Annotated in this window: 389 protein-coding genes, 1 tRNA gene, 3 pseudogenes and 1 riboswitch (2 of these 394 running past the window's edge); of the genes and pseudogenes, 160 read left to right on the top strand and 233 right to left on the bottom strand. The window is 56.9% G+C overall.

Annotated features, from left to right (window positions below; translation table 11 throughout):
- Positions 1–2,878, bottom strand: the 5' portion of a protein-coding gene (locus CFT65_RS04415) for a DUF1631 family protein (RefSeq protein WP_088826791.1). It extends 890 nt beyond the left edge of the window; the window shows 2,878 of its 3,768 coding nt (coding positions 1–2,878); the start codon lies at positions 2,876–2,878; its stop codon lies off the left edge, out of view.
- Positions 2,879–3,049: 171 nt separating this feature from the next.
- Here CFT65_RS04415 and CFT65_RS04410 point away from each other — a divergent pair, with 171 nt between their 5' ends.
- Positions 3,050–4,120: an aminopeptidase gene (locus CFT65_RS04410; protein WP_088826790.1), complete on the top strand. Its 1,071-nt coding sequence runs from the start codon at positions 3,050–3,052 to the stop codon at positions 4,118–4,120.
- Here CFT65_RS04410 and argA read toward each other — a convergent pair.
- The 7 genes from argA to coaBC form a co-directional block, all read right to left on the bottom strand.
- A complete protein-coding gene (gene argA, locus CFT65_RS04405; protein ID WP_088826789.1) occupies positions 4,094–5,401 on the bottom strand; it encodes an amino-acid N-acetyltransferase in 1,308 nt (435 codons plus the stop codon). The genes CFT65_RS04410 and argA overlap by 27 nt on opposite strands.
- A gap of 187 nt (positions 5,402–5,588) precedes the next feature.
- Positions 5,589–6,758, bottom strand: a complete 1,170-nt coding sequence (gene argE, locus CFT65_RS04400) for an acetylornithine deacetylase (RefSeq protein WP_088826788.1) — start codon at positions 6,756–6,758, stop codon at positions 5,589–5,591.
- 26 nt (positions 6,759–6,784) lie between these two features.
- Entirely contained in the window at positions 6,785–8,035 is a 1,251-nt protein-coding gene (locus tag CFT65_RS04395) for an acetylornithine deacetylase (RefSeq protein ID WP_088826787.1), read from the bottom strand.
- A gap of 24 nt (positions 8,036–8,059) precedes the next feature.
- Positions 8,060–8,956 carry an acetylglutamate kinase gene (gene argB / locus CFT65_RS04390; protein WP_088558872.1) on the bottom strand — a complete coding sequence of 299 codons (897 nt, stop codon included), beginning with the start codon at positions 8,954–8,956 and terminating at the stop codon, positions 8,060–8,062.
- 57 nt (positions 8,957–9,013) lie between these two features.
- Positions 9,014–11,656, bottom strand: coding sequence for a phosphomannomutase/phosphoglucomutase (locus CFT65_RS19430; RefSeq protein WP_088826786.1), 2,643 nt, complete (start codon positions 11,654–11,656; stop codon positions 9,014–9,016).
- A 95-nt stretch (positions 11,657–11,751) separates the two neighbouring features.
- A complete protein-coding gene (gene dut, locus CFT65_RS04380; protein ID WP_088826785.1) occupies positions 11,752–12,213 on the bottom strand; it encodes a dUTP diphosphatase in 462 nt (153 codons plus the stop codon).
- Between the two features lie 42 nt (positions 12,214–12,255).
- Entirely contained in the window at positions 12,256–13,455 is a 1,200-nt protein-coding gene (coaBC, locus tag CFT65_RS04375) for a bifunctional phosphopantothenoylcysteine decarboxylase/phosphopantothenate--cysteine ligase CoaBC (RefSeq protein ID WP_088826784.1), read from the bottom strand.
- 186 nt (positions 13,456–13,641) lie between these two features.
- Here coaBC and radC point away from each other — a divergent pair, with 186 nt between their 5' ends.
- The 3 genes from radC (at position 13,642) to rpmG (ending at position 14,962) form a co-directional block, all read left to right on the top strand.
- Entirely contained in the window at positions 13,642–14,316 is a 675-nt protein-coding gene (gene radC, locus CFT65_RS04370; protein ID WP_088826783.1) for a RadC family protein, read from the top strand.
- Positions 14,317–14,558: 242 nt separating this feature from the next.
- A complete protein-coding gene (gene rpmB, locus CFT65_RS04365) occupies positions 14,559–14,795 on the top strand; it encodes a 50S ribosomal protein L28 (RefSeq protein ID WP_008173462.1) in 237 nt (78 codons plus the stop codon).
- Between the two features lie 11 nt (positions 14,796–14,806).
- Complete coding sequence (gene rpmG, locus CFT65_RS04360; protein ID WP_008173465.1) at positions 14,807–14,962, top strand: 50S ribosomal protein L33; 156 nt, start codon at positions 14,807–14,809, stop codon at positions 14,960–14,962.
- Between the two features lie 66 nt (positions 14,963–15,028).
- On the opposite strand, the gene CFT65_RS04355 is transcribed toward rpmG, so the two are convergent.
- The 3 genes from CFT65_RS04355 to CFT65_RS04345 form a co-directional block, all read right to left on the bottom strand.
- Entirely contained in the window at positions 15,029–15,889 is an 861-nt protein-coding gene (locus tag CFT65_RS04355; protein ID WP_088826782.1) for an endonuclease/exonuclease/phosphatase family protein, read from the bottom strand.
- Between the two features lie 59 nt (positions 15,890–15,948).
- On the bottom strand, positions 15,949–16,584 hold the full coding sequence (locus CFT65_RS04350) for a thiol:disulfide interchange protein DsbA/DsbL (protein WP_088826781.1): 636 nt from the start codon (positions 16,582–16,584) through the stop codon (positions 15,949–15,951).
- A gap of 143 nt (positions 16,585–16,727) precedes the next feature.
- Positions 16,728–17,336, bottom strand: a complete 609-nt coding sequence (locus CFT65_RS04345; RefSeq protein WP_088826780.1) for a c-type cytochrome — start codon at positions 17,334–17,336, stop codon at positions 16,728–16,730.
- A gap of 176 nt (positions 17,337–17,512) precedes the next feature.
- Between CFT65_RS04345 and yihA the strand changes: the two genes are divergently transcribed.
- Complete coding sequence (gene yihA / locus CFT65_RS04340; RefSeq protein WP_088826779.1) at positions 17,513–18,160, top strand: ribosome biogenesis GTP-binding protein YihA/YsxC; 648 nt, start codon at positions 17,513–17,515, stop codon at positions 18,158–18,160.
- Positions 18,161–18,349: 189 nt separating this feature from the next.
- On the opposite strand, the gene CFT65_RS04335 is transcribed toward yihA, so the two are convergent.
- Positions 18,350–19,024 carry a TetR/AcrR family transcriptional regulator gene (locus tag CFT65_RS04335; RefSeq protein WP_088826778.1) on the bottom strand — a complete coding sequence of 225 codons (675 nt, stop codon included), beginning with the start codon at positions 19,022–19,024 and terminating at the stop codon, positions 18,350–18,352.
- Between the two features lie 192 nt (positions 19,025–19,216).
- Here CFT65_RS04335 and CFT65_RS04330 point away from each other — a divergent pair, with 192 nt between their 5' ends.
- Both CFT65_RS04330 and coaD read left to right on the top strand, forming a co-directional pair.
- Positions 19,217–20,662 carry a coniferyl aldehyde dehydrogenase gene (locus tag CFT65_RS04330; RefSeq protein ID WP_088826777.1) on the top strand — a complete coding sequence of 482 codons (1,446 nt, stop codon included), beginning with the start codon at positions 19,217–19,219 and terminating at the stop codon, positions 20,660–20,662.
- Between the two features lie 397 nt (positions 20,663–21,059).
- Entirely contained in the window at positions 21,060–21,536 is a 477-nt protein-coding gene (gene coaD / locus CFT65_RS04325; RefSeq protein ID WP_062786015.1) for a pantetheine-phosphate adenylyltransferase, read from the top strand.
- Positions 21,537–21,597: 61 nt separating this feature from the next.
- On the opposite strand, the gene CFT65_RS04320 is transcribed toward coaD, so the two are convergent.
- The 5 genes from CFT65_RS04320 to CFT65_RS04300 all read right to left on the bottom strand — a co-directional run bounded on the left by CFT65_RS04320 (position 21,598) and on the right by CFT65_RS04300 (position 27,664).
- Complete coding sequence (locus CFT65_RS04320) at positions 21,598–22,887, bottom strand: DUF945 family protein (RefSeq protein WP_088826776.1); 1,290 nt, start codon at positions 22,885–22,887, stop codon at positions 21,598–21,600.
- Between the two features lie 21 nt (positions 22,888–22,908).
- Positions 22,909–25,050, bottom strand: coding sequence for a polyphosphate kinase 1 (gene ppk1, locus CFT65_RS04315; protein ID WP_088826775.1), 2,142 nt, complete (start codon positions 25,048–25,050; stop codon positions 22,909–22,911).
- A gap of 50 nt (positions 25,051–25,100) precedes the next feature.
- Entirely contained in the window at positions 25,101–26,120 is a 1,020-nt protein-coding gene (gene hemB / locus CFT65_RS04310; RefSeq protein WP_088826774.1) for a porphobilinogen synthase, read from the bottom strand.
- 141 nt (positions 26,121–26,261) lie between these two features.
- Complete coding sequence (locus CFT65_RS04305; RefSeq protein ID WP_088826773.1) at positions 26,262–27,290, bottom strand: lipase secretion chaperone; 1,029 nt, start codon at positions 27,288–27,290, stop codon at positions 26,262–26,264.
- Positions 27,291–27,442: 152 nt separating this feature from the next.
- Entirely contained in the window at positions 27,443–27,664 is a 222-nt protein-coding gene (locus tag CFT65_RS04300; protein ID WP_088826772.1) for a hypothetical protein, read from the bottom strand.
- A 272-nt stretch (positions 27,665–27,936) separates the two neighbouring features.
- Here CFT65_RS04300 and CFT65_RS04295 point away from each other — a divergent pair, with 272 nt between their 5' ends.
- The 4 genes from CFT65_RS04295 (at position 27,937) to panP (ending at position 32,647) form a co-directional block, all read left to right on the top strand.
- A complete protein-coding gene (locus tag CFT65_RS04295) occupies positions 27,937–28,569 on the top strand; it encodes a TetR/AcrR family transcriptional regulator (protein WP_088826771.1) in 633 nt (210 codons plus the stop codon).
- Positions 28,570–28,571: 2 nt separating this feature from the next.
- Positions 28,572–30,272 (top strand): isovaleryl-CoA dehydrogenase, encoded by a 1,701-nt coding sequence (locus tag CFT65_RS04290; protein WP_088826770.1) that lies wholly within the window; start codon positions 28,572–28,574, stop codon positions 30,270–30,272.
- Positions 30,273–30,437: 165 nt separating this feature from the next.
- Complete coding sequence (locus CFT65_RS04285; protein WP_088826769.1) at positions 30,438–30,782, top strand: DUF503 domain-containing protein; 345 nt, start codon at positions 30,438–30,440, stop codon at positions 30,780–30,782.
- Between the two features lie 188 nt (positions 30,783–30,970).
- Entirely contained in the window at positions 30,971–32,647 is a 1,677-nt protein-coding gene (panP, locus tag CFT65_RS04280; protein WP_088826768.1) for a pyridoxal-dependent aspartate 1-decarboxylase PanP, read from the top strand.
- Positions 32,648–32,899: 252 nt separating this feature from the next.
- Here panP and CFT65_RS04275 read toward each other — a convergent pair whose 3' ends face one another.
- Complete coding sequence (locus CFT65_RS04275) at positions 32,900–33,166, bottom strand: hypothetical protein (protein ID WP_088826767.1); 267 nt, start codon at positions 33,164–33,166, stop codon at positions 32,900–32,902.
- A gap of 89 nt (positions 33,167–33,255) precedes the next feature.
- Positions 33,256–34,815 (bottom strand): inorganic phosphate transporter, encoded by a 1,560-nt coding sequence (locus tag CFT65_RS04270; protein WP_088826766.1) that lies wholly within the window; start codon positions 34,813–34,815, stop codon positions 33,256–33,258.
- Positions 34,816–35,022: 207 nt separating this feature from the next.
- On the opposite strand from CFT65_RS04270, the gene CFT65_RS04265 reads away from it, so the two are divergent.
- The 6 genes from CFT65_RS04265 to CFT65_RS04240 all read left to right on the top strand — a co-directional run bounded on the left by CFT65_RS04265 (position 35,023) and on the right by CFT65_RS04240 (position 40,540).
- Positions 35,023–35,529 carry a hypothetical protein gene (locus CFT65_RS04265; RefSeq protein ID WP_228705780.1) on the top strand — a complete coding sequence of 169 codons (507 nt, stop codon included), beginning with the start codon at positions 35,023–35,025 and terminating at the stop codon, positions 35,527–35,529.
- A complete protein-coding gene (locus CFT65_RS19180) occupies positions 35,465–35,821 on the top strand; it encodes a GGDEF domain-containing protein (protein ID WP_228705779.1) in 357 nt (118 codons plus the stop codon). The genes CFT65_RS04265 and CFT65_RS19180 overlap by 65 nt, the downstream gene beginning before the upstream one ends.
- Positions 35,822–35,860: 39 nt before the next feature.
- A protein-coding gene (locus tag CFT65_RS04255; RefSeq protein WP_172408389.1) for an IS3 family transposase occupies positions 35,861–36,996 on the top strand; the annotation gives its coding sequence in 2 pieces (ribosomal slippage) (positions 35,861–36,104 and positions 36,104–36,996; 1,137 coding nt in all).
- A 36-nt stretch (positions 36,997–37,032) separates the two neighbouring features.
- Entirely contained in the window at positions 37,033–37,353 is a 321-nt protein-coding gene (locus CFT65_RS04250) for a GGDEF domain-containing protein (RefSeq protein ID WP_088826765.1), read from the top strand.
- 79 nt (positions 37,354–37,432) lie between these two features.
- A complete protein-coding gene (locus CFT65_RS04245; RefSeq protein WP_088826764.1) occupies positions 37,433–37,879 on the top strand; it encodes a flavodoxin in 447 nt (148 codons plus the stop codon).
- 81 nt (positions 37,880–37,960) lie between these two features.
- The gene (locus tag CFT65_RS04240) at positions 37,961–40,540 is read left to right on the top strand and encodes an EAL domain-containing protein (RefSeq protein WP_088826763.1); all 2,580 of its coding nucleotides are present in this window, start codon (positions 37,961–37,963) and stop codon (positions 40,538–40,540) included.
- A 4-nt stretch (positions 40,541–40,544) separates the two neighbouring features.
- On the opposite strand, the gene CFT65_RS04235 is transcribed toward CFT65_RS04240, so the two are convergent.
- The 3 genes from CFT65_RS04235 to CFT65_RS04225 all read right to left on the bottom strand — a co-directional run bounded on the left by CFT65_RS04235 (position 40,545) and on the right by CFT65_RS04225 (position 42,917).
- Positions 40,545–41,402 (bottom strand): acyl-CoA thioesterase, encoded by an 858-nt coding sequence (locus CFT65_RS04235; protein ID WP_088826762.1) that lies wholly within the window; start codon positions 41,400–41,402, stop codon positions 40,545–40,547.
- Between the two features lie 133 nt (positions 41,403–41,535).
- Entirely contained in the window at positions 41,536–42,690 is a 1,155-nt protein-coding gene (locus CFT65_RS04230; protein ID WP_088826761.1) for an NAD(P)/FAD-dependent oxidoreductase, read from the bottom strand.
- A gap of 59 nt (positions 42,691–42,749) precedes the next feature.
- Entirely contained in the window at positions 42,750–42,917 is a 168-nt protein-coding gene (locus CFT65_RS04225) for a rubredoxin (RefSeq protein ID WP_008173532.1), read from the bottom strand.
- Positions 42,918–43,182: 265 nt separating this feature from the next.
- Here CFT65_RS04225 and CFT65_RS04220 point away from each other — a divergent pair, with 265 nt between their 5' ends.
- The 5 genes from CFT65_RS04220 (at position 43,183) to phoR (ending at position 47,384) form a co-directional block, all read left to right on the top strand.
- The gene (locus CFT65_RS04220) at positions 43,183–43,740 is read left to right on the top strand and encodes a hypoxanthine-guanine phosphoribosyltransferase (RefSeq protein ID WP_088826760.1); all 558 of its coding nucleotides are present in this window, start codon (positions 43,183–43,185) and stop codon (positions 43,738–43,740) included.
- Positions 43,721–44,284 carry a chorismate--pyruvate lyase family protein gene (locus tag CFT65_RS04215; RefSeq protein WP_088826759.1) on the top strand — a complete coding sequence of 188 codons (564 nt, stop codon included), beginning with the start codon at positions 43,721–43,723 and terminating at the stop codon, positions 44,282–44,284. The genes CFT65_RS04220 and CFT65_RS04215 overlap by 20 nt, the downstream gene beginning before the upstream one ends.
- Positions 44,285–44,353: 69 nt before the next feature.
- Positions 44,354–45,241, top strand: coding sequence for a 4-hydroxybenzoate octaprenyltransferase (gene ubiA / locus CFT65_RS04210; protein WP_088826758.1), 888 nt, complete (start codon positions 44,354–44,356; stop codon positions 45,239–45,241).
- 77 nt (positions 45,242–45,318) lie between these two features.
- Positions 45,319–46,011 (top strand): phosphate regulon transcriptional regulator PhoB, encoded by a 693-nt coding sequence (phoB, locus tag CFT65_RS04205; RefSeq protein ID WP_008173539.1) that lies wholly within the window; start codon positions 45,319–45,321, stop codon positions 46,009–46,011.
- Positions 46,012–46,064: 53 nt separating this feature from the next.
- A complete protein-coding gene (gene phoR, locus CFT65_RS04200; protein WP_088826757.1) occupies positions 46,065–47,384 on the top strand; it encodes a phosphate regulon sensor histidine kinase PhoR in 1,320 nt (439 codons plus the stop codon).
- Here the strand turns inward: phoR and CFT65_RS04195 are convergent.
- The gene (locus tag CFT65_RS04195) at positions 47,381–48,250 is read right to left on the bottom strand and encodes a response regulator (RefSeq protein WP_088826756.1); all 870 of its coding nucleotides are present in this window, start codon (positions 48,248–48,250) and stop codon (positions 47,381–47,383) included. The genes phoR and CFT65_RS04195 overlap by 4 nt on opposite strands.
- A gap of 229 nt (positions 48,251–48,479) precedes the next feature.
- Here CFT65_RS04195 and CFT65_RS04190 point away from each other — a divergent pair, with 229 nt between their 5' ends.
- The 3 genes from CFT65_RS04190 (at position 48,480) to CFT65_RS04180 (ending at position 51,519) form a co-directional block, all read left to right on the top strand.
- On the top strand, positions 48,480–49,730 hold the full coding sequence (locus tag CFT65_RS04190) for a lytic murein transglycosylase (RefSeq protein ID WP_088826755.1): 1,251 nt from the start codon (positions 48,480–48,482) through the stop codon (positions 49,728–49,730).
- 62 nt (positions 49,731–49,792) lie between these two features.
- On the top strand, positions 49,793–50,821 hold the full coding sequence (locus tag CFT65_RS04185; protein WP_088826754.1) for a metal-dependent hydrolase: 1,029 nt from the start codon (positions 49,793–49,795) through the stop codon (positions 50,819–50,821).
- A gap of 5 nt (positions 50,822–50,826) precedes the next feature.
- Positions 50,827–51,519 carry a pseudouridine synthase gene (locus CFT65_RS04180; protein ID WP_088826753.1) on the top strand — a complete coding sequence of 231 codons (693 nt, stop codon included), beginning with the start codon at positions 50,827–50,829 and terminating at the stop codon, positions 51,517–51,519.
- A 1-nt stretch (position 51,520) separates the two neighbouring features.
- Here CFT65_RS04180 and CFT65_RS04175 read toward each other — a convergent pair whose 3' ends face one another.
- The 3 genes from CFT65_RS04175 to ilvD form a co-directional block, all read right to left on the bottom strand.
- Positions 51,521–52,000, bottom strand: a complete 480-nt coding sequence (locus CFT65_RS04175) for an asparaginase domain-containing protein (protein ID WP_088826752.1) — start codon at positions 51,998–52,000, stop codon at positions 51,521–51,523.
- A gap of 19 nt (positions 52,001–52,019) precedes the next feature.
- Positions 52,020–52,970: a D-alanyl-D-alanine endopeptidase gene (pbpG, locus tag CFT65_RS04170; RefSeq protein ID WP_228705778.1), complete on the bottom strand. Its 951-nt coding sequence runs from the start codon at positions 52,968–52,970 to the stop codon at positions 52,020–52,022.
- 89 nt (positions 52,971–53,059) lie between these two features.
- Positions 53,060–54,748: a dihydroxy-acid dehydratase gene (gene ilvD, locus CFT65_RS04165; protein WP_088826751.1), complete on the bottom strand. Its 1,689-nt coding sequence runs from the start codon at positions 54,746–54,748 to the stop codon at positions 53,060–53,062.
- Between the two features lie 197 nt (positions 54,749–54,945).
- On the opposite strand from ilvD, the gene CFT65_RS04160 reads away from it, so the two are divergent.
- Positions 54,946–57,363: a xylulose 5-phosphate 3-epimerase gene (locus tag CFT65_RS04160; protein ID WP_088826750.1), complete on the top strand. Its 2,418-nt coding sequence runs from the start codon at positions 54,946–54,948 to the stop codon at positions 57,361–57,363.
- Here CFT65_RS04160 and CFT65_RS04155 read toward each other — a convergent pair.
- The 4 genes from CFT65_RS04155 to ald form a co-directional block, all read right to left on the bottom strand.
- A complete protein-coding gene (locus CFT65_RS04155; RefSeq protein WP_088826749.1) occupies positions 57,344–60,070 on the bottom strand; it encodes a cation-translocating P-type ATPase in 2,727 nt (908 codons plus the stop codon). The two genes, CFT65_RS04160 and CFT65_RS04155, sit on opposite strands and share 20 nt — an antisense overlap.
- 174 nt (positions 60,071–60,244) lie before the next feature.
- Complete coding sequence (locus CFT65_RS04150; protein WP_088826748.1) at positions 60,245–60,856, bottom strand: Yip1 family protein; 612 nt, start codon at positions 60,854–60,856, stop codon at positions 60,245–60,247.
- 195 nt (positions 60,857–61,051) lie between these two features.
- Positions 61,052–61,624 (bottom strand): glutathione S-transferase family protein, encoded by a 573-nt coding sequence (locus CFT65_RS04145; RefSeq protein ID WP_088826747.1) that lies wholly within the window; start codon positions 61,622–61,624, stop codon positions 61,052–61,054.
- Between the two features lie 21 nt (positions 61,625–61,645).
- Complete coding sequence (ald, locus tag CFT65_RS04140) at positions 61,646–62,764, bottom strand: alanine dehydrogenase (RefSeq protein WP_088826746.1); 1,119 nt, start codon at positions 62,762–62,764, stop codon at positions 61,646–61,648.
- A 157-nt stretch (positions 62,765–62,921) separates the two neighbouring features.
- Here ald and CFT65_RS04135 point away from each other — a divergent pair, with 157 nt between their 5' ends.
- Positions 62,922–63,725 carry a dienelactone hydrolase family protein gene (locus CFT65_RS04135; protein WP_172408421.1) on the top strand — a complete coding sequence of 268 codons (804 nt, stop codon included), beginning with the start codon at positions 62,922–62,924 and terminating at the stop codon, positions 63,723–63,725.
- Between the two features lie 53 nt (positions 63,726–63,778).
- Here the strand turns inward: CFT65_RS04135 and CFT65_RS04130 are convergent, their stop codons facing one another.
- The 6 genes from CFT65_RS04130 to cysZ all read right to left on the bottom strand — a co-directional run bounded on the left by CFT65_RS04130 (position 63,779) and on the right by cysZ (position 71,698).
- Positions 63,779–64,474: a lysophospholipid acyltransferase family protein gene (locus tag CFT65_RS04130; RefSeq protein WP_088826745.1), complete on the bottom strand. Its 696-nt coding sequence runs from the start codon at positions 64,472–64,474 to the stop codon at positions 63,779–63,781.
- A gap of 171 nt (positions 64,475–64,645) precedes the next feature.
- Positions 64,646–64,852 (bottom strand): cold-shock protein, encoded by a 207-nt coding sequence (locus CFT65_RS04125; RefSeq protein WP_008172950.1) that lies wholly within the window; start codon positions 64,850–64,852, stop codon positions 64,646–64,648.
- A gap of 239 nt (positions 64,853–65,091) precedes the next feature.
- On the bottom strand, positions 65,092–65,472 hold the full coding sequence (gene crcB, locus CFT65_RS04120; protein WP_008172952.1) for a fluoride efflux transporter CrcB: 381 nt from the start codon (positions 65,470–65,472) through the stop codon (positions 65,092–65,094).
- Between the two features lie 17 nt (positions 65,473–65,489).
- Positions 65,490–67,940 carry an acyl-CoA dehydrogenase gene (locus CFT65_RS04115; RefSeq protein ID WP_088826744.1) on the bottom strand — a complete coding sequence of 817 codons (2,451 nt, stop codon included), beginning with the start codon at positions 67,938–67,940 and terminating at the stop codon, positions 65,490–65,492.
- 130 nt (positions 67,941–68,070) lie between these two features.
- Entirely contained in the window at positions 68,071–70,932 is a 2,862-nt protein-coding gene (rapA, locus tag CFT65_RS04110; RefSeq protein ID WP_088826743.1) for an RNA polymerase-associated protein RapA, read from the bottom strand.
- Positions 70,933–70,948: 16 nt separating this feature from the next.
- The gene (cysZ, locus tag CFT65_RS04105) at positions 70,949–71,698 is read right to left on the bottom strand and encodes a sulfate transporter CysZ (protein ID WP_088826742.1); all 750 of its coding nucleotides are present in this window, start codon (positions 71,696–71,698) and stop codon (positions 70,949–70,951) included.
- Positions 71,699–71,795: 97 nt separating this feature from the next.
- Between cysZ and CFT65_RS04100 the strand changes: the two genes are divergently transcribed.
- Positions 71,796–72,200, top strand: coding sequence for a VanZ family protein (locus tag CFT65_RS04100; RefSeq protein WP_088828150.1), 405 nt, complete (start codon positions 71,796–71,798; stop codon positions 72,198–72,200).
- Positions 72,201–72,642: 442 nt separating this feature from the next.
- Here CFT65_RS04100 and CFT65_RS04090 read toward each other — a convergent pair whose 3' ends face one another.
- Entirely contained in the window at positions 72,643–73,302 is a 660-nt protein-coding gene (locus tag CFT65_RS04090; RefSeq protein WP_088826740.1) for a class I SAM-dependent methyltransferase, read from the bottom strand.
- A gap of 133 nt (positions 73,303–73,435) precedes the next feature.
- Here CFT65_RS04090 and mnmH point away from each other — a divergent pair, with 133 nt between their 5' ends.
- The 5 genes from mnmH (at position 73,436) to CFT65_RS04065 (ending at position 78,027) form a co-directional block, all read left to right on the top strand.
- On the top strand, positions 73,436–74,539 hold the full coding sequence (gene mnmH, locus CFT65_RS04085) for a tRNA 2-selenouridine(34) synthase MnmH (protein ID WP_088828149.1): 1,104 nt from the start codon (positions 73,436–73,438) through the stop codon (positions 74,537–74,539).
- Positions 74,540–74,680: 141 nt separating this feature from the next.
- On the top strand, positions 74,681–75,514 hold the full coding sequence (locus CFT65_RS04080; RefSeq protein ID WP_088826739.1) for a mechanosensitive ion channel family protein: 834 nt from the start codon (positions 74,681–74,683) through the stop codon (positions 75,512–75,514).
- A 170-nt stretch (positions 75,515–75,684) separates the two neighbouring features.
- Positions 75,685–76,242 carry an aminoacyl-tRNA deacylase gene (locus tag CFT65_RS04075; protein ID WP_088826738.1) on the top strand — a complete coding sequence of 186 codons (558 nt, stop codon included), beginning with the start codon at positions 75,685–75,687 and terminating at the stop codon, positions 76,240–76,242.
- An 82-nt stretch (positions 76,243–76,324) separates the two neighbouring features.
- A complete protein-coding gene (locus tag CFT65_RS04070) occupies positions 76,325–77,620 on the top strand; it encodes an FAD-dependent monooxygenase (RefSeq protein ID WP_088826737.1) in 1,296 nt (431 codons plus the stop codon).
- 41 nt (positions 77,621–77,661) lie between these two features.
- On the top strand, positions 77,662–78,027 hold the full coding sequence (locus CFT65_RS04065) for a histidine triad nucleotide-binding protein (protein ID WP_088826736.1): 366 nt from the start codon (positions 77,662–77,664) through the stop codon (positions 78,025–78,027).
- 249 nt (positions 78,028–78,276) lie between these two features.
- On the opposite strand, the gene phoU is transcribed toward CFT65_RS04065, so the two are convergent.
- The 5 genes from phoU to CFT65_RS04040 form a co-directional block, all read right to left on the bottom strand.
- Positions 78,277–78,999 (bottom strand): phosphate signaling complex protein PhoU, encoded by a 723-nt coding sequence (phoU, locus tag CFT65_RS04060; RefSeq protein ID WP_088558819.1) that lies wholly within the window; start codon positions 78,997–78,999, stop codon positions 78,277–78,279.
- Positions 79,000–79,032: 33 nt separating this feature from the next.
- Positions 79,033–79,920: a phosphate ABC transporter ATP-binding protein PstB gene (gene pstB, locus CFT65_RS04055; RefSeq protein WP_088826735.1), complete on the bottom strand. Its 888-nt coding sequence runs from the start codon at positions 79,918–79,920 to the stop codon at positions 79,033–79,035.
- An 11-nt stretch (positions 79,921–79,931) separates the two neighbouring features.
- On the bottom strand, positions 79,932–81,206 hold the full coding sequence (gene pstA / locus CFT65_RS04050; protein WP_088826734.1) for a phosphate ABC transporter permease PstA: 1,275 nt from the start codon (positions 81,204–81,206) through the stop codon (positions 79,932–79,934).
- On the bottom strand, positions 81,199–82,587 hold the full coding sequence (gene pstC, locus CFT65_RS04045; RefSeq protein ID WP_088826733.1) for a phosphate ABC transporter permease subunit PstC: 1,389 nt from the start codon (positions 82,585–82,587) through the stop codon (positions 81,199–81,201). The genes pstA and pstC overlap by 8 nt, the downstream gene beginning before the upstream one ends.
- Positions 82,588–82,724: 137 nt before the next feature.
- Positions 82,725–83,765 (bottom strand): substrate-binding domain-containing protein, encoded by a 1,041-nt coding sequence (locus CFT65_RS04040; RefSeq protein WP_416376637.1) that lies wholly within the window; start codon positions 83,763–83,765, stop codon positions 82,725–82,727.
- 197 nt (positions 83,766–83,962) lie between these two features.
- Between CFT65_RS04040 and CFT65_RS04035 the strand changes: the two genes are divergently transcribed.
- Positions 83,963–84,367, top strand: a complete 405-nt coding sequence (locus CFT65_RS04035; protein WP_088826731.1) for an acyl-CoA thioesterase — start codon at positions 83,963–83,965, stop codon at positions 84,365–84,367.
- A 12-nt stretch (positions 84,368–84,379) separates the two neighbouring features.
- Here the strand turns inward: CFT65_RS04035 and CFT65_RS04030 are convergent, their stop codons facing one another.
- From CFT65_RS04030 to CFT65_RS04005, 6 genes are all read right to left on the bottom strand, one after another.
- The gene (locus CFT65_RS04030; protein ID WP_088826730.1) at positions 84,380–85,372 is read right to left on the bottom strand and encodes a dihydroorotate dehydrogenase-like protein; all 993 of its coding nucleotides are present in this window, start codon (positions 85,370–85,372) and stop codon (positions 84,380–84,382) included.
- Positions 85,365–88,958 (bottom strand): pyruvate:ferredoxin (flavodoxin) oxidoreductase, encoded by a 3,594-nt coding sequence (gene nifJ, locus CFT65_RS04025; protein WP_088826729.1) that lies wholly within the window; start codon positions 88,956–88,958, stop codon positions 85,365–85,367. The genes CFT65_RS04030 and nifJ overlap by 8 nt, the downstream gene beginning before the upstream one ends.
- A 110-nt stretch (positions 88,959–89,068) precedes the next feature.
- Positions 89,069–90,190 (bottom strand): tRNA-queuosine alpha-mannosyltransferase domain-containing protein, encoded by a 1,122-nt coding sequence (locus CFT65_RS04020; protein WP_088826728.1) that lies wholly within the window; start codon positions 90,188–90,190, stop codon positions 89,069–89,071.
- Between the two features lie 8 nt (positions 90,191–90,198).
- On the bottom strand, positions 90,199–91,386 hold the full coding sequence (locus tag CFT65_RS04015) for an MFS transporter (RefSeq protein ID WP_088826727.1): 1,188 nt from the start codon (positions 91,384–91,386) through the stop codon (positions 90,199–90,201).
- Positions 91,387–91,485: 99 nt separating this feature from the next.
- On the bottom strand, positions 91,486–92,283 hold the full coding sequence (locus CFT65_RS04010) for an ABC transporter permease (RefSeq protein WP_088826726.1): 798 nt from the start codon (positions 92,281–92,283) through the stop codon (positions 91,486–91,488).
- Positions 92,270–92,878, bottom strand: a complete 609-nt coding sequence (locus tag CFT65_RS04005) for an ABC transporter ATP-binding protein (RefSeq protein ID WP_088828148.1) — start codon at positions 92,876–92,878, stop codon at positions 92,270–92,272. Before CFT65_RS04005 ends, CFT65_RS04010 begins: the two co-directional genes overlap by 14 nt.
- Positions 92,879–92,967: 89 nt before the next feature.
- Here CFT65_RS04005 and CFT65_RS04000 point away from each other — a divergent pair, with 89 nt between their 5' ends.
- Positions 92,968–93,594 carry a hypothetical protein gene (locus CFT65_RS04000; RefSeq protein ID WP_088826725.1) on the top strand — a complete coding sequence of 209 codons (627 nt, stop codon included), beginning with the start codon at positions 92,968–92,970 and terminating at the stop codon, positions 93,592–93,594.
- A 7-nt stretch (positions 93,595–93,601) separates the two neighbouring features.
- Here the strand turns inward: CFT65_RS04000 and arsJ are convergent, their stop codons facing one another.
- The 3 genes from arsJ to CFT65_RS03985 are packed head-to-tail and all read right to left on the bottom strand — an operon-like array spanning position 93,602 to position 96,612.
- Positions 93,602–94,795: an organoarsenical effux MFS transporter ArsJ gene (gene arsJ, locus CFT65_RS03995; protein WP_088826724.1), complete on the bottom strand. Its 1,194-nt coding sequence runs from the start codon at positions 94,793–94,795 to the stop codon at positions 93,602–93,604.
- Position 94,796: 1 nt separating this feature from the next.
- Positions 94,797–95,801 carry an ArsJ-associated glyceraldehyde-3-phosphate dehydrogenase gene (locus tag CFT65_RS03990; protein WP_088826723.1) on the bottom strand — a complete coding sequence of 335 codons (1,005 nt, stop codon included), beginning with the start codon at positions 95,799–95,801 and terminating at the stop codon, positions 94,797–94,799.
- Between the two features lie 46 nt (positions 95,802–95,847).
- A complete protein-coding gene (locus tag CFT65_RS03985; RefSeq protein ID WP_088826722.1) occupies positions 95,848–96,612 on the bottom strand; it encodes a metalloregulator ArsR/SmtB family transcription factor in 765 nt (254 codons plus the stop codon).
- Between the two features lie 91 nt (positions 96,613–96,703).
- Here CFT65_RS03985 and arsB point away from each other — a divergent pair, with 91 nt between their 5' ends.
- Positions 96,704–97,774 (top strand): ACR3 family arsenite efflux transporter, encoded by a 1,071-nt coding sequence (arsB, locus tag CFT65_RS03980; protein ID WP_088826721.1) that lies wholly within the window; start codon positions 96,704–96,706, stop codon positions 97,772–97,774.
- A gap of 129 nt (positions 97,775–97,903) precedes the next feature.
- Positions 97,904–98,701 (top strand): undecaprenyl-diphosphate phosphatase, encoded by a 798-nt coding sequence (locus CFT65_RS03975; RefSeq protein WP_088826720.1) that lies wholly within the window; start codon positions 97,904–97,906, stop codon positions 98,699–98,701.
- Between the two features lie 12 nt (positions 98,702–98,713).
- Here CFT65_RS03975 and uvrD read toward each other — a convergent pair whose 3' ends face one another.
- Positions 98,714–100,879, bottom strand: a complete 2,166-nt coding sequence (gene uvrD, locus CFT65_RS03970; RefSeq protein ID WP_088826719.1) for a DNA helicase II — start codon at positions 100,877–100,879, stop codon at positions 98,714–98,716.
- Positions 100,880–101,268: 389 nt separating this feature from the next.
- Positions 101,269–102,720: an NAD-dependent succinate-semialdehyde dehydrogenase gene (locus CFT65_RS03965; protein WP_088826718.1), complete on the bottom strand. Its 1,452-nt coding sequence runs from the start codon at positions 102,718–102,720 to the stop codon at positions 101,269–101,271.
- Positions 102,721–102,905: 185 nt separating this feature from the next.
- On the opposite strand from CFT65_RS03965, the gene CFT65_RS03960 reads away from it, so the two are divergent.
- A complete protein-coding gene (locus CFT65_RS03960) occupies positions 102,906–103,919 on the top strand; it encodes a histone deacetylase family protein (protein WP_088826717.1) in 1,014 nt (337 codons plus the stop codon).
- A gap of 4 nt (positions 103,920–103,923) precedes the next feature.
- Here the strand turns inward: CFT65_RS03960 and thiI are convergent, their stop codons facing one another.
- Positions 103,924–105,378: a tRNA uracil 4-sulfurtransferase ThiI gene (gene thiI / locus CFT65_RS03955; RefSeq protein WP_088826716.1), complete on the bottom strand. Its 1,455-nt coding sequence runs from the start codon at positions 105,376–105,378 to the stop codon at positions 103,924–103,926.
- 110 nt (positions 105,379–105,488) lie between these two features.
- On the opposite strand from thiI, the gene ppnN reads away from it, so the two are divergent.
- Complete coding sequence (gene ppnN, locus CFT65_RS03950; protein WP_088826715.1) at positions 105,489–106,871, top strand: nucleotide 5'-monophosphate nucleosidase PpnN; 1,383 nt, start codon at positions 105,489–105,491, stop codon at positions 106,869–106,871.
- Between the two features lie 24 nt (positions 106,872–106,895).
- On the opposite strand, the gene CFT65_RS03945 is transcribed toward ppnN, so the two are convergent.
- On the bottom strand, positions 106,896–107,231 hold the full coding sequence (locus CFT65_RS03945; RefSeq protein ID WP_088826714.1) for a c-type cytochrome: 336 nt from the start codon (positions 107,229–107,231) through the stop codon (positions 106,896–106,898).
- Positions 107,232–107,450: 219 nt separating this feature from the next.
- Between CFT65_RS03945 and CFT65_RS03940 the strand changes: the two genes are divergently transcribed.
- Positions 107,451–108,554: an enoyl-CoA hydratase/isomerase family protein gene (locus CFT65_RS03940; RefSeq protein WP_088826713.1), complete on the top strand. Its 1,104-nt coding sequence runs from the start codon at positions 107,451–107,453 to the stop codon at positions 108,552–108,554.
- Positions 108,555–108,564: 10 nt separating this feature from the next.
- Here the strand turns inward: CFT65_RS03940 and CFT65_RS03935 are convergent, their stop codons facing one another.
- From CFT65_RS03935 to CFT65_RS03925, 3 genes are all read right to left on the bottom strand, one after another.
- Positions 108,565–108,867, bottom strand: a complete 303-nt coding sequence (locus tag CFT65_RS03935) for an ankyrin repeat domain-containing protein (protein WP_088826712.1) — start codon at positions 108,865–108,867, stop codon at positions 108,565–108,567.
- Between the two features lie 82 nt (positions 108,868–108,949).
- Positions 108,950–111,109 (bottom strand): tRNA(Met) cytidine acetyltransferase TmcA, encoded by a 2,160-nt coding sequence (locus CFT65_RS03930; protein WP_088826711.1) that lies wholly within the window; start codon positions 111,107–111,109, stop codon positions 108,950–108,952.
- Entirely contained in the window at positions 111,109–111,486 is a 378-nt protein-coding gene (locus CFT65_RS03925; protein ID WP_088826710.1) for a DUF2237 family protein, read from the bottom strand. The genes CFT65_RS03930 and CFT65_RS03925 overlap by 1 nt, the downstream gene beginning before the upstream one ends.
- Positions 111,487–111,524: 38 nt before the next feature.
- On the opposite strand from CFT65_RS03925, the gene CFT65_RS03920 reads away from it, so the two are divergent.
- From CFT65_RS03920 to CFT65_RS03910, 3 genes are all read left to right on the top strand, one after another.
- A complete protein-coding gene (locus CFT65_RS03920; RefSeq protein ID WP_088826709.1) occupies positions 111,525–113,846 on the top strand; it encodes an ATP-dependent helicase in 2,322 nt (773 codons plus the stop codon).
- 160 nt (positions 113,847–114,006) lie between these two features.
- Complete coding sequence (locus CFT65_RS03915) at positions 114,007–115,215, top strand: OmpA family protein (protein ID WP_088826708.1); 1,209 nt, start codon at positions 114,007–114,009, stop codon at positions 115,213–115,215.
- Between the two features lie 77 nt (positions 115,216–115,292).
- Positions 115,293–115,772: a DUF4124 domain-containing protein gene (locus CFT65_RS03910; RefSeq protein ID WP_088826707.1), complete on the top strand. Its 480-nt coding sequence runs from the start codon at positions 115,293–115,295 to the stop codon at positions 115,770–115,772.
- On the opposite strand, the gene CFT65_RS03905 is transcribed toward CFT65_RS03910, so the two are convergent.
- Positions 115,729–117,003: a methyltransferase gene (locus CFT65_RS03905; RefSeq protein ID WP_088826706.1), complete on the bottom strand. Its 1,275-nt coding sequence runs from the start codon at positions 117,001–117,003 to the stop codon at positions 115,729–115,731. The two genes, CFT65_RS03910 and CFT65_RS03905, sit on opposite strands and share 44 nt — an antisense overlap.
- On the opposite strand from CFT65_RS03905, the gene CFT65_RS03900 reads away from it, so the two are divergent.
- Positions 117,002–117,727 carry a tRNA/rRNA methyltransferase gene (locus CFT65_RS03900; protein WP_088826705.1) on the top strand — a complete coding sequence of 242 codons (726 nt, stop codon included), beginning with the start codon at positions 117,002–117,004 and terminating at the stop codon, positions 117,725–117,727. The two genes, CFT65_RS03905 and CFT65_RS03900, sit on opposite strands and share 2 nt — an antisense overlap.
- 104 nt (positions 117,728–117,831) lie before the next feature.
- Here CFT65_RS03900 and CFT65_RS03895 read toward each other — a convergent pair whose 3' ends face one another.
- Both CFT65_RS03895 and CFT65_RS03890 read right to left on the bottom strand, forming a co-directional pair.
- A complete protein-coding gene (locus CFT65_RS03895; protein WP_323807565.1) occupies positions 117,832–119,124 on the bottom strand; it encodes a D-amino acid dehydrogenase in 1,293 nt (430 codons plus the stop codon).
- Positions 119,121–119,954 (bottom strand): polyphosphate kinase, encoded by an 834-nt coding sequence (locus tag CFT65_RS03890; protein ID WP_088826703.1) that lies wholly within the window; start codon positions 119,952–119,954, stop codon positions 119,121–119,123. The genes CFT65_RS03895 and CFT65_RS03890 overlap by 4 nt, the downstream gene beginning before the upstream one ends.
- A gap of 129 nt (positions 119,955–120,083) precedes the next feature.
- On the opposite strand from CFT65_RS03890, the gene CFT65_RS03885 reads away from it, so the two are divergent.
- A complete protein-coding gene (locus CFT65_RS03885; protein ID WP_088826702.1) occupies positions 120,084–120,893 on the top strand; it encodes a TatD family hydrolase in 810 nt (269 codons plus the stop codon).
- On the top strand, positions 120,890–122,098 hold the full coding sequence (locus CFT65_RS03880; protein ID WP_088826701.1) for an HD-GYP domain-containing protein: 1,209 nt from the start codon (positions 120,890–120,892) through the stop codon (positions 122,096–122,098). The genes CFT65_RS03885 and CFT65_RS03880 overlap by 4 nt, the downstream gene beginning before the upstream one ends.
- Positions 122,099–122,207: 109 nt before the next feature.
- Here the strand turns inward: CFT65_RS03880 and CFT65_RS03875 are convergent, their stop codons facing one another.
- The 8 genes from CFT65_RS03875 to CFT65_RS03840 all read right to left on the bottom strand — a co-directional run bounded on the left by CFT65_RS03875 (position 122,208) and on the right by CFT65_RS03840 (position 130,546).
- Positions 122,208–124,433, bottom strand: a complete 2,226-nt coding sequence (locus CFT65_RS03875; RefSeq protein ID WP_228705777.1) for a diguanylate cyclase domain-containing protein — start codon at positions 124,431–124,433, stop codon at positions 122,208–122,210.
- 50 nt (positions 124,434–124,483) lie between these two features.
- Entirely contained in the window at positions 124,484–125,443 is a 960-nt protein-coding gene (locus CFT65_RS03870; RefSeq protein WP_088826699.1) for an ABC transporter substrate-binding protein, read from the bottom strand.
- Positions 125,444–125,546: 103 nt separating this feature from the next.
- Entirely contained in the window at positions 125,547–126,455 is a 909-nt protein-coding gene (locus tag CFT65_RS03865) for a lysine exporter LysO family protein (RefSeq protein ID WP_088826698.1), read from the bottom strand.
- Positions 126,456–126,481: 26 nt separating this feature from the next.
- A complete protein-coding gene (locus CFT65_RS03860) occupies positions 126,482–126,850 on the bottom strand; it encodes a hypothetical protein (protein WP_088826697.1) in 369 nt (122 codons plus the stop codon).
- A 12-nt stretch (positions 126,851–126,862) separates the two neighbouring features.
- Positions 126,863–127,183 (bottom strand): DUF2288 domain-containing protein, encoded by a 321-nt coding sequence (locus tag CFT65_RS03855; RefSeq protein ID WP_088828147.1) that lies wholly within the window; start codon positions 127,181–127,183, stop codon positions 126,863–126,865.
- Between the two features lie 95 nt (positions 127,184–127,278).
- Positions 127,279–127,677 (bottom strand): response regulator, encoded by a 399-nt coding sequence (locus CFT65_RS03850; protein ID WP_088826696.1) that lies wholly within the window; start codon positions 127,675–127,677, stop codon positions 127,279–127,281.
- Between the two features lie 4 nt (positions 127,678–127,681).
- Positions 127,682–128,812, bottom strand: coding sequence for a response regulator (locus tag CFT65_RS03845; protein WP_088828146.1), 1,131 nt, complete (start codon positions 128,810–128,812; stop codon positions 127,682–127,684).
- A 30-nt stretch (positions 128,813–128,842) separates the two neighbouring features.
- Positions 128,843–130,546: a diguanylate cyclase gene (locus CFT65_RS03840; RefSeq protein WP_088826695.1), complete on the bottom strand. Its 1,704-nt coding sequence runs from the start codon at positions 130,544–130,546 to the stop codon at positions 128,843–128,845.
- A gap of 106 nt (positions 130,547–130,652) precedes the next feature.
- Between CFT65_RS03840 and CFT65_RS03835 the strand changes: the two genes are divergently transcribed.
- On the top strand, positions 130,653–132,446 hold the full coding sequence (locus CFT65_RS03835; protein WP_088826694.1) for an ATP-binding protein: 1,794 nt from the start codon (positions 130,653–130,655) through the stop codon (positions 132,444–132,446).
- Positions 132,433–134,496, top strand: coding sequence for a GAF domain-containing protein (locus CFT65_RS03830; RefSeq protein ID WP_172408420.1), 2,064 nt, complete (start codon positions 132,433–132,435; stop codon positions 134,494–134,496). Before CFT65_RS03835 ends, CFT65_RS03830 begins: the two co-directional genes overlap by 14 nt.
- A gap of 42 nt (positions 134,497–134,538) precedes the next feature.
- Here the strand turns inward: CFT65_RS03830 and CFT65_RS03825 are convergent, their stop codons facing one another.
- The 5 genes from CFT65_RS03825 to CFT65_RS03805 form a co-directional block, all read right to left on the bottom strand.
- The gene (locus tag CFT65_RS03825) at positions 134,539–135,078 is read right to left on the bottom strand and encodes a ferritin-like domain-containing protein (protein ID WP_069182226.1); all 540 of its coding nucleotides are present in this window, start codon (positions 135,076–135,078) and stop codon (positions 134,539–134,541) included.
- 99 nt (positions 135,079–135,177) lie between these two features.
- Entirely contained in the window at positions 135,178–137,937 is a 2,760-nt protein-coding gene (gene acnA / locus CFT65_RS03820; protein ID WP_088826693.1) for an aconitate hydratase AcnA, read from the bottom strand.
- A gap of 260 nt (positions 137,938–138,197) precedes the next feature.
- Entirely contained in the window at positions 138,198–139,718 is a 1,521-nt protein-coding gene (locus tag CFT65_RS03815) for a methyl-accepting chemotaxis protein (protein ID WP_088826692.1), read from the bottom strand.
- Entirely contained in the window at positions 139,715–140,302 is a 588-nt protein-coding gene (locus CFT65_RS03810; RefSeq protein ID WP_088826691.1) for an SCO family protein, read from the bottom strand. Before CFT65_RS03810 ends, CFT65_RS03815 begins: the two co-directional genes overlap by 4 nt.
- Before the next feature lie 169 nt (positions 140,303–140,471).
- Positions 140,472–142,295, bottom strand: coding sequence for an ABC transporter ATP-binding protein (locus tag CFT65_RS03805; RefSeq protein ID WP_088826690.1), 1,824 nt, complete (start codon positions 142,293–142,295; stop codon positions 140,472–140,474).
- 144 nt (positions 142,296–142,439) lie between these two features.
- Between CFT65_RS03805 and CFT65_RS03800 the strand changes: the two genes are divergently transcribed.
- Positions 142,440–143,894 carry a hypothetical protein gene (locus CFT65_RS03800; RefSeq protein ID WP_088826689.1) on the top strand — a complete coding sequence of 485 codons (1,455 nt, stop codon included), beginning with the start codon at positions 142,440–142,442 and terminating at the stop codon, positions 143,892–143,894.
- 121 nt (positions 143,895–144,015) lie between these two features.
- Here CFT65_RS03800 and CFT65_RS03795 read toward each other — a convergent pair whose 3' ends face one another.
- Positions 144,016–145,464, bottom strand: a complete 1,449-nt coding sequence (locus CFT65_RS03795) for a rhomboid family intramembrane serine protease (protein ID WP_088826688.1) — start codon at positions 145,462–145,464, stop codon at positions 144,016–144,018.
- 322 nt (positions 145,465–145,786) lie between these two features.
- On the opposite strand from CFT65_RS03795, the gene CFT65_RS03790 reads away from it, so the two are divergent.
- Both CFT65_RS03790 and CFT65_RS03785 read left to right on the top strand, forming a co-directional pair.
- Positions 145,787–146,227: an OmpA family protein gene (locus tag CFT65_RS03790; protein WP_088826687.1), complete on the top strand. Its 441-nt coding sequence runs from the start codon at positions 145,787–145,789 to the stop codon at positions 146,225–146,227.
- A 308-nt stretch (positions 146,228–146,535) separates the two neighbouring features.
- On the top strand, positions 146,536–147,189 hold the full coding sequence (locus CFT65_RS03785) for a DUF2202 domain-containing protein (protein WP_172408419.1): 654 nt from the start codon (positions 146,536–146,538) through the stop codon (positions 147,187–147,189).
- Between the two features lie 65 nt (positions 147,190–147,254).
- Here the strand turns inward: CFT65_RS03785 and CFT65_RS03780 are convergent, their stop codons facing one another.
- From CFT65_RS03780 to CFT65_RS03760, 5 genes are all read right to left on the bottom strand, one after another.
- Positions 147,255–147,656 carry an MAPEG family protein gene (locus CFT65_RS03780; RefSeq protein ID WP_088826685.1) on the bottom strand — a complete coding sequence of 134 codons (402 nt, stop codon included), beginning with the start codon at positions 147,654–147,656 and terminating at the stop codon, positions 147,255–147,257.
- Positions 147,657–147,658: 2 nt separating this feature from the next.
- Positions 147,659–147,901, bottom strand: coding sequence for a GlsB/YeaQ/YmgE family stress response membrane protein (locus CFT65_RS03775; RefSeq protein WP_008175780.1), 243 nt, complete (start codon positions 147,899–147,901; stop codon positions 147,659–147,661).
- A gap of 95 nt (positions 147,902–147,996) precedes the next feature.
- Positions 147,997–148,695: a lysophospholipid acyltransferase family protein gene (locus CFT65_RS03770; protein ID WP_088826684.1), complete on the bottom strand. Its 699-nt coding sequence runs from the start codon at positions 148,693–148,695 to the stop codon at positions 147,997–147,999.
- Between the two features lie 48 nt (positions 148,696–148,743).
- Positions 148,744–149,334 carry a class GN sortase gene (locus CFT65_RS03765; protein WP_088826683.1) on the bottom strand — a complete coding sequence of 197 codons (591 nt, stop codon included), beginning with the start codon at positions 149,332–149,334 and terminating at the stop codon, positions 148,744–148,746.
- On the bottom strand, positions 149,331–151,445 hold the full coding sequence (locus CFT65_RS03760) for a marine proteobacterial sortase target protein (protein ID WP_088826682.1): 2,115 nt from the start codon (positions 151,443–151,445) through the stop codon (positions 149,331–149,333). The genes CFT65_RS03765 and CFT65_RS03760 overlap by 4 nt, the downstream gene beginning before the upstream one ends.
- A gap of 193 nt (positions 151,446–151,638) precedes the next feature.
- On the opposite strand from CFT65_RS03760, the gene pdsR reads away from it, so the two are divergent.
- Genes pdsR through CFT65_RS03745 form a run of 3 tightly spaced genes read left to right on the top strand, consistent with a single transcriptional unit; the run spans position 151,639 to position 155,700 of the window.
- Positions 151,639–152,340 (top strand): proteobacterial dedicated sortase system response regulator, encoded by a 702-nt coding sequence (gene pdsR, locus CFT65_RS03755; RefSeq protein ID WP_088826681.1) that lies wholly within the window; start codon positions 151,639–151,641, stop codon positions 152,338–152,340.
- Between the two features lie 3 nt (positions 152,341–152,343).
- Complete coding sequence (locus CFT65_RS03750; RefSeq protein ID WP_088826680.1) at positions 152,344–154,374, top strand: ATP-binding protein; 2,031 nt, start codon at positions 152,344–152,346, stop codon at positions 154,372–154,374.
- Between the two features lie 18 nt (positions 154,375–154,392).
- On the top strand, positions 154,393–155,700 hold the full coding sequence (locus CFT65_RS03745; protein ID WP_088826679.1) for a DUF3422 family protein: 1,308 nt from the start codon (positions 154,393–154,395) through the stop codon (positions 155,698–155,700).
- On the opposite strand, the gene CFT65_RS03740 is transcribed toward CFT65_RS03745, so the two are convergent.
- A complete protein-coding gene (locus tag CFT65_RS03740) occupies positions 155,701–156,492 on the bottom strand; it encodes an ATP-binding protein (protein WP_088826678.1) in 792 nt (263 codons plus the stop codon).
- Between the two features lie 83 nt (positions 156,493–156,575).
- Between CFT65_RS03740 and CFT65_RS03735 the strand changes: the two genes are divergently transcribed.
- The 3 genes from CFT65_RS03735 to cysK all read left to right on the top strand — a co-directional run bounded on the left by CFT65_RS03735 (position 156,576) and on the right by cysK (position 161,017).
- Complete coding sequence (locus tag CFT65_RS03735) at positions 156,576–157,019, top strand: methylglyoxal synthase (RefSeq protein WP_088826677.1); 444 nt, start codon at positions 156,576–156,578, stop codon at positions 157,017–157,019.
- A gap of 142 nt (positions 157,020–157,161) precedes the next feature.
- On the top strand, positions 157,162–160,002 hold the full coding sequence (locus CFT65_RS03730; RefSeq protein ID WP_228705776.1) for a transporter substrate-binding domain-containing protein: 2,841 nt from the start codon (positions 157,162–157,164) through the stop codon (positions 160,000–160,002).
- A gap of 43 nt (positions 160,003–160,045) precedes the next feature.
- Positions 160,046–161,017, top strand: a complete 972-nt coding sequence (gene cysK, locus CFT65_RS03725) for a cysteine synthase A (RefSeq protein WP_088826675.1) — start codon at positions 160,046–160,048, stop codon at positions 161,015–161,017.
- A 5-nt stretch (positions 161,018–161,022) separates the two neighbouring features.
- On the opposite strand, the gene CFT65_RS03720 is transcribed toward cysK, so the two are convergent.
- Positions 161,023–161,535 (bottom strand): hypothetical protein, encoded by a 513-nt coding sequence (locus CFT65_RS03720; protein ID WP_216360407.1) that lies wholly within the window; start codon positions 161,533–161,535, stop codon positions 161,023–161,025.
- A 2-nt stretch (positions 161,536–161,537) separates the two neighbouring features.
- On the bottom strand, positions 161,538–161,861 hold the full coding sequence (locus CFT65_RS03715; RefSeq protein ID WP_088826674.1) for a DUF883 family protein: 324 nt from the start codon (positions 161,859–161,861) through the stop codon (positions 161,538–161,540).
- A 1,081-nt stretch (positions 161,862–162,942) separates the two neighbouring features.
- On the opposite strand from CFT65_RS03715, the gene CFT65_RS03710 reads away from it, so the two are divergent.
- A complete protein-coding gene (locus CFT65_RS03710) occupies positions 162,943–165,273 on the top strand; it encodes a hypothetical protein (protein WP_088826673.1) in 2,331 nt (776 codons plus the stop codon).
- 43 nt (positions 165,274–165,316) lie between these two features.
- Here the strand turns inward: CFT65_RS03710 and CFT65_RS18990 are convergent, their stop codons facing one another.
- The 4 genes from CFT65_RS18990 to CFT65_RS03695 all read right to left on the bottom strand — a co-directional run bounded on the left by CFT65_RS18990 (position 165,317) and on the right by CFT65_RS03695 (position 168,053).
- A complete protein-coding gene (locus CFT65_RS18990) occupies positions 165,317–165,460 on the bottom strand; it encodes a hypothetical protein (protein ID WP_172408418.1) in 144 nt (47 codons plus the stop codon).
- 360 nt (positions 165,461–165,820) lie between these two features.
- Positions 165,821–167,131, bottom strand: coding sequence for a glycerophosphodiester phosphodiesterase family protein (locus CFT65_RS03705; RefSeq protein WP_088826672.1), 1,311 nt, complete (start codon positions 167,129–167,131; stop codon positions 165,821–165,823).
- 93 nt (positions 167,132–167,224) lie between these two features.
- On the bottom strand, positions 167,225–167,482 hold the full coding sequence (locus tag CFT65_RS03700; protein WP_088826671.1) for a YdcH family protein: 258 nt from the start codon (positions 167,480–167,482) through the stop codon (positions 167,225–167,227).
- A 121-nt stretch (positions 167,483–167,603) separates the two neighbouring features.
- Complete coding sequence (locus CFT65_RS03695) at positions 167,604–168,053, bottom strand: DUF4124 domain-containing protein (protein WP_088826670.1); 450 nt, start codon at positions 168,051–168,053, stop codon at positions 167,604–167,606.
- Positions 168,054–168,517: 464 nt separating this feature from the next.
- Between CFT65_RS03695 and CFT65_RS03690 the strand changes: the two genes are divergently transcribed.
- The 4 genes from CFT65_RS03690 to CFT65_RS03675 all read left to right on the top strand — a co-directional run bounded on the left by CFT65_RS03690 (position 168,518) and on the right by CFT65_RS03675 (position 170,739).
- On the top strand, positions 168,518–169,078 hold the full coding sequence (locus CFT65_RS03690) for a hypothetical protein (RefSeq protein WP_088826669.1): 561 nt from the start codon (positions 168,518–168,520) through the stop codon (positions 169,076–169,078).
- Between the two features lie 93 nt (positions 169,079–169,171).
- A complete protein-coding gene (locus CFT65_RS03685; RefSeq protein WP_088826668.1) occupies positions 169,172–169,810 on the top strand; it encodes a DUF4145 domain-containing protein in 639 nt (212 codons plus the stop codon).
- Positions 169,811–170,027: 217 nt separating this feature from the next.
- The gene (locus CFT65_RS03680; protein ID WP_088826667.1) at positions 170,028–170,288 is read left to right on the top strand and encodes an acyl-CoA-binding protein; all 261 of its coding nucleotides are present in this window, start codon (positions 170,028–170,030) and stop codon (positions 170,286–170,288) included.
- Between the two features lie 133 nt (positions 170,289–170,421).
- Positions 170,422–170,739 carry a site-specific integrase gene (locus CFT65_RS03675; protein ID WP_088826666.1) on the top strand — a complete coding sequence of 106 codons (318 nt, stop codon included), beginning with the start codon at positions 170,422–170,424 and terminating at the stop codon, positions 170,737–170,739.
- Positions 170,740–170,748: 9 nt separating this feature from the next.
- Here the strand turns inward: CFT65_RS03675 and CFT65_RS03670 are convergent, their stop codons facing one another.
- The 5 genes from CFT65_RS03670 to CFT65_RS03650 form a co-directional block, all read right to left on the bottom strand.
- Complete coding sequence (locus CFT65_RS03670; RefSeq protein WP_088826665.1) at positions 170,749–171,210, bottom strand: hypothetical protein; 462 nt, start codon at positions 171,208–171,210, stop codon at positions 170,749–170,751.
- A 110-nt stretch (positions 171,211–171,320) separates the two neighbouring features.
- Positions 171,321–171,836 (bottom strand): transcription elongation factor GreB, encoded by a 516-nt coding sequence (gene greB, locus CFT65_RS03665; protein ID WP_088828144.1) that lies wholly within the window; start codon positions 171,834–171,836, stop codon positions 171,321–171,323.
- Between the two features lie 159 nt (positions 171,837–171,995).
- A complete protein-coding gene (locus CFT65_RS03660) occupies positions 171,996–173,582 on the bottom strand; it encodes a hypothetical protein (protein WP_088826664.1) in 1,587 nt (528 codons plus the stop codon).
- A 999-nt stretch (positions 173,583–174,581) separates the two neighbouring features.
- Complete coding sequence (locus CFT65_RS03655; protein ID WP_088826663.1) at positions 174,582–174,794, bottom strand: antitoxin Xre/MbcA/ParS toxin-binding domain-containing protein; 213 nt, start codon at positions 174,792–174,794, stop codon at positions 174,582–174,584.
- 60 nt (positions 174,795–174,854) lie between these two features.
- Positions 174,855–175,583: a DUF6088 family protein gene (locus CFT65_RS03650; protein ID WP_088826662.1), complete on the bottom strand. Its 729-nt coding sequence runs from the start codon at positions 175,581–175,583 to the stop codon at positions 174,855–174,857.
- Positions 175,584–176,772: 1,189 nt separating this feature from the next.
- Between CFT65_RS03650 and CFT65_RS03645 the strand changes: the two genes are divergently transcribed.
- The 5 genes from CFT65_RS03645 to CFT65_RS03625 all read left to right on the top strand — a co-directional run bounded on the left by CFT65_RS03645 (position 176,773) and on the right by CFT65_RS03625 (position 181,861).
- On the top strand, positions 176,773–178,062 hold the full coding sequence (locus CFT65_RS03645) for a 3-oxoacyl-[acyl-carrier-protein] synthase III C-terminal domain-containing protein (RefSeq protein WP_216360406.1): 1,290 nt from the start codon (positions 176,773–176,775) through the stop codon (positions 178,060–178,062).
- A 16-nt stretch (positions 178,063–178,078) separates the two neighbouring features.
- Entirely contained in the window at positions 178,079–179,275 is a 1,197-nt protein-coding gene (locus CFT65_RS03640) for an acetyl-CoA acetyltransferase (RefSeq protein ID WP_088826660.1), read from the top strand.
- A 103-nt stretch (positions 179,276–179,378) separates the two neighbouring features.
- Positions 179,379–180,233: a MaoC/PaaZ C-terminal domain-containing protein gene (locus tag CFT65_RS03635; protein WP_088826659.1), complete on the top strand. Its 855-nt coding sequence runs from the start codon at positions 179,379–179,381 to the stop codon at positions 180,231–180,233.
- A gap of 29 nt (positions 180,234–180,262) precedes the next feature.
- A complete protein-coding gene (locus CFT65_RS03630) occupies positions 180,263–181,054 on the top strand; it encodes an enoyl-CoA hydratase/isomerase family protein (RefSeq protein WP_088826658.1) in 792 nt (263 codons plus the stop codon).
- Positions 181,055–181,072: 18 nt separating this feature from the next.
- The gene (locus CFT65_RS03625) at positions 181,073–181,861 is read left to right on the top strand and encodes a tyrosine-protein phosphatase (protein ID WP_088826657.1); all 789 of its coding nucleotides are present in this window, start codon (positions 181,073–181,075) and stop codon (positions 181,859–181,861) included.
- Positions 181,862–181,989: 128 nt separating this feature from the next.
- On the opposite strand, the gene CFT65_RS03620 is transcribed toward CFT65_RS03625, so the two are convergent.
- The 13 genes from CFT65_RS03620 to CFT65_RS03560 all read right to left on the bottom strand — a co-directional run bounded on the left by CFT65_RS03620 (position 181,990) and on the right by CFT65_RS03560 (position 199,225).
- Positions 181,990–182,745, bottom strand: coding sequence for a 2-oxo acid dehydrogenase subunit E2 (locus CFT65_RS03620; RefSeq protein WP_088826656.1), 756 nt, complete (start codon positions 182,743–182,745; stop codon positions 181,990–181,992).
- Positions 182,746–182,760: 15 nt separating this feature from the next.
- Positions 182,761–182,991: a biotin/lipoyl-containing protein gene (locus tag CFT65_RS03615; protein ID WP_088826655.1), complete on the bottom strand. Its 231-nt coding sequence runs from the start codon at positions 182,989–182,991 to the stop codon at positions 182,761–182,763.
- Positions 182,992–183,021: 30 nt separating this feature from the next.
- Positions 183,022–184,023 (bottom strand): alpha-ketoacid dehydrogenase subunit beta, encoded by a 1,002-nt coding sequence (locus tag CFT65_RS03610; RefSeq protein WP_088826654.1) that lies wholly within the window; start codon positions 184,021–184,023, stop codon positions 183,022–183,024.
- Entirely contained in the window at positions 184,020–185,006 is a 987-nt protein-coding gene (locus CFT65_RS03605) for a thiamine pyrophosphate-dependent dehydrogenase E1 component subunit alpha (RefSeq protein ID WP_088826653.1), read from the bottom strand. Before CFT65_RS03605 ends, CFT65_RS03610 begins: the two co-directional genes overlap by 4 nt.
- Positions 185,003–187,417, bottom strand: coding sequence for an efflux RND transporter permease subunit (locus CFT65_RS03600; protein WP_088826652.1), 2,415 nt, complete (start codon positions 187,415–187,417; stop codon positions 185,003–185,005). The genes CFT65_RS03605 and CFT65_RS03600 overlap by 4 nt, the downstream gene beginning before the upstream one ends.
- 86 nt (positions 187,418–187,503) lie before the next feature.
- On the bottom strand, positions 187,504–188,649 hold the full coding sequence (locus CFT65_RS03595) for a WD40/YVTN/BNR-like repeat-containing protein (RefSeq protein ID WP_088826651.1): 1,146 nt from the start codon (positions 188,647–188,649) through the stop codon (positions 187,504–187,506).
- 59 nt (positions 188,650–188,708) lie between these two features.
- Positions 188,709–190,361: a DUF1302 domain-containing protein gene (locus CFT65_RS03590; protein WP_172408417.1), complete on the bottom strand. Its 1,653-nt coding sequence runs from the start codon at positions 190,359–190,361 to the stop codon at positions 188,709–188,711.
- 462 nt (positions 190,362–190,823) lie between these two features.
- A complete protein-coding gene (locus CFT65_RS03585) occupies positions 190,824–191,036 on the bottom strand; it encodes a hypothetical protein (RefSeq protein WP_088826649.1) in 213 nt (70 codons plus the stop codon).
- 18 nt (positions 191,037–191,054) lie between these two features.
- On the bottom strand, positions 191,055–192,641 hold the full coding sequence (locus CFT65_RS03580) for a phytoene desaturase family protein (protein WP_088826648.1): 1,587 nt from the start codon (positions 192,639–192,641) through the stop codon (positions 191,055–191,057).
- Positions 192,642–192,760: 119 nt separating this feature from the next.
- Entirely contained in the window at positions 192,761–194,143 is a 1,383-nt protein-coding gene (locus CFT65_RS03575; RefSeq protein ID WP_088826647.1) for a DUF1329 domain-containing protein, read from the bottom strand.
- A 1,366-nt stretch (positions 194,144–195,509) separates the two neighbouring features.
- Entirely contained in the window at positions 195,510–196,289 is a 780-nt protein-coding gene (locus tag CFT65_RS03570) for a hypothetical protein (RefSeq protein WP_088826646.1), read from the bottom strand.
- 433 nt (positions 196,290–196,722) lie between these two features.
- Positions 196,723–197,583, bottom strand: a complete 861-nt coding sequence (locus CFT65_RS03565; RefSeq protein ID WP_088826645.1) for an SDR family NAD(P)-dependent oxidoreductase — start codon at positions 197,581–197,583, stop codon at positions 196,723–196,725.
- Between the two features lie 241 nt (positions 197,584–197,824).
- Positions 197,825–199,225, bottom strand: coding sequence for an aromatic ring-hydroxylating oxygenase subunit alpha (locus CFT65_RS03560; RefSeq protein WP_088826644.1), 1,401 nt, complete (start codon positions 199,223–199,225; stop codon positions 197,825–197,827).
- A gap of 667 nt (positions 199,226–199,892) precedes the next feature.
- Between CFT65_RS03560 and CFT65_RS03555 the strand changes: the two genes are divergently transcribed.
- Both CFT65_RS03555 and CFT65_RS03550 read left to right on the top strand, forming a co-directional pair.
- Complete coding sequence (locus tag CFT65_RS03555; protein ID WP_088826643.1) at positions 199,893–200,351, top strand: MaoC family dehydratase; 459 nt, start codon at positions 199,893–199,895, stop codon at positions 200,349–200,351.
- 420 nt (positions 200,352–200,771) lie between these two features.
- Positions 200,772–202,028: an acetyl-CoA hydrolase/transferase family protein gene (locus tag CFT65_RS03550; protein WP_088826642.1), complete on the top strand. Its 1,257-nt coding sequence runs from the start codon at positions 200,772–200,774 to the stop codon at positions 202,026–202,028.
- A gap of 116 nt (positions 202,029–202,144) precedes the next feature.
- Here CFT65_RS03550 and CFT65_RS03545 read toward each other — a convergent pair whose 3' ends face one another.
- From CFT65_RS03545 to CFT65_RS03510, 8 genes are all read right to left on the bottom strand, one after another.
- The gene (locus CFT65_RS03545) at positions 202,145–202,576 is read right to left on the bottom strand and encodes a universal stress protein (protein WP_088826641.1); all 432 of its coding nucleotides are present in this window, start codon (positions 202,574–202,576) and stop codon (positions 202,145–202,147) included.
- Between the two features lie 96 nt (positions 202,577–202,672).
- Entirely contained in the window at positions 202,673–203,578 is a 906-nt protein-coding gene (locus CFT65_RS03540; RefSeq protein ID WP_088826640.1) for an HpcH/HpaI aldolase/citrate lyase family protein, read from the bottom strand.
- A 580-nt stretch (positions 203,579–204,158) separates the two neighbouring features.
- Complete coding sequence (locus tag CFT65_RS03535; RefSeq protein ID WP_088826639.1) at positions 204,159–204,446, bottom strand: cytochrome C oxidase subunit IV family protein; 288 nt, start codon at positions 204,444–204,446, stop codon at positions 204,159–204,161.
- 15 nt (positions 204,447–204,461) lie between these two features.
- Complete coding sequence (locus CFT65_RS03530) at positions 204,462–205,067, bottom strand: cytochrome c oxidase subunit 3 (RefSeq protein ID WP_088826638.1); 606 nt, start codon at positions 205,065–205,067, stop codon at positions 204,462–204,464.
- A 303-nt stretch (positions 205,068–205,370) separates the two neighbouring features.
- The gene (locus CFT65_RS03525; protein WP_088826637.1) at positions 205,371–206,144 is read right to left on the bottom strand and encodes a hypothetical protein; all 774 of its coding nucleotides are present in this window, start codon (positions 206,142–206,144) and stop codon (positions 205,371–205,373) included.
- A gap of 535 nt (positions 206,145–206,679) precedes the next feature.
- On the bottom strand, positions 206,680–207,681 hold the full coding sequence (locus CFT65_RS03520) for an AraC family transcriptional regulator (RefSeq protein WP_088826636.1): 1,002 nt from the start codon (positions 207,679–207,681) through the stop codon (positions 206,680–206,682).
- 97 nt (positions 207,682–207,778) lie between these two features.
- Entirely contained in the window at positions 207,779–208,900 is a 1,122-nt protein-coding gene (locus CFT65_RS03515; protein ID WP_088826635.1) for a phosphotransferase family protein, read from the bottom strand.
- A gap of 403 nt (positions 208,901–209,303) precedes the next feature.
- A complete protein-coding gene (locus tag CFT65_RS03510) occupies positions 209,304–210,428 on the bottom strand; it encodes a hypothetical protein (RefSeq protein WP_088826634.1) in 1,125 nt (374 codons plus the stop codon).
- A 182-nt stretch (positions 210,429–210,610) separates the two neighbouring features.
- On the opposite strand from CFT65_RS03510, the pseudogene CFT65_RS19175 reads away from it, so the two are divergent.
- A pseudogene (locus CFT65_RS19175) lies at positions 210,611–211,161 on the top strand (IS3 family transposase); the annotation flags it as partial.
- Between the two features lie 111 nt (positions 211,162–211,272).
- Here CFT65_RS19175 and CFT65_RS03500 read toward each other — a convergent pair.
- Positions 211,273–211,815 carry a MarR family winged helix-turn-helix transcriptional regulator gene (locus tag CFT65_RS03500; RefSeq protein ID WP_216360405.1) on the bottom strand — a complete coding sequence of 181 codons (543 nt, stop codon included), beginning with the start codon at positions 211,813–211,815 and terminating at the stop codon, positions 211,273–211,275.
- A gap of 539 nt (positions 211,816–212,354) precedes the next feature.
- Positions 212,355–213,149, bottom strand: coding sequence for an enoyl-CoA hydratase/isomerase family protein (locus CFT65_RS03495; RefSeq protein WP_088826632.1), 795 nt, complete (start codon positions 213,147–213,149; stop codon positions 212,355–212,357).
- Between the two features lie 303 nt (positions 213,150–213,452).
- On the opposite strand from CFT65_RS03495, the gene CFT65_RS03490 reads away from it, so the two are divergent.
- The gene (locus CFT65_RS03490) at positions 213,453–214,244 is read left to right on the top strand and encodes an SDR family NAD(P)-dependent oxidoreductase (RefSeq protein WP_088826631.1); all 792 of its coding nucleotides are present in this window, start codon (positions 213,453–213,455) and stop codon (positions 214,242–214,244) included.
- Positions 214,245–214,323: 79 nt separating this feature from the next.
- Here the strand turns inward: CFT65_RS03490 and CFT65_RS03485 are convergent, their stop codons facing one another.
- The 6 genes from CFT65_RS03485 to CFT65_RS03460 form a co-directional block, all read right to left on the bottom strand.
- Complete coding sequence (locus tag CFT65_RS03485) at positions 214,324–215,487, bottom strand: acyl-CoA dehydrogenase family protein (protein ID WP_088828143.1); 1,164 nt, start codon at positions 215,485–215,487, stop codon at positions 214,324–214,326.
- A gap of 16 nt (positions 215,488–215,503) precedes the next feature.
- A complete protein-coding gene (locus CFT65_RS03480) occupies positions 215,504–217,819 on the bottom strand; it encodes an acyl-CoA dehydrogenase family protein (protein ID WP_088826630.1) in 2,316 nt (771 codons plus the stop codon).
- Between the two features lie 87 nt (positions 217,820–217,906).
- A complete protein-coding gene (locus tag CFT65_RS03475) occupies positions 217,907–218,821 on the bottom strand; it encodes an SDR family NAD(P)-dependent oxidoreductase (protein ID WP_088826629.1) in 915 nt (304 codons plus the stop codon).
- 72 nt (positions 218,822–218,893) lie between these two features.
- A complete protein-coding gene (locus CFT65_RS19495; RefSeq protein WP_416376646.1) occupies positions 218,894–219,151 on the bottom strand; it encodes a Rieske (2Fe-2S) protein in 258 nt (85 codons plus the stop codon).
- Between the two features lie 88 nt (positions 219,152–219,239).
- Positions 219,240–220,658, bottom strand: coding sequence for an aromatic ring-hydroxylating oxygenase subunit alpha (locus CFT65_RS03465; protein ID WP_172408414.1), 1,419 nt, complete (start codon positions 220,656–220,658; stop codon positions 219,240–219,242).
- A 106-nt stretch (positions 220,659–220,764) separates the two neighbouring features.
- Entirely contained in the window at positions 220,765–222,393 is a 1,629-nt protein-coding gene (locus CFT65_RS03460) for a class I adenylate-forming enzyme family protein (protein WP_088826626.1), read from the bottom strand.
- Positions 222,394–223,249: 856 nt separating this feature from the next.
- Here CFT65_RS03460 and CFT65_RS03455 point away from each other — a divergent pair.
- Entirely contained in the window at positions 223,250–224,554 is a 1,305-nt protein-coding gene (locus CFT65_RS03455) for an MFS transporter (RefSeq protein ID WP_088826625.1), read from the top strand.
- Between the two features lie 343 nt (positions 224,555–224,897).
- Here CFT65_RS03455 and CFT65_RS03450 read toward each other — a convergent pair whose 3' ends face one another.
- The 5 genes from CFT65_RS03450 to CFT65_RS03430 form a co-directional block, all read right to left on the bottom strand.
- A complete protein-coding gene (locus CFT65_RS03450; RefSeq protein ID WP_088826624.1) occupies positions 224,898–225,830 on the bottom strand; it encodes an electron transfer flavoprotein subunit alpha/FixB family protein in 933 nt (310 codons plus the stop codon).
- Positions 225,831–226,580 carry an electron transfer flavoprotein subunit beta/FixA family protein gene (locus CFT65_RS03445; protein ID WP_088826623.1) on the bottom strand — a complete coding sequence of 250 codons (750 nt, stop codon included), beginning with the start codon at positions 226,578–226,580 and terminating at the stop codon, positions 225,831–225,833.
- Between the two features lie 16 nt (positions 226,581–226,596).
- Complete coding sequence (locus CFT65_RS03440; RefSeq protein WP_088826622.1) at positions 226,597–228,105, bottom strand: CoA-acylating methylmalonate-semialdehyde dehydrogenase; 1,509 nt, start codon at positions 228,103–228,105, stop codon at positions 226,597–226,599.
- Positions 228,106–228,175: 70 nt separating this feature from the next.
- Positions 228,176–230,143: an acetoacetate--CoA ligase gene (locus CFT65_RS03435; protein WP_216360404.1), complete on the bottom strand. Its 1,968-nt coding sequence runs from the start codon at positions 230,141–230,143 to the stop codon at positions 228,176–228,178.
- A gap of 21 nt (positions 230,144–230,164) precedes the next feature.
- Positions 230,165–231,460 (bottom strand): acyl-CoA dehydrogenase family protein, encoded by a 1,296-nt coding sequence (locus tag CFT65_RS03430; protein WP_216360403.1) that lies wholly within the window; start codon positions 231,458–231,460, stop codon positions 230,165–230,167.
- A gap of 188 nt (positions 231,461–231,648) precedes the next feature.
- Between CFT65_RS03430 and CFT65_RS03425 the strand changes: the two are divergent.
- The 4 genes and pseudogenes from CFT65_RS03425 to CFT65_RS03410 all read left to right on the top strand — a co-directional run.
- Positions 231,649–231,837, top strand: a pseudogene (locus tag CFT65_RS03425) (acyl-CoA dehydrogenase family protein); the annotation flags it as partial.
- Positions 231,834–232,730, top strand: a complete 897-nt coding sequence (gene mmsB, locus CFT65_RS03420) for a 3-hydroxyisobutyrate dehydrogenase (protein ID WP_088826620.1) — start codon at positions 231,834–231,836, stop codon at positions 232,728–232,730. The pseudogene CFT65_RS03425 and the gene mmsB, both read left to right, overlap by 4 nt.
- 39 nt (positions 232,731–232,769) lie before the next feature.
- A complete protein-coding gene (locus CFT65_RS03415; protein ID WP_088826619.1) occupies positions 232,770–233,957 on the top strand; it encodes an acetyl-CoA C-acyltransferase family protein in 1,188 nt (395 codons plus the stop codon).
- Between the two features lie 32 nt (positions 233,958–233,989).
- The gene (locus tag CFT65_RS03410) at positions 233,990–235,642 is read left to right on the top strand and encodes an electron transfer flavoprotein-ubiquinone oxidoreductase (RefSeq protein WP_088828141.1); all 1,653 of its coding nucleotides are present in this window, start codon (positions 233,990–233,992) and stop codon (positions 235,640–235,642) included.
- Between the two features lie 606 nt (positions 235,643–236,248).
- Here the strand turns inward: CFT65_RS03410 and CFT65_RS03405 are convergent.
- Genes CFT65_RS03405 through CFT65_RS03390 form a run of 4 tightly spaced genes read right to left on the bottom strand, consistent with a single transcriptional unit; the run spans position 236,249 to position 241,278 of the window.
- Complete coding sequence (locus CFT65_RS03405; RefSeq protein ID WP_088826618.1) at positions 236,249–236,659, bottom strand: DUF433 domain-containing protein; 411 nt, start codon at positions 236,657–236,659, stop codon at positions 236,249–236,251.
- A complete protein-coding gene (locus CFT65_RS03400) occupies positions 236,643–238,499 on the bottom strand; it encodes a tyrosine-type recombinase/integrase (RefSeq protein WP_088826617.1) in 1,857 nt (618 codons plus the stop codon). Before CFT65_RS03400 ends, CFT65_RS03405 begins: the two co-directional genes overlap by 17 nt.
- The gene (locus CFT65_RS03395) at positions 238,487–240,142 is read right to left on the bottom strand and encodes a hypothetical protein (protein WP_088826616.1); all 1,656 of its coding nucleotides are present in this window, start codon (positions 240,140–240,142) and stop codon (positions 238,487–238,489) included. Before CFT65_RS03395 ends, CFT65_RS03400 begins: the two co-directional genes overlap by 13 nt.
- The gene (locus CFT65_RS03390; RefSeq protein WP_088826615.1) at positions 240,139–241,278 is read right to left on the bottom strand and encodes a tyrosine-type recombinase/integrase; all 1,140 of its coding nucleotides are present in this window, start codon (positions 241,276–241,278) and stop codon (positions 240,139–240,141) included. Before CFT65_RS03390 ends, CFT65_RS03395 begins: the two co-directional genes overlap by 4 nt.
- Before the next feature lie 341 nt (positions 241,279–241,619).
- Between CFT65_RS03390 and CFT65_RS03385 the strand changes: the two genes are divergently transcribed.
- On the top strand, positions 241,620–241,889 hold the full coding sequence (locus CFT65_RS03385; protein ID WP_088826614.1) for a hypothetical protein: 270 nt from the start codon (positions 241,620–241,622) through the stop codon (positions 241,887–241,889).
- Here CFT65_RS03385 and CFT65_RS03380 read toward each other — a convergent pair.
- The 8 genes from CFT65_RS03380 to ftsY all read right to left on the bottom strand — a co-directional run bounded on the left by CFT65_RS03380 (position 241,883) and on the right by ftsY (position 249,975).
- Positions 241,883–243,373, bottom strand: coding sequence for a HAMP domain-containing sensor histidine kinase (locus CFT65_RS03380; RefSeq protein ID WP_088826613.1), 1,491 nt, complete (start codon positions 243,371–243,373; stop codon positions 241,883–241,885). The genes CFT65_RS03385 and CFT65_RS03380 overlap by 7 nt on opposite strands.
- Positions 243,360–244,040, bottom strand: a complete 681-nt coding sequence (locus CFT65_RS03375; RefSeq protein WP_008175694.1) for a response regulator transcription factor — start codon at positions 244,038–244,040, stop codon at positions 243,360–243,362. The genes CFT65_RS03380 and CFT65_RS03375 overlap by 14 nt, the downstream gene beginning before the upstream one ends.
- Positions 244,041–244,143: 103 nt before the next feature.
- On the bottom strand, positions 244,144–244,923 hold the full coding sequence (hyi, locus tag CFT65_RS03370; protein WP_088826612.1) for a hydroxypyruvate isomerase: 780 nt from the start codon (positions 244,921–244,923) through the stop codon (positions 244,144–244,146).
- Between the two features lie 7 nt (positions 244,924–244,930).
- Positions 244,931–245,842: an NAD(P)-dependent oxidoreductase gene (locus CFT65_RS03365; RefSeq protein ID WP_088826611.1), complete on the bottom strand. Its 912-nt coding sequence runs from the start codon at positions 245,840–245,842 to the stop codon at positions 244,931–244,933.
- 134 nt (positions 245,843–245,976) lie between these two features.
- Positions 245,977–246,837: an RNA polymerase sigma factor RpoH gene (gene rpoH / locus CFT65_RS03360; RefSeq protein ID WP_088826610.1), complete on the bottom strand. Its 861-nt coding sequence runs from the start codon at positions 246,835–246,837 to the stop codon at positions 245,977–245,979.
- 192 nt (positions 246,838–247,029) lie between these two features.
- Positions 247,030–248,037, bottom strand: a complete 1,008-nt coding sequence (ftsX, locus tag CFT65_RS03355) for a permease-like cell division protein FtsX (RefSeq protein ID WP_088826609.1) — start codon at positions 248,035–248,037, stop codon at positions 247,030–247,032.
- Positions 248,027–248,719, bottom strand: coding sequence for a cell division ATP-binding protein FtsE (gene ftsE, locus CFT65_RS03350; protein WP_088826608.1), 693 nt, complete (start codon positions 248,717–248,719; stop codon positions 248,027–248,029). The genes ftsX and ftsE overlap by 11 nt, the downstream gene beginning before the upstream one ends.
- Before the next feature lie 29 nt (positions 248,720–248,748).
- Positions 248,749–249,975, bottom strand: coding sequence for a signal recognition particle-docking protein FtsY (gene ftsY, locus CFT65_RS03345; protein WP_088826607.1), 1,227 nt, complete (start codon positions 249,973–249,975; stop codon positions 248,749–248,751).
- 161 nt (positions 249,976–250,136) lie between these two features.
- Between ftsY and rsmD the strand changes: the two genes are divergently transcribed.
- Complete coding sequence (gene rsmD, locus CFT65_RS03340; RefSeq protein WP_088826606.1) at positions 250,137–250,787, top strand: 16S rRNA (guanine(966)-N(2))-methyltransferase RsmD; 651 nt, start codon at positions 250,137–250,139, stop codon at positions 250,785–250,787.
- A gap of 78 nt (positions 250,788–250,865) precedes the next feature.
- Here rsmD and CFT65_RS03335 read toward each other — a convergent pair whose 3' ends face one another.
- Positions 250,866–252,044: a fatty acid desaturase gene (locus tag CFT65_RS03335; protein ID WP_088826605.1), complete on the bottom strand. Its 1,179-nt coding sequence runs from the start codon at positions 252,042–252,044 to the stop codon at positions 250,866–250,868.
- A 140-nt stretch (positions 252,045–252,184) separates the two neighbouring features.
- Between CFT65_RS03335 and mutM the strand changes: the two genes are divergently transcribed.
- From mutM to CFT65_RS03295, 8 genes are all read left to right on the top strand, one after another.
- Positions 252,185–252,997, top strand: coding sequence for a bifunctional DNA-formamidopyrimidine glycosylase/DNA-(apurinic or apyrimidinic site) lyase (gene mutM / locus CFT65_RS03330; RefSeq protein ID WP_088826604.1), 813 nt, complete (start codon positions 252,185–252,187; stop codon positions 252,995–252,997).
- A 183-nt stretch (positions 252,998–253,180) separates the two neighbouring features.
- The gene (locus CFT65_RS03325; protein WP_088826603.1) at positions 253,181–253,510 is read left to right on the top strand and encodes a hypothetical protein; all 330 of its coding nucleotides are present in this window, start codon (positions 253,181–253,183) and stop codon (positions 253,508–253,510) included.
- A gap of 95 nt (positions 253,511–253,605) precedes the next feature.
- Positions 253,606–254,295 (top strand): GMP/IMP nucleotidase, encoded by a 690-nt coding sequence (gene yrfG / locus CFT65_RS03320; RefSeq protein ID WP_088826602.1) that lies wholly within the window; start codon positions 253,606–253,608, stop codon positions 254,293–254,295.
- Positions 254,296–254,336: 41 nt separating this feature from the next.
- Positions 254,337–254,744: a ribosome-associated heat shock protein Hsp15 gene (gene hslR / locus CFT65_RS03315; RefSeq protein WP_088826601.1), complete on the top strand. Its 408-nt coding sequence runs from the start codon at positions 254,337–254,339 to the stop codon at positions 254,742–254,744.
- A gap of 60 nt (positions 254,745–254,804) precedes the next feature.
- Positions 254,805–255,659: an Hsp33 family molecular chaperone HslO gene (gene hslO / locus CFT65_RS03310; protein ID WP_088826600.1), complete on the top strand. Its 855-nt coding sequence runs from the start codon at positions 254,805–254,807 to the stop codon at positions 255,657–255,659.
- Positions 255,660–255,831: 172 nt separating this feature from the next.
- The gene (locus CFT65_RS03305) at positions 255,832–257,367 is read left to right on the top strand and encodes a phosphoenolpyruvate carboxykinase (RefSeq protein WP_088826599.1); all 1,536 of its coding nucleotides are present in this window, start codon (positions 255,832–255,834) and stop codon (positions 257,365–257,367) included.
- A gap of 87 nt (positions 257,368–257,454) precedes the next feature.
- On the top strand, positions 257,455–257,733 hold the full coding sequence (locus CFT65_RS03300) for a hypothetical protein (RefSeq protein WP_064229611.1): 279 nt from the start codon (positions 257,455–257,457) through the stop codon (positions 257,731–257,733).
- Between the two features lie 45 nt (positions 257,734–257,778).
- The gene (locus tag CFT65_RS03295; protein ID WP_088826598.1) at positions 257,779–258,813 is read left to right on the top strand and encodes a DUF2157 domain-containing protein; all 1,035 of its coding nucleotides are present in this window, start codon (positions 257,779–257,781) and stop codon (positions 258,811–258,813) included.
- A gap of 23 nt (positions 258,814–258,836) precedes the next feature.
- On the opposite strand, the gene CFT65_RS03290 is transcribed toward CFT65_RS03295, so the two are convergent.
- Both CFT65_RS03290 and CFT65_RS03285 read right to left on the bottom strand, forming a co-directional pair.
- Positions 258,837–260,900 carry a TRAP transporter large permease subunit gene (locus CFT65_RS03290; RefSeq protein WP_088826597.1) on the bottom strand — a complete coding sequence of 688 codons (2,064 nt, stop codon included), beginning with the start codon at positions 260,898–260,900 and terminating at the stop codon, positions 258,837–258,839.
- A 26-nt stretch (positions 260,901–260,926) separates the two neighbouring features.
- Positions 260,927–261,991, bottom strand: coding sequence for a hypothetical protein (locus CFT65_RS03285; protein ID WP_088826596.1), 1,065 nt, complete (start codon positions 261,989–261,991; stop codon positions 260,927–260,929).
- 295 nt (positions 261,992–262,286) lie between these two features.
- Here CFT65_RS03285 and CFT65_RS03280 point away from each other — a divergent pair, with 295 nt between their 5' ends.
- Positions 262,287–262,559: an HU family DNA-binding protein gene (locus CFT65_RS03280; protein WP_088826595.1), complete on the top strand. Its 273-nt coding sequence runs from the start codon at positions 262,287–262,289 to the stop codon at positions 262,557–262,559.
- Between the two features lie 42 nt (positions 262,560–262,601).
- On the opposite strand, the gene CFT65_RS03275 is transcribed toward CFT65_RS03280, so the two are convergent.
- The 8 genes from CFT65_RS03275 to gshB all read right to left on the bottom strand — a co-directional run bounded on the left by CFT65_RS03275 (position 262,602) and on the right by gshB (position 269,558).
- Positions 262,602–263,606 (bottom strand): putative solute-binding protein, encoded by a 1,005-nt coding sequence (locus CFT65_RS03275; protein WP_088828140.1) that lies wholly within the window; start codon positions 263,604–263,606, stop codon positions 262,602–262,604.
- Positions 263,607–263,852: 246 nt separating this feature from the next.
- Complete coding sequence (locus CFT65_RS03270) at positions 263,853–265,157, bottom strand: dihydroorotase (protein ID WP_088826594.1); 1,305 nt, start codon at positions 265,155–265,157, stop codon at positions 263,853–263,855.
- A complete protein-coding gene (locus CFT65_RS03265; protein ID WP_088826593.1) occupies positions 265,154–266,167 on the bottom strand; it encodes an aspartate carbamoyltransferase catalytic subunit in 1,014 nt (337 codons plus the stop codon). The genes CFT65_RS03270 and CFT65_RS03265 overlap by 4 nt, the downstream gene beginning before the upstream one ends.
- Before the next feature lie 27 nt (positions 266,168–266,194).
- The gene (gene pyrR, locus CFT65_RS03260; RefSeq protein WP_088826592.1) at positions 266,195–266,704 is read right to left on the bottom strand and encodes a bifunctional pyr operon transcriptional regulator/uracil phosphoribosyltransferase PyrR; all 510 of its coding nucleotides are present in this window, start codon (positions 266,702–266,704) and stop codon (positions 266,195–266,197) included.
- A gap of 7 nt (positions 266,705–266,711) precedes the next feature.
- Positions 266,712–267,134 (bottom strand): Holliday junction resolvase RuvX, encoded by a 423-nt coding sequence (gene ruvX, locus CFT65_RS03255; RefSeq protein WP_088826591.1) that lies wholly within the window; start codon positions 267,132–267,134, stop codon positions 266,712–266,714.
- The gene (locus CFT65_RS03250) at positions 267,127–267,693 is read right to left on the bottom strand and encodes a YqgE/AlgH family protein (RefSeq protein WP_172408413.1); all 567 of its coding nucleotides are present in this window, start codon (positions 267,691–267,693) and stop codon (positions 267,127–267,129) included. The genes ruvX and CFT65_RS03250 overlap by 8 nt, the downstream gene beginning before the upstream one ends.
- Entirely contained in the window at positions 267,690–268,556 is an 867-nt protein-coding gene (locus CFT65_RS03245; protein WP_088826589.1) for an energy transducer TonB, read from the bottom strand. The genes CFT65_RS03250 and CFT65_RS03245 overlap by 4 nt, the downstream gene beginning before the upstream one ends.
- A 48-nt stretch (positions 268,557–268,604) precedes the next feature.
- Positions 268,605–269,558, bottom strand: a complete 954-nt coding sequence (gene gshB / locus CFT65_RS03240) for a glutathione synthase (RefSeq protein ID WP_088826588.1) — start codon at positions 269,556–269,558, stop codon at positions 268,605–268,607.
- Between the two features lie 297 nt (positions 269,559–269,855).
- On the opposite strand from gshB, the gene pilG reads away from it, so the two are divergent.
- The 11 genes from pilG to znuB all read left to right on the top strand — a co-directional run bounded on the left by pilG (position 269,856) and on the right by znuB (position 285,599).
- Complete coding sequence (gene pilG, locus CFT65_RS03235; RefSeq protein ID WP_007154228.1) at positions 269,856–270,248, top strand: twitching motility response regulator PilG; 393 nt, start codon at positions 269,856–269,858, stop codon at positions 270,246–270,248.
- Between the two features lie 32 nt (positions 270,249–270,280).
- Complete coding sequence (gene pilH / locus CFT65_RS03230) at positions 270,281–270,643, top strand: twitching motility response regulator PilH (protein ID WP_008939836.1); 363 nt, start codon at positions 270,281–270,283, stop codon at positions 270,641–270,643.
- A gap of 20 nt (positions 270,644–270,663) precedes the next feature.
- Entirely contained in the window at positions 270,664–271,209 is a 546-nt protein-coding gene (locus tag CFT65_RS03225) for a chemotaxis protein CheW (protein ID WP_088826587.1), read from the top strand.
- A gap of 91 nt (positions 271,210–271,300) precedes the next feature.
- Positions 271,301–273,376: a methyl-accepting chemotaxis protein gene (locus CFT65_RS03220; RefSeq protein WP_172408412.1), complete on the top strand. Its 2,076-nt coding sequence runs from the start codon at positions 271,301–271,303 to the stop codon at positions 273,374–273,376.
- A gap of 27 nt (positions 273,377–273,403) precedes the next feature.
- The gene (locus CFT65_RS03215; protein ID WP_088826585.1) at positions 273,404–274,303 is read left to right on the top strand and encodes a CheR family methyltransferase; all 900 of its coding nucleotides are present in this window, start codon (positions 273,404–273,406) and stop codon (positions 274,301–274,303) included.
- Positions 274,304–274,314: 11 nt separating this feature from the next.
- Positions 274,315–281,913, top strand: coding sequence for an Hpt domain-containing protein (locus tag CFT65_RS03210; RefSeq protein ID WP_088826584.1), 7,599 nt, complete (start codon positions 274,315–274,317; stop codon positions 281,911–281,913).
- The gene (locus tag CFT65_RS03205; RefSeq protein WP_088826583.1) at positions 281,913–282,965 is read left to right on the top strand and encodes a chemotaxis protein CheB; all 1,053 of its coding nucleotides are present in this window, start codon (positions 281,913–281,915) and stop codon (positions 282,963–282,965) included. The genes CFT65_RS03210 and CFT65_RS03205 overlap by 1 nt, the downstream gene beginning before the upstream one ends.
- 11 nt (positions 282,966–282,976) lie before the next feature.
- Entirely contained in the window at positions 282,977–283,438 is a 462-nt protein-coding gene (locus CFT65_RS03200; protein ID WP_088826582.1) for a chemotaxis protein CheW, read from the top strand.
- Positions 283,439–283,518: 80 nt separating this feature from the next.
- On the top strand, positions 283,519–284,010 hold the full coding sequence (locus CFT65_RS03195; RefSeq protein ID WP_088826581.1) for a Fur family transcriptional regulator: 492 nt from the start codon (positions 283,519–283,521) through the stop codon (positions 284,008–284,010).
- On the top strand, positions 284,003–284,800 hold the full coding sequence (gene znuC, locus CFT65_RS03190) for a zinc ABC transporter ATP-binding protein ZnuC (protein ID WP_088826580.1): 798 nt from the start codon (positions 284,003–284,005) through the stop codon (positions 284,798–284,800). Before CFT65_RS03195 ends, znuC begins: the two co-directional genes overlap by 8 nt.
- Positions 284,787–285,599 carry a zinc ABC transporter permease subunit ZnuB gene (znuB, locus tag CFT65_RS03185; protein WP_088826579.1) on the top strand — a complete coding sequence of 271 codons (813 nt, stop codon included), beginning with the start codon at positions 284,787–284,789 and terminating at the stop codon, positions 285,597–285,599. Before znuC ends, znuB begins: the two co-directional genes overlap by 14 nt.
- Before the next feature lie 225 nt (positions 285,600–285,824).
- Here the strand turns inward: znuB and CFT65_RS03180 are convergent, their stop codons facing one another.
- Entirely contained in the window at positions 285,825–286,073 is a 249-nt protein-coding gene (locus CFT65_RS03180; RefSeq protein ID WP_088826578.1) for a CDGSH iron-sulfur domain-containing protein, read from the bottom strand.
- A 63-nt stretch (positions 286,074–286,136) separates the two neighbouring features.
- A complete protein-coding gene (locus CFT65_RS03175) occupies positions 286,137–287,219 on the bottom strand; it encodes a patatin-like phospholipase family protein (RefSeq protein ID WP_088826577.1) in 1,083 nt (360 codons plus the stop codon).
- A gap of 194 nt (positions 287,220–287,413) precedes the next feature.
- Here CFT65_RS03175 and CFT65_RS03170 point away from each other — a divergent pair, with 194 nt between their 5' ends.
- Entirely contained in the window at positions 287,414–288,481 is a 1,068-nt protein-coding gene (locus CFT65_RS03170) for a GGDEF domain-containing protein (protein ID WP_088826576.1), read from the top strand.
- Positions 288,482–288,500: 19 nt separating this feature from the next.
- Here the strand turns inward: CFT65_RS03170 and CFT65_RS03165 are convergent, their stop codons facing one another.
- A complete protein-coding gene (locus tag CFT65_RS03165) occupies positions 288,501–289,421 on the bottom strand; it encodes an alpha/beta fold hydrolase (protein ID WP_088826575.1) in 921 nt (306 codons plus the stop codon).
- A 196-nt stretch (positions 289,422–289,617) separates the two neighbouring features.
- Here CFT65_RS03165 and folE point away from each other — a divergent pair, with 196 nt between their 5' ends.
- From folE to CFT65_RS03110, 11 genes are all read left to right on the top strand, one after another.
- Positions 289,618–290,187: a GTP cyclohydrolase I FolE gene (gene folE, locus CFT65_RS03160; protein WP_088826574.1), complete on the top strand. Its 570-nt coding sequence runs from the start codon at positions 289,618–289,620 to the stop codon at positions 290,185–290,187.
- A 24-nt stretch (positions 290,188–290,211) separates the two neighbouring features.
- The gene (folX, locus tag CFT65_RS03155) at positions 290,212–290,586 is read left to right on the top strand and encodes a dihydroneopterin triphosphate 2'-epimerase (RefSeq protein WP_088826573.1); all 375 of its coding nucleotides are present in this window, start codon (positions 290,212–290,214) and stop codon (positions 290,584–290,586) included.
- 23 nt (positions 290,587–290,609) lie between these two features.
- On the top strand, positions 290,610–291,047 hold the full coding sequence (locus CFT65_RS03150; RefSeq protein ID WP_088826572.1) for a CoA-binding protein: 438 nt from the start codon (positions 290,610–290,612) through the stop codon (positions 291,045–291,047).
- A gap of 270 nt (positions 291,048–291,317) precedes the next feature.
- Positions 291,318–293,552, top strand: a complete 2,235-nt coding sequence (locus CFT65_RS03145; RefSeq protein ID WP_088826571.1) for a putative bifunctional diguanylate cyclase/phosphodiesterase — start codon at positions 291,318–291,320, stop codon at positions 293,550–293,552.
- A 50-nt stretch (positions 293,553–293,602) separates the two neighbouring features.
- A complete protein-coding gene (locus CFT65_RS03140; RefSeq protein WP_088826570.1) occupies positions 293,603–293,914 on the top strand; it encodes a hypothetical protein in 312 nt (103 codons plus the stop codon).
- Between the two features lie 121 nt (positions 293,915–294,035).
- A complete protein-coding gene (locus CFT65_RS03135; RefSeq protein WP_088826569.1) occupies positions 294,036–294,479 on the top strand; it encodes a MerR family transcriptional regulator in 444 nt (147 codons plus the stop codon).
- A 6-nt stretch (positions 294,480–294,485) separates the two neighbouring features.
- The gene (locus CFT65_RS03130; RefSeq protein WP_088826568.1) at positions 294,486–297,107 is read left to right on the top strand and encodes a heavy metal translocating P-type ATPase; all 2,622 of its coding nucleotides are present in this window, start codon (positions 294,486–294,488) and stop codon (positions 297,105–297,107) included.
- A gap of 126 nt (positions 297,108–297,233) precedes the next feature.
- Positions 297,234–297,683: a DUF411 domain-containing protein gene (locus tag CFT65_RS03125; protein ID WP_088826567.1), complete on the top strand. Its 450-nt coding sequence runs from the start codon at positions 297,234–297,236 to the stop codon at positions 297,681–297,683.
- Between the two features lie 154 nt (positions 297,684–297,837).
- Positions 297,838–299,556: a diguanylate cyclase gene (locus CFT65_RS03120; protein ID WP_088826566.1), complete on the top strand. Its 1,719-nt coding sequence runs from the start codon at positions 297,838–297,840 to the stop codon at positions 299,554–299,556.
- Between the two features lie 72 nt (positions 299,557–299,628).
- Complete coding sequence (locus tag CFT65_RS03115; protein ID WP_088826565.1) at positions 299,629–301,614, top strand: ribonuclease R family protein; 1,986 nt, start codon at positions 299,629–299,631, stop codon at positions 301,612–301,614.
- Between the two features lie 61 nt (positions 301,615–301,675).
- Positions 301,676–301,879, top strand: coding sequence for a hypothetical protein (locus tag CFT65_RS03110; protein WP_088826564.1), 204 nt, complete (start codon positions 301,676–301,678; stop codon positions 301,877–301,879).
- A gap of 10 nt (positions 301,880–301,889) precedes the next feature.
- Here CFT65_RS03110 and CFT65_RS03105 read toward each other — a convergent pair whose 3' ends face one another.
- Positions 301,890–302,783 (bottom strand): acyltransferase, encoded by an 894-nt coding sequence (locus CFT65_RS03105; protein WP_088826563.1) that lies wholly within the window; start codon positions 302,781–302,783, stop codon positions 301,890–301,892.
- 220 nt (positions 302,784–303,003) lie between these two features.
- On the opposite strand from CFT65_RS03105, the gene CFT65_RS03100 reads away from it, so the two are divergent.
- On the top strand, positions 303,004–304,155 hold the full coding sequence (locus CFT65_RS03100) for an alpha/beta fold hydrolase (RefSeq protein WP_088826562.1): 1,152 nt from the start codon (positions 303,004–303,006) through the stop codon (positions 304,153–304,155).
- Between the two features lie 144 nt (positions 304,156–304,299).
- On the opposite strand, the gene CFT65_RS03095 is transcribed toward CFT65_RS03100, so the two are convergent.
- Positions 304,300–304,971, bottom strand: a complete 672-nt coding sequence (locus tag CFT65_RS03095; RefSeq protein WP_088826561.1) for a haloacid dehalogenase type II — start codon at positions 304,969–304,971, stop codon at positions 304,300–304,302.
- 133 nt (positions 304,972–305,104) lie between these two features.
- On the opposite strand from CFT65_RS03095, the gene CFT65_RS03090 reads away from it, so the two are divergent.
- The 5 genes from CFT65_RS03090 (at position 305,105) to CFT65_RS03070 (ending at position 310,140) form a co-directional block, all read left to right on the top strand.
- Positions 305,105–305,578 (top strand): hypothetical protein, encoded by a 474-nt coding sequence (locus CFT65_RS03090; protein ID WP_228705773.1) that lies wholly within the window; start codon positions 305,105–305,107, stop codon positions 305,576–305,578.
- Between the two features lie 33 nt (positions 305,579–305,611).
- Positions 305,612–306,523: a LysR family transcriptional regulator gene (locus CFT65_RS03085; RefSeq protein WP_088826560.1), complete on the top strand. Its 912-nt coding sequence runs from the start codon at positions 305,612–305,614 to the stop codon at positions 306,521–306,523.
- 189 nt (positions 306,524–306,712) lie between these two features.
- Positions 306,713–307,933, top strand: a complete 1,221-nt coding sequence (locus tag CFT65_RS03080) for a Bcr/CflA family multidrug efflux MFS transporter (RefSeq protein ID WP_088826559.1) — start codon at positions 306,713–306,715, stop codon at positions 307,931–307,933.
- A 68-nt stretch (positions 307,934–308,001) separates the two neighbouring features.
- The gene (gene tpx / locus CFT65_RS03075) at positions 308,002–308,499 is read left to right on the top strand and encodes a thiol peroxidase (RefSeq protein ID WP_088826558.1); all 498 of its coding nucleotides are present in this window, start codon (positions 308,002–308,004) and stop codon (positions 308,497–308,499) included.
- Positions 308,500–308,802: 303 nt separating this feature from the next.
- Entirely contained in the window at positions 308,803–310,140 is a 1,338-nt protein-coding gene (locus tag CFT65_RS03070) for an MATE family efflux transporter (RefSeq protein WP_228705772.1), read from the top strand.
- Here CFT65_RS03070 and CFT65_RS03065 read toward each other — a convergent pair.
- Positions 310,126–310,551 (bottom strand): thioesterase family protein, encoded by a 426-nt coding sequence (locus tag CFT65_RS03065; RefSeq protein WP_088826557.1) that lies wholly within the window; start codon positions 310,549–310,551, stop codon positions 310,126–310,128. The two genes, CFT65_RS03070 and CFT65_RS03065, sit on opposite strands and share 15 nt — an antisense overlap.
- 293 nt (positions 310,552–310,844) lie before the next feature.
- Here CFT65_RS03065 and CFT65_RS03055 point away from each other — a divergent pair, with 293 nt between their 5' ends.
- The 4 genes from CFT65_RS03055 to CFT65_RS03040 all read left to right on the top strand — a co-directional run bounded on the left by CFT65_RS03055 (position 310,845) and on the right by CFT65_RS03040 (position 315,611).
- Positions 310,845–312,482, top strand: coding sequence for an MBL fold metallo-hydrolase (locus CFT65_RS03055; protein WP_088826555.1), 1,638 nt, complete (start codon positions 310,845–310,847; stop codon positions 312,480–312,482).
- Positions 312,483–312,673: 191 nt separating this feature from the next.
- A complete protein-coding gene (locus tag CFT65_RS03050; protein WP_088826554.1) occupies positions 312,674–314,059 on the top strand; it encodes a succinylglutamate desuccinylase/aspartoacylase family protein in 1,386 nt (461 codons plus the stop codon).
- Positions 314,060–314,104: 45 nt separating this feature from the next.
- Positions 314,105–315,073, top strand: coding sequence for a DMT family transporter (locus CFT65_RS03045; RefSeq protein WP_088826553.1), 969 nt, complete (start codon positions 314,105–314,107; stop codon positions 315,071–315,073).
- The gene (locus CFT65_RS03040) at positions 315,066–315,611 is read left to right on the top strand and encodes a carbohydrate-binding protein (RefSeq protein WP_088826552.1); all 546 of its coding nucleotides are present in this window, start codon (positions 315,066–315,068) and stop codon (positions 315,609–315,611) included. Before CFT65_RS03045 ends, CFT65_RS03040 begins: the two co-directional genes overlap by 8 nt.
- On the opposite strand, the gene CFT65_RS03035 is transcribed toward CFT65_RS03040, so the two are convergent.
- Positions 315,605–316,810, bottom strand: coding sequence for a MalY/PatB family protein (locus CFT65_RS03035; protein WP_088828138.1), 1,206 nt, complete (start codon positions 316,808–316,810; stop codon positions 315,605–315,607). The genes CFT65_RS03040 and CFT65_RS03035 overlap by 7 nt on opposite strands.
- Before the next feature lie 211 nt (positions 316,811–317,021).
- Here CFT65_RS03035 and CFT65_RS03030 point away from each other — a divergent pair, with 211 nt between their 5' ends.
- Entirely contained in the window at positions 317,022–317,909 is an 888-nt protein-coding gene (locus tag CFT65_RS03030; RefSeq protein ID WP_088826551.1) for an AEC family transporter, read from the top strand.
- A 43-nt stretch (positions 317,910–317,952) separates the two neighbouring features.
- Positions 317,953–318,843: a prenyltransferase gene (locus CFT65_RS03025; RefSeq protein ID WP_088826550.1), complete on the top strand. Its 891-nt coding sequence runs from the start codon at positions 317,953–317,955 to the stop codon at positions 318,841–318,843.
- Here CFT65_RS03025 and CFT65_RS03020 read toward each other — a convergent pair.
- Positions 318,833–319,042, bottom strand: a pseudogene (locus CFT65_RS03020) (methyl-accepting chemotaxis protein); the annotation flags it as partial. The gene CFT65_RS03025 and the pseudogene CFT65_RS03020 sit on opposite strands and share 11 nt — an antisense overlap.
- Positions 319,043–319,422: 380 nt before the next feature.
- Between CFT65_RS03020 and CFT65_RS03015 the strand changes: the two are divergent.
- Together CFT65_RS03015 and tsaA are read left to right on the top strand one after the other, a co-directional pair.
- The gene (locus CFT65_RS03015) at positions 319,423–321,930 is read left to right on the top strand and encodes an acyl-CoA dehydrogenase (protein ID WP_088826549.1); all 2,508 of its coding nucleotides are present in this window, start codon (positions 319,423–319,425) and stop codon (positions 321,928–321,930) included.
- A gap of 13 nt (positions 321,931–321,943) precedes the next feature.
- Positions 321,944–322,438 (top strand): tRNA (N6-threonylcarbamoyladenosine(37)-N6)-methyltransferase TrmO, encoded by a 495-nt coding sequence (tsaA, locus tag CFT65_RS03010; RefSeq protein WP_228705771.1) that lies wholly within the window; start codon positions 321,944–321,946, stop codon positions 322,436–322,438.
- On the opposite strand, the gene CFT65_RS03005 is transcribed toward tsaA, so the two are convergent.
- Entirely contained in the window at positions 322,432–323,391 is a 960-nt protein-coding gene (locus tag CFT65_RS03005) for a LysR family transcriptional regulator (RefSeq protein ID WP_088826548.1), read from the bottom strand. The genes tsaA and CFT65_RS03005 overlap by 7 nt on opposite strands.
- Before the next feature lie 228 nt (positions 323,392–323,619).
- Between CFT65_RS03005 and CFT65_RS03000 the strand changes: the two genes are divergently transcribed.
- Complete coding sequence (locus CFT65_RS03000; protein ID WP_088826547.1) at positions 323,620–324,570, top strand: DMT family transporter; 951 nt, start codon at positions 323,620–323,622, stop codon at positions 324,568–324,570.
- Here CFT65_RS03000 and CFT65_RS18900 read toward each other — a convergent pair.
- The 11 genes from CFT65_RS18900 to CFT65_RS02945 form a co-directional block, all read right to left on the bottom strand.
- Positions 324,527–324,982 carry a hypothetical protein gene (locus CFT65_RS18900; protein ID WP_141103797.1) on the bottom strand — a complete coding sequence of 152 codons (456 nt, stop codon included), beginning with the start codon at positions 324,980–324,982 and terminating at the stop codon, positions 324,527–324,529. The genes CFT65_RS03000 and CFT65_RS18900 overlap by 44 nt on opposite strands.
- Before the next feature lie 207 nt (positions 324,983–325,189).
- Positions 325,190–326,878, bottom strand: a complete 1,689-nt coding sequence (locus CFT65_RS02990; protein ID WP_088826545.1) for a phosphoethanolamine transferase — start codon at positions 326,876–326,878, stop codon at positions 325,190–325,192.
- 75 nt (positions 326,879–326,953) lie between these two features.
- The gene (locus CFT65_RS02985; protein ID WP_088826544.1) at positions 326,954–327,520 is read right to left on the bottom strand and encodes a gamma-glutamylcyclotransferase; all 567 of its coding nucleotides are present in this window, start codon (positions 327,518–327,520) and stop codon (positions 326,954–326,956) included.
- 36 nt (positions 327,521–327,556) lie between these two features.
- A complete protein-coding gene (locus tag CFT65_RS02980) occupies positions 327,557–328,180 on the bottom strand; it encodes a MarC family protein (RefSeq protein ID WP_088826543.1) in 624 nt (207 codons plus the stop codon).
- Positions 328,181–328,295: 115 nt separating this feature from the next.
- On the bottom strand, positions 328,296–329,249 hold the full coding sequence (locus CFT65_RS02975; RefSeq protein WP_088826542.1) for a transglutaminase family protein: 954 nt from the start codon (positions 329,247–329,249) through the stop codon (positions 328,296–328,298).
- A gap of 10 nt (positions 329,250–329,259) precedes the next feature.
- A complete protein-coding gene (locus CFT65_RS02970) occupies positions 329,260–331,686 on the bottom strand; it encodes a circularly permuted type 2 ATP-grasp protein (RefSeq protein ID WP_416376645.1) in 2,427 nt (808 codons plus the stop codon).
- A gap of 167 nt (positions 331,687–331,853) precedes the next feature.
- Entirely contained in the window at positions 331,854–335,153 is a 3,300-nt protein-coding gene (locus CFT65_RS02965) for a DUF2126 domain-containing protein (RefSeq protein ID WP_088826540.1), read from the bottom strand.
- A gap of 34 nt (positions 335,154–335,187) precedes the next feature.
- Positions 335,188–336,126, bottom strand: a complete 939-nt coding sequence (locus CFT65_RS02960) for an alpha-E domain-containing protein (RefSeq protein ID WP_088826539.1) — start codon at positions 336,124–336,126, stop codon at positions 335,188–335,190.
- A 1-nt stretch (position 336,127) separates the two neighbouring features.
- Positions 336,128–337,588 carry a circularly permuted type 2 ATP-grasp protein gene (locus CFT65_RS02955; RefSeq protein ID WP_088826538.1) on the bottom strand — a complete coding sequence of 487 codons (1,461 nt, stop codon included), beginning with the start codon at positions 337,586–337,588 and terminating at the stop codon, positions 336,128–336,130.
- 14 nt (positions 337,589–337,602) lie between these two features.
- Complete coding sequence (locus tag CFT65_RS02950; RefSeq protein ID WP_088826537.1) at positions 337,603–338,664, bottom strand: zinc-binding metallopeptidase family protein; 1,062 nt, start codon at positions 338,662–338,664, stop codon at positions 337,603–337,605.
- Between the two features lie 116 nt (positions 338,665–338,780).
- Positions 338,781–340,364 carry a flavin-containing monooxygenase gene (locus CFT65_RS02945; protein WP_088826536.1) on the bottom strand — a complete coding sequence of 528 codons (1,584 nt, stop codon included), beginning with the start codon at positions 340,362–340,364 and terminating at the stop codon, positions 338,781–338,783.
- Positions 340,365–340,667: 303 nt separating this feature from the next.
- Between CFT65_RS02945 and CFT65_RS02940 the strand changes: the two genes are divergently transcribed.
- The 3 genes from CFT65_RS02940 to pntB all read left to right on the top strand — a co-directional run bounded on the left by CFT65_RS02940 (position 340,668) and on the right by pntB (position 344,373).
- Positions 340,668–341,300 carry a TetR family transcriptional regulator gene (locus tag CFT65_RS02940; protein WP_088826535.1) on the top strand — a complete coding sequence of 211 codons (633 nt, stop codon included), beginning with the start codon at positions 340,668–340,670 and terminating at the stop codon, positions 341,298–341,300.
- A gap of 91 nt (positions 341,301–341,391) precedes the next feature.
- Positions 341,392–342,969, top strand: coding sequence for a Re/Si-specific NAD(P)(+) transhydrogenase subunit alpha (locus tag CFT65_RS02935; RefSeq protein WP_088826534.1), 1,578 nt, complete (start codon positions 341,392–341,394; stop codon positions 342,967–342,969).
- Between the two features lie 12 nt (positions 342,970–342,981).
- Positions 342,982–344,373: a Re/Si-specific NAD(P)(+) transhydrogenase subunit beta gene (pntB, locus tag CFT65_RS02930; RefSeq protein ID WP_088826533.1), complete on the top strand. Its 1,392-nt coding sequence runs from the start codon at positions 342,982–342,984 to the stop codon at positions 344,371–344,373.
- Between the two features lie 30 nt (positions 344,374–344,403).
- Here pntB and bamE read toward each other — a convergent pair whose 3' ends face one another.
- Together bamE and CFT65_RS02920 are read right to left on the bottom strand one after the other, a co-directional pair.
- The gene (gene bamE, locus CFT65_RS02925) at positions 344,404–344,709 is read right to left on the bottom strand and encodes an outer membrane protein assembly factor BamE domain-containing protein (protein ID WP_088826532.1); all 306 of its coding nucleotides are present in this window, start codon (positions 344,707–344,709) and stop codon (positions 344,404–344,406) included.
- A gap of 155 nt (positions 344,710–344,864) precedes the next feature.
- The gene (locus CFT65_RS02920; protein WP_088826531.1) at positions 344,865–345,977 is read right to left on the bottom strand and encodes an NADH:flavin oxidoreductase; all 1,113 of its coding nucleotides are present in this window, start codon (positions 345,975–345,977) and stop codon (positions 344,865–344,867) included.
- An 89-nt stretch (positions 345,978–346,066) separates the two neighbouring features.
- Here CFT65_RS02920 and CFT65_RS02915 point away from each other — a divergent pair, with 89 nt between their 5' ends.
- Both CFT65_RS02915 and CFT65_RS02910 read left to right on the top strand, forming a co-directional pair.
- Complete coding sequence (locus tag CFT65_RS02915; protein ID WP_088826530.1) at positions 346,067–346,537, top strand: winged helix-turn-helix transcriptional regulator; 471 nt, start codon at positions 346,067–346,069, stop codon at positions 346,535–346,537.
- 167 nt (positions 346,538–346,704) lie between these two features.
- A complete protein-coding gene (locus CFT65_RS02910) occupies positions 346,705–347,418 on the top strand; it encodes an OmpW/AlkL family protein (RefSeq protein ID WP_088826529.1) in 714 nt (237 codons plus the stop codon).
- A gap of 139 nt (positions 347,419–347,557) precedes the next feature.
- Here the strand turns inward: CFT65_RS02910 and CFT65_RS02905 are convergent, their stop codons facing one another.
- Positions 347,558–349,486, bottom strand: a complete 1,929-nt coding sequence (locus CFT65_RS02905; protein WP_088826528.1) for a hypothetical protein — start codon at positions 349,484–349,486, stop codon at positions 347,558–347,560.
- Positions 349,487–349,682: 196 nt separating this feature from the next.
- Between CFT65_RS02905 and CFT65_RS02900 the strand changes: the two genes are divergently transcribed.
- A complete protein-coding gene (locus CFT65_RS02900; protein WP_088826527.1) occupies positions 349,683–351,968 on the top strand; it encodes a choice-of-anchor O protein in 2,286 nt (761 codons plus the stop codon).
- Between the two features lie 61 nt (positions 351,969–352,029).
- Here CFT65_RS02900 and mrtJ read toward each other — a convergent pair whose 3' ends face one another.
- The gene (gene mrtJ / locus CFT65_RS02895; RefSeq protein ID WP_228705770.1) at positions 352,030–352,506 is read right to left on the bottom strand and encodes a JDVT-CTERM system glutamic-type intramembrane protease MrtJ; all 477 of its coding nucleotides are present in this window, start codon (positions 352,504–352,506) and stop codon (positions 352,030–352,032) included.
- Positions 352,507–352,634: 128 nt separating this feature from the next.
- On the bottom strand, positions 352,635–353,957 hold the full coding sequence (locus tag CFT65_RS02890) for a DEAD/DEAH box helicase (protein WP_088826525.1): 1,323 nt from the start codon (positions 353,955–353,957) through the stop codon (positions 352,635–352,637).
- Between the two features lie 330 nt (positions 353,958–354,287).
- On the opposite strand from CFT65_RS02890, the gene CFT65_RS02885 reads away from it, so the two are divergent.
- Entirely contained in the window at positions 354,288–355,103 is an 816-nt protein-coding gene (locus CFT65_RS02885; protein ID WP_088826524.1) for a TlpA disulfide reductase family protein, read from the top strand.
- Positions 355,104–355,143: 40 nt separating this feature from the next.
- Here CFT65_RS02885 and CFT65_RS02880 read toward each other — a convergent pair whose 3' ends face one another.
- Together CFT65_RS02880 and CFT65_RS02875 are read right to left on the bottom strand one after the other, a co-directional pair.
- Positions 355,144–355,599 (bottom strand): DUF302 domain-containing protein, encoded by a 456-nt coding sequence (locus tag CFT65_RS02880; protein WP_088826523.1) that lies wholly within the window; start codon positions 355,597–355,599, stop codon positions 355,144–355,146.
- 69 nt (positions 355,600–355,668) lie between these two features.
- A complete protein-coding gene (locus CFT65_RS02875) occupies positions 355,669–356,589 on the bottom strand; it encodes a lysophospholipid acyltransferase family protein (protein WP_088826522.1) in 921 nt (306 codons plus the stop codon).
- Positions 356,590–356,779: 190 nt separating this feature from the next.
- Between CFT65_RS02875 and mltF the strand changes: the two genes are divergently transcribed.
- Complete coding sequence (mltF, locus tag CFT65_RS02870; protein ID WP_088826521.1) at positions 356,780–358,144, top strand: membrane-bound lytic murein transglycosylase MltF; 1,365 nt, start codon at positions 356,780–356,782, stop codon at positions 358,142–358,144.
- Here mltF and CFT65_RS02865 read toward each other — a convergent pair whose 3' ends face one another.
- Positions 358,145–359,671, bottom strand: a complete 1,527-nt coding sequence (locus CFT65_RS02865) for a flavin-containing monooxygenase (protein ID WP_088826520.1) — start codon at positions 359,669–359,671, stop codon at positions 358,145–358,147. It abuts the gene before it with no gap.
- Positions 359,672–359,825: 154 nt separating this feature from the next.
- Positions 359,826–360,374 (bottom strand): YgjV family protein, encoded by a 549-nt coding sequence (locus CFT65_RS02860; RefSeq protein ID WP_088826519.1) that lies wholly within the window; start codon positions 360,372–360,374, stop codon positions 359,826–359,828.
- A 143-nt stretch (positions 360,375–360,517) separates the two neighbouring features.
- Here CFT65_RS02860 and CFT65_RS02855 point away from each other — a divergent pair, with 143 nt between their 5' ends.
- Positions 360,518–361,552 carry a histone deacetylase family protein gene (locus CFT65_RS02855; protein WP_088826518.1) on the top strand — a complete coding sequence of 345 codons (1,035 nt, stop codon included), beginning with the start codon at positions 360,518–360,520 and terminating at the stop codon, positions 361,550–361,552.
- Position 361,553: 1 nt separating this feature from the next.
- On the opposite strand, the gene rlmE is transcribed toward CFT65_RS02855, so the two are convergent.
- Positions 361,554–362,174, bottom strand: coding sequence for a 23S rRNA (uridine(2552)-2'-O)-methyltransferase RlmE (rlmE, locus tag CFT65_RS02850; protein WP_088826517.1), 621 nt, complete (start codon positions 362,172–362,174; stop codon positions 361,554–361,556).
- 156 nt (positions 362,175–362,330) lie between these two features.
- Between rlmE and CFT65_RS02845 the strand changes: the two genes are divergently transcribed.
- Both CFT65_RS02845 and CFT65_RS02840 read left to right on the top strand, forming a co-directional pair.
- On the top strand, positions 362,331–363,059 hold the full coding sequence (locus tag CFT65_RS02845; protein ID WP_088826516.1) for a TrmH family RNA methyltransferase: 729 nt from the start codon (positions 362,331–362,333) through the stop codon (positions 363,057–363,059).
- A gap of 116 nt (positions 363,060–363,175) precedes the next feature.
- The gene (locus CFT65_RS02840; protein ID WP_088826515.1) at positions 363,176–363,844 is read left to right on the top strand and encodes a transglutaminase-like domain-containing protein; all 669 of its coding nucleotides are present in this window, start codon (positions 363,176–363,178) and stop codon (positions 363,842–363,844) included.
- Between the two features lie 24 nt (positions 363,845–363,868).
- Here CFT65_RS02840 and CFT65_RS02835 read toward each other — a convergent pair whose 3' ends face one another.
- The 3 genes from CFT65_RS02835 to ahpF form a co-directional block, all read right to left on the bottom strand.
- Complete coding sequence (locus tag CFT65_RS02835; protein ID WP_088826514.1) at positions 363,869–365,023, bottom strand: ABC transporter substrate-binding protein; 1,155 nt, start codon at positions 365,021–365,023, stop codon at positions 363,869–363,871.
- A gap of 102 nt (positions 365,024–365,125) precedes the next feature.
- Positions 365,126–365,896: an ABC transporter substrate-binding protein gene (locus tag CFT65_RS02830; RefSeq protein WP_088826513.1), complete on the bottom strand. Its 771-nt coding sequence runs from the start codon at positions 365,894–365,896 to the stop codon at positions 365,126–365,128.
- Between the two features lie 174 nt (positions 365,897–366,070).
- Positions 366,071–367,657: an alkyl hydroperoxide reductase subunit F gene (ahpF, locus tag CFT65_RS02825; RefSeq protein WP_088826512.1), complete on the bottom strand. Its 1,587-nt coding sequence runs from the start codon at positions 367,655–367,657 to the stop codon at positions 366,071–366,073.
- Between the two features lie 259 nt (positions 367,658–367,916).
- Here ahpF and CFT65_RS02820 point away from each other — a divergent pair, with 259 nt between their 5' ends.
- Positions 367,917–368,672 (top strand): DUF3581 domain-containing protein, encoded by a 756-nt coding sequence (locus CFT65_RS02820; protein ID WP_088826511.1) that lies wholly within the window; start codon positions 367,917–367,919, stop codon positions 368,670–368,672.
- On the top strand, positions 368,653–369,129 hold the full coding sequence (locus CFT65_RS02815; RefSeq protein ID WP_088826510.1) for a peroxiredoxin: 477 nt from the start codon (positions 368,653–368,655) through the stop codon (positions 369,127–369,129). Before CFT65_RS02820 ends, CFT65_RS02815 begins: the two co-directional genes overlap by 20 nt.
- 77 nt (positions 369,130–369,206) lie before the next feature.
- Here CFT65_RS02815 and ahpC read toward each other — a convergent pair whose 3' ends face one another.
- Together ahpC and CFT65_RS02805 are read right to left on the bottom strand one after the other, a co-directional pair.
- The gene (gene ahpC / locus CFT65_RS02810; protein WP_088828136.1) at positions 369,207–369,770 is read right to left on the bottom strand and encodes an alkyl hydroperoxide reductase subunit C; all 564 of its coding nucleotides are present in this window, start codon (positions 369,768–369,770) and stop codon (positions 369,207–369,209) included.
- A 349-nt stretch (positions 369,771–370,119) separates the two neighbouring features.
- The gene (locus CFT65_RS02805; RefSeq protein WP_088826509.1) at positions 370,120–370,332 is read right to left on the bottom strand and encodes an acetyltransferase; all 213 of its coding nucleotides are present in this window, start codon (positions 370,330–370,332) and stop codon (positions 370,120–370,122) included.
- 361 nt (positions 370,333–370,693) lie between these two features.
- On the opposite strand from CFT65_RS02805, the gene CFT65_RS02800 reads away from it, so the two are divergent.
- Both CFT65_RS02800 and CFT65_RS02795 read left to right on the top strand, forming a co-directional pair.
- On the top strand, positions 370,694–371,245 hold the full coding sequence (locus CFT65_RS02800; protein ID WP_088826508.1) for an EAL domain-containing protein: 552 nt from the start codon (positions 370,694–370,696) through the stop codon (positions 371,243–371,245).
- Positions 371,246–371,278: 33 nt separating this feature from the next.
- Entirely contained in the window at positions 371,279–371,962 is a 684-nt protein-coding gene (locus CFT65_RS02795; protein WP_088826507.1) for a DUF4396 domain-containing protein, read from the top strand.
- A 52-nt stretch (positions 371,963–372,014) separates the two neighbouring features.
- Here the strand turns inward: CFT65_RS02795 and CFT65_RS02790 are convergent, their stop codons facing one another.
- Positions 372,015–372,788, bottom strand: a complete 774-nt coding sequence (locus tag CFT65_RS02790; RefSeq protein WP_088826506.1) for a CLCA_X family protein — start codon at positions 372,786–372,788, stop codon at positions 372,015–372,017.
- A gap of 164 nt (positions 372,789–372,952) precedes the next feature.
- Between CFT65_RS02790 and CFT65_RS02785 the strand changes: the two genes are divergently transcribed.
- Together CFT65_RS02785 and CFT65_RS02780 are read left to right on the top strand one after the other, a co-directional pair.
- Positions 372,953–375,055 carry a molybdopterin-dependent oxidoreductase gene (locus CFT65_RS02785; protein WP_088826505.1) on the top strand — a complete coding sequence of 701 codons (2,103 nt, stop codon included), beginning with the start codon at positions 372,953–372,955 and terminating at the stop codon, positions 375,053–375,055.
- A 69-nt stretch (positions 375,056–375,124) separates the two neighbouring features.
- Positions 375,125–376,900 carry a sensor domain-containing diguanylate cyclase gene (locus CFT65_RS02780; protein ID WP_228705769.1) on the top strand — a complete coding sequence of 592 codons (1,776 nt, stop codon included), beginning with the start codon at positions 375,125–375,127 and terminating at the stop codon, positions 376,898–376,900.
- Between the two features lie 11 nt (positions 376,901–376,911).
- On the opposite strand, the gene CFT65_RS02775 is transcribed toward CFT65_RS02780, so the two are convergent.
- The 3 genes from CFT65_RS02775 to CFT65_RS02765 all read right to left on the bottom strand — a co-directional run bounded on the left by CFT65_RS02775 (position 376,912) and on the right by CFT65_RS02765 (position 381,820).
- A complete protein-coding gene (locus CFT65_RS02775) occupies positions 376,912–377,802 on the bottom strand; it encodes a substrate-binding periplasmic protein (protein ID WP_141103796.1) in 891 nt (296 codons plus the stop codon).
- A gap of 74 nt (positions 377,803–377,876) precedes the next feature.
- Positions 377,877–378,935 (bottom strand): ribonucleotide-diphosphate reductase subunit beta, encoded by a 1,059-nt coding sequence (locus CFT65_RS02770; protein WP_088826502.1) that lies wholly within the window; start codon positions 378,933–378,935, stop codon positions 377,877–377,879.
- A 119-nt stretch (positions 378,936–379,054) separates the two neighbouring features.
- Positions 379,055–381,820 carry a ribonucleoside-diphosphate reductase subunit alpha gene (locus CFT65_RS02765; protein WP_088826501.1) on the bottom strand — a complete coding sequence of 922 codons (2,766 nt, stop codon included), beginning with the start codon at positions 381,818–381,820 and terminating at the stop codon, positions 379,055–379,057.
- A gap of 196 nt (positions 381,821–382,016) precedes the next feature.
- Positions 382,017–382,225: riboswitch (cobalamin riboswitch) on the bottom strand.
- Positions 382,226–382,399: 174 nt separating this feature from the next.
- Between CFT65_RS02765 and CFT65_RS02760 the strand changes: the two genes are divergently transcribed.
- Positions 382,400–383,080, top strand: a complete 681-nt coding sequence (locus CFT65_RS02760; RefSeq protein ID WP_088828135.1) for a DUF3047 domain-containing protein — start codon at positions 382,400–382,402, stop codon at positions 383,078–383,080.
- Between the two features lie 14 nt (positions 383,081–383,094).
- Here the strand turns inward: CFT65_RS02760 and CFT65_RS02755 are convergent, their stop codons facing one another.
- The 18 genes from CFT65_RS02755 to CFT65_RS02670 form a co-directional block, all read right to left on the bottom strand.
- Entirely contained in the window at positions 383,095–383,841 is a 747-nt protein-coding gene (locus tag CFT65_RS02755) for a substrate-binding periplasmic protein (protein WP_228705768.1), read from the bottom strand.
- A 183-nt stretch (positions 383,842–384,024) separates the two neighbouring features.
- On the bottom strand, positions 384,025–385,530 hold the full coding sequence (gene nhaB, locus CFT65_RS02750; RefSeq protein ID WP_088826500.1) for a sodium/proton antiporter NhaB: 1,506 nt from the start codon (positions 385,528–385,530) through the stop codon (positions 384,025–384,027).
- A gap of 335 nt (positions 385,531–385,865) precedes the next feature.
- Positions 385,866–387,698 (bottom strand): glutamine--fructose-6-phosphate transaminase (isomerizing), encoded by a 1,833-nt coding sequence (gene glmS / locus CFT65_RS02745; protein ID WP_088826499.1) that lies wholly within the window; start codon positions 387,696–387,698, stop codon positions 385,866–385,868.
- A 30-nt stretch (positions 387,699–387,728) separates the two neighbouring features.
- Positions 387,729–389,093, bottom strand: a complete 1,365-nt coding sequence (glmU, locus tag CFT65_RS02740; protein ID WP_088826498.1) for a bifunctional UDP-N-acetylglucosamine diphosphorylase/glucosamine-1-phosphate N-acetyltransferase GlmU — start codon at positions 389,091–389,093, stop codon at positions 387,729–387,731.
- A gap of 149 nt (positions 389,094–389,242) precedes the next feature.
- On the bottom strand, positions 389,243–389,665 hold the full coding sequence (locus CFT65_RS02735) for a F0F1 ATP synthase subunit epsilon (RefSeq protein ID WP_088826497.1): 423 nt from the start codon (positions 389,663–389,665) through the stop codon (positions 389,243–389,245).
- Positions 389,666–389,712: 47 nt separating this feature from the next.
- A complete protein-coding gene (gene atpD, locus CFT65_RS02730; RefSeq protein WP_088826496.1) occupies positions 389,713–391,107 on the bottom strand; it encodes a F0F1 ATP synthase subunit beta in 1,395 nt (464 codons plus the stop codon).
- Between the two features lie 55 nt (positions 391,108–391,162).
- Complete coding sequence (gene atpG / locus CFT65_RS02725; RefSeq protein WP_088826495.1) at positions 391,163–392,026, bottom strand: F0F1 ATP synthase subunit gamma; 864 nt, start codon at positions 392,024–392,026, stop codon at positions 391,163–391,165.
- 75 nt (positions 392,027–392,101) lie between these two features.
- Entirely contained in the window at positions 392,102–393,646 is a 1,545-nt protein-coding gene (gene atpA / locus CFT65_RS02720; protein WP_088826494.1) for a F0F1 ATP synthase subunit alpha, read from the bottom strand.
- A gap of 28 nt (positions 393,647–393,674) precedes the next feature.
- A complete protein-coding gene (locus CFT65_RS02715) occupies positions 393,675–394,211 on the bottom strand; it encodes a F0F1 ATP synthase subunit delta (protein ID WP_088826493.1) in 537 nt (178 codons plus the stop codon).
- 15 nt (positions 394,212–394,226) lie between these two features.
- Positions 394,227–394,697: a F0F1 ATP synthase subunit B gene (locus CFT65_RS02710; RefSeq protein WP_172408411.1), complete on the bottom strand. Its 471-nt coding sequence runs from the start codon at positions 394,695–394,697 to the stop codon at positions 394,227–394,229.
- Positions 394,698–394,766: 69 nt separating this feature from the next.
- Entirely contained in the window at positions 394,767–395,024 is a 258-nt protein-coding gene (atpE, locus tag CFT65_RS02705; protein ID WP_012138088.1) for a F0F1 ATP synthase subunit C, read from the bottom strand.
- An 82-nt stretch (positions 395,025–395,106) separates the two neighbouring features.
- Positions 395,107–395,979 carry a F0F1 ATP synthase subunit A gene (atpB, locus tag CFT65_RS02700; RefSeq protein ID WP_008172580.1) on the bottom strand — a complete coding sequence of 291 codons (873 nt, stop codon included), beginning with the start codon at positions 395,977–395,979 and terminating at the stop codon, positions 395,107–395,109.
- Positions 395,980–395,998: 19 nt separating this feature from the next.
- Positions 395,999–396,397 carry a F0F1 ATP synthase subunit I gene (locus CFT65_RS02695; RefSeq protein ID WP_088826491.1) on the bottom strand — a complete coding sequence of 133 codons (399 nt, stop codon included), beginning with the start codon at positions 396,395–396,397 and terminating at the stop codon, positions 395,999–396,001.
- A gap of 271 nt (positions 396,398–396,668) precedes the next feature.
- A complete protein-coding gene (locus CFT65_RS02690; protein ID WP_039881967.1) occupies positions 396,669–397,544 on the bottom strand; it encodes a ParB/RepB/Spo0J family partition protein in 876 nt (291 codons plus the stop codon).
- A gap of 60 nt (positions 397,545–397,604) precedes the next feature.
- Positions 397,605–398,399, bottom strand: coding sequence for a ParA family protein (locus tag CFT65_RS02685; protein WP_088826490.1), 795 nt, complete (start codon positions 398,397–398,399; stop codon positions 397,605–397,607).
- A gap of 50 nt (positions 398,400–398,449) precedes the next feature.
- Entirely contained in the window at positions 398,450–399,094 is a 645-nt protein-coding gene (gene rsmG, locus CFT65_RS02680; RefSeq protein WP_088826489.1) for a 16S rRNA (guanine(527)-N(7))-methyltransferase RsmG, read from the bottom strand.
- 9 nt (positions 399,095–399,103) lie between these two features.
- The gene (gene mnmG / locus CFT65_RS02675) at positions 399,104–400,990 is read right to left on the bottom strand and encodes a tRNA uridine-5-carboxymethylaminomethyl(34) synthesis enzyme MnmG (protein WP_088826488.1); all 1,887 of its coding nucleotides are present in this window, start codon (positions 400,988–400,990) and stop codon (positions 399,104–399,106) included.
- Between the two features lie 339 nt (positions 400,991–401,329).
- Positions 401,330–402,628, bottom strand: coding sequence for an MFS transporter (locus CFT65_RS02670; protein WP_088826487.1), 1,299 nt, complete (start codon positions 402,626–402,628; stop codon positions 401,330–401,332).
- Positions 402,629–402,859: 231 nt separating this feature from the next.
- On the opposite strand from CFT65_RS02670, the gene CFT65_RS02665 reads away from it, so the two are divergent.
- A complete protein-coding gene (locus CFT65_RS02665) occupies positions 402,860–404,125 on the top strand; it encodes an EAL domain-containing protein (protein WP_088826486.1) in 1,266 nt (421 codons plus the stop codon).
- Positions 404,126–404,137: 12 nt separating this feature from the next.
- On the opposite strand, the gene CFT65_RS02660 is transcribed toward CFT65_RS02665, so the two are convergent.
- The 3 genes from CFT65_RS02660 to CFT65_RS02650 are packed head-to-tail and all read right to left on the bottom strand — an operon-like array spanning position 404,138 to position 408,981.
- Positions 404,138–407,284, bottom strand: a complete 3,147-nt coding sequence (locus CFT65_RS02660) for an efflux RND transporter permease subunit (protein WP_088826485.1) — start codon at positions 407,282–407,284, stop codon at positions 404,138–404,140.
- 3 nt (positions 407,285–407,287) lie between these two features.
- On the bottom strand, positions 407,288–408,382 hold the full coding sequence (locus CFT65_RS02655; protein WP_088826484.1) for an efflux RND transporter periplasmic adaptor subunit: 1,095 nt from the start codon (positions 408,380–408,382) through the stop codon (positions 407,288–407,290).
- A gap of 38 nt (positions 408,383–408,420) precedes the next feature.
- Positions 408,421–408,981, bottom strand: coding sequence for a DUF3833 domain-containing protein (locus CFT65_RS02650; RefSeq protein ID WP_088826483.1), 561 nt, complete (start codon positions 408,979–408,981; stop codon positions 408,421–408,423).
- Positions 408,982–409,228: 247 nt separating this feature from the next.
- Here CFT65_RS02650 and CFT65_RS02645 point away from each other — a divergent pair, with 247 nt between their 5' ends.
- Entirely contained in the window at positions 409,229–411,049 is a 1,821-nt protein-coding gene (locus CFT65_RS02645) for an acyl-CoA dehydrogenase C-terminal domain-containing protein (protein ID WP_088826482.1), read from the top strand.
- A gap of 164 nt (positions 411,050–411,213) precedes the next feature.
- Positions 411,214–412,149 carry an ectoine hydroxylase gene (gene thpD / locus CFT65_RS02640; RefSeq protein ID WP_088826481.1) on the top strand — a complete coding sequence of 312 codons (936 nt, stop codon included), beginning with the start codon at positions 411,214–411,216 and terminating at the stop codon, positions 412,147–412,149.
- Positions 412,150–412,216: 67 nt separating this feature from the next.
- Here the strand turns inward: thpD and CFT65_RS02635 are convergent, their stop codons facing one another.
- From CFT65_RS02635 to rpmH, 7 genes are all read right to left on the bottom strand, one after another.
- Complete coding sequence (locus CFT65_RS02635; protein WP_088826480.1) at positions 412,217–412,918, bottom strand: glutathione S-transferase N-terminal domain-containing protein; 702 nt, start codon at positions 412,916–412,918, stop codon at positions 412,217–412,219.
- Positions 412,918–413,529 carry a 2-hydroxychromene-2-carboxylate isomerase gene (locus CFT65_RS02630; protein WP_088826479.1) on the bottom strand — a complete coding sequence of 204 codons (612 nt, stop codon included), beginning with the start codon at positions 413,527–413,529 and terminating at the stop codon, positions 412,918–412,920. The genes CFT65_RS02635 and CFT65_RS02630 overlap by 1 nt, the downstream gene beginning before the upstream one ends.
- Before the next feature lie 130 nt (positions 413,530–413,659).
- On the bottom strand, positions 413,660–415,030 hold the full coding sequence (gene mnmE / locus CFT65_RS02625) for a tRNA uridine-5-carboxymethylaminomethyl(34) synthesis GTPase MnmE (protein WP_088826478.1): 1,371 nt from the start codon (positions 415,028–415,030) through the stop codon (positions 413,660–413,662).
- A 70-nt stretch (positions 415,031–415,100) separates the two neighbouring features.
- Entirely contained in the window at positions 415,101–416,816 is a 1,716-nt protein-coding gene (gene yidC / locus CFT65_RS02620; RefSeq protein ID WP_088826477.1) for a membrane protein insertase YidC, read from the bottom strand.
- A 4-nt stretch (positions 416,817–416,820) separates the two neighbouring features.
- The gene (gene yidD, locus CFT65_RS02615) at positions 416,821–417,114 is read right to left on the bottom strand and encodes a membrane protein insertion efficiency factor YidD (RefSeq protein WP_088826476.1); all 294 of its coding nucleotides are present in this window, start codon (positions 417,112–417,114) and stop codon (positions 416,821–416,823) included.
- Complete coding sequence (gene rnpA, locus CFT65_RS02610; protein WP_088826475.1) at positions 417,114–417,521, bottom strand: ribonuclease P protein component; 408 nt, start codon at positions 417,519–417,521, stop codon at positions 417,114–417,116. The genes yidD and rnpA overlap by 1 nt, the downstream gene beginning before the upstream one ends.
- A gap of 14 nt (positions 417,522–417,535) precedes the next feature.
- A complete protein-coding gene (gene rpmH / locus CFT65_RS02605) occupies positions 417,536–417,670 on the bottom strand; it encodes a 50S ribosomal protein L34 (protein ID WP_008172542.1) in 135 nt (44 codons plus the stop codon).
- Positions 417,671–418,315: 645 nt separating this feature from the next.
- Between rpmH and dnaA the strand changes: the two genes are divergently transcribed.
- The 5 genes from dnaA (at position 418,316) to gyrB (ending at position 425,940) form a co-directional block, all read left to right on the top strand.
- Complete coding sequence (gene dnaA / locus CFT65_RS02600; protein WP_088826474.1) at positions 418,316–419,770, top strand: chromosomal replication initiator protein DnaA; 1,455 nt, start codon at positions 418,316–418,318, stop codon at positions 419,768–419,770.
- Positions 419,771–419,825: 55 nt separating this feature from the next.
- Entirely contained in the window at positions 419,826–420,929 is a 1,104-nt protein-coding gene (dnaN, locus tag CFT65_RS02595; protein WP_088826473.1) for a DNA polymerase III subunit beta, read from the top strand.
- A 15-nt stretch (positions 420,930–420,944) separates the two neighbouring features.
- Entirely contained in the window at positions 420,945–422,216 is a 1,272-nt protein-coding gene (locus CFT65_RS02590) for an ABC1 kinase family protein (RefSeq protein WP_088826472.1), read from the top strand.
- Between the two features lie 127 nt (positions 422,217–422,343).
- The gene (gene recF / locus CFT65_RS02585; protein WP_088826471.1) at positions 422,344–423,471 is read left to right on the top strand and encodes a DNA replication/repair protein RecF; all 1,128 of its coding nucleotides are present in this window, start codon (positions 422,344–422,346) and stop codon (positions 423,469–423,471) included.
- 54 nt (positions 423,472–423,525) lie between these two features.
- Positions 423,526–425,940: a DNA topoisomerase (ATP-hydrolyzing) subunit B gene (gyrB, locus tag CFT65_RS02580; RefSeq protein ID WP_088826470.1), complete on the top strand. Its 2,415-nt coding sequence runs from the start codon at positions 423,526–423,528 to the stop codon at positions 425,938–425,940.
- Positions 425,941–426,034: 94 nt separating this feature from the next.
- Here the strand turns inward: gyrB and CFT65_RS02575 are convergent, their stop codons facing one another.
- The 3 genes from CFT65_RS02575 to CFT65_RS02565 form a co-directional block, all read right to left on the bottom strand.
- The gene (locus CFT65_RS02575) at positions 426,035–426,799 is read right to left on the bottom strand and encodes a VC0807 family protein (RefSeq protein ID WP_088826469.1); all 765 of its coding nucleotides are present in this window, start codon (positions 426,797–426,799) and stop codon (positions 426,035–426,037) included.
- A 209-nt stretch (positions 426,800–427,008) separates the two neighbouring features.
- Positions 427,009–428,286, bottom strand: coding sequence for a 4-aminobutyrate--2-oxoglutarate transaminase (gene gabT, locus CFT65_RS02570; protein ID WP_088826468.1), 1,278 nt, complete (start codon positions 428,284–428,286; stop codon positions 427,009–427,011).
- 89 nt (positions 428,287–428,375) lie between these two features.
- Positions 428,376–430,106, bottom strand: coding sequence for an ABC transporter transmembrane domain-containing protein (locus CFT65_RS02565; protein ID WP_088826467.1), 1,731 nt, complete (start codon positions 430,104–430,106; stop codon positions 428,376–428,378).
- Between the two features lie 335 nt (positions 430,107–430,441).
- Here CFT65_RS02565 and CFT65_RS02560 point away from each other — a divergent pair, with 335 nt between their 5' ends.
- The gene (locus CFT65_RS02560) at positions 430,442–432,259 is read left to right on the top strand and encodes an ABCB family ABC transporter ATP-binding protein/permease (RefSeq protein WP_088826466.1); all 1,818 of its coding nucleotides are present in this window, start codon (positions 430,442–430,444) and stop codon (positions 432,257–432,259) included.
- On the opposite strand, the gene CFT65_RS02555 is transcribed toward CFT65_RS02560, so the two are convergent.
- From CFT65_RS02555 to recC, 4 genes are all read right to left on the bottom strand, one after another.
- On the bottom strand, positions 432,244–433,593 hold the full coding sequence (locus CFT65_RS02555) for a sensor domain-containing diguanylate cyclase (protein WP_088826465.1): 1,350 nt from the start codon (positions 433,591–433,593) through the stop codon (positions 432,244–432,246). The two genes, CFT65_RS02560 and CFT65_RS02555, sit on opposite strands and share 16 nt — an antisense overlap.
- A gap of 67 nt (positions 433,594–433,660) precedes the next feature.
- Entirely contained in the window at positions 433,661–435,934 is a 2,274-nt protein-coding gene (gene recD, locus CFT65_RS02550) for an exodeoxyribonuclease V subunit alpha (protein ID WP_088826464.1), read from the bottom strand.
- Positions 435,931–439,653 (bottom strand): exodeoxyribonuclease V subunit beta, encoded by a 3,723-nt coding sequence (recB, locus tag CFT65_RS02545; RefSeq protein ID WP_088826463.1) that lies wholly within the window; start codon positions 439,651–439,653, stop codon positions 435,931–435,933. The genes recD and recB overlap by 4 nt, the downstream gene beginning before the upstream one ends.
- On the bottom strand, positions 439,650–443,276 hold the full coding sequence (gene recC / locus CFT65_RS02540; protein WP_088826462.1) for an exodeoxyribonuclease V subunit gamma: 3,627 nt from the start codon (positions 443,274–443,276) through the stop codon (positions 439,650–439,652). The genes recB and recC overlap by 4 nt, the downstream gene beginning before the upstream one ends.
- Positions 443,277–443,431: 155 nt before the next feature.
- On the opposite strand from recC, the gene CFT65_RS02535 reads away from it, so the two are divergent.
- Positions 443,432–444,217 (top strand): SDR family NAD(P)-dependent oxidoreductase, encoded by a 786-nt coding sequence (locus CFT65_RS02535; RefSeq protein ID WP_088826461.1) that lies wholly within the window; start codon positions 443,432–443,434, stop codon positions 444,215–444,217.
- Between the two features lie 18 nt (positions 444,218–444,235).
- Here the strand turns inward: CFT65_RS02535 and CFT65_RS02530 are convergent, their stop codons facing one another.
- Entirely contained in the window at positions 444,236–444,526 is a 291-nt protein-coding gene (locus tag CFT65_RS02530) for a DUF6482 family protein (protein WP_014578848.1), read from the bottom strand.
- A 77-nt stretch (positions 444,527–444,603) separates the two neighbouring features.
- Between CFT65_RS02530 and CFT65_RS02525 the strand changes: the two genes are divergently transcribed.
- On the top strand, positions 444,604–445,035 hold the full coding sequence (locus CFT65_RS02525; RefSeq protein WP_088826460.1) for a hypothetical protein: 432 nt from the start codon (positions 444,604–444,606) through the stop codon (positions 445,033–445,035).
- An 83-nt stretch (positions 445,036–445,118) separates the two neighbouring features.
- Positions 445,119–445,559 carry a DUF4864 domain-containing protein gene (locus CFT65_RS02520; RefSeq protein WP_088826459.1) on the top strand — a complete coding sequence of 147 codons (441 nt, stop codon included), beginning with the start codon at positions 445,119–445,121 and terminating at the stop codon, positions 445,557–445,559.
- A gap of 18 nt (positions 445,560–445,577) precedes the next feature.
- Here CFT65_RS02520 and folM read toward each other — a convergent pair whose 3' ends face one another.
- A complete protein-coding gene (gene folM, locus CFT65_RS02515; protein WP_088826458.1) occupies positions 445,578–446,285 on the bottom strand; it encodes a dihydromonapterin reductase in 708 nt (235 codons plus the stop codon).
- Between the two features lie 105 nt (positions 446,286–446,390).
- Here folM and CFT65_RS02510 point away from each other — a divergent pair, with 105 nt between their 5' ends.
- Positions 446,391–448,100, top strand: a complete 1,710-nt coding sequence (locus CFT65_RS02510; protein ID WP_088826457.1) for a VRR-NUC domain-containing protein — start codon at positions 446,391–446,393, stop codon at positions 448,098–448,100.
- A complete protein-coding gene (locus CFT65_RS02505; protein ID WP_228705767.1) occupies positions 448,097–450,358 on the top strand; it encodes an ATP-dependent DNA helicase in 2,262 nt (753 codons plus the stop codon). The genes CFT65_RS02510 and CFT65_RS02505 overlap by 4 nt, the downstream gene beginning before the upstream one ends.
- Here the strand turns inward: CFT65_RS02505 and CFT65_RS02500 are convergent, their stop codons facing one another.
- The 4 genes from CFT65_RS02500 to CFT65_RS02485 form a co-directional block, all read right to left on the bottom strand.
- Positions 450,359–450,730: a VOC family protein gene (locus tag CFT65_RS02500; RefSeq protein WP_088826456.1), complete on the bottom strand. Its 372-nt coding sequence runs from the start codon at positions 450,728–450,730 to the stop codon at positions 450,359–450,361. It lies immediately after the preceding gene.
- Positions 450,731–450,790: 60 nt separating this feature from the next.
- Positions 450,791–452,086, bottom strand: a complete 1,296-nt coding sequence (locus tag CFT65_RS02495; protein ID WP_088826455.1) for a sensor domain-containing diguanylate cyclase — start codon at positions 452,084–452,086, stop codon at positions 450,791–450,793.
- Between the two features lie 24 nt (positions 452,087–452,110).
- Positions 452,111–454,486: an EAL domain-containing protein gene (locus CFT65_RS02490; protein WP_088826454.1), complete on the bottom strand. Its 2,376-nt coding sequence runs from the start codon at positions 454,484–454,486 to the stop codon at positions 452,111–452,113.
- 128 nt (positions 454,487–454,614) lie between these two features.
- Complete coding sequence (locus CFT65_RS02485) at positions 454,615–455,883, bottom strand: NAD(P)/FAD-dependent oxidoreductase (protein WP_088826453.1); 1,269 nt, start codon at positions 455,881–455,883, stop codon at positions 454,615–454,617.
- Between the two features lie 281 nt (positions 455,884–456,164).
- Here CFT65_RS02485 and CFT65_RS02480 point away from each other — a divergent pair, with 281 nt between their 5' ends.
- Together CFT65_RS02480 and CFT65_RS02475 are read left to right on the top strand one after the other, a co-directional pair.
- Positions 456,165–457,073 carry an MBL fold metallo-hydrolase gene (locus CFT65_RS02480; protein WP_088826452.1) on the top strand — a complete coding sequence of 303 codons (909 nt, stop codon included), beginning with the start codon at positions 456,165–456,167 and terminating at the stop codon, positions 457,071–457,073.
- A 170-nt stretch (positions 457,074–457,243) separates the two neighbouring features.
- Positions 457,244–457,687: a hypothetical protein gene (locus CFT65_RS02475; protein ID WP_088826451.1), complete on the top strand. Its 444-nt coding sequence runs from the start codon at positions 457,244–457,246 to the stop codon at positions 457,685–457,687.
- Between the two features lie 45 nt (positions 457,688–457,732).
- Here the strand turns inward: CFT65_RS02475 and CFT65_RS02470 are convergent, their stop codons facing one another.
- Both CFT65_RS02470 and CFT65_RS02465 read right to left on the bottom strand, forming a co-directional pair.
- Positions 457,733–458,278, bottom strand: a complete 546-nt coding sequence (locus CFT65_RS02470; RefSeq protein ID WP_228705766.1) for a rhodanese-like domain-containing protein — start codon at positions 458,276–458,278, stop codon at positions 457,733–457,735.
- Between the two features lie 170 nt (positions 458,279–458,448).
- Positions 458,449–459,075 (bottom strand): peroxiredoxin, encoded by a 627-nt coding sequence (locus CFT65_RS02465; protein ID WP_008176637.1) that lies wholly within the window; start codon positions 459,073–459,075, stop codon positions 458,449–458,451.
- A 246-nt stretch (positions 459,076–459,321) separates the two neighbouring features.
- On the opposite strand from CFT65_RS02465, the gene CFT65_RS02460 reads away from it, so the two are divergent.
- A complete protein-coding gene (locus CFT65_RS02460) occupies positions 459,322–460,878 on the top strand; it encodes a phospholipase D family protein (protein WP_088826450.1) in 1,557 nt (518 codons plus the stop codon).
- Between the two features lie 91 nt (positions 460,879–460,969).
- Here the strand turns inward: CFT65_RS02460 and CFT65_RS02455 are convergent.
- Both CFT65_RS02455 and gmhB read right to left on the bottom strand, forming a co-directional pair.
- Positions 460,970–461,046, bottom strand: a tRNA-Pro gene (locus CFT65_RS02455).
- A 35-nt stretch (positions 461,047–461,081) separates the two neighbouring features.
- A protein-coding gene (gmhB, locus tag CFT65_RS02450) for a D-glycero-beta-D-manno-heptose 1,7-bisphosphate 7-phosphatase (RefSeq protein WP_088826449.1) crosses the window boundary here: on the bottom strand, positions 461,082–461,373 show its 3' portion. The gene runs 266 nt beyond the window's last position; only the last 292 of its 558 coding nucleotides appear in the window; the start codon falls outside the window, past its right edge — the gene reads right to left on this strand; it ends in the stop codon at positions 461,082–461,084.

The following is a 461,373-nucleotide window of genomic DNA, read 5'->3' as shown; positions in this document are numbered from 1 at the left end:
CCACACCGGCGCTGGCTGAAAGCCGGTAATCCCGGCCACCAAAACTGAATTCTGCCGCCTCCACTGCCCTGATCAGATCCCCGGCCGCGTCGCTGGCGCTCTCGGAGGGCACCAGCATGGCAAACTCATTGCCCGCCAGTCTGGCCACGGGCATACCGTCACCGACGTGGTTGCGCAGAATATCCGCAACCCGTTTAAGGGTCTCATCGCCGGCCTGGTAGCCGGCCGTATCATTCAGCAGGCGGAAACGGCGAAGATCCAGGCGCACCAGGGAGCGTTCATCTTCCCGGCGGGCCAGTTGCTGATCCAGCATTCGTTCGAATTCCCGGCGACCCAGAAGGCCGGTTAATTCATCGTGGGTAGACGCCCAGGACAGCTGATCATAGACCTTGCGAACCATCCGGTCGATACTTTCATCCACCAGCGGCCGCTCATACTGGCTGTCGGGGACGATAATCCCCTTGCGCATCTGCCGGGCCAGCGCTTCAAGCTCCAGCTCCACCACCCGCATGCCCTGATGATTCACAAACACAAAACGGCTGAATGCACGAGCAATCCAGACCAGGCGGATGTATTGGGGCTCGTCCGGTTTTTCCTGATCCCGGAGCCAGTCGCCGGTGCGCAGCTGTTGGGCACGGTTGATCCAGCGCTGAAGGCTCCGTTGTTCGCGGTCGGACAGTTTTTTGGTATCCGGTTGCTCGGTCTTTGCCGGGGGCACTTCAACCAGCTCGGGGCTTTTTTCCGGGCTGCGAACCAGGAATTGCTTGAGCTCGTCCCGGATCTGTGAAGAGGGCATATGGTTGCTGGAAATGGAAGCCAGGCCATCCTGAATAACCCGCAGCAATTCCGGCAGGTTGATGGAGCTGTTGGGGTCGTCAGCGAAAGACAGCAAGGAATCAATCACCGCCAGGTAATCCTGCCAGAGCTGGCTATCCGGGCCCTGCCGGATCCAGGTCAGCGAGAGCAGGTCGCGCCAGCCGCCGTCCAACAGACTAAGCACGGCTTTGGGCACCTTGCGTCCGCCCAGTTTCTGGTCCAGTACTTCGGCCACGGCCTTTTTGGATTCGGCTACCTTCTGGGCGCCTTCTGCGGCGGCCGTTACCCGCTCTACATTCCTGCGATACACGAGATTCTGGCGGTCTATCAGGGTGTCCAGCTCCTGGACCGTGTGCTCAAACACCCCGGTGTCCTGCTCGAAATCCGTGGCGATTCGCTGCACCAGCTCATCAACCCGACGCTGAACAACCGGGTTGATCCGGCCACCCTTGACACCCAACTGGGCCAGACGGTTCATCACTCCCCGAACCGGGCTGTCCTGATCATCAAAGAACGCGGGGTCCCTCATGACAACCTTCAGAACAGGCACTTCCAGTTGCCGCATTCGCTCCTGTGCATACTCACTGAGCTTCGGGCTTTCCACCACCGACTTGAAAAAGCGGTCCACCACATCAACCGTTTCCTGCTGTTCCTCATCCAGCCTGTTGTCGCCGCTCGCCTTGACCTTCTCTACCACACGGTCCTTTAAAGGCGCGAGCTCTTCACCCGCTTCAACGGTCTGCGACTGCAACTGCTGGAGCTCCCGTTGGAGCTCTCCGGACGACAATGGTCTGGCATTGGGCTGAAACGGCATAGGTTCCGGATCGCCCCGGGCCACACGGCTCGCGCTGAGGGTATTGAGCAGATTGCGTACGGTTGCGAATGCAGTCTGGGCGGCCTGGGCATAGCCCCGAAATTCGCCGCCCAACATCCCGGGTTTCCGGCGCGCCTGAGCCGTTTTGGCAGCCTCGTCACCCGCCTTCGGTTTCGACTTCGGCTCAGTAGCCGCACTCTCTTCGGTAACCGGCTCTCGCTTAACCTGCTCCTTGCTTTCCTCCGGTTTCTCCCCGGCTTGCTCGCTCAGATATTTGCTCAGATCCAGATCTGGCAGAACGCCATGGCGAATCAGGATATCGTTCAGTTCCTTATAAAGGGGCCCCAGTTGCTGCAACACCGTCTGCTCGAAGACCCGCAGGCAGATTTTCTCCACCTCCCGGGTCGCCTTGAGCTGGTTCAGGCCATTGTGGAAGGCCTCACAGACCAGGGATGGCCCCAGGGGGTTGTGGTGCCCCGTGGCGTTGGCGATTCCGAGTTTGTCCAAGCGAAGCTTGAGCTGCAGCAGGTCGCCGCGATACTGGGTATCCGCCTTGGTCACCATCACCCGGATGGTCAGCCAGTCCTCGAATTCGCCTTTGTCCACCACCGACAGCTCGGAACCGGGAAACCCCTTGGGGGCGGGCTTTAGTGGCGACTCCAGACTTCGCGCCATCTGGTGCCAGATGACCCGCTGCCGGGCCTGGATCTGGCCCGAGGCATCCATGTATTCATTGGCCTGCTGGTCATTCGATGCTTTCTGGGCTGCCTGCTTCAGGCCCTCCACCATCTGCACGAAACAGGCATCCATCAACGGCTCGATAAACTGGATTACCGCCTTGGCAGACTGGTGCAGGACAAACTGTACCCGGTCACTGGGGGCGCGGAGCGAGGAGCGATCCTGACGGCGGGAGCCTCCGCATTGCTGCAGCATGGCATCCACTGCTTCCGGGTTGGGTCGACTGAAATTGACCCCCATGGCGCCATCTATGCGACGGACAATACTGACATGAAGCTCATGGCGGCGGGCGCCATCCAGGCCACGAAAACGTATCACCAGTTCTGGAAGTGTGCCGGAAGCAAACGCTCGATCCAACTTCTTCGAGGTTTCACTCGAATAGCGGACAAAAAGCCCTTCCGCACAAAAATCGGCGATCTGACACGGCCAGGCATCGCCATTTCCCAGATCAATCTGGGCGGCAAGCTTGATTGGTTGGCGGGGGCTGCTACGACGTTCTCTCGGATCCATGAACTACCTGATATCTCGCAAAGCCGGAACTGTCACCGAACACAGCGCCCGGTACCGACTTGCGTCCCTGAAACGATGGCGGATGCCACCGGCTGCTACTATAGAGGCCATAATTGTACTATAGCGGCCTGGCCCCCACAGGCAAACCAATCCACTATAACATCCTGACCCATGAGACAGCTTAGTCAGATCTATCTACTTTTGCTACTGGTAACAATGCTTAACGGCTGTTCGACCATTGGCTACTATTCACAGGCTGTGAGTGGGCATCTATCCCTGATGATGGCCGGGGAACCGGTTGAAAAGGTCTTCTCCGACAACACAAAGCCGGTTGCGCTGCGGGAAAAACTCGCTACGGCACACCAGGCCCGGCAATTCGCTGCTCAACAACTGGCCCTGCCAGTGGGAGATGCCTTCAGCGACTACGTTCACCTCGACAGACCCTGGGTGGTGGTGAACCTGGTGGCCGTGCCGGAGTTCTCGTTGGAACCGCACCGCTGGTGCTACCTCGTGCTTGGCTGTCAGGCCTATCGGGGGTACTACAGCCTGACGGATGCGCGTGCCGAGGAGGCGCAATTTCGCAACAAGGACTTCGACACGTTTATTGGCGGCGTGACGGCCTATTCCACCCTCGGCTGGTTTGATGATCCGCTGCACACCGGCTTTACCCGACTGACAGAGGATCGCATGGTCGCCCTGATGTTCCATGAGCTGGCTCACCGGGTCGTCTACATTGCCGATGACACGGCATTTAACGAAAGCTTTGCCACCGCAGTGGAACTGGAAGGACTCAAGCTCTGGCTATCAGAACAGGGCAAACCCGGACAGTTCCGGGAGGCGCTGGGCCGTCTTGGCCGCCGAAACCAGACCCTTGCCCTGGTAGAGGACTTCAGCGCCCGACTGGAGGCCTTGTACGCCTCACAGGACCGTCTGTCAGTCCGGCAACTGCGAAATCGCAAGGCGGCCATTTACGCAGACCTGGCTATTGCCTATCAGGAACTGTCCGCAGAGTGGCCCGAACCGGGCCCGTTCGGGTCGGTACCGGTCAGCCTGAACAATGCCAACCTGGCGCTATTTCGGCAGTACAACCAGCATGTGCCGGCGTTCCGTCAGATGCTTCGGAATGCAGACTACGACTTTTCAAGCTTTTACAAGGCCGTCGAAGCGCTATCAGAGAAACCCGAATCCCAGAGGTCTGAACATCTGGCGGCCCTGTCAGAGCGGTTTGAAGAACACCTTTGAGTTCCGCTGGGTATTATAGGATGCCAGCTTCGGCCCTGGCAGGGCCTGCACGGTCGAAGGCTGGAAGCCCCGCTCCCGGAACCAGTGCTCGGTCTGGGTGGTAAGCACAAACAGCTTCTGGATACCCTGGCCCCTGGCCAGCTTCTCGACCATCGCCAGAATCTCGTCCCCCCGCCCAGCCCGGCGATAGGTCGGGTCGACCGCGAAGCAGGACAATTCGCCGGCGCCCTCTTCGGGGTAACTGTACAGAGCGGCACAGCCCACGATAGTGCCGTCGCGCTCCGCCACAACAAAGCGGTCAATCTCGGTTTCCAGCATCTCCCGGGAGCGACGAACCAGAATGCCCTGCTCCTCCAGTGGCTGGATCAGCTCCAGAATCCCACCGATGTCTTCCACCCTGGCCTGGCGAAACTGCTCGTAGTGATCGCCACTGACCAGCGTACCGGCACCGTCCCGTGTGAAAAGCTCTTTAAGCAAGGCGCCGTCATCCACATAGCTGATGATATGGGCGCGCCGAACGCCCTTCACACAGGCATCACAGGCAGCTCGCAGCAGGTCGGCATCGTGACCGGTCACCGCACCGGCAGCCAGACGCTCGGACGCCTGGCGCGCCGACAGCTCCCGGATCAAACTGCCGTCCTCTTCCTGTAACCCGGGATCATCAATAAACACCATCAGCTTCTCGGCCTGAAGGGCCGCCGCCACCTGGCTGCCGACATCCTCGTAGGAGAGATTAAAGGCGTCACCCGTCGGCGAATAACCCATAGGCGGCAACAAAACAATGTGACCAAACTCCAGCAGTTTCTCGATGCCGGCCACATCAACCCGGCGCACCTTGCCGGTGTGGCCAAAATCAACGCCGTCCAGCACACCAACGGGCTTGGCAGCCACATAATTGCCGCCACTCACCCGGATACGGGCATTGTGCATCGGCGAATTCACCAATCCCATGGAGAGGTGGCTCTCCAGGTATGCTCTCAGGCCACCGACGGCCTCCATCACCATGCTTAGGTGCTCTTGCGGTGTAATCCGAAGACCTTTCGAAAACGACGATTCGATTCCGGCAGCATCCAGCCGCGTCTGGATTTGCGGGCGGGCACCAAAGGCAACGACCAGCCGCACACCAAGACTGCTCAGCAGCGCGATGTCATGGATGATGTTGATGAAATTCCCGTGTTCAATGGCATCCCCCGGAATGGTCAGCACCACCGTGCGCCCGCGGTGGGCGTTGATGTAGGGGGATGAATGGCGGAATCCATGCAGCCAGTCGTTTGATTTCAATTCGAGTACTCCAGTCTTTTGCTTTACGCGGCCTGCAACTCAGTCTGACGAACACTGTCGGGAGCCCTCTCCAAAACCGTGGAGCGCAAGGGATGGCGCGACCGAGCCCTACAGGGACGTATTTACGGGCGTGTTTTGGAGAGGGCTCCCGACAGTGTTCAGCCCCCTATTTGACCCGGACTCCGTCCTAAAGGCAAAACTGTCGGATCAGCCCTCGTAGTACTTCAACGGTTGGATCAAGCTGGGACAGCTCGATAAATTCATCCGGTTGGTGCGCCTGATCGATTGAGCCCGGCCCCATGACCAAGGTTTCCAGGCCGAGCTTCTGGAGCCAGGGCGCTTCCGTGGCGAAGGCAACGGCATGAGCGGTATGGCCAGTCAGTTTCTCACAGGCTTTGACCAGGGCCGCATCGGCCGGGGTTTCGAACGGTGGCACGCCGTCGAAGAGCGGCTCGAATTCCAGGGACAGTTCCCGCCGTTCTGCGATCGGCTGCACCTTGCTCAGGATGGTCTGGCGCAGGGTTTCCATGTTCATGCCCGGCAACGGGCGCAGATCAAAGTGCAGCTCGCACTGGGCGCAGATGCGGTTTGGATTGTCGCCGCCGTGGATGCAGCCAAGGTTCAGGGTTGGGAACTGCACTTCAAAGTTCGGGTTACGGTACTTTTCCTGCCAGCCTGACCGGAGTACCAGCAACTCGGTGAGCGCCTCGTGCATCCCTTCCATGGCGTTGCGACCGAGGGACGGGTTGGAAGAATGGCCCGACTGGCCCTCGAATTTCAGGCGTTCCATCATGATGCCCTTGTGCATGCGCACCGGTTTCAGGCTGGTGGGCTCGCCGATGACCGCGTAGCGGGCCTTGGGCTTGCCGGCCTCGGCCAGTGCCCGGGCGCCGTCCATAGAGCTCTCTTCGTCGGCGGTGGCCAGTATGATCAGGGGCTGCTTGAGGTCCTCGTCGACAAAGGCCCTGGCGGCTTCGATAGCCAGCGGAAAAAAGCCTTTCATATCGCAGGTACCCAGCCCGTACCAGCGGTTGTCCCGCTCGGTCAGGGTAAAGGGGTCGCTCTGCCAGCGTTTGTCATCAAAGGGCACCGTGTCGGTATGGCCGGACAACACAAGACCGCCCGGGCCGCTGCCCAGGGTTCCGATCAGGTTGAACTTGCCGGGCATGCCCGGCACTTCCAGAATTTCCACAGAAAACCCGAGGGCCTCCAGCCACTCCGCCAGGGTTCGCACCACCGGCTCATTGCTGTGATCCCACTTCGCCGACGCGCTGCTGATGGAAGGCAGAGATATCAGGCGGGCAAGCATGTCACGAATGCCCGGCACCGTTGCGGATTTGCTATCGGACTGCGCCATAGTTTCCTCTCAGATTCCCACTGGAATCATTGTGCACGGCCACGACGCCAGACTTCAAAGTTGACGATGGCCCGGATCAACATCGGATAGGCAACTTCACCGCCGCCAACAACACGGGCCACTTCCAGTTCCCGCTCGCTGACGCTGACCAGGCGACCTTCGACAACGTTGTCGTTGGAGAGGGTTACCCGAACCTGGCGATCAATCCATTGGTCGGCGTTCTCAAGTTCCGCCGGGTACCAGCTCTCGGTCTCGGGATCCTCCCTTGGCACCACCGGCTCAACCGCTACCTCTGGCGTTTCCTGAATAACAGGCTCAGCCTCGGTCAGATAGACGTCTGGCACACCTGCACCATTATAACGAACCGGCCAGCTCAACCCCTCGCCATCGTTCTCAACTGATCGAACGGGAATACCGAACAGTGGCTGATCCGGCTGCAAACTCACAGTAAGCTCTCCGCCTTCAAGCAGCCACTGCCGATAAAGCGCTCTCAACTGGTCGCTGGGGGCCAGGCCCCGGGCCTCAAGCCCGGCAGACAGCGCCTGCACCGCGCGCCCGGCCCATTCGCCGGTTTCAATGCCGGCTTCGCGGGCACAGTAGGCGGCAATGCGGCGCATCAGGCCACCATCGCGTAAGGTAAGGCTCATCGGCTGGGCACCACTGGAAACGGAAAGTTCTGAATCCTGAATCCGGATTCGGGCATCAGACCAGTCCAATTCAAGACTGCCGGTGCTGATGGTATTCAGCTCCGCATGGAGGTTTCCAGGGGTCTGGCGCACGAAGCCGTCTCCGGCGAGTGCTGTGATGCCCATCCGGATCAGATCTCCGCTGCCAAGCTGCTGGCGGGGATCTGGGGCACAGGAAAGGACAAACAGCGCCGGATCACCATCGCTGTTGGCGCCCTCTGCGGTGACCCAATTACGAAGCATCGTCGGGTCCAGGGTCAGGCCAAGGCCATCGAGTCGCAGGGTCCACTCAGGCGGCAGACCAACCGGATCCAACAGGGCAGACAGCAAGCTGACCGGTGAACCGGTATCAAGCTCCGCCCTGGCGATATCCAGCGGCTGGGTAAGCTCAAAATCCTGCCAGCTGGCTTCATTAAGCACCAGCCGGCCCTCAATACCGGAACTGATACTGCCTCGATGCAGCACACCGTAGGGTTCCAGCGCCTGTCTCGCCTCGGCCATGCGCTGGTCTGCCAGCCACCAAACCCCCGCCTTGAATGCGGCAAAGCCGACCAGAACCAGTATTACCAGCGTCGCAAGCAGGCGCTTCATCCGGAGACTCCTTGTCGGGTGCCATCAGTTACGGGAAATCAGGGTGCCGACACCCTCATCAGTAAAGATCTCCAAGAGACACGCGTGGGCAACCCTGCCGTCGATTATGTGGGATGTGCGAACACCATTCTCGACGGCGCTCAGGGCACACCGGATCTTGGGGAGCATGCCACCATGAATGGTGCCGTCCTCGATGAGATCATTGACCTGCTTGGCCGTGAGCCCGGTAAGCACCTTGTCTTCCTTGCTCTTCAGCCCGGATACGTTGGTCAGCAGCATCAGCTTCTCAGCCTTCATGGCTTCGGCCACCTTGCCCGCTACCAGATCCGCATTGATGTTGTAGGAGGCGCCATCCGGTCCCACGCCGATGGGTGCGATCACCGGAATCAGGTTGCTGCGGGTGAGCATGTCAATTACATCCACATTCACACTGGCGACCTCGCCCACATGGCCGATGTCGATAATCTCCGGCCGCTCCAGCTCGGGAGAGCGGTCGACCACCTCGAGCTTGCGGGCCCGGATCAGGTTGGCATCTTTCCCCGTGAGCCCCACCGCCATGCCACCATGGGAATTAATCAGGGAGACGATTTCCTTGTTCACCTGGCCACCAAGCACCATCTCCACCACATCCATGGTTTCCGAATCCGTCACCCGCATGCCATTGACGAACCGGGACTGGATGTTCAGGCGCTCAAGCAGCTCGCCAATCTGGGGACCACCGCCATGCACGACGATCGGATTGATACCCACCAATTTCATCAGCACCACATCACGGGCGAAACTGCTTTTCAGGTCTTCGTTCTCCATGGCGTTACCGCCATATTTTATGACCACGGTCTTACCGGTAAATCTTTGAATATAAGGCAGGCCCCGGCTCAGTACCGAAGCCACCTGCATTGCTGTTTCACGATCCAGCGCCATGTTCTTGCCTTGTTGATCCTGTATTGAAACTTGCCTGTGAAACTCGGTGAATGCAGATCAGAAATCCGCCACCAGATCCGGCGCCACCTTCTTCAGCTGGTCCCGGAACACAGACTTGATACGCTCCAGTGCTTCGTCGGTCTCCGCCTCAAAGCGCAGAACCAGCACTGGTGTGGTGTTTGATGCCCGACACAGCCCCCAGCCATCGGCGTAGTCCACCCGGATGCCGTCGATGGTGCTGATATTACCGTCACCGAAATCCCCCGACTCGCCGAGGCGTTTGATGATGTCGAACTTGGAACTTTCCGTCACTTCTACATTCAGCTCCGGTGTACTGATATCGTCCGGGAAATCCTCGAAGACTTCATCGCTGTGCCGGTCCTCAATGCCCAGAATTTCCAGCAGGCGGGCCGCGGAATACAGACCGTCATCAAACCCGTACCAGCGCTCGCCAAAGAAGATATGACCACTCATTTCCCCGGCAAGGAGTGCGCCGGTCTCTTTCATTTTCGCTTTCATCAGTGAATGACCGGTTTTCCACATGATGGGCCTGCCACCGGCTTCGGATATCACACCGGCCAGCCTGCGGCTGCACTTCACGTCGTAGAGAACGTCGGCACCGGGATTCCGGGACACCACATCCCGGGCGAACAGCATCATCAAGCGATCAGGCCAGATGATCTTGCCGGTATTGGTCACTACACCCAGGCGGTCGCCATCGCCATCAAAGGCCAGGCCGATGTCGGCCCCTTCCGATTCAACCCGGGCAATAAGATCGGCAAGATTCGCCGGCTTGCCGGGGTCGGGATGGTGATTCGGGAAGTCACCGTCCACCTCGCAGTAGAGCGGAACCACTTCGCAGCCCAGTTCCTCAATCAGCATGGGCGCCAGCTCACCGGCAATGCCATTGCCGGCATCGACGACGACCTTGAGCGGTGCCGCTACCGCAATATCGCCAACAATCCGGTCCAGGTAGGCACGGCGCACATCCTCGCTGCTCTGGCTGCCCCGACCGCTGGCAAAATCTCCGGTCTGGATGCGCTGATACAGTTTCTGGATGGCCTCACCTGAAAGGGTTTCACCACCCAACATGATTTTCAGGCCGTTGTAGTTGGCCGGGTTGTGACTGCCGGTCACCATAACGCCCGAGCCGTTCTGGATTTCGTGGGTGGCAAAATAGAGTACCGGTGTAGGCACGGCACCCACATGAATGACATTGCAGCCGGTCGCCATTACGCCGCGTGCCAGGGCATCCGCCAGATCCGGGCTGGAGTGTCGGCCATCGTAACCGATACAGAGGCTGTCGACACCGCGTTCGAGGGCTTCGGAACCAATGGCCCGACCGATCACCTCCACCCCTTCGGAGGTCAGGGTCTCCCCGACAATGCCCCGAATGTCATAAGCCCGGAAAATATCCCGGGACAGCTCCACCTGAGGCAGAGCCACCTCTTCCACATCCGGGGTATCACCGGAACCAAAGACGGTATCGTCGCCGCTGCCAAAGCCGAGAACATCCTCATCGCCATCCAGCATGTCGATGTCGGGCATGTCCTTGTCCTGGAACAGGGGCTCATCGCCGCCCTTGGCGGCACCGGCACCAGGCTTTCCAGAACCGGTCTGCCTGGGTTTTGCCGACTCTCCGGCCTTGGCGACCCGCTTATCAACCACCTGGGACAACCGGTACAGCACCTCACCGGTTGACGCCAACATATCCCAGCGGAAGGTTGGCAGTTTCACCCGCTCTCCGCCAAATACCTTATGGGCCCACTGGATCAGGGCGGTCACATCCTGGCGCAGACCTTTCTGGGCGCCACCCAGCAATACCCAGACGATAATGGCCGCGATCAGCGCGGGAACCCCGACCAGAAGGGCGATCATCACTGTATCCACCGGCGCAGCGGATGATCTGGCGGGGGTGTAGGTCACCGTCCAGTCTGGATTTGAAAGCCGCCGGGATTCGGCGTTTCCGGAGCCGTTGCCATTACTGACCACGGTGCGGGATGAACCGGACACGGTCTGAACCAGAGCCAGCTGCCCTCCGAGACTGGAGTTGACCACCTGCAGCAACGGCTGGATCTGGCTGGAGTCAAAAATGATCAGCAGGCTTCCGATGACCGCATTGCTCGTAGGGTTACGTACCGGGGTCGCCATCTGGACAAACCAGCGGTTATCCCGTGGAAAGGCATCGGGGAACAGTCTTTGGCCGGTTTCAGCGCGTCGGGCCAGCTCAAGGCCTGAGAAGCCCAGCAGTCCGTCACTGCTGGAAGTGCGCGGAATGTCACGGTAGGGAAACAGATGGACCGCCTCGATACCGGGCAGTGACTCCGCCAGCTGCAACTCGGTTGCCGGTATCTCGTTCCGGCTGTTCAGGGCCTGAATGACGTGGGGCTGGGTGGCCAGACCATTAACGCTTTTCTGGACCTGGTCAAAATATTGGTTCAGGCGAAGCGCGGCGGCATCCGCCTCCAGGGCTTTCAATGACTCGAAGCGCTCCTGTGCCGAAGGCTGAACCACCAGAAAATGAAGCAAAGCAACGGCAATCACCCCCGCCAAGACCACGACCAGTGACTGGTTCACCGCCACGGAATTGAGTCGCTTCAGTTTTGGCCCCGAAGTACTGGCTTTTTCCTTTTTGACCGCCTTCTTTGCCGGCTTTTCATCTACGGACGTGTCGGCATCTTTCTTTTTACCCAGCTTCATAGTCCATCCTGCAATTGTAATTTTATCGTCCTGGACAAGCAGTTATCCGGAAAGTATAGACGCCGACACACGGTTCTGCGTGGCCGGCCTTCAGGTCATTGCGCACCGGTGGAACCGAAGCCGCCGTCACCGCGAACGCTGGCGTCAAATTCCGAAACCACCTCAAAATCGGCCTGGACGACGGGTACCAGTACCAGCTGGGCCAGGCGCTCGCCCACGTCCACGGTAAAGCTGGTGCGCCCCCGGTTCCAGCAGGACACCATCAACTCACCCTGGTAATCCGAATCGATCAACCCCACCAGATTGCCAAGCACAATGCCGTGCTTGTGCCCTAGCCCGCTTCGGGGCAGGATCATGGCCGCCAGTGACGGATCTGCAATGTGGATCGACAACCCCGTACGAATCAGCTGGGTATCACCCGGCTCCAGGGTCAGCGGCTCATCCAGGCAGGCCCTGAGATCAAGGCCGGCAGAGCCTTCGGTGGCGTATGCGGGAAAGGGAATCTGGTTGCCGATGCGGTCATCAAGAATACGTACCTGAAGATTTTTCCTGCTCATGAGGGGTCCTGTCGATTTTGGTGCCGGGTGCGCTTCGCTGAATCAGCGAGCGGCCTGACCAAGATGTTCACCTATCATTGCCACCAGCTCTCGGGCAACATTCGTTTTGCTGTCCGGCCCGATTGACGTCTGACCACCCGGCCAGAATACGGTTACCGCATTGTTGTCACTGTTGAAACCCAGGCCCGGCGCAGAAACGTCGTTGGCAACGATCATGTTCAGCTTCTTGCGTTGCATTTTGTCGATGGCATAGCTGGCCACGTCAGTGGTTTCCGCCGCGAAACCCACGGTAAAGGGCGCATCGTCACGCCCGGCAATGGTTGCCAGCGTGTCCGGGTTGCGCACCAGCGACAGCGCCATGGCGTCACTGGATTTCTTGATCTTGTCCCCGGCGCAGTTTTCCGGGCGGTAATCCGCAACGGCGGCCGTCGCGATAAACAGGTCGCAGCCTTCATCCACTGCACCCGAGGCTTCCCGCAACATGTCCTCGGCTGTTAACACCTGGCGCACATTGACACCGTGCGGGGGCGTCAACGTCACCGGACCACTGACGAGAACCACCCGGGCGCCTGCCCTGCGTGCGACATCGGCCAGGGCATAACCCATCTTTCCGGAACTGTGATTGCTGATGTAACGGACCGGGTCAATGGGTTCACGGGTAGGGCCTGCCGTAATCACCACCCTCTTGCCGGAGAGCGCTCCTGAGTGACCGTGGTCAAGGAGACCAAGAATGGCCTCCGGCTCCAGCATTCTCCCCGGCCCGGTATCGCCACAGGCCTGGGCACCCTGGTCAGGGCCCCACAACTCGATTTGGGGATCGTCTTCCAAAAGACGGATGTTTCTTTGGGTGCGGCCGTTGCTCCACATGGCCTGATTCATCGCCGGCACCACGGCAATGGGCGCCTCGGTCGCACAACACACGGTGGTCAAAAGGTCGTCCGCCATCCCTTGGGCCAGGCGGGCAATAAAATCTGCCGACGCCGGTGCAATCACCACCTGATCGGCCCATTTCGCCAACTCGATATGCCCCATGCCAGCTTCCGCTTCAGGATCCAGCAAGGAGGTCCGAACCGGCTCGCCACTCAGGGCCTGAAAGGTCAGTGGTGCCACGAACGCTTCTGCCCCACGGGTCATGACCACCCGCACCTCGTGGCCTGCCTTCTTCAGTTGGCGAACCAATTCGGCGCTTTTATAGGCGGCAATACCACCGGTCACTCCCAAGAGGATTCGTCTGGCGGCCATAGGGGCTCCGTTTCCGCATAAAATGAAAGGCTTATAAGATAGCATGCTCAGGCCGCAGCGACAGCCTGCCAGGCCAGGCATACGTTTACCGATTGTTACTTTTTAAAGTAACCTTTGTAATCCTGAGATACCCGTCTCGGTGCAGGAAGCGCCAGGGCCGGAAATAACCAACGCAAGGAAGCCAAGATGTCAGACTCCGCCTGGCCCACGGACGAACGTCCGCGGGAACGCCTGCTCGCCCACGGGCCGCAAACCCTCTCCGACGCCGAACTGCTCGCCATATTTTTACGCACCGGCACCACCGGCATGCCGGTCATGGATCTGGCACGCTTCCTGATTGAGGAATTTTCCGGGCTACGGGGACTGCTGACCGCCTCCCGACGCCAGTTCTGTGACGTAAAAGGCCTGGGAATGGCGAAATATGCCCAGGTGCAAGCAGCCATGGAAATGGCCCGGCGGGTGATGGACGAACCGCTGCGTCATGGGGACCCCCTGCGCTCGCCCGAAGATACCCGACGGTTCCTCACCAGTCGGCTCGGAACCTATCCCCACGAGGTGTTTGCCGGTCTGTTCCTGGATAATCGCCATCGCGTCATCCAGTACCGTGAATTGTTCCGGGGCACCATCGACGGCGCCGCCGTCTATCCAAGGGAAGTAGTGCGACAGGCCCTGGAGGACAACGCAGCGGCGGTGATTTTCGCACACAACCACCCCTCAGGCGTGGCAGAACCGAGCCAGGCCGACATTTCCCTGACCCGTCGGCTGAAAGAAGCTTTGGGCCTGGTGGATATCAGGGTTCTTGACCATATGGTTGTTGGCCATGGTGAGGTAATATCGCTCGCTGAACGGGGGCTGCTGTAAAGCCTGGTGGATAAAGCCTGGTGGATAACGGTGCACGTCAATGCCGGAAAACTGGCCAAATTCCCAACAATTTTTTGCGTTGGGGGGTGAGTTCTGGTATAAAAGCGTCCCTTTCTGGCGGCGTCTGGCGAGCAGCGTTCAGTTTAGAGGCGCGAATGGGGGCGTAACGGCTCCTTAGCAACCAGAGACGCATTAAAAACGAATTCGTATTATTGAGACCATTGCTCAGGTCGGAGGCAAGTATGTCCAGAGTTTGTCAGGTTACCGGTAAGCGTCCGGTATCCGGTAACAACGTTTCCCACGCGATGAACCACACTCGTCGTCGTTTTCTGCCGAATCTGCAGAACCATCGTTTCTGGGTTGAGTCCGAGAAGCGTTTCGTGAAGCTGCGCGTATCCACCAAGGGCATGCGCATCATCGATAAAAAAGGCATTGACGCTGTGCTGGCCGATCTTCGTGCCCGCGGCGAGAAATTTTAAGGAGCCGCATCATGCGCGAGAAAATCAAGCTGGTTTCATCAGCAGGTACTGGTCACTTCTACACGACCAAGAAGAACAAGCGTAACACGCCGGAAAAAATCGAGATCAAAAAGTACGATCCGGTTGTCCGCAAGCACGTTGCGTACAAGGAAGCCAAGATCAAGTAATTCCTGATCCGGCAGCCACAAAAAAGCCCGGCCAATGCGCCGGGCTTTTTTGTGGGTCTATGCCGCTCAGAACTTCTCCAGATAGCCCTCAGGTAGCGCCACATCCATGGCAATAGGCAGGTGATCCGACATAGGATAGCTAACCACTTCCGAGCGCCGGATCTGCAGTGAAGGACTTACCAGAATATGATCAAGGGCCTTCTCTGGCCGCCAGCTTGGAAAACTGTGGGCGGTGTCTGGCAAGGGCACCAGATCGGTCTGCTTCAGGGGCGTCTGGGTAAGCAGCTGCTCGGCGTGGGCATTCATGTCTCCCATCAGGACCACATGCCGGTAATCCGCAATCAACTCCCGGATATAGCCCAACTGCCGCTGCTGGGCCGTCTTGCTAAGGGAAAGATGCATTAGCACCAGTACAAGCGGATCATGCTCGGTTCCGTACCTCGCTATGATGGCGCCCCGCCCCGGGATAAGACCCGGCAATTTATGTTCGGTAACGTCCAGCGGACGGTACCGACTTAACAGACCGTTACTGTGCTGGGCAATCTGCCCGAGATTCCGGTTCAGCTGCTGGTACCAGTAGGGAATGCCAGCGGCTTCGGCCAGATACTGCACCTGGTTGATATAGCCACTTCGCAGACTGCCCCCATCACACTCCTGCAAGGCCACCACGTCGTACCCGCGCAACAGGGATGCAATCCGGTCCAGGTTCTCGATGCGGTTGCGGTGAGGCAGTATGTGCTGCCAGCTACGCGTGAGGTAGTGACGGTAGGACGACGTATTGATACCAACCTGGATATTGAAGGTCAGCAGGCGAATGTGTCGCTGTGGCTCAAACTCGGGAACATGTTCGGTCCCTGAGCAGGCACCCCTGGGCCCGCCGGCCGGCTTCAGGATGCCATTCAACTGCTTTCTTAAATGCTTGTACATAGTGGCGGTCTCAACCGGCCGGCTGTTTGTTGTACTCGGCTCTGACGTCTTGGCGCGGTTTACTCCACCTCACCTCGTTCTTTGGCGACCAGGTAGTCCACCACGTCCAGAACGGCCTCATGATTGCCGGCCATAGATGCACTGACAGTGTACTTGCCATTAACCAGCATAGTCGGAGTTCCGGTGATGCGCGCGCCGCGGATTTTCGACTGGGCTTTCTGCATTCGGGCATTCACACCAAAGCTTTTGTAGGTGCTGACAAATTCATCAGGATCCACGCCATAATCCGCGACAAAGTCGGCCAGGGCTTCTGGCGTATTCAGGGGGCGGCGCTCACCAGCAAGCGCATCGAACAGGGCATCGTGCACCTTGTCGAGTTCACCCATAGCTTCCAGGGCGTAAAAGGCGTAGGCGTGGGGCTCCCAGTTTCGGCCCAGTGCCGCCGGGATCTTCACGTAATTGACGTAATCAGGCGCATTGGCCGCCCACTCCTCAACAAGGGGCTTGAAGTTGTAACAATGGGGGCAGCCGTACCAGAAGACTTCCGCTACCTCGACACCGGAATTGCTGTTGGTTCTTACCGGGTTTTCCAACCGGTTGTAATGGGTTCCTTCTTTCCACTCTGCGGCGTTGGCCAAGCCAGAAACAGACAGCGCCAATAGAAGCAGGAAAGCCGTTCTGAAGGATCGAAACATGAAAAATCTCCGGTTATCTGAATATCGTTTTGGGAGGATTATGACCCAGCGTACCTGAAAAGTTCCACAGGTCGGCAGTTACAGAAACGAAAGGCAACAAAAAACCCCGCACCAGGCGGGGTTTCTCACCACAGACCAGCGGCTTAGTTCAGGCCGGAGATGTAGCTGGAGACCGCTTCGATCTCGGCATCGGTCAGCTTCGAGGCAACGTCCATCATGATCGATGCGTTGGCGCCAGAATCCCGAGTACCATCGCGGTAGGCATTCAATTGCTTGATCAGGTACTCTGCGTTCTGGCCGCCGAGCGCAGGGTAACCGGCCGGCTCGTTACCGACACCTTGCGGATTATGACAGCCCGCACAGGCTGGGACACCAGTCGCCATGTTGCCGCCACGGTACAATGCCGCACCCTGATCAACGAGATCTGGATCGGCCTGACCAACAACCATTTCCTGGTCGCTGAAATAAGCTGCCAGATCCTGCAGATCCTGATCGTTCATGTTATCCAGAATACCGGTCATTTCCGCGATATTCCGCTCTTTGTCCTTGATCAACACCAGTTGGCGATACAGGTATTTTTCGCCCAGACCGGACAGCTTGGGATAAGATCCCATAATGGGCTTGGCACCATTCTGGCCGTGACAACCGGCACATACCGCTGCGTTCTGTTCGCCTGCTTGAGGATCTCCCGCCCCGTGCGCCATCGCCGTTAGGCCAACACCGAGAACTACTCCTGCGATCAGTTTTTTCATGCTCGCTCCGCTTCTCTCATCTTTTAAGGGTATTCTTCGCTATGCAGCCGGCAGGCGCTGACCAGTCAGGCTCAAAACCGGGGCTGACAGCGGTCGCGCGCAGCGCGCCGCCCGGAATTGGTGTAGCATTATACATTAATCCCTGATAACTGAAATCCAAAGGAAAGCCAACCGCTGTGGACTCTGATCTGACTCAAAAAAGCCTTTCTTTTAACAGCGCCCGATTTCTCATCAGCGCTTCCCGTCTGGATGAGTGTCCGCCCGATTTCGGCGCCGAAGTCGCCTTTGCCGGCCGCTCCAACGCCGGCAAGTCCAGCGCGCTTAATGCAATCACCGCCAACGGCAAGCTGGCCAGGACCAGTAAGACCCCCGGACGCACACGGCTGATCAACTTCTTCTCTCTCAACCGCGAGCACTGCCGCCTGGTCGATCTACCAGGATACGGCTACGCCAAAGTATCCAGGGACATGAAAGACGACTGGCAACAGCACCTCGGCCACTATCTGAATGACCGGCGCTGCCTGCGTGGCCTGGTTCTGGTGATGGACATCCGCCACCCGCTAACCGATTTCGACCAAATGATGGTGGAATGGTGCGAGCATAACAACCTGCCGCTGATGATTCTGGCCACCAAGGCAGACAAACTGAAGTTCGGCCAGGCCAAAACCGCCATGCTGGGGATTGCCAAGAACCTGAAAGCGTACACCTGCGTCGAGCATCTGATCATGTTCTCCGCAACGTCAAAGCGAGGCGTCGATCAATGCAGGGAGGCGTTGATCGACTGGTTAGAAGGTCATTCCAGGGAAGAAGGCGCAAAGATCTGAACGGACAAAAAAAACCGGCCTGCCAGATAGCAGACCGGTGAAACGTCAGGGTTTGCGACGTGCTAAAACCTGAGATCGCACTCAGGAGACGCAAGGAATGTCCGAATTCCCAACGTCACCCAGTGTGATCAGCGTTTTCGACGAAAGTTCCAGAATAGATCGTTTTTTGATCAGCTTTTCGGGTTTCACTTACAGCGTGGCGCCCAGATCATCCCGGCCATGCAATGCTGGCCGATATTTTTCTCTCAAGGCCATCACGCGTTCGCGGTACGCCGGAGTCAGATAGGGAATCTCGAGGGTCAGCACCTGGTAGATACCCTGCTTCAGCTCTGTGAGTGTAAGGCAGGCGGATTCCTCGGCTGCATGGGCCGTTTTGAGGAACGCCATCCAGTTGGTAATTACCAGCCACACATTCAGCGACATGGCCGATCGGAGATCTTCTTCCTGGGGTTCAATAATGCCCGCTTCCGCCAGTTTCTCGAAGATCCGACTGATTGATGTCAGGCAGCGGTTGGTAAAATTGCGATAGTCCTGGCGCAGTCTCTGATCGCTGTCCAGGAGGTACTCCAGGTCCCGGTGGAAGAACCGGTAACTCCAGAGACCGTCAAAGACCGACTCCAGGTAGAAGGTCATGTCGTCCAGAGTCATGGCCCGGTCTTCCGGAATATCCAGATAGAAATCTACCAGCTTTTCGTATTCCAGGAAGATTTCGTAAATGATGTCCGACTTGTTCCGAAAATGGTAATAGAGGTTGCCCGGCGAGATGGCCAGGTGCGCGGCAATGTGATTGGTGGTGACGTTGCGCTCGCCCCGTTCGTTAAACAGCTCCAGGCTGGAAAGCAGAATTTTGTCTCTTGTCTTCATAGACCCGTCGGCGTTTGTTGTTGTTCAGCTCACAGATGGCCTGATTCGCCACCCGCCTCCGCTTGACTCACTAGAGTATATACTCTAATAATACCCTTATACGCAAATTGAACACTTTTTCGCCAACCGTTCAATATCTGGAATAACAGGTCGCCGACGGACTCTGATCGGGACCGACGAGGAGAAAGCATCATGGGAGCCACTGTCGTCCAGCTCACCGAGAGCAAGAAACAGATCCAGCACACTCACCGAGTGTTTGAGGATCAGAAAAAGGCGTTTCGCAACAATCCCATGCCTTCCCTGGCCGAGCGACAGGAGAACCTGAAACGACTCAAGCGGGTACTGTTGGGCAACCAGGATCGGCTCCTGGATGCCATCGACCGCGATTTCAGCTGCCGCTCTAAAGACGAATCGCTGATTGCCGAAGTCATGCCGTCGATCCAGGGCATCAACTACACCCTGAAAAACCTGAGCGGCTGGATGAAGCCGTCCAAACGCCACGTATCCATGCTGTTCCAACCCGCCAGCAACAAGGTCCACTACCAACCCAAGGGTGTGGTCGGCGTGATCGTGCCCTGGAACTACCCCCTGTATCTGGCGGTAGGCCCCCTGGTCGCATCCCTGGCTGCGGGCAACCGCACCATGATCAAGATGTCCGAATACACACCCCACACCTCGGCCCTGTTCAAAGAGCTGATCGAAGCCAGCTTCCCGGAGGACCTGGTCTCGGTCATTAATGGTGAGGCCGACGTGGCTGCGGACTTCTCGTCACGTCCCTTTGATCACCTGCTGTTTACGGGCTCCACTTCGGTGGGCAAGCTGGTAATGAAGGCAGCAGCGGAGAACCTGACCCCGGTCACCCTCGAGCTGGGTGGCAAATCTCCGGCCGTGGTCTCTCCGGATGTACCGATGGAAGACGCCGCCCAGCGAATTGCCTTCGGCAAGGCGTTCAACGCTGGCCAGACCTGCGTAGCGCCAGACTATGTCCTGTGCCCCGCCGACCGGGTACAGTCGTTTGTCGACGAATTCCGCGCCCGCTTCTCTGAGATGTATCCGAGCCTGCGGGACAACGACGATTTCACCGCCATCATCAATGAGCGGCAGTACGATCGTCTAAAGGGTTACCTTGATGACGCCCGTGAGAAAGGTGCCGAGCTGGTGGAGATCAATCCTGCCCGGGAGAACCTGAAGGATGGCACCCGCAAGATACCGCTGACGCTGGTTCTGAAAACCACGCCGGACATGAAGCTGATGCAGGATGAAATCTTTGGTCCGATTCTGCCGATCGTCAGTTACGGCAATCTGGATGAGGCAATCCATTACATCAACGATCGCCCACGGCCGCTGGCCCTGTATTTCTTCGGATACGACAAGACCCAGCAGCAGCAAATGGTGGATAACACCCACTCCGGCGGCATGTGTATCAACGATTCGCTGATGCACGTTGCCCAGGACGATCTGCCGTTTGGTGGCATTGGCGATTCCGGCATGGGTCACTATCATGGCCGCGAAGGGTTCCTGACCTTCTCCCACCACCGTGCCATTTTCACCAAGCAGAAATTCAACAGCGGCAAGTTTGTTTACGCGCCCCACGGGACGACTGCGCACAAGCTGGTTTACAAGTTCTTTATCCGCTAGGCCCCAAGCTTGGGAGTCTGTCGAGGGCCGGCGGATCGGCCGAGTGCGGTTGGCACCCGGATGGATGCCAGCTACCAGTTCCGGTCGCCGCCAGCGCCATCGGCAGCCCGGTGCTGGATTACCCGGTGACCGACTACCTCTGGGCCGGCATCTGCGAAGCCTTCCACACCATGGCCGAAATCCAATTCGCCGCCGGCGCCAACCCGCAGCTGTCTGTTTACGCGTTAGCAGCCAGAAACAGCACGAGGCTTGCGCAGAGGCTTAGCATCACCTGGCGCAAATGTCGGGGAGGCACATATGCAATACACGAAGTCGCGACCGCCTGGAGCAGAGTCCCGGACTACAGCACTCAGGATGATCCTGATATCCTGTTTGCCTTAAACAAAAGGAGCTGTGCATGTCCAAAGTCATATACCCGGGCACCTTCGATCCCATCACCAACGGCCACACCGACCTGATCGAACGGGCCGGCCGAATGTTCGATGAAATCGTCGTCGCCATCGCCTACAACCCCAAGAAACAGCCACTTCTCGATCTGGAAGAACGCTGCGAACTGGTCCGCCAGGCGACCGCGCACCTCCCCAATGTCACCGTCACCGGCTTCAGCAACCTGCTCGCCGATTTTGTCCGTGAACAGGGCGCCACCGTGATCCTTCGCGGCCTCCGGGCGGTGTCCGATTTCGAATATGAATTCCAACTGGCCGACATGAACCGCCGGCTCGCGCCTGAAGTCGAGAGCGTTTTCCTGACACCGGCCAACCACCTGTCCTACATCTCCTCCACCCTGATCCGGGAAATTGCATCCCTGGGCGGCGATGTATCGGAATTTGTCGATCCGGCGGTAGAGGCTGCCCTGAAAAAGAAGTTCAGCTGAACCTGAGCGCATAAAAAAGCCCCGCTAGTCGGGGCTTTTTTATGGCACTGAACCAGAGGGTTCAAAGCAACGGCGACAAGGGAATCTCCACGCCGTTCACATCCAGCATGAGATCTTTCATATTGGCATCAAGCACTAGCCGTTCGCCTTGCTGGACCAGCAACCCCTGTTTGATCAGGGGTGCCAGCTGCAGCTGGAATTCGGGATATTCCTCCGCGAGCGCAAGTGGCAGACTGAAATCCATTTCGCCGCTCAGTTGCTGCATCACCATCAACATCTTGTCTTTTTGATCCGCTGCCAGCTCCGGATGAGCGATTCGGGCGCTGCCCTCAATCACACCTTCCGGAGTGGTGATGGTCAACTCCGGAAATCCAACCGAAAACCCAGCAGCCGCGAGCTCACGCAGGGCCGCGTTTACCTGCTGCATGGCAGCCATCTGCTGCTCGAACTGTTGAGGACTACCGGAAGTCTGGCTAAGGGCCAGTGCCTGCATGGATGACAGACTCTCAGTCAGGCCGCTCCAGGCCGCCACCTCCAGTCCCGACAATGCGAACACCAGCCGCTGGGGACCATAACTCTCATCGACTGTTGAAACACCGGCAACCTCGAAAGTCATCCGCGAATCGAGACGTTCACCATCACTGACAGGCTCACTTCTGTTGCGAATCGAAATCTCCCGGAGCGTGAATGGCGCTTCCGCTGCCGGGGTCACCGCAACCGATTCCACCACAATCTCACCGGAGCCGGTCCAGACCTCACCGGTCAGATGACTCATGGTCTGCTCAAGGCGCAAGTCACTGACCTGAATATCCAGGTCCGGACCAGACAAGGTTACCGCCGGCCAGACCATCAAGGCATCGGCCTGTGAACCGGCGCCACTGATCTCGATTCTTGCCAGACCGCCACTTGAGGCCAGTGTCTCCCCGGAATCCGGGTCCGTTAAGGTCATCTGGGGCGCTTCGAGCTCAAGCACTGCGGTACCCCAGAGACGGGTTTCCAGAGTCAGCCTGGGCTCCTCACCGGAGAACCAGTCCGTATCATCGGCAGACCAGCCATCCTCAGGCTGGAAATCCATCAGACTGCCGGTCACGCCATGAGTCACATTGGCTCGGTAGGCAAGCCGCTGGGCTTCACCGGTTTCCGGATTGGTCAGGTTTACCGAACCACTGAACTGGGCCCCGAGAATCCCCCTCTGGTAGTTATCGGTTTCCATACGAAGGAATGGTTGCGCACTGTTCACCTCCGCCGTTGCCTGGTGCCACTGCTGTTCAGTAACGTACCCCACGACCCAGGGCAGGCCGCCAGCTACAGCCAGCACACCAGCGCCGGCAATTATCCATTTGGCGTTCAAACGCGTTCTCCAGTTCGGGAATCAGGTTTTTCCGGTCAGCCTCTCAAGCAATACAAGCTGTGAGGCAAGGCGTTCCTCACCTTCTGCGGGCTGGTTCTGAATATAGCTGCCGTCCGGTTGCAGTACCCAGGACTGGCAATTGTCGGCCAGATAGGTGTCCAGATCCTCTCTGACCCGCGCGGCCAGATCAGGATCATCCAGAGGAAAAGCCGTTTCCACCCGACTGAGCAGGTTCCGTTCCATACCGTCGGCGCTGGAACAATACACATCCGGGCGGCCATTGTTGCCGAAATAGTAAACGCGGGTATGCTCCAGGAAACGGCCAATGATCGACCTCACGCGAATATTCTCCGACAGGCCCGGCACTTCCGGACGCAGACAACAGATGCCGCGGATGATCAGATCAATTTTCACGCCAGCCTGTGAAGCCCGGTAAAGCGCCTTGATCAACTGGATTTCCGTCAATGCATTGAATTTGAAGATAATCCGGCCTTTCTGGCCATAGCCCGCTTCCCGATCAATCAGGCTCAGGAGCCGGGGATGCAGGGTGAAGGGCGAATGGAACAACTTCTTGATCTTCAGGGCCTTGCCCATGCCGGTAAGCTGCTGGAACAGCTTGTTGACGTCGTCGCCGATGGACTCGTCGCAGGTCATGAAGCTGTAGTCGGTATACAGACGGGCGTTACCGGCGTGATAGTTGCCGGTACCCAGATGCACATAACGGCGCAGCCGCCCTTCTTCCCGACGGACAATCAGGATCATCTTGGCGTGGGTCTTGTAGCCAACCACACCGTACACCACGATCACCCCGGCCTCCTGAAGCCGGCTGGCCAGCTCCAGGTTTTCGGCCTCACTGAAACGGGCCCGCAGTTCAATGACAGCGGTAACCTCTTTGCCACGGCGTGCGGCATCGGCCAGTGCCTCAACGATTTCCGAATCGGCCCCGGTACGGTAAAGGGTCTGTCGAATTGCCAAAACCTGAGGGTCCTTGGCGGCCTGGCGCAGCAGATCCACCACCGGGCTGAAATTCTCATAGGGATGCAGCAGCAGGATCGGGCGCTTGCGGATGGAGTCGAACATCGATTCCTTGCTGCGGATCTGTTTGGGGATCGACGGCGAGAAGCCGGAATAGGAAAGATCCGGCCGGTCCACCAGCCCACCGACTGCCATCAGCCGGGTCAGGTTGACCGGACCATGAACCTGGTAAAGATCCCGCTCGGTCAGACCGAACTCCTTCAGGAGGAACTGAACCAGCTCTTCCGGGCAGTTGTCGGCAACCTCAAGGCGCACGCCGTCGCCAAACCGGCGACTGAGCAGCTCCCCACGCAAGGCCGAAGCCAGATCTTCCAGGTCGTCCTCAAGCTCAAGGTCGGCGTTTCGGGTCAGCCGGAACTGATAGCAGCCTTTCACCTCCATGCCGGGGAAGAGCTCATCGGCATGGGCGTGGATCATGGACGACAGGAACACCAGGTTTTCGCCACCGTTGCAGACATCATCAGGCAGACGGACCAGACGCGGCAGCGAACGCGGAGCCGGTACAATCGCCATGCCGGTTTCCCGCCCGAAGGCGTCCTTGCCGTCAAGTTCAACAATGAAGTTCAGGCTTTTGTTGACCAGACGCGGGAACGGGTGCGAAGGATCCAGCCCGATGGGGCTAACCACCGGCAGGATCTCCTCTTCGAAGTAATTGCGCACCCACTCCGCCTGCTCTGGCGTCCACTCCCGGCGCCGGACAAAGTGAATGTTCTGCTGTTCCATCTCGGGAATCAGCACATTATTGAGTATGTCGTACTGCTCGCGAATGTACTCGTGAGCAACACGGCTGATCTCCGCCAGGGCCTGGTCCGGCATCATGCCATCGGCACCAACGGTCTCACGGCCGTATTTCATCTGCTGCCGCAGACCGGCAACACGGATCTCGAAGAACTCGTCCATGTTGCTGCTGAAAATGCAGCAGAAAATCAGACGGTTGATCAACGGGTGCGTCGTATCCAGGGCCTGTTTGAGCACCCGGTAATTGAACTGGAGCTGGCTCAGTTCCCGGTTAAAGTAGTTTTCATTGGCATCCAGGTTGATCTCCTCACCAACCGGGGGCACATCGACCGGCGCAGGCACACTCCGGTCATCCCCTGCCGTCTGATTCTTCGCCGTTTCCGTTGTCATGATTCCTCGATTCCCGTGTGTTCGCCACTGCTGGCGATGACTTGTTTGGCTTATCTGCCCTGGCGATCCCGCATCAGCCGCGCTGCACGCACGGCAAAATAGGTCAGGATTCCGTCGGCCCCCGCTCTGCGCATGGCCGTCAGGCTCTCCATCATTACCGCATCACCATCCAGCCAGCCGTTCTGGGCCGCAGCCATGTGCATGGCGTATTCGCCACTGACCTGGTAAACAAATGTCGGCACCCGCAATTCCGTCTTCACCCGGTGCACGATATCGAGATACGGCATACCGGGCTTGATCATCACCATATCCGCACCTTCCGCCAGATCCATGGCGACCTCATGCAATGCCTCATCGCTGTTGGCCGGATCCATCTGGTAGGTGGCCTTGTTACCCTTGCCGAGATTGGCCGCCGAGCCCACCGCATCGCGGAAAGGCCCGTAATAGCTCGATGCGTATTTGGCAGAATAGGCCAGGATCCGTGTGTTCACATGGCCGCCGTTTTCCAGGGCTTCGCGAATGGCACCAATCCGGCCATCCATCATGTCCGACGGTGCAACCACATCGGCTCCTGCGTCGGCATGAGAGAGCGCCTGATTGACCAGCGCCTCGACGGTTATGTCATTAAGGACGTAGCCGTCGTTGTCGATGATGCCGTCCTGGCCATGAGTGGTGAATGGATCCAACGCCACATCGGTAATCACACCGAGCTCCGGATAGGCCGCTTTCAAGGCCCGAACCGCCCGTTGCGCAAGACCGTCAGAGTCCCAGGCTCCAGAGCCCGACAGATTCTTCTTCTCGGCCGGCACCACCGGAAACAGGGCAATGGCCGGGATACCCAGCTCTATCAGTTCCGCCGCCTGCTCCACCAGAAGATCAATGCTCAGACGCTCCACGCCAGGCATGGAAGGCACCTGTTCCCGCTGGCCCTCACCCTCCAGCACGAAAACCGGGTAGATCAGGTTGTCCGGCGTGAGCTGGTTTTCCCGAACCAGGCGACGGGAGAAGTCACTGGCCCGGTTACGGCGCAGACGGGTGGCGGGAAAAGCACGGGGAGTCGGAATCGGCACTGACAACCTCCTGAATGGCTGAACAAAAAGTCTGATGGACCGTCACGGCATCCGCCGGGCGCCCCTTGCATCATCATACACGCCCGGGGCGACTGGTTGCAGACTCCCTCAGCAGGGTAAACCGATTAAATGACAGAAGGATTACCGGATCGAATCCAGCGCTTGGGCACGGATCCGTTCGATTTCATTGAAGTGACTGGCTCTGAGGCGCTCCAGCGCTTCCTGACGTTCCGGCTCGGCGAGTCCCGAGGACAACAGCCGCTCCCGCTCCCGGGAATAGCCCTGCCAGCGACGATCCCAATCCTTCTGTTCGTCCTCAAGCCGAGCCAGTCTTTCAGCCGCTTCGGTGCCAAAAGCCTCCTGACGCCACGCATCGAGCGCCCGGGGATCACCTGCAAGCTCCTCGCGCATCTGTTCATAGTCTGCAAACCGTCGGGTTTTCTCCCTGGCCTTGCGGAGCGGCTCCGGCAAGCCAGACTCGGCCTGACGAAGAGCCCCTGCTTTCTGCTCATCGGTCAGGCTGTCATCGCTTGCGATCCTGAGCTTTTCGATCTGGAAGCGGTCGACTGCCTCATCGTCAGCAAAGAAAGCATCGGCCGTGTCGGTGTCCAGCCAGGTCCGGCGCAGGGCCTGGATCTCTGCCATCCTCCGCTGCATTTCCACGGCGCCAAGCCCGGACACCTCCCCATAGCTCTGCTCCAGCTCAGAAACAGCCAGCTTGTATTCCAGATAGTTTCCCAGGGTTGCCAGGGCCTGGGATCTCGCAGACTCGTCCAGAACCGACAGAGCGGTCTCAATGCGCGCCACCAACTGTCGCAGCGATTCCTCTCCCAGGGCGGACAGGAAATACTCGAACAGCTGCCGCAGATGCGGGGTCGGGATGAGATTGCCGAGCCTGTCCGTCCGGGCCCAACCATCCGGGACTGACGTGCCTGCCAGCGAGGCCGGCAACTGCTCGGGAATACCGACCGAGGAAGCGCTGTTTACCAGGTCGGATGGCCCCGAAGTCCCCCGCTCCTCGCCCAGGGGTATCGGAGGCTCACCAACAGACGCCGAAGCAACCGGCTCACCGACGGCAACCGGGTCTGCCGTCATCAGCCAGAAGCTGCCAACAGCTGCTATGATCAGTAGCAAAACAAGGAAAAGACGGATACGGGGCTTCTTTACCACAGAGGAGTCCGGATTATCGGGTGACTGGCGATTTGCCCAGGCTAACGGCGCAAACTGATAATGAACGAGGATAGACGACGCTGGCAGATCATACCGAGACAGGGATCAAAAACGGAGCCGGGGCGGAGGGCCCCGGACTGCCGCCTGAACGTTCAGAGAGAGCGGTTGTTAAAACCCACTTCCACCTTGCGTGGTGTGTCAGAACGGAAGGAAGTGTCCACTTCCTGGATCTTTCCGCCCTGACTCAGGAACGCTTCGATGTCTGCCTGCAACTGTGCACGAATTCGGGCACGGCCTGCTATGGAATGGTTGTCGTCACTGTCACCGGTCCAGCCTCCGGACTGCTCCAGGTTGCTTTCGTCGAATTCACTCATAATCTTTTCTCCATCAACGAAAACAGATGGTCGAGTGTTGCGACCCCGCAGGGAACCTCACTCCGTATCGACGAACGACCGCCTGCGGCTTCGTCTTGGCGTCTTTATAATCTGCTTTTTGTGACCACGCCATTCACTGGCAACGCCTTTTTTGTAATTTTTTGTAACTATCAACAAGCACTTGAATTGCATGCAGAAATTTTATATTCGTCAGTAACTCAAAAAATTGACACAAAGAATGAATAGTGATTCACTATTTATAGGGAGCCGGAATGGCCTATCGAGAAACGGAGAAAATGCGTCAGCGTAAGGCCGAGGCGCGTAAACGGATTGTGAACTGCACCTATCAGTGCGTGGCCGAAGGCGGTTTTCGAAGCGCACGGGTAACCCGGATCGCCGGGCTGGCCGGCGTTGCCACAGGAACTATCTACCGGCATTTCGAGTCCAGAGAGGACCTGTTCGCCGAGATTTTCCGGCTGGCAACCCAGCGGGAAGTCGATAAGGTCGCCGACGCTCTGGCCTCCGATGGCAACGCCGCCGAGCGGCTGGAACGGGCATTGAGACAATTTGCCGAGCGGGCACTGAAAGGCCCGCAAATGGCCTGGTCACTGATCGCCGAACCGGTTGACCCGAAAGTTGAGGAGGAACGGCTGGCGTATCGTAAGGCGTACGCCAACCTGTTCGAGAAAGCGATCCGCGAAGGCATTGAAGAAGGATGTATCCCGGACCAGGACGCACGCCAGAGCAGCACCTGCCTGGTCGGCGCCATCGCGGAAAGCCTGGTTGGTCCCCTGTCACCGACACAGACCAGCCAGGCCACCAGCACAACAGAAGACAACAATGACCCGCTGGTCAATTCCATCATCTGCTTTTGTATGCAGGGCTTGACCGGCACCAGGAGGTAGCTATGAACGCGCGGCAACCCCGGCCAGAGACGCCATCAAACGACCAGGAAGATCGCTACCTGGCCGCCACCCACGAGGTCTTTAACCAGCCCCCGGCGCTGGAGAACTACAACCTGTTCGAGCAGGATATTGCCCTGCAGGAAGCCGCCCTCCGGGAAGGCGCCGGCAAAGCCGCCGAGGACCTCAAGGCATTCGGAGCCCTGGCCGGGGCCGCGGAAACCATTGACCTGGGGTTTCGCGCCAACGCCAATAAACCGGTCTTCAACACCCATGACCGTTTCGGCCACCGCATAGACGAAGTGGACTTCCATCCCGCCTACCATGAGCTGATGCGCATCGCCTTCGACAATGGCCTGCACAGCAGCCCCTGGAGCCATCCCGGCCAGGGCGCCCATGTGACCCGAGCTGCCAAGTACTACATGCACTCCCAGGTAGAGGCCGCCCACTGCTGCCCGGTTACCATGACCTTCGCGGCCATTCCCTCTATCCGGAAACAGCAGGATCTTGCCACGGACTGGGAAGCCCGGATCCTGGCCGACAGCTACGATCCCCGCAATCTGCCGGACGGCAAGAAAACCTCGGTCACCATTGGCATGGCCATGACCGAGAAACAGGGTGGCAGCGATGTTCGCGCCAACAGCACTAGAGCCTACCCCGTAGGCGCGGGAGGCCCAGGCCAGGCCTATGAGCTGGTGGGTCACAAATGGTTCGTCTCTGCCCCCATGTGCGACGCCTTCCTGGTGCTGGCTCAGACACAGTCAGGACTGTCCTGTTTCCTGATGCCCCGCTGGCGCCCGGATGGCACCAAAAATCCCTGGCAGGTCCAGCGCCTGAAGAACAAGATGGGCAACGTCGCCAACGCTTCCAGCGAAGCCGAACTGCGCGGTGCCCTGGCCTGGATGGTGGGCGAGGAAGGCCGTGGCGTACCCACCATCATCGAAATGGTCGCCATGACCCGTTTTGACTGTATGATCGGCAGCTCCGCGGGCATGCGCCAGGCCATCGCCCAAGCCAGCCACCATTGCCGTCATCGCAGCGCCTTCGGCGCCCGCCTGATTGATCAGCCTCTGATGCAGAACGTGCTGGCCGACCTGGCTCTGGAAAGCGAGGCGGCACTGGCCTACACCATGCGCATTGCCCGCGCCCTCGACAACCAGGACAAGGAACACGAACGCCTGCTGGCCCGCCTGGCGACACCGGTCGGCAAATACTGGATCTGCAAACGCACCCCGAACCATGCCTATGAGGCCATGGAATGCATCGGCGGCAGCGGCGTGATGGAAGACTCCATCATGCCCCGACTGTTCCGGGAATCACCCGTCAACGCCATTTGGGAAGGCAGCGGCAACGTCCAGTGCCTGGATACCTTGCGCGCCCTGCAAAAAGAGCCTGAAACCCTCGACGCCTTCTTCCACGAAGCCGCAGAAGCCAAAGGCGCCGATCGCCGCTTCGACCAGTTCCTGGCGCAGCTGCAACACGACTTCGCCGACATCAGCGATTTCCAGTACCGTGCCCGTAACCTCGTCGATCGCATGGCCCTGGCCCTGCAGGGCTCCCTGCTGCTCCGCCACTCGGATGCCGCCGTTGCCGACGCCTTCTGCGCCTCGAGACTGCAGTCCAATGGGGGTATGAACTACGGCAACCTGCCCTCGGGCACCGATCCGGCAGCCATTATCAAACGGGCAACGCCTGTAGTAGGCTAAGTCGCTATTATCGAAGCCCACTGAGAAAACTCTGAGAGTCGGTGGGGAATCCCGTCCCAAAAATGTGCGGAGTCATGGATGGCGGAGCCCAAGCGCCACAGGGATGTGCCGCAAGGAGCGTTTTTTGGGAGTGGATTCCTCATCGACTCCAGCACGGAACCAAAGATGTCAGAAGCCCTGAGAAAACTCCTGAGGGAAGGCCAAAAGCCCCAGCAGCCGGTTATCACGCCCCATGTGGGCGTACTGACCCTGCACTTCCAGCTCTACGGCTGCGACGACCTCAAAGCCAAGCGCAAAGTCTTCACCGCCCTGAAGGCCGTCTGGGGCAAAGAACCCGACCTCGCCGTCGCCGAAACCGCCGACCAGGAGGCTCTCGACTGCGCCACCTGGACCATCGCAGCCCTGGGCACCTCCTCCCAGCAGATTACCCAACGCCTGGACCAGATCGAAAAAGCCATCCAAGAACGCGTGGATGCTGCCATACTGGATATACATCGGGAAATTCTCTGACCAGGTAACCCGGACCAGGGACGTGTGGCGTAACCTGTCGCCAGGCCGTATACTACGCCCCCTCAGGGATGCCAGTGCGCCTGCCAGCGGCAGACGACCAGACATTAATGCCGGACATGAATGCCGGCCGTATCCGCAGGGCATCCGGAACCGGCCCTTCGGATGACCACTGATTGTGAGTGGCGCCTATGACCGGAAAGAAAAAATCCGCCCAGGCCTCGGTAGAGGCCATGTATCGCGTATTCACGGTGCCCGAGGCGCCGGAATCGACGCTGAGCCGGATTGACCAGGACATCTCCCGCAATCTTGCAGGCTTTCTGCAGGAGCACATAGTTGCGGTAGAACGAGACCTCTCGGATGTGGAGAAAGACTTCTCCGACTACAGCATTCCCGAGAAGCCTGTCTTTGTGTCTGAACAGGCCCAGTTCCTGCTCGATAAACTGGTGGCCAACTCCGTTCACACCGCCTCGCCAGCCTTTATCGGGCACATGACCTCAGCGCTGCCGTATTTCATGCTGCCGCTGTCGAAGATCATGATTGCCCTGAACCAGAACCTGGTCAAAACCGAAACCTCCAAGGCATTCACCCCCATGGAGCGCCAGGTACTGGGCATGATTCACCGTCTGGTATACGAGGAAGACGGCGCCTTCTACCGCAAGTGGATGCACGATCCCCGTTACGCGCTAGGTGCCATGTGCTCGGGCGGCACGGTCGCAAACCTCACCGCACTGTGGGTCGCCCGCAACCGCGCGTTCCCGGCTGAAGGCAGCTTCCGCGGGCTGCATCAGGAAGGCCTGTTCCGAGCACTGAAATACTACGGCTACGAAGGCGCCGCCATTGTCGTCTCCCGCCGCGGCCACTACTCCCTGCGCAAGGCCGCCGACGTGCTTGGTCTGGGCCGGGAAGCCCTGATTCCGGTGGATACCGACGACGAAAACCGGATAAATACCGATGCCCTTCGGGACAAGTGCCTGGAACTGCAACGCCAGAAAATCAAAGTCATGGCCATCTGCGGCGTGGCCGGCACAACCGAAACCGGCAATGTCGACCCTCTGGACGGCATGGCCGACATCGCCCGGGAATTCGGGGCCCATTTCCATGTGGATGCCGCCTGGGGCGGACCGACCCTGTTCTCCCGCACCTACAAACACCTGATGCGCGGCATCGAGAAGGCCGACTCAGTCACCTTTGACGCCCATAAACAGCTCTACGTGCCCATGGGTGTGGGCCTGGTGGTATTCCGCGACCCGAGCCTGGCCAGTGCCGTTGAGCACCATGCCCAGTACATCATCCGGAAAGGCTCCCGAGACCTCGGTAGCACTACCCTGGAAGGCTCCAGGCCCGGCATGTCCATGCTGATCCACTCCGGCCTGAAAATCCTGGCCCGGGAAGGCTACGAGATTCTGATCGACCAGGGCATCGACAAGGCCAAGACCTTCGCGGAAATGATCGAAGCGGAGCCGGATTTCGAACTGGTCACGAGACCGGAACTGAACATCCTGACCTACCGCTACTGCCCGGAAAACGTTCAGGAAGCCCTGGCCTGCGCCGACCCGCTGCAGGCGGAAAAGCTCAACACCTGCCTGAACCGGATCACCAAGTTCATCCAGAAAACCCAACGGGAACGGGGCAAGGCGTTCGTGTCACGAACCCGCCTGGAGCCGGCCCGTTACTTCAATTTTCCGTGCATCGTGTTCCGGGTGGTACTGGCCAACCCTCTGACCACCAAAGAAATCCTGGCCGACATCCTTTCGGAACAGAGAGAGTTATCACGGGATGAAGGGATCGAGGATGAGATCAGCATTCTCCATCAGATGGCAGATGCTGTATTAAAACAGGCGCAGCCAAACGCCAGACAGGCTTAAAAACGGCGGCAAACACTGGAGCCTGAAGAGTCGGCTGGGGGGACGTTTCAAAAACTGTGCGGAGCCAGGATGGCGGAGCCAAGCGCACAGGGGTGAAGCAGAGCGCTGATGAAGCGAAGCTTCATGCGATAGCTGAACGACAGCAATCTAGGATTGCTGGCTGGACCCCGGAGGGGGATTCACAGCGTGTTTTTGAAACGTCCCGCCAGCCGGCTCCTCTCCCGAGGTTTCAGGCCAAGAGCCTGGAGTAGATCAGTAAAGCGCCTCTTCATCATCCAGAACATCATGGATGATATCCAGGAACATCTTGTCTGCCTCACTCCAGTTCTCCGGAATCCGGATATTGGTGCTGGCACTGATTTCCTGCGCAATCAGCTCCTCGGCATTCGGCTGACCCCGGTGCTTGCGAGCAATCTCCATAGACTTGACGGCAATGGTCGGATCGCTCAGAACCTTCTTGATGAAAGTCCTCAGCTCATCAATCATCTTCGCCTGACGGCCTTCAACGGATGAACTCATACTTCACTCCATGGACAAATAGGCTTGAGGGGTGAGGCACCCCTTTTAAAAGGTAGTATGACCAAACTCGGTATATACAACCAGCCCGGTCAGATCAACAAGCCCCGGAGGGTAAAGAACAGCATCGCAGCCATGATGGCAGATGCCGGAACAGTAATGATCCATGCAGCCGCAATGCGCACTAGGTGTGAACGCTTGACCATTTCCTCGCGGTAGATCTTCTTCAAACGCTTGCGCTCCGACTTCGACAGGGGCACCTGCTTTTTCTTCTTGGCCTGCTTCAGCAAATTCTCCATTTCCTCAACCGAGGCATTGCGGAAATCATCGAGGAAAGGCTTCAGGCGCTCCTGCTCGGCAGGGTCATGATGCTCCATGATCTTGTGCAGCTGGGTTGCATAGTTGGACTTCAGGTACTCCCGGAGGAAGCCAACCCCGAACACACCGCCGATTGCGATATGGGTGGAGCTGACCGGTAGGCCCAGCTGGGAAGCAAGAATCACCGTCAGTGCTGCTGAAAGGGCGATACAGAACGCTCGTGTTTTATCCAGTTCGGTGATTTCGCTGCCGACGGTCTTGATCAGGCGAGGGCCAAACAGCATCAGGCCAACGGCAAGGCCCAGCGCACCCACCATCATCACCCAAATCGGGATATTCGCCGACATGACAACCGATTCAGCAGAAAGGGCATCATTGATAGCAGCCAGAGGACCAATGGCGTTAGCCACGTCGTTGGCTCCGTGCGCAAAACTCAACAAAGCTGCGGCAAAGATCAACGGCCAGGTAAACAGGGTATTCACGCCCGCAGAACTGTTCTCCATGGTCGATGCCATGCGGCCCACCAGGCTACGCATGATGAAAAATACGATGGCAGCCGCAGCAAGTCCGATCAATGTCGCCTCAAGAAAATCGACTTTGACGATTTTCTTGACGCCCTTGATCATCAGATAGGTGCCGAAAGCCCACGCCATAATTGCGACCAGCCAGGGCACAAACGTCCGGGCCGCCGGAATGACCTCTTTGCGATACAGCACGGTCTTCTTGATCGCAAACAGGAAAAGGGCTGCCAGCGCACCACCGAGAACCGGTGAGATCACCCAGCTGGCGGCAATTTTGCCCATCACCGCCCAGTCAGCGATTCCCCAGCCACCAGCGGCAATACCGGCGCCGAGAACGCCACCGACGATGGAGTGGGTCGTGGACACCGGAGCGCCCATCCAGGTAGCCAGGTTCAGCCAGAGCGCGCCCGCCAGCAAGGCGGCGGTCATCAGCCATACGAAAGCCCTGCTCTCTTCCAGATTGGAGGGATCAATGATGCCACCCTTGATTGTAGACACCACATCACCGCCGGCGATAATCGCACCGCCGGCTTCAAAGATGGCGGCGATAACGACGGCCGCGCCCAGGGACAAGGCACCTGAGCCAACCGCAGGGCCCACATTGTTGGCAACGTCATTGGCGCCGATATTGATCGCCATGTAACCGCCAATGACCGCAGCGGCCATCAGCAACATACTGTTGGGCACTCCCTGGCTGAATGATCCGACAGTCAGCCACACGCCAATCAAAAAAAGCAGGCTTATGCCGACCCTGTATCGTTCCGTGGTAGGGCTGGTAAGAAGGGTATCCAGGAATCCGCTCGAACGGGCCATAACAGATCAGGTCTCGTTTTGTCTGTGAGGATTGGGGGCGAGCTCAGTCGCGCGGCAACTATAAGATTTTTGACATGAAAATGAAATAAAACGGTCACATTTCACACAGAGTAAACACATCACAGACGGGACTGCAAAAATTCACTAACTTGACTCATAAATCCGGCGAAAAGCGTCAAAATTATAAAAACAGCAAATAAGGTCCCCATGCCTCATCCAACTTCCTCCGGGCAGCTCGCTGCCGGCGAACGGGAAGACGCCCAGGTCTCGCGACTGCTCACGTGGCTTTCTGCAACCGCCATTGGTTTTTTGGTTGGCATCGGCGCCAAGGCCTGGTTTGCCGGACACACAACCCATGCCTCGGTGCTCTGGTCTTTTATCGGCCTGATAGCGCTGAACATGCTGTACTATGCCAGCACCGGCAACCGTGTCCGCCAGAAAGCCGGGATGATCGTGATTGTCGGACTGCTTTTCACCTACCTGATCGCTTCCGGCGGCGAAAGCAACACCGGGCCGCTCTGGTTTTATGTCTTCCCGCCTTTATTGTTTTACCTGACCGATCTGAAAACCGGCACGGCTGTTCTGCTACCTGGTTGCCGTGGTGGTATTCCAGTTTCCCGGCCTCCCTCTGATCTCCGCGGAGTACAGCATGGATTTCAAGATCCGTTTTTTCGCCGCCCTGACCTTCGAATCCATTTTCTGTTTCGTGCTTGAAGCCAGCCGTCTGAAGGCACGCAATGAACTTCTGGTCCTGGCTGAAACCCACGAGCATGCAGCGCGGACAGACGAACTCACCGGGCTTGCCAACCGTCGCGACATGCAGAACCGCCTGATCATGGAGTTTTCCCGGTACCAGCGCTCAGGTCACCACTTCTCCATCGTCCTGATCGACCTGGACCTGTTCAAACAGATCAACGACCAGTTCGGCCACGATGCCGGCGACGAAGCCCTCCGCGAGTTCGCTGGACTGATGAGAACCGTGATTGGACTTACCCCAGTCCACTAGACACTCCTGGCCTATGATTAGAGCATAGGAGGAACTGTCATGAGCAGCCAACGTTATCCCCCGGAATTCAAAGACGAAGCGGTCCGACAAGTGCTGGAGCGGGGTTACACCGTCGCCGAAGTATCGCAACGACTGGGAGTTTCGGCTCACAGCCTCTACAAATGGGTTAAGGCCGTGAAGCCGGATAAGTCTGATGAACAGGCTGCCGAATTGGTTGAAGCCAAGAGCGAGATTCTCAGGCTGCGTGCTCAGATGCGCCGGATTGAGGAAGAGCGGGATATCCTAAAAAAGGCCGCTCGGTACTTTGCCAGAGAGCCCGAGTAAAGTACCGGTTCATCAACGATCACCGACACGAATTCAACACAATGACCATGTGTCGCGTGCTCCGGGTGGCTCGCAGCGGGTTTTATCAATGGCTGCATAAACCATTATCTGACCGAGCTATCGATAACCAGCGGCTGCTGGCGCAGATCCTGGCGTCGTATCAGGGCAGTTCTGGTGTCTACGGTGCTCCACGCGTGTTTCTGGACCTTCGGGAAGCCGGTGAAACCTGCGGCAAGAACCGAGTTGCCCGGTTGATGAAAGAACATAAAATCAAAGCGCTACGAGGCTATAAAGCACCCAGGGTGATCGCCGGAAGACCGTCGATCCTTAACCCAAACAAGCTCCAACGTGAATTCACGGTAGGCTGCCCAGACAAGGCCTGGGTGACCGACATCACCTACATCCGCACCTGGCAAGGCTGGCTGTATCTGGCAGTGGTGGTCGACCTGTTCTCACGCCGCGTGGTGGGCTGGTCGATGAAACCGACACTGCATCGCAGCTTGGTCGTGGATGCGCTGCTGATGGCCGTCTGGCGTCGACGACCGAAGGAAAAGGTGCTCATTCATTCGGATCAAGGCACCCAATACGGCAGTGATGATTGGCATCGTTTCTGTCTGGCTCACAACCTGGACCCCAGCATGAGCCGACGAGGTAATTGCTGGGATAATGCAGTCGTGGAATCCTTCTTCAGCAGTCTGAAAAAGGAACGCATCCGCAAACGGATCTACAAAACCCGTGACCTGGCTAAGGCGGATGTGTTCGACTACATCGAAGTGTTTTATAACCGGGTCCGACGTCATACCCACCTGGGTGGCGTCAGCCCAGAGGCCTTTGAAATGGCCTCCGTTTGAGGCTGGGGTGTGTCATGCGTATCGGGGTAAGTCCAGATCCGGCAGGCCGATGTCGCAGCCCGATGGGGCGGTGAAGAATTTCTGGTCTTGTTGCCGGATACGTCCCTGCTTCAGGCACTGACCCTGGCAGAGCGGTTGCGCTCTGAAGTGTCCAGGCATTCATTCCGGTTCAGGGATCAGGTGTTACCGGTAACCATCAGTGCCGGTGTCTGTTCCATTGCCAAAGCTCGCTCACTGGACGATCTGCTCAAACAGGCAGACCTGCATCTCTATAATGCCAAGGAATCCGGGCGCAACCGGATAGCACCCCGGGTCAGAAGCCAGGAAACCGAACCTTCGCCCTCCCCGTCTCCTTGAGGCGGCAAAGCACTCCCGCTATGATCGTGCGCCACCGAACGACCGTATGGTCAGTCCTCAGGCGACGAATGGGTAACCTATGACATCAATCAGAATCCTGGTGGGCAGCGTCTATGGTGGCGCGCTCCTGACGGCCAGAACTATCAAGAAAGAGCTGGAAGGCGAGGGTCACCACGTCACTGTGCTGGAGAATCCGGTACTGGATGACATCACGTCGAACAGCGATGCGCTTCTGGTATGCACCTCCACGACCGGACAGGGTGAGCTGCCGGCCAATCTACTGCCCTGCTACCTCGACCTGCGGGATCAGTTGCCGCAACAACCGGGCCGGCCGTTTGGCATTATCGTGCTGGGTGACAGCTCCTATGGGGACACTTTCTGTGGCGCCGGCGAACTGATGGAAGAAGCGCTTTACGAAACCGCTGCCCGCAAGGTCGGAGACACGCTCAGGATCGACGCCCTGGAAACCATGGAGCCGGAAGCAGAAGCACTGCCCTGGGTCCGGGGATGGCTGGAGCAGATCTGAGCCCTGGCTACAAAAATTCGCCAAACAGGCTCTGCCGGCGACTTGAGCCGCCAAAGACGACACGCCATACTCCTCTGGACAATGACAATTAAGCGGTACGACGTGGCATCCACTCTCTGGCTTCGTTTGCTGGTAACGCTTTCGCTGTTATCAGGCCTGGCCGCCCCCTCGCTCGGGGCCGAGGTTTCCTATGTCCCGCAGATCGAGTATCTGCGCGTCGCTCCTGATGAAAATCTCTCGGCCAGCGAGGCCCTTGCATCCGGCGATTGGCAAGCCCTGCAGGAAGAAAGCCCCAATTTGGGCTACATTCGCGATACCGTCTGGCTCCGGTTCCCGGTGTCGCACCCGGCGAGCATCAATCTTCTTGAAGTTCGCTACTCACAGCTGGACAACCTTACCTTCCACCTGATTGAGAACGGCCGAATTGCACGGCGCGTGGTGACCGGAGATCACGTTCCGTTCGATCAACGCCCGATTCTGCACCGGCATTTCCTGTTCCCCTTCGAACAGAGCATTGCCAGCGAGTACGATATTTTGCTGGAGGTGCGCACAGAGGGTGCCATGCAGGTTCCGGTGAGACTATGGAACGCAGCGGCTTTCTTCGAGCATTCCTCCACCGAAGACCAGATGCATGCGCTCTACTATGGCATTCTGATTACGGTAATATTTTTCAATCTGTTTATTTTTGCCGCTCTCAGAGAGCCGGTTTACCTGCTCTACGTGCTTTCAACACTGGGCTATTTATTACTGATTGGCAGCCTTAACGGGACCACGTTTCAGTTCCTCTGGCCGAACAGCCCTGCGCTGCAGAACCAGATAATGTTGCTGGCGGTGCCTTTCGCTCTTCTGTTCACACTGGTGTTCTCCCGTTCATTCCTGAAACTGGCGCAGACAGGCCCTTTCCTGAATCGGCTCGTGGTGTTCATGGTGTCACTGAATGCAGTGGTTGCCTTGATGACTTTCTTCGTCGACTACAGCACCGGTAGTCGGCTGACCGTGGCTCTGGCAATACCCAGCTGCCTGCTACTCACTATCCTGGGACCGGTTCAATGGTGGAAGGGAAATCCACAGGCCGGTTATTACACGGTGGCCTGGGCGGCGCTGACCCTGGGCAGCGCAATAACGGCGGCCAACAAGTACGGCCTGCTGCCAAACAATTTTGTAACCACTTATGGCATGCAGATCGGATCGGCACTGGAGGCCATTCTGCTCACGCTGGCCCTGGCGGCGCGACTTTATCAGGAACGGCAGGACAAGGTTGACGCCAGGGAAGCGGAACTGAATGCCCTGGCGGCGAGGCGGTCGGCGGAGCTGAAGTTGATGGATCATGCGCTGCATAATCCCCTCACCGGTCTGCCCAATCGCAGCAGCCTGGAAATGATGCTGAACGACCTGATGCTGCGCAGTCCGGAGCGTCGCTATGGCGTTGCCATCATCCATCTGAACAACTTGCAATCGGTCACCAAGACCCTTGGCCATCGCAACAGTGACCGGATTCTGGAACTGGCGTCCAAGCACTACAATGCCGTTGCGCGGGAACTGCCGGGCGCCCTTCCGGTGGAACAAAGTGACAAGCGCAATTTCTACCTCGCATCACTGGATCCCCAGACATTCGCCTTTGTTGTCGATGCCGATGCCACGGGCTCCGTTCCACGCGCAATTCTCAAGTCACTGGAGGGTATACGCTATCCGATCGACTATCTGGGCATGCAGATTCCCCTGGACCCAAGACTGGGAGTAGCGATCTTCCCGGAGCACGGCACCGATGCCAATACCCTGATACGCCGGGCGGTCATCGCCGAAGGCTCGGATTCTGCCCGGGAGCGTGGCGCTGCCTACTACAAGTCCCAGAAAGATTCCTACAGCGCTGACCGGCTGACGATGGTGTCGGAACTGCGGCATGCTCTCAACACCAACGAGCTCGCCCTGTTCATGCAGCCCAAGCAGAGCCTGAAAACAGGCCGTATTGTCGGAGTTGAGGCTCTGATTCGTTGGCCCGGGCGTGCGAAACCGATCCGCGCCGATGAGATCGTCATCCTTGCGGAACAGACCGGCCTGATCAAGCCACTGACCCGATGGGTGATTGAGCAATCACTGGAATTGCGCTCACTACTGCTGGAGCGCGGCTGGCCCCTGAATGTATCCATCAATATTTCGCCCAACAACCTGCGGGAGCCGGACTTTCCTATCTTTGTCCAGCGTCTGATGAACAGTTATCACAGTCACCAGGGCAGCATCATTTTTGAGGTAACTGAAACGTCCATGATGCAAGACCCGGCGAACTCCCTGCTGGCGCTGAACTCCCTCAGCGCTACAGGAATCCCGGTGTCGATTGATGACTTCGGGTCCGGCTACTCCTCACTGTCCTACATCAAGCAGCTGCCCGCGAGCGAGATCAAGATCGACCGTTCCCTGGTCACCGAGCTGACAACCGAGGCGGAAGATCGTGTCATCGTGCAGACCACGATCGATATGTGCCATAGCCTTGGCTATCAGGTGGTCGCAGAAGGCGTGGAAGATGACCTCACCGGCAATCTGCTCAGAGACATGGGCTGCGACATGATCCAGGGATACCTGCTGACACCGCCGCTGCCCTTCGATGAACTGATGGCGTGGCTGGATCGGAACCATCAGCAGCCAGACCAGCTCAAACTGGGCTAGCTGGCTAGGACCTCTGACGGATCAGCGCTTCCTGGGCGGTGGATGCCACAAGCACACCGTCCTGGTTGAAGAAATTGCCACGATTGAAACCCCTTCCGGCCGAAGCACTGGGACTGTCCTTGTCGTACAGCAGCCATTCGTCCATGCGGAAATCCCGGTGGAACCAGATGGCGTGATCCAGGCTGGCCACCTGCAGGTTCTTGCTCATGAAGGTCAGACCGTGGGGATTCAGCGACGTACCGAGGAACTGGAAATCCGATGCGTAGGTCAACAGGCAGCGGTGAAGCACGGGATCGTCTGGCAGATGCCCCTGGGCGCGGAACCAGCTCTGCTTGTGGGGCGGTCGCTTCTCGGGTTTCAGAGGATTGACCGGGTTCACCGGCCGGATCTCGATTGGGCGATCCCGGGTCAGGATCGGGCGCATCTTCTCGGGCACCTGAGGTGCGAGCAGCTCACCCCAGTCCTGTTCCGAGCGAAGCGTCTCAGGGTCTGGCGCATCCGGCATGGTCAGCTGATGCTCAAATCCTTCCTCGGCCACCTGGAACGACATGGAACCGGTCAGGATTTCCTTGCCGTCCTGGCGGGCAATCACCCGACGCACCGAGAAACTGCCACCATCACGGACGCGCTGGACCTCGTAGTCGATGGGCATATCCTGGTTGCCGGGGCGCAGAAAGTAGGCATGGAGGGAGTGACATAGGCGGCCTTCGACGGTTCGGCTGGCCGCCATCAAGGCCTGGCCAAGAACCTGCCCGCCAAATACGTTGGGAAAGCCCAGATCCTCGCTGTCACCCTGGAAATGGTCGTCACCGATGGGCGAGAGATCCAGCAACTCCACCAGTTTCTTGGTTACCTCAAGCATGCCTGCTCCTGTTATTTCGGTAGCACACGAAGGAGTTTTCTACCGCAAGCGGCGAAATTTCGCAATGAAAAGCCGTCGCCGGCCATGACAAAACAGCCCCGTGGAACCGGGGCTGTTGAATGGAACGGGAGAATCAGCCGTGTATCGGCGGCACTTCCCTGGACAGGGCCTGCTTTTCCATGGCAAAGCTGCCGGTTACCGCAAACCCCAGGATATCGCCCCCGGGGCTTTTGAACAGCGCCTTGACGTTGGTGCCATCCTGCTCAACCTCCCAACTGCCCTCGGCTTCGGAAGGTGGTGGGCAAACGGCGGTTGGGCAACAGGGCGTCTTGATCATCACCGGCATGGTGCCATAACTGACCTCGGTGCGCTCACCGAGCAACGTTTTGGCAAGCGCCCGGGAACAGGCCATCAGCGGCAACACGTAAAGCAGCACGTGACCGTCTACTTCGGCACAATCACCGAGTGCGTAAACATCCGGCGCGGAAGTCTCAAGCGCGCGATTCACCACGATGCCCGTTGCCGTCTCAAGCCCCGCAGATCGGGCGAGATCGGTCCTCGGGCGCAGGCCGACAGCGGACAGTACCAGATCGGCCTCCAGGGTCTTGCCATTGGCCAGATTCAGACTGACGCCGCCGCCCTTACGGTCAACGTGCTCAACTACAGTTCCGAGATGAAACCCGACACCCAGGTTCTCCAGTTCCTGCTGGACGGCATTGGCTGCAGCCTCGGGCAGCAATCCAGGCATCACCCCCTCGGAGGGGGCAATGACGTCCACTTCATAGCCACCATTGCGAAGGTCGTTGGCGAACTCACAACCAATCAGCCCGGCTCCCATGATCGCCACCCGCTTACCCTCGCCCAGGGCTTTCCGGAAGGCGCGATAATCCATCAGGTCATTGATCGAGAACACATGCTCCTGGCCATCACCATCAAGGCTAAGCCGGATAACATCGGCGCCCCAGGCCAGAACCAGCTTGCGGTAGGCAAGGCGCTCGTCACCAAGAATCAGTTCGTGGGCGTCGGCATCAATGCCGGTGACCGTGGCAAAGGTCCGGATCCGGGCATTCAACTGTTCCGCCATGGCGTCGGTCCCGCCCTGGGCCAGCCCGTCGGCGTCCTTGGCCTTGGTAAAGCCGGTGGACAACATGGGCTTGGAGTAACTCACGCCATCGTCGGCGGTCACCAGCAGGATGGGTATTTCCTTGTCCTGCTTGCGGATTTCCCGTGCCAGGGAATAGCCGGACAACCCGGTACCGACAATAATGATAGGGGCCTGTTCAGTCATAACCGCGTTCCTGTATTCATCCAACCGTGGCGGATCTCGTCTGCCTTGTCAGTGCTCTATCAGCCGATCTCGATCATCTCGAAGTCTTCCTTGCCGACGCCACAATCGGGGCAGACCCAGTCTTCCGGCACGTCTTCCCACTTGGTGCCCGGCTCAATGCCGTCCTCGGGCCAGCCTTCGGCTTCATCGTAAATCAGACCACAAACCACGCACTGCCACTTCTTCATAGGTTTTCTCCCAATATCATCCGGGCGCAATAGTAATTGTCAGACAATCATGCACGCAAGTCTTTTGTTCGCATTACAGATACGAACAACTGTCGAATCAGGCCATCATACCCATCGCCCCGGAATTGACCAATGCCAATGCCGACGGACCCGTTCGGGGTTTTCTGCCAATAGCCACAATTACAGATCTGACGACAGGGACCGCCCCTCCCTTCTGTCGCCCCTCTCCGGTATAATTGCCCGTTTTACGACAGGACCGACCGATATGACTGATACCGTCGCCGAAATGAACCAGGTAATGAGCGAAGCCGACTGCCTGGTCGATGAACAGCAGGTGCAGACTGCGATCGCCAACCTGGCCGACGATATTACCGCCCGTCTGAAAGACAGTAACCCTCTGTTATTCTGTGTGATGAACGGCGGGCTTATTCTTACCGGACAATTGCTACCCCGGCTCCGGTTTCCGGTCCAGGCCGAGTACCTGCATGCCACCCGTTACCGCCAGGAAACCACCGGCGGCATCCTCGAGTGGAAACTGCAGCCAGAAGCCGATATGAACGGCCGCACCATCCTGATTGTCGATGACATCCTGGATGAAGGCACGACCCTGTGCGCCATCGCCGACTACTGCCGCGCCCACGGTGCCAGTGAGGTACTGACGGCGGTTCTGGTCGACAAGCAGCATGACCGCAAAGCCCGCCCGGACCTGAAGGCCGATTTCACCGGCCTGGAAGTGGAAGACCGGTTCCTGTTCGGCTACGGCATGGACTACAAGGGTTACTGGCGCAATGCGCCCGGCATCTATGCGGTCAAGGGTCTCTGACATCGACAGTCGCCTGACCATCCCCCCTACGGACTGGTACCAATCGCTGACAGCCGCGGGCCTTCGCAACCCGGAGGTTCATGGGCCGGCCCGTTATTGGCTGCAGGTAGAGGGCTCGTTTACACGGGCCCTACAGAAACAGTGCAGCCTTTCCTTTCACGTTGAGGTCCGCCGCGAGGGCTTTGCAACGCCGACACAGGAAGAAGCCCGGCGTCTGTGCATTCCCCACCGCCAATACGCCTGGATACGGGAAGTCAGCCTTTGCGGTGACAACCAACCCTGGGTACTGGCCAGGACGGTCATCCCCCTGAACTGTCTGGAGGGCGAGGGTCGCCGACTGCTTAACCTCGGCAATCGGCCTTTGGGCGCCTACCTGTTCACCAGTCCCCACTGGCAACGAGGCCCGCTGGAAACCGGGCTCTGCAAACCGGTAATCCCAGGCCAGCCGGAACTGGCCCGGCGCTCCCTGTTCAGCGGCCACAACAGCTCCCTGCTGGTTGGAGAATACCTTCTGCCCGCCCTGTTTCAGCGGAACGTGCTTTAACCGGCCTCCCGCGACTGGCTATAATCCCAGCACTCATTCAATTTGAAGAACATCAGACGGACGCACGCCATGCTGCCTGACGCTGTGCCAGAACCTATCCAGCGCAGGCTGGCCGACTATGCCAGCCTGCTCAGAATCGACCGCCCGATTGGAACCCTGCTCCTGCTGTGGCCGACCTACTGGGCCCTTTGGCTGGCGGGCGATGGCAGCCCCGGGCTTGGCAATGTCATTATTTTCACCCTCGGTGTCTTCTTCATGCGCGCTGCCGGCTGCGCCATCAACGATTTTGCCGACCGGGACTGGGACAAGCACGTCAAACGCACCAAGGACCGGCCGCTGACCGCCGGGCGTGTGAAACCCTGGGAAGCGGTGGCGCTGTTCGCCGGTCTTTGCCTGGTTTCCTTCCTGATGGTGGTTCTGTTCACCAACCCGCTGACCCTGTATCTGTCCTTCGGCGGTGCCCTGCTGGCGTTTATTTACCCGTTCATGAAGCGCTACACCCATTTGCCGCAGCTGTTCCTGGGAGCGGCCTTTTCCTGGGCCATCCCCATGGCCTGGGCGGCGGAAGCGGGCGAACTGAGCCAGCTCACCTGGCTGCTGTTCACGGCCAACGTACTCTGGACCGTTGCCTACGACACCCTGTATGCCATGGTGGACCGGGATGACGATCTGAAAGTGGGCATCAAATCGACGGCCATCCTGTTCGGCGATGCCGACAAGGCGATCATCGGCATGCTGCAGGCCATGGTGGTTCTGATCCTGATCATGGTGGGCCATCGTGCCGAGCTGGGTACGTTCTATTACCTGGGCGTCGTGGCCATGGCCTGCCTGTTCGTGTACCACCAGTATCTGGCGCGGGAAAGGGAACGCGAGGGCTGCTTCAAGGCGTTTCTGAATAACAACTGGGCCGGTTTCGCGGTTTTTGCAGGCCTGGTGATTGATCTCATCATTGGCTGAACCTGTCATATACTTGTAACACTTGGGCGCTGTAATGAGGCAGCAACAAATCAAGGTCTGACACAGGTTAAAAGCTCATGACTGGAAAAACTGTCCTGATCGTCGATGACGAGGCCCCGATCCGCGAGATGATCGCCGTGGCCCTCGAAATGGCGGATTATGACTATCTGGAGGCAGCGGACGCCCGGGAAGCCCATGCCCTGATTGTCGACAAACACCCGGATCTCGTGCTTCTCGACTGGATGCTGCCCGGCACCAGCGGCGTGGAGTTGGCCCGTCGCCTCAAGAAAGAAGAAGCGACCGCCGACATTCCCATCATCATGCTCACCGCCAAGGTTGAGGAAGACAACAAGATCCAGGGTCTTGAAGTTGGTGCCGACGACTACATCACCAAACCGTTCAGCCCGCGGGAGCTGGTCGCCCGCCTGAAAGCGGTGCTCCGGCGCGCCACACCACCGGGGGTGGACAGCCCGATTGAGGTGGAAGGCCTGACTCTCGACCCAGTAGGGCATCGTGTCACCACCCAGGATGGCGCCCTCACCATGGGTCCCACCGAATACCGGCTGCTTCAGTTCTTCATGACGCACCAGGAACGGGTATATACTCGCTCCCAGCTCCTGGACCAGGTCTGGGGTGGCAATGTCTATGTTGAGGAACGGACTGTGGATGTGCATATCCGCAGGCTCCGCAAGGCACTTGGCGACCAGTACGACCACCTGATCCAGACCGTACGCGGAACCGGTTACCGCTTTTCGACCAGAGCCGCGTAAGTAACTCCGGCTAGCTGAGCATCAGCCCCGGAACGGACACAAGGCAGTTTTTGATGCAGCACAACTGGTCACGATACCTGCGCTACATTATCGGTGGCCTGATTGGCTCCACCCTGGTTGGCCTCTACTTCGGTGAGCCCGTCTACGGCCTTACCTTCGGACTGATTGTCTACCTGTGGTGGACGCTGCTTCAGGCCAGGCGTCTCTACCAGTGGCTGGCGAACCCGAGCGCCACCGACGAAGCGCCCCAGAGCATCGGGCTCTGGGGGGATATTTTCGACAATCTCCACAAGCTGCACCAGAGCCATCTGAGAACGCAGGACCGGTTAAGGGCCCAGATCAACCGGGTCCAGGAGTCCACCAACGCCATGCGCGATGGTGTGATCATGACGGACGCCCGGGGTGCCATGGAATGGTGGAACGGCTCTGCCGAATACCTGCTCGGTTTCCGACGCAACACTGACCAGGGCCAGTACATCCATAACCTGATCCGTACGCCAGCCTTCAAAACCTATTTCGATTCAAGGAATTATCGTGACCCCCTGGAGATACATTCGCCGGCCAAACCTCATATTCATCTGCAAATCCAGATTAGCCTGTTCGGTGATGACGATCGTCTGATCGTTGCCAAGGACGTAACACGGCTGTACCAGCTCGAACAGATGCGCCGTGACTTTGTCGGCAATGTTTCCCACGAGATGCGCACGCCCCTCACGGTCATCAGCGGCTACCTGGAAACACTGGTGGACAACGCCGCCGACCTGCCGCCGAAATGGCGCCGCGCCATTAACACCATGGCCGCCCAGTCATCCCGGATGGAAGCCCTGATTACCGACCTGATTCTGCTGTCACGAATCGAAACCGGAGAACAGACGGTCAACGACACCCTCACGGATGTGGACCAGTTGCTGACCCAGGTTTGTCATGACGCCAGGGCACTCAGCGGCGAAAAACAGCATGAGATTAACGTGCATATCGGCGACCATCGACTGTTGAAAGGCGATGAAAGCCAGCTACGCAGTGCTTTCTCGAATCTGATCTTCAATGCGGTGAAGTACACGCCTGCAAAAGGCCAGATTACCGTATCCTGGTCCACCAACCGGGAAGGCGCGCACCTGTCAGTCAAGGATTCCGGAATCGGTATCGACCCGGTTCATATCCCCCGCCTGACGGAACGTTTCTATAGGGCCGATCCGAGCCGTCACAAGGACACCGGCGGCACCGGTCTTGGCCTGGCAATCGTCAAACACGTGTTGCTCAACCACGACGGCAATCTGGAGATTCGCAGCCGGATTGGCGAGGGCAGTGAATTTATCTGTCACTTCCCGCGGGAGCGGCTGGTCGAGCGGGTACCGGAAAAGGCGGACAGCTAGCGCATACCCGCCCGGAAGCGGGCGACAAACCTCGATAAGTCCTCGAGCTTTTTCGGATCTTCATCGACAAAACGGATGGTAACGCTGACAAAGTCGGTGTCCTGGCGTTTGTCGACCGCCTGCAACTGGTGCACGTAGCCGTTCAGTCTGGCCATCTGCCCCTCTGCGATCCCGATGTCCACCACCGCCTGGTCGAGAATCCCCGGAAACACCTGGTCCCGCTTGGCAATCACCCGCACCTCCGTCAGATTGATGTCCTTGACCACCGATTTCAGGGTGCTTTCAGCAAAGCGCACCGACGCAAGACTCATCGAACCGCGAGATGGGGCCTGTTTAGGCATTGCAGCAGGGGCTGCCTGCGAGGGTGTTGAAGAGGCAGGACTCTCGGCAGTGGGTTCCGGCTTACGGGTCAGCAGGTTGGCCGACTCCTTGAAGGCGTCGGCGGGGCTGGCCATGGACTTTCCACTCCGATCCATGGCGTCTTTCAGTTTACGGCCCATCACCTTGATGATTTTCTTGCTCAACCCCTCAGGGCTGAAAGGTTTGCCCAGATATTCGGAAACGCCTCCCTTCACCGCCTCAATCACATGATCCTTGTCACCCCGGCTGGTGATCATGATAAAGGGGACGTTTTCGTATTGTGGCTGCTGGCGCATCCACTGCAACAACTCCAGACCCGACATCTCAGGCATCTCCCAATCGCACAGGATCAGGTCAAACGCCGTTCGGGACATCAGCGACTGTGCCCGACGGCCGTTCTGGGCGTCGGTTGTCTCGATCACCGGAAAACGCTGGCGCACGGTTCGTTTGACCAGATCACGTACAAAGCTGGCGTCATCCACGACCAGCGCTTTCAGCATTGCCATAGCTCAAACCTTCCCCTATCCACAACCCGATTCTATGGTCCAACTATAGAACAAAGACCCACGCCAGAAACCTGCCGGCAACAAAAAGACGACAATCGACATTTTCCGGGAACCGGCAGGTTAAAGAATTGTCACTCCACCGGGCCCCGGACAGTGTTTCTCCGCTTGGAAAACGCGCTAACATGGGGTCAGGATTATTCCCCCACCATCAGCCTGATAGAGGTTTTGTGTGCTGACCAGACCTGCAAGGATTCTCCGCCAGGGTGGCCTTACCCGCGGCTTAGTGTTTTCCGGTTTTCTGTCACTTCTGTCGCTGCCGGCCATCGCCCAGGACAGCTCTGAGGTGGAGCCAGCGGGGTTTGCCGAATGCAAAGCCCGGCTTCAGGAACAGGCCATTGCCGCCGGGGTCAGCAACAAGACCGCCAGCGAGGTGATGTCCGGAGTTCAGCATCTGGCAAGGGTGATCGAGCTGGACCGGCGGCAACCGGAATTCACCACCACCTTCGCCGACTACCTGAACCGTCGGGTTAACGATGCCCGGATCAGCAAGGGACGCGAACTGCTGCAGGAACACGAGGAGCTGCTGGCCAGAGTCACCCGGGAAACGGGCGTGCCAGCTCCCTACCTGGTGTCGTTCTGGGGCCTGGAAACCAACTTCGGCAGCTATTTCGGCAAGATGCCGGTACCCAGCTCCCTGACAACCCTGGCCTGCGATCCACGCCGCAGCACCTTTTTTACCGAGCAACTCATAGCCGCCCTGCGCATCATTGATGAGGGCGCCATACCAGCCGACCAGATGGAAGGTTCCTGGGCCGGCGCCATGGGCCACGTCCAGTTCATGCCCACGGTGTTCCTGAAACACGCAGTGGATGCCGATGGCGATGGCCGCAGAGACCTCTGGAACAGCCTGACGGATGCCATGATGTCTGCCGGCAGATTCCTGGAATCCATGAACTGGGACGGCGATTATCGCTGGGGGCGCGAGGTGCTTCTGCCCGAGAATTTCGACTATTCGCTGGCGGATGGGCGTCGCCTGCCGCTGGAGGAATGGCAGAAAATGGGGATCAAGGATGCCTTTGGCAATGCTCTGGCCCGTGAACCAATCGATGCCGCCCTGGTGGTACCCGCAGGACACCGTGGCCCGGCGTTTCTCGCCTACAACAACTTCCGGGTGATCATGGGCTGGAACCGCTCCGAATTCTATGCCATTGCGGTTGGCCATCTGGCAGACCGGATTGCCGGTGCCGGTGGCCTGCAGAATCCGCCACCCGAGGATGCCCCGGCACTATCCCGCGACAACATCATCAGCCTGCAGAAAGCCCTTCAGCAACGGGGATATGAGCCTGGCAAACCCGATGGCATCATGGGGCCTGCAACCCGCTCTGCGATCCGGCAGTTTCAGACCGCCAACAACCTGGTGGCCGATGGCTATCCCGGTGAATCGGTTCTGGCGGAGCTGGAGATACCTGCAGGTCAGTGATCCACCGGAGAGCCGGCGGCCTACTATTGCAGGTAACCATTTTGACGCGAGACTGATCTGACATGGATTCCATAACCCAGGCCGCCCTGGGCGCCTCCCTGGCCGGCGCGGTAGCCGGCAAGACCCTTGGCCGCTCGGTTTTGCTGACAGGCGCTGTATTGGGCACCCTGCCGGATCTTGATGTGGTCATCGACTACGGGACAGCGGTGGCCAATTTCACCCAGCATCGCGGGTTCAGCCACTCACTGTTCATTCTTGCGCCCCTTGCGGTTGCCCTCGCCTGGTTACTCTGGCGCTGGAAACCACAACTGAGTTTTCAGCGGTGGCTCGCCTTGACGGGGCTGATCCTGATTACCCATCCTTTGCTGGACGCTTTTACCACCTATGGCACCCAGCTGTTCTGGCCCATCGGGCCACCCGTAGCCATCAGCAGCATTTTTATAATCGACCCGCTCTATACCCTGCCCCTGCTGGCCGGCTGCCTGTTTTTCCTGGCCCGACCACCGACCAAGTCAGCTGTAATTGCAGGACTGGCTGTGTCCACCCTGTACCTGGGCTGGAGTGTCCTGGCCCAACAGGTCATTACCCAACGGGTGCAACCGGCGCTCGCAGAGGCCGGGCTTGAGAACCCCGATCTGCTGGTGCAACCCATGCCTTTCAACACCCTGTTGTGGCGCGCCACGGCTCTGCAGGGTGATCAGCGGATAGAGATTGTTACCGGCTTTCTGGACGGCGATGCGCCTCTGAACCTTGAATATTTTCCACGCCGCCCGGATCTGGCAAAGGCAGTCTCGGACCTGCCCGAGGCCCATCGCCTGGAATGGTTCACCCGGGGCTTCCTGGATTACGACCAGGTCGGTGACCGCATCACCGCCACCGACATCCGGCTGGGCATCCCCGGTGCTCACCCTTTTACCTTTGTTCTGGCAACCAGCAATGGCAGCGGTATAGATCCGACGGCGAGCTTCCGGACTCCACGCCCCGATGTGAGCACCGAAGCACTGGGCCTGCTATGGTCCCGGATGACTGGCGAGACGCCGGTGCTCTGCCTGGCCAGCCTGAGTTCACCAGCACCGGGACAACGCTGCTAACGACCATGCGACTGGACCAGTTTATTGCCAACAGCACCGAACTCTCCCGGAAAGAGGCCAAGCGGGCTATCAGCCGCGGGGAGGTAACAGTCAACGAACAAGTCTGTAAGGGCGCCAACACCCAGTTGGCTGGCGATGAGCGGGTGGCCTTGTTGGATGGCCTGCTAACTCTGCCAGGCGAACGCTATCTGATGATGAACAAGCCGGCAGGCGTGGTAAGTGCGACAACCGACAGCAGCCACGCAACTGCGCTGGACCTGTTGCCCGCAGACATCACCCGGAACCTCCACATTGCCGGCCGCCTGGACGCAGACACCACGGGCCTCCTGTTGCTCACCACCGATGGCCAGTGGTCCCACCGGGTCACCTCACCGCGAACTGATTGTCCCAAGACCTATCGGGTAACGCTGAGCGCACCACTGACCGACGCGGCGGCACAACAACTTGAGCGTGGAGTGGATCTGCACAACGACCCCAGGCCAACTCGGCCGGCCCGGATAAAGGTTCTGGAAGACAGGCTCATTGAGCTTACGATTTCGGAAGGGCGTTACCATCAGGTCAAACGTATGCTGGCAGCGGTTGGCAATCACGTCGAGGCGTTACATCGACTGCAGATCGGGCAGGTTGAACTGGACGCGGCGCTTAAGCCCGGCGACTATCGAGAACTGACCCGCCAGGAGAAAGACAGCCTGGCCTGAATCAGGTCCGTTCGAAACGTTGCGCCTGGAGATTCTTGCGCACGGCTCCGGCTTCGAACACTTCACCATTCATGGCGATATAGACCCCCGGTGGCAGCAGTTGCACCGCGGCCCAGGCAAACCCGATATTGAACACCGCATCGGTGCGGCGCATGCGGGCCGGCTGCATGGCACCGGTCAGCACAATGGTCTTGTCCTTGAGGCCGGCCAACACCGCAGCCGTGTCCGCCATGGTATCGGTACCATGGGTGATAACGATGCGGTCACAGTCGCACTCCCCGGCCGCAGCCAACACCAGCTGGCGATCTTCATCGTTCATCTCCAGGCTGTCCTTGCGCATCAGCTCCCGCAGTCGATAACCCTCGTGGATATTGGACTCCGAGAGCAACTCCGGCAGCATGCTGTGCCCCACCTCGAATTCGCTGTTGGCATCGAAATACACCTTGTCGATGGTGCCACCGGTGGTGAAGATCTGGATCATGACGGGATTCCTTTCAGGGTCAGTTTACGCTGACCGTGCTGTTACCTGCGGTCGCATAGGCCGCGTTCTTTTCCTGTTCATAGCGGCGGGCCGCTGCAGCCACGGAACCCCGGACCCCGGTGTCCAGCCAGCGTTTGATCCGCCCGGCATCGCCCAGAGGCGAGCGGGTACCCAGCGAATCCAGCAAAACGGTAACCACTTCTTTGCCGTTCATCTTCGAGATCATCACGAGACAGCGCCCGGCCTCGGACAGGTAGCCAGTCTTGCTCAATCCCACCCCCCAGCTATCGCGGTGAACCAGGGCGTTGGTGTTGCCAAACGACAAGCTGTAACGGGGCTGGCGGAACTGTCCCCGGAAGTAACCCGTTGTGGAGTATTCCCGAATTTCCGGATAGTCGGCTGCAGCGTTCACCAGCCTGACCAGATCCGCGGCAGTAGAGAGGTTCTCGGACGACAGTCCGGTGGGATCGACAAACCGGGTACCGGTCATCCCCAGGGCCACAGCCTTGGCATTCATCGCCTCAATGAAGGCATCGAATCCGCCCGGATGGCTGCGGGCCAGGGTGTAGGCAGCGAAGTTCTCTGACGACATCAGTGCAATGCGCAACACATCTTTGCGACGCATCTCCGAGTCGATGCGGATACGAGTATAAGCATTGGCGGCGGCTGGCGTATGGCGCTCCTCAAAGGTCAGCCACTCATCAAGTGGCTCTCCGGATTCCAGCACAACCAGCGCGGTCATGACCTTGGTGACCGAGGCAATGGGAACGGATCGATCGGCATTCTTGCCGAAGATCAGATCGCTATCACCGGCCACCGCAACTGCAGCATTAACCGAGGCCAGGTTTGGGCCAGCTTCCCTTGACGACGCTGATGCGTTGACCGATGCCTCTTGCTGGTGGCCCTGGGAAACCCCGGGCAGCAGCGCCAGCAAAAAAAACCAACCTATGGCCATACTCCGGCTAACCATACTTCAAAGCCCCTTAGCTTATTTCCTGTCCAGGCAATGACTGCCCCGTCAGTGGCGGATTATAGCAGCGATTGCCCGGTGGCATCAGATCATGGCAGATCGGTAATGGCCCCGTTGGACGCAGAGCCTACCGTGCGGGCGTATTTGGCCAGAACACCCCGGGTGAAGCGCGGCTGTGGAGCCTGCCAGGCCTGACGCCGACGTTCCAGTTCCTGATCCGAGACATCCAGCTCAATCTGGTTGCTGACGGCATCAATGGTAATAGTGTCGCCATCCTCTACCAGAGCAATGGGACCGCCCTCGGCCGCTTCCGGCGTGACATGACCAACCACGAATCCGTGGCTGCCCCCGGAGAACCGGCCATCAGTAATCAGAGCGACATCGTTACCCAGGCCCTTGCCCATAATCGCGGAGGTGGGGCTCAGCATCTCTCGCATGCCCGGCCCGCCTTTGGGACCTTCGTAACGGATGACCAGTACATCGCCGGCCACCACGGTGCCATCAAGAATCCGCTCCTGGGCTTCTTCTTCGGAATGGAACACCCGGGCACGGCCAGTAAAGTGAGTTCCTTCCTTGCCGGTGATCTTTGCCACCGCACCCGTTGGCGCCAGATTCCCGAACAGGATCCGAAGATGGCTGTCCGCCTTGATCGGATTATCAAAGGCGTGAATGATGTCCTGCCCTTCCGGATAGGGGGCAACGTCCGCCAGGTTCTCGGCCAGAGTCTGACCAGTCACGGTCAGACAGTCGCCGTGCAGCAGTCCGCGATCCAGAAGCATTTTCATCAGCGGCTGGATACCGCCGATGGTCACCAGTTCCGACATCATGTAGTGGCCGCTCGGGCGCAGGTCCGCCAGCACCGGGACCCGCTTGCCAATCTCAACAAAATCTTCCAGCTCCAGGTCCACACCGACCGTGCTGGCCATGGCCAGCAGGTGCAGCACCGCATTGGTTGAGCCGCCCAGGGCGATGACCACGGTGATGGCGTTCTCGAAGGCCTTCCGGGTCATGATGTCGCTGGGCTTGATGTCTTTCTCCAACAGATTCAGCACGGCTGCCCCGGCACCCCGGCAATCCGCCGCCTTGATGTCTGACACCGCATTCTGGGCAGAACTGCCCGGCAAGCTCATGCCCATGGCTTCAATGGCCGACGCCATGGTGTTGGCGGTATACATGCCGCCGCAGGAGCCCGGCCCGGGGATCGCGGTTTCCTCGATCTGCTTCACCTCAATCAGATCCAGATCGCCACGGGCATGGGCACCCACGGCCTCGAAAACGGAGATGATATCGGTATGGTTTTCACCGGGCATAATGGTGCCACCATAGACAAACACCGACGGCCGGTTCAGACGCGCCAGCCCCATCATGCAGCCGGGCATGTTCTTGTCGCAGCCACCAATGGCAACCAGGCCATCGAACCCTTCACAGCCGGCAACCGTTTCAATGGAATCGGCAATGACCTCCCGGGACACAAGGGAATACTTCATGCCCTCGGTACCGTTGGCAATACCATCCGATATCGTGATGGTATTGAAGATCAGCGACTTGCCGCCCGCCTCATCGGCACCTGCGGCCGACTCTTCGGCCAGTTGATTGATGTGCATATTGCACGGTGTGAGGTTACTCCACGTAGACGCAATGCCGATCTGGGGCTTTTTGAAATCCTCATCGGTAAACCCGACGGCCCGAAGCATGGCGCGACTGGCAGATTTGCCAATGCCATCAACAACGGGTGCCGAATATTTCCGGCGCTTGTCCTGATTCTTGTCTTGCGTCATGGGAGTCTCCTTTTCAGATGGCTTATTGGAACAGACTCTCAGAAACCATGGCATTCGGCAACGGGCACTCGAGCATGTCCACACGCGGCTGGCCGGAAGGGCCGCAGAAAGATGCAGTTTCGACTGACCTGCATCAATGGCAGCTCACAGCTGTGGTTTTAAAATCCACTGACACACTGACGCCATGGAGGCATCTCATGCCATTACCCATTCAAACAGCAGCGGTGAATCACTCCGCTTCAGACTGCCCGGATTTCCGGCGCTGGAGCGATGGCTATGGCGTCATCCAGCACAGTGAAACCACCCAACATCAGGTCAGGGTGTTGGCAGAACATCTGGTTGCTGCCGGGCATCAACCCGATGCGGCTACGGTCTATCGCAGACTCGCCGACCTGGATCGGCTGGCCAGCGCCGGGCTGTGGCTGGTGGTTCATATGACTTATGCCCGCCGGGTCGATGTCTCCGGTCAGCCACTGGCGCCTCAGGACTTCAAGACCAATCCGGAAGGCCACACCGGCGGGGCACTGAACATGGTACCGGCGTATGCCGGCTATCTGGCCCTGAACAATCTGACCGGACGCACACGAAGCTGGTTAATGGGCCAGGGGCACTGCGTGGCAGCAGTGGACGCCCTGAATGTCCTCACCGGAAACCTTCATCTGGAACAGGCGGAACGTTATCGAGGGCCGGACGGGCTCTCAACTCTGGTGTCCGATTTCTACAGTTACCGGCAGAAGCCGGACGGCACCATGGCCGCCCCCCTCGGCAGCCACGTCAATCCACACACCGCCGGCGGCATTCTCGAAGGTGGTTATCTGGGGTTTGCCGAACTCCAGTATGCCCACATGCCCCTGCCTGGCGAGTCTCTGGTGGCCTTCCTCTCAGATGGCGCTGCCGAGGAACAACGCGGCAGTGACTGGGTCCCGCGCTGGTGGCGGGCCGAGGACTGCGGCGCTGTAGTTCCCGTCATGATTGCCAATGGCCGGCGTATTGAACAGCGTACCGAGCTAGGCACCCGCGAGGGCCTTGAGCGTTTTGAGGCACATCTTGAGCATCGGGGCTTCGTACCCTTCCGGTTCGATGGAAGGGACCCCGCTGGCTTTGTCTGTGCCCTGTATGAAATGGAGCAGGCGCTCGCCACCAATGGCGAAGCCGCTTCGAGGGGCGAAAGCAGCTATCCCATTCGAGTGCCCTTCGGCATTGCGGAAACCACGAAGGGTTACGGGTTCTATGGCGCCAGCAGCAACGCGGCCCACAACCTGCCGCTGCCTGGAAACCCGCGCATGGACGCCCGGGCCAGAGAGCTGTTTAACGAACACGCGGCCAGATTGTGGGTGGCTCCGGACCAACTTCAGAACTGCATCGCTCATTTGAACCAGCACGCTGGACAATCTCGCCCCCTGGAACGGGATCATGCCCTCGCGACCCGTAATCCGCCGGATCCCGTGATCCCCCGGCTACCGGCCAATCCCGATTGCAGCTCCCCAATGAAGGCTGTGGATGACTTTTTCCGGGCGTTGGTGGCTGAAAACCCCGGGCTCAGGGCCCGGGTGGGCAATCCGGACGAGCTGGCAAGCAATCGGCTCGGCGGTGTCCTGCACGATCTCAAACACCGGGTAAACGACCCCGAGAACGATCAGGAATCAGTCCACGGCAAGATCATCACAGCGCTCAACGAAGAAGCCGTGGTATCGGCCTGTCTGGCCAACAAGGCGGGGCTGAACCTGGTGGCCAGCTATGAGGCTTTCTGCGTAAAGATGCTTGGCGCCATCCGCCAGGAGCTGATTTTTGCCCGGCACCAGAAAGAAGTCGGGCGGCCCGCCCGTTGGCTCGGCCTGCCAGTTATTGCCACTTCACATACCTGGGAGAACGGCAAGAACGAACAATCTCACCAGGACACCACCTTCTGCGAGAGCATGCTCGCAGAGATGAACGACGTTTCACGGGTCCTGTTTCCAGCAGACTACAACAGCACTCTGGCGACACTGCCATCGGTATTCAGTGAAAGAGGCAAGATCACGGGCATGGTGATCCCGAAACGGGAACGCCCCTGTGTCTTTGACAAACGGGAAGCGGAACTGCTGGCCAGGCATGGCGCCCTGGTGGTGGACGAAGACACCTCGGCCGGCGAGCCATTGCTGCTCATGGCCAATGGCGCCTACCAGTTATCCGAGGCGATAAGAGCATGCGAACGCCTGCGTGAGACCGGCACTCCGTTTCGGCTGGTTTATATCCAGGAGCCCGGCAGGTTCCGCCAACCAAGGGACACAATGGAGGCCCAGGTATGCCTTTCGGAATTCGAAAGGGAACGCCTGTTCCCCCACCGCATTCACCGGCGGGTTGCCCTCACGCACATGCGCCCTGAGGTTTTCCGGGGACATCTCTATCCGCTGTTTCCCGAGCCCTCACAGGCCCGGGTTCTCGGCTACATTAACCGCGGTGGGACACTGAATGAGGCCGGCATGCTGTTTGCCAACGGCTGTTCGTGGGGCCATGCCCTGGCTGCCTGCGCCAGCGTTATGGACAAGCCCCCGGGCGAATGGCTGTCCAGTGCGGAGCTGGCAGCGGTAGAGGGCCGGGGTGACCCGGCGGTGATTACCCGGGGCCTGCCCTGAGAAGACGCTTTCTCAGAGCGGTCTCGATTTCCAGAATCACCAGAACCAACACGCCGGCGACTGCTGCAAAACCCAGTGACTCCAGACTGAGTGCGTGCGTGCCAAACGTCTGGTTAAACCAGGGCAAATAGGTAAACAACAGCTGCAACGCGATCACCGTGGCAACTGCCAACAGCACAATCGGCGTGCCCAACACCCCCCGCAGGGTGATCGAAGCCGAGTCGAGATAGCGCACGGCAAACAGGTAAAACACTTCCATAGCCACGAGCGTGTTGACCGCAAGCGTGCGGGCAATGCTTTCATCGCCGTAGTGGTGCATGGCCCAGTACCATGCGGCGAAGATACCTGAGAGGAAAAGGAGCGACACAAAAACGACCCGCCAGACCACGAACCCCTGCAAAAGAGACTCGCTTCTTGGTCTGGGAGGGTGTTTCATAACCCCGGGCTCGGCGGGTTCGAAAGCAAGGGTCATGGCGAGCACCACAGAGCTGACCATATTGACCCAAATAATCTGCAAGGCAGAGATGGGCAACGTAAGTCCCAACAGCAGGGCGGTGACCAGACTGATGGACTCGCCGCCGTTGATGGGGAGCAGAAAGGCAATGCTTTTTTTAAGGTTTGTGTAGACCGTTCTGCCCTCGCGTACCGCTGCTGCAATACTGGCAAAATTGTCATCCAACAATACCATCGACGATGCTTCACGGGCCGCTTCCGAGCCCTTCACCCCCATGGCGATCCCGACATCCGCCCGCTTCAGTGCCGGCGCGTCATTGACCCCGTCACCCGTCATGGCGACAACTCCATGCAGGGCCTGGAGCGCAGTGACCAGCCTCAGCTTGTGTTCCGGACTGGTTCGTGCAAAGACATCCACCTCGCCAACGAGATCCCGAAGCTGGTCATCATCCAGCTGGTCCAGCTCCTTGCCGGTCAGCACCCGTTCCGTATTCTTTAATCCCAGCTTTCGGGCAATAGCACCGGCGGTGATCCCGTGGTCACCGGTAATCATCTTGACCCGGATTCCGGCATCGTGACAGTCCGCAATCGCCCGAATGGCCTCCTGCCGGGGCGGATCCAGAAGCCCGACCAGGCCGAGCAGCTCTGCACCCTGTTCAAGATCCTCTATTGCCAGCTCACCGGCGCCCCGCTCTGCCGGTTTTCGGGCCAGGGCCAACACTCTGAGACCATCCGACGCCATTTCTGTGATGACCTGCTCCCAGAAATCCCGGCGCAGTTCCCCGGTTTCTCCGGATTCGGCAACCTCGCTGGCACACATATCCAGAATTCGCTCCGGCGCTCCCTTCAGGTAGATCACGCTATGCCCGTGGTGGTCATGGTTCAGCGTGGCCATGAAACCATTTTCGGTATCAAACGGAATTTCATCTTTCCGGGGCCAGTCGGCGACACTGTTTTCAACGTCAAACCCGGCTTTTCGGGCGAACACCGAAAGCGCGGCCTCCATGGGATCACCAGTGATCCTGACTGTGCCGGAATCGTGGTGGACATGGGCGTCGTTACAAAGGGCCGCTGCTCGGGCAAGTTCGTCCAGCATGGCGGAATCCGACGGATGTCCCGGTGCGCCGTTCACCGCACCGTCAAAATCGTAGCCTTCGCCGGTCACCTCCAGCCGGGCACCCGACAATACCGCCCGGGTTACCATCATTTCGTTGCGGGTGAGGGTTCCGGTTTTATCCGAACAGATCACCGACACCGCTCCCAGGGTTTCGATAACCGGCATTCGACGAACCACGGCCTGACGACGGGCCATCTGGCGCACACCAATGGCCAGGGTAATGGTGAGAATCGCCGGCAGCCCCTCCGGAATAGCCGCAACAATCAGGCCTACCACAGCCATGAACAGCTCCCGGAATGGCAGGCCACTGAATACAGAGCCACCGACAAAAATCGCGATGCCGGCAATAACAACCACGATGGACAGAATTCGGGCGAACCTGTCCATTTGTTCCAGCAGGGGGGTTTTCAGTGTCGAGGTCTGGGCAAGCAAGCCGGAAATAAGGCCAATCTCAGTCCTGGCGCCAGTGCGGACCACAACGCCTCGACCAGTGCCGGTCGAAACCATGGTGCCAGAAAAGGCCATCCCCGCCTGGTCACCCAAGGCGGCGTCGGCAGCTACCGCCTCTGTCGATTTCTCAACCGCCTCGGACTCACCCGTGAGAATGGCTTCATCGATTTTCAGATTGTGGGATTTCTCCAGACGAAGATCGGCGGGTACCCGGTCTCCTGGCTCCAACAGCACCGTATCACCCGGGACCAGGTTCGAAGCGTCTATTTGATGCTGGCCATCGGACCGAATTACCCGGGCTTTGGGCGCAAGCATGTGACGAATGGCCGACAGGGCCTGCTCGGCCTTGCCCTCCTGGACAAAGCCTACCAGGGTCTGGATAACAACCACGGCAAGAATAACGCCTGCATCCACCCAATGGCCCAGACTGGCCGTAATGACCGCGGCCGCTGCCAAAACATAAATCAGAAAATTTTTGAGTTGCCGGCCCAGCCTGGCCCAAGGTCCCCCGGCACGAGCCTCCGGAAGCGCATTGCGACCGTGACTGGCAAGACGGTGGCGAACCTCATCATCAGATAGAGGCGCCTCTGCCTCCAGTTTCTGCCGGGCATCAGCAGGCTGAAGCACATGCCACTCAAACTCCAGCTGCTGACGTTCGCTGCTTTTGAGTTCCACCGATTCAGACATACCCGCTGAGCTCCCTGCCGTTGCAACATCACCATTAAACCCCGGAACGAACCTGGGGTGGTTTGCTCTGCATCAAAGACAGAATAGCTAAAGGCTCGGCAACCCCATCAGGCAAACCATAAAAAAGAGGAGCTCATGGCTCCCCTTGACGTTCTGTTTGGGTCCTGTTTATCACTACCCGCTGATGAATACCGGCCCGACTCCCATATTCCAGATAATGACTGATCCGACCCGTGTGGATACAAGAATCACCAGGGCGACAGTCAGCAACGCACCGGCGTACATGACCGCCCGTTCCTTTTCGATACCCATGACGATCGGTAGCCCGTCATACATGAGATAGGCACCATAGCAGGCAGCGGCCAGGAACACGGCCGCGTTAAACCAGGGCACCGGATACAGCAGGGCAAAACCCGCCAGGAACAGGGGCGTGCAGGAGTATGCGGCCAGAGCAATGCCGTTGGAGGGCACGTGCTCTTCCTTGGCACCATAGGTTCTCGCCATCCAGTTGATGGCGTAACCCAGCGCAAAGACGCCGACAAGCATCGCCAGATAGGTGAGCACGCTGAGCTGCATTGCACTGATCTCGGTTAGCTTGATCAGCCGCTCGTTACCGACCGTCCAACCGAAATAGGCGGTCGAGACATAAGCACAGATTGGTGCTATCGCAGCCAGAATGAGGACATAGGTAACATAAACCCGGCGCGGTGTTTCATGTTCTTTTCTTATGGAAGCCCACTCTTCATCAGGATGGGTGAAGAGACCGAACGCATGTGACAGGAGCATGGATGACCCCCTCTCTTTTCTATTGTTGGTAGTTATACGTACGGAAAGCGGAAACTGTCAGATCAGAAGCCGTTCCTTATTCTTAACTATAGTCAAGAACAGCGATTGCGAAAGCAAAATGAACCAAGAAAGAAGGATGATTCTTCTGCTGGCTCTCCCAGCAGGAGGCGGCCGGCGAGTGCCGGCCACGCGGGGTCAGGAATTTCGGGGATCAGTCTCGGCAACCCAGGGATAATCCCTGTGGCTGTCACGGAAAGACAACAGGCTTTCCACTCCAGAAAAGTCCACCAGATCCCTGAAATCCAGCCAGTCCACCAGGCAGTACAGACAGATGGCCGGATAATTCCATTCTTCGAACTGACCCTCTTCCGCCATTGCCGTCAGCGTGCGCAAGGTGGTCATGATGCGTTCACGCTGAAGGTTGTAGAACATCAGGTCCTCGCCGGTATCGATTCCGGACTTTTCCGAGAGGAGCATGGTCACTGCAGAGTCATTGGCACCGTCAATCATGGTCAGCTGGTTTTCCTGGTCCCATGTCAGCGGATCACGCCCCTGCTTGGCACTGACATAACGGGCGATGATCCGGGAATCATAGATTTCCTGACCGCCGTCTTCGAGCACCGGAATTTTCAGTGTCGGATTGTTTTGCCGAAGCTCGTCCCGACCTTCACCATAGATATTGAGATTGACGAATTCATAGGGTTCTTCATCCAGCAGAATACGAATGCGCCGAACGTAAGGTGAAGTGGTGGATCCGATCAGTTTCATGGTTTCTCCGAGGGTTCTCACTCAGGATCCCAACAGGGATTCAGGGTTTGTGTATGGGTGCCCGGTCGCTTCTGCCACTTCCCTGTAGGTCACCTTGCCGGCGGCCACGTTCAGCCCGGCCCTGAGGTGTGGATCTTCCTTCATCGCCCGGTCCGGACCCTTGTTCGCCAGGGCCGCCACAAACGGCAAGGTTACGTTATTCAGCGCCAGTGTCGAAGTACGCGCCACGGCACCCGGCATATTCGCCACGCAGTAATGTACCACACCATCAACAATATACGTGGGGTCGTCGTGGGTCGTTGCCCGGGAGGTTTCAGCACAGCCGCCCTGATCAATAGCGACATCCACGATAACGCTACCCTCCGGCATACGACGGATCATGTCTCGGGTAATCAGCTTGGGCGCCGAAGCTCCGGGAATGAGAACGCTGCCAACAACCAGATCCGATTCGGTTACCGCCTGGTCGAGGGTCCGGGCCGTGGAAAACAGCGTGGTTATGCGGTTGCCGTAGAGATGGTCCAGCTGTCGGAGTACCTCCATATTGCGGTCCAGCACCGTGACCTGGGCGCCAAGACCCACCGCCATGGCAACGGCGTTCTGGCCGACGACACCACCACCGACCACCGCGACCCGGGCCGGGCTGACACCGGGCACACCGCCCAGCAGGACGCCGCGCCCACCCATGGCTTTCTCCAGACAGTGGGCACCGGCCTGGATCGACATACGCCCTGCCACTTCCGACATCGGCGCCAACAGGGGCAAATGGCCCGCACGGTCGGTGACCGTTTCATAGGCTATACAGGTAGCTCCAGACTTCACCAGATCGTCGGTCTGCGCCTTGTCCGGAGCAAGGTGGAGATAGGTGAAGAGTGTGTGCTCCGGCCTCAACATTGCCCGCTCCTCGGGTTGGGGCTCCTTGACCTTCACGATTAACTCGGCAATGTCGAAAACCTCGCTGGCGGTATCAAGAATCCGGGCTCCCGCCTGACTGTAATCCTCGTCGGAAAACCCGATGGCAACGCCAGCACCGGTTTCCACAAACACCTCATGATCATGGCCACACAGCTCGTGAACGGCAGCCGGCGTCATGCCGACCCGGTATTCGCGGTTCTTGATTTCCCTGGGCACCCCGATTTTCATACACAACCTCCAAAACAGTCCAGATTGGCGAGTCTCTGGATGTAGTGTAGTCAAAAGGTCCTATACTGGATTGGCAACTGATTGCATCGGTTTACCGGTTCCGGGCGTAAATGTCCGGACAAAAAGACAATCCGACCCAAAAGGAGCAGGACCGATTATGATAACCCTGAAAACAACAGCGGCCGCCGCAACCCTCTCACTCACTCTGGCAAGCACGCAGGTACTGGCAGAAATGCAAACCAAGACCGTCGAGTACAAGGTGGGTGAGACCACCTTCACCGGTTACATGGCCTGGGATGATGAATTCGAGGATAAGCGCCCGGGTGTTCTGGTGGTCCATGAGTGGTGGGGCCACAATGAATTCGCCCGGGATCAGGCAGAGCGGCTTGCGGCATCCGGCTATACGGCGTTTGCCCTCGACATGTATGGCTCCGGCAAGCAGGCGGACCATCCCGATACTGCCCAGAAATTCATGCAGGAAGCGACCAAGGACATGGACCAGGTCAAGGAGCGCTTCATGAAGGCAATGGAAATCCTGCAGAATCATGAAAGTGTTGATGCCTCGCGCATTGCTGCACAAGGTTACTGCTTTGGCGGCGCAGTTGTCCTGAATATGGCGCGCATGGGTGTAGACCTGGACGGCGTCGTCAGCTACCACGGCGCTCTTGGCAGCCCAATCACCGCGGAAGCCGGAACCGTGAAGGCCAGGGTTCAGGTATACACCGGTGGTGCCGACAGGATGGTGCCCTCAGATCAGGTCGCTGGCCTTGTGAAGGAGATGCAGGACGCAGAAGTCGACCTCACGCTGGTAAGCTTCCCCGGAGTATTGCACTCTTTCACCAACCCTGGAGCCGACAAAGTCGCCGAGGAATTCGGCATGCCGATTGGCTATGACGAAGAAGCCGCGAACCGTTCCTGGGACGGCACCATGCGTTTCTACGAGGCTATTTTCGCCCAGTAACACCTGGATGCCTCCGAAAACCGGAACCCGGCCTGAAGGCCGGGTTTTTTGTTTCAGAGGGAGGACGCAATGCTGTTACGAACGTCCGTCATCAAGTCATCCAGAGGCAAAACCCCGGAAGGCATCGGGGGATGGATGACGATTTCAATTTCACCGCTGTTGAAGGCCGCACTACCCTTCGGCAAACGCTGATGAGAACCGCAGATGGTTATTGGAAGGATTGGAAGCTGGCCATCCTGGGCAATAACGAAACCACCCTTCTTGAAGGGCAGCAACTTGCCATCCCAAGAACGGGTACCTTCCGGGAAAATCAATATGCTGGTGCCATCCGGAAGCTGGCCCACTCCCCGCTTGATGCTCTCCAGCGCGTCGCTGCCTTTGGAACGGTCGATAAACAGGTTCCGGGAAGTCTCCAGGGCCAATCCGAACAGGGGCACCTTGCGCAACTCCTTCTTGATCACCCACCGATACTGCACTCCAAGGGCAAGCACCAATGCGGGAGGATCAAAATAGGAAGCGTGATTGCTCAGAATCACGTAGCGCTGGCCCGGCTCTATGTTTTCTTTACCATGCACTTTGAGGCGCATGCCGCAGACTTTCAGGATGATCCAGGCGTAGATCTGGGTACCATGAAACGCTGCGTCACCCCGCTTGCCAAACAGGGCAGCAATCACGATTGGGAAAAACAGAATCAGGGTAAGCAGTATGGCCCAGAACAGAATCCAGGCAGCTTTTAGCAGTCGGAGCATGTAGTGATTCCTGGAGATCTCGACTTCCGGTTAAACGAGCAGCAGGTCGGTAAAGATTACACAAAGAGGGGATAATGACAAAAGCGTGGTGTCTTGCAATGCCTGAATACAGACATAAAAAAAGGCAGCCGAAGCTGCCTTTTTGGCGGTTATTGCCGAATCCATCAGGGATTACAGGGCAACAACGTTCTCCGCCTGAGGACCTTTCTGGCCCTGGGTAACGGTGAACTCAACCTGCTGGCCTTCTGCCAGAGTTTTGAAACCGCTGCCCTGAATAGCGCTGTAGTGAACAAAAACGTCCGGGCCGCCTTCACGAGTGATAAAGCCAAAGCCTTTTGCTTCGTTGAAGAACTTAACAGTACCGGTAGTAGTAGACATACTTAAACTTCCTGAAATCAATCATATTATCTGCCGCCTAGCACCTGCATGGTGTCAGGTCGGCGTTTTGCGGAAATACAGAACTCGCGGAATCAAAAACAGGACGGTCACTACTAACTGCGGAGGTACGTCTTATTCATGAAATGCTTTGCTGAATCTTTCCTACGCCCTTCACTCTACTCCTGAATCCGAAGCTTGCCAAGGGTATTTTCGAGAATTTATGTAGGTAGTGGTACCCATCATCCCTTCACCAGGCCAAAGGTGTAAATTCCCAGTGCAGTCATAAGGATGGAGCCAACAACGTGGGCCAGAATGCCGGTAATTGCCATGGCCCATTTGCCATCCTGTATGGCGGCAAACATCTCAAGGGAAAATGTGGAGAAAGTCGTAAGGGCACCGCAAAGACCGGTGATAGCAAACAGGCGCCATTCCGGTGCCAATGTGGTGCCATGACTGAAGTAACCAATCAGCAGCCCAATCAGCCAACCCCCACTGAGGTTGGCGACCAGAGTGCCATAAGGAACGGCGTGGTAGGTGGTATTGAGCCACAGGCCCAGAGCCCAACGAAGATTGGCGCCGATCACGGCGCCAACACTCACTGCAACAAACGACAACCACATCTCAGGGTTGCCTCCTGTCAGGCAGGGTTGTGATCAATCACCGTCTCCTTGTTGCGCGCAAACTCATCAAACGGGAAGTCATCCACCGTCAGCATCTCAAGTACCACGATCTCGTACTGGCGCATGAAATCGGCTTCTTCCTTGGTGTAGACGCCAGCCTTCAGGGCCGCCTCGAACCGCTCTTCCGGATGCAAGGCGGTCATCGGCAATTCACCCTTGCCGTAGGCCTTGGTCGCTTTCCGATACAGCTGCTCAGCCTTGTCGTAGTCCTTGAGCAGCCCATTGTAGCGAGCCACCGGATTTTCCACGGTGCCTTCGCCATTGGTGTGCCAAACGCTGGCAATCAGCTTATTGCGGATGGGCGTGTCGGTGGATATTGCCCGAGCCAGTTTACGCGCAAGGTCGTCCTGGGGGCTGCCCCAACGGCGGCCGAGTGGCATCGTAACGCCGCGCAGAACCAGCGCCACGGCACGATTCGGCAGGTTCTGGAGAAACTCGTCCAGGGCATTTTCAGTGCGATGCATCAGCATGCCCAGACTGTACTCCATCACCTCCTTCTCACCCTCGACCGGCTGGGTCTCGTGCCAGTTCTTGAGCACCATGGAAGCGAGGTAAAGGTTGGACAGCATATCCCCCAGTCGTGCAGAGATAAGCTCCCGCATTTTCAGTTCGCTTCCGAGCGTGGTCATCGCCGCATCCGAGCACAGGCCAAACGCCGCACTGAAGCGAGCAACGGCCTGGGCGTACTTGCGACTGGCGCTGTCAAACGGCACGTCTGCCCGACCAAGGCCCAGGGCCTGGGTAAAGGCGCGGGCGGCATTGCCGAAAATCAGGCCGGCATGACCGAAGAAAGCATCGTCAAACGCGTTGATATCATCGTTATCCTTGGCCGCCAACTCCTTGAGCACATAGGGGTGGCAGCGAATGGCGCCCTGACCGAAGATCATCAGGCTGCGGGTCATGATGTTGGCCCCCTCAACGGTGATCGATACAGCAGCACCGCTGTAGCCAATGCCCAGGTAGTTACGCGGACCTAGTGTCACGGTCTTGCCACCGTGAACGTCCATGGCATCGGTCAACACACCGCGCTGAAACTCGGTAAGGTGGTATTTAAGGATCGCAGACGGTACTGCCGGCTTCTCGCCTTTATCAATCATATTGGCGGTGTGGTTCACAGCCGCCTGAGAGATATAGGTCTTGGCGGCGATGCGGGCCAGCGGCTCCTGCACACCTTCCATATCAGCAACCGGCGTATTGAACTGACGGCGGATACGGGTGAAACCACCAGCGGTGCCAACGGCGGATGCAGCCGCCCCCGCCGCACCGGACGGCAAGGTGATACAGCGACCTACCGACAGGCACTCAACCAGCATACGCCAGCCCTGACCTGCCATATCGACACCACCGATGATGTAGTCCAGCGGAATGAAAACGTCTTTCCCCTTGATCGGGCCGTTCAGGAACGGGCTACCAATCGGGCAATGACGACGGCCGATTTCCATACCCTTGGTGTCCCTGGGGATCAGTGCGCAGGTAATACCATAGTCTTCGGTTTCGCCCAGGAGCCCGTCCGGGTCAAACATGCGGAAGGCCAGGCCGACAACAGTGGCGATGGGTGCCAGTGTGATCCAACGCTTCTCGAAATTGAGCCGGATACCGACAACTTCCTTTCCATCGACTTTCTGCTTGCAAACGATACCGGTGTCCGGAAGTGACGTGGCATCCGAACCAGCCCTTGGTCCAGTCAGACCAAAGCACGGAATTTCGCGACCGTCAGCAAGCCGGGGCAGGTAGTGGTTTTTCTGTTCCTCGGTGCCGTACTTCACGAGCAACTCGCCAGGACCGAGGGAATTGGGTACGCCCACAGAGACCATGAGCGACTCGTTGGACGCCAGTTTTTGCAGAACCGCAGACTGCGCCTTGGCGGAAAATTCGAGACCACCGTATTCCTTGGGAATGATCATCCCGAAGAAACCCTCCTTCTTGAGGAAGTCCCAGAGTTCTTTGGGCAGATCAGCCCGCTCAACCGCCACATCCCAGGTGTTACACATGGAAATCGCCTGGACGCACTGGTTGTCGACGAACGCCTGCTCTTCATCGCTCAGGCCCGTATTGCGGTTAATCAACAGGTTGTGCCAATCCGGCCGACCGGTGAACAGTTCACCGTCCCAGCCGACCGTCCCTGCTTCCAGTGCAACTTTCTCAGTATCGGAAACCTTCGGCGCAACTTTCTTGAACATCGCAAAAATGCGGGGCGTGAGCCAGCTTTGGCGGAAACCAGGCAGGCCAGCGGCAGCCGTTACGCCGGCACCAATAAACAGAATCAGCGCCAGCCAGCCGGAGGCAAAAATCAGCGACAGCAGGCCGGTAACGGCCATTACGCCAATCGCAGACGTTGCACCGGATTCGCGCCGCATCACAATCAGCAGGCCAGCCAGTGCCACTACAAACAGAATGAAAGTCATCATAGGTTCTCTCTGTCATCCATGGTTCGGAAAATTCGAAGACTACAATTCGTTACGTTTACGGTACCGCATCAGATGAGGGCTGACCAGCAAATGCCGCCCAGTCAGCCAGTTACGGCGGCCACACCTCGCATTATGCGGTCACGATCACACGAATGCCTTCCAACCCCAGGCTGGCATGACCTATGGCGTCTTTCGCCGCATCGAACTGTTCACGGAAAAAGTCGATTTCTTCCTCACGAATCGCAGGATTGACCTTTTTCAATGCCTCAAGCCTCCGGATTTCCGGTGCGAAACTGGCCTCCAATTGCCCAAGCGCCTGTGTCTTCAGGGGCTCCAGATGAGGCTCCGACAATCGCTCCACGTGATCCACCATCGTTTCGACCTGAGGCCGGATCTGCGGAACGATTGCCTGGGCCGTGCGCCGCCGGATATTCGAGCACATCTCGTTAAGACGGTCGTGGGGCAACGCCCCCGAGAGTTCCTTGCCATTCACATCCACCAGCAGCCGTAGTGGCGAGACCGGCAGGTAACGGGTCAGTTGGAGAGCTTCCGGTGCCGGGCAGTGCACCGTAAACACGGCCTCCATCAACAGCGTTCCGGGCGGCAGGGCCTTTACCGAAAGACTGGCGAGGGCGGCCTTGCCAAGGCCGGAACTGGTCACCGAGTCCATCACCCCGGTGACCATCGGGTGTTCCCAGCTCATGAAGGCCAGGTCTTCCCGTTCAAGGGCATTTTGTCGGTCCCAGGTCACGGTAATCCCGTCTTCCGGCAATTCAGCGACATGACCGGCCTGGTATTGCTCGCCAGGTCGCAGAATGTCGGAGTGATCGGCATGGTCTTCAACATCCACACCGAGGATGTCAAAAGCTTCCATCATGTAATCCCGAACCCTCGCCTCGGCTTCTTCGTCTTCGATGGCGGCTATCAGATCCTCTGCCACCTCAGGGCGACAGGAATTCAGCTCGATCAGGGCATCGCGGCCAGCCTGCAGCAGCGTTCTCAGGCGTTTTGCCTCGTCCGAGGACGCCTTGACCAGTTCATCAGCCACATCAAGGTCGCCATCAATAGCCTGCTGCCACCGGGCCTGCACCGTTTCCTGAACCGCAACACCCACGGCGCAACTTTCAGCAAAGGCGTTCAGGCCATCTTGGAACCAGCGGAACTGCACCTCCTGACTGGTACCACGCAGATAGGGGACGTGGATATCAATGGCTTCGGTCTGACCGATCCTGTCCAGTCGCCCGATCCGCTGCTCGAGCAAGTCCGGGTTGGCGGGCAGATCGAACAGCACGAGGTGGTGGGCAAACTGGAAATTACGGCCTTCGCTGCCAATCTCAGAGCAGATTAGCGCCTGCGCGCCCTGCTCCGTGTCGGCAAAATAGGCGGCGGCGCGATCACGCTCAATCAGGCTCAGGTGTTCATGGAAAGCAGCACTGCGGATACCGGCCCGCAGCTGGAGGTAATGCTCCAGGGCCATGGCTGTCTGGGCACTGGCACAGATAACCACCACTTTGGCCGGGCGCAGGCCGACCAGCTTTTTCTCGAGCCATTCAACCCTGGGATCCTCCGCCAGCCATTGCTCCTCGGGCACCAGTTGCTCCGGGGTCAACCCCTGAATACCGGAGGCCTGCCCCTCGTACATGGCCGGGCACGGCAGAGGCTCAGGATCAGGACGGCGCTCGGGAAATCCCTGGATTGCCGCACGGGTATTCCGGAACAGCACACGACCGGTGCCATGCCGATCCAGCAAAGCATCAATCACCGATTGCCGCGGAGTGTCACCGGCCAGCAGCTGGTCCAGTTCTTCTCCCAACCATTCCCGCAGCAGCTTCTGGTCGCCCTCGCCGATATCGGAATCTTCGTCCTGAAGCCGGCGGACAACGCTGTTGATGGCTTCGTACTGCTGCTCTTCTCTGCGGAAGGTTTCCAGATCATGAAAACGGGCCGGGTCCAGAAGCCGCAGGCGGGCAAAGTGGCTGGCGATACCCACCTGCTCGGGCGTTGCTGTCAGCAACAGCAGGCCGCGGCTGACCGCCGACAGTTCCTCAACGATACGGTATTCCGGGCTGACCTCTTCAGGGCTCCACGCAAGATGATGGGCCTCATCCACAATCATCAGGTCCCAGTCAGCCTTGAGGGCATCGTCCTGCGCCTTCTGGCTTTTCTTCAGGAAGTCGAGACTACAGAGTACGAGCTGCTCGCTCTCGAACGGATTAACCGCATCTTCATCGCCAAAAATATGGTTAACCAGCGCATCAACGTCACTTTCCTGCTCTTTCAGGGCATCGTAGCGACCCTGATCCACGATCGAGAAACGCAGATTGAAGCGCCGAAGCATTTCCACCAGCCATTGGTGCGTGAGGGAATCCGGCACCACGATCAGGGCATGTTTTGCCCGGCCGGTGTGCAGCTGATAATGAAGGATCAGCCCCGCCTCGATGGTTTTGCCGAGGCCGACTTCATCGGCCAGAAGGACCCGTGGCGCATGACGCCCGGCAACTTCATGGGCAATGTAGATCTGGTGCGGCAGATGTTGCGTTCGGGCTCCGATCAACCCCTGGGCTGAAGATGCCCGCAGGCGGTTCATGTGCTGAAGCGTGGCAAACCTCAGACGAAAGGCGCCGTTGCGATCGAACTGGCCCGCGAACAGCCGCTGGTGCGGTGCTGAAAAATTCACAGACCCGGCGAGTTTTACTTCCGAAATTTCATGCAGATCGGTACCGTCGTCCGCGTGATACATCAGCACGCCGCCGAGGTCCTCAACCGCACGGACCGTGTACCGCTCGCCACCGAAGGTCTCAATCTCCTCGCCCAACTGATAGATGATGCGGGACAGTGGGGCGTTATCAATCGCGTAGGTGCGCTCCTCATCCGCAGCAGGAAACCCGAGGGTCACCCGGCGCCCGGAGATATCCGTAACGATACCGAGCCCCAGGCCGGTATCACTGTGGCTGACCCAACGCTGACCAATAACAAATTCCGATGTATCCAAGAAACCTCCAGACCAGTTAAGTTCTTGTGGCGCCGTTCTCACGCACCCAGTAAGCCGTTGCCCCACACACCGCCGCAGGCACCACAAACAGATTCAGCACCGGCACCATGGCGGCCAATGCCACCGGCAGGCCAAAGCCGAAGGCAGACAAGCGCGTGTCACCGAGCAACCGACGCAGGGCGGGGAAACTGAGCTTGTGGTTGTCTGCCGGGTAGTCCACGTATTGCAGCGCCATCATCCAGCTGTTGAAAAGAAACCAGAGAACAGCTGCAACCAGATTAACAACCGGTATAAGACCGATGATCAGTAAAGCGATAGCCCGCGGCAGGTAATACAGGATCTTCTGAACCTCGCGCGCGAGCGCACGGGGAATATCCTTGATGATGGACGCCCAGCTGTCATCGGTATTCATCTCCTGACCGGTCAGGTGCTTTTCCGTCAGCTCGGCAAGATAGCCATAGAAAGGGGAACCAATCAGGTTGGCAACGATCACGAAGCCATAGGCCAGCATCAGCACAATGACCGCACCGTAGAGAATCCAGAACAGCCAATCCAGTGCCTGAAGCCACGCCCAGTCCGGCAACCACGACATCGCGGCGGCAATCAAGCCTGCGAACAGCTCTCCCATAAAGAAGAAAAGCAATCCGAAAAGCAAAATATTGATAACCAGTGGAATGATGACGAACAGCCGAAGACCGGGCTGACGAATAAGGCGGAAACCCTCACCCAGGTAGCCCAGTCCACGAAAAAAATTACCCTTGAGCATAGCTGGCAGGACCTCCGCTTCAATGACAATGACGGGGCGCAAAGCATATCATGTTGGCAACATTCCCACAGCCCGAGAACGCTCAGTGACTTCCCCGATGGATACATTGAAACAACAACTGACCAGCCTGCTGCAATACCGCCCCCTCTGGCAGGCAGCCTTTGTGGTTTCCGTGCTGGCCATCGGGTTTCTTGCGACAACCGACAGCCCTCATGCCATACCATCATCGTCGAACGACAAGGTGAACCACCTTATCGCCTTCCTCGAGCTCACCATCCTGACCCGGCTGGCCTGGCCGGAGCTCCGGGCCATCTGGTTTGCACCGGCACTGCTGGGCTTTGGCCTTGGCATTGAGCTTATCCAGGCAACCCTGCCCTACCGGGAATTTTCCCTGGCCGATCTGGCTGCGGACGGCGCAGGCATCGCCATCGGACTTCTTCCCTGGCCCGGCATCCGAAACGCCGGAAAACCGGATTTGCGAAATTCGCCAGAATCCCTGTGAGATATTTCTTACAAAGGCGTGAGATCTTGCAGTGACATTGCGTGCGCGGCAGATCCAGAAGCACTGTAGGGAAAAGCTAACTTGCTGATAATTATGTTTTATTGGATAAGCCTGCGCCGATATCCGTTGCGACGCGTGCACAGTTCACACGTTTGTCAGAATCCAGTTGGTATATTGTTGTCGTCAAGGATGACAGGGAAAAGGACGACGCACTGGACGCACCCCGGCACGGACTGCAGGGAGAGGTAAGGACACAAGGACGCCTCGCTTAAGGGATAACTATTTGGATGGCCGGCTCGGATGCCGGCACCACGGAGTGGCTCAAGGATCTCGCAACACGGCTGTTGCCCAATGCGCAAGGATGCGCCGACCTGTTCCGAGAAAGGGTAACCGCATGGTTGCCCTTTATTTTTTATTTCCTCCTTTTTTCACTTCAGATTCGTTACTGGCTTTTCTCGGCCAAATAGATTCGAACCCGATTGAACTCCTCGAATTCGTGCAGATCCGGCCAGGTCCGGGCCTCAATCGTTGCCTGCCTGCGATAGGCACTGTCACCCAACACTTTCATCCGCGAATCCGCCAGTAGCACCCGGGGTACCGCCTCGCGAAAGACGCGGAGCAGCGGCCGGTTTTCGGGATCGTAGAGCACATCCGCCGCTGTCACGACATCCAGATCCTCAGGTCGGTCTGCCCAGTCACAGCAAAGGCCAACGGAAACACCATTGAGGGCAGCGTTGGCACTGGCTGCGTCCAGCGCTGCCGGATCAATATCACAGGCGATGGCTTCGCGGGCTCCCGCCATCGCAGCCGCTACAGCCACTATTCCCGATCCGGAGCCGAAGTCCAGGACCCGCTTGCCCTCAACCCACCGGGGATTGTCCAGAATCCAGCTGGCAAGCACCTGGCCGCTGGCCCAGCAGAAAGACCAGTAGGCAGGTTCGGCAACCACAGCCTGGGCCTCTTCGTGGGATAACGGCCCCTCAAGCACGGTCGGGTCAAAGAGGTACAGGGCAACGCGTTCACAGCCGGCAGGACGGGAAACGGCCACCCGGCCTCGGGCGAGGGTTTTGCGCAGGTGCTGATTCAGACAGTCCGCTGACATGGGGTATCCAACCTCGAATTTCACGAAGGCGCCATTGTACCCGTGACCAGTGCGGGAAACAGGCGGCGACAAGCAGAAAACACCCATTTCCGCTATACTGCCGCCTCCATCTGACAACTGGTTTACCGCTGAAATGGCAAGCAGACCCGACACCGACGACTACCTTTCCCTGTTCCTGAATAACGTGCCGCTGATGGACGTCAGGGCACCGGTGGAGTTCAGCCGTGGCAGCTTTCCGAATACCGAAAACGCGCCCCTGATGAACGATGAGGAGCGCCACCGGGTCGGCATCTGTTACAAAGAAAAAGGCCAGGACAAGGCCATTGAGCTGGGCCATCAGCTGGTTTCCGGTGATATCAAGGCCCAACGCATTGAAGCCTGGAAGCGCTTTGTGGCCCGCCATCCGAACGGCTACCTGTTCTGTTTTCGGGGCGGTCTGCGCTCCCGGCTCACCCAGCAGTGGATCCGGGATGCCGGCATTGACTACCCGCTGGTTAAAGGCGGCTACAAGGCATTGCGCCGATTCCTGATCGACAGCCTGGAAGCCCAGATCGAATCCGGCGAGTTCCGTATTCTCAGCGGGCGCACCGGTACCGGCAAAACACGGGTTCTGCAACAACTGCCGAATCCGGTGGATCTTGAAGGCCTTGCCAACCACCGGGGTTCCAGTTTCGGGCGACAGGTAACGCCTCAACCTTCACAGATCGATTTCGAGAACCGGCTGGCCGTGGCCATTCTCAAAGCCCGTCATTTCAACGATGGCCCGGTTTACCTGGAAGATGAAAGCCGCCTCGTGGGGCGTTGCGCCCTCCCCGAATCGCTCAAGGATCGCATGGCCGAGTCGCCGCTGCTGATTCTTGAGCAACCCATGAAAGAGCGTGTTGCCATTATCCGGGAAGACTATGTTGAAGGCATGCTTGCGGATTACGTAAACCGCGACGGAGCCGAAGCGGGCTGGCTGAATTTCCGGGACTACCTGTTGAGTGCCCTTGACCGAATTCGCAAGCGCCTTGGCGGTGAGCGGCACAAACAGCTGCGCGGTCTGATGGAAGAGGCGCTGGTGCAGCAGGAAAACACCGGACAGACTGGCGCGCATAACGCATGGATTCAGGCGCTGCTTCAGGACTATTACGACCCCATGTACGACTACCAATTGAGCCAGAAAGAGGGCCGGATTCTTGTCCGCGGAGGCCCCGGAACCATTGTCGATTGGGCCAACAAGAGCTCGATTGCGTAAGGCACTGACTGAATATTTCGCCTGCGATACACACCCCTGACATTTGTCTGCTATATAGAGAAGTAGACCAATCACGTTGTTGCAGGATTTTGCCGGTTAATCCGACACTTAAGAAAAATACCAACGAACAAGGAGTCCTTTATGGAAGATCTATTTGGCGCTGAAGGCGGTGCCTCGGAACTCATGAATCAGGCGATGTCCCTGGTCATGACTTACGCACCGAAAGTCGTCCTGGCCATAGTCACATTGATTGTAGGCCTGTGGCTGATCAACCGATTTGTCGGCGTGCTCGATACCAAACTGGGCAAGAAAGACCCGACCCTGAACAAATTCCTCTGCGGCCTTCTCAGCGTAATCCTCAAGATTCTGCTGCTGATTTCCGTCGCCTCCATGGTTGGCATCGCCACCACATCCTTTATCGCCATTGTCGGTGCCGCCGGTCTGGCGGTGGGCCTGGCGCTGCAGGGCAGTCTCGCCAACTTCGCCGGCGGCGTCCTGATCCTGATTTTCAAGCCGTTCAAGGTAGGCGATGTCATCGACGCCCAGGGCTACCTGGGCTCCGTCAGGGAAATCTCCATTCTCTACACCATTGTCGACACCTTTGATAACCGGCGCATCATCATCCCCAATGGTCAACTGGCCAACGCCAGCCTGACCAACCTGAGCGCCTATGAAACCCGTCGCTGCGACATGAGCTTCGGCATCGGCTACGGTGATGACATCGACAAGGCCAAGGCCGTCTGCAAGCGACTCATTGAGGAAGACGAGCGCGCACTGAAAGACCCCGAGCCGCTGATCGTTGTTGGCGCCCTCGGCGAAAGCTCCGTCGACCTGACCGTTCGGGCCTGGACCAAGTCCGCTGACCTCTGGCCCTTCTACTGGGACATGCATGAGAAAGTGAAGAAAGCATTCGACGCCGAGGGCATCAGCATTCCGTTCCCCCAGCGCGATGTGCATATGATTAAAACCGACTGAGATTCGCGATCGGTTGCTCATTGATACATCCGGTTACTCGCAAACTGCGTAACCTCAACTAAGCTGACCATTAATGGCGGGGTTTACGGACCCCGCCAGGCCATCGGGGCCAGGTAATCCGATCAACATAGGCTCCGGAACGCTGTCATTGCTGGTAGGAGGTTGTCACTATGCCGGTACAGCAGTTGAAGGAATTCCTCGATGAGGCAGGTGTGGAATACATGTGCCTCTCCCACCCGCCTGCATTTACCGCCCAGGAACTCGCCCACCACGTCAAGATTGCCGGCGACCGTGTCGTTAAAACGGTGATCATCGAGCTGGATGGCAAAATGGCGATGCTGGTGATGCCGGCGACCTGGCGAATCCGCTGGGACAGGCTATCCCGCATCCTCGACACCGACTTTCTTGACCTCGCTGACGAGCAGGAATTCCAGGATCGCTTCCCGGATTGCGAGGTAGGCGCCATGCCCCCCTTTGGCAACCTGTTCGGAATGACCGTCTACTGTGCCGAAGCCCTGACCGAACAGCCAGAGCTGGCGTTTGCAGCAGGTAGTCATAGCGAATCGGTGCACATGAAAACCTCGGATTTCCTGACCCTGGTGCAACCCATGGTCCTTAACCAGGGCTTCAACAAACCCGGAGCCCAGAAGCCCGCCTGGCTTGTCAAGGGCCGTCGCCGACCTGATGACGCTGCCGAGCCGCGGGTATCAGGGATGGCTGGCTATTGAGGATTTTCCTGCCGGCTTGATCCCGGTCTCTTGTCTGGCTGCCGTCATCGCGTAAACTGAGGGCATCAGACAGGAAACCGATATGACTCAAGTCTTTGATATTGTCGTAGTTGGTGCCGGCATGGTCGGCGCCGCTCTCGCCACTGGCCTTGGCCAGAATGGCTTCCGCGTTGCCCTCGTCGACCGGGCCCCGCCCCACGACTTTGACCCGGAAAGCGCCCCGGACATCCGGGTTTCTGCCCTGAGCGCCGGCAGTGAGCGCTATCTGCAGAGCCTTGGCGCCTGGGACCACATCCTGGGGATGCGCGCGACGCCCTACAAGCGACTGGCCGTGTGGGATGAAACCCGCTATCCACTCCAGAACCTGGTGCCCCGAAAACTGGCTGAGGTCCAATTCGACGCCACCGAGCTGGGCGCCCACCACTTGGGACACATCGTTGAAAACTCGGTGACTCAGCAGGCGCTCTGGAAAACCGCCGAGGCATGCCCGCAGGTTTCCCTGTTCCACGGCCCGGGTGTTGCCTTACTGGAACAGGCTGGCGATGCAGCCACCGTTACTCTGGATGATGGCCTCAAGCTGGTAGCAAACCTTGTGGTCGGCGCCGACGGTGCCCAATCCCGGATCCGCGACCTGGCCGGCATCGGCACTGCCCGAAACCAGTACGACCAGCAGGCGATGGTCATCTCTGTGCGTTATCAGGGGCCGGTCGAGGACATTACCTGGCAGGGCTTCCACCCGTCCGGTCCCAGAGCCTTTCTGCCACTTCACAGCGCCGGCCCAGAACATCCCGGTGAAAGCTGGGGCTCCCTGGTCTGGTACGATTCACCCGAAGAGCTCGCTCGCCTGAAAACCCTGGATGACAGCGCGCTGATGAACGAGATCCAGTCGTCGTTTCCCGCGAGCCTGCCGCTGCTGACACACATCCACAGCAAGGCCTCGTTTCCCATCGCCCGCCAGCACGCCAAACAGTACCACTCCGGACGGGTCGTCCTGGCTGGCGACTCGGCCCACACCATCAACCCGCTGGCCGGACAGGGCGTAAACCTTGGCTTCCAGGATGCGCAGGCCCTGCAAGCAGTCCTCAAGGAAGCCAAGCGGGCCGGAGATGATCTGGCCACTCCAAAGTGGCTTAACCTCTATGAGCAACAGCGCCGACCGGCGAACCGCAGAATGATGCTGACCATGGATGTGTTCTACCATCTGTTCAGCAACCGGATTCCACCCGTCCACCTGCTGCGCAACCTCGGCCTCGGCGCCGCCCGCGCCCTGCCCTTCGCCCGCAACCGGGTTGCCCGCTACGCCATGGGCATCGACGAGGAACTGCCAGCCGTGGTCAGGCAGATAACTTCCCGGATTCCCGGCCTTAGTCAGCTTTGAAGCCAAACAACAATCCCAAGGACACGCGAGAAGGAGCCACCATGTCAGAGACGATTTTCACCAAGATCATCAACCGGGAAATCCCCGCCGACATCCTGTACGAGGACGATATCGCCCTGGCGTTCAGTGACATCAATCCTCAGGCGCCGGTGCATTTTCTGGTCATCCCGAAAAAGGCCATCGCCACCATTAACGACATCACCGAAGAAGATCGGGAACTGGTGGGGCATCTGTACCTGGTGGCAGCGAAGATTGCCAAGGAGAAAGGGTTTGCCGAAGACGGCTATAGGGTGGTCATGAACTGCGGGGAAAACTCCGGGCAGACCGTGTTTCACATACATCTGCACGTACTTGCCGGCAAGCCGCTAGGCTGGCCTCCGTATACCGACAAAATGAAGCAGGGCTGATTGTTTTAGGCTTGGGTGCCGGCAAGCGGTCCGGTAATGCTGTTTGGGACACGCTCAAGGCATCCATGCGCGCTTAGCTTTCGCCATCCCTGGCGAAAGATAGTCCCAAACAGCATTACCGGCCCACTTGCTCAAACCTGGGAACAATCGCTCGCAGGTGCCCGATTGTCTTTTTTGTTAACGGAGCAGGCTGACTCCCAGCTCTGATCGGACGGCGTGTGGTGCGGCTTTCCCTCAAGGTCTGACTCCCTAGCGGCCGACGACTTTCTCAGCCTCTTCCACCGGCGTATGACGAACGTCCTCGCCTTTGACCATGAAGATCACGTTCTCGGCAATATTGCAGGCGTGGTCACCCACCCTCTCCAGTGCGCGGAGTACCCACATCACCGACATGCACCGTGAGATGTTACGGGTATCTTCCATCATGAACGTCAGCAGGGTACGGGCCGCTGCCTGATATTCCTCATCGACGCGCTTGTCTTCCTTCATGATCCGCAGGGCCTGCTCGGAATCCAACCGGGCAAAGGCATCCAGGGCATCGTGAAGCATGCTGAGCACGTGGGTGCCAATGTGGCGGACTTCCACGTAGCCGCGCGGGGCCTGGCCTTCTTCCTGCAGTTTGATGGCCAGCTTGGCGATCTTCTTGGCTTCATCGCCAACGCGCTCCAGGTCCGCCACCATCTTGATGACCGAGATCACCAGACGCAGATCCCGTGCCGTCGGCTGACGACGGGCAATGATCAGGGTGGCCTCCTCGTCGATTTCCACTTCCATCCGGTCAACTTTCTTGTCGTTGGCGCGGATCTCGTCGGCCAGATGGCCATCGCCATCCACCAGGGCCTGAATGGCGTTCTCGACCTGGGATTCTACCATGCCACCCATTTTCAGGAACTCGGTCTTGAGTTCCATCAGTTCGTTATTGAACTTATGGGAGATGTGATCCCCGTAAACTTCGTCCTTCTTCGTAGGCATACTGTTCTTCTCCAAAATTCCTCAGGTCCGGAATCAGCCGAAACGCCCGGTGATGTAGGACTCGGTCAGTTCATGTTCCGGCGAGGTGAATACCTTGTTGGTCTCGTTCACTTCCACCAGGTGTCCCAGGTGGAAGTAAGCCGTGCGGTGGGATACCCGGGCCGCCTGCTGCATCGAGTGGGTCACGATGACGATCGTGTAGCTCTCGGACAGTTCGGCAATCAGCTCTTCCACTTTTGCGGTGGCGATGGGGTCCAGAGCCGAGCAGGGCTCATCCATCAGCACCACTTCCGGGCTCACGGCAATGGCTCGTGCAATACACAGACGCTGTTGCTGGCCGCCGGACATGCCGGTTGCGTTGGCGTCCAGGCGATCCTTTACCTCTTCCCAAAGGCCGGCCTTGCGCAGGCTGTTTTCCACAATCTCGTCCAGATCCGACTTGCGGTTGGCCAGGCCGTGAATCCGGGGGCCGTAAGCCACGTTGTCATAGATGGACTTGGGAAAGGGGTTCGGCTTCTGAAATACCATACCGACCCTGGCCCGCAGTTCGACCACATCCCGCTTGGGGTCGTAAATGTCGTGGTCTTCCAATTGCAGGGAACCCTTCACACGACAGATATCGATGCTGTCGTTCATGCGATTCAGGCAGCGCAGGAAGGTGGACTTGCCGCAACCGGATGGGCCAATGAAGGCAATGACTTCGTTACGGCCAATATCGAGGCTGATCTTCTTGATCGCGGGAGCATCGCCGTAGAACACTTCGACATCACGAAGCTTGAACTTCGGGTCGTCCGAGAACGGCTTACCGACGGTTTTGCCCTCTTCAATGATGGTTTCAGCGGGCTTTGATTCCTGAACTGGCACGGCGACCTCATCCGGTTGGCTAACTTCACTGGCAATGGTTGTATTCACACTATTCATCTTGATTCTCCTTACCACCGGCGCTCGAGACGTTTACGCATCCAGATGGCCAATGCGTTCATACTGATCAGGAAGGCCAGCAGCACCATAATGGCTGCCGACGCTCGCTCAATAAAGGCCAGCTCCGGGCTGCCCGCCCACAGGAAAACCTGTACAGGCAGAACCGTAGCCGAATCAAAGAACCCGTCCGGCACATCCACAATGAACGCCACCATACCGATCAGCAGCAGCGGTGCGGTTTCACCCAGTGCCTGGGCCATACCGATGATCGAACCGGTGAGCATGCCCGGCATGGCCAGCGGTAGCACATGATGCAGAACCACCTGCATCTTGGATGCGCCGATACCTTCAGCGGCCTCGCGGATCGAGGGCGGTACGCTTTTGATCGCGGCCCGGCTGGAAATGATGATGGTCGGCAGCGTCATCAATGTCAGAACCAGACCACCAACCACAGGAACCGAACGTGGCATCCCGAACAGGTTGATAAACACCGCGAGGCCAAGCAGGCCAAAGATGATGGATGGTACCGCCGCCAGATTGTTGATATTCACTTCGATGAAATCGGTAAATTTGTTCTGGGGCGCAAACTCTTCCAGATAGATCGCTGCGGCGACACCGATCGGGAACGACAGTATCAGGGTGACGAACATGGTCAGCAGCGAACCGACAATAGCCCCGAGAATACCCGCCTTGGAGGGATCACGGGAATCGCCGCCACTGAAGAACACATCATTGAACGATGTCTCGATAACGTCCCGCTCGAAAAGATCATCTACCCAGGCTTTTTGCTGGTCGTTCAGCTTGATCGAGTAGGCATCATCCCCTGCATGCTTGACGTAGACATCCACGTCCGTGTGCGTGAGAAATGTCATGGTCTGGGTGGTACCCAACCACTCGGGGTTTGCCTTCAGGGCATCCCGGAGCGTCACCGAGGCGTAGGGATTGATCAGTTCGCGAACCTGTTTCCGGTCCTCCTCCGTTGCTCCGGGGATCTCCTTGATCAGCGCCTGAACCAGAGGCTCGACAAAATCGGCCATCTTGATCTGACGCTCGTCCGTGGGATCATCCAGGTACATCATTTCACCATCCAACTGCACATCCATGGTGATGGTGGTCTTCACGAAGCCGGTATAACCCTTGCCGATGATATCGGTGAACAGGATTAACAGGGCCCCCAGGGCAATGGCGATGGCCATGATGCCGTAGGCGCGGAAACGGCGTTCCTTACGGTAGCGTCGCTTGAGCGACTGGCGGACAATCTCCGCCTGTGAACGTTGGTCAGTCATACTGTTCCCGATATTTGCGTACGATTTTCAGTGCAATGACGTTGAGCAACAGGGTTGCCAGGAAGAGCATGGCGCCCAATGCGAAGGCGGCCAGCGTCTTGGCGCTGTCGAATTCCTGGTCACCGGTAAGCAGGGTCACGATTTGCACGGTCACGGTGGTAACGGTTTCCAGCGGGTTGGCCGTCAGGTTGGCCGCCAGCCCTGCGGCCATGACCACGATCATGGTTTCACCAATGGCCCGGGAGACCGCCAGCAGAATACCGCCCATGATGCCGGGCAGTGCAGCCGGGAAAATCACCTTCTTCATGGTCTCGGACTGGGTGGCTCCGAGCGCCAGAGAGCCATCACGCATGGCCTGGGGTACAGCATTGATCACGTCATCCGACAAGGAAGACACGAACGGAATGATCATGATGCCCATAACGGCACCGGCAGCCAGGGCACTCTGGCTTGATGCCTCGATGCCCATGGATGCGGCCAGATCGCTGATAAACGGCGCAACTGTCAGCGCGGCGAAGAACCCGTAAACCACGGTGGGAATACCCGCCAGCATTTCCAGCAACGGCTTGACCACACCACGCATCTTTCTACCCGCGTATTCCGACAGGTAAATGGCCGACAGCAAGCCCACCGGCACTGCCACAACCATGGCAATGGCAGAAATCAGCAAGGTACCTGTGAACAGGGGAATCATCCCGAAGGCACCCTGAGAAGCCACCTGATCAGCCCTCAGAGCGGTCTGGGGACTCCAATGACTACCAAAGATAAATTCAGTGAACGGTACCTTGCCAAAGAAACGAAAGGTCTCGAACGCCACTGAGAAAATGATTCCAACAGTGGTCAATATAGCCAGGGCCGCGCAGGCGAAAAATACCCATTTGAGAATGGACTCCACCTGGGCACGGGCATTCAGCCGCGGCCGGATTCTCAACCACCCGAGAAAACCGGCAAGCACGGCAACCGAGATAACCAGACCAGACATGAGGAACCGACTCTGCGTACGCAGCGATTGCAAACGCTCCGCAGCCTCCGCTATCGGGGCTTCAACGAAGCCTGGAGGCAAGGCTCCGCTGGCCACATTGCTGATTTTGCTCAACAGCAGGCTCGCTTCACCGTCGGTTGCCGGAATCATGCCGTCCGGCAGACCACCAATAACAATCAGCTGGATGACTTTGCCCTGGAATGCGGCCCATAAACCAAGCACGAGGAGGGCTGGAATGCCACTCCAGAATGCCGCTCGGGCTCCGTAGTAGAAAGGCAGGGATTTGAGATGACGGATCCCACCCAGCGGCACCGCCAACGACCGGGAACGAGCGTAACCAAGCCAATAGGCCACGATCGCCAGCACCAGAGTCAGTAATAAAAGATTAGCCGGTTGCATGAAAATTCCTGTATTCGACTTCGGATTGGCGCTCAGTTTACAGATTCACCTCTGCACTGGCACCGGATCGTCCTAACGTGCGAAAGGTGCGGGCCTCCATCGAGACCCGCACCTTCATTCTTGACCGGACGGCGGTCTTACTTGAGCTCGTCCAGGGTCAGGTTCGGCATGCTTTCTGCCTTATCCATCAGGTCCATCAGGGCAGCACGGGGCGGCACGATCAGGCCAACATCTTTCAGGTAGCCGTTCTGGCCCATGGCAGCGTTGCTGGTGAACTCACTGACATACTCCGCAATGCCAGGAACCACACCAACGTGTGCCTTCTTCACGTAGAAGAACAGCGAGCGCGCAACCGGATAGTCATCGGCAGCAATCGCTTCAGCGGTCGGTATCTTGCCATTCAGAGTAGCGGCCTGCAGACGGTCGGAGTTTTCTTCCATAAAGCTGTAGCCGAATACGCCGTACATGCCTGCATCGCCGATCAGTTTCTGAACGATCAGGTTATCGTTCTCACCCGCTTCGATAAAGGCGCCGTCTTCACGAACGCTTTCGCAGATGGAGGCGTGTTCGTCCTTGCCCAGGCTGGCGGCTTCAGGCAGCTGATCGCAACCAGCGGCCAGGGCCAACTCGTTAAAGGAATCACGGGTACCGGACGTCGGGGGCGGCCCCATTACACGAATCGGCTTGTTCGGCAGGCTGGAGTCAACGTCGCTCCAGTTTTTGTTCGGGTTGGCTACCCACTCGCCGTTAACAGGCACTTTGGAACCCAGGGCCAGGAACAGCTGCTCCAGAGTAAGGTCCAGGTTTTCGGCTTCTTTGGAGCTGGCAATCACAATGCCGTCAGAACCGATGCGAAATTCGGTGATGTCTGTCACTCCGTTGCTCTGGCAGAGCTCGAACTCGGACGTCTTCATGCGACGTGACGCGTTGGTGATGTCCGGGTGCTGGGTGCCGATGCCCTGGCAGAACAGCTTGAGACCGCCACCAGAACCCGTGGATTCCAGCTTGGGAGTGCTGAAGTCGGTCTTGGTGCCGAAGCGCTCGGCAACAACGGTTGCGAACGGATAAACAGTTGAGGAACCCACGATGCTGATGGTGTCACGGGCCATGGCCGGCGCAGACACGGCGGCTACGGAGCCAGCCAGTGCTACAGTCGCGAGTACTTTGTTCAGTTTCATCACGTCAAGTCTCCATTATTCGGTTTGGACGTTGTGTCGGATGTGCTTTACCGATGAATGCAGACTAAAGGCACTCTGTGACAACTTTGTTACAGCTTCTGAAATATAGTCTGGAATGTTTAAATTTGCTTGCAGCGGCGCCCCAGCCCGCTACCATGCGTGTTAAAACAATTCCAGGCTCGCAAGAAGGCAGTAATATGACAGCATTAGACGATGACAAACCCATGCCCCGTGGCGAACTCACCCTGCAGATAATCCCGCTTCCTGCCGACACCAACGCCAATGGCGATGTCTTCGCCGGCTGGCTGGTGAAACAGATGGATCTCGCCGCTGCTACCATGGCCGGGCGTATTTCCCAGGGCCGTAATGCCACCGTGGCCATGGACCGGATGGAGTTCCTGTCACCGTTGCGAGTAGGATCTCAGGTAGGTTGCTACTGCGAACTCGTCGATATCGGCCGCAGTTCCATGAAAATCAGCGTGGAGGTGTGGACTCTTGACCGCACTGCCAAGAACCCACGCAAGGTGACCGAGGGCCTGTTCGTCTATGTCGCCATTGATGAGCACGGTCGGATCCGGGAAGTGCCGGAGCAAGTTCTCTGAACCGTCACCGCTCTATTTCCAGCCGTGCAGAAGGCGGGCGTAATTAAGGCGTTCCCATGCTCGGGCGTTTGGGGCATTCGCCATGGACAATACGCCCCGTGCTTCTGCCAGCGAGCGGTATCCCATTCCGGAGAGCCGAGCATTCATTTCCCGGGTAATCCTCGACATGGCGCCGGCACCCTCGGACAGCACGGCGGAGACCACCTGCACGGCAGAAGCGCCCGAAAGAATCGCTTTTGCCGCATCATCACCACTGTGAACGCCGCCCGAAACTGCCATCTCCAGTGTTGTCTGGCCATACAGCATGGCCGCTGCGTGCAACCGCAACGGCAGCTCGGCACTGGACGACAGCACCACCTCCCGGCTTAACTCCAGCTCGTCCAGATCCATATCCGGCTGATAGAACCGGTTGAACAACACCACGCCCCGGGCTCCTGACTCTTCGATACCGGCCACGAACGCAGGCAATGCCGAGTAGAAAGGCGATAGTTTGACGCTGACCGGAATGCTCACCTGCTCAGCCACTGACCTCACAACCGAAAGTTGCCGCTGTTCCAGTGCTTGCCCTGTTTCCTCCGGATCCGAGGCCAGGTCATAGAGATTCAGTTCGATGGCATGGGCGCCCGCAGCTTCCAGCTCACGGGCATGCCTGGTCCAGCCACCCGTCGAGATACCGTTGAGAGAGGCAATCACCGGCACACCCAGTGAGTGGCGAAGCAGCTCCAACCGCTGCAAGTAGCTGTCCGATCCCATCTCGAACAGCTCGGATCCTGGAAAAAACGACCGGGCCTCGGCATCCATATTGATCCGGGAATCAATAAACCGGTGGGCGGCCATTTGCTCTTCCACCAACTGCTCCTCGAACAGCGAATGCATCACCACGGCACCGGCGCCGCCATCGACACAGGCTTTCAGCGCGTCCAGGTCATCGGTCAGCGGACTGGCGCCAACGACCAGGGGCGAGCGCAGATCCAGCCCGAGCCATCGGGTTGCTAACTCAGTCATGGTGATCGCCCTCCTTGGGGTCTGGTTCCGGGTGTTCATGGGGCTCAAAGTGGATCCCCGCCAGCTGCTTGTATAGCTCACGCTGTTCAGTGGCCGCTTCCGAAGCCGCAGCCACCAGCTTTTCGTAACGCTGGGGATCCCTCAACTCCAGCATCCGGAACCGGGCCTCTTCCTGCATGTAGGCTTTCATGGTGACCTTCTGGCGCAGGGAATCGAGCTGCAGCGGAGGCAGCCCTTCATGGATACGACGGGGATCAAACCGGTACAGCGGCCAGGCCCAGCTGTCCACCGCCCGCTTCTGCTGTGCGGGGGAATGCACCAGATCGTAGCCATGGGCAATGCACGGGCTGTGGGCGATGATTAGTGCCGGGCCGTCGAAGCTCTCGGCTTCCTGCAGGGCCTTGGTGGTGTGGTTACTGTGGGATTGCATGGCAATCTGGGCGACGTAGACGTGACCATAACTCATGGCCAGCAGGCCCAGATCCTTCTTGCGGGTGGCCTTGCCGGCAGCGGCGAACTTGGCAATCGCGCCCATCGGAGTGGCCTTGGATTGCTGACCGCCGGTGTTGGAATAGACTTCGGTGTCGAGTACCAGCAGTTTCACATTCTGACCCGAGGCCAGGGCGTGGTCGAGACCGCCATAACCAATATCGTAGGCCCAGCCATCACCTCCTATTACCCAGACACTCTTCGGACAGAGTTCATCGGCCAGACTGTCGAGTTCCCCGGCCTCTGACCCCTGCTGATCCGCCAGCCAGCTGCGAAGCTGCTCAATCGCTGTGCGCCGCGATGCCATTGCCGATTCATCAACGGTGGTGCAGGCGCTGGTCAGCTCAGAGTAGAGCGCGTCAGGTAGTTGTCCCTGGAACCCGTCCAGCAGCTGCCGGGCCCGACCCACGAGCTTGTCCAGCCCCAGGCGCATGCCCAAGCCCAGTTCCGCCGCATCTTCAAACAGCGAGTTGTTCCAGGTGGGCCCCCGGCCGTCGGCATTCACCGTGTAAGGCGTGGTGGGCAGGTTGCCGCCATAGATCGAGGAACAGCCGGTGGCATTGGCGATCAGCAGCCGGTCCCCCACCAACTGGGTCAGCAGCCGGATGTAGGGCGTTTCGCCGCAGCCGGCACAAGCGCCGGAATATTCAAATAGGGGAATCAGCAGTGGCAAGGATTTGAAGTCACGGGGGATACGATCCCTCGGGACATCCGGCACCTGTCGGAAAAATGCCAGGTTGTCGGCCTCCACCTCGCGATGCTGCTCGATTGGCTGCATATTGATGGCTTTGCGTTTGGGCTGGGTCCGATCCTTTGCCGGGCAGACCTCAACGCACAAACCACAGCCGGTGCAGTCATCCGGCGCCACCTGGATCCGGTAATCCAGACCCTCCAGCTCCGCCGTGTGGGTTTCCGGCACTACTTCGAACGCCTCCGGCGCACCCTTGACCTCCTCCGGCTCAAACACCTTGCTGGTGATCGCAGTATGCGGGCAAATCATCGCGCAGAAGTTGCACTGTACACAGAGGTCGGATTCCCAGATCGGGATTTCCAGGGCGATGGTCCGCTTTTCATACTGGCTGGTTCCCGTGGGCCAGGTACCATCCGGCGGAAAAGCGCTGACCGGCAGTTTATCCCCCTGCCCTTCCAGCAACAGGCGAGTGACTTTCTGGACAAAGTCCGGCGCATCCTCAGGCACCCTCGGTGGTCGGGTGCGGGTTGCCGTTACCTTGCCCGGGACCGGCACCTCGTGCAGGTTCTCGAGGGCCGAGTCCACCGCCTCCACGTTGCGGCGCACCACTTCCGGCCCGCGACGGCCCCAGGTTTTGCGGATGGATTCCTCGATGTGGGCAATGGCCTCTTCCCGGGGCAGGATATCCGCCAGGGCGAAGAAACAGACCTGCATCACCGTGTTGATCCGCCGTTCCAGCCCCGCTTTTTCCGCCACCTCGGCGGCATCAATCACAAAAAGCCGGGCCTTGCGCTCGACCAGTACCCGCTGAACCTCCATCGACAGCCGGTCCCAGACCTCTTCCTTTGACCAGGGCACATTGAGTAGCACCGTCGCGCCCTCGGCGGCATGTTCCAGCACATCAAACCGCTCCAGGAACTGGGGCGCATGAATGGCAACAAACTGCGCCCTGTTGATCTGGTAGCTGGAGCGGATGGGCAGCGGCCCGAACCGGAGATGGGATACGGTGGTGGCGCCGGATTTCTTGGAGTCGTAGACGAAATGGCCCTGGGCAAACAGGTCCGTGCCCTCCCCCAGAATCTTGATACTGGCCTTGTTGCTGCTGACGGTGCCATCGGCGCCGAGACCAAAGAACAGCGCCCGGCGGGTTTTCGGGGATTCAATATCCAGCTCGCTATCCACTTCCAGCGAGAGATGGCTGACATCGTCCCGCACGCCAACGGTAAAGCGGGTTTTCGGCGCTGCCGCTTTCAGTTCGTCGAAAATGGCGCAGACCATGGCCGGCGTAAACTCACGGGAAGACAGCCCATAGCGGCCGCCGATCACCCGGGGCAAAACCTTCCGATCGCCCCGGGTGTAAGCTTCCATCAGGGCACCGCTGACTTCCAGCAGCAAGGGTTCACCCTGGGCTCCCGGTTCCTTGGTGCGGTCGAGCACCGCCAGATGTTCTACGGTATCGGGCAAAGCGTCCAGAAAACGCGCCGTCGCAAAGGGCCGGAACAGGCGGACCTTGAGAACCCCAACCTTTTCGCCCTGCTCAAGCAGCCACTCCACCGTTTCATGGGCGCATTCGGCCCCGGAGCCCATCAGGATAACCACCCGGTCGGCCTCAGGGTGGCCGACATAGTCGAACAGCCGGTACTGGCGGCCGGTAATATCGGCGAAACGGTCCATCACGGCTTCAAGCTTTTCCGGGAACACCTGATAGAAAGGGTTGATGGCCTCCCGGGCCTGGAAGAAGGCGTCCGGGTTCTGGGAGGTGCCACGAACCACCGGCCGGTCCGGTGTCATCCGGCGGTTGCGGTGTGCCTCCAATCCTTCATGGGGCACCAGGGCCTTCAGGTCATCATCGCTCAGAGCGGTGATTTTGGAGATCTCATGGGAAGTGCGGAAACCATCGAAAAAATGCATCACCGGCACCCGGCTTTCCAGGGTGACGGCATGGCCGATCGCAGCCATATCCTGGGCTTCCTGAACCGATCCCGACGCCAGCAGGGCAAAGCCGGTACCGCGGGCACTCATTACGTCGGAATGGTCACAGAAGATCGACAGGGCGTGGGTAGCAATGCTGCGGGCGGCAATGTGCATGCAGAAGGGCGATAGCTCACCGGCAATCTTGTACAGATTGGGCAGCATCAGCAGCAGCCCCTGGGACGCGGTAAAGGTGGTCACCAGTGAACCGGCCTGCAGCGCCCCGTGCATGGCACCGGCGGCACCGGCCTCGGATTGCATTTCCACCACACTGGGCACCTGCCCCCAGAGATTGGGTTTGCCCAGGGCCGCCCAGTCATCCGCGTGCTCGCCCATCACCGAGGCAGGGGTAATCGGGTAGATGGCAATGGTTTCGCTCAGGCGATAAGCCACCGAAGAAACAGCTTCATTGCCATCGAGGGTATGAAACTCCATGGCCACGACTCCTTATGGTGAGGCCGAAAGACAGTTCTGAGTCTAGTATCGGGCGGGCTAACCGCAAGGTAGAGGGATTGATCTGAGACAGGTTTGGAGAAGAAAAAGGTTCAGGAAATGCCCGATCCTGCCTTGATCAGGTGTTGGAACAGGGACTCATAGTCGCCGGCCAGGCTGGACGCCTGCCAAGCCTCCGGCGGGCAGGCCAGAGGTTGTTCGTCCAGCAGCTTTTCAAGCGTGTCAGCGGCCGCTTCAGCCTCCAGCGCTGTATTCTCTTTATGGCTCTCATACCGAGACAGATCCGGCACGTACTCCCGATAAGCCAAGCGATCCGGAGCCAGGGGCACACATCCTGATGCCATGGCTTCGAGCATCGACAGCCCCTGGAAATCGTGCAGAGCCGTTGAGATCACAATATCTGCCTGGCGCAGCAACTGATCATAGTCGTCACGGCTTTCCAGGAACCCCCAGTGTTCGATGCAAGGACCAAACTGTTCCCGGATCCGGTCAAATGCCTTCGGGTAGCTGCGAAACCGCTCGCCCACCACGCTCAACCTGAACGGCACCGAGCGCTCCTCCAGCACCTGCAGGAACTTCAGCAAACGGTCAGGTCCTTTGTCGTATTCCCAGCGATGGTTCCAGAGCAAATGGGGGCAGGCCCGGTTCATAAGTGACGGGCGATCAGCAAACAACCGGTCTTCAATTGGCACCGGTATCACCCGGGACTTGTCACGCAGCGTTTCGATCAGTCCTTCGGGCACCTCGTCGGGCAGCTTCTGGAGGAAAGAGGCGGCGCCAGCCAGAAAACTGTCCCGGTTCCAGCCACTGTTGAACACCACACAATCGGCCGACAGCGCGCTATAGAGATTCACCATCTGCGGATCAGCGCTGGCGTTCTGGCCGCGGGATACCGGAAAGGCGAACTGATTTTCATGCATGTAGAGCAGGCAGGGGGTGTGGGCAAGACGCGGGTGCAGGCCACGCAGCGTCGCCAGATCCACCATGGACGTCGCGATGATCAGATTCCAGGATTCCTGTAGGCGCGGCTCATTCAGCCAGCTCAACGGGTTGCCACGGATGCGCCAGCGGAAGAACCTTGGCGGCAGAACAAGATTCTGCCATTCATAATCCGGAAACATCGCGCTTAACTGTTCGCGCCAACGCCTGTGACTGGCGGCATCGTAGCCAGATAGAAGCAATATCCTCGGGTTGAACGTTCCGGGGCTCCTCATACGCCTTCTCACCGACCCGCCTTGGCCTCAGGCCGCGTTCGCGAGAGCGCCCAAAGCCCGAGCACCGGGCCAGGAAACAGCAACAGAACTACCCAGACATTCAGCTGGCCCCACAATCCACTGGTCAGCCAGATGGCAGGCAGCGTCAAACCAAACCCGACCGCATTCATCACCGCCAGAGAGGAGCCCACCGATTCCCTCGGTGCCGTTGCCGAAGCCAGCGCCGAGAATTGAGGCGAATCGGCAACCACAGCAACTCCCCAGATGACCAGCAACGCAATCAGCAGGACCGGAGCCAGCCCGTTCAACCAGGGATACACAAGACAGAAAGCCCCGGATACCATCAGCGCTCGCCGGGCCACCCATTCGCTGCCCCGGGTTCGGCTAAGCCTTCCACCACCCACGCAGCCTGCCGCACCAATGCCGATCACGGCGAACGACAACCAGGGAATGAGTGCGTCACTCTGCCCCATGCGCTGCAGTTCCCGGCCGATGAGCAGCGGCGTTAATGTCCAGAACGCATAGAGCTCCCACATATGGCCGAAGTAGCCGCCGGCCACGGACCGGAATCTCGGGATGCGCAAGGCGGCCAGCCCCTGGCTCAGGGGCAATCGCCCGCTGCTTTTGGGCAGGTGCGGGCCGTCACCCAGCAGAAACACCAGCAGCCCTCCGGCCACGGCAAGACAGGACGCCGCCATCAGCGGCCACTCCCACGGCATGCCGAGGGTTGCCCCACGCATCAGGTGTGGCAGCGCCGTTCCCAGTGTCAGCATGCCCACCAGCCAGGCCAGGGCAGCCCCGGCATACTTTGGCGTCCAGGCGATTACCATTTTCATGCCCAGGGGATAGATACCGGCCAGACAAAGACCCGTGGCGAAGCGCAGGAGGAAATCGAGCGGCGGCGCACCGGCAGCGAAAATAAATCCACCGTTAACCAGTGCCCCCAACAGGCTCGACAGCGCAAAGATCCGACTGGCGCCAAAGCGGTCGGCCAGACCGGTCACCGCAATGGTCAGGGTACCCGCGATAAACCCCGCCTGAACGGCCAGTGTCAGCCGGCCCAGATCTGTTTCCGTCAAGCTTAGCTCGCTGGCCAGCGACAGCCAGACACCGTTGATACTGAACCAGAGCGAGGTGCCGAAAAGCTGGGCCAGAACGATCACGGGGAGGGGGTAACGTCGTAGCAGGTCGATCATTGTTGTTGTCTTTTATCCGCGCGATGGAACAAGCCTAGCCCCGGGAGGCTCACTTCGCCCATGCTACTTTGGTGTCTTGTTGGCTATGGCATTGCTTTTTCAGGGTTTTACCAGCCGATCCAGCCGCAGGCGCTCCCGGTCGTCGAACAATCGGCGACCGCCCCAGGATACCGCCATCAGGGCACCAAACCCGGTGCCAACGGTGATGATCAGCATCACCAGGATCTGGTATTTCACCGCCACTGCCGGTGGGCTACCCGCGAGAATCTGGCCAGTCATCATGCCGGGCAGGCTGACGATACCGGCGGCGGCCATGGCGTTAATGGATGGCATCATACCACTGCGCATGGCGTCCCTTCGGCTATCCTCCAGCGCCTGCTTCCAGGTCTGGCCCAACATCAGGCGGTTCTCGATGACGGCCCGCTGCCGCCAGACCGATTCATTCAAACGATCGAGCGCCAGGCTGACGCCTGTCATGGTGTTGCCGAGCATCATGCCCAGAAGGGGAATGGCGTACTGCGGGGTGTACCAGGGGTCTGGGCCGATCACCACGGTGAGGGCCAGTACCGTCACCGTAAAGGACGATACGAACATCGATCCTGTGCCGATACTGAAGGCCCACCAGCCCCGTAACCGTCGGCCCTGGCGCGCAACAACCTCCCGGCCAGCAATCAGGAGCATGATCAGAGCCAGCAACGCTATCCAGTAAAAGGCGGCGGAGGCAAACAGGGCTTCCAGTACCAGCCCTATCAGCGCCAGCTGTATTACCGTACGCAGGGCGGCGATCAGCAGGTTTCGGGTAATGCCCAGGCGGGCCAGATAGCCTGTCGCTGCCAGGGCAAGTACCAGCAGGGCCGCCAGCCCGAGCTTCCACCACGCCAGATCAATCACTTCCATCTGCGCGCTCCAGACTGGTGCCAACGATCCGGTAATGGGCATCGGCCACCCGATGAATCTGGCCAACATCATGGGCAACCCAGAGCACTGCGATCTGCCGTCTCCGGATTTCCTCAAGCAGCCAGGCTTCAATGGCTTCCGTGCTGTCGTTGTCGAGGTTGGCGGTGGGTTCGTCCAGTAACAGAACCTCAGGCTCAAGCACCAGGGCCCGCCAGAGCGCCAGCCGCTGTCGCTCACCGGAAGACAACCGACTCACCGACCACTCCATGACCCCGGGCGGAAAACCCAGCGCTGACGGCAATCCTGCCGTTGCATCATCCGGGAAGTGACCACCCACATCGTCAAACCACCACTGACTGTCTGCCGGCACCATTACCACCCGGCTTCGCCATTGGTGTGCGGGTATGGCCTGCTGACCTATACCACCGAGGGAGACATTTCCGTCGTGTGGTTCGAGATCGGCTACGGCCCTGAGCAGACGACTTTTGCCGCTGCCCGAAGGACCGGACAGACAGGCAACCTGCCCACCGGGTACCGTCAATGACACATTACTGAGAGTGCCAACGCTGAGATTTTCCAGCACCAAATCTGTCAAGATAGCATCACCAGGACTCACCAAGGTTCATAATGGGTATACCATTGCACAGTGTCCTGCCAACAACCAGCCACACAGGCCAGGGATGTATGAAGCTTCGATCTCTTATTACCTTCACAATGGCATCTGCACTGATTGCCCCGCCGTTGGCAGCAGAGGTCAGCCTGGCACCGTTTGCAGGTTTTCGCATGAGCAGTTCGGTGGATATCGAGACCGCCGGCGCCAGCACCTCAGACCAGATCGACTTCCGGGATTCCGCCAGCCAGGGGCTGGTGTTCAATTTTGATCTGGCAGAGCCCGGCAAACAGGGAGAGATTTATTTCGGCCGGCAGAGCACCTCGGCCCGACTGGACAATGGTCTGTTTGCACCGGGCCTGGATTCCATCGACCTGACGATCTACCAGCTCCAGTTCGGCGGGCTGTATTTCCCGGGTGGCCAGAATCACGGCGGATTTGTCTCTGGTGTGTTTGGCGTTAGCCGCCTCGAGCCGGACGATTCACGGTATGAAACCCACCACCGGGCCGCCCTGTCCATTGGCGGCGGGTACCAGTTTTTCCTGACTGAACAACTGCGCCTGAGGCTGGATCTGCAGGGGATTTACACAGCCCTGAACTCGGGAGGTTCCGCGTTTTGCTCCGGCGGCTGCGAACTCAGATTCGACAGCAGCGGCTACCTGCAGGTGGAGGCCGCCGCAGGGCTGGCCATTCGGTTCTGAGGCCCTGTCACGCCGTCACTTGCCGCCGCTCGGGCAACAAAACCGACAGCAACGCTGCCATGGCCACCAGGCCCGACGATATCCACAAGCAGGCCTCCAGCCCCCAGGCCTGATAGACCCACCCGGACAGAATTGTTCCCAGTAGCCGGCCGGCGGCGTTCGACATGTAATAGAACCCCACATCCAGGGACACGCCATCACCACGGGCATAGCTGACGATTAAATAGCTGTGCAAAGAGGAGTTGACGGCAAACAGCACACCAAACAACAGCAGGCCACCAACAATCACGATCTGGGGTGACCAACCCACTGTCAGGCCGATGGCAATCGCTGCCGGAATCAGCGCCAGCGCTGCTGCCCAGAGCACGGCAGGCTGTTTGCCTTCCATGTTGCCGGTGATGCGCGGGGCAATGCTCTGGATAAAGCCATAGCCGATAATCCAGCTGGCCATAAAGCCGCCCACTTTCCAGAAATCCCAGCCAAAGACCGTGTGCAGGTACACCGGCAAGGCCACCACAAACCAGACATCCCGGGCTCCGAACAGAAACATCCGGGCCGCGGACAAGACATTGATGGTCCGACTTTTGGAGAGGATCTCGCTAAATTTCGGCTTGGCCTTGCTCTTGCCCAGATCCTGTCCCAGCAAAAACAGGCTGGCCAGCCAGACCAGCCCCAAAGCCACCGCCATGATAATCACGGCACCCTTGAAGCCGGCAGTCATCAGCAGGACACCACCGAGAAAGAAACCAACACCCTTGAGGGTGTTCTTGGAGCCGGTGAGAATCGCTACCCACTTGTACAGGGTGCCCTGCTGCTCATCCGGCACCAGCAGCTTGATGCCGCTCTTGGCGGACATTTTGTTCAGGTCCTTGGCAATGCCCGAGAGCGCCTGCGCCGCCATTACCCAGGGCACTGTCAGCATCGCCGCCGGTACCGCCAGCATGGCCAGCGCCACGATCTGAAGGAACAACCCGATGTTCATGGTGCGATTCAGCCCCATGCGGGCGCCCAGGTAACCGCCCACCAGATTGGTCACCACGCCGAAGAATTCGTAAAAGATGAACAACAGGGCGATGGCCAGGGGAGTGTAACCCAGCTGGTGAAAATGCAGCACCACCAGCATACGCAGGGCGCCATCGGTCAGGGTAAACGCCCAGTAATTGCCGGTGATCACCAGGTACTGTCGGATGGCGGCCGTCATGTCAGGCAGTACCCACCCTGCGCGCGAGTTCCGCGGTGCGGTTGGCGTAGCCCCATTCATTGTCATACCAGGCGTAGATCTTCACCTGGGTGCCGTTGACCACCATGGTGGAAAGGGCATCGATTATGGAGGAGCGGGAGTCGGTCTTGTAATCGATGGACACCAGCGGTCGCTCTTCGTAACCCAGGATGCCTTTGAGCTCGCCTTCGGCGGCTTCTTTCAACAGCTGGTTTACGGTATCCCTGTCCGTGGCCGTTTCAACTTCAAACACGCAATCGGTCAGCGACGCATTGGTTAGCGGCACACGCACAGCATGGCCATCCAGGCGGCCTTTCAGTTCCGGGAATATCTCGATAATCGCCGTTGCTGAACCGGTGCTGGTGGGAATCAATGAACTTCCACAGGCCCTCGCACGGCGCAGATCCTTGTGGGGTGCATCGATGATGGTCTGGGTGTTGGTCAGGCTGTGAATGGTGGTAATGGTGCCGTGCTTGATGCCCAGCTTCTCATGAATCACCTTCACCACTGGCGCCAGGCAGTTGGTGGTGCAGGAGGCGGCGGTGACAATGCCGTCGTTGGCCGGGTCGAAGATATCATCGTTCACACCGACCACAATGTTCTTGGCACCCGCCTCCTTCACCGGTGCTGTAACCACAACCCGCTTAACGCCCTGATCCAAATACGCCTGCAGGGCACTGACCTTCTTGTTCACACCACTGGCCTCAATCACCAGATCGCAGCCGGACCAGTCGGTTTCACCGATGGTGCGATTGTGAGTCACGCGAATGCGATGGCCATCGATGACGATATCCGTTTCGTCCGAGGTAGCCTCCTGGCTCCAGCGACCATGGATGCTGTCAAAGTTGAGCAGGTGAGCCAGTGTGGCGGCATCGGCACCCGGGTCGTTGATTGCCACAAACTCCATACCGGGCCACTGCCACGCAGCCCGCAACGCCAGACGACCAATACGGCCGAATCCGTTAATGCCTACTTTGATCTTGCTCATGATGCGCTCCTGAGGTGGTCTCTTCCGTCATTAAATCCTGTGATGGTTACAGGCATTGGACAGACGGGCGGCCTGCCATGGCCTGCAACCGGGCAAGCGGGCTCTCGATCAGTCCGGTGTTGTGACTGGCAGTTTCATCCAGCACCCGGGCCAGCCACTGCGGAATGCCCGGGTTCAGGGAATAATAGATCCACTGGCCCCGACGCTCCGTTGCCAGCAGGCCAGCATCCCTCAGACTGGCCAGATGACGGCTGACTTTCGGCTGGGGTGCTTCAAAGGCTTCAGTAAGCTCGCAGACGCAGAGTTGTTCCTGGCTTCGAATCAGCAGCACGGCTGCCAGGCGAAAGTCGTCGGCCAAGGCCTTGAACACCGTGACCGGGTCATAGCTGGCGGGTTTCGCTCCGGTTTCTTTCTGGTGTACCAGTGCGAATAGCGCAATGCGCTCTTTGATTTCCTTCAGGGTGACGGCAAAAGCGGCGTGTCGGTTTGCGGGTATCGGATCGGCAAAATGCCAGGCAATCTGCTGGGCCGGCTGACAGACCGTGCCACACTCGTTCGCAGCTTTCTCGCACAGGGTAATCACGTAATCCCAGTATTGTCCCTGCACATCGGCCAGCTGCTTGCTGTGCAATCCTTCGGTGGATATGCCGGATTCCTCCAGCACCTGCAGTGCCATCGGGTGGGGCCTGGTTGGCTCGGTACCGGCGCTGGCCACTTCAAACCGGTCTCCGGCCATGTTCCGAAGCAATGCTTCTGCCATCAAAGAACGGGCACTGTTGGCGGTACAGACAAATAGAACGCGGCGCTTCATATCTGGAATTCCGTATATTCGATTTTATGTATATCTAATTTTATGCATAATAGATTCAGCCTCCCTACGAGTAAAGGAATCCTCAAATAAGATGAGCACCAACACAGAAATAACCCAGGCTGAAGGCGCCAATGGCGGCATGGATTTGTTCGGCAAGTTCCTGTCGGTCTGGGTGGCCCTGGCCATCATCACAGGCGTTACCCTCGGCCAGCTCGCGCCGGTGGTACCCGAGACCTTGTCCCGTTTCGAGTACGTGCAGGTGTCCATTCCCATCGCCATTCTGATCTGGGCAATGATTTTCCCGATGATGGCGCAGATTGATTTCAGTGCCGTGGTCGGCGTGCGAAAAGAGCCAAAGGGGCTGGCCATCACCACCATCGTCAACTGGCTGATCAAACCCTTCACCATGTTTGCCATTGCCTGGTTCTTCCTGATGGTGGTGTTCGAGCCATGGATCGCTCCGGGACTGGCCAGCGAGTACCTGGCCGGCGCAATCCTGTTAGGCGCGGCGCCGTGCACCGCCATGGTGTTCGTCTGGAGCTACCTGACCAAAGGCGACGCCGCCTACACCCTGGTGCAGGTATCCCTGAACGACATCATCATGCTGTTTGCCTTCGCGCCGATTGTTGTTTTCCTGCTGGGCATTTCCGACATCCAGGTGCCCTGGGATACCGTGCTGCTGTCCGTACTCTTGTACATCGTCATTCCGCTAACGGCCGGCTACCTGACCCGCCGCGCCCTCATCTCCCGCCACGGCCAGCAATGGTACGACGACGTTTTCATGAAGCGCCTCAGCCCGGTCACCCCGGCGGCGCTGATCGTCACTCTGGTGCTGCTGTTTGCCTTCCAGGGCGAAGTGATCCTGAACAATCCCCTGCACATAGTGCTGATCGCCGTGCCATTGATCGTTCAAACCTTCCTGATTTTCTTCCTGACCTACGGCTGGGCCAAGCTGTGGAAAGTGCGCCACTGCATCGCGGCGCCGGGGGCCATGATTGGTGCCAGCAACTTCTTCGAACTGGCCGTGGCCGCTGCCATCGCCCTGTTCGGCCTCCAATCCGGCGCAGCGTTGGCTACCGTGGTCGGCGTGTTGGTGGAGGTTCCTCTGATGCTGGTGCTTGTTCGCATCGCCAACAAGACCCGGGATCGGTTTCCGGCGTAAATAGCGGCGGCCAGCGCCGGGCTTTTGGTCACGGCGCTGGCCTCACTCGCATTACCTGTTCAGCTCACCCACACCCTGCTAATATCGCGGCCACATTTCTGACGCACCGAATCTGACGGAATCCACGCAATGGACGTTTTTCAGGCCCTTTTCCTTGGGCTTCTCCAGGGACTGACCGAATTCCTCCCCATCTCCAGCTCCGCCCACCTGATCCTCACCCCGGCCCTGTTCGGCTGGACCGATCAGGGCGTGGGTTTCGACCTTTCAGTGCACGTGGGAACCTTGCTGGCGGTTGTACTCTATTTCCGGAGGGATGTTTTCGGCATTGCCCGGGACGGACTGATTTCCGTCAGCCGCCGCAAAATCGTTGGCCAGGGCGCCCTGGCCTGGTACCTCGTGATCGGCACCATCCCTGCTGGCCTGGCTGGCCTCGCGTTGCTGGATATGATCGACAACGAACTGCGGGCGGTGGAAGTCATCTTCTTTACCACCCTCTTCTTCGGCCTGCTCCTCGGCCTCGCAGACTGGCTGCCCAAACGTCAGCGCACCCTCGACAAACTGAACTGGAAAGACGCCGTCCTCGTTGGCATTGCCCAGGCCATGGCCCTGGTCCCCGGTACGTCCCGTTCAGGCGTTACCATCACCGCCGGCCTGTTCCTCGGCATGACCCGCGAAACCGCCTCCCGGTTCTCATTTCTGCTGGCAATTCCGATTATCGTGCTGGCATCGGCAGTCAAACTGCTGGAAGTAGCAACTTCGGATGTGATCGTCGACTGGAGTGGTTTTCTGATTGGCGGGGTAACTTCGTTCCTGATGGCCATTACCGCGATCCACTTCTTCCTGAAGTGGCTCAACAAGGTAGGCATGTGGCCTTACGTTATCTACCGGATTGTTCTGGCGGGTGTGATTTACGCAGTTCTGGTGTAGGCCTGCTTACAATTAGCAGGCCTCGAGAGGCGCATAAGCCAGAACCAGCCACTTGGCGCCCTCATCAAAGTTCACCTGCACCCGAGTATGGTGCCCGGTGCCCTCGGAGTTCATCACGATACCCTCGCCAAACTTGGGATGGCGTACCCGCTGCCCCAGGCTGAAACCGGATTGCTGGGCCGAATCCTGGCTGAACATGCTTTCGTTAGGACGCCCAACCATCGCGGGACGGGTCACCGTATTGCGTAGCCGCACTTCCTGCAGACAGTCGCCCGGAATCTCCCGCACAAACCGGGACAACGCGTTGAACTTTTCCTGACCATACAAACGCCGGGATTCGGCATAAGTGAGCACCAGCTTTTTCATGGCCCGGGTAATGCCCACGTAAGCCAGGCGGCGCTCTTCTTCCATACGGCCGGGCTCTTCCAGGGACATGCCGTGAGGAAACAGCCCCTCTTCCACGCCGGCCAGGAACACCAACGGGAATTCCAGACCCTTGGCAGAGTGCAGAGTCATTAACTGAACGCTGTCTTCATGGTCCTCGGCCTGGGATTCACCAGCATCCAGAGCCGCCTGGGCGATGAATTCCGACAGCGCGTCCACGCCATCCTCTACCTCGTAATCAGACAGGGCATTCACCAGTTCCTCGAGGTTCTCCACCCGGGCCTGGCCTTTCTCACCTTTCTCGCTGGCGTGATAATCCTTCAGGCCACTGTCCTCAATGGTCTGTTTCATCAAACCATGCAGAGAGGCATCCCCCACCATGCCGGACAGCTTTTCAATAATCGCTATAAACGACTGCAACCCGGTTTTGGCCCGGCCTTTCACCTGTCCGGCTTCCAGCAGACGCTCGGCGGATTCCCACAACGAGATGCTCTGCTCGGTCGCGTATTCCCTAAGCTCCGCGAGGCTCTTGGCGCCAATGCCACGTGGCGGCACGTTCACTACTCGCTCAAATGCCGCATCGTCGCGGCGATATTGCACCAGCCTGAGGTACGCCAGGGCGTTGCGGATTTCCTGACGATCATAGAATCGCAGGCCGCCGTAAACCCGGTAAGGAATACCCTGGCGCATCAGCGCTTCTTCCAGCACCCGGGATTGAGCGTTGGAGCGGTAGAGAATGGCGGATTCACTGCGCAGGTTACCCTCCTGCACCCAGGCAGAGATGCTGTCTGCGATGTAGTTGGCTTCGTCCTGTTCGTTGAATGCCGCGTAAAGGCTGATCGGTTCGCCTTCCGGACCGTCGGTCCAGAGCTCCTTGCCCAGCCGGCCCTGGTTGTTGGCGATCACCGCGTTAGCGGCTTTCAGGATCATCTGGGTGGAGCGGTAGTTCTGCTCCAGACGCACCAGCCGGGCATTGGGGAAATCCCGCTGGTACTGCTGGATGTTTTCGACCTTGGCGCCCCGCCAGCCATAAATAGACTGATCGTCATCCCCCACCACCGTCATTGGCACGCGATTGCTGGCCAGCACCTGCAGCCAGGCGTATTGAATGGTGTTGGTATCCTGAAACTCGTCCACCAGGATGTGCTGGAACCGGCTCTGGTAATGGGCCAGCAACTCCGGCCGATGCAGCCACAGTTCATGGGAGCGCAGCAGCAACTCGCCAAAATCCACCAGACCACCCTGCTGGCAGAGCTTCTCGTACTGGCGATAGATCTTCAGCATGATCGACAGGAAATGATCACCCGGATTCTCCTGGATGTGATCCGCCCGCAGCCCTTCGTCCTTCTGGCTACTGATAAACCACTGGGCCTGCTTGGGCGGCCACTTGCTCTCATCAATCTGGTTTTCCCGCATCACCCGCTTGATCAGTCGCAGCTGGTCGTCGCTGTCCAGCACCTGGAAGTTCTCCGGCAACCCCGCGTCTTTCCAGTGCGAACGCAGTAACCGGTGAGCGATGCCATGAAAGGTGCCAAACCAGAGGCCGCGGGCCGGAATGTCCATCATCTGCTCAATGCGGTAACGCATTTCCTTGGCGGCCTTGTTGGTAAACGTCACCGCCAGGATGCCAGTGGGCGGCACCCGATCCACGGTCATCAACCAGGCGATTCGATGGACCAAAACGCGGGTTTTGCCGCTGCCCGCGCCGGCAAGCACCAGCAAGTGGTCATTCTGGGCAGTTACAGCTTCGCGCTGGGCATCGTTCAACGGATCGATGATGTGGGAGACGTCCATAAAGAATCGGTTCGCTACTGGTTAAATAAACAGGTTAACGAGTATAACAGGAGAAAGAAGGGATTTCCGGGTGGGGATGGTTCGTAGTTGTTTGTCGGATTACGCTTTGCTAATCCGACCTACGTCATGTCAGGTGTGGAAGTTTGATCAGCCGTCACCCACCGCCAGAAATAGCGCGGGGGAGGTTCCCCTTCAGGACTGTCTGTGGCCATGGATGGCCACAGCCAAGCGCACATGGGTAAGGCCGAGCGCTTATGAAGCAAAGCTTCATGCGACAGCCGAACGCCTGCAATCTAAGATTGCAGGCTGGACCCGCGTGCGGGTGCTCGTAGCGTGTCCTGAAGGGGAACCTCCCCCGTGCGACACCCTCATGGATGAGGGCTATTTTTTTAGAAGCCTCTGGGAACCGTCTGAGCTTCCACAAACTCGAACAGACCTTCCAGGCCACCTTCACGGCCAATACCCGAGGCCTTCATGCCACCAAACGGCGCTTCCGGTGTCGGGCCGGTACCAGTGTTCCAGCCACAATGGCCGAAGCGAAGGCCGGCAGCCACGCGCTGGGCGCGTTGGGCGTCGTTGGTGAACACATAGGAGGCCAGGCCGAACTCGGTGTCGTTACCAGCTTCGATGACTTCCTCTTCCGTGCGGAACAGGGCCATGGGTACCAGCGGACCGAAGGTTTCTTCCTGGTAGCAGCACATATCCCGGTTCACACCGTGTACCACCGTGGGCGGGAAGAACAGGTCGTTACCCAGATCTTCCGGTTTCTTGCCGGCAACCAGGGTGGCGCCTTTTTCCAGAGCATCCTGCACGTGACGCTTGACCTTGTCGTAGCCGGCCTGGTTGATCAGCGGTCCAAGATCCACATCGCCGTTGATGCCGTCACCGACGGTCATCTTGTTAACGCGCTCGGCAAGCTTTTCACCGAAGGCATCGGCCACTTTCTCATGCACGAAAATCCGGTTGGCACAGACACAGGTCTGACCGCCACCCCGGAATTTGTTGGCGATCAGGTTATCCGCCGCCGCATCCAGGTCGGCATCATCGAAGACGATGAACGGCGCGTTGCCACCCAACTCCAGGGCCAGCTTCTTGACCTGATCCGCCGTGTCGACGATGAGCTTGCGGCCCACTTCAGTGGAACCGGTGAAGCTGAGCATGGGGACATCCGGGCTCTCGCACAGGACTTTGCCGATCACGCTGGCTTTGCCCATCACCAGATTGACCATGCCATCCGGCATGTCGGTGTGCTTATCCATCAGGCTGAACAGGGCCATCATGGTCAGCGGGGTTTCGCTGGCCGGTTTGATGACCGACGGGCAGCCTGCCGCCAGGGCCGCGGAAAGCTTCTTGGCGATCATGCCAATGGGGAAGTTCCAGGGCGTGATCAGGCCGGTGACACCAATGGGCCGATAATGAACAGTCCAGGTGCAATCCTTCGGCTTTTCGGGAATGGTGTGGGCATCGAGGGCCTGGATGTGCTTCGAGCAGTAATCGAAGAACCCGGCGGCGTAATCCACTTCACCCTGGGCCTCTTGCAGAGGTTTGCCGTGCTCCATACAGAGAATACGGCCGACCTCTTCCTTGTTGGCCCTGAGCGCGTCCCGAATGTCTTCCAGCCATTTACGGCGGGTCTCGATGCTGTAGGGACTGGTCAGCCGCAATGCCGACTTGCCGGATGCAATGGCTGCGTTCACTTCATCTTCCGACATGGATGCGACCTGGGCAATCACCTTGCCCGTTGCCGGGTTATAAACATCGAAGGTGTTGCCATGCTCATTGTCAGTCCAGCGACCACCGATATAGCCGGTCAGCTTTTCCAGCAGGGGTGACTCGATCATCTCGGCTCCTCTTCTGTGATTGGCTCCGCCCCCGAGTGGGGCGCAGTACAGGTAATCTGGTTGCGTCAGTGTTTTATGTCTTTCATAGTGGATGTTGTATCCCGACCTGTAAAGTCAAGGGCAGGCTTTTGATCATCGCCTGAGTGTGCCTATACTCGGGGATCAGACACCCAGGAGAGCGGACAATGAAGGCATTTTTCCATCCTGCACAGGATGAGCATATTCCACAGACGTACTTTACCCGGGGACAGATGCGCCAGCCCCAGGAGATCCCTGCTCGGACCGGGGAAATGCTGGGCGGACTGAGAGAAATGGGCATCTCCGTGCTACAGCCCGCAGACCAGGGTGCGGGGCCGATCTCAAAGGTTCACGATCTGGGCTACCTGCGCTTTCTGGAATCCGCTCATCGGCGCTGGAAAGCAATGGATGACTGGGGCGAGGAGGTTATTTCGAATATCTTTGTGCGTTCCCCGAACCACCTGACTGGCATCCTGGCCGAGGCGGCCCGCTATCAGGCCGATGGCAGTTGCCCGATTGGCGAGCATACCTGGCATGCCGCCTACTGGTCTGCCCAGAGCGCGCTGGGTGCCGCCGACGCTCTGATTGCCGGCGACCGCACTTCCTACGCCGTCTGTCGCCCGCCGGGGCACCATGCCCGCCGGGATGCCGCGGGCGGTTTCTGCTACCTGAACAACGCCGCGATTGCTGCCGAGCACATGAAAGCCCGGTTTCCGAGAATCGTGATCCTGGACACCGACATGCACCATGGCCAGGGCATTCAGGAAATTTTCTACGATCGCAGCGACGTGCTGTACATCTCCATCCACGGCGACACCACCAACTTCTACCCGGTGGTCTCCGGTTTTGAAAACGAGCGTGGCGAAGGGGAAGGTTTTGGCTACAACATCAATATGCCGATGCCCCACGGCTCAACCGAGGATGATTTCTTCGCGAAACTGGATGAGGCCCTGGCGGCGATCAAGCTGTTCCAGCCGGATGCCCTGATCCTCGCCCTGGGTTTCGACATCTACAAGAACGACCCTCAGGCCAAGGTGTCAGTTTCCTCCGAAGGTTTCTGCAAGCTCAGCACCCACGTGCGTCAGCTGGGGCTGCCGACGCTGGTAGTGCAGGAAGGCGGTTATGACCTGGAGGCTCTGAGCGAGAACGTCCAGCAGTTCTTCAAAGGTCTGGCAGGCTGACGCTTCAGGCTGCGGGCACGTAAACCTTCACGTTTTCGTGCCCTTCGGCCTTCAGATGCCCGGCGTGCATGCGGCTCATGGTGCCGCGATCGCAATACAACAGGTACTGCCGGTTCGCCGGCAGTTCTCGTAGCTGCTGGTTCAGCTCGTAGAAGGGGATCTGCAGGATCTCGTTGTTGGTCAACATCAGCGGTGACTGCTCGCCTTCCGATGGGTGACGCACGTCGATGATCACGTCGTCCATTGATGGCGTCTGCACCAGCTCCACTTCCTCAGGCGTCACGGTCGTTTCCAGCAACCGGTTTATCGGCGTTTCTTCCCGGGCCTCAATCGCGCTGGCAAGCACTGACGTGTCCATTTGGGCTTCGTCTTCCTCCACGCGATGGAGCTTGGCGCGGGTCGCCGGTTTCTGGGAGATTACGCCACAGTACTCGGGCATATTACGGGCATAGACTTCAGTACCAATTTCACGGGCGATTCGGATAATGGATTCCTTGTCCATGGACACCAACGGACGCAGAACCACTTCGTCACTGGCCCGATCCACCACGTTGAGGTTGCTCAGAGTCTGACTCGACACCTGGGCCACCGCGTCGCCGGTCACCACTCCCACCGCGTTGTTTTTGCGGGCAATCTCGGCGGCCGCCATAAGCATCTGGCGTTTCAACACCACACCCCAGTGACGGTGGCTCACCGAACGCATGATTTCGGCAACCACGCCCTCGAAGGGTACCGAGATAAACTTGGCACTGTGGGAGGCACCATAGCGATCCCACAGGTAATGCACCACCTGGCGCACACCGACTTCATGGGCCGTGCCACCGAGATTGAAAAACAGGAAGTGACTGCGCAACCCCCGACGCATCATCAGGTAGGCGGCCACAGAAGAATCGTACCCTCCGGATATCAGAGTCAGCACGTTTTCGACACTGCCCAGCGGATAGCCGCCCAACCCCCGGTGCTTGCGGTGGGCGATGTGGTACTGATCGCCATGGACCTCAATCCGCACTTCAACCTGAGGCGATTTCAGATCAACACCCCGGGCCTCCGATGCCTGCATCAGGGCGGCGCCCACCGTCCGCTCCAGATCAATCGAGCGGAAGTTGTGCTCACCGTGGCGACGGGCCCTGACTGCGAAGGTCTTGCCATTCAACCGGTCAGCGAAAGCCTCAACGGCTCTGTCGGCGACGTCTTCGAGGCTGACAAACGGAAACGCTCCGATTTCCTGAATCGTGGAAATGCCCGGTATACGCAGAAGTGTCTCCAGGGCTGGCCCGGACAGCCCGCGGCCATCAGGCACCCCCACATCCACCCTGTCCCAGCTGCCTTCGACCCGAATCTCCGGATCCAGTCGGGCCAGCAATTTTCGGATGTTCTGACGTAGCTGGCGCATCTGCTGACGACGAACGGGTTTACTCTTGATAGCAACTTCCGGAGCGGGACGAATAAGCAGTTTCATAAATCGGAATTTTGTCGGGTGGCGTATTGTACGGAAAGGCCTTAGTCTACCCTTTTGACTGCGTGCCTCAAAATCGGGCATTTCCGCAACATTCAGGAGTTTCACCGTTAATGCAGGAAACGACCATCAATGCTCTGGTCTCCCCCGAGGGCAGCCTTGAAATTCTCTCCAATCATGAGGTCAACCGCCTCAAGGACCGCAGCGAGGGAGGCCTGTATCGGCTGTTTCGCCAGTGTGCCCTGGCGGTTCTGAATACCGGGGTAGAAACAGACGACTGTCAGGCATTGATGGAATCCCATGCTGACTTTGACGTCCGCCTGGTTCCTCAGCCACGGGGTCTCAAACTCGAACTGATCAACGCGCCCGCACATGCGTTCGTTGATGGACAGATGCTTCGGGCGATCCGTGAGCATCTGTTCTCGGTTCTCAGGGATATCATCTACTCCCATTCTATCCCCCAGTCAGCCGCCGGCTTCCGGAGAGACGACCCGGAAGACCTGACCAACTATGTTTTCCACATCCTGCGCAATGCCCGGGTTCTTCAGGCCGGAAGACAACCGGATCTGGTGGTCTGCTGGGGTGGCCACTCAATCGGCCATGACGAATACCAGTACAGCAAGGATGTCGGTCATCAGTTGGGGCTGAGAGCCCTGAGCATCTGTACCGGATGTGGCCCGGGGGCGATGAAGGGGCCCATGAAAGGCGCCACCATTGGCCACGCCAAGCAGCGGGTCAAGGATGGCCGCTACATTGGCATCACCGAGCCGGGCATTATTGGCGCAGAGGCCCCGAACCCCATCGTCAATGAACTGGTGATCATGCCGGACATTGAGAAACGGCTGGAAGCCTTCGTCCGCTGTGGCCACGGGGTTATCGTGTTCCCCGGTGGTGTCGGCACTGCCGAGGAAATCCTCTACCTGCTGGGCATCCTGCTGCATCCAGACAATGCCGACTTGCCCTTCCCGGTGGTGTTCACTGGGCGGCAGGAGAACGCGGAATATTTCGAGATGATCGACAAGTTCATCCGGAACGCCCTTGGGGACGAAGCTGCAAGCAAATACGAGATCATCATCGACGATCCGGTGCGCGTGGCCCAGACCATGAAAAAGGGCATGAAGGAGGTGGAGACTTTCCGGCGGGCCATGCAGGATGCCTATTACTTCAACTGGATGCTGAAGATTGACCCGGTGTTCCAGTTACCTTTCGAACCCAATCACGACAATATGCGAGCGCTGGAACTGCACCGGGATCAGCCAGTACACCTGATTGCCGCGAATCTGCGCAAGGCATTCAGTGGCATAGTGGCAGGGAACGTCAAGGAAGGTGGTATACGGCAGGTTCAGGAGAAGGGGCCGTTCGAGATTGCTGGCGATCCAAGGCTGATCAAACCCCTCGAGGCCATGCTTGAGCAGTTTGTCACCCAGAACCGGATGAAGCTGCCTGGCTCTTCGGCCTACAGACCTAGTTATCGCATCGTCAGCGGAGCGGCCTGAGCCGCCTCGCTGAAACGGTAGAGCTTACTTGCCGCCGTCTGCGGGAAGACTGGCATAATAGGCAGCCAGATTGGCAATATCGGTGTCACTCAACGCCGCGGCCTGACCCTGCATAATGGCCGCTTGGCCACCAGAGCGCTGCTTGTTCTTGTATGCCTTCAGAGCAGATACAAGGTACTGCTCGTTCTGGCCCGCAAGGTTCGGGTAAGTCGGAATTTGCGCCAGGCCGTTCTGACCATGGCACGCCGCACAGACAGCTGCCTTGGCCTTGCCAGCCTCAGCATCTGCGGCGGAAACTGCAGCAGGAACAGCAGCAGCAAGCGCACAAATTCCCGCAACAGCGTAGTGTTTCAGATTCATTGTCATTACCCTCTCATCATCGTTTTCAAGATTTTCAGGCCGGTTCGGAAGCCGGATAGTAAACTGACTAGCACTTATAGCACAGAGCTGGGGAACCTCAAATGCGATAGGTCAAGGACGTCCTTTCGACGTTTGTCCTCTTTTCTGTTCTGGCTATTAGCGTGAAAGTACGTTCGATTTCGTATCCAAGATTGATTTAATTCTCCGGAGATAACGTCAATGTCTGTAGAGGCCCAGGAACTTGCCTGCCGCGAAGGCCACATTGGTGTCCTGACGCTGAATTCCCCTGGCACGCTCAACGCCCTTTCCTCGCAAATGATTCAGCAGATCCAGGAGATCCTGGACCGGTGGGCCAATGATGAGCGGATCTGCATAGTGGTGATTCAGGGCGCCGGTGAGAGAGCCTTCTGCGCCGGCGGTGATATTCGCGAACTTTACGATGCCATTCTCAATCCGGGAGACACGGAGAAACCGGTAGGTTTTTTCAGGCGCGAATACCGTATGGATTACAACATCCATCGGTTCCCAAAGCCTGTATTGGGTATAGCCCATGGCGTCGTGATGGGTGGTGGTCTTGGGGTGTTTTCCGGCTGCCGGTATCGGCTGGTCACACCGGACGTCACCCTGGCCATGCCCGAGATCGCCATCGGTCTGTTTCCTGATGTAGGCGCCAGCTGGTTTCTGAAGAGGCTGCCCGGACGGCTCGGCCTGTTCATGGGGTTGACCGGTGCTCGTTTGAACGTGAGCGATACGCTGCGGGTTGGCCTTGCGGACATGGCCATTCTGCCAGAAGATCGGGACCGTCTGCTCGACCGCCTGGCGTCGGAACGCTGGACCGGACAGACCGCCGCCGACGACAACCGCCTTTTCCGTTTACTCAACCAGATCCAGACACCGGATTACCGGGCACTGCCGCCCAGCCATCTTGCAAAACACGAGCAGCGGATTGCCCGGCTGAGCGCCGGTGATGAACTGCCTGAAATCGTCGATCAGTTGCTCACGGCGGAGGTGGATTGCGACTGGTGGCATGCCTGTATGAACACACTGAGAACAGGATGCCCGGTGTCGGCCTGGCTGGTCTGGACCCAATTGCAGAAAGCCCAGCAAATGTCCCTGAAGGATGCCTTCCGTATGGAGCTGGCGATGGTTTCCGAATGCATTCGCCGTCCGGACCTGGCGGAGGGAATACGGGCCCTGGCCATCGACAAGGATCGCCAACCCAAGTGGAGTTACCCAAGTATTGCTGACGTGCCGGAGGACGTCGTTGCGGACCATTTCACCCCGGAGTGGGATGACGAAACCGATCCGATGGGACTGGAATAACGCCCTGGAACTAGAGTTGGGCGCCCGCCTGAACCAGCAGCATCTCCAGATCCCGGTTGTTGGTGGCCCGGGCGATATCCAGTGCGGTCCGGCCGTCCCCAGACCGATAGTTCACATCGGCCCCGGCCGAGAGCAACAACTGTACTCGCCTTTTCTCACCATTGCCGGCCGCGGAAATCAGAAGCGCATCCGCCTCGGCCAGGGCCTCGGGGCTCAGAGCAACCGGTTGGTTTGGGGCAGCACAGGCAGACAGAAAGGCAAGAAGCGGAAGCAGTATCAGCAAAAAACGGAAGGCGCCGGTTCCCTTGGCCATAACAAACAGTCTCTGTGGGGCTCTGTGGAAGGATACGAGAGCCTATTCTGGGCAGACACCAACGGAAATTAAATCGAGCGAGTCACAAACCCTGGCCATGCTCCAGAAGATCACGAACCACTTGCCGCAGACGATCTTCGCCTTCTCTCTGCCCAACGCACAGCTTCTCGGTCTGAACCGAAGCCCATGGCGCCCCCTGCAGAACACGGCGACACCACAACGCGAGCTCTTCGTGGTCCTTCAACCATGCCATGGTACCCGGCACCTGGCTCAGCTTCCGCAGCACCGGAACCGTGATCTGAAATCCCCGGTGGCCGTTCGCGAAATGGCAAAGATCCCGCAGATCATCATGGTCCAGCGTCGGCCCCGGTGGCAGATCAGCCGTTATCTCCGCCAGCATATCCGGCTCCAGACCGGGCCAGTTGTCCGGCATAAGGGTAAGCCAGTGGCCGGCCAGTCGGTTGCGGATACGCTCTTCCAGGTCCAGACCCGGCTGCGAGATGCCTCTGATCATCTGCAACGGGTATTCGCCACTGGAGGCTTCCTGTTGCAGACCGACCCTGACCACATGAAGACTACAGCTCTGCCAGAAGGCCAGCAGGTCGGCGCTGCCACCAAAACTGCTTCCAAGATAATCAACACCCTGCTCGGCGGCATATGCCCGCGCAGTCTCCACCAGGCGCCTGCCAATACCTGACCGCCTGGCGTCGTCTGACACTGCAATGCGAACTACCCGGAGGCCTTCCAGCACAGCGGCTTCCGGATAGCCGCTGTGGCTGGCCAGCGATTGCGGCAGCAGATGCCCGCGAATTCGACGGGTGCCCAGGCTAACCTGTTCAGCCAGCTCGGGCGAGAGGCCACCTTCCAGGGCACACCAGAGCACCCCAACCGTCCGATCGCCAATCCGTGCACGCCAGCTTCGAGCAGCCGGGTCGTCCAGCCACTGCCGGAGATCGGCCGGACTGGTCCGATAATGCGCATCCACCAGCAAACCGAAGGCATGGGACAGCGCCTCTTCGTCGTCAGTCGCTGGCTGCCAGGATTCGATGACAGGCTCTGCGATGCTACTTTCGGTATTCCGGGGGGAAACACTGCTATCGGCGGCCAGAAGAAACAGCCTGGTAACCAGGGCTTCCAGCGGATCATTCCGGGCCCACCGCACCGGTTCGCTGAGTGTCACCAACTGCCAGTGGGGCGTCGATTGCTCCAGTACCTGTCGGAACCGGATGGCAAAGCCGCGGCCGGCGCCTTCGTAACCATGAACCGTGGTGGCAAACGCCACCCGCGGCCAGCCCAGCAGCAACGATTTCAGGAGCGGTGCCGGAATCGCTGCTGCCTCATCCACCAGGATCACCTCGGCTTCCGGTCGCAAAGCCAGTAATTCGCGCACCGGAACAAATCTCAGGCGGCCACCGGATCGATTGGTCAATATCCGGGTGCTGGCTTCGTCCAGCTGTTCTGCAAGAGCCTCGCGGGCGTGGCGGAACAGGGTGTCTACATTCTGTTCCGACGGCGCAGTAACAACGATTTCCTGCCTGCCTTTCTCCAGCAATTCCGCTGCCGCCATTCCCAAAGCGGCGGACTTGCCCCTGCCCCGGTCTGCCGTGACAACCAAAGGCCGGCGTCTTCGGCCCAGGCCAAACCGGACCAGGCGCTGAACCAGTTGTTCCTGGTCGCGGGTTGTTTCAATTCTGAAGGTTTGCTCCGGCACCGGGGGAATCGCCGGCAAGGACAATGTCCCACTGCAGGGTGAAATGCGGATCACGGCCTCATGGTCAGCAAGAATGTTGGCCATCCGGGCAGCGAAAGGATGTCCCCCGCCATGATCCAGGCCGGTTCTCGGGTAATCCGGGTCAGCAAACCGGCGCCACTCATCCAGCGGCGGCATCAGCCAGAACAGCAGGCCGCCGGCGGTCAATGCCCCTGAAAGCGCAGCGAAGCCATCCGGTGGGTTTCCCTGCCAGCCGTCCCAGATAATCATTGAGACTTCGCAACCGAGCCATTTCCGGGCTTCGGTGGGAACAATCCGGGCCAAGCGCGGATCCGGGCATTGGTCTTCCGGGCCTGTCCAGAGGCCCGCTTGCAGTTCGAGCTCAGGTAGCAGCGCAGAGAGCCACTTGAGACTGGTTTCCCGGTTGCCCTCAAGCAGGACCAGGCGGCGCTCGCCGTTGGCGGCGAGGCTGGCCTGCAGGGCGCGCCAGCCGGAAAAATACGGCTTGGCGTCGGGTCCGGAATGGCTCATCAGCTAAGGTCGGCACCGTGGGCCTTGAGGTCGTCCAGGGCGCATTTTTCGAGGGCAGCCCGATGGGTGGCGCGCAGCCGGACTCGTGGCGCAGAGCCCGCTTCGAAGGCTTCCTGCCACCGGGCAGCGCAAAGACACCAGCTGTCGCCGGCTTTCAGGCCTTCAAAGCCAAATTCAGGCCTGGGCGTACTGAGGTCATTGCCCTGTGCCTTGGAGAATTCGAGAAATTCGTCGGTGACCACGGCGCAGACGGCATGCAGGCCAAAGTCATCGGGGCCGACGTTGCAGCAGCCATCGCGGTAGAAGCCGGTGATCGGATCTTTCCCGCAGGTTTCCAGTTTTTCGCCCAGTACGTTTACCGATTCGGACATTTCCATGTTTATGACCTTTTGGCTTTCATGTTTTGATCGCAATTATGCGGCAGCGGTATCCGCTCTACCAGCAGGCCGTTACAATACCCGCCATGCCAACCGAACCCCAAATTCCTGATACCACCAACCTGCCGGATTACCTCACCGATGAACAGCGGGCAATTATTACTGCCGGCTACGCGCATTCGGTGATTACCGCCGTGGCCGGCAGTGGCAAGACGTCCACGCTGGCCTGGCGAATCCGGTATCTGCTGGAGCAGGGCCACGATCCGGACCGGATGCTGGTGTTGATGTTCAACCGCAGCGCCCGGGTGGATTTCGAGCGCAAACTGCAGGAGGTGTGTGCTCAGAGTGGGCTGGCGCTGCCGGAGATCCGGACCTATCACGCCATGGGTCTTAGGCTGTACAAGCGGTTTGTGCGGGAGGGCTATCTGCCGGGGTTTTCAGACAAGATTCTGACCGAACAGGAGATCAGCTTTCAGGCCTGGCAGTTGACGCGTCGGCTGGCGCCGGAGGATCTGGCGGATGAGATCCGGCGCAACAAGAAGGATTTTGTCGAGACGGCGACGGGGTTTATTGATCTGGTAAAGACAACCCTGTCGCCAGCGGAGATTGTGTTTGAGGAGCTGGGATATTCCGACAAGCACAAATACCTGGTCGATCTGTTCCACAGTTTTGAGCAGTGGCGTAAAAGCCAGGGTCGGATCAGTTATGCCGACATGCTGTATGAGCCGGTGATGGCGATTCACCAGAACCCACCGCTCCAGCGGCTGGTGGGCAACAAAATGGATCTGATTCTGGTGGATGAATATCAGGACACCAATGAAATCCAGCATCTCCTGCTGCGTTATGTGGCCGGGGATCGGGCCCGGGTGACGGTGGTCGGTGACCCGGACCAGACGATCTACGAGTTCCGGGGCGCAAAGCCCGAGTTTATCCTCAAGCGGTTCAGCGATGAGTTCGAAAGCCCGCTCGGGCAGACACTCAGCTACACCTTCCGCTATGGCCACCGGGTGGCGTTGTTGGCGAACCACCTGATCTGCCATAACACCGGACGCAAGGACGTGCTCTGTCATTCCCACCCTTCCACGCCCGGCACGGAGATTACCCTGCATCGGGCAGAGAGCGATGCCGATACGGTGCTACAGATTCTTCAGGGCCAATCGGAAACCGCTCTGGCAGGGACGGCCATTCTGTTCCGGGTCTGGAGCCAGAGTGTCCCTATTGAGCTGAAGTTGCTGGCGCGGCAGATTCCCTACCGGATTGATGCCGGCAAGGGCGCCCTGTTCAGCCGGGAAGTGCAGGCAATCACCGCCTTGCTGATGGTGGTGACCGGCAAGCTGGAAAATCTGCCGGATGAGGACCGACTGGAGATGGCACGGCAGTTATTGCGCTTTCCCCATGTGGGCCTGAAAGAGCCCGAGCTGGAGCAGTTGGCGCGTTTCCTGGCAGGATTTTCCGGCGGCTGGCACGAGCGGTTTCTGGCCATGGACTTCGAGGCCCTGGCACCAATGGCGGCCCGCAAGTTGCGGAAACTGGGCGAGGTGCTTGCCCAACTGCGCAGCTACGGAGGTCCGGTTGCAGGACTGATCAGTGTCTATGCCGAGCACACCGATCTTTACGAAGGCATCCGGAGCCTGGCACTGACGCACGAAAGCGCCGAGGAACGGATTGATACCGTGCAGGGGTTCCGGCAGTACCTGAAAAGCCTGGATGTCACGGCCGAGGGAGCCCTGGACCATCTGCAAGCCCTGAAGCAGCAAGCGGGTGAAAAACGACAGGGAGGCGTGCTGCTGTCAACCATTCACCGCACTAAAGGGCTGGAATGGCCGACGGTGATCATTCCAGGACTGCAGGAGAAATACCTGCCCTACAGCCCCCGCCCCCAGGACGATGCCAGAGGATTCCTGGAGAGTGAACGGAGGCTGCTGTATGTGGCCATGACGCGAACACGCCAGCAACTGCATCTGATTACCCGACCCGCCAGCAAGCAACCGCATCTGGACGGCGATCTGGGCCCGAGCCGGTTTGTTGAGGAGTTCTGCTTCTCTCTGGCCGAAGAATTCGGGCGCTGGCTGGATGAACGAATCCCGGCCGAAACGTCAACAATCCGTTTGACCGCGCCCCTGACGCCGGTCAGCCAGCGCTATGCCGACCGGGAGAGCGTCACCCTGGAAGGCCAGGCGGCAAGATCTGCCAGTTCGATGGAACCACTCTGGCATCAGAAACGTCTTAGCCACGCGATTTTTGGCCCCGGCTCGGTAGTTGCCGAGGATGAAAGCTCGTTCGAAGTGCACTTCGACAACGGCGAGGTCCTCAATTTCAGTAAAAAGAGCGCGCATCTGTATTTTTCCGCGCTGGCCTGAAACGACTCCCCGCACGTAAAGGTCAACTGGGTACAATTGCGGACGTAACAATCCGTATCATTTTTTTGTTTTTTTTGGCCTACTGGCCTAAATTCTTGGTATAGAAGCACTTTTCATGAGGAAGTGCGGTACCACAACGACAATGAACAGGAGGTTCTGCATGAACGTCATGCGTCCGATTTCCGCGGCTGTCCTGGCCGCTACCCTGGCAACCCCGGCCATGGCCGACCGTCAGGAAACCGTTTACATCAACCCGTTTGCAGGTTTCCAGCTGTTTGACGACAAGCGCGACCTGAGCGAAACCGGCACCTTCGGGGTTGGTGTGGAATACCGATTCCGCCCCCACTGGTCAGTCGAGGCGCTGTACTCACGCGCTGATGCAGACCGTAAATACGTGGCAGGTGAATCCGAATTTGATGAAGTGCGGGTTGATGGTACCTACTACTTTGCAGGTCCGGACGAAGCCTGGAACCCGTATGTTTCAATGGGTGCCGGCCATGCAGACTTCGGCTCGGACAACAGCGGTGTTCGCACTGCCGGCAGCAACCACGATGAAACGCGGGTGAACGTGGGTACCGGTTTCCGCTACAACATCACCGATGCTGTGTCACTGCGTGGCGACCTCCGTGAATTCCACGGAATTGATGAGAGCACCTTCGACACCCAGGTATCTCTGGGCATCAGTTTTGCGTTTACCCGCACCGTGGCCCAAGCCTCTCCCGAGCCCGCTCGTCCAGCAGATGCTGATGGCGATGGCGTGCCGGATTCACGGGATCAGTGCCCGGGTACTCCGGCAGGCGCCACGGTTGACAGCAATGGCTGCGAACCGGATTCGGATCGCGACGGCGTTGCCGATAGTCGTGACCAGTGTCCCGATACCCCGCGCGGTGCCGAAGTGAACAGTCGCGGCTGTGAGCTGGACAGTGACAACGACGGCGTCGTCAACAGCCAGGACCAGTGTCCGAACACGACCGCTGGCGCCGAGGTTGACGAAACAGGCTGTGAGGGTGTTACTGAAACTATCCAGACTTTCACCATCGAGGTGCAGTTCCCGACCAACAGCTCCGTGATCGGCAATACCTACGATGCGGAGATCCGTCGCGTCGCGGACTTTATGCAGGAAAACCCGGAGACCATCGTGGAGATTGCCGGTCACTCCGACAGCCGCGGTGACGCCGACTACAACCAGTTCCTGTCCCAGCGTCGCGCTGAGGCGGTTGCTGGTCGTCTGACCGGACCTCTGGGGATTGATCCGGCACGAGTGGAAGCCGTAGGTTACGGTGAAGAGCAGCCGGTTGCGTCTAACAACACAGCGGACGGCCGTGCTGCCAACCGCCGGGTTGAAGCGCGCATTCAGGTTCTCCGTTAAGTAACGGTCGTAATCTGAGTGGATTGGAAAGGCGCCTTCGGGCGCCTTTTCTGTTTCTGAATACACGCGAGGAGCCGATGCTCAAAGGCATAGCCCTGATGCTTACCCTCTCTGTTCTGGCAGTGCCGGCGCAGGCCCAGGTTTTTCGATGCGAAAAAGACGGCAATACGGTCTTCGCCGACCAGCCCTGCGGGGAGGATGCCGAATCGGTTGAGTTATGGGATAACCGCATTGGCGGCAGCTTTAACCAGAACCTCCCGGCGCAAGAGGCAGCTGATCCCGAGGAACAGGCCAAAGAGCCGGAACCAGAAAAAGAGGCCGGCACCTGCCGGTTTATCAACTCCACCGATTTGCGTCGTTATCTGGTTCGGGAGCAGGTGGTGCGGGGCATGACCCGTGAAAACGTGCGCCGCGCTTTCGGCAACCCTCCGGAAACCTACACCAGTCCCCAGGAAGTCTGGATCTACCAGACCCGCTATTACGGCGCGCTCTACGAGCTGACCTATGTGTATTTCAGGGATGGCTGTGTTGAACGGGTTGAGTACCGGAAACCCTGACCGCATCCAGCAGCAGATTGCGGGGCGTCAGTGACCGGTCGCAGAACTGCCCCAGCCTCACCGTGTACCCCTGCTCTTTCAGGAACAGCGCATAATCAAAGACCATCCAGAGCTCCAGAGGACGGCGGAACAGGTGCCTGACCAGTTCATGACGGCGAACTTCCACCAGCCGACGCTCACCAAATGCCAGCCATGCATCGAAATCCACGCTGCCTGGTAATTCGAGGTTTTTTTTCGCCGCCGCCCATCGGCAAAATGAAGAAAAGCCTTCGCTCAAAAGGCGGGCCGGATGGGAAGGGACCGGCAGATAGTCATCCCGCCCCCGCAGGTGCCGCTGCAAACCATCAAATCCCAGGCGCCACTGGCTGACAAGGCGGGTTTGCTCCCTCACCCGGGCGGGTGCCGTCACGGTTTCCTGCACCGCCAGCCGCAGGTCGTTTCGGCTCGGTTGCAGCACCTTTTGGTAACCCGCCGCTTTTTCGGAAAGCGGCCTGTAGGGTTCCATCTCGCTCAGGTGATAGCAGCAGGGCGAGATACTCAGTCTCGGCAACCCGGCTTCGCTGCCTCGCCTCAGCAACTGACGGTGCAGATCGCCGCAGGCATGGAGTGCAACGCAGTGATGACGCTTCGGAAGCGACAGATCTGCGGCCATGACATCCTGGCAGCCGATCAACACCCGATCCCCGAACTGTTGAGCCAGTCGGTTGCCGTCCTGCACCAGCTCCGGATTCCACTCGAAACCCTGTACCTCACCGGGGCAAAACGGCGCCAGCGTCCGGGACAGATGGCCCTTACCGCAACACCAGTCCAGGGCAGGATGTTCCAGCGGCCTCAGTGCCGCAGTAAAGGCACCCGACTGCAGGCGTTTCCGACCGGGCATATCCGTGGCCCGGATTTCCGGCAGGGTCGCCTCAGATGCTTTCTCGGCTAACGGCAAAAGCTCCGGCAGCTGCACCATGTCTGCATAAGCTTCCAGGGACGGCAGCCACCGGGATGCTCGCGCCGCCAGTTCAATGGGGACGTCATCCAGGTGCTGGCATTCGGCATCGGTAAGCTCTGCCAGCATTGCGTTCAGTTCCGGATAAGTTTGTGTCCAGGCCGGCTCCGGTGTCATGAACGGCGCCGGTTGCCAGAACTCCCGGTGCTGCACCAGCCAGTCGTTCAGCTGCCGCCATCGCTGGTAAAAAGATTCCGCGCCGTGGTGTAAACTCGCCGCCGGAGGTAACGTCATGCAACTGGCCTTTGTACTTGTTGAACCCAAGGTTCCGGAAAATGTCGGAGCGGCCGCCCGCGCCCTGTGCACCATGGGCTTCGGCGAACTGTGGCTGGTCAACTCGGACCTGCACACCCGCCCCGAAGCCCACTGGCTGGCCCATGGCAGCGACCATATCCTGGACAATGCGCGCATTTTCCCCGATCTGGCTGCGGTAAGAAACTCCGTAGACCTGCTGATGGGCACCTCCGCCAAGACGCGGCATCAGCGCCAGGATTGGCACGGCCCCTCAGATTTGCGGAAGGTTCTCGCCACGAAGGGTGCTTCCGTAGCGACCGCGGCACTGGTATTTGGCCGTGAGGACCGTGGGCTGTCCAATGACGAACTGGCGCTCTGCGATCTGCTAACCGGCATCCCCATGAAGGTCGCCTACCCTTCCCTGAACCTTGCCCAGTCGGTGATGCTTTACGCCTGGGAAATGTCAGGGCTTTCGGAAACTATGGATAACCAGCGTGAGCCTGCCAACGAAAATCGTCTTGGCGCCCTCCGCGGTCGACTCGAAACCCTGCTACCGGAACTGGACACACCACCTGAAGGAAAGCTGTCCCAATGGGTTTTCGAGCGGCTGCCCTTGTTGTCTGATCGGGATATCGGGTTTGTTCATACGCTTTGTTCGAACATCGAGCGCGCTCTGCTTCCGAGAAAGAGCCAGACGGATAAGTCCTCCCGGGATACGCTGTGAATACATCCCTGTACGCTCGACGAAAACATCCATGTTTTCGACGATCCCGGGAGGACTTATCCGTCCGGCTCCCGGGCCTTTTTGCGCGCACCGATCTATAGAAACTATTCCTGAAATCTTCCCGGGCGGAAGGCATCTAGGCAAAGGATGGGATCCTCGCCATCTATTACCTGGGCAATAAGGTCTGCACTACCTGCGGACAGGGTCCAGCCGAAGGTGCCGTGGCCGGTGTTTAAGTAAAGGTTATCTCGGGGACCTCGTCCGATGATCGCCGGGCCGTCCGGGGTCATGGGGCGAAAGCCGGTCCAGGTTTCGGCGGCGTCGAGATCGGCGCAGCCGGGGAACCGGGACTCCACCGATTTTCGGATGGTGGCCAGCCTCGCCTCAGGAATATCTCTATTGAAATCCGCCAGCTCGACGAACCCGGTGGCCCGTAAACGGTTGCCCAGACGGGTGGAGACGACTTTGTAGTTGTCGTCATGGATCGTAGAGTTGGGACCTCGCTCTGAATCTTTCATGGGAACGGTGAGGCTGTAACCTTTCACGGGGTAAATCGGCAGTTCCAGGCCCAGGGGCTGAACCAGGTGATTGGACCAGCAGCCGGCGCTGATCACGACGGCATCGGCTTCGAGCGTTTCCATAGTGCCATCGCCGGTTCTCAGTGAAATCGCACTGACCTTCTGGTCATCGGCAATCAGCTTTTCCGCCTCCACGCTGTAACGAACGACCACCCCTTTTGCTTCGCAGGCTTTCGCCAGCTCCCGGGAGAACTGATGACAATCCCCGGTGCCGTCAGTGTCGTAGCTCAGGGCACCGTAAAGCGGGCCGTCGCCGACCATGCCGGGTTCCGCTTCGCGTACCTGTTCGGGGGTGAGCAAGCGGGAAGGGATGCCCAGTTCGTTCAGAAGTTCATGGGTCGTTCGGTAGCCTTCCAGTGCTTCTGGTGTGCTGGCCAGGTGCAGCAGGCCCTGGTGGTCGCCATCGAAGGACAGATCAAACTCCTTCTCCAGAGCCAGAAACCTTGCCCGGCTGTGAATGCCGAGGCGCAACATGGCGCGGCGATTCAATCCGAACAGCCCTGGCGACCAGGCGTAACGGAGCGTAGCAAACATGAACTTGAGTGTTTCCACAGACGGCGGGAAGCGCAGCTTCAGAGGACCATCCTGCTTGAGGATCCAGGGAATAGCCTTGAACACAATCGAGGGATCGGCCCACGGGTAGACCACGCCATAGGACCGCTGGGCCGCGTTGGCCTTGCTGGTTTCATTACCGGCAACAGCATGGCGTTCCAGCACAGTCACCTGGTGGCCGCGGCGATTCAGCTCGTAGGCGGTGGTCATTCCCACCACGCCGCCACCGACTACAACAATGTGCATGCATTCCTCCCCAGTGTTTATTTCACGCCGCTTTTCGCCAACAGGCGCCGGTACTCTTTCAAAACATTCTCATCTTCTTTCGGATAATCCGGCGCCAGTTTCTGCAATTGCTCAGCCAGTACGGCCGCCACAATCGCGCGAGCCTGTGGTTTCCGATCACCCGGCACAATTAACCAGGGCGCCTGCTCTGTGTGGGTCGCGGCCATGGCTTCCTCGGCGAAAGCTTCGTACTCTCGGCGTTTTTCCCAGCCATCGATATCGGACCGATCGAACTTCCACCGCTTGCGCGGTTTATCCAGACGCTTCAGGAGGCGCTGACGATGCTCGTCCTCAGACAGGTTGAGCCAGACCTTGATCACCGTGGTCCCTTCTTCCACCAGGTGATTCTCGAAGTTCCGGATGGACCGGTAGCGGTTCTGCCAGTTGTAGCTTGCAGGCGCGTGGACCGGCCATACCCGCTCGGCGATCACCGCTTCATGATGGCTGCGGTTGAAGGCGACCATCTCGCCAAAACCGGGCAGAAACGGCGTGACCCGCCAGAGAAAATCGTGTCGGATTTCGGGGCCCCTGGGCCGGCTGAACGACCAGGCGTGGAAACCGGCCGGGTCTGCGTAGGTTGCCAGGGTACGGATCAGGCTGTCTTTCCCGCTGGTGTCGGGGCCATGGTTAACCAGTAGAACCGCCTTGGCCTGGTTGGCCCATAACCGGCGCTGGTATTCCCCGATCTCGTCCAGGCTGGCTTCCAGCCCGGGCAACTTGGTTTCATCCCTATCCAGCAATGTCGGGTAATCCCGGAATCTCGGTTTCCCGGGGTCGTAGAGAAAAGAACTGGCAAACGCCGATAGCTTCATCAAGATGCTCCGTGCAACTCCCTATGGAGGTAATACAGGTCAACAATCGAACAAGCTGGTAAACTTATGAGCCCGAATTCACAGAATAGCAGCCTGGACGCAGGTTGCGATGGAGTGTAGTACCCGGCAATGAGTAAAAAACGTCGCGAGATTCCCGTATTCGATCACCCGATCATCGAGACCCACTGTCACCTGGATTATCTCAAGGACCGCCCTTTGGAGGAGACTCTTGAGCAGGCAAAAGTTGTCAATATCGAGAAAGTGATCACCATTGCGGTGTCCCCGGACAACCTTGCCAGGGTGCGAGAGCTCAGCCAGGTGGCGCCCTGGGTTTATGGTACTCAGGGAATACATCCCCACGATGCCGAAAGCTATACCGACGACGTAGAGGCGGAAATTCGCGCCCATGCCAGGGACGAGAAGATCGTTGCCGTGGGCGAAATCGGCCTGGACTATTTTTACGACAACGCCGACCGGGACGTGCAGCGCAAGGTGTTCCGGCGTCAGCTGCAGATCGCCTGCGACTCGGATCGACCCGTGGTTATCCATAGCCGGGAAGCCGACGAGGATACCATCAAGATCCTTGGCGAATTTGAGGACACCCTGAAACGCCGTGGTGTCATCCACAGCTTCACTTCCGGTCCGGGACTTGCCCGGTATGCCCTGGATCAGGGCTGGTGCCTGGGTTTCAACGGCATCACGACGTTCAACAAGGCAGAGAACGTGCGGGACATCGTGCGTATGGCACCGATTGACCAGATTCTGCTGGAAACCGACTCGCCTTTCCTGACGCCGGTGCCCTATCGCGGCAAGGAAAACGCGCCGTTTTATCTGCCCTTTGTGGCCGAGAAAATCGCTGAGGTGAAAGAACTGCCTCTGGACGAGGTGATTGGCAAGACGTATCAGAACAGCCTGAGAACGTTTTTCTCCAGCGAATGATCAAACGTGTCCCCATCTCCGCACTCAAGGTCGGCATGTACATAACCGACCTGAACAACGACTGGATTCCCCACAACACCCAGCGCAAGCGGGGTGTTATCAAAAAAGAGGAAACCATCGAGAAAATCCGGCGGATGGGCGTCGAATTCGTCTACATTGACGCTTCAAAGGGGCTGGACTCCCAGGACTCTGAGACCGCCGCCGAGATAGACCGACGGAACGAGTCGGCCCTACAGAACGCCGGTGAACTGTCGCCAGGCCTGCGCCCGCATGTGCCGCTTGCGGAAGAAATCGTGATCGCCCAGCAAATTCACAACCAGGCCCAGGGGCTGGTCGGCGAGTTCATGAACCACGCCAAGGTGGGCGGAGCGATCGACGTCGCACCCATTCACCAGTTGGCGGACGAACTCCAGCATTCGGTGTTACGTAATGCCAACGCCCTGAGCTGCCTGGGACGGATCCGGGAGAAGGACAATTACCTGCTGGAACACTCAGTCAACCTGAGTGTTTTGATGTCCCTGTTCGGTAATTACCGCGGCCTGTCTCCTGATGTCTTGCACCAGACCATCGTCGGCGCTCTCCTCCACGACCTTGGCAAGATCCTCACGCCCGATGAAATATTGCATAAACCCGGCCGCCTGACACCTGAGGAGTTCGAGGTAATGAAACTTCACGCCCGGCACTCACGGGACATTCTGGCCACCACCGAAGGCATTGGTGAGCTCACCGTCATCACCGCGGCCCAACACCATGAGCGCCTGGACGGCACCGGCTATCCCGAAGGCCTGAAAGGCGACGAAATCTCGGAATACGGTCGGATGGTAGCCATCAGTGACGTCTACGACGCCATCACGGCAGACCGGGTCTATCACAAGGGCATGACGCCAACTCAGGGTCTGAAGAAGCTTCTGGAATGGAGCGGCAGTCATCTGGATCCGATTCTGGTCAAACAGTTTATCCGCTGTCTGGGCCTTTACCCCGTGGGTTCGCTGGTGCTTCTGGAAAGTGGTCGTCTTGGCGTGGTGGTCGAAGCCAACGAGAGTGATCAAAGACTGCCGACAGTACGGGTGATGTACCACACCAAATTCCGGATGCCTATCACGGTAGATACTATCGACCTAGCGAAACCTGGGACGCAGGACCGGATTTTGCGAGCCGTGGATCCGGAAACTTATAAAATCGATGTCCGGAAATTCCTCGCCTGATTAGCCGACACCTCCACTAGCCACGGGCTCTGCCAAGCTCAGAGAAAACCGGCTTCATGCCGGAGAGCGGATCCTTGACGCCCGGAATTGAATTGCTGAACGGCAGCCGTCAGGAGGAAGGATCGGAGAACCGGACATAACGATTGCGGCCCTGGTGCTTGGCCTGATACATGGCCTGGTCGGCCTGCCGCAAAAGTTGGTCGCCGTCCAGATCTTCTGCTTGCGGGAACAACGTGTAGCCGATACTGGCTGAGACCTCCACACTGTGGTCTGCCACCCAGACCGGTTCAGCCACCCGGGCCAGCAGACGCACCAACAGACTTTCCAGGGATGGATCGTCTTGAACATTCATGACAATGGCTGCGAACTCATCACCTCCGAGCCGCGCCAGGGTATCTTCTTCCCGAAGCTCCGAACGCATACGAGTGGCTACCTCAACCAGTAACTGGTCGCCCGCCTCATGGCCGAAGGCATCGTTTACCGGCTTGAACTCATCCAGATCAATGTAGACCACCGCCAGGTTGCCGTTCTGTCGCCGGGTCAGGGCCATGGCCTGCTGCAATCGGTCGGCGAACAGAACCCGGTTGGGCATTCCGGTCAGGGCATCGTAGTGGGCCATGATCATCAGCTTTCGTTCCTGCTCTTTGAGCCGACTTATGTCACTGAAAATACCCACAAAATGTGACAACTCACCATCATCACCGCGGACACTACTGAGAGTCACCGACAAGGTAATCGGCTCGCCATCATTGCGTCTGCTGGCAAACTCTCCGGACCAGAAGCCCTGGGCCCGGGCACTCGCAAAAATACCGCTGCCTTCATCCACCGGTAAGGGAGGCAGTCGTCCAATAGCCCGATTGCGAGGCCGGCCGGTAATGGCCAGGTACGCATCGTTGGCATCAATCACGATGCCATGATTATCCGTAATGAAAATTGCCTCTCGGGCGTATTCAAATACGCTCGCCGCCAGTCGCTGTCGCTGTTCCGCCCGTTTTCGAAGGGTGATGTCATACAGTGAGCAAAGGATCAGAGCTTCCGGCTCATCCTCTGTGTGAACCGGAGCCATGGTAAGCTCGACCCAGACCTCTGTGCCGTCAGACCGATTCAGAACCCATTCGCACTGCTCCACATGACCTTCCGACACCCGGGCCAGCATCAGCGTCATTTTCTGTCGGGAAATCTGCCCGTCCGGCTGGTATTCCGGCGAAAAGGCCGCCGGATCCTTGCCAATCAGTGATTCACTGGACGTATACCTGAGCAGGTCGACAGAAGCCCGGTTGGTGTCGCTGAAAAATCCGCTCCGGATCAACAACGCCGCTTGTGGCCAACCCCGGATAAGCTGTCGCAAACGCCGCTGTTCCGCGGCCAGTTGCCGCTTGCTCCTGCCCAGCCAGAGCGAAGATGCCACCAGCAGCGTGACCAGCACCAGAATGGTAAAAACCCAGAGCCGGTACTGGTGCAAAGCATCAAGCCAGGTAAGCTGCGGTATCTGGTCGTAGGGCGGCACCCGCAGAGTGCGCGCCAGGTACTCAACCGACTGGTAGTCCGCAGGCGGCGAAAAACCCGAAATGCCGACTGCCAGCGCGACCTCGTCTTCCGGCTCAATAGCAAAAAGCGCCGACGCGATCCTACGGACGGCCCGCTCGTTTACATGGGGCAGCGCTACCAGGGGCCATTCCGGGTATAGACGGGTTGAGACAACGTAGGGGAAACCAGCCAACCGCTGACGGTTCAGAACCTTCACCCGGGTAAACAGATCAGGGTCTTCCTGTGCCAATTGTTCCAGAATACTGGTTCGGATAAAGCCAACATCCGCATCTCCGGAGAGAACCGAACGAACCACTCGGTCGTGGGTGCCCATAAACCGAATCAGATTCACGCTCCGGATATCAATACCAGCATCCATCAGCTCGAGAACCTGCGTCTGGTAGCCCCCCAGGAAATGGACACCGGGTGAGGCAATGGTTTTATCATGAATATCGGCGAGCTGTTCGATGTCGTCGCGCCCGGCCCTGGTAAAGATCACGCCGCCAAGACTCCCGGTCGCAGACTGGCCGGAGCGCCTGACCAGAGTCGCCAGAACGCCGGTCAGACTACGTTCGCTGCGGACCAGCAGAAAATGGCTGGGATTGGTAAGAAAAAAATCCAGCCGGTTGGCGGCGATCGCCCGGCTCATATTCTCCTGGTTGAGGACCTCCAGCCTTATACGAATCCCGGTTTCCCGGGACAGGTAGTCGGTCAGAGGCTGGTAACGCTCCTGGAGCAGATGGTCTGGGCGATAGGCGAATACGCCCAGAGTCAATGCCTCATCGGCATTGGCTGGTGCAATGGCCACAAGCTCCGTGGCGAGCAGTAAAAAAAGATGGACAGCTAACCGGCGAATGTTCAAGAAATCCTCGCTGGCAGAAACGAAGGATCTGACAAGCGCTGAATGCCAGGATTCTGATTAATCATCCCCTCTGCCAGCATCAGGCGAGACAGGGATCCGGCCATGGTTTCGATGGGTCCGGCTGCCCTGAGATAACGCTGGTTTGCGGCCAGATCCGGCAGCATAACGCTTGCCAGTGCCGCGCGGACCTCATCCGGGCTGATCCCCTGACGGGTGGCAATCCGGTACACCGAGTCGTGCATGCTACGCACGAGATGCTGCAGGCCGGTAAAATGTCCGGTCAAAAGGTCACGAACCGCACTGGAATTGCTCTCTGCCGCTTTCCGGGTCACCACCAGCAAATCGAAGATGGTTTCCGGAATGTCGCTACTATCGAAGAGTCTGACGCCTCCGGCGTTCTCTATGAGTGACGCTGTTGGCTCGTAGCACACGGAAGCATCCACTTCACCGCGGGACCAGGCTTGTGCATGCTGGCTTACCGGCAAATCCACTTTTATCACGTCGCTGCGACCGAGCCCCGCTACCTCAAGGATTTTAAACAGCATAACGCCCGAGACACCGTCCAGCTCCACCGCAATCCGCTGCCCCTTAAGGGCTGTCAATTCAGTGATCGATGGCTTCACCATCAGTACATCGGCGCCGGCGGACACATCAGCGACAGCAACCACAACGAGTTCCAGCCCCCTCGACCAGACGCGTATGGTTTCATCCAGAGTCAGCGCCGCCCCATCAAGCGCCCCTGAAAGAAGGCCTTCCATGGAGTCTTTGGCAGACGTGCCGGGCGCCAGCGCAACCGTATCGGGCAGCCAATTGAAATCACGGGCAAGGTACAGTGGCTCGTAACCGATCCAGGGATGGATACCGAACCTCAGCGGGCCGGAATCGCTGCAGCCCGGCAATCCCGCCGTGGACAGTCCGGCTGCTATCGATAAACCAAGGAATTCGCGGCGTTGCATCAGGATCAGGACCGGGCCAAGACATTAACATTTGTCAATAAACGCTAGTTTACTGTTTCACATACTACCCGTAAAACCGCAACTTGCATTGCACCGCGTCAATTTAACCCAAAGACAGGAACACCCCCATAAGCACCGGCGACAGAAAAGACAGCAAGAAACCGGAGGCGATGGCCACCGGCACGCAGGTCAGCCCGCCACTGCTGCGGATAACCGGCAGGGTGAAGTCCATGGCCGTAGCGCCACCATAACCGATCGCCATGGCCGGCCTGTTGGCAATCAGCAGGGGAATGATGGCCAGTGCAACGATTTCCCTGAGCACATCATTGAGGAAGGCCACGCCGCCCCAGGCAGGCCCGAGGGCTTCACCAATCACAATACCGGACAGCGAGTACCAGCCAAAACCGGAAGCAACCGCCAGGGCGTCGTGCCATGGCAATCCAAGCCAGGGTATCAACAGGGCCCCGGCCACCAGAGAGCTTAGCGTCAGAGCCAGTGCGATACCCAGGCCCTGACGGTTCATCAGCAGCTTGCGCAGCGACAGACCGGCGTTGCGCAACTGGAGGCCAATGAGAAACAGCAGGAACATCAGGGACCAGGTTGCCAGTTGCTCCGCCATGGGCATGTCCGGCAACAGGAAGTATCCGGCCAGGAGCCCGGCAATAACCGCCACCAGGGGCTTCATGCCGGCCAGGAACAGCCTGCGGTAACCGGGACTGACACTGCCTTCGACCCGTTCGATGGACATCGGCTGCCAGCGGTGGAACAGCCATAGCCCGAACATGTTGGCGACGAAAAGCACCAGCACCAGCGCCAGTACCTGGACCGCCATACCACCCAGCTGCGCCGCCAGGCCCTCCATCTGGCCAAGACCCAGGCCCAGCAGCAACAGGATAAAATAGACCAGGCCTTCCACCGTGTAGTGGATCACGGTCATCGCCCTGCGATTCTCCAGGGCGATGGCAAACCCCAGAAACAGGGGAGCAAGAATGAGCAAGGCTCCAGTCAGCATGGCGTCCTCAAGAAGAAAAGGGGTTATCAGGTCAGGGGTTTGAACTGGTCGGGGTCTGTTTCTGGGCTGGGCTGTTTACCCTCGGGGGCTCCGATGGTGCGGGCAAGACGTTGGGCGGTAACGGACCAGACCACATAGTCGCCGGGCTTCGGCTCGTAGCCTTTTCCCATCATAGTGCCGGCGATGCTCCTGAGAACCGATTCAGCCCGAGCCTGGGTTGGCCAGGGACCGCGGCAGAATTGCCCATCCGGGCGGCCCTGGTCAGGGCCGGCCAGTGCTACCAGACCCCAATGGCCAGCGCCTGCCGGCCGGATGTGCAGCTCAATGCGCTGGCCATCTTTCACCATGACAAGATCCCGGAGCGGGCTTCGGCCGTGGAAATAGTGAAGTTTCATGGCGCCGGGCGTTCAGTGCACGACATGCCTTGACCTGTCCTGAACCAGAACCCAAGGCGCGATGACCACCGCCCAAAGCTCCGCGTTGCGGTCATACCAGTCTTGCGCTGTATCTGGCGCAACCTCGCCAACCCGGCCGTCCTGCATCCATTGTTCGAAACGGGGTTTGTTGTCCGCCGCCAACTCGGTGGCCACCTCCAGCAGATCAAGCTCCGGCACCACCCTGACCACCTGCCCCCGGGCAAAGTAGGTCTGCAGCTCATGCCAGCGGATGCGGGAAGTCTCAAGATTCAGTTTGGCTTTCAGTTCGTCCCGGGACGGGGGGGATGACATGGATACCTCTTCAATCAAAACAGGGCTCAGGCTGGCCAGACTACCGGAAATTCCCCATGGTCGCACCTATGCAGAGCCTGCGAAGCAGCCCTGTTCTAGCTTCGCGCATCCCGCAGGATCTCTGAGATCTGATCCGATAGGGTCATGGGATCAAATGGCTTCGGGATTACGCCCAACGCCCCCAGTTCCCGGTACTCCCGGATTTCCGAACTCTGAAGCCGTGCAGTCATGAAAATCACAGGGACCTCGGCCATCCCATCAAGCTCTCGCAAGGCTTTAAGCGTTGTCGGGCCATCCATGCCGGGCATCATGACGTCCAGCAGAATCAGCTCAGGATCGAAATCGGGGGTCTTTTTCAAGGCCATATCACCCGATTCGCACAAAAGTGCTTCGAAACCGCCAACATCCTGAAGCGCAATTTGGGCAATGGCGCGAATGTCCGGATCATCCTCCACATACATGACCCGTGAAATTGGAGCATTTCCTGCAGTCATCCCATCAATCCTTGACTGATTCCTCGGTGTCGATGCCAAGACGCCTTAGTAGGCGCTGGCACTCTGCTGTTTCCTGCCTGCCATCCGCGAGCATGGCTGCCGCACGCATGGTTATTCGATCCTCCCGGGCGCAATCGCCGGGCAAGTGATGCACTGCCCCGATCAGTTCCCGGGTGCTCAACGGCAAATGCCACTGAACTTTCAGCCGGTTGCCGTATTCCTGTGCCCACTGCTTCAACAGTTGCTCAGCCTCGGCGGCCTGAAGATCGCCGCCCAGGCTCACGTACTGATTCAGGACTTTCAGAACCGCCAGTTCACCCAGACGACTGAGCAATCCTGCCTTCTGCAGCAAGACCGGCTGTTTTTTCAGCCGGATGGCCAGTCTCTGGGCCTCTTTTCCAACGTCGACCGCCTCGTCATAATACCTTTTCGCGAGGTCACGAAGCACACCATCTTTCAACTTGCTGGATACATCCAGAGAAAGGGCCAGCGCCTGATTCAGAGTCAGCGCCACCCCCATCGAGGATATGGCGTCCCGGAGCGTTTCCACCGGTTTACCTGTCCGGCGAAAAGAGGAGCTGTTGGCAACATCCAACAACCGCGCCGTCAGGCTTGCTTCATCTCGCCATCGTTCTGCCAGTTGAGCCGGAGAGAGCTCTTCCTGCCGACTCATGAGCTCGATAACGTCTGATGGATCCATGTCCGAGGGCAATTGAACCACCTCGTTCAGGGATTCTTTCATTAAAACGGCAATCTCCGGTGTCTGGGAACTCGAGGGTTGCAAGAGCTTTACCAGCCTTTCATGCAGCTGCTGCACATCAAAGGGTTTGGTCATGTAGCCGTTGATGCCAAAGTGCGCGGCTTTGAGCACGGAATCGCGGTCTGAACGACCAGAAACCATTACAATGGGCACCTCGGCATCCGTGTTCCGGACCTGTTTGACGAGATCAAGCCCGGAGCCGTCCGGCAAATTCCAGTCGGTAATAAAAAGATCGAAAGTGCTGGCGCTTACAAGCTCGTAAGCTTCCCCCAGGGTTTCTGCGATTTTCACAAGTGCGCCCGGGTAAATCCCGGCAACTACCGTCTCAAGCAGTTCGGAAACCAGATCATCATCTTCCAGGATTAGCGCTTTCAAACAACCACCACCCAATTATAGAAAACACCGTTATTGCTTCGCGTCGTGAATCGTGACCCCGGCGCGCCCCCCACGCTTGCGGCGATAAAGCGCCTTGTCCGCTGCTTCCAGTGCCGCCTCCCCACTCTCGAAGTCATTGATGCCGGCGGCGCCTGCACTGAGCGTCACATGGAAACTTTCCTCACCAACTGAAAAGGTCAGTTCTGAAAAGCTCTCGCCGATGCCTCTCAACAACTGTGCCGCCGCCTGCACCGAACAATCCGGCAACACCAGCATGAACTCCTCACCACCGTAGCGACCAATCATATCGGTTTCTCTCAGGCGATTCCGTAACAGATTTGCAAGCGCTCGTATCACAGTATCGCCATGGCGGTGGCCCCAGGTATCGTTGATCTTTTTGAAGTGGTCAAGATCCAGCATCACAACACTGGAATAGTGCCCGAGACGGCGGCAGCGGGCCAATTCCTTTTCCAGCTCCTGCTTGATCAACGAGTGTTTGAGCAGCCCGGTCAGGCTGTCACGATTCATCAGATCGGAGAGTTGACGAGCGCGGTAGCAACGCATACGAACCGAGCGCACGAGGTAATCATCAGAGACTGGCTTGACGAGAAACTCATCGGCTCCTTTGGACAGGGCCTCCAGCTGATCGTCCCGGTTGTCCTCTGAAGAGAGATAGATGATTGGCAAGCTTAACCAGCGAGACTCGAAGCGAATGAGACGAGCGAGCGTGACACCCGAGTAATCACCAATCTGGACATCCATCAGCACGATATCCGGCTGAAAGACGGAGAGCTCCGGCATCAGGTGCTCAGGCTCGGTGAGGAACCGTGCCTCAATACCGGCGGCTCGGAGTACCAGACAATAGTGCTCCGCCAGCTCCACGTCATCCTCGACGATGAGAACCCGGCCATTCACGCTGGCACTGCGCTCCATAGCCAACGACTCAATGCGCTCGGCCAGTTCCGGCACATCAATCGGTTCAGCGAAAAAGGCCGAGGCACCGGCTTTCGCAACCCGATAGTTGTTATCGAAGGAATCATCGTTACCGACAGCAACCACTGGCAACCGGCGTCGTGAGCCAGTTCCTCGCCAACTTTTTAAATGCGGTATGACAGCCGGTAAATCGGCGTCACGACACAGGACTGAAGCAGCACTGCCACTCTCCACAACAAACGTCTGCAATGCTTTTTCGTCCTGTGCGTCGACAAATTGGCAAACAAACCCGTAACGGGCCAGACCAGAGGACAACGAACCAACAGTACCGCTCCTGTCAGAATCCACGAGCAGAATCCGCACCTGCATACCGTGACTGTCATCAACACGATGTTGTTCGGCCGATACTATCGTTTCAGTGGCAGAGACAGCGGACTTTTCGGAATTTATTTCCACCAATTCCGCCAGGGAATCAACACCATCGGCAAAGCCGTCGGAAACCGCGATCGTTTGCTGATGCACAGCGGAAGCCTTGCTCAGATTCTCTGCCTGGCTTTTCAGCTTTTTTTCAAGTGAACGAGCGTGCTGCCCCAGTTCAGGCAGACCAAAAGTCCCCGCCGATCCTGCAAGCCGATGCAGAGACTGATAGCAACGAATCAGCCCTTCTGCGGAGAGTTTGCCGCTACGAGTCTGCTCCGCATAGGCGCTTAATTCACGGATATCATCTCTGGCCCTATCAAGGAATTTGCTCCTCAGGGCCTTCAACTTCTCGGAAACATCGTTATCTGACTGCGAAACCACTCACTGTCCCCCGGCAAATACAATTTGCCGCGCTGATCAAATCCTCTATTCTCTCTCCCATGAAATCACGTTAAGCGCCGCAAGGCTATTACTCCAAGGAAGTACTTTGAAAAGCTTGTCCCTCGGCACCCGAATTGCTCTGATAACTATCCTCACCAGCGCCGTCACGGTCCTGATATTACTGGGAACCGCCTATAATGAATTGCTTCGGGATTTCGAGCGGGTTCTCAGCCAGAAACAGTCAATCGAGACCCGTGCCCTGAGTGACGAGGTCAATCGATCTTTAGAATCCAGAGTGACTGCTCTCCAAGCCTTTGCGGCCACGCTCACCGATGGGGAAAAACTGATTAACCAGAGCCGTATAGAGAACCTTCTCGGACGCCAATCGTCACTGAGCGACTACTTCCAGGAGGGCCTTCTGGTGTTCAATCATAATGCGGTCGCCATCGTGGAAAACACTTTCGTTCCGGGGCGGATTGGCACCTCTTACGCCGACAGAAGCCACTTCCAACGAGCGATAACCGAGCGCGAGCCGGTTATCAGCAGCCCGATCATCGGGCGCAGAACGGGGCTGCCGCTGCTGTCGTTTCTGGCGCCGATAGAAAGTGACGACGGCGACCTTTTGGGCTTTGCCGGCGGCATCATCAATCTTGAGCAGTCAGATGTCATTCCAGCTGACAGCGCCAATGACCGTAATACACTGTTTATGGTTCTTGACACCGAACGCTTCATTCAGGTTGATTCGTTGTCGTCGAATGCCCCAATGCCGGAACTCCCGCCCCCGGGAGAGAATCTCATTGTCGACGCAGCGCTTTCGGGGGTTACCTCCGGTGTCGTGAGCGATGCTGACGGTCAGAAATGGATCTATGCGACAGAGCATCTTCAAAGGGTCGGCTGGATGTTCCTGCGCGCCGTGCCCTATGAAATGGCCACCCGTCCCGCATGGGCATCCTTCCAGAAATTTTTGCTGATAAGTGTTTTCGCCACTCTGCTCCTGGCAGCAGCAGCATTGGCTCTGACACGCGCCGCAACCCGCCCTCTCGAACTCATGTCTCGAAAGATGCGGGTTATGACGCGAGATGGTTCGATCTCAGGTCGGGTCTCCGAGTCGGGGCCTCCGGAAGTCCGTAATCTGGCCACGGCGTTCAACACATTGATGAATGAGCGGGAAGGGCTAGACCGCTTGAAAGACGAGTTTGTCTCGACTGTAAGCCATGAACTGAGAACCCCACTCACCTCTGTCAATGGCTCGCTGCAGTTACTGCGTTCCGGCGCGGCCGGCGAATTGCCACCCAAGGCATCTGCAATGGTCGATGTAGCCTTCCGCAACAGTGAACAGCTTCAACATCTGATATCAGACCTGCTGGACTTCAACAAGGCAGTCGCTGGCAGGATGCCAATTTTCCCAGAAGAAGTAAGTGCCCCAAAAGCCATTGCGGACGTCTGTGAAAGCAATAGTGTCATGGCGAAACACTACCGAGTCCCACTCGAACCGGATGGCTCTGAGGATCACCGTCTCATCGCTGACCCCGTAAGGCTGAGACAGATACTGGACAATTTTGTAAGCAACGCCATCAAATTCTCACCAGCCGGCGGATCCGTGCGTGTCTGGTCCGCCAGCTCACAGGATGGGCAGATAAGAATAACTGTTGCGGACGAGGGTGACGGCGTGCCCGAGACGTTCGAGGCCCGACTCTTCCAACGCTTCGAGCAGGCAGAATCCGGGACAGACCGTGCCAGAGCCGGCACAGGCCTTGGGCTTGCGATCACTCGGGAACTGGCCAGACTCATGGGTGGTGAAGTGGGCTACTATTACGACAACGGAGCCCATTTCTGGGTAGATTTACCTGCGTCAAAGTCAGAGCATTCGCAAGCCGGAGGCGAACATGAAAACGCCTGACTTCCCGCCGGATGAGTCCCATCGGCTGTCAGCCCTCGATGAGCTGGCACTGCTGGACACACCGCCCGAGGAAAGATTCGACCGACTGACCCGGCTTGCCGCACGTGCCCTGAACGCCCCGATTGCGCTGGTATCATTGATTGACAGCCATCGACAGTGGTTTAAATCCCGGCATGGATTGGAAGCCCCTGGGACGGCACGAGATATTTCGTTTTGCGGCCATGCAATCCTGCGCGAAGAGACATTGATCATCGAGAACGCGCTTAACGACGAGCGGTTTCATGATAATCCCCTGGTCACCGGCGATCCCAATATTCGGTTTTACGCGGGCGCGCCTTTGCACGACCGTCACGGACACAGAGTTGGCACCCTGTGCATCATCGATCGCAAACCCCGATCATTTTCAAAGGAGGAAGAAGCCATCCTCAGGGATCTCGCCAACCTTGTCGAACGGGAGTTCTCGCTGAGTGAACTTCGGGATTACTACGATGATCGCAATCGGGCCCTGAATGTTTTGACCGAGATCGCCATGGATACCAGCGGCGACACCCATGAGCGAGCGACCAAAGCCCTGGAAATCGCCTGCGACTATCTTGGCCTTGAAACCGGCATTGTCAACCGGATAACCGCAGACGCTTACACCATTCACTGGCACTACACACGCCAGGCTGAGCAAATCGAGAACGGCACCACTCTGCCGGTCGACCAGACCTATTGCTCCCTGCTTCTCGAGTCCGGCGACAAGTTGATTGCCATTGAACACATGGCAGAATCCGGCTTGAAACACCATCCGTGTTACGCGAATTTCGGGCTTGAGGCTTATCTGGCAGCGCCCATCTGGATCGACGGCGAAATCTTCGGGACCGTGAACTTCTCCTCGCGCTCGCCCCGCAACCGCCCATTCAGTGCGCCCGAGGAAATGTTCGTCACTCTCTTCGCAGACTGGGTAGCGGATACCCTCTATCGCATCCAGCATACCGAGACACTGAACAAGCTGGTGACCCAGACGCCCGGAATGCTTTACCAATACCGCCTGTGGCCCGATGGACACAGCAGCTTTCCTTACACGAGCCCCGGCGTTCAGGACATCTATGGCATTGATTCCGAGGAGGCAGCTACCGACGCAGCCAGTGCCATAGCCCGTGTGCACCCTGATGATCTGCCAGCGCTGCTTGCTTCGATTGAGGAGTCGGCAGAGTCTTTATCGCAATGGCAACATCGCTACCGGGTGCTCATCGATACCGGTGGCTGGAGCTGGGTTGAGGGGCTGGCACAACCGGAAGCTCTGCCCGACGGCAGCACACTTTGGCATGGGTACATCACCAATATCGATGAGCGCCAGAAAATTGATGAGATGAAAAACCAGTTCATCTCCACGGTCAGTCACGAGCTCCGAACACCACTGACATCGATTTCAGGCTCTCTGGGACTCATCCTTGGCGGCGCAACCGGACCAATCAACGAAAAAACCGGGCATATGCTCGATATTGCGCGGCGCAATAGTAAACAACTCGGGCATCTTATCGATGATTTGCTGGATATCGAGAAGCTGGTCAGCGGCAACGTTACTTTCGATGCTTCAGTCCAGAGACTCGACGACGCAGCCGTGGCAGCCATCGAAGAGATCCAGCCGATGGCGAGAAGGCGAGGCGTGGAGGTGCAACTGAATGTCCTGAAAGAAGATCTGTATGCAAACTACGACATTGTTCGACTTACCCAGGCCATCACAAATCTTCTGTCAAACGCCATCAAGTTTTCTCCGACAGGCACTGTCGTTAAGGTAGGTTTGCTTAAAGCTGGAGATGAGGCAAAGCTTGAGGTCCGGGATCAGGGGCCCGGAATACCTGTGAGTTTTCGGGAGCGGATTTTTCAGAAATTTGCCCAGGCAAACTCGACGTCTTCACGAACCAAGGAAGGCACCGGGCTGGGCCTAGCGATCACGCGGGAATTAATGCAGGCAATGGGCGGTGAGGTCGATTTCGAATCCGAAGAGGGATCTGGTGCCTGCTTCTGGATCACGTTGCCGCTCGCAGAGCCGGGGACTCAATAGAGTTCCCGGCTCGCGACCAGGAGGCTTGCAAAATACGCTGAATCAGCTGTCCAGCCCTTCCAGAAGACCGGCCATATCGTCAGCGTGTTCCTCTTCCTGGGCCAGGATTTCCTCAATGATCCGCCGGGAAGTGGGATCCTGATCGCCGAGATAGCGGGCAATCTCACGGTAGCTGTCGATCGCGATGCGCTCTGCGACCAGATCCTCGACCACCATGTCCCGGAGCGTTTCGCCCTCAACAAACTCGGCATGTGATCGGGTCAACAGACCTTCCGGCGAGAAGTTCGGCTTGCCGCCGAGCTGCACGATGCGTTCTGCCAGCCAGTCAGCGTGCTGCTGTTCCTGGTCTGCGTGCTCGAGGAACTCCTGGGCAGCGACATTGGCATTGATGCCATCGGCACGGAAATAATGGCTCTTGTAGCGCAGGGTGCAGACAATCTCGGTCGCCAGCGCCTCGTTAAGAATCTTCACCACATTATCGCGGTTTGCGCCGTAGCCTTCGGTGAGGGCACCTTCTTCAATGTGCTTGCGGGCCCTTTCTCGAAGGGTTTTGACGTCCGTCAGAAACGGTTGATCGGTCATAATGTCTCTCTCGTTTCTCTCTTGAATTTGGCTTTGAATCTAGCCTGGCAGATGTAATTGGCATAGCGGCGGCCCGCCATGCCTTTTCAGTTCTTTCAATCAGGCAGTGCGCAGCATCTCTCTCACAACGTAATGGAGGATACCGCCATGCTTGAAGTAGACGGCTTCGTTAGCGGTGTCGATCCGTGATTTCAGCTCACAGGTCTCGGTGGAACCGTCCTTGTATTTCACCGTCATCGTCAGGGTCTGGCCCGGTTTGATCTCGCCAGACAAACCTTCAATGCTGATGGTTTCCTCACCGGTGAGTTTCAGGCTCTTGCGATCCGTGCCTTCCTGGAACTGTAGCGGCATCACGCCCATCCCGATCAGGTTGGAGCGGTGGATGCGCTCATAGGATTCGGCCACCACGGCTTTTACACCCAACAAACGGGTGCCCTTGGCCGCCCAATCACGGCTTGAGCCGGTACCGTATTCCTTGCCGGCAATGACCACCAGCGGCGTGCCCTGCTCCTGATACTTCATGGCGGCGTCGTAAATCGCCATCTGATCGCCGGTGGGCACGAATTTCGTGTAACCGCCCTCCACGCCGTCGAGCATCTCGTTCCTGATGCGAACGTTGGCGAAGGTACCGCGCATCATCACTTCGTGGTTACCCCGGCGGGAGCCGTAGGAGTTGAAGTCTTTCGGATCAACGCCGTGCTCCTGCAGATATTTACCGGCTGGGGTGTCCGGTTTGAAAGAACCGGCCGGGGAAATATGGTCCGTGGTGACTGAGTCCCCGAGCATCGCCAGGATGTTGGCATCCTGGATGTCGTCAATGGCGTCTGGCTCTTCCTTAAGGCCCTCAAAGAAAGGCGGATGCTGGATGTAGGTGGACTTGTCGGACCACTCGTACACCTTGCTTTCAGGAACCTTGATAGATTTCCAGGTAGCGTCGCCATCGAAAACTTCCGCATACTCCTTGCGGAACATGTCGGTTTTCACCTTCTCCACGGCTTCGGCGATCTCCTGCTGGCTCGGCCAGAGGTCCTTCAGGTACACCGGATTGCCTTCCTTATCCGTGCCCAGGGGATCCTTCGAAAGATCCAGGCGAACGTTGCCCGCCAGCGCATAGGCGACGACGAGGGGCGGCGACGCCAGCCAATTGGTCTTCACCAGCGGATGCACCCGGCCTTCAAAGTTACGGTTACCGGAAAGTACCGACGCCACGGTCAGATCACCATCACTGATGGCTTTCTCAACCGCGTCTGGCAGAGGCCCGGAGTTACCAATGCAGGTGGTGCAGCCATAGCCCACGAGGTTGAAGCCGAGCTTGTCCAGATCATCCTGGAAGCCACCCACTTTCAGGTAATCGGTAACGACTTTGGAGCCAGGCGCAAGAGACGTCTTGACCCAGGGCTTGGTCTCCAGACCTTTCTCAACCGCCTTCTGAGCAATCAGGCCGGCGGCCATCATCACGCTCGGATTCGAGGTGTTGGTGCAGGAAGTAATGGCCGCAATTACCACAGCGCCCGGATCCAGCCGGCTCTTCTCGCCGTTCATCTCCAGCGGCTGGCTGGCATGATGCTCGTAGCTGTCGTCAACGCCCACAGCGGTTTGGCCGCCCTCGGATTCCAGGTTGGCCTCACGGTTCTCAGCCGGGCCCTCGGCGGTTTCCATCAGCAGCTCAAAAGACGATTTCATGTTCTTCAAAGCAACCCGGTCCTGCGGACGTTTGGGGCCGGCAAGACTGGCCTCCACTTCGCCCATGTCGAGTTCCAGGTTGTCGGTATACACCGGCTCATGGCCCGCCTCCCGCCAGAGTCCCTGGGCTTTGGCATAGGCTTCCACAAGTTCCAGTTGCTCTTCTTCGCGGCCGGTCAGACGCATGTATTTGATGGTCTGTTCATCCACCGGGAAAAAGCCACAGGTGGCGCCGTATTCCGGAGCCATGTTGGCGATGGTGGCCCGGTCGGCCACGGGCATGTCCTTAAGGCCGTCGCCGTAGAACTCCACGAATTTGCCCACGACGCCTTTTTTGCGCAGCATTTCGGTGACGGTCAGCACCAGGTCTGTTGCGGTGATGCCTTCACGGAGCTTGCCGGTAATCTTGAAGCCCACCACTTCGGGGATGAGCATGGAAACCGGCTGGCCCAGCATGGCGGCTTCCGCTTCAATACCGCCAACGCCCCAGCCAAGAATGCCCAGGCCGTTGATCATGGTGGTGTGGGAGTCTGTGCCCACGAGGGTATCCGGATAGGCGATAGTCTTGCCGTCCTGGTCTTTCTGCCAAACAGTCTTGCCCAGATATTCCAGGTTCACCTGGTGGCAAATACCGGTACCCGGCGGCACCACACGGAAATTGTCGAAGGCCTGCTGGCCCCAACGCAGAAACTCGTAACGTTCCTGGTTGCGCTCCATCTCGATGGTAACGTTGTCCTTGAACGCAGAGGCGTCGCCAAACTTGTCTACCATCACGGAGTGGTCGATTACCAGATCCACCGGCGACAGCGGGTTGATCATCGCCGGATCCTTGCCGGCGGCCTTGACTGCCTCGCGCATAGCGGCCAGGTCGACAACACCGGGTACACCAGTGAAATCCTGCATCAACACGCGGGCCGGCCGGAACTGGATTTCAGTGTCGGAATGGCGATCCTTCATCCACTGGACCATGGCATCTATGTGGCTTCTGTCCACGGTGGTGCCATCTTCGTTGCGCAGCAGGTTCTCCATCAGCACTTTGAGGGAAAACGGCAGGCGGTTCAGGTCGCCGAGGGTGTCCGCAGCCTTTGACAGGCTGTAGTAATGGAAGGTTTTACCGCCAGCATCCAGGCTGGAAAGGGTATTAAGGCTGTCTTTACTAAGACTCTCGTTCGACATGTGGTGCCTCCTTTTTCGTCGTTATCCGCGTGTTCCGGAAGGCTCTTTCGAAGCCCTTTCAGCAACGCATCGACCGGGACAGCGATTCCATACCGGACCATAGCCTGATGAAAGGACTCCACAGCGTGAAGTCATCTTTAACTATTGCAGCAATTAACGAGAGTTCAACCGCGGGCCGATGAATGTTCGGCATCAGTGCGGTGAATATCAGACCAATGTCGGAGAGCCGTGCGGCTATCCGACATAAGGCCTTAGAGGGGTTAGATGCGGTAAAGTTTTACCAGTTCATCCAGTTTTTCGGTGACAGCTTGGAGATCGGTTGCCATTGTTCTCACTCGGTCCGCCTCAGACACCACATCATTGTTGCGGTTAGCAATGGAATGAATATTCTCGTTGATCTGGAGCGACGTCGCCGCCTGTTCCTCCGAGGCTGAGGCAATCTGGTAATTCATTCTGGACACTTCGCTGATGGCGGCTTCCACCTCGCGGATTGCCTCGCCGGTTTCCCGCATAGCCCGTGTGGATTCAACAGAACGGGTGCGCCCCATCTCCATGGAGGCCTTTGTGGCTTCGGAGATTTCGCTCAATTCGCCGACCGTCGACCGGATCTGGTCAGTAAACTCCTGCGTGCGAAGCGAAAGTGCTCGGACTTCATCCGCTACCACTGAAAACCCGCGACCATGCTCGCCTGCCCTGGCCGCTTCGATGGCTGCGTTCAGGGCCAGCAGATTGGTCTGCTCGGAAATCGCGTTGATCGAACCGACCACAGAAGAGATGGATTCGATTTTTTCGCCCAGTTCATCAACTCTGGCGGCACTGCTTTCAAGCGCCTCATCGGTGGCCTCGGTCAGTTGCGAGGCGTTGGCCATGGCCTCACCGCCCCGGTTGGCGGCACTGGAAGCATTACTGGCCGCATCAGACGCCAACTGCGCGTTGCTGGCAACTTCCTGGATACTGGCAGACATTTCGTTGGTGGCCGTGGCCGCCTGATCGGTCTGGACCTGCTGCTCATTGGCGATCTGTGTGGTGGCGTCACTGACACTGGTCATTTCAGTGGCATTGGAACGCAGTTGATCGGACAACTCCCTGAGCCTGGCAATCAACTCAACGAACCGCTCAAGCATGTTATTGAACGAACTCGCCGTCACGCTCTTGTCTGTTTCGTCGAGCCGGGCCGTCAGATCATTGCTGCTGTCGAAGCCCCGGATAATCTCGATAATCTGTATCGATTGTTTTTGCTCCGCGCCCATCCGGATAGCAAAAAACACAAGAATGGCCGCCTCGAATACCACGAACGCAGCGTGCAGGAAGGCGATTGACCAACTGCAGTCGTAGTTGAAAATCATCAACGACATGTTGCCCAGGGACGCCCCGCTCAGCTGCAGGCCTGTCAGCGCGAGGTGATGAACAGCGATGGTGCCCGCCGCTACCAATACCGGTAGCCAGTCCCGGTAAATGATGACCAAGGCCAGGGCGGCAAAAATGTGGAAGTGCATTTCAATCCGCCCCATCTGGGCCTGGATCATGATGGCGGAAAACAACATCAGGCAGACAGCAAACAAAGAGGACAGGGCCCGGGTTCCTCGCATAGTGAAATAACCGGCCGCCGCGATACCACCTACCAGAAGAGATGCGATCAAAGCGAAGGTTGTCGTCCCGTACCCCTTCGGCACGAGCAAGCCAACCACCGGAACATGAGCCAGAAGAATAAATAGCATCTGGCGATCGCTGCGTTCCCGAATTTCAACTGCATAGGACTGGCTGTTTAACCCTGTCGTCATGAAGAACTCTCGCTATGGTTTTCTTTCAATAAGCGGCGAAGATCCTGCTCAACCAGCTCTAGGTTCAACTCCGGCGTGGTGTAAACCAGCCGTCTCCGGAAGTCCGGTGTCACCACATGCAGCCTTGCACTGTGGGCAATCAGGTCATTCGGTGTATTACCATTCTTAACGGCAAAATCGTTGTAAGCTGAAGCCAGTTTTTGAGCTGTTCGGTGATTTTCCGGCCTGTGAGACCTGAATGCGGCACCAAGACCCTCCATCGTCTGTTGCAGCGCCTCCTGCGTGTCGTTTTCCGGATCCAGGGTGACAAACAGGAACTCGACGTCCGACCCATTCAAACGCTGGCTCAAATCAATCAGGTTGACCAATTGAACCGGACAAACGGTTCCGCACTGGCGATAACCAAAGAAAACGACGGCAAGCCCGTCTTTTGGAGGTTGATAGCCAAGGATGGGCTCGCCGGGCTCGTCGATCGTGATACCGTAGAAATCGGTGCTTTTGAGGAGTGACGGCATCACCGGGAGAACTGGTGCCAGCATGAAGGCTGCTGCAAACAGCAGGATACTTTTGGTTTTCTTGTTCACTTGTCCCGTCCGTCAGAAATCGCCGCAAATTTGCTCCGAAAGCCGAGCTCGAGCCATAGATGCATTACGCAAATATATAGTTGAAACACTTGCAATTGCGAAACAATACGAACGTAAAAAGCAACAGATCAGGTTTGCTGTAACCGAAAGTAAGCTTTATGGCGATGCATTACATCTGGCGCTCGCCATAAAGCTGGGCGTAGAGTCCTTCTCGGGCTATCAGTTCATCATGATGCCCCTCCTCGATAATTCGGCCGTCTTCGAAAACACAGGCGCGGTCTGCCTGTTTAACGGCACTGAGGCGATGGGCAATGATCAAGGTGGTGCGTTGCTTGAGGAAGGCTTCGAGGTCCCGATGGAGCTGGAACTCGGTTTCCGCATCCAATGCTGAGGTGGCTTCGTCCAGGATCACCACCGAGGGGTCAGACAGGATCATCCGGGCGATAGCCAGCCGTTGACGCTGACCACCAGAAAGACGCACGCCCTGCCGGCCGATAACCGTGTCGAGCTGGTCATGCATGGCAGCAACCGTGCCATCCAGTTGGGCAATCCGCAGGGCATCCCAGAGTGCGGCATCGGGTTTGTCCCGGCCCAGCGTCAGGTTCTGGCGAACGGTATCGTTGAACAGCGCCGGGTGTTGAAGCACCGTCGCCACATGCTCGCGAAGGCACGGCAAGCCGATGCGCTGAACCGGCACGCCATCAATCATCACGTCACCCTCCTGGGGCGTGTACATGCCCAGGATGACCTGAATCAGGGTGGACTTGCCGCCGCCACTGGCGCCCACCAGCGCCACTTTTTCGCCCGGCGCCAACTCCAGGTTAATGCCACGAAGAACTTCCTCCTCCCCATAGGCAAAGTGGATATTGCGGAGGGTAAGCCCCACGGTGTGACGGTCGCGGAACGGATTCTCAAGCGCCGGGTAACGGGGCTCTTCTTTCAGATCCAGCAACCGGTTAATCCGCGCCAGGGCTGCATTGGCGGCGAACCAGGCATACTGCATGTTCAGCATTTCCTGAACCGGCGTCAGCATGAACCAGAGGTAGCCGAAAATGGCGAACATCATGCCGATACTCAGGTCGCTGAAAAGCACGGTCACCATGGCTGCTGCCCGGAAGGCATCAACACCAAACTGGAACAGGGCGAAGCTGGCCCGGCTAGCGGCATCGCTGCGCCACTCAAACTGTATGGCGTGATCCCGCACATTGCGGGCGCGATCGATCAACTGGCGCAGGTAATGCTTTTCCCGATTGGCGGCCCGCAGCTGATGGATGGCATCCAGGGTTTCTGTCAGGTCGCCCTGGAACTCTTCATAAGCGCTGTTCTCCCGACGCTTCAGTTCCTTGACCCGCTTGCCGATCAGAATCGTGGCGAAGATCACCAGCGGGTTGAACAGCAGAATCAGGAGTGCCAGTTGCCAGTGTACCCAGAGCAACACCAGGGCCGTGCCGAACACCGTGAGACTGGCCACCAGAAACCGGCTGATGGTGGTTCCCAGAAACTGGTCAACGGTATCCAGGTCGGTAATAAAATGACTGCTGATCCCACCGGAGCCCCGGGTTTCGTACTCTGACATGGCCACCCGCTGCAAACGCCCCAGCAACCGGGAACGGATACGAAACACCACGTCCTTGGAGACCTTGGAAAACTCCCGGGACTGCAAGACATTAAACGACAGCGCTGCGACCCGGAGCAGGAAGGCCGCCACCACCATAAGGCCGATATAAACCACCGGCGTTTCCCAGCCCCCTGGCAGTAGCGAGTTCATAACCGGCAACACCGGGCCAGGCTCGTCCAGCAGCACTTCATCCACCAGAACCGGCAGCAGCAGCGGTACCGGCACACTCATGACGGTTGCCATGATGGCCAGCAGATTGGCACGCACCAGTCTTGGCTTGTGCTTGAGCGCAAGGCCAAAGATATCCCGCCAGGTGTACTGCTGGCGGGTCTCACGGGTGTCGATACCGGTTACGCTGTTTTGCGGGTGTCCCAAGCAACCTCCGGATAATGAAATGTGCCCGGTTGGATACGCCCGGGAACTGACAATAGTCTACCTGTTAACTGGTTTGCTGCGATCAAAACCGACATCTGTCATCATGAGCCAACGATTTTCTGATGGACCAGGACACAAGCACCTGTGAAACACGATTGCCACTACCATCCCGGCGACCCTGCCAAATGGCACTGCGGAGAGTGCCAGATTCACTATTGCAGCCGCTGCATGCCCGATGCCGACACCCGCCAGCGTCGGGCTCTGTGCCCGCACTGCAGCAAGGCCATGCGATACCTGGGCGCCGCCACCGAAGTGGTCCCTTTCTGGCAGCGGCTCGGCGCGTTCTTCCGCTACCCGTTCCATACCGATCCGCTGATCGTTATCGCCATCTGCACCCTGGTGCCAGTGGTTGCCCCCGCAAACCTGATCGGCATCCTGATCTGGCTGGTGCTGGCCCTGGCCCTGTTCAAATACACCTATGCGGTGATCAACCACACCGCTGAAGGCCACCTGAAACCGCCCGCCGTATCCGTCGCCTTCACCGGCAGCGGGTTCGATATTGTCATCCTGCAGTTGCTGGTCTTCGTCCTGATGGGCGGACTGGTTGGCGCGGCCGCCATGCTCGGGGGGCCAATCCTGATGCTACTGGCGCTGGCGTTTGTCATTCTTGCGCTGCCGGCCAGCATCATGGTGCTGGCCATGGAGCGCTCGGTGGGCGCGGCGGTGAATCCGATGAATCTGGCGGTGCTGATCTCGCGAATCGGCACCCCTTATTTCCTGCTCTACGGCTACCTGATCCTGCTGACCCTCGCCTCGGGCGCGGCCCAGGACTTCGCAGTTAATCACTTTCCGTTCTGGGTTGCCCAGCCCCTGGCCGGCTTCCTGAACAGTACCTTCACCCTGATCCTGTTCCACATGCTCGGCTACCTGTTGTTCCAGTATCAGGAAGAGCTGGGATTCGCCTCGGATATCCAGGATGACACCGCCGGGCAGGACACCCACCAGCGCGACCGCAGCGCCCGTTTCGATGCCGATATCGACATGAATCTGAAAGACGGCAACTACGATCGGGTACAGAGCATGTTGAAGGAAGCTTTGAAGCGGGACCAGGATAACGCCCTGAGAATCGGACAGCTCTACCAACTACTGACGGCGCGCCAGGACACCGACGAACTCTACCGCTACCATCCACGCATTCTGGGCTGGCTTGCCGACCGCAACGACGGTGAAGGTATCGCCGATGTACTGAATACGATCCAGAAAGCAGAACCCGGCTTCAAACTGGAGGATCCGGACCTGTCCGTGCGCTGCGCTCGGGCCCTGTATCACCGGGGCCAGTTCAAGCCGGCGTTACGGGTGCTGCAGGATTTCCACAAGCGCTTCCCCGACAGCGAACAGCTGGCCCCAGCCTATCTGCTGGTGGCACAGACCCTGGCCAACGGTTTATCCCAGTGGGAAAAAGCGACGGCCTTCCTGACGTTTATCCAGAAAAAATGCGTGAATCATCCGCTGCATGAGCAGATTACGGTTTATCTGGAGCAAGCTAAGAATCAAGAGCCATTGAAGGGTCCCAAGGCGTCTTTTTCGGTTCAGGAGTAAGGCAGGGTATGGGGGCGGCTTCCCAAAACACGCTGTAAATACATCCGTGTACGCTTGGCTCCGCCATCCCTGGCTCCGCACAGTTTTGGGAAGCCGCCCCCATACCCTGCCCCGAACTGTGTCAATTGGCCTGCAATAATTGGCGATAATGGCGTGCTTTGGGTGCCATCTGACGCTTCTCAAACTCTTCCACCAACAACCGACAGGCCTCGGTTGTCAGCATGTCATCGCCGGTGCTCCTGAGCCGCTCGAAAGCTTTCTCGGCAGCCTTGAGATCATGCTGTTTGAGACTGGTGAACAGCACCCGGTTATGATCCTCCGCAGCGAGCGGCTGATAACTCTCCCCCTTGCCGAGGTATTCCTGCCAGATGGCAATCATCTGTTCTGGCTGTCGGCGGCTCAGGGCATCGTTCATCAATTCTTTGGCGCGGTCACGGTACTCGGGCAGATCCGGCCGGAGTTTGGCCAGCTGGTAGAGGTGTTCCAGCAGAATATGGCGTTCGGGGTAATGCTCGCGCAGGGCTTCGAACTGCCGCTTCGCCAGATCGAACTCCATCCGGCCAAGGCTGGCCATGGCCTGGGCGTAACCGGTGGTAAACCGGGCATCCTGCTCTTCCTCTTCGGGCTCGAAAAATTCCTCTCGCACCTGCAGCCAGCTTTTGCCAAGCAGCCAGACCAGACCGGCACCTGCGATCAGACCGCCAGCATGGGCCATGTAGGCGATACCGGTGGCACCGGCATACCAGTAATCGTAGATTTCCTTGCCCACCCACACCGGTAGCAGGGCGATAGCCGGAGCACGGAAATAGTTGAAGTAAACGCCAAGAAAGTAGAAGAAACGGATTTTCTGTAGCCCGTAAATGGCCACGTACATGCCCATCAGGCCGGAGATCGAGCCCGAGGCACCCACCAGAGGCACATAGCTACCTGCAGAAACCGCGGTAAACATCAGACCGGAAAGGGCCCCGCATACCAGGTAGGCAATCAGGTACCGGCCTGGCCCAAGGGCTTTCTCAACGGTAAATCCGAGCAGGAACAGGAAGATCAGGTTACCGATAATGTGGCCCCAGCCGCCGTGTAGAAACTGGTAGGTAATCAGGGTATACAGCGACAGATCCGCCGGCACCAGACCAAGCTGGTTGGCACTGAGTTTCTGGAGGTATTCCTGTTCGATGGCGCCGCGCTGTTCCTGCCAGTGCGCCCGCTCCGCCGGCGCCCAGATGACATCCCGGTTCTGGAGCAGATACTGGTAGAACTCCCGGTCCATCATCAGGTTGATGGCCAGCCAGAAATTTTCGTTCTCTTCCCGAAGCTGCTGGAACTGCTGAAGCTCGTAGACCCGGCTCTCTTCGCCCTGAAACTGGATTTGCCGTTGCAGATAATCCTCGTAAGCCGGCGCTTCCAGCTCGTGAAGATCGGCGGCCAGATATTGCTCAACCGCCTGCTCGAGTTTCCGGCTGTCGCCCCCCTGATAAAACAGAAAAACCAGCAGGCAAGCCATGATCAGGCCAAGGGTGACCCAGGGCGGGCGTTTCCAGTTGATGGCGTTTTCGGCGGGGATAATCAGCATGGGCGGTCACAATTCATCATAATCTGTCCCTGAAAGTCTGCTTTTTACCACAGCCACGCCTTCTTTTCGCGCTCAAATGGAATCCAGGGCAAAGGTCACTATGGGTCAATCCCGGAAATGTGGCACACCCCACAGAGTCGGAAAAGCCCAAACTACCGGTGAGACTGTCATTGGGGCGTCATACAAATGACATTCAATCACTTCCATCGACGGACTGTGCCGGGACATGTATCGACTTTTCGCCAATTGCCGTTATTCCTGCTCCGGCCAATAGTGAACAGGAATAACAAGAAAAACCGGACACCGAACCAAGGATTTTCAGATGACCGTACTTGTATTGGATAACCCGGGCCTGATCGCCAATGCAGCGATGGCCGCAGGCTTCACCGCTGTCACTTACGAAGCCGGAACCAGGCGCCCGCACCGCATGAAGTTCCACTACGGCTTCAACAAGCACTCACTGGACAATGATGACATTGCCTTCCTGCAACAGCACGCCGCCTACCTGAAGGAGCATCCTTCCGTGAGCGTTCGGATTCATGGTCATTCCGACAACTTCGGTTCGGAGGATTACAACCAGTTCCTGTCACGATTGCGGGCCAACGCAGTGGCTCGAAGTCTCATTCAGGAAGGCGTGGAGGAATCCAGGATACTGATGACCCACTGGGGCTCAGCCCGCCCCCTGGCAAGGCCGGAAGACCGGGCAGCCAATCGCCGCGTTGAACTGGAATACATGGACATGGATGTCGCCCGGGCACTCTGAGCGGCGACACCAACTCCACAGGCCGCCCCCGAACTCACCGCATAGCGGGGGCTGGATACATCCTGTACAGGCGTGATGGAACACCCTGCAAACGCTATCTGCGCCTTTTATGAAATCTTAATTATTCCGATTTCTGAAGTAGTAAACGGGTCAATTTCATTAAAGCTGAAAATTATTATTAAATACAAACAACAATTTATTTACATATTAGAAAGCAAACTTACATTTATTTAACGAACCTTTTGCCCGAATTCCTCGTCTTAGTCATGTATCCAGGGTTTAACTATTACCTGACTAGAGAGGTCACTATGAACGCAAAAACCTTCACCACTGCCGCACTCATTGGTTCGATGTTTCTTGCCAGCGCTACATTCGCTGCAGGCGGTCCGCGCAACAGCGACGGCGGGGGTCGATCGGCAGAAACTGCCAATTCGGAAGATCTGACCAACATTGAGGTGAGCGATCTGCAGTTCATGCGGGAAGAGGAAAAGCTGGCCCGAGACGTTTATCTCACAATGGACCAGTACTGGGGCGACAGAACGCAGGTATTCGCCAGAATCGCGCTGTCCGAAGAATCTCATACCAGCACCGTAGACTACCTGTTGAAAAAATTCGATGTTGAAGATCCGGTAGTGAATGACACGATCGGCGTATTCACCAATCAGGAACTTCAGGCCCTATATGACGAATTGGTTGCCAAGGGAAAAAACTCGTTTGTTGATGGCCTGTTCGTAGGAGGCCTGATCGAAGAGAAGGATATGAGAGATATTCTGGCCGCGATTAATCAAACCGATGAGCGCGCCATCATTCTTGCCTATTCCAACCTGCTGGATGGCTCAAAAAGCCACCTGGAAGCCTTTGTGAGCGTGATCGAGGCACAGGGACTGACCTATGAGCCTCAGGTGCTGGATGCGGAAGAAGTAGAACTTATCCTGACGGATGAGAGCCAGGTTGAAGACTGACCGGTTATAAAACCGGGTTACCGAAAGCAGAACGGGCGGCCATTGCCCGCCCGTTCTTTTCTGCTCTAGCCATAGACCTGCCAGACATTCCAAAACAGCAATAGCGCTGTCACCAGAATCGCCAGCCAGGTCAGCAAGATGCCAACCATGCGGGCCCAGTGGGTGCCACCACGGCCGTTGATCATTCCAAACGCATGGAGAATGCGGCCAACCACCAGCGCCATGCCGGTCCAGTAGATCAGCCCGCTGGCAACGCCGTTGAGCTCGGCGATGGCGAGCATGATCAGGCCAAGGGGGGCGTACTCCACCAGGTTGGCGTGGGCCCGGACCGCCGCCTCGAAATCCCGGTCATCGGTGATGCCGAGGCCCTTTTTATACTTCAGACGAAATTTGACGACCTGAGCCGACAACACCAGTAAAAGAATGCCGATGACTGCGGCAAACACTCCGGTTACGGGTACGATCATGCTCAGGCCTTCTTGATTGCACTAACGATAGCGAGAAGCAACACAGCGCCTACCGTTGCGGTCACCAGCTCACCAACAGCACCCTGGGCCGCCAGACCCAGAAGGCGGAACACAAAACCGCCGAGAAACGAGCCGACAATACCAATACCGATGTTGGCAAGAATGCCAAAGCCGCGGCCCTTCATGATCAAACCAGCCAGCCAACCGGCCACACCGCCGATAATCAAAAACAGAATCAGATTCATCTCTTGCCTCTCCCTGAGGGTCGTTGAACGAAACGATCAGTCTCGCAAGACTGCCCTGTTTACCGAAGTGCTTCAAGCACTTCCAGACGAGTCGATTAGAGTGTGGCAATCGTCTCCGACATTTTTTTGTGGCAACGCTCGATCAGCTCCGGAATATCGTCAGCCCTGAGGCCCTCGGTTTCGATGGGCGGCAGAACCCGAATGGCCACCGACTCACGCCGGCCACTCCAGCCCTTGGCCTCATCGGCATATTCCTGAACACACACCATGGTGATGGGCGCTCCGGATGCCACCGCTGCGTGAAACGCGCCCTTCTTGAATTTTTGCAGTCCCCGGCCTCTGCTGCGAGTGCCTTCGGGGAAAACCCAGAGGCTTTTCCGATCCCGGGCGATGGCACTGCTCGTGGCTTTCATAACCGCAATGGCCTTGTGGGAGCGTCCGCGATTGAGGATGACGTTGCCGCCAAGCCAGAACACCTGGCCAAAGAAAGGCACCCACACAAGAGCCGACTTACCGACCGTTACGGTGCGCGGCGGCAACAGGTCGCCCACCACAAACAGATCGTCATTGTGCTGGTGGTTGGCAATGACGACGGTGGGCCGGTCCTGCGGCATATTCGCCCAGCCTTCCAGCGGTCGCTTCATACCCAGAACTGCCCGACCGAAACGAGCTACAGCACGCGCCAGGAAACGGTTGTTGTCCGGATTAAAAGGTCTTGCCACGTAGAAAACCAACGCGAACAGACAGATTATCGGCACACTCAACCATGCAAGAAATTTTCTGATAACACCCATGCAACCAAACTCTGCAGCCAAATTTTGGCGCACAAGTGTACGCCAACTTTATATTCCGGCAACAGTGTCAATTTGATCCCTTTGCTTGCCCTTTGCCGAGGCCCTGATGACGTATCGCAGTGGCCCACCGGCGTCGACACTGTCGAACGGGTAACAGGTCACCAGCAGAAGCGTACCCTCCGGCAAACTCTGGGTATCGATCAGCTCTGAACGGCTGTCCACCACCCGGGCACCTTCAACGAGGTAACTCTGCCATCGGCCATCCCGGGCTTGCAGGCGAAGCTCATTGCCGGTTTCCAGCAATTTCAGGCTCCGGAAATGGGTATCCCGGTGTCCGGCAATAATCACGGTTCCGCCAGTATCTTCGCTGCCGGTTAACCGGCCCGGACCGAAGGCCAGGCTCTCGCCGTGGGTATCAGCCAGAACAATCATCGAGTCGTTCAGCTCCGGAATAGCCAGTCGGGCCACCGGCCAGGTGTCCGCCCAGGGCCAGGGGCGCGATTCCGTCTGCCGGGCCTGGCTTTCCGCCCAGGCGATCGCCAGTAATTCCTGGGCAATAACCGCCTTGAGCGGAATCCATAACCCGAATACCAACAAGGTAGCAGAGCTGGTCAATAACAGAAGCATAAGCCGTGTCATGAGAACGCCCTCCTCTGTAGCAGCGCAATCGCCAGGGAGAACATCAGCCCAACCAGGCCGAGCGCGATCAGCAATGGCGCCGAGGTTGCGGTCTGCGGATAGCGCAGCATGCCCGCCTGGCTGCCCGCTGGCAGCAGGGTGGGCAGGCTGTCCGATAACATTGGCGTCTCTGAACTCCGGGCCGTCGTGGTATCCACGGCCACAAAACTGGTGTAGGCAGACATCAGGCCGTGCTGAACCGCCAGCTCGGTCAGGCTGGCCTTATCCGGCTCCCGGCCAGCGACCTTCGCCTCATCCTCCAAACTGTCAATTTTCTCCCTCGCCCAGTGCCGATGAAGTCCGGTCGCGGAAGCGGCCTGCTGCAGGTCCAGCGTTCTGGTCCAGTCCCTGCCACCTGGTAGGCGCCCCGACACCTTTAGCTGCCCCATGGCCGGGACGCCCCGAACCACATGAATCAGCGGTTCGCCCTGGAACAAATCGCCCGGGCGTCTCGGAAACGACTCCTGACCGGCTTTCTGGCCGGGCCAGTTGACGCGGATATCGGTCAGAACCGGTGACTCCATGGCCGAAAACAGGGCCTGCAGCGGACCGTCTACATCGGAAGGCGAGCGGATCGCAGTGTAGGTGCCGCGCCCCCAGCGGGCGGCCTCCCGCATGAAGTGCCGGTTCGGCGCTGAGCCAATACCCACGGTAAACAACCGCTGGTTGCCCAGTTGCTGACGGATCTGCCGGAACAGCGCAGCCTCATTACCCACGGCACCATCGGTAATGAAAATGACCTGACGCACCCGGGCTTCGTCTTCAGCCCCGCCTGCGCTTTCCAGGGCTCTGGACAGCGCAGGCGCCATTTCCGTTCCGCCGTCGGCGCGAAGGCGATCCACATACTGCCGGGCCCGGGCAAGGTTATTGCCGGTCGCCACTTCCGGCTGCATAAACAGCGAGTGGGTCTGACTGTTGAACTGGATGACATTGAACCGGTCCCTTGGCGTCAGCGTTTCCAGACCGGCCTGAAGGGCATCTCGAGCCTGGCGAATCGATTCCCCCGCCATGGAACCGGAGGTATCGATCACGAACACCAGATCCCGGGGCAGGACCATGGTGCCGTTTTCGCCGGGCACCAGCATGGCCATGAGATAGTCCTTCCCTTCCCACGACTGGTGAAACACCGCTGCGGAAGGTTCCAGCCCCGCAGCCGGGCGCCAGCGCACCACAAAATCACGGTTCATCAAAATCTCACCGCCATCGGGACGAACCCTGAATGCCTGTCCGTCCTGGCTGGAAGCAAGGCGGTGCGATGGGCTGGAGACGCTCTCAATCGGCAGCCCGGAATCAATCACCAGATTGATCACCGCCCGATGGCTGTCGGCTGCCACATCATCCGGGTTGACCGTAAACGGGCTGATGGCAGGGGCGTCCGGCACCTGGGTTGTCCGCAGCGCCCATCCGCCCTGCCACTGGTCGGGTGCAGAGCGGACCGGCGAACCCGGCATATAACGCGGCGTTAGCGTGGTTGGCAAAGTGAGTTCGAACACCCCGGCCTGATACTGCACCGGCTGCTGGTACTTCAGCGCCACCGAGACCGTCTCCCCAGGGGGAATATTGGCAACCCGGGCGGTAAACAGATTCGGCCGCTGCTGCTCGACATTCGCCGCATGCTGCCCGGCCTGTTTTGCTTTTTCATAGGTCCGTCCCGCCGTCTCCTTCGGCTGCACCTTGCCCTCAATGGTCCGCTCCCCCACTTTCATGGTCAGACCATAGACACTGGCCTTCTCGGGCAACGGGAACACGAAAATGCCTTCCCGCCACTGGTCACTGGTATTCCGGAAACTGCGCAGCAACCGGGTGTCGGCAATCAACCCGCTGACCTGTATCTCGAACTCGCTGTCCAGCACCAGCGCCGGTTCCTGCCATTGCCCCTGGCCGTCGACAAAATGCAATTGGCCGACGTTGTCTGCCTCACTGGCTTCGGCATAGAGGGGGTGAACAAACAGCATCAGCAAAACTGCCAGCCAGAGGCTGACACCCTCCAGAAAGCGCTTGAAACGCAGTCGCTGGCGTCTGGCAACAGGGGCTGGAGCAAAAAGCCTGAGAGGAGAACTGGAAATAATCATGAGAGAATCCTTGTGACTGCATGACTGTGCGAAACACCGCCATTTCAGCAATCCGGAAAGGAACTCCCATGGCAGATTGCAACAAACCGCCCTCAAAAAATGATGAATTGTGGCAACAACGCCCTTCGAACTTGTTATCAACACCTGCCGTGGTTAAATAGGCACACACCGGCAAGGGGAAGCAGCCGCCACCATGAAAAAACACGTTGTACTGATCGAAGACGAACCCGCCATCCGCGACAACTACCGAGCCGCGTTCGAGCGCCGTGGCTATCGCGTGAGCGCCCATGGCGACCGGGCTTCCGCCTGGCAGGTGCTGCGCCAGTCGGTGCCCGACCTGGCCATTATCGACGTCGGCCTCGGCGATGAACCGGAAGGGGGCTTTGCCCTGTGCCAGGATCTGAGGTCAATGTCCCAGACCCTGCCGATCATCTTCCTGACCGCCCGCGACAGCGACATCGATTCCGTTCATGGCCTGCGCCTCGGCGCCGACGACTACGTCACCAAGGACATGAGCCTGGACCACCTGCTGGCCCGGGTTACCGCCCTGCTCAGGCGGGCCGATGCCTGGGCCGAAGCCCTCCAGAAGCCGGACGAGGTTCTCCAGCGGGGCAAGCTCACCCTCAATGTGGATCGCATGACGGTCGCCTGGGGCGAGACGCCCATCGACCTGACCGTCACCGAATTCTGGATGCTGTACTCACTGGTCCAACACCCTGGCCATGTCCGCAGTCGCGAGCAGCTGATGGAAGCCGCCAGCACAGTGCTGGACGACAATACGGTTACCTCCCACATCAAACGCATCCGCCGCAAGTTCCTGCAACTGGATGAGGCCTTTGATGGCATCCAGACAGCTTACGGCATGGGTTATCGCTGGAATGCCCGTGAGGTCTGAACCTTGAACCTCAAGCGCCAGCTGTTCGTCGCCAGCCTGCTGATGCTGCTGATTCCCTGGGCAGGCCTTCAGTTTGTCCTGGAGCTGGACGACGCCCTTCGACAACAGGCCCGGCAACAACTCCAGGCCCAGGCAGAAAGACTGGCCGAAACCGCAGGCGATCAGATCATCGGCACGCCGGTCATCCGGCCCGGCGAACCCGCCATCTACGTGGAACCGCTGGCTGGCAATCTGAATCTGGATGGTTACGGCGACGACTGGCCAGGCTATGACGAGGAAAGCCAGGCCAGAAACTGGCAAAGCCTCATCAACAGCAAAGCCGGAGAGCCCTCTCTTCAATGGCAGGCTGTGACTGATCGACGGAACCTGTACCTGCTGATTCGCGTCAACCATCGGCAACCCGTGTTCTTCAACCCGGGCAGCCCGGATCAGTCACATGACCGGCTCAGACTCTGGCTGGAACCTGCACCCGGCAACCTTGCTCCGGACGCTATCCGGACATCCTGGCTGCTGCGCACGCCGGCTCCGGGCCAGCTTTACGGTCTTGAAGAACAAAGCCGCCAGCCCGACTATCGCCTCTCCGGCTTTTTGCAGGCCACCGGCCAGGGCTGGCAACTGGAACTGAAACTGCCCATGCCTGCCGACCGCAGCCGCCTGGGTTTCGCGGCCCTATGGGGCAATGACCAGGTAACGGGTATCTCCACGCCCGTTGATCCGCTGCCAATTCTGGTCAGTCGCAATCTGACCCTGGAGCGCCAGCTGGAGCCACAACTGAACCAGGGCCAGCGGGTTCGCCTGATTGAACCGGCCGGATGGGTGATCGCAAGGCAGCAGCCTGGCTCTGCGACGAAAACACCCGAGTTCGACAGCCTCAGTCCGCTTCAGGTGGTCGAGCAGATCAGTCTCAATGCGCTCCGTGGCCTGGTACGCCTCTACCAGCCGGAACCCACAGCAATTGAAACCGGCACAAACCGGGTGTTAGCTGAGGCGCTCCCGGAGACCGGGCTGGTCCGTCATGAGGATGACAGTATCTGGCTGCTGACTACCCGGGAGGTCTTCGGTGGCCGCACGCTGATTCTGGAACAGTCACTGGACCAGCTTCTGACTCTGTCCGGCTCAACGCTCGGTTCGGTGATTGCCCGCAGCACCCTCATCATTGTGGCTCTGACGCTGGCTCTTCTGGGCTATGCCAGCCGGCTGTCCTGGCGGATAACCCGGCTGCAGCGGGCCGTCAGTGCCAGCATTGACGAAGACGGACGGATCACCGGCAGAGTGCCGGATGCCCGAAGCAAGGACGAACTGGGCCAGTTGCAGCGGCACTTCAGCCTGATGGTGGATCGCCTCCACGGCTACAACCGCTATCTGGAGAGTTTCTCCAGGCGACTGTCCCACGAGCTGAAGACCCCCGTCGCGGTGGTCCGTTCCTCTCTGGAAAACCTCAACCATAGCGACTCGGAAGAAGAACGCAGGCAGTACATTGAACGGGCGACCTCAGCCACCGAACGCCTCCGGCAGATACTCCACGGCATGAGTGAAGCTGCACGGCTTGAACAAAGCCTGGACCATGCGGATAAAGAACAGTTTGATCTGGCGGAAGTGGCCGCCGAAGCCACGGCCGCCTACCAGGCCCTCGATAGCAGCCACCAGATTCGCTACTCAGGGCCCGAGGCGGGCTGCGCGATCACCGGTTCTCCGGAGCTGATGGTGCAACTGCTCGACAAGCTGGTGGACAACGCCCGGGATTTCACGCCGCAGGATGGCCTGATTGAAGTGGGCCTGGAAATCACGCCAGAGGGCCTGCGCCTGTCCGTTTTCAATCAGGGCTCGGCACTGCCGGAAGACACCACAACCGACATCTTCAGCCCGTTTGTCTCGATGCGAGAGGGCCAGGAACAGGGCCATCTGGGGCAGGGTTTGCTGATCGTGAGCCTGATTGCCGACTACCATGGTGCCCGGGCCGAAGCCCGGAACCACACCCAAGGTGGCATTGACGGCGTAAGCTTCCGGGTTATTATCCCAGCCATCCATTCTTGAAAACAGGAACTGCCTGCCGTGAGCGCACGCCTGGACTCCCTCGATATTCATCCACTGCGGAACGATCTCTACAACGAGCTTCATTCCCGACCGTTTCAGGTGCTACCGACACCGGCACGGGTCACCCAGATGGCGGTGCTGACCACCCCGGAGCAACGGGAGGAGCAATTCCGGCACCTTCAGGAACTCCATAAGCTGATGGGGCATCCGGTACCCGAAAAGGAAGTGAGCTGCTTTGAACACACCTTCGGTTCCCTGCGAGTGCGGCGCGAGATGCACATGGAATTCGCGTCCTACACCTTCATTAATCTGGCCGCGGGCGATGAAACGCCCTTTACCGAAACCGGCATTACCCCGCTGCCCAAGGGATGGCTGGAGCAACTGACCGGCACGGTGATCGCGGCGTTCCATCTGGAGGTCCGGCCCGCCGCTGACGGATCCGACGGCGACCTGGATTATGTGCGCAAGCACTTCGAAGGTATGCGACTGGTCGGCAGCAGTCCCCAGGAGGGGGCCGCCCGGGTATGGGGCACCTTCCGGCTGCACAGCGATGGTTTTGGCCGGTTCATGGTGATGAACCACCACATGTCGGACAGCCAGCTGGGCCGCCTGACCCAGCGCCTGATGGAGATTGAAACCTACCGGCTGATGTCGCTGCTGGCGCTGCCGGTTGCCCGGGAAATCACACCGTCCCTGAACGATATGGACGAAAAACTGGCTGTGATCACGCGGTCATTGGCGGAAAACGAAGAGGTGGATGAAGAAAAACTGTTGGCCCAGTTAACCAACATTGCAGCCCGCATTGAAGCCTTCCGGGCCCATTCCACTTTCCGGTTCTCCGCCACCCGGGCCTATCACCAGCTGGTACTGACTCGCCTGGAGGAGTTACGTGAGGACGAACTCTCCGGCCACCTGACCCTGACCGAATTCATGACCCGCCGGCTGACTCCGGCGGTGAAAACCTGCGAAGCGGTAAGCGAGCGGCTGGAAGACCTTTCCCGACGGGTAGACCGGGCCTCGGACATGATGCGCACCCGGGTGGAGCTGGCAATCCAGAGCCAAAACCAGCAACTGCTCAGCTCCATGGACCGGCGTTCCAAGATCCAGCTGATGATGCAGCACACGGTGGAAGGCTTCTCGGTGGTGGCCATCACCTATTACCTGATTGGCCTGCTCAAATTCGGACTGGATTCGGTTTACGAAGCGGGTTTTGCCTTCAACAAAACCCTGGTTCTCGGCATCGCCATTCCGGTGGTGATGGCCCTGGTATTCCTGGGCGTTCGGGTGGTTCACCACCACTTTATCAAGATGGCAAAGCGGCAGTAGCTACTTCAACCGGCCCAGATCCTGCTCTCCGGCAAACTGCCGGTAGAACTGCTGGGCCGTGCGACCATTGCGCACGCCCTTGGCGGTGGCAAAGCGAATCGCCTCCCGATGCAGGCCTTCCCGGTCATCAAATTCGGGGAACAGCGAGTCCACGGCCTGCAGATACACTGCCTGTGAGAACGCATAAAACGAGAGTTGCAAACCGAACCGGTCTGCCAGGGACACCTGCTCCTCGATGGCTTCGGCCGGATGCAGCTCGCCGTCTTGCATCTCGCTCTTGAGGTTATCGGACATGAACTCCGGCATCAGATGACGGCGGTTGGAGGTGGCATAAACCCGCACGTTCTCCGGCGGCAGTTCCAGCGAGCCTTCCAGTACACTTTTCAGGGCCTTGTAGCTGGACTCACCGACATCAAACGACAGGTCGTCGCAGAAGATCACAAACCGGAACGGCAGCTCGCAGATGTCGTCGACGATCTCCGGCAGGTTGACCAGGTCATCTTTGTCCACCTCGATCATCCGCAGCCCGCGCGCCTGGTAGCGATTCAGCAGCGCCTTGATCAGCGACGATTTACCCGTGCCCCGGGAGCCCCAGAGCAACGCGTTGTTCGAAGGCTCACCGGCAAGAAAGCGCTCGGTATTGCGGGCCAGGGCCTGCTGCTGTCGGTCGATACCCTTCAGATCCTGCCATTGCACCGGATCGAGCCGACGTATGGCGCGAAGACCCGAGCGATGGCGACGCCAGACGGCGGCCGGGGTGGATTGCCAGTCAAAGGATGCAGTCGCAGACATAAACCTCTTTCCTATTCCGAACCGGGCCAGCCTGTGAAACACTGACCCTGTAAAAACCTTGATAACAGGAGACTTTACCCCAAATGGCCGTAAAATCCGTCGCCTTGGTGGCACACGACAACAAGAAAAAGGAACTGGTGGACTGGGTTGCCGAAAACCGCACCCGTTTTGCCCCGCTGAAACTCTACGCCACCGGCACCACTGGCCGGCTGCTTCGGGATAATCTCGAGCGGGATGACATCCATTGCCTGCTCAGCGGCCCTCTGGGCGGCGACCAGCAAATCGGCGCCAAGATTGCCGAGGGCGAAATCGACCTGCTGGTGTTCTTCTGGGATCCGCTGGAGCCCCAACCCCACGATCCCGACATCAAGGCATTGCTGCGAATTGCTGCACTCTGGAACATCCCTGTGGCCTGCAACCGGGCAACCGCCGAGTTCATCCTGACTTCGGCCTATATGACAGACGACCAGCATCATCCGAAAAAGCCGGACTTCTCCGATTACACCGGCCGCTCCGTCAGTGCCTAAGTAATGTTCAATCGCGTCGGTTACGGCTAAACTAGGATCGAAGCTGTAAAGGATCGCCGGCCTGCCGATGGACACTCGCGCGACTAAAAAGAATAACCAATGCTGGAGCGTGGCCGCTGCACTTTTCTGGGGCTTTTGTCTTTTGCTGACAGCCCCTCTGGCTGTCGCTGAACAGCCCGGCCATGCCATTACCGTCGGCATTGTTAGCGACAACAAACCCTACTCGTTCGATGATGGTCCCGGCGCATCCGGCTTTTCTGTTGATGTGCTTCGGGAGGTAGCCCGGCAAACCGATCTGAACTTCCGATTCCAGGCTGGCAGCTGGCCAGAAGTTTACGATGCCTTCCTGCGTGGTGAGCTGGATGTCATTAACAGCATCTCGTTCAGTGCCGAGCGTGCCGAAAACATACTGTTTACCGAGCCCTACCACCTCCGCCAGACCTATCTGATGCAAAACACCCAGAGGCCACTGGGCAAGATCAACACCATGTCTGATCTCCGGAAGCTCAGGGTCGGTATAGTACGCGACATCTACTACCGTGAGGCACTCGATGCCCAGGGTATATCCCTGACTAGCTATGATTCGATACACAGCCTCATTCGCGCACTGGCCTTTGACTGGGTCGATGTCATCATCGGGCCGAGGCTGACGCTGCAATATTATGCCAACCAGGCCGGGTTCGGTTTTCTTGAAATCGTCGGCACTGCCCCCCTCGGTGAACTGGCGACTGAAGATTTGCGAATCGGTGTTCTGAAAGCCAACAGCGAGCTTTACCAGAAGATTTCCTCTGGCCTGGCGCAGGTAACGGAAGACCGCATCAATGAACTGCTTCAACGTTGGCAGGAACTGGGAGGCAACACTCTGGCCCGGGACACCAGCTTTTCGTTAACACCAGATCAGCGGGAATTTATCGCCGAAACCGGCCCCGTGCGCGTTGGTCTGATGCGGGACTACGCCCCCTACAGCTTCGAGAGCGCAACTCGAATTCACGGTTTGAGCGTAGACGTGCTGCGCCGGATATCCGATCTGACCGGGCTGCAGGTAATACCGGTCGAAGGCCAGTGGATCGAGCTTCTCCCGCTATTCCGCGATGGCGAAGTTGACATGCTCGCCAACATGTCATTCCAACCCGATCGTCAGGCTTTCACTCGATTTACCCAGCCGTATCACACCATCCCCAACGTCGCCTTTACCCGGGACCCGGCGCTAAGAATCCAAAGCCTGGAGGACCTGAAGGACCAGCGCGTTGCCCTCGGCTCCGGCATTTACTACGAAGAGCCGGTTACCCGGGCCCTCGGCAACAATGCCCGGATTTTCACAACCCAGGATGCCATGTTCCGGGCTCTGGCCCGAGACGAAGTGGACGTTGTACTCGCTGCGCTGCCCAACGGAAACTTCTGGATACGGGAGATGGGCATTCCGGGTGTGAGAATCGCGGGAGAGCTGGTTTTAGAGGACCAGACCGGGGAAGACCTCCGGTTCGGCGTCAGGCCCGGTCTCGCGCCCCTGGCAGACATACTTGATCAGGCGCTGACCGCAATTAGCCCCGAAGAGATGCACACCATCGAAAGCCGCTGGCTGGGTGCCAGCGTTGATCTGGACATTCAGGAAACGGGAGAGGTTTCTCTGAACGCGGTCGAACTGGCGTGGCTCGAGGCCCACGACAACCAGCTAAACATGTGTATTGACCCGAACTGGCTCCCTCTGGAAGGCATAGACGAAGAGGGCAAGCACGTAGGCTTATCGGCAGAAGTGGCCCGGTTATTCTCGAACCGGGCACCGGTTCGGTTCGAGCTTGTGCATACCGACAGCTGGACCGAATCGATCGGAGCTGCCCGACAAGGCGAGTGCGACATTTTCACCATGGCCATGAAAACACCCGAGCGGTCCGAATTTCTGAACTTTACCCAACCCTATCTTGAAGTGCCGGCGGTTGCCCTTGGCCGGATCGAAGCGCCTTTCATAGAGCGGGTCGGCGATTTACGCGGGCAAAGAATCGGCGTTGTGAAAGACTATGCCTTCGCAGAACTTCTGCAGAGCCGGTACCCCGCGTTCAATCTGATCAAGGTTGCCAACGAGCAAACAGGCCTGCGCAAACTGCAGAACGATGAATTGGACGCCTACATCACAACTTTGGCGACCGCCAGCTATTACATGCAGGAGCTCGGCCTTGCCGACGTGAAAGTCATTGGCCGCATTCCGGCAGACTGGTCACTGTCAGTCGCCACACGGAAAGACGAGCCTTTAGTGCTGGGCATCATGCAGAAGCTGGTATCCAGTCTCACCGCAGAAGAGCGGAAAAATCTCGAACGGCAATGGCGCAATATCCGGTTGAAGCAATCAGTGGATTACACGCTGTTCTGGCAAATGGCCATTGTGGCGATACTGGTTACCGCCCTCCTGTTCTATTGGAACCGGAAGCTAAATCGCCTCAACAGCGACCTGACCAGCGCCAACGAAACGCTCGCGCGGCTCAGCGTCACAGATGATCTGACCGAACTGGGTAACCGGAGCTACTTTGACCAGGAGTTCCGCAAGAGCTTTCAGTGGTGCCAACGGCACCATTCAGGCTTTGCCGTCGCCATGGTGGACGCCGACCATTTCAAGATGATCAACGACAACTATGGCCATGAAGCAGGAGATGTGTGTCTGAAAACCCTCGCCGACCTTATGCGTGAGCACTTCCGACGCGAAACCGACAGGCTTTCTCGTTTTGGTGGCGAGGAGTTTGTGATTTTTGCCAGCTACGAAGACAGCACTGAAATCAAGAACAGGCTGGAAAGCTTCCGTCGGGCTGTCGAAGACAGCTGCTCGGTATGTGGTGAGAACGAAATCAATATAACCATCAGCATCGGCCTTGCCACAGGCACGCCGGGCCCCGACGACTCGCCGGCGGAATTTCTCAGGCAGGCAGACCAGGCGCTCTATCAGGCCAAGCAGAACGGCCGCAACCGGCTGGAAGCGCGTTCAGTGGGTTCCTGAGTGGTGCTAGACTGAATAAAAACAAAGTGACGAGGAGAACGCCATGGCTCGTATCTACGAGGACAATTCCCTGTCCATCGGCAACACCCCACTGGTCAGACTGAACCGCGTGAACGACGGCGCAACGATCTGGGCCAAGATCGAGGGCCGCAACCCGGCCTATTCCGTCAAATGCCGGATCGGCTCTGCCATGATCTGGGACGCCGAGAAGCGCGGCACCCTGAAGGCGGGCATGACGATTGTGGAACCCACCAGTGGCAATACCGGTATCGCCCTCGCTTACGTAGCCGCCGCACGAGGCTACAAACTGATTCTGACCATGCCGGCCTCCATGAGTCTTGAGCGTCGCAAGGTACTGAAAGCCCTGGGAGCAGAACTGGTGCTGACCGAACCGGCCAAAGGCATGCCGGGTGCCATCGCCGAAGCGGAACACATTTTCTCATCCGACCCGGACAATTATTTCCTGCCCCAACAGTTCCAGAACCCGGCCAACCCACGAATCCACGAGGACACTACCGGCCCGGAAATCTGGGACGACACTGATGGCGAAATCGACATCTTCGTGGCGGGCGTGGGAACTGGCGGCACACTGACCGGCGTTTCCCGCTACATCAAAGGCACCAGGGGCAAACAGATCGCCACCATTGCCGTCGAACCCGCCGACTCCCCCGTGATCACACAGATGATGAACGGCGAAGACATCAAGCCGGCGCCCCACAAGATTCAGGGCATCGGGGCGGGCTTCGTACCCAAGAACCTGGATCTGGAAATGGTCGATCAGGTTGAGACGGTCACCAACGAAGACGCCATGGACATGGCCCATCGGCTGATGCAGGAAGAGGGCATTCTCTGCGGTATTTCCTGCGGCGCGGCCGTGGTGGCTGCGGTGCGCATCAGCAAGCAGCCGGAGTATCAGGGCAAGAATATTGTAGTGGTACTGCCGGATACCGCGGAGAGGTACCTGTCCACTGCGTTATTCGCCGGCCAGTTTGGCGAGCAAGAAAACGTTCAGTAAAACGATCAGAGGGCGGATCCGGAGCCAGAAGAGGGGGTATCCTCTTTCTCTGGACCCTCACCGGCGGTGGGCTCATCAGGTTTTGCGGACTCCGCCTGTTTCATCAGCACCATGCCGCCCTCCATAAGCAATGACTTGAGCCGGGGATCTTTCTGTTCGGCAATACCCACAGCGAAAGCCATCAGGGCCGCTTCAAGGGGATTTTCCTTGATCACGTTACGAATGGCATCGATACCTGAGCCTGATTGAGCCTCGGATCCTTTTTGACGCTTGCTGGCGGAAACCGGGCGAGTCAGGTGGTGGAAGACGAGCGCAAGCAAGAGAATGCAAACGAACCCCGACAGTGCCATAGCGCCGGCCTCGCCGAGCCAGGGTGAAAGCCCAAGCACGGCTGCCTGAACAAGCAGGTAAAACCCGAAAAGCAGCAGGGCGGTGAGTAAGACCATTGCTAACGCGAAGCCGATAACGGCTGCCGCAGCCTTACGCACCGCACCCTTTATATGAGCCGAATCAAGCATGATCAGCGATCAAGCATCTTGCCCACCAGAATACCGGCCAGGAACATGATGATAATACTGAGGAACGGTCGCTCCTCAATCTTGTTCTCAACATCATTAAACGCTTTATCGCCAGCATCCTTGGCACGATGCAGGGCCTCATCGCCCCTTTGCCTGACCTGATCAAGCGCCTCGCGACTCTCCCGACGGATTTCATCACGCAGACTGCTGATATTGCTTTTTTGGCTTTCCGACACAGTACGGGTCAGATTGGCCAGATCCTCGCGCAGCTCCTGAAGATCACGCTTGACCTGGTTATAGTCGTCCTGGGTAGATTTGGCTTCCATGTTCTGCCTCCTTAAACACTAAATTTACTGTTAATTTGGCGTTTCCAGAAAAAAATAGGCCCGGGCCAGTTATTAATGCCGACGCGAACTCTTTTAGCGTAGCACATGAAATTCAGGCAGGAGTTAGCGTCCGCTAACTCACTGGTTGGCCCTCGAACGTTCTCCATAAAATAAACATAAGAAAAACACTAGCTGGAAATGAACCTAAAGAACCGGACACAAAAGCGGACAAAACGAGCGAACAGCTAGCCCGTTTCTGCCAATTCATGCTAGAAACCGCAAAGGATCAAGTGGCCTATATCTCCGGGCCGATGGACCTTGGAGGCATGCAGAAACGGATCTTGAGTTACGTACAAGCTTGAAACGATGGCCGAGTACCCGAGGTTGGTGGTGACCTGAAATCGGAAGCAGCCCAGATTCTGTTTCAAGCGTTTATCCAAGGCTCTCGCGAACGCTCGACGGCACTTGAGATGACAGGCGCAAGCGAAAGCCGAACAGCCAGGCGGTTAATAAAGCAGTTGAAGGACGATGGCTTGCTAAGCGAAACCAGTAGTCGCTCGCCATTGAAATGGGAGATTCCGGAGCATGCCGAGCCTTTTTACTTTCCTCAGCTTGCTCCGGGCATATGAACACCTGAAGTTACGCTCTGGACTTACCCCGGTCCACTCAACGGGTCAAGATCTGCTTGGTGGTAACACCATAATGTTGCCGGAGATTGTCACCATATATTGGCCGCTAGGGTCGCAAAGCGAACATTCCCATCATCACTTGAACGGCTTTCGTCGACATATCAGAGCCCTCTGGTGTACAAGTTGAAAGTCAGATAGATAAAATGACTTCTAAAAGGTGATCAAGGTTGCGAGTCACAAACACAAACCAATTTGTTGCGCGCAGCGCAGCGCTTTACCCCAATCAATTCGATTACTCCAAAGCCAAGTACGTTAACTCCAAAACTAAGGTGTTGTTGTTCTGCCTTCGTCACGGCGAGCCTTATCCTGTTCGAATAACCCCGGACCACCACTTCAACAGAAATCATGGGTGCCGCCAATGTAAGATCGACGGGACAAAACAGCGATGCACGATGACGCAAAAAGAATTCATGGATCGCGCCTACACTCTGTACCCAGAAGGATTCGACTTCTCCAACGCGATTTACAAAACCGCTCGGGACAAGCTAGAAGTGCGATGTCTAGAGCATGACCACCCCTTTGAAACCACCCCCGACCTCATTCAGTCAAAGCGAATGTCAGGATGTGAATTATGTATCAAGAGAAATAAAACCCTAGGTGGGCGTAAAACGGCGAAAAAGCGCTCCACCTCACTAGAATCGTTCAAACGCCGCGCTGACGTTAAGCATGGCACCAAATTCAGAATCGATGCCTCAAAATACTCAAATTTAAGCGACTACGTGGTCGTAGCTTGCAACGCCTGCCAGATGGAAAGGTCGGTAAGAGCCGGCAAGTTTTTGGCGTGGAAGGGTTGTCCGGAATGTGATCGTATCGCCCCTCCTGTTATTCGTGTAGCCGACCATGAACTGATCAAGCGAGCTTCCAAGCGCCAGGGCGAAAATTTCAAAGTGCGTTTAATCTTTCGCGATCCTCAGATATCAAGATCGATCGTCGAGATGACGTGCAAAACACACAGCGAATTCTCAATCAGAAAGGCCTACGGTAACCTGGCTACTCCCATCAAATGCACAATCTGCTTTCCTGAATCGATTAAGTTCACTAAGGAAGAAACCCTGATCCGCGAACTGTCCGATCTTCACAATGGTAGATATACATATTCTTCGATTAGCATTGACTCAAAAATTGTCACAAGCGTCTGCCCAATTCACGGAGAGATTACTCAATCTGTTTCAGGGCACAGGGCTCATGGATGTGTCCACTGCAAACGACTCGAACAAGAAAAGCTTTTTTTCAGCAACTTGACCGAAGAGCAAAATGCCAACAACGATTACAGCAACGTGAGAATAAACGAACTCGCCTTTGCGTCGCAGCAAATTGAATATACTTGCACGCTACATAATGTCGCGTGTGTTCAAAACGCACAAACCCACCTCGATGGACGAACAGCCTGCAAGAAGTGCTCGGCACAGAAAAAGTCATCTGCTCAGATGAAACGACGCAAAGAAAATTTGGCACAGCGCATCGAGCGCTTTCTATCAATGGCAAAGGAAATGTGGGGTGAAGGTCGCTACGTATATCCAAACCTCCAGGAAGAGCTGACAACCTTTGATAGTGAGATCACGATTCACTGTACGATCCATGAAACGGATTTTTCCTGTCCGGGTGGCGAGCATGTCCGTAACCGAGGAGTAAAAGCCGAGGGCAAAGGCAGGGGTTGTCCGCAGTGCAAAACCGATGCTTTACGCACTCAAAATCGAAAGCCCTTCAGCGAGGTACAGGAAGCATTCCGGAAATCCGGCTTAGAGATTCTGTCAGACGAAGGTGACTATATAAATGGTCGCAGAAAGCTTAAGGCCGTGTGTATAAACAATCACATTACCTGGCCTATAGTTGGCAAGGTGCTCTATAGAAGACAAAGCTGTTCACGTTGCAGCGGCAGTATTGGAGAAGAAATCACAAGGTTATGGTTTCAAGACTACTTTGGCGTTCCCTTTATAAAAGATCGGTTCAAACCCAGTGATGGTGGGCATCAATATCTTGAGCTTGATGGCTATAACGCTGACCTAAATATCGCCTTTGAATACCAGGGCATTTATCACTCGGATCCCAAGGCGCATCGTTCAAAAGAACACTGGATAGCTCAACTAAAGCGCGACGAAAGTACCAGAAAAATATGCCATGAGCTTGGAATAGAACTTATCGAAGTTGAGCTATTTAATCGGAACATGTTTAAAGAGTCCGACATCATTGAGAAGTTGACCCTTGCTTTTAAAAGCGTTGGAAGGGAGCTGCAAAATTCTTCCTTCGACACACTTCCTAAAATCATGAACACCGTTGTGAAAGGTACGGAAAAGATAGCAGTGCTATTTGACATTGCCGAATTACACAACCTCACGCTGCTGAGTGAACCAGTTTGGCATGGTACGGAGCACGATTATTATTGGGAGTGCAATCGATGTAACTATCGTTTTTACAACAGCGTATACAGGCGACTCCATGCAGCGCATGAGTGTTGCCCAAAATGCAGTTTGATAAAAGGTGGGGAGACAAGAAAGCGCACGGAAGCGCTTAAGGATAGAAGCAAGACGTTAAAAAAACTATCACGGAAGGTGCAGACGCTTGGCGTGGATCTGACAACAAAAGTATGGCAAGGAAGTGGCTACGATAAAGTGTACGAAGGGAAGTGTCGCAGGTGCCACAAAATTGTTAAACCGTTCAGCTACAACGACGTCATGAAAAAAGTCAAACTCTGCTCATGTAAATCTACCAAGCAATTGAGATGAATTCTGAGCCTTTATCCATGCGTGGTTTGGCCGGATAGCCATGTCACGTGATGATGCGTTTAAACGCCCGAATGCCACTTGGTGCTGGCAGATTCAGGCCTACGTCGATAGCGAGTACCTCTCGATTAAAATCACCCACCCCATTGATATTGCGGAACCGGCGGCCAAAGAACAAGCTGTCGCTCATGAAATCCAAGGATCGACATCCATTGAGTGTAGCTGGCACGCACAATGGCTCTGGGGTTCTCGCTGGGCGTCATTTCTTAACCCGTCATCCTCCCGTTACAAGGGCCGAGGATATCGTCGAAGAGGTCAATAGTGAGGTGCCAAGGAGCGGATCAAAATCGATAGAAAAATGAGGCGCGAATGTCCGCTTTTGTTTAAAACCGAGAGCCTAAACGGAGGTGGGCCAATATATGATGAAAATTCCCGGCCACAACTGGTGACCTATGCCACCATAACGTGGCTGAAGCGGCCTAAATATGCTGGCAAGGCCTGCTAATCCAAAAAATAGAAAGGCGCAGTTTGGCGCTGCGCCTTTTTTACCTCAATGCTTCGCCATTCCCATGCAATTGGCATAGAAAGTAGTTGTCGCCGGCCAGTCCGAGAAGATTCCGATAACACCCACCTCACGGGCCAGCACATCGATCACGGTAAACACATCGCCATCGTTGTTAATGGCATCGGTCACGCTTTGGTAATACCAGCCACCGCCATTCTGCAATGGGCCGCTGCGTTCAACCGTCCAGGCAATAAGGTCCAGACCGGCGGTGCGGGCATTCTCGGCGTACTCCGACGGAACAATCTCACTGTAGCTGTCCAGCGTCAGCATTTTCCAGAGCGCTGGAGCCAGAATATTCACACCCTGCGCCTTGAGGCTCTCCATATAAGCCAGCGACGTGTTTTCCGGTGTGGACGCTGACTGATCCAGAAAAACCGCCTGCCTGCCAAACCGGGGCGTCTCGTTCACCCAGAACAGCACATCCTCCAGATTGAACGACTGGGGCCATACGTCCTTCGGCTTAACTCCAGCTTCAATGTAATCCTGGATCATCTGGCGGGCATAATCCTGCTGGCTGTAGTCACTCTCAAACGGCATATCCACCACCGGCGACTTCAGCTCTGGCGTGAACTTGACACCCAGTGCCTTGAACAGCTCGATGCTTTCTTTGTGAGTCATCAGCGTACCCCGGCTGGCATAAAGATCGGTGCGCCAGTCGGCTGTGCCAGCCAGATACTCCTCCGGGGTGGTCGCCATGGGATTGTAAGCATCCATCTTGCCCTGCAAAGACTTGAACTCGGCCAGGGTGATATCACTGGTGCGACACTCGGCCCGGGCCGGTGTACCGGAAGCCGGATCGGCCGGTACAAAAGGCTGGGTGCACTTAGCGTTCAGCTCGGGTACCGCAACGATGTTCGTGGTGGTGTGCAAGTCGTTCTGGGCGTGCCGACACACCAGCTCGCGGTCTTTGGTGAACGCCACGTCGCATTCAACAATGCCCGCGCCCATCTGCGCTGCGGCAACGTAAGACTCCAGGGTGTGCTCGGGAAACTGCAGAGGGGCGCCACGGTGGCCGATGGAGAAATCGGAGCGCTTGAGATGGTGGGCATCGCAGGACTGCAGGCGCTCCTTCAGCGGGCCTTCGTCCATATTCTCAACCAGCCAGAATGGCCGTGGGCCCAGATGTATGGGCTGCTTACCGCCAGCACGCTTGTGCCAGGACTGGACAGGCACATCTTGCCAGTCAGCCAGACTCGGCGGCACCCAGGACTCATGATGGGACTTATCCGGTGCGGCCTGCGCCACAGACAGGGCGGCTGTGCAGAGTGACAGGCCCAGGATCGTGCGTAACTTCATAACCAGCTCCTTGTGAAATGAATGATACTGCATCACCAGTGTTCACAAGGAGGGTTACGATCGAACGACGTTTCCGTGAAGGCTGAGTGATACTCAGCTTGCTGTTGATGCCTCGTATTCACGAATCATCGAGAACAACTGGTCTTTCAGATTCAGTCGTTTCTTCTTGAGGTTTTCCAGGTATTCGTCAGAGGTGTTTTCAGCGCCGGTCTCAACGCGATGAACGGCGTGGTCCACCTCATGATACTCATCAAACAGCTTGGCGAAGTGTGTGCTGTTGGTCTTCAGCAGGTGAATGGCTTCTTTGGATTCCGGCAGTTCGTGAATCAGATCGTGTTTTTCCAGGGACATTCGCGCAGTCTCCATGACTGTGGGGGATGAGAGGTATTTGACTCATTCCAGTGTATGGCTAGCTGCGCTTGCCAGTCTTGACCCCCGTCAAGCCAACGCCCTGATCGGCAACCAAAGCGCCCTAATGGTTGCCACAGGTTTTGCGCACCTTCGCCCGGAAGTCCTCCCGAATCTGGGTGTTCTCGGCCTCATTCACATAGACCCGCTCGCCCTGATCGTTGATGTTGTAAAAAGTCGAAACGCTGGCAAGAAACTTGAGACGCGCCCGCAGCTTTCTGCACAGCTCGGCTTGCTTCTCCGCTTTCTCCTCAGCCTTGGCATTGGCTGCCTGACGTGCCTCACGCTCTTCCTGCTGCTGTTCCAGAAACTCGGTCATCTTCTGATGCCGCTCCCGGGCACCCGCATCCACGCTGGCCGGGGCGGACTTCACTTTCACTTCACTTGATGCCCCCTGAGCCGGTGGACGATCCCCGAAATGGGTCTGGCCGTTGGCGTCGACCCATTTATAGACGCCGGCGTTTGCCGAAATGGGGATAAGGCAGAGCGAGACCAAAAACAGAAATACTTTCATGGGGACTTCCTTTTCAACCGATTGCTTCCATGGTGCCTTTACGCGCGAAAGGCTCCTGATTCAAACCAAATCTTTATCACCGAGACCCCCGAAAACACCACGAACTGTTCAACAGAAGCACCACTTGTGTGCGGGATTCAGGCGTTTGGACTACCCTGCCGATATGGGTAACCACGGAGTTATACGAATTCGTTCGCAAAACTCCTAAATAAGACCGGGGAATTTTCGATAACCCTTTGATATAGCCTGGAAACCCCTTGGGAGCTCTAGAAGTTATACGCTCCCACCGAACCTGTCGGAGGAGCACCTGGGCCTATTCCTCTGGCAGCAAACGCTGAAAACAGGTAGCTAAGCACCTAAGTCTATTGAACAAATTTTTTCAAGAGAGCCGACGGTGTGATTCTCTCAGAATGCGTGATAGGCGAACGCGTTCGTATAATTAGCTGTTATGCCTACGAGGTGTTATGGGTTTCTTAGATTTCACAGCAGCAACGATCAAAGCCCTAGCATGGCCCATAGCAGTGGTCGTCATAGTGATTCTCTTGCGTGCGGAAGTAGCCAACCTTTTGGCCAGAATCACAAAAATTAAACATAAAAACTCTGAAATTGATCTTGCCCGAGAGGTAGAGGCGGCAGCAATCAGCGCGGACAAAGCTTTGGGTGCTGTTACGGATGCTGACTCAGATTCGGAGCGAGCAAGAATCAATAGACTCGCCGAGGACAGCCCGAGAGGAGCTATCTTGGACGCTTGGCTATCGGTTGAGGAGGCAATGACCGACTATGAAAAAAGGCACGGTATTGAGTATGCCAATTCACACACGCCGCCTCACCATAGAATTCAAAGCATACAATGGAACAACTTAGACACTCCAGCCTTGGGACAAGGCGTATTGCAAATGCTAGATAAGCTTCGGCGGATCAGAAATGATGCAGTGCATGGTACCGACTCTGATGTCACACCTGAAACAGCTCGAAACTACGCCGATCTGGCAGCAAGGGTCAAAGCCAAGTTAGAAGAGGCATAACCAGTCGCTGTTGCAGGCCAATTCTTCTACCGCTGCGCGGTTCCACAATTGCCGCAAAGCTTGGCGTTATGCATACAAATTAGGAGCACAGAAATGGGCACAATCATAAGAAACTGCCCTCACTGCCATGCGGCAAACGTGAGCTTCGCTTCTTTTGCAGATTTTCTTAAACCAAGTGATCAATCTCAGAAAGTATTTCTAACGGCTTTCAGTTGCGGAAATTGTCACAGTGGGTACTTTGCCGAGTTTTACTTCACTGCAGGGAAACCACTGCATGGTACCGCAGGCAACCTTGAGAAGGTAACCGGTCTGGATATGATAGATGAATACCCAAAGCCTCAGTCTATTGAGGCTCCTCAATACCTCCCAGAAAACATTCAAGCATTTTTCGTTCAGGCCGCGCATACATTGAATTCTGGAAACCTAGATGCATCTGCGATGATGTCTAGAAAAACACTTGAGGTTGCTGTCAAAAAACTTCATCCAGAGGGCACAGGCAACCTCTTCAAACGTATAGAGAAGCTTTACGATCTGGGCATTATCACTAATGAGTTAAAAAACTGGGCGCACGTGATCAGGGATGACGGTAACGAAGCCGCGCATGAGGAGCTGCCGGTTACACCTGAATTCGCGGATGAGCTTCTCTCATTCTCAGAGCTTTTCCTGATGTACACATTCACCATGCCTGGGATGGTTGAGGCCAAAAAAGGCAAAAGTAGTGAAAATGCATAACAAGCCGCATCAGTACGCGGCCAATGGCCGCCGGACGCCACTGTCGTGGCGCCGCTGTGCTCAGCGTTATCGTCCAACATATACCATCACTGCATGATGGCATGCCTATTCGCTTTTTTTAGAACCCCTTAGCCAAAATCAGCCAATGACGCTCGAACAGCGGCTAGCTATACTCGCCAAACAATCAGGAACAAAGCCTAACCATAAGGAGATCAACATGAGTGACTTGAAAACCCGCTTCGACGAAGCCGTCAACTACATCCAGACCGCCGAGGGCGACTTCAAGCCCTCCAACGAGATGAAACTGGAATTCTATGCCCTCTACAAGCAGGCCACCGAGGGAGATGTGTCCGGCAAGCGCCCGGGCATGATGGATTTTGTCGGCCGTGCCAAGTTTGATGCCTGGGAAAAGGTGAAAGGCATGTCCAGCGATGAGGCCATGCAGAAGTACATCGACAAGCTTGAAGCCCTGAAATAACTGGTATTCCAGCCCAGACTCTGGTCGAAAAATGACCAGAGTCAATCTTCCTGAATTATGCTTTGCGCTCGTAAATCGCCTGTCATAAGATGCGCCCAAAATAACAATACCAATTCATCAGGAAGAGTTATTTATGGACATCACAGAAGCACTGGAACAGTCACAGCCAGGCTTGGTGGCACGGGTCAAGGACGCCATTCACAAGCACAAGCTCAATCAACGCGCAGAGCAAACCTACCTTCACTGGATCACCCGATTCGTGCTGTTTAGCGATCTGAAGGATCCGGATGCGCTGGCCAATGAAGATCGCCAACTGTTCCTGGAGTACCTGAACGATCGCATGCGGGTGTCCCGGGCGCGGTTCAATCAGGCCAGCCAGGCCCTGGCATTTTTCTATGAAGATGTACTGGGTAAGACGCCCGCCGGAGATAGTGGCTGCGCCGCAGCCTGATAGCCTTTCTCAACGCTCATTCATGTTGATGTTAAGCGCGTCGTAGGTGCGGTTCTCGGATGGACGGATCACGTAGTTGTTACTGTGGGTCTGCCCGGGAATGGACTTGGGATTGCTGAACCGAAACTCCACCGGAATCTGGGAGCGGCTAAGGTCGGTGCGGCTGTCACCAGGGCGCAGGCCAAGCGGATCGAGGTAAAAGTCGTCTTCAACCCGGGGCTTGAGCGGTACACCCGCAGCCGGGGCAGCCAGACCACCCTCGATGACCGTGTTGGCCAGGGTCTCCTCCTCCATGGAATTAAGCTGGATGGTATCGATGGTCGAGCGCTCCTCGTACTGGAACGCACTGTCCTGCTTGTCGCTCTGCGCAAACGCCCCGCCCGTAAAAACCGGAACCGCGAGCAAACCCGCCAACACCAGCGGTGTGCTCACCCTGCTCTGAACGTTCCTGGCTGCTCCACGCATACCCATGGCATTTCCCCGGCAGACGATCCTGTCTGCGACCAGTTGTGACAACTTTTGATCAGTCTATCGCCAAATCACACAACCTGCCGGGGCACTCGCCAATTTTGTGACATCATTCACTTGTCGTCGGATGGCGCCTCGTAACGAATTCCTACTACAAAAACCGACTTCCAACCTTCCGGGGTGCGAACGCTCACTTCGTCGTCCAGGCGTTTGCCGATAAGGGCCCGGGCGAGCGGAGAGTTGATGCTGAGATAGCCTTTGTTCAAATCAAACTCGTCCGCACCGACGAGCCGATAGGTCTGTTCATCACCGTCCTCATCTTCCACCGTCACCCAGGCGCCAAAGAACACCTTGTCACGGTCATCCGGTAGGCGATCAACCACGGTGAGCTCATCGAGGCGTTTGCTGAGGAAACGAACCCGACGGTCGATTTCCCGTAACTGCTTCTTGCCGTAGATGTACTCGGCATTCTCGGACCGATCACCAAGGGCGGCGGCTTCGCGCACGGCCTGGGTGACCTCGGGGCGCTTTAGCTTCCACAGATACTGCAATTCATCACGCAAGGCCCGTTCACCTTCCGGCGTGATGTATTTCGGGCGGGGGCCGCCATTACCGGGAACCTGGGTCATTGGTCTCGCAACGTCCTCTGCCAGTTGGAAATCAGAAATCGGAAGGGCATAAAAAACCCCGTAAAAACGGGGTAAGGCTAGCGCTGTGCTGGAGGGAGAAGCAAGCAACAAATGGCGGCCCATCAGGGCCGCCATTTGTTGTTGAGCTAACCAAAGCGATTAATTGGTCCCTTGCGTGCCGTCGTCACGAGCATTGAACTCGTCAAGCACTGACCGAATTAATGCTTCGGACTGGGAGCGCAGCAGCAAGAATTCAAAATCGTTGCTGTCGGGTTTCCAATCCCAGATCAACTGCAAATCGCCTGCAGTGCGGTACGGAGCATAAACATGCAGATCGCTCTCATCGTTTGGAGCCGGATCGTCCACCAACGTAATCACTTCATCATCGGTGCAGATGTAACCGGTGAGGTTACACAGCTCGTAGTTGCCCCAAGTGGTGGATACATTCAATGTCGGATCGTTTATGTCTTCAAGCACAACGGTCCCCGAAAACAGCTCGCCATAGACATCACTTACTACGGAATCAGTTACCGTGTAGTCGCTGCTGTAAACCAAAGGCTCTATAACACCTTGAGCGGTATCGTCGTCCGAAAAGGTATAAACCACATCACTTGGCCCGCCACGGTAATCGCCGGCGTCCTTGATGAATGGATTATTGTCCACCCATAGAAGCTCCCCATTAGACTTGATCATGAGGAACATTTTATAAGTGAATGAACCACCCTCAGGCGTCGAACGCTCTTCGGAAAAACGGTACAGCATTTCAAAAGTGTCCGCTTCGGAGAACGTCAGTTCGAGTTGGCCGTTTTCACTTACAGAAAACGTTGAATCCTGAACGCAGGCTTCGGTCGGCGGCTGAATAGTCGCCTCGTTGAGGAAACTCATTACCTCGGACTCAAGGCAGAATGCATTCGCATCATTCGCGTTACCGAAGCGGAAGTAAAACTGTTCGTTGTCGCCAGCATCATCGAAGCGATAAGCAGTCCAACTTTCCTCGGTGCGGAGGAACTCTTCAGTAAATGCCAGTGCAGTTGAAGGGGCTTCCACGACAGCACCTGAACCGCTGTCATCCAACTCGACTTCCACCAGATCCGGATCTTCCCCAGAGGTAATAGCGCTTTCAATCGCTGTTTTGGCGTCGCCCAGCGAGGACTCAATAGCCGACTCCTCAACATTGTCCTGTTTCAGTTCAGTAACAACGAATCGCGCCAATGCATGAATGACCTCAGCGGCCTCCTTTGATTGGGCATCATTCTTGAGGGCAATGTAGTCACCGGAAACTACAGACTCATCCACACCCAAAGCCGCTGCCAAATCTGCCAGCGACGTGCCGCTCTTTTTAGCGAGATGAGTAAAGGGAGTGATAACAGCGGAGCCTGCATCGGCACCCATAACATAGGTCGTGTCGACAATACCGCTGTCCAGGTCCCGTGTCTGACCAGCCACAGCTCGGACCAACAGATCGCTATCGACATATTGATTGTCAACATTGATCTTGCCTTGCGCGTCCGTATTGCCGATCGCTCCAGCGGTCAGCTCTGCATTATCGAGGACTGCATTGGAATTGGCATCAATATAGATCTCTGCGTTGGCCAGGTAACCATCGATCGCGGTAACCGAAAAGGATTCAGTGCCTCCTCCGCCAGCAGCGGCATCAGTAGATGAGCCACCGCCACCACAGCCGGCAAGCGTTACTACAGCAGCCGATGCAATCGCAACGGACAGTTTACGCTTTGAATAAAACATGCTTACTCCTTAGCAATTATGATTAAAAAGCAACCAACCTCCTAATAAGGGTGCTAATTGCTCGGAGCAAGAGTAGTTGATCCCCTATCCCATCGACACTAGCTGTTTGAATATATGACATTTTTTTATATTTGGAAGGGCATAAAATTAGTTCTATAGTTACATGTAACAACCTTGTAAGTTACTGAAAAGATTAAAAAGAGTCGAAGTTACACTTTTTGCGGTTTTCACTCTGATAATGTGACAATATTATGGCTGGCTCTGGCCATAGATTAACAGCAAAATTCGGCCGTTAAGGTAGCAACACCAAACTCATACTGTAGCTGGAGGTTGCCACAATAAATCGGCGGCCCTTAGCTCCGGTCACGGAGCGGACATTCCGATTGGACAATCAACCGCCGAGGTAACGGGCCGCTTTGGAGCAAAGCCGAAGGTGGCGCGCAAAACCGGTCCCGTTGACAGGAGTTCTCGAGGTTTCATCTGAGCCCCACACCGTCTGGGAGTATTCTGCTGCTCGACCATGGCGAAATGTCTCAGACCAAAAGAGGTGGCAGGTACACGTGTAATAACTCTGCAATTAACTGTATTTACTAAGGTTTTTCAGATAAACACAGGTAGCCGGAACCAACCCCCAACGATCTCTTTCCATTCCAAAGGTGGTAGGTACACGTGTTAGATCTCGTCCCGCCGTGCCTCTGAGAGCACGCTGCGGCTCGCCAATGGCGGGATATCTCAAGCCAAATGCGGTGGAAGGTACACATGTGAAAAATCAACAAAGCATTGTTTTAAATAAGATTTCCTCAAAGTACACAGGTTCCTGACGCAAATCTCTTACGGTCTGCTACGGCCGTGCTAGCGATGGTATGTCCACGTGGGCTATTCCTGAGCTTTGTCGAACACTGGAGATTCAGGTATCACCAATTAGCTGCCAAATACTTAGTTGCTCTGTAAGGCAAATAAGGAACTTCCGCTCCTGACAATCTATATTACAAAAGTGAGCTAGGTAGGTATTCCATGCTGAAGCCTACCTATCAAAGCTCTCAGCCTCGAAATGCCCTCCTCACTCTGCAAGGCTTCTTTCGGGGTCATGTAGTTCAGGCCACGCACCCTTTCTAAAAGCCACCTATCGACTTCGCTAACATCATGAGAGAAGAGCTCCAGGACCTCCGCATATGCTTGCGTCTGAAGCTTTTCAAGTTCCTCTGTGTTCATTTCCACTCCTCATAGGGCACCGACCCTAAGGGGGATTTTGAGCTGTAAAATACAAGGCACCTACGACTCTCCGATTTTATCCTCAGATCCCCTCAATACTGCGTGAGCCCAGCGCAATCTTCGTGAAAAACAAGCCAGAAGATGTTCTTGCCCGCATAACGACAAGGTATCAAATGCTCCTCTAAAAGCGGTAGCCTGGACCGTGGCGTGCTTTTTACCGGCGTAAACAAGCGCGCCCCATAAACTGGCAACCATACGCTGTTCTGCCCTTGGTAAGCTTTTCAGATTACTGCATGCAGACGCAAAAGCTGAGCTGTATTCGAACTCAATGCTTTTTCTTCCAAACTTAATAGGCTGGATAGGTTTCGTCGATAGAAACCGATACTTCATCGGCAATTGCGTTGATGCCCCGATTGCATTCAAGACTCTCGCCCCACAAGGAACAATGAAAACATCTCGGTTCCTCTCTAATGCGGCGACGACGTTCTCCGCTGAGGCCGAAACAGGACCAAATCTAGTAAACTTTGGCCGTTGCCATAAACCATGACTGATGTACTGAACCTCACCTTTTTTCGCCAGACGCTGAAGAGCCTGAGACACTCGATTCTCGTCCACCTTAAGTTGATGGGCCACATCCTTTCGTGTAAACACGCTGGCACCGGGCATAGCGTGTAGGTGGTTCTCAATGGAGTTAGAAATAGTCATACCTTGCAGGCCAGCAAATCGTCGAGTCTTGTGGTATTGGAGTATGGCATTTCTCAAGCGGCTGAACTCATCCAAATTCGACATATATAGCCCCGCATTTCAGGTGAGATCAATGGAACTGTTAGGGGCCGGCTGCCGATCGTGTTCACCATCTATCGGGGCTCACCAACGGTCATTTTCGAGGAATCTGAAATTCCACTTTGTGCCCAAACTTTTAGGCATTATCTGGGCTTATTCGTTCAAGACCGCATCTTTTCATTCAAAAAAACTCCCAAGAACGCAGCAAGTTACACCGATTTAGACCGTAGTCTGTTACTTTATGTTACCTACCGGTGGTGTCCTCCGGAGGAAAGTCATAGGTTCGAACCCTATCGGGCGCGCCATTAATTTCACAGACTTGCGTAAAACCGCAGGCCTTTTTTATTTGCCTGCGCCCAAATTGTGTCTACGGTGTGTCCGCTCAAATTGGACAGGGAATTGAGGTGATAGCAATCTGATCTTTGCGCTGAAAGGAACCAAAGCACCGCTAGAAAAGAAGATTCATTGAGGGCGCTTCGGTCGCAAAGCGAACATTCAGATTCAGAGATAACGCCTGAATTCGGCGGCGTTCTAGGCGACGCCTATTTTTACGAAAGCAATTATGGATGGCGGGGCAATCGTCCGCTGCAATGATTTTTTATGTGTCGCTTTGTAGTGGTCAACTAATCCTGGACAGTATTTTTAGGAATTTCCGCAGTAACGAGGTAGAACCCCCGACATGAGAAGCCACCCAGTGATGTACGTCTACTAGCACTGCCAACTGCCACCTTGCGATGTATTGGGTCGACAAGCCAGGGCACTGCAGGCTTGCCTACGCATCCCCCAGCGATAACTCTTTGGTCTGTTTCATTGGCTTTAGGTAGGGAAGGGATAACACACAGGCGCTGGAGACCTGTATCAAGAACACCCTGATGAAACCTGTGACGAAGACGTCGCCGTCTGAGTTACCGATCCGCAGACCTATCCAAAACCTTCCCGAATATTATTTGACAATATAGTATTGTTGCGTACAATTTTTCCCAAGCAAATATTAATAGCCCATGCCAAGGGCTCTTAACGGATGAGTTGATATATGGACAGTTCATACGGAATAACCGGCTACGGAGCTTATGTACCACGCCTGAGAATCCCTCGGGCTTCCATTGCGTCTGCACATAAATGGATGGCTCCTCAGCTACGCGGCCTATCGAAAGGTCAGCGCGCATTTTGTAGCTGGGATGAAGACAGTGTCACTATGGCAGTCGAGGCCGCTCGCGATACGCTTGATCAGCGCGCACGTATCGAATTCACTACTGTTTATTTGGCCTCCACCACTCTTCCCTACGCGGATCTCCAGCACAGCACCATAGTCAGCGCAGCGCTGAACCTGAAGTCCTCTACTCGGACGCTGGACATTGGTCACTCGCAGAGAGCCGGTGTTTCTGGCCTGCTGGCCGCATTGGGGGACACCTCCTCCCCTGCACTATTCATATCCAGCGACAAGCCCAGTGGCAAGCCGGCCAGCGCCCAGGAGATCAGCTACGGCGCCGGTGCGGCAGCCTTCACCTTAGGCAACGATGCAGTAATTGCCGAACTAATCGGCTCCGCTAGCCAATCCGTGACGTTTGTCGATCACTTTCGCAGTGCCAATGCGCAGTACGACTATACATGGGAAGAGCGGTGGGTTCGCGACGAAGGGTATCTGAAGCTCGTACCTTCAACTGTAGAGGAGGCCCTCAAGCAAGCTGACCTTTCCAGCCAAAAAGTCGACCATTTTATCCTCGCTTCTTCCCTGAAGGGAGTCAGCGCTTCAGTTGCTAAGAAGTTAGGCATGAAACCGGATGCGGTAGCTGACCAACTGGATGCTGACGTTGGCTACAGTGGTACTGCGCACCCTTTGCTCATGCTGGCCAATGTGCTTGAAAAAGCCGCACCTGGTGAGACTATCGTTTTGGTCGGTTTCGGTCATGGAAGTGATGTTCTAGTGCTTCGTACTACGGACGCTATACAACATTTCAAACCCCGACGCGGTGTCAATGCCGCCATCGCCGATGGGATTACTCAGGAAGACTATCTGCGCTTTCTCTATTACGGAAACGGCATTGACCTTGAGTGGGGCATGCGAGCCGAAAAGCAAGTCAAGACAGCGCTCACCGAGCAGTATCGCAGCGGCTCAAAGCTTTTGAGTTTCGCTGCAGGGAAGTGTCGAAAGTGCAGCACTGTGCAATTCCCACAACTGCCCTATTGCGTAAACACTGATTGTAAAGCGCCACGCAGTCAGTTCGATGACCTTAATCTGTTTGACGAACCTGCAAAGGTAGCCACCTACACAGCAGACTGGCTCTCCTATCACCCTGCTCCACCTTTATACGTCGGTTTTGCCCAGTTCGATAATGGCGCCCGGCTGTTGATGGAAACGGTGGATGTCGGCCCATCAGGGATTGATGTCGGTACCCCCCTGCGCATGGTATTTCGAATTAAGGATATCGACCAAAACCGCGGCTATTCCCGCTACTTCTGGAAGGCCACGCCGAAATCGGCGTGATTGTGGAGACCTGATCATGGCAAGTGGAATCAAGGACAAAGTAGCAATTATTGGCATGGGCTGCTCTCAGTTTGGTGAGCGATGGGATGTCGGAACACCCGAATTGCTAACAGAAGCTTTCGAAGAAGCTCTGGCTGATGCAAACATTGAACGTGGGCAGATCGAAGCAGCCTGGGCTGGTTCGTGTATGGACGCAGTCAATACCGGCAATTCGGCAATCCCCACCTCTACCGCACTGCGACTAGATGGCATTCCCGTCAGCCGGATGGAGAACATGTGCGCTACCGGCACTGAAGCCCTGCGCGGCGCAGTTTATGCCGTAGCTTCAGGTGCAGTGGATATTGCCCTGGCAATCGGTGCGGAAAAACTCAAAGACACGGGCTATGGAGGCCTGCCTGCGCCATACAAGGGCACTTTCAATGATCTTTGGCTGCCACTCGGGTCCGCACCTGCTGGCTTCGCTCAACTGGCTGCCGGCTACCGTGCCAAGCACAAGATCTCAAAGGAAGAACTTAAACGTGCCATTGCTCACGTGTCCTGGAAAAGCCACCAAAACGGCGTGTATAGCCCGAAGGCCCACTTTCGCAAGGCTATAGACATGGACACCATCCTCAATGCACCCATGATCGCCGATCCACTGGGGCTGTTCGACTGTAGCGGGGTCAGCGACGGTGCGTCGGCCGCGATTGTGACCACCCCGGAAATTGCCCGATCCCTGGGTAAACATGATCTGGTAACAATCAAGGCGATCCAGTTAGCCATTGGCTCTGGCGTAGAGTCCACCACCAGTGGCTGGGATGGATCCCACGTCCGCACGACTCGTCAGGCGGCCAAGCGCGCCTATGAAGAGGCCGGAATCAGCAATCCTCGTAAGGAACTCAGCCTGACCGAAGTACATGATTGCTTCTCAATCACCGAATTGGTCACCATGGAGGATCTGTTCATTTCTCCAGAGGGTCAGGCAGTTAAGGATGTGCTCGACGGCTTCTACGACCGTGACGGCGCCATCCCTTGCCAAATAGATGGGGGGCTGAAGTGCTTTGGCCATCCGATCGCTGCATCAGGTCTGCGGATGGCCTATGAGGTCTACTCGCAACTTCTCGGACGTGCCGGAGAACGCCAGCTGTCTAATCCAAGTGTTGGTCTAACCCACAATCTAGGTGGGGTTCCTTACCTGGGCATTGCGGCGATTTCGATCCTCGGTCTGTATTGATGCAAGTGGCGCTGGCAGCATGAGGCCACAGATTGTGCCCTGCCCGTCTTGCTCTGCCAAAACCACAAGGCTATAAACTCACTCTGAACAGCGAAAGACACCTATGAATCTGGAAAAATTGCTAGCGTGGCCCTTCACTCCTCTTGAGGACACACTCAATGCCCGAGATTGCATGCTTTACGCCCTAGGCATCGGCATCGGTGACAACGCCAGTGATCCGGCGGATCTGCAATTCTGTTATGAAAAAGATCTTAAGGTATTTCCTTCCCAGGTTAATGTCATCGCCCACCCTGGCGCGTGGATTACCGCACCGGAACTGGAAGTCAACTGGGTCAAACTTCTGCATGGGGAGCAGTCTTTTGAGATATTCAAGCCTCTTGAGGCTGGACGCACCTATGTTGGTCATTACCGTGTCCGCGATGTATTGGATAAGGGGGAGGGCAAAGGCTCCCTGGTATTCCTGGAAAAAGAATTACGCGACAAAGAAACCGACGAGCGGGTAAGTCTAGTCACATCGACCTATTTCCTTCGCGGCGATGGCGGCCAGGGCGGAACCATCACCGAAGGGCCGGTACCTCATAGAATTCCCGATCGCCCCGCAGACCAAAGCCTGTCACTGACCACGCTCCCTCAGGCCGCCCTGATATATCGCCTGTCTGGTGACTATAATCCAGTTCATGCTGACCCGCAGCTAGCAGCGAAGGCCGGATTCGAACGGCCGATTCTTCATGGGCTATGTACTCTAGGAGTAGCTACGCGCGCGGTATTACAGCAATATGCGGATAACGACCCCGCACGGCTGAGGTCGCTTCAACTCAGATTCTCCGCTCCGGTGTATCCCGGGGAAACCATCGTCACTGAATTCTGGAGAGAGGGAGACGAAGTCAGCTTTCGTTCTTTGGTTGCTGAACGGGATTTAGTCGTACTAAACAACGGGCGTGCCATCGTTTCCCAATAACCGTAATTGCTTGATAAAGGACTGCCAAAATGCCGGATTTGGTTCTGTATTCTATGTCTGAGCGCGTCGCTACACTCACGCTGAATCGGCCTGAAACCCGTAATGCATTGAGCCCCGAGTTGGTGGAATCGCTGATAGATCAATTTCGCTATGCGGAACGCGATCCCCAAGTAAAGTGCATTGTCATTCGTGGTGCCGGTGAGAATTTAAGCAGCGGAGGCGATGTAAAAGGCTTTAATGAAACCTTGACACTCTCTTCTCAGGAGCGATTCAGCCTTTTCGAAAAAAAGCTGCTAGTTGGTAGCCGTCTACCCAATCTGCTATTAAATTCCCGCAAGCCGGTTATCGTAGAGGCGCGTGGAGCCGTTGCAGGTGCAGGCTTGGCGCTGTGCCTAGCAGCTGATATTACTATTTGCGGCAAGAGCAGCTTTTTCATTGCTGCTCATATTCACGTTGGACTTTCTCTTGATCAAGGGCTTAGCAGCCTGCTTGTAGCCTCTGTCGGTGTGAAAGCTGCCAAACGCCTCGCATTCCTGGGCGAACGAGTTAGCGCAGAGGAAGCGGCCTCATTGGGATTGGTAACTCAGGTCGTACCAGATGAAGAGCTTTCAGACAGTATGCTCAAAACCGCCAGGCGACTTGCTAAAGGCCCTTCAGTCGGCTTGGCTGGCAGCAAGGCATTACTCAACCTCGCCGCTTATCCTAACTTCAACGAGCAATTGGCTGCAGAGGCCAAGCACGTTGCCCACTGCGCCGCCACTGATGATTTTCTCGCTGGCATCCGCGCCACGCTGAATGGAAAGCGAGCAGAATTCGAGTGACAGGACGGATTACGCCCAATGAAATCATTTGCGCCGCCGGCTCCACTACTCACCGGGGCACCCAACTTCCGTGATCTTGGCGGATATACCACTAGCGATGGGCGCCGCGTACGCAAGGGTTTGTTATACCGCTCGGAAGGACTAAGTTCGCTGACTACCGACGACTTATTGATACTTAATCAGTTGGATATCAGTTTGATATGTGATCTTCGAAGTTCACATGAGCGCCACGAACTCCCAACTCGCTGGTGTTCAACGTCTACGGAAACCCTAAATATGGACGTTTCCGTCGACCTTCGCGCCGGCAACAATGATATGCTTCGCTCAATTCGCGAAGACCCATCGGAAAGCGGTGCAAGGGCGGCCATGCTGATGAGTTATCGTCGTTTTCCAACAGTCTTCTCCGAAGCTCTTGCCATCCTATTTGAACGCATTCTGACCGACACCCAAGCTCGACTGCTCTTTCACTGCACTGCTGGAAAGGATCGAACCGGTTTTGTCTCTGCCATGCTCCTCGCAGCGCTAGATGTCGAGATACCAGACATATTCGAAGACTACCTACTTACCAACCACTACTGGACTGGTTCACGTACGGAGGCCCCGATGCATTCAGCATTGGCAGACATCCTAGAAACTCCTGCCTCGCCTGGCGTGCTTCGCGCCCTATCAATTGCCAAAACCGAATACCTTGGAGCGGCTTTCAAATCAATAAACGAAAACTATGGTGATGTTCTTAGCTATCTTGAGGCTATTGCGGGACTCAATGCTCAAACTCGTGAGAAGCTAAAAGCCTATTTGCTCGAATAGGCCTATTTCAGACTGGCCAGAGGTAGGCAATAATGCTGGTAGGTGATCGACAAAACAATCAACGCTAAGAGTGTTAAGGTGGCAGCTCGCGACTAACGCAAGCTGCTTTATAGCTAGCTAGAACAGCTTTATTCAGTCAACAATGCATCAGCATTGGCAAGTTGGCCTGACAGGTGCAAAAGAAAGCGAGCAGCATCTGCACCATTGATAACCCGATGGTCATAGCTCAGATCTAGCGGCAGTACCAAGCGCCAGTCAACGCCATCATCTTCTGCTCGGAAGGGTTTCCAATAGGCGCGTGTTACTCCCAGGATAGCGACTTCCGGTGCATTAATAATAGGCGTAAACGCCGTCCCTCCTATACCTCCGAGGGCGCTGATGGTCATACAGCCTCCTTGCATATCTTTCAGAGGTAACCCCTTGGTACGTGCCCGCTCTGAAAGACTGGCAATGTCCTTGCCTATTTCACTAACAGTTTTTCTGTCGCAGTCACGAACAACACCAACGAGTAACCCCTTATCGGTATCGATTGCAATCCCAATATGGAAGTACTTTTTAAGCACTAAATTTTCACCGGATGCATCAAGGGACGCATTAAACATCGGAAACGCTTTTAATGCGCTGACCAGAGCCTTGACCTGGAACGCTAGCGGGGTGATGCGCGTCCCTTCCCCGGCCATACGCTTTCTTAGCACCTCCAGTTTGGTAATGTCCGCTTCGTCATGATGTGTAACATGCGGAATGGTCACCCAGTTCCGCGACAAAAATGCTGACGTCAACTTTTGAATACGCGGCAACGGAACCTGATCGACTTCACCAAACTCCGAAAAGTCCATATCCGGTAGCGGTGGAAATTCGAAATTAAACGGCTTGGTTTGAGTCATTAACGCCTCCCGGGCTTAAGAGATTTCAGCCAGTAAGTCACCAACTTCATATACCTCTCCAACCTCCGCAATGATCTTGAGCGTACCTGACGCAGGAGCTTCGACCTCCTGAATCGATTTATCACTCTCCATTGAGTAAATCAGGTCTCCTTCCTTGACAGTGGCCCCATCCGCCACAAGCCATTCATTAAGAGTACCTTCGTTCATTGAAAAACCGATTTTGGGCATTAGTACTTTCGTAGTCACCGTAGTCTTCCTGTATCGATGTAATCCAGTTCAGTGCGATTGGGATAAGGTTGAACGAATAGCCTGCTCTATATCTGCGGCCGCGGGCATGAACTCGTCTTCGAGAGGCTTTGAAAAAGGCACAGGACAATGTGCTGATCCAACTCGACCGACAGGTGCCTTGAGTTCACTGAATAGTGCTTCATGAATTCCTGACGAAACCTCCGCGCCCACGCCAAAATTACGAGTGGCCTCATGCAGGACAACCGCCCGACCGGTTTTCTTTACACTCGCCAGTACGGTATCCATATCCAGCGGTGCTATGGTTCTCAGATCGATCACCTCGACGCTGATTCCTTCTTCAGCGAGTTTTTTAGCCACCGCCAGGGCATCGTGAACCTGTCTGCTATAAGTTATGACACTGACATCACTTCCTTCCAGAGCGACCTTAGCTTTGCCAAGGGGAACTTTTACTCCCCTCTGTGGTGCTGGCCCGGGAGTCCAATACAACGGCATACACTCAACGAAAATGCAGGGGTCTTCATCCTCGATGCAAGATAGCATCAGTCCATAGGCATCAGCGGGAGTGGAAGGAATAACAACCTTCATCCCCGCAGTATGGGCGAACCAGGCTTCTAAAAAGTCAGAGTGTTGACCACCGACGCTAAATCCAGCCCCGGTCATCGTCCGGATGGTAATCGGCACATGGGTCTGTCCGCCAGACATAAATCGCAACTTCGCCGCATGGTTAACGATCATGTCCATGGCTACGGTAGTGAAATTCATCAACATGATTTCCGCCACAGGCCGCATGCCGACCAATGATGCACCAATAGCGGAGCCAATAATCGCCTGCTCAGAAATCGGGGTAGAGCGGACACGCATATCACCATATTTGGTCGACAGCCCCTTGGTCACACCAACAATGCCACCTTCTTCTCGGTCCGCTACGTCTTCACCGATCACAATCACTTCCTGATCTGCAGCCATAGCATCATCCAGCGCCATGTTGATCGCCTGCAGCATGTTCAAATCGCCTGAAACATTACTCATGCTGAAATCTCCTCTGCATAAACATCACGGCGAAGCTCGGCCACGTCGGGATAGGGGCTATTCAATGCATACTCGACCGCCTCATCAAGTTCGGTAGTGATGGCTGTTTCAAGACTGGCCAGCTGCTCCTCAGTTGCATGCCCACCCTCTAAAAGCCAGCTGCGGAATTTAGGCAAGGGGTCCCGTTCGATCGCAGCGGCTTTCTCAGCAGAGTCCATGTAAGCATCAGCATCACCAAAGATGTGGCCATGGAAGCGGAAGGTTTTAGCCTCCAGCAAGGTAGGCCCCCCGCCTTCACGAGCACGTGCAATCGCCTCACCAGCACTTTGCCACATGGCCACAGGATCATTGCCATCGACAGTAACCCCTGGCATCGAGTAGCTTGCAGCCCTCTCGGCGACGTTTGCACACGAAGTACCGTTTTCGTATCGGGTGTGTTCCGCGTAACCATTGTTCTGGCAGACAAAAACAACGGGTAGCTTCCATACCGAAGCCAGGTTCAAGGCCTCATGGAATGCGCCGATATTGCTTGCTCCATCGCCGAAGTAGGCAATCGATACGCGATTGTCACCGCGTATTTGAGACGCCAACGCCAAACCGTTTGCGAGCGGCATGCTACTACCAACAATGCCAGTAGTGACCATTACCCCGGTCTCGGGGTGGGTTACGTGCATGGGACCACCCTTTCCTTTGCAGGTTCCGGTAGAACGGCCCGCTAACTCGGCCCACAAAAGCCGTGGTGGTACCCCCTTGGCGAGCATATCGTGGATCCCGCGATAAATAGTGCATATGTAGTCATCGTTGGTGAGATGAACCGATAGAGCTGACGGTATGATCTCCTGCCCTCTGGGTGAGTAATATGGCATTACCAACTTGCCGGATTTGATAATAGATCTGAATCGATTATCGTTCTGTAAAATCTGGTTGGCACGCCTGTAAATCTCTAACAGAGTGCTATTGCCGGGTTGTGCCTGAGAGTTCATAAAGTTTCTCCTTGGATCATCCGAGGATCAGTTGAACGGACTGCCTCTCCTGCAGAGCGGTCTTGCTTTGCATTCTCGGTCTTTGCGGGTTTGCGTAACAAAAAATGAGAGAGGGCTGGTATAAGAATAAGCGCGCCAAGCATGTTAAACAGGAATACGAAGGTCAGAAGCAACCCCATATCCGCCTGGAACTTGATTGGTGACCACACCCAAGTGACCACCCCGGCTGACAACGTCACTCCAACAAGGCCAACCACTTTACCGGTGAACCTGAGTGCAGATCGATATGCATCTCGGAGCGAAACTCCAAGCCTCTGTTGGGTCAGCTGTACGCTCAGTAGGTAAAGCGCGTAGTCGACACCAATACCCACCCCCAGAGCAATGACGGGCAGCGTGGCCACCTTCATGCCAATGCCCAGCATGACCATGAATGCCTCAGTAAGAATCGAAGTCAACATTAGCGGTAGCAATGCAACCACTACCGCCCGCCAGCTACGAAAAACAATCAAACTCAACAGCCCGACGGCTATATAAACGCACAACATCATGATGCGGCTGGACTCTCGCACAATCATGTTAGTGGCGGCTTCAACACCAGCGTTACCGGCCGCCAACAGAAACTGAAGGTCGGGCGTGCTGTGCGCCTCTGCGAATGCAGCTGCCTCGTCGACAACCCGCTCAAGGGTCGCTGCCTTATGGTCGCTCAGGTATGCCACAACCGGCATTACCGAGCAGTCGCGGTTCAGCATTTCCGAGTTCCAGGCAAGGGCAGTACTGATTTGCGGCGAAATTAGCCCAGCATTATCACTTATCGTTAGCCACTTCGGATTGCCCTCAAAGGAACCCATCGTATATAACTTGACCATGTCGGCCAGAGACTGGGTCTGCTGCACACCGGGGACCGAAGACAGCCGCCTGCCCAATCTGTCCATTTCGACCAGGGCCCTGTAACTTCCACACTCCTGAGATGGAGTCTTAACCATAACGGCAAATAAATCGTTGGATACGCCGTAGTGTTCCGAAATGTAAGAACTGTCCTTGTTGTAACGCGAGTCCGCCCGAAGCTCTGGAGCGCCTTGATCCAGGTCTCCGATCTGCAACTTTGAGGCGACAACCAGGCCGCCTGCGGCAAGAACGACAGCGACTGAGAGGGCACGAACTGCCCATTTCCGCTCCGTCAACAGCGCGAGAGACCCAAGCCCGCGATTTTCGCTACGATGATTTATGGCGCGCAGTGATCGATCAGCTGCAGTTTTAGAGACACCGGTATAGGAGAGCAAAACGGGCAAAACAACCAAGTTGGTGAGAATCAACATTCCAAAGCCGATACTGGCGGAAATTGCCAGCTCGCGAATGACTGGAATATCAATAATCATCAAGACCGCAAAGCCCACTGCATCGGATACCAGTGCTGTCACACCCGGGACGAATAGTCGCCGAAACGTGTAGCGAGCAGCGACCATCTTATGGTTGCCCTTCCCAATGTCTTGCAGGATTCCATTCATTTTCTGGGCGCCGTGGGACACGCCAATAGCAAATACCAGGAAAGGGACAAGGACCGTAAACGGGTCAAGCGGCTGCTCAAGATAAGTTACTATGGCCAGCTGCCAAATGATTGCCGCCGTTGAGCAACCAAGCACCAGAGATGTGCTTACGAGGCATCGACTAAAGCTAAAAATGATTACCGCTGCAATCAGGACTGCCGCAAGGAAAAACGACATCACCTTAAACAAGCCGTCAATCAAATCGCCAACAAGCTTGGCAAATCCGACAATATAAATATTTGCATCGTCACCTTGGTACTTTGCGCGCACCTCGTCAAGTGCCTTCGAAACGGCATAGTAATCGGCGTCCGGCAACAGCGGAATAACGATCATGCCTGATCTATAATCGTTCGCAACCAGACTGCCAACGACGTCCGCCCTGGCAATATTCTCTCTCAAATGACGAATCGATTCGGGTGAGCCGTCAAAGTCACCCGGAATCACGGGACCGCCCTCGAACCCTCTCTCTGTCACCCGGACCCATCGTACCACCGGCGTCCAAATCGACTTCATCCAAGCTCTATCAACACCCGGAATAATGAAAATGTCGTCATTAATATTTGCAAAATGCTCTAGAAACTCTGGGTCGAAAATATCACCGTCAGGATTTTCAACGACGACCTGCACCGAATCCCCAAGCCCTCTTAACTCGTCGCGATTTTCGAGATAATTCTCTATATAGGGATGGTCATGAGGCAGCATCTTGTCAAAGCTGGCACCCACACTCAGTTCACGCAATTGCCAGGCGCTTGTCAGGGTTACAAGCAGGAATATCAAAAGCACCCAGGAGCGGTTATTGAAAATCAGCCGCTCCAGGGTATTGCCAGTATGCTGGTTAAATTCAGCGGGGTTAGCGACGATCTTCATCTCGTAATACCCGTTGCGCTATTAGATTTGTTTTGCTTGTGTGCAGTCATACTTACATCCTGCTCTTATAAACGCTTTTTGCAGACCTAAAAAATGGATTCAACCCGCACTCCGCTTTCTCCCACCAGCGTCACCAAGCCTGGTGCCATCCAAGCCACGCCAAAATAGGACATTGGCCGAGAAACTTTCACTTTCGTGAAATCAGCACCACCATCCTGGCTCTGATAGAGCCCGCCACCTTGGTCAACAATAAAAATCTGCCCCTCCGGCGATAAGTCTGCATCGGTTACGCCGCCTGTGAATGGAACGTCGAGGTTTGTCCAGGAACTGCCTTCATCTCGACTGAGATATACGGTTCCGCGCATTCCGTACGCAAGAAGCTGATTTTGACCGAAGGCTAGAAGCCCGAACAGTGTGCCTGTATACGGCGTATCTGCGCTCTCAAAGCGTCCGCTTTGTGGATTTAAACGCCATACCTTGCCAGCCTCTCCCGCAAGGTAAATAGCTTCTCCATTGCCAGCAACAGCGTAAAAATGCCGCTCAGTGGGATTGTCCGTGCGGTGCATTAATGGCTTCCAGGTCTCTCCGCCATCTTCCGTTGCGAAGATACGATTAAAAGTACCGACAACATAACCACGCTGCTCATTCACAAACAGCACATCCATAAATGGCTGGGTTTCGTTTTCAAATACAAAAGAACGCTCTAGAGCAAGCATTTCATCAGCGACATCCTTTTCCAGCCCATCGTCGTTTTCAGTGTAATAATCAATGGCCAACTGCTGGGCTTCCAAACCATCTAGCTGAAGCTCCCAGTTTTTGCCGCCATCTTTGGTATGCAATACGACACCGCCGTGACCAACTACCCAGCCTTTTTTACGATCAACAAAAGAAGCTGCCACCAGATCGGTGCTGACTGGCACCTGAGCCTGGCTCCAGCTCTCCCCCGAATTGCCCGAAACAACTATGCGACCATACAGCCCAACGGCGACGAGATGATTCTCAAAGGCAACTACATCCAGGAAAGGACCATTGATCGCCGAATCACTTTTCTGGGCAGGCGTCTCCAGAGGTGCCTCAAAGGCTTCGGCCTGAGAGACGAATAAAACCAGAAGTAATGCAAAAGCCAAAACCGAGCTCCAAGAGCCAAGCCACAACCAACGTTTATCAGTCGATAACGTCCTCACACCTTCAAACATCGAGGGATAGCCTCCGCTGGAGAGTTGTTTGAACATTTAGCTCCCTGAGCACATTGCAAGCCGAATAATTCAGCTTGCAATGGCATTCAGTGATCTCAGAAGGTAGCTTTTGCAGTGAAAGATAACCAGCCGCGATCGCGCAGCAGCGGGGTACCGCCGTTGGAAGTCTGCTGGATGCCATTAGCATCTTTGGAAATGGAACCGAAGAAACCGTTATACGCCAAATTGAACTTGTACTTAGCCAAGTAGTCGGCACCAACTCCAACACTGAAGTTACCTGCCCCCTCATTGCCCCCATTGACTACGGGAGAATTCCCATAAACTCCAACCCCCAGCACTAAAGGCAGCGTCAGATCGACGCCATTCATTGCTTGGTACCAGACTGGTTCAAAAGACACAGTCATTGCTACGGAGCTGCGAGTGGAGCAACCGTCCTCAACCTCATTCGCCCCAGGAACGGTAGCGTTACACTGAGGACTTCCCTCCTTGTTATAAAATTGCGGGTTTTCCGTTACGCGATCTAGATAACTGTATGTCAATTCAGCCTGCAGGGTAGATGAATCCCACAGGGCATTTTTGCCATTCAGCATGATTGCGTTGACCAGAGCGTGCCAGGTATCGCCACGGGCAAAATCAGGAGCAAGCCCCACAGAAGCCAATGCTGTATCTTCTCTTCGCACAACTTCAACGCCGATGGAAGCATCACCTACTTGCCTGGCAAGACTCAGACCAAATAGCTTCACATCTTCGGCATACTTGTTGTAGACATTGGTAGGGACTGGACCAGAATAATCGGCAACCACATTGGGCAGAGTGTCATCGAATTCGCGGTAGTAGAAACCCAAAGTGCCAAGAGCTGATGTCCGCCATCTCAGACTTGCCCCCCACGCCCCACCATCATCGGGGGTGTCACGATCGCCTAGGACGGGAATACTGAAATTTGGTGCCAGAAACAGCCGGGTTCCGCCAGAAAACAGGAAGTCAGGTGCACCAAAATAGGTACCACCTTCTGGAAGACGACTAGGCTCCCACTCAAACTGGTAGTACGCCGCCAGTGAAATGCTGTCAGTAATTTGAGCTGTGGCCGACGCCTGATTCAAGGGCAGAAACAACTCCTGAGCTTCTATGCCGGGCGTCGCTGTGGCCTTACGCAAATCTACCGGCCCCTGCGCATACGACACACCGTGCACAAAGGAGAAAAGCGATTCACCCCAGTAGAGATTATGCTGGCCCAACCTCATGGTTACCGGGGTATCGAAAAGGTTCACCCCACCGAAAACAAAAGCGTCCAGAATCTCACCGGATGGCCCGATGTAATAGCGCTTAACCGTATCTGTATACTCCTCGCCGGGGTAGGCAGAGCCAATACCCACTGACTCATATTGAGGTAAGTTTTTTGCGGTGTCGGTATAGGCATTGTCGTACCATCCCGCGGCCGAAATTCGGGCACCGTACTTCCGCTTATAAACCAAATCGAGTTCTGAGATGATGTCCAGACGATTGGTAACAACATCACCACGGTCGAACTTGTTATCAGCAATCTGTTGAGTAGCGCTTTCGGCAAGAGCGCGCTCCTTACTTTCTGCCCTCACACCAAGATTGTAACGTACCGTATTATCCCACCGCAGCCGGACATCCGGATTACCTGTATCAAGTGCCACTGCATAGACCTCTCCCGCGGCGGTCAGCATGGCGGCACTCAGCGCCATATGAGCTAGCTGCCAACTGGCTTTTTTCATATTGAGCATTCTTCTTCCTCCCGATTGTTCTTGTTTTGCACTTGGCTGATCTGGCAATGATGCCACCCCAGACCTTTGTGCGCATATTTTATGGTAGCATATTATATGCCTAGCGCAAGTGAACGATACAGCATATTGCGAAAGCATTTAGATCTGTACGCGTCCATCCGTATTTTTATGGAACACAACTAGATTTCGCTAGCTCTTGGAATGGCAAACAAAAATCACAACGATGTGACGAAAATCCATTCAACGGCGCAGGTAACGAATTATGCCATCCAGCCCAATCACGCATAACACCCTGACAAATGTCATTAACTGCAAACACATTTTTTAGGATAGCGAAAAGAATAATCAAATAATTAAGCCGCAGGCAGGCGAAGCTCACCTCACGATGGCATTAGGCATCAATGCCCACGCCGCCTTAGCAACCATAACAATGAAAACGACACGCCAGCTTTAATCGGAGATTCAATAGGTCCTGCCGCGGAGGAAGGCCCAAATGACTTTAAATACTCCTCTAACCCCAATGAGTGAAAAACCCTTGCGCATCTCCGCGCCACTCACCACAGCTTTCACTGGCATCGCGCCCATAATTGTTCCGGTAATTACCACACAGCCGTTTTCGATCTCAACAGCATTGACTTCCATCAAATCAGACCGGGCAGTTGTTATCAGTCTCATCTCAATACCTCCAATCAGTTAAATAGCGAATGCCTGGCTCAAATCCATCTTCCAATCCATCATCATTCTCATAGCCGTTGCCCGACCGCCAAAGTTGACGGTTCCACCCGGATGCATAAATGGACCAACCAGATAAAGCTTATCAATGCCAGGAATGCGAAACTGAGCCAATTCTGGAATTGGCCGCCGCCCCATGTTTTGGCCCATGGTGGTTCCAATCCCAAAAATATCGCCGTGCGAAAAGCTTGCCGAGTGGTTATGGTGCTCCAGGGGAGATTCAATATGCCGCGCAATAACCTTAGAATCATCGATGTTAGTCGTATAACTCTTGTACTCCTCCCAGATTGCATCAGCGTAACTCTGGCGGTACTTCTCCCAACCCTGAAGCCCGCCATCCTGCAGGTCGCGTGGAGCAAAGTGGTAAAGATATAAGGCACAATGATCACGCGATGGCGCGCGGCTTGGATCCTTTCTACTATTCATTATAGTGAGCGGACTAAGATGCGTGGGGATTTCACCGTAACGGTATTGGTCAAATACTTTTCGCACCGCAAGTTCATCCTTTCGGACATATTCAATGCAGAGCGCTTCAGACCAGCGCTCATCCTGACCTGCCTTGAATTCTGGCCATTCGCTCAAAGCAATCTGCTGGTTTAATGCGCCATGATTGCTCAACCTGACTTTCTTTGCAGCAGCTGCCAATTTCTTATCAACCTCGGGAATCATTTGCTCAAGCATGTGAGGATGAATGCAACCGAGCACTGCAGCACGTGCGTTGATAGTTTCACCGCTAGCAAGCGTAACGCCTCTCGCCTCGCCAGCACTGATATTCACTTTGACGACTTCACTTTCCGTACGCACCTCCCCGCCATGATGCTGAATACAACGAATCAAGGCATTGGAAACAGCCCGGGAACCACCCACTGGAATATGCGCCTTGTGGGTATGAGCAAGACCAAACAGCCCAACCAGCATGGCGCCGGTGCCCTTGACCTCTGGACCCTCCATCGCCTCCGCTACCCACTTCATCATATGAATCCGTACTTCTGTTGACTCGAACAGATTATCAAGAATGTCATAGGCACTCTGGAACATCATATCGACCAAGCGACAGCCTCGATAACTTTCCTCCAGCATGCTGATAAACGCACCTGTCGGCAAAGGGGGAGTCGCACTACCATTACTCAATAATGGCAAAATTTCGATGCACTCCTGTGCAAAGTCACGATACCTTTCAGCATCCTTTTGCGAATACCTTGCGATATCCTGGCAGGTACGATCCAGATCACTGTACGCAACCAGCCCATCACCACTGTCAAAAATGGTTGCAAATCCGGCATCCCAGGTTTTCCATTCAAGTCCGTGCTTGGACATTAACTCCAGCTCATCATGCTGGACGGTCGGACTGGCAATACACAAATAGTAACCTGATGCATGGGTATCATTGATAAATCCGGGGGCTATCTCTATCGAGACCACACCACCACCGCATTGATCATTCTTCTCCAGAACCAAAACTTTCTTACCCGCCTTGGCTAAATACGCGGCGGACACAAGAGAGTTACTTCCTGCCCCCACTACGACAATATCAGGATCGCCATTCATTAATTCACTCCATAAACTTCACTATTCATTCTGTAACGTCAGGAAGCTTTGAACCTTTTAGGTTAAATCGAGCGTATGCGCCTGGCGGTGCATACGCGCGATTAGAACAAGCCATCGAATCACCGAAATCCAGAGCCCGCCATACCTTCAGGATTAAACAAGATATCAGAAAGAGGCTCTTCTACTACGGTCCACCCCGCTCCAGCACGCCCGAGGAGAGCTTGCACAGACCACATTCCAGTCTGTAAATCCATGTAGATGGTGCCGTCCGCTACCATTCCCCCCTTCTCGCCCTCGTAAAAAGGGATCGCAATGTTATTGGCAACACGGTAGAGCGACCCGGAGCTGTCATAATTCTCAACTGAACCAGCGCCCGGCGCATCCTCATCCCAATAAAAAACGCGCTTGGGATAAGCATGGCGATATCCATCCTTCAAAGTAGCCTCTACCTTCCAAACGCGGTGAAGTTCCCATCGAATGCAGTCAGGATTCGGAAAGTTTGCGTGGTTAACAATCTTCTCCTCCCCGCAATCGTTTGGATTATTCAAGGCAAAGTTATTGTACATAATGAACTTTTCCTCTTTACCCGCCAACGTAAAGTCATACCGATCAAGAGGACCCATGAATCCTTTCGAATCATCTATTGTGCTAGTACCGCCACTGTTTGGACTCGGAGTGTCATACGCAAGATTAGGTGCCAGCTTTACACGACGCTGGCCGGGAACATACTGCCAAATTCGAGTTCCCACATTCACAGCATCAACGCTACTGTGCAACACAAGCACACCACCCACTTTTCGCGCTGGAGCAAGATCCTCTTGACGGATTTTGATGTAAATCAATGATGAATCGTGCGGACCTTGCGCTTCGGGATCAAAAAATTTGACACGCTGATAACCCGCAGCCCTCGTCTGCAAAACCGCTTTTCCGTCAGGCGTTGTCACCCATGCATCCCAACCATCTATCGTTTTATATTCGTAAGCCGTGAACTGCAGCAAATGATTCCACATCGCCTGAGTGCCCGTTTCGGGAACCGGGAAGGGTATACCCGCGTAACACCCTTCAAGGGAAACGCCGCCGGCTATCTCTTTGCACTCTGTCAGATTTTTTTGCGTGTTTTCAATCACATACTCTGGATACGATACATCTCTGTGCGTCGGATAAATATCCATACGAAAATCTGGATACTTCTCGAAAATTTCGATCATACCGTCAAGCTGTTCAGCATATTGACTTGCATTCTCCGCAGTGATGCTAAACAAAGGCTCATCATCGTAGGGATTAGGTCGACCATTCGAGAAATCTTCACGGAAGTTGGCAGGCGTTTTCGGCGCCTTACCTGAATAAGCGGGAATCGTACCTTCCGGGTTACCCGCTTTTACCGAGCCAATGACACTTAATTCATCGTCATTACTCAGATCCAAAGCAGAAGCAAAAGATGGCAAGCTCATGCCTGCTAAGATTGAAGATATCACCACTGATTTTACTTGTTGTTTCACCATACCGGTAAACCCTCTTATATATTCAAGTTTGTTGTTTTTGGCCTAAATCCGTAGCACTGAGTCGACTGCAAGTACATCCATGCCAAGAGCCAGAGAGCCTTGATCAGACGAGGCACCCATCAGACTGAGCTCGCCTACTGCACCACTCCTTTTCGAGAAGCAGTGAGCGGCTCTCCCACCGCGGCCTCTATGTAGCTTTCATTCCATTGAAGCCAACAACCCGAGATACCACCACTACAATATTGTATTCTTTAATACTTTATTGTTCAAGCCTTTCTTGAGGGCAACAGGCTCGGAGTAGCCAAGCTCTACCGGCCCTGAATAAACGTTTCGAACGAATTGCCAACCTTCTCTGCCTGTAGCTAGTAGCGGCGCAGCTGGCTCAGCTGAGGATGGTTCTCACCGGACGTGCATCAAGGGTGATCCTGACCCAGTATTAGTGCCACCCGACACCGGCCAACTTAATTGACGCTGTATATCCAGCACTCCCGAGCAAGCTTAGCAGCACGCGCATTAAGATTCCCCAAGCCGGCCGTGCCGTTATGGAGGAGTGGCCCGCAGAGCAGGACTGCCGTTAGCAGCAGCGAATACTAGTTACTCAGCACTCGCCGCCGGGATTCCAAGGTGTTCTACTGACACACTGCCTCCCATTGCGTCAAAACAATGCAATGGTTGCGGTTGCATAAAGGACTGAGGAAAAAGCTTTTGGATAGCGGCAAAAAATGACCATGGCATTGGATGTCGTTGACTCCGACGTCTGAGTATCTCGAGTCAAAGTCGAGAAACTTGTTTCGCTTATGGGCCAGTTCATTCATCCCGGCAGATTGGCAACCAGAAAATTTGACAAAAATTTGTCCCACATTGGCATGACACATGGTCAGGCTGCAGCACCAATGCACTTTTGCCTTATAGATGAGGACTCCTATCGGGTTCTATCCCGCTTCCATCACACCTTGCCGGATATAGCCCGCTTGCAGTGCTAGGGAAACAACTCGTTAGGGCGGACCTGCACTGTAAGCGGCAGGTGATCCAATCTTGAGTGAGGCCCTCCCCGGCAACGCCGGGGAGGGAGGGGGGGGCCTAATGTACCAGGGGGATTCAGCCTATCGTCGCAACAACGAACTGCTGAATAGATTTGAGATCCCAATCAGCGCTTCGGCTGGTGTCTTCCGGCCGGGTGTCTTTTCAGATAGCTCCTTCCTGCGATACCAAGTTAATAATTCCCACAGTTGGACTGGTAGACTAGCGACTATCTTCTTCCGTACATTCGCCATGTGATCCAAGGAATCGGCGTATGCTGAAGCCAATCAATTAAGCTGCTCTTCACTGGACACCGGTGGTGTTTGGGTAAAACTATAAGGCGCCATCATGCCTTGGCACATCTCTCAAGAACACGACCACCAAGATATACCGCCCCAACTGCAAAAAGAGCCGAGCAAAAGGCTGCTATGTTATTGAGCGTAACGCTGCTTGTGCTATTGAGAGCTATGTAAACCGGTGAAACGATCGGTACGTGGCACGCGAAAAGCAGTAGCGGTGTCAGGAGCGCGAGGCTCCAGGTTCTGCGTTTGAGCAACAGACTGCTCCAAATTAAATGAGCTATCAGTCCAACCAACATCAGTGCAGCGGCGTTAGCGATCGACCAGATTATAGGAAAGCCATATAGCATGAACGACTGATTTTCGCCGAAGTATTTCCAGAGCCCCGCGCTGATCAGCGGTGGCTCAAAAACAAGCGCAAACACAGTAGTTATTGAGAAGAAGCCCCACCACCCCCGAGCAGATAATTGATTGCGTTCAAGTTTGACAAAAATCCATGTCACTACCCCGCCCATGTACGTCACGGCTACGATAGGATGAAAGAGGGGAATGGCAATTCCGAGCAAAACAAAAGCCGTACGCTGACCAATCTGAGGATATGTAAAATGCCCCAGCAGGCTTACAAATGGTTCATGAAAGGTACATGCGGCTGCACCGATAAGCAGGAAGATCGGATAGACGACCTGGTCCCTTCGGCATATGTTGATCGCGAAGTACACCATTATCAGAGCGGATAAAGAAGCTGCCCAGAGTATCAGGTTTTCAGCCAGCTCCGGCATTACCAGGCTCGGCCTATTAGACATCAATTCCAAACCGGTTGCAGTCATACATCGTTCCCATCTTGGTATCGTTCAGTTTCAAGAACCCTGTCGAAGCGGAGTGCTCTATAGAACCAGCTGTTCGCGCTGCTTTGCTATTCAGCCTAGCCTCACCAAACGCGGAACTAAATAGTATGCAATGCATACCATATGGTACAAGTCTATATAAATTCTGTTGCGTTGAAAACACCTTTTTATAAGAGGCCAGACGACTACGATGGGCATGATTTGCTGATTTCCGCATGACCTGCAGCAGCAAGAAATCCGACAAACCAACGCCAACCCCATTGCAGATGCGCTTCACCAATGGGCACAGCGCCATCGACCAGGCAAGCGCGTCAGCGCTTCTCACCGTTTGAGACTGTAATACAGCCCTTTGACCGTGAGGCTCTCTGTACCTCGGCTGTTACAATCAACTAGCTGGGAGTTTTTAAAAATGCAGTTACGGCTTTAGCGCCTTGTTATTTAAGGACAGACCCATCACGAAATCCATAAGCCGGGCGGGCAGCAACCAATTCAGGAAACAAACAATTTTAGAGTCACCACCAATTTGATAGCGCAGTCTTGGTTTGGCGCTGAACATAGCCCGCTCCAGGCCCTCCGAACACGCGTCAGTATCAATTCCCTTTACTGTGCTAACTAATTTGTGATAACGAAGATATAGATTCTCATATTGTTCGCGCATGCTTGGGGGTAGCCTGCCTACATGCTCATTTACAAAGCTTGCTTGATCTTCGAGCATATCAGTTTGCACCACTCCAGGCTCCGCCACCACTACGTGCAAATTCATCCCTCGAGTCTCTCTGCGCAAGGTATCGGCGAGCGACTCAATAGCATGCTTCGAGGCACAATATGCACCAAGCAATGGCCCTGAAGCCTGCCCCCATAAGGATGTGACCAGAACAACACGCCCACCATGGCCACGCAACCTCGGTATTGACTGCTTGAGTAGACGTAGGCTGCCTAGAGTATTGGTGTTAATAACTTGTTGAAACTTCTCCACAGAGGTAATTTCCACAGCCCCTGGACCAGAAATTGCTGCGCAGTGAACCACGACTTTAAGGTCACGCCCTTCTAGCTCCTGGTCAACCTGAGCGAATCCTCTTTCCACGCTTTGAGTGTCTGCGAAATCCATAACGACCACGCGAAGATTAGGATGCTCTCCAAACGCGTTCAAATCCGAGTCCTTGCGCACCACAGCCACGGTAAAATCGCCACGCAGGATTGCTCGCTCCACGAGTCTCCTACCGATTCCCCTGGCAGCTCCAGTTACCAGCACACAGCTTGGTTTATTTTTGTTCATTGTTGATCACCCCAAGTTTGCAACGTCTCACCTATTGAGAGGCGCTGAAGCCCAAACGATACATGGCAGATAGTATTGTAGCAAACTACCATGAAGCAATCATAGTATTTTTACACAACTCTCCTCTCCCGAAGGAATACACATTCCAACTGCATAGTGTTTTTTCCGCCTGCAACTAATTGGCGCCGACCAGGGCAGGCAGATCTTACCTGCCTGCCCAAAACTTAACACCGCTATTAGCTCAGGGACGGCCCAGCACCTTCATCAACACCTGATGGAAGTGGCGGATACGGCTTTCCTGGTAGCGGCCTAAAGTAACGCCTTCAGGGTCACCAGGCCAACTCTTCATTCCAAGATGAACAAAAGGCATGTTGTCATTGTCCTGATCGAAAATCTCACCCATGGCTCCGATGTGTGGTTCAAGCTTCTCTTCCGGCTCAAGATAAAGCGTTTTTGCGGCCGGAGGCCTAACGCCCTCGTCTGGAGCGCGGACGAGCATCCAAATATCGAAATAACAACTGTCGGGAGAGTCGCTATCTGGCCGAAAAACATAACTTAAAGGAAGACCCTCTCCGTACCATGGACAGAAATTCGGGAACAAGTAGTATTGGATGGTGTCGAGCATTTCGGCATCTGACAGATCGGAATAATCTGAGTGCGTCATACTCGCCATGGTCTGACGTCGCCATTCGGCAATGGTAGCACGGCTGTTTATGTCATCCGGGAGGCTATTCGCTTCGTCAGAGCGTAACGCATTGAGCAATGCCCATACATCTGCAATGGCGCCCAGGGCGGTCGCATCCTTAGCGTGTTTGCTTGGAACTCCGGTTGGAGTGATAAGCCGACTGAAATGAGCTTCGCCTTCATCATAAATATCATACTGGGTACCATGCTCGGCCACTGAAGATAGCGCCTGAGGGTGTGTCTGGATAACATGGTAGGACTCCAGAAACGCTTCCATTGTGACCTTCCAATTGGCATTGACCCGCTTCTGGACGTGCCAGAGCGTAAATCGTTTATCTAACGGCCAACGATCAAAATGGCTAGCCATCAAGCCCAGGTGCTCCCGTAATGGAATGGCATTCAAGTCGGGGTTGATGAACACGAAACCACCCCAAGTGTCTATCAAGACCTCACGGAGGGAGAATTTTTCAGCTTCCACATCGGGAAAATCCCAAGCACCAGGATAAAAGGCCAGCTTTCCCTCAAGAGTCCAGGTCCAAGCGTGGTAACCGCAGCGTATGTGCTTGGCTCCGCTTCCGCTTTTGTCCACGAGGCACCGACCACGGTGCAGACAGACATTCCAGTACGCTTTTAACTGCATGTCGGCACAGCGCACAACCAGAAATGACAGTCCAGCAACCTTATAGACAAAATGATCCCCAGCTTCGGGAATTTCTTCTTCACGACAGGCAACCTGCCAGGTACGCTTCCAGAGCTTTTCCACTTCCTGCCTATGGAAGTCCATGGACGTGTATCGTTCCGGCGGAATCTTGCCGGAACCAAGATTTGGTGAACTCTCTTCGATAAGAAATTTCGGCACAGACTTGCTGTCGGCCTGAGCAAGCTCTCGCCAGGTGGGCGACAGCTCAGTTCCGAGACCGCGCTGGAATTGATTGAACTCATCTTGCACATTGCTCATAGGAATCTCCCGATATGTTTTTTTGTGCTACACCGAAGCAAAGAGTCCGGCATCTCTTTCCATACAATATTGCCGCCTACTTCATATCGCACCTTAATCATCGGAAGCCTTAATCATCTTGATATGCATCAATACCTTTGCAATAGCATCCAGAACGCTCCAGGGAGGCAAAAGTACTTTTCGAGAAACTCGCAGGCTTCTTCTCAAGACAGGGGTAGCCACTTTCTGTGGCTGGGATGTGCCTCCAAATGCCATGCCCAATGATCGGGATCGTATTTTTTTGATGAAAGAACAAGTCGCTGGCGTCCAACCGCCACACCGCATCTCCCCCTAGAGGAGACCGCTGTCAAATGGACACTTCAGAATCCACACATTCTTTATGCTTGCATATCGTCTTATCTCTTACTATAATGCTAAAAACTAAAACGGGGATTTACGTGAAACCCTCTCACAAGCATCGGCTAACGAGAAACAGTTAACCGAAGACCGAAGGTGATCCACGTTCCCCTAAAAGTTGACGTGCATGAAGTGAGTCGCCCTCTTAGTTGCTGGAAGTTGGCGCGGAGCTAAAGAGGAGCCATTCGAAAGACTGTTTTGGTGAATGACAAGCTTTGCGCAGATATAGATCCCCCGAACTGTCTAAGTTCAAGTTAATTCGAGGAAGCACATGGCTGGGCGCTATTTTGACCAACTTAATATCGATGACGCATTTGAGCATGAAACGAGAAAAACGATTACCGAGTCTGACAATACTTGGTTTTGCGGTATAACCTACAATCCTGCTCAGATCCACATAGACGCCGATTACTGCAAGAATACCGAATTTGGTAAACCTCTCGTTAACTCTGTATTAACTTTGGGATTCATTATCGGGGTGAGCGTCCAAGATACGACTCTGGGGACCACAGTAGCAAACCTCGGGTTCAGCGAAGTCCAGTTTCCAAACCCGGTATTTTATGGAGATACCTTACGTTCAGTGACTACGGTCACTGAGAAACGAAAATCTAAATCTCGAAAAAATGCAGGCATTGTCACGTTTACTCATACTGGATACAACCAGAATGACCAAGTGGTCTGTAAGTGCACGCGTCAGGCGTTGATGCTTTGCGCTCCGGGAAATTCATAGGGCTCTTTATTATAAGAATCAAATTTTACTCTATCCTATTATTTAACGCCCTAGGGCTTGGCTTTTATTTAGAGTGCAACAAATATATCAAGACCCGTGGTGTTGAGGTAATACTAGTTGTTGTGGGGCGCTAGCCCTTTTTCCGGGGACAGCCTGGGTTAGCTATGAAGCTCTACTCAGGAATCCTTGCCTCATTTCTGTCCCCGGCTTTTTTGTATTTAGGCTCTCACATTGATAATTAAATTATAGCGATCTTGGAATTTGACAAAACACCGAATTTATAGAAGATAAAATTAAGAACTCAACCGCTCAAGCGAACTGTTTAATTGCGAAAAAAGTTTTTATAAGCAGAATATAAAATCAAAAAAACAACTATAGCTCTATCATCCATGATATTAATTATACCTAGAGAGCCCAATCATGCCGACCTCTGAAGCTCTGAACGACTTCGTCAAGCGGCTAAAACCGGGAATGACCGTCTATGTTCCAGGCGTTTCAGGAGAGAGTCTCGCTTTTTACAGAGCACTTAAAGCCACACCTGATGCATGCATGGGAGTGCGTTTTGTGGGGGCTCTTTTCCCCGGCATTAATCGGTCCGACTATTTGGGGTTGCACCCGGAATCCCGCCAGCGAAATTATTTTATGCTTCCTGGGCTTCGGGCAGGACTCGAAGATGGTCGAGCAGAACTCCTTCCGTTAGACTATCCAGGAATTTTCCGGGACCTTCAACAAAACACAGAAATTGATGTCGCAGTCGCTCAGGTAACGCCTCCAGACGCAAGCGGCCACTGCTCCCTTGGGCTTTCCCAGGATTTTATACCTGCTGTATGGGACAAGGCCAAGATCAAGGTTCTTCACATAAACCCCTCCCTGCCGAGGACGCAAGGCTCATTCCGCATTCGCTTTCACGATGCGGATGTTTGCTGCGACGAGACATCGGATGTGGTGCACTACAGCAACCCTGTCCCAGGAACACTGCAACATGACATTGCCGAACACGTCGTCAATTTGGTCAATGATGGTGACACACTGGAACTAGGGATTGGAAAACTGCCATCTGCCGTACTGGAAGGCCTTACATCCCATCGCGACCTAAAAATCTATTCGGGAATGGTGTTACCCAATGTGAGCTCTTTGATAGATAGCGGGAGCATCAAAGGGCGGGGCGCTGTACGAACGGGGGCTGCCCTAGGCGATACTCAGTTCTACGAACGACTTGATAAAGATCCCACTTTCTATTTCCAACCAGTAAGCGAAAGCCACAGCGTTCGGCGAATTAGTGAGATTCCCGGCTTTTGCGCAATAAATTCGGCTATAGAAGTCGACCTTTTCGGGCAAATTAATTCAGATTCTGTCAAGGGGCGGCAGCTTGCTGGTGTCGGCGGCTTACCAAGTTTTGTGGCTGGAGCAAGACTATCTGAACGAGGACGATCTATAATAGTTCTGCCTTCGATGACGGATAATCAGAAGTTCAGCCGCATCGTTCCGGCACTTTCAAGCATGTGCTGCACAGCTGTCCCAAGACACGATGCGGATTACGTTATCACTGAACAGGGGGTGGCCAATCTGCGCGGGCTGTCAATACATGAGCGAGCCCAGGCTTTGATCTCTATCGCGGCCCCATCAATAAGAGACGAACTATTCGAGGAGTGGCGCTCCATCATCAAGCGCTTGTAGTGCTTCATTTCAACTGCGCTTTCTCGATGGAGCTCAACGCAATTTTAATCTCCAATGCGCGCCCTGAATGTCGCCTGCTCTACCGTTTTCTGCATGATCTAAGTTCAACCGGTAGGTCACTTGACCAAAACCACTGGAACCGCTGCCTCGTGAAGCACCCTGGTTGCCACGGACCCCATTACCAAGTTGGCAAGATTACTCATTCCACGTGTTCCCATGATAATGGTGTCGCAGCCGTAACGCTCCACCGCTGACCCAACGGCAGTCGCAATATCGCCAATCATTCCGTGAGATTTGCAGTCTATTCCATCAGCCTTCAGAATTTCCATAGCTTCAGCGTTTATGGATTCGCTGTGCTGTTTGGCTGCACTATTCAATTCTCCCAACAGCGATTGAGATGCATAATCACCGAACAACGTCGGCTCCGGCTGAACATTAACTAAATGCACAGCACCGCATCTCAACCCCTCTTTTCTGAGCGTCAAAACATAATCGACAGCTCGCTTTGCTGACTTTGAACCATCGAATGGAACCAATATGCTCTTCACAATGCCCCCTACACCTAGTTGATCACCAAGGATTTACTCCGCTGGCCCAAAATCGATACTGAGGCCAAGTCCTCAAATTTTGGTTAATTTTAGAACTCAACGCACTCCAACACTGTCAAGCACACGCTGTGCAGCCTTTAGATGCGGAATGTCTAACATCTTTCCATCTAGCGACACCGCTCCCTCACCTTTCTCAAAGGCTTCGAGAACCCGTTTAGCATATAGCACCTCTGCCTCAGAAGCCGTGAACGCCTCATTGATCACTTCTAGCTGCCCTGGGTGAATCGCTACCTTTCCAGTAAATCCGTCGTGGCGGCTCTCCCTGGCACTAGCCAGGCAACCGTCTGAATCTCTGAAGTCTACGTACACTGTATCAATAGCTTGAACGTCCAACATATGCGCGGCCAACAACATCTGGCCTCGAACCTGCTGGTATAGAAAACGCCATGATCCATCCTTATTTCGGGGATCACCAGCACCCATGGCGCTACTTAAGTCTTCAGCGCCCCAGATCAAGCCTCTCAGTCTTGGCCTGGGCTTATCACCCAGTTCGGACAAACGCAGCACTGCCTCAGGAGTTTCCGTGGCTACGGCAATAATTTTGGTCTGACCAACGGTTACGCCTGTCATGGCTTCAGCCATTTCAAGCCAGTGGCCAACCACGTCAATATCTTCCGGGCCGCATATCTTGGGCAGAACAATACCGACCGGCTGCATCGGTACCACTGCAGCAAGATCCTTCAGTAGTTCACCAGAACGCACATCGTTCACTCTCACCCAGTGTTCCGAGCGGCAGGTGTTGGTTTTAAAAAACTCCCCCAGCTTTATTCGTGCCAGAGGTTTATTTGCTGGCAAAACAGAATCCTCGAGATCAAAAGCGATTGCATCGGCCTCAAGCTCAATGGATTTCGCCAATTTTCTGTCATTATCTGCGGGAACGAACAAGATCGAACGAATAATACGATCTCTCACGTTCGAAGAGCCTTCCTGTGGGAGCGCCATAAAAGATCCTTTCGTATTGCTTTTTCCCCTTTCCATACAGTATACCTTGCTATGGTATTGCACACTACTTCTTGCCAGGGAACGCTTATGATAATCTCACCGCAACTCAAAATGTTACGGAGATCTCACTGCCTCCTATTTCGGCGGGCAGAATCTTACGGCTCCATTCTTCAAGTACTTCCGGATCACTGGCGAAACTAAGATTAAGCACACTGATGGCCGCCTGCCGTCGACGCCCGAAGGAAAAGCTACCTATTCACTAGGATCAAGGAACGCAATGTCGCCGTAACAACTGCTATCGTTTCTGCCCTGCTAAGGCGGATGTATTCGAGTACATCGAAGTGTTTTATAAACGGGCGACGTCACACCCAGCTGACTGGCATATCAATACCTGCACGAGGCCGAAAGGATTTTGGTGCCTTTCTTCTGCACTACTACAACCATTAAAACCCTCACGCATTCCAGAGTAGTTTTCTTACATTGCGGCTTAGCAAAGGTTAAAATATTCTCGTCGATGGGTTGACTACTACGGCATTCACAAACAAAGTTATGAATTTAACCTTATCCGGATGAACGAAGATCAAGCTAGGTACGCTCGGTAGAAAAACACCGCCAGTGCTGTCGAAACCACCAACAACCAGGCTTCGAAAGCAAAACGGAGCGGCAGCGGTGCGTGCCTGACCTCCATAAAATTCATTACAACCAGACGGACTTTAAAAAAGGTCAATAAAACCATTGCCACCGAAATAAACACATGAAGATTCTCTGACAAAACCTCATATTCACTGCCCAATATCCAAGACGCTCCGGTCAATCCCGCCAAAACCATCCAAACATAGGTTTCTCGTATCATTATCAATTCTTTCATCAAACTCACTCCAAATTATCGGATCAAGTACAGCAACGGAAACAAAACAATCCAAAGAAAATCCACCATATGCCAGTAGACTGCAACCGATTCAAATTTGGGTAATTCAGACGATTCTATTTTCTCTGCTCTCGTTTTTCGCCAGAAATAAATAAGTAGCCCCATTCCAACCAGCAAATGAACAAAATGTATCCCAGTAAAAATGAAGTAAAACATAAAAAAGTCATTCGTCATGGGTGTAATGTCGGCGTGAATCTTTTCCCTATATTCCAGAATTTTAACAACGCCAAAACCTGCACCACAAGCAATTGCAGCCAACGTAAAGCGACCGGCTATCTCGCGGAGGTTACTTCTCACTGCGTTCAACGCAATTACTACAAACCAAGAGCTGGTCAATAACAATAGGGTATTTAGAACTCCAAAGTTTACATTTAAGTACGCTTGGGAAGCTCGGTACATATCGGGCTGAAGTGAAAAATAATAGGCGAACACTACGAAAAACAAGCCAAATATAGTCGTATCGCCCAGCACAAAAACCCAAAGCCCTTCTTCCGCAGGAAGTCGCTTCCGCTTATAAACAGTCCCACTCAAACCTTGTTTTTTTCGCAGTGCAGCTTCCATCTCAATACCCTTTTCCGAAATTCAAAGCTAGTATTTTTGTATACTTAGAACCTAGGGAGCTGAGCATACCTCTGATTGGCGGAATAAGAGAAGCATCCTTGCTTATTAGGATATGAACGTCGCGGTATATCGCCAATCCACCAAGTCCATCTACTGATTTTCCTTATCCACTAAGTTCCTTTGCGTCGGCGAACACAGAAACCAGTTCTTAAGACAAATCGCCACCGCATTAACGTCAGTTTATTGAACTATGCCATGTGATGAGCAATAAACTGTCAAAGCTTTTTTGATACTAGAGATTACTCACGCCGCCGAAATAGAATTCGAAGCATCGTTACTCTCTTGATATTTTTTTTTGCGCTCTCTTAACTGTACCTCAGCATTGACCGCGCGGATTGCCAGCACTGAGAAGAGAGCAATCCAGAAGAAGAAAACGACCATGGGAATGTAAAAAACAAATAGACCATTCAAAGAAAACGGTCCGGTTTTAAAAAACAGTACCAGGGCCGCTTCAAACATAAAAAATGCACAAAACAAATTGAAATAACCCGACCAGCGCGGATAAACCGGGTTTGAAGATTTATCATTTAAGATCACCACCGCCAACGCGATTTGATACAGACCAAATGGTGCCCCAGTAAACAATACACCTAGCCAACCGATATCATTTAGAAGTTGGGTTATTTCTGGAGTAGTTTCTCCAGCACGCCATGAGGCGACACCCCAAAAATATCCGATCAAAAGAACGACCACGACACAAGCAGCAAGACTTACCACTTGGACGTAATACATCAAGGGGTAATCACCTTCTACTTTCTTAGGCAAAAACGAAACAACCATGCCCCAAGTAGTATAAAATATACTTGTGAATATCATGATTGTAGCAGCGAAACGGATCGACACCAGATTGGACGTATAATCTCCAAGAGTCTTTGCAACCGAATCCGCTGCGGATGGAGGTAAAATATAAACCCCATTAGCAACATAAGTCGCAGCAAACACCCAAAGAAAACAGAACACAAATCCGGTCCATGCGCAAACCTTAAATGCCCTAGGGTTAAAACCATCCTCGTACATAATTTTTACTCCCGATGAATCCTACAGTTTAAACTCAATATCAATTCAATTATCGAAAACCAAAATAAAGCTAGATCCAATGTTTAAAAATATTTATTCAAACAACCAAAATTGTCCTGACATTCGACAACAGACTAGCTAGGCATTCATTGGACAAAATTGGGCGCTTGTACCGAAATAGCCACACACTTCCTACAACACGTTACTGTTAGTAACTGGAATCTCCTGCAGAATTTTCTGACGTTTTTTAGTCACGCCATTTTGTTCTACTCGCTTCCATAATCGAACACTAGCGGAATAATTTATGGCTGTACTGAGCAGGCATACATTCATGAGTTTTTTAAAGAGTATCATTTTAGTATTCCATATTATTTTTATTGCTATTCGAAGCGAACAATTCACTACAGCATTAAGTATAAGTAAAGAAAACTTTGGAACAAGTAATCAGAGGGCGTTAGGCCTTAAGCGCAAGCATGGTGGCCCATAGAGCAAGACACTAACTTCCATCAAAGTATCTGACTCCTGCAGTGACTGGTTAGTCCCTGACTTTATCTCGATACTCATTAATTGTTAAACCTGTCCACGACTTAAAAGCCCTACGGAAAGCGTTCGTATCCTGGAACCCCAAAGCATAAGCTATTTCTTTTGCTGCCATATCCGAAGTTCGCAAATACTCCTTCGCCAATTCACCACGAATTTCTTTTACCAAGTCGGTAAAGGTATAGCCTTCTTCTCGAAGATAACGCCGAACACCACGAGGGCTCATACCCAGCAATTGAGAAACTACTTCCAGCGAGGCTCCACCTTGCCGTTGATTCAACAACAGGTTTCGAATTCTGGAGGAGAACGGCTTGGTTTCCGAGATATGCTTCATAATCTGGCGGCAGTGCCGTAAACAGATGGTATTGAGTTCTGAATCTGCACTTCTAAGTGGCTGCGACAAAGGCAATTTCTCGAAAACTAAACGCGTTGATCTTGAATTAAAATGAACCGGACAGGGCAAATACCGCTGATAAACTTCTTGATGAACCGGCGCCGCATAAGATAAATACAAAGCCTTTGGTATTACCGCCTGATGAGTCAGGGCAGCACCTGCCTTCATTACTATCATGACAATTTCTTCGACACCAAAGTTATACACAAAGCCCATCGGCCTCATTTCTTCAATATTCAAAGACCAAGTATCATCATGCTGCTCTACCAACTCCGTCATGATGTGTGTACCAACAAGTGTATTGCTATAACGAGTCCACAACTCAACAGCGTGCCTAGCTGTTGGTGCTGAAATCATTGCGTGTCCAACGACTCCAAAATCTGCAAGCTCGAAATCACTACCAATATCGAATCCAATTCCTTGGTTTCCGGTTAGACGAATCATATTGCCGATAACTGTTTGGTACTGTGCAAAGCTTATCAGCAATGTTGAATCATCAAGCGTATTTCTATTAATATGGCTGCCTCGAAGGACCTCATCTACAGGATGCCCTCGGAGCTCCATAAACTTGGCGTAATGTCGAATTTTTGTTTGACGAAACATAACATCCCCAAAACGCTAAGAATATTTCATGCTGGCCGGAATTCATGGGCAAGCTCAAGCGCAGATCTGAATATTCCGTTTTAATCTATTTTCAGAGTCAGCTTCGATTTCCCACAAAATCAATCGCTTCGCCTTCCGGTACGTCTCTTTTCATAGATACAGCAAGTAATTTTATCGCCGGATTATTTGACGCCATCACAGAGTCTTCTGGCAACAAGCCATGATCTATCATCAGATTCGCTATTCTGAAAAAAATGATTGAGAGTCGAAGACCGGCAAATATGATGTAGTAGTCGAGATTTTTGGGTTTGTGTGAAGTAAGCTCGGTATAACGCTGAATAATTGCCTCGTCAGATGGAAAACCACCGGGCAATGGAATATCCACGGCTTGGGTATGAAATCGGCGCGTAAAAATCCACCAGGCCAGATCAATTTCACGACATCCCAGTCCAACCATTTCCCAGTCGATCACAGCTGCGACACTGAGGTCTTCATTAATGATCATGTTTCCAAGACGGGCATCGCCCCAACTGATAACTGTCTCACTTTCCGTAGAGGGCTTGTGCTCATACAGCCACGAGAGCGCATCATCAATAAGCTGTATTTTTTGACCATTTCGACACCAATCATAAAAATCCTTCCACGCATCTAGCTTTTTTTCTATGTCCGGTGCACCCATTGCACCATCATCGAGCCAATCGAGGCCAAGTGATTGATAGTCTACATCCTGTATTTTTAGCAAAGCCTGGAGACTATTGTCAGCCAATATTTCTCTTTGCTTGTCATTCAAGTCCATAACCCAGCCCTCGGCTGTATATGGCGGATCATCACTCGCCACAAGTCCGGGAACTGCCTCCATCACAAAAAACGGCATACCTAGAACTGAATCATCATTGGTTTCGATTTTAAATGGTGCAGGAATTGGCACATTGCTGAGATCATTTAAGGCTTGAAATAGCTCAAACTCCCGAATCAAGTCAGCCGTTTGGAATATTCCTTCTTCCCTCGGAATTGCTCGTGCCACAAGATTCCGAGTCACCTCGACTCCGTTTTCGATCCAACTGGCATCAAAGATAATGGTTACAGCCGAAAGGCCACTGGCCTGCGGTATATTGATATTATTTATACGCAAACCTCCTGCAGAGGTGATTTTGTTTTCTAACCAGCCTTCAAGCTTTTCTTTAATAACATCAGTGTCATAGTCGTTTTTTATTGCCATCTTTGATACCTACTAAAATTATTATAAAATGCACAGATTAGGTAAGGATTATTTCGGAATATTCAACACATAAATATGTATCTTCTACCATATTCTCGGGACACAACTCATCTCTTAGAAAGCCAAAGGAACAACAGAGCCCCCTGTAACCCGCGCCGCTAAAATCTGTTCTGCCCCAAATCTATGCATGCTTCCTTGTGGATTTATGAGTGGCATTACATACGTCATAATTAACCTATGTAATGCCGGTATAATAAAATTAAAACCACCAATTGACGTTTCTGCTTTTTTGCCCGCCATGACTATCACAACTTAACTTTCTTCAGTTGTTCGGACTCAGATAAGCAAAACGTCAATTTAGATCTATTAGCGCTCAATTAGAGCGCCTTAAAAGATCAATCGATCATTTATCATCAAAGTATCGCGAAGTTGCCGGTAAAGGAATCTTTGTCCGGGGCAAAATAGATGGTCGAAAGCCCCGCTCAAAATTGCCGTAACCGACATCACCATCCGGCCAGGTCCATCGCACGACGGATTCGTCAGCTATCGTTGCGTCAAGATCTTCCCTGGGATCGATATAGACGCCGTTTAAATTATGATTTGGCTCGACGTATGTCATGGTTACGTTATGTAAGACTTGGCCCTCTAGCCTGAGCTCGCTTCCGTCGGTGCGCACAATTTTTAACTCCAACTTTTTCGGATTCCCTCCCGGTCGCTCCATGCCAGTGATAACAAAATCACTGCACAATTCTGTTTGCCCATTTTCCATTATCATCACGACAGTTGCCGTTGATTCAGTCTGAGGAGACCACATAGTAAATACACAGAGAGCTCTCTGACTCTGCGGCCAAATGGTATAATTCCAAACGTGCCCCCCCCAACGAGCAAAATGGCGCTCGCCACGCGAATGGTCACGAATTGCCGCCCCTTCGATAGTCCATTCCTTACCCAAGGCGCTGAGAGTCCCCTGTGCTGCAAACCCCTGCTCCTGATGCAGGCTACCAACATCCCAGTCAATTTCCGCCCCCATTCCTGCATGCATGTCGTAAACAGGCACCTTAGCTTCTAATTCAATCTCAAACTGGAAAGGCGAAGCAACACCGGCTCCCACCAACCCTTTAGCCAGATCCGAAGTCGAGGAAACCTCACCTGCACCATCAAACTTAAGTAACCACCGTCGGTGCGGCTCAGTACACTTGATACTGAGATTGCCGGTTTCTGGGCCAAATTTATCGCTAGGCCGCCCAAAAGACCTATCAACCAAAACAACCCCATCGGGCAACATCACAAAGGTTTGCGCCCACCACATGGTTTTATCCTCTGGCACAACTCCCACGTGAAGCCAAACCCCCACCTCTTGCTCAGGGCTCCAAACCATGAAGAACATCGTCTCACTCCACAGAGGGACGTCGTGCTTTGGCGGTGCTAAATAATCATTTTCCGGGTCAAGTTCGAAGGGGTTGGATCCCGTTAAAACACGTGGCTGGGCAGCCATGTGCTGCGATTTTTGTTCTTGATGTTTGTCCATATAGTTATACCCCTAATGTTATTTGATCGATACTCAGCTGACTGTTCCGAGTAATAGCTTTTTGACTATCAAATTGGATGTTAGGCCATCATTCATTATTAGGGAACCAAGGCCAGCCATGCGGTCCCCTAACGCAAGCACAATGTCCCATAAGGCAAGCCCATGCATCCTTCGCTAGCAATAGCCAGCACTTGCTGTCTCGCATTAGTGAGATTCATGACGATAGCGGCGGCATAATTGGCTCATCCCGCATGCACGAGGGCCTGGTTGGTGAAGGCGCTCCAATCAGTCTGAATCATGTTGCACGATTGATGGCCAAAAACGGCATTCAGGGGTGGCCACGCGAGAAATGCGGGCGTTTGGGACGTCCATCTTACGGCCACCGGGTATCAGGAATCATCTGGAGCGAAAGTTCTCTGCTCTGGATCCAGACATAAGGTGGGTGACGGATATCATTGCGATACCCAGAAAGAAGGAAAGCTTTTTCTCTGCGTGGTTCTCGACCTGTTCAGCAAGCTGATCGTTGACTGGTCTAGATCACCGTCAAGACCAGCCGGCCGGCCTATGGTGATCAGAGCGCTTGAGATGGCCGTTTGGCAACCACAGGGAAACGCGCCTGTAATATTACATTGAGCGATTCGATAACCCCAGAATGCGACGTAGAGTTGCCGCTCAGGACCGGAAGTTGTCAGCCGTTTTAAACCGTCCGTGGAAACGGGCTAGAACCCAGTGAAAGGAACAAAGAATTGGAATCACCCCTATTTGGAATAGTTAGCCTAAGTTTGATTTGCATCACAGGCCATTCAAACGGCGCGGTTTCTTTCTTCATCAGCGCATAAAGGATTCAGGAACTGACCCCGTTCTCCTTCTTGATAGAAACCAAGTTCCTCTTCACGACGTTCAGCATTTTAGCCAAATGAAGCCGCTCTTGCTCGTCAAGCCCCTGAAGAATCTCTTCACTCAAATCATGGCTGAGGGACTGCATTTCTTTGATTGTCAATTTCCCTGAACTCGTTAGGTGAATCCGCTTTATCCGGCGATCAACTGGGTCAGGGTTACGTAGGACGAATCCTGATTTTTCAAGTCGATCGATAATTCCCCCAAGAGCGGCTTTCCCGAGTTCAAGCATGCTAGCAAGATCACTTTGCGTCATTCCATCGTGACGAGATAGGTAAGCCAATACCCACCACTGCGATCGTGTAACACCGGTAGGTTTCATCAAAGCATCAAAAACTACACGCCTCAACCGGGAGACATCGTGCATCAGAAAACCGAGTCTCTGATCCCAATTCTCTTCCATAACTTTTACACACTTATCAATAGTTAAATGTTTAAATCGCAACCTGCTTAGAAAACGAAAGCGCGGGCATTCAAAAGAATCAGCCAATTATTGTTCTGATCGTTCACCTTCCAACAATCACAAGAATAAAATTTAGATTTCGAAGCTGAACCTTACATCGACGACTTTTCCACGAACATTACACTTTTACACTACCATACTTTCTACCCAAAAACCAATCGAAAAAGGCCGGACGATAGACAATCCTTTAAGACATTAGCCAGTTTTTTTGTTCACTGACTTTTCCCCGAACTAGGCCTGTGCTCGCGATATTGAGGTGCCAAGCTCGCGAACGGCTCAATGAAAACATGTTATCTGAGTCGGGCACCACGGTAGACCGTACCGCCGATCATCCAAGGAATCGCTCCTCAGGACCATCACTCGTAATTGCAACCTGAAGAAACCGCCCAAACCGTTCAAACTCAATAGAACTCATCTGTTATAGAGCTATAAGATTTGAACAGACGAAATGCCGGATGTTTCGAAACCTTCACCCTGGCCCCCAGCGGAATTAGACATCATGTTTTGACCTGACTACCCTCAACAAGCAGGCTCGAGGACTCATGATGGACAGGCCAAACATCGGCTTAGCGGCCTCTAAACTCAGGCATGCGACGATTCAAGAACGCATCTACCCCCTCACATACATCATCACTCCTGAGCGTCAAACTCTCATAAGCTAGCGACGTTTCCAAAACACTCTCTACAGCCTGCCGCAACGGAATATTGGTTACGGTCTTAGTCATCTGGATAGCCATAGATGCACCACCAGCAAGTTTGCTCGCAAAACGCTCAACCGTCTGATTCAGCTCCTCTTTGGGCACCGCATAATTGATCAAACCTATGCGAGCGGCCTCAACAGCAGGCACTTTGTTACCCGTTAGAAGAAATTCCTTTGCTCGCGCGTAACCAATTAGAAGAGGCCATATCAAGGCTCCGCCGTCACCAGCGACCAACCCGATATTGACATGCGGATCGGATATCGTAGCCGTATCGACGGCCACAATAATGTCCGCGAACAAGGCTAACGTGGCACCGAGGCCAACCGCATCTCCATTTACCCGCGCAATTATGGGCTTCGGGCAGTCGACCATACCCAAAATAATTGCTCGCCCTTCTTTTCGAGCCTTCATTGCTGCTGGAGGGCTCTTCAGCTGACCTTTCAGCCAATGCAAATTGGCTCCAGCACAAAAGGTTCCGCCAGCCCCGGTCAAAACGATCACATTGACATTGTCGTCACGCTCCAGATCAGGAAATATAGTGCCCAGCTCCTGGTGAATCTCCCAATTGATTCCATTAAACCGCTCTCCGCTTTGGAGAGTTACGGTAGCCACACCATCTTTTATCTCAACGCCCAATTTTGAATAGTTATCATAGCTCATCGCATACACCTATTAGCTTTTACATGCGTAACAACCCAACTTGAAACTCTTGCTTTACCTAATAGAACTTACCTGTAGCTCAATCCAAGAAATTTATTGATTTGTACATACTGTATGCTAGCATAACGCAATTGGAGTTGCGACAACAATAATGTGCAAATCCGACGCATTATTCTATGTCGAAGCTTGAACAACCAGAAGCACGATAAAACGAATGCATGAATATCAAATCAGCAACATAGCGATGAACATCTCATTCAGGCACGCATTTCAATTCCCCCACTGCAAATAGAGAGGCATAGCATGAAAAATAGTGATGATAATTCTAGCCGGGATGGCGCATTTACCGAAGGTGTTGCAATCGTAGCGGGCGGAAGTGGCGGAATAGGCGCGGCGGTTTGTCTGAGTCTTGCACGAGCCGGATCGGATGTTTTGCTGACGTACAACTCCAACGAGCAGGCAGCGGAAGAGGTTGCAAAAGCCGTACGAGATCTTGGCCGGCAAGCCAAAGCTGTGAAGCTTGACTTGTGCGAACCCGGGGCCGTTGAAAAAATCGCTGCTGCAGCTGAACAGGAGTTCGGTAGAATACATTCAGTAGTTTACGCTGCAGGACCGGCAATCCATTTTCAGTTAATCTCGCAGCTCGCACCCTCAGAATGGGCAAGAGTCGTTCAGACGGATGTCGGAGGCGCCTTCAACCTCGTACACGGCACTTTGCCTTATCTGAAAAAATCCGGTGGGGCGTATGCCGCGGTGATCACGGCTGCTGTTGAAAGGGTTCCCACTCGGGATATCTGTTCGGCGGCACCAAAAGCAGCGATTGAGATGCTGTTCAGAGGGGTTGCAAAGGAAGAAGGCCGTCATTCAGTCAGAGCAAACTGTGTTGGCCCGGGCTGGGTCGATGCCGGACTCGGCAGCGCAGTAATGCAGAATGAACTCACGTCCGAGCATATCGAGAAGATCAAAAAAGCCATTCCGTTGCGCCGAGTCGGACAAGCAGGTGAAATAGCGGAAGCGGTGACGTTTCTTCTGTCATCCAAAGCATCCTATATCACCGGTCAATCCCTTGCCGTGGACGGGGGAATGCAAGCCTAGTCTATACCAGTGATTTATTGGGTTTTGGCGGTTACCGACTCTTGAGAAGGGTAACCGCCCGTTTCTGAACAAATCTAGATCAGATACTTCCCGAAGTTCGCTCTTCGAGCATTTTACGCGCGATGATCTGTTTCATCACTTCATTAGAGCCGCCAGCTATGCGAACAATGCGCGCATCAGCATAGGCGCGGGCAATTGGATACTCCCACATATACCCCCAGCCACCAAACAATTGGAGGCACTCGTCAACCACCTTGCAATGCAGATTAGACAAAGTCATCTTTGCTATTGCTGCCTCGGTAGATGTCAATTCGCCAGCTCGGAACTGCTCAATGCAATGATCCACGAATACCCTGGCCACAGCCGCCTCGGCTTTCAGTTCGGCAAGCTTGAATTGAGTATTCTGAAAATCGGCCAAGGTCTGCCCGAACATCTTGCGATCCACTGCATAGTCCAAGGTATAGTCGATCGCCGTCTCCACCACAACCGCCGAACGGACCGCTTGGGTCAGCCGCTCTTGGGCGAGGTTCTTCATCATTAATTTGAAACCGCCATGCTCAGGGCCTAAAAGATTACTCGCTGGCACCCTCACATCCTCGAAGAACAGTTCGGAGGTATCCTGAGCCTTGAGTCCAATTTTCTCCAGTTTTCGGCCACGGACAAAACCAGCTCGACTGGCTTCGACGATAATCAGAGAAATCCCCCCACCCTTGGCATCGGGATCGGTCTTCGTAGCCAGTACGATCACATCGCACAGCTGACCATTGGAAATAAAGGTCTTCTGGCCATTAATAACGTACTCGTCTCCATCGCGTACAGCCCTGGTCCGAATGTTACGCAGGTCGCTACCGGCATGCGGCTCGGTCAGCCCAAGAGACCCAATTACCTCACCGCGAACCATTTGAGGCAACCAGTGCTGCTTTTGTTCCTCAGTACCAAAAGCCAGGATATAGGGCATAACCATTTCGTTGTGGATAGCGAATCCCGGTCCGGTTACCCCTGCGCGTGCCAACTCCTCAACCAGCACAAAATTGAAGAGCTCATCCGCTCCGGAACCTCCATATTGTTCCGGAATGGAACAGCCGAGCAGCCCAGTCTCACCCGCCTTGCGCCAGAGTTCCCTGGGCACGATTCCGTTATGTTCCCACTGTGAATGAAATGGGGTGATCTCAGTTGCGATGAAGCGTCGAACCATGTCGCGAAACTGCTCATGGTCACTATTGTATAAACGTCGCTGAGTCATGATCAGAATCTCCTCGTCAATTACGCAGTAATCGTGCAGCAATAATATTGCGCTGAACCTCGTTGGTTCCTCCAAAAATCGACCAGCAACGACTATACAAATAGGAATAATTAACACTCGCGGCCTGGACCGTAGGATCACTATCTGACAGCCCCTCGCCGTCCAGGCGCAAAGCCGGGTCGTAGCACTGACCATATGGTCCTAAAGAGTCGCTCCAGAACTCAGCCATTCGCTGAAGCAGCTCTGTACTGCGCACCTTCAGGACTGAAGCGCCGATGCCATCATCGCGTCCCCGCATCCAATCGTTAATATAGGACCGCTCAAGCTCTATCAAAGCAGCCAGCGAAGCTTCTAGTTCAAGTAAGCGCGCCTTTTGCAATTCCCGGTTACCAATAAAGTCTTTGGAACGTTGAGATACGCTCATCCGGATCTGAGCCATCATTCGCAGCTTGTTGCCAGTATCTGCAATGAATCCGCGCTCCCGAGACAAGAGATATTTCGCCATGGTCCAGCCGGCACCCTCCTCGCCGACGAGATTCTCTACCGGCACTCTGACATTATCGAGGAATACCTGATTAGTATGATGAACACCGTCCAGCGTTATGATCGGCTCAATAGTGATACCGGGGGTGTTCATGTCGATCAACAGAAAACTGATGCCCGCCTGTTTCTTGCCGGTGCTCTCGGTCCGCACCAGGCAATGCATCATATCTGCCCACTGCGCCTCGGTGGTCCACATCTTAGTACCATTGACTACCCAGAAGTCACCATCACGTACGGCACGTGTTTTCAAAGCTGCCAAATCCGACCCTGCATTGGGCTCGGAGTAACCCTGACACCACCAGGTATCGCTATTCAGAATTCCGGGCAAATAGCGGCGTTTCTGCTCCTCATTGCCAAACGTGTACAACACCGGACCGAGCATATTGACGCCGTACGGGATGATCATCGGAGCAGCACCTAGTGCGCATTCCTGCAAAAACACGTGCTCTTGTAGAATACTCCATCCCTTCCCTCCTGCCTCAACAGGCCACGCAGCGCCAAACCAGCCTTTTTCGCGCAGTGCCTTCTGCCAATCAACATAATCAGATTTTTCCAGATACAAGCCATTCTGAACCTTGGCCCGTGTTTCCGGCTTCAAATGTGTTGCGACAAACTCCCGGACCTCCCGTCGAAATGCTGTCTCATCGAAATCGCTTTCAACTGAGCCCCCAGCATCAAGACTCGCTTCATGACGCCACTCCGTTGCCTCGACATCATGCTCAACCCAACCCCGCATTTGGTGAACGAGAACGACCAGGCGCTTATGGAAGTGGCTGACGACCAACTCATCCGTAACTCCCATTCCACCATGCATTTGAATCGACTCGTGACCAATGGATCTGCTGGAACGTTCAATAATGCTGGTCACCGCATAGCTAAGCCAGCGGACTTCATCATCCTCACTCTGTTCAACAGCCAGAGCCAATTTATCGACAAGCGCTCGCGCTTCTAAATACCCGATGTGCATGTCAGCGAGACGGTGCTGCAGTGCCTGAAAGTTGCTCAACGGCACTCCAAACTGCTGACGCTCGTTCAAATACTCCCCGGTAGCCGTCACGAGGCTGGCCAAAATACCAACCGCCTCAGCAGCCAGTGAGCAGACAGCTAACGCACGAGCTCGCTTTAGAGCCTGGTTCGCCTCGGAGCCTTTGAGCAATAGCGCCTCATCAGTTAACAATACCCGCTCGAACCATAGATCACAGGCCGGTCGGTCATCCATTAGCCTGTAGGAATGCAGTGGCACATCAATTTCATCAGGGGTGGCGAATAGGACCACCTGCGAACACCCTTCGACGTCATGCGCAGCAATCAGCCAAAAATCAGCTTCTGACGCATACGGCTGCACCTTCAACTCACCATCCAGTCGGTAACCGTCACCGTCACGACTCACCTTCAACTGACCGGGGTCACCACCGCGCCCGCCGAGAAGGACACCAAAAGCTTCTCCATTGATCAATCGATTGATGTGAGGTTGAACCGACGTCCCAACCGAGCCAAGTACGCTCCCGCCGATCACCGCAGCATCTGTAAAAGGCTCTAGAATCAGCCCAGGAGCCAGGGTCATCGCTGCATCGGCAATATCTGAAGCATGCCCGCCCAAGCCACCTTGTGCTTCGTCTAAAGGCAAGCTCAATACCCCCAAGTCAGCCAACACCGGCCAGAACTGAAGGTAGTTCAGAGGCTCAGCCAGCCGTTGGCTGCGAGCGCTAAAATCATAGGAATCTGCAACAAAGCGCTGTAAGGTCGCGTTGATGATACTTTTGCTTTCACTATCCAAAGCAACAGCCATAAGGCACCATACTTCTAATATCCAGAGAAACGTCAGGAAAACGCCGGCTGCATTTTCCTGACACGCAAGGCTCGATCATTTACAGAGTTAGATCGGATCCCAGCTGAAAACATCTGGGGATTTCTCAAGCGGCATGTAAGAACCACGGAGGCTTGGCAGTGCGGTTTTCAGAACGCTTTCCGGAGTCCAGCCTTCTGCGGTATGCACTGAGCGAACAGGACGCGGCTGGTTGAACAGGAAAATTTCATTACGCCTGACCCCAAAGACTTGAGCGTTAGTATCAGTGGCACCATCACCGATTAGGGCGATTACTAAAGGAGCAATCTTGTCTGGTGTCATTTGCTTCACTTTTTCAAGCCGCTCACGATTGTATTCGGTGTCGTCCGGGATAGTCGCGACCAGGCGTGTGTAAGCGAACGGTGCAATGCAGTTCGAGCGAACATTGAAACGCTCCATATCCAGAGCAATACATTTTGACAGTGCAATGACCCCCATTTTGGCAGCGCCATAGTTAACTTGCCCAAGATTACCGATCAGGCCACTAGTGGAGGCCATATGCACAAAAGCCCCACTATTTTGTGCCTTGAGATGGGGCGCAGCAGCACGAGACACGTTAAAGCACCCCTTCAGGTTTACATCAACTACCGCGTCCCAATCAGCCTCACTCATCTTGTGGAAGATGCCATCGCGCAAAACGCCGGCATTGTTAACCACGCCATCCAATCGGCCATAAGTATCAATCGCCATATCGACCAGATCATGCGCACCCTGCCAGCTCGCGACATTAGCGCCGTTAGCTACCGCTTGGCCGCCCTCGCTCTCGATTGCCTTCACGACCTCTTGCGCGGTACTCAAGGTTCCGCCCTCACCACGCTCGTCGCCGCCCAGGTCGTTGACTACCACTTTCGCGCCTTCACGAGCGGCAAGCTTGGCAATTTCCGCACCTACACCTCGGCCAGCGCCGGTTACAATCACGACTTTCCCATCAAGTGACTTCGTCATTCGTCTACTCTCCATTTCGTTACATTGTCAAACGCAGCAAGACCCTCAGACAGGTCCTGTCTACACCAATTATCAACTTGCTTTGGGCAAATACACCTCAATACGACCACTAGTGACCCTTACAGGCAGCGTTTCCAAGCTTGCCTTTGTTACACCATTCAGTGGCGAACCACTCTGCAAGTCGAAACATGCACCATGTTTCGGGCAGATGATCTTATTGCCTGTGACACGCCCACCTGCCAGTGGCTGGCGCGCATGGGGGCACACATCGAACACGGCAAACAGTTCACCCGATTCGGTATGACACACCAAGATGCGCGTCATACCCACTAGATGGACATGCTGACCGCCGGGTGGCAATTCACTCAGTGGCAATATGTCGGTAAATACCCCGCCACTGGATTCAACTGACTTTTCGCTACTCACCTTCAGCCAACCCTAAGACCTTACCCAACACCTCATGAAAGTGGGCAATACGACACTCCTGATAGCGCCCAAGAACCACGCTATGCATTGAGCGACTCGCACCCTTAAGGCCTTTTTGTATAGATGGCATGTTGACCATGTCCTGGTCGACTACATGGGTTAATGCTCCGAATTCAGGGACATTACCGGTGAACGGATCGTCCAGGCCCAACTCGACAATCTGGGCGGAAGGAGGCCTTGGAGCACCATTGCCCGGAACCGGCGCCAAGATTCTAATATTCATGACCGATTGGTTAGGGTCATCCCCATAAGGCAGGAACTGATAAACTAGGGGCAGCCCTTCTCCGTACCAGGGGCAAAAGTTCGGAAACATGAAGTACTGCACCGTATCCACCAGTTCGGCATCGGAAAGATGAGAGAAATCTCTCTGCAATGCAGTCCCCATGGTCTGCCTTCGCCATTCTGCGAGCTTGCTTCGGCCATCCTCTGCCGAGTCGATTTTGACCGGTTCAACGCCAGCGCCCATCGCCATAAACATCGCGACGCCCTGCAATGCCGCCTCACGTGAAGCCTCATCCCCCAAGTGCACGCTTGGAACCCCTAATGGGGTAATCAGACGACTGATATGGCTGACTCCGTCATCCCAGATATCGTATTGAGTGGTCACATCACCAGTGAAGGGAAGCGCATCCGAATGTGTTTCCACCACATGGTAAGACTCTAGGAAAGCCTCCAGCGCCACTTTCCAGTTTGCATTAATACGTTTGCTAACATGGGCGTAGGTGAAGTGGTTTTCCGGCTCCCAAGAACGAAAATGTTCTGGCAGCACTCCCAGATTTGGCTCAAAGGGACGGGCATCAGGATCAGGATTGATAAAGATAAACCCCCCCCAAGTCGCCACTTGCGCTTCCGGCAATCGAAATTCGTCAGGTTTATCCGTGACGATTGGGAAGTCCCAGGCGCTGGGAACATGATGTAAGCTTCCGTCAGTGTTCCACTCCCAGCCATGGAAAGGACAACGGATATGTTCGCCGCCACCCTGCCCATCGCACAAACGGGTACCACGGTGCAGGCATGTGTTGTAAAAGGCTTTGAATTTGTTTTCAGCACTGCGGACAATAAAAAAAGAAAGATCACCCACATCATAGGGAACACGATCACCTATCTCGGGAATATCTTCTTCACGACAGGCAAACTGCCATGTCTTCAGCCAAAGCCGCTCCTTCTCCAGCTTCGCAACAGCCGGATCGTAATAACGACGCGGTGAAATTCTCTTTAAACCCGGCTCATAATTACCTCGGGATTTTAACGCCACAGGCAATGGACGCGAGTCCTGGTCAAACAGATCCTCCACCGAGGGGCTGACCTTTGAGACAGGCGCCTTGATTTGGGAAGACTTTGCATCTTTCATTGTTTTATCCTCATAGATACCGAAAGGAAAGAACCACCCGAGGGGCATTTCTAACTTTTAATCACTACTCAGCACTGTCGCGAGCCATGAGCGCCCCTCAGAGGCCTCATGCACCTGCATCCTTTCTCTCGATAATTTGTTTTCGCAATTTGCTACGCTGAACCTTGCCGGATGCGGTGCGTGGTAACTCGTCGAAAAGTATGGTTTTTGGACATTTGTAGGCCGCAATCCGACTGCGGACGACAGAGCGAACATCCTCGGCGGTCACCTCAAGACCAGGGCGCAGCTCCAACACGGCCACCACACTTTCTCCCCAACGATCATCTGGCAAACCAACAACTGCAGCGGACAAAACGGCCGGGTGATGAAGAAGGGCTTCTTCCACCTCTATTGGATAGATATTCTCACCTCCGCTAACGATCATATCCTTGATTCGGTCGGTAAGAAAAAGAAAGCCGTTCTCATCGAGGTACCCACCATCTCCTGTCGCATACCACCCGTCCTGCACAACCTCCTGGGTCAATTCAGGCTTTCGCCAGTAACCCTGCATCAGGGTGGGCGCTTTGATCCATATTTCTCCTGGCTGGCCCACGGGCACCACACGCCCGTCAGGATCACGGATTTCCAGGCTCATTCCAGCGATGGGACGACCAACCGATTTGAGTAGATGTGGACGTTTCAGATCGTGCTCCGAAGGAGGCAAATAAGTTGCCGGCCCAGTCAACTCGGTCATTCCAAAGAAGTGACCAAACTGGCAAGTGCTGCCAAACAACTCCATAGCTTCATGCAACAACATCTCGCTCATCGGCATGGCTCCGTAATAAATCCCCTTGATACCCGGGACAGCGGAGTTGCTCGACTTGAGCTCATCAACAATTGCGCGAATAACTGTAGGCACAATAAAACTGTGCTCTACTCCGTACTCATGCATCAGACGCAACATATTAGATGGTTGCGGATCGGCCGTAATAATGACGGTCCCTAACCTGACCAATCCCATCATTACCCATGACATACCCCCCATATGAAAATTGGGCATCGCGGAGAGACTTATGCCTCCCTCGATCCAGTTGGCCCAATCTGGAGAAATGGTCTCAGCATGACGCGCAATCGACATGGATTTATGCGAAATCAGAACACCTTTGGCCTTCCCGGTAGTACCACTTGTATAAACCTGCAAAACCGTCTGCTCGGCTTCATGACCGGCAACTCTTACCGGAGCCGAAACATTATCCCTGAGTCTCGCTCGCAAGTGCTCAGCGTCGCCATCATCGCCATCAATGCGCATCATGGGTAACGTCCCAGCAACCTGACCTACAGCTTCAGAAGCCAGCGATTCCAGTTCCTGATCGACCAGCAACCAACACGCGCCGGAATCCTCCAGCTGATAGGCGATCTCGCCAGCTGACTGCCTCCAATTTAATGGGACCAGCACCACACCGGCCCGAATGGAACCGAACAACACCGGATAATACAAATCACTATTTCGCCCCAGGTAGGCAACCCGATCTCCTTCCCGATAACCACGAGAGACCAGCTCTTCTGCGAAAGCGTTTGAGTACTGTTCAAGCTCAGCGTATGTCAGCGTAGTCCCCCTTTCAGCAAAAACCAGAGCGGGACGTTTGGGATGCATTTGCGCTCCGACAGAAGGAACATCGCCAATCCAGCGCATCTCAGCGAGCCGAGCCAGTGGAATACCTTCTGCCCTCGATAGTTGTGTTGTTTTTTTAGTCATAACGATTAGAACCCTTCACCCGGTCATGGCAAACCATATTCATACGCAAGCATACTACTTTGATGGCAGAATGCAACCCCAACATCTAAACGCAAGACCGGTCACGGACGACGCATTTATGAACACGCAAAGGGCAAATAGGGACTTTATCGAGGCAAGGGCTTGACCGATCGGAAAGCAGATCAACACAAAACAAAAAGTTCTGCGATTGATAAATTTTGTACGCAGATATATTTTATACCTAAAAATTAGAAGAAATTAGCCAAGCTTTCTGCAGTATCAAGAATGTGTAGGGTATTGCGAGACAGTGGTGGTGCATAGCGACGGCCAGCACTCGATAGACCTTGACGAAAATTGGCGCAATGTGTCAATGCACTCACGCACACACGCTCATCCTTGGCCGTCACACCATCAATGATCCTTCCATGCCATTTGGGCAGGCCTTACGGAGTCATACAAGCTTACGCTCGATTCTTGGCCTATTCTTCAAACCCGACACATTGACTTTACTGGGATCTCCGGCCACCCACCGAGTTGCGTCCGACGCCAGAAAATCAATCGCCGCATCCACTCGACCAGCAAAGCAATGCCCGATACATGTTAGTGTGAGGCGGCGCGACGCCTCCAATTTACTTCGTTTATTCATTTTCGCCCCACGCTTCGAAAGCTGGCGCGGTATTCCATCAATAAACACACTCTTTTATGGCTAAAGTGCAGCCCAACCCGTGTCTCCAGAACAAGAGGTTGAGCTCCGCAGCTCTTGAACCCTCAATATAGTATGCTTCCATTATGTCTTGTTCATTATATGAACTCAGGCGCGTAATTACTGGTCCTCGCGACTCAATGGGAGAATAGTATGAACAAAGAGGTTCTCGATTCACGCAACATAACGCCGATTCAGATCGTCATTCTGATCATTGGCTTTCTCGGGATGATGCTCGACGGCATCGATATTTTTGTCATCTCCTTCAGCGGTCCCGCAATCGCTGAGGATTGGGCACTCAGCTCCGAAGAACTGGGATTCGTTTTCAGCGCCGGTATGATTGGAATGACTCTAGGCGCCATGTTCCTAGCACCTCTGGCAGACATTTACGGGCGACGCAAAGTCATCAGCACAGCCTTTATGGTAGCCGGCATAGCAACCAGCGCGGTCTTCTACGCCCAGACGGTAACTACACTCATCGCATTACGATTCATGGCTGGCTTGGGCCTGGGAACCTTAATGACAGTTTCCCCCGGTTTTTTCGGCGAGTTCGCGCCTAAGAATCATCGCAACTTCGCCATTGCTGCGATGGTGGCCGGCACTTCAGTTGGCGCAATGGTCGGTGGATTCATCGCGGCCTGGCTAATCCCCACAATTGGCTGGCAAGCGCTCTATCTTTCTTTAGGTATAGCAACAATGTTCATGGGCGTGCTGTTCTACGCGGTCGTACCAGAGTCGATCATATTTCTACTGGCCCGCAAACGGGACACAGCTCTGCTAAAAATTAACCGTATCCTGAAATACATCAGACAACCCGAAATCTCCGAGCTCCCGGATGTCGCCAAAAAAGCTGAGTCAGCCAACCTAAAGTCCTTGGTAAAAGCAGGAAGGCGCCGGGCTACCGTTATCATATGGGCTGCATTCGGGCTCATGTTTGGCGTGAGCTACTTCCTCACGAGCTGGCTGCCAAAGATTTTTGTCGATGTGGGCATTCCCCTGGAGCAGAGCATTCATTCGGTGGTGGTTCTCGCTCTCGGCTCAATACTGGGAACTTTTGCCATCGGCTGGTTCTCCAGGAAATTTACGCTGAACTACCTGATTGCTGCCTGCTTCCTTGCCACTACAGTACTCATGATCGTCCTCAGCCTCACAATCCGAAACGATTCGGTGGCCATGCCGTTGGTGTGGACAATCTGTTTCCTTGTGGGAATGACCATGATGGGCGGCTTCTCCAACATGTACACACTGGCGTTGACCATCTATCCCCCACAAATCCGGACCACAGGGCTCGGATGGTGCTACGGAATCGGGCGCATGGGCGCGATAGCCAGTCCGGCTCTGGCCGGTTTCCTTCTGGGTGCAGGTACTTCGCCAGCCAATTTGCTGGCCATCACGGCATTGGTGATGGTTGTGGGCGCGATCCTCGTCTATCAGACAAAGGTGAGTGAAATGCCATAGATAAGCACAACTCATGCGGGCCACTCTCGGCAAGAATTGGAAATCAAATACACAATAAGGCTCAGTTATGTGCACGATTTTTTTGCACCAGTCACTCTAATAGTGATCAATGCGCTTTATGCTTCCGTGGCGGGAGACTTGGATCTGGTCTGTCTGTCGCTCAATCTCAGGCGGATGGGTTAGCTGATGGGACTGACATAGGCGATCTGAGGGGAATATTGGGCGCGCTGAGCTATCGGTATGTGATCGCGGGCCCACTTATAATTCGTCGCGGCGGAGGCACCTGCTCAAAAACACTTCTGTCTCTGAATCAGAGCGCCTCCATCTGGCAGGCCTTAGCACTTCAAAGCTTGCGTTCTAACTCCGGCACGGCCTCGAAAAGATCCGCTACCAGCCCATAATCCGCGACCTGGAAGATCGGCGCTTCCTCGTCCTTGTTGATGGCCACAATGACCTTTGAGTCGGACATACCCGCCAGATGCTGGATAGCACCAGAAATCCCTACTGCCACATATAGTTTCGGCGCCACGATCTTGCCCGTCTGGCCCACTTGCAGGTCATTGGAGACAAATCCCGCATCAACAGCTGCCCGGGATGCCCCTACGGCCGCCCCAAACTTATCAGCCAGACTGTAAAGCAGTTTGAAGTTGTCTCCACTTTGCATGCCACGGCCACCTGAAACGACGATGTCCGCCGCTGCCAGATCTGGTCGATCTGATGTTGTAAGCTGCTCATCGACAAACCTGGCTTTATCGTTACTCAGTACCAAGTCGCTATTTTCGATAGTAGCCGGTTCGTCCTTGGCAGATACCGGGTCGAACGCCGTTGCCCTTACTGTGATCACTTTAACATCAGCAGAAGATTTGACCGTCGCAATCGCATTACCAGCGTATATTGGACGTTTAAAGGTTTCTTCATCCAATACGGAAATAATCTCAGAGATCTGATCAACATCCAGCAGCGCTGCAACCCGGGGCATAAAGCTTTTGCCCCAGGTTGTGGCAGAGACAAGAATATGGCTCGCACCTTTACTTATTTCAACTACCAGATCCGCAATTTTTTCCGGAAGCTGGTGCTCATAGGCCGCATTGTCGCAAACAACCACTGTGTTCACGCCGTCGCACTGGGCTACCTGCTCTGCTACAGCACCGCAATTGTGGCCGGCCACGAGCACCGAGATACCCTCTGGCCTTATTTCTTTCGCAGCCGCTAGGGCGCTACGCGTTGCCCCGTTAAGTTCGACATTATCGTGCTCTGCAATAACAAGAATGCGCATTTAGATCACCCTAGCTTCATTTTTAAGTCTATCGACAAGCTCGTCAACGTCTGCAACCCGGATACCAGCGGAGCGGGTCGCCGGCGCTTCAACCTCCACGATCTGCAACGTGGAACCGGTGTCCACGCCCAGGTCTTTCGGGGTCACGGTTTCCAAGGTTTTTTTCTTGGCTTTCATAATATTGGGCAACGAGGCATACCGCGGCTCATTCAGCCGAAGATCCGTCGTCACAATGGCTGGTAGAGTCAACTCCACCGTTTGAAGCCCACCGTCTACTTCGCGAGTAACCTTTGCTTTGCCGTCCACGATGTCGATTTCTGAGGCAAACGTCGCCTGGGGATAACCGGCCAGCGCTGCCAGCATTTGGCCAGTCTGGTTGTTATCACTATCGATCGACTGCTTGCCCAGCAAGATCAGGTCAGGTTGCTCTTTATCGACCACGCTTTTGAGCAGCTTGGCGATCGGCAGGGCGCTGTGGCCATCTTCAGTTTCAATTAAAATGGCCCGATCTGCTCCCAGCGCCATTGCCGTGCGAAGCTGCTCTTGAGACGCCTTGTTACCCACGGACACCACAATAATTTCAGAAGCTATGCCCTTTTCCTTGAGCCTGACGGCCTCTTCCACCGCAATCTCGCAGAACGGATTCATGGACATTTTGACATTATTCAGATCGACGCCGGACTTGTCCGGCTTGACTCTCGCCTTCACGTTGTAGTCAATCACTCTCTTAACAGCGACCAGCACTTTCATAGACAAATACCTTTCGTTATTTCAGGGTAATGGTGGTATTCACTCCAGCACCCACATCGTCTTCATCAAACCAGCGAGCAGTAACAGTCTTGGCTTGGGTATAGAATTGGATAACCTGTTTACCGTATGGACCAAGATCACCAAGCTTCGAACCTCGCGAGCCGCTGAAAGAGAACAATGGCACTGGCACGGGAATCGGTACGTTGATACCTACCTGCCCTACATCAATGTGCTCTTCGAAACGGTGGGCTGCGCCACCGGAACGGGTAAATACCGCCGTGCCATTGCCGTGCGGGTTACGGTTAACAAACTCGATGGCTTCGTCCAGGGTGTCTACGTTAACCACACACAATACCGGGCCGAAAATTTCCTGCTGATAGACCGTCATATCCGCCGTTACATTGGCAAAAATCGTGGGGCCAACGAAGTTGCCGTTGTCATAGCCCTCAACCTCTGGATTACGACCGTCGAGAACCAACTCAGCCCCCTCATCCACTCCTTTTTGGATAAGGCTATGAATGCGATCCAGCGCGGACTTTGAGATAACAGGGCCAACATCGGTTCCATCCTCAACGCCAGCGCCAACCTTTAGCGCCTTCGCTCTTTCAATCATATCGGGCAGCCAATTCTGGGCCTCACCGACAAGAACCATGACCGGCAACGCCATACAGCGCTGTCCCGCAGCGCCAAAAGAAGCACCGACGATGTTGTTCAGGGTTTGATCTTTGTTCGCGTCTGGCAGAACCACACCATGGTTCTTCGCCCCCATCATACACTGCACTCGCTTACCGGATTGGGAAGCACGGTGGTAGACATGAGTACCTACATGAGTCGAGCCAACAAAGGAAATGGCTTTGATATCCGGGTGGTCACAGACACCGTTAACCGCATCTTCACCTCCATGAATGACGTTCAGAACACCCGCCGGAATTCCCGCTTCCAGAGCCAACTCAACCAGACGCATGGTCACCATGGGATCCTGTTCGGACGGCTTGAGAACGAACGTATTACCCGTCGCAATGGCCATCGGGAACATCCACAAGGGAATCATTGCCGGAAAGTTGAATGGTGTAATACCGGCACAGACACCGATAGGTTTGAGTAGCGTATAGGTGTTCACACCGCCAGCGACATTGTTTGCATGCTCGCCCAGCTGCAGGTTACCAACAGCGGAAGCATGCTCTACCACCTCCAGGCCACGGAAGACATCGCCTTCGGCATCAGCCAGAGTCTTGCCCTGCTCAGCGGTCAGCAGAGCCGCCAGCTCCTTCATATTTTCACGAATAAGCTGCTGGTATTTCAGAAAAATTCTTGCACGGGCACCAATTGGAGTCTGTTTCCAGCGCTGAAACGCCTTGTTCGCACTTCCCACGGCACGCTGAATCTCATCTTTGGTCGCAAACGGCACCCGAGCCAGCACTTGCTGGGTGGCCGGATTGACTACATCGCGCCATTGATCAGTTTGGGATTCAATAAACTCGCCATCGATCAGGAGCTTTACCGTTGGAATATCAGTTTCCGACATACTTTTTCACCTTTCGAAATTTGACAATTCTGAGAAAACGTTCTGAGAGACAAAAAAATCAACCCCGACCTTAAGCGTTGCTCAGAAATCGCTCTGCAAAATGTCTGTACCATTCGAGACTTTCCGGATTGGCCAGCGAATCCCGGTTAACCACCTGCCCCAGGGGTTCACCAAGAAGCACTTTTTTTATCGGCACTTCGAGCTTCTTGCCAGACAGGGTTCTGGGCACCGCTGGTACGGCGAAAATATCGTTAGGGACGTGCCTTGCGGTCAGCGCATTGCGGATACGCGATTTGATGTCCTCACAGAGGTTCTGATCAAGTACTACTCCCTCTTTGAGCACGACAAAAAGCGGCATGTAGGACTGTTTGCCAAGAAACTCCAAGTCCACCACCAGGCTGTCCACCACCTCAGGCAACACCTCTATGGCTTGATACAGCTCACTGGTGCCCATCCTGATGCCATGGCGATTAATCGTGGCGTCTGAACGGCCGTAGATAATAACTCCACCGCGAGGCGTGACGCTCATCCAGTCGCCATGGCGCCAGACCCCCGGAAAGGTGTCAAAGTAACTCGAGTAGTAACGCTCGTCGCCTTTGTCATTCCAGAAGTACAATGGCATGCAGGGCATGGGCTCCGTGCAGACCAGCTCCCCGACTTCATCAATAACCTGCTTCCCGGCATCATCAAAGGCATGAACAGCAGCACCGAGTACCCGACACTGCATCTCTCCCTTGTAGACAGGTAAGGTCGGATTGCCCCCGATAAAGGGACCAGCAAGGTCGGTCCCACCAGACATGGGAGCGATCCAAACATCCTTACCCAGTTGCTCCTGTATCCATTCGTAACAATCCGGTGCCAATGGAGAACCGGTGGACCCGATGGTGTGCAGACTCGATAGGTCAGCTTCCTTGGTTGGCTGGACGCCACCTTTCATACAGGATTCGTAAAAAGCGGCACCTGCACCAAAAAGCGTGACATCGGCATCACCTGCGAATCGCCAGAGCCGGCCGAGATCGGGATACCCCGGGCTGCCATCGTAGATACAGACTGTACTTCCAACCAGCAGCCCACCTACCTGACAGTTCCACATAATCCAACCGGTAGTGGAGTACCAGTGATATCGGTCCTGGGCACCAAGATCATTATGGAAACCCAGACTCACTGACATTGAAAGGATGATGCCACCATGGCCATGGACAATCGGCTTGGGTTTGCCGGTTGTTCCGGATGAATAGACAATCCAGAGCGGGTGATCAAATGGCAGCCACTCTGGCTGGAATTCAACCGAGTCAGAAACCAGTTTGGACCAGCTAAGAGTCTCTTCCTCCCTGACAGGTGCGCCTTCGGTTTTCAATACGTCAACAGGCACAAAGTGCCTCACGGAGGGCAGTTGCTTCCGGATCTGCCTGACGACCTCTCTACGGTCGTAAACCTTTCCGTTATAGCTGTAGCCATCGCACGCGATCAGTACTTTCGGCTCGATTTGCCGAAAACGATCCAGGACACTAATGACTCCCATATCCGGCGAACACACAGACCAGACAGCGCCAACGCTGGCACAGGCCAGGAAAGCGACAATGGTTTCAGGGCGGTTGGGTAAGAAAGCCGCGACACGATCGCCCTCGCCAACACCTAAAGCCTTCAGAGACGAGGCCAGGGATGCCACCTGTTTCTCCAGTTCCTGCCAGGAGATATCCTGCCTATTGCCCGCTTCGTCCTCAAAAATAATGGCGGGACGATTTCGCCCCGCATTTTTAAACACCTGGTTTACATAGTTCACCTGTGCGCCCGAGAACCATTTGGCGCCTGGCATTTTGCGGCTATCCAGAACACTTGAGTATCGCGCCGGGGACTCCACTTCAAAGTAGTCCCAGATACTCTCCCAAAACTCTTCAATATTACTTACGGACCACTGCCAGAGTGAATCGTAATCACTGAAGGTAGTGTTTTCCGAGCGGTCCGCCAGCCAGCGGGCGTAATGGCTGATACGAGCATTGGCTGCGCGTTCAGACGTTGGTTCCCAGAACGGTTTCACGTTAACTCTCCCGAATATTGATCAGTAGGATTTAGGCAAACCCAGAACTCTCTCGGCGATGAAACACAATATCAATTGGGGAGAAACTGGAGCTATTCGCGGCAACATGGATTCGCGGAAATACCGCTCAACATGGTATTCCTTGGCATAGCCCATGCCGCCATGCGTCATCACCGCCGTTTCACAGGCGCGATAGCCCGCTTCGGCGCAGAAAAACTTCGCAGCGTTGGCTTCGGCGCCACAGGACATACCTTGGTCATACAGCCAGGCGCCTCGCTGATACAGAAGAGTGCCCGCCTCGAGATCGATCCACCGCTCGGCCAGGGGATGCTGGATGCCCTGGTTCTTACCAATCGGACGGTTAAAGACAATCCGCTCTCCAGCGTACTTCGCCGCCCTTCTTAGCGCTGCCCGACCGAGGCCTGCTGCCTCAGCGGCCAGCAACAAACGTTCGGGGTTAAGGCCATGAAGTATGTACTTGAAACCTTCACCTTCTTCACCGATACGGTCTTCCACCGGTATCTCAAGGCCATCAATAAACAGCTGGTTGGAATCCACTGCCTTACGGCCCATCTTTTCGATTTCGTGCACATCAATCTTGCTGCGATCCAGATCCGTGTAAAACAGACTTAAACCATGGGCGGCGGATTTGACCTGGTCGATAGGTGTGGTGCGTGCCAGCAACAAAATCTTGTTGGCCACCTGAGCCGTTGAAATCCACACTTTTTGTCCGTTGACTACATACTTGTCACCTTTTCGCACGGCCATAGTTTTGAGCTTCAAGGTGTTCAGTCCAGTGTTGGGTTCAGTGACCCCAAAGCACGCTTTCTCCCTACCTTCAATAATTGGGGGCAGCCAGCGCGCTTTTTGTTCATCGTTGGCGTGAACCACCACCGGGTGCAGACCGAAAACATTCATGTGTATGGCCGACGCGCCAGACAACCCCGCTCCGGACCCACTCACTGTTTCCATCATCAGGCACGCTTCACTGATACCCAGCCCCGCTCCGCCGTACTCTTCAGGCATCGCAATACCCAACCAGCCAGCACTTGCCATCGCGGTATAGAAGTCCTCAGGAAAACCTCCGATCTTGTCTTTTTGGGTCCAGTACTCATCGTCAAAATTTTTGCAGACATCCTCGATGGCCGAGCGGATGGCAGCCTGATCTTCAGTCAACGCGAAATTCATAAAACCCTCTCTCTTCAGCATGCCAGCATGAATTTTGCTGTACCAAGATGGCATAGTTACAATCATTATGGTATGGAACCATACTATATTGACCATCCTGTGACAAGCGCAATGCATGCGCCAGTCCATGCTTTGTTCATCGAGCGCCTTTTACCTCCTAAAAACCTAAATAAACAACGATATATAAACATAAACTAATGCCGAGCCCCAGGGATCAATTTCTTTATTTGACGGCTTTATGCTAGCGTATATAATTATAGAATACTTTTAAGGTGTGTTGATGTGAATTTTGAGCTAATCGAGATCAGCACGCTTTCCGCGAAGCTGGGCGCCTCGGTTTTTGTGGCCTCTATGTTTCAAAAGAGCATGACGGTTTGGGACTAAGCCGGTTGGACACCTCGATAGTTGTTAAGGAACTGGCAGCGGCATGCCCGTCAACCGCTGCATTCAAGACCTTGAGCCATCCTGGATCAACAACTTCTTCGAGTAAAAGGAGCCTGTTATGACGACCATCGCATTCATCGGCCTAGGAAACATGGGCGGGCCAATGGCCTACAATCTGGTCAAGGCTGGCTACCAGGTCAACGCCTTTGATCTTTCTGATTCGGCCGTCAAAACGGTTACGGACGCTGGAGCAAGGAAAAGCGATTCGGCTACCTCCGCAATCGAAGGTGCCAACATTGTTATTTCTATGTTGCCAGCGGGACGACATGTGGAATCCCTTTACCTTGGCGACGAAGGTTTATTTCAGAAAATCGCCCCCGGAACACTGGTTATTGATTCTTCCACAATCGCCCCGGAAACGTCTCGCAATCTGGCCGAGGCGGGTCGGGTTTACGATATCCGGTTCCTGGATGCACCAGTCTCCGGTGGTGTTGCCGGCGCAACAGCCGGCACTTTGACATTTATTTGTGGTGGGGCAGTTCGTGACTACAACGAAGCACGGCCAATTCTGGAAACGATGGGCAAAAACATCTTCCACGCCGGCGAAAACGGGGCCGGACAGGTAGCAAAAATCTGTAACAACATGCTGCTGTCTATTCTCATGTGCGGTACCAGTGAAACCCTGGCTTTGGGCGAGAAGAACGGTCTCGATCCGAAGGTGCTCTCGGAAGTCATAAAACAGAGCTCCGGTGGAAACTGGGCACTTAACCGCTACAACCCTTGGCCGGGTGTTATGGAGAATGCCCCGGCAAGCAAAGGGTATCAGGGCGGCTTCCTGGTCGATTTGATGAGCAAGGACCTTGGACTCGCGCTCGACAATGCGGTCACCAACAAAGCAGCCATCCCTCTGGGATCGCTTGCCCGGAACCTGTTTCAATTACATGGCCAACAGGGCAACGGAAGGCTGGACTTTTCGAGTATTCAGAACTTTTATCGGGATAGTGAAGAGGGCTAACAGCCGTCTTTATCCGGATTGGTCAGCGAGGACGCGGACATGTCACACAATCAGGTTTATGTAGTCAGCGCGGCACGCACCGCCATCGGCAGTTTCGGCGGCTCTCTAAGGGAGCAGTCCCTTTGCCACATTGCCACCCATGCTGTTGGGGCTGCGCTAGAACGTTCCGGCGTACCCGCAGATGCAGTTGGCCATGTCGTAATGGGAAATGTCATCCCAACAGAGCCGCGTGACGCCTACCTCAGCCGGGTAGCCGCCATGGATTCGGGAATTCCCAAAGAGACGCCCGCCTTCAACGTGAATCGCCTATGTGGCTCAGGTCTTCAAGCGATCATCTCTGCGGCACAGTCTATCATGCTGGGTGATGCCGATATCGCCATCGGCGGTGGTGCCGAAAGCATGAGTCGGGGCCCTTACCTTTTGCCGGCCATGCGCTGGGGAGCCCGACTCGGCGATTCCGGGGTGACCGATTACATGGACGGCATCTTGCACGATCCATGGAAACGTAATCACATGGGCGTCACTGCGGAGAACGTGGCTGAGCATTACCGCATCACCCGAAAGCAACAGGATGAACTTGCGGCAGAAAGTCAGCGACGAGCCGCCCATGCACTGACTTCCGGCTACTTTGATGAACAGATTGCGCCGCTCGAAATCCATTCACGCAAGGGAACTACTGTATTCAGCATCGACGAGCATGTAAGGGGTGACGTTACTCCGGATCAACTGAGTGGCATGAAGCCGGTATTTGCCAAGGAAAATGGCACCGTCACTCCAGGCAACAGTTCGGGACTTAACGATGGTTCAGCCGCACTGGTCCTGGCGGCAGAGCAATCTGTTTCATCATTGGGGCTCAAGCCCTTGGCTCGTCTGGTAGGTTACGCCCATGCCGGCGTAGACCCGGATTACATGGGGATTGGCCCGGTACCCGCAACACAGAAAGTACTACGCTGGACCGGCCTGAGCCTGAATGACATTGATGTTATTGAGGCAAACGAAGCGTTTGCTGCCCAAGCCTGTGCCGTGATTCAGGAGCTCGGGCTTGATCCTGCAAAGGTAAACCCGAATGGCTCGGGCATATCTCTTGGCCACCCTGTTGGTGCCACAGGTGCCATTATTTCAACCAAAGCCATTTATGAACTGCACAGGACCAGAGGGCGCTACGCTCTTGTGACCATGTGTATCGGCGGCGGCCAGGGCATTGCCGCAATTTTTGAGCGGACTTGAACGCCTCTCTGAACTCAATTGAGGAGACCAACGTGGAACGCGAATCGATGGAATTTGATGTTCTGATCGTCGGCGGCGGCCCGGCGGGCCTGTCGGCAGCGTGCCGTGTCATGCAACTGGCACAGGAAGCTGGCGAGGAACTCACCGTATGCGTTGTAGAGAAAGGTTCTGAGATCGGCGCCCACATCCTGGCCGGTACCGTATTCGAGCCCACTGCCCTCAACGAACTCTTCCCGGACTGGAAAGAGAAAGGTGCCCCGCTCAACACGCCGGTTACCCGTGACGACATTTTCCTGCTCAAGAACCAGGAAGGCGCCACCAAGATCCCCAATGCGTTTGTGCCCAAGAACATGCACAACCATGGCAACTACATCATCAGCCTTGGCAACCTGTGCCGCTGGCTCGCCGAGCAGGCCGAAGGTCTGGGCGTTGAGGTCTATCCCGGTTTCACCGCTTCAGAGACCATTGTGGAAGAAGGCCAGGTCAAAGGCATCATCACCGGCGATATGGGCGTTGCCCGTGACGGTTCCGAGAAAGACGGCTACATGCCGGGCATGGAACTGCGCGCCAAGTACACCCTGTTTACCGAAGGCTGCCGTGGTCACCTCGGCAATCGCCTGGTAAACGACTTCAAGCTGGATGAAGGCAAGGATCCGCAACACTACGGCATCGGTATCAAAGAGCTGTGGGACATTGATCCGGCCAAACACGAGCCGGGCCTGGTGGTTCACACCACTGGCTGGCCGCTGAAGGAAACCGGGGCCACCGGCGGGTCTTTCCTGTATCACCTGGAAAACGGACAGGTTTACGTGGGCCTGATCACCGATCTCTCCTACAGCAACCCGCACCTGAGCCCGTTCGATGAATTCCAGCGCCTGAAACTGCATCCTGAAATCAAGAAGCACCTGGAAGGTGGCAAGCGCGTTTCCTACGGCGCCCGCGCCATCACCAAAGGCGGCTACAACGCCCTGCCGAAGATGAGCTTCCCGGGCGGCCTGCTGCTGGGCTGTGACGCTGGCACCCTGAACGGTTCCAAGATCAAGGGCTCCCACACCGCCATGAAGTCGGGCATGCTGGGCGCCGAGGCGGTTTTCGAAGCGCTCAAGGATGGCAAGAACGGTGAGGAAATCAGCAGCTTCCAGAAGAAGTTTGAAGACAGCTGGCTATTCAAGGAACTCTACGCCGAGCGTAACTTCGGCCCGGCCATGCACAAGTTCGGTAACATTGTTGGCGGTGCGATCGCCTTCTTCGAGCAGAACATCCTGCGCGGCAGCCTGCCGATCACCTTCCACGACACCACTCCGGATTACGCCACCCTGAAGCCGGCGGACGAGTGCAAGAAGGTGAGCTATCCGAAGCCGGATAATTCGCTGACGTTCGACAAGCTGTCGTCGGTGTTCATTTCCAACACCAACCACGAGGAAGATCAGCCGGTACACCTGAAGCTGACTGATCCGGATATTCCAATCCGCGACAACCTGCCGAAGTACAACGAGCCTGCGCAGCGCTACTGCCCGGCCGGTGTATATGAAGTTGTCGAGAAGGATGATGGCAGCGGCAAGCGCTTCCAGATCAACGCCCAGAACTGTATTCACTGCAAGACCTGTGATATCAAGGATCCTGCCCAGAACATTAACTGGGTAACTCCGGAAGGGGGCGGTGGCCCGAATTATCCGAACATGTAGCCGGCGTGACGCTTTTTCCGAAGCCATCACACCGATCGTCAGAAACGGTTATCTGAAGCCATGAACCCTATGCCTTGAAATTAATTGCTAAGAAGTTGGAGAGAAAGCATCGAGCTCTCTCATATCTCAACCTACACAAAAACAAATAAATAGGTATCTTATGAAAAAAACAATCAGCTTTGTGTGTATTAGTTTCTTACTAACCCTCGCGATTTGCGCTCTTACCGTTGTCTATTGCGGGGCCTGGTCAACGTTTCATAACCCCGTTATCAGTGCGTCCTGTAGCAATTCGTACTGCCCACAACCCGCTCATGGAACATGGGCAGCAATGCGCTAGAGCCGCCGACACTCATGCAAGATGTAGTAGCCCATTCAAACCGGACACTGTTGTAGAGACAATGGCCTGGGCGCAAACCTAGTGCAAAGGAGCGTCCAAGGTGGTGTCGCCATGCTATATTTGGCCTGACAATCACTCGGTACTGGGGCAAACCCAAATACCAAGTCGCCCATTCGGCGCCCAGAAACTGCAGAAATTTGCAACGCCGTAAACGTTCGCTTTTGTTTAAAAAGTGGAAGAAAAAGGTTCCGGCCAAAATCTGTATCGCACTACTCACTCGACTTCCCCCTGAAATTAGTCACGTTTTTAGCCGCTAAGATGGCCGCGAGACGGCGGTTTTCGAGTTCCAGGGTGGCGTTTTTTGACGCGAGTTCGTTGCGTTGCTCGGTCAATGCCACGATTTTTTCCCGGAGCTGACGGTTCTTGGCTCGCTCTTCTTTGAGCTTCTCGTGCTTCTCATCACGCTGTCTTTGGATCGCTTTATTGGCATTACCCCGGATGCGCTCCATCAGGTCAGGGTAGTCTTTGTGGATCAGGGCACGACTGACACCGGCCTCCTCAGCTACTGCCGCCACGGAGACTCTACGCCCTTTCGCCACCACTTTGGGCTTGCCATTTTCTAGTCGGACAATGGCCAGACGGATACGTTTGTGAGTCTCTGATTCAGGTGAGTTCGACATCCGTCACTTGCTCCTTGAGGCGGTTAATGTCCACGCCGAGATCGGTCAACACCCTCTCGCAACGCTCCATGGTGCGTTCCACGGTCTTCGAACCCGAGTCGGTCAGGTCGTCGATCTGAAGCAGTTCGATCTGTTGCAGGTACAGCCCTTCCCAGAACGGTTTGTGGGTATCGTCAATACAGCCGTGTTCGCAGTCCTCGCACTGGCCACCCGCGCAGTCAACGCCGGTATCATTTGTACACCAGGCAATACCGGTGGAACGCAGGAACACAAGTTCGCTGATAGCCTCGACCATTTCCCGCCGATCCTTGTAGGTGCGTGCCTCCTGGGTGCGGCCACGCATTTGGCGAATATGACCGGCCATGCCACCGGAAAGCGGCGTATCGGGCTCTAGCCAGTGGCCCACAATCGCCTGACGTTTTCCATCAAACGCCGCATAGATTTCGTCGTAGAGCTCAAGATCCTGGTTCTCGTTCATCGCGTACAGGATGGTCATATCGAGGCTCCAGTGCTTGAAGTGATCCCGAAGGTACCGCAGATCGCCCAGCTTGTGATGCACTGCGTAGTTGGCGAAGGTGCGCCGGAACTGATGGGACGTAAGATTCCAGTCCAGCCCAAGAGTCTTGGCAAAGTTTTTTAAGACCGCATACAGAGATTTACTACTTAGCCGATAAAGACGGTTTTTTTGCGCCGAGACTTTGGTCAATCCCACCGCGCCTGAGATGGACCGTAAATGGGTTATTTCCTTGAGGTCTTCTGCCCCCTTGGCCGCTTCCAATGCTGATTCCAGGTCACGCTGCAAGGGCGCTGAGAGTCGCTCCAGGGCTTTCACGGCGTCGATGGCAATCTTGGGACAGAGCCAGGAGGTCTTACCCGCATGGGTTTTGTCCGAACGCGAGACTAGGAAGTAAAACCGCTCACCGTCCCGAACCTCGCTGAACCACTCATCCCGATGGATCAAGCCGAGTTCATGGGCGCGGATGCCGGTGGTGGCCAGAATGATCACAAAGCACCCATCGCGCAGGTCACGCAGCGTTTTCCTAAGGGCCCCGAGTCCTTGATCCCAGCCACGGGTTTTCAGGAAGCGGCTTTTTTCCTTACGTTGGTGTGACCGGTCTTTTGAGCGCGGTTGATAAGCAGCCACCGCATCCCGATGCGCCAACAGATCGTTGGCTTGGCGAAGCAGAGATTCCGCGAGTTGGAACAGCGTTTTCAGAACGTCGTCGGGGATGATTTCCGTCTTGGCTTTTTTAACACCCTGTTTCCATTCGGCCAACGCCGTGGCCGTGCTGTCGGGCCAGGGGTGATCAAAGCCGCTTGCGGTGTCCCGGAGATCCTGCCAGCAGCGTTCGACCGCAGATAACTTGTAAAACTTTGCCTGCCCACCCAAAGGCGTTCCCGGCTTTGTAGGCGAAGTCAAACGGCGAACGTATTGGACGTAGCGGAACGCCACCAACGGCGTCACCTGCGTGTGCGAGCGGATGCCCTGATCGTGCAGCCAGTTCAGCCAGAGGACGAGGTTGTGGAAGTGCTGTCGGATCGTTGCGTTGGCTAAGGCATTTTCCGCCCAAATTAAACGTGCCATCACGACTTTGGCCTCAGCCCGCAGTTGCTCGCCGCTGATACGGGTGAAGTCCAGCTTACGTTTGTTATCGACCGAGTTGCCCGTCTCCTTGGACTTGGACAGCCACCACACGTCGTTTTCATACCGCGAGAGCACGTAGAGCACGCTCTCAGCTCGATCCGTGGTCACGATGCCGTGCAGCCCCTCGCCACGGGGTAACGCTTTTAACAGCCGTTCGCGGTCGGCCAGCACCTCTGCGCCCGTCACCGTGCCCATATCGCCATCCTCGCCATGCTCAGATCCCGCCAAAACGGATGTGGATGGTCCTTCGCTTTCTCGCGCTGCTCCTTCACAAGCGCTTGATCAAAGTGAGGGGCGATCTCTTCATCGATCAGGCGGATGACTTGCTTGAGGTATTTTGTCCAGCGCTTGCCACCAAAGGTGTCGTAGTTACGCAGGGCGGCCCAGTAGAAACTGAACAGCCGATACAGGTCATCACCGGTCACCACAAAGCTCTTGCACCGGAAGCAGCCCAGATAGTCCTGACAAGGCTGACCGTTTTTCGGGGCGCGTTGCCCTTGCCGGACATCCTTACACGACGACACAGGCGTTCGATCACTGGCAATGATCGTCGATTTGCCGCGCATTTCTTCCACACGGGCTTCGCCCAGGAACCGCATGTTAGTTTCCGCTTCCGGTGGCGCTTCCCAGTAGTGAGCATTGCCCGTTTGGACCGTGTGTCGTCCTGTTCTCGCGGTGATCAACGGATCTTGTCCCGACAGCTCCCACACGCGATTGATGAGCGTCTGACGCAATCGACTGACATTCAGGGCGAGCGGCTTGCCATCGTCGGTTTCAAGCTGGTGTTGGTCGACAAGTCGCTTAGTTGTTTGATGCAAAACTGCCGCCGTAAGTCGGTACGGTTGGCCCGCGTGAGATTTCCGCTTGCATTCATAGATCAGCAGCCGATGTGGGTCATCGAACTGAGCACGAACGGCGGCGTTCCGCTCCACAATCAATTCAATCGCATCGGCGGCATAGAGGTGAATACTGGCCATCTCAGCCACTTCTTCCGACTTGCGCAGAGCCACCACATGCGTGTTCATGCCACGGCGTTTAAAGCTGACCAGAAGGCGCAGGTTCGACTTCAATGGGTGTGGCTGCACACAATCCGTGGTCAACTCCAGGATGGGTGTCGGGTTCATGCCCGTAGACAGCGCAATGGACAGGACGCAGACGGTCAAATCGAAGTTGGTCAGCGGCTCCGAATGGGCCACAATGCGCTCCATCTCGGTCCGAAGCGCTTTGATCAGGAAGCGCTTCTCGTTCTTGCTGAGAGCTTTCTGGCTTTTCTTCCGCTTGTTGGAGTTCGGGAATGGATTGCGAGGCCAGACGGTGATCATATCGGCCTCCGGCCAGAAGCCGAATCGATGACAGGCTCTGAGTAGCGATTTGGTAGCAGTGAAGTAGTTTTTCTGCGAACTGTATCCAACGGGTTCATTTCTGAGGTGCTGGAGAAATTGTTTGATGGTGTCGGCGTTCAGATCGGCCATGGTCAGGCGTTCGCCACTCGCCGCGTGAAGCAGTGACAGGAAGGGCGCCAGGTATCGAAAGCCACCGATCCAGTAATTCACAATCGTGGTCGGGCTGAGAGACCTCCCCTTCGTTTTGATGCTCTCGGCAACCAACTTTTCCAGGGTGCGCTGGCAGGCCATGGTGATGTCATCATACCCCTGACTGTAAAACGGCCCGAAGTCTGCGAATCGAACGTTTGTTGTGTTTTCCGGAATGGCAACGACGGTGTTTGCTGGCTTTGAAATCGGCCACTGATCAACAAAGGGGGTTGTCACCTCAGCGGCCGTCTCGCCCGCGCCCTGAACACCAAACTTATGCGCCTCTATCGTGAAATCCTTTTTCATGTGCAGGCCGCCTCCTTCGCCGTTTCCTCAATTTCTTCCTGATAGTTGGTGCGCAGGTCGTCTTCGATATCGTCGAGAAAATGCAAGTATTTTTCCGTGGTCGTGATACTGCTGTGGCCCAATCGATCTCGGACGTAGATCAGGGGATTGAACGTCATGCTTTTTCGGGACATCAACGATTTCAGGGTGTGCGTTGCGTAGGTATGACGCAGGATATGGGGATGGCAGGCGAACGACAGGTTCAGTCGGTTCAGTGAATTATTGAGTGAAGTTGGAATGCTCCAAGGTTTGCCCTTGGCCGTCACAAAGAGGGTTTTCGGCTCTGTCTCTTGTTGTCGGATCGTTTCATGGCGCTCGTGAATCAGGTACTCCCAGAGATCCGCCATCAAGGAAATCGGCACATGGATCGTCCGTGGCTTGTCGCCCTTGGTGCTCATCTGTTGGGGATCAAGCTCAACCACTACATGACTTCGAGCCGAGATAGATTGGGGCGCTGACACACAAGTGACTGGAAACGTCAGCAACTCTTCTTTGCGCAAACCGGTCAGCAAGGCCAGTCGAACGATCAACCGAAGCGTCTTGTTCTTGATGGTTTTCAGCAGCTCATCGACCTGCTCTTTGTTGAGGACTTTGATCTTCGTTGGAGAGGTTTTCAGCAGCACATCATGTTTAACGGCATACCCGCCCGATGTGTCCGTGTGTGCCAGGAAACCCTTGGGCTGCCTGACTCTTACCGTCTCAAGATCATAAGGCAGTGTGCTTACCCAACCTTGCTTCAGAGCAAATTGATAGAACTTGATGACCAGATGCAGTCGACGGTTAACCGTGGAGGCACTGAGGTTAAATCGATCAAAGGAAACATCTCGATACAGGGCTAGAAGCGTTTCGTGGTTTCGGTGATCAAGCTCTCGCCAATCAAACCCATTGGCTTCGATGAATTCAAAGTAGTCACACAAGTCTCTTCCGAACGTATCCCAACTGCCCCGACTTTGGACACTTCCACGTTTTAAGCAGTGATGAACGAGAAACTCCATTCCCTCGACAAACACATCATGGTTGCTTTTAAGAAGAATGGGGAACCTTTGATAAGAATGGCCCCTGACCCCAAACTCGGAAGTAGATAAAAGGAACTCCAACCTCAACCCTCGAATACTGTATTTTTAATCAGTATATCTGATTTCTATTCGGGTGCAATTAAGAGGTTACATATTCTGTAGTATGAAACATAAAAAAACCCCGTAAAAACGGGGTAAGGCTAGCGCTGTGCTGGAGGGAGAAGCAAGCAACATATCTGCAGGCTTCAAAAGCTACAGTTTCAATTATGCACACCAAGGATTACACCTGCGTGGCCAAGGAATTACCTTTTAGTCAGGGAAACTACGAACGCTCACCCCCGGAATTAGGTTGCAGACTCTAGGATCGGAGCATAGCGTAGTTGGTATTATTTCTTACAGATTCCATTCACGGAGAAACCAACATGAATACCCAAACGCTGCTGAACATGGCACTTAATGGCGTGGATGCTATTGGCTACCGGCTGGACCAGTACGGAATCACCGGCAAGGTCAACCGCCACAACATTGCGGCTTTTCTGGCAGTAGAGCAAAAGCATCTGGAAGGTGAATGGGACAGCATTCAGGTACGAGTAAATCGTCGCCGCTCTCAGGTTGAAAAAATTACCCACGAGATCGAAACCCGCAAAGACGCGCTGATCTCCCGGATTAACCGGTTCCGCGCCAGTCAGTGAGTATTTACGCCGGTGGGTTCAGCGGCGGTTCGGGTGTCCCCGGCCGCTGACTCCGCAGGCTGTTCGGCCTGAGCCGCCCGAATTCGCTTGCGAGCTTCGGTAAAGGCGGGCATCTTCACAGCCACGGTCAGCCCCGGCGGCTCCTCCCCTGGGCGAGTATCGCTCAAAACAATCCGGCCCTGGTGGATTTCCGCCACAGCACTTACCAGGCTGAGTCCCAGACCATTACCCGGTAGGGAACGACTCTTGCCAACCCGGTAGAAGCGCTGGAAAACCTGGTCCTTCTCGGCATCGGGGATACCGATACCACTGTCCCGAACTTCAAAGACTGCCTCAGCACTCTCACGCCGAACGGAAACGCCGATGACGCCATGCTCCGGCGTGTATTTGATCGCATTATCAATGAGATTGCTGACCATCTGGAACAGAAGGTCGCGGTCCCCCTCGATCATCACCCCGCTTTCCAGGGCCTGTTCAAAGGACTGGTCCTTATCCTCAGCCAGCGCCTCGTAGAGCTCACAGGCATCGGTTACCAACTCATCCAGAGACACCGGCTTCATATCTGCGGTATTGCCCCGGGTTTCCAGCCGGGCAATGCGCAACAGGGCGTTGAAGGTAGCCAGCAACTGGTCGGCTTCTGCCACGGCTCTACCAGCCTGCTCCCTCGCTTCGTCGTTATCCACCGACATCAGCGTGTTTTCAAGCTGGTTGCGGAGTCGGGTCAGGGGCGTGCGCAAATCGTGGGCAATGCTGTCGGAAACGTGCCGGATGCCCTCCATCAGGTACACAATCCGGTCCAGCATCTGGTTCAGGTTTTCCGCCAGCTGGTCGAAATCGTCATCGGTGCCGCGGGTTGGAATCCGCAGGGACAGATGGCCGTTCATAATCCGGCGGGAGGTGTTATTGATAACCTCGATACGCCGGGTGGTGCTGCGGCTCATCAGAAAACCACCGAGTAACGCGAGGGCAAGGGTAATCCCCATGCCCCAGTTGATGGCGGTTTCAATCACCCGCTTCAGGTTGGTGAGTTCGTCGACATCCCGCCCGACGAGCAGGCGCAAACCACCCTGAACCTCGAAAATTCGGGCTCGGGCCAGGCGTTCGGGCCCGTTCCAGCCGACGGATTCATTCAGGGTAAAGTTGATCCAGCCACTCTCCGAGCGGCTGCCTTCCGGCCAGGTCTCGATATTGCCGGCCAGCTTCAGGAAGTCGTCGGTGGTGAGCAGGTAAATGGATTTGGCGTTGGGATCGCGGGCAACACGCTCACGGATAATGGTGATGAGGCCGTTCACGCCACGGCCACGATACTGCTCCGCCAAACCGGCGATTTCCGCTTCGATGGTTTCGTCGGTCTGCGCGGTCATGAACCCCGCTGTACGCCAGTAAATAAAGGCCAGTAACAAGAATACCGAGGTGGCAAACACCACCATGTACAGCAGGGCTAGCTGAAAGGACGAGGTCCTGAGCTGGCTAAGCAGTTTCACGTAACATGTACCCTGCACCCCGGATGGTCTGCAGTAAGGGTGTATCGAATTCCTTGTCGATCTTGGCTCGCAGCCGGCTGATGTGCACGTCGATGACGTTGGTCTGGGGATCAAAATGATAATCCCAGACTTTCTCCAGCAGCATGGTCCGGGTCACTACCTGGCCGGCGTTGCGCATCAGATATTCCAGCAGACGGAATTCCCGGGGCTGGACATCAATGTTCTGGCCGGCCCGCTTGACGGTGCGCGCCAGCAGGTCCATTTCCAGATCGGCCACTCGCAGTACCGTTTCGGTTTCCGCCGACTGGCGATTGCGCCGTACCAGGGATTCGATACGCGCCAACAGTTCGGTGAACGAAAACGGCTTGGTGAGGTAGTCGTCACCGCCGCCGCGCAAACCTTCCACGCGGTCGTCCACATCGCCCAGGGCGCTCAGAATCAGAACCGGCACCTGGTTTCCGGTTGCACGCACCGTCTTGATGATGGACAGACCGTCCATGCCCGGAAGCATGCGGTCCACAATCATGATGTCGTAATCCTCGCTGGCCGCCATCATCATGCCCTCCTTGCCATCGGCTGCATGGTCGACCACAAAGTCGGATTCCTTCAGCCCTTTGACAAGATAATTTGCAACGTCCTGATCGTCTTCGATTACCAGCGCTTTCACCGGCTCTCCTCCCGATAGCGGATTACAGTAACGACAAGGGTACGAAGAAGTTGGCAACCCGGCCAGTTACGATCTTGTAAGAGGGTGTCGCCATTGGCGACGGTCAGACCTTCCCCGGAAACCAGCCCAGACTGTCACCTGTCGCCCCGGTGGGCCGGTATTCCGCGCTCACCCAGCCGTCATAACCCATGGCGTCGATGGCCGAAAAAACATTCGAAAAGTTAATCTCCCCGGTACCCGGCTGGTGTCGCCCCGGGTTGTCAGCAAACTGAATGTGGCCGATCCAGGGCAACAGACACTCCATGGAGCGCACCAGATCCCCTTCCATGATCTGCATATGGTAGAGGTCGTACTGCAGGCGCACGTTGTCTGCATCCACCTCCTCAATCAGCGCGAGCACCTTGCCGGTGGTATCCAGAACGAAACCGGGCATGTCCACCCGTGAGTTAATGGCTTCCAGGCAAAGTGTGATGCCCTCCTCCGACAGCCTGGCTGCTGCCCAGGCGACATTGTCCACCAGCGTCTGCCAGGCAATCTCATCGGAAACGCTGTCTGGCTTCAGCCCTGCCAGACAGTTCAGCTGGCGGCAGCCGAGAGCCCTGGCATAATCGATCGCCTGATGAACTCCAGCCTGGAACTCCTCAACCCGATCCGGCAGGCAGGCAATCCCCCTCTCACCGGCGTCCCAGTCCCCGGGCGGCAGATTGAACAGTACCTGGGTCAGATGGTTGTCACTCAACATCTGACTGAGCAGGTCTTTGGGATAGGCGTAGGGGAACAGGTATTCCACTCCCTCAAAGCCAGCGGCACGGGCCATGGCAAAGCGTTCGGGAAAGTCCACTTCCGTGAACAGCATGGACAGGTTGGCAGCAAAACGGGGCATGGCTTGGTTACTCCTTCGGGCCGCGACCAAGGGAGCCAAGCAGCGCACCGTTCAGATGCTCAAGCTCCAGCAGCAGGCCGCTGTGGTCGACATCACTGTGGCCATTGGCCACCAGCGACAGGTATTCATTGTGAGTCTGCTGGGACAGGGGCAGGGTTAGGCCTTCCGCACGAGCCTCGTCCAGAATCATCCGCATGTCCTTGAGCTGAATCCGTGCTGGCGCGCCGGGTGCGAAATCCCGGTCGATCATGCGCTGCCCATGCAACTCCAGAATCCGGCTACCGGCAAATCCACCCAGCAAGGCTTCCCGCACGGCCGCAGGATCGGCACCGCCTTTCGCCGCAAGCAACAGAGCTTCCGACACAGCACCAATGGTGATTCCAACAATAGCCTGATTGGCCAGCTTCGCCAGTTGCCCCGAGCCAACAGGACCAATCCGCGTGCATTTGCCGAGCGACTCAAACACCGGCCGGGCACGGTCCACATCCGTTTCCGAACCGCCAGCCATGATACTCAAACGGGCCTCAGCGGCTCCCACCGTGCCTCCGGACACCGGCGCATCCACGTAGCCAACGCCCCGCTCCGCAGCCAACTCACCATGGCGACGGGCCACGGAAGGCTGGATAGAGCTCATATCAATCACCAGCGCCCCCGGTTTCACGGCATCAATCACGCCCTGCGCCACCAACACCTGCTCCACCACATCGCTGTTCTCCAGCATGGTGATCACCACATCGGCACCGGCAACGGCCTCTGCCGGGGAATCGGCAATGGTTGCTTCGGAGGCAAAGGGTTCGCACTTGCTGGCTGTACGGTTCCACAAGGTCATCGGAAAGCCCGCACTCAGGAGGTTGCGGGTCATGGGTGCGCCCATCAGGCCGATGCCAAGAAACGCGATATGAGGGAGTTTAGTAGTCATTTTCAGGCCTTAACACCAGAAGTTGGAGAAGGAATTGGGGAGACTTGGTTTCCGATTATACAAACAAAAACGCCACCAACCGGAACCGGTGGTGGCGTTTTAACTTCTCTAGTCTTTAGAGACTAGCCGATAATTCAGGCCGCCTCGGACATCTGCATGCGAATCTTTTTCATCGCATTCTTCTCGAGCTGCCGGATACGCTCAGCTGACACTCCGTACTTGTCCGCCAACTCATGCAGGGTCGACTTGCCCTCGGACAACCAGCGCTCCCGAAGAATATCCTGGCTGCGCTCATCCAGCTGACCCAGAGCCTGCATCAGCCGGCCGTTGGAATCGTCGGACCAGTCCGCGTTTTCCAGCTGGGTTGCCGGGTTGCTGCGAGCATCTTCCAGAAAATACGCCGGTGCCTGATAGGCGTTGTCGTCATCGTCGTCCTGCGGACCGTCAAACGCCGTGTCCTGGGAGGCCAGCCGGCCTTCCATTTCCCGGACAACCTTGGGCTCAACGCCCAGATCTTCGGCCACAGCGTTCAGCTCATCATGGCTGAGCCAGGCAAGCTTTTTCTTCTGGCTGCGCAAGTTAAAGAACAGCTTGCGCTGGGCCTTGGTGGTGGCCACTTTCACGATCCGCCAATTGCGCAGGATAAACTCGTGAATCTCGGCCTTGATCCAGTGAACCGCAAATGAAACCAGACGCACGCCGTATTCCGGATTGAAGCGTTTGACCGCTTTCATCAGACCAACGTTGCCTTCCTGGATCAGGTCCGCCTGTGCCAGGCCATAGCCCGAATAACTCCGGGCAATATGAATTACGAAGCGAAGGTGAGACATAACCAGATGACGGGCGGCTTCCACATCGCCCTCATAATGTAACCTTTCGGCCAGGTCCCGCTCCTCTTCTACTGTGAGCACCGGAATGCGGCTCGCAGCCTGAATGTAAGACTCGAGATTCTGACCCGGAACCAGTCTGTCAACCAGTTGTAAACTCGTACCCATGCTCTAACCTCCGAACCCGACGGCCCTTAAATATATCAATTACTATTTAGACCGCCAAGAACCCTGAAAGTTCCCGAAATCCCCAGTAAAACGTTTTAAATCAACTATCTGGAAATTTCACTGTGGCTTTATTGACTCTTAACCTACGTTAAAAGAAGCTGTTTCTTCAATACGCTTTTACCGCTATCCGGATCACCCACCTCCGGCAATATCACCCGGCTCCATGTCGTCCAGATGACGCTTCACCGCGACCCAGGCGCCCAGCCAGCCTAGCAGCATCGCAACAATTATCAACGCCAGTGCACCATCAAACTGCAAACCGTCGAGGGAAAAATCACTCCGGTACAGGCCTGCCAGCCGCTCTATGGGCCCGCTGAGCCACCAGAGTGACAACTGCAGCAATATAAGCGCCACAACCCCACCACCGAGTCCGAACCAGGCGCCGGTGTACAGAAAGGGCCTACGAACAAAGCTGTCTGTTCCGCCCACCAGCTTCGCAACCAGGATCTCGTCCCGGCGGCTCTCGATCGAAAGACGCACTGTATTTCCGATCACCAGCACAACTGCGGCAGCCAGCAGGATCGCCAACGCCCAGACAGCACGGGCCAGCATATCCGTCATGGCGTTCAGGCGCTGCAACCAGCCCAGGTCTACCTGAACTCGCTCTATGCCTTCCATGCCCTCGATAAACTGCACCAAGCCCTCAACACCCTCAGTGGACCGGGCGCCCTCTTCCGGCGTAATCAGCAGGGTGTGTGGCAGCGGGTTATCCTCGAGATAGTCCAGAGCATCTTCCAGACCGGATGAGGCCCGAAACTCCGCCAGGGCCTGATCCCGATCAACCAGCTCAACGCCAGAAACCCGCCCGTCTCCCGCAATGTCGTTGGCCAGCACCCTTGCCCGCTCGAGCGGCACATCCAGCTCGATGTAGGCGGTCACCCGGGCACTGCTCTCCCAACCAGCGCTAACCCCTTGAAGGCTGGTCAGCAGCAACAGCAGCGCTACCGGCAGGGCCAGGGCAACACCCATTACTGTCCAGGTCATCAGGCTGGCCACCGGATTACGCCAGAGACGGCGAGCGCTATCCTCGGCAACCTTGCGATGATGGGTGAAATAGCTTTCAGCCTGCTCACGCCAGGGCGAACGGGCCTTGTTGGCACCCCGTGCCGGTTGTGACTTTTTGCGCGGATCAGCGGCCACTGGCACCTCCGCCAATAACCGAGGCGCCGCCGGTCACCAAACGGCCATGGTCCAGCTTCAGCGTTCGCCGCCCCATCTCGTTAATCAGGGCGATGTCGTGGGTTGCGATCAACACAGTAACGCCCACCTGGCTGAACTGTCCGAACAGGTTCATGATGTCGGAGGACAGGGCAGGATCCAGGTTACCTGTCGGCTCGTCCGCCAGCAGCACCGGGGGTTTGTTTACCACCGCCCTGGCAATACCCACTCGCTGCTGTTCCCCGCCGGAAAGCTGCATCGGGTTCATTTTTTCCTTCTGCAGCAACCCCACCTTGTCCAGGGCAGCCCGCACACGCCGGCCCGTGTCTCTGGGAGAAGCACCCATGACTTCCAGAGGCATGGCGACGTTGTCGAAAACGGTACGGTCAAACAGCAGCTGGTGATTCTGGAAAACCACACCGATATGGCGGCGAATGTAGGGGATCTGACGGCGCGGCAAGCGGTTCAGAACCTGCCCGCCTACCACCACCTCGCCGGCACTGGGGCGTTCCATGACCATGATCAGCTTCAGCAGAGTACTTTTGCCAGCGCCGGAATGGCCGGTCAGAAACGCCAGCTCTCCCCGCTCCAGGCCAAAATTGACCTGCCGCAGGGCGGTGTGATCACTGTCGTAACGCTTGGTGACCTGACGAAACTCAATCATGGGCGGATTCCGCGCGGCTGGATTTCGGGCTACTCGTCAAACAGGGCGTCCACAAAGGTTTCGGCATCAAAGCTGCGCAGGTCGTCCACCTGCTCACCAACACCAATATACCGGATGGGCAACTGCAACTGACGGGCGATGGCAAACACAATACCGCCTTTGGCGGTGCCGTCCAGTTTCGTTAACGTAATGCCGCTCACGCCGACGGCCTGCTGGAACACCTGGGCCTGGCTCAGAGCGTTCTGGCCCGTGCCTGCATCCAGCACCAGCATCACTTCGTGGGGCGCGGATTCATCCAGCTTCTTCATCACCCGGACCACCTTCTCCAGCTCCTGCATCAGGTTGTCCTTGTTCTGCAGCCGGCCGGCGGTATCGGCAATCACCACATCAACGCCGCGGGACTTGGCTGACTGGATGGCGTCGAAAATAACCGAGGCGCTGTCAGCGCCGGTATGCTGCGCCACTACCGGAACGTTGTTGCATTCACCCCATACCTGCAACTGCTCAACGGCTGCGGCACGGAAGGTATCGCCAGCGGCCAGCATGACCGACTTGCCTTCGTTCTGGAATTTTTTGGTGAGCTTGCCGATGGTGGTGGTCTTACCCACGCCGTTTACGCCCACCATGAGAATGACGTACGGGGTCTTGCCGGAGTCGATCTCCAGTGGCTTGGTCACATCCTTCAGCAGACCATGCAGTTCATCCCTCAAGGCCTTGCGCAGGGCCTCGCCGTCTTTAAGCTGATTGCGCTCGAGCTTGTCGGTGAGCGAATCAATGATTTCGGAGGTGGCGGTAACACCCACATCGGCCATCAGCAACGTGGTTTCGATTTCCTCCAGCAGGTCCTCGTCAATTTTCTTGCTCAGCGAGAACAGGTCCGACAGGCCACCGGTCAGGCTCGCGCGGGTCTTACCCAATCCTTTTCGGATGCGTTCGAAAACGCTGACCTGGGGCTCGGGTTCCGGCGCTTTTTGCGGCTCTTCCGCCGGCGCAGGTTCCGGTTCCGGTTCCGGTTGCGGTTCCGGCTCGGGTGCCGGTTCGGGCTCGGGGCCAGCCACCGGCTCTGGCTGTGGCTCGGCGGCAGGTGCCTCACTCTCGCCTTTTTCCGGCTCCGGTACCGGCCCCTTGGCAACCTCCGGCTTGCGCTGAGGCACCGGCTTCGGGCGTGGCGCCCGGCTGCGGTTACCGGCGATATCCAGGAGAAATACGAGCACAAGAAGGGCCAGAAGGCCGATTGAAATCCACTCTGCCGTCATAAAAGTCATTCCATCAGTCTGAATGGGCGGGACAAATAAAGCCGACATTCTAGCAGACTGTCCCGGTGAAGTGAGGGTCGCCCCGATTATCGCGCCCGCGAACGTTTCCGGTAAGATGCACGCACATATCCTGAACCGAATAAACTCGTGGAGCCGCGACTATGGCGCGCAGACAATCCGCAAGCCGGTCTCACCAGAAGAGATCCCCAGCCGATCGCGGCGCGGCTCCGGCTGGCAAAAGCAGCGGCACCGGTGAGCTGCGAATTATTGGCGGCGACTGGCGCAGCCGTAAACTGCGCTTTCCGGACGCCGGTGGCGTGCGACCAACCCCCGCCCGCACCCGGGAAACCCTGTTCAACTGGCTGACCTTTCACCTGGCAGGCAGTGACTGCCTGGATCTGTTCGCCGGCTCCGGTGCGCTTGGGCTCGAGGCTCTGTCCAGAGGAGCCGGACGAGCGACCCTGGTGGACCACACACCAGCGCTGGCAAAGGCGCTGCGGGACAACCTCCGGCTGTTGAAATCCGACAACGGGGATGTGGTGTGTTCAGACGTCGAAAGCTATCTGGGCCAGAGAAACCGGCCGCCGTTTGATATCGTGTTCATGGATCCGCCGTTCCGCCAGGGCTGGCTGGCAAAGCTATTTCCGCTACTGGAGCAACAGGCGTGGATCAAACCCGGCGGCTGGATTTACGTGGAACACGAGAGCGAACTTCCAACGCCGTCTGTGCCTGATTCGTGGCAGCTGCACCGGCAGAAGAGTGCGGGACAGGTCACCTACTCTCTGTTCCGGGTCATTGCCGGGCCAGAATGAAAAAGGGGCCAGATGAAAGCTTTCATCTGGCCCCGGATTCACCGCCCGAGCAGGTTCAGGTCGATCTGCAGCGCCGGATCAGGAGGCCGGGCGCAGGGAATAGGCCCTGAGATGCTCGGCAAACTCCTCGAGATAGCGGATGCCGCTGGCTTCTGCCTCCCGGCACCACTCCATCAGAGCATTCAACTTGTCCTGCGGCTTAAGCCCACGCTGACGCCAGAGCGCCTGCAGTTCATGGCTCTTCTCGTAGATCTGGCGCAACACTGCATTGCGCTCCAGCACCGACTCCAGGGTTTCCTTTTCCTTGGGCTGGATCAGTGTAATTTCCCGGGAGAGCAGCTGCTTGAGCTTCCGATACCGTGGACGGATCTCATCGTCCATCAGTGACTTCTGCTGGCGCAACACCGGCTCCATAACGCGCTTGCGGTACTGGCGCATAATGTCAAAGCGGTTGTTGGCAATCGCCTGGACGGTCTCTACGTCCACCTCCAACTTGCCCGGTACATGATGAGCAATCGGACGATAGCCCTTGGGCTTGGCCAGACCGAATAACTGGAACAGACGGATATAGCCCCAGCCGATATCCACCTCGAACCAGCGACGGGACAGCTTGGAGGAGTTCGGGTAGGTGTGGTGGTTGTTATGCAGCTCTTCGCCTCCGATCAGAAGACCCAACGGACTGATGTTGCGGGCGTTATCGGCACACTCGTAGTTTCGGTAACCCATCCAGTGACCAATGCCGTTAACCACACCGGCAGCCCATACCGGGATCCACATCATCTGTACCGCCCAGATCCAGATGCCATGAACGCCAAACAGAGCCAGATTGATCACCGCCATCAATGCGATGCCCAACATCTGGTAGCGACTGTAGACATTCCGCTCTACCCAGTCTTCCGGGGTGCGCTGGCCATAGCGTTCAACGGTTTCCGGGGTCGCTGATTCGGCATAGAGTTCAGCCCCCTCGAACAGAACCTTGCGAATACCCAACACCACCGGGCTGTGGGGATCTTCCTCGGTTTCGCATTTGGCGTGATGTTTACGGTGGATGGCCGTCCACTCCTTGGTGTTCTGCGCGGTGGTCAACCAGAGCCAGAACCGGAAGAAGTGTTTCAGAGCCGGATGCAAATCCAGCGAATTGTGCGCCGAATGGCGGTGCAGGTAGAGCGTTACACTAACAATCGTGACATGGGTCATTCCAAGTGTTACCAGAATGAGCTGCATCCACGACAGGTCAAGAAGACCATTAAACCACATAGCAAATCCTCGAAATCATTATCTTTGGCGCGAGGCCAACTTCACAACTTTAGCGTACAGCTGTAAGCCACAACAACAGCATTTGGATGCAAAATTGTTACTGATTACACTTACTCGTTTTCCATCGGAGATTCCCACCCGTGCCCGAACTGCCCGAAGTAGAAACCACCCGCCGTGGCATCGCCCCTCACTGCGAGGGCGAAACCATAGCCCGCGTGACCGTGCGCAACGGTAGCCTGCGCTGGCCTGTTCCGACGGATCTTGGCGAGAAACTGGAAAGTCAGGTCATAAGAAGTATAGACCGACGGGCCAAGTATTTGTTCCTTAACATGGACCAGGGCACGGTGATTGTTCACCTCGGCATGTCCGGCAGCCTGCGAATTATCACCGACAGCACGCCACCACTGACCCATGACCATATCGACCTGGCGTTACAGTCTGGCGTCATTCTCCGATTCAATGATCCCCGCCGGTTTGGCTGCTGGCTCTGGGCCGACTCGGCCAATGAACACCCGCTGATCAGCCATCTTGGCCCCGAACCCCTGGCCTCCGAATTCAATGGCGCGTTCCTGTTCCGGCTCTCCCGGGGCAAAAACACACCGGTGAAATCGTTCATCATGGACAATCACGTGGTGGTCGGGGTTGGTAACATCTACGCCAATGAAGCCCTGTTCAAATCCGGCATCCACCCAAGACGCAAAGCCGGACGAATCAGCCTCGACCGCTATCACAGGCTGGCCGAAGCCATCCGGGAAACGCTCAGCGCCGCCATCCTGATGGGCGGAACCACCCTCCGGGACTTTGTAAACAGCGATGGCGAACCCGGCTATTTTGCCCAGTCCCTACTGGTGTACGGTCGCGGCGGCCAGCCCTGCAAGGAATGCGGGACACCGCTGAAAGAAATACGGATGAACAACCGATCAACGGTTTACTGCCCGCGCTGCCAGCGTTGAATGCTTACGAGATGCCACATTCAGCAACGAAAAATCGTTTGAAAATACGCAAATATGATTCATAGTTAACAGAGGATTAACGCCCACGGTATACAATGGGATGGTATTCACTTGATGCGATTCCGGTACTGTCGTCCTTGAAGACAGTACCCGTCAGGGCCAAAAAGCTCAGGAGACAGTACGATGACCCGCAAGATTTCCCGCACTCTGGTGGCCACTGTGGCGGCCTGCCTGATGGCATTCTCTTCACTCGGACATGCACAGGCTGTGGATGAAACCCCGTCCGCGCTGGCCATGACCGGCGATGCCATTTTTGTTCGCCCGGCCCTGCTGGCAACCACCATTGTGGGCAGCGCTGTCTACCTGGTATCCCTGCCCTTCTCTCTGCTGGGCGGCAACGCCGACGAAGCCGGAGAAGTCCTGGTGATGGGCCCTGCCAAGGCAACTTTCGTGCGCTGTCTTGGCTGCACCCGCACCGGCAAGAAGCCCGAGACGGTTCAGACCAGCAACTGATCTGGCTCCATCGGACAAGCCTCCGTATTATCACGGCTTGCTCCAACGAGCGAACTCCGGCAGCCTGAAGAAAATCCTTCAGGCTGTTTTTCTCTATGGTTGACTGGTCCTCTCTAAACACCGTGTTCCTGGATATGGACGGAACACTGCTGGATCTGCATTTCGATAATCACTTCTGGCTCGAACACCTCCCAGCCCGCTATGCCGAGCACTACGACCTTCACCCCCAGGACGCGAAAGACCGCCTGATTCCGATGATCATGGCTGAGCGAGGGTCATTAAACTGGTACTGCACCGATTACTGGAGCGAGCGGCTATCCCTGGACATCACCGGCCTGAAAGCCGAAGTGGGTGACCGGATTGGTTACCGGCCCCATGTAACCGATTTTCTCGATGCGCTGAGGCACTCCGGACTCCAATCGGTGATCGTCACCAACTGCCACCCGGATCCCCTGGCCCTGAAACTTCAGCGTACCGGCCTTTCTGCACGAGTTGATGCCATTGTCTCAAGCCATCAACTGGGCAAACCGAAGGAAGATCCGTCGTTCTGGCATGACCTCCAGCGCCTGGCGCCCTACCAGGCTGAAAACACCCTGATGATCGACGACAGTTTCCCGGTGCTGGAAAGCGCCCTTGCGGCCGGCATTGCCCAATGCCTTGCAGTACTGGCGCCAGACAGCCAGCAGGAAGCCCGGGAACAGCACCCGGAAATACCCTGCATTCATCACTTCGATGAAATTCTCCCGACTCTTCGCCAGCGTTCGCCCCTGCCATCCGGCCGATGACAGGGTTATAATTGGCGTACAAGCCCATCAGGTGAGGAGACATGACGGCATCAACCGCTGACGACCAACGTGTAAGGCTCGATAAATGGCTCTGGGCCGCCCGCTTCTACAAGACCCGCTCCCTGGCCAAGGAAGCGATTGAGGGAGGCAAGGTCCATTACAACAGCCAGCGCTGCAAACCCGGCAAGCTGGTGGAAGCCGGCGCAAAGCTGACGCTGCGTCTGGGCTGGCAGGAAAAAGTCATTATTGTTGATGACATAAGCGACCGGCGCCGTGGTGCGCCCGAAGCTCAAAAGCTCTACCACGAAACAGAAGATAGCGCCAAGAAACGCGAGGAATTGGCCTGGCAGCGTAAAACCATGCAGGCAGCGCAACTTCCTCCGGCCAGACGACCCTCAAAGAAAGACCGGAGGGACATTCAGCGCTTTCGCGAACAGAACGGCCTCTGAACCCTTTTTACATCCCCGCCCTCAGTCAACGTGCAACGACCGGCATTCAGGAGACACAACATGGCAGCCCGCGACCAGTTCCAGCGCTTTATTTTTGAACACAGCCAGGTGCGCGGAGCCTGGGTGCAGCTGGCCGACAGCTATCAGGAAATTGGCAGCCAGGCGCCCTATCCGGACACCGTTCGGGAACTGCTCGGGGAAGCGCTGGTGGCAAGCATTCTGATGAGCAGCACCCTGAAGTTTGAGGGTACGCTATCGGTACAGGCCCAGGGAGAAGGCCCGCTGCGCACACTGATGGCCGAGTGCAGCCACGACCGGCACATCCGTGGCCTGGCCCGCTTTGACGAACATGCCGTCAGCGAAGACAGCTTCCACGATCTGCTCGGCGAGAGTCGGATGGCCATCACCATCACGCCCGACCGCGGCAATCGCTACCAGGGCGTGGTACCCCGTGATCAGGACACGCTTGGCGGCTGTCTTGAGGAATACTTCGATCGCTCGGAACAGATTCCCACCAGCCTGTTCCTGTTTGCCGATGAAAACGGCGCCGCCGGACTGATGCTCCAGCGCCTGCCGGGCGCAACTGAGGAAGACGAAGACCTCTGGGACCGGGTAAACCATCTGGCCCGCACAGTGGAAGCCGGAGAGTTACTGGAGCTGGACAGCGAAACCCTGCTACATCGCCTGTTCCATGAGGAAACCGTGCGGCTGTTCGACGCCGAACCGGTCGCCTTCCGGTGCAGCTGCTCCAGGGAGCGGACCCTCGGCGCACTGGAAGCCATAGGCAGTGAAGAATGCTACAGCATTCTGGAAGAACAGGGCTCCATCGAGATGGATTGCCAGTTCTGTCACGCTCACTATCGCTTCGATAGAAATGATATTGATCATCTTTTCACCGGTCATACGCTACACTAGAAACACGTTCGATTAGCCGGGAAACCGCTGATAGCAAGGCTTCCCGGGCAGTCGTTTTTTACCGGCGTCTCTGGCATAATAGCGCGCCTGAATTGACCCGATTGCTCAGATTTCCGTCAATTTTGGGGGGCGGCCTGAGCAATCACTAAGACATCCCGAGGGCGAGGTCGAAGTGAGCAACACTTATAATGATCTGAGTACAGCACGACTGGTTGAGGTGGCACTGGCGCGTGAGGAAGGCCAGCTGGCAGCCAACGGTTCCCTGGTCGTAAAAACCGGTGACCGCACAGGTCGGTCTCCCATGGACCGTTATATTGTCGAGGAGCCGAGCACCTCGGATGATATCCACTGGGGTCCGATCAACCGTCCTTTCGACGCCGAAAAATTCGACGCCCTCTGGGACCGTGTTGAAGCTTACATCGCCGAGAAAGACCAGTTCGTGTCTCACGTTCATGTCGGTTCCGACCCGGAACACTATCTGCCGGTCAAAATGACTACCGAGACGGCCTGGCAGAATCTGTTCGGCCGCAATCTGTTTATCCGTCCGGAAAGCTACAACCCGGCTGACAAGCAGGAATGGCAGATACTGAACGCCGCCAACTTCGAGTGCGTGCCCGAGCGCGATGGCACCAACAGCGACGGCTGCGTGATGATCAACTTTGCCAAGCGCAAGGTTCTGCTGGCCGGTATGCATTACGCCGGCGAAATGAAGAAGGCCATGTTCTCGGTGCAGAACTTCCTGCTGCCGGAAAAAGACGTGCTGCCCATGCACTGCTCGGCCAACGTCGGTGAAGACGGCGAAACCTGCCTGTTTTTCGGTCTGTCCGGCACCGGCAAGACTACCCTCTCCGCCGATCCGCACCGCTTCCTCATCGGTGACGATGAGCACGGTTGGGGCCCGGGCACCGTATTCAACATCGAAGGCGGTTGCTACGCGAAGTGCATCGACCTGACCCGGAAAAATGAACCGATCATCTGGGACGCCATCCGTTTCGGCGCCATTGTCGAGAACGTGACCATCGACCCTGAGACCCGTGAGCCGGATTACACTGACGTATCCCTCACCGAAAACTCCCGCTGCGCCTACCCGCTTGAGCACGTTGAGAAGCGCGTGATCGAGAACCGCGCCGGTGAGCCATCTCACATCGTGTTCCTGACCTGCGACATGACCGGCGTTCTGCCGCCCGTGTCCGTCCTGAGCCGCGAAGGCGCCGCTTACCACTTCCTGAGTGGCTATACCGCTCTGGTTGGCTCCACCGAGATGGGTTCTTCCTCGAAACTGAAGTCCACCTTCTCAACCTGCTTCGGTGCGCCCTTCTTCCCCCGTCCGGCCGGCGTTTACGCCGAGCTTCTGATGAAGCGGATGGACGAGTTTGGCAGTAAGGTCTTCCTGGTCAACACCGGCTGGACCGGCGGCCCTTACGGTGAAGGACAGCGATTCAGCATTCCGACTACCCGTGCCATCATCGCCTCAATCCAGAATGGCGACCTGGACGACGTGGAAACCGAACACCTGCCGACCCTGAACCTGGACGTGCCCAAGCATGTTCCGGGCGTGGACACCGAGCTGCTGAACCCGCGCAACACCTGGGTAAGCCCGGACTATTACGATGGCAAGTCCCAGGAACTGATCGCCCAGTTCGTCGAGAACTTCAACAAGTTCGACGTGGCGGATTCAATCGTCGAAGCCGGTCCGAAGCTGAGCTGAGTCGATTACGGCAAGTAAGAAAAGCGCCCTGCGAAAGCACGGCGCTTTTTTTGTATCATAGCCCAACACACTCAAGGAAACGGCTTCATGAAACAGCGTCTACGCCAGCTCTTTTCGTTTATTCTCAAACCACTGGAATCCGGAAAGGTTGGGCCCAGCTACAAAGATTCGCATCGCACCGTGTTGAATGTCGTGGGCATCCTGTTCCTCGTTCTGGCGACGGTGTCAGCGGCTATGCTCGTTTACACCGGTAAGGCAGGCGCCTTGATTCCCGTGCTTGTTTTCTTCGGTATTGGTGGCGTGTCGTTGGTCGTCGGGACGTTGGGCTCCGATGCCGCGGTGTCGAAGATGTGGGGCAATCGGTGAGCTGAACCGCTTCCAAAAAGGAGGATTTTTCGTGGGGAAACACTCATGGAACTGAAGCGCAGTCTTCTCGATCAAGCCGCAAGCAAAGAGATCATAACGGACGAACAGGCTGACCAACTCTGGACGTTCCTCTCAGAACAGCAGCAACAAATCCCCTCTTTCCGTTTCACCCACATCCTCTATTACTTCGGCGGCCTGATTGCAATCGGGGCCATGAGCCTGTTCATGACCCTCTCGTGGGAAAGCCTTGGTGGTTGGGGTCTGCTACTGATTGCCCTGATCTACGCCGGCGCAGGCCTGTGGCTCACCGAGTTTTTCCTGAAGCGGCTGGACCTGAAAATTCCTGCGGGGATCACTGCTACTTTTGTCGTTGTCCTTACTCCACTCGCGGTTTTCGGGTTTCAGGCCGGCATGGGCTGGTGGTCGGGCGGCCATGAATACCGGGACTACCACCGCTACATCGACTGGAGCTGGTTATTCATGGAACTGGCAACACTGGCCTCAGGCGCAGTCATGCTCTGGCGCTACCGATTGCCCTTCCTGGTCATGCCGGTGGCCGTCACGCTCTGGTACATGAGTATGGATCTGGCTCCCTTTCTGTTTGGTGAGGAGTACGTTGCCTGGGAACTCAGGAAATGGGTTTCCCTGTGGTTCGGACTCCTCATCGCCCTGCTGGCTTTCTGGGTGGATATCCGAAATCAGAGCAGCCGCGACTTTGCGTTCTGGTTATACATGTTCGGTGTCACGGCTTTCTGGAGCGGACTTTCCCTGATGGAGTCTGAGAGCGAATGGAGCAAGCTGCTCTACTGCATGATGAATATTGCCATGATTTTCACCGGGGCCATTCTGGGCCGGCGGGTATTCGTCGTGTTCGGCGGTCTGGGAGTCGCCGGGTACCTTGGCTATCTTGCCTACGAGGTGTTCGAGAACAGCCTTCTGTTTCCAATTGCGCTTACGTTGATTGGTCTGGCGATCGTGTGGTTGGGCATTCTGTGGCAACGGCACGAACAGCGCGTTTCAGACCGGTTGCGACGCCTTCTTCTCGCACCGCTCAGGGAACTGATCGCGCGTCGCCATTAAACAGAGAGCCAACACCAAAAACCTCAGGCGTAAAAAATAAGGGGTATGAAGGCCACCAGCACCAGCGAAATCCCCATGGCAATCAGCGGCATGATGATACGCTCATGGCGCTGATAAAAAGTCCCCGTTTCCTCCTGCGCCGCCAGCACTTCCGCCTCTCCAACCACCTGCCGGGTAAGCAGATGGTTCAGGGCTACCGGCGGGCTCAGGTAGCCAAGTTCAAATGCCACCAGGGTCACCATCCAGAAATGGATCGGATGAATGCCGCTGGAATAGGCAATCGTGGCAACGGTGGCCGTCACAAGAATCACCGCACCGAACGCGTCCATGATCATGCCCAGGATCACCAGAATCACCACCATCAGCAGCATTGCCGACCAGGCACTGTCAAACGACTGTGGGAACGCCTCCATCAGGTGCGCCCGTTCGATCACCCCACCGATGCTGACCGACAGACCCAGCAACAGAAGTAGCGCGCCAATTTCCGCCGTCGTATCGTTGGTGGCGCCACGGAGACTTCGCTCCAGGCCCTGATGGTTGATCTCCCCCGAGGCTTTGCCTTTCCGGTTTTTCAGGCTGACATGCTCGTACACAAGGATTGCCAGCATGATCACCGGTAGCAGCCTTGGCGCCGAGAATTCATCCATCCCCACATCCAGGGCCAGACGGTAGAACAGCACCACGGCAGCGATCACCAGAACATAGGGAATCAGGGGTTTGAACGCCTGCGTCATGGCCGGGAAGGCTTCGGCAGAGGGCGCCAGGTTAAACTGGCTCTGACGATTCACACTCAGGGCCACAATCGCAAACATCGTGGCGGTCAGCACGAATACCCAGATACCCCAGCCAAACAGCTCATCGGTGGTGACTTCCCGGTTCAGATAGGCAATCACAACCACCAGCAGGCAGGGGCGCAAAACCACGCCCAGGGAACCGGACATGGCGGTCGCCGCCAGGGCCAGATGCCGCCGGGCGCCGGCCGCACGCAGCTCACTGTAGATCACGGCACCGGCCGCGATGACGAAGATGCCAGACGCACCGGTGTAGGCCGTGGGCACGGCAGCGACCAGAACCGCTACAACTGCCAGCATTTCCGGCGGCATACGCCAGGGCCGGAAGACATTGAACACCAGGGTGGCCAGGCGGGTCTGCTTCAGCATCATGCCCACCCAAACGTAAAGGCCGACATTCAGGAACATGTCGGACAGCTCCATCATCTTGCCGAGATAGATACCAATCCCCGACGCGTGTCCGATCAGGGCGAAATAGGTGCCGGAGATCAGACACATCACGGTATAGAGTGGAACGGCCAGGAAGGCCTTGTTCAGGCTGCCGCCTTCCCGGAGATTATCCGGCACCCGAAATAGCCGGTACAGGCTGGCCAGCGTCAGGCAGGCGAAACCGACAATCCAGAAATTGTGCAGCAGTAGCTCTTCCGAAGAGACCGTCGTGTCTGAACCAAGGCTGGATTGGCGGAAGATCGCGCTCGAGCCCAGCAGCATGGCATTGGCGATGGTTTGAAGAGTGTGGGAGACGGTGTAATCCAGCCGGGTTTCCATGGCACGCATGGCGATATGGTGACGAGTGAGGGTCGCGGTGACCGCACACAACATGACCAGGATCACCAGAACAAAACGCTGTGACTCCAGGCCAAAGGCGATCAGGTCGGCAATGAACAGCTCGACGGCCCGATAGGCTTTTACACCCGGTGTCAGCCGGTCACTGAGATGCTCAAAGTTCCGGTGGGCCTCGCGGCAGTCAGCAACCGCCCGTTCGATCGCGAGCCGGACATCGGCCGGGTCTTTTTCCTCCGGCCCCAGCAACGCCGCCATGGGGTCATCCGCCTCGTCATCGGCAGCCATTTCCGCAGCTACCGCCGCCTCAATGTCTCGGGTCGGGTCGCAGGTGGGCTGAACCGGGTCCATCCGCAACTTGTAGTAGCCACTCCAGAGCTGCTCACCCCCGCGCAACATCTGGTTGTGGATGTCACTGCTCGTGGAGAAGATGACCACCGCCAGCAACAGCAGACAGGCCGGCAGCGATGAAAACCACTCCAGCCCGCTACGATGAAAACTGCCCTTCGACATAACTGATTACTCTGGGTAGGGAGTGGTTACAGCAGATCGTCCAGATCCATGGTTTCGACCTCTTCCTGCCGGTCATCCCAGAAGGTGCCAAGCTGACCCATGGGCGTACGGTGCCCGGTATTTTCAACCCACAGACGATCAGACACCGCGACAATCATGTCGGTTGCCATGGCGTCCACGAATCGCCAGTCCTCGTTGGCCGGAGTATTCTCGACAGATTCAGCGTGCTCCCGAATTACGTCCCGCACCATCGACTCATCCCCCTTGTTCAGGGCCGCGATGGCATGGAATACGTGAGGCAAGCGGACACCTGCAGCATCACCCTGCTCGCCGGCAACGGCCAGCCGCTCAAACGCATCCTCGCCCTCTGGCTGGGCGCCCGGGATCATCGCCCAGACCGTTGCTCTCAGTGCCATAGGCGCACCCCACCATTTTTCATTATCGAGGCAGCTCGTGGCCCGGGCCGCAATGGAACCAACGTTGGCCGGCACCCCAATGGACGAAGTGGACTGAATCTGGGCGTTCAGGGCCTGAAGACCGGACAGCAGGCCAGCCATGTAAATAAACTCGTCCATGTCGTCATCAAAATCCGGGCACTCGCCGTCGGCAGGATTGCCGTAATGAGCATTGTGGTGCTGCCAGGCCGTGTAATAACGCCGCGCGGCAAGGGTATGGGCCCGCTTCTGGCGAATCATGGCATCTTCGGCAGCGTTCCCGTTCATGGCGTGCATGGCGGCAAGGGCGGCCAACTCATGCTCCCTGGCTTCTTCCTCGGCGCAGCCGCCGGCAGAGAGGTAGAGCATCACCGCCAGCTGGTCCGGCTCATTGGTCACTCGGCCGAAGGACATCAGCAATGGCGCGGTCGCCTCGCTCATGGCGCAACCCATGGCCAGATCATTGCTCTCCATCAGAAAGGGCACCGTGTGATTTCGGGAAAAGCCCTGCATCACATCCCCGGTGGTCTTGTAAATCATGTGATTGACCACACCACAGCCGCTCAGGACAACACTGGCCGTGGAAGCCGCCACGAGGTTACGTAAACGGCGCACCGAAAAAAGCGCCTTGCGGGAGGGATTCCGGAAATGGCTCATACCTTCTTCACCTTTTGCGTTTTTTGTTCTGATGCAGTTCTGCTGCGCTCGCACGGTCCAGACTCAGTCGGACGAACCCGTTTGTTACAGACTGTAACCAGGCACGCATTATGGCGTACGAGGTCCTGTTTTTATGCGACCGATGCCGCAAATGACGTCAAATTACACACACTTCCGCCGCCCACGGGTTTGCACAATGGGCCAGGAGCCACTATAGATTGGAGCAACCGTGAGTCGTTGTGATTCCGGCCAGGACCAGACTGAACAAACACAAATACAATAAAAGGAATATCCGATGCGCAAACCTGAACTCGCCGCGGCCATTGCCGACCGCACAGGCCTGACCAGAGACAAGGCCAGCGAAGTGATTACCGCGTTTACCGACCAGGTGTCGGCCGCCGCCTCAAGAGGCGAAGATGTCACCCTGATCGGCTTTGGTACCTTCAACATCCGCAGCCGCGAGGCGCGGGACGGACGCAACCCGCAAACCGGCGAGACCATTCGGATCCCTGCCAGTAAGACTGTGGGCTTCAAGGCCGGCAAGGCTCTGAAAGACGATATACGCTAGTCAGGTACAGGCCCGCAGACGCGGGCCTGCTTCACTCCGGCCTCAGGTTCCAGCCACAGAAGCGCACTCGGAGCGAGTCGCATCTACCCGGCACCGGATCGCCTTCATTAACTTGATGGCCCGCTCATCGTAAACACCGTCCTCCAGTAACGACAGGCGCACTTTGCGCAGCATCTTGTCGTATTCGGCAGTGTCTTCCCGGGGCAATTGCATCCAGACCTCTTGCGGGATCTCGGCTTCCGCCTGGGCGATGATTTCGTAGGCCTCATCAATGCGCTTGATGGCCTGGTCGCGCACCATCTGGCCCGCCGAATCCGGGAACCGGTCCCGGTGGATGATCACCTGGAAATTCATATACCCAAGGGCATATTTGACCACTGCCCCATTGGGCTGAACGCCCTTGTAAAGTTCCAGCGGGGTGTAGGCGACGGCCGGCGCGTAGGCCAGATCCACGCTGCCATTATTGAACTTGCCGGCAAAGTTGGCGGAATTGGATCCCACCACGGATGCGCCCACATGGCGAACCATCCGCACGGAGGCCTGATCGTAATCCAGGGTGGCAATCCGTTTGCCCTGCAGCTTCTCGACCGAATCGATAGCGCGGTCACGGGTGTGCAGGTAAATGGCACCCCCCGGGAACACACCGGCCACCTCGTAGGGGCCATCAATCAGGAACGGCCGGGCCTTGGGCTGGCTCAGGGTGTTGTACAGCAGCCGCATTTCCTCTTCGCCCGGGACCGCGCCCATGGCTTCAAGGCTGCCGGTGAACGTGTTGAATTCCCGGGCCCGGGTGCCGGTAAGCAGAACGGCGTCGCACTGCCCTGCCTTGAAGTCCTCGGCGGCAACCTTCTCATCGGTGTAGGCGCGAAGATCCAGCTTGATACCGTTTTTCAAGGCAACCGGCTGGAAGGTCTTGGTGATGGCAAACAGGGGGCCATTGGCACCAACCGGATCAAAAACGCAAAAACTGCGTTCCAGAGGCTCGTTCTGTGCCTGTGCCTGACCCATCGAGGGAAAGGCCAGGCTTGCACAGAGGGCAGCCGCCATGGCTACCCGCTGGGGGAGGTTTGCTGATTTCACGGGATGACTCCTGATTATTATTGTCGGGCGCCGGTCTCTAAGAATGTACCGGCCAGGCCACGCTTTCCTTGGTCGACCATAGGACGACGGCTACAAGAATACGTTGGCACAGGTGCCTGCCATCAAGGGGTTTTCAGCAAAAGGGGGGGGATTCTGTGATGGTGTCGACAGAGGTTCCGCAACCTCTGCCGCACTTTCGGAAAGTGAGCAGGATCAGACCGCTGGCCGGGGCCAGGCCTTTCGGCCTTCACTCAGGGTGAGTCGGATAACGCCCGGCAGTTCGCGGTCGGTCACCGGCGCATGGCGACCGGCCGAAACCAGTGTTTTCGAATCCGGCGTCCAGAAGGCATCGGGATCAAACAGGCAGATATCGGCCGTTTCGCCTTCTGCCAGACGGGCCGTCCGGCCAAGCACGGAGGCCGGACCGCTGGTCAGTGCCCGGATCAGTTCAGGCAGCGCAAGTTCGTTCATTTCTACCAGCTCCAGACCCAGCGACAGCAAACTTTCGATGCTGGACAGGCCCGGCTCGGTGGCTGCCATGGGCGCCTGCTTGGCGGCGGTATCGTGGGGCTGATGCTGGCTGACGATGGCATCAATTACACCGTCCCGGACACCGGCAATCAGGGCCTTGCGATCGCTCTCGCCGCGCAGTGGTGGCCGGACATGGAAGCGGCTGTCGAAGCCGGCCAGGGCATCCTCGGTGAACACCAGCTGGTGCATGGCCACGTCGGCGGTTACCGCAATACCCCGGCGGCGTGCATCGGCCAGCATTTCAACACTGCGACCGCAGGAGAGCTGGCTCAAGTGCAAACGTACCCCGGTTTCCTCCGCGAGCAACAACATTTCCATTACGGCAGCGGTTTCCGCCACTTCCGGAATACCGAGCAGGCCCAACCGTGAGGTCACCAGACCATCGTGGGCGTAGCCGTCGGCGGCCAGGGCCTGGTTCTCGGGGCTGAACATCACTGTCAAACCAAAGGTCTGGGCGTAGGCCATGCAACGGCGCAAAATGCGAGCATTGCGCACGCCGCGGGAGCCATTACCGACTGCGACACAGCCAGCTGAAGCCAGGCCGGCCATGTCGCTGAGCAGATCGCCCTCAAGACCCCGGGTAATCGCACCAATGGGCAAAACCTGGATGGGCGAACGGCTGGCAGCACCGTCACGGATCAGATGGGTGACCGCACTGGAATCGTTTACCGGCGAGGTCTCCGGCGAGGCACACACCGTGGTGAAACCGCCATGGGCCGCCGCCAGCGTCTCGGAGGCGATGTTACCTTTCTGGCCATTGCCCGGCTCACGGAGGTTACAGCACAGATCCACAAACCCCGGCGTGATCACGCCGTTTTCTGCGTTGATAGTCTCGTCGGCCGTTTCCCGGGCAGCGGCCTCTCCCATAGCGGCAATCCGGCCATTCCGAATCAGCAGTGCGGTATTTTCCTGCTCTGCACCCTGACCATCGAACAGTCGGCCTCCGGTGATCTTCAGACTGCTTCCCGACGTGTTCACACTGCTCATGCCTGGCCCCTCTCACTCAATTTCTGCTGCCGTTCGGAAACCTGACCACCCATGGCCATGGACATAACCGCCATCCGGATGGCAATGCCGTTGGTCACCTGGTTCAGAATTACCGATTGCGGGCCGTCGGCCACTGCGGATTCGATTTCAACGCCCCGGTTGATGGGCCCCGGGTGCATAACGATGCATTCCGGGTGAGCCAGCGCCAGCTTCTGCTGGTTCAGGCCGTATAGCCGATAGAATTCCCGCTCGCTCGGCAGCAATGCCCCTTCCATCCGTTCTTTCTGAAGACGCAGCATAATCACCACATCCAGATCCTTCATCCCGCGGGCCATATCGTACTCGATGGTGCATCCCAGGCTTTCCACGTCTTTGGGAAGCAGGGTGCCCGGGGCAATGATGCGCACTTCTTCGGCACCCAGTTCATTCAGGGCCCGAATCTGGGAGCGGGCCACCCGTGAGTGCAGCACGTCACCAACAATGGCGACTTTCAGCCCCTCGAACTGTCCTTTGTGCTGGCGTATGGTAAGCATATCCAGCATGGCCTGGGTCGGGTGCGCATGACGGCCATCACCGGCGTTGATAATCGCCACCCCCGGAGTCACGCTCTCAGCAATAAAGTGCGGCGCACCACTCTGTGAATGTCGGACCACGAACATGTCGCTGGCCATGGCTTCCAGGTTCAGCAAGGTGTCAGACAGGGATTCGCCCTTGGAGGTGGCCGAGGTGCTGATATCCAGGTTGAGCACATCGGCAGACAGGCGCTTGGCCGCCAGTTCAAAGGTGCTGCGGGTGCGGGTGCTGGACTCGAAAAACAGGTTCACCACGGTCCTGCCCCGGAGCAGGGGCACTTTCTTGATCGTGCGCTCGCCCACTTCGATAAAGGAGTCCGCGGTATCCAGAATGTCGGTCAGCAAGGCGCGATCGAGACCGTCGAGGGTGAGAAAATGCCGCAACTGACCATCCCGGGTCAGCTGCAAGTGGTGCGGGGAAGAGTCGTTCGCGGTCATGGGTCGCCTGTTATCTGATTCGGAGGATTATTGTCCGGCTTCCTGAAGCTCAATACGGAGCGGGTCTGGGCCACGCAGCTTGACGCGCTGATGGGATTCCAGCGCCATTGTCCTGCCAGCCACATCCGGCTGGATGGGCAATTCCCGAGCGCCGAGGTCAATCAGGGTGGCCAGTATGATACTGGCTGGGCGGCCATAATCGAAGATCTCGTTCATCGCGGCCCGAATGGTCCGGCCGCTCATGATGACATCGTCAATCAGGATGATGTCCCGGCCTTCGGTATCGAAGGGCAGACTGGAGGGTTTGACCCGGGGGTTCAGGCCAATGCGGCTGAAATCATCACGATAGAAGGAGATGTCCAGTTCGCCGAACGGCTCTTCGATACCCAGACGCTTGCTGAGCACATCCGCCAGCCAGACACCACCGGTTCGTATACCGATCAGAACCGGCGACTCCACGCCCCGTTGCTCAAGCGCCTGACGCAGCCCGGATTCCATCTGGTCAAGCAACTGATCAATATCAAGCAATGCTGTCATTCGGTCCTCACTGTTGAAAAAAGGTTTCCAGGATCAGCACCGCAGCCCGGTCATCCACCCCGTGACGGCCAAAGTCACGACTGCCTCCGGCTGCCATCACTTCACCCTTGGCCTCGAAGCTGGTGAGCCGCTCATCCACCATCTCGACCGGCACATGGTAGCGACCATGCAGGCGCTTGCCGAACTTGCGCGCCCGGGCACACATATCATTCTCGGTATCGTCCATGTTGAGCGGCAGACCGACCACGACCAGGTCCGGGCGCCACTCCTTGAGCAGGGATTCAATCTGTTGCCAATCCGGGATACCATCTCGGGCCGGAATCAGCGCCACCGGTTGTCCGGATCCAAGCAATTCCTGACCGACGGCAACGCCAATCCGGCGAGTACCAAAATCAAATGCCATTACGCGACGGCTGGCCGGCTCAGGCATGACCAACCGATTCACTGAGCTGGTTGAGATCAATGCCGATCAGCTTAAGCACCGCCTTGTAGCGCTCCTCCCAGGGAGTACGGAACAGGATGTCGGTGGTGGCCGGGCACGTCAGCCAGGCGTTGCTGCCCAGTTCCTCTTCCAGCTGTCCTTCACTCCAGCCGGAGTAACCGAGGGCCACCAGATATTCATCCGGGCCTTCGCCTCGGCCAATGCCCGCCAATACGTCGCGGGATGTGGTCAGCAAAACATCGTTGGTGACCTTTGCCGTGTTCTGCCAGTCGGTGCCCGAAGGATGCAGCACAAAGCCGCGCTCCGGCTGCACCGGACCACCGCTGAATACCGGCAGATCCAGTTCACCTCCTGGCAGATCCAGTTGTTCCAGAATTTCGCCCAGATGAATGTCCAGCGGGTGATTGATCATCAACCCCAGGGCGCCGTCGTCGGAATGCTCACAGATATAGATGACGCCGCCATGGAAACGCGGATCAGCAAGATAGGGTGATGCCACCAGGAAATGGTGCCGCAAGCTGTGGGGAGAGTGCTTTGATGCTGTCATCCGGATGTCAGCCCCCGACGCTGGAAGGACCAGGTTCGTATGATTTCGAGTTCATCCACCTCTTTCCGCATTTCGTCCGGAAACGGTGCAAAAGGCGAGGCCATCCTGACAATCCGTATTGCCGCATCGTCCAGCACGGTACTGCCGGAAGACTGCAGAATAGCCACCTCTTTAATGGTGCCGTCCTTCTTCAGCGACACCAGCATTCTCAGTGTGCCATAGATTCCGGCATTGCGCGCCTCGGTCGGGTAGTTGATATTGCCCACCCGGGTAACCTTGCTCACCCAGTTCTGAACGTACCAGGCGTTAGTCGACTTGAGTGTGGAGGCAGCGGTAACCCGCATCACCCTGGGTTTACGGGCATAGGCCTGCTGTTGGGCATCGAAGCGGGCCTCCAGGCTGGCAATTTCCAGGCTGCGCTCCATCAGGCTCTTTTTCTCCCGTACCGGCAGAGGCTCCTCTTCCGGCCTAGTGCGCTCCTCTGGCTGCTGAACCTTCTGACTGGACGGACTCTCGGTCTGCACCACCTGTTTTTCCTGGCGCGGCTGCGGCTCGGTCTGGGCCGGCGGCTCGGGTTGAACCTGGGCCACCTCCGGCTGACTGACTTCTGCCGGTTGGGGCGTGGTCATTTCCCGCACCTCCTCTTGGGTGCCGCTGCCCCTCTGACTGGTCTGGGCCAGAAAATCCGCTTTCTCCGGGGCTTCTTCGTCGTCAAACTGGGCCAGGGTGATTTCCATGGTCTGGGCGGACGAACGGGGCGGCTCAGGCGCAAAGGTAATCCCCAGAACCACGATGGCGTGCACCGCCAGCGCCATGAAAAGGGTGAAGGAAAACCGGTCGAAGTCGCTTACCTGAACTGCCATTCCTGATACGGATCCTGTCGTTAAACCTGCCCGGTCGCCATTACCGGATTATGCCTGGCCCAGGCGTTTTGCAATTGCTTCCATTAACAGAGCACCAATATCGATCCCGAAGGCCGCATCGAGTTCCCGGATGCAGGTCGGGCTGGTGACATTGATTTCGGTAAGGTAATCCCCGATTACATCCAGGCCGACAAAAATGAGGCCTTTCTCTTTAATCATTGGCGCAACTCGCTCGCAGATTTCGCGATCCCGGGCAGTCAGTTCCCGACCTTCACCCCGGCCACCGGCGGCAAGATTGCCCCGATTCTCTCCGTGGGACGGTATTCTCGCAAGGGAGTAGGGTACCGGCTCACCGTCGATCAGCAGGATACGCTTGTCGCCATCGCTGATTTCCGGGATGTATTTCTGGGCCATGGCCTGGTGAGCGCCATAGTTGGTGAGGGTTTCGATAATGACCCCCAGATTGAAATCGTTCTCCCTTATACGGAAGATCGAATGGCCGCCCATCCCGTCCACCGGCTTCATGATCACGTCACCGTGTTTGGCATAGAACTCGCGGAACCGGGTAGCCGAACGGCTGACCAGTAGCGGTGGCGTCAGGTCCTCGAACTGTGCAGCGAACAGCTTTTCGTTGCAGTCGCGGAGCGTGGACGCCGGGTTAACCACCAGTGCGCCCTGCTGCTCGGCCGCCTCCAGTATATAGGTGGCCATCAGGAACTCCCGGTCCACCGGCGGATCCTTGCGCATGAGGATGACATCCAGATCGCCCAGCGCCCGGTCCTGGCTCGGTCCAAAGCTGTACCAGTTCTCGGGATCCATGTGAACGGTCAGGTCGCGGGTATGGGCCATGGCCCGGCCGCCATCCAGGTACATGTCCGGCAGCTCCATATACTCGATTTCCCAACCACGGCTCTGCGCAGCCAGCAACATGGCCAGTGAGCTGTCTTTCTTGAAGTGGATATCTTCAATCGGATCCATCACGATCCCGAGTCTGACGGTCATGGGCGTTCCTGAACTCCTGAGGGTTAAAAACACGAACCGGTCTGCAGAGCGGACCGGACATTAAGTGCTATGCTTTGAAACCAGATGGTATTGTACCCGAGCTGCAAATGCATCCGGAGAAATCCTCAGTCGGTTACGTGACGTTGCGGGCAGAAGTACATTTGGTCACAAACTAATACTTTTTATCCGGCCATTGATAATCTATAAATGAGCGGGGTTTATAGAAGAACCTTAAGGTTTGTGTTAAAACCCCCGTTTTAAAATAACGACAGTCGCTGAGCGCAAGGCAGTTGGACAATGGATGACAACTTCGAGAATTTGAAGATCATGGTGATCGACGACAGTAAAACCATACGTCGCACCGCAGAAACCCTTCTGAAAAAGGTCGGCTGTGAGGTCATCACCGCGACTGACGGCTTTGACGCTCTTGCCAAGATTGCCGATTCCCAGCCGAACATCATTTTTGTTGATATCATGATGCCCCGCCTGGACGGCTACCAGACCTGCGCACTTATCAAGAACAATTCCTCCTTCAAAAAGACGCCGGTTATCATGCTCTCCAGCAAGGATGGGCTGTTCGACAAGGCCAAGGGCCGAATCGTCGGCTCGGACCAGTACCTGACCAAACCGTTCAGTAAGGATGAGCTGCTTAACACCATCCGCCAGTATGTTCCACAGGCGGAACAGTAAACCTGCTGACCCCAAGAACCATCGAGGAAACCATGGCCCGCATTCTGATTGTTGACGACTCCCCTACCGAGGTTAAGAAAATTTCCACGATCCTTGAAAAGCACCAGCACGAAGTGCTGACCGCCGACAACGGTGCAGACGGTGTTGCCAAGGCCCGTGCCGAAACCCCGGATCTGGTTCTGATGGATGTGGTTATGCCCGGCCTGAACGGCTTCCAGGCAACCCGCCAATTGACCCGCGCACCGGAAACCGCTTCCATCCCGGTAGTAATCGTAACCACCAAGGATCAGGAAACTGATCGCGTATGGGGCACCCGCCAGGGCGCCAAGGGTTACCTGGTCAAGCCGGTTAACGAAGACGACCTGATCAAAACAATCAACAGTCTGATTGCCTGATCCCCAACCGTGGAGTACGCATGTCCGCCCAGACCGCCCCTTTTGCCGTTCTGACGGATATCGCCGAACGCAGCCGGTCCCTGGCTGCCGGCCTGCCGGAACAACAGGAAGCCGTTGAACTGTGGAACGGCATCGGCTTCGTTCTCGCAGGTGAACGCTACGTTGCCCCCATGGGCGAAGTCACTGAAATCCTCCATGTCCCACGGTTCACCCATATACCGGGGGTTCGCCCGTTTCTGCTTGGCGCCGCCAATGTTCGCGGCCGACTTCTGCCTCTGGTAGATCTCGCCGGCTTTTTCGACATTCCCCGCTCTTCCCGAAGCCAACGGGAGCGACGCGTGCTGGTGGTTGAACAGGGCGATATTTTCAGCGGGCTGGTGGTCGACAGTGTACTGGGCATGCAGTACTTCGCGACTGACAGTTTCAAGGATTCGCCCGAGGGCGTACCTGAAAACGTTCGACCGTTTGTCTCAGGCGGCTACGAACGCAACGAGGAAGTCTGGAAAGTGTTTTCGGCCGTCGACCTGCTCGAGGACGAACGATTTCTGGACGTCGCACAGTGGTAAGGGTGGTGACAATGGCAGGAACATCACCCTGACCGCCTGAAACCCGAAAAAACAAACTTGCCAATTTCTTGAAGAGGCCGGGAGCCAGAAAATGAAGAACAGAGCCGGAAGACTCAGTATGGGACAGGGAGGCAACAAGCTGGTTGCGGGCCTGATCGCCGCGCTGATCGCACTCACCATCCTGCTCGTTGTCGTGCTGTTCATTATCAACAAAGACAGCCAGAACGATCAGGAATACATCGCCAACACCGCCGAGCTGAGGGTGCTCTCTCAGGAGATTGCGAAGAACGCGACTGAGGCTGCCGGCGGTACCGCCGAGGCCTTCAACCAGCTGCGCCGCTCCCGTGACGAATTCCAGCAGCTCTGGACCAACGTAACCGAGGGTAACCCGGAAACCGGTCTTCCGCCGAGTCAACTGGCCGAGCAGAGTGGCGTTCAGGAAAACTGGAATACCGTGCGGGAAAACGCCGACAGCATCCTCTCCACCCAGGATGCGGTGCTCGGTCTGCACGAAGTTGCCCGGACGCTGAACGAAACCATCCCGCAGCTGCAGGTTGAGTACGACGATATCGTACAGATCCTGCTCGACAACGACGCACCCGCCGAACAGATCGCACTGGCCCAGCGTCAGTCACTGCTGGCGGAGCGGATTGTTCGCTCAGTCAATAACGTACTCTCCGGTGATGAAGACGCGGTTATTGCCGCCGACCGTTTCGGTCGCGACGCAAGTCTGTTCGGGCGAGTGCTTGAGGGCCAGCTGAACGGCAACCCGGCCATGGGTATCTCACAGGTAAATGATGAAGACGCCATCTACGGCCTCGAAGCTGTCGATGAACTTTTCCAGTTCGTTTCCCAGAACGTAGACGCGATCCTTGAGGCCTCTCCCGACCTCTTCAAGGTTCGTACTGCTGCCAGCGACATCTTCCAGAATTCCGAGATCCTGCTTTCCGAACTCTCTGTACTGGCCGAGAACTTCCGGAACCAGTCCGGCTCGCGACTGATCAGCCCGACCCTGGCCTTTGCCATCCTGGCCGCCATGGTTGCGATTGTTGTGTTCATCGGTCTTGCCCTGTACCGCGAAGCTCAGGCCCGACTGGCCACTACCCAGGAGCAGAACGAGCAGAACCAGAACGCGATCCTGCGACTGCTGGACGAACTGGCCGATCTGGCCGATGGTGACCTGACCACTGAGGCCACGGTAACCGAGGACTTCACCGGTGCCATCGCCGACTCCATCAACTACGCGATCGACCAGATGCGCGGACTGGTACAGGCGATTCGTGGTACCGCCGTGCGGGTTGCATCGGCGGCCCAGGAAACGCAGGCAACGGCCATGCACCTTGCTGATGCTTCCGAGCACCAGGCCCAGGAAATTGCCGGCGCCTCCGCTGCGGTTAACGAAATGGCTGTGTCAATCGACCAGGTATCCTCGAACGCCGCCGAATCCTCGGCGGTTGCGGAGCGGTCAGTTGCGATCGCGAAGAAAGGCGCGGAAGTGGTACAGAACACCATCCGCGGCATGGATAACATCCGTGAACAGATCCAGGAAACGTCCAAACGGATCAAGCGTCTGGGTGAGTCTTCCCAGGAAATCGGTGACATCGTATCCCTAATCAACGACATCGCTGACCAAACCAACATCCTGTCCCTGAACGCAGCGATCCAGGCCTCCATGGCCGGTGACGCGGGCCGGGGCTTCGCGGTCGTTGCGGACGAAGTTCAGCGACTGGCGGAACGCTCCTCCGCGGCAACCAAGCAGATTGAAGCGCTGGTTAAGACGATCCAGTCGGATACCAACGAAGCGGTTATCTCCATGGAACACACCACCGCCGAGGTGGTCCGTGGTGCCCGTCTGGCCCAGGACGCGGGTATCGCACTCGAGGAAATCGAGAACGTATCCATGTCTCTGGCGGAACTGATCCAGAACATCTCCAACGCCGCACGTCAGCAGTCGTCGTCGGCCGCGCACATTTCCAACACCATGAACGTTATCCAGGAAATCACGTCCCAGACGTCTTCCGGTACCAACGCGACTGCGAAGTCTATCGGTAACCTGGCAGAAATGGCGTCCGAGCTGCGGTCCTCCGTTGCCGGCTTCACCCTGCCGGAAGAAGACGTGGCTGATCACGAAGAAGAGGAAGACAGCGACGTTCCGGTGGTGGGCTGATTTCCGTTCCAGGGCTGTTGACGGTTTATGGCGCAAATGCATAACAACCTGTCACCCGCCGAGGGCATCTGGTCGCTGCGCCGACTCCCGGATATGGACGAGGCGCAGTTCAGCCAGTGGCAAACCCTGCTGGAACACCGAACCGGTATTACCCTGTCGGCTGAGCGCCGTTCGTTTCTGGAAACGAATCTTGGCATCCGGATGCGGGAAATTGGCTGCAGCAGCTATCAGGCTTATTACGAAAAAATCGTATCCGGGCCCGATGCGATCCGGGAATGGTCAACCCTGGTGGACCGGCTCACCGTTCAGGAAACACGGTTCTTCCGTGATCCCGACGCTTTCCGGCTGGTTTCCGACTATGTCCTGACACGGCCAAGGGAACAGCTGAAGAAACGTCCCCTGGAAGCCTGGAGTGTCGGGTGCTCCACCGGTGAAGAGCCTTACACCCTGGCCATGGTGCTGAATGAATGCATGAGCCAGCTGGCGTTGCAGCCGCTGTATGGTGTTACCGGCTCCGATATCAGCAAGCCGGTGATCGAGAAGGCCCGGATCGGCCAGTTCAATCCCCGCAAACTGCTGGGAATGGACGAAGACATGAAAGCCCGGTATTTCCGCCCGGCCGAGCGGAATACCGTAGAAATCGTGAACAGCATCCGTGACAGGGTGTGCTTTACCAGACTGAATGTTCTGGATCTTGATAAGGCACCCATGCACGGGATGAACATTATCTTCTGCCAGAATCTGCTGATTTATTTCCGTCGCTGGCGCCGGCGGGAAATTGTCAAGCGACTTGCAGAGCGGCTGGCGCCCGGGGGGTTGCTGGTTCTGGGCCAGGGAGAGCTGACCGACTGGCAGCCTCCCGGGTTACAGAGAGTCCCCTCGGAACATGTGCTGGCGTGGATCAAGCGCCAGACTGACGAAGAATAACCGGAGTGGTTATGGGCAATCACCATGACAGCATCGCCCTCGACTGGGTTCGGGGAGAGATACAGGACACGCTGACCCAGGGTCAGCATGCACTGGAAGCGTATGTCGAGAATCGTGACGACACCGCGCGCCTGCGCTTCTGCCTGAATTATCTCCATCAGGTTCACGGCACCTTGCAAATGGTCGAGCTCTACGGTGCAGCCCTGCTCACCGAGGAAATGGAGAAGCTCACCCAGGCCGTGCTCAACGAAACCGTTGCCAATACCAACGAAGCCGTTGAGGTCCTGATGCAGGCCATCCTGCAACTGCCCCAATACCTTGAGCATCTGGCCAGCAGCCAGGACGATTTTCCAATGGTGCTACTGCCGCTGCTGAACGACCTGAGGGCCGCCCGTGGCGAATCCCTGCTGTCTGATACCTCGCTGTTCAAACCGGATCTGAGCCCATCCCGAATCACCGTGACCGGAAAGGTCTCCCAGCGCCTGCAGGACCCGACGGTTCTGGGCCATATCCGCAAACTGCGCCAGATGTATCAGTTCGCGCTGGCCGGTGTCATCCGGGAAGCGGATCTCGATGCCCACTTCGAGTACATGCAGAAGGTTATTCAACGGCTGATGCGTTTGTGCCAGAAAACGCCTCGGGGTGAACTCTGGAAAGCGGCCAGTGCATTCGTGGAAACACTGCAGGCACACGTAAACCCGGTGAATGCGGCGGTGAAATCCCTGCTCAGGGAACTGGACAGTGAAATACGCCGACTGACCGACGAACATGCCGATATCCTTCAGCAACCGGTACCAGAAGCGCTGCTCAAACACCTGCTCTACTATGTTGCCCGTGCCCGGGATCTGGATTCCCCAGAGGTCAGTGCCCTGCGGGATGCATACCAGCTTAACCAGGCGCTGCCGTCAGAAGACGATGTTGATGCCGCCCGTACCAGAGTGTCCGGCCCCGGCCGGGATGCCATCCATTCCGTTGTCGGCGCGCTCAATGAAGAGCTTGCGAAACTGAAAGATCAGCTGGATCTGTTTGTTCGCTCAGAGCTCAGACAGAACAGTGAGCTTGAGGACCTGTTGCCGGGCCTGCGTCAGGTGGCCAATACCCTGGCTGTACTGGGTCTGGGCATACCGCGGAAAGTGATCACCGAGCAGGTCGAGTTGGTTGAGAAGCTCAGCGCCCAGGCCGAGCTGGTTGATGATGGCACGCTGATGGACATCGCCGGGGCGCTGCTTTACGTCGAAGCCAGTCTCGCCGGTCTGGACAGTGAAGGTCAGCACGAGTCCTCCGCAGACGAAACCTCCGATGCGCCGATCAACCTTGGCTCCCGGGAACTGGGCGAAGCCAGCGGCGCTCTGCTGCGAGAGTCGCGGAACACCCTGGAACAGGTCAAATCCGCCATCGTCAATTTCATTGCCTCGCAATGGGATACCCGGGAAATCGAGCATGTCCCTGGCCTGCTGCACAGCATTCGAGGTGGCCTCAGCCTGATCCCGCTGGACCGGGTTGCAAGTATGCTGGCCTCGGCAGAGCGCTACATTACCGATGTGCTTCTGGACGGCAAACAGGTTCCTGACTGGAAGCAGCTGGACATCCTGGCCGATGCGGTCACCAGCATTGAATATTACCTCGAGCGCCTTGCCGAAGGGATTGGAGAGAACGATTCGATTCTCAGGGTTGCGGAAGACAGTCTGGCGTCCCTCGGCTTCCCGGTCGGGGCCGAACCCACCTGGACGGAAACCGCCGCGGAGGAAGTCCCGATCGTTGAACCGGTTGAAGAGCAACCTGAAACCAGCGACACGGCCGCCCCTGTAGGAACCAAGAGTTCGGATTCGGAGCTTCTGGATGACGAGATTCTCGACATCTTCGTCGAGGAAGCCGAAGAGGTTCTCGAAACCATCCATGAATTCTATCCCCGGCTGCGTCAGAATCACGATGATCGGGAATCCCTGACCGAGGTTCGTCGCGCCTTCCATACCCTCAAAGGCAGCGGACGACTGGTCGGCGCTACCAGCATTGGTGAGCTGGCCTGGTCGGTGGAAAACCTGCTGAACCGCGTTATCGATCAGACCATTCGTCCCACCGAAGACATGTTTTCCCTGGTGGACGAGGTCAATGCCCGCATTCCTTCACTGATTCGTGAATTCAAGGACGGCCAGACCGCGGGCGACGTCGAGGAGCTCATCACCCGGGCCGAGGCCATGGCAACCACCCGTCGCACTGATGACGATGCCATGACGGAGCCGGAAACTCCTGAGGTCGAAGACACAATCGCCGACGCGGGACACGAAGAGCAGAAAATCGAGGCGCCCATAGATGAAGAAGCCACCGCTGAGGCCGTGCCTGAAGAGTCCTTCGATGACGACGACCTGATTGACGATGAAATACTCGAAATCTTTGTTGAAGAAGCCGGTGAGGTGCTGGACACCATTCGCGAATACCTGCCGATGCTTCTGCGCCAACACGATGACCGCAGCGCCCTGTCGGAAGTCCGTCGTGCCTTCCACACGCTGAAAGGCAGTGGCCGTATGGTCGGCGCGCTGGTTGTGGGTGAGCTGGCCTGGTCCGTGGAAAACATGCTGAACCGCGTCATCGACGGCAGCATTTTCATGAACGACGACATTGCCAGCCTGCTGGAGGACGTCACCGCCAATCTGCCGGCTCTGGTCGAAGATTTTGAAAAGCGCCGCGCTCCGTCGGTCGACACCTCCAACCTGGAAGCCCGCGCCAATGCACTGGCCAACGGCGAGATTCCTGATGCCAGCATGATGCCGACCGCCGAATCGGACGGCTCCGAAGCCGTGACCGAAGGCGAAACGGGCACTGCAGGGGCAGAGACCGAGACGGCTGAAGAAGATGCGGTCGACCCGGTATTGCTGGATATCTTTGAAAGCGAAACCGAGACTCACCTGCAGACGCTGAAAGACTTCCTCTCGGCATCGGGCGACAAAACCACAGTTACCTACACCGATGATCTTTCCCGCGCGCTGCACACGCTCAAGGGCAGCGCCCATACAGCAGGCATCGGGCCGATCGCTGCGGTAATCACCCCACTGGAGCGATTCGTCAAGGAATCCCGGGCCCAGAACAAGCGCGCCAACCGCGACGTTCTTTCGCTGATCGAGTCCGCCTGCGATTTCCTGACCCAGGGACTGGCCCAGATTCGTGAAAACCCCCAGGCCTCGCTGCCGGGCACCGAAGCCTTCCTCGAGAAGCTGGAGCAACTGACGGATGAGACACTCCGCAGCCACAGTGAAGATGCCCCGCGCCAGCACCCACAACAGGCGCCGTCACAGCTGGTTCAGCTGTTCCTGAACGAAGGTCTCGACATTGTTCTGGATGCCGACCGGATCCTCGATCACTGGGCCGACAACCCCGGTAAAATGGAGTCGTTGAACCCGCTACGCTCTGAACTGGAGCAGTTGACCTCCGGTGCCTCCCAAGCCGGGCTCGGCGACGTTGCCGCACTCTCGGGTGCACTGAAAGAAACCTACGACGAAGCCGCCAGATACGATGAGGCGCCGGATGAAGCCTTCTTCGAGACCGTCCGGGCAGCTCACGAACAGCTGATCAACATGATGGATCAGGTGGCCGCCGGACTTGCCACAGAATCCAGCGACGATATGGTTACCGCGCTCGAAAGCCTGAAGCGGGCTCCGACCGGGGAAAGCCAGGAACCGGACGCTTTCGAGCAAGAGTTCACCGGTGACCTTGAGGAAATTGATCTCAGCTTCGAGATTGATGAAACCGAAGTACCGGCAAGCGAAGAGCCAGCAGCCACAGAACAACCGCCGCTTCCGGAAATGTCCGAATCCGATGACGACATGGACGAGGAACTGGCGGAAATCTTCCTGGAAGAAGCCCGCGACCTCATCGACAGTACCGCCGAAGCGCTGCAGAACTGGAGCGAAAACACCGGAAATCTGGATATCCTTCGGTTGCTGCAACGGGATCTGCATACCCTCAAGGGTGGTGCGCGCCTGGCCGACATCCCTGCCGTAGGCGATCTCTCCCACGAGTTGGAAAATCTGTTTGAGGGACTGACCGAACAGCGGCTGTCGATCAACGACGAACTGTCAGACCTGCTGTTCCGCTGCCATGATCGACTCGCGGGCATGGTTGAGAATCTGGAAGCCAAAGAGCCGCCACGTCCTGCGCCGGATCTGATTGGCGAAATCCAGGCTTACATGGACAACGCCACTGGAACACGCCCGGTCACCAACGTTGCCAGCCCGGAAGAAGAATCCGAACCGGAAACCGACCAAGAAGAACAGGCACCGCTCCCGGACGTTGATGAGTCGGTCGATTCCGATGCTGACGCCGCAGGAGGCGATGAGACGGAAGACGGTGTTGCCGATCTCTCTCATCTCGACCCGGAACTGCTAGGTATCTTCCTGGAGGAAGCTTACGATCTGATCAACTCTACCGGCAGCGCCCTGCACACCTGGACCGAAGACTCTTCGAACCTGAGCATTGCGGCGGAACTGCAACGGGATGTCCACACCCTCAAGGGTGGCGCCCGGATGGCAGGCGTCGAGCCCATTGGCGACCTGACCCACGTGCTGGAAGATCTGTTTGAAAAGGTTGCGGAAGGTCAGCTGGAAGCCAGCGACTCCATGAACGACCTGCTGTTTGCCTGCCATGACCGGTTGGCGCAGATGGTCGAGCAGGTAGCCACCCAGAAGCCATGCCCGCCGGCCGATGAGCTGGTCGCCCGCGTCCAATCCGTCCTTCGGGGCGAAGCGACGCCGTCCGATGACCATGAGGAAGAGCCGGAACAACCGGCAGCGGCCGAGAGAGCCGAGGCTTCGGCCCCGGAAGCGTCAGAAGCCCCCAGTCTGAGCGAGACCCTTACTCAGGCCAGTGATGACGACCTGATCGGCATCTTCCTGGACGAAGGTCTGGAAATCTACGACGCCATCAGTGAGTGTCTGGACCAGTGGCGAGACGAGCCGGAGGAACTGACCGGACTGACCCAGCTGCAGCAGGAACTGCACACCCTCAAGGGCGGTGCGCGGCTTTCTGACGTTGATCCGATAGCCAACCTGGCAGAAGCCTGGTCAGACGCCCTGGACCCTCTGATTTCCGGGTCCAATAATCAGAAGACTCTGCTCAGCCTCAGCGACCGGGCACTGATCAGCCTCAAGGCCATGCTCAACAACCTGGAAGAAGGCAACAAGCTCGAACCGGATACCGGGCTTATTGAAGACTTTCAGGCAGCCCACGAAGTCGCCACCGAGGAATCCGCTGCTCCCCGTGAAGACTCCGAACAGGAAGCAATCGATCCGGAAGTACTGGAGATCTTCCTGGAGGAAGCCGGCGAGATCATGGATCAACTGGAGCAGCTGCTGGATGACTGGCGCAAGGAGCCGGCAAACCACAACTTCAACCAGGAAGTCCAGCGAGCATTGCACACCCTCAAAGGCGGTGCACGTCTCTCCCAGCTGACCCAACTTGGCGACAAGGCCCACGCCTTTGAAACCCGGTTGATTGATCTGGGCGGAAATGCCCCGGATGAAACACAGTGGCAAGCTATTACCGAAGATCACGACGCCATCATTGCCCTGGTTTCCGATATCCGTAAAGGCTATGAGTCCGGCTCGGGCGTGCCGGAACCGACAAAGGCCGAACAGCCAGCGCCAGTCCCTGCTTCGTCGGAACCGAAGAAGCCAGAAGGATCGGCACCGCCTGCCAAAGCGGAAAAACCGGTGGTACCGGCACCCAAGCCCGGAAAATCGCCGGCCAAGGCCCGCAAACAAGCGGCCGAAGCCCAGCGCGCCGCCCAGGAAACCATCCGGGTATCCGCGCCGCTGCTGGATGAGCTGGTCAACCTGGCTGGCGAAACCAGTATTACCCGTGGCCGGCTGGAGCAGCAGACCAGTGATTTTGGCCACACCCTGGATGAAATGGCCGCCACCATCGAGCGTCTGCGTGAGCAGCTGCGCCGGATGGAGATCGAGACCGAAGCCCAGATCCTGTTCAGCGCTGAAAAAGAGCACGGCCCTGACTATGGCGACGACTTCGATCCCCTGGAGATGGACCGCTATTCCTCGATCCAGCAGCTGTCCCGGGCTCTGACCGAATCCTCCTCTGACCTTGCAGACCTGCGGGAAACCCTGTCTGACCGGGTAAGGGACACCGAAACCCTGCTGGTACAGCAGTCACGGATCAACACGGAACTCCAGGAAGGTCTGATGAAGACCCGGATGATTCCGTTCGCCTCGATGGTGCCGCGCCTGCGCCGGATCGTCCGCCAGATCAGTGGCGAGCTGGGCAAGAAAGTGGACTTCGATGTGCGCAACCCCGAAGGCGAGATGGATCGGAACATCCTCGAGCGCATGATCGCGCCCCTGGAACACATGCTCCGGAACGCCCTGGACCACGGCATCGAAAATCCGACAGACCGCAAGAAGGCCGGCAAGCCGGATACCGGCGAGGTGACCCTGTCACTGACCCGGGAAGGCGGCGACGTTGTCCTCCGTATGATTGACGATGGCGCCGGTATTCCCTCTTCGGTGATTCGCGACAAGGCGATCCGTCAGGGCATGTTGCGGGAAGATGAAGAACTGTCCGAGCGGGAAATTCTGCAGTTCATCCTGCAGCCGGGCTTCTCGACGGCACAGGCTGTAACCCAGATTTCCGGCCGCGGCGTGGGCATGGACGTGGTTGCCAGCGAGATCAAGCAGCTCGGCGGCAGCCTGGATATCGATTCTGCCGTGGGCCGCGGGACTACCTTCACCGTGCGCCTGCCATTCACGGTTTCCGTGAACCGGGCTCTGATGGTTTCTACCGGCGAGGACTTCTACGCGATCCCGCTGAACACCATCGAGGGTATTGTTCGGGTCAGTACCTACGAGCTTGAGGAATACTACAAGCCGGATGCCCCGCTGTACGAATACGCCGGCCAGGAATACCGGCTCCAGTACCTGGGCAGCCTGCTGAACAGTGACCATCATCCGAAACTGCAGGGCCAGGCCCTGCCGCTACCGGTGATTCTGGTGCGCGGCGCCGAGCAGCCCATGGCCCTGCAGGTAGACAACCTGATGGGCAGTCGGGAGATTGTTGTTAAATCCCTCGGTCCGCAGTTCAGTACGGTCCGGGGTGTTTCCGGTGCCACCATTCTGGGTGACGGTAACGTGGTCGTCATTCTCGACCTGCCGGCGATGATCCGTTCCGACATCCTGTCCGAGCGTCAGCGCCTGGCCAATCTCGAGAAGGCTCGCGAATCGGCCCGCTACGAGGAACAGGCTACCGTAGTCATGGTAGTGGACGACTCGGTAACGGTACGGAAAGTCACCTCACGACTGCTGGAACGAAATGGCATGGAAGTCATCACCGCCAAAGACGGCCTGGATGCGGTCGCACAGCTTCAGGACCACAAACCGGACATTATCCTGCTGGATATCGAGATGCCGCGGATGGATGGTTTCGAAGTTGCCAGCTTTGTTCGCCACGACGATAACCTGCGGGAAACTCCGATCTGCATGATCACTTCCCGGACCGGCGAAAAACACCGCGAACGTGCGCTGGCCATTGGTGTCAACGAGTACCTCGGCAAGCCGTTCCAGGAAACCGAGCTGCTTGAGACCATTGAGCGGCTGACCGGAAGACAGTGATGACCGGCCAGTGTGGCCGGCCAAAGGTCGGGATCGTCTCGGACGTGGTCCTGCAGCGTCATCGGCTGCAGGCCGCCACGTCCAAGTTCGGTCTCGAGGTGGGTTTTTCCGGGGATCCGGACCGGTTGATGGGCTATCCGGAGTTTCCCGATGCCAGCTTATGGCTGGTAACCCTCGAGGACGAGGCTGATCACCCGTTACTGTTCGATCACCTTCTTGAAAACACCGAAGCACCGGTATTGTTCGGGCTGGACGAAGCACCCAAGCCCGGGAGCACCGAGTACTTTCGCTGGGAAAGACGGCTGCTGGGCAAGCTCGAGCAACAACTGGGGCATCTGGAAGAGCTGGATTCCGAGGCCACGCTGGCAGAGCTGGAGCAGGACACGACAGCGGCGACAGCATCACCGGACCTGCCACAATGGATTCCACCGGCTGTTCCCGGATCGGTGGCCGAGGAAGTCTGGATCCTTGGCGCCTCATTGGGTGGTCCGGCGGCGGTAAAAACGTTCCTGGATCACCTGCCTCCGAACCTGCCCGTGGGCTTTATCTATGCCCAGCACATTGATGGCAACTTCACCGAGGTTCTGACCCGGGTACTGGGACGCCACGCCCACTATCAGCTCAAGCGGGCAGAAGAGGGTTGCCAGGTTCAGAATGGTGATGTTGTGCTGATGCCGGTAGAGCACGAATGGAAGTTGAGCGAACAGGGCGCTCTGACGGAAACCAGCAATGCCTGGCCAGGTCCCTATGGCCCCTCTATTGATCAGGTTTTGCTGAATGTCGCCGATCATTACGGCCAGCGCTGCCATGCTATTCTTTTTTCCGGCATGGGCAATGATGGCGCTATTGCGGCGCCTTTGCTGAGAGCTTACGGTAGCCGGATCTGGGTTCAGGAGAGCACAAGCTGCGGCAACAGCTCCATGCCCGAATCCGTGGCCGCCACAGGTTGCGCCGGTTTTTGTGGCACCCCGGAACAACTGGCCCGGGAACTGGTAAAAACCATTGAAGAATCCTGCCTGCTCAAGAGTCGGCAGAAACGGGACTCCGCCTGAGGTAACAAGCAATGAATGACAACAGCCAATCCCTCTCCTGCGTCATGATTCCCATGAGCGGACGGCAACTGTTGCTGCCAAACGTCTCGATTGCGGAAGTAGTCGACTACGCCAGCTCTGACGCGGGCGCCAACACACCGGAATGGCTGGTTGGCTATCTGGACTGGCGGGGCCTTCAGCTCCCGGTAATTTCCTACGATGCGGCCAACGGCGGCGCCCTCACCGTTCCCGGTGACAATCGTGGCCGTATCGTTGTGCTCAACACCATCGGAGACCGCCACAAGGAAATCCCGTTTATGGCCCTGGTTACCCAGGGTATTCCCAGCCAGGCCCGCCTGACCGAGGAACAGGTCAGGAAACTCGACGGCGAGCCGGGGCCGGCGGACCTCATGCTGGTTGAGGTAGAGGGCGAGAACGCCTGGATTCCGAACCTGGAATATCTGGAATCCCTGGTTCTGAAATCCCGACACTGACCGGTTTTCTGTTCTACTGCCGGGCATGGCAGACAGCTCTGTAAATGTTATAATGTTTCAAATTTTGCAGGATCTCCACCATGTCCGCCCGAGCCATTCCCTACCGGCCCCACAACCACGACGCCTGTGTCAGCCAGGCTCTGACTGACGCCCGAGCCATTTGCCAGCGTCAGAATGCCCGGCTCACCCCGATCCGGGAGCGGGTGCTGGAACTGATCTGGCAGTCCCATAAGCCCCTGGGCGCCTACGATGTTCTCGCGGAACTGTCCTCGGATGGTCATAACGCAGCCCCGCCGACGGTTTACCGCGCACTGGATTTCCTTCAGCAGCATGGGCTGGTGCACCGCATCGCGTCACTCAACGCCTTTATCGGCTGTACCCACGCGGGTGAAAGCCACACCGGTATGTTTCTGATCTGTCGCCTTTGCGGCAATGTTCTTGAGTTAACCGCGCCGGCAGTCTCGACGGAAGTCCGCAAAGCGGCTTCCGAGGAAGGCTTCCGGGCCGAGAACACCACGCTTGAGATTGCCGGGCTTTGCCCCCGTTGCCAGGCGGAGCCGAGCCATGACTGATCCTCTGGTCAGCCTGGAGAATCTCACTGTCCGGTTTGACGAACGTCCCGTGGTTGACCGTGTCAACCTGAAGATTCGCCGGGGCGACATCATCACGATCATCGGCCCCAACGGGGCGGGCAAAACCACGCTGATCAAGGCAGTTCTGGGCATTCAGAAGGTATCAGCGGGCCAGGTGTCTGTGAAAAAGAACCTGGTGATCGGCTATGTCCCGCAGCATCTGACCCTTGAGGGCACGCTGCCCCTGAGCGTCAAGCGGTTCATGCTGCTCAGCGGCCGGTCGCTCAGTGAATGTGAGGCCGCTCTCTCCCGCACCGGCGTCGGCCACCTGCTGCACGCCTCCGTGCACCACCTGTCCGGCGGTGAAAAGCAGCGGCTGTTGCTGGCCCGGGCCCTGGCCCGCAAACCGGATCTTCTGGTACTGGATGAGCCGGCCCAGGGTGTCGATATCAATGGCCAGGCGTCGCTGTATGACCTGATTCGCCAACTGCGGGACGACCTTAATTGCGGCGTAATCATGATCTCCCACGACCTGCACCTGGTCATGGCAGCAACCGACAAGGTTATCTGCCTGAACCAGCATGTCTGCTGCAGCGGATACCCTGCAGACATCTCCCACGACCCGGCCTTCATCGAGACGTTCGGGCGCCCTGTAGCAGAGTCTCTCGCGGTCTATCATCACCACCATAACCACAGTCATGACCTGCACGGGGATGTGGTTGAAAGCGGGTCCCATGGCGCCCCATCCGGGCATGGCGGACACACGGAGTGTGATCATGCCCATCATTGATGCCGTCCTGGACGATTTCTTCTGGCGTGCCCTGATTGGCGGACTCGGCGTGGCCCTCGTGGCAGGACCACTGGGCTGCTTCGTGGTCTGGCGACGCATGGCCTATTTTGGCGATACCCTGGCACACTCGGCGCTGCTGGGCATTGCCCTGAGCTTTTTGATCAGCGTGCCGCTGAACGTTGGTGTGATCATTACCTGCGTGGTCCTGGCCATGGCACTGGTGCTGCTATCCCGAACGAGGACCCTGGCAACCGATACCCTGCTCGGGATTCTGGCCCACAGCGCCCTGGCCATCGGCCTGGTAACGCTGAGTTTCATGCCGGATGTCCGCGTGGACCTGACCGGCCTGCTGTTCGGGGATCTTCTTGCCATGAGCCGTGAAGACCTGCTGTGGATCTACGGGGGCGCGGCACTGATCCTGCTCCTCCTGGCAGTGCTCTGGCGCGGATTGCTGATGAGCACGATTCACGAGGAGCTTGCCCGGGTAGAAGGTGTGGCTGTGGAGCGTCTGCGGATGGTTCTGATGCTGATGTTTTCCCTGGTCATCGCCGTGGCCATGAAAATTGTCGGTGTCCTGCTGATTACCGCATTGCTCATCATTCCTGCTGCGACGGCCAGAAGACTGGCCCACAACCCGGAAATGATGGTGGCCATGGCGGTTGCCTTCGGATTTGTCGCGGTGACCGGTGGCCTGAGTCTGTCCTGGCACCTGGACACGCCCGCCGGCCCGTCCGTTGTAGTGACCGCTTTCGCCGTTTTCCTGCTGGTCTACGGCGCAGCCGGCAAGGTCCGGACCTGAGTATTTCCCTCTCTTCCAGAGCTGGACTAGAGTATAGGAGTGCAGTCGGTCTGATCCAGACGCAAAGGACGCCCGGAGTGAAAGCTCCATTGAGCGGAACGCTCTTCCCCTGCTCCACCGGGACCAGGAAAAAGAGATTCCCGTCGTGCTCAGGGTCCGGGCGCTGAAAGACCCGGTTCACGGCCTTTCAGGCTTCAGGATAAGTACACTGCGACGTTTGGCGGTCTAGTCGAGGGTCTTATGGGTGCCGTCGCATAAGGGGGCGTTGCCCGTCTGCTTGCACCCGCAGAACCAGACCCACTCTTTCTTTTCCGCCTCGTATTTAACCGGAGTTATACCGGTTCCCTTATGGGAGCCATCACAGAATGGCTGGCTGCCACTGCGGCCACAGGCACACCAGAAGTAGTTCTTTCCTGCCTCCACCAATTCAGAGAAAGGCGTCTTGCTGGCGACCACCGGCTTGTCATCCGACATAATCTGTTCCTCAATTCGTGACTGTACCGAACCAGTATAGACACTCTTATAGAAACACTGCGTTCAGAGGGGCCTGACGATTTCCATCAGACGCCCGGTTTCGATAAGCTCCAGAAACTCGTCACCCAGGCGGTCACTCTCGGCAATGGCCGATCGCCAGGCCCGTTCCCGGCCGGCATCATCACCGACATAGCGCTCGAAATCCTTCCGGTCCGGGAGTTTCCGGTCAGGCAGAGATTCCAGATAGGTTTTTGAGGGTGCAATCAGCAGTACATCCTGCAACCGGGTGGCGTCGCCCCGCCGCCAGGGCAGAGACTTGTCGAACCAGCCGGGCACCACCTTATCGGTGAAGTGCGGGTAGAGCACCACGCCGGGCTGCTGGTAGGGCAGATCCAGGTGATAGTCCAGAAGGCCACCGTCACGGTAGACCCCTTCGGGTGCACCGGGAATATTGCGGACACCGGACATCACCAGGGGAATGGACGCAGAAGCCAGAAGGGCAGGCAGCAGGTTTTCGCGGGTCAAGGCAACCTCGTGGCTGGGGAAATCCACCAGCTTTGCCACAGGCGCTTTCAGACGGGCGTCGTGGATGATGCCCCGCTCCATAAAACGGCCCAGATGCCGGCGACTGACCATATTGGCACTGATGGCGCTCATCAGGCCGAGACCCAACCGCCCACGCGCATCCTCCGCCAGCATGCCAAGACTGCGAACAACCACAACGTTCAGTCGGTACCATGGGTGGTTCAGAATGGCGTCTTCCCGGCCACCGAGCAGCTCTTCCAGAAACAGCACGCTCTTGCGGCTCACCTCCGCAGCGCTGACACCCTTGGCAAAGCGTTGTGCGGTGTAAAGCTCCGCCAGCCGGGCGAGCTGGGCTTTCGGATCATCGGAGGAGGCCACAGCGGCAAACCGCCAGCTCCCGATCGACGAGCCGATCAATGATCGCTCCTGCCGAACCCTCGGCAGCCAGTCACCAAAAATGGCTTTATCCAGGCCACTTATTCCCAGAGCCTTGGGACCACCGGCAGCACCCGGAATGACATGCACGTCCTCGGGCGAAAACGGTTTTTCCCTGAGGCGCTGCATCGCGCGACGGCCGGCCCGGATCGTCAGAGCCGGTTCTCGGGTATGAATAGCAGTCATAGGGTGTCCCTGGGCGTATCCCTGAATTGTTCCCGCGGAGTTTAGCGAAGTGGACAAGGCGCGGCCAACTGAACAAAACTAATGGTGGTCATAAACGACGCTATCTGGTTCATTAGAGAAACGGCCATGCTAGACTTCAAGACGGTCCCGGCACAGGACGCGGGCGGATACGACTCGGACAGCGGGAGTATGCTGTGAATTTTTCGGTAGCACCCTCTACCCTTGCAACCAACCCGACCCTCGCGGTGCTGGGTTTTAAACGTCAGCTGGTCTATCACCTCCATTTCTGGGCGTTCATCGCGGTCGCACCGCTGGTTTTGGTGCAATGGCAGCAATCCCATTATCTGCTTTCTTCCTTGCTGGTTGTCTTTTGTGCCAATGCCCTGCTGGTCATCGCTTTTTTAAGGTTCCGTGGCACCTACTTTCTCAAGGGCCGACTTTTCCCGCTGCTTGCCGTCGTCAGTGCCGCCTACTCCACACACATCAATGGCCACGCCGGCCTCTACTGGGCGTACCCTGCTGCCATGGCCCTGTTTTTCCTGCTGCCCCTGAAGGAAGCAATCGCCAGCAACATTATTTTTGTGGTGGTTATGGCTGTAGTCTCCTTCCTAAGCTTTCCTGAGGCCGACTTCTGGAGGATCACCTTTTCACTGGGCCTGACCTGCCTGTTTGCGATGATCTTCGCCTGGTTGGTGGGGCGGCTTCAGCAGGAACTCACCCGTCTGGCAACCACCGATCCCCTTACCGGCTGCCTGAACCGGTCACAGCTTGCCGATATTCTCAACGGCCAGATTCAGATGCGGGAGCGGTATGAGCGGGTATCCAGCCTGATTTTGCTGGATCTGGACTACTTCAAGACCATCAACGATCAATGGGGCCATCTGGCCGGTGACAAGGTTCTCACGGAGATGGCTCTGCGTTTGGGCAAACGACTAAGGGAAAGCGATCAGCTGTTCCGAATCGGCGGCGAGGAGTTCATGATCGTCCTGCCGGAAACCCGCCAGAAAGATGCCGATGTGCTGGCGAATCAGCTTTTGAAGAGCATCAGCGCCCGACCATTTCTTGAGGACATCAGGGTGACGGCCAGCGCCAGCGTCGCTGAAGTCAGCAAGGGAGAAACCTGGTCGATCTGGCTGAACCGGGCAGATCAGGCACTTTACGAAGCGAAGTCACGGGGTCGCAACCAGGTGGTCAATGCCGCTCGACCACTTCCGGTTGTGGGCCGCGGCGCCGAAGACATGCCCGATTCCGCGTCGGGCTGAAACACAGTAGCTGCCTCGCTTACTGATCGCAGCGTTTACGAAACTCCCGGTAGGCGCTGAAAACGTCCCAGGGGCACTCGAAATGCGGGTAGTGCCCGATGTTTCTCAGAGTCACTACATCGCCATCAGGTATCAGTTCCCGGTACCGTCTTACCATACCGGCGCCCGACACAGGATCCGCCGTACCGGAAATCAGTCGCATCGGCTGAGTCGCCTTCTGCAGCGCGCCAACCCAACGGTTCCGGTGACAACGGCGCTCTTCCATGAACTGGATCAGATGGTGCAGGATGCCCCGACCGTTGTTGTAGGTCAGCAGATGCCAGAAGTCCTCCATATCCTGGCGATCCGGCGGATTCTGATTACCAAACAACCGGCGGAAGTTGCGCTCGAAACTCCGTCGGGTAAGGCCTCGGCTGATTAACCCGCCAAAGGGGCTTCTCAACAGTTTCTGAATCAGCAACGGGTTGTGGACTTCCGGGAAAAGCGCGCCATTCAGGAAGCAGACACTGGCAATCCGGAAAGGCAGACCGCCTTCCTGCTCCCGCGCCAGCAGCTCCTGGGCCACACTGCAACCATAATCATGGACCAACAGGTGCACGGACGGCAGGCCAAGCCCCTCAATCCAACCCTGGAACAGGTCGGCCTGGTCTTCGATGCAGTAGTCGTAATCGGAGGGTTTGTCGGAAAAGCCGAATCCCAGCATATCCAGAGTCAGAACATTGTGCTGTTGAACCAGCATCGGCCAGAGGCGATTCCAGTCCCAGCTGGCGGTAGGAAAACCGTGAATCAGAATCAGCGGTTCGCCCGAGCCTGCCATCCGGCTGAAAATGGCATGCCCCTCGAAACTGAACCATTTACCTCCCTGTTGCCACCCCTCAAGGGTGCCATCTTCGCGCCCCGTGGCGGAAACCCCACCAACGGTTGGCATCACCTCTTCCATGCATTGTCCCCGGCGAACATTCACAGCCTGAAACTTTAGAACAAACCGGATCCCACTACCATAGCCCCACCGCCCAAACCACAAGACGCGACAGCCAAAGTGGTCTTTTCCCGCAATGCCTCCGTAAACCGTAGAGATGGTGGGCAAATTGCCTTAAGCTTTGGCCCTCGTAAGACACTGCTAACCGGAAAAGACTATGAACAAACTCCTTGACGACCTCTCAGGGCACTTTCGTGCCATTATCGATGGTCTGGGCGAAGATCCGGACCGCGAGGGTCTGCAAGACACTCCAATGCGCGCGGCCAAGGCCATGCAGTTCCTCACGTGCGGCTACCAACAGGATCTTGGCGACCTGGTAAACAATGCGGTATTCGAGTCGGCCATGGACGAGATGGTCGTGGTTCAGGATATCGAGCTGTACAGTATGTGTGAGCACCACATGTTGCCGTTTATCGGCAAATGCCACATCGCCTACCTGCCCCAGGGCAAGGTGCTGGGTCTGTCCAAATTTGCCCGCATTGTCGACATGTATGCCCGCCGACTGCAAATCCAGGAAAACCTGACCCGCCAGATCGCCGAAGCCGTCGAAAGTGTCACCGGCGCGAAGGGCGTGGCCGTCGTTATCGAGGCGCAACACATGTGCATGATGATGCGAGGCGTGGAGAAACAGAATTCCCGCATGAAGACCTCTATGATGCTGGGACAGTTCCGCAAATCCCAGGCTACTCGCACCGAGTTTCTGACTCTGATCAGTAACAACCGCTGAAGCACCAGAACTGAGGGAGGCCGCATGACAGACGTCCAAGGGAATCACCTGGCAAAGGTCCGCATCAAGGATCTCCTCCTGAGAGCCTACATCGGCATAAAGGAAGAGGAAATCAACAACCAGCAGGACGTGTTGATCAACGTCAGCCTGACCTATGACGCTACCGAGGCGGTCAACCGGAACGAGATCGCGGCCGCCCTCAACTATCGCACCATCACCAAGCAGATCATTCATCATGTGGATGGCAACCGGTTCGCCCTGCTCGAACGCCTGACCCACGAGGTTCTGACCATCGTGATGGAACATGAGGCAGTGCAGTGGGCCGAAGTGGAAATCGACAAGCCTCACGCGCTACGCTACGCGGAATCCGTGTCTGTCTGTCTTCAGGCACACCGTTAATTCAGCGAGGTTCCCCCAGCACCATGCCCAGCAATAACCCGGACCAGATTCGTGACATCCTGACGACGGTCAGGACCATTGCCCTTGTTGGCGCCAGTGAGAAGACCAACCGGCCGTCCCACGAGGTCATGGAATACCTTCAGGCCCATGGCTATCGAATCCTCCCGGTGAATCCCCGTCTGGCAGGCAAGACGGTACTCGGCGAAACCGTTTACGCCGATCTGAACAGCCTGCCGGAACCAGTGGACATGGTTGATCTGTTCCTGGCACCGGAACGCACCGATGCGATCATTGATCAGGCTATCGATCTCAACATCCCCGTCGTCTGGTTGCAGATTGGTGTTATCAATGAGGAGGGAGCTGCCAGGGCAGAGGCCGCAGGACTGACGGTAGTGATGGATCGTTGTCCCAAGCAGGAAATTCCCCGCCTGGGAATTCCCAGGGTTGCTGAACCCTCCTGAAACCTGAGCCGAACCAGCAACCAAGTCACACTTCAGGCACCTGACCAGGGTGCCGGTTTTTCGACGCACCCCTAACAGAAGCCGCCTTGAAGCAGTCAATGCGCTCCCCGACGTCGCGTTTGGCATTTCATTGCGAGGGAGAATCCACCCACTCATGGCGGTCCCGCCACAAAATGATTCATAATTGGTGATAGGATTTCACGTTATTCCTTTACCGATACGCTTTTGGAGTAAGTTTTGAAAGAACAATCATCACCTGCCAATGTAACGATGTCGGGCCTTCTCAGTCCGGCATTTCCGGTGGTGATATTCCTTATTTTTCTCGGCTTGGCAGGCGGTCTTTATTACGGATTGACCCAGCAGGACCGGAATCAGATCCAGAGCAACCTGGAAAACGAAGCGGTTGCAACAATCAACAACCTGAACCGGGAAATACGCATCTACACCGATGCCATCCGACGAATGGCTCGCCGCATGGATGACGATCCTTCTCTGACAAGAGAGCAATGGCGGCAGGATGCACGCAATTATCTTGAGGATTTTGGTGTCTATCAGGCCATTGAATGGATCGATCCCAGCTTCGTAATTCGCTGGTTGGAACCCGTAAGCGGCAATGAAGAAGTTCTTGGTTTTAATGTGGCCTTTAACCAGCAGCGCCGTCTCGCGTTAGAACGGTCGAAGCGCACTGGCGAGCTGGATCTCTCCGGCATCATTGAGCTCCATCAAGGCGGCAAGGGTATGGTTATCTACGCGCCGGTTGACTCTGGTGCAGACAACAACGGCTTTATTGCCGGAGTCTTCCGCATGGACGTGATTGCCCGGCAGCTCCTGACCAACAGAGTCATCGACGCATTCCAGATAGAACTCTACGAGCAGGGTGAACTGAAATACCAACTCAACGAATCGTTACCCGTTCACCCGCACTTTTCGGTTCGCAGGACAGTTGATATCCCGGCAACCGATTGGGAGCTGGTGTTGCGCCCGTCCCGAAACTGGGTTAACCAGCAATACAGTCGATGGCCTGCTCTGACTTTTTTCACTTTCCTTATCATGGGCGTCCTTACCAGCCTGACCACACTATTGGTTCAGTTGATTCTGAAACGCAATCGGGCATTGTTAAAAACGCGACGGGAGCTGGACGAGGAGATTGAGCAACGTACGGCGATTCAGAAAGATCTGGCCCGTCTGGAATCCACCGATACGCTGACCGGCCTGGCGAATCGTCGATTCTTCATGGAAGATCTGTCCCACACCCTGAACATTGCCGATCGTCAGATGCGCCAGGTTGCCCTGGTGATGCTGGACCTGGATCGGTTCCAGACGCTCAACGACTCCCTCGGCCACCAGTTCGGGGATGAACTGCTGATCAAGGTGTCCGAGCGGCTCAACCGTCTGAGTAACGAACGGCTGCTGGTGGCCTACTCCGGGGGCGACGAGTTCATGTTCTGCCAGCAACAGGTGGATGACATTGATGACATCATTCACTTGCTGGGTCAGATCAAACAGTGCTTTGATCAGCCCTTCAGTGTTCAGGGGCAGTCCCACAGCATTACCGCCACCATGGGCGTGGCGGTGTACCCGCAGAGCGGTCTGGACTCGGATACGCTGTTGCGTAACGCAGACATTGCCCTCTACCGGGCCAAGGAACAGGGCAGGAATACCTACCAGTTTTACACTGAGGGCATGCAGGAACGGGAAGTTATGCGCCTGGAGCTGGACAAGGATCTGAGCCAGGCCCTCGCCAACAACGAATTCGTGCTCTTCTATCAGCCCCAGCTGAACCTGGACACCGGTGAAATGCAGAGTGTCGAGGCGCTGATCCGCTGGCGCCATCCACGCCGCGGTCTTCTGCCGCCAGTCGAATTCATCCCTCTGGCAGAGGAGAGCGGCCGAATCACCGATATTGGCCGCTGGGTAGTCATGGCGGCCTGTCGGCAGCTGGCGGCATGGAAAGGCACTCCCCAGGAGGGCCTGCGCATTGCAGTCAATCTCTCGGGCCGGGAGCTGGACGACGAAGACCTGGTGGATCACATTCGAGAAGCCCTGGCAGCGGAGAATGTGCCGGCGGACCGTCTGGAGGTCGAGCTCACCGAAGAGATCTTCATCCAGAATATCGAGCACAATCGCAATCAACTCTCCCGTCTGCACCAGTTGGGTGTTCATCTGGCCATTGATGACTTCGGAGTCGGCTATTCGTCTCTCGGTTACCTGCGGGATTTCCCGGTCGACCTGCTGAAAATCGACCGCTCGTTTATCACGGAAGTCACCGAACGCCATGACGATGCGGTGATCACCCGGGCGGTGATAAACCTGGCCCACAACCTGGGCATTGAGGTGGTGGCCGAGGGTGTGGAAACCGAGGAGCAGCTGAGTTTCCTGAAAAATCACCGTTGCAACTTCGCCCAGGGGTATCTGATCAGCCGACCGATTCCGGTCGCCGACCTTGAGCAGGCTCTTGCCTCAGGCGTTCTGATGGCAGGCATTACGGCCGATTCCGGATTGTAATTGCCGCGGCCCGTCCCCAAGATACGAATAAATCCTCCAGGTGAGATTCTATGGCTGCGCAATACCTGACTCCGGAACAGGACGAGAAGATTCGCCAGTGGGAACGCTGGAACCGGAACTATTTCATTTTTGCGTTTATGGCGCTTACCATCATTCTGGTGTTCAGCAGTCAACTGGGATTGTCCAGCGGTGACAGCTGGGGCCCCCTGGGTGTTCTGATCGCCGCTCTGATCACGCCCATTATTGTTCTGCAACTGAAGCTGGCTTGCCCGGCCTGTGGCCACAAGATTGGCTGGCAGGCGAAGCTGATGGCGCCGGATCAGTGCAAGACCTGCGGTACGTTTCTACGCTCCCGGGATTAATAGCCCTCCTCAGACTTCTTCCCCAAAAAACCTTTGACCTGTGAGTTGCTCACAGGTTTTAGGCTATTCTCAATGTAAAGGATTTTGCCGTGTTGAGGCAGAACCGAATTGAGAACAGACGATGAAAGTTAAAGAGATTGCAGAAGCCGCTGGCGTAAACCCGGATACGGTCCGGTTTTACACCCGCGAGAACCTGCTCAAGCCGACCCGTAACCCGGACAACAACTACCAGCAGTTCGATGCTGAGGATCTCCGACGGCTTCGGTTTGCCCGCAAGGCCCGACAGCTGGGATTTTCGTTACCCGAGATACGGCAGATTCTGGATCAGGCGGACGATCATCATTCGCCGTGTCCGATGGTGCGGGATGTGTTTCAGCACCGGCTGGCGGAGGTTGAGCGGGAAATTCGGGAATTGCAGCAGCTGCGCAAGCGGATGACCGCTGCGTTGGCTGCCTGGCAGGACATGCCGGATGGTACGCCGGATGGCCATACAATCTGCCGGTTGATCGAGCACTGGGATGATCCGGCGCCCTGTTGCGGGGCAAACGAACAGAACGAGGGGTGATTCTGGATGACTGACACACCTGTTTTACAAACGACGCTCAGCATTTCCGGGGCGTCGTGCCAGGGCTGTGCGAAGAAGATTCGCAACGCACTGGAACCATTGACCGGCGATACCGGGCTGGTCGAGGTAGATCTGGAAAAGCAGACCGTGGCCTTGCCGGAAGGTGTCGATGCCGCTGAGGCGGCGCGTATTGTTACCGAGACCGGCTACCCGGCTGAGCCTTTCCAGAAAGGCGCCGAGCCGGACAGTTGCTGTTCTTCAGGTAACAAGGAAAAGGCCGACTCCATCGAAAACCCTGAAGATCAGACAACCGGAGAAGATTCGGCGCCGACGGGCTCTGAAGCGACAACCGGTGCGAACGGGCAGATTCATCTGTCGGTGACGGGAGCGACCTGTGCCTCCTGTGTAAACACAATTGAGAAGGCCCTGATGTCGGTCTCCGGTATCAGTCATGCCCACATGAACCTGGCAGACAACACAGCCACGGCCACGGGCGATGCCGATCCCGAGGCGCTGGTGAAGGCGGTCGAGAGTTCCGGCTATGGCGCCAGCGTGATTGAGGACGAGGACGAAGCCGACGATCGCAAGCAGGAGCAAGACCGGAAGCAGTACAAGACCCTGCTGGTGAAGATGGCGGTAAGTCTGGGCCTGGGTCTTGGGCTGATGGTCTGGGGCATGGGCTTCGGCACCATGATGGTGACGGACGCCAACCAGGGCACCTGGCTCGGCCTGGGTGTGCTGACACTGATCGTGATGGCCGCCACCGGCGGGCATTTTTATACCGGCGCCTGGAAGGCCTTCCGGCACCACAACGCCAACATGGACACCCTGATTGCCCTGGGTACCGGCACCGCCTGGCTCTATTCCATTGTCGTGGCAAGTATTCCCGGTGCTCTGCCGGAGATGGCTCGTCATGTCTACTTTGAGGCCTCGGCGATGATTATCGGCCTGATCAACCTGGGTCAGGCGCTGGAGCTTCGGGCCAAGGGCAAGACTTCCGAGGCCGTTCGCCGGTTGCTGGACCTGCGGGCAAAAACGGCGCGGGTGATTCGCGATGGTGAAGAGCAGGACCTTCCGGTCGAGGAGGTTCGCAAGGGCGATCATATCCGGGTAAGGCCCGGGGAGAAATTACCGGTCGATGGCGTGATTGCCGAAGGCTCCACCCGCATTGATGAGAGCATGCTCACGGGTGAGCCCATGCCGGTGAGCAAATCGGAAGGCGATGAGGTTTCTGCCGGCACCCTGAATACCCACGGTTCGATCGTCTATGAGGCCACCCGGGTAGGCAGTGAAACCGCGCTGGCCCAGATTATCAAACTGGTGAAGAAAGCCCAGGGCTCCAAGCCCGCCATTGGTCGGCTTGCCGACAAGATTTCGTCGGTGTTCGTGCCCACCGTCATGCTGATTGCGGTAGCGGCGGCGCTGGTCTGGTACAACGTCGGGCCGGAACCGGCCGTGGTTCACATGATGGTGGCTGCCACCACCGTGCTGATCATTGCCTGTCCCTGCGCTCTGGGTCTGGCCACGCCGATGTCGGTCATGGTCGGTGTTGGCAAGGCCGCGGAATACGGCGCGCTGATCCGCCAGGGCGATGCCCTTCAGACCGCTGGCAAGCTGGACCTGGTGATACTGGATAAAACCGGCACCATCACCGAAGGCCATCCGGCGGTTACCCGGGTTCACGCCAGCAGCGGGGATGAGCAGCACCTGCTGGCTCTCGCAGCGGGGCTGGAACAACACTCCGAACACCCTCTGGCTGAGGCCATTCTGGCGAAGGCCGAAGAGGAAAGCGCCGAGCCGGAGAAGGTGACCGGTTTTGAAGCCCTGAATGGCAAAGGCGTGCAAGGTGAACTCGACGGCAAGCCCGTGCGACTGGGCAACCGTCGCTGGCTGGAAGAACAGGGCATTGCCCTGGACGATCTGGCCGATGCCGCCCGCTCGATCACCGAAGAAGCCGGCACTCCTCTTTTCCTGGCATTGGGTAACGAGGCCCTGGGAGTCATCGGTGTTGCCGACGCCATCAAACCGGACTCCAAGGCCGCGATCCAGCGCCTCCACGAGGCCGGCATCAAGGTGATGATGGTCACCGGCGATGTCGACGCCACCGCGAAGGCCATCGCGAAGAAGGCCGGTATCGATGACTACCGGGCGGAAGTGCTGCCCGAAGACAAGGCCGAGGTGGTCAGCGAAATGCGCGGCAAGGGCCATATCGTCGCCATGGTTGGCGACGGCATCAACGATGCTCCGGCCCTGGCAGCGGCGGACGTCGGCTTTGCCATCGGCACCGGCACGGATGTGGCCATTGAGAGCGCCGGCATCACTCTGATGCGTGGTTCCCTGCACGGCGTGCCCGATGCCATCGAGATTTCCCGGGCCACGGTGAAAAATATTCACCAGAACCTGTTTGGCGCGTTCGTATACAACACAATGGGTATTCCGGTGGCCGCCGGCCTGCTCTACCCTGTCTGGGGAATACTGATGAGCCCGATTCTGGCAGGTGCCGCCATGTCCCTGTCTTCCGTGACCGTTGTCTCGAACGCCAACCGTCTGAGGCTGTTCCGAACCAGTCACCGGCCGGAAAAGAACGACAGCAACAGTGATCCGAAACAGCAACAGGAGCGGAATTGATGGAAACACTGCTGGTTAACGTTGGAGGACTCGCCCTGATGGCGGCCATCGTCTGGTGGTTCTGGCTGTCCGGTTCTGACGACACAGGCTCACGTGAACATCAACATCACCACTGAGGTACTTGCCATGAAAAAACACACGCTGGCTTTTGGCCTGATGGCAGCTCTGGGGTTCAGCACCACGGCGCTGGCTGCGGGCGCGGCCCAGAGTATTCACGTCTACAAATCCCCCACTTGCGGCTGCTGCGATGACTGGATCGATCACCTGGAAGAAAATGGCTTCGAGGTGAAAGCAACCGAAACCAACGACATGGGCAGGATCAAGGCCGATGCCGGCCTGATCGCCGGTCTTGGCAGTTGCCACACCGCCTTTGTCGGAGATTACGTCATTGAAGGTCATGTGCCGGCAGACGACATCAAGCGTCTGATCAGCGAAGCGCCCCGGGCCACCGGCCTGAGCGTGCCCGGCATGCCCATGGGGTCGCCCGGCATGGAGATGGGCGACCGGCAAGATCATTACAAGGTCATCCTGTTTAACGAGGCAGGACAGACCAGGATCTTTTCCGAGCACAATTGACATTGATCAAGGAGCAAGGGCCTTCGCTATGTGGCCCTTGCGACCGTTTTTCCTCCAAAATCTCGCCACGCCCTGTCCGTTTTTTCTACACTCTGGTTAACCGGTGTTCTATCATTGGCGCCCAGAAACCCAGAAAAACCGAGAGGGATCCTCGTTGAGCCTTAAAACCCGAATCCTTGGTCTGGCCGCCAGTCTGATAGTTGTGGCTTCACTGGCTTCGTGGCTGGCTTACCGGGAGCTGTCCGAAAACATCATCGAACGCTGGGGCCAGCAGGTTGCAGAAATACAGGTGCGCTACGATAGCGCTCGACTACTGCAGTCCCTGGAACGGGAGATTGGGCTAGCCAAACAGATGGCCAGCTCTCCGGCATTACTCGACTGGGCCAGAAATCCGGATGATGCCGCGCTTGAATCTGAAGCCATCCGCCAGATGGAGAGTTTTCGTTCCAATTTCCGGGACAACAATTACTTCGTTGCTCTTGTTGAGAATGGCCACTACTACTACAACAACGAGGAAAACGAATACGCCGGCAGTCAGTTCCGATATGTTCTCGATAAAGAAAAACCCGACGACGCCTGGTTTTTCCAGCTGATTGATGAAGGTCGGGACTTCCACCTGAACGTCAATCCGGATACCGAACTGGGCGTCACCAAGCTCTGGATCGATGTGTTGATGCGCAACGAGGCCGGCGAGATTGTTGGCATGGTCGGTACCGGTCTGAGTCTGGACGCTTTCCTGCAGGATATTGTCGACATCGGCCAGGAGGGCATCACAACCCTGTTCGTGGACTACAACGGCGCCATTCAGCTATACCGTGACCGGAACTACATCGACTTCGCCAGCATCATCAAACCCGAAGGTCAGAAGAACACGGTCGACCTATTGTTCGATGATCCTCAGGACAAACAGCAGATCCTCGGAATGCTGCAACTGTTGAAAAAGCGCGGAGACCAGGCTGGCGAGGTAGAAAGCGGTTTTGTGACCGTGGATGGCCGCAAGCATCTAGCGGGAGTTGCCTTCCTCCCCGCGATTGGCTGGTTTGAAATCACCCTTCTCGACCTCAATACGCTCCTGCCAACCAGCTACCTGTGGCCTTTGGTGGCCGTGTTCCTGGGCACACTGCTGGTCACACTGGTGTTGTTCCACCTGATTATTCAGTCCCGCATTCTCAAGCCCATCATGAGCCTCGAACACGCCGTGGAAAAAGTCCGGGAGGGCAGCTTCGACCTGCCACGGCTGGATAAACCCGATAACGAGATCGGCTGGCTGGCCGATCATTTCGAGAAAATGACTCAGAGCCTGGGCAACTCTACCCGGGAACTCGAAGAAAAAGTCGCGCAACGAACCGATGAACTGAACCGACTGGCCCGGATCGATCCCCTGACCGGTCTGAAAAACCGTCGCGGCCTGGACGAGGTTCTCGATGAGGAAATCCAGCGGGCCCGCCGCCAGGAAACCGGCTTTGGCGTACTCTGGCTGGACATTGACCATTTCAAGAGTATCAACGACAACCTGGGCCATCAGGCGGGCGATCAGATCCTGTGCCGGGTAGCGCTGTGGCTGAAAGCTGGAGTGCGCCCCTACGATCATCCCGGGCGCTGGGGTGGTGACGAATTCGTGGTTCTGCTGTCACCCTGCGACCCCGAGACGTTGAGCCGCATCGCACTTCGAATCCGGGAATCCGTGGAACAGGAAAGCCAGAAAACCGGAACGCCGGTTACGGTCAGTGTGGGAGGTTATTTCGCCCTGCCAGGTGACAGCACCGACACCATTCTTCGCCAGGCAGATCGGGCCCTTTATCAAGCCAAGCATGAAGGCCGGAACCGGGTCTGTATTACCACCTCGGAAGACCCGGAGATTAACCCCGCGTAACGGGTCTGACTCATACCGCCATAACCGTTATACTCCGCCCCATCATTCATTTTTTACCAGCCAGGTTACTTCATGCTCAATGCCGACGCCCTCAGCCAGTTGCGCCAGCTGAAATCGGATATCAAGGACAACAAGGTGGTCTTTCCAGGTACCGTCAAAGCCACCAATGGCCGCTTCGGATTTGTAGCGCTCGACGAGGGCCGGGATGTTTTCCTTCCCCCCGAGGAAATGCAGAAGGTGCTGCCCGGGGACCGGGTGAATGTCACCGAGCAGGAAGTCGAGAAAGGCAAAATCCAGGGCGTGGTGGACGAACTCCTGGAAACCCGCCTTAACACCTTTGTGGGTCGTTACCTGGTAAAAGGCAAAGGACATTTCGTGGTACCCGAAACGCCGGGCATCAACCGCTGGATCTTCATTCCCCCCAAAGAACGAATGAATGCCCAGCAGGACGATTACATCTACTGCCAGATCCACAAACATCCGATCAAGGACGGCAAGGGCCAGGCCAAGGTGTTGCGGGTGATCGGCAAGGCCGGGGAACCGGGCATCGAACGTTCCTTCACCCTCGCAACCTTTGACCTGGCGGACACCTGGCCGGACGAAGTGCGCACTCAGGCCGACAGCCTCAGTGACAGTGACATCGAATCCCGGGAAGCCGGGCGGGAGGACCGCACGGATCGCCCCTACGTGACTATCGACAGTCCGGGCACCCAGGACATGGACGATGCCCTGCTGGCCGAACCCAACGCCACCGGCTGGTCGTTGTCGATTGCCATTGCCGATCCGACCGCTGTGATCGACACCGACAGCCCGGCGGAACAGGAAGCGTTCAATCGGGCCACCGCTATTTATTTCCCGGGCGAGCCCCTGCCCATGCTGCCAGACAGCATCAGCACCCGCCTGTGCTCGTTGATGCCGGAGGCCAAGCGCCTGGCCCTGGTATGCGATCTTCAGGTTAACAACGATGGCAGCCTTGGCGACTACAGCTTTCATCAGGCGGTTATCCAGTCCAAGGGCAAGCTCAGTTACGAGCTGGTCTCGAATCTGATCGAAGGTCGTGAAGACGACGACATCAAGGCACTGCCGGACGCCGTCGCCAACAGTCTGGACCAACTGCACCAGGCAGCGACAGCACTTCGGAAGTGGCGCGGCGAGCATGCGTTGCTGAGTGGTGACCGACCGGAATTCCGCCTCCGGCTGGACGAAAACAAGCGTATTCGGCTGATCGAACCGTCCATCCAGAATGAAGCCCATCGGCTGGTGGAAGAGTGCATGGTCGCTGCCAACCGCTGTGCCGCGGACTTCCTGAGCAACCACACCGCCGGCCTGTTCATCCAGCATCCCGGATTACGGGATGATCGCGCCGAAAACATTCGGGCATTGATCGACAGTCACGCACCGCACCTCTCGGGAGTCGACGCCCATCAGGCCGAGGGCTTCCGCAAACTGATGAAGGAAACAGACGCCCTGGAAGCCGAGGTACCGGTCAAGGCCATACTGTCCCGCCAACTGGCCCGGTCCGAGCTGAGCTTCAAGCCCGCCCCCCACCATGGTATGGGCCTGGACGCCTACACCACCTTTACCTCGCCACTGCGCAAGTTCTCGGACTTCTACGTGCACCGGCTGATCAAGTCGGCGCTGTGGGATACTCCCATGAAGGCCTTGAGTGAGGATCAGCTGGAGGCCCTGCAAGCTGCTCAGATCCGCGCCCGTCAGGCCGCCAACAGTCTGGAAGCCTGGCTCAAGAGTGACTTCGCAAAAACCCTCGGCGAAGAACCCATGCCCGGCGTTATCAGCCGCACCGTGCCTGCCGGCTTCTTCGTCCGCCTGGATGCCAATGGTCTGGAAGGGTTCGTCAGCTGCAAGGATCTTGATGGCAAGTACAGCTTTGATCCGGTTACCCTGCGCCTGATCCACAACAAGAACGGACGCATCTTCCAACTGGAACAACCGGTAACGGTAAGCTTTGCAGGGGTAGACGAGGAACGCAGGCAGATCAATTTCAAGCTGGTGGAAGCCCGGGAGATCCCGACCGGGACGAGTTCCGACAACGGTTGAAAAACCACACAGGCAGGCGCATCGTATCAATCAGGACATGATCCGATGGTGGAGGTGCGCCATGCCCATCACGCCCGATGAGTTTCTGAAAAAGTACGGTTTCGACAAGGAAGACGAAGAGCGGGACCACAGTCTCCGCCACAACGCCATGGAGCACGCAAAACATCTGCGCAGGCCCCATGCGGGAACGCCTCACGATTGGGAAGAGTGGGAGCGTTACAAGCAGGAACATCCAGATGAAGTGGAGGATGATTCAGACAGCTGATGCCCGGTAATTACCGGGCCAGCATCTGCTCCAACCGCTCGTCCTTGGCCTGCCACTGCTCTCCCAGCCAGTTTTTCACGTTCCGACGGTGCTCAGCATCCGTTGAATAGTCCCGGCCTTTCAGGTGATCCGGGATATCAACGGTGTGGATTTCCATTTTGACTTCTTTTACCCGGCCACAGATAAACTCCCAGAAGGTGGGTGCGCCGTCGGGATAGGCAATGGTCACATCTACCAGGGTCTGGATCGAGTCGCCCATGGCGTCGAGTACAAAGGCCGCACCGCCAGCCTTTGGGGTCAGCAGGTGTTTGTAGGCAGATTTCTGTTTATCGTGTTTGGCCTGAGTAAACCGGGTCCCTTCAACGAAGTTCATCACACTGACCGGGGTGTGGCGGAACTGTTCGCAGGCCCGACGCGTTGCCCGCAAATCTTCACCGCGTTTCTCCGGGTGTTTGATCAGATACTCCCTCGTGTAACGCTTCATAAACGGGAAATCGAGGCCCCACCAGGCCAGGCCTATGACGGGTACCCATATCAGTTGCTGCTTGAGGAAAAACTTCAGGAACGGCGCCCGGTGATTGAAGACCCGCTGCATGGCGAATATATCCACCCAGCTCTGGTGATTGGCCAGCACCAGGTACCAGCTTTCCCGCTTGAGATTCTCGGCGCCTTGCACGTCCCATTTTGTGCCATGGGTAAGCTTCATCCAGCCGGTGTTGCAGGCGACCCAGGCCTCAGCTATCCAGATGATGACTCGGGTGCAGAGTACCCGGAAGCCCTTGATGGGGATGATGAGTTTCAGAATGGCCGGTATATAGAGCAGTATGCACCAGAACAGAGTGTTGATTCCCAGCAGGATGGAGTTGAGTACACCGATCACGGGGGCAGGGAGAAAGCTGAGCATGGCGGTCCTGTTTTTCTGGTTGTTCTTTCCAAATGGGACCTAATGATATCAACCACAGCCCTCATTGGGCAGTGGCCTGAAGTGACCGGTTTGCCCAACGGTTTGGACACTTCTGCCATGGTGATTTACGCCCCAGCATGGATAATCCCGGTTTCTGGCCGAAGAGAATCGAAGTTCGGTAATCCGTATAGTGAGCGTCAAATTTTCCATGGACATGCCCATGCCCAATCTCTTCAAATCCGCCGCCGACCGCGCGGCAGGCGTTACCCGCCAAACGGCCCTTTATGCCGGCAATGCCTTCGACCGAGTGTTCCGGGCCGCCAGCCTGGTTCAGGCCGGGCAGACACCGTTTGAAACCCTGCATACCGACGGGCTGGTCAGCCTGCGTTACTACCCGCCACTGGCCGAGGATTTCATCGAGCTGGAAGATGAGCCCATTGCGGTTGAGCGAACGTCCCATAAAACACCGATTGTCATCGTACCGCCCCTGGCGGTGAATATGCTGATCTATGATCTGTTCCCCCAGCGCAGTCTGGTTCGGTTTCTGCGGGCGAAGGGGTTCGAGGTGTACCTGATCGACTGGGGCATGCCAACCCGTGAGCACAGTCACTACAACCTGCACACCTATGTGGCCGAGTTGTTGCCGGCCTATCTGAACCGGGTTCGGGCGCACAGCGGGGAACAGGAGTTGTCGCTGCATGGCTGGAGCATGGGTGGCATGTTCACGCTGTTCTATTCCGCCCTCAGTAACGACCAGCACGTGCGCAATGCGATCGTGCTGGGCTCACCGATCGACAGTCACGCATCCGGTATTCTGGGGCTTGTGAACCAGCGCATGGCGGACGTGGCCGGGTTTGTCCGGAAACGGACCGGGTTCCGGCTTCACGATGTGAAACCTCACTGGTTTCATACCCCGGGATGGGCCAATACTATCGGTTTCAAGCTAACCAACCCTGCCGCCAGTGTGATGAGTTACTGGGAGCTGATCATCCGGCTGGGTGACCGGGAGTTTGTCGCCAACCATGCGACCACGTCGGCGTTCCTGGACCGTATGGTGGCCTATCCCGGCGGGATTATTCAGGACACGGTGGTGCGGGTCTGGATCGACAACCAGCTGTCCAAAGGTGAGATCCAGATCGGCGAGGACATTGCCAGGCTAGACAATGTGAGTGCCAACTTACTGGCCATTGCCGGCGGCGACGATACGCTCGTGACACCCGGTGCAGCCAAGCTGGTGATGGATCATGTGAGTTCTACGGACAAGACGTTCCGGGTTGTGCCGGGTGGGCATATGGGCATTCTTGCCGGGAGCAAGGCGCCTCGTCAGAGTTGGCTGGAGTTGGCGGAGTGGCTGGCTTTGCGGTCGGACTGAGTTTTTGAGCTTGGAGTTTACCGGCAGGTGTTGGGGAGAGCTTTCCAAAACACGCTACAAGCACATCCCTGTGCGCTTGTTTCGGGCCATCCATGGCCCTCTACAGTTTTGGAAAGCTCTCCCCAACACCCGCCTCCTCTATCTTCAGAGGGTCTTCAGCGTTGAAGGTAATTCAGAGAGGCTTTTGATTACAGCAGACGGCTGAATACCCCAATCTTCAAACACTTTATCTGGGTCCCTTTGTACCCAGATTGCGAGTAATCCTGCAGCTCGAGCCCCAATTACATCCCAGGCGTTACTGGACACAAGACACAGGGGGTTTTCCCAGGAACCAGTGGCTCTCCGGGCGTAAGTGTAAACGGCGGGATCGGGTTTGAAGCTTTTGATGTCATCCACCGAGACCAGACCTTCAAACTGGTTCAACAGATCGTTATGTCCCAGCACCTTTTCCAGCGCCGGATAACCGCCATTGGAAAATGCGAACAACGGATACTCGACTTTCAGACTCTTTAACGCCGGCAAGGCATCACCAAACGCGGGCAGGGACAGGTAAGCCGCCATCAGGGCATTTTCGCGTTCTTCCGACAGGGTCAGTTTGTGAGTGGCCATGGCGTAGCGCAGAGCCTGGCGGGTGCAGACACCGAAGTCTTCGTAGACTTTCATCAGGCCCTTTCGGAAGGAGAACTCCAGCTGCTTCTCCCGCCACAGAGCAGCTACCGATTCTGCCCTGTCGCCGGCATCTTCGGCCAGGAGGCGGGACATGCCCATGGGGTCGACCAGGGTTCCGTAAACGTCGAAAGCAAGGGTCATGGTCATCGGTGGGGCTCCTCATCCGGAAGGCGGTTCGGGGTCGTGTACTGAGGTTACAGTATCGGGATTTGAACGATCACTCAACAGAGTCAACGATGACTACGTTAATGTCGAAAGGAGCGAAAGCCACTCACCGGCTATGACTATCCTCAGGAATTTACTCGTTCTGCTGGTGCTGGCGACCACAGCCGACTCGGTGATCAATCTGGACTATCTCGTCGCTCAGTTCCGGGAGCGGTTTACCAATCCCGGGAATGCCATGATGATTTTTCGGGACACCCGTAAAAACTGGCCGGACAGGCAGGCGGACAAACGCATCCGTTTTCTGAACAGCTATCTGCCTGACGCCAATATCCTGGAGTTCTCTCACCAATCCCTGCTGATTGCGCCGGATAACGATCTCTATGGCCTGGGCGCGCCGCTGCAACGATGCCTGGAACCGAACAACATCTCTCTCGAGGGTTGCCGGCAATTGCCGGAGCGAGATCTCTGGTTCAGCGCCTGGCACGACACGGAACGCCCGGTGTTTACCAGCCGGCTGACCTACAACCCCTGGTTCAGCGAGCTGGCAGAAGCCGTTCAGACATTCATTCAGGAAACGGCTGCGCCGTAGCGCCTCTCCAAACATCGGGTTACACTCCCATTCATGAACCCGATTGATACATTCAACCTGGATTTCCGTGCCCTGAGCACGTTTCTGGCGGTGCTTGATGAAGGCAGCGTGTCCCGTGCCGCGGTTCGGCTGGGTGTTACCCAGTCGGCGGTGAGCCATACGCTGGAGCGGCTGCGCCAGGCACTGGGGGACCCCCTGTTCGTAAAATCCGGGCGTGGCATCGTACCCACCCGCTACGCTCTTCAGGCCGGGCCGCATATTCGACAGATTCTGGATGACCTGCAGTCGCTGTCCTCAGGCCCGCCGTTCAGTCCGGCCACGGCCGAGTTCACGTTCACCATTGCTGCCAATGACTACCAGCGGGATCTGCTGTTGCCCGGGCTGGTGCGTACCTTGCGGCGGGAGGCTCCGGGCATCAGTCTCCAGGTGATTCCGTCCGGCATTCCCCGGGCCGATCTGTTGCGAAAGGATGTGTGTGATCTGGTTATTTCGCCGCATGCGCCGGAAGCGACAGATATTATGCAGCGGGGGCTGATGGCGGATCGGATGGTGGTGTTCTATGATCCCGCATTCCGGAAACCGCCGGCGGATCTGACGGAATATCTGAAGGCGGACCATATTGCCCTGCTGTTTGCCACTGGGGAGAAGCCAACGGTGGAAACGGCCATGGATACCCGCGGTCTGGTTCGCCGCAATGTGGTGACGGTCTCTAATTTTTCCGGCCTGCCAGAATTTCTGCGGGGCACGGATATGCTCGCCACGGCGCCGGAAGGCATGAGCAAACACTTACTCCGCGACTTTGCCTGGGTTCCCCTGCCCTTTGATTTCAAACCCTTTACCCTGCTGATGTTGTGGCATCGCCGCAATCAGAACGACCCTGCCCACAAGTGGCTGCGTAATCAGGTTAATGCCGTCGCCGCTACGCTCAATGGCCTGAACAGCTAATCAATCAGTTTTGCTCATAGGTTGTATGAGCCTTCTTGCCGTTATCTTCCCTCTGCCTCTGCCCTAGACTGCGTTTACTCCCTTGTCGGCCGGGTCGGGCAGGGCTCCCCAAAACACGCTCCTTGCGGCACGTCCCTGTGACGCTTGACCCGGCCTGTTGGACCTTTGAGATAACGCATCAGGAAAACCATGCTGACTTTAACCAGTGTCTGGACAACGATACTTCTAGCCGCCGCTGTGGCTCTTGGGCCGCTGGCAACAGATATGTATTTGCCGGCACTGCCACAGATTGGTTCAGACTTCGGAACCGGTACCGATCAGGTTCAACTGACTTTGAGCCTATATCTGGTGGGCTTTGCTATTGCCCAGCTGATTTGCGGTCCGTTGGCGGACCGGTTTGGTCGCAAACCGATCATGATTGGCGGTTTCGTACTTTTCGCCATTGCCAGTATTGGCTGTGCCCTGGCGACGAACATCGAAACGCTGATTCTGTGCCGTTTTCTGCAAGCGCTTGGCGGTTCTGCCGGTCCGGTTCTGGGACGGGCGGCGATTCGGGATATCTATACGCCCCAGGAAGCCGCCAAGATCCTGGCAATCCTGGCCAGCATCATGGCTCTGGCGCCGGCAGTTGCACCGACCATTGGCGGTCTGCTGACCGCCAGCCTCGGCTGGTCATCGGTGTTCCTGGCACTGGGTGGCTATGCACTGGTGATGGCGTTGGTGGTGGCCTTCGGGATTCCCGAGCCCATGCGTCCGGAGCATCGCCAATCCCTGAAACTCTGCAGCCTGTTGCGGAACTATCGAATCATCGCGAAGGACATCAGCTTCGTCGGCTACACCCTGACCAATGCCCTGATCTTCTCCGGCCTGTTCGCCTTCCTGTCCGGTTCCTCGTTCGTACTGATTGATTTTCTGGGCGTGCCAACCGAGCAGTTCGGCCTCTACTTCGCCTGCATGGTGGCCGGCTTCATTATCGGTAACCTGACAGCCGTCCGTCTTGGCCGACGCCTGCTGCCCGACCAGATCCTGGTTCGTGGCCTGGTTATCGCCGTGGCTGGAGGGAGTCTGATGGCCGTGCTGGCACTGAGCGAAGTGTTCAACGTCTGGGCAGTCATTCTGCCCCAGGCCCTATTCATGATGGGCACCGGCATGGTCCTGCCCCAGACCATGGCCGGCGCGCTGACAAACTTCCCCACTATGGCCGGCTCTGCCTCCGCCCTGTTCGGCTTCGCACAGATGGCGGTCGCCGCCGTTGCCGGCATGCTCGTCGGCCACCTGCACGACGGCACCTCCCTGGTCATGGCCACCATCATCGCCGCCTGCGCTGCGATTGCCATGGGCTGTTATCTGCTGCTGGTTCAGCGTTATCCTGCCAAAGGTTTCGAACCACAAAGCGCAACCAGCAGTTAAGGAAAAATCATCCAAAGTGGTCTACACAGAGTACGTAAGACTCTAAACCAGACGACAAGGAGTACCCCATGAGCAACGTAACCCTGGACGGCAACCCTATTGACGTGAGCGGCAAATTTCTCGAGGCAGGCGACACCGCCCCTCCCTTCACGCTGACCAACAGCGGCCTGGAAGAAGTGAAACTTGATAACTGGGCCGGCAAACGCAAAATCCTGAACATCATTCCCAGTATCGACACCGGCGTCTGTGCCGCCTCCACCCGGAAATTCAACGAAAAGGCCGGCAACCTCGACAACACCGTGGTCTTTGTCGTTTCCGCCGATCTGCCCTTCGCAGCCGCCCGATTCTGCGGTGCCGAAGGTCTGAAAAACGTTGAAACCCTGTCAACCTTCCGGAACTACAGCTTCCAGCAGGACTACGGCGTCGCCATGCAAGACGGCCCCCTGGCCGGTCTCTGCGCCCGGGCGGTGGTTGTACTGGATGAAGACAACAAGGTTCTGCACAGCCAGCTGGTTGGTGAGATCAAGGACGAGCCGGATTACGATGCAGCGCTGAAGGTGCTTTGAGAGCTCAAAGTCAAAACCTGGCAGTTGGAAACACCACCAACGGTCTGGGCAAAGGCGCCGGAACGACTCAGCAGGAGTGTGCATTGCCAAGGATGGCAATGCCAAGCCCCCAGGGGTGAGGCAAGCGTATTTGAAGCAGCGCTTCATGCGCAGCCGAACGACCGCAATCTATGATTGCGGGCAGGACCCGCTTGCGGGGTTCACGGCGTCTCCTGATAAGTCGTTCCGGCGACTTTGCTAACACCAAAAGCCAGACCTGTTAGAATCTCGCCTCCAAGACAAACCGAAGGCCCCTGACGCCCCGTGCAGACCACCACCCAGAACCCATCCCTGGCCCGCCAGCTTTACAGCATGACCTGGCCCATGCTCTTCGGGGTGCTGTCCCTGATGACCTTCCAGCTGGCCGACAGTGCCTTTGTGGGTCAGCTTGGACGGGATCCGCTGGCGGCGCTGGGCTTCACCCTGCCGATGCAGCAACTGATCATCGGCCTTCAGGTGGGGTTGGGTATTGCGACCACGGCGATCGTTTCCCGCACACTGGGTGCCGGCGATGAACTTCGCGCCTATCGGCTTGGCGGCCTGATCATAACCGTCGGCGGCAGCCTCGTGTTCGTCATCTGCGTGGCCCTGTGGTTTCTGCAGAGTCACATAATGACTGCGCTGGGGGCGGAAGATGCACTGCTGCCACTCGTCCGTCAGTACTGGATTCCCTGGCTGATGGCCGCCTGGACCGGGGCCTTCCTGTACTTTGGCTACAGCGTTTGCCGGTCCCACGGTGATACCAAGCTGCCGGGGTACATGATGGTGGCCACAAGCCTGACCAACATCGCCCTGGATCCGCTCTACATCTTTGTTTTCGGCTGGGGACTGCCCGGCGCTGCCTGGGCAACCATCACCTCTTTTGGTATTGGCTGCCTGGTGATCTATCCGAAGCTCCTGAAACGCCACTGGGTCCGGTTTGATCTGCGCGAGCTCGCTCTATGGAAGGCCCTGAAGCAACTAAATGGCATCATGGCCCCGGCTATGGTGAGCCAGCTGATGCCGGCTGTCTCGGCGATGCTGGCAACAGCCCTGGTGGCCGGCTTCGGCTCGGCCGCCGTGGCTGCCTGGGGCCTGGGCACCCGCCTGGAATTTTTCTCCATCGTGGTGGTGTTGGCCCTGACCATGTCGATGCCGCCGATGATTGGCCGCATGCTGGGTGCCGGCGATATCGAGCAGATCCGTAAACTGGTGCGCCTCGCAGTCCGGTTTGTGGTGGTCTGGCAGTTGGCCATTGGCCTCACCTGGGTTGTCGCTTCCGGATTGGTATCGGAGCTTTTCTCCAGCGACAGTGATGTTCAGGAGGTTCTTGCCGGCTATCTGGTACGGGTGCCGCTCAGTTACAGCGGTCTGGGCGTGTGCATGCTGATGGTGTCGGTGTGCAATGCCCTGGGCCTGGCGATGCGGGCCCTGCTGGTGTCCACGCTTCGCCTGTTCCTGTGTTTCCTGCCCCTGCTCTGGATCGGCAGCCAGATCAACGGCGTCTACGGGCTTATGAGCGGCGCACTGGTGGGCAATCTGTTCGCCGGCGCCATGGCTTACAGCTTTTACCGTGCCGGCATGACGCGCCTGAAGGCCGAAGTATCCTCAGGCAAAGCGTGAGCGGAAACTCTCAGGCACCGGCACCACTTCCTTACGGTGGTAGTTGAAGAAGACGAAGCCATACTTCGCCATTGCCACGGGCTGGCCGCTCTCGGCCTTGGTGACCCGGAACACGAAATCCCCGCCATACTTGTTGAAGTCCATCAGACCCACTTCAAAGCGCAGCATTTCCGGGAAGAAGGACTCGGACTGGTACATGGTGGCCAGGTCGGTAACGATAATGCCGGTGCCGTCCTTGCTGGCTTCCTGGATGCCGTAACTGACCAGGAACTGGGCCCGGGCTTCGGAGAGCATGGAGATCAGGGCGTCGTTACCAAGGTGGTTGGCGCCGTTGATGTCGGTGATTCTGACGGGCATTCTGGTTTCGAAGCAGAAGACGTCGTCCGGGAAGGAGAGTTTGATTCGGGCCACGGGGGTTCCTGTTTTCACTGGGGGCTATAGGGGCGAATCATACGCTGTTCGACTTTAGTGTTCATCTTGGGATCTTGCCCTTCAAATCGGTTATCTTGGTTCTGTGCACCGGCGCTTTGAGCTTTGACGGAGCGACGGCTGGGAAAGGCCTTCCAAAACACGCTCCTGGCGGCACGTCCATCTGACGCTTGACTGTCGCCATCCGTGGCGACAGACAGTTTTGGAAGGCCTTTCCCAGCCATCGTTCGTACTCTGTTCGCGCACTGAATAATAACGAACGTATCTGGAGTCTTATGGAAATTCGCCCTGCTGCCACACTCGTTCTGGTTCGTGATACGGCCGAAGGCCTTGAAGTCCTGCTGCTGCAACGCACCTGGGACGCCGTGTTTATGCCCGGCTATTTTGTGTTCCCCGGCGGGAGGGTCGAGGAAAATGAAACTCACGGCCAGGAGCATATTGTCGGGACAGCAGACGCCGAAATCAGCCAGACCATGAGTGTTGATGAAGGCGGCGCCGATTATATGTTGGCGGCGGTTCGGGAGTGTTTTGAGGAATCCGGCATTCTGGTTGCCGTTGATAAGCAGGGCAATCCCATAGCCGGGGATCATCCGGTCCACGCTGACCGGAAATCGGTGTTCGACGGCGATCTGTCCCTGGCCAGTCTGTGTAAAATGCACGGCCTGGCGATTCCGTTGGACCGGCTGGCCTATCTCGGCCACTGGATCACGCCGCCGGGGCCACCACGGCGTTTCGATACACGGTTTTTCGTGACGCCGGCTCCTGAAGGGCAACTGGCCGGGCACGACGGGGTCGAAACCATTGATCATGTCTGGATCCGGCCGGAGCAGGCCCTTGAGGATCATCGCAATGGTCAATGTTTGCTGGGGTTGCCGACGATCCGGACGCTGCGGGTGCTCAGTGATTTCGACACCACTGAGGCGCTGATGCGCTACGCCCATGCCAATCCGCCGGAGCCCTATCCAAGTAAGCCCTGGCCGGCGATGAAAAAGGGCAAGCCGGTGACGCTGGAACCGGGTGCGCCGGCCTACGATGAGGCGGCCAAGCTGGATCCGGAGGGCGAAGGTTCCACACGGGCGGAGATTATTCCCGGTGAGGCGGTAGAGGTTGCCGCCAGGGTCGTCCGTCTGACGGCGCCCAACCCGGGCATGATGACCGGGCCGGGTACCAACACTTACATTCTGGGCCATGAACGCTTTACGGTGATTGATCCCGGACCCGCCAACGAGTCGCACATTGAGCGGATTCTGGAGGTGACCGGTGGCGTCATTGACCAGGTTCTGGTGACCCACACGCACCAGGACCATTCGCCAGCCGTCGCTGTGCTGAAAGAGCGCACCGGTTGTCGGGTGTTCGGCTGGCCGGCGCCTCCGGGTGCCGGCCAGGACCAGACGTTCCGGGCCGACGACGAGCCGGAGCACGGCGATCTGATTGTTACCGAAGCCGGGGTTCTGAAAGTGCTGCATACCCCGGGCCATGCGTCGAACCACCTTTGCTTTCTACTGGTCGACCAGAAGCTGCTGTTTTCCGGTGACCACATCATGCAGGGCTCAACGGTGGTGATTAATCCGCCGGACGGCGACATGAAGGCCTACATCGAGTCGCTCTACGAGTTGCTGGCCGAGTCTGTTCGTTACATTGCGCCGGCACACGGGTTCCTGATGGGGCATCCTGAAGCGGTGATCGATTTCCTCATCACCCACCGCCTCTCCCGCGAACACAAGGTGGCCCGTGCGCTGGAAGCCCTTACGCCGGTGGATCTTAAAGCCCTTACTGCCAAAGCCTATGATGATGTTCCGGTGGCCATCCACGGCCTCGCGGCACGGTCAGCCCTGGCGCATTTGCTGAAACTGGAAGCGGAGCACAGGGCGTTCCGGGAGGACGACCTCTGGCATGCCATACACGAGAGCTAACGCGGGAGTAACGAAAGCACACCGGATTTCGCAAAACACCCATATTGTTAATCGCTTTCCCCGCGTATAAAAGGGTTCGTTATAACTTGCCCGCATTTCATGAAAGTGGCATTAAACCTTTGTCACAGCGGTATTCATGACCGACAGAGGCACTCTATCCTTGAGCGCACACTGACGAACCGTGAGGAAATATGCTGTTTGAGCGGCTTAAAAAACCGTCCCCCCGGATCCTGCTGATCGGCCTGGTGATACCTTGGCTGTCGACACCGCTTTTGGCCGAAACAGATTCGGCAAAGGCCAGCAAAAAATCCGAAGTGCTGATTGCCGAGCTAGCCGAGGATGAAAGCGTCGAGGACGTTGAGCAGTCGGCTCCCTTGCAGACCAAAGGGCAGAAACACAAATCCCGGAAACCGGAAGCCGCACGGGGCGGAGCCGGTATCGATACACCCTCAGCCGGTTCCCGCAAAGTGGCCCCGAATATCGATCTGAAACAGGTTGCACCGCCACCGGAGGCACAGGTTTCAGCGCCCGCTGATACCGATGCGGACGCCGCAGAATCCGAGGACATGGCAACCGAAGCGGTGACGGAACCGGAGCCGCAACCCGAAATTCGCGAGGGCAAGGTATTCACCCTGCTCGACAACGATGTCATGCCCGGCACGTCTACCCGCCTGGCCTGGACGCCAGGCATCCAGATTGCCGGTCTGTCCCAGACCACGCCGGTACTGGTGGTTAACGGTATTAACGCCGGCCCAACCCTGTGCCTCACAGGCGCAGTCCACGGGGATGAGCTGAACGGCATCGAAATCATCCGCCAGACCATGTACGACCTGAACCCGGAGAAACTTTCGGGCACGGTCGTCGGCGTGCCGATAGTGAACCTGCCGGGGTTCCAGCAGGGCAGTCGCTATCTGCCCGATCGTCGCGATCTCAACCGGCATTTCCCGGGCAGCCCCAATGGCAGCCTGGCCGACCGGATTGCCCACTCACTGTTCGAGAACGTGATTCGCAAATGCGACATGCTGGTGGACATCCACACCGGCTCTTTGAAGCGCACCAACCTGCCGCAACTTCGCGCCGACATGAATAACCCGGACGTAGCGGAGTTTACCCGCGGCTTTGATCGAATGGCGGTGGTGCACAGCTCCGGTTCTGCGGGCATGCTGCGCACCGCCGCCGTGGAAGCCGGCATTCGCACCGTCACTCTGGAAGCGGGGGAATCCCATCGCATCCAGCAACACCAGATCAGCGCCGGCGTGAACAGCCTGACCAGCCTGATGGAACGCCAGGGCATGATTTCCCGTATGTTCGTCTGGGGCGATCCGGAGCCGGTCTACTACGATTCCGACTGGATACGCGCGGACCATGGCGGGATCCTGTTCAGCGAAATCGAGCTTGGGGCGGAGGTGTCAGAAGGAGAAATTCTCGGTTATGTCTCCGATCCGATCACCAATGCCCAGCACCCCATCCGGTCCACCACTGATGGCCGGGTTATCGGCATGGCCGTGGACCAGGTGGTCATGGCCGGCTTCGCCGCCTACCACATTGGTACGGAGGCAGAAGTTCCCGGAGAGTAGTATGCTAGGCTTTTTTCGGGCATCACCAATCCCACAGGAGCCTTTGTGTCTTCCGAGAACGCCGGAGCCTTGTCACGAATTCCCGGCCTGGCCTACATCGGGCTGGTTCTTACTCCGCTGTTCTGGGCCGGCAACGCCGTTGTCGCCCGGGGCACGGTAGAAAACATCCCGCCGCTCTCCATGTCGTTCTGGCGCTGGGTGATTGCCTTGGCCATCCTGCTGCCTTTCGGCTTGCCGGGTATCTGGCACCACCGCCAGGTGATCCGCCAGCGGTTCGGTTCCATGCTGGCGCTGGCGACCTTCAGCGTGGGAGCGTTCAATACCCTGCTGTACCTGGCGGCCACCACAACCACCGCTACCAATATTGCCCTGATAAATGCCACCATCCCCATTTTCGTGGCTCTGCTTGCCTGGATCCTGCTCGGCGACCGGACCCGGCCGATTCAGGCCCTGGGTATAGCATTGGCCATCACCGGCATCGTTACCGTGATTGCCCGCGGCGATCTCTCGGTGCTCACCAATCTTCAGGCTCAGCCGGGAGATCTGATCATGGTGGCGGCGGTTTTCAGCTGGGGCCTGTTCTCCGTGCTGCTGAGACGACAGGCAGTGCCACTCCCTGCGCTGACCTTTCTCTCCACGCAGATCCTTCTGGGAACGCTGGTGGTCCTGCCGTTCTACCTGACCGATCTGTTTTTCTTTTCCGGTGGCTTCGAACTTTCCAGGAGCACCGCACTCCCGTTACTGTATTTCGCGATCTTCCCGGGGATCCTGGCCTATGGATTCTGGAATCATGGTGTGCATAGAATTGGTCCGGCCCGAGCGGCCATCTTTATTTACCTGACGCCCGTCTTCGCCTCGATTCTTGCGGGCATTTTCCTGGACGAGTCCCTCGGGCTGTTTCACATTATCGGAGGCGTGCTGATTCTTGCAGGACTGGTGCTGGCGACCCAGACCAGAATACGCACGAATTACCCACTCTCAAAGCAGCAAGCAAAAGGAGAAACCCATGGTTGAACCCACTCTCAGTAACGCTCGCGGCTTCTTTTGCCTGATTCTGATGCTGTTGACCGCGAGCCTGTCGGCACCGGCTGCGGCAGAACCCTGCAATCCGGAGAAGGCCAAGTGGAACCCCGAACATTATTACCCCGAAGAAGCAGTGGTTTTCCATAAAGGCCACTGGTACGAATCCAGAGAGATGCACAAGGGACTGGAGCCCGGCATCACGTTTGACTGGATCAAGCTCGACTCAGTGCCCGACTGCAGCAACCGACCGGAGAGCGGAGAGCGGGCAAAGGGCAGCGATAAACAGAATGACGGACGGCCGGGATTCAACCAGACCGACGGCAAATCACATCGGGGCGAAACCGCCTCCGGAATGTGCGTAAGGCCGGAACAATGGTTGTTTTCAAAAAGCTACGAAGAGGGCGATCTGGCCAGCCACGGCGGACAGATCTGGGAAGCCACGGGGCCAACTCGGGGGGACATGCCAGACATGGACGAGCCCCCTCACTGGAAACTGGTTGAAGAGCACTGTGCCCTGCAGAATCAGTGATCTGGCAGGTTCCTGTTCAAGGCCGCTTCAATGCGGCCGATGACCTCTTCCAGCACCGCCCTCGTGCAGCCGATGTTCAGGCGCATAAAGCCACTGCCGGGATCGCCAAAGGAAATACCGGGGTTCATGCCTACACCGGCTTCCCGGACAAAAAAGTGTTTCAGACCCGCATCGTCCAGGCCCAGTTCGCGGCAATCCAGCCACATGAGGTAAGTACCCTCGGGTGCGGACACGCGGATGCCGGGCAGGCGCTGGCCAACGGCTTCCACCACATAGTCCCGGTTTGCCTGCAGATAATCCATCAGTTCGTCCAGCCAGGGGCTGCCATGGCGATAGCCGGCCTCAAACCCGGCAATACTGAACGGATTGCACTGCGGCAGATGCATGGATTCGAACACAGCCTTCATTGCCTTGCGCCGGTCCGCGTCAGGAATAACCAGGGCTGACAAACCCAGCCCGGGCATATTGAAACTCTTGCTGGGGGCCACTGCCGTTACCAGTGCGTCTTCGGCGCCGGCCAGGTTCGCCAGCATTGTGTGGCGGGGCTTATCCGGGAACGCGAGGTCGCAATGGATCTCGTCGGACACCACCACCAGCTGGTGCCGGCGTGCGATATCCAGCACCGCCCTCAGTTCTTCCTCCGACCATACCCGGCCAATCGGGTTATGGGGCGAACACAGCAGCAGGATTCGAGCATCCGACCGGGCGGCACACTGCTCAAGGTGATCCAGATCCATGCGGTAGTGGCCGGGGTCCCCGGTGTCCGGATCCTCAGGCACCAGCGGGTTTTCGATCACCACCCGGCCACTGTGACGCACCGAACTGAAGAACGGCGGGTACACCGGCGGCTGGATGATCACACCCTCGCCGGGGCCGGCGTAGGCCATGCACGCGGCGTTGATGGATGGCACCACGCCGGGCGCCATCAATATCCACTCACGCCGGATTTCCCAGCCATGGCGACGGGCAAACCAGTCAATCATCGACTGGTAAAGGCCGTCCGGAAACAGGGTGTAGCCGTAAACGGGATGTTGGGCGCGCTCCGTCAACGCACGGGTGACCGCCTCCGGTGCCGCAAAGTCCATGTCGGCTACCCACACCGGAACTACATCCTCAGTGCCAAAAACTGCCTGGCGGGCGTCGAACTTGACGGAACAGGTATTCTCACGGGAAACCGGGGCATCGAAAGGACTGGACACAAGGACTCTCCAGAGCAGATAGCAACATTGCAAACCGGTATTGTGGTGGGGCCAACCAGGCACCGCAAGCATCTGCATGAACACAACCATTGTGTTGGTCTCCGGCTTTGGTCGAACATCGTCGATTAACACTTGCCCAGATGGGCCGATACTTGCGAACCTAACGGTTTATCCAATAAAAACTTCCAAACACTTTCCCGGAGCCTGTTCAATGATTGGCCAGATTCTGTCCACTATGTTGCCGGTGTTCCTCATCGCCGGTTGCGGCGCCCTCTATGGTCGTTATCGGACACCCGATATCCAGGGACTGAACGTTCTCAACATGGAACTGTTTGTGCCCATGCTGGTCTTTGCCGTTCTTGCTGACCAGCAGGCTCCGCTGCAAGAGTATGCCCGGCTCGCTCTGGCGGCCACCGTGGTTGTGCTCGGATCGGGTATTGTCCTGTACCCGCTGGCCAGGGTTCTGAAGCTGAACCTGAAAACCTTCCTGCCGCCGATGATGTTCAACAATTCCGGCAACATGGGGATTCCGCTGCTGGTACTGGCGTTTGGTGATGAGGCCCTGGCGGCGGCGATCGTACTGTTTATCGTGGAAATGCTGCTGCACTTTTCAGTGGGGCTTTACATGCTCGACCCTCATACGTCGATCATCAAACGGCTCAAGCTACCCATCGTTTTTGCCAGTATTGCCGGTCTCTCGGTCAATCTCGGCGGCGTGCCCCTACCGGAATGGCTGCTTGAAACCCTGAACATGCTCGGTGGCGTGTGCATCCCGCTGATGCTCTTTGCACTTGGCGTGCGCATGCTGGATATCGATTTCAGTGACTGGAAACTGGGCATGCTGGGCGCCATTGCCTGCCCCGCCAGCGGCCTGATCCTGGCGTGGCCGATGATTGCCGTTCTGGATCTTCCCGGGATGCAGGTGGCGGCGCTGTGGGTATTCGCAGCCTTGCCTCCAGCCGTGCTCAATTACATGGTGGCGGAACAGTATCGGCAGGAGCCACACAAGGTCGCCTCGCTGGTATTATTAAGCAATCTGGGCAGTCTTGTGGTTATGCCGGTTGTGCTCGGTCTGGTGTTTGCCGCCGGCTACGTCTGAGCATCTGCCCCAGTACCCGCTCTGTTAGCCGAGGAAGGACCCGATGTCTGAAACCGTTGCGGTGGTGCGCGCCTCCCGCCCCAATTTTCTGTTACTCGCACCGCTGTGTGCCGGCCTTGGCGTGGCTGTAGCCTGGCACCAGGGCGAGCCTCCGGCCCTGCTCAATACCCTGCTGGTTCTGATCGGCGCCCTGCTCGCCCACGCTGCAGTCAATCTGCTCAACGAGTACGAAGACTTTGCCTCCGGGCTGGACCTGATTACCCGTCGCACGCCATTCTCCGGCGGCAGCGGTGCCTTGCCGGCAGTGCCCTCAGCCGCCCGGCAGGTTTTGCTGGCCGCCTTTGGCACCCTGGGACTGGTTATCGCCATTGGCCTCTACTTTCTCTGGCTCCGGGGCCTGCCCATGCTGGTACTTGGCGCCGCCGGCGTGGTGCTGGTGCTCACCTACACCCGCTGGATTACCCGTTCGCCGCTGATTTGCCTGCTGGCCCCGGGGCTGGGGTTCGGTCCGGTGATGATTCTGGGCAGTCTGATTGCCCTGGGGGCCCGGCTGGATGCCACGGCGCTCGCCGTTTCCGCCATCGGGCTTCTGATGGTTAGCGAGCTATTACTGATCAATCAGATACCGGATGCCGAGGCAGACCAGAAGGTCGGCCGCCGACACCTGGTCATTACCCTGGGCCAGCCGGCCGCTGCCCGCATGGTTGGGCTGCTGCTAATGGGCAGCTACGGCATTCTCGGCTGGGCGATCTGGATAGGCTGGTTGCCGGCCGGGGCGGCCCTCGCTCTTGCCCCGATGCCGGCAGCAATCTGGATAAGCACCAGGCTTCCAGGGGCGATCAACAACACTGGACAACTCAACACAGTCCTCGCCATCAACGTCGCGGTGCTGCTGGCAACCCTGGCGCTGTTGATCTTCGGAATCAGCCTTTAAATCGGAACACACTGACAAGGGAACGGAGCTGACCGGCCAGCACGGCCAGGTCGCGGCTCGCCCCGGCAACCTGCTCGGAACCGGCTGAAGTCTCAACCGTGGCGTCGTGGATGCGGCTGATGTTGCGGTTGACCTCTTCCGCGACGGAGCTCTGCTCTTCCGAGGCACTGGCGATCTGGGCATTCATGTCGTTGATGGCATAACGTTGTTTTACGGCGGCGCCGTCACCGACATCGGTCAGTGTCCTGTCGATAAAACCGACCCGCTGGTTACCGATCAGACTGACAGCAATTACCAGGGACAGAATCAGTCCAAAACCAAGGGCTAGGCGTTTCGCAACGGTGAGGTGACCAAACACCATTCCACTCCGGACACTTTTTATTAAATGAACCTATAAGCTCTTAAAAAGTGGCAGTCTGGATCAATCAATGCAGTCTTTAGGCCGGTTTTTTGACAATCCTTTTCATTACCGCAATCAATCTTTACATCTCACGCCCCGAGCCCTTGCAACTGCCTGAACTTTAACCGATGGTTAAAGCAGCTTCTGAGCAATTGCATTCACGATACGGAGGTCTCCCCATGAGTGTTCTTCTCCTGCTGATCAGTGCCCTGGTGCTGATCTACCTGGGTATCGGCGGCACCACAGCCGCTGCCGTCATGTCCCTTGCGACCGTTGTGGGCCTGTTCCAGGATGAATGGCATCTGATCAGCATTCTCTGCGGCGGTGTGCTGCTGGCCCTGGCGTTGATTCTGGTTATCCCTGGCGACTTGCGTCTCGACAAGCTCAGCCGTCCGCTGCTCGGCTGGGTACGCAGCCGACTGCCCAAACTCTCCGACACCGAAGCCGAAGCCCTGAAATCCGGCTCGGTCGATTGGGACGGTGAGCTCTTTTCCGGCAAGCCCAAGTGGAACAAGTTGCTTGACGCCAAGCCGGCGCACCTCACCAGCGAGGAACAGGCCTTCCTGGATGGCCCGGTGGAAAAGCTCTGCGCCATGCTCGACGACTGGAAAATCACCCACGAGCAGTACGACCTGCCGGACAAGGTCTGGAAGTTTATCCGTGAAAACGGTTTTTTCGGCCTGGTGATTCCCAAGGAAGACGGCGGCCTGGGGTTCTCTAACACCGCCCACTCTGAAATCGTGATGAAGATTTCCACCCGGAGCGTATCGGCTGCCGTTACCGTGATGGTGCCCAACTCCCTCGGCCCGGGCGAGTTGCTGATGCACTACGGCACCGATGAGCAGAAACAGCATTATCTGCCCAGACTGGCCGGCGGCGACGAGATTCCCTGTTTCGCCCTCACCTCCCCGGTGGCCGGCTCCGACGCCGGCGCCATTCCGGACAAGGGCATCGTCTGCAAGGGCAAATGGAACGGCAAGGAAGTGCTGGGCCTGAAAGTCACCTGGAACAAGCGCTACATCACCCTTGCCCCGGTGGCGACACTGATCGGCCTGGCCATCAAGGTCTATGATCCGGACAAGCTGCTGGGCGATTCGGATGAAATCGGCGTGACCTGTGTACTGGTGCCGAAGGACACCGACGGCGTCAATGCCGGTGCCCGCCACCTGCCCATGAACACCGTCTTCATGAATGGTCCTACCTGGGGCAACGAAGTGTTCATTCCCATGGAACAGGTCATCGGCGGCCAGGATATGCTCGGCAAGGGCTGGACCATGCTGCTCGAGTGCCTGTCTATCGGCCGCTCCATCTCCCTGCCCGCCCTCGGCACCGGTGCCGGCAAGGTGGCCAGCCTGGCCACCGGCTCCTACGCCTTCACCCGGGAACAGTTCGGCCGGACGATCAGTCAGTTTGAAGGCGTGCAGGAAGCCCTGGAGCCCATCGCAGGCTACACCTACATGATGGACGCTGCCCGGCTGCTGACCTCCGGCATGCTGGACCGTGGCGTGCGGCCCTCGGTACCGTCCGCGGTGCTGAAATATCGCAATACCGACCTGATGCGGGAAGTCATCAACCATGCCATGGATGTGGTGGCAGGCCGCGGCGTGATCACCGGCCCCCGCAACTTCCTGGCCCGGGCCTACCAGGCGGTGCCCATCGGGATCACCGTGGAAGGCGCCAATATCCTTACCCGGAGCCTGATGATCTTCGGCCAGGGTTCCATCCGCTGCCATCCGTTCATTGTTGAGGAAATCGAAGCCGCGGGCATGGAAGACGAGGACAAGGCAGCGAAGAAGTTCGACGGTATCTTCTACCGGCATCTGGCCCATACCACCCGCAATGCCCTTCGGGCCCTGCTGCTGGGACTGACCAGGGGATGGGCCGAATCGGTGCCACGGCAAGGCAACATCAAGTCCAGCTACCGACAGCTGGCGCGGTTCTCAGCAGCCTTCGCCCTGATGACTGACGTCACTCTGCTGACCGTTGGTGGTGGCCTCAAGGCCCGGCAACGCCTCTCAGGGCGCATGGCCGACTGCCTGGTGCAACTCTATTACGCCACTGCCGTCATCAAACAATGGCATGAGGAGGGTTACCCGGATGACCAGCGGCCGCTGGTAGAGTGGTGCCTACAGACCTGCCTCAGGGATCTACAGGGCTCCATGCGCGAAGCCATCATCAACTTCCCGGTGCCTGCCCTGCGCTGGCCCCTGCGTCTGCTGGTGTTCCCGCTGGGCGCCACTGGCCTGAACGGTCCTGATGACAGACTCGGTGCCAGAGTGGCCGATTCAATCGTCAAGGACACCCCGGTGCGCCAGCGCATCAGCCGCGGCGCCTATACCACCATGGATCCCGAGGATCCACTGGGACGGGTACTGAATGCGTACAAGCTGGCCAACGAGACAGCGGACATGCGCAGCCGGCTGCATGACGCCATGCGTAACCGCGATGAAGACGAACTGGGCGGCATTGACCTGTTGATGGGGCATCAGCGCAAGGAACTGGTTGACTGGGCCTGTGCCCAGGGCGTGGTGAAGGCAGACGAGTGTGACAAACTACTGGAAGCACTGGAAGCACTCTATGATGTGATCCGCGTCGATGCCTTCGATGCCGACGGCCTGAAAGCGCTTTCACGCTGTGCCAAGGGCAAACGCAAGGTGGTCGAGCGCCCACCCAGAGAAGAGAAATGACGAGGAATAAAGCGTGGGCCAGCCGATGAACGATCCTGGTGATTTGCGTCCGAATGAGGAGGCCGTGGCACTTGAACCGGCCTCCGATGCAACGCTGCGATTCATCGGCACCATGCATACCCCCTGGCGCGATCGCAAGGACTGCCCGCGCCAGGGCCGCCTTGACGGTCCGGAGTGCCAGCTGGTTCTGGACCCTGTTTGGCACAACGCGCTGGCGGGGCTCGAAGACTACGACACCATTGAGGTGCTTTACTGGCTCGACCAGAGCCGCCGGGACCTGATCCGGCAAAGCCCCAGAAGCGACGGCCAGACCTTCGGCACCTTCGCCCTGCGCTCCCCGGTGCGACCCAACCCGATTGGCACGTCCATGGTCAAACTGGTTCGTATAGAAAAAGGAACGCTGATCGTACGCGGCCTGGACTGTCTGGACGGCACACCGCTGCTGGACATCAAACCAGACCGCTGCGCTTTCACCCCGAAAGCACCCGATAAAGCGAATGTTTACTGAGAGACCTCCTCCGGACGTAATCCTGAATTGATCGCTTCTGAAACCAGCCAACGCCGCAGAAGCTGAATCCCTCGTTCACGGCGACGGCTGGTTTTCCATGCAAAGTAAAAAATGTCGCCCGTCATAACGGAGTGGCAGGGCAAGCGCACAAAGTCACCGGAATCCTTGCGAGTGCTGAGCATGTAGTCGTTGGTCAGCGCAATTCCCTGGTGGAAGCGCGCAGCCTCCAGCGACAGCAGCATATGACTCGAGTGCAGTAAACGGCAGGATTTGGGCAGGTCCAGGCCCGCTTCACGATACCAGGCTTCCCAATCCCCACCCTGCCGGTTATAGATGCTGTAGGTCGACAGCAACGGAAACTCCGCCATCATCGCCGGCGTTAACGAAACCGATGCCGGGTCGCCGGCAACCTCCTCCAGCGCCAGCTCCCGGCGAATCTTCTGCCAGTAATCCTGGCTGCACACGGGGAACAGACGCTCCTCGTAAAGCAGCTCATAGCTGAATGCCGGCGAAGAAGGCTTAACGGTAATGAAGCAATCTGCAACCCGGTCTGACAACACCGGATTGCCACTACTCATCTCCAGCGCCAGATCCAGCTGAGGATGCAACCGCTTCAGATCCGGCAACCTTGGCACCAGCCAGCGCACGGCAAACGAACTGAACACCGAGAGCCTCAGCAAGGACTCCTCATGCCCCAGAATCTGCTCACTGGCCCGCTCAATCTGCAACAGCGCTGAACTGACCGCATCCAGGTACTGCCGGCCCTCATCGGTCAGCGACAGCGTCCGTCCACTGCGCCAGAACAACTGCTCGCCCAGGTAGGTTTCCAGCTGCTTGATCTGATGGCTGACGGCACTCTGGCTCACCGCCAACTCATCGGCAGCGAGTGAAAAGCTGTTGAGACGGGCAACGGCTTCGAAGACAGGCAGGGCTTTCAGGGGTGGCAGCTTCATTATCTAATTTTCTAATAGCACGTGAATATTGATCATTTTATCGGATATTAGCACTCAAATAGAATTCCTGAGCCAGTTAGGGGAGCCCGGGCAGGAAATGGCTTCCGAAAATGCTCGGAGCCAGGGAAGGCGGAGAGCAAGCGTACATGGATGTACTCGCAGCGGTTTTCGGAAGCCATTTCGTGACCGGACTCATGCACCCAAAGTTGAAGAATTGAGGAGAAAAACATGTCAGGAAAAACCGTAAACAGCGCTATCCTGCTGCTGGTGATCGGCAACGCCATGGCATTGATCTCTGACGTGTTCATCAAACTCCTCGAACCCGGCGCCCCAGTGTTCCAGTTTGCCTTCCTGCGCTGCCTGATCACCCTGGCACTCCTGCTGCCAATGGCCGGGCAACTGGACCGGAAAAACCTGTTCGCCGGCCTGAAAATCCACACCTTCCGGGCCCACATCCACCTGGCTGGCCTGCTGTGCATGGTAGTCGCCCTGGCCAACCTCCCGCTGGCGACCGCCAACGCCGTGTTCTACGCCGCGCCCATCCTGGTGATGGTGCTCTCGGTATTCCTGTTCCGGGAAAAACTCACGCCGCTGAGTGTCAGCGCTGTGTTCAGCGGCTTTGCCGGTATTGTGCTCATCCTGCGGCCAGTGGAATTCAACTGGGCGGCCGTGGCGGCGCTTGGCTCTGCCTTTGCCCTGGCCATCAACGCCGTGCTGGTCCGGAAACTGCCGAAACAGCAGAGCACCGTCCACAAGTTGTTCCTGAACTACCTGCTGATTCTGCCTGCGGCCGGTGCACTGGCCTGGTGGGAAGGCGCCCAATGGGATTCTGGCATCCTGATCGGTGCCATGGGCTCGGCGCTGTTTATTCTCGGTTACAACATCACCGTACTGCTGGCCTACCGCCAAGTGGACGCCAACCAGGTCACCAGCGCCGAATATACCGGTCTGATCTGGGCCGTGGGGATTGGCTGGATCTGGTTCGGAGAAGTGCCCGACCTGTGGTTCCTGGCCGGCAGCCTGATGATTGTGGTGCCGCTGCTGCTGATTGGTCTGCAGCACCGGCGCAAGGAGCCGGCAAGGGGATTCAACCCGGCTCCGGAGCAACAGGTGCGCCGGAACCAGGAGGAGTCATTCAGTGCCGGGAAGATTCAATTAGCACGTGAGTGTCGTGAATAATCCGACCGATACGGGCCTCCGGCGGCAATCCGTCACCATAGCCGAGTTTGATGCGGTAATGGCCCGAATGGTGATGGTGCCAGTCGCGCCGACGATCGTATCTGTCGCGATAGACATCCCGCTTGTGTTTCTTGCCCCATCCGCGCTTGTCACCATGGTATCTGTGGCGATCGTGGTACTTTCGGTCCCATTTATGCTGCTTGTAGTGCCGTGGTTTTTGGTGGTGCCGATGGTGACGGTCGTCTCGGTAGTGGGCCTGCAGGAACTTTTTCTGGTGACCTGGAGGTAGCGCACCTCCCCTCTCATGGTGCGGTTGCCAGCCATGGCCACGACGGTCATCGTCGTCGGCCATCACCGGAGCCGATGCCATCAGGAATGCCGTTACCAGGCTTCCGATTAACAGTCGCTTCATGATGATTCTCCCGTTCTGCTCAGAGACAGATCTCGCATCCGGACCCAGTGCCGGATGCCTCTGAACCCAGATTATCGAAGCGGGAGCGAATGTCAGTGCCTTGGGGCCGGCTTTGCAGGATCTTTACGCAAGGCCCCGTCAGCTTGACGTTTGAATAGCCGGTAGTGTCGTATTTTCTGTCAGAACACGAAGAAAAAGTTCGGCGCCTCAGGTGGTTCTGCAGTCCTCGAAAATATTGAGCGACGGCTCGATCGCCTCGGTCTTCACATTCATCAGTCCCAGCATGGAGGAGAACAGGTTGTCGTGGGTCAACGGTTGCGATGCGATCCGGTTGACGCACTCGGCATCAATCCGGTTATCCATCCGGAAACCGTCTGACAACCACACAACCATGGGCACATGGGTCTGGGCCTCCGGCGCCAGCATGTAGGGAATACCGTGCAGGTAGATGCCACCCTCGCCCAGTGACTCACCATGGTCAGAGACATACACAAGGGCAGTGTTGTAATCCGCCTGCATGGATTTCAGCATGCGCACGGTTTCCCCAAGCAAGCGATCGGTTACCAGAATACTGTCATCGTAGGCGTTGATAATGGCCTGTTGGTCACAGCTCTGCAGTTCATTGCTCTGACACTCGGGCAGGAACTTTTTCTGGTCCGGTTTGCTGCGCTTGTAGTATTCGGGACCGTGACTGCCAAGCTGATGCAGCACCATGAAATGGTCATTGTTGTCTGCGGCATCGAGCTGCTGATGGGCACCCTTCAGCAGCACCAGATCATCACAGTACTCGCCCTGGCAGAGGTCGGTATCCTCCGGACGAACGGTCGGAATCCGGTCACACATGCCCTTGCAGCCGGAGTTATTATCCAGCCAGGTACTGACAATGCCGGCGCGGGTCATGACATCCAGGAAATTATCACTGTTCTTGGCCACGGCTTCATCATAATCCGATCTGCCCAGCCACGAAAACATACAGGGCACCGACAAGGCCGTTGCGGTCCCGCAGGAGGATACCCCGGGAAAATTGACCAGTGTTCCGCCCGATTGCCGGGCCAGTTTACTGAGCTCCGGGGTGGTATTGCGGTGATAGCCATTCAGACCAAAATGGTCTGCGCGCGCAGTTTCACCAAGAACAAAAACCACCAGATTCGGTCTGCTGCGATCGGAAACCGGGAGAGAAACCGTCGCATCCAGCCCCACCTGCTGGTATTCCTGGGGAAACTGCGCCGCAGCCACCTTGCTACCCAGCGATGCCAGGGCAGCAACACTGTTCACCGGCACCACAAGATCCTTGATGTCGCGGTGATTACGGAACGTTGAAGCCATCTCCTGATAGCTGGTCAACGCCAGTACCAGAATCAGAGCGATATCAACAATGATCGGGGCCAACCAGTGAGTGACCCTTTTCAGGCCCGCCGGCCAGCTCACACGTACCAGAAAGAGCAGCACAACCGGAATCACAAAAAAGAGCGCCATGTGCACAAGCAGTCCGAGGCTCAGCAGGCCGCGAGCCTCCTGCACATCGGTTTCGAACACGTTCTGCAGCATGTGCTTGTCGATCAGCACGCCATACGCGTTCATGAAATACCCACTGAGCGCTGCACTCAAAAACAGAAACACCAGTACCGGCTTCAGGATAAATCGTGCCGAAAACAGGCTGATCAGGAGATGGTTGACCAGCAGCAACAAAAACGCGAGTTTGAACATCAGCATCGGCTGATCAAAGCCGACGTATCGATCAATGGCGGTGTAGAAAGGAACGTTATACAGAGCGGTCAGTGCAAGGGCGCTGATCAACACCAGCCAATGCGGTTTGATTGCAGGCCATTGAAACCGACCGGTTCCGCTACGCACAAACGGCTGCGCGTGAAGAGTGGGTTTTGAGGACAAGCCCATGGGATTTTCCGGGATAAGTGTGATTCAAGGTCCGGTGAGTGTGCTCCCCGAACCTTAAAGCAAACTTAAACGGACTTAGCTCAACTCATCACGCAGGTGGGATTCGATGGCAAAGGTGTGCGGGCAATCCGCACCCATTGCCCTCAGGGACTCTGCGAGGCGCAAAAGATAATCGGCATTCGGGCCACTGGGGCCTGAGGCAGAGGCGATCTGGCGGGCAATATCCGCATCGGGCGCGTGGCCCAGGAAGGCTTCGTTGTCTTCGGTGGCAATGTAAACCAGGCCCTCGGCATGGCTGCCATCGTCGAAGGTGAGCGTGATGCTCAGGCGCAGATAGCCGTTCTTTTCACGGATATCCAGGTGCTCGAAGACCTTGGGCGATACCCGAAAGGCAATGCCCTTGCAGACAGCATTCGGCTTTTCTACCAAGGTAACCACGCGGCCGGGCGCCTCCGGCGTGCCCCGATGATCGTGGGAACCCTGCCAGAACCGCCTTTCCCACCCGCGAATCGACGCCGGGCGCTGCTCCAGAAAGGGGAAATCCACCTTGTAGATCAGCGAGCCATAGCCAAATAGCCACACCGACTCCACGCCGGAGAAATCGTATCGTTTGCGATTGTGTTCAATTGTATTGGCAGACATCAGACACCCTGCAGCGAAAACCTGTCCCGCGATACTCTAGGTGGAGGCAATGAAACCCGCAATGCCCGTCAGCACGATTTCAGCCGCCATGGCCGAGAGGATCAGACCGCTGATCTTGGACATGATGTTCAGGCCGGTCTTGCCCAGCACCTTCTCAAGGTAGCCCGACAGGTGCAGCAACACCGCGAGGATCAGCAGGCTGGACACCAGCCCGAGGAGCCCGCCTGCCACTTCGGATACCCGGTTGAGCTCGGCGCCATACACCATGATCGCACCAATGGTGGCCGGCCCGATCATTACCGGAATCGCCAGAGGCACAACGGCAATGTCATCGCGATCTTCATCGGGCAGCCCGGTGGCGTGATTCCGGGTACCACTGGTCACCAGGCTGATGGCGGTCAGGAACAGCAGACTACCGGCACCAATCCGGAACGAATTCAGGGTAATGCCGATGGCGCTGAACAACAGCGGGCCGGCAAAGAACAGAATCACGCCCATCAAAAAGGCCGAAACGCAGGCTCGGCGGATAATCGATGTCTTCTCGGTTGCTGGCAGGCCCCTGGTCAGCGCCAGGAACATGGTCACCACGAAAAAAGGCGCCAGCAGGAACAGGAAGCGAATGGTGCTGCTGATGTAAGTCGAGAAAAACGTTTCAATCATTCCGTGTCGTCCGGGTGCCATCGAAAGCCCGCAAGCATAGCTTGCTACGCGGCACTCTGCCGTAAGGAAGTGAACGTATGGATAAGCTCAACCACAACCGGACGGGTGGATTCGGTTAAGTCGACAGTTCTTCCAGATAGGTTTCGCCGTCGCCGTACAGGGAGGCGAACTCCTCCTCGGGCACCACGGTCACGGCAATCTCCGGTTCATGTCCACCACCGCCCAGCAGGACACCCCGCATCGGTGTGATATCGGAAAAGTCCCTGCCCCAGCCGAGGGTAATGTGTTCCAGATCCGGCCTAAGGGCATTGGTTGGATCCAGTTCCAGCCAACCAAAATCCGGCACAAAGACGGCCACCCACGCATGGGTAGCATCGGCACCGACGAGTCGTTCCTTGCCCTCGGGCGGATGGGTCAGGATATAACCGCTCATGTAACGCGCGGCCAGCCCCACCGAGCGCAGGCAGGCAATCATGATATGGGAGAAATCCTGGCAGACCCCGCGACGGGCCTTGAACGCCTGCTCGACCGGGGTGAAGGTTTCCGTTGCCGTTGCGTCGAAGCTAAAATCGCGATGAATCATCCGCATCAGGGCATCGGCCGCCTCCACCAGCGGGCGCTCCGGAAGAAACGCCTCCCGGGCATAGGCGGCGTACTGGGAATCAATGGGTACATTGGTGGAGACAAACCGGAACGCCGTGGCCTGAAGATGGTCCGGCGGGAACTTCCTATCGGCGCGGTACCGCAGGCTGTCACGCACGGTTTCCCAGGGAACTTTTGCAGCGGCTGCCGAGGGCTTCGGACGTTCACGAAGCTCCACCCAGAATTCGCTGATGATCTCCAGGTACTCGTGGTCGGCGGTGAAATGAATCTTGGTAATCCGGTTGCCAAAGCAGTCCAGGAAGGAACGCCTTGCGGAGGGTTCCGGTGAGATCGCCAGGTGATGCTCAAGATTCCGCTGCCAGGGCAACGCCCGCGGCGTGAGCCTCAGCAAATGGTGGGACTCCCCCACCACCTGATCGTACTGGTATAGGGTCTCATGACGCACATGGTAACGGACAAATGTCATGACAGGCGCCTCAATCCGGGTTCACAGACCGGTCGGAATACCGGGTGTGAATAAAACACTGCCGCTGGATTTCATCAGACACACGATAGGCCTCCGACCGGATGTCACACAATAGCTCCGCCAGGGCTTCACAGGCTTTGTCCGGGCGCTTGCGTTCAAACGGATGCAGATCAAGCGCTCGCAGCCGCTGCAGCGATTCGTTCAGATCCGGCGGAAACAGCTGCCCGGTTTTACGCCCCATCTCCGGCAGGTCCTTCTGCAGCTGGCGCAGCTGGAACATCACCGAATGAGGGTTGCTTGCGTCTATCACCAGGGTATGGAGTACCCCCAGAAGCTCTGGTGTCCGACGGTACCGGGTGCGGTAGGTGACTTCCGAGTTGGCCACTTCCAGCAGCCATTCGAGCATCGCATGGCGGCTGAACCGGTCGCTGAACAGGGGCACGCAGATCAACGTACAGAGGTTGGCCAGCCGCTCCAGCCGCCGACCAATCACCAGGAACACCCAGCTGGCATCCCGCGTGATGTCATCCATGGCGAAGCCGGCCAGGGAGATGCAATCCAGCAACACCAGATTCAGTGCCCGGATCGACTGGTCCGGCGTTTTAGGTGGTGGCGCCAGCGGCTTGCCCACCCGATTGAGCGTGTGCCAGTTGTCGGAGGACAGCCGATCCCGGACCTGACTGGCATTGAACAGCAACGCCTGGAGAATGGACGCAATTGAACCCGGAGAGGTCACATCACTGACCGCCTTGAGCAACATGTCTGGAAGCGGCTCTGGCACCGCATCCTCTTCAGGTTCCGGTAGAGTGCCGAACTGCTCGGCAGCCTGCTGCAGCCCGAGCAGTGCTTCTTCACTGGCCTCGTCGTGCCCCGACAAACGGTTGAAAGCGGCGCGCAACAACCGCGCCGTACCTTCCACCCGTTCCGAGTGCCGTCCCATCCAGTAAAGGTTCTCACCCACGCGTGACGGCGTATCCCGTTCTCCGTCGAGCAGGTCCGAAACCTGCAATCGTTTTTTGATCAGTGACTTGGAGGGTGCCGTGTAACGAGCCTGCACCCAGGTATCCTTGGAAAGCCCGCCCCGTTGCATGGAGATAACCTCCACACCTTCGTCCATGGCCACCCGGGTCAGGCCGCCGGGCATCACCCGCCACCCTGAAGGCGTGGCAGCCGCGAATAGCCGCAGACCTATGGACCGGGTTGCCAGCGGCTGATCCGGATCACCCTTCCAGACCGGCGCCTGGGAAAGATGGACGAGCTCCTGGCCGACAAAGGCATGGGGATGGGCATGCATCTTCTTGATCAGGGCGTCCCGCTCTGCACCTTTCACCTGGTAACCGAACACCGGCTCCATTCGCATGCTCGCGAAGGCCGGTTTAATGACCAGCTCGTCCAGGTGCTCGATGACATAGTCCAGAGCCGGTTTCTCACCACACCACCAGGACGCCACCGACGGCATAGCCAGAGGCGAGCCCAGTAATTTCTTCGAAATCTCCGGCAAAAACCCGAATAACGCCGCACTCTCAAGTACACCGGAACCCAGGGCATTTGCCATCAGAACCTTGCCTGCCCGCACCGCTCCCAGAAGCCCGGGAATCCCCAGCACGGAATCGGCGCGAAGTTCCAGCGGATCACAGAAGCCATCGTCCAGCCGGCGATAAATGGCGTGTACCCGCCGCAGGCCCTGGAGCGTTTTCAGGTAGACGGTGTCGTCGCGCACGGTCAGATCCTGGCCTTCAACCAGAGGCAGGCCAAGGTAACGGGCAAGGAACACATGCTCAAAATAGGTTTCGTTAAACCGGCCCGGGGTCAGCAGCACGCAAAGCGGCGACTCGGTTCCGGCAGGCGACATGCCTGCCAGGCTGTTCTGGAAACCCTGGAAGAATTCCGCAAGGTTGGTTACCGGCAGGTTGTGGAATGGCGCCGGGAACGCCCGGGAAATCACCAGCCGGTTCTGAAGGGCGTAGCCCGCTCCCGAGGGCGCCTGGGTTCTGTCCGCCATCACCCACCAGCCGCCGTCCGGCGCCCGTGCCAGATCCACGGCGTACAGATGCAGGAAACGGCCTCCGGCAGGTCGAATGCCCTGACAGGGCCACTGGAACCCCGCCTGGCCATAGACGAGGGCCGGCGGCATAAGACCTTCTTTTAACAGTGATTGCTCGCCATATAGATCGGCCAGAACGCTGTCCAGAAGCTCCGCACGCTGGGCCACGGCTTTCGAGAGCCATTGCCACTCATCGGCGCCCAGAACCAGCGGCAGCAGATCCACTTCCCAGGGCCGGGTATCGCCGCGGGGATCTTCGTAGACGTTGTAGGTTACCCCGTCTTCGGCAATGGCATTGGAGACGGCCTGGGCCCTGAGGTTGAGGCCGGCGACTGACTCAAGGTTCAGCTGGCGCAACAATGGCCGCCAGTGCGACTTGGGCCCGGAGCCCATGGAGCCAAGCTCATCAAACCGGTCCGGCACCGGATGGTACTGGCGGAGGATGTCAGTAACTGCTTGCTGCTTCGCCACCTTGAATTCAGGCTCCGTTAGTCAGTGAGCTGGAAGCATAGCCGCTTTCTACTCTCCGGAGCCAGCATCAAACCACACGTCCAGGCATCTTATTTGTGATATCGCAGATCCAGGGTGAAAGGGAACTCCCGGTGCTCCGGAACCGGCCGCAGGGGTTGTTGCCCCGAGCTGTGTCCCATACGGAAGAAGCGCGCCATGCGGCGGCCTTCCGCTTCGAACGAGTTCACCGGCAAAGTCTCGAAATTCCGGCCACCGGGGTGGGTCACGTGATATTCACAGCCGCCCAGGCTGCGTTCGTTCCAGGTGTCCACGATATCAAACACCAAAGGCCCATCCACGCCAATGGTCGGGTGCATGCACTGGGATGGCTGCCAGGCCCGGTACCGGACGCCGGCGACCGATTCACCCACCATCCCTGTTGGCTGAAGCGGCAGCGGCACCTGATTGCAGGTAATCTGGTAACGATCCGGGGCAGCGCCGCGTACCTTCACCTGCAAACGCTCCAGGGAAGAATCCACGTAGCGGGCGGTGCCGCCGATCGCGCCGTGTTCTCCGGTCACATGCCAGGGCTCCAGAGCCGAGCGCAGCTCAAGGGTTATGCCCTTGACCCTGTAATCGCCGATCCGGGGGAACCGGAACTCGAAATGGGGCGCGAACCACTCGCTCTCGAGCGGATAACCCTGGGCCTTCATATCGTCGATGACGTCCTCAAAGTCCTGCCAGACATAGTGAGGTAGCAGGAACCTGTCGTGCAGCTCGGTTCCCCAGCGAACCAGCCCGCTGGGTTTGTAGGGCTGCTCCCAGAATCGGGCCACCAGCGCCCGCAGCAGCAATTGCTGGGTCAGGCTCATGCGGGCATGGGGTGGCATCTCGAAGGCCCGCAATTCGAGCAGACCGTGACGCCCACCCGGGCCGTCCGGGGAATAGAGCTTGTCGATACAGAACTCGGCCCTGTGGGTATTGCCGGTCACGTCCGTAAGCAGGTCCCGGAGCAAGCGGTCCACCACCCAGGGCGCGACTTTTTTGCCCACAGGGCATAACCGCTCCATCTCCCGGAACGCCAGTTCCATTTCGAACACATGGTCGTTGCGCGCCTCATCAATCCGCGGCGCCTGGGAACTGGGGCCAATAAACAGGCCGGAAAACAGATAGGACAGGCTGGGGTGGTTATGCCAGTAGCTGATCAGACTGCGCAGCAGATCCGGACGCCTCAGGAACGGGGAATCCTCTGCCTTCTGCGAACCCAGCACAAAATGGTTGCCGCCACCGGTGCCGGTATGACGGCCGTCCATCATGAACTTCTCGGAGGTGAGACGGCATTCGTAGGCGTCCGCGTAGAGCGTCTCGGTCTGTTCAACCAGCTCGTCCCAGGTCCGAACCGGCTGCACATTCACTTCGATCACCCCGGGGTCCGGCGTGATGCGGAAATGACTCAACCGGTGATCCGAGGGTGGCTCATACCCCTCAAGCAGGACCGGCTGCTGAAGCTCTTTGGCGGTTTTCTCGATGGCGGAAACCAGGGCAAGGTAAGGCTCCAGCTTTTCTAACGGCGGCATAAAAATACGAAGAATGCCTTCCCGGGGCTCCACGCACAGGGCGGTGCGAACAACCTCGGGTGCTGACTTTCCTTTCTTGGGCAGCTCCACCTCCGGAGACGACTGGCCAGCTTGGCCGCTATTCCATTGCCGGATTTCCTCTTTTCCGGGCAAAGGGCCACGGGGCGCAAAGGGGTCCTGCTCGTGGATCCAGGGGTAATCCGCTTCTTCCACCCAGGGCTGGCTATCCAGCGGCAGCCGGTGGCCCATCGGGGAGCCGCCCGGAATCAGGTAACAGCGCTGGCTGCGCAGGAACCAGGGCCCCGTTTCCCATGCCTGTGCCTTTTCAGTGACACGCAGGGGGAGCACGTAGCCGACGGGTTCGTCCAGGCCCCGGCTGAAAATCTGCTGAAGCTGCTTGCGCTCCAGGGCATTCTCGAGTTTCGCATCGAAAGGATCGACGTTGACCGGCAGCCGTCGTTCCCGCCACAAGTAATAAAAAGCATCCTCGAACCCCGGGAACAGCTGTTTTTCATCAACACCAAGCTCTTTCGCCAAGGCCGACAAAAACCTGTGAGCATCTTCCGGGCTTGCGTTGCCTTCGATGCGCTCATCCGCCAGCCAGCGCTCGTCCCGCCAGATCGGCTCGCCATCCTTGCGCCAGTAACAGTTCAGGGACCATCGGGGCAGCGGCTCTCCCGGATACCACTTACCCTGGCCGAAATGAACCAGCCCGCCAGCGCCGTAGCGGTCCCGCATCCGGTGATAGAGCTCGATGGCCTTCTTGCGCTTGGTGGGGCCCATGGCCTCGGTGTTCCACTCCGGCTCGTCCCGGTCGTGATTCGCCACGAAGGTAGGCTCACCGCCCTGAGTCAGACGTACATCCAGTTCTGTCAGACGCTGGTCGACGTCATGGCCCAGCCCAACGATGCGCTGCCACTGGGTCTCGGTATAGGGTTTGGTCACCCGAGGTGCTTCCCAGATGCGCTGGACGCTCATCTGGTGCTCGAATTCGACCCCGCACTCCTCAACCATGCCGGTAATTGGCGCCGCCGAGGACGGATCCGGGCTGCAGGCCAGCGGGATATGCCCTTCTCCGGCAAACAGGCCGGACGTCGGATCCAGCCCCACCCAACCGGCGCCCGGCAGAAAGACTTCGCACCAGGCGTGCAAATCGGTGAAGTCTTCCTCCGCGCCCGAAGGGCCATCCAGTGCTTTCTGGTCAGCCTTGAGCTGAATCAGGTAGCCGGACACAAAGCGCGCCGCCAGCCCCAGATGCCGGAGCGTCTGCACCAGCAACCAGGTCGAATCCCGACAGGAGCCGGAGCCCTTTTTCAGGGTTTCCTCCGGGGTCTGGACACCCGGCTCCATCCGGATCAGGTAATCAATACGGTCAGCAAGGCTCTGGTTCACACCCACCAGGAAATCCACGCTGGGGGTTTCCTTGCGGTCTATGGTGGCCATCCACTTACGGAATTCCGGTGTCTCCGGCAGTTTCTGTAAATAAGGCGCCAGCTCTGCCGTCTGCCATTCCTCGTAGTCAAACGGAATGGTCTCTGCCCGGGGTTCCAGAAAGAAATCGAACGGGTTGATCACGGCCATCTCGGCAACGAGGTCCACCGTGATCTTCAGCTCGCCCGTTTTTTCGGGGAACACCAGGCGGGCCAGGTAATTGGCCTGCGGGTCCTGTTGCCAGTTAAGGAAATAACCGTCGGGCTCGACCTTCAGCGAGTAGCTCAGGATCCGGGTTCGCGCGTGCGGACAGGGCCGCAAACGAACTATCTGAGGGCCCAGTGTGATCGGGCGCTCATAGCGATAGTGGGTGATATGACTCAGGGCAACATGAATCGACATGGAACCTATCTCGCAGGCGAAAAAATTGGGAGTTTCAGGCTGTCTCGTAGACAGGAAACCAGGTCTCTGCAATATCGTCGTGAAGCTCACCGATTTCCAACTGCAGTTTTTCCAGGAACAGGATCACGTCTTCCTTGCGGATCAGCGCATCCACGTCGCCCTCCCGGGTGTGACGTACCGCCTGCAACGCGGTGCGTAACGGTATCTCGTTCCTTGGCAGGCGGCCGAGAGCCCCGGCCACTTCGCTGAGGCTGTGCAGTACCGATCGAGGGAACGGCTCGTTCTGCAGCAGGAAGCGAATAACCAGAGGCCCGCTGACCTTGCGCCGCACGTTGTGACGGTACATCTGGAAGGCACTCTGATAACGCAGGACACTGGTCCACAACAACCCGCCGTAGGTTTCGGTGCCATCCCAGCCATCGAGGAACTGCAAAGCGCCGACTTCAATCTGCCGCGTGGCCATGTCCGCCCGCTCCAGGTTGCGCCCGACCCGGATAAAATCGTACCCGGCATCGTGGCTCATACACCCGGCCAGCAAGCCATTGAGCATCTGGCAGCGACCCACGATTTCGTTGAGGAATTCGTACCTCGCCCGTTTACCAACGCCCTGATCTACATGCTCAAGAATGTACCGGTAAAGCTCGTTGATCACCTCCCAGGCGTCGGTCGGAACCTGGTCCCGGGTGGTTCGGACATTCTCGCGGGCGGCCTTGATGCAGGAAGCTATGGAACTCGAGTTGTAGCCGTCGGCCACCAGAAACTTCACGCAATTTCGCTCATCGGCCCGTTGGTGGTGCTGGTCGAACAATGCGCCCATGCCCGTCACCGCCACCAGCCCCTTCCAGGACAGTTGGGTTTCCCGGGGCATATCCAGCGCCAGGGAATTAAAGGCCATGATCATCCGGGCGTTGTTCTCGGCCCGCTCAAGATATCTGGCCATCCAGTACAGTCGTTCCGCTACACGTGAAAGCACATCAATTCTCCTCGTCCACGATCCAGGTATCCTTGCTTCCACCGCCCTGGGAAGAATTCACCACCAGGGAGCCTTTTCGCATCGCCACTCGTGTCAGCCCGCCGGCCGTGACATAGGTTCTCACGCCCTGCAGCACGAAGGGCCGCAGATCCAGGTGTCGGGGCGCCAGGCCCTCATCGCAAAGGGTGGGAGCCACAGACAGGCTCAATGTGGGTTGGGCGATGTAGTTGCGCGGGTTCTTCTTGATCAGCCGGGCAAACTCGGCGCGCTGCTTCTTGGTGGAATGCGGCCCAACCAGCATGCCGTAGCCCCCGGACTCGTTCGCCGGTTTGACGACCAGTTCATCAAGATGTTCAAGCACATACTCCTGGTCCTGCTTGTTCACACACATCCAGGTGGGCACGTTCGGGATGATGGGCTCCTCATCCAGGTAGTAACGGATCATGTCCGGAACGAACGCGTAGATGACCTTGTCGTCGGCAACGCCGGCACCTGGCGCATTGGCCAGGCCAACCTTGCCGTTGCGCCAGGCCCGCATCAGTCCCGGTACGCCCAGAGTCGAATCGGCGCGAAACTCTTCCGGATCCAGGAAATCGTCATCAATGCGGCGATAGATCACATCCACCCTCTCAAGCCCCTCGACGGTGCGCATGTAGACAAAGTCGTCCTCGCCAACCACCAGGTCGGCCCCCTCTACCAGCTCGGCGCCCATGCGCTGAGCCAGGAAGGAATGCTCAAAATAGGCGGAGTTGAAAATGCCCGGCGTCAGCACCGCAATTTTCGGGTGGTCCTGTGGCCGGGGCGAAATTGACGCCAGCATGTCGAACAGCTGGTTGGTGTAGTCATCCACCGGCAGGATATTGGTGTTGCCGAACAGCTCCGGGAACACCCGTTTGGTCAGCTGCCGGTTTTCCAGCATGTAGGAGACACCCGAGGGAACCCTCAAGTTGTCCTCAAGGACATACACGGTACCGTCTTTATCCCGCACCAGGTCCGATCCGCAGATGTGTGCCCAGACCCCCAATGGCGGCGTAAATCCACGACACTGCTCGCGGAAGTTCTTGGAGTTGGCGAACACGTACTTGGGGATCACCTTGTCCTTGACGATGTTCTGGTCGTTGTAGATATCGTTGATGAACATGTTGAGGGCCGTCAGCCGCTGCGCCAGGCCCTGCTCAATGGTTTCCCACTCCCTAAGCGAGATCACCCGGGGAATGATGTCGAAGGGCCAGGCCCGGTCGATATTTTCGCCCTCACTGTAGATGGTAAAGCTGATCCCCATCTCCAGTATCGCCAGTTCGGCAGCCTGCTGGCGCGCCTGGATCTCTTCGGAACCAAGGTTGCCTAGGTAGTCGGTAATAGCCGTGGCCGCAGGCCGGGGTTTGCCCTTGGCGGCAATCAGTTCATCGAAGAAGTCATTGGGATCGTAGTTTTTCCAATCAATCGATTTGTTCTTTTTCATTTGGGGTCCTTTCATTAACCACCGTGAGCTATTCGGTGTACCAGGCGGAGCTTCTCCACCACGGGAGCCGCAAGCACGAAGGGGTAGGCATCGTCATGCCCCATGCTTCGGTTAAGGCTGTTGAGCGCAAGCGTCAGGGGTAACCAGTGCTTGATCAGTGCATCGAAATCGTCGGCCTGGTAGGGATCAAACGCAGGGTCTGGTTCGCTATTCATTACCGGGCGCTGCCGGGCGTTCACCCGCATCCCGAACTGCCAGGCAGTCTCTAATGTATCCACCATATGCAGGTAATGTGCCCAGGTCTCGGCCCAATCTTCCCAGGCATGGCTGCTGGCATAGGCGCTGATGTACCAGCTCTGCCAGTCACCGGGCGGGCCATACTGGTAATGCTGGTCCATGGCCTGTCTGTAGTCCCTGGTGTCGTCACCAAACATCTCCCGAACCGGCCCAAGCCATGGCCCGGACCGGACCAGAAGATCCCAGTAATAATGGCCCGATTCGTGACGGAAGTGCCCCAAAACAGTGCGATAGGGCTCGGCCATCTGGCTGCGCATCCGCTCCCGTTCCACCGGGTCTGCCTCGGCAATGTTCATGGTGATCACGCCATTGGCGTGGCCGGTTTTTACCTTCGCGCGTTCATCAAACATGGCCGGCTGGTCGGCCAGAAAATCGAAGTTCAGGCCGTATTGGTCTTCCTGCCGGGGCTCGCAAGGTAGCTTGAGGCGCAGCAGTGAGTAGACCAGGCGACGTTTCTCTTTTTCCAGCCGCACCCACAGATCATGGTTCTGGAAGGTGCTCAGATCGGGAATGGTGCGATTAAGACGGCAGGCAACACAGAAGACGTGTGAATCAGAGACGGGCACCAGCCAGTTGCAGGCGCCCTGGTTCTGGTAGTTGCTACATAGACGGTATTGATCGCCAGCGGTGACCTCTTCCCAGGTATCGTTACCCTTCGGGTCGATCGCCACCAGATCCATAACATCCGGCGCGAAGCCAAGGCTTGCTCCGCAACTGGTACAGCAGCTGTTTTCGAAATACAGCAGGTTGGCGCATCGGCCGCAGTGAAACAGCTTCATTGGGGGACATCCTTGGCCGAGAGCGGCAAGACCGTTGCCTTAAGTATTGGCCATCCGGGCCAAAACGCAACTTATCCACCGTTAAAAGCCGGCTGAATGCCCCCGCTGATCCGATCCTAGAGGGCCATGGCAGGATCGACTCCTGCAACACTGTCACTGGTGCCTTTACAAAGGTACTGCTCTGCGTCGAAGCGCCGTGTCTGATGCCGAAATTGCCAGGTAAAGCCCGGCCATAGCGTCGTGTTCTTGCCGTTTTCGTTGACGTACCAACTCTTACAACCGGTTTGCCACACGGAGTCGCCCAGTTTCGCGTGAATGGATGCGTTGTAGCGGCTCTGGGCGTCCGGCTTCACTTCCATGCTGCTCCATTGCTGCCGGTGCATCTGTTGGAGGGCATCCAGCACATACTGGATCTGACTTTCAATCATATACACCATGGAGCTGTGGCCGAGGCCGGTGTTCGGTCCCATCAGCATTAAGAAATTCGGGAAGCCACTGAGGGTGGTGCCTTTGTAGGCTTCGGCGCCGTCCTTCCAGGCATCCAGCAAATCCTGACCATGTCGCCCAAAGATCATGCCCGCGGGAATCGGGTCCTGGGCCCTGAAACCGGTGCCGTAGATGATGCAATCCACCTGCCGCTCGTTGCCCTGGCCGTCGATCACGGTGTTGCCCTGGACCTCACGGATGCCCTCGGTCACAACGTCCACATGATCCTGTGCCAGCGCCGGATAGTAGTTGTTGGAGATCAGCACCCGCTTGCAGCCGAAATGAAAATCCGGGGTGACCTTTTTGCGCAGCGCCTTGTCCGGAATCTGGCTGCGAATATGCCGGCGGGCCTGCAGTTCACCCAGCTTCAGAATACGGGGGTTACCCACAAAGCCCAGCACCCGCGCCTCGAGCGACCAGTAAATACTCTGCCGGAAGGCATTGAGTGTTTGCGGGAACATCCGGAACAGCCGCTTTTCCAGCGGCCGGATGGCCCGATCCGGCTTGGGCATAATCCAGGGCGGCGTGCGCTGGTAAAGGTCCAGCCTTGCAGCCTGCTTCGCCACCTCCGGAACAAACTGGATGGCCGAAGCACCGGTGCCGATCACCGCCACCCGCTTGCCGCGCAGATCGTAGTCATGGTCCCAGTCCTGGGAGTGGAAACGTTTGCCAGTGAAGGATTCAATCCCCTTGATCTCCGGATAGGCCGGCGTGCTCAATCCCCCCATCCCGGACACCAGGACGTCCACCGTCAACAAGCTGAACTCCGGCAGTCTTTTATCGGTGCGATCCAACCGTTCACCCGGTTTCACTCCGTTCTCCTGCATGTAAGCCCACAGCGCCGGGCTATCGCAGGTTTCAAGGGTCCACCGCTGGTGGTTCTCGTCAAATCGCGCCCCGGCCACATAGGTGTTTAGCCGGATATGCTCGATCAGCCCGTATTTCTCGGCGCAGTGCTTCAGGTAGGCCTTGATCTCATGCTGCTGGGCATACATCCGGCTCCAGTTCGGGTTCTGTTCGAAGGAGAAGGAGTAGAGCGCCGACTGCACATCACAGGCACACCCGGGGTAGTGGTTCTGGTGCCAGGTGCCGCCAATGTCGTCGCTCTGCTCCAGGATCACGAAGTCGTTGTAACCGGCTTCCTTGAGTTTGATGGCCATGCCCAGGCCGGAGAAGCCGGTGCCGATGATGGCGATCTGTGTGTTCTGTGTCATTGCTGCACTCCTGCGTTGGCCTGCCTGGCCTTGTCTGTTGTTGTCCGGCGGGTCATCATGGCCGGTAGACACATGTATACACAGGTGGGTAGACAGCTGCATACCAACGAAGCAGCAAATGGCCTACGTTGACTGATACTTGGCCCCGGCGGCAGGCTTGTTCCAATGTCCGGGGGCCATGTTGGCAGGTGTTCCGAAAATGCTCGGAGCCAAGGATGGCGGAGAGCAAGCGCACAGGGACGTACTTGCAGCGGTTTTCGGAACGCCTGCCAACATGGCCCTACCTCCAAAACAGAGGAAAAGATGAACGCAATAACCGGCGGAAAACTGAAGCTCATCCAGGCTGCGCTTCGGCTGATTACCGAAACCCGGAGCCTGACGTCGCTGGGACTGCGGGAACTTGCCCGGGAAGCGGGGCTGAATCCGAATACGTTTTACCGGCACTTCAAGAGCCTGGATGAATTCGGTCTGACGGTACTGGGTTACATTGCCGAAGAGATGAAAGCTGGCGTCCGGGATTTGCGGCAGATGGCGAATTCTTCCGAGCAGGCCTCTCGGGACACGGTGGCGTTTGTGTACCGCTATTTCCTGGCCAATCCGGCAGCCACCACCGTGGCCGTCCGGGAACTCCACGGCCCTTCCCCGATGCTGCGCCGGGCGCTGGAATCCCAGCTTGCAGCCAGCACCCGGGAAATGGCCGAAGATATTATCGAGCGGCAGCTGGTAAGCGCTGTGCCACCCGAGACCATTCATGAAATCTCCCGCATGACCATCCGCTACATCCTGTTCCGGGCCATGGATTACATAGAGAAACCTGCGCAGCGGGAAACCATCCAGACCGAAACCGAGCACTTCATCAACCGGCAGTTCAGGGGAGCGATGCTTGATCACCTGTCCCAGACAGAGATCGAACGTCTCGCGCTTCGGCCGAGCTGATTTACCCTTTTCGGGCAGATCTGGCAACCTGCACTAGTATGTAAATAACCAGAACAAGTGATTAATCGGGAAATCCGGAGGCAAACCAATAATGAAAATCGGTATCCCCAAGGAAATCTTTGAGGACGAGAGGCGGGTGGCCGCCACGCCACCCTCTGTTCATAAATTAATCGGGCTTGGCTACGAGGTAGTCGTCGAAGGCGGCGCCGGCGAGGCGGCGAACTACTCCGATGCCGCCTATGAAAAGGTGGGCGCCGCCATCGCAGCCGACACCGGCTCTCTCTGGAAAGAAGCCGACTTTATCCTGAAGGTCCGGGCGCCCATGGAGAATCCGGCACTGGGCAAACATGAAGCAGATCTGATGAAGGAAGGGGCATTTTTGGTCAGCTATATCTGGCCGGCCCAGAGTCCGGAACTGCTCGAAAAGCTGGCTGCCAGAAAGATCACGTCTTTCGCCATCGATAGCCTGCCCCGCATCAGCCGCGCCCAGAAGATGGACGCCCTGAGTGCCATGGCCAACATTGCCGGCTATCGGGCGGTGATCGAGGCCGCGAATCACTTCGGGCGTTTCTTTACCGGGCAGGTCACAGCCGCAGGCAAAGTCCCACCCGCAAAAATCATGGTGATCGGTGCCGGGGTGGCGGGCCTCGCGGCCATTGGCGCCGCCAACAGCATGGGCGCCATCGTTCGGGCTTTCGATACGCGTCTGGAGGTGAAAGAACAGGTCGAGAGCATGGGGGCGGAGTTCCTGGTTCTGGACTTCGATGACGAGGATGGCAGCGGCAGCGGCGGTTACGCCAAACAGATGAGCGACGAGTTCATCAAGGCGGAGATGGCGCTGTTTGCGGAGCAGGCGGAAGAAGTGGATATCATCATCACTACCGCCCTGATTCCCGGTAAACCGGCACCAAAACTGATCACCGCTGCCATGGTGAAATCCATGAAGCCCGGTAGCGTGATTGTCGATCTGGCTTCCGAGCGGGGCGGTAACTGCGAACTCACCGAACCCGGCAAGGTGGCTCATCATCATGGCGTTACCCTGATCGGTTATACCGATCTACCCAGCCGGATGGCCAAGGTGGCGAGTGATCTGTACGCCACAAACCTGGTGCATCTGCTCACCGAGCTGACACCTGAGAAAGACGGCACGCCGCTCGTCAATATGGAAGACGAGGTCATCCGTGGCTTGACGGTGGTGCACGAGGAAGACATCACCTGGCCACCACCAAAACCGGAATCGCCGGTCAGTCCCAAACCCGCACCGGGCACCGAGGAGCCGTCAGCCGAAGCAAAAGCCGCCGCCAAGAAAGACGCAGACCGCCGCAGCCTGATCGGTAAAGGCGTTCTTCTGGTGGTTACGGCCCTGGCACTCTACGGAGTCGGCGCCCACGCGCCAGAGAGCTTCCTGCAAAACTTCACCGTGTTCGTGCTGGCCTGCTTTATCGGTTGGCAGGTGATCTGGAATGTCACCCCTTCCCTGCATACGCCCCTGATGAGCGTTACCAACGCCATCAGCGGCATCATTGTGATCGGTGCCATTCTGCATCTGGCCCAGGCGGAGAATATAGCCGTCGGCATCATGGCCTTTGTCGCGGTGCTGATAGCCAGCATCAACGTGGGCGGTGGCTTTCGGGTCACCCATCGCATGCTCAAAATGTTCCGCAAGTAGGAGGCGCCCGATATGAGCACAGGACTGGTGAGCGTGGCCTACGTGGTCGCAAGTATCTTGTTTATTCTGAGTCTCGGTGGCCTCAGCCACCAGGAATCGGCACGGCGCGGTAATCTCTACGGGGTCGCCGGCATTATCATCGCGGTGGGAGCCACCCTGGCCAGCGTTGATGGCGGCATCGTCTCGATCGTGGTTGCCGTGTTGCTGGGTGCCGGCATCGGCATTGCCATCGCCAACAAAGTGGAAATGACCCAGATGCCGCAACTGGTGGCCCTGCTTCACAGTTTTGTGGGCGCGGCAGCCGTGTTTGTCGGCTTTTCAGGCTACATCGAGCCGCTGATTGAAACCTCCGGAGCCGAGCACACCATCAAACTGGTGGAAGTCTTCGTAGGTATCTTCATAGGTGCCATTACCTTCACCGGTTCACTGGTGGCCTGCGGCAAACTCGATGGTCGCATCGACAGCAAGGCCCTGACCCTGCCGGGCCGGCATCTGATGAACCTGGCAGCGATCATTGTGTGCGTCCTGCTCGGAGCGTGGTTCCTCGGCACTGAAAGCATGGCCCTGGGTATTGTTGCCCTGATCCTGATGACCATCATTGCTTCGGTCCTCGGCATTCACCTGATCATGGCCATCGGCGGTGCCGACATGCCGGTGGTGGTGTCCATGCTGAACAGTTACTCCGGATGGGCAGCCGCTTCCATCGGCTTCATGCTGGGCAATGATCTGCTGATTGTCGTTGGTGCCCTGGTGGGCAGTAGCGGTGCCATTCTCAGCTACATCATGTGCAAGGCCATGAACCGGTCATTCATCAGCGTGATCCTTGGTGGCTTCGGCCAGACCAGCAGCAGCTCGGCGGTCGCGGATGCCGACCAGACGGTGCACGAATCCAGTGTCGATGATGTCTGTGAAGAGCTGCGCAACGCCCAGTCGGTCATCATCGTGCCCGGTTACGGCATGGCAGTGGCCCAGGCTCAGAATGGCGTCAGCGAGATGACCAAGCTACTTCGGGATCGGGGCGTAAACGTGCGTTTCGGCATCCATCCGGTGGCTGGTCGACTGCCGGGGCATATGAACGTGCTGCTGGCAGAAGCCCATGTCCCTTATGACATCGTGCTGGAAATGGACGAGATCAACGACGACTTCCCGGATACCGACGTGGTGCTGGTCATCGGTGCCAACGACACGGTGAACCCGGCGGCGGCTGAAGACCCGGGCAGCCCGATTGCCGGCATGCCGGTGCTGGAGGTCTGGAAGGCCCACCAGGTGGTTATCCTCAAGCGGGGCATGGCCACCGGTTATTCCGGCGTTGAGAACCCGCTGTTCTTCAAGGACAACGCGCGGATGCTGTTCGGCGATGCCAAGGACAGCATCGATAAGCTGGTAGGAGGCTTGCGGGGCTGAAGGCAGCCCCGCGCCTGTTTACTTGCGAAGTTATTCGGTGGTGTTGTACACGTAGGACGATACGGTTCCGTCCTGGTTGAACCGCACCACCAGGTCGGTGGTTTCCGCATCACCGAAGGCAGACCACTTGTACTTGCCGTAAGTCCAGGTGCGTTTGCCATCCTCGATTCCGGTGCGCCACGGCTCGCCAAACATCTCCTGGATATCGGCCCGCGTGGTTTCGCCAATCTGGATCTGGTCCACATTGTGGGTAGCGAAGTCTTTACCGACGGTCGCACAGCCCACCATGGCTGCCATCACCAGGGCCACACACAGCGTTTTAACTGAACCAATCATCGACATACTGATCCCTCATACTAGGGTGAATTTCACCCATCATAACGTGCCTCTGTTCAGACGCGATTACGAAGACGACAGGTTTCGGGGTACAAAAAAAGCCGCAGGCCCGAAGACGCTGCGGCAGGTTTCGATCGTCCGATCGAAGGGGAAAATCAATAAAGTTTGGCGAGGGACTTCTTGGCGAAGGACTCTACCTCGTTCAGGCGGCCCTCTTTCACCTTGATCAGCCACTCGGGATCCTGCAAAAGGGCCCGGCCAACGGCGATCAGCTCGAACTCGTGGCTATTCATCCGCTCCACCAGCTCATCGATGCCGGCTTTCTCAACTGCTTCCTGCTTGCTGGCAAAGGTGCCGCTGATAAAGTCTTCCGTCAGCCCTACACTGCCCACGGACATGGTCGGCTTGCCGGACAGCTTCTGGGTCCAGCCTGCGAGATTCAGATCCGAGCCTTCAAACTCTGGCTCCCAGAAACGGCGGGTGGAAGCATGGAAAATGTCCACACCGGCTTCTACCAGCGGCTTCAGGAATCGTTCGAGTTCCTCAGGGCTACTAACCAGTTTGGCTTCGTAATCCTGCTGCTTCCACTGGGAGAATCTGAGCATGATCGGGAAGTCCGGGCCAACCCGGTGACGCACCGCTTCAACGATTTCCACCACGCAACGCAGGCGGTTTTCCAGACTGCCGCCGTATTCATCATCGCGCTGGTTGGTGCCTTCCCACAGGAACTGGTCCAGCAGGTAACCATGAGCGCCATGGATCTCGACACCGTCAAAACCGAGGGCCTTGGCATCCTGGGCTGCATCAGCAAAAGCGGTGACAACGTCCTCGATATCTTCTTTGCTCATGGCCTTGCCATTGGGCTTGCCCGGAGCGAACAGGCCGGAAGGACTGTAGCCGGGAACCGACGGGTCCGGCGGTGTACCCTCTTTCCTGACGGAACCCACGTGCCAGAGCTGCGGGAAAATCGCGCCACCGGCCTCGTGCACGGCGTCAACAACGTGTTTCCAGCCTTCAAGAGCCTCGGCCCCGTGAAACGCCGGAACGTTTGGATAACCATTGGCGGCCGGGTGATTAACGGTTGTGCCTTCGGTGATGATCAGGCCAACACCCGCCTCGGCCCGGCGACGGTAATAGGACACCACGTCCTCCCCCGGAACACCATCCGGCGAGAAGTTACGGGTCATGGGCGCCATAGCCACTCGGTTTCGCAGTTTGAGGTTGTGAAGTTCAAACGGTTCGAAAAGCGGGCCAAGATTCATGCTCATGGTAGTGTGCAACCTCACTAATTTGGTTTCGTCAAGCAACCCTATTAAATCTGGTTTTAAAATGCAACCCTATTCGGTACACTCCGGTCATGGCCAGAAAACGTTTTGATGACTCCAGCTGTTCCGTCGCCCGCGCCCTCAATGAAGTGGGTGACTGGTGGTCCCTCCTGATTGTGCTGCACGCCATGTATGGCACCCGCAGGTTCGTGGATTTCCAGCAGGAACTGGGCATTGCCAAGAATATCCTGTGTGATCGCCTGGCTCGGCTGGTGGATAATAAGGTACTGCGCAAAGTTGATGTGGGCGAGCATGGGTCACGCTTCGAATACCGCCTGACCGAAAAAGGCCGGGATCTTTTCCCGGTGGTTATCGCCCTTCGTCAGTGGGGGGATAAATGGAACCCTGCGCCGGACGAGGCCCCGCTGGACCTGCGCGACCGCGCCACGGGACGCCCGATTCACACGGTAGAAGTCCAGGACGCCGATGGCCAGGCCCTGTCCATCCGGGACGTGTTTGTGCCGGACGAGAGCCTGCCAGTCCGCAAAAAGAACTCGGCCTGACTATTCGCAATAACCGCAGCAATCGAATCACCGTCAGTTTTTTTGAGTTGAATCAATCCGCTGATCAAACGCGCTCACCTGCCCGGACATTCTTGCGCTAAATCAAGTTTCCATTTCCCGATGTCATTAATCTGCAGTCATCAACGATTCAGGTTAAGGAGATGGATATGTCCCGTACATTCAAACTTGGTGTTCTGGCTGCGGCGGTTATGGCTGCTGCTCCCGCTGTTCAGGCATTTGAAGCCGGTGATTTCGTGCTTCGCGCTGGCGTTGCTCATGTAGCACCGGACGATTCAAGTGATTCAATCACTGTTGGTGGAGCTCCACTTCTGGGCCCGGGTGTTGACTCGAAGGTAACTGTCGATGCCAACTCCCAATTGGGTATCCGTGCTACATACATGGTTGCCAACCACGTCGGTATCGGTGTCCTTGGTGCGACGCCTTTCAAGCACGACATTAACGGTGGCGGCGACATCTCAAGTGACGTAAAACTTGGCGAAACCAAACATCTTCCGCCAACAATCACCTTTCAGTATTTCCCTATGCACAGTTCGGCAGCCTTTCAGCCGTATGCTGGCATTGGCGTTAATTACACCACCTTCTTTGAAGAAAAAACCACAGACAACCTGAATGGTGCACTGGGTGTTGCCTCTAGCGAACTTGAGCTAGATGACAGCGTCGGGGTCGCTCTTGAACTGGGCATGGACTACATGCTTAGCGAAAACTTCGGCCTGAACGCGGCAATCTGGTGGGCGGACATCAATACTGACGCCACCGTTAAGGTCTATGACGGTGCAGGCAACTACCTCGCCCAGACAGACGAGTTTGAAGTCGAAATCGACCCCATGGTCTACATGGTAGGTTTCACCTACAAGTTCTGATCCCCGTGCCTCCGCCAGTCGCCACGGTCTGTTGGCTGGCGGAAGGTGCGTTTTCCTATGCGGGGCTTCTCCGGCCCCGCCTTTTTATATGTATAACCCCAGTCCTTGAACAGCTCTTCCCTGAGCCTGCCGTCAGATCCTACTGAACTTCGAAGCTGAGCTCGGCCATCACCTCGGCGGGCGGTGGATTCAGCCTCGCAATCGTCTGGAACTCGTCAACCCACTCGTGTTCACCGTGCAAACCGTCAGTAAACGTGGGACGGATAGACTGATAGTAAAGGGTCGTTTCCACCTGTAACGGCAATGCCGCATCGGCCCGAATCGGAATCCGGTAACGAATCGTGTCCTGACCTGCGTCATCGGCGTTGAAATCATCGTCGCCATTCAAACCGACTGGACGGACATCCACGGGCACCGACGCAACATCAAATCCCCGGGGCGGGATCCGATTATCCTTCAGGTAGTTGGCTGCATAGAGCAGAATATGGGTGATTTCCCCGGTCGTTGAGCCCAATACAGCCTCGTAGACCGGTACATCCTGTTCAGAGACCACTTCTCTCATATGAGGCTGATAGCAGACCGAGGAATCAAAATCGGAGGTCTTCTTCGCGGCCAGACAGGCTTCCGAAGTAAACACCGCATCCATTGGCAAACGATAAGACTCATCCGGGAGCCCGCTGGTAAACACGACGTTGCCGCTGGCATCGGTAATCCGGGTTCCGACCCACATTCTCCGGGAGGGGAAACTGGTGGGCAGTTTGTGACCGCTTTCGTTCTGAATGGTCAAATCAAAGGCCAACTCGCCGGCCCCGAATGTCTGTCCGGTTATTGATAACGATGCGGCCGTTTTAAGGAACTCCCGCGTCAACTCTGCCGTAGCCGCGAATTCCCCTGCCTCATTGATATTGCCGCGACCGAGCTCCTCTCTGAACAGCTCCAGGGTTTCGAGCAACCAGGTATTACCGCCAAGCATGACATGAGGCGAGTAAGGCTGCCTCTCGGGCCAATTGGCGTTTACCGACCCGCTCGGCCTTACCGCCAGACGGGTCAGGAAGTCCTCACTGATCTCTTCCCGCGCCATATGGCACTGCTGACAGGACCGTGTGTTGCTGCCATTGGGCCCGAAATCACCGTTGGCCCATTCTGTGTAGGGCGTCTGTTCGGGGAAATCCTCGCCGTTGGGCTGATCCGTCTCCATCTCGATGGTCGGGGTATACAATTCATGGCAGGTCGCGCAGTGCCGGGAGTCCGACATATGCTGACTAAAAGCCGGTGTAAAACCGACCTGATTCCACATCGCCTGTCCCTGGGGGTTCTGGTAAGGCCCATGGATCGTGAAGGCCCCCGGATCACCCTCTGCAGGGATCTCATAATCCCCGGAATGAACGCCGTCGGGGTAGGCATTCCCATCCATGACGGAATCGGTTATCTGGTGGCAGGCGGTACAACTGACACCCTCTCGGGCATGGGGGTCTTCCAGAGCCTGATCCACCCGGTAACAGCCGTCGCTCAGCAGACAACTCTGATCAAAAACCAGAAGGGGCTCCTCAGAGGTATGCGCCTGATGGGCATGAGTTCTGGCCATCGGGCTATGACAGGTCAGGCATTTATCCTCAATGAAACCTGCCAGATGGGGAAATGTCTCCGCCTCATGCATCATGTTCGCCCGGAAATAAGGATCCGTGAAGGCGTTCGCCATCACAGTACTTTTCCAGTCTGCAAAGGGGCTGATGTCCTCACCCTGAGGAGAAGGCTCATTCGCCGAGACCGGAATATCTGGCGACCGCAGCACGGCGGGGCTGTCACCGGGCTGACTGGCAGTATGGCACTGGCCACAATCCGCCGCCGCCAGGAAAACGCCGGTCGGACTCCAGTGCTCAATCTGGGCCGTTAACTCCGGCAAGGCTTCCTCATCCTCGAAATCAAATCCCGCCTCCGGCGTCGAATCCGCACCATCAATCGCAGCATCAGCGGAGTTATCGCTGTCACCACCACACGCCGTTAAAAAAATCACCAGAAGTGCGACATACCGCCGCAGGCAAAGGCCGTTTTGGGGGAGTACTTTCATAGTTTCCTCTTGGATTTGCCTGATTAATCAGACTGATACACAGACAAAATTCGGATCTTGATGCTCGTCAAATACTGCTCAGATAGAGCCGCAAATGGTAGTTTAATTGTGTAAAAAAGTTTTAACCTGATAATGAAATATTATTGATTGCAAGCAGTCCTTGGGCAATCTCAATTAGGGTACGGGAGTTCAAACGATGAAAAAAACACTTCTTGCCAGCGCACTGATCACCACGATGGGCACATCAGGAATGGCCTGGGGAGCGACAGGGCTGAGCTTTGGTGACACTGTTCAGCTGAGCGCCAATGGCGGCGCCAATAAAACCAAACTGGTGCGGATGACCAGCGGACGGCTGGTTGCTGTTTACGGGGATTATCTGAACCCGGAGGGCAACACCGTTTACGACGTCAAAGCCCAGGCGGAGCGGCCAGCCCGGGATATTTTTGCCCGGTATTGTGAAGCAGGCCTCGATTGCACCGTCGAATCCAATTGGAGCGACGCGGTCAATATCTCCGAAACCGCCAGTAAAACCTCCATCAGTACTGACTGGGATGGTTATGAGATTAACGATGATCCTGATGGGACCCGGCAAGAACTGCCTTTTTATGGCGACTCCGACAAACCCAACATCTTCAACGCCGGCTCGCGGGTTGTTGTGTCCTGGGTGGATAAGTACTGCGACAGCGAGGCCCAGCGGAGTGTCACCTACCTGACTCTGGGCAACCGCGAAATCCCCTTCAGCTGTACCTACACCGTAACGAGCCTTGATGCCGGCAAGACGTGGTCAGACCCGGTTCGCCTGTCTTCCGGCGAGCGGGATGCCAAACAGGACGCTCACCGTGGTCAGGGAACCGGCGAATGGGCCATTACCTGGCAGGAAGATCCCCGCGGTCTCCAGCTCGGCGAGGCAGAGGGCCCCGGTGACGGCGCCTCCGGTGCCAACGTCAGCTCGGGTACCGATATCTGGTACAGCTATGCCAATAAAGGTTGGGCGGATCAGGACGAAGTTGCAGAGGGGAATCAAATCTGGTCTGAGCCGGTTCGTATCACCGATAACTATAACGGTCAGACCGCCTCCGGAAACTTTGGCATCATTCGGAACGCTACTGGCGAAAATATCGAGAATCTAGAAGGAGTAGAGATCGAAAGCGGCATCGCTGGCGCCTCGCGTGCCAACATCGCGCTTCAGTATGGCTCGCTCGATGGTGCCCCTGTCGATGATGCCCCTGCAACCGGTGTCCCCCAGGTCATCGTGGCCTATGAGGAAACCAAAGGCTCTGGCGGCCTCGATGAGGGCAAGTTTGTCCGCTACCACACCTTCGACTGGAACGCACCGGCAGGGTCGACGTCTGAACCGAACACTGCAGACGAAGCCATAGGCTGTATTATCAGTGATCCGCTGCAGAACGCCCGCCGTGTTCGTTTCGTGCCCCAGAAGGAACCCGGAGCAGCGAGTGGTCTACGTCTGGGTATTTTCTGGAAAGAGGGTGACGAGACTCAGGGTGGACCGTCCGACATCATGCTGCGCACCGGCATTGTGAACGCGAACGGCGTAACCGATGGTAATGGCTTCTCAACCGCCGAGATGACCCCAGCCGTCGACGCAACCTGTGCAACCTCGGATTACCTGGAGGCACGCGGCTTGAGCCACGAGCCTGCGCTGAATGTCAGCAGCCGGACCGAGGAAGCCCAGGCGACCAGCAATGCGGACGTCGCCACTTCCACACTCTCCGATGTAACCAGCTTCAATAATGCGGAGAACGCCATTGCACACCGTGCCCAGCTGCGCGGCGACGATTTCTACATTGGCTACACCTACACATCGGTGCTGGCGGAGCTGCTGTACACCAACACCAAGAACTACAACTTCTACCTCCGTCACTACGATGCGGCGGCCGGGACCTGGTCTGCTCCAGACAATCTGAGCAACATCACCGACACCACCATCAACGTGCGGGAGCCGCGCCTGGTTGCGACACCAGGCACCAACACAAATGCATGTCCGACCAACCCGGAGGAGTGCCAGGACAAGACCCGGTTCTACATTGCCTGGGGTACTCAGACCAACGTTTCTGAATGGAGTGATGTTCAGGCCGAGGAGTTGGACCTCTATGCCGCTCGGGCAGAAGACAAGGGCGCCTATGTGACCCCGGTCGTGCGGTTCGCCGGTGAGGCTGAGGGTGTCGAAGCCTTCGAGTCCCAGATCCGGATGACGCCGGCCGGCAACAACATGTTCGTGGCCTGGAATGAAAACCGGGATGGGGGCACTCATGCCATGTTCCGCCAGTCTTCAGTCATTGAAATACCCGACGATGATAGCGGTGATGACGGCGACACCCCAACCGCAACCAGCAGCAGCGGTGGCGGTACCGTCTTCGGCTGCAGCTACAGCCCGGGTGCTCCGTTTGACCCGACTCTGTTCCTTCTGACTGCGCTGGCCATTGGTGGCCTGACCGTAAGGAAGGTCACAGCCAAGTCATAAAACCCAACGGCAATAACGAAAACCCCGGCACTGAATTCAGGCCGGGGTTTTTTGATGACGCTCAGGAAACCAGATACCAACCCGGCAACAGGGCAGCGTTGTAGGCCGCGTGCAAAATCACACAGGGCAGCAGCGAGTCGTGCCGGTCCCGAAAATAACCAAACACCAGAGCAGGCAAGAACACCAGCCAGGCAATAAGATCGGTTCGGTAAACCAGATGCCAACCGGTAAACAGGAACGCCGCGATGAAATTTGCCCATGACAGACCAGCAAAACCGCGTTTACCGATAGAGGTACCCGACAGCCAGCCCTGCACCACCCCACGAAACGCCAGCTCCTCGATAATCGGCGCCCAGAGTACCAGCGAAAGAATCGACAACAGGTCTGCGTCCTGCCAGCCACTGCCGCCCGCAAGCACAGTGAGCATGACACCAATCAGACAACCGACAACCAGAGCGAGCACAAACTGACCATCGGCCATGGACCGTGTTGGTCGGCTCAAGCCCAACTGTGCCCGTAAAGAGCTGGATTGATGCATAGGTTGGAATATCCTGGCCGGACTGGTTTCAGACCCTGAATACTAGAGCATCCACCGTCAAAAAGTCAGGGCACCAGAAACAGAAAAACGGAGCCGAAGCTCCGTTTCTGATAACTGCCAATCAGCCTTCAGGCACTCTGGCGCTGAGCCGGACGGCTCCGCTGGCCACTGCCATTCTGGCTACGGCCACCGCTGCGACCACCCGGCTTGGCGCCGAAGCTCTTCGGCTTTCCGCCGGGACGACCAGTGCCGCCGCCGTTACCATTGCGGTTACGGGCGCGGCTGGGGTCGGCCTTGGCTTTCGGTTTCAGCGGCAGGTTGTTGGTCGGCTCGAAACCTTCCACTTCCCTGCGCGGCAGCTGCTTTTTGATCAGCCTTTCGATGCCGGCCAGCATCCTGCCTTCATCGGCGCTCACCAGTGACAGGGCGTGACCACTTTCACCGGCACGGCCGGTACGGCCGATACGGTGCACGTAATCTTCCGGCACGTTGGGCAGTTCGAAGTTCACCACCTGGGGCAGCTGCTTGATGTCCAGACCACGGGCGGCGATATCAGTCGCCACCAGAACACGTACTTCGCCAGCTTTAAAATCCGCCAGCGCGCGGGTACGGGCACCCTGTGACTTGTTGCCATGGATGGCAGCGGCGGTAATACCGTCCTTCTCCAGCTTCTGGGTCAGGCGGTTGGCACCATGCTTGGTGCGGGTGAAAACCAGCACCTGATCCCAGCTGTTATCACGTACCAGCTTGCTCAACAGGGCTGTTTTCTGGCTCTGATCTACCGGGTAGACAGACTGCTTGATGTTTTCGGCAGAGGTGTTTCGAGCCGCGACTTCAACCTGAACCGGGTTGTCCAGCAGACCTTCTGCCAGCGTCCGGATCTCGTTCGAGAAGGTGGCGGAGAACAGCAGGTTCTGGCGCTTGGCCGGCAACAGCGAAAGGATCTTGCGGATGTCGCGGATAAAGCCCATGTCCAGCATGCGATCGGCTTCGTCCAGAACCAGAATTTCCACTTCGTTGAAGCGCACAGCGTTCTGCTGGTAAAGATCCATCAGACGGCCGGGTGTTGCCACCAGCACGTCCAGGCCTTTGCGCAGCTTCATCATCTGCGGATTGATTTTCACACCACCGAAGACCACGGCGGCCTTGGTGGGAATGTATTTGCTGTAAAGATTCACGCTGTCATGAACCTGCGCCGCCAGCTCACGGGTGGGCGTCAGAATCAGGGCACGGGGGCCTTTGCCGGTGCGCGGGTTTTCACCCAGACGCTGCAGCAAGGGCAAGGTAAAGCCGGCGGTTTTGCCGGTACCGGTCTGGGCAGCCGCCATAACGTCCCGGCCAGAAAGCACAGCGGGAATGGCCTGGGCCTGAATGGGAGACGGGGTTTCATAACCCTGGTCAGACGTGGCACGGACCAGCTGCTCGGACAAACCGAGTGAAGAAAAACTCATATTGGATCAACTCTTGATTATTCTGCCTCCACGACCACCGTTTTCGGCGAATGCGGGCAGATGCCATGAACATTCATGGAATAAAAGACGACTACGGTCACGCGCCGTTATCGGGGTGACGTCCTCTGACAGGTCGTATGGAAAGGTCGCACGGGCTTATAGCCTTAAATTGCGGAATCCCTAGAGGCAGGATGCGGGCACATTAACAGAGGCCCGGCCAATTAGCCATAGGTGATTATAATAAGCATCCGAAGGAACCTGACACACATCCTCAAGTCAGAATGTCTTGATCACCGCAACCCAACACGGATTTATAAGGAAGTTACAGGAATGAGCGTCAGTATCGGTCCATTGAGCCTGTCCATCGGCCACCTGCTCCTGGTTATCGCCTTCGGCCTGGCTCTGCTGGTTGGAGGGATTCTCGGCCGCAAATATCGGGTGCCGGTGGCCGGATCGGTGGCCGATATCTTTGTGGTAGCGATGCTGAGCGCCCGAATCGGTTTCGTGATCAGCTACTTCGAGCATTACCGGAACGACCTGCTGGGCATCATTGATATCCGGGATGGCGGCTTCGATGCGCTCTGGGGTGTCATCGGCGCCATCGTCTTCACCGGCTTGCTGATGTGGCGCAGGAAATCGCAACGCAAGCCACTGGCCACGGCCGCGTTAACGGGCGCCCTTTTCTGGGCCGGCACCGCAGGCACCATTACACTGATCGAACAACAGGCCCGCGGTATGCCGGACGTTACCCTGCGCTCGCTCAATGGTGAAGTAATCAACATGTCCCAGTTGGCTCCGGGCCAACCCCTGGTGGTGAATCTCTGGGCGACCTGGTGCCCACCCTGCATCCGGGAAATGCCGGTGCTGGAAGAAGCCCAGCAGATCTATCCGGATATCGCGTTTGTGTTTGCCAACCAGCGGGAACAGCCCGAGACCATCCGTTCCTTTCTTGAGCAAAACCGCCTGAACCTGAACAACCTTTACCGGGACGATCAGGCCCGGCTGGCGCGAGCCGTAGGCAGCAATGGCTTGCCAACAACGCTTTTCTACAATGCCCAGGGCGAACTGATCGATTCCCACATGGGCGAACTGTCACGGGCAACCCTGGCCAGGGGCCTGGAAAAGATCCGGGCACCCGACCAGTGAATCAGACCCGCTGTTCCCGTTAGCCGCGTGGCATTTTTATCTACCGGGTTGCCGCTTTGGCAAAATTACCCAGTGCGCCGCTCACTTTTCCGAGCACCTCATCGCATCCTTCAATGCCATGGCGGCTCTTGAGGTATTGCGGGTCGTTGTACCCCAGCCAGACATCACCGTTGGCATCCTCCCAGATCAGGGCCTTCTGGGGCAGATCAATGGCGACACTCTGGGTGCACTGCATCAGCGGTGTACCGACTTTGGGGTTGCCGAAAATAACCACTTCGGTCGGACGCAACTCCAGCCCGGCTTTTTCCGCGCCCTGCTGATGATTGACGCGGGCCATGACCGTCATGCCCTTCTCTTTCAGCACAGACTCGAGTTTGTCCGCAGTGGCTTTGACATCGTGACTGCTTTTGACCGCGACCAGTCCATCTGCGGCATGGGTGAGCATGGCGAACAACAGGGTTGATGCCACCAGAACCAGTCTGAGAACGCAGCGCATAGTATCCTCCCAAGCGTTTACTTAAAATTTCAGGATAGAACAGCGACGGGCGTTACGCATGAACACGCATCAGTAAATCGCAGCCGCACCCTTCGGCCTGCTCTTGAATCGCTTGTGCAGCCAGAGATACTGATCGGGCTGCTCACGAACGGTGGCTTCAATAAAACGGTTCCAGACTTTGGCGTCCTGTTCTGGATATTCACCGAAGGATTCCTGAATCGGAGAGAACACGACCCGGTAACTGCCATCGGGCATTCGCAAATGACTAACGCAAATGACCGCGGCGCCGGATTCCCGGGCAATATAGCTCGGCGACGTAATACAGCCGGCACTGACCCCGAAAAAGGGCACGAACACCTCGGACTTCTTGCCAAAATCCTGGTCACAGGCAAACCAGACCTGCCCCCCTTCTTTCAGGAATGACAACATTGGTCTGATCTGACGTTTGGTGAAGGGGCGGATACCAAAATGCCGCCGCCGGCCACGTTCGATCATACGGTCGATCACCGGATTGTTGTTGGGGCGGTACATGTAACCCGGCTTATCAAGCTTGCAGGCAATCAAAGGCAGTGCAAAATCGAAAATACTGTAGTGCCCGCCGATCAGCAGCACACCCTTGCCGCATCGTTTAGCTTCTTCAAGGTGCTCGGTGCCATGTACCGAGGCACTCTCGCAGTAGGGGGTCATATCCCGCCACCAGGCATGAACGCTTTCCAGAACGCCACGGGCCGAGGCGACAAACGCATCCTCCACCAGTTGGCTGCGGGTCGCTTGATCGAGTTCCGGCATGCAGGCCGCCAGGTTAGCGTCCGCAACCCTGGCACGGGACCGCATTTTTCTGGAAAGCAGCTTGCCCAGCCATCCACCAAAACGCTGCTTGAGCCCCATCGGAAGAAACGACAAAAGCCAGAGCAGGAAGACCAGAGTCCAGGCCCCCCAGAAAGCGGGATGCCAGAGCGCGCGTTTTCTACTTTTTCTGCCGGACGCCATACAACGGTCGCCTTTGGTAATGAGGAAGCGGTTGGCCAGCCTGACACATTCTCTGCCAGCTGGATAGTTGAGTTCCTCACCAACCCTGATGACCCGGAGAGGATCCAGTTCCGAAATTCAGGAGTATGGTTTAGTGAAGATACGTGTTAATACGTAGATGTCATTCTGAAAAAACAGGAAACTCCTCGTTATGTCCCGATGGAAGTGCGCCCATGGCCTCCTGATCCTGCCGCTTGTATTGGCCGGTTGCAGTGAAGACAACAGCCAACCGACGACAACGGATCTTAAACCACCGTCAGAGACCGGGACACTGAAAGTCGCCACCCGCAATGGCTCCACCACCTATTACCTGGACCGCCATGAAAACCCCGTCGGCCCCGAACATGCGCTGATCAGCGCCTATGCCGAACAACGTGGCTGGCAGGTGGAATGGCGCCTGCTGGAATCCACCAGTGAGGTTCTTGCTGCGCTGGAGTCTGGCAACACTCACCTGGCGGCAGCCGGGCTGACCCACTTGGCCTCCCGCGATGAGCGGTTCGCCCGGGGCCCGGCCCACACCGAAATTACCGAACAACTGGTGTGCCATCGCGATGCACGCCCCATGCCGCGGAAATCCGAGGACATTCCGGGAACCGATATTGTCGTAACTGCCGGCTCCAGCTACGTCGAAACCCTCAATAAACTGAATGAGCAACACCCGGAAATCAGGTTTCAGGCAGATGCAGATCGCACCACCGAAGTGATTCTCTCGGATGTTGCCGAGAGGGACGTTGGCTGTACCGTGGCCGATTCCAACATTGTTCAAGTGATGCGCAGGCACTTCCCGCATCTGGAAGTGGCAATGACGCTTACAGAGGGCCGGAATCTGGGCTGGTACCTGCCCAGGGGTTCAGAGGATCTGGGCTCAGATGCCCACGAGTGGATGAATAGCGTGGATGGCGACGAAGCCATAGGCCTGATGGAGAACCAATACTATTCCTACATTGGTGATTTCGATTTTGTCGATCTGAGGGCGCTGAACCGCCGGATTGAGGATCGGCTACCCAAATTCATCGATAAATTCAGGGAAGCGGAGGCCAAAACCGGGATGCCCGCAGACCTGCTAGCCGCCCTGGCTTACCAGGAGTCCCATTGGGACCCAACGGCAAGATCCCCCACCGGCGTCCGGGGCATCATGATGCTGACTCAGCGAACTGCCAAATCCCTGGGTGTCACCAACCGGTTAGACCCCGAGGCCGCTATTGATGGCGGAGCACGTTACCTGGCCGATCGACACCGGCGACTGCCCGAGACCATCCCGGAGCCGGACCGCACCTTCCTGGCGCTGGCCAGCTACAATATCGGCCGGGGCCACCTGCTGGATGCCCGGGAGCTGGCCCGGACCTTGAACAAGAATCCGGACTCCTGGCAGGAAATGACCGAGGTTTTACCCCTCAAGGCGGACAAGCGATACTACCCCAGCACCCGTTACGGATACGCCCGTGGCTACGAGCCCGTGCACTACGTGCAGCGGATCCGCAACTACCGGGACGTCATACGTTCGGCCTTTGAGTGATCAGGTCCCGAAGAGGGCCGAGCGCAGGGGTCTCAGGAAGCCGCCGGATTCCTTGTGGCTCGCACGAGTCCGCTTGCCGTCGAATTCCAGGTAGCCATCCTCGATCGGCTCGAATCTCAGGATTTTCACATCTTCGAGGTAATTCTGAGACGATTTCCAGGGCCCGTGAGTGCCCTGACGGGGCAGGCGATCGGCGGCCCGGCGAATGTAGCCAGCGTCGAGCGAGCCGAGGACCGTGTCTTCGCCTCGACTGTTTTCGGTATCCCGGGCCACCACGATGCGATAACCACGCTTGTCCATCAGATTCATCAGCCGGCAAAGGTACTCGGCGGCAATATCCACCTTCAGGGTCCAAGAACTGTTGGTGTACCCGAAGATCATGCCAGCATTGGGCACACCCTCCACCATCACATTCTTGTAGATGACCTTGTCTTTCATCACCACTTCTTCGCCATCCACCGTCGGCCGGATACCCCCCAGCATCTGGATATCCAGACCCGTTGCCGGGATGATGATATCCGCTTCCAGTTCCTCGCCGGATTTCAGACGGATGCCGGTTTCCGTGAAGCGGTCAATATGGTCGGTGGCGATGGCCGCCTTGCCCGCTTTCATGGCCTGGAATAGATCCCCGTCTTTCACCACACACAGGCGCTGGTCCCAGGGATTGTAATCCGGCGTGAAGTGGCGCATGTCGGCGATGTCGCCAACCTTGCGCTTGATAATGCCCAGGAACACCCGACGCATGAACTGCGGGCTCTTTCTGGAACGCCGGTAAAGAAACCGGGAAATGGAAATGTTCCGGGCCCGGGTCAGCCGGTAGGCGGTCTTCTCGGGCAATATTTTCTGCAGGGCCAGGGTCACCTTGTCTATGGAGGGCAAAGGCATCAGATAGGTGGGTGAGCGCTGGAGCATGGTCACATGCTCGGCCTTCTCCGCCATGGTGGGCACCAGGGTGATCGCGGTTGCGCCGCTGCCAATGACCACCACCTTCCTGCCTGTGTAGTCGAGATTCTCCGGCCAGTGCTGCGGGTGCACAATCTGGCCACGGAAATCGCTTTCGCCAGGGAAGTCCGGTTTGTAGCCCTGATCATAATTGTAATAGCCGGTACAGCCGACCATGAGGTTGGCGGTGTAGTGCTCGGTTTCGCCGGTTACTTCATTCAGGGCCTTGAGCTTCCAGCAATTGTCGACGCCGGACCAGTCCGCCGTCTTTACCGCCAGGCCAAAGCGAATGTGGCGCTCAACGTCGTGTTCCCTGGCAGTCTCCGCCACATAATTCTTGATCGATGCGCCGTCCGCCAGCACCTTGCCGCCGGTCCAGGGGCGGAAATTGTAGCCGAAGGTAAACATGTCCGAATCCGAACGAATTCCCGGGTAACGGAACAGATCCCAGGTGCCACCCAGGGACTGCCGACGCTCGAGGATGGCAAACGATTTGCCAGGACATTCACGCTTCAGGTGGCATGCCATGCCAATGCCGGAAACGCCGGCGCCGATGATCAGTACATCGAAATGCTGGTTACTCATTGTCCGTCCTCTCGGATTCCAGTCCGTTTTTTATAATTGATGGTCTGGAATCAAGATAGCTCAGGCCAGGCTGCGCGGGAATTGGCCAAAGTGGTTCCACCCTGGGTTGTTTCAGTCAGTTTCAAGATCCAAAAGCTCATACCAGCAAAGCATTTCAGCTCCCGGGAGTGAAATCCCGATACTTCTTCTGCAGCCGATAGAGCCGGATGATGGTGATGATGTTGGTCACCAGCACCATGCCTTCTGCCAGGGTCCCACCCACGGAACCGATAACGATGTTGTTGAGCATCCAGGCCAGTGCCGCAAACCCGAGGACGATCCGCAAAGGGATGCCCCGGAGCATGAACATGCCCACGGTGCCGAAAACCGCAGCGGCAAGGGGGAACACATCGGTGATCGATTTCCAGGTCGCCCAGGCGACCACCAGGTTCACCGCCAGCATGCCCAGCATAATGGGCCAGTTGCCCTGATACTTGCGCGCCAGGGTAATACGCACAATCACCAGAACGGTCAGTGCCGAGGCGGTCCAACTCTCGAAAAACGCGAACATCAGGGCAAAGGCAACATTGGCGGAGATCAGCAACACCATCAGCCGGTCGTCGTTCTTGTTGGCGAAACCGGCGATGCAGAATCCCAGGGCCACCAGGCCAAAAAGCTGGCCCAGTCCCTCGGCAAGGGTCATGTCCGCGATCAGATCAATCATCCTTTACCGGCCTGTCGCTCGTCGCCATATCGGTAATCCCCTCTGCCCGCAAAAGGTTTCAGCCTGCCACAATCAGCGCCTTTGAGCCATCAAGCTCCCTGTGCCAAAGTGCTCACGTCATTCAGCAAGGACCACCCAAGACCATGAAAACCGTATTCTCTCCACTGCACAGCCGCCGACACGTCAAAACCGAACTGGATGGCGGACTGCTGATCGAGCCCCACGAGAAGCCGTCCCGTGCCGAAACCATCCTGGCACGGGTGAAAGAACAGGCGCTGGGAGAGATTCTGGAACCGGAAGAATTTGGTCTGGAGCCCGTCAAGCGGGTGCACACGGCGGATTACGTGGCGTTCCTGGAAACCTGCTGGGAAGAATGGCTGGCGGCCGGCAAACCGGGAGAAGCGATCCCGGCGGTCTGGGCCGGTCGCGGCATGCGCCACCGGCTGCCCAGGGACATCGACGGCCGGCTGGGCTACTACAGCTTTGCTGCGGAAACCTCGATATCGGACGGCACCTGGGAGGCCGCCCGGGCCTCCGCCAACGTGGCCCTGACCGCCCAGAAACTGGTGGCTGAAGGCGAGCGCGCAGCCTTTGCCCTGTGCCGCCCGCCCGGACATCACGCCCACGCCGATCTGTTCGGTGGTTACTGTTTCTTCAACAATGCCGCCATCGTGGCCCAGGCCTTTCGTGACCAGGGCTATGGCAAGGTTGCCGTGCTGGATGTGGACTTCCACCACGGCAACGGCACCCAGGCGATTTTCTACGGTCGCAACGACGTGCTCACCATCAGCCTGCACGGCGATCCGGACCTGGTATTTCCCCATTTTCTGGGCTTTGAAGACGAGATTGGCGAGGGCGCCGGCGAAGGTTACAACCTGAACATGGTCTACCCACCAAACACGCCCTACAGCGTCTGGAGCCAGGGGCTGGAGAAGGCCTGCGAGCGGATCCAGTCATTCCAGCCAGACGCCCTGGTGGTTGCCCTGGGTGTCGATACCTTCGAAGAAGACCCGATTTCGTTCTTCAAGCTAACCTCCGGCGATTATCTGACCCTGGGCCAACGTCTCGCCCGGCTTGGCCTGCCGACGGTCTTTACCATGGAAGGCGGTTACGACGTGGACGCCATCGGCGTCAATGCGGTGAATGTGATGCAGGGATTCGACCGGGCCGTGGGCTGAATCAGCCCTTGAACCCCTTGCCCAAGATGTAGACTTCCCGGGAGCGGGAGCGGGAGGAATCCGGCTTGCGCACCACAACCTTATCGAAGACAGCGCGCACGGATTTCAGGTACTCGTCGTAACCTTCACCCTGAAACACCTTGGCCAGGAAGCTACCCTTGGGCTTGAGTACCTGGCTTGCCATGTCCAGGGCCAGTTCCACCAGGTACATGGATGAGGCCTGGTCGGCAACCGTCACGCCGCTGATGTTCGGCGCCATGTCGGAAATCACCACGTCCACCGGGTCATCACCCAGGGTGGCCATGATCGACTCGAACACCTCGTTCTCGGTGAAATCACCCTGGATGAAATCGACGCCGGCAATGGCATCCATGGGCAGAATGTCGGAGGCAATGACACGGCCTTTGTGGCCAACCAGTTTAGCCGCCACCTGAGACCAGCCGCCAGGAGCCGAGCCCAGATCCACCACCACCATATTGGGATGAATCAGCCGGTCCTTCTTGTTGATTTCAAGAAGCTTGTAGCTGGCGCGGGAGCGGTAGCCGTCCACCTGCGCCTGTTTCACGAAGGGGTCGTTGACGTGCTCTTCAAGCCAGCGGTTACTGCTTTTGGATCGGGCCATGGGGTCTCTTCACAACGGGAAAGCCAAACGCTAATTGTACGTGCCGCGCCGGGCGGCGGCAAAATCCTGACAACCGGGACGGCCACACGTACAATCCTGCCTGCATTCTGTGATTTTTCAGAACCCACCACGCCCACCTGACGGGAGACCGCCCTCGTGAATCTGGCCGACATCAAAAAGCTGCACCAGAAAAAGTACCGGCAGTCGTTTGGCCACTACCTCGTTGAGGGCGAACACCTGGTTCTTGAGCTGCAGAAAGCTGCCGAGCGCCAACCTGCTCTTAAGGCCTCGGAGCTTTACGTCACCGGTAACTATGAGCACTGGCAGAGCCCGTTCAGGACTCATGTGATCAGCGATCGCCAGATGGCTCAGCTCGCCGACACCCGAACACCGCAGGGGATTCTGGCGGTGGTGCCCATACCGGAGCGCCCGGCAGAACCGGTGCCTGGAGAAAAAGCCATTTATCTGCACGAAGTCCAGGACCCCGGTAACCTGGGCACCATCGTTCGCACCCTGGCCTGGTTCGGCGGTTTCCGGTGTCTGTTGAGCCCTGGCAGTGTGGACCCGTTCAACCCGAAGGTAGTGCGTGCCAGCATGGGGGCGCTCTTTCACGTCCCTGTTGAGACCGACGTTGCCCTGACCAGCCTTCCCGATCGATACCAGAGCCTTGCCTGCCTCGACCTCAATGGTGGTTCGATGGTATCCCGGGGCTTCAGGGAACACGACTGTTACCTGTTCGGCAACGAGGCCCGGGGGGTGCCGCGGGAGGCTCTGGACCAGCTTCAGGCGGTGCCTTACAGCATTCACGGGCGGGGGCAGATTGAATCCCTGAACCTGGCCTCGGCAGTAAATATGTGCACCTACGAATTAATGCGAAACCTTTAGACTGCAAACCCCATGCTGTGAGCACTTTCGGCAATCGTTCTGGTGGATACCGCCATTGTCTGGCGATCATCAATTGAGCACGATCAGAGGCTGATCCCGAGAACGGACTGATGACTATGGAACGCTATCTCCAGCCCACCGCCTTTTTCGACTATGACCATCCCCGGCTGAAAGCCTGGATTGAGTCGCAGCTGGAGGGTGTGCCCGAAGAACCGGTGGAGCAGGTCAAGGCGCTCTATCTCGCCGTTCGTGACAGCATCAGCTACAACCCCTATGTGTTCCGGACCGATGCCAACACGTTCAGTGCCAGTTACGCACTGGAGAGCGGCGAGACCTACTGCATCCCGAAAGCGGTTCTTCTGGGCGCGGCAGCTCGCTCGATTGGCGTTCCCAGCCGGCTGGGGCTGGCCGATGTGCGCAACCATCTCTCAAGCCCGAAACTGATCGAATGGCTGCAATCGGACATTTTCAGGATGCACGGGTTTATCGAGCTTTACCTGAACGGCCAATGGGTCAAGGCGACACCGGCGTTCAATCGGCAACTGTGCGAGTTGATGAAGGTGGAACCGCTGGAATTCGATGGTATTAACGATTCGATCTTTCAGGAGTACACGGAATCGGGCGAAGCCCACATGGAATACGTCAACGACCACGGCCTGTTCGACGACGTGCCCCACGAGTTCATCGTTTCCGGTGTGCGGGCGGCCTACGGCCATCTCTTTTCCGACGAGAAGGAACCTGAAATGCCCGAAGGGAGCCTCGTGCAGGACATATCAAGGCCCTAGAGCCTGCTCGAATCCAGGAAAGCCTTACTCGCTACTCGCTACCGTGTCTGCTCTCTGCCTTACCAGCGTCCCAGTGATCGCATCCAGCACGGCATCAGGATCAGGCACTGCCTTCGCAGTCTCAGTCTCGCCAACGCGGCTGAAGCGCCGGAAATCAATGGCGCTCCAATTCTTCGGGTCCATAATGCGCTGCACCTGTTCGACATTGCCCCTCGTTGCAGGCTCCAGCTCGTAGCGGAAAACATAATCCGGTGACATATCTCCGAAATCGCGGCCATGGTGGTAGTCATGCAGCAGTAGCAAGGCAAGCCCACCGCCCATGAAATGTCGGCCAAGGCTGACCAGCAGATCCCCCTGCCGGATTCTTTCCAGGGCCTCGGGTTGCCAGTCTACTCCACCCACCAACAGATCTTTGCCCGGCGTCCGGCCGGCATTTCGGGCCGCTTCAATGGCGCCCAGTGCCATGCCATCGCTCGCGCTCCAGATGGAGACAGTCTTCGGATAGCGTTTTAGCAGGACTTCCGTTTTTTCGCGGGCCAGCGTACGACTCCAATTGGCATACACAAGTTGCAGAAGCTCACTGCGCTGCTGGACCGCAGCCGCCAACAAACCCCCATTCCTGTCCTTGGTGGCAGAGGAATCCAGTGTTCCCGAGAGGGCCAACATTGGAATGCTGGGTCCGGAGGAGAGCCCCAATTGTTCGGCCTGTTTACCCAGCAGCGTTACCAGGGCACGGCCAGCGGCAATATTGTCCGGAGAAAGGTGGCCGAGCCAGCCCTGCAATACGGTTCGGGGCATACCGATACTGGCTCGGGCGGCGTCAGGCACATCGGTATTGAAGGTAAACGCCTTTACGCCTGACCCATCGGCCAGCCTGAGCATGGATTCGGTGACATGTTCCTTGCACATGAACAGCAGGTAATCCGGCTTTTCTTCACGGCTCAGCACGTCCTTCGCCATGCGAAGATAGCTGAGGCGATGACTCTCCGGATCGTATTGAACCTCCAGATCAACCTCGAGATCCTCCGCCACCGCCTCCATAAAACCGGCCACCAGTTGCCAGAAACGGGAGTCGTCCGGTGACAGGAAAACAACTCTGGGCCTGGGGCCGGCGTCTGCGAAAGGAACTGTGAACAGGAGCAGGCAGCTGATCAGCAAGCGGGCTGGAAAGGACTTCATCTGATGAATCACCCTCTGGACGACCTGGCAGGATTGGCTTTTGAGGGGCCTAAGCTACCGACCTGTCGTGTAACAGACAAGAAGAGATCCGTAACCAATGTCTCAGTTCAGAAGGGAATCTTCAGCGGCAGAAGCCGGGTCTTCAAACTCAACATACAGCTGGCCAGCCAATTGCTCGTAAATGCCAGCTTCTTTCAGGCCTTTCATCTGAGCCGAGAGGTTGCTCAGGAATTGCCGGTTGGCGTCGGTGTTGTGGCAGGTTAGCCGATCGTAACTTTCAAGAAGAGGTGTTTTCGAATCGTAGCTGAGGTGGTCCATGAAAGGCCTGACGTCCGGAACCGCTGCAATCATAGCGCCGAATCGTTGGTGCTCGAGCATGGCCACGTTCTGGGCATCGCTCTTGGACCAGATCACGTTAACGTCGTGGCCATCCAGTACCCCGGCCAGATAGGTCTCATGACCAATGACCGAACCCACGGTTTTCCCCTCCAGGTGCGACAGTGAACTGATGGGGTCTTCGTCCTGCGGGGTAAACAGGTAATAGGTGAACTTGCCGAGCGGAAAGCTGGCGATAACGGCGCCTTTGCCCAGTCGCCGCTCCAGAACCTCGGTAAAGGAATAGATACAGTCGGCGCCATGCTGCTCGAACACCATCATGGCCCGTTTGTAGGGAAAGAACTGCTCGGTCACAGCCACATCGAGGCCTGCCAGGGCCCTGTGCAGGATTTTCTGGTAAACACCGTCCCGGTTTTCGGTCAACAGGCTGGTGATATTCGGAACGGCGATCCTGACCACCGAATCGGCCACTGCAGGCGCACTCAGTATGCTTGCGGCGAACAGGAGTACCCAATATGCAGAAAGGTAGCGTTTCATGACTCGCGCATCAGTCCATGACCACAAATAAGTGACTATTTTTCATACAGGTTCCACAGTATGGCAATGTCGTTTCCCATACGCCAGAAATACCTTGTCAATTATGGGGGCTTGAACAAAAAGGCACCGGATCGCTCCGGTGCCTTTCTCTCTCATCAGGCGGCGTTTGGTCGATTACGCCGCTTCGTCTTCGCTCTCGTCCACAGAGTTGCGGATGAGGAAGTCAAAGGCGCTCAGCGCTGCCTTGGAACCCTCACCCATGGAGATCACGATCTGCTTGTAGGGCACCGTCGTCGCGTCACCCGCCGCAAAAACGCCCGGAATGGAGGTTTCGTTGCGGTCGTTGACGATAATCTCACCGTGCTGGCTCAGCTCAATGTCACCCTTCAACCATTCGGTGTTGGGCACCAGGCCAATCTGCACAAACACACCTTCCAGGGAGATGTGATGCTGCTCACCGGAGGTACGATCGGTGTAGTTCAGACCATTCACCTTGCCGTTATCACCGGTGATCTCGGTGGTTTGTCCGGAGGTGATGATTTCCACGTTCTTCAGGCTGCGCAGCTTCTTCTGTAATACCTCATCAGCGCGCATCTCGGCGCCAAATTCGATCAGGGTTACATGGCCCACGATACCAGCCAGATCAATGGCCGCTTCCACACCGGAGTTACCGCCACCGATGACGGCAACACGCTTGCCCTTGAACAGGGGACCGTCACAGTGCGGGCAATACGCCACACCCTTGTTGCGATACTCTTCTTCGCCCGGCACACCCATCTGACGCCAGCGCGCTCCGGTGGACAGAACCAGGCTGCGCGCTTTGAGAGTGGCACCGTTTTCCAGCCGTACTTCGTGGGGCATGCCCGGGCGTGAGGCCGGGATCAGCTTCTCGGCACGCTGCATGTTCATGATATCCACGTCGTACTCCTTGACGTGCTGCTCCATAGCCGCCACCAGTTTCGGGCCTTCGGTGTAAGGCACGGAGATGAGGTTCTCGATGCCCATGGTGTCAGCCACCTGGCCGCCGAAACGCTCCGCCGCGATACCGGTGGAGATCCCCTTGCGGGCCGCGTAGATGGCAGCAGAGGCGCCGGCCGGGCCACCACCAATCACCAGAACCTCGAAGGCGTCTTTCTGGTTGATCTTCTCGGCATCTTTCTCACTGGAGCTGGTGTCGAGTTTGGCGACAATCTCTTCCAGGGTCATACGGCCCTGGCCCCAGGGCTCACCGTTCATGTAAACGCTGGGTACCGCCATCACTTCGCGCTGCTCCACTTCATCCTGGAACAGGGCGCCGTCAATGGAGGTGTTCTTGACGTTCGGGTTCAGCACACTCATCAGGTTCAGGGCCTGAACCACGTCCGGGCAGTTCTGGCAGGACAGGGAGAAATAGGTTTCGAACTCGAACCGACCTTCCAGAGACTGAATCTGCTCGATTACATCCTGGGATGCCTTGGACGGATGACCACCCACCTGCAGCAGGGCCAGTACCAGCGAGGTAAATTCGTGGCCCATGGGAATGCCAGCAAAGCGAACGCCAATATCGGTGCCTACACGATTGATAGCAAAGGACGGACGGCGCACATCATTGGATTCTTCGGTGCGCAGGCTGATCTTGGAAGACATGGGCTCCAGCTCTTCCAGCAGCTCACGAAGTTCCTGGGATTTCTTGCCGTCGTCATAGGCCGCGACCAGCTCGATCGGCTGCTGCAGCTTGTCCATGTAGGCCTTGAGCTGCTCCTTGATATTGGCATCCAACATATTCTGACTTCTCCTTTAAATCTCGAAACTAAGTATCTGAATCAAATACGGTGGTTAGGTTGAGTTGGTGCAAAGATACGGTCCGGCACCCTGATGCTCAAATTAATTGACCCAAACTGTTTGATAGGACTTTGCTATACCTTCAGGCTCATCGCCGCTCGAAGCTTGACCAATAGCGCATATCCACCGAAAGCCTGCCGAAGTATGATGTTGTCATAACGTCGCAACATCATTCTCTGGTACCCAGAATAGGCAACGCATGTTTCTAGACCGTTTCCACTCCGTCCAGGACGGACACGTCGTAATCTCCGCCCTGCAAGCCAGCCAGTTCGCCAAGGAAATCGCTGGGGATTTCAATCCCATCCACGACCCGGATGCCCGACGTTTCTGTGTTCCCGGGGACCTGCTTTTCGCCATTGTCCTCGCCCGGTTCGGGCTGTCGGAAAACATGACCTTCAGGTTCCGCAGCCTGCTAGGAGAGAATGTGCCGCTCAAGTTTGTCGAAACCGAAAACACCATTGACGTCTGTGACGACGCCGGCAAAGTCTATATCGAGGTGGCCCGCAGTGGCGCGACAACCCGGGATGAGGAGCTGATCGAGACCATCACCCGTGCCTATGTGGCGGCCTCCGGCAAGAACTTTCCCCATACTCTCAAACCCTTGATGGAGTCGAACGGGGTGATGTTCAATCCCGACCGTCCCATGGTGATGTATGAGAGCATGAGCCTGGCCCTGGATAACCTGGATCTGCCCTCCCCCGGCCTTGAATTGCACAACGCCACGCTCGAGGCGGCCGGCAAGCGCGGCAACGTTTTTCTTGAATACCGCCTGACCGCCGACAGCAAACCGGTGGGCGAAGTGACCAAACGGCTCGTATTAAGTGGTTTGCGGCCCTACTGTGCCGATGCGATGGCCGGCGTGATTGAAGAGTTCTATCGCCTCAAGGCCCGTGGCGCCGACTATTTCAACAAGAACAACACTGGAGACCACAGCAATGCCAATTCAGCCGGGTGATACTCTGCCAGACATCGAACTTCAGGTAATGGGCGAGAAAGGTCCGGAGAAAGTCCGTACCAGCGAGCTCTTTGCCGGCAAAAAAGCCGTCCTGTTCGCCGTACCGGGAGCGTTCACTCCTACCTGTTCAGCCGCCCATTTGCCAGGCTTTGTGGTGAATGCCGACAAACTGCGCGCCAAAGGCGTGGACAGCATCGTCTGTACATCGGTCAACGATGCGTTTGTAATGGACGCCTGGGGCAAGGCCCACAATGCGGAAGAGATCATCATGTTGGCCGATGGCGTAGCAGAGTTCGCCAAGGCGCTGGACCTGACCCAGGACCGGACCACCAACGGAATGGGCATTCGCAGCCAGCGTTACGCCATGATCGTGAACGACGGGAAGGTTGAGCTGCTGCACGTGGACGCCCAGGGTCTTGATCAAACCAGCGCGAAAACAATCCTCGACGCACTCTGAGCTTCACTTTTTGTTCAGACACAAAAAACCCCGGAACTTCCGGGGTTTTTCGTTCACAAGCTATCCAGAAGGAGAGCTTAGATCTTGCCAACCAGGTCCAGTGACGGAGCCAGGGTTTCTTCGCCTTCTTTCCACTTGGCCGGGCAAACTTCACCCGGGTGCTTGCGCACGTACTGGGCAGCCTTGACCTTGTCCATCAGGTAGTCAGCGTTACGACCAACGCCTTCAGCACTGATTTCTACGGACTGGATAATGCCATCCGGATCGATCAGGAAGGTAGCGCGGTCTGCCAGGCCCTGACCTTCACGCATCACACCGAAATTGTTGGTGATAGTGCCGGTCTGGTCGCCTACCATGTAGTAGTTGATCTTGCCGATAGTCTCGGAGCTGTCGTGCCATGCCTTATGGGTGAAGTGGGTGTCGGTAGACACTGAGAACACTTCAACGCCCAGCTTCTGAAGCTCTTCGTACTTGTCGGCCACGTCGCCCAGCTCGGTCGGGCAAACGAATGTGAAGTCGGCCGGATAGAAGAAAAATACCGCCCACTTGCCTTTTACGTCGGCTTCGCTGATCTCAACGAACTCGCCGTTTTTGAAAGCGGTGGCGTTGAACGGTTTGATCTCGCTATTAATGATTCCCATTAAAAACTCCTTGGTGATGGATTCATAGGTTGATGAATTGATGGGGCGTAAGGTACGGATATCGACGATGCGGATAAAATTGATAATTCCCAAACCAGAGATAGGAAAAACCTATTTCTGGTTTCCGGCCGGGAATTTCCCTCCGCCACCCCATCTATGGGGCCTTAGCCCGCCAGTTCAATCTTTCCGAAGTCCAGAATATTCTCCTCTGGTGACACTTTAATGGCAGCCACTTCCGCCCGCTTGTTGGCCAGGAGATAAACGAAGTTGGCAATAAAAGGTCCACAAAGACGAAACCTAGACCACGCCAATGAGGCCCTGTCATCAATGCAGGGAGGGTAAGTAAATATCAGCTATGGCGCCGGTAATCAGGGTCTGTCCAGCACAGGGGAAGCGCTTCGCCGGAGGGAAATGCCAATTCGGATTTTGTATACGATTCAGGGTCCTGAGCCTCCTCCCCATAATGGAGGCTGCCACGTACCTGCTGGATATGGGGATCAAACAGTGCCCGGGTATCCAGTACTTCAATCAGGTGCCCGGTTGCTTTCTCAGCGACAAACATAGAGTCCTCCGTAGGATAGGAAGTATCCTTTCAACGTAGCAGATGCGCCGCCATCCAGACAGGCGCTTCAAGGCAACGGGAAGCACCAGAAAGCCGGAAGGCAACGGCCATCAACCCGAAATATGAGACATTTCGCTACATTAAATATTGGTTGTCAGCTTTTCTGAAGGAGAAAGATTGTTAAGCTGGACTTTACGATAAAAAGAAAAGCCTGATGGCGATATAACGGGGTCTATTGCTCGTGATCCTCAGCAACGATCTGCTTATCCTTGTTCTGATCCTGGCTTCCTGCGGGTTCAGGTGCGTAACCAGACCGACCATGACCAGATACTGATCGCCGAGCTGGCCTACCCTCAGCTTGATGACGTGGTGTTCCACGAGCTCTCCGGAGACTCCTTGCGTCGCGAGTTCCGCACGGAGACACCCGCCCTTTCTATCCAAGGGATGTCGACCATCCCAACATGCTGTTCCGATTCCAGGTGGCCCCGGACAAGTCATCATCGAACTCACCGAAACCGCGGCCATGGACGATCCGCACACCGGCCTGAAAGGCTTAAAGGAATTGACGGATATCGGGCTGAAACTGTCGATTGATGACTTTGGCGCCGGTTACTCCTCGCTCTCCTACCTGAAGAAGCTGCCCGCCAGCGAAATCAAACTGGACCGGGCCCTGCTGCAGGACATCGAGACCAGCGAGAGCGCCCGGATGATTGTGGAAACCGCCATCAGAATGGGCCTGGGCTATCAGGTGGTTGCCGAAGGCGTCGAGACCGAAAAGTCGGCCCGCCTTCTGGAATCCCTCGGGGCGGAAATGCTCCAGGGCTACTGGATCTGCTCGCCAAAGCCGCTGCTCGAACTCCGGGCCTGGCTGGAGCTTGAAAGAGAGACTCCGGGCCTCCAAGGACTACACTGAAAATACATTTTTCAGGAAAGGACCTTTCCCGCTATGAGCCTTGACCAAATTCAGGCCCTTATCGACACCTGGACGGGACTGGGCATCTGGCTGGCGCTTGTTGCCGCCAGTGTTGCCTGGGTGATTTACGATCTGAGAACCAGCAACAGTCATATTGCCTCCATGATGCAGTGGGTCTGGGCGCTGACCGTGCTTTATTCCGGGCCGGTAGGCCTTGCCATCTACCGCTATTCGGGGCGCAAACAGATCCCCACGGACAGTATCGCCCGCAAGGGTTTTCGCTCAGTGGCCCACTGTTATTCCGGCTGCGGCATCGGCGAAATTCTCGGGGTGATTATTTCGGTCGGCCTGTTCGCCATGGGCAATTTCTGGGCCGCCATCATCACCTTTACCTTGGCATATATATTCGGGTTTGCCCTGAACATCGGGCCGATGATACAGAATGGAATGTCCTTCAAAGAAGCGTTCAAGGGCGCCTTCTTCGCTGAAACCATCAGTATCGTGGTGATGGAATCCGTCGCGATTACGACCGATCTCTATCTCGGTGGCGAGGCCACGATGGGCGATGCCCTGTTCTGGTCATCACTGTATATATCGCTTTCACTCGGGTTGTTTGCCGCCTGGCCGGCCAACCTTCTGTTGATCAAATACGGCCTGAAAGGCGGGATGGGCGATCCCAGGGATGAAGACGCGGCGGCTCACGCGCATTGCCACTGAGAAATCAGAAAACCGACAGCACTTTCGTTAGTCGAAAGGTTTTCACAACAGGTCACTTCTCTGCTGAGCGGAGCGCCCGGCCCAAGGCAGTGTAGTAACTGTAAAATGCGCCGTTGACTCGTTCCCGTTCCGCGCCAACCGGATAGAGGCCCAGCTTTGCCTCTTCCGATTCCCGGGTCCCGCTCACCAGAAAGGCGTTCTTCACGTCCGCATCCTGCACAAAGGCCTCGAATGCCCGGGCGCAAAGCTCTTCGGGCAGGCTGAAATACTGAATCCCCGCCGCTTTGTCAGCCTTCACCGAACACCGGAAGAGTTCGCTGGGCTCTGCACCTTTCTCGTCCAGCAGAATCGCCTTGAAGCAGGCCTGCAGACGTTCGTTCAAAGGATGCCGTACAGCGTCGTCACGGCCAAGCCAGAGCTTGGAGGCAAACTGGCCTCTCTGGGTCTCGCCGAAAAGTTTCTCCCCGATATAGTGATCGAAGGCATGAAACCACTCGTGGGCAATACTGCCAGGGCCCGCGTTCTTGGCCAGAGAGAAACTTCGGGTGGCCGGCGTGTAGTGGGCCGACACACCGGGCCGGCCGCCAATACCATACTGAAGAGCCAGGGTGCCACGCAGGGAAACCAGCGACTCGGTGCCGCCAAGAATGGTCATCAGGTCGCACAGGGCATCGTAGAACAGCGACGCACTGCGCTGTTTCTCCGGCTCTGTGACCCAGCGGCCAATCTCGATGGAACGAAACTGGAAACGACGGCGGACGTCGAGAAAGGTAACCGGCGCACCGGCACGATGGTCCGGGCCCCGACGGTAAAAGGATCTGGTCATGGCGCTATTGTACGATGAAAAACCAGGGTGTCTTTCTGAGGCCGACAGATAACTGAATTGGCGGGATCGACCGGTTTTATGTGAATTATGACCGTCTGATTTTTCGCCGGCTTGTGCCACACTGCCAGAACCAATAATGACAATATCCGGACCGAGTGTTTGCCATGACCGACACCCAGACCCATTACCGCACCTGCAACATCTGTGAAGCCATGTGTGGCCTCGAAATCAAACATCAGGGTGACGAGATCCTGTCCATCAAGGGCGATAACAACGACCCGTTCAGCCACGGGCACATCTGCCCGAAGGCCGTTGCACTGCAGGATTTCTACAACGACAAGGACCGCCTGAAAACCCCCATGCGGCGAACCGCCGACGGCTGGCAGGAAATCACCTGGGATGAGGCATTCGACGAAATCGCCTCGCGGTTTCGGGGCACACAGCAGGAATATGGCCAGGATGCGGTCGGGGTATACCTGGGCAACCCGAACGCCCACAACTTTGGCAACGCCATCATGCTGCCGCGGTTCTTCAAGGCTCTGGGCACCAACAATCGCTACAGCTCCGCCTCGGCCGACCAGTTGCCGCACCATGTGGCCTCCAATTACATGCTCGGCGCCGGTATGCTGATTCCGGTGCCGGACATCGACCACACCGATTTCATGCTGATCATCGGCGCCAACCCGATTGTCTCTAACGGCAGCCTGATGACCGCGCCCGGGGTGGGAAAACGCCTGAAAGCTATCCAGCAACGCGGTGGCAAGGTGGTGGTGGTTGATCCGCGGCGCACCGAGACCGCAAAAAAGGCCGACCAGCACCTGTTTATCCGCCCGGAAACCGATGCCCTGTTCATGCTGTCGTTGGTCCACACGTTGTTCGAGGAACAGCTGGTAACCCTTGGCCACCTGGAAGACCGGATCGACGGGCTGGGGCCACTGGCCGAGGCCGTAAAACCCTACTCACCTGAAACCGTGGCGGAAGCCTGCGGTATGAGCGCCGACGCCATTCGAGAGCTGGCAAGGGATATGGCGGCCGCGAAAAGCGCCGTTTGCTACAGCCGTATGGGGGCCTCAACCCAATCTTTCGGCGGTCTCTGCCAGTGGCTGAACAATGTGCTGAACATTCTCACCGGCAACTTCGATAGCCGCGGCGGCGCCATGTTCCCCCAGCCAGCCTTTGACCTGGTTCGGGACAAAAAAGGCAAACCCAGCTCCTATGGCCGCTATGAGTCCCGGGTGAGAAAACTCCCCTACTTCAACAACGAGTTCCCGGTGGCCACCCTGGCCGATGAGATCCTGACCCCGGGCGAGGGCCAGATCCGCGCGATGATTACTGTCGCCGGCAACCCCGTGCTCTCGGCGCCCGGTGGAGCCCGACTGGAAGAAGCGTTTGATTCTCTGGATTTCATGGTGTCGGTGGATATCTACCTGAACGAAACCACCCGCCATGCCGACCTCATCCTGCCGGCCACCACCGGCCTGGAAGTGCCCCACTTTGACGTGTTCTTCAACTCCTTTGCCGTGCGCAACACCGCCAAGTTCTCGGAACCGATGTTCGAGAAAGCGCCAAACCAGAAACACGACTGGGAGATCCTCCGGGATCTGGCCCTGCGGCTGACCGGCCTGGAGGACGACGGTGTAACTCCGGAGGCGATGCTGGATCTCGGCCTGAAGCACGGCGCCTACGGCAAGCAGGGCATGAGCCTGGAGGCCCTGAAAGCCAGCCCTCATGGCGTGGATCTGGGACCGCTACAGCCATGCCTGGAGCAGCGTATCCAGACCGAAGACGGCAAGATCCGGATTGCCCCCGAGCTGTATCTGGACGATCTGAAACGCCTGGATGCCTCGGGTCTGTTGCAGGCAGATGAGGACAGCGACTATCCGTTTACCCTGATCAGCCGCCGCCTCCCCCGCAGCCACAACACCTGGACCCAGAATTCCCACCGACTGGTAAAAGGCAAGAACCCATGCACTTTGCAGATGAACGGGTCAGATGCCCGCAAACTCGGGCTCGAAGAAGGACAGTTGGCAACCGTCCGTTCGGTCACCGGCAGTATCCAGCTGCCGGTCGAAATCGACGACGACATGTTCGAGGGCGTGATCAGCATGCCGCAGGGCTGGGGCCACAACCGGGACAACACCGGAATGACCATCGCGGAGTCGCAGCCCGGGGTGAGCATGAACGACGTCACCGATTCGCAGCGCATTGACACACTGACCGGCAATGCGGCGTTTAATGGCACGCGGGTGGCGGTGCGCTCAGCCTGAAGTGGGATATGACACGGAGCAGGTTTGCCGATAGTCTAGGCAAAACCAAATAAAGGAATATGAAAATTGGTGCCACACTATTGGCCCCTGCTCTGCGTGCTGATCCTTCTGAACCTGACAACGTCTGCTGCTGCCGAATCGGCAGACGACTATGGTTCAGTGCCAGTCATTGACGCGCAATCTGATTACCCGGGCGCCGTAACCGACCGGGTGGCGTTTCTCGCTGAACAGGGCGACAGGCTGTCTGTTGAGCAGGTTCAGTCCCTGATTGGCCGCAATCCCACTGTTCTGACCCGCCCCCAAACCAGCGTTTTGGTCAATGGCATCAATTCCGGTGCGATCTGGCTGGCGGCGGATGTCCTCAATCCGACCGAAGAGCTCATTTTGCGGCGCGTGTCCGTCAGAACAGGCTGGCTGGAGCGGGTCGACTTCTTTCTGCTGACCGAAGACCGGCCCCCACAGCACTTTGTCAGCGGTGATCAGATTCCGCTGGATGAACGCTCCCTCGCCAAACGCATACCCAGTGCCGATTACCCGTTTCCGCCCGGCAAGACACGTCTGTTACTGCGGATCCAGACAGCCGACCCCATGCTGGTGCCACTGTATTTTTCCAGCATAACCACCAGCCATGGTCGAGAACACTCCGAGACTGCGTTCTACAGCTTCGTCTACGGGGCCATGTTTGCACTATCAGCCTATAACCTGATGCTGTTCGCCGGCCTTCGGCAGCGGCGTTATCTGTTCTATTCGCTCTACATGGGCAGTTATCTTGCCATGACGGCATCCTACAGCGGCATCGGGATGGCACTGCTCTGGCCCAACGCGGTGGCTTGGCAACAGTGGGCCCCGCCCCTGCTGATGCTGTGTTTCGCAAGCGCCGGCCTGGCATTTGCGACGAATTTCCTGAATACCAAACGCCACCAGCCGCGACTCCACCGAGCCATCCAGATCTTTTTCGGGGCCTATTTCGCGCTCGTTACGACCTGCATCGCCTTGAACGAGCAGGGCCCGGCGCTGAGACTGGCATTTCTGGTTGTACCGGTGTTCAGTGCACTGATGCTCTACATGGGCGTATCGAGCTGGCTGAGTGGCAATCAGGCCGCCCGCTATTTCCTGCTGGGCACACTGGCCTCTGTCGTCGGCGCTTCGATTTCCGCCCTGACGGTATCCGGCGTTATTCCTTACACCCAGCCTGGTTACTACGCCGTGGACATCGGCATGGTGTTGGATGCCATGCTGTTGGCGCTGGCGCTGGCCGATCTGGTTCGACGAAACGAACAGGCCCGGATGACAGCGGAGCGAAACGCCCGGATTGATCCGCTGACCGGCCTGAACAATCGCCGCGGCTTTCTGCCGGTCGCCGAATCGCTGTGGAGTCTGGTCTCGCGCAAGAACAGGAACATCTGCGTGGTTGTGATCGATATTGACCACTTCAAGAACATCAATGATCAATATGGCCATGCTGCGGGTGACAGGGTATTGAAGAACATAGCCGCCGAGCTTGATCGCTCCCGTCGCAAGGGCGACCTCCTGGCCCGTTGGGGTGGCGAGGAATTCACCCTGTTGCTGCCGGAAACCGACCAGGCGGAAGCCAAAAAAGTGGCCGAGCGTTTCCGCCATAATATTGAACAGCTGGTCATCCCTGACCGGGGCAAATTGATCCGGTGCACCATCAGCGTCGGTGTCGCCAGTCCCCATTCTGAACATGTCTCACTGGACCATGCGATTGCAACGGCCGACCACAACCTCTACCAGGCCAAGGTCCAGGGCCGAAACCAGGTCTGCATCGGGAGCACATCGGACGAGCCAGAGAAGGACTTACCGTCTGCTGAAAAGATCAGGTAACACAATCTACGTTATCGATAACTTTTGATCAGAGTGTTCAGTTGTGACTGTAATTCCGGCCTTTGCAAGGCCTGATCCACCTGATTGATCACTTTCATGGCAGACGGAAGCTCCCGCGAAACGCCAATGTGAAAAGGGATCAGGGAATTCGGAATAAAATCGACATTGCGAACTTCAAGCTTTTCCGAGTAGCCCAGTTTTCGAGCGATGAATCGGGCGTCTTCAGCGGGCAGCACCAAAAAATCTCCGGCTTTGCGTAGCATAAGAAGATGCATCATCGTATGCATGTCTCGGCCCGGCACCCGCTCCAGATAATCGGGGATATTTTCCTCTTCCCATTTGGAACCCTTCTCAACGATCACCTTCAGTCTGGACAAGTCAGAAAAGCTGGTCGCCGATTCGATCAGGCCTATGTTGGGGTTTTCAGCCGAGTAAACCAGATGGCCATAATCCTGATTGAAGAGCGGTATCGCTGAAAAGACTGCGTAGTTCTGTCGCTCCTTCGACGGATAGGTGAGAAGGCCGTCGGTGAGGCCCAGCCTGACGTTGTACTGCGCCCTCGACCAGGGCATCACCGCGCTTTGCATGGTGTAGCCGGGGATAGAACTGAACGTCAGCCGAACCAACTCAGGAAACAGGCCGCCGGCCTTGTCGCCAAGCGAGAAACTGTAAGGGGGTGATTCTTCGCCGAAAGCGAATGTCAGTTTGCTTTGTGCCATCGAGACACGCGGCAAAGCTAGGAACGCAACCAGTAAACCGAGGCACAACGGCGACGCAAATCCATACAAAAGATGTCTATTCACCAAGGCTACCTCTGGGAAACTCTCCGCTTGTTTGAGCCTGTCATCATGGCGCTTGCGAGACAATAGCCGAAGGTTACCAGCAACCTCAACGGCCACCATCCAGGTTATACGCCCTGCCCAGGGTATCAGTTCATGCAGGCTCAGGGCGCATAGCTCAGGCCGTTCGGGCGGGTCTACCACTCAAGCTGGGCTCCCGTCTGGTATTCGATTACCCGGGTTTCAAAAAAGTTCTTCTCCTTGCGCAGGTTGGCCTGCTCGTCCAGCCATGGCGAGACGTTCTTCGCGCCCGGGAACGGCTCCTCCAGACCCACGGTACGGGCACGGCGATTCGCCACGAAGCGGAACTGCTCGCTGTGGTATTCCGCGGAATAACCGAGTATCGGATCCCGCAGAATGTAGTTCGCATAGGCCTTCTCAGCGGCTTCGGATTCGTCCCACATCTCACGCACAGCCTTCGGGTCAAAGGTAATGTTCTCCTCCTCCACGATCTGGTTCACCACCTTCAGGCCAAAGGAGAAATGCATGGCCTCGTCCCGCAGAATGTACTGCAGTTGCTCACCCGTACCACGCATCAGGCCCCGGCGCTGCAGAGCGAAGATGGGGCTGAAACCGTTGTAGAACCAGGTACCCTCGAACACCGCGGCGAAAAACAGGTAGGACATGATGAATTCCTGCAGGTCGTCCTTGTTGCGCAGGCTCATGTCCGGGCGCATGGCGGCATCCAGCCGGCGGTTAGCGATCTGGATCTTACCGTTGATCGCGGGCACCACACGATAGCGGTTGTAGATCTCGCTCTGGTCCAGGTTCAGGGTTTCGATGCAGTGCTGGTAGGCCCAGGTGTGCATGGCTTCTTCATAGACCTGCCGGGCCTGGTAGATCTGTAGCTCCGGCGCACTCATCTTTTCCATCACCGCGAGCCCGATGTTGCGCATGGCAAGGATATCGGAGGTGGTGAGGTAGGCCAGCACATTCTCATAGACGTGCTTTTCCGGAGCTGTCAGCCGGTGATGATAGTCATGAACGTCCTGGGCCATGTTCACATCCAGGGGGGTCCAGTGGTTCTTGTTCGCGTTCATGAAGTACTCCCAGGCCCAGGGATACTTGAATGGCGCCAGCTGGTTGATGTCGGTTTCGCCGTTGATGACACGTTTGTCGTCGACATTCACGGGGGCCGGGGCGCCGGGATGCGCCGCCCTGGATTCAGTTTTTGGTTCGTCGTCCCAGTTGAGCATGCCTCTTACCTCTGAATTCGGTTCATCGTAGGTCGGATTAGCGAAGCGTAATCCGACTGTGTTTGGTGAATTCTGGCTCGGTTGTCGGATTACGCTTTGCTAATCCGACCTACGGGTAGCTACTGGCATGCCTCGCAGTCCGGCTCATCGATGCTGCACACTTGTGGCTGTGGTGCTGACACCGGCGCAGTTTTTTCCGCGCCGGTGGCACCCAGGGAGCGCAGGTAATAGGTGGTTTTCAGCCCACGCTCCCAGGCCAGCTGGTAGAGGGCATCAAGCTTTTTGCCGCTGGGCTCTGCCATGTACAGGTTGAGGCTCTGGGCCTGATCGAGCCATTTCTGGCGCCTTGCGGCGGCCTCCACCAGCCATCTCGCATCGATCTCGAAGGCGGTGGCGTAGCGGGCCTTCAATTCAACCGGAATACGGTCGATCTGCTGCACGGACCCGTCGAAGTATTTGAGGTCATTCACCATCACGTTGTCCCACAGGCCTTCGGCCTTGAGGTCCCGAACCAGGGAAGGATTGACCACGGTGAATTCTCCGGAGAGGTTCGATTTCACGAACAGGTTCTGATACGCCGGCTCGATGGACTGGGACACGCCCACGATGTTGGAGATGGTGGCTGTGGGCGCAATCGCCATCACATTGCTGTTCCGCATGCCGTTCTTGGCGATGAGGTCACGCACCGGCGACCAGTCCAGGCGAGCGTTGTTGTTGATGGACAGATCCCCTTCCCTGCGGTTTTCCTTCAGCAGGTCGATCGAGTCGATAGGCAGGATGCCCTGCTGCCAGAGAGAACCTTCATAAGTCTCGTAAGCACCTCGCTCACCCGCCAGCGTGGCTGAGGCGCGAATGGCGAAGTAGCTGAGCTGCTCCATGGCAAGGTCGGCAAACTCCACCGCTTCCGGGCTGGAATACGGCAGGCCCAATTGATAGAGCGCATCCTGGAACCCCATCAGGCCAAGACCGACCGGGCGATGTTTCCGGTTGGAATTGCGGGCCTGGGGCACGGCGTAGTAGTTGATGTCGATAACGTTATCGAGCATGCGCACAGCGGTGTTCACCGTTTGTTCCAGACGCTGCACATCCAGCTCGCCGTTGGCGATATGAGCCGCAAGGTTTACGGAACCCAGGTTGCACACGGCAATTTCATCGGCACTGATGTTCAGGGTGATTTCCGTGCACAGGTTGGAGCTGTGTACCACACCCCGGTGCTGCTGGGGCGAGCGCAGGTTGCAGGGGTCCTTGAAGGTAATCCAGGGGTGCCCGGTTTCGAATAGCACGGTGAGCATCTTGCGCCAGAGCTGCTTGGCCGGGATTTTCCTGAACAGCTTGATCCTGCCCTGCTCCGCCAGCGCTTCGTAATGCTCGTAGCGTTCACGGAAGGCGTTGCCGTACAGGTCGTGCAGATCCGGCGCATCGCTCGGGGAGAACAGGGTCCAGTCACGGTCTTTGCGCATGCGTTCGATCAGCAGGTCCGGCACCCAGTTGGCGGTGTTCATGTCGTGGGTGCGGCGGCGCTCGTCGCCGGTGTTCTTGCGCAGCTCCAGAAACTCTTCAATATCCAGATGCCAGCTTTCCAGGTAGGCGCATACAGCGCCTTTGCGCTTGCCACCCTGGTTCACCGCCACGGCAGTGTCGTTCACCACTTTCAGGAACGGCACTACGCCCTGGCTCTGGCCGTTGGTCCCCTTGATGTGGGAGCCGAGCGCGCGCACCGGGGTCCAGTCGTTGCCCAGGCCGCCAGCCCATTTCGACAGCATGGCGTTGTCGCGGATGGCACCGTAGATGTCTTCCAGGTCATCACCCACAGTGGTCAGGTAGCAGGAAGACAGCTGGGAATGGCGGGTGCCGCTATTAAACAACGTGGGCGTGGATGCCATGTAGTCAAAGGACGACAACAGGTTGTAGAACTCGATGGCGCGGGCATTCGGATCGTCTTCCCGCAGGGCCAGGCCCATGGCCACGCGCATAAAGAATACTTGGGGCAATTCCAGGCGAGCCTTGTTCCAGTGCAGGAAGTAACGGTCGTACAGGGTTTGCAGGCCCAGGAAGCCAAATTGCAGGTCACGCTCTGGCTTCAGCGCAGCGCCAAGGCGCTCCAGATCGAAAGCGGCCAGAGCTTCATCCAGGAGTTCATAACGGATACCGGCGTGGATGAATGATTCAAGCGCCTGTGGATAAAGCTCTGCCAGCGGCAAGTCCCGCTGCAGGTCCAGGGCCAACGCGTTTTCCAGGCGCAGCTGCTCCAGCAGCAAACGGGCGGTAACCGCGCTGTAGTCAGGCTCTCGCTCAATCCGGCTGCGCGCGGTCATCACCAGGGCGGACAGCACGTCCTCTTCGGCGATGCCGTCGTAAAGGTTGGTCAGGGCATCCTGCACCAGTGAGTCGCCGTCAATACCTTCCAGCCCGGTCGCGGCCTGTTCGACCTGGAGCTTCATCAAACCCAGATCCAGAGGCGCGGTTTCGCCGCTGGCTTTTTTCACGGTGAGGTGTGGGTGAGCTTCCACCGGCTCGTCGATCGCACGCTGGCGAGCATGCTCCTCCCGATAGAGCACATAGGCGCGGGCGACCTTCTGCTCCTCGGCCCGCATCAGGGCAAGCTCGACCTGGTCCTGGATGTCTTCAATATGCACCTTGCCGCCTGCTTTCAGGCGTCGACTGATGGCCTGAATGACCTGTTCCGTGACCCGGTGCACCGCATCGTTGATACGAGCGGAACCGGCGGCATTGTCACCCTCAACAGCGAGGAAGGCTTTGGTCACGGCGATGCTGATCTTCGACGGGTCGAAACCCACGAGGGTGCCGTTGCGTTTGATGACCTGGAGGGTTTCGGTATCGGTGAGGGAGGTTGGCCGAGGTTCGGCCAGTGCTGAGGCGGACATGTGGTGTTCTCCTGAATACGCGTTGAATTCCTTTCACCATCGCGTAGGCAGAGAAACGGAGCGCCACCGTAGGTCGGATTAGCGAAGCGTAATCCGACAAAGGCGGCCTGGCGCAAACAGAGGTGTCGGATTACGCTTCGCTAATCCGACCTACGGGTCTGGCCTGAGTCCGGTCTGCTCACCCTGAGTCGCGAAGGTGCAGTTCTTTCTCCCTGGCAGGTCTTCGGACTCAGGGGCGTGAATCGTTCGATTCGGCCTCGCTCGGCGACTTCCCGGTCTCAACCAGTGTCGTAATGCCGTGCTTGTTCCCCAATACCGCTGCGCGTCAGTTCCGGAGTCTCACCGGATTCCCGATACCAAAATGTTTGAAGTGATCACGTACTGACCGAGCTGGTTACGCACTGATCACTACATCTAGTATTTAACCAAGGATGAAAACACTATATACGGGTAGCTTTTACAGGACAAGGCACTTTCCGGTAAAACATCTGTCTGCAACGGAAACGCCCTGATAAGAGGAGAGGCACTATGGAGAAGGTCGGATACAAACGAATCTGGGGCCCGCTCCTCGTTTCTTTCATGCTCGTTACGCCCGTCGCGTCACAAGAGGCAGCCTTGACTCCCTTCTCCCAGATGCAGTCTCTCAACGATGGCTGGGAACCTCTGGAATTCCCCAAGATCGACCAGCTCAGCCGCTATGAACTGACAACCGAGGACGGTCAGCAGGTTGTGCGGGCGACCACGGAGGGCGGAGCGTCGGGCCTGATCGCACGGGTAAGACTGGAGCCCACCGGTTCTATGATTCTGCAATGGCGCTGGAAGGTCTCGAATGTATTCGAAAACGGCAATGCCCGGCAAAAGTCCGGTGACGACTATCCCGCCAGAATCTACGTTGCGTTCGAGTTTCAGCCCGAGAAGGCCGGCTTTTTCGAGCGCGCAAAACGGAAAACGGTTGAAGTATTGTTCGGCGAGTCTTTACCGGGCAACGCCCTGAACTACATCTGGGCCAATACCCTCGCAGAGGGCGAGATCGTACCCAATCCATACACCGAAAAAACCATGATGATCGCGGTGAATTCCGGATCAGAAAAGGTTGGGGAATGGGTCACTGTGGAACGGGACATCATGGCTGACTACCGGGAAGCTTTTGGCGAGGAACCACCTCCGGTGGTGGGTATTGCCATTATGTCGGATTCAGACAACACCGGGGAAAAAGCGACCGCCTGGTACGGGGATATCCGCCTCAATCCCGATTCCTGAGCCACTTGGGCTTGCTACCGATATTTTTCGGGCAAGCCCGGAATCACAAAGCTCTCTCCGAACTTTCGGATCGGGGGTACTTCACCCTTTTCAGCCAAACGGATATAGGCATCATCGAACTCTTCGCGCAGTATCGCTGCCCGGGGATTGGCAAGCGAAAACAGCCAGGTCAGATTCCTCAAACGGATCTCCGATTCACGAATTTTGTCGTCTTTGGGCATGGTCAGTGTTTCCAGAACCGGATCTCGATGGCCAAACAGGTAATGCCCGCGGCCAAGCTTGAGCATTTCCAGAGCAGCCCGATAGTTTGGTGCTTCGGTGACGTCAATCGAGCCTTCCGCCTCCAGCCAGTATAAGAGCCCTCCATAGGTGTATCCGCCAATCGTGATGACGGTCTTACCCTGTAGTTGATCAAAATGAATGAGTGGTTCGGTTCCCTCCAAATACCAGGCGCTAAGCTGGGTCGCGAGGGGAGTGACCCAGGTCTCGAGAACTTCACCGTTAAGAGCAGGAACGTTGGCGGAACCTGGCCATACGTCAATCCGACCGTTGCGCAGATACAGGTATACCCGGCTGATGGGCAAGAAGAGAAATTCCGGTTCGTAACCCGCCTCCACAACGATCTTCCGGGTAAGCTCTATAAAACTGCCAGCAGCGGTGCCATCGCTGGCCTGGTATGTAATGGGGGGGAACTCTACATAGGCAATGCGGAGAGTTTTGTCGGCGGATTCCGGCTCCGCAAAGGAGGCAGAAGTAAACAATAAAACTGCTAGCAATATCCAAAGCCGGGCGCCAACAAAACGCATAGCTGTATACCTTGGACAAGCATGGCCTGAGCAGTTTCTGAGCATGGAATCCGTATTATTGTTGACTCTGTTTAGACAAAGATTAACAGACCCGGGCAAATCTGCACTGACACCGCCCGCAAAAATCCGAACAGAACGTCAAATATAGTTAATAACCATGTACAGGCCTACACCACCCATCACCAGCATGTAAGGGAACGCCATAATCACCATCTTGCCGTAGGACAATCGAACCAGCGGCGCGATCGCAGACGTCAGCAGGAACAGGAAAGCCGCCTGGCCATTCGGGGTCGCGACACTGGGGAGATTGGTGCCGGTGTTGATGGCAACCGCCAGCTTCTGGAAATGCTCATAGCTGATAGCGCCGGCATCCAGGGCCTGCTTCACCTCACTGATGTACACGGTGGCCACGAACACGTTATCGCTGATCATCGAGAGCACGCCATTAGCGATAAAGAACATTCCCGGCTGACGGGCTTCGGGAAGCGACAGCACATAGTCAATGATCGGCTTGAACAGGTGCTGTTCATGGATCACTGCAACCACTGCGAAAAACACCACAAGCAGGGAGGTGAACGGCAGGGATTCCTGAAAGGCTTTTCCTATTTGATGCTCGTCGGTGACGCCGGTAAATGAGGTAATCAGGATGATCACCAGCAGGCCAATGAGGCCGACCTCGGCCAGGTGGAAAGCCAGGCCCACCACCAGAATTGCAGCCGCAAAGGCCTGTACCCAGAGAGCCGCCTGATCCGCCTTGGTGCGTTTCGCCCGCTCGTTCTCGGCAAACTCTTCCAGCACCCGGCGCACGGGCTTGGGCAGGCGCCCGCCGTAGCCGAACCAACGCAGCTTCTCCAGAGCCCAGCAGGTAAACAGCCCCGACGCCAGCACCGGCACGCTCACCGGCGCCATGTGCAGGAAGAAGCCGGCAAAATCCCAACCCACCACCTTGGCAATCAACAGATTCTGCGGCTCACCCACCATGGTGGCCACACCACCCAGCGCCGTGCCGATAGCACCGTGCATCAACAAGCTACGCAAAAAGGCCCGGAAGTTCTCCAGATCTTCCCGATGCAGCTCAACCACTTCATCATCGCTGCCGGCATTGTGATCATTGTGGTGATACCCCTTACCGGAGGCCACCTTGTGGTAAACCGAGTAGAAGCCCACCGCCACGCTGATGATCACTGCGGTAACCGTCAGGGCATCGAGAAAGGCCGAGAGAATTGCCGCCGCGCAACAGAACAGCAACGAAAGCGCCGACTTGGAACGCACACCCACCAGAATCTGGGTGAAGGTCACCAGCAGGAGCTCTTTCATGAAGTAGATGCCCGCTACCATGAACATCAGCAGCAGGATAACCGGGAAGTTGGTGAGCACCTCCAGATAGACCGCATCCGGCGTGGTCAGCCCGATCAGCAGTGCCTCCACCGCCAACAGACCACCCGGCAGGAGCGGGTAACACTTCAGGGCCATGGCCAGGGTGAAAATGAACTCGGCAATCAGAAGCCAGCCGGCCGTTCCCGGCCCCAGGGTCCACATGACAATCGGGTTGGCGACAAGAAACAGCAGGATGACCTGCTTGTACCAGACGGGCGCCTTGCCAAGGAAATTGTGGGTAAAGCCGGAGATAACGGTAGTGGGCATTACGGAAATCTTCTGAGAAAACGGGTTATTGGTATTGTGTCGTGAAGCGCCCGCATCTTCCTTGATATTTACGTACCGGGGTATTGGTCAAAGGTACAAACGGGAGACCGCTTTTGGTCTCACTAACCATAGAAAGGGAGTTGGACGCCGAAAAACACAGACAGTGAGCGTGAAATTGCTGAACAAAACAGCAGCATCGAACCCACATTTTAACCGATTCGAGCCCTAAAAAGACTGCCTAGTAAAAAAATAACTGCCTGGAACCTAGACAGACAGCAAAAATCCGCCAACAGGCGGATTCTTTGACAACCCCAATAAGCTTTCCATGAGGACGCTTATTCCACGGTAACACTCTTGGCGAGATTCCGCGGCTGGTCCACATCAGTACCCTTGAGCACTGCCACGTGATAAGACAGCAGCTGCAGGGGCACGGTATAAACGATCGGCGCCGTAATCGGATGCACCGACGGAATCTGCATCACGTGCAGGCCCTCTTCCGCTTTCACGTCCGCCTTCCTATCAGCGAAAACAAACAGCTCGCCACCGCGGGCCCGGACCTCTTCCAGGTTGGACTTGAGCTTCTCAACCAGGTCGTTGTTGGGCGCTACGGTGACAACCGGCATTTCGCTGTCTACCAGAGCCAGGGGGCCGTGCTTGAGCTCGCCGGCCGGATAGGCCTCGGCGTGGATGTAGGAGATTTCCTTGAGTTTCAACGCACCTTCGAGGGCGACAGGGAACTGGGAACCCCGGCCCAGGAACAGGCTGTGGTTCTTGTCCATGAACGCCTTGGACATTTCGGCGATCTCGCCATCCAGGGCCAGCACATCGCTGACCTGACCAGGCACGAGATGGAGGGCCTCGACGATTTCAGCTTCCTGCTCCTCGGACAGCCCATTATGACGAGCGAGAGCCAGGGTGAAGATCAGCAAGGCCGTGAGCTGGGTGGTGAAGGCCTTGGTGGAGGCCACGCCAATTTCCGGTCCGGCCTGGGTCATGATGACCAGGTCGGATTCTCGAACCAGCGAACTGCCCGGCACGTTGCAGATGGCCATCGCCGCCCGGAAACCAGCTTTCTTGGCCTGACGCAGGGCTGCCAGGGTATCGGCAGTTTCGCCGGACTGGGAAATGCACAGAAATAGGGTGTCCTGCTGGATCACGTGTTTGCGATAGCGGAACTCGGAAGCCACCTCCACCGAGCAGGCGACGCCGGCCAGCTCCTCAATCCAGTAACGCGCGACCATACCGGCATGGTAACTGGTGCCGCAGGCAATGATCTGGACATGGCGAACGTTCTCGAGGAGATGCGCAGCCTCGGTACCAAGGGCCTGTTCGAGCACCCGGGTTTTGGTGACCCGGCCCTCCATGGTCGCCTTGATGACCTTCGGCTGCTCATAGATTTCCTTGAGCATGAAGTGACGGTATTCGCCCTTGTCGGCGGAATCAGCACCATGCTCGAAGCGGGTTACTTCCCGCTCCACTGCCTGACCTTCACGATCCAGGATGGTCATTCCATCCTTTTTGATGTCGGCAATGTCGCCTTCTTCCAGAAACATGAAGCGATCGGTGACCGGCAGCAGGGCGAGCTGATCCGAGGCAATGAAGTTCTCACCAATACCCACGCCGATCACCAGTGGGCTGCCCTCCCGGCAGACCACCAGATGGTTCGGTTCATCGGCGTGGACAACGGCCAGTGCGTAGGCACCGCGAAGCCGCGCAATGGACGCCCGTACGGAATCATGAAGATTGCCGAGGTCCCGGTAGTTCTTTTCAATCAGGTGTGCGACGACTTCGGTGTCGGTCTGCGAGGTAAACTCGAAACCGTCGGCCCGGAGTTCTTCGCGAAGCTCCTGATAGTTCTCGATAATACCGTTGTGGACAATGGCCAGGCGCTCGCCGGACATGTGCGGGTGAGCGTTGATCTGGGACGGCTCGCCATGGGTTGCCCAGCGGGTGTGGGCAATGCCCAGGTGACCGACGAGCGGGTTGGCTGTAATGGCCTCCGCCAGCGCGGCAACCTTGCCCACTTCCCGGGCACGCTGAACACTGTGGTCACCACCGATGACGGCCATACCGGCGGAGTCATACCCCCGGTACTCCAGACGGCGCAGACCCTCAAGAAGGATACCCTGAACGTCCCGTTCCGAAACCGCGCCTACAATTCCACACATGCTGCTCTACCTGTCTGTCGATCGTTTATATCAGTGTTTCTTGGGCTTTTCCCAGCCGGCGATATTGCGCTGCCGGCCCCGGGCGACGGCCAGCTCGTGATCGGCCACATCACGGGTGATGGTCGATCCGGCGCCAATGGTGGCCTCCGCCGCAACGGTAACCGGGGCTACCAGGGCCGTATTGGAACCGACAAAGACGCCGTCACCGAGCACCGTCTGGTACTTGTTCACACCATCATAATTACAGGTGATGGTTCCTGCACCCACATTCACATTACGGCCCAGCGAGGCATCACCCACGTAGCTCAGATGGTTGATCTTGCTACCCTCACCGACGATGGCCTTTTTGGTTTCCACAAAGTTGCCGACTTTGGTGTTCGCAGCCAGTTCGGTGCCCGGACGGATGCGGGCAAACGGCCCTATCTGGGCATTGGCGCCGATCACCGCACCTTCAATCACGCTGTTAGCCTTGATCTCGGTGCCATCAGCAATGGTGGCGTCCTTGATGACGCAACCGGGGCCAATGGAGACATTGCTGCCGAGGCTGACCTTACCCTCGAAGACCACGTTCACGTCAATCCACAGATCATTGCCAATGCTGAGCTCGCCACGGACATCAACCCGGGCGGGGTCCGCGAGGGTCGCACCCTCTGTCATCAGCCGGTCAGCCTGCTGACGCTGGTACCAGCGTTCCAGTTCCGCCAGTTGCAGGCGGTTGTTGACCCCCTGTACTTCGAAGGGGTTCTCCGGCTGGGACACGGAGACACTCATGCCCTGCTCCACCGCCATGGCAATAATGTCAGTGAGGTAGTACTCGCCCTGTGCATTGCTGTTGGAGAGCGTCGGCAGCCAGTTCTTCAGGTGTTTCGCTGACACCGCCAGGATGCCGGTATTCACCTCACGAATCTGCTGCTGTTCGGGGGATGCGTCTTTCTGCTCGACGATCGACTGCACGTCGCCATCAGCATTCCGGACAATCCGTCCGTAGCCCTGGGGATTGTCCATGGTGACCGTCAACAGACCCAGGGTATCGTCATCCAGTGTCCCCACCAATCCGTCGAGCGTCTCATGACGAGTCAGAGGCACATCGCCGTAAAGCACAAGAACACGGGCGTCATCGGGAAGATCCGGCAGGGCCTGAGCCACAGCATGGCCGGTACCCAACTGCTCACTCTGGGTGACCCAGTTTACCGAGGCCTCATCGGTGGTTTCCCGGACCTTGTCAGCACCATGACCAATGACCGTATGGATCTTCTCGGCGCCAAGCTGTTTGGCGGTGTCGATCACGTGATGAAGCATAGGGCGGCCGGCAATCGGATGCAGCACCTTCGGCAGTGCGGATTTCATTCTGGAACCCTGGCCAGCGGCCAGAATGACGACGTGTAGCGGGCTCATGGAAAAGTCAGGCTCCCGGAGTGTTTACTCTCTGAATGCTGAAAATAAAAAAACCGCATCCTTCAGGGCCGGATGGCCAACGTAATACGTTGGTCTTCCAGCCGCTCAGGATGCGGCTTCGGTGTTCGGCAAACCCGAAACGGAAATGCTTAGCGCATTTTGTTACGCAGCTGCTGGATGGTCCGAAGCTGGGCAACAGCTTCGGCCAGCTCTGCAGCGGCACGGGAATACTCGAATTCACCAGTCTTGTTGGCAAGTGCTTTCTCGGCTTCTTTCTGAGCTTCGAGCGCGGCTGCTTCGTCCACATCCTTTGCACGAACCGCGGTATCCGCCAACAAAGTTACCAGATTGGCCTGGACCTCCAGATATCCGCCGGACACGTAAAGAATTTCTTCTTCACCGCCCTGCTTGATGATCCGAATAGGGCCCGGCTTCAGCTGAGTCAGCAGCGGCGCGTGGCCCGGGGCAATACCCAGGTCACCTTCAGAGCCCGCTGCGATCAGCATTTCTACCAATCCGGAATAGATCTTTGTTTCGGCACTTACCACATCACAATGCACGGTCATACCCATGTCAGTTGCCTCTTTGATCGATCCGGAAACAAGTGCGTCGGCTCAGATTAGCTCTTTGCCTTGCTCTTCATTTCCTTGGCTTTCTCGACCGCTTCCTCAATGGTACCAACCATGTAGAACGCCTGCTCAGGCAGTTCGTCATAGTCGCCATTCAGGATGCCCTTAAAGCTGCTGATGGTCTCCTTCAGAGACACGTACTTACCGGGGGAACCGGTGAATACTTCAGCAACGTGGAACGGCTGGGACAGAAAACGCTCGATCTTACGGGCACGGGCTACAGTCAGTTTATCTTCTTCTGACAGTTCGTCCATACCCAGGATGGCGATGATGTCTTTCAGTTCCTTGTAGCGCTGCAGGTTAGTCTGCACGCCACGGGCCACTTCATAATGCTCCTGACCGATAACCAGCGGATCCAGCTGACGGGAGGTGGAATCCAGCGGGTCGATCGCCGGGTAGATACCCTTCGAAGCGATATCACGGCTCAGTACAACGGTCGCATCCAGGTGCGAGAAGGTGGTCGCTGGCGACGGATCAGTCAAGTCATCCGCCGGTACGTACACCGCCTGGATGGACGTGATGGAACCGTTCTTGGTGGAGGTAATACGCTCCTGCAGCTCACCCATCTCCTGGGCCAGGGTCGGCTGGTAACCTACCGCAGACGGCATACGGCCGAGCAGTGCGGATACTTCGGTACCGGCCAGGGTGTAACGGTAGATGTTGTCCACGAACAACAGTACGTCACGACCTTCGTCCCGGAATTTCTCAGCCATGGTGAGACCGGTCAGGGCCACACGCAGACGGTTTCCGGGAGGCTCGTTCATCTGACCGTAAACCATCGCTACTTTGTCGAGGACGTTGGAGTCCTTCATTTCATAGTAGAAATCGTTACCTTCACGAGTCCGCTCACCAACACCCGCGAATACGGAGAGACCGGAGTGCTCTTTCGCGATGTTGTTGATCAGCTCCATCATGTTTACGGTTTTACCAACACCGGCACCACCGAACAGGCCAACCTTACCGCCCTTAGCGAACGGGCAGATCAGGTCGATAACCTTGATGCCTGTTTCCAGCAGGTCCGCAGACGCTGCCTGGTCGGCATAGCCCGGGGCCTTACGGTGAATCGCCCAGCGCTCTTCCTCGCCGATGTCGCCGGCTTCGTCGATGGGTCGACCCAGAACGTCCATGATACGGCCCAGAGTCTGGGTGCCGACCGGTACCGAAATCGGCTTGCCGGTGTTTTCTGCTTTCAGGCCACGCTTCAGGCCCTCGGTGCTGCCCATTGCGATGGTACGAACAATGCCGTCGCCCAGCTGCTGCTGGACTTCCAGAGTTGTTTCGCCACCTTCAAGCAGCAGTGCGTCATATACTTTGGGTACGGAGTCACGTGGGAATTCCACGTCGATAACCGCGCCAATGATCTGAACGATTTGTCCGCTACTCATGCTCGGTTCCTCGTTATCTTGATAGTCAATAAAACCAGTTGGATTGTGGGCTGGGTCACACCGAAGCGGCCCCGCTCACAATCTCCGATATCTCTTGGGTAATGGCTGCCTGACGCGCCTTGTTATAAGCCAACTGAAGTTCGTCGATAATGCCACCGGCGTTATCAGTTGCGCTCTTCATGGCGATCATCCGGGCGGCCTGTTCACATGCCAGATTTTCTACCACACCCTGGTACACCTGGGATTCAATAAAACGTGGCAGAAGGCCATCGAGGATCTGCCTGGCATCGGGCTCGTAGAGATAATCCCACTGGTTCTTGATCTCTTCTTCGTCTTCGCTCTCAGGGAGGGGCAGCAACTGCTCCACCTTCGGGCTTTGGGTCATGGTGTTGACGAACTCGTTGTTTACCACATAAAGGCGATCGATCTTGCCTTCCGAGAACGCATCCAGCATAACCTTGACGTTGCCGATGAGTTTTTCAGAGCTCGGGCTGTCCCCCAGATGGGTCAGCGCCGCGACGACATTGCCGCCATAGCTCCTGAAAAAGGAAGCCCCTTTCTGCCCGATGGCGCACAGATCGGTTTCCACTCCTTTTTCTTTCCACGCTTTCATTTCACGGACAAGCGCTTTGAACAGGTTGATGTTCAGACCACCGCAGAGGCCACGGTCAGTTGACACCACAATATAGCCCACGCGCTTGACCTCGCGCTCGACCATGAACGGGTGTTTGTACTGAGCGTTCGCCTTGGCAATGTGCCCGATCACCTGACGCATCTTGTCGGCATACGGGCGTGTCGCCTGCATGCGCTCCTGAGCCTTACGCATCTTACTCGCAGCCACCATTTCCATGGCGCTGGTGATTTTCTGCGTGCTCTTGATGCTTGAAATCTGGTTACGTATTTCTTTACCGACGGCCATAACTCACTGCCTTCTCAAGTTAGACACTCGTTGCTACGAAAAGCGGCCCGCGACAGTCGCCGCAGGCCCGTTTTCTTACCAGCTCTGAGTGGTCTTGAATTTCTCAAGTGCAGCTTTGAGGCCGGCAGCGATTTCGTCGTTGTAATCGCCTTTCTCGTTGATCTTGTCGAGGAGGTCTTTCTGCTCGGAGCGCATCCAGTCGAGCATCTGCGCTTCAAACTTCACTACCTTGTCGACATCAACGTCGTCCAGGAAGCCTTCGTTGGCTGCGAACAGAACCGTACCCATTTCAGCCACAGACATCGGGCTGTACTGGTTCTGCTTCATGAGTTCCGTTACACGCTGACCGTGCTCAAGCTGCTGACGGGTCGCTTCGTCAAGATCGGAAGCAAACTGTGCGAAAGCGGCCAGTTCACGATACTGGGCCAGAGCCAGACGGATGTTACCGCCAAGCTTCTTCATGATCTTGGTCTGGGCCGAACCACCTACCCGGGATACGGAGATACCGGCGTTCATCGCCGGACGGATACCGGAGTTGAACAGGTTGGTTTCCAGGAAGATCTGACCGTCGGTAATGGAGATTACGTTGGTCGGTACGAACGCGGATACGTCACCAGCCTGGGTTTCAATGATCGGCAGAGCGGTCAGGGAACCGGTCTGGCCTTTCACTTCACCGTTGGTCAGCTGTTCAACGTAATCAGCGTTAACACGGGACGCACGCTCCAGCAGACGGGAGTGCAGGTAGAATACGTCACCCGGGTATGCTTCACGGCCCGGCGGACGGCGCAGCAGCAGGGAGATCTGGCGGTAAGCCACAGCCTGCTTGGACAGATCATCATAGATGATCAGGGCGTCTTCACCACGGTCACGGAAGTATTCACCCATGGAGGTACCGGAGTACGGAGCCAGGAACTGCATCGCTGCAGGATCGGCGGCACCGGCGGCAACCACGATGGTGTGATCCATGGCACCGTGCTCTTCCAGCTTGCGCACAACGGCGGCAATGGAAGACTGCTTCTGACCGACGGCAACGTAGATACACTTGATGCCGGTGTCTTTCTGGTTAATGATCGCGTCGATGGCGACAGCGGTCTTACCGATCTGACGGTCACCGATGATCAGCTCACGCTGGCCGCGACCGATCGGCACCATGGTGTCGATTGCCTTCAGACCAGTCTGAACCGGCTCATCAACGGACTGACGAGCGATAACGCCCGGTGCAACCTTTTCGACCGGAGAGGTCAGGTCGGTACCGAGGTCGCCCTTACCGTCGATGGGGTTACCCAGACCATCAACAACACGGCCCATCAGTTCCGGACCAACCGGCACTTCCAGGATCCGACCGGTACAACGAACTTTCTGACCTTCCGCCAGATCTTCGTAATCGCCCAGCACAACAGCACCAACAGAATCGCGCTCCAGGTTCAGCGCAATACCGAATGTGCCGTTGGCAAATTCAATCATCTCACCGTACATAACGTCGGCAAGACCGTGGATCAGAACGATACCGTCGGAAACCGACAGGATCGTACCTTCGTTCTTTGCTTCGGAAGAGATGTCGAGTTTCTCGATTCTCTTCTTGATGATGTCACTGATCTCGGATGGATTCAGTTGCTGCATGCCAATATCCTCAAACCTTGTGCTGAAATCAGGAGCCCAGAGCGTCGGCCAGCTTGGTCAGCTTTCCGCGTACAGATGCGTCAATGACCATATCGCCGGTGCGAATAATCACACCGCCAATAAGAGACTTGTCCAATGACGCTGCGAGTGACACTTGCCGCTCGAGTTTCTTCGAAAGTGCCTGGGCGAGCTTCTGTTGCTGTTCGTCCGTCAGCTCGAAAGCCGCGGTGACTTCGATATCAACAGTGCGCTCCAGATCAGCCCGGTACGTGTTGAAGAGCGCTGCAATCTCAGGAAGAAGAGTCAGCCGGCGGTTTTCAGCCAGTACAGCGAAAAAGTTGCGGACCTGATCGGTGACGCCATCTTCAGCGACCTCCAGAATCAGTTCTGCCTTCTTCTGCTCTTCCAGACCCGGATTCGCGAGAAGCTGTCGAATGTCTTCGTTCGCGGTGACCTGCCCGGCAACTGTCAGCACCTGGGACCACTCAGCCAGCTGTTTATGCTCCTGAGCGGCTGTAAATGCTGCCTTTGCGTAGGGACGGGCCAGCGTTCTCAGTTCTGCCATGATGAACCTCGTCGTTTAAAGTTCTGCCGCCAGTTTTTCCAACATCTCGTTGTGCTTGGAGGCATCGACAGAGGTTTCCAGGATCTTCTCAGCACCGGTAACGGCAATGGTGGCAATTTCTGCACGCAAAGCGTCACGAGCCTGATTACGCTCCTGTTCAATTTCGGCCTTGGCCTGCTCAATCAGCTTCTGGCCTTCCTTGCGGGCGTCATCCTTGGATGCTTCCACAATCTGGGCCGCACGCTTGTTGGCCTGTTCAATCAGACCAGCAGCTTGCTGTTTGGCTTCACGCAGTTCCTGAGCTGACTTTTCCTGAGCCAGTTCCAGATCGCGCGCAGCGCGGTCTGAGGCAGCCAGTCCGTCAGCGATCTTCTTTTGACGCTCCTGCAGTGCGGCCATGATTGGCGGCCACACGTATTTCATGCAGAAGACGACAAAGATAAAGAACGCGATGGCTTGACCAATCATCGTCAAATTAATGTTCACGTCTTCACCTCTCGCCTGTTTTGTTAAGAATCATCTGACCGGGGCAAAACCCCGGCTCTGGCGACTCGATTAACCGGCGATCTGGCCGACAAACGGGTTGGCGAAAGTGAAGAACAGTGCGATACCAACACCGATCATGGTTACGGCGTCCAGCAGACCTGCAACGATGAACATTTTTACCTGCAGCATCGGGGTCATTTCCGGCTGACGCGCAGCGCCTTCCAGGAACTTGCCACCGAGGATACCAAAGCCAATCGCAGTACCCAGGGCACCCAGGCCAATCAGCAGTGCAACGGCAATAGCGGTCATTCCAACTACAGTTTCCATGATAACTCCCAGTTTTCAGTTAGGTTTTTCAGTTTAAGGGTTTAGGGTTTAGGGTTTAGAACTACGGCTTAATGGTGTCCGATCAGTGACTGTCTTCGTGAGCCATGCTCAGGTACACGATCGTCAACATCATAAAGATGAATGCCTGCAGGGTGATAACCAGTATGTGGAAAATCGCCCAGGGTACAGACAGTGCCCACTGTGCCCAGAAAGGCAGCAGTGCAATCAGGATGAAGATCAACTCGCCTGCGTACAGGTTACCGAACAGACGCAGCGCCAGTGAGATCGGCTTGGCGATCAGGCTCACGCCTTCCAGCAGGAAGTTGATCGGGACAAGCAAAATCTTCAGGAACAGATTGTCTGAGGAGAAGGGGTGCAGAGTCAGCTCACCAACGAAGCCACCCACGCCCTTCACTTTCAGGCTGTAATAGATGATCAGTGCGAATACGGACAGGGACATGCCCAGCGTAACGTTCACATCTGTGGTCGGAACGACCTTCATGTATTCCAGACCCATCAGGTGGAACAGCTGGGGCAGGAAGTCGACCGGCACCAGGTCCATCAGGTTCATCAGGAATACCCAGCAGAAGATGGTCAGCGACAGCGGCGCAATAACCTTGTTCTTGCCGTGGAAGGTTTCCTTGACACTCTGATCGACAAACTCAACCATCACTTCAACGAAGTTCTGGAGCCCACCAGGCTGGTCTGAGGTAGCACGCTTCGCGGCCAAACGGAAAATAAACAGGAACAGGGCACCGAGCGCGACCGCCCAACCCAGTGAATCAATGTGCAGTGCCCAGAAGCCCATGTCGGATGCTTCCCTGCCGGTGTGAGCCAGCGTCCAGGTTGCATCTTGAAGTACGGTTCCGTCGGCACGCTCATAGCCTGCCGGAAGTTTACCGTAGGTGAGGTTCTGGAGGTGATGCTGAATATATTCGGATGCACTTCCTGCCATAACGGTTTCCCAGGTCCAGTTAGCTTTGCTGCGTATTGCTGCCCGCCAGTAGCGGTGTCAACCAGTTGGTGACCAGCATGATCGCAAATGTTAAAAAAAGTGCCGCTATATCAAGCGGCTGAATCCATTTGAACACCATCGTAAAGAGGATGGCGCACAGGATGAGCTTGCCGGCCTCACCCTGATAAAAAGAAGTCATAATTTTCTTGGCAGACCGCGCGCCGGAGAAGCGGAATGCCTTGAGCGCAAAATAACCATGGGGGATCAGAAAGATAAGCCCACCAAGAAGCGCTGAATAACCGGAAACCTCGCCTCGCAAGAGAAACGCCAGGCTGACGAAGACAAGTACCACACTTTCTATTGCAAACCATCGTACGATGGGTGGACGGCCAATGCCGCCTGAAGCTGCCTTCGTCATGTTCGTTCCGGAAGTACGGTGCTTTTCGGTCGATGTCGTTTAAAAAGTAAGCAAATACACCGACACGAGCGCCGCAGATTATATGTGTTCAATGTGCACGAATCAACAAAACCGGGAACCGGCTGACCCGTCAAAAGCGGCGTAATAGCTGGGTTTTGGCAAATCGCCTCACAAATAGACAGCCGTTCAGTTTTTCACCACTACATGTTGTGTGCTTAACCAGATACGAACTTTCGTAGGGGGTCGGAAGACCCACAAAACCCCAACGATTTTATTTGATGTGGCCGAGAATGCCGTCAAGTTCGTCCAGAGAACTGTATTCGATTACCAACTTGCCTTTGCCACGCTGACCATGATCGATCGACACTCGGGCACCCAGTCGCTCCGCCAGATCATCCTGCAGCGCTCGAATGTTGGGGTCTACCACCCCTTTTTTCCGGGACTTGCTGTCCGGTGTTTCCTGCTGCACCCGCCGAACCAGGGCTTCAGTCTGTCGAACCGACAGAGACTTGGCCACCACCTGTTTGGCTACCTGCATCTGCAGTTCCGGCGCCAATGTCAGCATCGCCCGGCCATGGCCCATTTCCAGGTCGCCATGTTCGAGCATAATACGAACGTCTTCAGACAAACCGATCAGTCGTAGCAGGTTGGTAATGGTCGTACGGGATTTGCCAACGGCTTCGGCCACCTGGGCCTGGGTCAGGCCAAATTCGTCCTGCAGGCGCTGGAGGGCGAAGGCTTCTTCAATGGGGTTGAGGTTTTCACGCTGGATGTTCTCGATCAGCGCCATGGCGATGGCGGCTTCATCGGGGACATCCCGGATGATGGCAGGGATGCTGTCCAGGCCGGCCATCTGGGTGGCCCGCCAGCGTCGCTCACCGGCGATCAGCTCGTAACGGCCCTCAGCGATGGGACGAACCACCACCGGCTGCATCACCCCTTGCTGACGAATGGAGTCGGCCAGTTCCTGCAGGGCGGCAGGGTCCATGTCACGCCGGGGCTGATAACGGCCACGCTGGATCAGATCAATGGGGACTTCGCGGAGCTCACCATCGTGGTCTTTCAGCTCCTGGTCAAGATTGACCTTGGAGCCCGCCAGCAGGGCGCCCAATCCACGTTCACCCAATCCTCGTTTCTTCGCCGCCATGGTGTCAGTCATTCTTCCCGTTGAAAATCGTTGTGCTTAAGTGAGTGACAGGGCGGTATGTTACACCGCAACCGGCGCGGATGTCTTTTTTGAGCCATGACGACGAACCATCTCGCCGGCAAGGGCCAGGTAAGCAATAGCCCCCTTGGAGGCCCGGTCGTACTTCAGGGCCGGCACGCCGTAGCTCGGTGCCTCTGCCAGACGAACGTTGCGCGGAATCACCGCACGGTAGACCTTGTCGCCGAAGTACTCGCTCAGCTGGCCGGAAACGTCCAGAGTGAGACTGTTGCGCGGGTCGTACATGGTGCGCAGAATGCCTTCCACCTGCAGATTCGGGTTAACCGTCTCCTGGATCTGCTCAACGGTGTTCATCAGCGCCGCCAACCCCTCCAGCGCATAGTACTCACACTGCATCGGAATGAGCACAGAGTCTGCCGCCGAGAGGGCATTTACCGTCAACAGGCTGAGTGATGGGGGGCAATCGATGAGGATGTAATCGTAGTTGTCGCGAACGGTGTTCAAGGCCAGGCGCAGGCGATGCTCACGGCCGATCTCGTTCATCAGCTCGACTTCCGCGGCGGTCAGATCGCCGTTGGCCGGCAGGATATCGAACCCGGAGGCCTCGGCGGGGATAATCACCTCGGCGGCGCTGGCGCGCTTGGTCAACATGTCGTAGCCGGACAGTTCCAGAGTATTTTTATCCACACCGCTGCCCATGGTGGCGTTGCCCTGGGGGTCCATATCCACCAGAAGCACCCGGCGTTTAGTCGCGGCCAGGGAGGCGGCCAGGTTGACGCAGGTGGTGGTTTTGCCCACACCGCCTTTCTGATTGGTCACTGCAATCACGCGCGCCATGTCCTGCCTCCTTGTTTATGGGTTAGCGGTAGAGAAATTCGACTGCCGAACTACCGGGAATACGCGGCCCGGGCGACCACCAGTAGATGGCGTTCGCCATCGGCACCGGGAACGTCCAGGGAATGGCTGGATTTTACCTGCCAGCCAGCCGGGAGGGCAGCTACTTCATCATCCGGAAACTGACCTTTCATGGCAAGGAACTCACCCTCATTTGCCAATAGATCACCACACCAGTTCACCAGATTCTCCAACGCGGTAAAGGCGCGACTGCTGATCTGGGCGAAGGGTTCTTCGGAGCTGCAATCCTCCGCCCGACCATGAATAACCTCCACGTTACCCAACCCCAGCTCCAACACACACTGGTTGAGAAAGCGGGTTTTCTTGCCGTTACTGTCGAGCAGGGTGAAGCGCTTTTCCGGCAGTGTGATGGCCAGTGGGATGCCTGGCAAACCCCCGCCAGCACCCACATCCAGAAGATGATCCGTGGTTACCCAGGGCAGAATGCTCAGGCTGTCCAGCAGCTGCCGGGACACCATTTCCCGCTCATCACGAACCGCCGTGAGATTGTACGCCCGATTCCATTTGTTGAGCAGGCCCAGAAAAGCCAGCAACTTTTCCTGCCGATCCTCATCCAGGGACAGCCCCATTGCTGCCAGTCCGTCCCGGAGCTGGCTATGCCAGAGTGACTTGGTCATAGGCGCAGATCAGGCCGACTGTTTGCGCAGCAGATCGCGCTTCTTCAGATGTACCAGAATCTGGCTGACAGCCGCCGGAGTGACGCCCTGAATCCGTGAGGCCTGGGCCACGGTTTCCGGCCGCACGGTCTTGAGCTTCTGCTTGATCTCGTTGGACAGGCCGCCGATCACCTCGTAATCAAGATCCACCGGCAGGGCGGTGTTTTCATTTTTGCGCAGCCGCTCGATCTCGTCGGTCTGACGGGAAATGTAGCCCTCGTACTTGATCTCGATTTCCACCTGGTCCGCAACCACCGGATCATCGGCCTGCTCGGCACCAATCTCGGCGATGTGGCTGTAGACAACCTCCGGGCGGCGCAGCAGTTCCGCCAGGGACTGATCCCGGGTCATCGGCTGCTTGAGAAAGCCGTTGGCCCGCTCACCGGCTTCGGTATTCGGATGAATACGGGTGGCCTCAAGGCGACTGCGTTCCGTTGAGATCGCCTCACGCTTGTCATTGAACTTCTGCCAACGCTCGTCGTTCACCAGGCCGAGTTTGCGACCGGCTTCGGTCAGGCGCAGATCGGCGTTGTCCTCGCGCAGGATCAGGCGATACTCGGCGCGGCTGGTAAACATACGGTAGGGCTCGGAGGTGCCCATGGTGATCAGGTCATCCACCAGCACGCCCAGGTAGGCCTCGTCCCGGCGCGGGTACCATTCGTCTTTTTCCTGGGCGCGCAGGGCGGCGTTGATCCCGGCCAGCAGCCCCTGGGCCCCGGCTTCTTCATAGCCGGTGGTGCCATTGATCTGGCCAGCAAAATACAGGCCCTGGATGAACTTGGTTTCCAGGGTATGGCGCAGGTCCTGCGGATTCAGGTAATCGTATTCGATAGCGTAACCTGGCCGGGTAATATGGGCATTTTCAAAGCCGGGAATCGAACGCACCGCCGCCAACTGGATATCGAACGGCAGGCTGGTGGAAATGCCATTCGGGTAGAGCTCGTTGGTGGTCAATCCTTCCGGTTCCACAAAGATCTGATGGGAATCCTTGTCGGCAAACCGGTTCACCTTGTCCTCGATGGACGGGCAATAGCGGGGGCCCACCCCTTCAATGCTGCCAGCAAACATCGGCGAACGGTCGAAACCGCTGCGGATAATATCGTGGGTCTGTTCGGTGGTTCGGGTCACATAGCAGCAGACCTGTTCCGGGTGCTGGCTACGGCTGCCGATAAACGACATCACGGGCGTAGGGTCATCACCCCACTGCTCCTGCATTACCGAAAAATCCACAGACCGGGCATCAATCCGCGGGGGCGTGCCGGTTTTCAGACGACCAACGTTGAAGGGCAGCTCCCGCAGGCGCTGGGCAAGCGCATTGGCCGGTGCATCACCGGCACGGCCACCGGCATGGTGTTGCATACCAATGTGGATAACACCGCCGAGGAAGGTACCGGTGGTGAGCACCACGGTCCTGGCATTGAAGCGGATGCCGGTCTGGGTAACGACACCGGTCACCTGGTCGTTTTCCACAATCAGGTCGTCCGCCGCCTGCTGGAACAGGGTCAGGTTCGGCTGGCTCTCCAGGGTATGGCGGATGGCCGCCTTGTAGAGAACGCGATCAGCCTGCGCACGGGTGGCGCGCACGGCCGGCCCCTTGCGACTGTTCAATACCCGGAACTGGATACCGGCCTTATCGGTGGCTTCAGCCATGGCGCCACCGAGGGCATCAATTTCTTTCACCAGATGGCTTTTACCAATACCGCCGATGGCCGGGTTGCAGGACATCTGGCCCAGGGTCTCAATGTTGTGGGTCAGCAGCAGGGTTTGGGAACCCATACGTGCAGCCGCCAGCGCGGCCTCGGTGCCGGCATGGCCACCACCAATGACAATGACATCGAAACGGGTCGGAAAATCCACAGCTCACCTCGGAAATCGGGGGATAAAATAGGGCGGCGAGTATAACGCCTCACCCGGGAAATTGCAGTCAGGATGTGCAAATTTTAACCAGAGACGAACCACGTTGAAAGCAGCAGCGGCCTGGTAAGGACTCAAATGGGGACTTTTCCGGGCGTCAACTGGATAGTGGAAAACCGAAATCTACGGCTTTTCATAGGCTTGGATCACTCTTCTCAGAAAAGTTTTCAAGAAAGTTATCCACATGCAAGACTACTTATTAATCACCCAAAAAAACCCTTAACTAATTGTTTTATAATAGTTTAAAGAAAGTAATCCAGAAGCTTTCCGTAGGTTGTCCAATTATTTATCCACAGAACTCCAGGCTGTTTTGCGTTGAAGGCGCCAGACTACCAGTAACACCACTCCGTTCAGGAGCGAGAGCAGCAGGAAAAACCCTGGAATGCTGACCTCCAACGCACCCAGCACCAGAATTCCTGCCAGGGCACTCACCACCATGAACAACGCGTTGATGACATTCAGCGCGGCAATGATGCGGGCACGTTTGGCTCGTGGAGTTTCGTGCTGGATAAAGGCGTACAGAGGCACGATGAAAAGACCACCGCAGATCCCGATACCGACCAGATCCATTAACACCCTCAGGTACACGGGATCGGTCAACAGCGTCAACCAGGTGGAGGCCACGGGATCGTCTGGCACCGCAAAATACAGATCAACCCCGAACAGACTCAGCCCCAGAGCCCCCCAGGGCACAGGCGCCAGGGTAATGCGGTGTTTGGTGAGCCGCTCACACATCATGGCGCCGATGGAAATGCCAATTGTGAACATGGACAGCAAAAGGGTCACAACGGTTTCGTCGCCCAGCAGATTGGTGCGGGCAAAATTGGGAAACTGGGTCAAGTAAGCAGCGCCAAGAAACCAGAACCAGGAGATGGTCAACACCGCCAGCAACACCTGGCGACGCTCGGCCGCCAGGGCCATCAGCCTCCAGGTTTCCACCACCGGCCGGAAACGCACAGTGACACCGGAACCGTCGGGTTCGGTTTCCGGCACCTGGCGCGCCGCCAGGTAGCCAAGTACCGACATCACCACAACCGCTATCGCCGTTAAGCGGGCAGCCGTCTCAAACCCCATCAGCAGGCCCGCAGCAATGGTACCCAGCAGAATTGCGACAAAGGTGCCCATACCAACCAGTCCATTACCGCCAACCAGTTCGTCGTCCGCCAACACCTGAGGCAGGATGGCGTATTTCACCGGGCCGAAGAAGGTGGACTGGGTACCCATCAGGAACAGCAAAACCAACAACAGCTCGTACCAGCCGAACCATAGCCCAAGCGCGGCAACGGCCATGATCACGATCTCTGCCAGCTTCACGTTCCGGATGATCCGGGATTTTTCATAGCGGTCGGCCATTTCGCCGGCAATACCGGAAAACAGAAAAAACGGCAGGATGAACAGAAAGGCCGCCAGGTTAACCACCACATTCACGGACAGCCCCATCAAGCTGCCGGTGCTGTAGGTGATCAACAGCAGCAGCGCGTTCTTGAACAGATTATCGTTGAAGGCGCCGGAAAACTGGGTCAGGTAGAACGGCAGGAACCGGCGTTGGCCAAGCAAACGGAACTGACTTTTTGATGGCATCAAGAAATCCTGTTTTGGTGCATTGCCAACCTTCCCGCCCAGAATCTGCCCGAATCCGGTGCAGTTGTTCCGAAACCGATCGTGCGATTCATTTATTTGACGGGTTTAAACATACTTAGCTGCTTGATTTTTGTCTCTCTGGTACGGAATTCGCTTTATCTACCTGTTCAGACACTCTTTTATCAGCAGGCCAGGATGGCCAGACCATTGGCAGTATAAAGGTTCCTGACCATGAGCAGCGTAGTCCGACTTCCACGGCGCATCTATCGCGGAGCCGAAATAACCCGCACCCCGAAGATCATCGACGACTATGATTTCAGTTCTGTTTACCAGCCGATACTGAGTCCGACCCATCGAAAACTGGTTGGCTACGAGGCTCTGGTCCGGGTCAGAAAGAACAACGAAAGCATCTCTCCCTTCAAGCTGTTCGAGCAAGCCGAGGAGAATAACCAGACTCCAGAACTGGACAGATATCTGTTGCAGCTTCACCTGGATAACTTTGCTGTCAGCTCTCAGGCTGTATGGCTGTTCCTGAATATCAATCCTGGCACCTGCATCCATCCGGAAGCCTCGCTCGAGAAACTCACTCTGCAATGTCAGAGCAGCGGAATCGATCCCGAGAAAGTGGTTCTGGAACTGGTGGAAACCGCATCCGACAACCCAACCGCGCTACTGGAATTCATTCTCAAGGCGAAGGCACACGGTTTTCAGATTGCCATTGATGATTTTGGTATGGGCGATTCCAATTTCGAGCGTTTGTGGCGCATCAATCCGCTCATCGTAAAACTGGACCGGAGCCTGTTGGTCAATGCGGAGAATAACAGTCGGGCCAGAATGCTTCTGGAAAGTCTGGTAAAGATGATCCGTGAAAGCGGCAGTCTTGTGCTTCTGGAGGGAATCGAGAACAGCACCCAAGGCCACATCGCTCTTCAAACCGAAGCCGATCTGCTGCAGGGCTTCCTGTTTGCCCGGCCAACCAGCCTGCATGATCATGAGCAGGAAGTTACGGAACAGGCATTGAAGCGAATCATTGCCGATTCCAGTGAATCTTCAGCCCAGGATATTCAGGACCAGGAGAGCTATTTTCGCCTTCTGCGCTTCGAAATTCTGGAAGCCTGCCATTCCCTGAGCCGGGAGCTACCGTTCAACACCGCCTGTAGCAAGCTGTTGGAAGTGGACGGCGTGAAACGGTGTTTCCTGCTCAACCCACAGGGCATTCAACAGGGCAACCTGGCGCGCGCCAATCCGGATATCCATCGTGGAAAATTCAATCCGCTGTATCACTCCGCCGGCGCTCAGTGGACACACCGGGAATACTTCCGTAATGCCCTTGAACGGCCTCAGCACATCAGCAGTTGTCGCCCCTACGTCGGTCTTCCAGACGCAAAACGCACAGTGACACTTTCAACCATACTGCCAGGGCAACAAGTCTTTTGTGTCGACATCCACCCTGATGAAATGTTCGGTGGCCAGCTGGAATTCCCGGCCACCCTGTAATCACCAGGTCCTTCAGAAATCATCCGCGCGTTTCTGCGGCGCTGCCGCCAGCCCTGTGCCACCAGCCTGGCCCGAAGCCTGGCGCTCCAGTTCCTTCTCCACTGCATTGGAAGATTTGGCAAACCGCGCCAACAGGTTATACAGCACCGGTATGATGAACAGTGTCAGCGTGGTAGCGAAGATCAGCCCACCCAGAATTACCACACCAATAGACTCCCGGCTCTCGGCCCCGGCGCCGGTTGCAATCACCAGGGGCACGGCACCGAAAATCGTCGATATGGTGGTCATCAGTACCGGACGGAAACGCAGGCAGGCACCCTCGAGAATGGCTTCCCGCACCTCATAGCCTTTATCCCGAAGCTGATTGGCAAACTCCACGATCAGTATCCCGTTCTTGGCCATCAACCCCAGCAACATGATGATACCGATCTGGCTGTAGATGTTCAGACTGATCCCCGTCCACCAGAGCGCCAGCAGAGCCCCGGTCACCGCCAGTGGTACCGACAGCATGATGATCAGCGGATGGATCCAGCTTTCAAACTGGGCCGCTAACACCAGGAACACAATGACAAAAGCCAGGGCAAAGGTAACGTAGATGGCGGCCGAGGATTCCTGGAATTCCCGGCTCAGGCCCTTGTAGCTGATGCGGGCTTCCGGAGGCAGGTTATCCACAGCCAGGTTGTTCAGGTAGGTCAATGCAGAACCCAGGTCGTAACCGTCCGCCATAGACGCACTGATCACCACGGCGGGCAGGCGGTCGATGCGCCGGAGATCCGGATTGGCACCGATTTCCTGCACGGAAACCAGCGCCTGCAATGGAATAAGGTTACCGCCCTCCCGGGGCCGCAGGAAAATCTGGCCGAGGTCTTCAGGCGTTGCCCGGTTCGCGTCTTCCGCCTGAATAATTACATCGTATTCCCGGCCTCGATCGATGTATGTGGTTACCTGCCGGGAAGCCAGCATGGTCTGCAAGGTAAGGCCCACGTCCTCTACCGTGATATCCAGATCCGCGGCCCGCTCCCGGTCGATATTCACCCTCAGTTCCGGTCGGGTCAGCTCGAAATCGGTATCCAGGTTCTGGAGATTCGGGTTTTCCTTGGCGCGCTCCACGATCTCCTGACTCCAGGCCTGAACCGACTCATAGTCCGGACCGGCCACCACAAACTCGATGGCCTGGCTGAATCCCCTCTGGCCCAGACCCGCCGGATTGACGGCCACAGTTCGAATGCCGGACACATCAGCCAACTTTCTGCGGATTTCGCTGGTCACCTCCTGCTGCTTGATATCACGCTCTTCCCAGGGCACCAGGCCCATGATCATGAAGGCGTTGTCCTCTTCATTGCGGAATCCGACGATAGCGAGCAAACGGTTGGCGATGCCTTCATCCAGGTAGGGCAGCAGTGTTTCTTCCACCTGCCGAACGTAATGATCGGTGTACTCCACCGTCGAACCCCTGGGCGCGCTGGTCGGCATGATGATCACGGCCCGGTCTTCGGTTGGCGCCAGCTCCTGGGGCAATTTCGGATAAACCACGGCGGTAATGACCAGGCCGACAAGTCCCAGGCCCAGTAATAATCCCGGCTGCCTCAGGGAAAACTCCAACAGCCTGCGGTAACCATTGGTCAGGCCATCCAGGACTTTTTCGCTCGCGGCCCAGAGACGATGCCCTTCTGCCGATTCGGGGCTGTGCCTGAGCCACTTGGAACACAGCATCGGTGCCAGGGTCAGGGCCACGAGGCTCGAAAATACCACTGCCGCCGCCAGGGTAAAGCCGAATTCGGCAAACAGCCGGCCAATGTTGCCGCCCATGAAGGAGATAGGAACGAACACCGCTACGAGGGTCAGAGTGGTCGCTATCACGGCAAAGGCGACCTGCTTCGCGCCCCGGTAGGCGGCAAGCAACGGAGGCTCACCCTCGTCAATCCGGCGCTGGATGTTTTCCAGCATTACGATGGCATCGTCCACCACCAGTCCGATGGCAAGAATCACCGCCAGCAGGGTCAGTACGTTGACGGAAAAACCCAGGAAGCCGAGACCGATAAAGGCACCAATCACCGCAACCGGAATGGTCACCGCGGGAATGAGGGTAGCCCGCCAGGAGCGCAGGAACAGGAAGATAACCAGGATAACCAGGGACACCGCAATGGCGAGCGTGGTGACGACTTCCTTGATGGAAGCCCGGATGAAAATGGATTCGTCGTAGCTTTCCGCGATGGTGACTTCCGGTGGCAGTGTCTCCCGGATCTTCTCCAGCTCGGCGCGGACGGCATCGGAAACCGCCACGGTGTTGGCCTTGGACTGGCGGATAATCCCCATGCCGATGGCGGTCTGGCCATTCGCGCGCAGGCGGCTTACATCCGACTCCACACCCATCTGGACATTGGCCACCTCGCCCAGGCGCAACAGATCATTGCCATCCCGGCGAATCACCAGCTCCCGGAATTGTTCCACGTTCGACAGCCGGCCCTCGGCCCGCACGGTGAAATTCCGGGTGGACGAATCCACCGATCCGGCCGGCAGCTCCACGTTGTTGGCACGCAGGGCCCGTTCGACTTCTGCAACGGTTATATCCCGGGCCGCAAGACGTTCGCGATCCAGCCAGACCCGGATGGCATAGCGCCGTTCGCCGCCGATACGCACGTCGGCAACACCATCGAGTACCGACAACCTGTCCGCCAGGACCCGGTCGGCAAAGTCACTCAATTCGGCACTGTCCCAGACATCACTGCGCAGGGTCACCCACATCATCGGGCGTGCATCGGAATCCGCCTTACGCACCACTGGTGGATCGGCTTCGTCTGGCAACTGGTTGGCCACCCGGGACACCGCATCACGGACATCATTGGCGGCGATATCCACATCCCGGGCCGTGGTAAATTCAATACTGGTTCGGGATTCGCCCTGCTCGGTGGATGATTCGATAGACCGAATACCCTCAATGCCACTGATGGCACCCTCTATCACCTGGGTAATCTGAGTATCCACCACCTCGGCTGCTGCGCCGGTGTAGTCGGTGGAGATGGAAACAACGGGTGGGTCAATGTCCGGATACTCGCGCACCGGCAGTCCCATCAGGGCTGCCAGACCGAACACCACGATCAGAAGACTGAGGACCGTTGCGAACACCGGCCGCTTGATGGAAACGTCAGAGAGGACCACCGGTTACGACTTCTTGGCCGTGATAAAACGGTTCTCGGGAATGGCTTTGTCGTCTTCCAATACCCGAACCCGATCCCCACTGCTGAGCCGATCCTGGCCGGTCACGATCACCGGGTCTTCCTGGCTCAAACCGTTCGAAACTTCCACAAAACCGGGCATGCGCGACCCCAGGTTCACCGACACCCGCCGGGCCACACCATCTTCCGCCACAAACACATATTGCTCATCACCCCGGATCATCACCGCCTGTTCGGGGATTACCAGTGCTTGCCGTTCCCGGAGCGTTAGCGTCGCAGACATGAACTGACCCGGCCGGAGCAGGCCATCCGGATTATCGATCAGTGCCCGGACGGGCAGCGAACGACTCAACTCACTAACCCTGGAACCCAACTCCACCAGCTGACCGGAAAAGGTCTGGTCCGGATAGGCCGGCGATGCGCCTCTTACCTCTTGCCCGAGACTCACCTGCCCCAGGAAACGCTCCGGGATCGAAAAGCCCAGTTCCATACGATCGGTGGTATCCAGGGTAGTCACCGAGGTTCCGGCAGTAATGTAGGCGCCGACGCTGATGTCACTCAACCCGACCACACCGGCAAACGGCGCCTCAATCCGGTGGTTTTCCAGACGAACTTGAGCTGACTGACGCTGTGCCTCGGCGACATCGACTGACGTTCTCAGTTGATCCACCTGGGACTGGGAAATACTGTTGTTCGAGCGCAACCGCTGTGCCCTTTCAAGCTGTCGGCGGGCATCCGCCAGTTGCGCCTCGATCACCTGCAGGTCTGCCCGGGCCTGTCGATCATCAAGCCGCAACAGCACGTCGCCCTGCCCCACCCGGCGGCCGGTTTCCAGATTCAATTCCACCACCCGGCCACTGACTTCCGTGGTCAGTTCCACCGCGTTCAGGGCTTTGAGACTGCCAACGGCGTTGACCACATCCCGTACTGCCTCCATCTGCGGAAGCATAGTGTTAACCGCGCTGGCGGGACGTTCGCGGCCGCTCTGGGCGGCGGTCCCATCATCGAAGTTCTGATACACAAAGGCGCCGCCGATAGCGACAGCCACCAGTACCAACGCAATCAACCACTGTTTCCACATAGGATTTCCAGGTATTTCGGGGTCAGGTTAGTCGTCTGTTACTTTTTCTGGATGACCAGAACCACCTCGCCCACGTCGATTCCCCACTTGCTCATGGTGGTCTGATTGATCAACGTGTCGGGCGTAATCAGGTACATCCAGTCATCCATGCGTACGTCCAGGGTACCGTCGCCATAGGCCACCTGGAGCACATAATTCATGTGAATTGCATTGCCACTCCAACGCATGGTTCCGGGTTCAACCACGTCACCGGCATCAGCATGGTAGCCGTCGTCCGCGGGAGTCAGGGTCCAGACACGGCTCTGCACTTCGCCGTCATCGAAACGGAACACCTCATCGAGTGTACCCACGCCCTCGTCATCCCATGACGCGCTGATATCCGCATCAAAGGTGCGAATCACCTCACCGGAAAAATTCTTGAGCACCCCGCGGGCGGAAAGTTCGCCGGTAAAGAACTCTTCAGGGACCAGCTCTGGCTTGCGGTCGGCGTAGTCCTCGAGCGAGGGACTGGCACAGCCACTGAGCAGCAGTGCCGAAAACAATACCCAGAGTATAGGTGTCGACAGGCGTTTCGATATCTCAGTAAACAGGCTTTGCATGACTTTTACACTCTCTGAACAGGAATATGTGGGGGTCCTCGGCGCAAGGAAATACGCCGAAACCCTCTTTAACGATCATTACCCGGAATCCACGGTCTCTGCTACGTCATCTCGGCCAATTGTCCATTCTGACAGTCTGCCCGGTGCTTTTCGTCAATGGCAGTGCCCGGGTATTGGCGTAAAACACAAGGCAACGAACGGTGGTTGCCCACCCAAGACTGTTGAGAAAGACACAGAGGATTCCGCTATGCCGGTTTACAAAGCACCCCTGCGCGACATGAAATTCCTGCTGAACGAGGTGTTCGATTACCCGGGTCATTACGCCACCCTGACCAGCGGTGAAAACGCCACGCCCGATATCGTGGACGCGATACTCGGCGAATGCGGAAAGTTTTGTGAAGAGGTGCTGAGCCCACTTTACCTCTCTGGCGACGAAGAAGGCTGCAAACTGGACAACGGTGAAGTCACCACACCCGCCGGTTACCGGGAAGCCTACCAGCAATACGCCATGGGGGGCTGGCAGGGACTCTCAGCGCCCGAGGAATACGGCGGCCAGGGCCTTCCCGCGTCCATGGGACTGCTGAAACAGGAAATGATGGGTACCGCCAACTGGCCCTTCTCCATGTATCCGGGGCTGTCCCTGGGGGCCATGAACACGATTTTCCTTCATGGTACGGAAGACCAGAAACAGACCTACCTTGCGCCACTGACCGAGGGCCGCTGGGCCGGCACCATGTGCCTGACCGAACCCCAGTGTGGCACCGATCTGGGCCAGGTAAAGACCAAAGCCGAACCACAAGCCGACGGCAGCTACCGGCTAACCGGAACCAAGATCTTCATCTCCTCTGGCGACCACGACCTGACCGAGAACATTATCCATATTGTGCTGGCCAGTCTGCCCGACGCCCCCAAGGGCACCCGGGGTATCAGCCTTTTTATCGTACCCAAGTTCCTGCCCGACAGTAACGGCGACGTCGGTAAGCGTAACGGTGTCGCCTGCGGCAGCCTGGAAAAGAAAATGGGCATCAAGGCCTCGGCCACCTGTGTGCTGAATTTTGATGGCGCCACCGGTTTTCTCATTGGCCCCGAGAATGAAGGGCTCAATTGCATGTTCACTTTCATGAACACCGCCCGCATCGGCACCGCCATTCAGGGCGTCGGGCCGGCGGAGCTGTCCTATCAGTGGGCGTTGGCCTATGCAAAAGATCGGCGCTCCATGCGGGCACTCTCAGGCAAGAAAGAGCCGGACCAGGTCGCCGACAGCCTGATCCATCATGCTGATGTGCGCCGGATGTTACTGACCCAGAAGGCCATCGCCGAAGGCGGTCGTGCCATGCTGTATTACGCGGCCCGGCTGGCCGATCACATGGTCGAGGGATTCACCGAAGGTGACGATAAAAAGGCGGAAAAGTACGATGACAAACTCGGCTTCCTGACGCCAATTCTGAAGGGCTTTCTCACTGAACTCGGCTGCGAAGCGGCTAACCTGGGGGTCCAGGTTTTTGGCGGCCATGGTTACATCCGGGAACATGGTATGGAGCAGATTGTCCGGGATACCCGCATCGCCACCCTTTACGAGGGCACTACCGGTATCCAGGCGCTGGACCTTCTGGGACGAAAAGTATTGCTGATGACCCAGGGCGGCGCGGTGCGCGAGTTCACCCTGAACATTGCCAATTTTGCCCGTAAGCATCTCACCGACAAACGACTGCGGCCTTGGGCGCTTGAGCTGCTCAAGTTGACCGGCCAGTGGAATCTGCTGACGGTGCGGATCATGCTCGCGGCCCGCAAGGACCGGGATGTGGTAAGTTCCGCAGCCTACGATTTCCTGATGTACAGCGGCTACGTCACCATGGCCTATATCTGGCTGCGTCAGGCTGCGGTGGCTGTGGAAAAACTCGATAACGGTGGTGAGGAATCCACCGGCTTTTACCAGGCCAAGCTCGCCACCACCGAGTTCTATTTTGAACGTTTGCTGCCCCGGGCCCAGAGCCACGCCACCAGCATGCTCAGCCCCAGCAAAAACCTGATGCAGCTCGACGCCGAGGATCTGGCCTTCACCGGGTAGGGTATCCGGTACACGTTATCCCCGGGCCTCAGCCCGGGTTTTTTTGACCTTGAAATATCCCCGCCTGACCCCACCTTACCGGTGCATTTCCGATCGGAGTTATTAACTAACTGAATTAAATAGAGATGTTCTGATTTCTCGAATAAAAGTAAGGAGGTTCGAATATGGAGACTCGTACTGACGACTTTTATCCCACCCGCCTGGAACGCCCCACCAAAAGCTTTGAACGTCAGGATACCGTGGTGCACAGCAGCGGTTCGGACCGATTCGACGGACCACTGAGTGAGACTGAGCTGGCACAGTATGAGCGCGACGGTTTTCTGGTCTTCGACAGTTTTTTCGACCAGGCCACCGTGCGCCAGTTCCGGGAGGATTTGCGGGGCTATGAGGACGATGAAAGCATCCTGCGCTCGGAAGGCACCATTACCGAGCCCGGCAAGCAGGAAATCCGCTCGATTTTTGGCATTCACGAACTGTCGGACCGATTCGACCGGCTGACCCGGGATCCCAGGATTCTGGCAATGGTGCGCCAGCTTCTGGGCAGTGAAGCCTACATCCACCAGTCCCGGATCAACTTCAAACCCGGTTTCCACGGCAAGGGTTTTGACTGGCACTCGGATTTTGAAACCTGGCACGCCGAGGACGGCATGCCACGGATGCGGGCAGTCAGCTTTTCCATCGCCCTCACCGACAACACGCCCTTCAACGGCCCCCTGATGCTCATCCCGGGTTCTCACAAGACCTTTGTACCCTGCGTTGGCCGCACACCCGAGGACAACTATCAGTCGTCGCTTAAAAAACAGGAACTGGGTGTTCCCAGCAATCGGGACCTGGCAGCCATGGCGGATGACTACGGTATCAAAGCGCCAACCGGCCCTGCCGGCTCGCTGATCATCTTCGAGTGCAACACGCTCCACGCCTCTAATGCCAATATCTCGCCCTGGCCGCGCAGCAACCTGTTTTTCGTCTACAACAGTGTGGAGAACCAGCTGCAAGCCCCTTTCTGCGGCAACAAACCGCGGCCGGATTTCCTGGGGAATCGCAGTCACACCCAAGCACTCAAACCGGTAGGTCAGGCAGACTGGCGCAGAACCGGTTAACGATGTTCTCAAAGTGAAACCCACAAGGGAAGCTTCGAGGCTTCCCTTGGTTCGGCTTCCTCCCTGCCTATTCTTCTCTGTCCCGAGTGGCCTTTTGGCCAAACAACAGCTTTTTTCCTTCTTCAGTCACCGCCGGGCGGCTCGACCAGGGCTCTCCTTTTTCGTAAGCAGCCCTGACTGCAGGTCTCGCCTGCATCGAATGGAACCACCGCTCAAGGTTGGGAAAGTCCGTCAGAAATTGTCTCTGTCGTTCGTGGGGTACGATCCACGGGTAAATGGCCATATCGGCAATGGAATAATCGTCAGCAACCCAGTCCCGCCCCTTCAAACGGGTATCGAGTACGCCGTACAGACGATTTGTTTCGTTGACGTATCGACTGATCGCATAGGGTATTTGCTCAGGGGCATACTGGACGAAATGATGATTCTGGCCGGCCATGGGCCCCAGACCTCCCATTTGCCACATCAGCCATTCCAGCACCGTTTTTCTGCCATGCAGACTGAATGGCATGAAACGGCCGGCCTTTTCTGCGAGGTACAAAAGGATGGCACCTGACTCAAACACGCTCACAGGCTCACTGCCCTCTGGCGGATCATTATCAACGATGGCCGGCATACGGTTATTGGGGGAGAAGGCGAGGAAATCTGGTTTGAACTGTTCTCCGGCGCTGATATCCACAGGGTGGATCCGGTAGTCCAGCCCGGTCTCTTCCAGAAATATCGTGATCTTGTGGCCGTTGGGTGTCGGCCAGTAATAGAGATCAATCATTACTGGGCACCGCGTTGCGAGTCGAGAGTCTCCGCCAACAGCTCAATCCTGTCTTGCCCCCAAAACTGCTCGCCGTTCAACAGGTAGGCAGGCGCACCCAGTACGCCCCGTTCCACGGCTTCGTCACTGTTGCGATCATACTGGTCAGCAACGGCGGATGAATCCGCTGACCGGAGCACGGCTTCGGCATCGAATTGCAGACTGGTCAGGATGTCACGGATCACAGCTTCTTCGGCAATGTTTCTCTCCTCGGACCAACACGCTTCCAAGGCACGCTGCACAAATTCACCAGCATCTTTACCGGCTTCCTGCAGAGCAATAGCGCAACGGTCTGCCAACCCGGGATCTGTCGGAAAATGCGCGGGCTTCAGGTTCACGGGCAAATCCCGTTTCCTCGCCCACCGTTCAATTTCAAGCAGACGGTATTCTTGACGGCAGATCGGACGATCCGGAACGGGCTTAGCTCCGGAATTGGCAAACACTTTTGCCAGCTTAACGGGTTTGAAATTGACCCTGGCACCCGCGGTGCGGGCTGTATCCAGAAGGGCCCGGTGACCAAGATAGGTAAACGGGGAAATGCAGGTGAAGTAGTAATCGATCTCGGGATTCATTGTTTAAAGGTCCTGGACGTTTGAGTTGGTTTTGTAGCCTGTCCAGTACTCTAGCTTTTATTGAGTGGTCGCTCAATAAAGCATTCAGCAAATCATTTGCGGTCAATGAGATTCATTACAGACTTTCTGATTACTTTCCGATGCAGAAGCTGCTGAAGATCTTGCCTAATAACTCATCAGGCGTCAGATGCCCGGTGATCTCGCCCAGGCTGTCCTGTGCGGCACGCAGGTCTTCAGCCAGAAGCTCACCGGCACCAAAACCCTCTAGCTGGCTCTGGCCCTGAATCAACAAGGTCTGGGCCCGTTCCAGGGCATCCAGATGCCGGCGCCGGGCCAGAAAACCGCCCTCTGTGGTGCTGGCAAACCCCATGCACTGTTTGAGATGGTCCCGGAGTATGTCCAGGCCCTCGGCAGACTTTGCCGCCAACCGGATCACCGGCGCGCTCTGGTGATCTTCGGCACTGATGCCGACCGGTTCACCAGAGAGGTCCACCTTGTTACGTATCACCGTCACCGGGGCGTTGGCCGGTAGCTGGTCGATGAAATCCGGCCAGATTTCATGGGGACTGGTTTTATCGGTGGTTGTCGCATCCACCATCAGAAGAATACGATCGGCCTGACGGATTTCCTCCCAGGCCCGGGCAATTCCGATCTGTTCCACTTCGTCCGGGCTGTCCCGCAGGCCGGCGGTATCGATAATGTGCAGGGGCATCCCATCGATGTGGATGTGCTCCCGCAGGACATCACGGGTTGTGCCCTCAATCGCCGTAACAATGGCCGCTTCGCGACCGGCGAGGGCATTGAGTAGACTCGACTTGCCGGCATTGGGCCTTCCGCCGATCACCACTTTCATGCCGTCACGAAGAATAGTTCCCTGCTGGGCTTCGGCCAGGATTTTCCCGAGCCGCTCCAGGAGGTTTTGAAGGTCACTGGCCACCTTGCCGTCGGCCAGGAAGTCGATCTCCTCCTCGGGAAAATCGATCGCCGCCTCAACGTAGATCCGCAGGTGGGTCACCGCGTCCACCAGATCCTCGATCTGCCGGGAGAACACCCCCTGCATGGAACGAACGGCACAACGCGCTGCCTGTTCCGAGCTGCTCTCGATCAGATCGGCAATCGCTTCGGCCTGGGCCAGATCCAGTTTGTCGTTCAGAAACGCCCGCTCGGAAAACTCACCGGGGCGGGCCAGTCTTGCGCCCTGGCTGCACACTTCCCGAAGCAGAAGATCGAGAATCACGGTGCCACCGTGGCCCTGAAGCTCGAATACATCCTCACCGGTAAAGGAGTGGGGATTAGGGAAAAACAGCCCGATGCCCTCGTCAATCAACTCGCCCCGGCTATCTTGGAATGGGCCGTAATGGGCATAACGGGGTTTGGGCTCAAACCCAAGCATCTGTCTGGCAATAGCCCGGGCCTTGGGACCGGACACGCGAACGATTCCGACCCCGGCCTGTCCGGGTGCGGTGGCTATGGCTGTGATGGTTTCAGAACTCTGGCTCATGCTTTTTCCACAGGCTGAAAACAACAAAGGCTCCACAGAGGAGCCTTTGCCGGGTCGGTTCGGGCACCGGTCAGTGCTTTTTACCGGCCATTTCTGCTTCGATCTTGCGGGTAATGTACCACTGCTGGGCAATGGACAGAATGTTGTTTACCAGCCAGTACAGTACCAGACCGGCCGGGAACCACAGGAAGAACACGGTGAAGATCAACGGCATCATCTTCATGATCTTGGCCTGCATGGGATCCGGCGGCGTCGGGTTCAGACTCATCTGCAGGAACATGCTGGCGCCCATCAGAATCGGCAGGATGAAATACGGGTCCATCACCGACAGATCCTGAATCCACAGCATGAATGGCGCATGGCGTAGCTGGACACTCTCAAACAGTACCCAGTACAGGGAGATGAACACGGGCATCTGCACCAGTATTGGCAGACAGCCCCCGAGCGGATTGATCTTCTCCCGCTTGTACAGCGCCATCATTTCCTGGGACATGCGCTGTCGGTCGTCACCATAGAGCTCTTTTAGCCGGGTCAGCTGAGGCGCTACCGCCCGCATTTTGGCCATGGACTTGTAACTGGTGGCGGACAGGTGGAAGAACACCCCCTTGACCAGAACCGTCAGCAGGATGATGGCAACACCCCAGTTGCCAACAAGGCTGTGGAACCAATCCAGAATGATGAACAGCGGCAGGGAAATAAAGAACAGCCAGCCGAAATCAACGGTACGGTCCATGTTCGGAGCCACGGCTTCCAGACGCTCAATGATTTTCGGTCCGACATAAGCCCGTGCACCGATCTCGGCGGTCTCGCCCGGCGCTACTGTGGTGGCGGGGTAGACAAAGCCCATCACGTAGTTCTGGCCACGTTGTGTGGTCTGATACTGGGCAGAGATGTCACGTTCGGGTACCCAGGCAGACAGGAAGTAGTGCTGGAGAAAGGCCAGCCAGCCGTTGGTGACGGACTGGTTGATCTGGGTCTCCTGCAGGTCGCCAAAATCGAATTTCTCGTAGGGATCTTCCGGGGAGCTGATCACCAGGCCAAGAAATGCCTGAATACCCATGCTGGTCTGGGAGGTTGGGTCTGGAGACTGGTCACGGACGATCTTGCCGGTGAAATTGCCTTGCCAGTTTTCACCGGACTGGTTCTCAACCAGGTACTTGACGCCTATCTCATAGCTGTCGCGTTCAAACTGGTAGTGCTTGGTGATCTGCACACCGCTATCGGTGGTGTATGTCAGGTTTACCTGGAGCTGGTTGTCACCCTCAGCCAGCTCATAGCTGGAGGCGTCTGCATTGTAGACGGGAGCGGAACCGTTTTTGCGGCTATCAGGACCGTCACGACCGATCAGACCGCTTTCAAGAACGTAGAGACGGTTCTGCGTGTTGTTCAGGAGTGTCAGCGGTTCCTTGCTGTTCAGGGAGTCGTCGTAGTCAAGCAACTGGGCTTTCACCAGGTTACCGCTTACCCGATCAATTTGCAGGTCGTACACGTCAGTGCGGACAGTAATGAACTGATCGCTGACGGTGGTGTTGTTTTCTGTTGAGCTTACGACAGCCTGACCTGTTTCCGGTGTAGTGAACTCGCCGTCACCGTCTACCTGTGCAGTACCTTCCTCCGGAAGCACCATATCGTCTGAACTGCCCATGCTGCCGTTGTTTTGCGAAGGCTGCGATTCAGCGACTTGAGCCGTCTGCGGCTGCTGATGGTAATCCTCATTCCAGGCAAGCACCATCAGATAACTGACAATAGCCAGGCCGGCAAATAATACGATGCGTTGAATATCCATAGAGTTACTGTCTGGTCTGGGTTGTTGTATGGGAATGATCAGCGTGTACGCAGGTTGTTGCCGTTTCCTGAACCCGGGGGTCTGTTGTTCCCGGTACAGGATCATAACCGCCTTCGGCCCAGGGATGACACCTTAACAGACGCCGGATCGCGAGAAATAATCCTTTAAGCGCGCCATGATGGGTTATGGCTTCAACGGCGTATTGTGAGCAGGTGGGATAGTGGCGGCAGTGACTGGCCATCAGGGGACTGATTGCGTACTGGTAGAAGCGGATGGGCAAAAGCAGAAGCTTGCGCATTAACCCGTTCCTCGACCGGCAGGTTCGGATGTTGCTGCCCGGGATGGCTGAGATTGAGCGTACTTTTTCCTGAGACGGCGCCAGAGGTCGTCCATGGCTGCGCGCACCAAATGGTTGTCCAGGGAAACCAGTCCCTGCCGTCCCAGAACCACAAGATCGACACCCGGCAGGTCCGTCTGGTGCCGAAAGCTTTCTCTGACCTGTCGTTTTATCCGGTTTCTCTGGACGGCAAGCTTGAGGTTCTTCTTCGAGAAGATCAAACCGATCCTGGCGTGACCGAGGTTGTTCGGTGTTGCCAGGATCAGAAAATTCCGGTGCGGAACTTTCAGCTGCACGTCGTTGAAGACTTTGCCGTAATCAGCAGGTCGCAAAAGACGATGTGATTTCGGGAAACTCAAAGCCTTCATCAGGCAATCAGAGCTTACGCGGACAGACGTGCGCGGCCCTTGGCACGACGACGGGAAATAACCTTGCGACCGTTGGCAGTGGCCATACGGGCACGGAAACCGTGAACGCGCTTACGCTTCAGGACGCTTGGTTGAAACGTTCTTTTCATGGTGATGATCTCACAATTCGTAAGTTGGAAATTCAGTAACTGGCTGGAAAATGAACAGCCAAAACAGGAGCGGCATTCTATGCAAATACCGGTGGGAATTCAATGCTTATTGCTAATGGGTTGTGCGCATCCTGAAAATTCCCGAATGGCCTGGCCAGCTAATAAATTCAGTAAGTCTTTTTAGAATTCTTTTAAGGATTAATTATTACTGTTATTAGTATCGAAGATTTCTGTGGATAAGCAAAAAAATAGTTTGAAAAACAGATTCCTGAACGGTTTATAAGGGTATTGATAAGGCGCCCTGAGGGCTGTGGACGGCGGCAGGGCGAAATGTGGGTAAGTGGGTTTAGTGTGATGGGTCGAAGTTATCCCCGGTTGCGTCCCGTGGTTCCTAACAGGGTTAAACCCGGGCTGTGCACACAGGCCTGTGGGTAACTTTCCGAGAAGTTATTTTCTGTACACAAGGTTGTAGGTAAGTTCGTAAAAATATGAAATATAAAGGAATAAATTTCCACAGGCTGTTCATTAACTGGCTTTGGCTCTTTCACTGGGGGGCCGGTCGGGTTAGAATCCGGGGTCATCTCACAGGACAGGAAGTCCCTTGTCCGTTCAGAGACATTTCAGGGTTATCGGGAGCAGGCTGTCGTGCCAAACAGTATGTGGCATCAATGTCTTGAAGTACTCCGGGACGAGTTTCCCGCACAACAGTTCAATACCTGGCTCAGGCCCCTCCAATCCGATCACCGGGAGGGGCAGCTGATGCTGTTCGCTCCGAACCGCTTTGTGATGGATTGGGTGAACGAAAAGTACCTGAGGCGTATCGAAGAGGTGCTCAAGGATCTGAACGGCGGGCAGGCGCCCCGCGTCAATATGAAAGTGGGTTCGGCACCCCGTGAAGATGAACCGGTCAAACGCTCGGAAGTACCTGCTCGGGTTAATGGCCAGGTTCATGAAGAGACCGGTAGCCGGGTCACCGAAGAAGAGAAAGGTGTGGCCGCTACGGTGGCCGGTTCGCCTTCTGTTCGCCCGAAAAGTGGTAGTGAGCGGCGGCCGGTTCAGGTTGAAGGCGATATCAAGCACCAGAGTTTCCTGAATGAAGGATTCACCTTCGAAACCTTTGTCGAAGGTAAATCCAACCAGTTGGCTAGAGCGGCCTCCATGCAGGTGGCGGAGAATCCGGGTGGTGCCTACAATCCGTTGTTCCTGTACGGCGGTGTTGGTCTTGGTAAAACACACCTGATGCATGCGATCGGCAACGAAATTGTCCGTCGCAACCCCAAGGCGAAAGTGGCTTATCTTCGCTCGGAACGATTCGTGGCAGACATGGTCAAGGCGCTGCAACTGAATGCGATCAATGAATTCAAGCGCTACTACCGGTCGGTGGATGCCCTGCTGATCGACGACATCCAGTTTTTTGCCCGCAAGGAGCGCTCCCAGGAAGAATTCTTCCACACGTTTAATGCGCTGCTGGAAGGTGGTCAGCAGGTGATCGTGACCTGTGACCGGTTCCCGAAAGAAATTGTCGATATGGAAGAGCGGCTCAAATCCCGGTTTGGCTGGGGCCTGACTGTCATGGTTGAGCCACCGGAACTCGAAACCCGGGTGGCCATTCTGATGAAAAAGGCCGATCAGGCCAACGTAAAGCTGAGCAGCGAAGCGGCTTTTTTTATTGCCCAGAAGATTCGTTCGAATGTTCGAGAACTTGAAGGGGCGTTGCGTTTGGTGATAGCGAATGCTCACTTCACCGGTTCGGAAATCACACCCCCGTTTATCCGGGAGAGCTTGAAAGACCTGTTGGCGCTGCACGAGAAACAGGTGAGCATCGATAACATTCAGCGAACTGTGGCGGAGTATTACAAGATCAAGGTAGCCGATTTGCTATCCAAGCGCCGGACCCGAACGGTGACCCGGCCCCGGCAGGTCGCCATGTCCCTGTCCAAGGAGTTGACCAATCACAGCTTGCCCGAGATTGGCGACGCCTTTGGTGGTCGGGACCACACCACCGTATTGCATGCGTGCAAGAAAATCGTGGAATTGCAGGAGACTGATCCGGGCATCCGCGAGGATTATCAGAATTTTATGAGACTGCTGACCACCTGATGCCGGGCGTTGGCGAACAACATTCACCCTTCCAACATAAAGAAAGCTGAGTGCCATGAAACTGACGATCAGCCGTGAATCCCTGCTCACCCCGCTGCAAAGCATTGCCGGTGTAGTGGAAAAGAAACAGACCATGCCCGTGTTGTCCAACGTTCTGCTGGTGGCCGAGGACAATACCCTGACCCTGACCGGTACCAATATGGAAGTGGAGCTGGTGGCACGGGTAACGCCGGTGCATGTGGATCAGCCCGGCCGGATTACTGTTCCGGCCCGCAAGCTGTCCGATATTTCCCGCGCCCTTGGCGACGAAGCGCCGATGGAACTTTCGCTTGAAGGCGATCGCTTGCACCTGCGCTGTGGCGCCAGTCATTTCACGTTGTCCACACTGCCGGCGGAGCACTTCCCCAACGTGGAAGACGAAGATGAAAGCTTCCGTCTGGAGTTACCCCAAAAAGAACTGGGCCGGATGCTGGACGCCACTGCATTTGCCATGGCTCAGCAGGATGTTCGCTACTACCTGAACGGCCTGTTGCTGGAAGTGGACAAGGATCATGTCCGGACGGTGGCGACGGATGGTCACCGGCTGGCGATGGCACACCTGGAACTGCCGACCAATTGCCCGGAGTTGCGGCAGGTTATTGTCCCGCGTAAAGGGGTCCTTGAGCTTGCCAGGTTGCTGGATGATGTGGAAACACCGGTTACCCTCGTCATTGGTGACAATCATCTGCGGGCGACGGTGGGTTCGTACACCTTTACGTCGAAACTTATTGAAGGGAAATTCCCCGATTACAACCGGGTTATTCCGCGAGGGGGCGACAAGGTTGTTCTGGCCGACCGCGCCACATTGAAGAATACCCTGCAACGGGCGGGGATCCTGTCTCACGAAAATATCCGTGGTGTACGACTTAACTTGGCTTCGAATGAACTCCAGGTATTCGCCAACAACCCGGATCAGGAACAGGCCGAAGACGCGCTTCCGGTGGACTATCAGGGTGAATCCCTGCAGATCGGTTTTAATGTAGGCTACCTGGTGGATGTTATGAACGCGCTGGATGAGGATCAGGTCAAGATTACCCTGTCCAATCCCAACAGCAGTGCGTTGATTGAGGCGCAGAATGATAACCGCTGCCTCTATGTTGTCATGCCCATGAGGCTGTAGGAGGAAGATAGATTGATGAGTACCGTAACGAACGGAATCAAAGGCGCGTTCCGGATTGGCCAGACTGTGTCGGTACTCGGGCGCACCGGGATCAATTGGCTGAGGGGGGAGCGTCCTCCGACGCCGAGGCTGCTGAGGCAGACGTTTGAATCCCTCGGTGCGACCTATATCAAGCTGGGACAGTTTATTGCCAGTTCCCCTACATTTTTCCCGAAGGAGTATGTGGAGGAATTCCAGAACTGCCTGGATAAGACCCCGAACCTGCCGTTCGGCGTCATCAAGAAGATTATCCGGGACGAGCTGGGAAGACCGCTGGATGAAGTCTATTCAGAAATCGATCCGGTAGCATTGGCGTCGGCTTCGATTGCTCAGGTGCATGCCGCGCGGCTGGTAACCGGTGAAGAGGTGGTTATCAAGGTGCAGAAGCCGGGGGTCGAGAACATCCTGCTGACGGACCTGAACTTTCTGTATGTGTCCGCCCGCATTATTGAAACCCTGGCGCCGAAACTGTCCTGGACATCCATGTCCGGTATTGTCGAAGAAATCCAGCGGACCATGATGGAAGAGTGTGACTTCATCAAGGAAGCCAACAACCTCAAGGTATTCCGGGATTTCCTGCACGACACCCATAATGAAGACGCGGCAGTGCCGAGGGTGTTCGAGCATTGCAGCACCCGTCGGATTCTGACAATGGAACGCTTTCATGGTGTTTCGCTGACGGATCTGGAAAGCATTCGTGGTTACGCTCGTGATCCGGAGCGGACCCTGATCACCGCGATGAATACCTGGTTTGCCAGTCTGACGCAGTGCGAGTTCTTTCATGCCGATGTTCACGCCGGAAACCTGATGGTGCTGAAGGATGGCCGGGTCGGTTTTATCGATTTTGGCATTGTTGGTCGGATCAAGCCGGATACCTGGCAGGCAGTCAGTGATTTTATTTCGGCGGTAATGGTTGGCAATTTCGATGGGATGGCCGATGCCATGATTCGTATCGGCATTACCCGCCAGACTGTCCGAGTGGAAGACCTCGCTGCTGATCTGAAAAGGCTGTATCAGCAGATGGACAAGATGGTGCCGGATGAAGTGCCTTATGAGGCGGATCAGGCAGAGGACGATGTTAATCATATTCTGATGGATATGGTTAAGATCGGTGAAAGCCATGGGCTGCATTTCCCGAGGGAATTTGCCTTGCTGCTGAAGCAATTTCTGTACTTCGACCGGTATGTGCACATCCTTGCTCCGGAAATGGATGTGTTCATGGACGAACGGCTGAACATGCTTCACTGAGGCTGTCGCCTTGAGCGATTGGCTTTTGTACACTAGGGCGGCGTTACTGAAGGGAGGTAACGCCGCCTTTTTCGTTTGACGGGTTTCATTCGATTCTCTCCCCTCTGCCCCTCGAGTTTGCTTTTCTATGGCGCTTGTAAAATTCCAGACTGAAAATTTTCGAAACTTGTCTTCTGCGCCTGTGAGCTTTTCGCCTTCCTTCAATCTGTTGTACGGAGAAAATGGCAGCGGCAAAACCAGTGTCCTGGAAGCCATAGGGTACCTGGGGTTGGGTCGTTCTTTTCGAGTGAATCGACATCAGGCGGTGGTGAGTCACGGTCAACAACGACTCACGGTCTTTGGCGGGTTGGATCATGGTCTCGAGGAGAGCGACCGCACGAAAAATTCGGAACTCGTGCACCGGCTCGGAATATCTCGGGATATTGGGCAGAAGGAAACGGTTTTGCGAGTGGATGGGGAAGCGGTGCGTAGCCTGTCTGGGCTCGCGAAACATTTTCCAGTATCGGTAATTGATCCGGGAGTGTTTGATGTGGTCGCCGGCGGACCAGGAAAGCGGCGACAATTTCTCGACTGGTTAGTGTTCCACGTGGAACCTTCTTTCGGATCGTTATGGCAACAATGCCAGCGAGTCACATCACAGCGGAATCAAACGCTGAGAAATGGTAGACTAGACGAAGCTTTAATGCGGGTCTGGGATAACCAGTACACCACCCTGAGTGAACGCATTACCGAGGCTCGCGCTGGCACCTTTGGCCGGTTTAAGGCGGCTTTTGAAAAGCTGGTTCGGGAAGTGGAAGTACCCTGGACCGAAGGTCTGAAGCTTGAGTACTACCCGGGCTGGGATGTTAGCTGCCCACTGGTGGAATTGCTTGTAGATCATCGGGAGCAGGAGCGAAAGGTTGGACACACGCTTTATGGTCCGAACCGCGCCGACATCCGGCTGAAGTTTCAGGGCAGGCCTGTTGCTGAAACCTTCTCCCGGGGCCAGCAGAAAACCCTGGTGATTTTGATGAAGATTGCCCAAGGCATGGTTCTGAGTGATATGGGCAAACAGGTGACCTTTTTGCTTGACGATATTAACGCCGAGCTGGATGAAGGGCATCGGGCCATGCTGGCCAGCAGACTACAGGCATTACGTTGTCAGGTGTTCATCACGTCTATAGAGCGTCCACTCGTGGAACAGCTCTGGCCAGGCGGTAAGGCACCAGATTACAGATTGTTCCACGTGGAACATGGCAAATTGACGGAAGAATAAGACCGGTGCGAAGAGCGAATACTGCCCGGGCTATCACGCTTCAGGAGTTTCCGAATGAGTGAATCGAATTATAATTCCTCCAGTATCAAAGTCTTGAAAGGACTGGATGCGGTGCGAAAGCGGCCAGGCATGTACATTGGGGATACCGATGATGGCACCGGCCTGCACCACATGGTCTTTGAATTGGTGGATAACTCCATCGACGAAGCGCTTGCGGGCTATTGCTCAGAGATTGGCGTGGTTATCCACCCGGACGAATCGGTAACCGTGAAAGACAACGGCCGTGGCATCCCGGTGGATCTGCACGAAGAGGAAGGCGTTTCCGCTGCCGAAGTTATCATGACAGTGCTGCACGCTGGTGGTAAGTTCGATGACAACTCCTACAAGGTGTCTGGTGGCCTTCACGGCGTGGGTGTATCCGTGGTTAACGCCTTGTCCTCTACCCTTACCCTGACTATCCGTCGTGACAACAAGGTGTACGAGCAGACCTACACCCACGGTATTCCTAATGCGCCTCTGGCGGCTGTTGGCGAAACCGACGCCTCGGGCACCAAGGTGCATTTCATTCCGTCGCCGGAAACCTTCACTCACATTGAGTTCCACTACGACATTCTTGCCAAGCGCCTTCGTGAACTGGCGTTTTTGAACAGTGGCGTCCGCATCCGTCTGACCGATGAACGTTCGGGCAAGGAAGAAGTTTTTCAATATGAAGGTGGTCTGCGGGCATTTGTTGAGCATCTGAATGCTAACAAGACCCCGATTAACCGGGTATTCCACTTCAACCGTGAGCGGGAAGACGGTATTGCCGTGGAAGTGTCCATGCAATGGAATGATGCCTTCCAGGAAAACCTTTACTGTTTTACCAATAACATCCCCCAGCGGGATGGTGGTACCCATCTGGCCGGTTTCCGGGCGGCTCTCACCCGTTCCCTGAACAACTACATTGAGCAGGAAGGTCTGGGTAAGAAGGCGAAGGTTGCGACTTCCGGTGACGATGCCCGTGAAGGCCTCACTGCCATCATTAGCGTGAAAGTTCCGGACCCGAAGTTCTCCTCCCAGACCAAGGACAAACTGGTGTCCTCCGAGGTAAAAACCGCGGTCGAGCAGGAGCTGTACCAGAGTTTTGCCGAATACCTGCAGGAACAGCCGAACGAAGCCAAGCTCATCGTCAACAAGATGATCGAGGCCGCCCGGGCCCGTGAAGCTGCTCGTAAGGCACGGGATATGACCCGTCGAAAAGGGGCCCTGGACATTGCCGGCTTGCCCGGAAAACTGGCGGACTGCCAGGAGAAAGATCCTGCCCTTTCCGAACTGTACATCGTGGAGGGTGACTCGGCCGGTGGCAGTGCCAAACAGGGCCGTGACCGCAAGACCCAGGCAATCCTCCCGTTGAAGGGTAAGATCCTGAACGTGGAAAAAGCCCGCTTTGACAAGATGCTCTCCTCTGCGGAAGTGGGCACCCTGATCACAGCTCTCGGTTGTGGTATTGGCCGGGAAGAGTTCAATCCCGACAAGCTGCGTTACCACTCGATTATTATCATGACCGATGCGGACGTGGACGGTTCCCACATCCGGACCCTGCTGCTGACCTTCCTGTTCCGTCAGATGCGCGAAATCATCGAGCGAGGCCACGTCTTTATCGCCATGCCACCGCTGTACAAGGTCAAGCGTGGCAAACAGGAGCAGTACCTGAAGGACGAGAAGGCCAAGGAAGCCTACCTTACCCAGACGGCTCTGGAAGGCGCCCAGCTCTATGTGAATCCGGAGGCTCCGGCGATCAAGGATTCCGCACTGGAAACCATGGTCAAGGACTACCAGGCCGTTATGAACATGATTGGCCGCCTGTCCCGTGCCTACCCGGCCAAGGTTCTGGAACAGATGCTTCAGAACGTTACCCTCAAGCCTGAGCACCTGAAAGAGGAAGCGGAAGTGGCTCGCTGGGTCGCGCGCCTGGGTGACGGCCTGGACCTGGATACCCGTACCGGGACCAAGTACACCTTCTCGGTAACCAAGGATACCGAACGGGGCCTGTACCTCCCGAAAGTGACCATCTACGTTCACGGGATCCCCTACGACCATGTCTTCAGCCATGATTTCTTCGAATCATCCTCGTATGCGGCGATCGCCCGCATGGGTGAGACCCTGGATGGGCTCATTGAAGAAGGCGCTTATATCCAACGGGGTGAGCGCAAACAGGCGGTTCTCTCTTTTGAGGGCGCTCTGGATTGGCTGATGAAAGAGGCTCAGCGCGGTCTGAACATTCAGCGCTACAAAGGACTGGGCGAGATGAACCCGGAACAGTTGTGGGAAACCACCATGGACCCGGAGACCCGTCGGATGATGAAAGTGACCATCGAAGACGCCATTGCGGCCGACCAGATCTTCACAACTCTGATGGGTGACGACGTAGAGCCGCGTCGCAACTTTATCCAGACCAATGCGCTGGAAGTGACTAACCTGGATATCTGATCAATAACGTCCAGGCGCAATAAAAAAGCGGCGGAGGTTTTGAAGCCTCCGCCGCTTTTTTGTGTCCGGCCTTAACGGAAAATCCAGGGGGCTGCTATTTCCCTGTGGTCGATTCCGAGGATTTGTTTCGTTCCTTCTCTTTCTCTGCCAGATGAGGCGCCATCACCTCTTCCAGCGTGTAGCCGGTCAGCCGTCGAATGGTCCGCCAGAGATAATAGAAAATCAGCATCATCATGATCATCGAAGGAATGGCGATCATCGGATAGCTCACCAGCGTCATCCGGCCGAGCTCCTCATTGAACGCCTGGGTGCCGGAGGGGCTGACCACGATCCATTTGGCGAGCACGTAGTTCATGATCGATGAGAAAAGAAAGGTGCCGGCAAAGAAGTAGCTGGCCTTCAGAAGACGTTCTTCGAACTCACCAACCCGGCCGTGTTCCTCGAGTGTTTTATGGATCTTATCCACATCCAGAACACTCGGGTTGTACAGCAGTGTGCGTACCAGTGGGTACCTGGTTCTGGTAGAGGCCAGTACCGCCAGACCAATGATTGCGGGAATCGCGGCTTCCTTGATGGCCAGCCAGCCGGCATCCAGTTCCAGTAAACCGATGCCACCGGTCAGGCCAACGCTGACCAGGCCGAGTACCGCGATGAAGTTTTTCTTGCGGTATTTGATCAACTCGAACAGGCCCCAGCCCAGGGGAAACGCCAGGCCGATGAGCAGCGCATTGACGTTGCCCAGGTGTTCCTCGCCACTGAATTTCATCAGGATAACGGAAGGAATGATAATGCTGACCAGCAAATCGACCCAGGGCCTTGGCTTGTGGTCCGGTATGTTCGCGGAGCTCGGAGACGTCATGATCTAGCCTGGTTGGTGGAACTGGAGCAGGGCAAGTGGCACTGCTGAAGTAGTCTGGGCAGTATACGACGAATCGGAGTGCGGACGTAACCGCCGTCCCCGGACACAGAAGCGGTGGTTTGGCTGTCAGAATGCCCGGCTTTCAAATAGGTATAAAAAAGCCGGGCTTATGCCCGGCTTTTCTGGTTCTTCGTGGATGTCAGCGCCGATCAGGCACCCACTTCCTTGAGGCTTTCTTCCACAATGGCCAGCCCTTCTTCCAGCACATCGTCTTCGATGGTTACCGGCATAAGGAAACGCAAAGTATTGCCGTACATGCCACAGCTCAGAAGAATCAGACCCTTCTCCTTCGCTTTCTTGGTCACCGCCGCTGCGAGTTCCGGTTTGGGTGTATGGCTATCCTTGCTTTCTACCAGCTCAAAGGCCGCCATGGGGCCGAGATTGCGCACATTATCGACATGGGCAAACTGCTCCTGCCACTGACCGAAGCGTTGCTTCAGCTTCTCGCCCAGCGCCTGGGCCTTACCAAGAATGTCCTCTTCCTTGAACACATCGAACACGGCGAGGGCTGCGGCACAGGCTGTCGGACTACCGGTGTAGGTGCCGCCCAGCGAGTTCGGGCCGGAAGCATCCATGTACTTGTCGGTACCAACAATCGCGGAAATCGGCATGCCATCCGCCATACTCTTGGCCATGGTCATCAGATCCGGCTCAACGCCACTGTGCTCAATGGCAAACATCTTGCCGGTCCGGCCAAAGCCGCTCTGCACTTCATCCGCGATCATCAGGATGTCGTTCTCATCACAAATCTTGCGGATTTCCTTCAGGAAACTGGTCGGTGCCGCGTAGAAGCCGCCCTCACCCAGGACCGGCTCGATGACGATCGCCGCGGTGTTGTGGCCCGGCGAATCCGCCTTCATGGCCATCTTCAGGCCACGCAATGCTTCGTCTTCGCTAACGCCGTGATAAGGAACCGGGTATGGTGCACGGTAAACGGTACCGGGCATGGGCCCGAAGTCGGTCTGGTAAGGGGCGGCCTTGCCGTTCATCGCCATGGTGTAGAAGGTACGACCGTGATAACCGCCGTCAAAGCAGATTACGTTGGTCTTGCCGGTCGCCGCACGGGCGATCTTCATGGCGTTTTCCAGGGCTTCAGCGCCGGAGTTCGCCAGCATCACCTTGGCATGGCCACGTACCGGTACTACGCCGCTCAGCTTCTCCGCCAGTTTAACGTAGCCCTCGTAGGGCATGACCGTCTGGCAGGTGTGCATCAGCTTGTCCAGCTGCGCCTTGACCGCTTCCACCACCTTTGGGTGACGGTGGCCAATGTTCAATACGCCGATGCCGCCAGCAAAATCGATCATGCGTTTGCCGTCTGCATCCCACAATTCCGCATTCGTTGCATGGTCGGCAAACTGTTCGTTCGGACTTGCCGCGCCCGCCGCAACGTAGCGTTCTTTGAGTGCCTGCAATTCTTTATTGCTCACTTTGCCATTCTCCCTGGGTTCAGGTTCGGAAGTTTCACCTGACAGTGTAAGTAGTCCGGTCGCAGGAAACAAATTGACTATCGTCGCCTTCAGGCGGCATCGTCCCGGAATTGCAGTTTTGCCAGGCGTTGATAGAGGGCGTTATGACGCATCAGTTCATCGTGGCTGCCAACAGCGAGCAGGCGCCCTTGGTCCAATACCGCAATCCGGTCAGCGTCCCGCACCGTGGCCAGTCGATGAGCAATCACCAACGTGGTACGCCCCGCCGTAAGCGCCGGCATCGCCTGTTGGACCACGTTTTCACTCTCCGCATCCAGCGCACTGGTGGCCTCATCCAGTAACAGCACAGGCGCATCGGCCAGCAGCGCCCGTGCGATGGCAAGGCGCTGCTTCTGGCCTCCAGAGAGGCCCAGGCCAGCATCCCCGAGCGGCGTCTCGTAGCCCTTTGGCAGGTTCTGGATGAAATCATGGGCATGGGCGATTTTCGCCGCCTGCTCGACGTCCTGCTGGTTGGCATCGGGCCGGGCATAGCGGATATTGTCGGCCACGGTGCCATGGAACAGGGCGGGATTCTGAGGCACCAGTGAAAAACACCGGCGCAGAGCATCGAGAGACAGCTCGGCCGTGTCGAGGGCGTCGATCAGAATTCGGCCCCCTGTCGGCTGGTAGAAGTGCAGTAACAGATCAAACAGAGTGGATTTGCCGGCTCCGGACGGGCCCACCAGGGCCAGGGTCTCGCCTGCTTTAATCTCAAGCGTAAGATCCTTAAGCGCGGGCTGTTCCAGCCGCCCCGGATAACTGAAGCTGAGCCGGTCAATCCAGATTGCTCCCTGCACGTGTTCAGGCAGTTCCTGAGCCGTGTCTTTGCGATCAAACGCAGGCTTCGTCTGCAGCAGTTCAAACAGCCGTGCCGCCGAACCGGCGGCCCTCTGCAACTCGCCAATCACCTCGCTGATGGCGCCGGCAGCAACGCCTACCAGCAGGCTGTAAAACACGAAGGCCGCCAGTTCGCCGGGGCTGATTCGCCCGTGAATGACGTCCAGGCCTCCGATCCAGATAACGATGCCCACAGCACCCATCACCAGGGAAATGGCCAGCGTGGTCAACCAGGCGCGCTGACGGATACGCTGCCGGGCGATCTCGAAGGCCCGCTCAGACACTTCAGAAAAATACTTGCGGTCGTGGGGCTGATGGTTGAAGGCCTGAACCGTCTTGATCTGTGTGAGATTCTCGCCCACGTAGCTGCCAACATCTGCGACCCGGTCCTGACTGAGCCGGGACAGCGCCCGGACCCGCCGGCCAAAGAACAGGATGGGGGCGATCACCAGGGGAAAGCCCAGCAGAATGATGCTGGCCAGCTTGGCGTTGGTGATGAACAGCAGCATCAACCCCCCGACCAGCATCAGGGCATTGCGCAGCGCAATGGAAACCGTGGAGCCAATCACCGACTGCAGCACCGTGGTATCAGCGGTAAACCGGGACTGGATCTCCAGGGCCCGGTTCTGCTCGAAAAAGCCCGGATGAAGATCAATCAGGTGGTTGAACACTTTTTTGCGAATATCCGCCACCACCCGTTCGCCGATCCAGGACACCAGATAGAACCGGGCAAACGAGCCAAATGCGAGCCCCAATACCAGTATGAAAAACAGCCCGATGGCCCTGGCCAGGTTTTCCGGCGACTCGGTGGCTAATCCCTGATCGACAAGAATACGTAAACCCTGCCCTAACCCAAGAGTGATTCCGGCCGTAAAAATCAAAGCCACCAGGGCACCGGCGACAGCCCGGCGATAGGGGCTGATAAAGTCGATGACCAGTTTCAGGGCCTTGCGGTGACGAGTGTTAATGATGTGCCTCCAATCTGATGGCTACGATAGACTCCACTCCAATACGGTTTGTACTGGCAATAAGACCTATCATACAGCTACGTAAGAGCGTGCGGGGCGGGATGGCCTGACAGGACCGTCGAAAGTCATGGATGGCTTTCGCCGAGCGTATAGGGGTGAAGCCGAGCGTTTATGAAGCGAAGCTTCATGCGACAGCTGAACGACAGCAATCTAAGATTGCTGGCTGGACCACGGAGTGGGATTTACAGCGTGTCCTGTCAGGCCATCCTGCCTCGTGCGCTCGACTACTCTGAAGCAAAAAAGGAAATCCTGTGCGCGCATACGCCGACAACGATTACCCGGCAGACCATAAACCGGACTGGAAAATCATTTCAGGACTCTGGCCCTATCTCGCCGAATTCCGCGGCCGGGTAGTCCTGTCCTTGGTTTTGCTGGTGCTGGCCAAGCTGGCCACCGTTGCCACGCCCATCGCCCTGAAATACATCGTCGACTATCTGGACCAGAACCGGGGCGCGGACATGCTGCTTTGGATCCCGGTGGTTCTGGTGGTGGCCTACGGTTCGCTGCGGTTCGGCGCAACCCTGTTCAACGAGCTTCGGGATGCGGTTTTCGCGCGGGTGGCAGAGCGGGCCATGCGACGGGTGTCCCTCCGGGTTTTCGAGCACCTGCACCAGCGGGAACTGGCCTTTCACCTGGATCGAAAAACCGGTGGCCTGGCCCGGGATATCGAGCGGGGTACCAACGGCATCAGCTTTCTGCTCCGCTTTACCCTGTTCAACATTGTGCCCACCCTGCTAGAGATCCTGATGGTCGCCGGCATTCTTTTCGTGGTGTTCAATGTGGGTTATTTGCTGGCGATCCTGGTGGCCGTGGTGGTGTATGTGGTCTTCTCCATCAAGATCACCGAGTGGCGGACGAAATTTGTGCGCGAAGCCAATGCACGGGATAACCAGTCCAACTCGCGGGCCATAGACAGCCTGTTGAACTATGAAACCGTCAAATATTTCAATAACGAGCGGTACGAGGCTCAGGTCTATGATCGGGATCTGGACGACTGGGAACAGGCCCGTCTGAAAAATCGCTTGTCCCTGGCCGCGCTTAATTCCGGTCAGGCATTGATTATTGGTCTGGCCATGATTGTGATCATGGCGATGGCTGTTCAGGAGGTGGCCAGTGGTGAGATCACCCTCGGTGACTTCACCATGATCAACGCCTACCTGCTCCAGTTGTTCATTCCCCTGAACGCCCTGGGTTTTGTCTACCGTGAAATCCGTCAGGCCCTGGTGAATGTAGAGCGCCTGTTCAAACTGCTGGGAGACAAACCGGCCATTGAAGATTCCCCGGATGCCACCGCCCTGGCTGTGGATAGAGGCGAAGTACAGTTTGATCATATCCACTTTGCCTACCGCCCGGACCGGCCGATCCTGCGGGATGTGAATTTCTCCATTCCGGCGGGCCACAAGGTGGCAGTGGTGGGGGCCAGTGGCGCCGGCAAGTCTACCCTCGCCCGTCTGCTGTTCCGTTTTTACGAGGTCGATCAGGGCGCCATCCGGATCGATGGCCAGGATATCCGGCAGGTGACCCAGGACAGCCTGCGGTCGGCGATTGGTGTGGTGCCACAGGACACGGTGTTGTTCAACGATACCCTGTACCGGAACCTGGCCTATGGCCGGCCGGAAGCCACCGAGGAAGAGGTCTATCGGGCGGCCCGGATGGCGCACCTGGAGGACTTTATCCACAGTCTGCCGGACGGCTATGAAACCAAAGTCGGTGAACGCGGCCTGAAGCTCTCCGGCGGTGAAAAGCAGCGAGTGGCCATCGCCCGGGTGATTCTGAAGAACCCGCCATTGCTGATTCTGGATGAGGCCACGTCCTCGCTGGATTCACTCTCGGAGCAGGCCATCCTTACGGCGCTCAAGGAAGTTAGCCAGAGGCGGACAACACTGGTGATTGCTCACCGGCTGTCTACTGTTATGGATGCGGACAGCATCCTTGTGATGGAGGGCGGAAAAATCGTGGAGAGCGGACACCACCAGGATTTGTTGGCCCGGAACGGGCACTACGCCCGGCTGTGGTTCCAGCAACACCAGTCTGATGGCGGGGATACCGAAATTCAGCCGGAATACTGATCTTTGTAGTCAAACACGACCACCTGATTGCGGCCTTGAGCCTTGCCCCGGTACATCGCCTGGTCTGCACGCACCAGAATCTGGCTGGGTTTTTCGTCAGTCTGGTCGGAAATGGCAACGCCGCAGGTTATGGTGCCCCGCAGTTCATCAAAGCCAATGAACCGCAACTGTTCAACGGATCGGCGAAGGCGTTCCGCAAATTGCCTGGCACTGTTCTTGTCGCACTGAGGCAAGAGCACGGCAAACTCCTCGCCACCGATTCGCCCCAGCGTGTCGCTCGCACGCAGTTCATTTTTGATGCGATGAGCAGTCTCCCTCAGGACAAGGTCACCAACGTGGTGCCCGTAATGATCATTCACTCTTTTGAACCAGTCAAAATCGAAGAGTACGACCGCATAGCCGGCGCCGTTCCGTTTCAGCCTCTCAAACTCCCAGGACAGCACCTCGGTGAATCGACGCCGATTGGCTGAGCCTGTGAGATCGTCAGTGGTTGATGTCTGTCGGAGCTCTTCTTCAAGAGTTTTCTGGGAGGTGATGTCCAGGATCGCGCCGTGCCAGATGACCGTGCCGTCAGGCTTGAACTCCGGTTTGGACCGGCCTAGGACCCAGCTGATGACGCCCTCGTTTATAACCCGGTATTCACAGATCCAGTTTTCGCCGCTTTTCCTGGAGTGGTTAATGGTCTGTTCAACAAAGCCGCGGTCTTCCGGATGGATGGCCTGGAACACAATGGTGCCATCGGCGAGCGCCTGTTCAGGCGTCACGCCATAGACCCGTTCAATGCCGGCACTGGCATAGGGAAACGTCATGGTTCCGTCTGGTCTGATCTCGAACTGGAACACCACGCCCGGCAAGAGCGACGTCATTTTTTCAAAACGCTGGATCGTTTGCTGTTGCCCAGCCTTGATTTGCTCCAGTCTCTGCTCGTACTGCTTGCTGCTGGAGATCTCTATGTGAGTTCCGGAAATCCACTCGGGGTCACCCTCAGGTGTCCGGCTGACGAGGCGACCATAATCTCTGACCCAGACCCAGTGGCCGTCGCGATGACGCATGCGGGCTTCACACTCGTAATACTCGGAGTCGCCGCGGAAATGAGCCGTTAACTTCTGCTCGGACAGAGCCAGATCGTCTGGATGAGCGTGCTTCATCCAGGTGTCAATGGAAACCGGTTGGAGTTCTTCCAGAGAATACCCGATGATTTCCGCCCAGCGCTCGTTAAAAATCGTCTCCCCCGTCTGGACGTTCCATTCCCAGGTTCCGGCGCCGGTACCTTCCAGAATGGTTTTTAGACGTGAGGCTTCGTCTTGCTGAAGATAAAAGGAATGAGGGGGCATTTCACGTACTGCATGTCAGAGAGTTCCCGGCGATCATATAAGAACCTGTAGCTGGAGGCGATACCCATTAGTCAGTAGATTCCACAAGTGCGAGCGCCAAACCTGAGGCCCTGGAGACCTGCTGCGAGACGGCCTCCCTGAGCACCGGAATGTCCCCGGCAATCAGGCTGAACCAGTTTCTGGCGCGGGTAATGCCGGTATAGACCAGCGCTTTTGTCAGGACCGGGCTCAACCGGTCCGGCAAGACCAGGCAGGTGTGGTTGAACTCCGAACCCTGGGACTTGTGCACCGTCATGGCGTACACGGTTTCCAGCTGCTGCAGACGACTGGGCGAGATCCAGCGAATACCGCCAGCGGTGTCGCTATCCGGAAACGCCACCCGCAGGGTATAGCGGGGCTCACCGGTGTCGGTCCGATCCCAGGGCACGTTGACGGCAATGCCAATGTCGCCGTTCATCAGGCCCAGGTTATAGTCGTTGCCGGTAATCAGCACAGGCCGGCCTTCATACCAGCCCTCGGCCCGCGGGATTAGCTTTTCAGCCAGTAACTGCTTTGCGATCCGGTCGTTCAGGCCTTCCACGCCCCAGGGGCCCTTGCGCAGGGCACAGAGCAACTGGAAGTCACTGAAGGCTTCAAGGAGCTGAACCGCCATCGCATCCCAGTCTTCGCGGGAGCTGTCCGCGGTCAGGCCGTGCTCCTGTAACTGCTCCAGGTAATGGCGATAGCCAACGGGTGCTGGCAGGCTATCGCCGTTCACGTGCCGACCCTGCCCGGCATTGCGGAAGGCCTCGGGTGAGCCGGTGATGGCATGTCGACACACCAGGTCCAGGGTGTCTTCCGTATCCCCACTTTTCGACCGGCTGTTAAGCAGAATGACATCGTCGAATTCTGCTTCCCTGATCTGGCGCAACATGGCGTTATCAAGCGCATTGGTATTCACTGCTTCGGCAAAGGCGCGGATACCGCTGTCCTCCCGGAACCGGTAGCTCTTGCGTAGCATGGCCACGGCCTGATCCATAGGTTGGCCGGTTTCGTCCACCAGTGACTCCGGTATCTCGTCGCCGGCCATGGCGGCCAGCCATTGCGCCGTTTCCGGTGTGTAATGGGCCAGCAACGCCCGCTGGCACAGCTCCCCCAGTACCGCACCGGCGTCCACCGAGGCCAGCTGGTCCTTGTCGCCCAGCAGGATCAGCTGGGCGTTGGCGGGCAGAGCATCGAACACCGACGCCATCAGATCCACGTCCACCATCGAGGCCTCGTCGATCACCAGGATATCCACCAGCAAAGGGTTGTCCCGGTTATGGCGGAATTTGCGGGTATCCGGCCGGCTGCCCAGTAACCGGTGCAGGGTAGTGACTCTGGTGGGGATATCACTCAGATCGACGTTTCCCGGCAATTCGGCAAGGGGTAACCGACTCACTGCACCACCGATGGATTCGTTCAGTCGGGCGGCCGCCTTGCCGGTCGGGGCTGCCAGGCGTATCCGGTATTTTCGGCCCGCCCGTTCCCGGGATTCCCCGGCGACGGCCTGGAGTGCCGCCAGAAGGTTGACCACGGTGGTGGTCTTGCCGGTGCCCGGCCCGCCGGTGATCACGGCGAAATGGTTGCGGGCCGCCAGGGCACAGGCCAGTTTCTGGTAATTCACCGGTTCTGACGACCGGAACAGCGTATCCAGAGCCAGAGACAGGGTGCGGGCCGGACCGGATTCCGGATCTGCCAGGGGCGATGGCAAAGCCAGGCGTTGCCGGATGCCCTCCGCAATGCGTTGTTCGTAGCGCCAGAATCTGCGCAGGTAGAGCCGGGTTCCGTTCAGCACCAGGGGTATTGTATGTGAGCCATCACTTACGGCGCAGGCGCTTTCCAGTATGCTCAAACATTCCGGCAGCGTTACAAGTGCAAGCACGTCGGCAGGCTTGGGCCGGTCCGGCTCGTTGGTGTCGGAATCGGTGAGCGGATCGTGGACCGACTCCTCCGGTGGCAGTGACAGGGTTTGCCCGGCATCGGCCAGGAGATTGCCGAGATCAATGCAGACATGGCCACGACCCACCTGATGCGACACCAGTGCCGCCAGCAGCAGGACCAGTGGGTCCGGGCGTTCGCCCTGCTCTTCCGAGAGCTCCCGGATCAGCCGGGCAAACCCCACATCCAGCGCGCGGATCCACTCCGCCTGCTGCCAGTGCAGCAGCAGGGTCTCGGTTTTATCCGGGCTGGAGAGCAGATCGTTGATAGCGAAGGTGGTATCACCGGCAGCCGGTACGGTCGGCGTTTCCGCAGCGGTGTCCTCCGCGAACAGATCAATCTGGTGGTCGGACTTTCCGGTGTGGGAGCGGGAACGGCTCATGCGGCCACCTCCGCAACTGACTCGCCATCAAACAGGGCATCCAGTTGTTCAATCAGGGCTCTGGGCGGTTTGTCGGTGAAGGCGCCACCCGTGCTGGAATCAATGCCTCGCAGGAACAGGTAAACCGCGCCGCCAATGTGCCGGTCGTAGTCGTAATCCGGCAAACGGGCTTTCAGCAGTCGGTGCAGGGCCAGCAGGTAGAGCACGTATTGCAGATCGTAGCGTTTATCCAGGATGGCGTTGCCCATGGCCTGATCGGTATAGGCGCTGTCGTCCTCGCCCAGGGTATTGGATTTGTAGTCCAGCACGTAATAGCGCCCGTTGTGTTCGAACACCAGATCGATAAACCCCTTGAGCATCCCGTTGAATCGTGTCTCCTCGACCCTCGGACGGTCCGCGCCATTCAGCGTGTGCGTGGTTACCAGCTGATCCAGTTTCCGGACGCTGACGTTGCGGCTCTCAAACCAGAACTCCAGTTCCGGGCGCAGGGTGGCCAGGTTCGCCACGCTCACGCGGTCGGTGCCGGCCCGGTCGAGGCTCAACGGTTTGCTGATCAATGCCAGTAGCCAACGCTCCAGCGGTTCCACCCAGTCACTCCAGCCCCGGGTCCCGCAGCGTCGGGTCAACTGTTCATGAAGCAGCGGCGGGTTATCCACAACCTTTCGGAACCCCTGCTGCGTGCACCATTCCAGCAATTCGTGCAGGAAGGTGCCGGGTCCGGCGCCTTTCGGAAAGTTATGCTGGTTGAGCTGATTGGCCATCTGAGCCGAGTCTTCCTCCTCTTCCAGGGTGCTTTCTTCCAGCAGGTTCTGGGTCTGGGCATCTTCCACCTCACCGGTAAACGCGATCCCGGTGCCGGTCATGCCTGTGTATTCGATGGAGGAGTAGCTGGCAATCCACCAGTCCTCTTTGGCCTCGCGGTAAGAGATCATGGCCGGGCCAAGCGCTTCCGGCGCCGGTTCGTGGTAGTGCGTGTCGTACGGATCCGGTAACGGGGTTATCCGGATCTCCGCTCTGCGCTGTGCCAGACAGTCCAGGCAATCGCTGATACGGCCCTGAGCGTCACCGGCAATCAGGTAGCCCAGGCCGCTTTTCCGCCAGTTGTCCAGGGCTGCCGCGCCGACCCAGGTGGCGAAGCGGGCCCGGGTCAGGGCCACGTAGAGTTTGCGGATATCTTCGCCGAGGCGCTCCCGGTCAGCACTGGCCACGTCGTCCGGCGACGGGTCGAACACCGTGACCAGCCTGCCCTGGTCATTGTGATAGCGCACGAAGGCCTGCTTTTCGCTCTGGGCGCGAAAGGCCGTGCCGAAGGGCAGGAACACCAGGGGGTATTCCAGACCCTTGGATTTGTGCACGGTGATGACCTTCACCAGGCCAGCATCGCTTTCCAGCCGCAGGGTACGGTGTTCATCTTCCTCGTCGGCTGCACGCAGAATCTGGGTGTAGTGGTGTACCAGGGCATGTTCGCCGTCCAGTTGCAGGCTGTCCTGCTGCAGCAACTCGGCAATGTGCAGAATGTCGGTCAGGCGCCGTTCGCCGTCAGGCCGTTGCAGTAACCGGCCCGGCACCTCGAAATCCATGAGGAAGGTTCGCAGCATGGGCAGCACACCCTGCTTCTGCCATTGCTGCTGGTAACCAATAAAGCGCTCGATTTCCCGTTCCAGCACGAGCTCGTCGGTGAGCAGCTGATTCATGGCATGCCAGGACTGACCGAGGGTGGGCGTGGCCAGGGCCGCGCGGATATAGGCCAGCTGCCGGGGCTCGGCAAAAGCCCGAAGCCAGCCCAGCATTTCCTGTGATTCCCGGGAGGTCAGCACCGAATCCCGGTCTGACAGGTACACACTCTTGATGCGCCGGCGACCCAGGGCGTCCCGCACCGCGCTGGCCTCGTTACGGTTGTTGACCAGTATCGCGATGTCTTTCGGGGCAACCGGTTCCAGATCCTCCGGATGATCGGGCAAGGCAAAACCTGCCTGTTCGGCCTGGCCCAGGGTCAGCAAACGGGCGATCTCGCTGGCGCAGGTTTCTGCCACATCGGCTGTTGCGGAGCCCTTGGCAATGCCTTTTGGATTGCCGTCCCTGTCCTCTTCCCCGGATTCGTGGGTCCAGAACACAAGGCTGGGCTGCACCTCGCCGTTGATCGACCAGCTTCGTTTGGTGCCGTTGGCATCCACGCCCTGGAACGGCAGCGGTGAGGTGTCGCCCTTGCCGAACAGGAAGGCGCCGTCCCGGCTGTGCTGGTCGCTGTGTTCAAACACCTGGTTGACCGCGGCCACCATGGTTTTGGCGGAGCGGAAGTTTTTACCGAGTGTGTAGGTCCGCTCTTTCACACCCTGCCTGGCCTGCAGGTAGGTGTAGATATCCGCACCCCGGAAGCCGTAGATGGCCTGCTTGGGATCCCCGATCATCAGCAGGCAGGTACCCGAATCGCCGCCCGCCACATCATAGATGCGGTCGAAGATCCGGTACTGCACCGGGTCGGTGTCCTGGAATTCGTCAATCAGAGCAACGGGAAACTGGCGGCGGATGGTCGCGGCCAGCTGGTCGCCCCGGGGGCCGTGCAGGGCATCGTCCAGCCGGGTGAGCAGATCGTCGAAACCCATCTCCGAGCGCTTCTGCTTCTCCGACTCCAGCCGCTCGGCCATCCAGTGGCTGGCATGGCGCAGGATGTCGGATTTGGCGCTGGGCTGGTTCTGACTGAAATCCAGGAGCGCTTTGATAGCGTCGAAGGCCGGGTGATGGGGGGCGGATTCATCGCCTTTGAGAATGTTGTCGAGTCCTTCCGGCGTCTGATTTTTGAAGCCCGCAGCAGTGTCGATTTTCTCGGGCAACAGGTCGTCCGATTCCGCCCAGGCGACCAGAAAGTCCCAGACCTTGACCATGGCGTTCTTGCTGGCGCCATGGAGTCGTTTGCTCTTGTTCAGCTCGTTCAGCAGGTCGATGACTTCCCCGCGCCACTGACCCCAGGGGTAACCCTTCAGGGCCTGTGACTGTTCCAGACGCCGCCTGACTACCTGGTCGATGGCCTGATGAACGCTGTCCGGCGGTGTGCCCAGGCTCTGAGGATCGTCAATCAGATTGCGAACACCCTGGCGCAGATCTCCGGGTGTTTTCCAGTGGCTCAGGGCCTCGTCCATCAGCGCAGGGGGCAGCGGATAGACAAAGGTTCGCCAGTAATCCCGGGCGACCTCGTCCAGCAGCTCACTCTGGTCGGTTTCCAGGGTAAGTTTGAACAGGCTTCCGCTGTCGAAGGCGTGCTCGCTGAGCATGCGGTTGCAGAAACTATGAATAGTGGATACCGCCGCCTCGTCCATCCACTCGGCGGCCAGCAGCAGCTTCTTCCGGCATTCCGGCCAGCTGTCCGGATCCGGGTAGCTTTCATCCCGTAACTGATAGATCAGTGCCGTTTCCGCAGGCGGATCGGGCTCGTCGGCAGCGTCGGAAAACACCTCGGCGGCCTGGGTGAGCCGGGTGCGGATACGGTCACGCAGTTCCTTGGTGGCAGCCTCGGTAAAAGTGACCACCAGCAGGTTGGGAGGCAGCAGGTTTTGCAGCGGGCTGTCGGGCGACTGGCCGTGGCCGAGTACCAGGCGCACGTACAGAATGGCAATGGTGAAGGTTTTGCCGGTGCCGGCACTGGCCTCGATCAGGGCACTGCCGTTGAGGGCCAGGTCCAGGGGGTCAAGGTTCGGGTTCCGGTTGTTCATCTGTTCCGTCATTCCACACTCCCGATCTGATCCGCCGCCGATTTGCCCTGCTCGGCTTCCCAAACCGGTACGTAGAGTTGATGCAGCAGGGCTTCGAATTCGCCGCTGGCCATCAGCAGTTCCGGCGTTTCGAAGGCGCCCCTCAGGTAACCGGTATCCCGCTCCAGAGCCGTGGTATAGGCCTGCTCGGCCTCGCTGACAGCCCGCTCGTGGTCACCGACATATTTTTTACCGCCGTAGAAACTGGTGATCCAGGCAAAGCCGGCCTCGCAGTGAATGGGCAACGCCCGGGTGGTGGCTTCCATCCACCGGGTGAGCACCGCTTCAAAAATCGGTCTGGCCTGTTCCGGATGCAATGGGGCAAACCGGAAGTTTCGTCCCTCCTCCTTGCCCAGAACCAGGGTTTCGAAGGGTTGTCCGCCGAGCTGGCCTGCCAGGTGGATCAGCCAGTCCCGCATCAGGTTGGCGTAGCGCACTTTCTTGCTGGACCCGGAACCGGTCAGCAAACTGGAGCCGGCCACCACCAGCCGGCACAGCTCTCCCTGGGCATTGCAGCGCAGGTTGTCGATCAGATCCGCGATTTCCACCGAACCCAGGGCGCTTTCAAACCGGTAATCAAAGGGCAGTGGTTCAGCAACCGCTTCCGGCCAGTCAGCCAGTGCGTTCTGGTAACGCTCGAACAGATCGGGCAAGCGCCCGGCCAGCTCGGAACGCAGGCGGTGTTCGGTCACGCCCATACCCAGGTCGCCGCGTCGCGCCATGCGATCCAGAGTTGCCTGCAACCGGTCGTGCAGTTCCTCTTCGCTGCTGGCTTTCAACAGCCCGTCGTGGATCAGCTCGTTGTCCAGGCGCCAGCGGTCCAGACCATCCAGCTCGAAATTCTCGTTGTCGGTGTCGTCGTCTTCAACATCCTCGAAGCGCACCTGCAGCCGGCGCTGATAAAAGGTGTCGATGGGCTTTTTCAGGAAAGCCGCCAGATCGTTCAGGCTGATGGGCTCTTCCGGTGCCTGGTACGTTAGTGCCGACTGTGGCTGCGCGGCAGCCTCGCCACCGTGGGCACTGCGCCATTCCCGCTCGTAGGTAAACAACCGGCGTGCCTCCAACACCTCGGCCAGGGGACGGGGCGAACTGTTTTCCCCCTCGCCACCCTCCTCCAGCCCGTTGGCTTTCGGAAAATAGCTCCGGCTGAACGGCTGCAACGGGTGTTGGGTAGTGAGTGCCTGGATGACCTTCGTTTCGGGTTGCCCTGCCACGGACCAGAGACTGTCCAGATGATCCTGAAGCTGCCCCACCAGAACCGACGGCGGCCGTTCCGAATCATCTTTGATGCTGCGACCTACCCAGCTGATGTAAAGCTGCTCCCGGGCGGATAACAGGGCTTCCAGGAACAGGTAGCGATCGTCTTCCCGGCGGGAGCGGTCCCCCGGGCGGTAATCCTGGGCCATGAGGTCGAAATCCACCGGCGGCCGGGAGCGGGGATAGTCGCCGTCGTTCATGCCCAGCAGGCACACTTTCCGGAAGGGTATGGCCCGCATGGGCATCAGGGTGGCGAAGTTGACCTTACCGGCCAGGAAACGCTGGTTCAGGCCGCCTTCATCCAGCCCCTCCAGCAGCAAATCCTTGACGATGTTCAGGGGCAGGGTCTGTTCCTCAAGGCCTGCTGCCAGGGCGTCTTCCAGCCACTGTTCCAGCTGGCGGCGGAAACGGTTCAGCAGCAACAGGTCGCTGCCTTCCACCCTGTGGAAAAACTGCCCGAGCATCTCTGAGAACAGGTGTTCCCAGTCGTCCGGTGTGCGATTGGTCTGCAGCGCCTGCCAGAGAGTTTCCAACTGATGCACAAAGTCGTTCAGGCGGCCGGCAAGACTGGCCTGCAGGCCGCCGATCTCGCCGAAGGGTTCCACACCGGCCCAGGGCTCATCGTCGCCCATACCATACCCCAGCAGCATCGAGCGCAGCCCCGATTGCCAGGTGTTGCGCTCCAGTTCGGCGGGCAGGTTCAGGCTTTCCCGGTGCTGGCCGTGCAGACCCCAGCGGATATTGGCGCCCTCGACCCAGCGACGAGCCAGGGGGATTTCGTCTTCATTGATTCCGAAACGGTCCCGTATGCCGGGTACTTCCAGCAGGCTGATGATCTCACTCACCGCAAAACGGCTGCGGGGCAGTGACATCAGGGTTTCCAGGGCAATCAGCACCGGTTCGTGGTGGCGCTGGCCCTGGTCGGAAATGGTGAAGGGAATGTGGCGCTTCCGGCCCGGCTGGTAACGGCCGAATACGGCCTGGATGTGGGGCGCGTAAACGTTGATATCGGGTACCATCACGATGACGTCCCGGGGCCGCAGCGTTGGATCGACGTTGAAAGCCGCGAGAAGCTGATCGTGCAGAATTTCCACTTCCCGCTGGGGGCTGTGGGCCTGATGGAACGCCAGGGAATGATCCTGCTGCACATCCAGTTGTCGCCGTTGCTGGCGGATTTCCTGGAGGGGCGTCAGGTTGTGGATATCGTTCTGCAGCTGATGCAGCAGGCGCGGTGCTTCCGGGTTGCCATGGTCCGAGAAGATATCGATTTTCTGGTCCGGGGTCTGAAAGCTGCCACGGTACTGATCAGGGTTGTCGAACTCGTCCAGCAGACGGATGTAGTCCCGGCCCTGCTTGCCCCAGGCGGCCAGCAACGGATTGGCGTGCTGGTGCAGCTGGTCCGGATCCTCAATGGCGGAAAGTGCCGGATGGGTCCTGCCCCGTTTGCGTTCTGCGGTGAGCAGCTCCCGGTCGCTGATGATGTCGGCCCAGTAGAACTGGCAGGGGTTGTGAACAGACAGCACTACCTGACTGAACCGGCTCAGCACGTAAAGGGCTTCCAGCGCTTGCCGGGGCAGCGAGGAGACGCCAAAGACGACAATGCGGGTCGGCAGCCGGGACGGGTTGGCCGGTGCCTGAAGTCGCTGGCCCTGTTCCATGAACCGGGTATGGATCTGCGAGCGGCTGGTATGCGCTTCAGCGCCCACATCCTCAACCAGCCGGCGCCAGAGCAGGGGCTGCCAGCGGGTTTCCGCATCCAGAGGCTTTTCCTCGGCCCGGGCTGTGATAATCACGTCCTTGCCCTGCTCCCAGGTAGCCAGCCAGTCGGCCCGGAACACCTGGTACTGGTCAAACAGATCGGCCACCTTCTCCGCCAGCTGGAAATTGCGCAGGTCCGGATCGTTACCTTCCAGAAACCGGGCCAGCGGTGTAAAGGCCTCGTCCTGCCCCACCAGGCGTGGCAATAACCGGTACAGCCGCCACACCAGCCGCCGCTTGTCGAAGGGCGACTGTTCCGGCACCTCGCCGTCCGGAAGCACGGCCCGGTAGGCTTGCCAGATAAACCGGGCCGGGAACAGGAAATCCATACCGGCAGCAATCCCAAGGCCGCCTTCAAGGCCATCTTCGGTGCGCTTCTCCGCCAGCGCCAGCTTCAGCCACTGGGCAATACCGTTGCTTTGCACCAGGAAGGTTTCACTCTCCAGTGGCGGCATGGGGTTGTGCCGACAGATGTAGACAACGGCCCGGCGCAAGTCCTCCAGATGGTTGGCGTGGATCGCGTGAAACCCGGGTTCGATCCTGGCGCGTTGCTCGGTGGGCTCGGTGGAGAGTGCAGCCATGAATTTCCTTGTCTGGTGTGCAGTTCAATCCTGTTGCCACAGGTTAACGTATGTGACCACAGATGCGGACTGTCTGAAACGTCTGATCTCCAAAAATCATAACGGCCCGTCGCGACAAACGGTGTCGTGAATTATCTGCGAAAAGGAGAAGCACTATGTGGACACTGATCACTGGCGCGGGGTCGGGCATTGGCCGGGCTCTGGCCATCGAGCTCTCCGCCAGGGGCCACGACCTGATCCTTGCGGGTCGCACCGTGTCGAAGCTGGAGGAGGTCGCGACAAAGCTCCGCGTGGAAGCGCCCGACCGTGAAGTGATGACACTGGAAGTGGACCTTGCGGATCCCGAAAGCACCCGCGATCTCGCGCAGCAGGTGAGCGACGCGGTAGATCGTCTTTCAGCGTTTGTGTATTGCGCTGGCGTGGGTGAGCCGGCTGCGGATTTTGCCAGCCTTGGGCTCATTGATTTTCAGGAAGCCCTGGCCGTGAACGTGTCCGCGCCCATGCTGCTCACCCAATCGTTGTTACCGATACTCAGAGGGGGTGATCCCGCGTCTCGAATTGTGATGATTGGTGCGGGTATGGACAAGCATGCGCAACCCGGAACGGGCAGCTATGGAATCAGCAAGATGGCGCTGCGTCGGCTGGTGCGGCAGATGTCCGTTGAGTTCGACACCATGTCGGACGGGCCGGTTGTCAGTCTGTTTCAGCCCGGGCTGGTGGATACACCGGGTATTCGGAGTCACATCGAGAAGGCCGGCAAGTTGAACCTTCCCCATGCGGAGTGGCTGGCCAATCGTCTGGCGTCGGGGGATTGCCTGAGTGCCGAACAGGCCGCCAGTGCCATCGTGTTTACGCTCAATCAGATACCGGAGAGCGATTTTCACGGGGCCGTGTTCAACGGCGCCGATCTGGTGGATTCGCTCTCATTCGCTGGAAGTTAGGGGAACGTCGAGCGGGCCCTAGAGAGGGACCCGCATGGTTTCCGAGCCGCTGTCAGGCATGCCAATCATTTCATCGGTTCCGGTCGGCGGAATCACCTCGGTGCGCTCAACCTCGTACTCGTGGAAATGTTCTCGCACCGCGCAGGCGCCGGTGAACATGACTGGCTTGTCGTAGGGGTCCGTCAGAACGTAGCCCTGACCATCCAGATAGAACCGCGCCATGTAATAACGCCCTTCCATCGAGACAATCTCCAACAGGGAAATCGTGTCGTGCTTGTGTTTTTTCAGTTCGCCGGTGTCCATGTGCATGGGAAGTCTCCCGCAGGTTTGTTGTCGTAGGGGAGGGTACGAACCGCTTTCCGTTACAGGTCATAAAACGAGCAACTATGAGCAGGATTGATTTGGTGAAAGCCGCCGTGAACGAGCAGTTAAATGACAGCTACGACCTGCTGGCCATGCGGGTGCTGTTCCCCCCGGACCACGTGGAAGTGAAAATTGATCAGGAAATCAAAGACCTGTACGTGTATCCGGAAAGGCTCGATATCGGGTATCGGGACGAATGGCGAGCCATTGCCACCCGGGCCCTGTTCCGGAACGCATTTGGCGATCACTGGCGGCCTGATGAGGAGAATCTGGAGCGCTACCTGCATTTTCTGAGGGATGAGGCCATTCCCCGTTGTGTTCACGATAATATCGAACTGTTTCGTATGCTCGGCGAGGTCCTGTCAATCGCGAGGTCTGACAACGCCATTGCCTTCCCGGATCCAAAGCGTCGGGCCCTGATGAAGATCATCTGGCCGGAGAAGGGTCGTCGGTGAGAGTAAGCTGGCTGGCGGAACGCGAATCCGGAGCCCTGATCCGGCCGTATTGTTTAAAAGATGAACAATAGAGAGGTGCCATCATGGGTCACCAACACATCGTTTTCGGAAAGTGGCTGATTCCCGTGCTTCTGGCTTTCATAGGTCTGGCGATTCTCGGGTCTCCAAAGTCTTTGGCCAGCGACAAAGACGCAGAAATCCGCGACACCATCCTGCGCCAGATCGAAGCGTTTGCGAACAACGACGAGGAGCAGGCCTGGGCCCACGCCTCCGAGGGTATCAAGCGTCGATTCGGGTCGTCACAGGTGTTTGTCGATATGGTTCGGGAAGCCTACCCGGCGGTGCACAACGCCACGGCCATCGAATTTACTCAGCGAGTGCCCCACGGCGCCTTTGAAATCCAGGTGGTGCGGTTGCAGGGGCCGGAAGGCAAACGGTGGGATGCCTACTACCGGATGGTGCTCACTGAAGGCGCCTGGAAAGTGGCCGGCGTAAGACTCCAACCGGCCGAGCTGGGCATTTAACGGGATCAGGCCAGGTGCTCAAACCAGGTGCCGCCCGCCATCCAGGGGCAGGGTCCGGCCCGTGATATAGGGGTTGTCCAGCAGAAACTGCAGCGTGGCGACAGCGACCTCAGCCCCCGGCTCTATTCCCATAAGCGACTTCTTCAGGGTTTTCTCCCGGTAAGCCTGACTATCCCCCTGGTTGAACATGATCAGGGACGGCGCCACGGCGTTCACCTTGACCCTGGGTGCCAGTAGACGGGCGAACGACAGGGTCAGGTTAGTCAGGGCTGCCTTGCTGGCGGCGTAGGCGATGTGCTTCGCGCTGCCCTTCTCCACCACGTAGTCGGTCATGTGGATAATGTCGGTTGTCGAACCCTCCTGCTCCAGCATCGACCGGCACGCGAGGTTTATCCGGTACGGTGTCATCACGTGAATCTGCATCATGGCGTTCATCACGTCTGCCGGGTCAGAATCTTCGCTCTCTGGTATCCAGTCCGACGCATTGTGGATAATGGCACGTAGCGTGTCCGTCCGGGATTTCAGGGCCTGGATGAAGTCATCAATGCCCTCATTCGTGGCTAAATCCGCATGGAGACACACTGCCCCCGCCTTCTGCAGCGCGTCGATGGCCGGTCGATAGGTGCGGTAGGTGACGATGATGGGCTGGCTGCGGTCAAGACAGGCTCTGGCAAAGGCCAGGCCGATGCGTTGGCCTGCGCCGGTAATCAGGATGGGTGCGGTCATGGTGTTCTCCTGTAATCAGTGTCTTACCTACGTTAATGTCATGCCGACGGCTCAACGTGGTAGCGTCACATTCCCGAACCATCCTGAAGGAAGATCAACCTGGCCATGTCACCGGCGAAGCCACAGAGCACACAACTGGCCACTGCGGATCTCGATAATCCGCTCTATTACCTTGAGAATATGGAAACCGTCCTTGGCTGGGTCCAGAGCCACCACGGTGACTTGCTGACAGCAGAAGAGCTGGATCGACTGGCCAGTTTCCATACCCTTTCAATGCCGGCCCGGGCCTTGCTGACCCGAATGGTGATGCGCACGGGCGATCTCTTCCGGTCGGACAAGCTCAAGTATCCGGAGCTCGGCGTACCAGAGGCCCGTGCCCTCGACGAAATCATGGAGGCAGGCTGGTTGGACACCGATCCCCTGCTCAGCCTGGATGAACTGTTCAGATTGTTCACTCTTGGAGAACTGCGTCCGGCCATGGGGCCGCTTCTGAAAGCGGCCGGAGAGCCCGCCAACCTGCCCAAGGGCCGGATGCGCGACGCCCTGCTTGAGCGATTTCCCGACCCTCTGACCGTCGCTGACTGGCTCGGTCAGCACGCCAGGCCGGTTATCAGGCTCAAAACCATGGCGCTGTTTGACCGGGTGCGTCTGATGTTTTTCGGCAATCTTCGCCAGAGCTGGTCCGATTTTGTGCTGGTGGAACTGGGCCATCAGCAGTATGAGCCGGTCACTTTCACACCGGATTCCCGGGCCTTCCAGCAGCGTTCCGAGGTCGACCTGTATCTCGCCATGCACCAGTGCCGGGAATGGCTGGATCAGGGCGTACCCGCCCACGAGGTTTGGCAGGCGGTTCCGTCGCCCTCGAATAACGCCTGGCTGACCAGCCGCCGCGACCGGCTGTTGCTGGAATTGGGCCGGCAGGCGGAGCGCCAGGGGGAACGGGAGCTGGCGTTGGAGGCTTTCGCCAGCAGCGGCCATCGGGAAGCGCGGCTGAAACAGCTCCGGTTGCTGGAGCGAATGAAGCGTCACCAGGAAGCCTGGGCCATTGCCTCCGAGTGGCAGAACCAGGAACTGAGCGATGCTGAAACCCAGGGTCTGGCGCGGATTCTCAAGCGGCTTGCGAGCCGGCTTGGCGAGATACCGCCGCCGCCTCCGGAGCAGCCGCTCATCCGGGAGATCACCCTCACCCTGCCGAAGCCAGAGGTCGGGTCGGTCGAATACGCCGTTCGGGACCACCTGTATCGGGACGAGGCGCCCGTGCTTTATGTGGAGAATACCCTGATCAACGGCCTGTTTGGCCTGCTCTGCTGGCAAACCATTTTTGCGCCGGTGCCGGGAGCCTTTTTCCATCCGTTCCATGTGGGCCCGGCGGACCTGACCCGGGAAGACTTCGTAAGTCGTCGCCAGGCTTCCTTCGAGCAATGCTTTGCGTGGCTGGCGGATGGCAGCTACCGGAAGCGGATTCTGGCGAATTACCGGGCCAAACAGGGCACCACCAACCCGTTCGTGATCTGGCCGGTCATCACTGAGGAACTGCTGAGCCTGGCGCTGGACTGTCTGCCACCGGCGGATCTGGAACGCCTGTTCCGTCGCCTGCTGTTGAATATCCGAGAGCATCGTAGCGGCTTTCCTGATCTGATCTTGTTTCTCCCCAATGCGGCTGAGCCTAACAAGCGTTATGAAATGATAGAAGTGAAGGGGCCGGGTGACCGCTTGCAGGACCACCAGATCCGTTGGCTCGAATTCTTCGCGGTTGAGGGTATCCCGGCCAGTGTCTGTTACGTGCGATGGCAGGACAGCGAGGCAATGGAATGACGGTGAAAGTTGCCGTCCGGACTCTGTGCGAGTTTGCCGCGCGTGAGGGCGACCTGGACTTCCGCTATACCCCGGCACCCAGTGCCGAGGAGGGCATTGCTGGCCATCAGGCAATCCAGTCCCGGCGCGGCTACGGCTATAAAAGCGAGTATTTACTGACTGGTGAATGTCTGGGGTTAGTGCTTTCCGGGCGCGCCGATGTCTATAACCCGCACCGCGGCCGGCTGGAAGAAATCAAGACCCATCGGGGGGATCTGTCCCGGATCCGTGAGCATCAGCGGGCCCTCCATCGTGCCCAGTTGCGGGCCTATGGTGCGCTTTTGTGCCGCCAGGAAAATCGAAAAACCCTGGAACTGGCGCTGATCTATTACGACACCGGCAAGGACAAGGAAACGCCGGTGGTGGAGACCGCCAGTGCCGAAGAACTCTGGCAGGAACTGGAAACCCTCTGTGGTCAATACAAGGCCTGGGCCGAACAGGAGGAGCATCACCGCGAACAGCGCAATGCCCTGCTCGCAGGCCTGGCGTTTCCCTTCCCCGCGTTTCGCCCCCGGCAGCGCCAGCTGGCGGAGACGGTGTACAAAAATTCTGTGAAGTCCGGCACCCTGCTTCTGGAGGCCCCTACCGGCCTGGGCAAGACCCTCGGCACGCTGTTCCCGGCGTTGATGGCGATGCCAGCAGCCGGCCAGGACCGCCTGTTCTACCTCACCTGTCGCAACACCGCCCGTCAGCTGGCCATGGATGCGGTTGCCCGCCTGCGTTCGGCTCAAGCTGCCCAGCATTGGCCACTCCGAACATTGGAACTGGTCTCGAAAGACGACGCCTGCGAGCACCCGGACAAGGCCTGTCATGGCGATTCCTGCCCACTGGCGAAAGGGTTTTTCGACCGGCTGCCCGACGCCCGCGCGGAAGCGGCCCAGAGCGAAGGCACGCTGGATCAGCACACCCTGGCGAAGATCGCCGCCGGTCACGACATCTGCCCCTACTTTCTGGCCCAGGAAATGGCCCGGTGGAGCGATGTGGTGATCGGGGATGTGAACCGGCTGTTCGATCAATCCGCCCTGCTCCACGGTTTGATTCGCCAGAACAACTGGAAGGCCAGCGTACTGGTGGATGAGGCCCATAATCTTGTGGATCGTGGCCGGGGTATGTATTCGGTTCGGCTGGATCAGCAGCGTTTGCTGAGGATCAAGAAAACCGCACCGAAGCCGCTGAAATCCGCCATCGATCGCACCGCCCGCGCCTGGCAGAGCCTGATCCGGGATTACCAGGCTGATCCACAGAGCCCGGAGTTTCTGGAGACGCTGCCGACGCAATTGCTGGGTGCCCTGCAGGCGATGGTCTCGAATCTGACCGATTACCTGGCCGATAATCCCCCGGATCTGGCCCTGCAGGAGCTGTTGTTTGAAAGCGTTGCCTTCATGAAACTGGCAGACTCCTTCGGTGATCACTCCCTGTGCGAATTCCAGCGCGCCGGTCGGGGACGGGCCAGTCTGACTATTCAGAACCTGATCCCGGCGGATTTTCTGCGGGAGCGGTTTGAAGCGGCACATTCAGTCCTGTTGTTCTCCGCCACCCTGAGCCCCGGTGTTTACTACCGGGATTTGCTGGGACTGCCCGAGGATTCCCGTTTTACCTCCTTGCCCAGCCCGTTCAGCGCCGACCAGCTGCAGGTGCAGTTCACGCCCAGCATCAGCACCCGGCAGGTTCACCGGGAAGCCTCGCTCCTGCCCATCGCCGAGCTGATCGCCCGCCAGTTCCGGGAGCGGCCCGGCCACTACCTGGCGTTTTTTAGCAGCTTCAAGTACGCGCAGCAGGTCAGTGAGGCCCTGGCCGAGCAGGCTCTGGATGTTCCGCAGCGGGCGCAGCAACCGGGCATGTCGCCGCAACAGAGAGCAGAATTTCTGGCAGGTTTCAGGGAGTCAGAAGGGAGTGTGGCGTTCGCCGTTCTGGGAGGGGTGTTCAGTGAGGGTATTGATTTGCCCGGGGATCAATTGATCGGGGCGTTCGTCGCAACGCTTGGTTTGCCACCCTTTGATGCCTGGCATGAAATCCTCAAGGCTCGGCTCGAACAGCGATTTGGCGCCGGGTACGACTACACCTATCTGATTCCGGGTTTGCAGAAAGTGGCCCAGGCGGCCGGGCGGGTGATTCGGACCCCGGAAGACAAGGGTGTAATCTGGCTGATTGATGACCGGTTTCTGAAGCCGGCCATCAATCGGCTCTTGCCGCGCTGGTGGTTCAGCGCGGCTGAGTAGTTAACCGAATACGAAAAACGCCAGCTTGTTGCCGTCCGGGTCCTTCACGTACGCGCCGTAGAACTGGTCGGGAATTCGCTGACCGGGCTCGCCGTCGCAAGTGGCACCGAGATCAATGGCCTTCTTGTACATGGCATCCACGCCCTCTTTTGAGCCCGCAGGCAGAGCGACCATGTTACCGTTGCCGGGATGGTTGGGTTCTTCGTTGAAGGGAACGCAAAGTGCCAGCATAGGGGCGCTCATGCTCTTGCCGATAAACGCGATGCGGCCCATATCCAGAAGCACCTTGGCTCCCTGGTCGCTCAACAAGTCCGCATAGAATGTCTTTGCTCTTTCCATATCACTGACGCCAAGGGTGACGTATCCGATCATGTTTTTTCTCCGTTGCTGATTGTTTTGGGCGTAATGAATACGTTGAATGTTGCGCCGGGATCATTCTCCGTTGCTATCGGCCACTATCCGGTTCCGCCCTGCTCTCTTGGCGGCATACATTGATTGGTCGCAGGCCGAGAGTAAAGCCCGCACGGACGTGGTCTGGGACTCTGACCCGGACCCTGACCAGTTAACCACACCGGCACTGAAGGTGATGCCGAAGGTTTCTCCTTCAGCACTGACAAAGCTTTCTGCTTGCAGGACTATTCTCAGGGATTCCGCCACCTGGCTGGCTTCCGACAGCCCGGTATTGGGCATGAAAATAATGAATTCCTCACCGCCGGTGCGCGCAACGATATCGGATTTGCGGGTCCTGGATTCGATGATATCGGCGAACCTTTGCAGCACGGCGTCGCCGGTGGGGTGCCCGTAGGAGTCATTGATGGTTTTGAAAAAATCGATGTCCAGAGAGATCAGCGAAAAGGTATCGCCGTACCGCTCACCCTGCGCCACGGACTCCTCTAATTTCCGCAGCATATACCGCCGGTTGTACGATCCGGTCAACTCATCGGTAATCGAGAGTTGCTCCAGCTCAAGCTCGAGGTTTTTCTGGGTATCGATATTGATGGTCATGCCGTGCCAACTGATCCGGCCATCAGGGTCCCTTTCAGGGCGAGATACCCCTTTGAGCCAATAACTTCCGCGTTTGGTCTGGACCCGGTATTCGCAAACCCACTCTTCAAGCGTCTCGGCAGAAATAGCAATGCTATCGTGCACCCTCGGTAGATCATCCGGATGGATCAGGTTGAATATCTTGTCGGGATCAGCGAGACATTCTTCTGCCGTCAGTCCGTAAAAATCCCAGGTTTTGTCGCTGAGATAGGAGAAAAAGTAGCGACCGTCCGGTTCCAGCACAAAGATGTAGATAATGCCCGGGAGGGATTTGGCGAGCTGCTCCATCTGATGCTGGCTCAGTTTCTCCCGGGTGACATCCAGGTGCGTTCCCATCAGCCAGCGGGTATCCAGGCCCTGTTCATCGGTAAGCAGCGTGCCGCGGGTGTGGATGTAGCGCCAGTCACCGTATTTGTGGAGCATACGGACGACGCAATCGAACTGAGGGGAGTCACCATCCAGATAGCGGGCCAGAGCTTCGCGGGCCTTCTGGAGGTCCTTCGGGTGACAAAGGTTTTCCCAGGTCTTGAAGGTGACGGGTTGGAGCTCCTCGAGCTGATAACCGAGAAGGTCTGCCCAGCGGGGATTATAGATCACCTCCCCGGTATCAAGGTTCCATTCCCAGGTACCCGCTCCGGTGCCTTCAAGAATTGCCTTCAGTCGGATTTCCGGTGTCAGTTCCATGTACCTTCACTCTGAGTACGACGTTCAGATTACCCAGTCGTTCCGCTTGTCCCGGTTTCCCCAGTCAAAACGCTGTGACCAATCGAGGGCCTGTTTTAGGGGCAGTGGTTTACTGTAGAAAAAACCCTGGCCCAGATCACATCCCAATGCCACCAGTTTAGCCTCTACCTGTGCCGACTCAATTCCTTCCGCCACAAGCCGACGTCGGAAACTTTTCGAGAGGCTGATGATGGCGCTGACAATCATGTCACTGTCGGAATTTTCGAGCATATCAAATACGAACGAGCGGTCGATCTTGATCTCTTGGGCGGCCAGCCGACGGAACAGATCCAGGGAAGAGTAGCCGGTGCCAAAGTCGTCAAGCGAGACGTCAACGCCCAGCTCACGGCAGGCGTTGAGGTTCTCGAGAACCCGGTCGGTATCGTCCAGCGCGGTCGTTTCCAGAACTTCGAGAATCAGGCGCGAACGTATCGCTACCGGACAATCGCACAGGGCAGCTTCCAGGTCGTCCCGAAAGCCCGGGCCCAGAAAGTGCGACGGGCTCAGGTTAACGCTGAGGGAATACGGTAGTTTACTGGTGTGAAACTCCTGTAGGCGTGAGATGGCCTCACCCAGCACGAAGTTGCCGACCTTGCGGGCATACTCGGTGTATTCAATGTGGTCCAGAAAATGGCCAGGGCCCAGGAGGCCATCCTCGGGGTGATTCCAGCGGATGAGTGCCTCGAAGCCTTCCACACATCTTTCACGGAAGTGAATCTTCGGCTGATAGTAAAGTTCCAGCTGGCCAAGCTCGAGAGCGTCACCCATCTGCTCAATGACTTTGACTCGTTCCTTCCGGGAGTAGTGAGAATCCAGATCAAACAGCACGTAATGATTTTTACCGGCCTCCTTGGCGGCATACATGGCCTGGTCCGCGTGGCGAAGAAGCTGGTCGGTGTCCGAGTCGTCCTCAGGGTAAACGGTAACACCCATGCTGCCGGACAAATGCAACACATTGCGCTTGTAAGTTATCGGCTGGCGGATAGCTTCCAGGAGCCGGGCATAGACTCGTTCGTCGTCGACATCCCTTAAAATGGCCACGAATTCGTCACCGCCGAGGCGTGCAACCACATCGTGAGTCCTGACGCTCGAAAGAAGCCGATCGGCGACCGATTTCAACACAGCGTCGCCGACACCATGGCCATACTGGTCGTTGATTTCCTTGAAGCCATCGAGATCAATAAAACATACTGAGACCAAACCCTGGCGCTGGTTGGCTTCGAACAACTCCTGTTCAAACAGTTCGGTCATCCGGCGCCGATTCGGCAGGCCGGTGAGTGCATCGTAATTGGCTGCCTGCTCGAGATGCTTCTGGTGTTCCCGCTTCTCTTGATAGAGGCGCTTACGCTCGATCAGGTTGCCCACAGTCTGCATCAGGGGTTCGAGCTCTTCGGCCAGTCTGTCAGTGTAACCGCCCAGGCGATTAGCCAGACCGATGAGACCGATTTGCTGATCCCCGGAAAAAACCGGGATACCGATGTAAGCACTGATGAGGGGATGGCCTTCTGGCAGGCCCTTCGCTCTGCTGTCTGAGGCCACCTCGTCAGAAACGATGACCTCGCCCGTGGTCATGGGCAGGCCGAGGATATTGTCGAGGCGGTCGAAAATCATGCCTCGGCGCTCAACCTCCTGATAAAGCGCCTGGGTTTCCGGACTCCAGGCAATGTTGGTTATTGCGCCGATCTTGAGAAATGGTGCACCGTCGTCCCGGTGGAGCACCTCGCCAATGAATCCGAACTGGCTACCGGTCAACGCCAGCAGATCATTGAGCAATAGCGCGAAGGCAGCGTGTTCGTTATCGCTGGTCAAAAAGACATTCTGAGCCCGGTGAATGGCGCGGCTGAGGTGGGAGGCTTTGACATACTCGCCCGTTGTCGAGGATAGAAAAGCCCTTTCAAGTTCGTCCTCCACAATACTTGCAAGGCTGCGCAGCACGTCCAGCTCGATCTCCATGAACTTGCGCGGCTTGTCATCAATAATGCAAAGCGTGCCGATCTTGAAACCGCTGGGTTCGCGCACCGGCATACCGGCATAGAAACGGATGTGAGGCTTGCCGGTAACCAGAGGGTTGTTCCGGAAACGGGGGTCTTTGGCAGCATCTTCCACCAGCAGGATTTTGTCCTGTTGGATAGCATAGTCACAGAAGGCAACCGAACGGGGTGTCTCGGATGCGTCCAGCCCCTGGCGGGATTTGAACCACTGGCGCTCGGCGTCCAGAACCGAGAAGAGCGCGGTTTTTACCCCATAGTAGTGCTTCGCAATCCGGGTCAGCCGTTCGAAGCGCTCTTCTGGTGGTGTATCGAGAATACCGAGTCTCTGGAGCGCCACCAGTCTGCGTTTCTCGATACCCGGGTTTGACATTGGCCAGCCTCCGAACAAGGTTCAGCGTTTATCTGAACCTTACCACCAGTTCGTGGAGCTGGTTCGTATGCCGCCCCATCTCTCACACTATGAGGGGATTTTTCGACTTTGGCCAGCTTTGTCGGGGGCTACTGCCCGGTTGAGCGCGGTGCCGGCTTGGCCAACCACTCGTGCCCCTTCAGCATCCCGTGCCAGTAAAGCGTTGGCAGCTGCTTGGCCTTCAACCACCAGGCGGCCCGGGTGGCCTTGGTGCCATCGTTGATCCATTTCGGGAAGCTGGGCTGGAGTACTCCGCCATAGCCGAATTCTGCCAGCACGATCTTGCCGTTCTCCACCGTCAGCGGGCAGGAGCCATAGCCCAGGTAGGCGGCTTCAAGCGGCTGGTTTCGGAGCGTGGCCACCAGGTTTTCGGCGACCACCGGTGCCTGCTTGCGAACTGCAGCAGCGGTTTTCGCGTTGCCGGTTCCGCTCACGTCCCCAAGTCCAAAGATATTGGGGTAGGTTTTATGGCGCAGGGTGTCGTCTTCAAGATCCAGCCAGCCGCCGTCATTGGCCAGGGCAGATTCCCGGATAAGCTTTGGTGCCCGCTGCGGTGGCACGGCGTGCAGCATATCGAAGCTTACTTCGCGCTCCTGGCTGTTGCCCTCGCCATCGGTTGATCGAAATATCGCTGTCTTCGAGGGGCCGTTCACGGCAACCAGAGTGCTCTGGAAATTCAGGTCAATGCCGTATTTTTCAATGTAGGCCTCCAGGGCCGGGACGTAATCGGCGACACCAAACAGAACGGCGCCGGCGTTATGAAACTGAATGTCCACGTTGTCCAGAACGCCGTGTTTGAGCCAGTAATCGGCAGACAAATACATGGCTTTCTGGGGCGCGCCGGCACACTTGATTGGCATTGGCGGCTGGCTGAACAGGGCCCGGCCTTTCTTGAGCCGCTGAACCATGTCCCAGGTGTAGCTTGCCATGCCTTCGCGATAATTGGAGGTGACCCCATTGGAGCCCAGTGCCTCTTCCAGGCCTTCGATGCCGCCCCAGTTCAGTTCCAGGCCGGGGGCAAGCACCAGGGCTTTGTAGGCCATGAAAGAACCATCACCAAGCGTAACCTGGTTGTTGTCCTGGTCGATGGCGGTCACTGGTTGCTGATACCAGGACACGAACCTTGGCATGACTTTTGACATGGGTTTGGAGGTGACCTCGGGCCGGAAGACGCCCCCTCCCACCATGGTCCAGCCGGGCTGGTAGTGGTGTTGGGTAGCTGGTTCGACGATGGCGATGTCGATAGTGCTATCCCGTTTGTGGATGCTCGATGCCACCGATATACCGGCTGCCCCGCCGCCCACGATTACGACGGTGTGAGTTTTAACGTTGCCTGTGGCGGTGGTGCTGGTAATCATGCCTCGAACCTCTTGTCTTTGTTTGCTGTGTGCGAGTGAGCTTGAGATATGTCAAAGCGTACCAAACAATAGGTTCTATCGTTAGACTAAATAAGAATATTACGAGCAGGAGCTCAAGTGCAGAGCTATAAACTTAGATAATTATAATCAAAAACCCTGTTGTGTTAGCTTTTGGGCATTGATGCCATGGATCACCTCAATTGGAAGCATGAATCTTATAGCTATATGCTAATAACCAAGTTAAGCAATCACGCGTTTTCAACCTTTAGGAGGACGCACTTATGAGGACATTCCAGCAATCACCTGCAAAACACGGCGGCACTCCGGATGTGGCTGGTTTTTTCGACTCTCGCACGTTCAGTGTCCAATACGTGGTCAGTGATCCGGAGACAAAACAGTGTGCCATCATTGATCCGGTACTGGATTACGATGAAAAGTCCGGCGCAACGGCGACATACCATGCTGACGAACTCCTGGACTATGTGCGCGGACAGGGCTTTGAAGTGGAGTGGGTCCTGGATACCCATCCGCACGCCGACCATTTCTCGGCAGCCCAGTACCTGAAAGAGAAGACCGGCGCTCCGACTGCCATCGGTGGCTATGTCACCGGCGTTCAGGAGTTATGGAAAGGTATCTATAACTGGCCTGATTTTCCCGCCGACGGCTCACAGTGGGACCATTTGTTCCGGGCCGGCGACGAGTTCCGGGTTGGTAACCTCCAGGGCCGTGTGATGTTTTCGCCGGGACATACCCTCGCTTCTGTCACCTATGTGATTGGCGATGCGGCCTTTGTGCACGACACTATTTTCCAGCCGGATTTCGGCACCGCCCGAGCGGACTTTCCCGGTGGAGACGCCCATCAACTGTGGGATTCCATCCAGGCCATCCTCGCCCTGCCGGATGAGACGCGGCTGTTCACCGGCCACGACTACATGCCCGGTGGCCGTGAACCCGAATGGGAAAGCACAGTTGGAGAGCAGAAGCAGGCCAACAAGCATCTGGCTGAGACCTCGGAAGCAGAGTACGTGGAACTTCGAAATACCCGGGACAGTGAACTACCGATGCCGAAGTTGATTCTGCATGCTCTGCAGGTCAATACACGTGGAGGACGGCTTCCGGAGCCCGAAGCCAACGGCAAACGGTACTTGAAGATTCCGTTGGATGCACTTGAGGGTGCCGCCTGGGAATAAACCTGGAGATTGAGCAAACAACCCCTTTGCCGGGCCGAGAGAGCCCGGCTTTTTTATCGGCTGAACAAACATCATTTGACCGGGTTAAGTGACTTTGTCACTGAAGGCTGCATCCTGGCGAGATACATTGGATGCGGAGTCTTTCGATCAACCAAAAAGGAGTTTTCCCTATGATCAAATCAATCAAAGCCATCGCCGCCGCTGCGCTGATTGCAGCCGTACCTTTCAGTGTTCACGCCGACAGTCACAAAGGCGGTGTCGAAGAAGTGCTGGTGATCCTGTCCAGCGATTCGCTGCAGACCCAGGGCATGGCGATGGTGCTTTCGAACACCATGGCCCAGCAAGGAGCCAAGGTAAACGTGCTGCTGTGCGACAAAGCCGGTGATCTGGCGCTGAAATCTTACGAAGCACCGGCTCTCAAGCCAAAGGATGTAACTCCGGGGCAGATGCTGCGTGGCCTGCTCAAGCAGGGTGGCGAAGCGAAAGTCTGTGCGCTGTATCTTCCGAACAGTGATTATGGAAAGGACGATCTGACTGACGGCGTAGGCGTTGCCATGCCGCCGGAAATGGCCGGCCAGATGCTGAATTCGAAGATACGTACCTTTACCTTCTGAGTTTAAAAGCCCGGGGTCCATTGACCCCGGGCGTTTACATCCGACTCAAGGACGATAGATCTTCTCGGGGTTGAGCGTCATGGACCATGGCAGACCCTCGTTCTGCCAGCCATTTACAATTCTCATGCCTTTCTTTTCGCCTTCTTTGGCGCCACTTCCCTGAAAGCCGTGGTCAATGTACTTCACATTGGTGAAGCCGCGTTCCAGCAGGTATTCCGCGCTCGGCTTGCCACGGCTGGAACCCGAGCGGCACATGGTGATGACCAGGTCATCCTTGCTAAGGCCTTTTTCTTTGAGAGCTGTTTCTACCTGCGCCGCGAACTCCGGATTGGTGTTCATGGCAAATCGGCCCTTGTCAGCAAGAAAGTCGGAGCGATCGGCGAGCTTGAACGGGATATTCTTGTCTATAACGTCGGTAAAGCCGATAAACATGATTTCCACCGGATCCCGGACATCCACAAACAGGAGTTGGTCCCCCTGCTTCTGAACCATGTTATAGGTTTCCTGTGGGGTGAGGGATAGCGCTTCTTCCGCCTGGGCGCTGAAGCCAATGGCGAAAGTGGCAAGCAGGGCTGTGAGTATCTGTTTCATGATGGTTTTCTCCTGAATTCGGGTGGCCCCTATTCTTTCTTCAACATACGCCTGTATGACCGCCACCCTCAATAGAGTTATAAGCATGTAGGCGTTGGCTTGATCGAGATCAAACCGCAAAAAGGGGGCCCGCCAAACGGCAAGCCCCCTTTGTTTACCCGCGAACCAGATTAAAGCTTGGTGGTGCGGAGGTACGGACGGATCTCGTTCCAACCCTGCGGGAACAGGCCTTTCGCTTCCTCGTTGGAAATGGAGGGCGGAATGATCACATCGTCACCCTTGCGCCAGTCGGCCGGCAGGGCAACCTTGTTGGCATCGCCAGTTTGCAGGGCATCGATAACCCGGAGGATCTCGTCAAAGTTACGGCCTACGGCCATCGGGTAGGTCATGGTCAGACGGATCTTCTTGTCCGGGTCGATGATGAACACACTTCGCACGGCTGCGGTTTCGCTCTCACCCGCGTGGATCATTTCATACAGCTCGGCCACTTTGTGATCGGCGTCGGCCACGATCGGGAACTGCAGGTCACAGTTCTGGGTGTCGTTGACGTCTTCAATCCACTTGACGTGCTCTTCCACGGTATCGGTGGACAGACCCAGGGGCTTCACGTTGCGGGCTTCGAATTCTTTCGCCAGCTGAGCCGTGCGACCCATCTCAGTGGTGCATACCGGGGTAAAGTCGGCCGGGTGGCTGAAGAAAAATACCCAGGAATCACCTGCCCAGTCGTGGAAGTTGATCTGGCCGGCGGTACTGTCGATGGTGAAGTTCGGGGCGGTAGAGCCAAGCAATAAACTCATGATGAATCTCCTGTCGGGTTTTGCTGGAGGCGGATTGCCTCTTGATGTCCAAGTAACAATAACCCGTCAGAAGACATTAGCCAATATAGTTATATCTATAGAACAAATAGGCTTAACGAATTGAAGCTGCGATGATAGCTATTGAATGCGCAATCTTTCGCGACCGAGAGCTTGGAGCGTGTTAAGCGAGTTTTTTGTGCCATGCTTCCAATTGATTGACTACTGACGTGATGGCTCATTGAGACAATGATCGAAAGACGAATCACCTCCACTCTCCTGCTTGTCGTGCTCACAGGTCTGCTGACAGGTTGCGCGTTGCCTTCTTTGAAAGACCGATCACAGTCTGAAACGTTTGCTCAGGAGCAGACGGCAGATACTCGCCTTGGCCGCGCAGTTGGTGACGAAATCAAAAGCCATCCTGGCCTGAGTGGCATTGCCACGCTGGAGAATCCCCTCGACGCGTTTGTGGCTCGCGCGTTGCTCGCCGAGGCGAGCGACACCTCCCTGGATGTTCAGTACTACATCTGGCGGGACGATATTACCGGCAAGCTGCTTCTGTACTCGCTGTATCGGGCGGCCGAGCGTGGCGTTCGGGTTCGACTGCTTCTGGATGACAACGGCATCGCCGGCATGGACGACTGGCTGGCGGCGCTGAATCACCATGACAACGTTGAGGTTCGACTATTCAATCCGTTCGTGATCCGCAGTTCCAGGACCCTTGGCTTTCTGACCGACTTTGGTCGCCTGAACCACCGGATGCACAACAAGTCATTCACGGCTGACAACCAGGCCACCATAATTGGCGGCCGCAATATTGCCGATGAGTATTTCGGGGTCGGCGGGGGTGCGCTTTTCTCGGACCTGGATGTCCTGGCGATCGGACCGGTGGTCGGTCTTGTCTCCAGGGATTTTGATCGCTACTGGGCAAGTCAGTCAGCGTACCCTGTGGACCGGTTGTTGTCGGAGGCAAGTGATGAGGATCTTGATGCCCTGGGAACCAGTCTTGCTGGGGCTGAACGGAATGATGAAGCCCGGCGCTTTGTGGCTGCTTTGCAGAATTCAGAGTTTTTCAAGGAGCTACTGGGCCAAGAACTCGCTTTTGTGTGGGCGCCGGTCGAGATGGTGAGCGACGATCCGGCCAAGGCCCAGGGACTCGAAGAAGAGCAGGGTCTATTGAGCCAACAGCTCGCCCTGGCACTGGGTGAACCCCAAAAGACCGTGACCCTGGTTTCGCCCTACTTCGTTCCAGGTAACGGTGGTGTTGAGCTGTTCCGCGACCTTGAAAACGCCGGTGTGGAGGTGCGGATCCTTACCAATTCCCTGGAGGCCAACGATGTCGCCCTCGTGCATTCAGGCTATGCGAAATACCGGAAGTCTCTGTTACAGGCCGGGGTTGAGTTGTTCGAGCTGCGCAAATTCAGGTCGGAGAGCGAAGGCGGGAAGCCGAGCCCGGGTGGCATTATCGGCAGCTCCGCCGCGAGCCTTCACGCAAAAACCTTTGCCGTGGATGGCGAGACGCTTTTTGTTGGCTCCTTCAATTTCGACCCCCGTTCAGCGAATCTGAACACCGAGCTGGGTTTTCTGATCAGGAGCCGGGAACTGGCCAAGGCCCTGGAATCGGCCTTTCCCGAGCAGGTAAGGCTGGCGGCCTATGAGGTAGTGCTGGACGACGAGGGTGAACTGCGTTGGCTGGCATTCAACGGCACGGAAACTGTCGAGCACCGTCATGAGCCCAACATCGGCGCCTTCAAGAGGGCTTTGGTGTATCTGTTTTCGTTGTTGCCGGTTGAGCCGTTGCTGTAACTAGATAGATCGTGATCACATGCATTGGCGCATTTTTTGGTCTACTGAAGCTTCTAGCAGGAGATGGAAAAAGAAGTAAAAAGCGGGAAAGTGGTCGGCGTGGCAGGATTCGAACCTGCGACCCCTTCGTCCCGAACGAAGTGCGCTACCAAGCTGCGCCACACGCCGATCAACGGCCGGTATTATACGGATTCACTATGGTTTTACCAGCCCTCGGCAGATAAAAGGGCGCCCGCAAATTTGCTGAGATTATCGTAGATACTCACATTGGCACCGGGTATGGGCCTGGCGTCCAGATGGCGTTCGGTTTCCTCGCCATTGCCGGTTCGTACCAGTACCGGGTGGCAACCTTCAGTATGGCCGGCTTCCAGGTCCTTGCGGCTGTCACCCACCATGATGACGCCTTCAAGGCTGGCGAGATGGAAATGCTTGCGGATTTGCTCCAGCAGGCCAGTCAGTGGCTTGCGACAGCAGCATTGGTCGTCGGGATGGTGG

The sequence above is a fragment of the Marinobacter sp. es.048 genome (assembly GCF_900188435.1).
Classification (GTDB): domain Bacteria; phylum Pseudomonadota; class Gammaproteobacteria; order Pseudomonadales; family Oleiphilaceae; genus Marinobacter.
Note: the sequence above shows the minus strand (reverse complement) of the source record. Positions and strands in the feature narration are given on the sequence as shown.

Excerpts from the sequence above, each read along its gene's own strand:
- rpmH (WP_008172542.1), bottom strand. The coding sequence starts at position 417,670 with ATGAAAAGAACGTTTCAACCAAGCGTCCTGAAGCGTAAGCGCGTTCAC.
- mltF (WP_088826521.1), top strand. The coding sequence starts at position 356,780 with ATGTCCCGATGGAAGTGCGCCCATGGCCTCCTGATCCTGCCGCTTGTA.
- CFT65_RS03850 (WP_088826696.1), bottom strand. The coding sequence starts at position 127,677 with ATGACTGCAGGAAATGCTCCAATTTCACGGGTCATGTATGTGGAGGAT.
- CFT65_RS04135 (WP_172408421.1), top strand. The coding sequence starts at position 62,922 with ATGATAACCCTGAAAACAACAGCGGCCGCCGCAACCCTCTCACTCACT.
- ftsE (WP_088826608.1), bottom strand. The coding sequence starts at position 248,719 with ATGATTGAGTTTCGTCAGGTCACCAAGCGTTACGACAGTGATCACACC.
- acnA (WP_088826693.1), bottom strand. The coding sequence starts at position 137,937 with ATGTCGAACGAGAGTCTTAGTAAAGACAGCCTTAATACCCTTTCCAGC.
- gyrB (WP_088826470.1), top strand. The coding sequence starts at position 423,526 with ATGAGTGAATCGAATTATAATTCCTCCAGTATCAAAGTCTTGAAAGGA.
- CFT65_RS03295 (WP_088826598.1), top strand. The coding sequence starts at position 257,779 with ATGGAACTGAAGCGCAGTCTTCTCGATCAAGCCGCAAGCAAAGAGATC.
- CFT65_RS03595 (WP_088826651.1), bottom strand. The coding sequence starts at position 188,649 with ATGTTCAAACAACTCTCCAGCGGAGGCTATCCCTCGATGTTTGAAGGT.
- CFT65_RS03585 (WP_088826649.1), bottom strand. The coding sequence starts at position 191,036 with ATGAGACTGATAACAACTGCCCGGTCTGATTTGATGGAAGTCAATGCT.
- recD (WP_088826464.1), bottom strand. The coding sequence starts at position 435,934 with ATGAGCCGTTCCCGCTCCCACACCGGAAAGTCCGACCACCAGATTGAT.
- CFT65_RS02460 (WP_088826450.1), top strand. The coding sequence starts at position 459,322 with ATGATCGAAAGACGAATCACCTCCACTCTCCTGCTTGTCGTGCTCACA.
- CFT65_RS04130 (WP_088826745.1), bottom strand. The coding sequence starts at position 64,474 with ATGCTCCGACTGCTAAAAGCTGCCTGGATTCTGTTCTGGGCCATACTG.
- CFT65_RS03830 (WP_172408420.1), top strand. The coding sequence starts at position 132,433 with ATGAAAACGCCTGACTTCCCGCCGGATGAGTCCCATCGGCTGTCAGCC.
- CFT65_RS03465 (WP_172408414.1), bottom strand. The coding sequence starts at position 220,658 with ATGAAAGATGCAAAGTCTTCCCAAATCAAGGCGCCTGTCTCAAAGGTC.
- CFT65_RS02920 (WP_088826531.1), bottom strand. The coding sequence starts at position 345,977 with ATGAGCATGAATCTTGGCCCGCTTTTCGAACCGTTTGAACTTCACAAC.
- CFT65_RS03785 (WP_172408419.1), top strand. The coding sequence starts at position 146,536 with ATGAACGCAAAAACCTTCACCACTGCCGCACTCATTGGTTCGATGTTT.
- CFT65_RS04090 (WP_088826740.1), bottom strand. The coding sequence starts at position 73,302 with ATGTCAGCGGACTGTCTGAATCAGCACCTGCGCAAAACCCTCGCCCGA.
- ftsY (WP_088826607.1), bottom strand. The coding sequence starts at position 249,975 with ATGACGGCAGAGTGGATTTCAATCGGCCTTCTGGCCCTTCTTGTGCTC.
- CFT65_RS03195 (WP_088826581.1), top strand. The coding sequence starts at position 283,519 with ATGTCCGCCCGAGCCATTCCCTACCGGCCCCACAACCACGACGCCTGT.
- folE (WP_088826574.1), top strand. The coding sequence starts at position 289,618 with ATGAACAAACTCCTTGACGACCTCTCAGGGCACTTTCGTGCCATTATC.
- CFT65_RS03760 (WP_088826682.1), bottom strand. The coding sequence starts at position 151,445 with ATGATTATTTCCAGTTCTCCTCTCAGGCTTTTTGCTCCAGCCCCTGTT.
- CFT65_RS03220 (WP_172408412.1), top strand. The coding sequence starts at position 271,301 with ATGAAGAACAGAGCCGGAAGACTCAGTATGGGACAGGGAGGCAACAAG.
- CFT65_RS03030 (WP_088826551.1), top strand. The coding sequence starts at position 317,022 with ATGATTGGCCAGATTCTGTCCACTATGTTGCCGGTGTTCCTCATCGCC.
- CFT65_RS04345 (WP_088826780.1), bottom strand. The coding sequence starts at position 17,336 with ATGAAAAAACTGATCGCAGGAGTAGTTCTCGGTGTTGGCCTAACGGCG.
- CFT65_RS04035 (WP_088826731.1), top strand. The coding sequence starts at position 83,963 with ATGACAGCATTAGACGATGACAAACCCATGCCCCGTGGCGAACTCACC.
- CFT65_RS03775 (WP_008175780.1), bottom strand. The coding sequence starts at position 147,901 with ATGAATCTGATTCTGTTTTTGATTATCGGCGGTGTGGCCGGTTGGCTG.
- CFT65_RS03090 (WP_228705773.1), top strand. The coding sequence starts at position 305,105 with ATGACTATCCTCAGGAATTTACTCGTTCTGCTGGTGCTGGCGACCACA.
- CFT65_RS03580 (WP_088826648.1), bottom strand. The coding sequence starts at position 192,641 with ATGAATGGCGATCCTGATATTGTCGTAGTGGGGGCAGGAAGTAACTCT.
- CFT65_RS04195 (WP_088826756.1), bottom strand. The coding sequence starts at position 48,250 with ATGGCAATGCTGAAAGCGCTGGTCGTGGATGACGCCAGCTTTGTACGT.
- CFT65_RS02480 (WP_088826452.1), top strand. The coding sequence starts at position 456,165 with ATGAGGACATTCCAGCAATCACCTGCAAAACACGGCGGCACTCCGGAT.
- dut (WP_088826785.1), bottom strand. The coding sequence starts at position 12,213 with ATGAGCAGGAAAAATCTTCAGGTACGTATTCTTGATGACCGCATCGGC.
- CFT65_RS02685 (WP_088826490.1), bottom strand. The coding sequence starts at position 398,399 with ATGGCGCGCGTGATTGCAGTGACCAATCAGAAAGGCGGTGTGGGCAAA.
- CFT65_RS03015 (WP_088826549.1), top strand. The coding sequence starts at position 319,423 with ATGAGTGTTCTTCTCCTGCTGATCAGTGCCCTGGTGCTGATCTACCTG.
- CFT65_RS03990 (WP_088826723.1), bottom strand. The coding sequence starts at position 95,801 with ATGAGCAAGATCAAAGTAGGCATTAACGGATTCGGCCGTATTGGTCGT.
- CFT65_RS03885 (WP_088826702.1), top strand. The coding sequence starts at position 120,084 with ATGAGTAAAAAACGTCGCGAGATTCCCGTATTCGATCACCCGATCATC.
- pntB (WP_088826533.1), top strand. The coding sequence starts at position 342,982 with ATGAGCACAGGACTGGTGAGCGTGGCCTACGTGGTCGCAAGTATCTTG.
- CFT65_RS02715 (WP_088826493.1), bottom strand. The coding sequence starts at position 394,211 with ATGGCAGAACTGAGAACGCTGGCCCGTCCCTACGCAAAGGCAGCATTT.
- CFT65_RS03290 (WP_088826597.1), bottom strand. The coding sequence starts at position 260,900 with ATGTCGAAGGGCAGTTTTCATCGTAGCGGGCTGGAGTGGTTTTCATCG.
- CFT65_RS02980 (WP_088826543.1), bottom strand. The coding sequence starts at position 328,180 with ATGATTGAAACGTTTTTCTCGACTTACATCAGCAGCACCATTCGCTTC.
- CFT65_RS04300 (WP_088826772.1), bottom strand. The coding sequence starts at position 27,664 with ATGAGTGAATTCGACGAAAGCAACCTGGAGCAGTCCGGAGGCTGGACC.
- CFT65_RS03930 (WP_088826711.1), bottom strand. The coding sequence starts at position 111,109 with ATGAGCCATTCCGGACCCGACGCCAAGCCGTATTTTTCCGGCTGGCGC.
- CFT65_RS04270 (WP_088826766.1), bottom strand. The coding sequence starts at position 34,815 with ATGGCCCGTTCGAGCGGATTCCTGGATACCCTTCTTACCAGCCCTACC.
- argE (WP_088826788.1), bottom strand. The coding sequence starts at position 6,758 with ATGGCGCAGTCCGATAGCAAATCCGCAACGGTGCCGGGCATTCGTGAC.
- CFT65_RS03265 (WP_088826593.1), bottom strand. The coding sequence starts at position 266,167 with ATGACCGCGAACGACTCTTCCCCGCACCACTTGCAGCTGACCCGGGAT.
- CFT65_RS03860 (WP_088826697.1), bottom strand. The coding sequence starts at position 126,850 with ATGAAACTTCACTATTTCCACGGCCGAAGCCCGCTCCGGGATCTTGTC.
- CFT65_RS03795 (WP_088826688.1), bottom strand. The coding sequence starts at position 145,464 with ATGCTGATTATCCCCGCCGAAAACGCCATCAACTGGAAACGCCCGCCC.
- CFT65_RS02500 (WP_088826456.1), bottom strand. The coding sequence starts at position 450,730 with ATGATCGGATACGTCACCCTTGGCGTCAGTGATATGGAAAGAGCAAAG.
- CFT65_RS03145 (WP_088826571.1), top strand. The coding sequence starts at position 291,318 with ATGTCGGGCCTTCTCAGTCCGGCATTTCCGGTGGTGATATTCCTTATT.
- CFT65_RS02905 (WP_088826528.1), bottom strand. The coding sequence starts at position 349,486 with ATGAAAGTACTCCCCCAAAACGGCCTTTGCCTGCGGCGGTATGTCGCA.
- coaD (WP_062786015.1), top strand. The coding sequence starts at position 21,060 with ATGTCCAAAGTCATATACCCGGGCACCTTCGATCCCATCACCAACGGC.
- glmS (WP_088826499.1), bottom strand. The coding sequence starts at position 387,698 with ATGTGTGGAATTGTAGGCGCGGTTTCGGAACGGGACGTTCAGGGTATC.
- CFT65_RS03540 (WP_088826640.1), bottom strand. The coding sequence starts at position 203,578 with ATGGCGCTCCCACAGGAAGGCTCTTCGAACGTGAGAGATCGTATTATT.
- CFT65_RS02915 (WP_088826530.1), top strand. The coding sequence starts at position 346,067 with ATGGCCAGAAAACGTTTTGATGACTCCAGCTGTTCCGTCGCCCGCGCC.
- CFT65_RS04230 (WP_088826761.1), bottom strand. The coding sequence starts at position 42,690 with ATGACTGAACAGGCCCCTATCATTATTGTCGGTACCGGGTTGTCCGGC.
- CFT65_RS03655 (WP_088826663.1), bottom strand. The coding sequence starts at position 174,794 with ATGAACACAGAGGAACTTGAAAAGCTTCAGACGCAAGCATATGCGGAG.
- crcB (WP_008172952.1), bottom strand. The coding sequence starts at position 65,472 with ATGTGGTTGTCGTTTGTTGCAGTGAGTGTTGGCGCCGTGATCGGCGCC.
- yidD (WP_088826476.1), bottom strand. The coding sequence starts at position 417,114 with ATGCGCAAGCTTCTGCTTTTGCCCATCCGCTTCTACCAGTACGCAATC.
- CFT65_RS03735 (WP_088826677.1), top strand. The coding sequence starts at position 156,576 with ATGGCCGTAAAATCCGTCGCCTTGGTGGCACACGACAACAAGAAAAAG.
- atpB (WP_008172580.1), bottom strand. The coding sequence starts at position 395,979 with ATGGCAGGAAGTGCATCCGAATATATTCAGCATCACCTCCAGAACCTC.
- CFT65_RS02520 (WP_088826459.1), top strand. The coding sequence starts at position 445,119 with ATGGGTCACCAACACATCGTTTTCGGAAAGTGGCTGATTCCCGTGCTT.
- CFT65_RS02690 (WP_039881967.1), bottom strand. The coding sequence starts at position 397,544 with ATGGCGGCGAAGAAACGAGGATTGGGTGAACGTGGATTGGGCGCCCTG.
- CFT65_RS04070 (WP_088826737.1), top strand. The coding sequence starts at position 76,325 with ATGACTCAAGTCTTTGATATTGTCGTAGTTGGTGCCGGCATGGTCGGC.
- CFT65_RS02890 (WP_088826525.1), bottom strand. The coding sequence starts at position 353,957 with ATGAGTTTTTCTTCACTCGGTTTGTCCGAGCAGCTGGTCCGTGCCACG.
- phoU (WP_088558819.1), bottom strand. The coding sequence starts at position 78,999 with ATGCCTACGAAGAAGGACGAAGTTTACGGGGATCACATCTCCCATAAG.
- CFT65_RS04330 (WP_088826777.1), top strand. The coding sequence starts at position 19,217 with ATGGGAGCCACTGTCGTCCAGCTCACCGAGAGCAAGAAACAGATCCAG.
- coaBC (WP_088826784.1), bottom strand. The coding sequence starts at position 13,455 with ATGGCCGCCAGACGAATCCTCTTGGGAGTGACCGGTGGTATTGCCGCC.
- CFT65_RS03905 (WP_088826706.1), bottom strand. The coding sequence starts at position 117,003 with ATGACGTTACCTCCGGCGGCGAGTTTACACCACGGCGCGGAATCTTTT.
- CFT65_RS03575 (WP_088826647.1), bottom strand. The coding sequence starts at position 194,143 with ATGGTGAAACAACAAGTAAAATCAGTGGTGATATCTTCAATCTTAGCA.
- CFT65_RS02805 (WP_088826509.1), bottom strand. The coding sequence starts at position 370,332 with ATGTTTGTCGCTGAGAAAGCAACCGGGCACCTGATTGAAGTACTGGAT.
- CFT65_RS04075 (WP_088826738.1), top strand. The coding sequence starts at position 75,685 with ATGCCGGTACAGCAGTTGAAGGAATTCCTCGATGAGGCAGGTGTGGAA.
- CFT65_RS04150 (WP_088826748.1), bottom strand. The coding sequence starts at position 60,856 with ATGCTCCTGTCACATGCGTTCGGTCTCTTCACCCATCCTGATGAAGAG.
- CFT65_RS03335 (WP_088826605.1), bottom strand. The coding sequence starts at position 252,044 with ATGTGGTTTAATGGTCTTCTTGACCTGTCGTGGATGCAGCTCATTCTG.
- pdsR (WP_088826681.1), top strand. The coding sequence starts at position 151,639 with ATGAAAAAACACGTTGTACTGATCGAAGACGAACCCGCCATCCGCGAC.
- CFT65_RS03690 (WP_088826669.1), top strand. The coding sequence starts at position 168,518 with ATGGGTTTCTTAGATTTCACAGCAGCAACGATCAAAGCCCTAGCATGG.
- CFT65_RS03620 (WP_088826656.1), bottom strand. The coding sequence starts at position 182,745 with ATGACTCAAACCAAGCCGTTTAATTTCGAATTTCCACCGCTACCGGAT.
- tpx (WP_088826558.1), top strand. The coding sequence starts at position 308,002 with ATGAGCAACGTAACCCTGGACGGCAACCCTATTGACGTGAGCGGCAAA.
- CFT65_RS04065 (WP_088826736.1), top strand. The coding sequence starts at position 77,662 with ATGTCAGAGACGATTTTCACCAAGATCATCAACCGGGAAATCCCCGCC.
- CFT65_RS03555 (WP_088826643.1), top strand. The coding sequence starts at position 199,893 with ATGGCTGGGCGCTATTTTGACCAACTTAATATCGATGACGCATTTGAG.
- CFT65_RS03825 (WP_069182226.1), bottom strand. The coding sequence starts at position 135,078 with ATGACCGATCAACCGTTTCTGACGGACGTCAAAACCCTTCGAGAAAGG.
- CFT65_RS03475 (WP_088826629.1), bottom strand. The coding sequence starts at position 218,821 with ATGACGAAGTCACTTGATGGGAAAGTCGTGATTGTAACCGGCGCTGGC.
- CFT65_RS03100 (WP_088826562.1), top strand. The coding sequence starts at position 303,004 with ATGCCCAATCTCTTCAAATCCGCCGCCGACCGCGCGGCAGGCGTTACC.
- CFT65_RS02985 (WP_088826544.1), bottom strand. The coding sequence starts at position 327,520 with ATGTCTGCCAATACAATTGAACACAATCGCAAACGATACGATTTCTCC.
- CFT65_RS02955 (WP_088826538.1), bottom strand. The coding sequence starts at position 337,588 with ATGAAAAAGAACAAATCGATTGATTGGAAAAACTACGATCCCAATGAC.
- CFT65_RS03910 (WP_088826707.1), top strand. The coding sequence starts at position 115,293 with ATGCTCAAAGGCATAGCCCTGATGCTTACCCTCTCTGTTCTGGCAGTG.
- CFT65_RS04155 (WP_088826749.1), bottom strand. The coding sequence starts at position 60,070 with ATGTCTGAATCGGTGGAACTCAAAAGCAGCGAACGTCAGCAGCTGGAG.
- CFT65_RS03210 (WP_088826584.1), top strand. The coding sequence starts at position 274,315 with ATGGGCAATCACCATGACAGCATCGCCCTCGACTGGGTTCGGGGAGAG.
- CFT65_RS02855 (WP_088826518.1), top strand. The coding sequence starts at position 360,518 with ATGAAAACCGTATTCTCTCCACTGCACAGCCGCCGACACGTCAAAACC.
- CFT65_RS03965 (WP_088826718.1), bottom strand. The coding sequence starts at position 102,720 with ATGATCGAGTCACCCCTGCTGGAAAAGCTGACCGGCTATATCGGTGGT.
- greB (WP_088828144.1), bottom strand. The coding sequence starts at position 171,836 with ATGACCCAGGTTCCCGGTAATGGCGGCCCCCGCCCGAAATACATCACG.
- yrfG (WP_088826602.1), top strand. The coding sequence starts at position 253,606 with ATGGTTGACTGGTCCTCTCTAAACACCGTGTTCCTGGATATGGACGGA.
- CFT65_RS04295 (WP_088826771.1), top strand. The coding sequence starts at position 27,937 with ATGGCCTATCGAGAAACGGAGAAAATGCGTCAGCGTAAGGCCGAGGCG.
- glmU (WP_088826498.1), bottom strand. The coding sequence starts at position 389,093 with ATGAGCCCGCTACACGTCGTCATTCTGGCCGCTGGCCAGGGTTCCAGA.
- CFT65_RS02785 (WP_088826505.1), top strand. The coding sequence starts at position 372,953 with ATGACCGACACCCAGACCCATTACCGCACCTGCAACATCTGTGAAGCC.
- pilG (WP_007154228.1), top strand. The coding sequence starts at position 269,856 with ATGGATGACAACTTCGAGAATTTGAAGATCATGGTGATCGACGACAGT.
- CFT65_RS03550 (WP_088826642.1), top strand. The coding sequence starts at position 200,772 with ATGCCGACCTCTGAAGCTCTGAACGACTTCGTCAAGCGGCTAAAACCG.
- CFT65_RS02630 (WP_088826479.1), bottom strand. The coding sequence starts at position 413,529 with ATGAATCCCGAGATCGATTACTACTTCACCTGCATTTCCCCGTTTACC.
- CFT65_RS03630 (WP_088826658.1), top strand. The coding sequence starts at position 180,263 with ATGCCGGATTTGGTTCTGTATTCTATGTCTGAGCGCGTCGCTACACTC.
- nifJ (WP_088826729.1), bottom strand. The coding sequence starts at position 88,958 with ATGGAGTTTCATACCCTCGATGGCAATGAAGCTGTTTCTTCGGTGGCT.
- pilH (WP_008939836.1), top strand. The coding sequence starts at position 270,281 with ATGGCCCGCATTCTGATTGTTGACGACTCCCCTACCGAGGTTAAGAAA.
- hslO (WP_088826600.1), top strand. The coding sequence starts at position 254,805 with ATGGCAGCCCGCGACCAGTTCCAGCGCTTTATTTTTGAACACAGCCAG.
- CFT65_RS03460 (WP_088826626.1), bottom strand. The coding sequence starts at position 222,393 with ATGACTAAAAAAACAACACAACTATCGAGGGCAGAAGGTATTCCACTG.
- CFT65_RS02485 (WP_088826453.1), bottom strand. The coding sequence starts at position 455,883 with ATGATTACCAGCACCACCGCCACAGGCAACGTTAAAACTCACACCGTC.
- znuC (WP_088826580.1), top strand. The coding sequence starts at position 284,003 with ATGACTGATCCTCTGGTCAGCCTGGAGAATCTCACTGTCCGGTTTGAC.
- CFT65_RS02735 (WP_088826497.1), bottom strand. The coding sequence starts at position 389,665 with ATGGGTATGACCGTGCATTGTGATGTGGTAAGTGCCGAAACAAAGATC.
- CFT65_RS03740 (WP_088826678.1), bottom strand. The coding sequence starts at position 156,492 with ATGTCTGCGACTGCATCCTTTGACTGGCAATCCACCCCGGCCGCCGTC.
- CFT65_RS02815 (WP_088826510.1), top strand. The coding sequence starts at position 368,653 with ATGCCAATTCAGCCGGGTGATACTCTGCCAGACATCGAACTTCAGGTA.
- CFT65_RS04015 (WP_088826727.1), bottom strand. The coding sequence starts at position 91,386 with ATGATCGACCTGCTACGACGTTACCCCCTCCCCGTGATCGTTCTGGCC.
- yidC (WP_088826477.1), bottom strand. The coding sequence starts at position 416,816 with ATGGATATTCAACGCATCGTATTATTTGCCGGCCTGGCTATTGTCAGT.
- CFT65_RS02875 (WP_088826522.1), bottom strand. The coding sequence starts at position 356,589 with ATGGCGTCCGGCAGAAAAAGTAGAAAACGCGCGCTCTGGCATCCCGCT.
- CFT65_RS02650 (WP_088826483.1), bottom strand. The coding sequence starts at position 408,981 with ATGCAAAGCCTGTTTACTGAGATATCGAAACGCCTGTCGACACCTATA.
- CFT65_RS03770 (WP_088826684.1), bottom strand. The coding sequence starts at position 148,695 with ATGGGTGTTATCAGAAAATTTCTTGCATGGTTGAGTGTGCCGATAATC.
- CFT65_RS04225 (WP_008173532.1), bottom strand. The coding sequence starts at position 42,917 with ATGAAGAAGTGGCAGTGCGTGGTTTGTGGTCTGATTTACGATGAAGCC.
- CFT65_RS02885 (WP_088826524.1), top strand. The coding sequence starts at position 354,288 with ATGAGCGTCAGTATCGGTCCATTGAGCCTGTCCATCGGCCACCTGCTC.
- CFT65_RS02590 (WP_088826472.1), top strand. The coding sequence starts at position 420,945 with ATGAGTACCGTAACGAACGGAATCAAAGGCGCGTTCCGGATTGGCCAG.
- rsmD (WP_088826606.1), top strand. The coding sequence starts at position 250,137 with ATGGCGCGCAGACAATCCGCAAGCCGGTCTCACCAGAAGAGATCCCCA.
- CFT65_RS03880 (WP_088826701.1), top strand. The coding sequence starts at position 120,890 with ATGATCAAACGTGTCCCCATCTCCGCACTCAAGGTCGGCATGTACATA.
- ubiA (WP_088826758.1), top strand. The coding sequence starts at position 44,354 with ATGCTGCCTGACGCTGTGCCAGAACCTATCCAGCGCAGGCTGGCCGAC.
- CFT65_RS03590 (WP_172408417.1), bottom strand. The coding sequence starts at position 190,361 with ATGCTCAATATGAAAAAAGCCAGTTGGCAGCTAGCTCATATGGCGCTG.
- CFT65_RS04395 (WP_088826787.1), bottom strand. The coding sequence starts at position 8,035 with ATGAAGCGCCTGCTTGCGACGCTGGTAATACTGGTTCTGGTCGGCTTT.
- CFT65_RS03180 (WP_088826578.1), bottom strand. The coding sequence starts at position 286,073 with ATGTCGGATGACAAGCCGGTGGTCGCCAGCAAGACGCCTTTCTCTGAA.
- CFT65_RS02990 (WP_088826545.1), bottom strand. The coding sequence starts at position 326,878 with ATGGGCTTGTCCTCAAAACCCACTCTTCACGCGCAGCCGTTTGTGCGT.
- CFT65_RS02840 (WP_088826515.1), top strand. The coding sequence starts at position 363,176 with ATGGAACGCTATCTCCAGCCCACCGCCTTTTTCGACTATGACCATCCC.
- CFT65_RS03900 (WP_088826705.1), top strand. The coding sequence starts at position 117,002 with ATGCAACTGGCCTTTGTACTTGTTGAACCCAAGGTTCCGGAAAATGTC.
- CFT65_RS19180 (WP_228705779.1), top strand. The coding sequence starts at position 35,465 with ATGGATTTCAAGATCCGTTTTTTCGCCGCCCTGACCTTCGAATCCATT.
- CFT65_RS03140 (WP_088826570.1), top strand. The coding sequence starts at position 293,603 with ATGGCTGCGCAATACCTGACTCCGGAACAGGACGAGAAGATTCGCCAG.
- CFT65_RS03400 (WP_088826617.1), bottom strand. The coding sequence starts at position 238,499 with ATGGGCACGGTGACGGGCGCAGAGGTGCTGGCCGACCGCGAACGGCTG.
- CFT65_RS03095 (WP_088826561.1), bottom strand. The coding sequence starts at position 304,971 with ATGACCATGACCCTTGCTTTCGACGTTTACGGAACCCTGGTCGACCCC.
- arsB (WP_088826721.1), top strand. The coding sequence starts at position 96,704 with ATGAGCACCAACACAGAAATAACCCAGGCTGAAGGCGCCAATGGCGGC.
- CFT65_RS04020 (WP_088826728.1), bottom strand. The coding sequence starts at position 90,190 with ATGAGGAGCCCCGGAACGTTCAACCCGAGGATATTGCTTCTATCTGGC.
- CFT65_RS02820 (WP_088826511.1), top strand. The coding sequence starts at position 367,917 with ATGTTTCTAGACCGTTTCCACTCCGTCCAGGACGGACACGTCGTAATC.
- folM (WP_088826458.1), bottom strand. The coding sequence starts at position 446,285 with ATGACCGCACCCATCCTGATTACCGGCGCAGGCCAACGCATCGGCCTG.
- CFT65_RS03570 (WP_088826646.1), bottom strand. The coding sequence starts at position 196,289 with ATGACTGCAACCGGTTTGGAATTGATGTCTAATAGGCCGAGCCTGGTA.
- CFT65_RS02760 (WP_088828135.1), top strand. The coding sequence starts at position 382,400 with ATGCTCGTTACGCCCGTCGCGTCACAAGAGGCAGCCTTGACTCCCTTC.
- phoB (WP_008173539.1), top strand. The coding sequence starts at position 45,319 with ATGACTGGAAAAACTGTCCTGATCGTCGATGACGAGGCCCCGATCCGC.
- CFT65_RS03660 (WP_088826664.1), bottom strand. The coding sequence starts at position 173,582 with ATGTTTTATTCAAAGCGTAAACTGTCCGTTGCGATTGCATCGGCTGCT.
- pstB (WP_088826735.1), bottom strand. The coding sequence starts at position 79,920 with ATGAATAGTGTGAATACAACCATTGCCAGTGAAGTTAGCCAACCGGAT.
- CFT65_RS03855 (WP_088828147.1), bottom strand. The coding sequence starts at position 127,183 with ATGTCATCCCCCCCGTCCCGGGACGAACTGAAAGCCAAACTGAATCTT.
- CFT65_RS04355 (WP_088826782.1), bottom strand. The coding sequence starts at position 15,889 with ATGTACAAGCATTTAAGAAAGCAGTTGAATGGCATCCTGAAGCCGGCC.
- ppnN (WP_088826715.1), top strand. The coding sequence starts at position 105,489 with ATGCAGGAAACGACCATCAATGCTCTGGTCTCCCCCGAGGGCAGCCTT.
- rpmB (WP_008173462.1), top strand. The coding sequence starts at position 14,559 with ATGTCCAGAGTTTGTCAGGTTACCGGTAAGCGTCCGGTATCCGGTAAC.
- CFT65_RS03485 (WP_088828143.1), bottom strand. The coding sequence starts at position 215,487 with ATGACTCAGCGACGTTTATACAATAGTGACCATGAGCAGTTTCGCGAC.
- CFT65_RS19430 (WP_088826786.1), bottom strand. The coding sequence starts at position 11,656 with ATGAAGCTGGGTAAAAAGAAAGATGCCGACACGTCCGTAGATGAAAAG.
- CFT65_RS03975 (WP_088826720.1), top strand. The coding sequence starts at position 97,904 with ATGGACGTTTTTCAGGCCCTTTTCCTTGGGCTTCTCCAGGGACTGACC.
- CFT65_RS03455 (WP_088826625.1), top strand. The coding sequence starts at position 223,250 with ATGAACAAAGAGGTTCTCGATTCACGCAACATAACGCCGATTCAGATC.
- CFT65_RS02775 (WP_141103796.1), bottom strand. The coding sequence starts at position 377,802 with ATGGTGGCCGTTGAGGTTGCTGGTAACCTTCGGCTATTGTCTCGCAAG.
- CFT65_RS03085 (WP_088826560.1), top strand. The coding sequence starts at position 305,612 with ATGAACCCGATTGATACATTCAACCTGGATTTCCGTGCCCTGAGCACG.
- hyi (WP_088826612.1), bottom strand. The coding sequence starts at position 244,923 with ATGCCCCGTTTTGCTGCCAACCTGTCCATGCTGTTCACGGAAGTGGAC.
- CFT65_RS02900 (WP_088826527.1), top strand. The coding sequence starts at position 349,683 with ATGAAAAAAACACTTCTTGCCAGCGCACTGATCACCACGATGGGCACA.
- CFT65_RS02470 (WP_228705766.1), bottom strand. The coding sequence starts at position 458,278 with ATGAAACAGATACTCACAGCCCTGCTTGCCACTTTCGCCATTGGCTTC.
- CFT65_RS04235 (WP_088826762.1), bottom strand. The coding sequence starts at position 41,402 with ATGCTTGAGGTAACCAAGAAACTGGTGGAGTTGCTGGATCTCTCGCCC.
- CFT65_RS03040 (WP_088826552.1), top strand. The coding sequence starts at position 315,066 with ATGGTTGAACCCACTCTCAGTAACGCTCGCGGCTTCTTTTGCCTGATT.
- CFT65_RS03215 (WP_088826585.1), top strand. The coding sequence starts at position 273,404 with ATGGCGCAAATGCATAACAACCTGTCACCCGCCGAGGGCATCTGGTCG.
- CFT65_RS03005 (WP_088826548.1), bottom strand. The coding sequence starts at position 323,391 with ATGAAGCTGCCACCCCTGAAAGCCCTGCCTGTCTTCGAAGCCGTTGCC.
- CFT65_RS03700 (WP_088826671.1), bottom strand. The coding sequence starts at position 167,482 with ATGTCCCTGGAAAAACACGATCTGATTCACGAACTGCCGGAATCCAAA.
- uvrD (WP_088826719.1), bottom strand. The coding sequence starts at position 100,879 with ATGGACGTCTCCCACATCATCGATCCGTTGAACGATGCCCAGCGCGAA.
- CFT65_RS02465 (WP_008176637.1), bottom strand. The coding sequence starts at position 459,075 with ATGAGTTTATTGCTTGGCTCTACCGCCCCGAACTTCACCATCGACAGT.
- pstC (WP_088826733.1), bottom strand. The coding sequence starts at position 82,587 with ATGCAACCGGCTAATCTTTTATTACTGACTCTGGTGCTGGCGATCGTG.
- CFT65_RS02970 (WP_416376645.1), bottom strand. The coding sequence starts at position 331,686 with ATGGGCTCCGGGCCCAAGTCGCACTGGCGGCCATTGTTGCGCCAGCTG.
- CFT65_RS03935 (WP_088826712.1), bottom strand. The coding sequence starts at position 108,867 with ATGGCCAAGGGAACCGGCGCCTTCCGTTTTTTGCTGATACTGCTTCCG.
- CFT65_RS03225 (WP_088826587.1), top strand. The coding sequence starts at position 270,664 with ATGTCCGCCCAGACCGCCCCTTTTGCCGTTCTGACGGATATCGCCGAA.
- CFT65_RS03385 (WP_088826614.1), top strand. The coding sequence starts at position 241,620 with ATGAATACCCAAACGCTGCTGAACATGGCACTTAATGGCGTGGATGCT.
- CFT65_RS02530 (WP_014578848.1), bottom strand. The coding sequence starts at position 444,526 with ATGCACATGGACACCGGCGAACTGAAAAAACACAAGCACGACACGATT.
- CFT65_RS02535 (WP_088826461.1), top strand. The coding sequence starts at position 443,432 with ATGTGGACACTGATCACTGGCGCGGGGTCGGGCATTGGCCGGGCTCTG.
- CFT65_RS03325 (WP_088826603.1), top strand. The coding sequence starts at position 253,181 with ATGACCCGCAAGATTTCCCGCACTCTGGTGGCCACTGTGGCGGCCTGC.
- CFT65_RS03920 (WP_088826709.1), top strand. The coding sequence starts at position 111,525 with ATGCGGCAGCGGTATCCGCTCTACCAGCAGGCCGTTACAATACCCGCC.
- thiI (WP_088826716.1), bottom strand. The coding sequence starts at position 105,378 with ATGAAACTGCTTATTCGTCCCGCTCCGGAAGTTGCTATCAAGAGTAAA.
- CFT65_RS04245 (WP_088826764.1), top strand. The coding sequence starts at position 37,433 with ATGACATCAATCAGAATCCTGGTGGGCAGCGTCTATGGTGGCGCGCTC.
- CFT65_RS04100 (WP_088828150.1), top strand. The coding sequence starts at position 71,796 with ATGGATACATTGAAACAACAACTGACCAGCCTGCTGCAATACCGCCCC.
- CFT65_RS02635 (WP_088826480.1), bottom strand. The coding sequence starts at position 412,918 with ATGATTGATCTCTATTACTGGCCGACACCCAACGGCCACAAGATCACG.
- CFT65_RS03300 (WP_064229611.1), top strand. The coding sequence starts at position 257,455 with ATGAAACAGCGTCTACGCCAGCTCTTTTCGTTTATTCTCAAACCACTG.
- CFT65_RS03450 (WP_088826624.1), bottom strand. The coding sequence starts at position 225,830 with ATGCGCATTCTTGTTATTGCAGAGCACGATAATGTCGAACTTAACGGG.
- cysZ (WP_088826742.1), bottom strand. The coding sequence starts at position 71,698 with ATGCTCAAGGGTAATTTTTTTCGTGGACTGGGCTACCTGGGTGAGGGT.
- CFT65_RS03625 (WP_088826657.1), top strand. The coding sequence starts at position 181,073 with ATGAAATCATTTGCGCCGCCGGCTCCACTACTCACCGGGGCACCCAAC.
- CFT65_RS04175 (WP_088826752.1), bottom strand. The coding sequence starts at position 52,000 with ATGATCCAGATCTTCACCACCGGTGGCACCATCGACAAGGTGTATTTC.
- CFT65_RS03870 (WP_088826699.1), bottom strand. The coding sequence starts at position 125,443 with ATGCAACGCCGCGAATTCCTTGGTTTATCGATAGCAGCCGGACTGTCC.
- CFT65_RS02765 (WP_088826501.1), bottom strand. The coding sequence starts at position 381,820 with ATGTCCGCCTCAGCACTGGCCGAACCTCGGCCAACCTCCCTCACCGAT.
- ahpC (WP_088828136.1), bottom strand. The coding sequence starts at position 369,770 with ATGGGAATCATTAATAGCGAGATCAAACCGTTCAACGCCACCGCTTTC.
- CFT65_RS03940 (WP_088826713.1), top strand. The coding sequence starts at position 107,451 with ATGTCTGTAGAGGCCCAGGAACTTGCCTGCCGCGAAGGCCACATTGGT.
- CFT65_RS03675 (WP_088826666.1), top strand. The coding sequence starts at position 170,422 with ATGGACATCACAGAAGCACTGGAACAGTCACAGCCAGGCTTGGTGGCA.
- rnpA (WP_088826475.1), bottom strand. The coding sequence starts at position 417,521 with ATGAAGGCTTTGAGTTTCCCGAAATCACATCGTCTTTTGCGACCTGCT.
- CFT65_RS03605 (WP_088826653.1), bottom strand. The coding sequence starts at position 185,006 with ATGAACTCTCAGGCACAACCCGGCAATAGCACTCTGTTAGAGATTTAC.
- CFT65_RS03445 (WP_088826623.1), bottom strand. The coding sequence starts at position 226,580 with ATGAAAGTGCTGGTCGCTGTTAAGAGAGTGATTGACTACAACGTGAAG.
- CFT65_RS03105 (WP_088826563.1), bottom strand. The coding sequence starts at position 302,783 with ATGCTCAGCTTTCTCCCTGCCCCCGTGATCGGTGTACTCAACTCCATC.
- CFT65_RS03510 (WP_088826634.1), bottom strand. The coding sequence starts at position 210,428 with ATGGACAAACATCAAGAACAAAAATCGCAGCACATGGCTGCCCAGCCA.
- atpE (WP_012138088.1), bottom strand. The coding sequence starts at position 395,024 with ATGGAAACTGTAGTTGGAATGACCGCTATTGCCGTTGCACTGCTGATT.
- CFT65_RS02860 (WP_088826519.1), bottom strand. The coding sequence starts at position 360,374 with ATGATTGATCTGATCGCGGACATGACCCTTGCCGAGGGACTGGGCCAG.
- CFT65_RS04030 (WP_088826730.1), bottom strand. The coding sequence starts at position 85,372 with ATGACTGAGTTAGCAACCCGATGGCTCGGGCTGGATCTGCGCTCGCCC.
- atpA (WP_088826494.1), bottom strand. The coding sequence starts at position 393,646 with ATGCAGCAACTGAATCCATCCGAGATCAGTGACATCATCAAGAAGAGA.
- CFT65_RS04145 (WP_088826747.1), bottom strand. The coding sequence starts at position 61,624 with ATGAAACTGATCGGATCCACCACTTCACCTTACGTTCGGCGCATTCGT.
- CFT65_RS03125 (WP_088826567.1), top strand. The coding sequence starts at position 297,234 with ATGAAAAAACACACGCTGGCTTTTGGCCTGATGGCAGCTCTGGGGTTC.
- CFT65_RS03960 (WP_088826717.1), top strand. The coding sequence starts at position 102,906 with ATGAAGGCATTTTTCCATCCTGCACAGGATGAGCATATTCCACAGACG.
- CFT65_RS04185 (WP_088826754.1), top strand. The coding sequence starts at position 49,793 with ATGGATTCCATAACCCAGGCCGCCCTGGGCGCCTCCCTGGCCGGCGCG.
- CFT65_RS04275 (WP_088826767.1), bottom strand. The coding sequence starts at position 33,166 with ATGAGTTCATCCGTTGAAGGCCGTCAGGCGAAGATGATTGATGAGCTG.
- znuB (WP_088826579.1), top strand. The coding sequence starts at position 284,787 with ATGCCCATCATTGATGCCGTCCTGGACGATTTCTTCTGGCGTGCCCTG.
- CFT65_RS02475 (WP_088826451.1), top strand. The coding sequence starts at position 457,244 with ATGATCAAATCAATCAAAGCCATCGCCGCCGCTGCGCTGATTGCAGCC.
- CFT65_RS03915 (WP_088826708.1), top strand. The coding sequence starts at position 114,007 with ATGAACGTCATGCGTCCGATTTCCGCGGCTGTCCTGGCCGCTACCCTG.
- CFT65_RS03780 (WP_088826685.1), bottom strand. The coding sequence starts at position 147,656 with ATGATCGTACCCGTAACCGGAGTGTTTGCCGCAGTCATCGGCATTCTT.
- pstA (WP_088826734.1), bottom strand. The coding sequence starts at position 81,206 with ATGACTGACCAACGTTCACAGGCGGAGATTGTCCGCCAGTCGCTCAAG.
- CFT65_RS03495 (WP_088826632.1), bottom strand. The coding sequence starts at position 213,149 with ATGAGCTATGATAACTATTCAAAATTGGGCGTTGAGATAAAAGATGGT.
- ruvX (WP_088826591.1), bottom strand. The coding sequence starts at position 267,134 with ATGCCTGAGCCGGCCAGCCGTCGCGTAATGGCATTTGATTTTGGTACT.
- CFT65_RS02975 (WP_088826542.1), bottom strand. The coding sequence starts at position 329,249 with ATGACATTTGTCCGTTACCATGTGCGTCATGAGACCCTATACCAGTAC.
- CFT65_RS02910 (WP_088826529.1), top strand. The coding sequence starts at position 346,705 with ATGTCCCGTACATTCAAACTTGGTGTTCTGGCTGCGGCGGTTATGGCT.
- CFT65_RS04350 (WP_088826781.1), bottom strand. The coding sequence starts at position 16,584 with ATGTTTCGATCCTTCAGAACGGCTTTCCTGCTTCTATTGGCGCTGTCT.
- CFT65_RS03640 (WP_088826660.1), top strand. The coding sequence starts at position 178,079 with ATGGCAAGTGGAATCAAGGACAAAGTAGCAATTATTGGCATGGGCTGC.
- CFT65_RS03480 (WP_088826630.1), bottom strand. The coding sequence starts at position 217,819 with ATGGCTGTTGCTTTGGATAGTGAAAGCAAAAGTATCATCAACGCGACC.
- CFT65_RS03715 (WP_088826674.1), bottom strand. The coding sequence starts at position 161,861 with ATGGAAGCCAAATCTACCCAGGACGACTATAACCAGGTCAAGCGTGAT.
- CFT65_RS18900 (WP_141103797.1), bottom strand. The coding sequence starts at position 324,982 with ATGAAGCGACTGTTAATCGGAAGCCTGGTAACGGCATTCCTGATGGCA.
- CFT65_RS03705 (WP_088826672.1), bottom strand. The coding sequence starts at position 167,131 with ATGAAGTTACGCACGATCCTGGGCCTGTCACTCTGCACAGCCGCCCTG.
- CFT65_RS18990 (WP_172408418.1), bottom strand. The coding sequence starts at position 165,460 with ATGAGCGACAGCTTGTTCTTTGGCCGCCGGTTCCGCAATATCAATGGG.
- CFT65_RS03150 (WP_088826572.1), top strand. The coding sequence starts at position 290,610 with ATGCCCAGCAATAACCCGGACCAGATTCGTGACATCCTGACGACGGTC.
- CFT65_RS03080 (WP_088826559.1), top strand. The coding sequence starts at position 306,713 with ATGCTGACTTTAACCAGTGTCTGGACAACGATACTTCTAGCCGCCGCT.
- CFT65_RS02495 (WP_088826455.1), bottom strand. The coding sequence starts at position 452,086 with ATGGAACTGACACCGGAAATCCGACTGAAGGCAATTCTTGAAGGCACC.
- CFT65_RS02950 (WP_088826537.1), bottom strand. The coding sequence starts at position 338,664 with ATGAAGCTGTTTCACTGCGGCCGATGCGCCAACCTGCTGTATTTCGAA.
- CFT65_RS03130 (WP_088826568.1), top strand. The coding sequence starts at position 294,486 with ATGACTGACACACCTGTTTTACAAACGACGCTCAGCATTTCCGGGGCG.
- CFT65_RS04220 (WP_088826760.1), top strand. The coding sequence starts at position 43,183 with ATGACTGATACCGTCGCCGAAATGAACCAGGTAATGAGCGAAGCCGAC.
- CFT65_RS03565 (WP_088826645.1), bottom strand. The coding sequence starts at position 197,583 with ATGAACAAAAATAAACCAAGCTGTGTGCTGGTAACTGGAGCTGCCAGG.
- hslR (WP_088826601.1), top strand. The coding sequence starts at position 254,337 with ATGACGGCATCAACCGCTGACGACCAACGTGTAAGGCTCGATAAATGG.
- CFT65_RS03765 (WP_088826683.1), bottom strand. The coding sequence starts at position 149,334 with ATGACACGGCTTATGCTTCTGTTATTGACCAGCTCTGCTACCTTGTTG.
- ppk1 (WP_088826775.1), bottom strand. The coding sequence starts at position 25,050 with ATGACAACGGAAACGGCGAAGAATCAGACGGCAGGGGATGACCGGAGT.
- CFT65_RS02645 (WP_088826482.1), top strand. The coding sequence starts at position 409,229 with ATGCCGGTTTACAAAGCACCCCTGCGCGACATGAAATTCCTGCTGAAC.
- CFT65_RS03865 (WP_088826698.1), bottom strand. The coding sequence starts at position 126,455 with ATGCTGACTGGAGCCTTGCTCATTCTTGCTCCCCTGTTTCTGGGGTTT.
- CFT65_RS03635 (WP_088826659.1), top strand. The coding sequence starts at position 179,379 with ATGAATCTGGAAAAATTGCTAGCGTGGCCCTTCACTCCTCTTGAGGAC.
- CFT65_RS04335 (WP_088826778.1), bottom strand. The coding sequence starts at position 19,024 with ATGAAGACAAGAGACAAAATTCTGCTTTCCAGCCTGGAGCTGTTTAAC.
- mnmH (WP_088828149.1), top strand. The coding sequence starts at position 73,436 with ATGGCAAGCAGACCCGACACCGACGACTACCTTTCCCTGTTCCTGAAT.
- CFT65_RS04180 (WP_088826753.1), top strand. The coding sequence starts at position 50,827 with ATGCGACTGGACCAGTTTATTGCCAACAGCACCGAACTCTCCCGGAAA.
- CFT65_RS02790 (WP_088826506.1), bottom strand. The coding sequence starts at position 372,788 with ATGACCAGATCCTTTTACCGTCGGGGCCCGGACCATCGTGCCGGTGCG.
- CFT65_RS02505 (WP_228705767.1), top strand. The coding sequence starts at position 448,097 with ATGACGGTGAAAGTTGCCGTCCGGACTCTGTGCGAGTTTGCCGCGCGT.
- CFT65_RS03050 (WP_088826554.1), top strand. The coding sequence starts at position 312,674 with ATGCTGTTTGAGCGGCTTAAAAAACCGTCCCCCCGGATCCTGCTGATC.
- CFT65_RS03985 (WP_088826722.1), bottom strand. The coding sequence starts at position 96,612 with ATGAAGCGCCGCGTTCTATTTGTCTGTACCGCCAACAGTGCCCGTTCT.
- CFT65_RS03600 (WP_088826652.1), bottom strand. The coding sequence starts at position 187,417 with ATGAAGATCGTCGCTAACCCCGCTGAATTTAACCAGCATACTGGCAAT.
- CFT65_RS03790 (WP_088826687.1), top strand. The coding sequence starts at position 145,787 with ATGACCGTACTTGTATTGGATAACCCGGGCCTGATCGCCAATGCAGCG.
- CFT65_RS03525 (WP_088826637.1), bottom strand. The coding sequence starts at position 206,144 with ATGTACGAGGATGGTTTTAACCCTAGGGCATTTAAGGTTTGCGCATGG.
- rpoH (WP_088826610.1), bottom strand. The coding sequence starts at position 246,837 with ATGGGTACGAGTTTACAACTGGTTGACAGACTGGTTCCGGGTCAGAAT.
- arsJ (WP_088826724.1), bottom strand. The coding sequence starts at position 94,795 with ATGACGGCCGCCATCCGACAGTACCTGGTGATCACCGGCAATTACTGG.
- CFT65_RS02770 (WP_088826502.1), bottom strand. The coding sequence starts at position 378,935 with ATGCTCAACTGGGACGACGAACCAAAAACTGAATCCAGGGCGGCGCAT.
- CFT65_RS03490 (WP_088826631.1), top strand. The coding sequence starts at position 213,453 with ATGAAAAATAGTGATGATAATTCTAGCCGGGATGGCGCATTTACCGAA.
- CFT65_RS04040 (WP_416376637.1), bottom strand. The coding sequence starts at position 83,765 with ATGAAACTGAACAAAGTACTCGCGACTGTAGCACTGGCTGGCTCCGTA.
- CFT65_RS03175 (WP_088826577.1), bottom strand. The coding sequence starts at position 287,219 with ATGACTGCTATTCATACCCGAGAACCGGCTCTGACGATCCGGGCCGGC.
- radC (WP_088826783.1), top strand. The coding sequence starts at position 13,642 with ATGTCAGACTCCGCCTGGCCCACGGACGAACGTCCGCGGGAACGCCTG.
- CFT65_RS03275 (WP_088828140.1), bottom strand. The coding sequence starts at position 263,606 with ATGGCGGCTGCCCTCTGTGCAAGCCTGGCCTTTCCCTCGATGGGTCAG.
- CFT65_RS03515 (WP_088826635.1), bottom strand. The coding sequence starts at position 208,900 with ATGGCAATAAAAAACGACTATGACACTGATGTTATTAAAGAAAAGCTT.
- folX (WP_088826573.1), top strand. The coding sequence starts at position 290,212 with ATGACAGACGTCCAAGGGAATCACCTGGCAAAGGTCCGCATCAAGGAT.
- dnaN (WP_088826473.1), top strand. The coding sequence starts at position 419,826 with ATGAAACTGACGATCAGCCGTGAATCCCTGCTCACCCCGCTGCAAAGC.
- CFT65_RS03165 (WP_088826575.1), bottom strand. The coding sequence starts at position 289,421 with ATGGAAGAGGTGATGCCAACCGTTGGTGGGGTTTCCGCCACGGGGCGC.
- atpG (WP_088826495.1), bottom strand. The coding sequence starts at position 392,026 with ATGGCCGTCGGTAAAGAAATACGTAACCAGATTTCAAGCATCAAGAGC.
- CFT65_RS02830 (WP_088826513.1), bottom strand. The coding sequence starts at position 365,896 with ATGAAACGCTACCTTTCTGCATATTGGGTACTCCTGTTCGCCGCAAGC.
- CFT65_RS02865 (WP_088826520.1), bottom strand. The coding sequence starts at position 359,671 with ATGAGTAACCAGCATTTCGATGTACTGATCATCGGCGCCGGCGTTTCC.
- CFT65_RS03025 (WP_088826550.1), top strand. The coding sequence starts at position 317,953 with ATGTCTGAAACCGTTGCGGTGGTGCGCGCCTCCCGCCCCAATTTTCTG.
- CFT65_RS02655 (WP_088826484.1), bottom strand. The coding sequence starts at position 408,382 with ATGTGGAAACAGTGGTTGATTGCGTTGGTACTGGTGGCTGTCGCTATC.
- CFT65_RS03695 (WP_088826670.1), bottom strand. The coding sequence starts at position 168,053 with ATGAAAGTATTTCTGTTTTTGGTCTCGCTCTGCCTTATCCCCATTTCG.
- CFT65_RS03405 (WP_088826618.1), bottom strand. The coding sequence starts at position 236,659 with ATGTCGAACTCACCTGAATCAGAGACTCACAAACGTATCCGTCTGGCC.
- CFT65_RS04265 (WP_228705780.1), top strand. The coding sequence starts at position 35,023 with ATGCCTCATCCAACTTCCTCCGGGCAGCTCGCTGCCGGCGAACGGGAA.
- CFT65_RS03135 (WP_088826569.1), top strand. The coding sequence starts at position 294,036 with ATGAAAGTTAAAGAGATTGCAGAAGCCGCTGGCGTAAACCCGGATACG.
- CFT65_RS03205 (WP_088826583.1), top strand. The coding sequence starts at position 281,913 with ATGACCGGCCAGTGTGGCCGGCCAAAGGTCGGGATCGTCTCGGACGTG.
- CFT65_RS03710 (WP_088826673.1), top strand. The coding sequence starts at position 162,943 with ATGACGCAAAAAGAATTCATGGATCGCGCCTACACTCTGTACCCAGAA.
- CFT65_RS02665 (WP_088826486.1), top strand. The coding sequence starts at position 402,860 with ATGAGCAGCGTAGTCCGACTTCCACGGCGCATCTATCGCGGAGCCGAA.
- CFT65_RS04285 (WP_088826769.1), top strand. The coding sequence starts at position 30,438 with ATGTCAGAAGCCCTGAGAAAACTCCTGAGGGAAGGCCAAAAGCCCCAG.
- pbpG (WP_228705778.1), bottom strand. The coding sequence starts at position 52,970 with ATGGTTAGCCGGAGTATGGCCATAGGTTGGTTTTTTTTGCTGGCGCTG.
- CFT65_RS03280 (WP_088826595.1), top strand. The coding sequence starts at position 262,287 with ATGCGCAAACCTGAACTCGCCGCGGCCATTGCCGACCGCACAGGCCTG.
- atpD (WP_088826496.1), bottom strand. The coding sequence starts at position 391,107 with ATGAGTAGCGGACAAATCGTTCAGATCATTGGCGCGGTTATCGACGTG.
- CFT65_RS03560 (WP_088826644.1), bottom strand. The coding sequence starts at position 199,225 with ATGAGCAATGTGCAAGATGAGTTCAATCAATTCCAGCGCGGTCTCGGA.
- ilvD (WP_088826751.1), bottom strand. The coding sequence starts at position 54,748 with ATGACGCAAGACAAGAATCAGGACAAGCGCCGGAAATATTCGGCACCC.
- CFT65_RS03285 (WP_088826596.1), bottom strand. The coding sequence starts at position 261,991 with ATGAGCCATTTCCGGAATCCCTCCCGCAAGGCGCTTTTTTCGGTGCGC.
- mnmE (WP_088826478.1), bottom strand. The coding sequence starts at position 415,030 with ATGAGCCAGAGTTCTGAAACCATCACAGCCATAGCCACCGCACCCGGA.
- recF (WP_088826471.1), top strand. The coding sequence starts at position 422,344 with ATGGCGCTTGTAAAATTCCAGACTGAAAATTTTCGAAACTTGTCTTCT.
- mrtJ (WP_228705770.1), bottom strand. The coding sequence starts at position 352,506 with ATGCATCAATCCAGCTCTTTACGGGCACAGTTGGGCTTGAGCCGACCA.
- CFT65_RS03415 (WP_088826619.1), top strand. The coding sequence starts at position 232,770 with ATGTCACACAATCAGGTTTATGTAGTCAGCGCGGCACGCACCGCCATC.
- CFT65_RS02525 (WP_088826460.1), top strand. The coding sequence starts at position 444,604 with ATGAGCAGGATTGATTTGGTGAAAGCCGCCGTGAACGAGCAGTTAAAT.
- ald (WP_088826746.1), bottom strand. The coding sequence starts at position 62,764 with ATGAAAATCGGGGTGCCCAGGGAAATCAAGAACCGCGAATACCGGGTC.
- CFT65_RS03440 (WP_088826622.1), bottom strand. The coding sequence starts at position 228,105 with ATGTCGGAAACTGATATTCCAACGGTAAAGCTCCTGATCGATGGCGAG.
- CFT65_RS04125 (WP_008172950.1), bottom strand. The coding sequence starts at position 64,852 with ATGTCTACTACTACCGGTACTGTTAAGTTCTTCAACGAAGCAAAAGGC.
- mmsB (WP_088826620.1), top strand. The coding sequence starts at position 231,834 with ATGACGACCATCGCATTCATCGGCCTAGGAAACATGGGCGGGCCAATG.
- gshB (WP_088826588.1), bottom strand. The coding sequence starts at position 269,558 with ATGACCGTCAGACTCGGGATCGTGATGGATCCGATTGAAGATATCCAC.
- CFT65_RS03945 (WP_088826714.1), bottom strand. The coding sequence starts at position 107,231 with ATGAATCTGAAACACTACGCTGTTGCGGGAATTTGTGCGCTTGCTGCT.
- CFT65_RS03530 (WP_088826638.1), bottom strand. The coding sequence starts at position 205,067 with ATGGAAGCTGCACTGCGAAAAAAACAAGGTTTGAGTGGGACTGTTTAT.
- CFT65_RS04215 (WP_088826759.1), top strand. The coding sequence starts at position 43,721 with ATGCGGTCAAGGGTCTCTGACATCGACAGTCGCCTGACCATCCCCCCT.
- ahpF (WP_088826512.1), bottom strand. The coding sequence starts at position 367,657 with ATGTTGGATGCCAATATCAAGGAGCAGCTCAAGGCCTACATGGACAAG.
- CFT65_RS03430 (WP_216360403.1), bottom strand. The coding sequence starts at position 231,460 with ATGGACTGGCGCATGCATTGCGCTTGTCACAGGATGGTCAATATAGTA.
- CFT65_RS03115 (WP_088826565.1), top strand. The coding sequence starts at position 299,629 with ATGCTCAATGCCGACGCCCTCAGCCAGTTGCGCCAGCTGAAATCGGAT.
- CFT65_RS04160 (WP_088826750.1), top strand. The coding sequence starts at position 54,946 with ATGCCATTACCCATTCAAACAGCAGCGGTGAATCACTCCGCTTCAGAC.
- CFT65_RS03270 (WP_088826594.1), bottom strand. The coding sequence starts at position 265,157 with ATGAGCAGTGTGAACACGTCGGGAAGCAGTCTGAAGATCACCGGAGGC.
- CFT65_RS02835 (WP_088826514.1), bottom strand. The coding sequence starts at position 365,023 with ATGAAGTCCTTTCCAGCCCGCTTGCTGATCAGCTGCCTGCTCCTGTTC.
- CFT65_RS04010 (WP_088826726.1), bottom strand. The coding sequence starts at position 92,283 with ATGGAAGTGATTGATCTGGCGTGGTGGAAGCTCGGGCTGGCGGCCCTG.
- CFT65_RS03110 (WP_088826564.1), top strand. The coding sequence starts at position 301,676 with ATGCCCATCACGCCCGATGAGTTTCTGAAAAAGTACGGTTTCGACAAG.
- CFT65_RS03685 (WP_088826668.1), top strand. The coding sequence starts at position 169,172 with ATGGGCACAATCATAAGAAACTGCCCTCACTGCCATGCGGCAAACGTG.
- CFT65_RS03245 (WP_088826589.1), bottom strand. The coding sequence starts at position 268,556 with ATGGCAGTTCAGGTAAGCGACTTCGACCGGTTTTCCTTCACCCTTTTC.
- panP (WP_088826768.1), top strand. The coding sequence starts at position 30,971 with ATGACCGGAAAGAAAAAATCCGCCCAGGCCTCGGTAGAGGCCATGTAT.
- CFT65_RS03365 (WP_088826611.1), bottom strand. The coding sequence starts at position 245,842 with ATGACTACTAAACTCCCTCATATCGCGTTTCTTGGCATCGGCCTGATG.
- CFT65_RS03680 (WP_088826667.1), top strand. The coding sequence starts at position 170,028 with ATGAGTGACTTGAAAACCCGCTTCGACGAAGCCGTCAACTACATCCAG.
- CFT65_RS03670 (WP_088826665.1), bottom strand. The coding sequence starts at position 171,210 with ATGGGTATGCGTGGAGCAGCCAGGAACGTTCAGAGCAGGGTGAGCACA.
- CFT65_RS03250 (WP_172408413.1), bottom strand. The coding sequence starts at position 267,693 with ATGACAGCATCAAAGCACTCTCCCCACAGCTTGCGGCACCATTTCCTG.
- CFT65_RS03200 (WP_088826582.1), top strand. The coding sequence starts at position 282,977 with ATGAATGACAACAGCCAATCCCTCTCCTGCGTCATGATTCCCATGAGC.
- CFT65_RS03520 (WP_088826636.1), bottom strand. The coding sequence starts at position 207,681 with ATGTTTCGTCAAACAAAAATTCGACATTACGCCAAGTTTATGGAGCTC.
- CFT65_RS04290 (WP_088826770.1), top strand. The coding sequence starts at position 28,572 with ATGAACGCGCGGCAACCCCGGCCAGAGACGCCATCAAACGACCAGGAA.
- CFT65_RS02880 (WP_088826523.1), bottom strand. The coding sequence starts at position 355,599 with ATGCGCTGCGTTCTCAGACTGGTTCTGGTGGCATCAACCCTGTTGTTC.
- CFT65_RS02795 (WP_088826507.1), top strand. The coding sequence starts at position 371,279 with ATGAGCCTTGACCAAATTCAGGCCCTTATCGACACCTGGACGGGACTG.
- rpmG (WP_008173465.1), top strand. The coding sequence starts at position 14,807 with ATGCGCGAGAAAATCAAGCTGGTTTCATCAGCAGGTACTGGTCACTTC.
- CFT65_RS03055 (WP_088826555.1), top strand. The coding sequence starts at position 310,845 with ATGGAAATTCGCCCTGCTGCCACACTCGTTCTGGTTCGTGATACGGCC.
- nhaB (WP_088826500.1), bottom strand. The coding sequence starts at position 385,530 with ATGCCCACTACCGTTATCTCCGGCTTTACCCACAATTTCCTTGGCAAG.
- CFT65_RS02555 (WP_088826465.1), bottom strand. The coding sequence starts at position 433,593 with ATGCCCCCTCATTCCTTTTATCTTCAGCAAGACGAAGCCTCACGTCTA.
- CFT65_RS03720 (WP_216360407.1), bottom strand. The coding sequence starts at position 161,535 with ATGCTTGATTCGGCTCATATAAAGGGTGCGGTGCGTAAGGCTGCGGCA.
- argB (WP_088558872.1), bottom strand. The coding sequence starts at position 8,956 with ATGGCGCTGGATCGTGAAACAGCAATGCAGGTGGCTTCGGTACTGAGC.
- rsmG (WP_088826489.1), bottom strand. The coding sequence starts at position 399,094 with ATGACCAAGTCACTCTGGCATAGCCAGCTCCGGGACGGACTGGCAGCA.
- recC (WP_088826462.1), bottom strand. The coding sequence starts at position 443,276 with ATGGCTGCACTCTCCACCGAGCCCACCGAGCAACGCGCCAGGATCGAA.
- CFT65_RS02965 (WP_088826540.1), bottom strand. The coding sequence starts at position 335,153 with ATGTCGATTCATGTTGCCCTGAGTCATATCACCCACTATCGCTATGAG.
- CFT65_RS03535 (WP_088826639.1), bottom strand. The coding sequence starts at position 204,446 with ATGAAAGAATTGATAATGATACGAGAAACCTATGTTTGGATGGTTTTG.
- bamE (WP_088826532.1), bottom strand. The coding sequence starts at position 344,709 with ATGATTGGTTCAGTTAAAACGCTGTGTGTGGCCCTGGTGATGGCAGCC.
- CFT65_RS02490 (WP_088826454.1), bottom strand. The coding sequence starts at position 454,486 with ATGTCAAACCCGGGTATCGAGAAACGCAGACTGGTGGCGCTCCAGAGA.
- CFT65_RS02695 (WP_088826491.1), bottom strand. The coding sequence starts at position 396,397 with ATGACGAAGGCAGCTTCAGGCGGCATTGGCCGTCCACCCATCGTACGA.
- CFT65_RS04240 (WP_088826763.1), top strand. The coding sequence starts at position 37,961 with ATGACAATTAAGCGGTACGACGTGGCATCCACTCTCTGGCTTCGTTTG.
- phoR (WP_088826757.1), top strand. The coding sequence starts at position 46,065 with ATGCAGCACAACTGGTCACGATACCTGCGCTACATTATCGGTGGCCTG.
- CFT65_RS02945 (WP_088826536.1), bottom strand. The coding sequence starts at position 340,364 with ATGACACAGAACACACAGATCGCCATCATCGGCACCGGCTTCTCCGGC.
- thpD (WP_088826481.1), top strand. The coding sequence starts at position 411,214 with ATGGAGACTCGTACTGACGACTTTTATCCCACCCGCCTGGAACGCCCC.
- CFT65_RS02510 (WP_088826457.1), top strand. The coding sequence starts at position 446,391 with ATGTCACCGGCGAAGCCACAGAGCACACAACTGGCCACTGCGGATCTC.
- pyrR (WP_088826592.1), bottom strand. The coding sequence starts at position 266,704 with ATGACAGCATTGCTTGATATTGATCAGTTGCTTGACCAGATGGAATCC.
- CFT65_RS04410 (WP_088826790.1), top strand. The coding sequence starts at position 3,050 with ATGAGACAGCTTAGTCAGATCTATCTACTTTTGCTACTGGTAACAATG.
- CFT65_RS03645 (WP_216360406.1), top strand. The coding sequence starts at position 176,773 with ATGGCAGTCGAGGCCGCTCGCGATACGCTTGATCAGCGCGCACGTATC.
- recB (WP_088826463.1), bottom strand. The coding sequence starts at position 439,653 with ATGACGGAACAGATGAACAACCGGAACCCGAACCTTGACCCCCTGGAC.
- CFT65_RS02670 (WP_088826487.1), bottom strand. The coding sequence starts at position 402,628 with ATGCCATCAAAAAGTCAGTTCCGTTTGCTTGGCCAACGCCGGTTCCTG.
- CFT65_RS03650 (WP_088826662.1), bottom strand. The coding sequence starts at position 175,583 with ATGTCGAATTTGGATGAGTTCAGCCGCTTGAGAAATGCCATACTCCAA.
- CFT65_RS04115 (WP_088826744.1), bottom strand. The coding sequence starts at position 67,940 with ATGATGACTTTCATTCTGTTTGTAGTGGCACTGGCTGGCCTGCTGATT.
- CFT65_RS03610 (WP_088826654.1), bottom strand. The coding sequence starts at position 184,023 with ATGAGTAATGTTTCAGGCGATTTGAACATGCTGCAGGCGATCAACATG.
- CFT65_RS02575 (WP_088826469.1), bottom strand. The coding sequence starts at position 426,799 with ATGACGTCTCCGAGCTCCGCGAACATACCGGACCACAAGCCAAGGCCC.
- CFT65_RS03000 (WP_088826547.1), top strand. The coding sequence starts at position 323,620 with ATGTCAGGAAAAACCGTAAACAGCGCTATCCTGCTGCTGGTGATCGGC.
- CFT65_RS02940 (WP_088826535.1), top strand. The coding sequence starts at position 340,668 with ATGAACGCAATAACCGGCGGAAAACTGAAGCTCATCCAGGCTGCGCTT.
- rlmE (WP_088826517.1), bottom strand. The coding sequence starts at position 362,174 with ATGGCCCGATCCAAAAGCAGTAACCGCTGGCTTGAAGAGCACGTCAAC.
- CFT65_RS03815 (WP_088826692.1), bottom strand. The coding sequence starts at position 139,718 with ATGACGACAGGGTTAAACAGCCAGTCCTATGCAGTTGAAATTCGGGAA.
- CFT65_RS03925 (WP_088826710.1), bottom strand. The coding sequence starts at position 111,486 with ATGGAAATGTCCGAATCGGTAAACGTACTGGGCGAAAAACTGGAAACC.
- CFT65_RS03395 (WP_088826616.1), bottom strand. The coding sequence starts at position 240,142 with ATGAAAAAGGATTTCACGATAGAGGCGCATAAGTTTGGTGTTCAGGGC.
- cysK (WP_088826675.1), top strand. The coding sequence starts at position 160,046 with ATGGCTCGTATCTACGAGGACAATTCCCTGTCCATCGGCAACACCCCA.
- CFT65_RS02935 (WP_088826534.1), top strand. The coding sequence starts at position 341,392 with ATGAAAATCGGTATCCCCAAGGAAATCTTTGAGGACGAGAGGCGGGTG.
- CFT65_RS04080 (WP_088826739.1), top strand. The coding sequence starts at position 74,681 with ATGGAAGATCTATTTGGCGCTGAAGGCGGTGCCTCGGAACTCATGAAT.
- CFT65_RS02800 (WP_088826508.1), top strand. The coding sequence starts at position 370,694 with ATGACGTGGTGTTCCACGAGCTCTCCGGAGACTCCTTGCGTCGCGAGT.
- CFT65_RS04000 (WP_088826725.1), top strand. The coding sequence starts at position 92,968 with ATGAAGCTTCGATCTCTTATTACCTTCACAATGGCATCTGCACTGATT.
- CFT65_RS03890 (WP_088826703.1), bottom strand. The coding sequence starts at position 119,954 with ATGAAGCTATCGGCGTTTGCCAGTTCTTTTCTCTACGACCCCGGGAAA.